The 458,362-nt window shown below is 70.9% G+C and carries 413 protein-coding genes, 3 tRNA genes, 1 pseudogene and 3 riboswitches (2 of these 420 running past the window's edge); of the genes and pseudogenes, 239 read left to right on the forward strand and 178 right to left on the reverse strand.

The window, feature by feature from the left end:
- Together dapE and OHU35_RS28140 are read left to right on the forward strand one after the other, a co-directional pair.
- Positions 1-749, forward strand: the 3' portion of a protein-coding gene (gene dapE, locus OHU35_RS28135) for a succinyl-diaminopimelate desuccinylase (RefSeq protein ID WP_189723061.1). It extends 331 nt beyond the left edge of the window; the window shows 749 of its 1,080 coding nt (coding positions 332-1,080); the start codon falls outside the window, past its left edge; its stop codon occupies positions 747-749.
- Positions 750-869: 120 nt separating this feature from the next.
- The gene (locus OHU35_RS28140; protein WP_189723062.1) at positions 870-1,628 is read left to right on the forward strand and encodes a TIGR00730 family Rossman fold protein; all 759 of its coding nucleotides are present in this window, start codon (positions 870-872) and stop codon (positions 1,626-1,628) included.
- 9 nt (positions 1,629-1,637) lie between these two features.
- On the opposite strand, the gene folP is transcribed toward OHU35_RS28140, so the two are convergent.
- A complete protein-coding gene (gene folP, locus OHU35_RS28145) occupies positions 1,638-2,498 on the reverse strand; it encodes a dihydropteroate synthase (protein ID WP_405507300.1) in 861 nt (286 codons plus the stop codon).
- 135 nt (positions 2,499-2,633) lie between these two features.
- Between folP and OHU35_RS28150 the strand changes: the two genes are divergently transcribed.
- Both OHU35_RS28150 and OHU35_RS28155 read left to right on the forward strand, forming a co-directional pair.
- Positions 2,634-3,035 (forward strand): DivIVA domain-containing protein, encoded by a 402-nt coding sequence (locus OHU35_RS28150; RefSeq protein ID WP_229872870.1) that lies wholly within the window; start codon positions 2,634-2,636, stop codon positions 3,033-3,035.
- A complete protein-coding gene (locus OHU35_RS28155) occupies positions 3,032-3,634 on the forward strand; it encodes a DNA-3-methyladenine glycosylase I (protein WP_189723064.1) in 603 nt (200 codons plus the stop codon). Before OHU35_RS28150 ends, OHU35_RS28155 begins: the two co-directional genes overlap by 4 nt.
- A 79-nt stretch (positions 3,635-3,713) precedes the next feature.
- Here the strand turns inward: OHU35_RS28155 and OHU35_RS28160 are convergent, their stop codons facing one another.
- Entirely contained in the window at positions 3,714-4,517 is an 804-nt protein-coding gene (locus OHU35_RS28160) for an enoyl-CoA hydratase/isomerase family protein (RefSeq protein ID WP_189723065.1), read from the reverse strand.
- A 382-nt stretch (positions 4,518-4,899) separates the two neighbouring features.
- On the opposite strand from OHU35_RS28160, the gene OHU35_RS28165 reads away from it, so the two are divergent.
- Positions 4,900-5,067: a DUF3117 domain-containing protein gene (locus tag OHU35_RS28165; protein ID WP_003966491.1), complete on the forward strand. Its 168-nt coding sequence runs from the start codon at positions 4,900-4,902 to the stop codon at positions 5,065-5,067.
- A 118-nt stretch (positions 5,068-5,185) separates the two neighbouring features.
- Here OHU35_RS28165 and OHU35_RS28170 read toward each other — a convergent pair whose 3' ends face one another.
- Positions 5,186-5,884 carry an O-methyltransferase gene (locus tag OHU35_RS28170; RefSeq protein ID WP_308400934.1) on the reverse strand — a complete coding sequence of 233 codons (699 nt, stop codon included), beginning with the start codon at positions 5,882-5,884 and terminating at the stop codon, positions 5,186-5,188.
- Between the two features lie 162 nt (positions 5,885-6,046).
- Here OHU35_RS28170 and sigE point away from each other — a divergent pair, with 162 nt between their 5' ends.
- From sigE to OHU35_RS28195, 5 genes are all read left to right on the forward strand, one after another.
- Positions 6,047-6,817 (forward strand): RNA polymerase sigma factor SigE, encoded by a 771-nt coding sequence (gene sigE, locus OHU35_RS28175; protein WP_229872871.1) that lies wholly within the window; start codon positions 6,047-6,049, stop codon positions 6,815-6,817.
- Between the two features lie 71 nt (positions 6,818-6,888).
- Positions 6,889-7,809 carry an anti-sigma factor family protein gene (locus OHU35_RS28180; protein WP_405509348.1) on the forward strand — a complete coding sequence of 307 codons (921 nt, stop codon included), beginning with the start codon at positions 6,889-6,891 and terminating at the stop codon, positions 7,807-7,809.
- Positions 7,810-7,940: 131 nt separating this feature from the next.
- A complete protein-coding gene (locus tag OHU35_RS28185) occupies positions 7,941-9,665 on the forward strand; it encodes a trypsin-like peptidase domain-containing protein (protein WP_405507303.1) in 1,725 nt (574 codons plus the stop codon).
- 208 nt (positions 9,666-9,873) lie between these two features.
- Positions 9,874-10,320 (forward strand): sec-independent translocase, encoded by a 447-nt coding sequence (locus OHU35_RS28190; RefSeq protein ID WP_184590769.1) that lies wholly within the window; start codon positions 9,874-9,876, stop codon positions 10,318-10,320.
- A 239-nt stretch (positions 10,321-10,559) separates the two neighbouring features.
- Complete coding sequence (locus tag OHU35_RS28195) at positions 10,560-11,231, forward strand: hypothetical protein (protein WP_189723069.1); 672 nt, start codon at positions 10,560-10,562, stop codon at positions 11,229-11,231.
- A gap of 136 nt (positions 11,232-11,367) precedes the next feature.
- Here the strand turns inward: OHU35_RS28195 and OHU35_RS28200 are convergent, their stop codons facing one another.
- Genes OHU35_RS28200 through OHU35_RS28210 form a run of 3 tightly spaced genes read right to left on the reverse strand, consistent with a single transcriptional unit; the run spans position 11,368 to position 14,416 of the window.
- Positions 11,368-12,501: an Mrp/NBP35 family ATP-binding protein gene (locus OHU35_RS28200; protein ID WP_184590765.1), complete on the reverse strand. Its 1,134-nt coding sequence runs from the start codon at positions 12,499-12,501 to the stop codon at positions 11,368-11,370.
- Positions 12,502-12,543: 42 nt separating this feature from the next.
- A complete protein-coding gene (locus OHU35_RS28205) occupies positions 12,544-13,143 on the reverse strand; it encodes a DUF1003 domain-containing protein (protein ID WP_189723071.1) in 600 nt (199 codons plus the stop codon).
- Positions 13,133-14,416: a magnesium transporter MgtE N-terminal domain-containing protein gene (locus tag OHU35_RS28210; RefSeq protein ID WP_189723072.1), complete on the reverse strand. Its 1,284-nt coding sequence runs from the start codon at positions 14,414-14,416 to the stop codon at positions 13,133-13,135. The genes OHU35_RS28205 and OHU35_RS28210 overlap by 11 nt, the downstream gene beginning before the upstream one ends.
- A 225-nt stretch (positions 14,417-14,641) precedes the next feature.
- Here OHU35_RS28210 and OHU35_RS28215 point away from each other — a divergent pair, with 225 nt between their 5' ends.
- Positions 14,642-15,397 carry a hypothetical protein gene (locus OHU35_RS28215; protein WP_189723073.1) on the forward strand — a complete coding sequence of 252 codons (756 nt, stop codon included), beginning with the start codon at positions 14,642-14,644 and terminating at the stop codon, positions 15,395-15,397.
- A 23-nt stretch (positions 15,398-15,420) separates the two neighbouring features.
- Here OHU35_RS28215 and OHU35_RS28220 read toward each other — a convergent pair whose 3' ends face one another.
- A complete protein-coding gene (locus tag OHU35_RS28220; protein WP_189723074.1) occupies positions 15,421-15,933 on the reverse strand; it encodes a hypothetical protein in 513 nt (170 codons plus the stop codon).
- Between the two features lie 23 nt (positions 15,934-15,956).
- Positions 15,957-17,072, reverse strand: coding sequence for a magnesium and cobalt transport protein CorA (locus tag OHU35_RS28225; RefSeq protein ID WP_189723075.1), 1,116 nt, complete (start codon positions 17,070-17,072; stop codon positions 15,957-15,959).
- Positions 17,073-17,534: 462 nt separating this feature from the next.
- Between OHU35_RS28225 and OHU35_RS28230 the strand changes: the two genes are divergently transcribed.
- Entirely contained in the window at positions 17,535-18,119 is a 585-nt protein-coding gene (locus tag OHU35_RS28230) for a suppressor of fused domain protein (protein ID WP_405507307.1), read from the forward strand.
- Between the two features lie 30 nt (positions 18,120-18,149).
- Here the strand turns inward: OHU35_RS28230 and OHU35_RS28235 are convergent, their stop codons facing one another.
- On the reverse strand, positions 18,150-19,373 hold the full coding sequence (locus OHU35_RS28235; RefSeq protein ID WP_189723077.1) for an MFS transporter: 1,224 nt from the start codon (positions 19,371-19,373) through the stop codon (positions 18,150-18,152).
- Between the two features lie 159 nt (positions 19,374-19,532).
- On the opposite strand from OHU35_RS28235, the gene OHU35_RS28240 reads away from it, so the two are divergent.
- From OHU35_RS28240 to OHU35_RS28250, 3 genes are all read left to right on the forward strand, one after another.
- Complete coding sequence (locus OHU35_RS28240) at positions 19,533-20,174, forward strand: DUF6758 family protein (RefSeq protein WP_189723078.1); 642 nt, start codon at positions 19,533-19,535, stop codon at positions 20,172-20,174.
- A gap of 193 nt (positions 20,175-20,367) precedes the next feature.
- Complete coding sequence (locus OHU35_RS28245) at positions 20,368-21,225, forward strand: PHP domain-containing protein (protein ID WP_405507310.1); 858 nt, start codon at positions 20,368-20,370, stop codon at positions 21,223-21,225.
- Positions 21,226-21,397: 172 nt separating this feature from the next.
- Positions 21,398-22,003, forward strand: coding sequence for a MarC family protein (locus OHU35_RS28250; protein ID WP_359886619.1), 606 nt, complete (start codon positions 21,398-21,400; stop codon positions 22,001-22,003).
- A 9-nt stretch (positions 22,004-22,012) separates the two neighbouring features.
- Here OHU35_RS28250 and OHU35_RS28255 read toward each other — a convergent pair whose 3' ends face one another.
- Entirely contained in the window at positions 22,013-24,082 is a 2,070-nt protein-coding gene (locus OHU35_RS28255; protein ID WP_405507312.1) for a trypsin-like serine peptidase, read from the reverse strand.
- A 133-nt stretch (positions 24,083-24,215) separates the two neighbouring features.
- On the reverse strand, positions 24,216-24,368 hold the full coding sequence (locus tag OHU35_RS28260) for a hypothetical protein (protein WP_010047718.1): 153 nt from the start codon (positions 24,366-24,368) through the stop codon (positions 24,216-24,218).
- Positions 24,369-24,597: 229 nt separating this feature from the next.
- Between OHU35_RS28260 and OHU35_RS28265 the strand changes: the two genes are divergently transcribed.
- On the forward strand, positions 24,598-25,491 hold the full coding sequence (locus OHU35_RS28265; RefSeq protein WP_189723082.1) for an NYN domain-containing protein: 894 nt from the start codon (positions 24,598-24,600) through the stop codon (positions 25,489-25,491).
- 19 nt (positions 25,492-25,510) lie between these two features.
- Here the strand turns inward: OHU35_RS28265 and OHU35_RS28270 are convergent, their stop codons facing one another.
- The gene (locus OHU35_RS28270; protein WP_189723083.1) at positions 25,511-26,383 is read right to left on the reverse strand and encodes an alpha/beta fold hydrolase; all 873 of its coding nucleotides are present in this window, start codon (positions 26,381-26,383) and stop codon (positions 25,511-25,513) included.
- 108 nt (positions 26,384-26,491) lie between these two features.
- Positions 26,492-29,248: a DEAD/DEAH box helicase gene (locus OHU35_RS28275; RefSeq protein ID WP_405507315.1), complete on the reverse strand. Its 2,757-nt coding sequence runs from the start codon at positions 29,246-29,248 to the stop codon at positions 26,492-26,494.
- A 481-nt stretch (positions 29,249-29,729) separates the two neighbouring features.
- Between OHU35_RS28275 and OHU35_RS28280 the strand changes: the two genes are divergently transcribed.
- Entirely contained in the window at positions 29,730-30,485 is a 756-nt protein-coding gene (locus OHU35_RS28280) for a ferritin-like fold-containing protein (protein WP_189723085.1), read from the forward strand.
- A 167-nt stretch (positions 30,486-30,652) separates the two neighbouring features.
- On the opposite strand, the gene OHU35_RS28285 is transcribed toward OHU35_RS28280, so the two are convergent.
- From OHU35_RS28285 to OHU35_RS28300, 4 genes are all read right to left on the reverse strand, one after another.
- Positions 30,653-30,925 carry a hypothetical protein gene (locus OHU35_RS28285; RefSeq protein WP_189723086.1) on the reverse strand — a complete coding sequence of 91 codons (273 nt, stop codon included), beginning with the start codon at positions 30,923-30,925 and terminating at the stop codon, positions 30,653-30,655.
- 237 nt (positions 30,926-31,162) lie between these two features.
- Positions 31,163-31,390: a DUF3107 domain-containing protein gene (locus tag OHU35_RS28290; protein ID WP_189723087.1), complete on the reverse strand. Its 228-nt coding sequence runs from the start codon at positions 31,388-31,390 to the stop codon at positions 31,163-31,165.
- Between the two features lie 135 nt (positions 31,391-31,525).
- Complete coding sequence (locus tag OHU35_RS28295) at positions 31,526-32,167, reverse strand: TetR/AcrR family transcriptional regulator (RefSeq protein WP_184590732.1); 642 nt, start codon at positions 32,165-32,167, stop codon at positions 31,526-31,528.
- A gap of 205 nt (positions 32,168-32,372) precedes the next feature.
- Positions 32,373-32,597, reverse strand: coding sequence for a hypothetical protein (locus tag OHU35_RS28300; protein WP_189723088.1), 225 nt, complete (start codon positions 32,595-32,597; stop codon positions 32,373-32,375).
- A 216-nt stretch (positions 32,598-32,813) separates the two neighbouring features.
- Here OHU35_RS28300 and OHU35_RS28305 point away from each other — a divergent pair, with 216 nt between their 5' ends.
- From OHU35_RS28305 to moeZ, 12 genes are all read left to right on the forward strand, one after another.
- Positions 32,814-33,911: an alpha/beta fold hydrolase gene (locus OHU35_RS28305; RefSeq protein ID WP_189723089.1), complete on the forward strand. Its 1,098-nt coding sequence runs from the start codon at positions 32,814-32,816 to the stop codon at positions 33,909-33,911.
- Positions 33,912-33,919: 8 nt separating this feature from the next.
- Positions 33,920-35,401 (forward strand): DUF3152 domain-containing protein, encoded by a 1,482-nt coding sequence (locus OHU35_RS28310; RefSeq protein ID WP_405507319.1) that lies wholly within the window; start codon positions 33,920-33,922, stop codon positions 35,399-35,401.
- Positions 35,402-35,469: 68 nt separating this feature from the next.
- Complete coding sequence (locus OHU35_RS28315; RefSeq protein WP_310851085.1) at positions 35,470-35,562, forward strand: Ms4533A family Cys-rich leader peptide; 93 nt, start codon at positions 35,470-35,472, stop codon at positions 35,560-35,562.
- A gap of 173 nt (positions 35,563-35,735) precedes the next feature.
- Positions 35,736-37,454, forward strand: coding sequence for an ABC transporter substrate-binding protein (locus OHU35_RS28320; RefSeq protein ID WP_359886599.1), 1,719 nt, complete (start codon positions 35,736-35,738; stop codon positions 37,452-37,454).
- Positions 37,455-37,458: 4 nt separating this feature from the next.
- Positions 37,459-38,493, forward strand: a complete 1,035-nt coding sequence (locus OHU35_RS28325; protein WP_405507322.1) for an ABC transporter permease — start codon at positions 37,459-37,461, stop codon at positions 38,491-38,493.
- Positions 38,490-39,488: an ABC transporter permease gene (locus OHU35_RS28330; RefSeq protein WP_405507323.1), complete on the forward strand. Its 999-nt coding sequence runs from the start codon at positions 38,490-38,492 to the stop codon at positions 39,486-39,488. The genes OHU35_RS28325 and OHU35_RS28330 overlap by 4 nt, the downstream gene beginning before the upstream one ends.
- On the forward strand, positions 39,485-41,077 hold the full coding sequence (locus OHU35_RS28335) for an ABC transporter ATP-binding protein (protein ID WP_359886590.1): 1,593 nt from the start codon (positions 39,485-39,487) through the stop codon (positions 41,075-41,077). The genes OHU35_RS28330 and OHU35_RS28335 overlap by 4 nt, the downstream gene beginning before the upstream one ends.
- Positions 41,078-41,266: 189 nt before the next feature.
- Positions 41,267-43,009: a DUF3492 domain-containing protein gene (locus OHU35_RS28340; RefSeq protein ID WP_405507325.1), complete on the forward strand. Its 1,743-nt coding sequence runs from the start codon at positions 41,267-41,269 to the stop codon at positions 43,007-43,009.
- Positions 43,006-44,280, forward strand: a complete 1,275-nt coding sequence (locus tag OHU35_RS28345; protein ID WP_405507327.1) for a hypothetical protein — start codon at positions 43,006-43,008, stop codon at positions 44,278-44,280. Before OHU35_RS28340 ends, OHU35_RS28345 begins: the two co-directional genes overlap by 4 nt.
- A gap of 248 nt (positions 44,281-44,528) precedes the next feature.
- The gene (locus OHU35_RS28350; protein WP_184590714.1) at positions 44,529-45,488 is read left to right on the forward strand and encodes an NAD(P)-dependent oxidoreductase; all 960 of its coding nucleotides are present in this window, start codon (positions 44,529-44,531) and stop codon (positions 45,486-45,488) included.
- A complete protein-coding gene (locus OHU35_RS28355) occupies positions 45,476-46,225 on the forward strand; it encodes a spherulation-specific family 4 protein (protein ID WP_359886581.1) in 750 nt (249 codons plus the stop codon). The genes OHU35_RS28350 and OHU35_RS28355 overlap by 13 nt, the downstream gene beginning before the upstream one ends.
- A 63-nt stretch (positions 46,226-46,288) precedes the next feature.
- Entirely contained in the window at positions 46,289-47,467 is a 1,179-nt protein-coding gene (gene moeZ / locus OHU35_RS28360) for an adenylyltransferase/sulfurtransferase MoeZ (protein ID WP_184590710.1), read from the forward strand.
- Positions 47,468-47,538: 71 nt separating this feature from the next.
- Here moeZ and OHU35_RS28365 read toward each other — a convergent pair whose 3' ends face one another.
- The 3 genes from OHU35_RS28365 to OHU35_RS28375 all read right to left on the reverse strand — a co-directional run bounded on the left by OHU35_RS28365 (position 47,539) and on the right by OHU35_RS28375 (position 53,631).
- The gene (locus tag OHU35_RS28365; RefSeq protein ID WP_405507330.1) at positions 47,539-49,011 is read right to left on the reverse strand and encodes an alpha/beta hydrolase; all 1,473 of its coding nucleotides are present in this window, start codon (positions 49,009-49,011) and stop codon (positions 47,539-47,541) included.
- A 137-nt stretch (positions 49,012-49,148) separates the two neighbouring features.
- Complete coding sequence (locus tag OHU35_RS28370; protein WP_405507332.1) at positions 49,149-50,696, reverse strand: alpha/beta hydrolase; 1,548 nt, start codon at positions 50,694-50,696, stop codon at positions 49,149-49,151.
- 226 nt (positions 50,697-50,922) lie between these two features.
- Complete coding sequence (locus OHU35_RS28375; RefSeq protein WP_189723100.1) at positions 50,923-53,631, reverse strand: lysylphosphatidylglycerol synthase domain-containing protein; 2,709 nt, start codon at positions 53,629-53,631, stop codon at positions 50,923-50,925.
- Positions 53,632-53,817: 186 nt separating this feature from the next.
- On the opposite strand from OHU35_RS28375, the gene OHU35_RS28380 reads away from it, so the two are divergent.
- The 5 genes from OHU35_RS28380 to nudC all read left to right on the forward strand — a co-directional run bounded on the left by OHU35_RS28380 (position 53,818) and on the right by nudC (position 64,028).
- Positions 53,818-54,240, forward strand: a complete 423-nt coding sequence (locus OHU35_RS28380; protein WP_189723101.1) for an MGMT family protein — start codon at positions 53,818-53,820, stop codon at positions 54,238-54,240.
- Between the two features lie 266 nt (positions 54,241-54,506).
- Positions 54,507-57,944, forward strand: coding sequence for an ATP-dependent helicase (locus tag OHU35_RS28385; protein ID WP_405507334.1), 3,438 nt, complete (start codon positions 54,507-54,509; stop codon positions 57,942-57,944).
- A 92-nt stretch (positions 57,945-58,036) separates the two neighbouring features.
- Positions 58,037-61,513: a UvrD-helicase domain-containing protein gene (locus OHU35_RS28390; protein ID WP_405507336.1), complete on the forward strand. Its 3,477-nt coding sequence runs from the start codon at positions 58,037-58,039 to the stop codon at positions 61,511-61,513.
- A gap of 10 nt (positions 61,514-61,523) precedes the next feature.
- Positions 61,524-62,927, forward strand: coding sequence for a dipeptidase (locus OHU35_RS28395; protein WP_405507337.1), 1,404 nt, complete (start codon positions 61,524-61,526; stop codon positions 62,925-62,927).
- Between the two features lie 156 nt (positions 62,928-63,083).
- A complete protein-coding gene (nudC, locus tag OHU35_RS28400; RefSeq protein WP_189723105.1) occupies positions 63,084-64,028 on the forward strand; it encodes an NAD(+) diphosphatase in 945 nt (314 codons plus the stop codon).
- Positions 64,029-64,126: 98 nt separating this feature from the next.
- Here the strand turns inward: nudC and OHU35_RS28405 are convergent, their stop codons facing one another.
- Entirely contained in the window at positions 64,127-64,369 is a 243-nt protein-coding gene (locus tag OHU35_RS28405) for a mycoredoxin (protein ID WP_031132359.1), read from the reverse strand.
- Between the two features lie 184 nt (positions 64,370-64,553).
- Here OHU35_RS28405 and OHU35_RS28410 point away from each other — a divergent pair, with 184 nt between their 5' ends.
- From OHU35_RS28410 to OHU35_RS28430, 5 genes are all read left to right on the forward strand, one after another.
- Positions 64,554-66,749 carry an ATP-dependent DNA helicase UvrD2 gene (locus OHU35_RS28410; protein ID WP_359886563.1) on the forward strand — a complete coding sequence of 732 codons (2,196 nt, stop codon included), beginning with the start codon at positions 64,554-64,556 and terminating at the stop codon, positions 66,747-66,749.
- Between the two features lie 164 nt (positions 66,750-66,913).
- Positions 66,914-67,240, forward strand: coding sequence for a hypothetical protein (locus tag OHU35_RS28415; RefSeq protein WP_189723107.1), 327 nt, complete (start codon positions 66,914-66,916; stop codon positions 67,238-67,240).
- 172 nt (positions 67,241-67,412) lie between these two features.
- A complete protein-coding gene (locus tag OHU35_RS28420) occupies positions 67,413-67,781 on the forward strand; it encodes a WhiB family transcriptional regulator (RefSeq protein ID WP_037766327.1) in 369 nt (122 codons plus the stop codon).
- Positions 67,778-68,101, forward strand: a complete 324-nt coding sequence (locus OHU35_RS28425) for a hypothetical protein (protein ID WP_189723108.1) — start codon at positions 67,778-67,780, stop codon at positions 68,099-68,101. Before OHU35_RS28420 ends, OHU35_RS28425 begins: the two co-directional genes overlap by 4 nt.
- A gap of 136 nt (positions 68,102-68,237) precedes the next feature.
- Positions 68,238-68,447, forward strand: coding sequence for a hypothetical protein (locus OHU35_RS28430; protein WP_189723109.1), 210 nt, complete (start codon positions 68,238-68,240; stop codon positions 68,445-68,447).
- A 49-nt stretch (positions 68,448-68,496) separates the two neighbouring features.
- On the opposite strand, the gene OHU35_RS28435 is transcribed toward OHU35_RS28430, so the two are convergent.
- Together OHU35_RS28435 and OHU35_RS28440 are read right to left on the reverse strand one after the other, a co-directional pair.
- Positions 68,497-69,867: an AarF/ABC1/UbiB kinase family protein gene (locus OHU35_RS28435; RefSeq protein WP_189723110.1), complete on the reverse strand. Its 1,371-nt coding sequence runs from the start codon at positions 69,865-69,867 to the stop codon at positions 68,497-68,499.
- The gene (locus OHU35_RS28440) at positions 69,860-71,074 is read right to left on the reverse strand and encodes a ThiF family adenylyltransferase (protein ID WP_405507339.1); all 1,215 of its coding nucleotides are present in this window, start codon (positions 71,072-71,074) and stop codon (positions 69,860-69,862) included. The genes OHU35_RS28435 and OHU35_RS28440 overlap by 8 nt, the downstream gene beginning before the upstream one ends.
- Positions 71,075-71,344: 270 nt before the next feature.
- On the opposite strand from OHU35_RS28440, the gene OHU35_RS28445 reads away from it, so the two are divergent.
- From OHU35_RS28445 to OHU35_RS28460, 4 genes are all read left to right on the forward strand, one after another.
- Complete coding sequence (locus tag OHU35_RS28445; RefSeq protein ID WP_189723112.1) at positions 71,345-71,956, forward strand: M48 family metallopeptidase; 612 nt, start codon at positions 71,345-71,347, stop codon at positions 71,954-71,956.
- A 138-nt stretch (positions 71,957-72,094) separates the two neighbouring features.
- Entirely contained in the window at positions 72,095-73,813 is a 1,719-nt protein-coding gene (locus OHU35_RS28450) for a TerD family protein (protein WP_405507341.1), read from the forward strand.
- An 11-nt stretch (positions 73,814-73,824) separates the two neighbouring features.
- On the forward strand, positions 73,825-74,505 hold the full coding sequence (locus OHU35_RS28455; RefSeq protein WP_189723114.1) for an AIM24 family protein: 681 nt from the start codon (positions 73,825-73,827) through the stop codon (positions 74,503-74,505).
- 16 nt (positions 74,506-74,521) lie between these two features.
- Positions 74,522-75,277 (forward strand): AIM24 family protein, encoded by a 756-nt coding sequence (locus OHU35_RS28460; RefSeq protein ID WP_189723115.1) that lies wholly within the window; start codon positions 74,522-74,524, stop codon positions 75,275-75,277.
- Positions 75,278-75,422: 145 nt separating this feature from the next.
- Here the strand turns inward: OHU35_RS28460 and OHU35_RS28465 are convergent, their stop codons facing one another.
- Together OHU35_RS28465 and OHU35_RS28470 are read right to left on the reverse strand one after the other, a co-directional pair.
- Complete coding sequence (locus OHU35_RS28465; protein ID WP_189723116.1) at positions 75,423-75,944, reverse strand: NUDIX hydrolase; 522 nt, start codon at positions 75,942-75,944, stop codon at positions 75,423-75,425.
- A complete protein-coding gene (locus OHU35_RS28470) occupies positions 75,941-77,416 on the reverse strand; it encodes a zinc-dependent metalloprotease (RefSeq protein ID WP_189723117.1) in 1,476 nt (491 codons plus the stop codon). Before OHU35_RS28470 ends, OHU35_RS28465 begins: the two co-directional genes overlap by 4 nt.
- A gap of 193 nt (positions 77,417-77,609) precedes the next feature.
- On the opposite strand from OHU35_RS28470, the gene OHU35_RS28475 reads away from it, so the two are divergent.
- The 4 genes from OHU35_RS28475 to OHU35_RS28490 all read left to right on the forward strand — a co-directional run bounded on the left by OHU35_RS28475 (position 77,610) and on the right by OHU35_RS28490 (position 80,827).
- Entirely contained in the window at positions 77,610-78,731 is a 1,122-nt protein-coding gene (locus OHU35_RS28475; protein ID WP_189723118.1) for an SDR family oxidoreductase, read from the forward strand.
- A gap of 108 nt (positions 78,732-78,839) precedes the next feature.
- Positions 78,840-79,298: a molybdenum cofactor biosynthesis protein MoaE gene (locus OHU35_RS28480; protein ID WP_189723119.1), complete on the forward strand. Its 459-nt coding sequence runs from the start codon at positions 78,840-78,842 to the stop codon at positions 79,296-79,298.
- Between the two features lie 170 nt (positions 79,299-79,468).
- Entirely contained in the window at positions 79,469-79,633 is a 165-nt protein-coding gene (locus OHU35_RS28485; protein ID WP_184590666.1) for a hypothetical protein, read from the forward strand.
- A 102-nt stretch (positions 79,634-79,735) separates the two neighbouring features.
- Entirely contained in the window at positions 79,736-80,827 is a 1,092-nt protein-coding gene (locus tag OHU35_RS28490; protein ID WP_189723120.1) for a PDZ domain-containing protein, read from the forward strand.
- 122 nt (positions 80,828-80,949) lie between these two features.
- Here OHU35_RS28490 and OHU35_RS28495 read toward each other — a convergent pair whose 3' ends face one another.
- Positions 80,950-81,492 (reverse strand): PPA1309 family protein, encoded by a 543-nt coding sequence (locus OHU35_RS28495; protein ID WP_189723121.1) that lies wholly within the window; start codon positions 81,490-81,492, stop codon positions 80,950-80,952.
- A gap of 164 nt (positions 81,493-81,656) precedes the next feature.
- Here OHU35_RS28495 and OHU35_RS28500 point away from each other — a divergent pair, with 164 nt between their 5' ends.
- The 4 genes from OHU35_RS28500 to OHU35_RS28515 all read left to right on the forward strand — a co-directional run bounded on the left by OHU35_RS28500 (position 81,657) and on the right by OHU35_RS28515 (position 86,959).
- Complete coding sequence (locus tag OHU35_RS28500) at positions 81,657-84,596, forward strand: UPF0182 family protein (RefSeq protein ID WP_359887745.1); 2,940 nt, start codon at positions 81,657-81,659, stop codon at positions 84,594-84,596.
- Positions 84,597-84,653: 57 nt separating this feature from the next.
- Positions 84,654-84,727, forward strand: a tRNA-Met gene (locus tag OHU35_RS28505).
- A gap of 234 nt (positions 84,728-84,961) precedes the next feature.
- The gene (locus tag OHU35_RS28510; protein WP_189723123.1) at positions 84,962-86,782 is read left to right on the forward strand and encodes a tetratricopeptide repeat protein; all 1,821 of its coding nucleotides are present in this window, start codon (positions 84,962-84,964) and stop codon (positions 86,780-86,782) included.
- 103 nt (positions 86,783-86,885) lie between these two features.
- Positions 86,886-86,959 (forward strand) — tRNA-Met (locus tag OHU35_RS28515).
- Between the two features lie 63 nt (positions 86,960-87,022).
- Here the strand turns inward: OHU35_RS28515 and OHU35_RS28520 are convergent.
- The 6 genes from OHU35_RS28520 to hisN all read right to left on the reverse strand — a co-directional run bounded on the left by OHU35_RS28520 (position 87,023) and on the right by hisN (position 91,760).
- Positions 87,023-88,162, reverse strand: a complete 1,140-nt coding sequence (locus tag OHU35_RS28520; RefSeq protein ID WP_405507345.1) for an ABC transporter substrate-binding protein — start codon at positions 88,160-88,162, stop codon at positions 87,023-87,025.
- Complete coding sequence (locus tag OHU35_RS28525; RefSeq protein WP_189723124.1) at positions 88,159-89,022, reverse strand: ABC transporter permease; 864 nt, start codon at positions 89,020-89,022, stop codon at positions 88,159-88,161. Before OHU35_RS28525 ends, OHU35_RS28520 begins: the two co-directional genes overlap by 4 nt.
- Positions 89,019-89,786 (reverse strand): ABC transporter ATP-binding protein, encoded by a 768-nt coding sequence (locus OHU35_RS28530; protein ID WP_189723125.1) that lies wholly within the window; start codon positions 89,784-89,786, stop codon positions 89,019-89,021. Before OHU35_RS28530 ends, OHU35_RS28525 begins: the two co-directional genes overlap by 4 nt.
- Before the next feature lie 135 nt (positions 89,787-89,921).
- Positions 89,922-90,338, reverse strand: a complete 417-nt coding sequence (locus OHU35_RS28535) for a Fur family transcriptional regulator (RefSeq protein ID WP_189723126.1) — start codon at positions 90,336-90,338, stop codon at positions 89,922-89,924.
- Positions 90,339-90,434: 96 nt separating this feature from the next.
- Positions 90,435-90,827 carry a cyclic nucleotide-binding/CBS domain-containing protein gene (locus tag OHU35_RS28540; RefSeq protein WP_189723127.1) on the reverse strand — a complete coding sequence of 131 codons (393 nt, stop codon included), beginning with the start codon at positions 90,825-90,827 and terminating at the stop codon, positions 90,435-90,437.
- Between the two features lie 132 nt (positions 90,828-90,959).
- Positions 90,960-91,760: a histidinol-phosphatase gene (hisN, locus tag OHU35_RS28545; protein ID WP_189723128.1), complete on the reverse strand. Its 801-nt coding sequence runs from the start codon at positions 91,758-91,760 to the stop codon at positions 90,960-90,962.
- Between the two features lie 275 nt (positions 91,761-92,035).
- On the opposite strand from hisN, the gene OHU35_RS28550 reads away from it, so the two are divergent.
- Complete coding sequence (locus tag OHU35_RS28550) at positions 92,036-92,644, forward strand: TetR/AcrR family transcriptional regulator (protein ID WP_189723129.1); 609 nt, start codon at positions 92,036-92,038, stop codon at positions 92,642-92,644.
- A 7-nt stretch (positions 92,645-92,651) separates the two neighbouring features.
- Here OHU35_RS28550 and OHU35_RS28555 read toward each other — a convergent pair whose 3' ends face one another.
- From OHU35_RS28555 to OHU35_RS28570, 4 genes are all read right to left on the reverse strand, one after another.
- Positions 92,652-92,975 (reverse strand): multidrug efflux SMR transporter, encoded by a 324-nt coding sequence (locus tag OHU35_RS28555; RefSeq protein WP_189723130.1) that lies wholly within the window; start codon positions 92,973-92,975, stop codon positions 92,652-92,654.
- Positions 92,976-93,129: 154 nt separating this feature from the next.
- Positions 93,130-94,140 carry a ribosome small subunit-dependent GTPase A gene (gene rsgA / locus OHU35_RS28560; RefSeq protein ID WP_189723131.1) on the reverse strand — a complete coding sequence of 337 codons (1,011 nt, stop codon included), beginning with the start codon at positions 94,138-94,140 and terminating at the stop codon, positions 93,130-93,132.
- A gap of 17 nt (positions 94,141-94,157) precedes the next feature.
- Positions 94,158-95,474: a 3-phosphoshikimate 1-carboxyvinyltransferase gene (gene aroA / locus OHU35_RS28565; protein ID WP_189723132.1), complete on the reverse strand. Its 1,317-nt coding sequence runs from the start codon at positions 95,472-95,474 to the stop codon at positions 94,158-94,160.
- 111 nt (positions 95,475-95,585) lie between these two features.
- Positions 95,586-96,308 carry a M50 family metallopeptidase gene (locus tag OHU35_RS28570; protein WP_189723133.1) on the reverse strand — a complete coding sequence of 241 codons (723 nt, stop codon included), beginning with the start codon at positions 96,306-96,308 and terminating at the stop codon, positions 95,586-95,588.
- A gap of 50 nt (positions 96,309-96,358) precedes the next feature.
- Between OHU35_RS28570 and OHU35_RS28575 the strand changes: the two genes are divergently transcribed.
- The 10 genes from OHU35_RS28575 (at position 96,359) to OHU35_RS28620 (ending at position 106,419) form a co-directional block, all read left to right on the forward strand.
- Positions 96,359-97,174 carry an SOS response-associated peptidase gene (locus OHU35_RS28575; protein WP_189723134.1) on the forward strand — a complete coding sequence of 272 codons (816 nt, stop codon included), beginning with the start codon at positions 96,359-96,361 and terminating at the stop codon, positions 97,172-97,174.
- Position 97,175: 1 nt separating this feature from the next.
- A complete protein-coding gene (locus OHU35_RS28580; protein ID WP_189723135.1) occupies positions 97,176-97,814 on the forward strand; it encodes an alpha/beta family hydrolase in 639 nt (212 codons plus the stop codon).
- Positions 97,815-98,070: 256 nt separating this feature from the next.
- Positions 98,071-98,757 (forward strand): RNA polymerase sigma factor SigR, encoded by a 687-nt coding sequence (gene sigR / locus OHU35_RS28585; protein WP_189723136.1) that lies wholly within the window; start codon positions 98,071-98,073, stop codon positions 98,755-98,757.
- A complete protein-coding gene (gene rsrA / locus OHU35_RS28590; RefSeq protein ID WP_031103063.1) occupies positions 98,754-99,065 on the forward strand; it encodes a mycothiol system anti-sigma-R factor in 312 nt (103 codons plus the stop codon). Before sigR ends, rsrA begins: the two co-directional genes overlap by 4 nt.
- Positions 99,066-99,217: 152 nt before the next feature.
- Positions 99,218-100,549, forward strand: a complete 1,332-nt coding sequence (locus OHU35_RS28595; RefSeq protein WP_405507348.1) for an HD-GYP domain-containing protein — start codon at positions 99,218-99,220, stop codon at positions 100,547-100,549.
- Positions 100,546-101,793, forward strand: a complete 1,248-nt coding sequence (locus OHU35_RS28600; RefSeq protein ID WP_189723138.1) for an HD domain-containing protein — start codon at positions 100,546-100,548, stop codon at positions 101,791-101,793. Before OHU35_RS28595 ends, OHU35_RS28600 begins: the two co-directional genes overlap by 4 nt.
- Before the next feature lie 117 nt (positions 101,794-101,910).
- Positions 101,911-102,891 carry a hypothetical protein gene (locus tag OHU35_RS28605; protein WP_189723303.1) on the forward strand — a complete coding sequence of 327 codons (981 nt, stop codon included), beginning with the start codon at positions 101,911-101,913 and terminating at the stop codon, positions 102,889-102,891.
- A gap of 132 nt (positions 102,892-103,023) precedes the next feature.
- Positions 103,024-103,674, forward strand: a complete 651-nt coding sequence (def, locus tag OHU35_RS28610; protein WP_189723139.1) for a peptide deformylase — start codon at positions 103,024-103,026, stop codon at positions 103,672-103,674.
- 295 nt (positions 103,675-103,969) lie between these two features.
- Entirely contained in the window at positions 103,970-105,052 is a 1,083-nt protein-coding gene (gene cyc1 / locus OHU35_RS28615) for an epi-isozizaene synthase (protein WP_189723140.1), read from the forward strand.
- Positions 105,052-106,419: a cytochrome P450 gene (locus OHU35_RS28620; RefSeq protein ID WP_405507351.1), complete on the forward strand. Its 1,368-nt coding sequence runs from the start codon at positions 105,052-105,054 to the stop codon at positions 106,417-106,419. The genes cyc1 and OHU35_RS28620 overlap by 1 nt, the downstream gene beginning before the upstream one ends.
- A gap of 13 nt (positions 106,420-106,432) precedes the next feature.
- On the opposite strand, the gene OHU35_RS28625 is transcribed toward OHU35_RS28620, so the two are convergent.
- The 6 genes from OHU35_RS28625 to OHU35_RS28650 all read right to left on the reverse strand — a co-directional run bounded on the left by OHU35_RS28625 (position 106,433) and on the right by OHU35_RS28650 (position 114,218).
- Positions 106,433-107,395 carry a GlxA family transcriptional regulator gene (locus tag OHU35_RS28625; protein WP_189723142.1) on the reverse strand — a complete coding sequence of 321 codons (963 nt, stop codon included), beginning with the start codon at positions 107,393-107,395 and terminating at the stop codon, positions 106,433-106,435.
- A 248-nt stretch (positions 107,396-107,643) separates the two neighbouring features.
- Positions 107,644-108,651 (reverse strand): ribonucleotide-diphosphate reductase subunit beta, encoded by a 1,008-nt coding sequence (locus OHU35_RS28630; RefSeq protein ID WP_189723143.1) that lies wholly within the window; start codon positions 108,649-108,651, stop codon positions 107,644-107,646.
- On the reverse strand, positions 108,651-111,026 hold the full coding sequence (locus OHU35_RS28635; RefSeq protein ID WP_405507353.1) for a ribonucleoside-diphosphate reductase subunit alpha: 2,376 nt from the start codon (positions 111,024-111,026) through the stop codon (positions 108,651-108,653). Before OHU35_RS28635 ends, OHU35_RS28630 begins: the two co-directional genes overlap by 1 nt.
- A gap of 122 nt (positions 111,027-111,148) precedes the next feature.
- A riboswitch (cobalamin riboswitch) is annotated at positions 111,149-111,291 on the reverse strand.
- Positions 111,292-111,436: 145 nt separating this feature from the next.
- Complete coding sequence (gene mctP / locus OHU35_RS28640) at positions 111,437-113,065, reverse strand: monocarboxylate uptake permease MctP (protein WP_189723145.1); 1,629 nt, start codon at positions 113,063-113,065, stop codon at positions 111,437-111,439.
- Positions 113,062-113,316 (reverse strand): DUF3311 domain-containing protein, encoded by a 255-nt coding sequence (locus tag OHU35_RS28645; protein WP_359886500.1) that lies wholly within the window; start codon positions 113,314-113,316, stop codon positions 113,062-113,064. The genes mctP and OHU35_RS28645 overlap by 4 nt, the downstream gene beginning before the upstream one ends.
- Before the next feature lie 137 nt (positions 113,317-113,453).
- Positions 113,454-114,218, reverse strand: coding sequence for a GntR family transcriptional regulator (locus tag OHU35_RS28650; RefSeq protein WP_189723147.1), 765 nt, complete (start codon positions 114,216-114,218; stop codon positions 113,454-113,456).
- 314 nt (positions 114,219-114,532) lie between these two features.
- Between OHU35_RS28650 and OHU35_RS28655 the strand changes: the two genes are divergently transcribed.
- From OHU35_RS28655 to OHU35_RS28680, 6 genes are all read left to right on the forward strand, one after another.
- Complete coding sequence (locus OHU35_RS28655; protein ID WP_189723148.1) at positions 114,533-115,813, forward strand: extracellular solute-binding protein; 1,281 nt, start codon at positions 114,533-114,535, stop codon at positions 115,811-115,813.
- 72 nt (positions 115,814-115,885) lie between these two features.
- Positions 115,886-116,872, forward strand: a complete 987-nt coding sequence (locus OHU35_RS28660) for a carbohydrate ABC transporter permease (protein ID WP_405507354.1) — start codon at positions 115,886-115,888, stop codon at positions 116,870-116,872.
- Positions 116,869-117,711 (forward strand): carbohydrate ABC transporter permease, encoded by an 843-nt coding sequence (locus tag OHU35_RS28665; RefSeq protein WP_189723150.1) that lies wholly within the window; start codon positions 116,869-116,871, stop codon positions 117,709-117,711. The genes OHU35_RS28660 and OHU35_RS28665 overlap by 4 nt, the downstream gene beginning before the upstream one ends.
- Positions 117,712-117,720: 9 nt before the next feature.
- Entirely contained in the window at positions 117,721-119,268 is a 1,548-nt protein-coding gene (locus tag OHU35_RS28670) for a glycoside hydrolase family 3 protein (RefSeq protein ID WP_405507356.1), read from the forward strand.
- A 30-nt stretch (positions 119,269-119,298) separates the two neighbouring features.
- Positions 119,299-119,547 carry a helix-turn-helix transcriptional regulator gene (locus OHU35_RS28675; protein ID WP_189723152.1) on the forward strand — a complete coding sequence of 83 codons (249 nt, stop codon included), beginning with the start codon at positions 119,299-119,301 and terminating at the stop codon, positions 119,545-119,547.
- Positions 119,544-120,095: a hypothetical protein gene (locus OHU35_RS28680; RefSeq protein WP_189723153.1), complete on the forward strand. Its 552-nt coding sequence runs from the start codon at positions 119,544-119,546 to the stop codon at positions 120,093-120,095. The genes OHU35_RS28675 and OHU35_RS28680 overlap by 4 nt, the downstream gene beginning before the upstream one ends.
- A gap of 58 nt (positions 120,096-120,153) precedes the next feature.
- Here OHU35_RS28680 and nagB read toward each other — a convergent pair whose 3' ends face one another.
- Entirely contained in the window at positions 120,154-120,939 is a 786-nt protein-coding gene (gene nagB, locus OHU35_RS28685; protein ID WP_189723154.1) for a glucosamine-6-phosphate deaminase, read from the reverse strand.
- Positions 120,940-121,190: 251 nt separating this feature from the next.
- Here nagB and OHU35_RS28690 point away from each other — a divergent pair, with 251 nt between their 5' ends.
- A complete protein-coding gene (locus OHU35_RS28690; RefSeq protein ID WP_405507358.1) occupies positions 121,191-122,261 on the forward strand; it encodes an SIS domain-containing protein in 1,071 nt (356 codons plus the stop codon).
- 71 nt (positions 122,262-122,332) lie between these two features.
- Here the strand turns inward: OHU35_RS28690 and OHU35_RS28695 are convergent, their stop codons facing one another.
- Entirely contained in the window at positions 122,333-123,085 is a 753-nt protein-coding gene (locus OHU35_RS28695; RefSeq protein WP_189723156.1) for an SDR family oxidoreductase, read from the reverse strand.
- A gap of 100 nt (positions 123,086-123,185) precedes the next feature.
- Between OHU35_RS28695 and OHU35_RS28700 the strand changes: the two genes are divergently transcribed.
- On the forward strand, positions 123,186-123,905 hold the full coding sequence (locus OHU35_RS28700; RefSeq protein ID WP_405509351.1) for a TetR/AcrR family transcriptional regulator: 720 nt from the start codon (positions 123,186-123,188) through the stop codon (positions 123,903-123,905).
- A gap of 376 nt (positions 123,906-124,281) precedes the next feature.
- On the forward strand, positions 124,282-125,748 hold the full coding sequence (locus OHU35_RS28705) for a sensor histidine kinase (RefSeq protein ID WP_189723306.1): 1,467 nt from the start codon (positions 124,282-124,284) through the stop codon (positions 125,746-125,748).
- Positions 125,749-125,941: 193 nt separating this feature from the next.
- Here the strand turns inward: OHU35_RS28705 and OHU35_RS28710 are convergent, their stop codons facing one another.
- Both OHU35_RS28710 and OHU35_RS28715 read right to left on the reverse strand, forming a co-directional pair.
- Positions 125,942-126,199, reverse strand: a complete 258-nt coding sequence (locus OHU35_RS28710; RefSeq protein ID WP_016639615.1) for a WhiB family transcriptional regulator — start codon at positions 126,197-126,199, stop codon at positions 125,942-125,944.
- A gap of 322 nt (positions 126,200-126,521) precedes the next feature.
- Complete coding sequence (locus tag OHU35_RS28715; RefSeq protein ID WP_189723157.1) at positions 126,522-127,490, reverse strand: diacylglycerol kinase family protein; 969 nt, start codon at positions 127,488-127,490, stop codon at positions 126,522-126,524.
- Between the two features lie 116 nt (positions 127,491-127,606).
- On the opposite strand from OHU35_RS28715, the gene OHU35_RS28720 reads away from it, so the two are divergent.
- Positions 127,607-128,044 (forward strand): hypothetical protein, encoded by a 438-nt coding sequence (locus OHU35_RS28720; RefSeq protein WP_189723158.1) that lies wholly within the window; start codon positions 127,607-127,609, stop codon positions 128,042-128,044.
- A 3-nt stretch (positions 128,045-128,047) separates the two neighbouring features.
- On the opposite strand, the gene OHU35_RS28725 is transcribed toward OHU35_RS28720, so the two are convergent.
- The 3 genes from OHU35_RS28725 to OHU35_RS28735 form a co-directional block, all read right to left on the reverse strand.
- Positions 128,048-129,166, reverse strand: a complete 1,119-nt coding sequence (locus OHU35_RS28725; protein ID WP_189723159.1) for an RNA polymerase sigma factor SigF — start codon at positions 129,164-129,166, stop codon at positions 128,048-128,050.
- A 17-nt stretch (positions 129,167-129,183) separates the two neighbouring features.
- Entirely contained in the window at positions 129,184-129,597 is a 414-nt protein-coding gene (locus OHU35_RS28730) for a hypothetical protein (protein ID WP_003992877.1), read from the reverse strand.
- 260 nt (positions 129,598-129,857) lie between these two features.
- Entirely contained in the window at positions 129,858-130,118 is a 261-nt protein-coding gene (locus OHU35_RS28735) for a UBP-type zinc finger domain-containing protein (RefSeq protein WP_107455506.1), read from the reverse strand.
- 62 nt (positions 130,119-130,180) lie between these two features.
- On the opposite strand from OHU35_RS28735, the gene OHU35_RS28740 reads away from it, so the two are divergent.
- On the forward strand, positions 130,181-131,779 hold the full coding sequence (locus OHU35_RS28740; protein ID WP_405507362.1) for a Na+/H+ antiporter: 1,599 nt from the start codon (positions 130,181-130,183) through the stop codon (positions 131,777-131,779).
- A 51-nt stretch (positions 131,780-131,830) separates the two neighbouring features.
- Here OHU35_RS28740 and OHU35_RS28745 read toward each other — a convergent pair whose 3' ends face one another.
- Positions 131,831-132,748 carry a 1-aminocyclopropane-1-carboxylate deaminase/D-cysteine desulfhydrase gene (locus OHU35_RS28745; protein WP_189723161.1) on the reverse strand — a complete coding sequence of 306 codons (918 nt, stop codon included), beginning with the start codon at positions 132,746-132,748 and terminating at the stop codon, positions 131,831-131,833.
- A 66-nt stretch (positions 132,749-132,814) separates the two neighbouring features.
- Positions 132,815-133,258 carry a DUF6010 family protein gene (locus tag OHU35_RS28750; RefSeq protein WP_189723162.1) on the reverse strand — a complete coding sequence of 148 codons (444 nt, stop codon included), beginning with the start codon at positions 133,256-133,258 and terminating at the stop codon, positions 132,815-132,817.
- A gap of 291 nt (positions 133,259-133,549) precedes the next feature.
- Here OHU35_RS28750 and OHU35_RS28755 point away from each other — a divergent pair, with 291 nt between their 5' ends.
- The 3 genes from OHU35_RS28755 to OHU35_RS28765 all read left to right on the forward strand — a co-directional run bounded on the left by OHU35_RS28755 (position 133,550) and on the right by OHU35_RS28765 (position 137,277).
- Positions 133,550-134,956 carry a family 2B encapsulin nanocompartment shell protein gene (locus OHU35_RS28755; protein WP_189723163.1) on the forward strand — a complete coding sequence of 469 codons (1,407 nt, stop codon included), beginning with the start codon at positions 133,550-133,552 and terminating at the stop codon, positions 134,954-134,956.
- Between the two features lie 111 nt (positions 134,957-135,067).
- Positions 135,068-136,258, forward strand: a complete 1,191-nt coding sequence (locus OHU35_RS28760) for a family 2 encapsulin nanocompartment cargo protein polyprenyl transferase (protein WP_359886473.1) — start codon at positions 135,068-135,070, stop codon at positions 136,256-136,258.
- Between the two features lie 404 nt (positions 136,259-136,662).
- Positions 136,663-137,277 (forward strand): GNAT family N-acetyltransferase, encoded by a 615-nt coding sequence (locus OHU35_RS28765; RefSeq protein WP_189723164.1) that lies wholly within the window; start codon positions 136,663-136,665, stop codon positions 137,275-137,277.
- Here OHU35_RS28765 and OHU35_RS28770 read toward each other — a convergent pair.
- Positions 137,274-137,930, reverse strand: a complete 657-nt coding sequence (locus OHU35_RS28770) for a TetR family transcriptional regulator (protein WP_359886470.1) — start codon at positions 137,928-137,930, stop codon at positions 137,274-137,276. The genes OHU35_RS28765 and OHU35_RS28770 overlap by 4 nt on opposite strands.
- Positions 137,931-138,041: 111 nt before the next feature.
- Between OHU35_RS28770 and OHU35_RS28775 the strand changes: the two genes are divergently transcribed.
- The 5 genes from OHU35_RS28775 (at position 138,042) to OHU35_RS28795 (ending at position 140,946) form a co-directional block, all read left to right on the forward strand.
- Positions 138,042-138,626, forward strand: coding sequence for a dihydrofolate reductase family protein (locus tag OHU35_RS28775; RefSeq protein ID WP_405507366.1), 585 nt, complete (start codon positions 138,042-138,044; stop codon positions 138,624-138,626).
- A 26-nt stretch (positions 138,627-138,652) separates the two neighbouring features.
- The gene (locus OHU35_RS28780) at positions 138,653-138,946 is read left to right on the forward strand and encodes an LITAF-like zinc ribbon domain-containing protein (RefSeq protein WP_229872875.1); all 294 of its coding nucleotides are present in this window, start codon (positions 138,653-138,655) and stop codon (positions 138,944-138,946) included.
- 84 nt (positions 138,947-139,030) lie between these two features.
- Positions 139,031-139,444 (forward strand): YciI family protein, encoded by a 414-nt coding sequence (locus OHU35_RS28785; RefSeq protein WP_189723166.1) that lies wholly within the window; start codon positions 139,031-139,033, stop codon positions 139,442-139,444.
- Positions 139,445-139,478: 34 nt separating this feature from the next.
- The gene (locus OHU35_RS28790; protein ID WP_189723167.1) at positions 139,479-140,699 is read left to right on the forward strand and encodes an RNA polymerase sigma factor; all 1,221 of its coding nucleotides are present in this window, start codon (positions 139,479-139,481) and stop codon (positions 140,697-140,699) included.
- A 10-nt stretch (positions 140,700-140,709) separates the two neighbouring features.
- Positions 140,710-140,946: a hypothetical protein gene (locus OHU35_RS28795; RefSeq protein WP_031104627.1), complete on the forward strand. Its 237-nt coding sequence runs from the start codon at positions 140,710-140,712 to the stop codon at positions 140,944-140,946.
- Here OHU35_RS28795 and OHU35_RS28800 read toward each other — a convergent pair.
- Positions 140,943-141,677 carry a VOC family protein gene (locus OHU35_RS28800; RefSeq protein ID WP_189723168.1) on the reverse strand — a complete coding sequence of 245 codons (735 nt, stop codon included), beginning with the start codon at positions 141,675-141,677 and terminating at the stop codon, positions 140,943-140,945. The genes OHU35_RS28795 and OHU35_RS28800 overlap by 4 nt on opposite strands.
- A 104-nt stretch (positions 141,678-141,781) precedes the next feature.
- On the opposite strand from OHU35_RS28800, the gene OHU35_RS28805 reads away from it, so the two are divergent.
- Positions 141,782-142,936 (forward strand): inorganic phosphate transporter, encoded by a 1,155-nt coding sequence (locus OHU35_RS28805; RefSeq protein ID WP_189723169.1) that lies wholly within the window; start codon positions 141,782-141,784, stop codon positions 142,934-142,936.
- 27 nt (positions 142,937-142,963) lie between these two features.
- Positions 142,964-143,206 (forward strand): hypothetical protein, encoded by a 243-nt coding sequence (locus OHU35_RS28810; protein WP_189723170.1) that lies wholly within the window; start codon positions 142,964-142,966, stop codon positions 143,204-143,206.
- A 31-nt stretch (positions 143,207-143,237) separates the two neighbouring features.
- On the opposite strand, the gene OHU35_RS28815 is transcribed toward OHU35_RS28810, so the two are convergent.
- Complete coding sequence (locus OHU35_RS28815) at positions 143,238-143,795, reverse strand: hypothetical protein (RefSeq protein WP_189723171.1); 558 nt, start codon at positions 143,793-143,795, stop codon at positions 143,238-143,240.
- 882 nt (positions 143,796-144,677) lie between these two features.
- Positions 144,678-145,073, reverse strand: coding sequence for a superoxide dismutase, Ni (gene sodN / locus OHU35_RS28820; RefSeq protein WP_030928916.1), 396 nt, complete (start codon positions 145,071-145,073; stop codon positions 144,678-144,680).
- Between the two features lie 145 nt (positions 145,074-145,218).
- On the opposite strand from sodN, the gene sodX reads away from it, so the two are divergent.
- Complete coding sequence (gene sodX / locus OHU35_RS28825) at positions 145,219-145,650, forward strand: nickel-type superoxide dismutase maturation protease (RefSeq protein WP_189723172.1); 432 nt, start codon at positions 145,219-145,221, stop codon at positions 145,648-145,650.
- On the opposite strand, the gene OHU35_RS28830 is transcribed toward sodX, so the two are convergent.
- Positions 145,536-146,183 (reverse strand): ABATE domain-containing protein, encoded by a 648-nt coding sequence (locus OHU35_RS28830; RefSeq protein ID WP_189723173.1) that lies wholly within the window; start codon positions 146,181-146,183, stop codon positions 145,536-145,538. The two genes, sodX and OHU35_RS28830, sit on opposite strands and share 115 nt — an antisense overlap.
- A gap of 89 nt (positions 146,184-146,272) precedes the next feature.
- Here OHU35_RS28830 and OHU35_RS28835 point away from each other — a divergent pair, with 89 nt between their 5' ends.
- A complete protein-coding gene (locus OHU35_RS28835) occupies positions 146,273-147,043 on the forward strand; it encodes a class I SAM-dependent methyltransferase (RefSeq protein ID WP_189723174.1) in 771 nt (256 codons plus the stop codon).
- Positions 147,044-147,107: 64 nt separating this feature from the next.
- On the opposite strand, the gene OHU35_RS28840 is transcribed toward OHU35_RS28835, so the two are convergent.
- From OHU35_RS28840 to OHU35_RS28850, 3 genes are read right to left on the reverse strand one after another with little or no spacing between them, the layout of a single operon-like run.
- Entirely contained in the window at positions 147,108-147,869 is a 762-nt protein-coding gene (locus OHU35_RS28840) for an amino acid ABC transporter ATP-binding protein (protein ID WP_308400979.1), read from the reverse strand.
- Positions 147,866-148,807: an amino acid ABC transporter permease gene (locus tag OHU35_RS28845; RefSeq protein ID WP_189723175.1), complete on the reverse strand. Its 942-nt coding sequence runs from the start codon at positions 148,805-148,807 to the stop codon at positions 147,866-147,868. The genes OHU35_RS28840 and OHU35_RS28845 overlap by 4 nt, the downstream gene beginning before the upstream one ends.
- Positions 148,808-148,839: 32 nt before the next feature.
- Entirely contained in the window at positions 148,840-149,790 is a 951-nt protein-coding gene (locus OHU35_RS28850) for an ABC transporter substrate-binding protein (protein ID WP_189723176.1), read from the reverse strand.
- 653 nt (positions 149,791-150,443) lie between these two features.
- On the opposite strand from OHU35_RS28850, the gene OHU35_RS28855 reads away from it, so the two are divergent.
- From OHU35_RS28855 to OHU35_RS28870, 4 genes are all read left to right on the forward strand, one after another.
- Positions 150,444-151,676, forward strand: coding sequence for an NADP-dependent malic enzyme (locus tag OHU35_RS28855; RefSeq protein ID WP_189723177.1), 1,233 nt, complete (start codon positions 150,444-150,446; stop codon positions 151,674-151,676).
- 394 nt (positions 151,677-152,070) lie between these two features.
- Positions 152,071-153,036: a zinc-binding dehydrogenase gene (locus OHU35_RS28860; RefSeq protein ID WP_189723178.1), complete on the forward strand. Its 966-nt coding sequence runs from the start codon at positions 152,071-152,073 to the stop codon at positions 153,034-153,036.
- Positions 153,037-153,160: 124 nt separating this feature from the next.
- Entirely contained in the window at positions 153,161-153,370 is a 210-nt protein-coding gene (locus OHU35_RS28865) for a helix-turn-helix domain-containing protein (RefSeq protein WP_127178005.1), read from the forward strand.
- Positions 153,370-153,933, forward strand: coding sequence for a Clp protease N-terminal domain-containing protein (locus OHU35_RS28870; RefSeq protein ID WP_189723179.1), 564 nt, complete (start codon positions 153,370-153,372; stop codon positions 153,931-153,933). Before OHU35_RS28865 ends, OHU35_RS28870 begins: the two co-directional genes overlap by 1 nt.
- A 21-nt stretch (positions 153,934-153,954) precedes the next feature.
- On the opposite strand, the gene OHU35_RS28875 is transcribed toward OHU35_RS28870, so the two are convergent.
- Complete coding sequence (locus OHU35_RS28875) at positions 153,955-155,058, reverse strand: PadR family transcriptional regulator (protein WP_189723180.1); 1,104 nt, start codon at positions 155,056-155,058, stop codon at positions 153,955-153,957.
- A 1-nt stretch (position 155,059) separates the two neighbouring features.
- The gene (locus OHU35_RS28880; protein WP_189723181.1) at positions 155,060-156,028 is read right to left on the reverse strand and encodes a DUF4097 family beta strand repeat-containing protein; all 969 of its coding nucleotides are present in this window, start codon (positions 156,026-156,028) and stop codon (positions 155,060-155,062) included.
- A 148-nt stretch (positions 156,029-156,176) separates the two neighbouring features.
- Here OHU35_RS28880 and OHU35_RS28885 point away from each other — a divergent pair, with 148 nt between their 5' ends.
- Complete coding sequence (locus tag OHU35_RS28885) at positions 156,177-157,016, forward strand: hypothetical protein (protein WP_189723182.1); 840 nt, start codon at positions 156,177-156,179, stop codon at positions 157,014-157,016.
- 50 nt (positions 157,017-157,066) lie between these two features.
- Here the strand turns inward: OHU35_RS28885 and OHU35_RS28890 are convergent, their stop codons facing one another.
- From OHU35_RS28890 to OHU35_RS28910, 5 genes are all read right to left on the reverse strand, one after another.
- Positions 157,067-157,246, reverse strand: a complete 180-nt coding sequence (locus OHU35_RS28890; protein ID WP_003992906.1) for a DUF6104 family protein — start codon at positions 157,244-157,246, stop codon at positions 157,067-157,069.
- An 86-nt stretch (positions 157,247-157,332) separates the two neighbouring features.
- Positions 157,333-161,148 (reverse strand): multifunctional oxoglutarate decarboxylase/oxoglutarate dehydrogenase thiamine pyrophosphate-binding subunit/dihydrolipoyllysine-residue succinyltransferase subunit, encoded by a 3,816-nt coding sequence (locus OHU35_RS28895; RefSeq protein WP_189723183.1) that lies wholly within the window; start codon positions 161,146-161,148, stop codon positions 157,333-157,335.
- A 281-nt stretch (positions 161,149-161,429) separates the two neighbouring features.
- Positions 161,430-162,542, reverse strand: coding sequence for a HAMP domain-containing sensor histidine kinase (locus OHU35_RS28900; protein WP_189723184.1), 1,113 nt, complete (start codon positions 162,540-162,542; stop codon positions 161,430-161,432).
- The gene (locus OHU35_RS28905) at positions 162,539-163,279 is read right to left on the reverse strand and encodes a response regulator transcription factor (protein ID WP_184590528.1); all 741 of its coding nucleotides are present in this window, start codon (positions 163,277-163,279) and stop codon (positions 162,539-162,541) included. The genes OHU35_RS28900 and OHU35_RS28905 overlap by 4 nt, the downstream gene beginning before the upstream one ends.
- A 135-nt stretch (positions 163,280-163,414) precedes the next feature.
- Positions 163,415-164,092 carry a spermidine synthase gene (locus OHU35_RS28910; protein WP_189723185.1) on the reverse strand — a complete coding sequence of 226 codons (678 nt, stop codon included), beginning with the start codon at positions 164,090-164,092 and terminating at the stop codon, positions 163,415-163,417.
- A 172-nt stretch (positions 164,093-164,264) separates the two neighbouring features.
- Between OHU35_RS28910 and OHU35_RS28915 the strand changes: the two genes are divergently transcribed.
- From OHU35_RS28915 to OHU35_RS28925, 3 genes are all read left to right on the forward strand, one after another.
- Positions 164,265-165,041, forward strand: coding sequence for a rhomboid-like protein (locus OHU35_RS28915; RefSeq protein ID WP_189723186.1), 777 nt, complete (start codon positions 164,265-164,267; stop codon positions 165,039-165,041).
- Positions 165,042-165,175: 134 nt separating this feature from the next.
- Positions 165,176-167,599 (forward strand): endopeptidase La, encoded by a 2,424-nt coding sequence (lon, locus tag OHU35_RS28920; RefSeq protein WP_189723187.1) that lies wholly within the window; start codon positions 165,176-165,178, stop codon positions 167,597-167,599.
- A 177-nt stretch (positions 167,600-167,776) separates the two neighbouring features.
- Positions 167,777-168,271 carry a MarR family winged helix-turn-helix transcriptional regulator gene (locus OHU35_RS28925; protein WP_189723188.1) on the forward strand — a complete coding sequence of 165 codons (495 nt, stop codon included), beginning with the start codon at positions 167,777-167,779 and terminating at the stop codon, positions 168,269-168,271.
- A 26-nt stretch (positions 168,272-168,297) separates the two neighbouring features.
- Here the strand turns inward: OHU35_RS28925 and OHU35_RS28930 are convergent, their stop codons facing one another.
- Positions 168,298-169,083: a protein phosphatase 2C domain-containing protein gene (locus OHU35_RS28930; RefSeq protein ID WP_189723189.1), complete on the reverse strand. Its 786-nt coding sequence runs from the start codon at positions 169,081-169,083 to the stop codon at positions 168,298-168,300.
- A gap of 356 nt (positions 169,084-169,439) precedes the next feature.
- Between OHU35_RS28930 and OHU35_RS28935 the strand changes: the two genes are divergently transcribed.
- Genes OHU35_RS28935 through OHU35_RS28955 form a run of 5 tightly spaced genes read left to right on the forward strand, consistent with a single transcriptional unit; the run spans position 169,440 to position 175,058 of the window.
- A complete protein-coding gene (locus OHU35_RS28935) occupies positions 169,440-172,217 on the forward strand; it encodes a nitrate- and nitrite sensing domain-containing protein (protein WP_405507373.1) in 2,778 nt (925 codons plus the stop codon).
- Positions 172,214-172,735, forward strand: a complete 522-nt coding sequence (locus OHU35_RS28940; RefSeq protein ID WP_189723191.1) for a roadblock/LC7 domain-containing protein — start codon at positions 172,214-172,216, stop codon at positions 172,733-172,735. The genes OHU35_RS28935 and OHU35_RS28940 overlap by 4 nt, the downstream gene beginning before the upstream one ends.
- Positions 172,732-173,154 carry a DUF742 domain-containing protein gene (locus tag OHU35_RS28945; protein ID WP_189723192.1) on the forward strand — a complete coding sequence of 141 codons (423 nt, stop codon included), beginning with the start codon at positions 172,732-172,734 and terminating at the stop codon, positions 173,152-173,154. Before OHU35_RS28940 ends, OHU35_RS28945 begins: the two co-directional genes overlap by 4 nt.
- Entirely contained in the window at positions 173,135-173,782 is a 648-nt protein-coding gene (locus OHU35_RS28950; RefSeq protein WP_189723193.1) for an ATP/GTP-binding protein, read from the forward strand. The genes OHU35_RS28945 and OHU35_RS28950 overlap by 20 nt, the downstream gene beginning before the upstream one ends.
- Positions 173,783-173,795: 13 nt before the next feature.
- Positions 173,796-175,058 (forward strand): styrene monooxygenase/indole monooxygenase family protein, encoded by a 1,263-nt coding sequence (locus OHU35_RS28955; protein WP_189723194.1) that lies wholly within the window; start codon positions 173,796-173,798, stop codon positions 175,056-175,058.
- On the opposite strand, the gene OHU35_RS28960 is transcribed toward OHU35_RS28955, so the two are convergent.
- The 5 genes from OHU35_RS28960 to OHU35_RS28980 form a co-directional block, all read right to left on the reverse strand.
- On the reverse strand, positions 175,022-176,179 hold the full coding sequence (locus OHU35_RS28960) for an NlpC/P60 family protein (RefSeq protein WP_405507375.1): 1,158 nt from the start codon (positions 176,177-176,179) through the stop codon (positions 175,022-175,024). The two genes, OHU35_RS28955 and OHU35_RS28960, sit on opposite strands and share 37 nt — an antisense overlap.
- A gap of 107 nt (positions 176,180-176,286) precedes the next feature.
- Positions 176,287-176,586 carry a hypothetical protein gene (locus tag OHU35_RS28965; protein WP_359886417.1) on the reverse strand — a complete coding sequence of 100 codons (300 nt, stop codon included), beginning with the start codon at positions 176,584-176,586 and terminating at the stop codon, positions 176,287-176,289.
- Between the two features lie 10 nt (positions 176,587-176,596).
- On the reverse strand, positions 176,597-177,250 hold the full coding sequence (locus OHU35_RS28970) for a TetR/AcrR family transcriptional regulator (protein WP_189723197.1): 654 nt from the start codon (positions 177,248-177,250) through the stop codon (positions 176,597-176,599).
- A 236-nt stretch (positions 177,251-177,486) separates the two neighbouring features.
- Positions 177,487-178,473 carry a hypothetical protein gene (locus OHU35_RS28975; RefSeq protein ID WP_405507376.1) on the reverse strand — a complete coding sequence of 329 codons (987 nt, stop codon included), beginning with the start codon at positions 178,471-178,473 and terminating at the stop codon, positions 177,487-177,489.
- A gap of 87 nt (positions 178,474-178,560) precedes the next feature.
- Complete coding sequence (locus OHU35_RS28980; protein ID WP_189723199.1) at positions 178,561-179,499, reverse strand: diiron oxygenase; 939 nt, start codon at positions 179,497-179,499, stop codon at positions 178,561-178,563.
- A 122-nt stretch (positions 179,500-179,621) separates the two neighbouring features.
- On the opposite strand from OHU35_RS28980, the gene OHU35_RS28985 reads away from it, so the two are divergent.
- Positions 179,622-180,734, forward strand: coding sequence for a ferritin-like domain-containing protein (locus OHU35_RS28985; RefSeq protein ID WP_405507378.1), 1,113 nt, complete (start codon positions 179,622-179,624; stop codon positions 180,732-180,734).
- Positions 180,735-180,744: 10 nt separating this feature from the next.
- On the opposite strand, the gene OHU35_RS28990 is transcribed toward OHU35_RS28985, so the two are convergent.
- From OHU35_RS28990 to OHU35_RS29020, 7 genes are all read right to left on the reverse strand, one after another.
- The gene (locus OHU35_RS28990) at positions 180,745-181,251 is read right to left on the reverse strand and encodes a DUF3291 domain-containing protein (RefSeq protein WP_359886408.1); all 507 of its coding nucleotides are present in this window, start codon (positions 181,249-181,251) and stop codon (positions 180,745-180,747) included.
- A gap of 44 nt (positions 181,252-181,295) precedes the next feature.
- Positions 181,296-182,774 carry a penicillin-binding transpeptidase domain-containing protein gene (locus OHU35_RS28995; protein WP_405507380.1) on the reverse strand — a complete coding sequence of 493 codons (1,479 nt, stop codon included), beginning with the start codon at positions 182,772-182,774 and terminating at the stop codon, positions 181,296-181,298.
- Positions 182,771-184,135: an FtsW/RodA/SpoVE family cell cycle protein gene (locus OHU35_RS29000; protein ID WP_189723203.1), complete on the reverse strand. Its 1,365-nt coding sequence runs from the start codon at positions 184,133-184,135 to the stop codon at positions 182,771-182,773. The genes OHU35_RS28995 and OHU35_RS29000 overlap by 4 nt, the downstream gene beginning before the upstream one ends.
- A 52-nt stretch (positions 184,136-184,187) precedes the next feature.
- Positions 184,188-184,589, reverse strand: a complete 402-nt coding sequence (locus tag OHU35_RS29005) for an SH3 domain-containing protein (protein ID WP_189723204.1) — start codon at positions 184,587-184,589, stop codon at positions 184,188-184,190.
- 108 nt (positions 184,590-184,697) lie between these two features.
- The gene (locus OHU35_RS29010) at positions 184,698-185,960 is read right to left on the reverse strand and encodes an ATP-binding protein (RefSeq protein ID WP_189723205.1); all 1,263 of its coding nucleotides are present in this window, start codon (positions 185,958-185,960) and stop codon (positions 184,698-184,700) included.
- Positions 185,957-186,709 carry a hypothetical protein gene (locus OHU35_RS29015; protein ID WP_189723206.1) on the reverse strand — a complete coding sequence of 251 codons (753 nt, stop codon included), beginning with the start codon at positions 186,707-186,709 and terminating at the stop codon, positions 185,957-185,959. The genes OHU35_RS29010 and OHU35_RS29015 overlap by 4 nt, the downstream gene beginning before the upstream one ends.
- A 162-nt stretch (positions 186,710-186,871) precedes the next feature.
- Positions 186,872-187,375 carry a dual specificity protein phosphatase family protein gene (locus OHU35_RS29020; protein WP_359886401.1) on the reverse strand — a complete coding sequence of 168 codons (504 nt, stop codon included), beginning with the start codon at positions 187,373-187,375 and terminating at the stop codon, positions 186,872-186,874.
- Between the two features lie 111 nt (positions 187,376-187,486).
- Between OHU35_RS29020 and OHU35_RS29025 the strand changes: the two genes are divergently transcribed.
- The gene (locus OHU35_RS29025) at positions 187,487-188,290 is read left to right on the forward strand and encodes a nuclease-related domain-containing protein (protein ID WP_405507384.1); all 804 of its coding nucleotides are present in this window, start codon (positions 187,487-187,489) and stop codon (positions 188,288-188,290) included.
- A 190-nt stretch (positions 188,291-188,480) separates the two neighbouring features.
- On the opposite strand, the gene ligD is transcribed toward OHU35_RS29025, so the two are convergent.
- A complete protein-coding gene (ligD, locus tag OHU35_RS29030) occupies positions 188,481-189,362 on the reverse strand; it encodes a non-homologous end-joining DNA ligase (protein ID WP_405507385.1) in 882 nt (293 codons plus the stop codon).
- 54 nt (positions 189,363-189,416) lie between these two features.
- Between ligD and OHU35_RS29035 the strand changes: the two genes are divergently transcribed.
- Positions 189,417-190,454, forward strand: coding sequence for a Ku protein (locus OHU35_RS29035; protein ID WP_405509353.1), 1,038 nt, complete (start codon positions 189,417-189,419; stop codon positions 190,452-190,454).
- 126 nt (positions 190,455-190,580) lie between these two features.
- Here the strand turns inward: OHU35_RS29035 and OHU35_RS29040 are convergent, their stop codons facing one another.
- The gene (locus OHU35_RS29040) at positions 190,581-191,078 is read right to left on the reverse strand and encodes an Asp23/Gls24 family envelope stress response protein (protein ID WP_189723209.1); all 498 of its coding nucleotides are present in this window, start codon (positions 191,076-191,078) and stop codon (positions 190,581-190,583) included.
- Between the two features lie 203 nt (positions 191,079-191,281).
- Here OHU35_RS29040 and OHU35_RS29045 point away from each other — a divergent pair.
- Positions 191,282-191,446, forward strand: a pseudogene (locus OHU35_RS29045) (IS5/IS1182 family transposase); the annotation flags it as partial.
- A 26-nt stretch (positions 191,447-191,472) separates the two neighbouring features.
- Here the strand turns inward: OHU35_RS29045 and OHU35_RS29050 are convergent.
- Entirely contained in the window at positions 191,473-192,276 is an 804-nt protein-coding gene (locus OHU35_RS29050; protein WP_405507387.1) for an NAD(P)H-binding protein, read from the reverse strand.
- Between the two features lie 63 nt (positions 192,277-192,339).
- Here OHU35_RS29050 and OHU35_RS29055 point away from each other — a divergent pair, with 63 nt between their 5' ends.
- Positions 192,340-193,026, forward strand: coding sequence for an AraC family transcriptional regulator (locus OHU35_RS29055; protein WP_229872878.1), 687 nt, complete (start codon positions 192,340-192,342; stop codon positions 193,024-193,026).
- A gap of 273 nt (positions 193,027-193,299) precedes the next feature.
- Here the strand turns inward: OHU35_RS29055 and OHU35_RS29060 are convergent, their stop codons facing one another.
- Complete coding sequence (locus OHU35_RS29060) at positions 193,300-193,857, reverse strand: DUF3291 domain-containing protein (protein ID WP_405507389.1); 558 nt, start codon at positions 193,855-193,857, stop codon at positions 193,300-193,302.
- A gap of 455 nt (positions 193,858-194,312) precedes the next feature.
- Between OHU35_RS29060 and OHU35_RS29065 the strand changes: the two genes are divergently transcribed.
- Together OHU35_RS29065 and OHU35_RS29070 are read left to right on the forward strand one after the other, a co-directional pair.
- Positions 194,313-194,729, forward strand: coding sequence for a helix-turn-helix domain-containing protein (locus OHU35_RS29065; RefSeq protein WP_405507391.1), 417 nt, complete (start codon positions 194,313-194,315; stop codon positions 194,727-194,729).
- Positions 194,726-194,992, forward strand: a complete 267-nt coding sequence (locus tag OHU35_RS29070) for a hypothetical protein (RefSeq protein WP_405507392.1) — start codon at positions 194,726-194,728, stop codon at positions 194,990-194,992. The genes OHU35_RS29065 and OHU35_RS29070 overlap by 4 nt, the downstream gene beginning before the upstream one ends.
- Before the next feature lie 127 nt (positions 194,993-195,119).
- On the opposite strand, the gene OHU35_RS29075 is transcribed toward OHU35_RS29070, so the two are convergent.
- Entirely contained in the window at positions 195,120-195,587 is a 468-nt protein-coding gene (locus OHU35_RS29075) for a hypothetical protein (protein ID WP_405507394.1), read from the reverse strand.
- A gap of 138 nt (positions 195,588-195,725) precedes the next feature.
- On the opposite strand from OHU35_RS29075, the gene OHU35_RS29080 reads away from it, so the two are divergent.
- The gene (locus OHU35_RS29080; protein ID WP_405507396.1) at positions 195,726-196,754 is read left to right on the forward strand and encodes a replication initiator; all 1,029 of its coding nucleotides are present in this window, start codon (positions 195,726-195,728) and stop codon (positions 196,752-196,754) included.
- 231 nt (positions 196,755-196,985) lie between these two features.
- Here the strand turns inward: OHU35_RS29080 and OHU35_RS29085 are convergent.
- Positions 196,986-197,057, reverse strand: a tRNA-Arg gene (locus OHU35_RS29085).
- A gap of 116 nt (positions 197,058-197,173) precedes the next feature.
- Between OHU35_RS29085 and OHU35_RS29090 the strand changes: the two genes are divergently transcribed.
- The 26 genes from OHU35_RS29090 to OHU35_RS29215 all read left to right on the forward strand — a co-directional run bounded on the left by OHU35_RS29090 (position 197,174) and on the right by OHU35_RS29215 (position 225,002).
- Positions 197,174-197,686, forward strand: a complete 513-nt coding sequence (locus OHU35_RS29090; protein ID WP_229872880.1) for a response regulator — start codon at positions 197,174-197,176, stop codon at positions 197,684-197,686.
- A gap of 105 nt (positions 197,687-197,791) precedes the next feature.
- Positions 197,792-198,868, forward strand: a complete 1,077-nt coding sequence (gene nrtL, locus OHU35_RS29095) for an ArgS-related anticodon-binding protein NrtL (RefSeq protein WP_405507397.1) — start codon at positions 197,792-197,794, stop codon at positions 198,866-198,868.
- An 11-nt stretch (positions 198,869-198,879) separates the two neighbouring features.
- On the forward strand, positions 198,880-200,271 hold the full coding sequence (lysA, locus tag OHU35_RS29100; RefSeq protein WP_405507398.1) for a diaminopimelate decarboxylase: 1,392 nt from the start codon (positions 198,880-198,882) through the stop codon (positions 200,269-200,271).
- Positions 200,272-200,429: 158 nt separating this feature from the next.
- A complete protein-coding gene (locus OHU35_RS29105; protein WP_405507400.1) occupies positions 200,430-201,722 on the forward strand; it encodes a homoserine dehydrogenase in 1,293 nt (430 codons plus the stop codon).
- A gap of 6 nt (positions 201,723-201,728) precedes the next feature.
- A complete protein-coding gene (gene thrC / locus OHU35_RS29110) occupies positions 201,729-202,787 on the forward strand; it encodes a threonine synthase (RefSeq protein WP_189723218.1) in 1,059 nt (352 codons plus the stop codon).
- Positions 202,788-203,127: 340 nt separating this feature from the next.
- Positions 203,128-204,057, forward strand: coding sequence for a homoserine kinase (gene thrB / locus OHU35_RS29115; RefSeq protein WP_189723219.1), 930 nt, complete (start codon positions 203,128-203,130; stop codon positions 204,055-204,057).
- Positions 204,058-204,459: 402 nt separating this feature from the next.
- The gene (gene rho, locus OHU35_RS29120) at positions 204,460-206,490 is read left to right on the forward strand and encodes a transcription termination factor Rho (RefSeq protein ID WP_405507403.1); all 2,031 of its coding nucleotides are present in this window, start codon (positions 204,460-204,462) and stop codon (positions 206,488-206,490) included.
- Between the two features lie 129 nt (positions 206,491-206,619).
- Positions 206,620-208,407, forward strand: coding sequence for a trypsin-like serine protease (locus tag OHU35_RS29125; protein ID WP_405509355.1), 1,788 nt, complete (start codon positions 206,620-206,622; stop codon positions 208,405-208,407).
- 210 nt (positions 208,408-208,617) lie between these two features.
- A complete protein-coding gene (locus OHU35_RS29130; protein ID WP_359886346.1) occupies positions 208,618-209,754 on the forward strand; it encodes an LCP family protein in 1,137 nt (378 codons plus the stop codon).
- Positions 209,755-209,924: 170 nt separating this feature from the next.
- Positions 209,925-210,146: a 50S ribosomal protein L31 gene (gene rpmE, locus OHU35_RS29135; RefSeq protein WP_003992975.1), complete on the forward strand. Its 222-nt coding sequence runs from the start codon at positions 209,925-209,927 to the stop codon at positions 210,144-210,146.
- Positions 210,147-210,254: 108 nt separating this feature from the next.
- On the forward strand, positions 210,255-211,331 hold the full coding sequence (gene prfA, locus OHU35_RS29140) for a peptide chain release factor 1 (RefSeq protein ID WP_359886345.1): 1,077 nt from the start codon (positions 210,255-210,257) through the stop codon (positions 211,329-211,331).
- 32 nt (positions 211,332-211,363) lie between these two features.
- Entirely contained in the window at positions 211,364-212,209 is an 846-nt protein-coding gene (prmC, locus tag OHU35_RS29145; protein ID WP_189723223.1) for a peptide chain release factor N(5)-glutamine methyltransferase, read from the forward strand.
- 70 nt (positions 212,210-212,279) lie between these two features.
- On the forward strand, positions 212,280-212,927 hold the full coding sequence (locus OHU35_RS29150) for an L-threonylcarbamoyladenylate synthase (protein ID WP_189723224.1): 648 nt from the start codon (positions 212,280-212,282) through the stop codon (positions 212,925-212,927).
- A complete protein-coding gene (locus OHU35_RS29155) occupies positions 212,924-213,604 on the forward strand; it encodes a protein-tyrosine-phosphatase (RefSeq protein WP_189723225.1) in 681 nt (226 codons plus the stop codon). Before OHU35_RS29150 ends, OHU35_RS29155 begins: the two co-directional genes overlap by 4 nt.
- 72 nt (positions 213,605-213,676) lie before the next feature.
- On the forward strand, positions 213,677-214,915 hold the full coding sequence (gene glyA, locus OHU35_RS29160) for a serine hydroxymethyltransferase (RefSeq protein ID WP_189723226.1): 1,239 nt from the start codon (positions 213,677-213,679) through the stop codon (positions 214,913-214,915).
- Positions 214,916-215,044: 129 nt separating this feature from the next.
- Entirely contained in the window at positions 215,045-216,361 is a 1,317-nt protein-coding gene (locus OHU35_RS29165) for an MraY family glycosyltransferase (protein ID WP_189723227.1), read from the forward strand.
- Positions 216,362-216,658: 297 nt separating this feature from the next.
- Positions 216,659-217,096, forward strand: a complete 438-nt coding sequence (locus tag OHU35_RS29170) for a hypothetical protein (RefSeq protein ID WP_189723228.1) — start codon at positions 216,659-216,661, stop codon at positions 217,094-217,096.
- 273 nt (positions 217,097-217,369) lie between these two features.
- Entirely contained in the window at positions 217,370-218,137 is a 768-nt protein-coding gene (atpB, locus tag OHU35_RS29175; RefSeq protein ID WP_405509357.1) for a F0F1 ATP synthase subunit A, read from the forward strand.
- Positions 218,138-218,205: 68 nt separating this feature from the next.
- On the forward strand, positions 218,206-218,445 hold the full coding sequence (locus OHU35_RS29180) for an ATP synthase subunit C (protein WP_003992984.1): 240 nt from the start codon (positions 218,206-218,208) through the stop codon (positions 218,443-218,445).
- Positions 218,446-218,483: 38 nt separating this feature from the next.
- Complete coding sequence (locus OHU35_RS29185; protein WP_189723229.1) at positions 218,484-219,032, forward strand: F0F1 ATP synthase subunit B; 549 nt, start codon at positions 218,484-218,486, stop codon at positions 219,030-219,032.
- Positions 219,029-219,844, forward strand: coding sequence for a F0F1 ATP synthase subunit delta (locus OHU35_RS29190; RefSeq protein ID WP_233878801.1), 816 nt, complete (start codon positions 219,029-219,031; stop codon positions 219,842-219,844). Before OHU35_RS29185 ends, OHU35_RS29190 begins: the two co-directional genes overlap by 4 nt.
- 123 nt (positions 219,845-219,967) lie before the next feature.
- Positions 219,968-221,557 (forward strand): F0F1 ATP synthase subunit alpha, encoded by a 1,590-nt coding sequence (gene atpA, locus OHU35_RS29195; protein ID WP_184590444.1) that lies wholly within the window; start codon positions 219,968-219,970, stop codon positions 221,555-221,557.
- Between the two features lie 20 nt (positions 221,558-221,577).
- On the forward strand, positions 221,578-222,492 hold the full coding sequence (locus tag OHU35_RS29200; protein WP_189723231.1) for a F0F1 ATP synthase subunit gamma: 915 nt from the start codon (positions 221,578-221,580) through the stop codon (positions 222,490-222,492).
- Between the two features lie 2 nt (positions 222,493-222,494).
- A complete protein-coding gene (atpD, locus tag OHU35_RS29205) occupies positions 222,495-223,931 on the forward strand; it encodes a F0F1 ATP synthase subunit beta (RefSeq protein ID WP_189723232.1) in 1,437 nt (478 codons plus the stop codon).
- A 116-nt stretch (positions 223,932-224,047) separates the two neighbouring features.
- The gene (locus OHU35_RS29210; protein ID WP_184590438.1) at positions 224,048-224,425 is read left to right on the forward strand and encodes a F0F1 ATP synthase subunit epsilon; all 378 of its coding nucleotides are present in this window, start codon (positions 224,048-224,050) and stop codon (positions 224,423-224,425) included.
- Between the two features lie 130 nt (positions 224,426-224,555).
- Positions 224,556-225,002, forward strand: coding sequence for a DUF2550 domain-containing protein (locus OHU35_RS29215; protein WP_189723233.1), 447 nt, complete (start codon positions 224,556-224,558; stop codon positions 225,000-225,002).
- Positions 225,003-225,016: 14 nt separating this feature from the next.
- On the opposite strand, the gene OHU35_RS29220 is transcribed toward OHU35_RS29215, so the two are convergent.
- The 3 genes from OHU35_RS29220 to OHU35_RS29230 form a co-directional block, all read right to left on the reverse strand.
- Positions 225,017-226,840, reverse strand: coding sequence for a glycoside hydrolase family 18 chitinase (locus tag OHU35_RS29220; RefSeq protein ID WP_189723234.1), 1,824 nt, complete (start codon positions 226,838-226,840; stop codon positions 225,017-225,019).
- A 123-nt stretch (positions 226,841-226,963) separates the two neighbouring features.
- Positions 226,964-227,614 (reverse strand): response regulator transcription factor, encoded by a 651-nt coding sequence (locus OHU35_RS29225; RefSeq protein WP_189723235.1) that lies wholly within the window; start codon positions 227,612-227,614, stop codon positions 226,964-226,966.
- The gene (locus OHU35_RS29230; RefSeq protein ID WP_405507407.1) at positions 227,611-228,804 is read right to left on the reverse strand and encodes a sensor histidine kinase; all 1,194 of its coding nucleotides are present in this window, start codon (positions 228,802-228,804) and stop codon (positions 227,611-227,613) included. The genes OHU35_RS29225 and OHU35_RS29230 overlap by 4 nt, the downstream gene beginning before the upstream one ends.
- Before the next feature lie 151 nt (positions 228,805-228,955).
- On the opposite strand from OHU35_RS29230, the gene OHU35_RS29235 reads away from it, so the two are divergent.
- Together OHU35_RS29235 and OHU35_RS29240 are read left to right on the forward strand one after the other, a co-directional pair.
- Positions 228,956-229,540: a hypothetical protein gene (locus OHU35_RS29235; RefSeq protein WP_189723237.1), complete on the forward strand. Its 585-nt coding sequence runs from the start codon at positions 228,956-228,958 to the stop codon at positions 229,538-229,540.
- Positions 229,537-229,725, forward strand: coding sequence for a DUF5708 family protein (locus OHU35_RS29240; RefSeq protein WP_189723238.1), 189 nt, complete (start codon positions 229,537-229,539; stop codon positions 229,723-229,725). The genes OHU35_RS29235 and OHU35_RS29240 overlap by 4 nt, the downstream gene beginning before the upstream one ends.
- On the opposite strand, the gene OHU35_RS29245 is transcribed toward OHU35_RS29240, so the two are convergent.
- Genes OHU35_RS29245 through OHU35_RS29255 form a run of 3 tightly spaced genes read right to left on the reverse strand, consistent with a single transcriptional unit; the run spans position 229,722 to position 231,868 of the window.
- Positions 229,722-230,294, reverse strand: a complete 573-nt coding sequence (locus tag OHU35_RS29245; protein WP_189723239.1) for a cob(I)yrinic acid a,c-diamide adenosyltransferase — start codon at positions 230,292-230,294, stop codon at positions 229,722-229,724. The two genes, OHU35_RS29240 and OHU35_RS29245, sit on opposite strands and share 4 nt — an antisense overlap.
- A 13-nt stretch (positions 230,295-230,307) precedes the next feature.
- Positions 230,308-231,057 carry an ABC transporter permease gene (locus OHU35_RS29250; protein WP_405507410.1) on the reverse strand — a complete coding sequence of 250 codons (750 nt, stop codon included), beginning with the start codon at positions 231,055-231,057 and terminating at the stop codon, positions 230,308-230,310.
- Positions 231,058-231,085: 28 nt separating this feature from the next.
- Positions 231,086-231,868: an ABC transporter ATP-binding protein gene (locus OHU35_RS29255; RefSeq protein WP_405507412.1), complete on the reverse strand. Its 783-nt coding sequence runs from the start codon at positions 231,866-231,868 to the stop codon at positions 231,086-231,088.
- Positions 231,869-231,962: 94 nt separating this feature from the next.
- On the opposite strand from OHU35_RS29255, the gene OHU35_RS29260 reads away from it, so the two are divergent.
- From OHU35_RS29260 to OHU35_RS29275, 4 genes are all read left to right on the forward strand, one after another.
- On the forward strand, positions 231,963-232,604 hold the full coding sequence (locus OHU35_RS29260; protein ID WP_405507413.1) for a TetR/AcrR family transcriptional regulator: 642 nt from the start codon (positions 231,963-231,965) through the stop codon (positions 232,602-232,604).
- A 128-nt stretch (positions 232,605-232,732) separates the two neighbouring features.
- Positions 232,733-233,581, forward strand: a complete 849-nt coding sequence (locus tag OHU35_RS29265) for a 3-hydroxyacyl-CoA dehydrogenase family protein (protein ID WP_189723243.1) — start codon at positions 232,733-232,735, stop codon at positions 233,579-233,581.
- Positions 233,582-233,731: 150 nt separating this feature from the next.
- Positions 233,732-234,055: an STAS domain-containing protein gene (locus OHU35_RS29270; protein ID WP_003993003.1), complete on the forward strand. Its 324-nt coding sequence runs from the start codon at positions 233,732-233,734 to the stop codon at positions 234,053-234,055.
- Between the two features lie 268 nt (positions 234,056-234,323).
- Positions 234,324-236,831, forward strand: a complete 2,508-nt coding sequence (locus OHU35_RS29275; RefSeq protein WP_359886328.1) for an ATP-binding protein — start codon at positions 234,324-234,326, stop codon at positions 236,829-236,831.
- A 95-nt stretch (positions 236,832-236,926) separates the two neighbouring features.
- Here OHU35_RS29275 and nucS read toward each other — a convergent pair whose 3' ends face one another.
- A complete protein-coding gene (gene nucS, locus OHU35_RS29280) occupies positions 236,927-237,598 on the reverse strand; it encodes an endonuclease NucS (protein WP_189723245.1) in 672 nt (223 codons plus the stop codon).
- Between the two features lie 252 nt (positions 237,599-237,850).
- Here nucS and OHU35_RS29285 point away from each other — a divergent pair, with 252 nt between their 5' ends.
- Positions 237,851-238,243 carry an SCO5389 family protein gene (locus OHU35_RS29285; protein WP_003993005.1) on the forward strand — a complete coding sequence of 131 codons (393 nt, stop codon included), beginning with the start codon at positions 237,851-237,853 and terminating at the stop codon, positions 238,241-238,243.
- Between the two features lie 84 nt (positions 238,244-238,327).
- Here OHU35_RS29285 and OHU35_RS29290 read toward each other — a convergent pair whose 3' ends face one another.
- Positions 238,328-239,356: an LLM class flavin-dependent oxidoreductase gene (locus tag OHU35_RS29290; RefSeq protein WP_189723246.1), complete on the reverse strand. Its 1,029-nt coding sequence runs from the start codon at positions 239,354-239,356 to the stop codon at positions 238,328-238,330.
- A gap of 251 nt (positions 239,357-239,607) precedes the next feature.
- Between OHU35_RS29290 and OHU35_RS29295 the strand changes: the two genes are divergently transcribed.
- Entirely contained in the window at positions 239,608-239,940 is a 333-nt protein-coding gene (locus OHU35_RS29295) for an ATP/GTP-binding protein (protein ID WP_189723247.1), read from the forward strand.
- 6 nt (positions 239,941-239,946) lie between these two features.
- On the opposite strand, the gene OHU35_RS29300 is transcribed toward OHU35_RS29295, so the two are convergent.
- The 7 genes from OHU35_RS29300 to mce all read right to left on the reverse strand — a co-directional run bounded on the left by OHU35_RS29300 (position 239,947) and on the right by mce (position 249,974).
- Positions 239,947-240,834, reverse strand: coding sequence for an ABC transporter permease subunit (locus OHU35_RS29300; RefSeq protein WP_189723248.1), 888 nt, complete (start codon positions 240,832-240,834; stop codon positions 239,947-239,949).
- Positions 240,831-242,171, reverse strand: a complete 1,341-nt coding sequence (locus tag OHU35_RS29305; protein WP_405507415.1) for an ATP-binding cassette domain-containing protein — start codon at positions 242,169-242,171, stop codon at positions 240,831-240,833. The genes OHU35_RS29300 and OHU35_RS29305 overlap by 4 nt, the downstream gene beginning before the upstream one ends.
- A gap of 149 nt (positions 242,172-242,320) precedes the next feature.
- Entirely contained in the window at positions 242,321-243,091 is a 771-nt protein-coding gene (locus tag OHU35_RS29310; RefSeq protein WP_405507417.1) for an ABC transporter permease, read from the reverse strand.
- 2 nt (positions 243,092-243,093) lie between these two features.
- Complete coding sequence (locus OHU35_RS29315) at positions 243,094-244,056, reverse strand: ABC transporter ATP-binding protein (RefSeq protein ID WP_189723251.1); 963 nt, start codon at positions 244,054-244,056, stop codon at positions 243,094-243,096.
- Between the two features lie 85 nt (positions 244,057-244,141).
- Complete coding sequence (locus OHU35_RS29320; RefSeq protein WP_189723252.1) at positions 244,142-245,077, reverse strand: cellulose-binding protein; 936 nt, start codon at positions 245,075-245,077, stop codon at positions 244,142-244,144.
- 275 nt (positions 245,078-245,352) lie between these two features.
- Positions 245,353-249,300, reverse strand: a complete 3,948-nt coding sequence (gene scy / locus OHU35_RS29325) for a polarized growth protein Scy (RefSeq protein WP_189723253.1) — start codon at positions 249,298-249,300, stop codon at positions 245,353-245,355.
- A gap of 233 nt (positions 249,301-249,533) precedes the next feature.
- Positions 249,534-249,974, reverse strand: a complete 441-nt coding sequence (gene mce / locus OHU35_RS29330) for a methylmalonyl-CoA epimerase (protein ID WP_189723254.1) — start codon at positions 249,972-249,974, stop codon at positions 249,534-249,536.
- Positions 249,975-250,122: 148 nt separating this feature from the next.
- On the opposite strand from mce, the gene OHU35_RS29335 reads away from it, so the two are divergent.
- Both OHU35_RS29335 and meaB read left to right on the forward strand, forming a co-directional pair.
- Positions 250,123-251,346 carry an acetyl-CoA C-acetyltransferase gene (locus OHU35_RS29335; protein WP_189723255.1) on the forward strand — a complete coding sequence of 408 codons (1,224 nt, stop codon included), beginning with the start codon at positions 250,123-250,125 and terminating at the stop codon, positions 251,344-251,346.
- Between the two features lie 47 nt (positions 251,347-251,393).
- Positions 251,394-252,350 (forward strand): methylmalonyl Co-A mutase-associated GTPase MeaB, encoded by a 957-nt coding sequence (gene meaB / locus OHU35_RS29340; RefSeq protein ID WP_405509358.1) that lies wholly within the window; start codon positions 251,394-251,396, stop codon positions 252,348-252,350.
- Between the two features lie 421 nt (positions 252,351-252,771).
- On the opposite strand, the gene OHU35_RS29345 is transcribed toward meaB, so the two are convergent.
- Positions 252,772-253,419: a PepSY domain-containing protein gene (locus tag OHU35_RS29345; RefSeq protein WP_359897368.1), complete on the reverse strand. Its 648-nt coding sequence runs from the start codon at positions 253,417-253,419 to the stop codon at positions 252,772-252,774.
- A gap of 116 nt (positions 253,420-253,535) precedes the next feature.
- Here OHU35_RS29345 and OHU35_RS29350 point away from each other — a divergent pair, with 116 nt between their 5' ends.
- Both OHU35_RS29350 and OHU35_RS29355 read left to right on the forward strand, forming a co-directional pair.
- Positions 253,536-254,204, forward strand: a complete 669-nt coding sequence (locus OHU35_RS29350; protein WP_189723257.1) for a response regulator transcription factor — start codon at positions 253,536-253,538, stop codon at positions 254,202-254,204.
- Entirely contained in the window at positions 254,201-255,610 is a 1,410-nt protein-coding gene (locus tag OHU35_RS29355) for a HAMP domain-containing sensor histidine kinase (RefSeq protein ID WP_189723258.1), read from the forward strand. Before OHU35_RS29350 ends, OHU35_RS29355 begins: the two co-directional genes overlap by 4 nt.
- A gap of 31 nt (positions 255,611-255,641) precedes the next feature.
- Here the strand turns inward: OHU35_RS29355 and OHU35_RS29360 are convergent, their stop codons facing one another.
- The 4 genes from OHU35_RS29360 to OHU35_RS29375 all read right to left on the reverse strand — a co-directional run bounded on the left by OHU35_RS29360 (position 255,642) and on the right by OHU35_RS29375 (position 258,316).
- Entirely contained in the window at positions 255,642-256,118 is a 477-nt protein-coding gene (locus OHU35_RS29360; RefSeq protein ID WP_189723259.1) for a MarR family winged helix-turn-helix transcriptional regulator, read from the reverse strand.
- A 116-nt stretch (positions 256,119-256,234) separates the two neighbouring features.
- Positions 256,235-257,035 carry an AIM24 family protein gene (locus tag OHU35_RS29365; protein WP_189723260.1) on the reverse strand — a complete coding sequence of 267 codons (801 nt, stop codon included), beginning with the start codon at positions 257,033-257,035 and terminating at the stop codon, positions 256,235-256,237.
- Complete coding sequence (locus OHU35_RS29370) at positions 257,032-257,682, reverse strand: AIM24 family protein (protein WP_189723261.1); 651 nt, start codon at positions 257,680-257,682, stop codon at positions 257,032-257,034. Before OHU35_RS29370 ends, OHU35_RS29365 begins: the two co-directional genes overlap by 4 nt.
- 1 nt (position 257,683) lies before the next feature.
- On the reverse strand, positions 257,684-258,316 hold the full coding sequence (locus OHU35_RS29375; RefSeq protein ID WP_405509360.1) for an AIM24 family protein: 633 nt from the start codon (positions 258,314-258,316) through the stop codon (positions 257,684-257,686).
- Between the two features lie 219 nt (positions 258,317-258,535).
- Between OHU35_RS29375 and OHU35_RS29380 the strand changes: the two genes are divergently transcribed.
- From OHU35_RS29380 to OHU35_RS29395, 4 genes are all read left to right on the forward strand, one after another.
- Positions 258,536-258,880 (forward strand): DUF3817 domain-containing protein, encoded by a 345-nt coding sequence (locus OHU35_RS29380; RefSeq protein ID WP_189723262.1) that lies wholly within the window; start codon positions 258,536-258,538, stop codon positions 258,878-258,880.
- Positions 258,877-259,170, forward strand: a complete 294-nt coding sequence (locus OHU35_RS29385) for an MTH1187 family thiamine-binding protein (protein WP_189723263.1) — start codon at positions 258,877-258,879, stop codon at positions 259,168-259,170. Before OHU35_RS29380 ends, OHU35_RS29385 begins: the two co-directional genes overlap by 4 nt.
- A gap of 237 nt (positions 259,171-259,407) precedes the next feature.
- On the forward strand, positions 259,408-261,246 hold the full coding sequence (locus OHU35_RS29390) for a glycosyltransferase family 2 protein (protein WP_405507423.1): 1,839 nt from the start codon (positions 259,408-259,410) through the stop codon (positions 261,244-261,246).
- Positions 261,247-261,249: 3 nt separating this feature from the next.
- Positions 261,250-263,205, forward strand: coding sequence for a galactose oxidase-like domain-containing protein (locus OHU35_RS29395; protein ID WP_405507424.1), 1,956 nt, complete (start codon positions 261,250-261,252; stop codon positions 263,203-263,205).
- A gap of 12 nt (positions 263,206-263,217) precedes the next feature.
- Here OHU35_RS29395 and OHU35_RS29400 read toward each other — a convergent pair whose 3' ends face one another.
- Entirely contained in the window at positions 263,218-264,219 is a 1,002-nt protein-coding gene (locus tag OHU35_RS29400; protein ID WP_189723266.1) for a glycoside hydrolase family 6 protein, read from the reverse strand.
- Between the two features lie 182 nt (positions 264,220-264,401).
- On the opposite strand from OHU35_RS29400, the gene OHU35_RS29405 reads away from it, so the two are divergent.
- The 3 genes from OHU35_RS29405 (at position 264,402) to OHU35_RS29415 (ending at position 267,069) form a co-directional block, all read left to right on the forward strand.
- The gene (locus OHU35_RS29405) at positions 264,402-264,911 is read left to right on the forward strand and encodes a MarR family winged helix-turn-helix transcriptional regulator (protein ID WP_189723267.1); all 510 of its coding nucleotides are present in this window, start codon (positions 264,402-264,404) and stop codon (positions 264,909-264,911) included.
- A 43-nt stretch (positions 264,912-264,954) separates the two neighbouring features.
- Entirely contained in the window at positions 264,955-265,293 is a 339-nt protein-coding gene (locus OHU35_RS29410; RefSeq protein WP_189723268.1) for a DUF3817 domain-containing protein, read from the forward strand.
- A 75-nt stretch (positions 265,294-265,368) separates the two neighbouring features.
- Positions 265,369-267,069 (forward strand): methylmalonyl-CoA mutase, encoded by a 1,701-nt coding sequence (locus OHU35_RS29415; RefSeq protein ID WP_189723269.1) that lies wholly within the window; start codon positions 265,369-265,371, stop codon positions 267,067-267,069.
- 8 nt (positions 267,070-267,077) lie between these two features.
- Here OHU35_RS29415 and OHU35_RS29420 read toward each other — a convergent pair whose 3' ends face one another.
- Positions 267,078-267,686 carry a TetR/AcrR family transcriptional regulator gene (locus OHU35_RS29420; protein ID WP_189723270.1) on the reverse strand — a complete coding sequence of 203 codons (609 nt, stop codon included), beginning with the start codon at positions 267,684-267,686 and terminating at the stop codon, positions 267,078-267,080.
- Between the two features lie 233 nt (positions 267,687-267,919).
- On the opposite strand from OHU35_RS29420, the gene OHU35_RS29425 reads away from it, so the two are divergent.
- The 4 genes from OHU35_RS29425 (at position 267,920) to OHU35_RS29440 (ending at position 272,266) form a co-directional block, all read left to right on the forward strand.
- On the forward strand, positions 267,920-268,894 hold the full coding sequence (locus OHU35_RS29425; RefSeq protein ID WP_189723271.1) for a tetratricopeptide repeat protein: 975 nt from the start codon (positions 267,920-267,922) through the stop codon (positions 268,892-268,894).
- A gap of 622 nt (positions 268,895-269,516) precedes the next feature.
- Positions 269,517-270,161: a DUF6230 family protein gene (locus OHU35_RS29430; protein ID WP_189723272.1), complete on the forward strand. Its 645-nt coding sequence runs from the start codon at positions 269,517-269,519 to the stop codon at positions 270,159-270,161.
- 190 nt (positions 270,162-270,351) lie between these two features.
- Positions 270,352-270,936, forward strand: coding sequence for a DUF6114 domain-containing protein (locus tag OHU35_RS29435; protein WP_189723273.1), 585 nt, complete (start codon positions 270,352-270,354; stop codon positions 270,934-270,936).
- Positions 270,926-272,266 (forward strand): hypothetical protein, encoded by a 1,341-nt coding sequence (locus tag OHU35_RS29440; protein ID WP_359897356.1) that lies wholly within the window; start codon positions 270,926-270,928, stop codon positions 272,264-272,266. Before OHU35_RS29435 ends, OHU35_RS29440 begins: the two co-directional genes overlap by 11 nt.
- Positions 272,267-272,452: 186 nt before the next feature.
- Here OHU35_RS29440 and pyk read toward each other — a convergent pair whose 3' ends face one another.
- The 3 genes from pyk to pta form a co-directional block, all read right to left on the reverse strand.
- On the reverse strand, positions 272,453-273,880 hold the full coding sequence (pyk, locus tag OHU35_RS29445; RefSeq protein WP_189731183.1) for a pyruvate kinase: 1,428 nt from the start codon (positions 273,878-273,880) through the stop codon (positions 272,453-272,455).
- A gap of 74 nt (positions 273,881-273,954) precedes the next feature.
- Positions 273,955-275,169 carry an acetate kinase gene (locus OHU35_RS29450; RefSeq protein WP_189731185.1) on the reverse strand — a complete coding sequence of 405 codons (1,215 nt, stop codon included), beginning with the start codon at positions 275,167-275,169 and terminating at the stop codon, positions 273,955-273,957.
- Positions 275,166-277,268, reverse strand: coding sequence for a phosphate acetyltransferase (pta, locus tag OHU35_RS29455; protein ID WP_189731187.1), 2,103 nt, complete (start codon positions 277,266-277,268; stop codon positions 275,166-275,168). The genes OHU35_RS29450 and pta overlap by 4 nt, the downstream gene beginning before the upstream one ends.
- A gap of 226 nt (positions 277,269-277,494) precedes the next feature.
- Between pta and OHU35_RS29460 the strand changes: the two genes are divergently transcribed.
- Positions 277,495-278,520, forward strand: a complete 1,026-nt coding sequence (locus tag OHU35_RS29460; protein WP_184590344.1) for an ATP-dependent 6-phosphofructokinase — start codon at positions 277,495-277,497, stop codon at positions 278,518-278,520.
- Here the strand turns inward: OHU35_RS29460 and OHU35_RS29465 are convergent.
- Positions 278,517-279,257, reverse strand: a complete 741-nt coding sequence (locus OHU35_RS29465) for a helix-turn-helix transcriptional regulator (RefSeq protein WP_189731189.1) — start codon at positions 279,255-279,257, stop codon at positions 278,517-278,519. The genes OHU35_RS29460 and OHU35_RS29465 overlap by 4 nt on opposite strands.
- A 178-nt stretch (positions 279,258-279,435) precedes the next feature.
- On the opposite strand from OHU35_RS29465, the gene OHU35_RS29470 reads away from it, so the two are divergent.
- A complete protein-coding gene (locus tag OHU35_RS29470; RefSeq protein ID WP_189731191.1) occupies positions 279,436-279,894 on the forward strand; it encodes a PPOX class F420-dependent oxidoreductase in 459 nt (152 codons plus the stop codon).
- 136 nt (positions 279,895-280,030) lie between these two features.
- Here the strand turns inward: OHU35_RS29470 and OHU35_RS29475 are convergent, their stop codons facing one another.
- Positions 280,031-280,819 carry an IclR family transcriptional regulator gene (locus OHU35_RS29475; RefSeq protein WP_189731193.1) on the reverse strand — a complete coding sequence of 263 codons (789 nt, stop codon included), beginning with the start codon at positions 280,817-280,819 and terminating at the stop codon, positions 280,031-280,033.
- A 153-nt stretch (positions 280,820-280,972) separates the two neighbouring features.
- On the opposite strand from OHU35_RS29475, the gene OHU35_RS29480 reads away from it, so the two are divergent.
- Both OHU35_RS29480 and OHU35_RS29485 read left to right on the forward strand, forming a co-directional pair.
- The gene (locus tag OHU35_RS29480; protein ID WP_189731195.1) at positions 280,973-282,310 is read left to right on the forward strand and encodes a gluconate:H+ symporter; all 1,338 of its coding nucleotides are present in this window, start codon (positions 280,973-280,975) and stop codon (positions 282,308-282,310) included.
- Between the two features lie 36 nt (positions 282,311-282,346).
- The gene (locus OHU35_RS29485; protein WP_189731197.1) at positions 282,347-283,678 is read left to right on the forward strand and encodes an enolase C-terminal domain-like protein; all 1,332 of its coding nucleotides are present in this window, start codon (positions 282,347-282,349) and stop codon (positions 283,676-283,678) included.
- Positions 283,679-283,988: 310 nt separating this feature from the next.
- Here the strand turns inward: OHU35_RS29485 and OHU35_RS29490 are convergent, their stop codons facing one another.
- The 5 genes from OHU35_RS29490 to OHU35_RS29510 all read right to left on the reverse strand — a co-directional run bounded on the left by OHU35_RS29490 (position 283,989) and on the right by OHU35_RS29510 (position 289,629).
- Complete coding sequence (locus tag OHU35_RS29490) at positions 283,989-284,828, reverse strand: carbohydrate ABC transporter permease (RefSeq protein WP_189731199.1); 840 nt, start codon at positions 284,826-284,828, stop codon at positions 283,989-283,991.
- 4 nt (positions 284,829-284,832) lie between these two features.
- Positions 284,833-285,753, reverse strand: coding sequence for a carbohydrate ABC transporter permease (locus OHU35_RS29495; protein ID WP_405507431.1), 921 nt, complete (start codon positions 285,751-285,753; stop codon positions 284,833-284,835).
- A gap of 16 nt (positions 285,754-285,769) precedes the next feature.
- Positions 285,770-287,143, reverse strand: coding sequence for an extracellular solute-binding protein (locus tag OHU35_RS29500; protein ID WP_405507433.1), 1,374 nt, complete (start codon positions 287,141-287,143; stop codon positions 285,770-285,772).
- Positions 287,144-287,266: 123 nt separating this feature from the next.
- The gene (locus tag OHU35_RS29505) at positions 287,267-287,962 is read right to left on the reverse strand and encodes a response regulator (protein WP_189731205.1); all 696 of its coding nucleotides are present in this window, start codon (positions 287,960-287,962) and stop codon (positions 287,267-287,269) included.
- Complete coding sequence (locus OHU35_RS29510) at positions 287,959-289,629, reverse strand: sensor histidine kinase (protein ID WP_189731207.1); 1,671 nt, start codon at positions 289,627-289,629, stop codon at positions 287,959-287,961. Before OHU35_RS29510 ends, OHU35_RS29505 begins: the two co-directional genes overlap by 4 nt.
- Before the next feature lie 177 nt (positions 289,630-289,806).
- Here OHU35_RS29510 and OHU35_RS29515 point away from each other — a divergent pair, with 177 nt between their 5' ends.
- Both OHU35_RS29515 and OHU35_RS29520 read left to right on the forward strand, forming a co-directional pair.
- Positions 289,807-291,198, forward strand: coding sequence for a cation:dicarboxylate symporter family transporter (locus tag OHU35_RS29515; RefSeq protein ID WP_405507435.1), 1,392 nt, complete (start codon positions 289,807-289,809; stop codon positions 291,196-291,198).
- 233 nt (positions 291,199-291,431) lie between these two features.
- The gene (locus OHU35_RS29520) at positions 291,432-292,943 is read left to right on the forward strand and encodes an AAA family ATPase (RefSeq protein WP_405507437.1); all 1,512 of its coding nucleotides are present in this window, start codon (positions 291,432-291,434) and stop codon (positions 292,941-292,943) included.
- Positions 292,944-292,952: 9 nt separating this feature from the next.
- On the opposite strand, the gene OHU35_RS29525 is transcribed toward OHU35_RS29520, so the two are convergent.
- The 4 genes from OHU35_RS29525 to OHU35_RS29540 all read right to left on the reverse strand — a co-directional run bounded on the left by OHU35_RS29525 (position 292,953) and on the right by OHU35_RS29540 (position 296,111).
- Complete coding sequence (locus tag OHU35_RS29525) at positions 292,953-293,174, reverse strand: ferredoxin (RefSeq protein ID WP_189731213.1); 222 nt, start codon at positions 293,172-293,174, stop codon at positions 292,953-292,955.
- Positions 293,175-293,178: 4 nt separating this feature from the next.
- The gene (locus OHU35_RS29530) at positions 293,179-294,450 is read right to left on the reverse strand and encodes a cytochrome P450 (RefSeq protein WP_405507439.1); all 1,272 of its coding nucleotides are present in this window, start codon (positions 294,448-294,450) and stop codon (positions 293,179-293,181) included.
- A 127-nt stretch (positions 294,451-294,577) separates the two neighbouring features.
- Positions 294,578-295,468 carry a DUF4097 family beta strand repeat-containing protein gene (locus OHU35_RS29535; protein ID WP_405507440.1) on the reverse strand — a complete coding sequence of 297 codons (891 nt, stop codon included), beginning with the start codon at positions 295,466-295,468 and terminating at the stop codon, positions 294,578-294,580.
- A 112-nt stretch (positions 295,469-295,580) separates the two neighbouring features.
- Positions 295,581-296,111: a hypothetical protein gene (locus OHU35_RS29540; RefSeq protein ID WP_405507441.1), complete on the reverse strand. Its 531-nt coding sequence runs from the start codon at positions 296,109-296,111 to the stop codon at positions 295,581-295,583.
- Positions 296,112-296,329: 218 nt separating this feature from the next.
- On the opposite strand from OHU35_RS29540, the gene OHU35_RS29545 reads away from it, so the two are divergent.
- A complete protein-coding gene (locus OHU35_RS29545; protein WP_405507443.1) occupies positions 296,330-298,579 on the forward strand; it encodes an MMPL family transporter in 2,250 nt (749 codons plus the stop codon).
- On the opposite strand, the gene OHU35_RS29550 is transcribed toward OHU35_RS29545, so the two are convergent.
- Positions 298,576-299,493 carry an aldo/keto reductase gene (locus OHU35_RS29550; RefSeq protein WP_189731222.1) on the reverse strand — a complete coding sequence of 306 codons (918 nt, stop codon included), beginning with the start codon at positions 299,491-299,493 and terminating at the stop codon, positions 298,576-298,578. The two genes, OHU35_RS29545 and OHU35_RS29550, sit on opposite strands and share 4 nt — an antisense overlap.
- A 1-nt stretch (position 299,494) precedes the next feature.
- Positions 299,495-300,409, reverse strand: coding sequence for an NAD-dependent epimerase/dehydratase family protein (locus OHU35_RS29555; RefSeq protein ID WP_189731224.1), 915 nt, complete (start codon positions 300,407-300,409; stop codon positions 299,495-299,497).
- A gap of 45 nt (positions 300,410-300,454) precedes the next feature.
- Between OHU35_RS29555 and OHU35_RS29560 the strand changes: the two genes are divergently transcribed.
- The 4 genes from OHU35_RS29560 to OHU35_RS29575 all read left to right on the forward strand — a co-directional run bounded on the left by OHU35_RS29560 (position 300,455) and on the right by OHU35_RS29575 (position 304,148).
- Positions 300,455-300,964 carry an Lrp/AsnC family transcriptional regulator gene (locus OHU35_RS29560; protein WP_359897406.1) on the forward strand — a complete coding sequence of 170 codons (510 nt, stop codon included), beginning with the start codon at positions 300,455-300,457 and terminating at the stop codon, positions 300,962-300,964.
- A gap of 29 nt (positions 300,965-300,993) precedes the next feature.
- Positions 300,994-301,407 (forward strand): MerR family transcriptional regulator, encoded by a 414-nt coding sequence (locus OHU35_RS29565; protein WP_189731226.1) that lies wholly within the window; start codon positions 300,994-300,996, stop codon positions 301,405-301,407.
- 23 nt (positions 301,408-301,430) lie between these two features.
- On the forward strand, positions 301,431-301,745 hold the full coding sequence (locus OHU35_RS29570) for a co-chaperone YbbN (protein WP_189731240.1): 315 nt from the start codon (positions 301,431-301,433) through the stop codon (positions 301,743-301,745).
- A 141-nt stretch (positions 301,746-301,886) separates the two neighbouring features.
- Positions 301,887-304,148, forward strand: coding sequence for a HelD family protein (locus OHU35_RS29575; protein WP_405507444.1), 2,262 nt, complete (start codon positions 301,887-301,889; stop codon positions 304,146-304,148).
- A 49-nt stretch (positions 304,149-304,197) separates the two neighbouring features.
- On the opposite strand, the gene OHU35_RS29580 is transcribed toward OHU35_RS29575, so the two are convergent.
- The 7 genes from OHU35_RS29580 to OHU35_RS29610 all read right to left on the reverse strand — a co-directional run bounded on the left by OHU35_RS29580 (position 304,198) and on the right by OHU35_RS29610 (position 314,905).
- Positions 304,198-304,605, reverse strand: coding sequence for a hypothetical protein (locus tag OHU35_RS29580; RefSeq protein WP_189731228.1), 408 nt, complete (start codon positions 304,603-304,605; stop codon positions 304,198-304,200).
- A complete protein-coding gene (locus OHU35_RS29585; protein ID WP_405507446.1) occupies positions 304,602-305,069 on the reverse strand; it encodes a hypothetical protein in 468 nt (155 codons plus the stop codon). The genes OHU35_RS29580 and OHU35_RS29585 overlap by 4 nt, the downstream gene beginning before the upstream one ends.
- A gap of 152 nt (positions 305,070-305,221) precedes the next feature.
- Positions 305,222-308,008 carry a 1,4-alpha-glucan branching enzyme gene (gene glgB, locus OHU35_RS29590; protein WP_405507448.1) on the reverse strand — a complete coding sequence of 929 codons (2,787 nt, stop codon included), beginning with the start codon at positions 308,006-308,008 and terminating at the stop codon, positions 305,222-305,224.
- 31 nt (positions 308,009-308,039) lie between these two features.
- On the reverse strand, positions 308,040-309,482 hold the full coding sequence (locus OHU35_RS29595) for a maltokinase N-terminal cap-like domain-containing protein (RefSeq protein WP_189731234.1): 1,443 nt from the start codon (positions 309,480-309,482) through the stop codon (positions 308,040-308,042).
- Positions 309,483-309,672: 190 nt separating this feature from the next.
- A complete protein-coding gene (gene treS, locus OHU35_RS29600; protein WP_189731236.1) occupies positions 309,673-311,373 on the reverse strand; it encodes a maltose alpha-D-glucosyltransferase in 1,701 nt (566 codons plus the stop codon).
- Positions 311,370-313,487 carry a maltotransferase domain-containing protein gene (locus OHU35_RS29605; RefSeq protein WP_405507450.1) on the reverse strand — a complete coding sequence of 706 codons (2,118 nt, stop codon included), beginning with the start codon at positions 313,485-313,487 and terminating at the stop codon, positions 311,370-311,372. The genes treS and OHU35_RS29605 overlap by 4 nt, the downstream gene beginning before the upstream one ends.
- A 215-nt stretch (positions 313,488-313,702) precedes the next feature.
- Entirely contained in the window at positions 313,703-314,905 is a 1,203-nt protein-coding gene (locus tag OHU35_RS29610) for a S8 family peptidase (RefSeq protein ID WP_405507452.1), read from the reverse strand.
- Positions 314,906-315,194: 289 nt separating this feature from the next.
- Between OHU35_RS29610 and OHU35_RS29615 the strand changes: the two genes are divergently transcribed.
- The gene (locus OHU35_RS29615; RefSeq protein WP_189727711.1) at positions 315,195-317,822 is read left to right on the forward strand and encodes a glycosyltransferase family 1 protein; all 2,628 of its coding nucleotides are present in this window, start codon (positions 315,195-315,197) and stop codon (positions 317,820-317,822) included.
- A gap of 48 nt (positions 317,823-317,870) precedes the next feature.
- Here the strand turns inward: OHU35_RS29615 and OHU35_RS29620 are convergent, their stop codons facing one another.
- From OHU35_RS29620 to OHU35_RS29650, 7 genes are all read right to left on the reverse strand, one after another.
- Complete coding sequence (locus OHU35_RS29620; RefSeq protein WP_189727713.1) at positions 317,871-318,392, reverse strand: DUF1990 domain-containing protein; 522 nt, start codon at positions 318,390-318,392, stop codon at positions 317,871-317,873.
- Between the two features lie 69 nt (positions 318,393-318,461).
- Entirely contained in the window at positions 318,462-320,105 is a 1,644-nt protein-coding gene (locus tag OHU35_RS29625; RefSeq protein WP_359896929.1) for a M4 family metallopeptidase, read from the reverse strand.
- A 229-nt stretch (positions 320,106-320,334) separates the two neighbouring features.
- Complete coding sequence (locus OHU35_RS29630; protein WP_189727717.1) at positions 320,335-322,416, reverse strand: M4 family metallopeptidase; 2,082 nt, start codon at positions 322,414-322,416, stop codon at positions 320,335-320,337.
- Positions 322,417-322,568: 152 nt separating this feature from the next.
- Positions 322,569-324,341 carry an ABC transporter ATP-binding protein gene (locus OHU35_RS29635; protein ID WP_189727718.1) on the reverse strand — a complete coding sequence of 591 codons (1,773 nt, stop codon included), beginning with the start codon at positions 324,339-324,341 and terminating at the stop codon, positions 322,569-322,571.
- Positions 324,338-326,092, reverse strand: a complete 1,755-nt coding sequence (locus tag OHU35_RS29640) for an ABC transporter ATP-binding protein (protein WP_405507455.1) — start codon at positions 326,090-326,092, stop codon at positions 324,338-324,340. The genes OHU35_RS29635 and OHU35_RS29640 overlap by 4 nt, the downstream gene beginning before the upstream one ends.
- 22 nt (positions 326,093-326,114) lie before the next feature.
- Positions 326,115-327,977, reverse strand: coding sequence for an ABC transporter ATP-binding protein (locus OHU35_RS29645; RefSeq protein ID WP_405507456.1), 1,863 nt, complete (start codon positions 327,975-327,977; stop codon positions 326,115-326,117).
- The gene (locus tag OHU35_RS29650) at positions 327,974-329,776 is read right to left on the reverse strand and encodes an ABC transporter ATP-binding protein (protein WP_405507457.1); all 1,803 of its coding nucleotides are present in this window, start codon (positions 329,774-329,776) and stop codon (positions 327,974-327,976) included. The genes OHU35_RS29645 and OHU35_RS29650 overlap by 4 nt, the downstream gene beginning before the upstream one ends.
- Positions 329,777-329,960: 184 nt before the next feature.
- Between OHU35_RS29650 and OHU35_RS29655 the strand changes: the two genes are divergently transcribed.
- Genes OHU35_RS29655 through OHU35_RS29670 form a run of 4 tightly spaced genes read left to right on the forward strand, consistent with a single transcriptional unit; the run spans position 329,961 to position 333,547 of the window.
- Positions 329,961-330,863 (forward strand): ABC transporter ATP-binding protein, encoded by a 903-nt coding sequence (locus OHU35_RS29655; protein ID WP_189727726.1) that lies wholly within the window; start codon positions 329,961-329,963, stop codon positions 330,861-330,863.
- Complete coding sequence (locus tag OHU35_RS29660) at positions 330,860-331,609, forward strand: ABC transporter permease (protein WP_189727728.1); 750 nt, start codon at positions 330,860-330,862, stop codon at positions 331,607-331,609. Before OHU35_RS29655 ends, OHU35_RS29660 begins: the two co-directional genes overlap by 4 nt.
- Before the next feature lie 44 nt (positions 331,610-331,653).
- The gene (locus tag OHU35_RS29665; protein ID WP_405507460.1) at positions 331,654-332,907 is read left to right on the forward strand and encodes a sensor histidine kinase; all 1,254 of its coding nucleotides are present in this window, start codon (positions 331,654-331,656) and stop codon (positions 332,905-332,907) included.
- Complete coding sequence (locus tag OHU35_RS29670) at positions 332,900-333,547, forward strand: response regulator (RefSeq protein WP_405507462.1); 648 nt, start codon at positions 332,900-332,902, stop codon at positions 333,545-333,547. The genes OHU35_RS29665 and OHU35_RS29670 overlap by 8 nt, the downstream gene beginning before the upstream one ends.
- Here the strand turns inward: OHU35_RS29670 and OHU35_RS29675 are convergent.
- Both OHU35_RS29675 and glgX read right to left on the reverse strand, forming a co-directional pair.
- Positions 333,544-334,950 carry a sulfatase gene (locus tag OHU35_RS29675; protein WP_189727734.1) on the reverse strand — a complete coding sequence of 469 codons (1,407 nt, stop codon included), beginning with the start codon at positions 334,948-334,950 and terminating at the stop codon, positions 333,544-333,546. The genes OHU35_RS29670 and OHU35_RS29675 overlap by 4 nt on opposite strands.
- Positions 334,951-335,109: 159 nt before the next feature.
- A complete protein-coding gene (gene glgX, locus OHU35_RS29680; RefSeq protein ID WP_189727736.1) occupies positions 335,110-337,362 on the reverse strand; it encodes a glycogen debranching protein GlgX in 2,253 nt (750 codons plus the stop codon).
- Between the two features lie 188 nt (positions 337,363-337,550).
- Here glgX and OHU35_RS29685 point away from each other — a divergent pair, with 188 nt between their 5' ends.
- From OHU35_RS29685 to OHU35_RS29710, 6 genes are all read left to right on the forward strand, one after another.
- Entirely contained in the window at positions 337,551-338,795 is a 1,245-nt protein-coding gene (locus OHU35_RS29685) for an Ig-like domain-containing protein (protein WP_189727738.1), read from the forward strand.
- Positions 338,796-338,950: 155 nt separating this feature from the next.
- Positions 338,951-340,183, forward strand: a complete 1,233-nt coding sequence (locus OHU35_RS29690) for an Ig-like domain-containing protein (RefSeq protein ID WP_189727740.1) — start codon at positions 338,951-338,953, stop codon at positions 340,181-340,183.
- A gap of 79 nt (positions 340,184-340,262) precedes the next feature.
- Positions 340,263-341,030: an enoyl-CoA hydratase/isomerase family protein gene (locus OHU35_RS29695; RefSeq protein ID WP_189727742.1), complete on the forward strand. Its 768-nt coding sequence runs from the start codon at positions 340,263-340,265 to the stop codon at positions 341,028-341,030.
- Positions 341,031-341,304: 274 nt separating this feature from the next.
- The gene (locus OHU35_RS29700) at positions 341,305-341,808 is read left to right on the forward strand and encodes an ATP-binding protein (protein WP_189727744.1); all 504 of its coding nucleotides are present in this window, start codon (positions 341,305-341,307) and stop codon (positions 341,806-341,808) included.
- A 122-nt stretch (positions 341,809-341,930) separates the two neighbouring features.
- Positions 341,931-343,109 carry a YncE family protein gene (locus OHU35_RS29705; RefSeq protein WP_359896950.1) on the forward strand — a complete coding sequence of 393 codons (1,179 nt, stop codon included), beginning with the start codon at positions 341,931-341,933 and terminating at the stop codon, positions 343,107-343,109.
- Positions 343,110-343,200: 91 nt separating this feature from the next.
- Positions 343,201-343,827: an ADP-ribosyltransferase gene (locus OHU35_RS29710; RefSeq protein ID WP_189727749.1), complete on the forward strand. Its 627-nt coding sequence runs from the start codon at positions 343,201-343,203 to the stop codon at positions 343,825-343,827.
- Here OHU35_RS29710 and OHU35_RS29715 read toward each other — a convergent pair.
- Complete coding sequence (locus tag OHU35_RS29715; RefSeq protein ID WP_359896952.1) at positions 343,781-344,452, reverse strand: GNAT family N-acetyltransferase; 672 nt, start codon at positions 344,450-344,452, stop codon at positions 343,781-343,783. The two genes, OHU35_RS29710 and OHU35_RS29715, sit on opposite strands and share 47 nt — an antisense overlap.
- A 49-nt stretch (positions 344,453-344,501) precedes the next feature.
- Here OHU35_RS29715 and OHU35_RS29720 point away from each other — a divergent pair, with 49 nt between their 5' ends.
- Together OHU35_RS29720 and OHU35_RS29725 are read left to right on the forward strand one after the other, a co-directional pair.
- Positions 344,502-345,416 (forward strand): MerR family transcriptional regulator, encoded by a 915-nt coding sequence (locus tag OHU35_RS29720; RefSeq protein ID WP_405507464.1) that lies wholly within the window; start codon positions 344,502-344,504, stop codon positions 345,414-345,416.
- A 56-nt stretch (positions 345,417-345,472) separates the two neighbouring features.
- Positions 345,473-345,685 (forward strand): EF-hand domain-containing protein, encoded by a 213-nt coding sequence (locus tag OHU35_RS29725; RefSeq protein ID WP_189727755.1) that lies wholly within the window; start codon positions 345,473-345,475, stop codon positions 345,683-345,685.
- Positions 345,686-345,759: 74 nt separating this feature from the next.
- On the opposite strand, the gene OHU35_RS29730 is transcribed toward OHU35_RS29725, so the two are convergent.
- A complete protein-coding gene (locus OHU35_RS29730) occupies positions 345,760-346,551 on the reverse strand; it encodes an ABC transporter ATP-binding protein (RefSeq protein WP_405507467.1) in 792 nt (263 codons plus the stop codon).
- A complete protein-coding gene (locus tag OHU35_RS29735) occupies positions 346,548-348,263 on the reverse strand; it encodes a 2-isopropylmalate synthase (RefSeq protein WP_359896957.1) in 1,716 nt (571 codons plus the stop codon). The genes OHU35_RS29730 and OHU35_RS29735 overlap by 4 nt, the downstream gene beginning before the upstream one ends.
- 208 nt (positions 348,264-348,471) lie before the next feature.
- Between OHU35_RS29735 and OHU35_RS29740 the strand changes: the two genes are divergently transcribed.
- Positions 348,472-349,164, forward strand: coding sequence for a FadR/GntR family transcriptional regulator (locus tag OHU35_RS29740; protein ID WP_405507469.1), 693 nt, complete (start codon positions 348,472-348,474; stop codon positions 349,162-349,164).
- Between the two features lie 87 nt (positions 349,165-349,251).
- Positions 349,252-349,914, forward strand: coding sequence for an NADPH-dependent F420 reductase (locus OHU35_RS29745; RefSeq protein WP_189727763.1), 663 nt, complete (start codon positions 349,252-349,254; stop codon positions 349,912-349,914).
- Between the two features lie 40 nt (positions 349,915-349,954).
- Here OHU35_RS29745 and OHU35_RS29750 read toward each other — a convergent pair whose 3' ends face one another.
- From OHU35_RS29750 to gcvT, 6 genes are all read right to left on the reverse strand, one after another.
- A complete protein-coding gene (locus tag OHU35_RS29750) occupies positions 349,955-350,512 on the reverse strand; it encodes a glycoside hydrolase family 25 protein (RefSeq protein ID WP_189727765.1) in 558 nt (185 codons plus the stop codon).
- Between the two features lie 130 nt (positions 350,513-350,642).
- Positions 350,643-352,055: an MFS transporter gene (locus tag OHU35_RS29755; protein WP_359896961.1), complete on the reverse strand. Its 1,413-nt coding sequence runs from the start codon at positions 352,053-352,055 to the stop codon at positions 350,643-350,645.
- A 102-nt stretch (positions 352,056-352,157) separates the two neighbouring features.
- The gene (locus tag OHU35_RS29760; RefSeq protein WP_189727768.1) at positions 352,158-353,525 is read right to left on the reverse strand and encodes an L-serine ammonia-lyase; all 1,368 of its coding nucleotides are present in this window, start codon (positions 353,523-353,525) and stop codon (positions 352,158-352,160) included.
- Positions 353,526-353,620: 95 nt separating this feature from the next.
- Positions 353,621-354,898: a serine hydroxymethyltransferase gene (gene glyA / locus OHU35_RS29765; RefSeq protein WP_189727770.1), complete on the reverse strand. Its 1,278-nt coding sequence runs from the start codon at positions 354,896-354,898 to the stop codon at positions 353,621-353,623.
- Between the two features lie 14 nt (positions 354,899-354,912).
- Complete coding sequence (gene gcvH / locus OHU35_RS29770; protein WP_189727772.1) at positions 354,913-355,290, reverse strand: glycine cleavage system protein GcvH; 378 nt, start codon at positions 355,288-355,290, stop codon at positions 354,913-354,915.
- Between the two features lie 100 nt (positions 355,291-355,390).
- The gene (gcvT, locus tag OHU35_RS29775; RefSeq protein ID WP_189727774.1) at positions 355,391-356,512 is read right to left on the reverse strand and encodes a glycine cleavage system aminomethyltransferase GcvT; all 1,122 of its coding nucleotides are present in this window, start codon (positions 356,510-356,512) and stop codon (positions 355,391-355,393) included.
- A 39-nt stretch (positions 356,513-356,551) separates the two neighbouring features.
- Positions 356,552-356,678, reverse strand: a riboswitch (glycine riboswitch).
- Position 356,679: 1 nt separating this feature from the next.
- Positions 356,680-356,780: riboswitch (glycine riboswitch) on the reverse strand.
- A gap of 182 nt (positions 356,781-356,962) precedes the next feature.
- On the opposite strand from gcvT, the gene OHU35_RS29780 reads away from it, so the two are divergent.
- The 9 genes from OHU35_RS29780 to OHU35_RS29820 all read left to right on the forward strand — a co-directional run bounded on the left by OHU35_RS29780 (position 356,963) and on the right by OHU35_RS29820 (position 367,061).
- Positions 356,963-357,631, forward strand: a complete 669-nt coding sequence (locus OHU35_RS29780; protein WP_359897047.1) for an AAA family ATPase — start codon at positions 356,963-356,965, stop codon at positions 357,629-357,631.
- Positions 357,632-358,124: 493 nt separating this feature from the next.
- Complete coding sequence (locus OHU35_RS29785) at positions 358,125-358,913, forward strand: enhanced serine sensitivity protein SseB (protein ID WP_359896966.1); 789 nt, start codon at positions 358,125-358,127, stop codon at positions 358,911-358,913.
- Positions 358,914-359,075: 162 nt separating this feature from the next.
- A complete protein-coding gene (locus OHU35_RS29790; protein ID WP_189727777.1) occupies positions 359,076-359,876 on the forward strand; it encodes an enhanced serine sensitivity protein SseB C-terminal domain-containing protein in 801 nt (266 codons plus the stop codon).
- Between the two features lie 341 nt (positions 359,877-360,217).
- The gene (locus OHU35_RS29795; RefSeq protein WP_189727779.1) at positions 360,218-361,216 is read left to right on the forward strand and encodes an ABC transporter permease; all 999 of its coding nucleotides are present in this window, start codon (positions 360,218-360,220) and stop codon (positions 361,214-361,216) included.
- A gap of 8 nt (positions 361,217-361,224) precedes the next feature.
- Positions 361,225-362,991: an ABC transporter substrate-binding protein gene (locus OHU35_RS29800; RefSeq protein WP_189727781.1), complete on the forward strand. Its 1,767-nt coding sequence runs from the start codon at positions 361,225-361,227 to the stop codon at positions 362,989-362,991.
- 91 nt (positions 362,992-363,082) lie between these two features.
- Positions 363,083-364,093 (forward strand): ABC transporter permease, encoded by a 1,011-nt coding sequence (locus tag OHU35_RS29805; RefSeq protein ID WP_189727783.1) that lies wholly within the window; start codon positions 363,083-363,085, stop codon positions 364,091-364,093.
- A complete protein-coding gene (locus tag OHU35_RS29810) occupies positions 364,090-365,172 on the forward strand; it encodes an ABC transporter ATP-binding protein (protein WP_189727784.1) in 1,083 nt (360 codons plus the stop codon). The genes OHU35_RS29805 and OHU35_RS29810 overlap by 4 nt, the downstream gene beginning before the upstream one ends.
- The gene (locus tag OHU35_RS29815; RefSeq protein WP_405507475.1) at positions 365,169-366,323 is read left to right on the forward strand and encodes an ABC transporter ATP-binding protein; all 1,155 of its coding nucleotides are present in this window, start codon (positions 365,169-365,171) and stop codon (positions 366,321-366,323) included. The genes OHU35_RS29810 and OHU35_RS29815 overlap by 4 nt, the downstream gene beginning before the upstream one ends.
- A gap of 63 nt (positions 366,324-366,386) precedes the next feature.
- The gene (locus OHU35_RS29820; protein ID WP_189727788.1) at positions 366,387-367,061 is read left to right on the forward strand and encodes a trimeric intracellular cation channel family protein; all 675 of its coding nucleotides are present in this window, start codon (positions 366,387-366,389) and stop codon (positions 367,059-367,061) included.
- Here OHU35_RS29820 and OHU35_RS29825 read toward each other — a convergent pair.
- Positions 366,952-368,187, reverse strand: coding sequence for an alpha/beta hydrolase (locus OHU35_RS29825; protein WP_405507477.1), 1,236 nt, complete (start codon positions 368,185-368,187; stop codon positions 366,952-366,954). The two genes, OHU35_RS29820 and OHU35_RS29825, sit on opposite strands and share 110 nt — an antisense overlap.
- A 144-nt stretch (positions 368,188-368,331) precedes the next feature.
- Between OHU35_RS29825 and OHU35_RS29830 the strand changes: the two genes are divergently transcribed.
- A complete protein-coding gene (locus OHU35_RS29830; RefSeq protein WP_405507478.1) occupies positions 368,332-369,189 on the forward strand; it encodes a thioesterase family protein in 858 nt (285 codons plus the stop codon).
- Positions 369,190-369,866: 677 nt separating this feature from the next.
- On the opposite strand, the gene OHU35_RS29835 is transcribed toward OHU35_RS29830, so the two are convergent.
- Entirely contained in the window at positions 369,867-370,505 is a 639-nt protein-coding gene (locus OHU35_RS29835) for a TetR family transcriptional regulator (protein ID WP_405507479.1), read from the reverse strand.
- Between the two features lie 115 nt (positions 370,506-370,620).
- Between OHU35_RS29835 and OHU35_RS29840 the strand changes: the two genes are divergently transcribed.
- From OHU35_RS29840 to OHU35_RS29850, 3 genes are all read left to right on the forward strand, one after another.
- Positions 370,621-370,788: a hypothetical protein gene (locus tag OHU35_RS29840; RefSeq protein WP_184598666.1), complete on the forward strand. Its 168-nt coding sequence runs from the start codon at positions 370,621-370,623 to the stop codon at positions 370,786-370,788.
- Positions 370,789-370,838: 50 nt separating this feature from the next.
- Positions 370,839-371,105 carry a DUF4190 domain-containing protein gene (locus OHU35_RS29845; protein ID WP_189727798.1) on the forward strand — a complete coding sequence of 89 codons (267 nt, stop codon included), beginning with the start codon at positions 370,839-370,841 and terminating at the stop codon, positions 371,103-371,105.
- A gap of 140 nt (positions 371,106-371,245) precedes the next feature.
- Complete coding sequence (locus tag OHU35_RS29850; protein WP_189727800.1) at positions 371,246-372,415, forward strand: cysteine desulfurase family protein; 1,170 nt, start codon at positions 371,246-371,248, stop codon at positions 372,413-372,415.
- Between the two features lie 18 nt (positions 372,416-372,433).
- On the opposite strand, the gene OHU35_RS29855 is transcribed toward OHU35_RS29850, so the two are convergent.
- A complete protein-coding gene (locus tag OHU35_RS29855) occupies positions 372,434-373,099 on the reverse strand; it encodes an N-acetylmuramoyl-L-alanine amidase (RefSeq protein ID WP_189727802.1) in 666 nt (221 codons plus the stop codon).
- A 60-nt stretch (positions 373,100-373,159) separates the two neighbouring features.
- Here OHU35_RS29855 and mnmA point away from each other — a divergent pair, with 60 nt between their 5' ends.
- The gene (gene mnmA / locus OHU35_RS29860) at positions 373,160-374,290 is read left to right on the forward strand and encodes a tRNA 2-thiouridine(34) synthase MnmA (RefSeq protein ID WP_189727805.1); all 1,131 of its coding nucleotides are present in this window, start codon (positions 373,160-373,162) and stop codon (positions 374,288-374,290) included.
- 168 nt (positions 374,291-374,458) lie between these two features.
- On the opposite strand, the gene OHU35_RS29865 is transcribed toward mnmA, so the two are convergent.
- Positions 374,459-375,241: an alpha/beta fold hydrolase gene (locus OHU35_RS29865; RefSeq protein ID WP_405507483.1), complete on the reverse strand. Its 783-nt coding sequence runs from the start codon at positions 375,239-375,241 to the stop codon at positions 374,459-374,461.
- Between the two features lie 61 nt (positions 375,242-375,302).
- The gene (locus tag OHU35_RS29870; protein WP_405507484.1) at positions 375,303-375,626 is read right to left on the reverse strand and encodes a DUF427 domain-containing protein; all 324 of its coding nucleotides are present in this window, start codon (positions 375,624-375,626) and stop codon (positions 375,303-375,305) included.
- 80 nt (positions 375,627-375,706) lie between these two features.
- Between OHU35_RS29870 and OHU35_RS29875 the strand changes: the two genes are divergently transcribed.
- From OHU35_RS29875 to gatB, 10 genes are all read left to right on the forward strand, one after another.
- A complete protein-coding gene (locus OHU35_RS29875; RefSeq protein WP_405507486.1) occupies positions 375,707-376,510 on the forward strand; it encodes a class I SAM-dependent methyltransferase in 804 nt (267 codons plus the stop codon).
- The gene (locus OHU35_RS29880) at positions 376,507-377,046 is read left to right on the forward strand and encodes a TIGR00730 family Rossman fold protein (protein ID WP_359896984.1); all 540 of its coding nucleotides are present in this window, start codon (positions 376,507-376,509) and stop codon (positions 377,044-377,046) included. Before OHU35_RS29875 ends, OHU35_RS29880 begins: the two co-directional genes overlap by 4 nt.
- Before the next feature lie 18 nt (positions 377,047-377,064).
- Positions 377,065-377,763, forward strand: coding sequence for an SDR family oxidoreductase (locus tag OHU35_RS29885; protein ID WP_359896986.1), 699 nt, complete (start codon positions 377,065-377,067; stop codon positions 377,761-377,763).
- Positions 377,764-377,971: 208 nt separating this feature from the next.
- Positions 377,972-378,973: a methionine synthase gene (locus OHU35_RS29890; RefSeq protein WP_405507489.1), complete on the forward strand. Its 1,002-nt coding sequence runs from the start codon at positions 377,972-377,974 to the stop codon at positions 378,971-378,973.
- Positions 378,974-378,988: 15 nt separating this feature from the next.
- Entirely contained in the window at positions 378,989-381,184 is a 2,196-nt protein-coding gene (gene ligA / locus OHU35_RS29895) for an NAD-dependent DNA ligase LigA (protein WP_189727819.1), read from the forward strand.
- Between the two features lie 257 nt (positions 381,185-381,441).
- Positions 381,442-383,739, forward strand: a complete 2,298-nt coding sequence (locus OHU35_RS29900) for a bifunctional diguanylate cyclase/phosphodiesterase (RefSeq protein WP_359896992.1) — start codon at positions 381,442-381,444, stop codon at positions 383,737-383,739.
- A 128-nt stretch (positions 383,740-383,867) separates the two neighbouring features.
- Positions 383,868-384,164 (forward strand): Asp-tRNA(Asn)/Glu-tRNA(Gln) amidotransferase subunit GatC, encoded by a 297-nt coding sequence (gene gatC, locus OHU35_RS29905; protein ID WP_095936815.1) that lies wholly within the window; start codon positions 383,868-383,870, stop codon positions 384,162-384,164.
- A 5-nt stretch (positions 384,165-384,169) separates the two neighbouring features.
- On the forward strand, positions 384,170-385,663 hold the full coding sequence (gatA, locus tag OHU35_RS29910) for an Asp-tRNA(Asn)/Glu-tRNA(Gln) amidotransferase subunit GatA (RefSeq protein ID WP_189727823.1): 1,494 nt from the start codon (positions 384,170-384,172) through the stop codon (positions 385,661-385,663).
- Complete coding sequence (locus OHU35_RS29915) at positions 385,660-385,899, forward strand: hypothetical protein (RefSeq protein WP_184598645.1); 240 nt, start codon at positions 385,660-385,662, stop codon at positions 385,897-385,899. Before gatA ends, OHU35_RS29915 begins: the two co-directional genes overlap by 4 nt.
- A 15-nt stretch (positions 385,900-385,914) precedes the next feature.
- Positions 385,915-387,429 carry an Asp-tRNA(Asn)/Glu-tRNA(Gln) amidotransferase subunit GatB gene (gatB, locus tag OHU35_RS29920; protein ID WP_189727825.1) on the forward strand — a complete coding sequence of 505 codons (1,515 nt, stop codon included), beginning with the start codon at positions 385,915-385,917 and terminating at the stop codon, positions 387,427-387,429.
- Between the two features lie 61 nt (positions 387,430-387,490).
- Here gatB and OHU35_RS29925 read toward each other — a convergent pair whose 3' ends face one another.
- The gene (locus tag OHU35_RS29925; protein ID WP_359896995.1) at positions 387,491-388,294 is read right to left on the reverse strand and encodes a methyltransferase domain-containing protein; all 804 of its coding nucleotides are present in this window, start codon (positions 388,292-388,294) and stop codon (positions 387,491-387,493) included.
- Between the two features lie 191 nt (positions 388,295-388,485).
- On the opposite strand from OHU35_RS29925, the gene OHU35_RS29930 reads away from it, so the two are divergent.
- From OHU35_RS29930 to OHU35_RS29960, 7 genes are all read left to right on the forward strand, one after another.
- Entirely contained in the window at positions 388,486-388,938 is a 453-nt protein-coding gene (locus OHU35_RS29930; RefSeq protein WP_405507491.1) for a hypothetical protein, read from the forward strand.
- 158 nt (positions 388,939-389,096) lie between these two features.
- Positions 389,097-391,343, forward strand: coding sequence for an MMPL family transporter (locus OHU35_RS29935; RefSeq protein WP_189727832.1), 2,247 nt, complete (start codon positions 389,097-389,099; stop codon positions 391,341-391,343).
- Complete coding sequence (locus tag OHU35_RS29940; RefSeq protein ID WP_189727834.1) at positions 391,321-391,893, forward strand: GNAT family N-acetyltransferase; 573 nt, start codon at positions 391,321-391,323, stop codon at positions 391,891-391,893. Before OHU35_RS29935 ends, OHU35_RS29940 begins: the two co-directional genes overlap by 23 nt.
- A 35-nt stretch (positions 391,894-391,928) precedes the next feature.
- Positions 391,929-392,492 carry a hypothetical protein gene (locus tag OHU35_RS29945; RefSeq protein WP_189727836.1) on the forward strand — a complete coding sequence of 188 codons (564 nt, stop codon included), beginning with the start codon at positions 391,929-391,931 and terminating at the stop codon, positions 392,490-392,492.
- A gap of 197 nt (positions 392,493-392,689) precedes the next feature.
- Positions 392,690-392,875, forward strand: a complete 186-nt coding sequence (locus OHU35_RS29950) for a hypothetical protein (RefSeq protein ID WP_189727838.1) — start codon at positions 392,690-392,692, stop codon at positions 392,873-392,875.
- Between the two features lie 116 nt (positions 392,876-392,991).
- Complete coding sequence (locus OHU35_RS29955) at positions 392,992-396,033, forward strand: AAA family ATPase (protein ID WP_405507494.1); 3,042 nt, start codon at positions 392,992-392,994, stop codon at positions 396,031-396,033.
- Between the two features lie 49 nt (positions 396,034-396,082).
- Positions 396,083-396,265: a DUF6191 domain-containing protein gene (locus OHU35_RS29960; RefSeq protein WP_189727842.1), complete on the forward strand. Its 183-nt coding sequence runs from the start codon at positions 396,083-396,085 to the stop codon at positions 396,263-396,265.
- 4 nt (positions 396,266-396,269) lie between these two features.
- Here the strand turns inward: OHU35_RS29960 and OHU35_RS29965 are convergent, their stop codons facing one another.
- Positions 396,270-397,475, reverse strand: a complete 1,206-nt coding sequence (locus OHU35_RS29965) for a PQQ-dependent sugar dehydrogenase (protein ID WP_405507496.1) — start codon at positions 397,473-397,475, stop codon at positions 396,270-396,272.
- A gap of 112 nt (positions 397,476-397,587) precedes the next feature.
- Positions 397,588-398,586 carry an aldo/keto reductase gene (locus OHU35_RS29970; protein WP_189727846.1) on the reverse strand — a complete coding sequence of 333 codons (999 nt, stop codon included), beginning with the start codon at positions 398,584-398,586 and terminating at the stop codon, positions 397,588-397,590.
- A 77-nt stretch (positions 398,587-398,663) separates the two neighbouring features.
- Here OHU35_RS29970 and OHU35_RS29975 point away from each other — a divergent pair, with 77 nt between their 5' ends.
- The 6 genes from OHU35_RS29975 to serA all read left to right on the forward strand — a co-directional run bounded on the left by OHU35_RS29975 (position 398,664) and on the right by serA (position 408,523).
- A complete protein-coding gene (locus tag OHU35_RS29975; RefSeq protein WP_359897002.1) occupies positions 398,664-399,614 on the forward strand; it encodes a 2-hydroxyacid dehydrogenase in 951 nt (316 codons plus the stop codon).
- 342 nt (positions 399,615-399,956) lie between these two features.
- The gene (locus OHU35_RS29980; protein WP_405507499.1) at positions 399,957-402,971 is read left to right on the forward strand and encodes a putative bifunctional diguanylate cyclase/phosphodiesterase; all 3,015 of its coding nucleotides are present in this window, start codon (positions 399,957-399,959) and stop codon (positions 402,969-402,971) included.
- 225 nt (positions 402,972-403,196) lie between these two features.
- Positions 403,197-405,047: an acetolactate synthase large subunit gene (locus tag OHU35_RS29985; protein ID WP_359897006.1), complete on the forward strand. Its 1,851-nt coding sequence runs from the start codon at positions 403,197-403,199 to the stop codon at positions 405,045-405,047.
- Between the two features lie 21 nt (positions 405,048-405,068).
- A complete protein-coding gene (gene ilvN, locus OHU35_RS29990; RefSeq protein ID WP_003993148.1) occupies positions 405,069-405,593 on the forward strand; it encodes an acetolactate synthase small subunit in 525 nt (174 codons plus the stop codon).
- Between the two features lie 121 nt (positions 405,594-405,714).
- The gene (gene ilvC / locus OHU35_RS29995) at positions 405,715-406,713 is read left to right on the forward strand and encodes a ketol-acid reductoisomerase (RefSeq protein ID WP_405507500.1); all 999 of its coding nucleotides are present in this window, start codon (positions 405,715-405,717) and stop codon (positions 406,711-406,713) included.
- A gap of 220 nt (positions 406,714-406,933) precedes the next feature.
- A complete protein-coding gene (gene serA, locus OHU35_RS30000) occupies positions 406,934-408,523 on the forward strand; it encodes a phosphoglycerate dehydrogenase (RefSeq protein WP_189727856.1) in 1,590 nt (529 codons plus the stop codon).
- Positions 408,524-408,530: 7 nt separating this feature from the next.
- Here the strand turns inward: serA and OHU35_RS30005 are convergent, their stop codons facing one another.
- The gene (locus OHU35_RS30005; protein WP_405507502.1) at positions 408,531-410,072 is read right to left on the reverse strand and encodes an MFS transporter; all 1,542 of its coding nucleotides are present in this window, start codon (positions 410,070-410,072) and stop codon (positions 408,531-408,533) included.
- An 86-nt stretch (positions 410,073-410,158) separates the two neighbouring features.
- On the opposite strand from OHU35_RS30005, the gene OHU35_RS30010 reads away from it, so the two are divergent.
- Positions 410,159-410,740 (forward strand): TetR/AcrR family transcriptional regulator, encoded by a 582-nt coding sequence (locus tag OHU35_RS30010; protein WP_189727860.1) that lies wholly within the window; start codon positions 410,159-410,161, stop codon positions 410,738-410,740.
- On the opposite strand, the gene OHU35_RS30015 is transcribed toward OHU35_RS30010, so the two are convergent.
- The 6 genes from OHU35_RS30015 to OHU35_RS30040 all read right to left on the reverse strand — a co-directional run bounded on the left by OHU35_RS30015 (position 410,721) and on the right by OHU35_RS30040 (position 418,468).
- A complete protein-coding gene (locus OHU35_RS30015; protein WP_405507503.1) occupies positions 410,721-411,407 on the reverse strand; it encodes an ATP-binding cassette domain-containing protein in 687 nt (228 codons plus the stop codon). The genes OHU35_RS30010 and OHU35_RS30015 overlap by 20 nt on opposite strands.
- A complete protein-coding gene (locus OHU35_RS30020; RefSeq protein ID WP_189727864.1) occupies positions 411,404-412,372 on the reverse strand; it encodes an ABC transporter ATP-binding protein in 969 nt (322 codons plus the stop codon). Before OHU35_RS30020 ends, OHU35_RS30015 begins: the two co-directional genes overlap by 4 nt.
- Positions 412,362-414,128, reverse strand: a complete 1,767-nt coding sequence (locus OHU35_RS30025; protein WP_405507506.1) for an ABC transporter permease subunit — start codon at positions 414,126-414,128, stop codon at positions 412,362-412,364. Before OHU35_RS30025 ends, OHU35_RS30020 begins: the two co-directional genes overlap by 11 nt.
- On the reverse strand, positions 414,125-415,618 hold the full coding sequence (locus OHU35_RS30030) for an ABC transporter substrate-binding protein (protein WP_405507508.1): 1,494 nt from the start codon (positions 415,616-415,618) through the stop codon (positions 414,125-414,127). Before OHU35_RS30030 ends, OHU35_RS30025 begins: the two co-directional genes overlap by 4 nt.
- Positions 415,619-415,747: 129 nt before the next feature.
- Positions 415,748-417,058, reverse strand: a complete 1,311-nt coding sequence (locus OHU35_RS30035) for a vanadium-dependent haloperoxidase (protein ID WP_229873246.1) — start codon at positions 417,056-417,058, stop codon at positions 415,748-415,750.
- Positions 417,059-417,160: 102 nt separating this feature from the next.
- Positions 417,161-418,468, reverse strand: a complete 1,308-nt coding sequence (locus OHU35_RS30040) for a PucR family transcriptional regulator (RefSeq protein ID WP_405507510.1) — start codon at positions 418,466-418,468, stop codon at positions 417,161-417,163.
- Between the two features lie 191 nt (positions 418,469-418,659).
- Between OHU35_RS30040 and OHU35_RS30045 the strand changes: the two genes are divergently transcribed.
- The 5 genes from OHU35_RS30045 to OHU35_RS30065 all read left to right on the forward strand — a co-directional run bounded on the left by OHU35_RS30045 (position 418,660) and on the right by OHU35_RS30065 (position 423,153).
- Positions 418,660-419,586: a proline dehydrogenase family protein gene (locus tag OHU35_RS30045; protein WP_405507512.1), complete on the forward strand. Its 927-nt coding sequence runs from the start codon at positions 418,660-418,662 to the stop codon at positions 419,584-419,586.
- A 34-nt stretch (positions 419,587-419,620) separates the two neighbouring features.
- A complete protein-coding gene (gene pruA, locus OHU35_RS30050) occupies positions 419,621-421,252 on the forward strand; it encodes an L-glutamate gamma-semialdehyde dehydrogenase (RefSeq protein WP_189727874.1) in 1,632 nt (543 codons plus the stop codon).
- A gap of 74 nt (positions 421,253-421,326) precedes the next feature.
- Positions 421,327-422,193 (forward strand): alpha/beta fold hydrolase, encoded by an 867-nt coding sequence (locus OHU35_RS30055; protein ID WP_405507514.1) that lies wholly within the window; start codon positions 421,327-421,329, stop codon positions 422,191-422,193.
- Between the two features lie 39 nt (positions 422,194-422,232).
- Positions 422,233-422,775 carry a GNAT family N-acetyltransferase gene (locus tag OHU35_RS30060; RefSeq protein ID WP_405507516.1) on the forward strand — a complete coding sequence of 181 codons (543 nt, stop codon included), beginning with the start codon at positions 422,233-422,235 and terminating at the stop codon, positions 422,773-422,775.
- Between the two features lie 246 nt (positions 422,776-423,021).
- Positions 423,022-423,153, forward strand: a complete 132-nt coding sequence (locus OHU35_RS30065) for a hypothetical protein (RefSeq protein WP_010048656.1) — start codon at positions 423,022-423,024, stop codon at positions 423,151-423,153.
- Between the two features lie 46 nt (positions 423,154-423,199).
- Here OHU35_RS30065 and OHU35_RS30070 read toward each other — a convergent pair whose 3' ends face one another.
- Positions 423,200-424,777 (reverse strand): purple acid phosphatase family protein, encoded by a 1,578-nt coding sequence (locus OHU35_RS30070; RefSeq protein WP_405507518.1) that lies wholly within the window; start codon positions 424,775-424,777, stop codon positions 423,200-423,202.
- A 153-nt stretch (positions 424,778-424,930) separates the two neighbouring features.
- Between OHU35_RS30070 and OHU35_RS30075 the strand changes: the two genes are divergently transcribed.
- Both OHU35_RS30075 and OHU35_RS30080 read left to right on the forward strand, forming a co-directional pair.
- Positions 424,931-425,974, forward strand: a complete 1,044-nt coding sequence (locus tag OHU35_RS30075; RefSeq protein ID WP_184598610.1) for a 3-isopropylmalate dehydrogenase — start codon at positions 424,931-424,933, stop codon at positions 425,972-425,974.
- Positions 425,975-426,217: 243 nt separating this feature from the next.
- A complete protein-coding gene (locus OHU35_RS30080) occupies positions 426,218-427,306 on the forward strand; it encodes a branched-chain amino acid aminotransferase (protein ID WP_189727882.1) in 1,089 nt (362 codons plus the stop codon).
- 40 nt (positions 427,307-427,346) lie between these two features.
- Here OHU35_RS30080 and OHU35_RS30085 read toward each other — a convergent pair whose 3' ends face one another.
- Positions 427,347-428,798: a cytosine permease gene (locus OHU35_RS30085; RefSeq protein WP_405507520.1), complete on the reverse strand. Its 1,452-nt coding sequence runs from the start codon at positions 428,796-428,798 to the stop codon at positions 427,347-427,349.
- Positions 428,799-428,944: 146 nt separating this feature from the next.
- Here OHU35_RS30085 and ureA point away from each other — a divergent pair, with 146 nt between their 5' ends.
- The 6 genes from ureA (at position 428,945) to cimA (ending at position 436,330) form a co-directional block, all read left to right on the forward strand.
- A complete protein-coding gene (gene ureA / locus OHU35_RS30090; RefSeq protein WP_189727886.1) occupies positions 428,945-429,649 on the forward strand; it encodes an urease subunit gamma in 705 nt (234 codons plus the stop codon).
- Positions 429,646-431,355 (forward strand): urease subunit alpha, encoded by a 1,710-nt coding sequence (locus OHU35_RS30095; protein ID WP_359897038.1) that lies wholly within the window; start codon positions 429,646-429,648, stop codon positions 431,353-431,355. Before ureA ends, OHU35_RS30095 begins: the two co-directional genes overlap by 4 nt.
- 24 nt (positions 431,356-431,379) lie before the next feature.
- A complete protein-coding gene (locus OHU35_RS30100) occupies positions 431,380-432,420 on the forward strand; it encodes an agmatine/peptidylarginine deiminase (protein ID WP_405507521.1) in 1,041 nt (346 codons plus the stop codon).
- A 16-nt stretch (positions 432,421-432,436) separates the two neighbouring features.
- Positions 432,437-433,042 carry a TetR/AcrR family transcriptional regulator gene (locus OHU35_RS30105; protein WP_189727892.1) on the forward strand — a complete coding sequence of 202 codons (606 nt, stop codon included), beginning with the start codon at positions 432,437-432,439 and terminating at the stop codon, positions 433,040-433,042.
- A gap of 134 nt (positions 433,043-433,176) precedes the next feature.
- Positions 433,177-434,424, forward strand: coding sequence for a TolB family protein (locus OHU35_RS30110; protein WP_405507522.1), 1,248 nt, complete (start codon positions 433,177-433,179; stop codon positions 434,422-434,424).
- 301 nt (positions 434,425-434,725) lie between these two features.
- Positions 434,726-436,330 (forward strand): citramalate synthase, encoded by a 1,605-nt coding sequence (cimA, locus tag OHU35_RS30115; RefSeq protein WP_189727896.1) that lies wholly within the window; start codon positions 434,726-434,728, stop codon positions 436,328-436,330.
- 314 nt (positions 436,331-436,644) lie between these two features.
- On the opposite strand, the gene OHU35_RS30120 is transcribed toward cimA, so the two are convergent.
- The gene (locus OHU35_RS30120) at positions 436,645-437,307 is read right to left on the reverse strand and encodes an SLATT domain-containing protein (protein WP_405507524.1); all 663 of its coding nucleotides are present in this window, start codon (positions 437,305-437,307) and stop codon (positions 436,645-436,647) included.
- Positions 437,308-437,478: 171 nt separating this feature from the next.
- Here OHU35_RS30120 and OHU35_RS30125 point away from each other — a divergent pair, with 171 nt between their 5' ends.
- The gene (locus OHU35_RS30125) at positions 437,479-438,840 is read left to right on the forward strand and encodes a hypothetical protein (protein WP_405507526.1); all 1,362 of its coding nucleotides are present in this window, start codon (positions 437,479-437,481) and stop codon (positions 438,838-438,840) included.
- 41 nt (positions 438,841-438,881) lie between these two features.
- On the opposite strand, the gene OHU35_RS30130 is transcribed toward OHU35_RS30125, so the two are convergent.
- Together OHU35_RS30130 and OHU35_RS30135 are read right to left on the reverse strand one after the other, a co-directional pair.
- Positions 438,882-440,054 carry a Cmx/CmrA family chloramphenicol efflux MFS transporter gene (locus tag OHU35_RS30130; protein WP_405507528.1) on the reverse strand — a complete coding sequence of 391 codons (1,173 nt, stop codon included), beginning with the start codon at positions 440,052-440,054 and terminating at the stop codon, positions 438,882-438,884.
- Positions 440,055-440,215: 161 nt separating this feature from the next.
- Entirely contained in the window at positions 440,216-441,154 is a 939-nt protein-coding gene (locus tag OHU35_RS30135) for a DMT family transporter (RefSeq protein ID WP_405507529.1), read from the reverse strand.
- Positions 441,155-441,226: 72 nt separating this feature from the next.
- Between OHU35_RS30135 and OHU35_RS30140 the strand changes: the two genes are divergently transcribed.
- Together OHU35_RS30140 and OHU35_RS30145 are read left to right on the forward strand one after the other, a co-directional pair.
- Positions 441,227-441,811, forward strand: a complete 585-nt coding sequence (locus OHU35_RS30140; protein ID WP_189727906.1) for a TetR/AcrR family transcriptional regulator — start codon at positions 441,227-441,229, stop codon at positions 441,809-441,811.
- Between the two features lie 39 nt (positions 441,812-441,850).
- Positions 441,851-442,429 carry a YdeI family protein gene (locus tag OHU35_RS30145; protein WP_405507531.1) on the forward strand — a complete coding sequence of 193 codons (579 nt, stop codon included), beginning with the start codon at positions 441,851-441,853 and terminating at the stop codon, positions 442,427-442,429.
- Between the two features lie 189 nt (positions 442,430-442,618).
- Here OHU35_RS30145 and OHU35_RS30150 read toward each other — a convergent pair whose 3' ends face one another.
- Both OHU35_RS30150 and OHU35_RS30155 read right to left on the reverse strand, forming a co-directional pair.
- Entirely contained in the window at positions 442,619-443,404 is a 786-nt protein-coding gene (locus OHU35_RS30150) for a serine protease (protein WP_359896467.1), read from the reverse strand.
- 217 nt (positions 443,405-443,621) lie between these two features.
- Positions 443,622-444,227 carry a YceI family protein gene (locus OHU35_RS30155; RefSeq protein ID WP_189727910.1) on the reverse strand — a complete coding sequence of 202 codons (606 nt, stop codon included), beginning with the start codon at positions 444,225-444,227 and terminating at the stop codon, positions 443,622-443,624.
- Between the two features lie 372 nt (positions 444,228-444,599).
- Here OHU35_RS30155 and OHU35_RS30160 point away from each other — a divergent pair, with 372 nt between their 5' ends.
- The 4 genes from OHU35_RS30160 to OHU35_RS30175 all read left to right on the forward strand — a co-directional run bounded on the left by OHU35_RS30160 (position 444,600) and on the right by OHU35_RS30175 (position 450,184).
- Positions 444,600-445,424 (forward strand): SDR family NAD(P)-dependent oxidoreductase, encoded by an 825-nt coding sequence (locus OHU35_RS30160; RefSeq protein ID WP_405507532.1) that lies wholly within the window; start codon positions 444,600-444,602, stop codon positions 445,422-445,424.
- Positions 445,425-445,840: 416 nt separating this feature from the next.
- Complete coding sequence (locus OHU35_RS30165) at positions 445,841-448,216, forward strand: polysaccharide lyase 8 family protein (protein ID WP_405507534.1); 2,376 nt, start codon at positions 445,841-445,843, stop codon at positions 448,214-448,216.
- Between the two features lie 154 nt (positions 448,217-448,370).
- Positions 448,371-449,954, forward strand: a complete 1,584-nt coding sequence (locus OHU35_RS30170; protein ID WP_184598588.1) for an acyl-CoA carboxylase subunit beta — start codon at positions 448,371-448,373, stop codon at positions 449,952-449,954.
- A gap of 35 nt (positions 449,955-449,989) precedes the next feature.
- The gene (locus OHU35_RS30175; RefSeq protein ID WP_189727916.1) at positions 449,990-450,184 is read left to right on the forward strand and encodes an acyl-CoA carboxylase subunit epsilon; all 195 of its coding nucleotides are present in this window, start codon (positions 449,990-449,992) and stop codon (positions 450,182-450,184) included.
- A 157-nt stretch (positions 450,185-450,341) separates the two neighbouring features.
- On the opposite strand, the gene OHU35_RS30180 is transcribed toward OHU35_RS30175, so the two are convergent.
- From OHU35_RS30180 to OHU35_RS30215, 8 genes are all read right to left on the reverse strand, one after another.
- Entirely contained in the window at positions 450,342-450,923 is a 582-nt protein-coding gene (locus tag OHU35_RS30180) for an ATP/GTP-binding protein (RefSeq protein ID WP_009314218.1), read from the reverse strand.
- Positions 450,904-451,482, reverse strand: coding sequence for a DUF742 domain-containing protein (locus OHU35_RS30185; RefSeq protein WP_184598587.1), 579 nt, complete (start codon positions 451,480-451,482; stop codon positions 450,904-450,906). Before OHU35_RS30185 ends, OHU35_RS30180 begins: the two co-directional genes overlap by 20 nt.
- Positions 451,483-451,576: 94 nt before the next feature.
- Entirely contained in the window at positions 451,577-451,990 is a 414-nt protein-coding gene (locus OHU35_RS30190; RefSeq protein ID WP_003993185.1) for a roadblock/LC7 domain-containing protein, read from the reverse strand.
- Between the two features lie 10 nt (positions 451,991-452,000).
- Positions 452,001-455,309 (reverse strand): nitrate- and nitrite sensing domain-containing protein, encoded by a 3,309-nt coding sequence (locus OHU35_RS30195; RefSeq protein ID WP_189727918.1) that lies wholly within the window; start codon positions 455,307-455,309, stop codon positions 452,001-452,003.
- A gap of 377 nt (positions 455,310-455,686) precedes the next feature.
- The gene (locus OHU35_RS30200) at positions 455,687-456,262 is read right to left on the reverse strand and encodes an ATP/GTP-binding protein (protein ID WP_104781463.1); all 576 of its coding nucleotides are present in this window, start codon (positions 456,260-456,262) and stop codon (positions 455,687-455,689) included.
- Complete coding sequence (locus tag OHU35_RS30205; RefSeq protein WP_053668780.1) at positions 456,243-456,638, reverse strand: DUF742 domain-containing protein; 396 nt, start codon at positions 456,636-456,638, stop codon at positions 456,243-456,245. The genes OHU35_RS30200 and OHU35_RS30205 overlap by 20 nt, the downstream gene beginning before the upstream one ends.
- Positions 456,639-456,749: 111 nt before the next feature.
- Entirely contained in the window at positions 456,750-457,163 is a 414-nt protein-coding gene (locus OHU35_RS30210) for a roadblock/LC7 domain-containing protein (protein WP_030667329.1), read from the reverse strand.
- 9 nt (positions 457,164-457,172) lie between these two features.
- A protein-coding gene (locus OHU35_RS30215) for a nitrate- and nitrite sensing domain-containing protein (RefSeq protein WP_405507538.1) crosses the window boundary here: on the reverse strand, positions 457,173-458,362 show its final stretch. 2,704 nt of this gene lie beyond the right edge of the window; only the last 1,190 of its 3,894 coding nucleotides appear in the window; the start codon falls outside the window, past its right edge — the gene reads right to left on this strand; it ends in the stop codon at positions 457,173-457,175.

The raw sequence follows: 458,362 nt of genomic DNA on the forward strand, positions 1-458,362 counted from the left end.
CGGCGACGGTCCCGGCCCCCAACCGCGACCTGACCTTCGTCTTCTACGACAACGAGGAGGTCGCCGCGGAGCTGAACGGCCTCAAGCACGTCTCCGAGGCGCACCCCGAGTGGCTGGAGGGCGACTTCGCGGTCCTCCTGGAGCCCTCGGACGGCCAGGTCGAGGGCGGCTGTCAGGGCACCCTGCGGGTGCTGCTGAAGACCACGGGCGAGCGGGCCCACTCGGCACGTGGCTGGATGGGCTCCAACGCGATCCACGCGGCCGCCCCGATCCTCGCCCGCCTGGCCTCCTACGAGCCTCGCCGGCCCGTCATCGACGGCTTGGAGTACCGCGAGGGCCTGAACGCGGTGGGCGTCGGCGGGGGAGTGGCCGGCAACGTGATCCCCGACGAGTGCGTCGTCACCGTCAATTTCCGGTACGCGCCCGACCGCACGCCCGAGGAGGCCGTCGCCCACGTCCGGGAGGTCTTCGCGGACTGCGGCGTGGCGGAGTTCGAGGTCGTCGACCACAGTGGCGCGGCGATGCCGGGCCTGTCCCACCCGGCGGCGAAGGCGTTCATCGAGGCGGTGGGCGGCACCCCGATGCCGAAGTACGGCTGGACGGACGTCTCCCGCTTCTCGGCGCTCGGCGTCCCGGCGGTCAACTACGGCCCGGGCAACCCCCACCTGGCCCACAAGCGGGACGAGCGCGTGGAGACCGCGAAGATCCTCGCGGGCGAGGAGCGCCTGAGGAGCTGGCTGACGGCCTGATCCCGTCCGGGGCGCCCTCGTGTTTACGGCGCTTCATCGCGGACATGCTCACGTCCCTCGTTCGTAACCCGCGTAGATCTACGCTGAGGTGGAACGACAGGCACGACGGAGGGAGCGCACATGGCGACCGGCAACCCCGAGGGGAAGAAGCAGCCGCCGGAGGAGAAGCGCCTGGGCCCGGTCCTCCAGCGGCGGGACCAGGTGCAGGCCAGCACCACCGACCAGCGGCTGCTGGACGAGCGGGCCCCCTCCGACTGGGTCCACACCGACCCCTGGCGTGTGCTGCGCATCCAGTCGGAGTTCATCGAGGGCTTCGGCACGCTCGCCGAACTCCCGCCCGCGATCAGCGTGTTCGGCTCGGCCCGGACCTCGGCGGAGTCACCCGAGTACGACGCGGGCGTCCGGCTGGGCCGGGGCCTGGTGGAGGCGGGCTTCGCGGTCATCACGGGCGGCGGCCCGGGCGCCATGGAGGCGGCCAACAAGGGCGCCCTGGAGGCCAAGGGCATCTCGGTCGGCCTGGGTATCGAACTGCCCTTCGAGCAGGGGCTGAACCCGTACGTCGACATCGGCCTCAACTTCCGCTACTTCTTCGTCCGGAAGATGATGTTCGTCAAGTACGCCCAGGGCTTCGTGGTCCTGCCCGGCGGCCTCGGCACCCTCGACGAACTCTTCGAGGCCCTCACCCTCGTCCAGACCCAGAAGGTCACCCGCTTCCCGATCGTCCTCTTCGGCAGCGAGTACTGGGGCGGCCTGGTCGACTGGCTCCGCAAGACGGTCATCGCCCAGGGCAAGGCCGCGGAGAAGGACCTCCTCCTGTTCCACGTCACGGACGACGTGGACGAGGCGGTGGCCCTGGTGTCGAAGGAAGCGGGCCGCTAGCCGGACGGCTCAGGCCAGCCCACGCCGGGCAACGGCAGGCTCCCGATGCCCGGCGATGGACGCCACCATGTCCAGCACCTGCCGCGTCTCGGCGACCTCGTGCACCCGGTACACCTGCGCCCCCAGCCACGCGGACACCGCCGTGGTCGCCAGCGTCCCCACGACCCGCTCCTTGACGGGCCGGTCCAGCGTCTCTCCCACGAAGTCCTTGTTGGACAGCGACACCAGCACCGGCCACCCCGTGGCGACCATCTCGCCCAGCCGCCGGGTCGCCTCCAGGCTGTGCCGCGTGTTCTTCCCGAAGTCGTGCCCGGGATCGATCAGCACCGACTCCCTCGGCACCCCCAGGGCCACCGCCCGCTCCGCCAGCCCGAGGGTCACGTCCAGGATGTCGGCCACGACGTCGTCGTACTCGATCCGGTGCGGTCGCGTCCGCGGCTCCGCACGGCCCGCGTGCGTGCACACCAGCCCCACCCCGTACCGGGCGGCGACCTCGGCGAGCCCCGGATCGACCCCACCCCACGCGTCGTTCAGCAGATCGGCCCCGGCCTCGCACACGGCCTGGCCGACCTCGGCCCGCCAGGTGTCCACGCTGATGATCACGTCCGGGAACCGCCGCCGCACCTCGGCCACGAACCCGACCGTCCGCCGGGCCTCCTCCTCGGCCGTGACCTCCTCGCCCGGCCCGGCCTTGACCCCGCCGATGTCGATGATCGCGGCTCCCTCGGCCACCGCCTGCTCCACGCGCGCGAGCGCCGGCTCGTCGCGGAAGGTCGAGCCCCGGTCGTAGAAGGAGTCCGGGGTCCGGTTCACGATCGCCATGATCACCGGCTCGCGCGGCTCGAATTCCCGCCTGCCCAGCCTGAGCATCCCCTGTGACCTTTCCTGGTACGTCCCCGTCTTCCGCCGCCTGCGACCCTAACTGTCAGACTCGCATGGCACGATCGGAGCCTGACAACATCCGTCTCCGAAGACTCCGAGACACCTGACCGTGGGGGCCCCGCGATGGTTATGTTCCTGTTCCTGGTCGTCGCGCTGGTCGTCGTGGTCGGCGCGGTGACCCTGGCCGTGGTGAGCGGCGGCGAGAACGGCCCGCTGCCCGAGGCCGCCCCCGAGCAGCTGCGGGACCCGCTGCCCCCGGACCGCCCGGTCGACCGCGCGGATGTGGAGGGCCTCCGCTTCCCGCTCGCCGTCCGCGGCTACCGCATGGGGGACGTGGACGACGCCCTCAGCCGCCTCGGCGCCGAGCTCGCCGAGCGTGACTCCCGCATCGCGGACCTGGAATCGGCCCTGGCAGGCGCCCGGGCGGCCGCCCCCCACGGTCCGGTGTCCCCGCAGCACCCCGCGTCCGCGGAGAACCACGTGTCCATGGACAAGCCCGGTCCGCGACAGGAGGACCGGCCGTGAGCGACGGCACCGCCCTCCCCGGCCCGGACGGCGCGCCGCGCTGCCCCTGGGCCCTGTCCGCCCCGGAGTACGTGACCTACCACGACGAGGAGTGGGGCCGCCCGGTCCACGGCGACGACGCCCTCTACGAACGTCTCAGCCTGGAGGCCTTCCAGTCCGGCCTGTCCTGGATCACGATCCTGCGCCGCCGCCCCGGCTTCCGTGCCGCCTTCGCCGATTTCAAGATCGCCTCGGTGGCCGCCTTCACCGACGAGGACCGCGAGCGCCTGCTGGCCGACGCCGGCATCATCCGCAACCGCGCCAAGATCGACGCGACGCTCGCCAACGCGCGCGTGCTGACCGAGTGGGCCCCGGGCGACCTGGACGAGCTGATCTGGTCCCACGCCCCCGAGCCGGGCACCCGCCCGGTCCCGAAGGCGCTCTCCGACGTCCCGGCGATCACACCCGAGTCGACGGCCCTGTCCAAGGCGCTGAAGAAGCGGGGTCTGCGGTTCGTCGGCCCGACGACGGCGTATGCGCTGATGCAGGCGTGCGGCCTGGTCGACGATCACCTGGAAGCATGCGTTGCCAGAGGCGCCCCGACAGGGGCGCGGGGCTGAGTCGATTTGCGGCTCCGCCGCGGGGGCGCGGTCAACCACATGACACCCGCAGCTCCCGACGGCGCGCTCGCTCCCTGAACTACCGGCCCAAATACTTCGGCTTCTCCTTGTTGACGAAGGCCTGCACCGCGATCGCGTGGTCCTCGGAGGACCCCGCCCGCGTCTGCAGCTCGTCCTCCTTGTCCAGGGTCTCCTCCAGGGAGTGCGTCAGCCCGTAGGCCACCGCCTCCTTGAGCGCCGCGTACGCCACCGTCGGACCCTCGGCCAGCGCCCGTGCCACCTTCTCGGCCTCCGCGCGCAGCTCGCCGGCGGGCACCAGGCGGTTGGCGATGCCGAGGTCGTACGCGTCCTGCGCGCTGATGCTCCTCGGGAAGAGCAGCAGGTCGGCGGCCCGGCCGGGGCCGATCACCCGCGGCAGCGTCCACGAGATCCCCGAGTCGGCGGTCAGCGCCACCCCGGCGAACGAGGTGTTGAACGAGGCCGTGTCCGCCACGATCCGGTAGTCCGCCGCCAGCGCGAAGCCGAAGCCCGCCCCGGCCGCCACCCCGTTCACGGCGGCGACGACCGGCTTCGCCGCCTCGGCCAGCGCCCGCACGATCGGGTTGTAGTGCTCCCGCACCGTGTTCATGGTCTGCCTCGAACCGGTCTCCCGGTCCTGGACCAGCAGCCCGATGTGCTCCTTGAGGTCCTGCCCCACGCAGAACGCCCGGTCACCGGCGGCGGTCAGCAGCACCGCCCGCACGGCGGCGTCGTCCGCCGCGGACCGGACCGCCTCCCGCAGGGCGACCTTGGCCTCCACGTTCAGCGCGTTCATCGCCTCGGGGCGGTTCAGCGTGATCGTCGCGAGCCCGTCGCTCACCTCGTAGAGCACGGTGTCGGCCATGGCGTATCCCCTCCGTGTCGCTGCTCGGGGACCTACCGGCCGGTAGGTCCCGGGTCTGCAGGACAGCATGACGGAGATCGCCGACCGGTGACCGCACCGGACGTGTGACCTGCGTCAAAGAATTCTCACCCGTTTTCGTTCGGCGGATGTGTGTGCGGTGGCGGAGTATCGCAGCCACATCGCCGAATTGAGTGGTTTTGCTCGCGTGCGTTGCCCAAGCGATGCCTACTGATGTTGGTCATCGGGTCCTGAGATGCGGGATAATGGCTTGGAAGCAATGTGTTCGATGCCGGTGTCGCGTGTCCTGTTCAGGGCCGCACGTGTGCCCTTCTCGGGGCCGACGGCTTTGACGATGAGCTGGGTTTCAGGAAGGGGAACGAGCATGGCGGCCATGAAGCCGCGGACGGGCGATGGCCCGCTCGAGGTGACCAAGGAGGGGCGGGGCATCGTCATGCGCGTTCCGCTCGAAGGCGGCGGTCGGCTCGTCGTCGAGCTGACCCCGGACGAGGCCGACGCGCTGGGCGATGCCCTCAAGAAGGTCGTCGGCTGAGGCGCAAGCGACCGTACCCTTTCAGCTGCCCCGGCATCATGTGTGGTGCCGGGGCGGTTGTTTTCTCATCAATGACTTTCGCCTGCCCCGGCTTCCGCTCCGCTAACGTGCGATCCGGCTAGCGTTTCACCGCGCACAGCAGTCCGTCGCCCACCGGCAGCAGTGACGGCACCAGCTCCTGGCTCTCGCGCACCGTGCGCAGCAGCTCCCGCAGGCGCAGCACCTCCGTGGGCTGCGGTCCGGAGTCCACCGTCCGGCCGTTCGCGAAGGCGCCCTCGAAGACGACGAGCCCACCGGGGCGCAGCAGCCGCAACGATTCAGCGAGGTAGTCCATCACCTCGAGGCGGTCGCCGTCACAGAAGACCAGGTCGTAGCCGGAGTCCGCGAGGCGGGGCAGCACGTCCAGGGCGCGGCCCGGGATGAAGCGGGCCCGGTTGCTGGCGAAGCCGGAAGCACGGAAGGCCTGGCGGGCGAACTGCTGGTGCTCCGGCTCGGGGTCCACGGTCGTGAGCACACCGTCGGGCCGCATACCGTGCAGGAGGTGGATCCCGGAGACACCGCAGCCGGTGCCGATCTCCGCGACGGCCTTCGCGTCGACGGAGGCGGCCAGCAACCCCAGCGCGGAGCCCGTGCCGGGCGTCACCGAGCGCAGCCCCGCGTCACGAGCCCGGTCACGGGCCCAGCGCAGCGCTTCGTCCTCGGCGACATAGGCGTCGGCGAACGCCCAGCTCGTCTGCCGGTTGCCGGTAATGACCCTCTCCTGTCCCCGTGAATGCCTGGGCGTGACTGTATCCGTTGGGTGCGGGAACCCGCAGATGGGACCGGTCGTTTAAAGGGATGAGTGAGCGGCACGGGCCGGGACGGGGGGCAGGCGATGGACGAGGACGCCGAGCAAGTGTCGTCGCAGCAGTACGAGGCGTATCAGCCCAGATCAAATTCTCGTAAAACCGCTTATCCGGTCCTAACGGGCGAGGTGGCTATGGTAGGGGCTCCACTGGACACCACCAGAGCTGACAGGGGAGGTGCGGCTGCGCCTGTAGATCGCGGAGGAGTGTTCCGGCGCTTCCTCGGATCGGCGGGCAGGCCGACATCCGTGAACGACACTGCTGACCACAGCCACGCCGCTGACTTCGCCCAGACCGCGACCTTCTCCACCGACGCGGACGGGCAGGCGTGGACTCCGCCCACCTGGGAGGAGATCGTCAGCACGCACAGCGGCCGGGTCTACCGGCTCGCCTACCGCCTCACAGGCAACCAGCACGACGCCGAGGACCTCACGCAGGAGGTCTTCGTCCGTGTCTTCCGCTCCCTGTCGACCTACACGCCGGGCACCTTCGAGGGCTGGCTGCACCGCATCACCACGAACCTGTTCCTGGACATGGTCCGCCGCAAGCAGCGCATCCGCTTCGACGCGCTCGGCGAGGACGCGGCCGAGCGGCTGCCCAGCAAGGAGCCCACGCCGCAGCAGGTCTTCAACGACGCGCACTTCGACGCGGACGTCCAGCAGGCCCTCGACACCCTGGCCCCCGAGTTCCGCGCCGCGGTCGTCCTGTGCGACATCGAGGGACTGTCGTACGAGGAGATCGCCGCGACCCTCGGCGTCAAGCTCGGCACGGTCCGCTCGCGGATCCACCGTGGTCGCTCCCAGCTGCGCAAGGCCCTCGCGCACCGCTCCCCGGAGGCGCGTGCCGAGCGGCGCTCCTTCGTGCCCCGTGTTCCCGCACTGGGAGGAGGGGGCGCGAGCGCGTGAGCGGATCACGTCCTGAGTCCTTCGAGGGACACCTCGCAGAGCAGCACCTGGGAGACCGACTCTCCGCCCTGGTGGACGGAGAGCTCGGTCATGACGCGCGTGAGCGCGTACTGGCGCATGTGGCCACCTGCCCGAAGTGCAAGGCGGAGGTGGACGCCCAGCGCCGGCTGAAGAACGTCTTCGCGGAGGCGGCCCCACCGCCTCCCTCGGAGAGTTTCCTGGCCCGCCTGCAGGGACTACCCGCGGGGGGCGACCCGGACGGTGACGGTATGCCCCCGGGTGGCGGAGGGCTGCCCGGCGGACTGTCCGGACGGTTCGGATCGTCCGGGGCCTTCGGTGCGAAGCGCGGCGAGCGGTTCGAGTTCGGGTACGCCCCGTCCCGGCCGCACCTCCCCGTGCTGCCTTCCGACAACCGAGGCCTTCCTCCGGGAAGCCGGGGATTCCGTATCCACGACGTCGGCCGGCACGAGACCGACAGGTCCTCCTCGCGGCTGCGGTTCGCGTTCGCGGCCGCCGGGGCCGTGTCCCTGGCGGCGATCGCCCTGGGCGGCGTCACCGCCGGCCCCCCTGGCGACACGGAAGCCCGCAGCGGCTCCGGCACGGGAAGCAACGTGACGCCGATGCGTACGCAGGGGTCGGGCGCGACGCCGCCGGAATCCCAGCGCCGCCGGGGTGCGGCGCCGCTGCTCGGACAGGTGCACGGCCAGAGCATGCTCGGCCAGACCCCGGCCGCCCCGACCGAGGTGTCCGCACCACTGCTGCCCGGATTGCCGCCTGCCGCACGGCACCACGCCGTGCACGCGCTGACCGCCCCGGTGGTGGCCGGTGCCGTGGCCATGTCCCCGTGGATACATCCGTTCGGAGCGGTCGCGCCGGCCGCCCTGACCTCGTGGTCCGCGATCCCCGAGAGCGCGGCGCCCCTGCTCGCCGTGCCCCTTCCGGACACGACCTCGTCCCCCTCTCCTCCCCCCTCCTCACGGACGGCCCGCTGACCGGCCTCTGCGCACCGGGCGGCGAACCTGATTGAATCCGGGGGTTGTCGCCCGCTGCCGAGCTGTGGCCGGGCGCCGATTCGACGAACCGCGGTCACCGCATCGAGCCGTGCCGCGGCTGTGGGGAGAGCATGAACGAGGGGAAGCCCACGAAGGCGAAGTGGTGGAGCCGTCCACGGCCGCAGGACGCTCCGGGGGAGCCGCAGGGGCAGGGGGCGGCCCCGGCGGATTCCGCCGGCACCGACGGTGACTTCGAGCTGGCGCGGCCCGCCCTGCGGCGGGACGATCCACCGGGGGACGCGGGTGACTACGAGTTGAGGCGCCCCGAGGAGCCCGCTGAGACCGTCGTGGAGCTCGCCGTGCCGGTCGGCGGTGCGCCCAAGCCGCTGCACGATCCCGACCCGTACAGCACCCCGCCCTACGGCGAACCGGGCCCCTGGGCGCCCGCGCCGCCCGTCCAGCATCCGGCGGCCACGCCGACGCACGGCACGGAGATACCGAGCCGGCCGTCCATACCGGGCGCACCCGTCCCGCCGGCGGCCGTCGCACCTGCGGCGTCGGCAACCACTCCCGGCATCCCGGCACAGTCACCGGCACCCGCGGCCCCCGCACCCGTGGCACCGGCACCTGCGGCCCCCGCACCCGCTCCCGACCCCTGGCAGCGTTACGACCCCTGGGCGGCTCCCGCGGCCCCCGGGCCTCTCCAGCAGAACGGGGCCGGTGTACCCGGTACGGAGCAGCGGCGCAAGCGGGGCAGGAAAGCGCTGGTGAGCGGTGCCGTGCTGCTGGCGCTCGTGTCCGGGGGGATCGGCGGCGTCGCAGGGACGTATCTGGAGCGGAACGGAGGCGTCGGGACCGTCGAGCTGCCTCAGGCCGGCAAGGAGTCCGCGGGACGGGACGCCGACAGTGTGGCCGGGATCGCCCAACGGGCTCTGCCCAGCGTGGTCACCCTGCATGTGAGCGGCGGCGGCGAACAGGGCACCGGCACCGGCTTCGTGCTCGACGACCGCGGTCACATCCTCACCAACAACCACGTCGTGCGGCCCGCCGGATCCGCCGGCGAGATCACCGTGACCTTCAACAGCGGGGAGACCGCCCAGGCCGAGCTGGTCGGCCGGGACAGCGGCTACGACCTCGCCGTCGTGAAGGTGAAGGGCGTACGCGGCCTCACCCCGCTGCCCCTCGGCAACTCGGACAACATGCAGGTCGGCGATCCGGTCGTGGCCATCGGCGCGCCCTTCGACCTGGCCGGCACCGTCACCTCCGGCATCATCAGCGCCAAGCAGCGGCCCATCACGGCGGGCGGCGAGAAGGGTGACGGCAGCGACGTGTCGTACGTCGACGCGCTCCAGACCGACGCGCCCATCAACCCCGGCAACTCCGGCGGGCCCCTGCTCGACTCCCGGGCCCGGGTCATCGGCATCAACTCGGCCATCCGCTCGGCGGGCAGCGGCTCCGAACCGGACAGCGGCCAGTCCGGCTCCATAGGCCTCGGCTTCGCCATACCCATCAACCAGGGCAAACGCGTGGCCGAGGAGCTGATCAACACCGGGAAGGCGACCCACCCGGTGATCGGCATCACCCTGGACATGGACTACACGGGCGACGGCGCCCGTGTCGCCGCCGAGGGCAGCGAGGGCGGACCGCCGGTCACCGTGGGCGGGCCTGGTGCCAAGGCCGGGATCAAGGCGGGCGACGTCATCACCACGGTCGACGGTCAGCGGGTCCACTCCGGCGAGGAACTGATCGTCAAGACCCGGGCCCACCGTCCGGGCGACCGGCTGGAGCTGACGCTGGAGCGCGGTGGCAAGGAACGGACGGTCGCACTCGTCCTCGGCTCCTCCGGCGGCAGCTGAGACGTGATGTCCGGGACGACCAGGGACCAACAAGGCAAACAATTCGGAAAGCGCTCCCACTCCCCGCACTCGGAGGTCTCGGGACAGTACCGGTCGGACAGGATCGCCGGGTACCGTGGATCCGGCCCGGACCACGGCAAGACCCGCACCGACCACCGAGGGCCGACCACCGAGGGCCGAGGACCGAGGACATCGCAAGGAGCTTCAGGTGTTCAATGACATAGGACCACTCGAGCTGGTGACGCTCATCGTCCTTGCCGTGCTCGTCTTCGGTCCGGACAAGCTCCCCAAGGTCATCCAGGACGTGACCCGCACGATCCGGAAGATCCGTGAGTTCTCGGAGAGCGCCAAGCACGACATCCGTGAGGAACTCGGCCCGGAGTTCAAGGACTTCGAGTTCGAGGACCTCAACCCCAAGGCGTTCATCCGCAAGCAGCTGGACAACGAGGACCTGGGGCTCAAGGAGATCCGCAACGGCTTCGACCTGAAGAAGGAGATGGCCGAGGTCACCGACGCCGTCCACAGCCGTGACTCCGACTCGTCCTCGTCGTCCTCCGGCGCCGCCGGTTCGTCCGGTGGCCGTATCGACATGACGAAGAAGCCCGAGACGCCCGACCGGGACGACCGTCCGCCCTTCGACGCGGACGCCACCTGAGCGGCACTGCCGAGCGACACACCGGGGGCGTACGCTCCCGGCTCGCGTGACGCGTTTCATACTCCGGTCGGGCTGTGTACGGCCTGAACCGGGCCCCCGTGCGGCCCACGCGCCGGGCGCTTTCCCTGCTGCTCGCAGCGGTGTGGCTATGCTGCCGAGTTGTTGTGCGGACCGGAAGAGTACGCCCGAAGGGGGGCGGGCCGTTCCGGTCCGACTAGAGCGAGGAGGCGTCCGGGCACATGGAGACGACGAGTCCAGGAGTCGCGCAGGCGCCGGCCGCGGAGGACGGACAACAGGTCCCCTCCGCCCGGCGTAACGTCGACGGCTACCTGCGCGCGCCCTTCCCGTGGTACGGCCTCGACGAGGCCTTCACGGGACCGCGCTGGCTGATGCAGGTCGGTACGACGGCCGACGGGGCCGTGGAGCACGGGTCGATCGGGCACGGAGACGAACCCAAGGTGCGCAACGAGTTCGTCGCCGGGGGTGATCAGGAGGCCAAGGAGAAGTTCGCGGTCGTGGTCACCGTCGCGGCGCATCCCTCACGGCGCAGTGCGGACGGCACGGGGCTGCTGGAGGCCACGTCGGTGTCCTCCGCGGCGTGGCTCGCGGGTGTGGGGCTTCTGTCCTCCACGTGGCCCGGGCAGATGGACCACTCGCTGCGGGACGACTGGCTGGAGCAGCAGACCGAGACGGCGTGGGTGCTGGCGGACGACCTCGACGGGGCCGACTGGTCGACGTTGTCGTTGCCGGTGGACGGTGTCCCGACGGCGTTCCACTACCGGGAGTCCGAGTTCGGGTGGGTGCTGGCCGGGTCCACGTCGGCCGGGGTTCATGTCGGGGCGTACGGCAGGGGCATGAGTGCGTATGGGCTCGGCTTCGCCGTGGTGAAGGACATCGCCGCCTACGCGTGAGGTGTGGGGCGCCGGGTTGGTTTCGGCGCCCCTTCGCCGTAGGGGTTTTATCGAGCGCGGGCGGCTGCGGGCCGTCGACAGTTGATCGCGCAGTTCCCCGCGCCCCTGAGGGGCGCTGCCCTCAGCGGAGTCGCAACTAGAACTTGTTCCTCGGAGTGATCCCCAGGGACAGGCCCGACAGGCCCCGCTGCCTGCCGCCCAGCTTTCCGGCGATGGCGCGCAGTGCCGAGCCCGCCGGGGAGTCCGGGTCCGTCAGGACGACCGGCCTGCCGTCGTCGCCGCCCTCGCGGAGGCGGACGTCGATGGGGATGTTGCCGAGGACCGGGACGTTGGCGCCGGTCGTGCGGGTCAGGCCGTCGGCCACCACCTGGCCGCCGCCCGTGCCGAAGACGTCGACCATCTCGTCGCAGTGCGGGCAGGGCAGGCCGGACATGTTCTCGACCACGCCGACGATCTTCTGGTGGGTCTGTACGGCGATGGAGCCCGCGCGCTCGGCGACCTCGGCCGCCGCCTGCTGCGGGGTCGTGACGACCAGGATCTCGGCGTTCGGGACCAGCTGGGCGACGGAGATGGCGATGTCGCCGGTGCCGGGCGGCAGGTCCAGGAGGAGGACGTCCAGGTCGCCCCAGTACACGTCCGCGAGGAACTGCTGCAGGGCGCGGTGGAGCATCGGGCCGCGCCAGACGACCGGGGCGTTGCCCGGGGTGAACATGCCGATGGAGATGACCTTCACGCCGTTCGCCGACGGCGGCATGATCATGTTCTCGACCTGGGTGGGACGGCCGTCGGCGCCGAGCATGCGCGGCACGGAGTGGCCGTAGATGTCGGCGTCCACGACACCGACCTTGAGGCCGTCGGCCGCCATGGCCGCCGCCAGGTTCACCGTCACCGAGGACTTGCCCACGCCGCCCTTGCCGGAGGCGACCGCGTAGACGCGGGTGAGGCTGCCGGGCTTGGCGAAGGGGACCTCGCGCTCGGTCTGGCCGCCGCGCAGGGCGTTCGCCAGTTCCTTGCGCTGCTCGTCGCTCATCACGTCGAGCGTGACGTCGACGCGGGTGACGCCCTCGACGCCGGAGACCGCATCGGTCACGCGCTGCGTGATCGTCTCCCGCATCGGGCAGCCCGAGACCGTGAGGTACACGGTGACCGCGACCGCCCCGTCCGCGCCGATCTCCACCGACTTGACCATCCCGAGTTCGGTGATGGGCTTGTGGATCTCGGGGTCGTTCACCGTCGCCAGTGCCTCGCGCACCGCGTCTTCCGTAGCCATAGGACGATGGTACGGCGCTGTACCGGTGCGTAGGAAAGCCTGTCAGCGGTCGTCTGCGTCACGTCCCCGTGGCCGTTCCGCCGGGAATACGACGGAGTCGTGACGGTGGCCGTTCTGCCGTTCCTCCATCTCCTTGACCATGTCCTGGAGCTCCGAGCGGATCCAGTCGCGGGTGGCGACCTCGCCCAGGCCGATCCGCAGGGCGGCGATCTCGCGCGTCAGGTACTCGGTGTCCGCGATCGACCGCTCGTTCTGCTTGCGGTCCTGCTCCAGGTTGACCCGGTCGCGGTCGTCCTGCCGGTTCTGCGCGAGCAGGATCAGCGGAGCGGCGTAGGAGGCCTGGAGCGACAGCATCAGGGTCAGGAAGATGAACGGGTACTCGTCGAAGCGCAGGTCGCGCGGGGCGAGGCTGTTCCAGGCCACCCACAGGACGATGGCGGCCGTCATCCAGACGAGGAACCGCCCCGTGCCGAGGAAGCGCGCGATGCGTTCCGACATCCGCCCGAAGGCCTCGGGGTCGTACTCGGGCAGGAACCGGTGCTTGGGCACACCGGGCTGGTCGAGCCGGGTCGCGCGCGGCCGGCTCGCGGCCGTGGCGCCGGCCGGCGTGCGCTCGCGCAGGGTCTCGCGCTCAGGAACCATCGGTCGGCACCTCCTCGTCCAGATGGAACTCCGTCTCCCGCCAGTCCTCGGGCAGCATGTGGTCGAGGACGTCGTCCACGGTCACCGCGCCCAGCAGCGCCCCCGCCTCGTCGACCACGGGCGCCGCGACCATGTCGTACGTGGCGAAGAACCCGGCGATGGCCGGCAGATCCGCCTCGGGGTCGAGCGGCTGCAGGTCGCTGTCCAGGATCGAGCTGACCAGGGAAGGCGGTGGCTCGCGTAGCAGGCGCTGGAAGTGGACCGTGCCCAGGTACTTGCCGGTCGGCGTCTCGTCCGGTGGCCGGCAGACATAGACCTGGGCGGCGAGGGCGGGGGAGAGGTCGGCGTTGCGGACACGGGCCAGGGCGTCGGCGACAGTGGCGTCCGGACGCAGCACGATCGGCTCGGTGGTCATCAGACCGCCCGCCGTGCGCTCCTCGTACGACATCAGGCGCCGCATGTCGGCCGCGTCGCCCGGCTGCATCAGGCGCAGCAGCCGCTCCTGATCGTCCGTCGGCAGCTCGCCCAGCAGGTCGGCCGCGTCGTCCGGGTCCATGGCCTCCAGGACGTCGGCCGCGCGCTCCTCCTTCAGCTTGCCGAGGATCTCGATCTGGTCGTCCTCCGGGAGCTCCTCCAGCACGTCGGCCAGCCGGTCGTCGTCGAGGGCGGCGGCGACCTCGGCACGGCGCTTGGAGGAGAGGTGGTGCAGGACGTTGGCCAGGTCGGCCGGGCGCAGCTGCTCGAACGTGGCGAGCAGGCTCTCCGCGCCCTGTGCCTGCTCCTCCAGGGAGAAACCGGTGACGGCGGTCCACTCGACGGTCAGCGCCTCGCCCTTGGCCCGCCGGAAGGCGCTTCCCTTCCGGCCCTTGCGGACGAAGACCCGGTCGATCTCCCACTCCCGGCGGGCCGGCAGCTGATGCACCGACAGGTCGAGCACGCTGACCTCCTCGCCGGTCTCGGTGAGTGTCACGCGCCGGTCCAGCAGCTCCCCGAAGACCAGCCGCTCGGTGGGCCGCTGCTCGAAGCGCCGGACGTTGAGCACGCCGGTGGTGATGATCTGGCCCGACTGGATGGCCGTGACCCGGGTCATGGGCAGGAAGATGCGGCGGCGGGTGGCGAGTTCGACGACGAGGCCGAGCAGCCTCGGCGGCCGCTGCCCCACCCGCAGCATGACGACCAGATCGCGCACCCGCCCCACCTGGTCACCTGCGGGGTCGAAGACGGCGACACCGGAGAGGTGCGATACGAAGATCCGGGGGGCGCCCGCTGCCATGGCCGCGGCTCCTTTTCGTGCGGGGTGTTTCCTGGTGCCTGTCTCTGTGCCTGCCTGTGTATCCGTCTGTTCCGAATTGCCCGCTCGGGTGGGCTTCAGGCTAGCCCGTCCCGATCGGCGGTGCGTCGGCGGGCGGTCCGGACGGACTGGCTCCGACCTGGCCGCACGTGCCCGGTACCCTGCGGTACGCCGTTCAGGTCTCCCCGCAGAGAGGCAGCTCCACCTGTGACTCCGATTCGCCACGGCCGAAGCCGTAGTGCCGTACTCGCGAGCGCGATGTGCGCACTGCTCGTGACGGGGACGGTGCTCACCGGCTGCGCGGAGGATCCGAACGAGGGCACCAACGGGGTCGGCAGGCTGCCCGCCGGGAAGATCCAGGGCAAGACCCGCACGGCCGCCGAGTCCGCCGGGGCGGTCCGGGTGCACGGCAGCGTCGTCAGCGGCGAGAAGACGTACGCGCTCGACATGCGGCTGAAGGACGACGGCGGCGAGGGATCGGTCACCACCGAGGGGACGACCTTCCAACTGCTGCGCATCGGCGAGCAGCTCTTCGTCAAGGCCGACGCCGGGTTCTGGAGTCACGGTGACGGCCAGGGCGGGAAGGGCGACGGGGACGCGGCCGCGGCGTCCAAGCTCGGCGGAAAGTTCGTGAAGGTGCCGCAGGGCGACCCCGCGTACAAGAAGTTCAGTGGTTTCACGGACAAGGGTGTCCTCCTCGACGGTCTGCTGACCCTGCACGGCACACTCGCGACGGACGGCCACGAGGAGCAGGCGGGCGTCCGCACCATCCGCATCACCGGCGACAAGGGCTCCGGCGGCGCCCTGGAGGTCTCCCTCGAGGGCAAGCCGTATCCGCTGCGCCTGGAGCGGGCCGGCGGCGCGGGCACCCTCACGTTCTCCGCCTGGGGAGAGGACTTCTCCCTCAGGGAGCCGGAGAGGAACGAGACGGTGGACTACGGCAGGCAGCTGCCGACGTCGTAGCGACCGCTCCGCGCGTCCGGCCGCTACCGGCGTTTGCGCTTCTTCAGCAGCAGGCGGGGCAGGCCCGCCGGAATCGCCCGGCGGGTGATCGCCGGGGACGGCAGGGGCGGCTCGGACAGGGAGTCCTCGGGCAGGGGCGCCGTCGCCCCGGTCGGCACCAGGCGCAGCACCCGGCACTCACGGGCCCAGCGGCCGGTCATGGCCTCGCCGTCGGGCGCGTTCAGCCGTTTGCCCTTGAGCTCGGCGACCGTCGCGTCCCACGCCTCGGAGCCCGGCGCGAGCTCGGTGACCCGCGCCGACCAGGAGACCAGCCGGCCTCCCTTGTCCTTGCTGCGGACCGTCACCCGGGCCTCGGCCCCGTCGGCGAGACCCGGCAGCGGCTGCTCGCCGGGCCCGTCGCCGATCAGGCACGCGGCACCCTCGTGCCACACGTGCCAGAGCGCACGCGCCGGGCCGTCGGGGCCCTGGACCCAGACGAGGCCGGACTTCTTCGTGGCCTCCTCGATGAGGGCCTGGCCGAGCAGCTCGCTTGTCATGGGCCCCAGCCTATCCAGGCTGCTCACAGCCACCCGTTCCGCTTCAGCGTGCGGTGGATGCCCAGGCAGATCACCACGGTGATGCCCATGATCACCGGGTAGCCGTACCGCCAGTGCAGCTCCGGCATGTGGTCGAAGTTCATGCCGTACACCCCGCACACCATCGTCGGTACGGCGATGATCGCGGCCCATGAGGTGATCTTCCGCATGTCCTCGTTCTGCGCCACGGACGCCTGCGCGAGGTTGGCCTGGAGGATGGAGTTGAGCAGCTCGTCGAAGCCGAGAACCTGCTCCTGGACCCGGGCCAGGTGGTCGGCGACGTCCCGGAAGTACTTCTGGATGTCCGGGTCGATCAGCCGCATCGGCCGCTCGCTCAGCAGCTGCATGGGCCGCAGCAGCGGCGACACGGCACGCTTGAACTCCAGTACCTCGCGCTTGAGTTGGTAGATCCGGCCGGCGTCCGAACCGCGCGGCGAGCCCTTGCGCCCCGGGGAGAACACCTCGGTCTCCACCTCGTCGATGTCGTCCTGCACCGCGTCGGCGACCGCGATGTAGCCGTCGACGACGTGGTCGGCGATGGCGTGCAGCACGGCCGAGGGGCCCTTGGCCAGCAGCTCGGGGTCGTCCTGGAGGCGGTGCCTCAGGGCCCGCAGGGAACCCTGGCCGCCGTGCCGGACGGTGATGAAGAAGTCCCGTCCGGTGAAGCACATGACCTCACCGGACTCGACGACCTCGCTGTTGGCGTCGAGCTGGTCGTGCTCGACGTAGTGGATGGTCTTGAAGACCGTGAAGAGCGAGTCGTCGTAGCGCTCCAGCTTGGGCCGCTGGTGGGCCTGGACGGCGTCCTCCACGGCCAGCGGGTGCAGCCCGAACTCACTGGCGATGCCGGAGAATTCGGCCTCGGTCGGCTCGTGCAGGCCGATCCACACGAAGCCCCCGTCGCGGCGCACCAGGCGCACCGCCTCGTGCGGGGTCAGCGGGGTCTCGGTCTCGACGCGGCGACCGTCCCGGTAGATGGCGCAGTCGACGACGGCGGTGGCCGTCGCCGGGCTGCGGGTGGCGTCGTACGTGCCACTGTCCTTGCGCAGCGAGACACGGGACGGACGGACCACGGCGCGCAGGTCGCGAATCATCGACATGGCGGGCTCCTTCGCGGGAGGGCAACGAAAGGCGCCGGCGGCGACGGGTGGAACTACCCGGAATGAGGACGTAGTGACTGCTGATGTTTGGCACGTCCACAAAGCGGGGAGCACCGCACCGTCGCGGTGGCGAGCTTCGTTACTGATTCAGCTACTGAGGCAGATCAGGAAAAACGAAACGAAGCGCTCTTCCGCGGTGAAGCGAGTGCGAGAGGTGGCGGCCGGCCAGAGAGACAGAGCAGCTACATCAGCGGCGGGAGAGCGTGGTGCTACTGCACGGTCGACTTCGGTCCATTGCAGCCCCACCTCCTCCGGCCGGTCCCTCGTAAGGGAGTTCCATCGGCGTCGGGGCTTGATCGCGACGCTTCTGCGTGCTGCCCCGAACCACCGGGCAAGAGTAGCAGCCGACAAAACTGTCAAGGTGCTCCTTTGCCCGCTACTGACGAGTTCTATGCTCACCGCATGGCTGATGTTCTTCCTCTGGTCGAGGCCCGGTTGCGTACGGCGCTGGGCGAACCGGACGCGCGCGCGGCAGTGACGTTCCTCGGTACGGACCGCATCGAGGTGCTGCGCTTCCAGGAGGGCGGCATCGCCCGCTACGCCACCCTCGGCATGTCCGCGCAGCCCATGACGGAGCCCACGGCGGCGGTCGCCGATCCGGTCAAGGGGCCGCGCGCGGAGCTGGTCCTGTCGGTCCGCGCGGGGCTCGCCGAGACGGACAAGGTGCTCCGCCCGCTCGCCGTTCTCGCCGCGTCTCCGCAGGTGGAGGGGCTGATCGTGGCCCCCGGTGCCTCCCTCGACGTCGGCGAACCGCTGTGGCCCGGCGCCCCCTTCACCTCGGTCCTGGTCGCCGAACCGGGCGGCCTGGTCGAGGATCTGGAGCTCGACGAACCCCTCGACCCCGTACGGTTCCTGCCGCTGCTGCCGATGACCCCGAACGAGGCCGCCTGGAAGCGGGTGCACGGCGCGCAGGCGCTCCAGGAGCGGTGGCTGAACCAGGGGACGGACCTCCGGGATCCGTCCCGGAAGTCCGTCCCGCTGGAGTGAGGAACCTCACCAACCCATGGCCGAAAAGCATCAGTTGGCGAACACGGTGACGCTGTCCTCGGTCGCGTGCCTCGGCTCCAGCTCCTCGGCCTCGTGGGTGAGCGCCTTGCGGCGTACGACCACGACCACGGCGCCCAGCACGGCCGTGACGGCCGCCACCACGAACGGGATGTGGAGGTCGGTCCACTCCTCGATCTTCGGTGCGAAGAACGGGGCGGCCGCCGCCGCGAACCAGCGCACGAAGTTGTAGCCCGCGCTCGCCACCGGCCGGGGCGCGTCCGAGACGCCGAGTGCCAGCTCGGTGTAGACGGTGTTGTTCACGCCGATGAAGGCACCGGACAGGATCGTGCAGACGACGGCCGTGGTGTGGTCGCCGTAGCCGAGCACCAGCACGTCGGCGGCGAGCAGCACCAGTGAACCGCCGAGCACCTTGAGCGAGCCGAACCGCTTCTGCAGGCGCGGCGCCACGATCACCGAGAACACGGCGAGCAGTACACCCCATGCGAAGAACACCGCACCCGACCGGTACGGGCTCATGTTCAGCACGAACGGGGTGAAGGCCAGCACGGTGAAGAACGTGTAGTTGTAGAAGAACGCCGAGATCGCCGCGGAGGCGAGGCCGCCGTGACCGAGGGCCTTGACCGGGTCCAGGAGCGAGGTCTTGCGGGCCGGCTTCGGCTGCTCCCTCAGGAACACCGCGATGCACAGGAAGCCGACGGCCATCAGGAAGGCCGTACCGAAGAACGGGTAGCGCCAGCTGGCGTCACCGAGCAGGGCGCCCAGCAGCGGACCGCAGGCCATGCCGAGGCCGAGGGCCGACTCGTACAGCAGGATCGCCGCCGCGCTGCCGCCCGCCGCCGCTCCGACGATGACCGCGAGGGCCGTCGAGACGAACAGTGCGTTGCCGAGCCCCCAGCCGGCCCGGAATCCGACCAGTTCGCCGACGGATCCGGAGGTGCCCGACAGTCCCGCGAAGACCACGACCAGGGCGAGGCCGAGCAGCAGGGTCTTCTTGCCGCCGATGCGGCTGGAGACGAAGCCGGTGACCAGCATCGCGATCGCGGTGATGAGGAAGTACGAGGTGAACAGCAGGGAGACCTGGCTTGCGGAGGCGTTCAGGCCCGAGGCGATGGACGGCAGGATCGGGTCGACGAGTCCGATGCCCATGAAAGCGACGACCGACGCTCCGGCGGTCGCCCACACGGACTTGGGCTGCTTGAGGAGGCCGCCCGCTCCGGCGTCGAAGGGGTCCATTGCTTGCTCCCTTTCCCGAGACGAGGTAGTTGGTATATACACATACTAAGTTAGCCACGCTAACTAATGCAAGCTGCATCTAATATGGGGGTGAAGGGTTCCGTCCGGTTGGGTGATCGTCCTTGACGCGGCGGGGCGGGGGTAGGACCGTGGGGCCCTATGAGGGGCGAACCCAGTTGCCCGAAGTGCGGTGGCCGGGTCAGGGCTCCCGGCCTCTTCTCCGACTCTTGGCAGTGCGATGTGCACGGCACCGTTCATCCGGTGCAGCCCGTGATACCGCCGAGCGTCGACGCCCTCAACGTCGTGGTGCACCGGACTCAGGTGCCGGTGTGGATGCCCTGGCCGCTGCCGGTCGGCTGGCTGTTCACGGGCGTGGCCTGCGCGGGGGACGACCGCACGGGTGGCCGTGCCACGGCCGTGGCCTGTACGGGGCCCGGGCCGCTCGGCGGGATGGGTGAGCTGATCCTGGTCGCCGAGGAGTTGGGCGTCGGCCTCGGCGCGCGGTACGCGGGCCTGGACGGTCCCGACCCGGGGCCGCACATGAACGTCGACAAGCCGGCCCAGGCGAAGGTGCTTGCCGCGGGGCGGCCGACACCGCTGTGGCATGTGACCGGTGCGCCGGACGATCGTGCGGTGTTCGCCGGCGAGGCGCTCGGGATGTGGCTGTGGGCGGTCGTGTGGCCGGAGCAGTCGGGGTTGTTGATGTACGACGAGCTGGTGCTGGCGGATGTGCGGGATGCGGGGGCGGAGGTGGAGTTGGTGCCGTGCGGGGCGTTGTCGCCGCGCTTGCTTGAGCCGTAGTTCCCAGGGCGGTGGGGGCTTGGTTCGCGCGCGGCTGCGGGTGGTTCGCGGCTGGTAGCGCAGTTCCCCGCGCCCCTTTGGGGGCGTTGGTGTGTAGGGGGCGACTTCTGGGTTCGGGTGTGACAGGGGTCGTTGAAAATCCGGTTATCCTTGAGCAGCCCTGTTCGTCCCGTCAGTGTCTGGAGTCCGTGTCGTGCGTATCGATCTGCACACCCACTCCACCGCTTCCGATGGCACGGACACCCCGGCTGAGCTGGTGCGGAAGGCTGGCGCGGCCGGGCTGGACGTCGTCGCGCTCACCGATCACGACACCACCCGCGGGCACGCCGAGGCGATCGCCGCGCTGCCCGAGGGGCTGACACTGGTCACCGGGGCCGAGCTCTCCTGCCGGCTCGACGGCATCAGCATGCACATGCTGGCCTACCTCTTCGACGCCGAGGAACCGGAGCTGCTCGCCGAGCGCGAGCTGGTCCGGGACGACCGGGTGCCCCGGGCGCAGGGCATGATCGCCAAGCTTCAGGGGCTGGGCGTGCCCGTGACCTGGGAGCAGGTCGCGCGGATCGCCGGAGACGGGTCCGTCGGGCGTCCGCACGTGGCGAGCGCGCTCGTCGAGCTGGGTGTGGTGCCGACCGTGAACGACGCCTTCAGCCAGGACTGGCTGGCCGACGGCGGCCGGGCCTACGTGGAGAAGCACGAGACCGACCCCTTCGAGGCGATCCGGCTGGTCAAGGGCGCGGGCGGGGTCGCGGTGTTCGCGCATCCCGGGGCGAGCAAGCGGGGGCGCACGGTGCCGGAGGCCGCGATCGCCGAGATGGCCGCGGCCGGGCTGGACGGCGTCGAGGTCGATCACATGGACCACGACGCGGATACGCGGGCGCGGCTGCGGGGGCTGGCGAAGGAACTGGGGCTCCTGGTGACCGGGTCCAGTGACTATCACGGCAGCCGGAAAACGTGCGTGCTCGGGGAGTACACGACGGATCCCGAGGTGTACGGGGAGATCACTCGGCGGGCCTTCGGGGCGTTTCCCGTGCCGGGGGCCGGCGGGGTCTGAGGTTTCTCTCCTGTAGGTCCGCTTTCAGGCACTCGGCGTTGTCCGCTGTGCCCACCCGTTCCTCCTCCAGTGCCTCAAGGGCCTGGGGGGACCCCCAACGGAACGTTTGCCCACAGCGGTTGTGGCCCGATGGTGCCCACCGCGCTCTCCTGTAACCCCGCAAGGCTCACCCATGTTCGATGTTGCCGTCTTCGGCTCCCTCTTCCTCACTCTCTTCGTCATCATGGATCCCCCCGGGATCACCCCGATCTTCCTCGCGCTCACCGCCGGCCGGCCCGGCAAGGTGCAGAAGCGGATGGCTTTCCAGGCCGTCTGTGTCGCCGGTGGTGTGATCACCGTGTTCGGGCTGCTCGGGCACCAGATCCTCAACTACCTGCATGTCTCCGTGCCCGCGTTGATGATCGCGGGTGGGCTGCTGCTTCTGCTGATCGCGCTCGATCTGCTCACCGGGAAGACCGACGAGCCGAAGCAGACCAAGGACGTCAACGTCGCCCTCGTGCCGCTGGGCATGCCGCTGCTGGCCGGGCCCGGGGCGATCGTGTCGGTCATCCTCGCCGTGCAGAAGGCGCACAGCGCCGCCGCGCAGGTTTCCGTGTGGGCGGCGATCCTCGCCATCCATGTCGTGCTGTGGCTGGTGATGCGCTACTCGCTGGTGATCATCCGGATCATCAAGGACGGCGGTGTGGTCCTGGTGACGCGGCTCGCGGGCATGATGCTCTCCGCGATCGCCGTGCAGCAGATCATCAACGGCGTCACGCAGGTGATCCAGGGGAGCTGACGGGGCGCGTCAGGTCCGGCCGAGCACCGAGCCGATCGCACCGGCCGCTCCCGCGTGGGCGAGGTACTCATCGATCTTGTGCGCACGGTCGCGGCCGTTGGAGACGGCCAGCTGGGTGAGCTTGCCCCAGCGCTCGTCCTCCAGGGGGCAGCCGATGGCCACCCCGTCGGTGGGGCACCAGACGTTGACCCAGTCACGCACCCGGGGCGGCCGGTGCGGGCCGTGGGCGAGGAGCCGTTCGTTGACGCCGTCCAGGCCGAGCGGGCTGCCCGCCGTGACGAGCAGGACCGGGTCGAGACCGTCCGGGAGCCGGGTCAGCAGGTCCAGGCCGACGACCGTGCCCAGGCTGTGCGTGACCAGCACCAGTTCGCCGGTGGTGGGCATGGTCTCCATGACGCTGTCCAGCACGGACTGCCGTACGGCGCTGTCGCCGAGGTACAGGTCGACGTCCCGCAGGAACGTGGCGATGGTCCACTCGTCCAGGTCGGACCGTGCGGCCAGCCAGCTGAGCGGCCGGTGCAGGGCCCCGACCAGTCCCGCCCCGAAGCCCTCCGTGGCCGCCGGCCCGTCCTGCGGCATGCCGGCCCGGGTGGCGGCCTCGTAGAGCAGTCGCTCGTAGGAACCCGTGGGCGACTCCGTCGCGAAGACCTCGGCGGCAGCGGCGGCGCTCACCTCGTCCAGGCTGATGGCCTCGGCCGTGCTCTCCCTGCCGGTCACGAGGTCGTGCAGTCTCGTGCCGTAGAACGGGAACCAGACGTCCTCCGGGTCGACCGGGGGCAGGGACGCGAGGGTGAGTCCGCGGTTCAGGCCGGATGCCCAGGTCCGGCGGAGCTCGTCCGGCTCCTTCTCGTGCTGGTCCCTGCCGTGCAGGAAGACCAGGTGCCGGCGGCCGCCGAAGGCGGTGCTCCGGGCCGGGCGTCCGGCCTTGGGCTTGCGGGCATCCGTCCCGCTCTCCGTGACCGGAGCGCCGGAGGTCGGCGTGGGCGTGACGCCGGGCACCGCCGGCGAGGCGAGCGCGGGTGCGGGTGCGGCGATCGTGCTCTGGTCCAGGCCCGAGTCCGGGCCCATCTCGGTCAGCAGGGCACGCCGCGCGGGGTCGAGGTCCAGCCCGGCCAGGTGCTTCAGGACCGAGCTGATGCGGACGCCCTCGTTGGCGACCCACTCGATCGCGTCGTCGCCGTCGCCCTGGCGCCAGGGCTGTCCGTCCTTGCGCAGGACGCGGCCCTGGTCGTCCTTCTTCGGCACACCGCTGTGGTGCAGGGCCACGACCTCCCACTGGTCGTTGAAGACGGGGGAGCCGGAGTTGCCGGGGCGGGTGTCGGTTCGGTAGTGGACGAAGTCGTCGAGCCGTACCAGCACCGCGTTGTCGCGCAGAACGATCTCCTTGAGGCGCCCGTCCGGGTGACCGATGATGTTCACCTTCTCGCCGAGCACCAGCTTGCCGAGCTGCACGCTGAGCCGGTTCCAGCCGAAGATCTCGCCCGGCGGGCGGCCGTCCGGGGCGGGCGTGACCGCGACCAGGGCGAAGTCCAGCCGTCTGTCCGCGGCGAAGAAGGCTCCCGGGTCGAGCTCCATGCGGACGGCGGTGTCGGGGATGTTGTCGACCGTGACCTGGGCGTTGAACTCGGCGAAGCACCGGCGGGCGAAGCCCTCGTCGGGCAGCACGTGGTGGTTGGTCATCATCAGCCGCGGCGACACCAGGAAGCCGGTGCCGTGCGGAAGCTCACGGCCGTCGCGGCGCAGGGTGATCCGGGCGACCGAGGTCCCGGCCCTGACCCCGCGCGGCAGGAAGCTCCAGGCCTGGAGCTCGTTGGACAGGTCGATGATGCGTTCGTTGGCGTCGGGCAGGTCCATGGCCTCGCCGTGGATGTCCGCCACGACCGCCGAGGGCGACAGACCGCCCCGCTCGAGGATCCGGTCGGCGCGGACGGCGAGCGCGTCCGGGGTGTCCGGGAACCGCACGCCGGCCGCCAGCCGGTCCTCGACCCGCTCCCGCTCCGTGGTGGAGTCCTCGTACCGTTGCGCGGCCTCGGCCGCCTGGTCGTGCAGCTCCTCGTTCGACCGGCCCGTCACGGACATGTGTCCCACCGTCCTGTTCTCTCTCGCTGGACCCCTCAGCCAGTACGCCCCCGGCCACAGCGGTCCGCAACAGCGGAGCCCCCGCTCGGCCGATGCCGGGCGGGGGCTCCGAAGTGTGGGAGAGCTGCGCGCGTTATGAGGCCGTGGTCCCGGCCGGGCGGATCCAGAGGCGCTGCCCGGTGGCGGCGGCCTGCTGAACGATCCGGTTGACGGAGGCGGCGTCCACGACGGTCGTGTCCACGGGCGTGCCGTCGACATCGTCGAGGTGCATGATTTCGAAGCGCAAGGGCTTCTCCCTTCGTCTGGTCATCCTCCTGAGGAGAACTACTTGGTGTGGCGGCCCACGAGGCTTCGGTGCCCGGTGTTCCGTATGGGTCAACAGGACTGCATGGTTCAAACATTCCCTACGCTAAGGAAATTTTTCGAACGGCTAATTACCGAGCCGTAAGAGTGTCGTTACGAGACCGACCGGGACCATTTGTGTTCGCAGCGTGACCGCCGGGACAATAGAGGTGATGAACGATGACCTCGCGGCCCTGAGCGCCCGCATCGACCGCACCAACGAGCTGCTCCAGCGCATGCTCGCCGAGGTGGCGAAGACACCCTCGACCCATGCGATCTTCGTCGATGCCGGGTACCTCTACGCGGCCGCGGGACGGCTCGTCGCCGGTACGGAGGACCGCCGGGCCTTCGACCTGGACGCCGAGGGCCTGATCGACGCGCTCATCGACAAGGCCCGCACGATCTTCGCGGACAGCAGGCTGCTGCGGGTCTACTGGTATGACGGCGCCCGCCGCCGCATCCACACGGCGGAGCAGCAGACCATCGCGGAACTGCCGGACGTGAAGGTGCGACTGGGCAACCTGAACGCCAACAACCAGCAGAAGGGCGTCGACTCGCTCATCCGCTCCGACCTGGAGTCACTCGCCCGGCACCGCGCCATCAGCGACGCGGCCCTGCTCGGCGGCGACGAGGACCTGGTGTCGGCGGTGGAGGCGGCACAGGGCTACGGCGCCCGGGTCCACCTGTGGGGCATCGAGGCGCCGGAGGGCCGCAACCAGGCGGAGCCCCTGCTGTGGGAGGTCGACAGCCAGCGCACGCTCGACCTCGACTTCTTCAAGCCGTACGTCTCCCGCCGCACGGCCGCCGCCTACGAGGCGACCACGGGCCGGCCGACCCGCGAGGACGTGCGGTTCGTGGGGGCCCAGATCGCGGCGAAGTGGCTGGCGGCACGCGGCCGGGACACGCTGGGGGAGCTGCTGCACGGCCATCCCTATCTGCCCGGTTCGGTCGACCAGGACCTGCTCGTGGAGGCGGAGGGACTGTTGCAGTACTCGCTGCGCGGGCAGGCCGACCTGCGGCGCGCCCTGCGGGACGGCTTCTGGGAGCATCTGAGGGCGCAGTACTAGACCGTCTGGACGTGCGGTACTAGACCGTCCCGACGCTGTCCCAGAAGTCGGCGAGGGCGGCGGCCATCGGCAAGGGCCGGTCGGCGTTGGGGGAGTGCTCGGCCCCCGTGATGACCGTGCGGTGCGCGTTCAGCCGCAGGGCCATGTCGTCGAGGATCGCCACCGGCCAGGTGTCGTCGTGCGCGCCCGACAGGACGTGGAACGGCAGCGGTACGGCGGCGAGTTCGGCGACGCGGTCCGGCTCGGTGCACAACTGGTGGCCGGTCGCGCGCAGTTGGGCGGGCTTGTTGCCCATCCAGCGCCGGCGCAACTGCTCCTGGTCGCCGATGCCGCGGGCGGGCCCGCCGACCTCCTCCGGCGGTCCCATGGCCTGGATCGCCCCCCACACCTCCTCCATCGCCATGACGGCGAGCGCGTCCCGCAGCAGTTTCACGCGCTGCTGCTGGGAGACGGAGATCTCCGCCGGGCCGGACGAGACCAGGGTGAGGGAGAGGAAGGGGGCGTGGTCGAGCAGCACGGCCGCACGCGCGATCTGCCCGCCGAGCGAGTGCCCGACGAGGTGCACGGGAACGCCGACCGCCTCGGCTTGCGCGAGCACGTCCCGGGCCAGTTCCCGCTGGGCGTAGGCCGATTCGTCGGCCACCGGCCCGTCCGACTCGTGCTGACCCCGTCCGTCCACGGCGACGAGCCGGTACCCGCGCTCTCCGAGCGGCTCGTGGAGCAGGCTGAAGTCCTCCTTGCTCCCGGTGAATCCGGGCAGCATCAGGACGACTCCCCTGACCTGCGCACCCGCCTTCGGTGACGAGTCGACGACGGCGAACTCACCGCGGGCCGTGCGCAGGGGGTATGCGCGGGCGCCGGGGGGCGGGGTGAAGGTGGCTTGCCTGCTCACGGGGTGAGGGTAGCGGGTGGGGTGCGCTCTCCGGTGGGTGGCTTTGCGCACACGTGAACGCCGACGGCCCGGCCCCACCTGGGTGGGACCGGGCCGTCGGGTGGAGTGTCAGCCCTCCGTGGGCTCCGCGGTGGCCGTGGCCTTGCGGGTGCGGCGGGCCTTGGGCTTCGCCTCGGCCGCGCCCTCGGCCGAGGCCGTGGCGGCAGCGGCCGTCTTCCGTGTGCGCCGCGGCTTGGCCTCGACGGGCTCGGGCTCCTGGGCCGTCTGGGCCGGGATCCCGGCGGCGACGGTCTCGACTGCCTCGGCGGCCTTGCGGGTGCGGCGGCGCGGCTTGGCCTCCGTGCCCTCGGCCGTGTCGACGGCTGCCTCGGCCGCCGCTGCGGTCTTCCGCGTCCGGCGCGGCTTGACCTCGGCGGCTTCGGCCTCCGGAGCCGCTGCGGCGGTCTTCCGCGTGCGGCGCGGCTTCGCCTCGGTCCCCTCGGCCGTGTCGACGCTCGCCTCGGCCTTGGGCGCCGCCTTGCGGGCACGGCGCGGCTTGGCCTCGACGGGCTCGGGCTCCTGAGCCGTCTGGGCCGGGATCCCGGCGGCGACGGTCTCGACTGCCTCGGCGGCCTTGCGGGTGCGGCGGCGCGGCTTGACCTCCGTGCCCTCGGCCGTGTCGACGGCTGCCTCGGCCGCTGCCGCGGTCTTGCGGGTGCGGCGGGGCTTGGTTTCCGTGGCCTCTGCCACATCGACGGCTTCCGCCGCTGCCGTCGCCTTGCGCGTACGCCTCGGCTTCGCCTCGGCGGCCTCGGCCGTGTCGACGGCTGCTTCGGCCGCTGCGGCGGTCTTGCGCGTGCGACGGGGCTTGGTCTCCGCGGTCTCGGCTGCGTCGACGGCGCCTTCCGCCGCTGCCGTCGCCTTGCGCGCACGCCTCGGCTTCGCCTCGGCGGCCTCGGCCGTGTCCACGGCTGCTTCGGCCGCGGCTGCGGCCTTGCGCGTGCGGCGCGGCTTGGGCTCCGTGGTCCCGGCCTGCTCGGCGGGGGCCTCGGCCTTCGCCGCGGTCTTACGGGTACGCCGCGGCTTCGTCTCCACCGGCTCCGCAACGGACTCGGTGGTCCCCTCGGCCGTGTCGACCGCCTGCTCGGCAGCGGACGCCGCCGTGCTCTTGCGGGTGCGGCGACGCGGCGTGGTGGCGGCGGCCTCGGGCTGTGCGGTCACCGGGGCATCGTCTGCGACGGCCGCGGACTCCGTGGCCGACGGCGTCACCGCGGCCTCGGTCTCCACCACCGGCGTCTCCGACCGGCGCGTACGGCGCCGGCGCGGCTTCGCGGCCTCGGGCGTCTCCGCGCTCGTGCCCTCCGCCGTCGCGACGGCGTTCGCCGCCTGCTCGGACGGTGCGGACTCGACGGCCGTCACCGGCGCCGACTCGGCCTGGGCACCACCGCGGGTGCGGCGGCGGCGACGCGGGGTGCGCGGAGTCGTGACGGCGTCCGCCTCGGCGGTGCCGCCGGCGGCCGTGGTGTCCGGTGCGCCGGTGCCGGCGGACTCCGGTGCCGAGCCCAGCGGCGCTCCGCCGCGGGTACGGCGGCGGCGTCGCGGCGTGCGCTCGGAGCGCTCGCGCTCGGCCGGCCGGGACTCTTCCCGGCCGCCGCGGCCACTGCGGGCCCCGCGCCCGCGCGGCGCCCGGCCGCCCGGCTCGCCCAGGTCCTCCAGCTCCTCCGCGTCCAGCCCGGCGCGCGTGCGCTCCGAGCGCGGCAGGACGCCCTTGGTGGCCTCGGGGATGCCGAGGTCGGAGAAGAGGTGCGGGGACGTGGAGTACGTCTCCGGCGGGTCGTTGAAGCCCAGCTCCAGCGCCTTGTTGATCAGCTGCCAGCGCGGGATGTCGTCCCAGTCGACGAGCGTGATCGCCGTACCCTTCGCGCCCGCGCGGCCCGTACGGCCGATGCGGTGCAGGTACGTCTTCTCCTCTTCCGGCGACTGGTAGTTGATGACGTGGGTCACGCCCTCGACGTCGATACCGCGGGCGGCGACGTCGGTGCAGACGAGCACGTCCACCTTGCCGTTGCGGAAGGCGCGCAGGGCCTGCTCGCGGGCGCCCTGGCCGAGGTCGCCGTGGACCGCGCCGGAGGCGAAGCCGCGCTGCTTCAGCTGGTCGGCGAGATCCGCCGCCGTCCGCTTCGTCCGGCAGAAGACCATCGCCAGCCCGCGGCCGTCGGCCTGCAGGATGCGCGAGACCATCTCGGGCTTGTCCATGTTGTGCGCGCGGTAGATGAACTGCGTGGTGTTCGCGACCGTCGCGCCCGCGTCGTCCGGCGCCGTGGCGCGGATGTGCGTGGGCTGCGACATGTAGCGGCGGGCCAGGCCGATGACCGCGCCCGGCATGGTCGCCGAGAACAGCATCGTCTGGCGCCGGACCGGAAGCATGTTGATGATCTTCTCGACGTCGGGCAGGAAGCCCAGATCGAGCATCTCGTCGGCCTCGTCGAGGACCAGGCACTTGACGTGCTTCAGGTTCAGCTTCTTCTGCCCGGCGAGGTCGAGCAGCCGGCCCGGGGTGCCGATGACGACATCGACGCCCTTCTTCAGGGCCTCGACCTGGGGCTCGTAGGCCCGGCCGCCGTAGATCGCCGTCACGCGGACGTTACGGGCCTTGCCTGCCGTCAGGAGGTCGTTGGTCACCTGCTGGCACAGCTCGCGCGTGGGGACGACGACGAGTGCCTGCGGGGTGTCGGTGAGGTCCTCGGGCTTGGCGCGTCCGGCCTCGACATCGGCGGGGACGGTGACGCGCTCGAGGAGCGGGAGGCCGAAGCCCAGCGTCTTGCCGGTGCCGGTCTTGGCCTGGCCGATGACGTCCGTGCCCGTGAGGGCCACGGGCAGCGTCATCTCCTGGATGGGGAAGGGGGTGGTGATGCCGACGGCCTCAAGGGCCTCGGCGGTCTCGGGGAGGATTCCGAGCTCTCGGAACGTCGTAGTCAGGGTGCTGCCTCTTCTGTGTGGGGCGGTGCGAGGCGAGCGCGCGGGTCGTGTACGGACCGTGCCGGGGACGTCGGCGGCCTTGCGGCGGTGCCGTTGGGCACGGGACCACTGTCGACGCTCTAGCGCTCGTACCGCTGAGGGTGTCCCTCCGGGCTCCGTACGCACAGTGCCATACGGACGCGGAGGTCTGTCGGGTCGGAGCCGATCGGGCCACCGACCGGGCATCCTCATACGTGCGGCCTGTCGAGGTACGTCGAAGTACCAGCAGGCGCATTACCACCATACCCCGGATTCCCGCACATGCGATGGCCGATTTGGTCACGTAGCCGTTGTCACAGTGACTGACCAGGGCCTTACGCCTTCCGGCGGGCGAGCTATTGTGCGCTTCATGACGAGCTCTGACAAGCCTGAGAACGCCTCGGACACCACCGCCACCCCGGCCGAACACACCGGAGTCGCCGCCCGGGACTGGGCGACGGCCTCCGCCGACCCGCAGTACCGCGCCGCTGTCGTGGACCTGCTCGGCGCGCTCGCATACGGGGAGCTGGCGGCGTTCGAGCGGCTCGCGGAGGACGCCAAGCTGGCGCCGACGCTGGCGGACAAGGCGGAGCTGGCGAAGATGGCGTCGGCCGAGTTCCACCACTTCGAGAGGCTGCGCGACCGGCTCGCCGAGATCGGGGAGGAGCCGACGCGGGCGATGGAGCCCTTCGTCGGCGCCTACGACGGATTCCACAAGCAGACGGCCCCCTCGGACTGGCTGGAGGGGCTCGTCAAGGCGTACGTCGGCGACTCCATCGCCAGCGACTTCTACCGGGAGGTCGCCGCCCGCCTGGACTCCGACTCCCGCGATCTGGTGCTGGCCGTGCTCGACGACACCGGCCACGGCGGCTTCGCCGTGGAGAAGGTGCGTGCCGCCATCGACGCCGACCCGCGGGTGGGCGGACGGCTCGCGCTGTGGGCGCGGCGGCTGATGGGCGAGGCCCTGTCGCAGTCGCAGCGGGTGGTCGCCGACCGGGACGCGCTGTCGACCATGCTGGTGGGCGGCGTCGCGGACGGCTTCGACCTGGCCGAGGTCGGCAAGATGTTCTCCCGGATCACCGAGGCCCACACCAAGCGGATGGCCGCGCTGGGGCTGGCCGCGTAGCGTTCCGCCAGGGGTGGTTTCGGCTGCATCGCGTGCATCGCGGCTGTCGGCATGAGCGCGGTGTGCGCTTCCGCGGGCTGTGGGGAGGCTGCGGGCCGCCGGTGGCTGGTCGCGCAGTTCCCCGCGCCCCTTTCAGGGGCGTTGTCCGCCGCCCCTGACGGCTGCGGCTACGCCGTGGCTGATCGTCGGCGCAGGTGGCGTCCCGCCGGGCGCAGCAGCAACGACAGCGAGGCCACCGAGACGATCACCGCGCCGAGCAGGACCAGCAGCAGATGCCCGGCCTCGAGCGCGCTGTGCATGACGAACGCCCCGAAGAGGGCTCCGGCGACACCGGTCGACAGGACCAGGGGGCGGGCCGGGAGCCGGTGCGACAGGCGTTGGGTGGCCGCCCAGGCCAGAGCCAGGCCGAGGATCGCGGAGCTCAGCGCTTCCAGGAGCATGTCGGGGTCCCTCCCACATGGCCGGCGTGCTCAAATCGGTCGTAGCCCGTCTTACCCCTGACCTGCGGAATCCAATCCCATTCTGTGGGCGCTCTGTGCTCCATCCGTGGAGGAAGCCAGGTGCCGCACGGGGACTGCTCGGGGACTGCTCCGGGACCACAGGGGGACCGCTCGGAGAGAGAACGCGAAGCGGGGCGGGACGGCCGATGGCCGTCCCGCCCCGCTCCACTCACGCGCCTACAGCGCGCCGAAGCCCACCTTGCGCGGGGCCGGCTCGCCGATCTCGACGTACGCGAGACGGTCGGCCGGGACCAGGATCTTGCGGCCGTGTTCGTCCACGAGGCTCAGCAGCTGCGACTTTCCGGCCAGTGCCTCGGCCACGACGCGCTCGACCTCCTCGGGGCTCTGACCGCTCTCCAGAACGATCTCGCGGGGCGCGTGCTGCACGCCGATCTTGACCTCCACGGCTATGTCCCTCCGACGGTCAGTGATGTGCGCGACCTTCCGCGCCGTACGCAGCACACATTAGCCCGGCGAGGGGACGTACAGTTCCCGCCCGAGAACGCCACGAGCGAACATCGGGCGGGAACAAAGCGCCCGTCAGTGGTGCTCGGTCCCGTGCAGCGGGAAGCCCGCGATGCCGCGCCATGCCAGCGAGGTCAGCAGCTGCACCGCCTGATCGCGGGGCACGCTGCGGTCGCTGTGCAGCCAGGACCGCGCGACGACCTGGGCGAGGCCGCCCAGGCCCGAGGCGAGCAGCATCGACTCCGCGCGCGACAGGCCGGTGTCCTCGGCGATGACGTCGCAGATCGCTTCCGCGCACTCGTTGGTGACCTTGTCGACGCGCTCGCGCACGGCGGGCTCGTTCGTCAGGTCCGACTCGAAGACCAGGCGGAAGGCACCGCCGTCGTCCTCGACGTACGCGAAATACGCGTCCATCGTCGCCCGCACACGCTGCTTGTTGTCCGTCGTCGAGGCGAGCGCGTGGCGCACGGCCTGGATGAGCGACTCGCAGTGCTGGTCGAGCAGTGCGAGATAGAGGTCGAGCTTGCCCGGGAAGTGCTGGTAGAGCACCGGCTTGCTGACGCCCGCGCGCTCGGCGATGTCGTCCATCGCCGCCGCGTGATAGCCCTGGGCCACGAAGACCTCCTGGGCGGCTCCCAGGAGCTGGTTGCGTCGGGCACGGCGTGGCAGGCGTGTGCCCCGCGGGCGAACCGCCTCTGTCTGCTCGATGGCTGTCACGCCGCCTCCCATAGTCGTCCACGTGCGGATCTGGCCGCGTCGCCATCGTACTTTTCGGTAACCGTGGTGTGCGCGGTGAGAGCGCAGAATTTCACGGACCGGACGGTTGCGAAAGCGGTTGCGAAGGTTTCAAACAGGGGCAGAGCGGGCAAAATGCAGCCTCATTCCTGTTACTGGCGCTGTTCGCCGCCCCCGGTGGGGGCTGTCACCGGTAGTCGTCCTCGTCGAGGGAGACGACCCGGGCCTGCTCCGCCAGGTCGGCCTCGTTGGCGCGGTCCGGGTCGACGCCGGTCAGCGGGTCGTCGCGGTCCGGTGCGAGGTCCGCGCGCTGCTCGGCCGCGTCGACCTCGGGGGCCTCGACGTCGTACTCCTGCGCCTCCGGCGCTTCCTCCGCCTCGAATGTCTCGGGGTCGGTGGGGTCTACGGCCATGCTGGGCTCCCTTCCTACGAACGTCCCTGAGAATGCAGGGGCCACACGCGGGTGCCCTCTGTACGAGCCTAGGAGACACCCGATCCGGACGCTATGCGATCCGCGTCCGGGGTGTGACGCAGTGCGCATCCCCTGAACTGCTCCTGTCCGATTCTTGTGACGGCGAACACAGGCGAACACATGAGCCACTGCGTGATCGTCTCGTAACATTGCCGCATGTCTTCGACCGAGCTGCCGTTCGTGCCGCCCGCCAATGTGCTGCCGAAGGTGGGGGGCGTCAGGGTCGCGGAGGGCGAGCGGCTGAGGTCGGTCGAGCTGCCCGGGGTCTCGCTGACGGTGCGCTCGCGACCACCCGCGCGCGAGGGGCTGCCTCCGGCCCTGTACGTGCACGGGCTCGGCGGTTCCTCGCAGAACTGGTCGGCGCTGATGCCGCTGCTGGAGGAGGTAGTCGACAGCGAGGCCGTCGACCTGCCGGGCTTCGGCGACTCCCCGCCGCCGGACGACGGTGACTACTCCGTCACGGGGCACGCGCGCGCGGTCATCCGCTACCTCGACGCCTCGGGGCGCGGTCCCGTGCACCTGTTCGGGAACTCGCTCGGTGGCGCCATCACCACCCGTGTCGCCGCGGTACGGCCCGATCTCGTCCGTACGCTCACGCTCGTGTCGCCTGCCCTGCCGGAAATCCGCGTGCAGCGCTCCGCCGTGCCCACGGGGCTGCTGGCGGTGCCCGGTGTCGCCCTGCTCTTCACCCGGCTCACCCGCGCCTGGACGGCGGAGCAGCGGGTCCGCGGCGTGATGGCGCTGTGTTACGGGGATCCGGGGCAGGTGACGCCGGAAGGTTTCCGCAACGCCGTGCAGGAGATGGAGCGGCGGCTGCGGCTGCCATACTTCTGGGACGCGATGGCGCGGTCCGCGCGCGGGATCGTCAACGCGTACACGCTGGGCGGCCAGCAGGGGCTGTGGCGCCAGGCCGAGCGCGTTCTCGCGCCGACCCTCCTCGTCTACGGTGGCCGTGACCAACTGGTCGGCTTCCGCATGGCCCAGAAGGCGGCCCGGGCCTTTCGCGACTCGAGGCTGGTGACGTTGCCGGACGCGGGGCACGTGGCCATGATGGAGTACCCGGAGACGGTGGCCCTGGCGTTTCGCGAACTCCTCGAGGATTCGGGAGAGTTGGGTACACGGCGTGCACGACGGGCACGAAGCGCGGCGAAGGGCGGGAGCGAGTCCGGCACGGACGGTCCGGGCACGGGCCGGGCGCACGCCGGGGGCGACGCCGTCGACAGGGAAAGCACCGACGAGAGCATGGGGGGCTGAGGCGCGACGTGGGACGCCACAGCCGCCGCGGGGCCGTCGCCAAGGGCGACACCGCGGACGCGACCGCAGTACGGGACGACCGGGCCGGATCGGCGCAGGGACAGAGACCAGAGCAGAGCCAGGCACCGGACCCGAGCCGGGGAGGCCGGCCGGCACCGCCCGGCGCCGGGCAGGGCGGCCGGCCGCCCCAGGGCGCGGGCCCTCGCCGCACACCGGGGCCGCGGCCCGCACCGGGTTCCGGGCCCACGCCGGGTTCCGGCACGCCGCCGTACGGGATGCCGCACCTGCCCGACGGATGGAATCCGGACGGCACCCCGGGGCGCGGCGTGCCGCGGCTGCCCGACGGCACCCCCGCGCACGGCTTCCTGCCTGCCCGTGGAGGCCACCCCGAGCAGCGGGAACCCGGCGGTGGCTGGGGTGAGTTGACGGAGAACGGCCGGGGCACCGCTCCCATACCGCGGCAGCGGCGGGCGTCCGTGCCCGGGCCGCGGCAGGAGTATCTCGAAGCCTTCGGTGAACGGGACGACGTCTTCGCTCCCCGTACGGCCGCCTCCGCGCACGCGGCGGACGCCTACGCCTCCGTCACGGACTGGAGCGCGGGCACCCCGGCCGACACCCCCTTCGACGACCACGACCACGACCACGACCACGCGGAGCCCACCGGCACGCCCGCGCCGGTCAAGGGCGGCAAGGGCCGCACCTTCACCGGCATCGCGGCCGCCGCCGTCACCACCGTGCTGGCCGTGGTCGTCGCCGGCCAGGTCGCCGACGACCAGGGCGGTGCCGGCGTGCAGTCGCAGTCCGCCACCGACCAGGCCCGCGACCTCCGGGGCTCCGCGCCCCACGGGGGCGGGCAGACTCCCGCCCCGGACTCCGACGCGAAGCCGCTCACGTACGACCAGAAGATGGCCAGGACGTACCCGCTCGGTGCCAAGCTCAAGGGCTCGGGGAAGTTCGACGCGGTCCCCGGAATCGCGAAGGCGCCCGGTACGGGGCAGAAGCACACCTACCGCGTGGACGTGGAGCAGGGGCTCGGGCTGGACGGCGAGCTTTTCGCCGAGGCCGTGCAGAAGACGCTCAACGACCAGCGCAGCTGGGCCCACAACGGCGCGCACACCTTCGAGCGCATCTACTCGGGCACGCCCGACTTCGTGATCACTCTCGCCAGCCCCGGCACGACCGCCGACTGGTGTGCCAAGTCCGGCCTGGACACCACCGTGGACAACGTCTCCTGCGACTCGGCCGCGACCGAGCGCGTGATGATCAACGCCTACCGGTGGGCGCAGGGCTCGCCGACGTACGGCGACAACAAGATCCACGCCTACCGGCAGATGCTGATCAACCACGAGGTCGGACACCGCCTGGGCTACAACCACGTGACCTGCGACAAGGACGGCGATCTCGCCCCGGTCATGCAGCAGCAGACCAAGTTCCTGAACCATGACGGCATTCGCTGCCGTGCCAACCCCTGGGCCTACCCCGGGAATTGACGGGCATCACAGGGACCGGCCCGCACCGCGCGTTGACATGCGCAGAAAAGTCGTACATATTTCTGCGCATGTCGCCCCGTCCCGCCTCCGTTCGCGCCGCCATCGAGCTGGCGCTCATCGGCGTGACCCCGCTCTGCGTGGCCGACATTCACTGTTGCTGACGCCCGCCCCAGGCGCGCGTCGCGAAAACCCATGCTCTCCGTGACCCGGTCACGGCTTCTTCGGCCACGGCTTCTTCGACGACCCGGCGCCGGGCAGACGTCTGATGTTCTTCGTCTCACCCTTCGTCATCTCGTCTCGCGATCCGAGACATCATCGAGAGGTCGTCATTCCGATGCGCCAACCGTCCGTCACAGCGCGCCGCGTGGCCGCGGCATCCGTCAGCCTGGTCCTGGCAGCGGGCGCCGCCGCCTGCGGGCCGAAGGACAACGATGCCAAGGGCGCCGGCGGCGACTCCACGCCCCACAAGGGCGGCACCCTCACGGTCCTGAACGCCAACCCCCAGCAGGACTTCGACCCGGCACGTCTGTATACCTCCGGCGGCGGAAACGTCCCGTCCCTGGTCTTCCGTACGCTCACCACCCGCAACCGCGAGGACGGCGCCGCCGGCACCGAGGTCGTCCCCGACCTCGCCACCGACACCGGGCGCCCCAGCAAGGACGCGACGGTGTGGACGTACACCCTGAAGAAGGGCCTCAAGTACGAGGACGGCACCCCGATCACCTCGGCCGACATCAAGTACGGCATCGAGCGCTCCTTCGCCCCCGAGCTGTCGGGCGGCGCCCCCTATCTGCGGGACTGGCTGGTCGGGGCCGCCGACTACCAGGGCCCGTACAAGGACAAGAAGGGCCTCGACGCGATCGAGACGCCGGACGAGCGGACCATCGTCTTCCATCTGAACAAGCCCGAGGGCGAGTTCCCCTACCTGGCCACGCAGACGCAGTTCACGCCCGTCCCGAAGAGCAAGGACACGGGCACGAAGTACGAGGAGCACCCGGTCTCGTCCGGGCCCTACAAGGTCGTGAGGAACGAGAACGACGGTGAGCGGCTGACCCTGGAGCGCAATACGCACTGGTCCGCCTCGACCGACGCCGAACGCAAGGCCTACCCGGACAAGATCGACGTACGGTCCGGGCTCGACTCGTCCGTGATCAACCAGCGGCTCTCCGCGTCCCAGGGAGCGGACGCCGCCGCGGTCACCACGGACACCAACCTCGGCCCGGCCGAGCTCGCCAAGGTGACCGGTGACAAGGAGCTGGCGGCTCGCGTCGGCACGGGGCACTTCGGCTACACCAACTACATCGCGTTCAACCCGACCATCAAGCCGTTCGACAACGCCAAGGTGCGGCAGGCGATCTCGTACGCCATCGACCGGTCGTCGGTGGTCAACGCCGCAGGCGGTTCTGCGCTCGCCGAGCCCGCGACCACCTTCCTGCCCGACCAGAAGTCCTTCGGGTACACGCCGTACGACCTGTTCCCGGCGGGCAAGGGCGGTGACGCGCAGAAGGCCAAGGAGCTGCTGAAGGAGGCCGGACATCCGAACGGTCTCACCATCACGCTGACGCACTCCAACGCCAAGGACTTCGAGACCAGCCCGGAGATCGCGACCGCGATCCAGGACGCGCTCAAGAAGGCCGGCATCACGGTCAAGCTGCAGGGCCTGGAGGACAACGACTACAAGGACAAGATCCACAGCGTGAAGACCGAGCCGGGCCTCTTCCTCGCCCACTGGGGTGCCGACTGGCCCTCCGGCGGTCCGTTCCTCGCCCCGATCTTCGACGGCCGGCAGATCGTCAAGGACGGTGCGAACTTCAACACCGGTCTGCTGAACGACAAGTCGGTCAATGCCGAGATTGACGCGATCAACAAGTTGACGGATCTTGACCAGGCCGCCAAGAGGTGGGGTGCACTGGACAAGAAGATCGGCGAGAAGGCCCTGACCGTCCCGCTGTTCCACCCCGTCTACAAGCGTCTGTACGGCGAGGACGTCAAGAACATCGTGATCAGTGACTGGACCGGTGTGCTGGACATCTCCCAGGTCGCGGTGAAGTAGCGCCGTGAGCGAGGCAGTTCTCGCCGTCGAGGCTCCCGGAGCGTCCGCTCCGGGGGCCTCGGGGGCCCGTCGGTTCTGGCGGCGGCTGCGCACGCAGCGCGCCGCCCTCGTCGCAGCGGTCGTCGTCGCGCTGCTCGTCCTGGTCGCGCTGGCCGCACCCCTGCTCACCGCGCTGGAGGGCCAGGACCCGACCACCTACCACCCCTCCCTGGTGGACTCCGCGCGCGGGGGCGTGCCCATCGGGCCGCTCGGCGGCATGAGCGCCGACCACTGGCTCGGCGTCGAACCGCAGACCGGACGCGACCTGTTCGCCCGGCTGACGTACGGTGCACGGGTTTCGCTGGGCGTGGCGCTGGCGGCGACCGTCGTGCAGGTCGCCATCGGGATCACCATGGGGGTCGCGGCCGCACTCGGGAAGCGATGGGTTGATCAACTGTTGAGCCGGTTCACGGACATCATCGTCGCGATGCCGCTCATGATCATGTCGTTGGCGCTGCTCGCGATCGTGCCGTCGAGCTTCCCACGGCCCGTGCTGGTCGCGCTCGTCATCGGCCTGATCGGCTGGGGCAACATCGCCCGGATCGTGCGCGCGCAGACGCTCACCCTCAAGGAACTCGACCACGTCTCCGCCGCCCGGCTCAGCGGCTGGGGCACCTGGAGCATCGCCCGCCGCGAGTTGCTGCCCGGGATCGCCGCGCCCGTCATCACGTACGCCGCGCTGCTCGTCCCGTCGAACATCACCGTCGAGGCCGCGCTGTCCTTCCTCGGCGTCGGCGTGAAGCCGCCGACGCCCTCCTGGGGACAGATGCTCACCGCCGCCGACGTCTGGTACCAGGCTGCCCCGCAGTACCTGCTGCTGCCGGCGGGCGCGCTGTTCGTGACGGTGCTGGCCCTGACCGTCCTCGGCGACGGCGTGCGCACCGCGCTCGACCCGCGCGCGGCCTCACGGCTGCGCATCGGGACGGGGCGGAAGCGGGAGTCGAGGGCGGCCGAGGAGCGCGGGCGTGACTCGAAGGCCGCCGGGGGAGGTGCGGCATGAACGGTCTCACCGGCTTCGTCCTGCGCCGGGCCGTCGGCGCCGCGGTCACCCTGCTCGCCATCTCGGTGATCGTCTACGTCGTCTTCTACGTCACTCCCGGCAACGTCGCCCAGATCACCTGCGGCCCGCGCTGCTCACCGGAACAGGTGGACCAGGTCGCCCGGCAGCTGAACCTGGACGACCCGTTGTTCGCCCGGTACTGGCACTTCCTGCAAGGGCTCGTCGCCGGCCAGGACTACTCGACGGGTACGTCCGTGCAGCACTGCTCCGCGCCCTGCCTCGGTCTGTCGTACCAGAGCGACCAGCAGGTCACGCAGCTGATCTGGGCAAAGCTCCCGGTCAGTCTGTCCCTGGTGTCCGGCGCGATGGTGCTCTGGCTGCTCCTCGGCGTCGGCACCGGCGTGCTCTCCGCCTGGCGGCGCGGCCGGTTCTCCGAGCGGGTGCTGACCGGCATCACCCTCGCCGGCACGGCCACCCCGGTCTTCGTCATCGGCCTGGTCCTGATGATCGTCGTCTGCGGGGAGCTGCAGTTGCTGAACTTCCCGCAGTACGTCGCCCTAGGCGACGACCCCGAACAGTGGGCGTGGAACCTGGTGCTCCCCTGGCTGTCACTGGCCCTCATCGAGGCCGCCGCGTTCGCCCGGCTGACCCGGGCGTCGATGCTGGAGACGCTGGCCGAGGACCACATCCGCACCTTCCGCGCGTACGGCGTCGGCGAACGGTCGATCGTCGGACGGCACGCGTTGCGCGGGGCGTTCGCGCCGGTCATCGCGCTGAACGCCAACAACGTCGGGTCGGCGATCGGCGGCGCGGTGCTCACCGAGACGCTCTTCGGCCTGCCCGGCATCGGACAGGAACTCGTCCATGCCGTCAAGGTCGTCGACCTGCCGGTCGTGGTCGGCATGGTCCTGGTCATCGGTTTCTTCGTGGTCCTCGCCAACGCCGTCGCCGACGTGCTGTACGCGGTGGCCGACCGACGGGTGGTGCTGACATGAGCCTGGTCGACGTGACCGAGCTGAGCGTGGACTTCGGCGAGCTGCGGGCCGTCGACGGACTCTCCTTCCGCCTGGAGCAGGGCGCCGCCCTGGCCCTGGTCGGCGAGTCCGGCTCCGGCAAGTCGACCGTGGCGTCCGCCCTGCTCGGCCTGCACCGCGGCACGGGAGCACGGGTCGGGGGCTCGGTCGAGGTGGCCGGCACCGACGTGCAGCGGGCCTCCGACGAGGAGCTGCGGCGGCTGCGTGGCGGCCAGGCCGCGATGGTGTTCCAGGATCCGCTGTCCTCCCTCGACCCGTACTACGCGATCGGTGACCAGATCGCCGAGGTGTACCGCGCCCACGCGCGGGTGTCCCGGCGGGCGGCACGCGCGCGTGCCGTCGAGGTCCTCGACCGGGTGGGTATCGCGGACGCGGCCCGGCGGTCCCGTTCCCGGCCGCACGAGTTCAGCGGCGGTATGCGCCAGCGCGCCCTGATCGCCATGGCGCTCGCGTGCGAGCCCCGCCTGCTGATCGCCGACGAGCCGACGACCGCGCTCGATGTCACCGTCCAGGCCCAGGTCCTCGACCTGCTGCACACGTTGCGCGAGGAGACCGGCATGGGCCTGCTGCTCGTCACCCACGACGTGGGCGTCGCCGCCGAGAGCGTCGACGAGGTGCTGGTGATGCGGCACGGGCGGGCGGTCGAGCACGGCCCGGTGTCGGGTGTGCTGGGCGCGCCGGCCCAGCCGTACACCCGGGAACTGCTGGCCGCGGTGCCACGGCTGGACGCGCCCCGGAAGGCTTCGTCGGAGCCCGAGGAGGTCGTGCTGGAGGCGAGGGGCCTGAGGCGCGTGTTCGGGCGCGGGAAGCGGGCGTTCACGGCCGTGGACGAGGTGTCGCTGACCCTGCGGCGCGGTGAGACGCTCGGCATCGTCGGCGAGAGCGGCAGCGGGAAGACGACCCTGGGGCGCATGCTCGTCGGGCTGCTGGAGCCGACGGCCGGATCGCTGAGGTTCGACGGCCGCGCGCACACCGGGGTGAACCCGGCCGTGCAGATGGTCTTCCAGGACCCCGTCTCCTCCCTCAACCCCCGTCGCACCGTGGGCGAGTCCATCGCCGATCCGCTCCGCGCGCGCGGCGAGTCCGAGGAGGGGCGCATCCGGGAGCGCGTGGCGGAACTGCTGGAGCGCGTGGGGCTCGAAGCGGCGCACCACGACCGCTACCCGCACGAGTTCAGCGGCGGCCAGCGCCAGCGCATCGGGATCGCGCGGGCGCTCGCGGCCGACCCGCGCGTCATCGTCTGCGACGAGCCGGTCTCGGCCCTCGACGTCACCACTCAGGCGCACGTGGTCGACCTGCTGGGGGAGCTGCAGCGCGAACTCGGGCTCGCGCTGGTCTTCGTCGCGCACGACCTGGCCGTCGTACGCCAGGTCAGCGACCGGGTCGCGGTGATGCGGAAGGGCGGAATCGTCGAGGAAGGGCCCGTCGCCGAGGTGTACGGATCGCCACAAGAGCCGTACACCAGGCAGTTGCTGGCCGCCGTGCCGGCGCTCGATCCGGAGGCCGCCGCGCGACGCCGGGCGGAGCGACGGGAGTTGGCCGCGGCATGACGATCCGTGTCCGCTTGATCTCCTAGCGCGACGGAACGCGACCCGCACGGGAAAGTTACGACCGTTCACCCCTTTTGGTGGTACGACGGACAACCGTCCGTCGTACCACCGCCTTGACCGCATACGTTCGTCCCGCTGCGAGCCGCCGGGCAACGGCGGCTCCCCATAAGGGAGATCGGGGGTGCACACGTGCGCATCGGACTGCTTACGGAGGGTGGCTATCCGTATGTGAGCGGTGACGCCAGGCTCTGGTGCGACCGGCTGGTGCGCGGGCTCGCACAGCACGAGTTCGACGTCTACGCGCTCAGTCGCAGTGAACACCAGGAGGACGAGGGCTGGACTCCGCTCTCGCCGAACGTCCGCAGGGTGCGCACCGCACCGCTGTGGATGACCGAGGACGACGGAATGATCCTGGGCCGCCGCGCACGCCGGCGATTCACCGAGCACTTCGCCGAACTGGCCGCCGTGCTGTGCGGGGCGTCCGGGGGTGTGTCTGCCACCGGGGGTGCGTCGACCTCTGGGGAGAGCTCGCGGGCCGGGGGTGCGCCGACCCCCGAGGCGGACCGTTTCGCCAACGCTCTGTACGGCCTCGCCGAACTCGCCCGCGAGGAGGGCGGCCTCGCCGGAGCGCTCCGCTCCGAGGCCGCCGTACGCGCGCTGGAACGCGCCTGTCGTGCGCCCGGCGCCCACCGTGCCGCGCGTGAGGCCCGGGTCCCGGATCTGCTCACCGTGGCCGCGTACCTCGAACGTGCGCTGCGCCCCCTCTCCCTCGACTGGTACGAGAACGACGGACTCGGCGCGGTCGACCTCTGCCACGCCGCGTCCGGCGGCCCGGCCGCCCTGCCGGGCCTGCTGGCCCGCCACTTCACCGGCGTCCCCCTGCTCGTGACCGAGTACGGCGTGCGCCTGCGGACGCACTACCTCACCGCCCCCGACGCCCCGCCCGCCGTGCGGTCCCTGCTGGCGGCCTTCCACGGCAGACTCGCCGCCGAGGCCTACGGACAGGCCGAGGTCGTCACCGCCGGCAACACGCACGCCCGCCGCTGGCAGGAGCGCTGCGGTGCCGACCGCGAGAAGCTCCGCACGGTCTACCCCGGCATGGACGCACGGCCCTTCGCGGAGGTGGGCGAGTCCGAGGAGTGCGCCGACCCGGACGCGCTCGTCTGGGTCGGCCGCGTCGAGCCCGCCAAGGACCTGGTCTCGCTGCTGCACGCCTTCGCCGAGATCCGCAAACAGGAGCCGAGGACGCGCCTGCGCATCGTCGGAGCCCCCGCCGGCACCGAGGGCGCGGCCTATCTCGCCCACTGCAGGGCGCTGGCCGCCCAGCTCTTCCCCGACGAGGCCGACGGCCCGCACGCGGCCGGCCACAACCCGGTGTCGTTCGAGGAGGTCGGCGGGCCGGACCTCCCGGCCGCCGCCGACGCCTATGCCTCGGGTGCCGTGACCGTCCTGTCCAGCGTCGTCGAGGGCTTCCCGGTCGGCCTTGTCGAGGCCATGCTCTGCGGGCGCGCGACGGTGTCGACGGACGTCGGCGCGGTCGTGGAGGTCATCGGCGGCACGGGACTGGTCGTACCGCCGCGCAATCCGCGAGCGCTCGCCGAGGCGTGCGTGGCGCTGCTGCGCGACCCGGAGCGCCGTGAGCGACTGGGCGCCGCCGCCCGGGCCCGTGCCCTCGAACTGTTCACGGTCGAGCAGAACATCGAGGCATTTCACAGCATTTACCTGGAGATCGTCTCGCGCGCTCCCGTCCGCCATGGCGTCCTCGACGCGGCGGGGGAGCCGCTGCCCTTCGCGGTGCCCGCCGAGGCCCGCGTCCCGGTCCGCTGGGCCGCCCCGACACCCGGCCTCGCCGCCCGCGGCGGCCCCGGCTGGGCCGGAGGCGGTCCCGTACGAGCCACCACTCCCGTCCCCGCCCCGGAGAGAGCGCGATGAACGACTTGGGCGAACTGGACCGTCCTGGAACACCGGCCGGCGCGGCAGCAGCGGATGCCCCCTCGCAGAAGGCACTCGGCTCCGCGACCCCGGCCTCCCCGGCCTCACCGGCCCCGGAACCGGCCGCCGACCGCGAGCCGTCCGTGACACAGGAGCCGGCCGCCGACCGCAAGCCGCCCTCCCCGCGCCGCGGTGCCGCCGACCCCGTGAAGGCGCTGATGCACCGTCACCGGGAGCTCTGCGAACGCGCGGTGGACCCCCTGGAGATCGCGGCGGGACTGGAAGCGCACGGCATCACCGAGCGGACCGCGGCCCGTTTCCGCCACCGGGACGTCTTCTCCCTCGCCGAGGAGATGTACGCACGAGTCACCCGCGACGGGGACGCCCCCGCGTCACCGGAGCCCGCGGCCCCGCGGGCGCGTGCGGACTGGGTCCTCCTGACACTCCTGCCGGGAGCGCTGTGCGCCGCCGCCGTGACCGTCGCGCACCTCACCCACGGCCGGTCGCGCCTGTTCGCCGTGGCAGCGGGCATCCTCGCCGTGGGCCTGGCCCTCCGCGCGGCCATCCGCCGAGGCCCCCTGAGCCGGACCGACCACACCGCCCCCGGCGGAGGCGCCCTCCGGATCTCCTGGCTCATCGCCTATTCCCTCCTGGGCAACGGCCTGCTCGACAGCGCCGTCACCGGCGGCCCCGACGGTCTGCCCACCGGCACGGCCGACGGCCCTTGGCCCCTCACCGTCGCCCCGGTCCTGGCCCTCGCCCTGGCCTGCGCGCCCGCGGCCTGGATCGCCCACCTCTTCACCGCGCGTGGCCGCCGCAGGCTCGCGGCGAGCCGCGGCCTGGAGGACTTCGCCGCCGCGGTACGACCGCTCCTGCTCGGCACCTTCGCCCTCTTCCTGGGCGCCCTGGCGGCCCTGCTCGCCCTCTGCGCGGCAGTCCTCGACGAACCCGCGGGCTACGCGGAGGCCCTCGCCCTGGGCGCCCTCCTCTTCGTCGCCCGTCTCCTCGCCACCCACGGGTTCGCCTACGCCCCGGCCGTGGTCCTCACCGCGACGGCCACGGTCCAGGCAGCCGCCCTCGCCACGGTCTTCATCGCCCGTCTCCCCGGTCTCGGCTTTCTGGGCACCCCCGTGGAGACCCTCGTCACCACCTGGGGCGCCGGGAGCGTCCCCACCCTCGCCTGCGGTGCGGCGGCCCTGGCCCTCCTCGTCCACGCCACGCGCAAGCTGACCAGGGCCTCGGCCCACGCACCGCCGACCCCTTCACGGTGACCGCCCCCGAAGCCAGGACCGTCCGGACCCGCCTCGAGCCACCGGCGATCCCGGCCCCCGAAGCCTTCGGCGAGTGACTCCCGCGAGAGCCGCCCCCCCCAAGTGAGTCACCCCGGAAGAGCCGTCACCCCGTAGCCACAGAAACCGGCCCACCGCCGGAGGCACCCGCCCCGTCCCCTTCACCCCGCACCAAGGAGAACCCCGATGACCACGCACCCAGGAGTCCCAGCCGTCCCGGGAGCCGCGCGATGAGAGTCCTGCTGATCGGAGCCAACGGCTACATCGGGCGCTTCGTCGCCGACCGCCTGCTCGCCGACCCGGCCGTGCAGCTCACCGCCCTCGGCCGCGGCGACGACGCCGACGTCCGCTTCGACCTCGCCTCCGGCAGCCCCGGCGCCCTCACCCGCTTCCTCGACGCGGTCCACCCGGGCGTCGTCGTCAACTGCGCCGGCGCCACCAGGGGCGGTGCCCGCGAACTCACCCGCCACAACACCGTCGCCGTGGCCACCGTCTGCGAGGCGCTGCGCCGCAGCGGCTGCGGCGCCCGTCTGGTGCAGATCGGCTGCAGCGCGGAGTACGGCCCCAGCCAGCCCGGCTCCTCCACGGCCGAGGACGCCGTCCCCCGGCCAGGCGGCCCGTACGGCGTCAGCAAACTCGCCGCCACCGAACTGGTCCTCGGCTCCGGCCTGGACGCCGTCGTCCTGCGCGTCTTCTCACCGGCCGGACCCGGCACCCCCGCCGGCTCCCCGCTCGGGCGCCTCGCCGAGGCCATGCGCCGCGCCATGCAGTCCGGCGACGGCGAGCTGAAACTCGGCGGCCTGGGCGCGCAGCGCGACTTCGTCGACGTCCGTGACGTCGCCCGCGCCGTCCACGCCGCCTCGCTCTCCGCCGCGCAGGGCGTCATCAACATCGGCTCCGGCCGCGCCGTGCGCCTGCGCGACGCCGCCGCCGTCCTCGCCCGCGTGGCCGGATACGGCGGCGCCCTCCACGAACTCGACGGCCCTCCCGGCGCCCTGCGCCCGGCCATCGGCCACCCCCGCCCGGAACCGGACCACGCGCCCCAGGTCGCGTACCCGTACCCGGACGGCTGCGGCAGCTGGCAGCAGGCCGACGTGCGCACCGCACGCGACCGGCTCGGCTGGCGCCCCCGGATCGGCCTCGAGGAGTCCCTCGCGGACATCTGGATGGAGGCGGCATGCCGCATCTGACCAGCACACGACCACGCACCTCCGGCACCGAGCTCCGCCCCGGTGTCGGCGTCCCCGGCTATGCCCACCCTCTCCTCGCCCCCACCGAGTGGGGCGAACTCACCCGCCCCGGCACCCCGCTGCACTGGGTCGTCCTCAACGTGGCCGACGGCCCCGGCGCCCGCCCCGATCCGCACTGCCTGGAGGCGGCCGGCCGCCTGCGCAACGCGGGCATCCGGGTCCTCGGCCACCTCGACACCCGGTACGGCACCCGGAACTTCGGAGAGCTGATCTCGGACGCCCACCGGTTCGTAGACTGGTACCAGGTCGACGGCTTCCTCCTGGAGCGCTGCCCGGCGGACCACGTCGGGCTGCCCGAGGTGCGCCGCACGGTCGCCACGCTCCGCGTGATCCGTGACGAGGCCCACATCGTCCTCGGCCACGGCATCCACCCGCACCCGGGGTACGTCGAACTCGCCGACCAGCTGGTCACCTTCTCCGGCCCGTGGAGCGACTACCGCTGGTCGCAGGTGGCCGAGTGGACCACCGACCACTCGCCCGAGCGCTTCTGCCACTTCGTCCACGGAGTGCCCCGCCCCAACCTGGGGGAGGCACTGCGCATCGCCCGCTGGCAGGGCGCCGCGACGATCTACTTCACCGACCGCACGGACTGCGGCGGCCGCACCGATCCCTGGGAGGCCATGCCCGGCTACTGGGACGAAATCGTCTCGCGTGTCGGAACAGGTGTCTCGGAATGAAAAAGCGCATGGCACTGTTACGGGGAGAACAACCGTAGTGATTGACCGACCAACGGAGTCCCCGTGTCGCTGCCACCCCTGGTCGAGCCGGCTTCCGAGCTCACCGTAGACGAGGTCCGCAGGTACTCCCGCCACCTGATCATCCCCGACGTCGGGATGGACGGGCAGAAGCGGCTGAAGAACGCCAAGGTGCTGTGTGTGGGCGCCGGCGGCCTGGGCTCGCCGGCGCTGATGTACCTGGCCGCCGCGGGCGTCGGCACCCTCGGCATCGTGGAGTTCGACGAGGTCGACGAGTCGAATCTGCAGCGCCAGATCATCCACAGCCAGGCCGACATCGGCCGCCCCAAGGCCGAGTCCGCCCGTGACTCCGTCCTCGGCATCAACCCGTACGTGAACGTGATCCTTCACGAGGAGCGGCTCGAGGCCGACAACGTGATGGACATCTTCAGCCAGTACGACCTGATCGTCGACGGCACGGACAACTTCGCGACCCGCTACCTGGTCAACGACGCCTGCGTGCTGCTGAACAAGCCGTACGTCTGGGGCTCGATCTACCGCTTCGACGGCCAGGCCTCCGTCTTCTGGTCCGAGCACGGCCCCTGCTACCGCTGCCTCTACCCGGAGCCCCCGCCCCCCGGCATGGTCCCCTCCTGCGCCGAGGGCGGCGTCCTTGGCGTGCTGTGCGCGTCCATCGGCTCCATCCAGGTCAACGAGGCCATCAAGCTGCTCGCCGGTATCGGCGACCCGCTGGTCGGCCGACTGATGATCTACGACGCCCTGGAGATGCAGTACCGCCAGGTCAAGGTCCGCAAGGACCCGGACTGCGCGGTCTGCGGCGAGAACCCGACCGTCACCGAGCTCATCGACTACGAGGCCTTCTGCGGCGTCGTCTCCGAAGAGGCCCAGGCGGCGGCCGCCGACTCCACGATCACTCCCAAGCAACTCAAGGAGTGGATCGACGACGGCGAGGGCATCGACATCATCGACGTCCGCGAGCCGAACGAGTACGAGATCGTCTCCATCCCGGGCGCCCGGCTGATCCCGAAGAACGAGTTCCTCATGGGCACCGCCCTGGAGAGCCTCCCGCAGGACAAGAAGATCGTCCTGCACTGCAAGACGGGTGTCCGCAGTGCGGAAGTCCTCGCGGTCCTGAAGTCCGCGGGCTTCTCGGACGCGGTCCACGTCGGCGGCGGCGTGATCGGCTGGGTCAACCAGATCGAGCCGGACAAGCCGGTGTACTGAGCCGTATCCGGCCTCCCTTCCCGAGCGGCGGGGGCTTCGGGCACCACGAGTGCGCGAAGCCCCCGCCGTCGTCATGAGCAGACCTTGCCGTCCTTCGGGACCGACCCGTCCAGCAGATACGCGTCCACCGTGGAGTCCACGCAGTCGCTCCCGCTGCCGTACGCGCCATGCCCCTCGCCCCGCCAGGTGAGCATCACTCCGACGCCCTTGCCCAGCTCGTCGGCCATCCTCCGGGCGCCCTCGTACGGGGTGGCCGGGTCGCCGGTGTTGCCGACCACCAGGACCGGCGCCGCGCCGGGGGCGCTCACCTCCGGGGTGTCGTGCTGTCCGGGCACCGGCCAGTCGTGGCACCAGCCGGCTGTGTCCCAGCCCAGGAAGGTGCCGAAGACCGGGGAGATCTTCTCGAACTCCGGCAGCAGCTCCTTCGTCCGGGTCGCGGTCGGCCGCTGCCTGTCGTCCAGGCACGATATGACCCGTTGCGAGTGGGTGATCGTGCCGTAGTGTCCCGACGGGGCGCGATCGTTGTAGCCGTCGGCGAGAGTCAGCAGCTCCGAGCCGTCACCCCGCTCGGCCGCGTCGAGGGCGCTGGTCAGCGTCGGCCAGCTCTCCTTGTTGTACAGCGGCAGGGTGAGGCCGGTGACCGCGAGCGTCTGCGTCAGCTTCCTGCCGGGCGTGGCCGTCGGCAGGGGCCGGGCGTCGATCCGTCGCAGCAGGTCCGCGATCTTCCGCGTGCCCTCCCGAGGGTCCTGGCCCGTGGACTCGAGATAGCCGTTCAGCGCGCGTTGGAAGCCCCTGGCCTGGTTCTGGGCGTGGCCCACGGTGTCGGCGCCGGGGTCGACGACCGCGTCCAGCGTCATCCGCCCCACCTTCTTCGGGAACAAGTGGGCATAGGTGCCGCCCAGTTCGGTGCCGTACGAGATGCCGAAGTAGTGCATCCTGTCGTCGCCGAGGGCTTCCCGGACGCGGTCCATGTCGCGGGCCGAGTCGGCGGTCGAGACATGCGCCATGAGCTTCCCGGCGTCCTTGTGGCAGCCCTTGCCGAAGTCGGCGGCGTCCTGGAAGTACGCCTTCTCCTCGGCCGGTGTGTCGGGGGTGACGTCCACCGACTCGGCGGCCTGGATCTCCTTGTCGCCGCGGCAGCGCACCCCCTCGCTGGCGCCCACCCCGCGCGGGTCCCAGCTCACCAGGTCGTACCGCTCACGGAGCCGGGAGACCGTCGGGGCGTACGACGGCATCATGGACAGGCCCGAGGCGCCGGGGCCGCCGAAGTTGAACAGGAGCGAGCCGACGCGGTCGTCGCCGCGGGCCTTGGCGCGGATCAGTGCCAGTCCGATCGTCTCGCCGTCCGGCTTCGACCAGTCCAGCGGCACCTTCAACGTCGCGCACTGCCAGTCGCTGCTCGGCGCGGGGGCGTCGGCGGTGGCCTTGCAGCGGCCCCAGGAGAGCCCGCCGCCCTTGCCGTCGTCGGACGAGCCGCCGCTGCAGCCCGCCGCCAGCAGTGCCGAGGCGACCGCCACAGCGGTCCACCGTACGAAGCGCGACATGCGCCCAGTCCCCCCTCGCAGGCCGTCCGCACCGTGCTGCGGATGGCGGTCAGGCCATGGTAGGCAGATCCCGCGCCGGCCGTGCCGACCTGTGGATAACGTCCTGACCTGCGACTTTACTGGGGTCGTGGCTGTTCTCAGGTGCAGACGGTCCCCGCCTGCGGCACCTTTCCGTCCAGCAGATAGCCGTTCACCGCGTCCTGCACACACTTATTCTTGCTGTTGTAGGCGCCGTGCCCCTGCCCCCGGTACGTCAGCTCGACGCCGACACCCTTGCCCAGCGCGTCCACCATCTTCCGGGCGCCCTCGTAGGGGGTGGCCGGGTCGCCGGTGTTGCCGACGACCAGGATCGGCGCCGAGCCGGGCGCGCTCACGTCAGGGTGGTCGGCGGCGCCCGCCACGGCCCAGTCGGTGCAGCCGATCATGCCCCACGCCAGGTAGTCGCCGAACAGGGCGGACGCGGCCCGGAACTCGGGCAGCTTCCGCTCCACTAAGGCGGTGTCGTAACGCGGCTTGGAGTCGGAGCAGCTGATGGCGGTGTGGGCGGCGGCCGAGTTGTCGTACTCGCCGTTCTCACTACGCCCGTTACTCGAGTCGGACAGCAGCATCAGGATGCTGCCGTCGCCGTCGTACGCCTGATCGAGGCCGTCCGTGAGGTACTCCCAGAAGTCCTGCGAGTACAGCGCCTGCACGATGCCGTTGGTCGCCGCGGTCTGGGTCAGCTCCCGGGGGAAGACACCAGGGATCGGCTTGCGGTCGAGGTCCTTCAGCAGTGTGGCGATACGGTCCTTCACATCCTGTGCGCTGTTGCCGATGGGGCATTCCTCGGCCTTCGACACGCAGTCCTCGGCGAAGTTGTCGAGCGCGAGCTGGAAGCCCTTGGCCTGCCCGAGCGAGCCTTGTTCGGGGTTCTGCGTGGGATCGACTACGGCGTCGAACACGGCACGACCGACGCGCTTGGGGAACAGGTGCGCGTAGACGCCGCCGAGTTCGGTGCCGTACGAGATGCCGAAGTAGTGCAGCTTGTCGTCGCCGAGGACCTGGCGCATCAGGTCGAGGTCGCGGGCCGCGTCGGTGGTGCGCACATGCGGCAGGACCTTCTCGGAGTTCTGCTCGCAGGCGTCGTTGAACTCCGTAGTGCTGTCCAGGAGCTCGGTGCGTTCGGCGCTGTCGTCGGGCGTGGCGTCCTGCTGGAAGTACGCGTCGAGCTGCTGGTCGTTCTCGCAGATCACGGGGTCGCTGCGGCCGACGCCGCGCGGGTCGAAGCTGACCAGGTCGTAGCGGGTGCGCAGGGTCTCGTAGTCCTCCGCGAAGCCGGGCAGCGCGGTGACGCCCGAGCCGCCGGGACCGCCGAAGTTGAAGATGAGCGAGCCGATGCGTTCGCTCGCGTCGCCGGTGGTCCTGACCCGGATCAGCTCGAGGCCGATCGTGTCGCCCTTGGGGTCGTCCCAGTCGAGAGGAGCCTTCATGGTGGCGCACTGCCACTCGCCGTCGTCCGGCAGGGGAGAGGGCGGGGTGCCTCCGCCCTGGGCCTCGTCCGGCGCCGGGCAGGCCTTCCAGCTCAGCTCCTGCCGCGTGAGGTCCTCGTCCTTGGCGTCGTCGTCACCGCAGCCCGCCAGCACGGTGGACAGCAGCACGGCGGTGGCGGTCAGGGCGGCGGCGCGCAGCCGGAGGAGGGTTGGCATGGTTCCATCCTGCGGCGGCCCGGGAGCGGACGCGCGGGACGCGTGTCGTACGAGGTAAGAGGGGCTGGTGTTGCCGAAATGCCTGTTCGCCGGGCCGGCTCTGCCAGGGCTGGCGGGCTGGCTTTGCCAGGGCGCCGGGCTGGTGTGCCCAAGGCTGCCGGGCTGGTTTTGGCTCAGGGCTGCCGGGTTCGTGTCGCCGAAGGGCCTGCCCTCCGGACCGCCGGCGTCAGAGGGCTTGCTTGCGGGTGAGGTGGTTGAAGGCCAGCCAGCCCGGCAGTACGGGCAGCCACAGCGTCAGCAGGCGGAACAGCAGGACGGCCGGTGCCGCGACCTCCTTGGGGAGGCCGACGGCGATCAGACCGACCGTCAGGGTCGCCTCGACCGCGCCCACACCGCCCGGTGTCGGAGCCGCGGACCCCAGGGCGTTGCCCGCGAGGAAGACGACGGCGACGCTGGCGAGGCTGATCGAGGTGGACTCGTCGCCGAACGCGCGGATCGACGCATCCAGGCACATCACGAAGCAGGCGGTCAGCAGCAGCATGCCGCCGATGCCGGTGACCAGCTTCTGCGGCCGCTGCAGCACGTCCAGCATGCGCGGCACGACACCCGCGAACAGCGAGCGCACGCGCGTGACGACGAATTTCCGCAGGAACGGCACCGAGGTCACCACGAGCACGAGCACCGCCACCGTCAGCAGACCGGCGATGACCGTCCGGGACGGCGACAGCGACGGCGTCTTCTCCGTCCCGGTCAGATAGCCGAAGGCCAGCAGCATCAGGATGTGGCAGCCGAGCCCGAACAACTGCGACGCGCCCACGCTCGCCACCGCGAGCCCCGGCCGCACTCCCGCGCGCTGCAGGAAGCGCGTGTTCAGGGCGACACCGCCCACCGCCGCCGGGGCGACGATCTTCACGAACGACCCGGCGACCTGTGCCGCCACGGTCCGCACGAACGGCACCCGCTCGGGCACGAACCCCAGCAGAGCCATCGCCGCCGCGAGGTAGCTGCACATCGAGAACAGCACGGCGGCGGCGACCCAGCCCCACTCGGCGTTCGCGATGAGCGGCCCGAACTCGATGTGCGTGAGCTGCGTCAGCAGGAAGTAGGCGCCGATCGCGCCGGCCATGAAACTGATCAGCGTGCGCGGCCGTACCCGCTCCAGCCGGGCCGGCTCGACCGGTGCCTGCGGCCTGATCAGCAGCACCTCGTGGCGGATCTGCGTGAGCAGGTCCTCCTCGCGCGCCTCCTCCACGGCCTCGTCGATGGCCCGCTTCTCGGCCCGCTGCTCCGCCCGTACGGTCTTCTTGTCCGTCTTCTCCGGGACCGGCACGGCCTCGTCCGAGGACTCCTCCAGGCGCGCCTGCTTGGCCAGCCGGGACGCCTCCAGAACCGCCTCGCGCTCGCGCTGTGCCCGCTCCCTGGCCAGTTTGCGCAGCGTCGCGCGCGTGGAGCGGCTGAGGGCGATGGGCTGGAGCATCGGCAGACAGTCCGCCACCGCGTCCGGGCCGAGCACGCCCACCGCCGAGGCCACCGCCCGCTCGGCGCCCACCCGGAGGCCGAGGGTCACCAGCAGCTGGGAGATGTCCATGCGCAGCAGCAGGTCGCCGGCCGCGATCTCGCCGACGCGCAGGTCGGTGAGGATCACCTTGCCGGAACGATCCACCAGGATCGCGTCGCCCACCAGCCTGCGGTGCGCGATACGCCGGGACTGCAGGGCCTTCACCTGGTGCCAGGTGTCGCGCAGCAGATTGTCGGTGATCTCCTCGTCCGGCAGTGAGTCGAGGGTCTGCGCGCCGCTGTGCTCGTAGACGAGCATGACCGCGTCGGGGCCGAGCTCGGAGGTGGCGATCAGCTTGGGCGCGTTGGCACCGGCCGCGATGGCCGCGTACGCCAGCAGCGCCTCCTGCTCCAGGGCCTGGCGCAGCGACTGGAGGCTGCTGCGGGTGGCGAAGCCGCGCAGGGTCAGATTGCGCCACGCACGGTAGAAGAAACCCTGTGCCTGCTGCTCCCGGTCGACCACCGTGACGTCCAGCGGCGGGCCGTCCTCGAGCGTGACGAAGTAGCGCCGGCCCCGGTCGCCGGTGTCCGGGTGGTCCGAGGTGTCCTCGCGTGACGCGCTGACCGGGCGGAAGCCGACGGTCCGCAGGCCGGCCATCAGGGTCTGCCCGGTGGGCCGGACATTGGGCGAGCCGACCGCGTACAGCGTGCCGTAGGCCACGGTCCAGCCGATCAGCACGGTCAGGATGATCGAGAACGGGGTCGTGTACCCGGTGACGAGCATCGAGAAGGCGTCGAGCAGCAGCACGACCCACAGCACCGTGCGCCACCTGGGTCTGCGCGACATTCCGACGGCTGTCATATAGGCGATGACCGGCGCCAGATAGCCGTGCACGGGATCGGTCAGCGCGTGGATGTCCCCGGGGGAGGGCTGGGTGAGCGCCTCCTGGATCGAGTCGGGGGCGGCCCGGGCGACCCACAGGTCGGTGGCGAGTGTCACACCGTGCGCGAGGACGGCCGCGAGCACGCCGTCGGCGATTCTGAGGCCGTCCCGTTTGATCAGCCGCTCGATCGCGAAGGCGACCGGCACCAGCAGGATCGCGATGCTGGAGGCCAGTCCCGCGATCTTGATGAGCAGGTCGGGTGCCTGCCCGGTGCCCTTGTTGATGTCCTGTTCGAGGCCCGAGGTGGTGCCGTGCGCGAACGCGGCGATCCCGATCAGCACCGCGATGGCGAGCACGCCCACCAGGAGCCGCATCAGATCGGACGGGCGATGCACGCGCGCGGGGAGCAGCGGTTCGTCGCCCTCCACCTCGTCGACGTGCGCGATGTCGGGCTCCTCGCCGGCCGTCTTCGGGCGGTCCTCCGGAGTGCCCGGGCGCGACGAAGCGTCAGAGGTGCCCCCCGTGTCCTCGGAATGCGCACCCTGCTGCTTCATCGTCTCTTCTTGGTCTCGTATCACCGGTCACCGCCCGCACGATGGTGGCATGCCGCACCGATACGCGGGGGCATCAGGGTGCACATGCGGGGGCGCACAGTCTGCCCGACGCGGTCCTGCCGGGCGAGGGAGACGCTCGCGGGCACGCCCGTCCCGTTGTCGGTGGGGTGGGGCAGGATGGGGCGGATGAGCGAGGAGAGCCTTCCGCAGGACGCCGGCGCGCAGGACACCCGCACGGGGTACGGCGGCGCCCGTGAGGAACCCGGGGAAGCCCTGCCCGCTTACGCCGAGCGGGTCCTCGACGTCGCCGAACTGATCCCGCCGGGCCGTGTCATGACATACGGGGACGTCGCCGAGTGGCTGGAGGAGGGCGGTCCGCGACAGGTCGGCCGTGTGATGGCTCTCTACGGGGGAGCCGTGCCCTGGTGGCGGGTCGTCCGCGCGGACGGCGTCCTGCTCCCGGGGCACCAGCAGCGGGCGCTCGGCCACTACCGCGCTGAGGGCACGCCCCTGAAGGAGGCGAGCCGGGCCGCCGAGGGCCACCTGCCGCGGATCGACATGCGACGGGCGCGGTGGGACGGCGGCGAACGCGCGGAGGGTCACACCTGACAGCTTCCGCCATCGGGCGGCCTCCCGTGTGGCCCGTGATCCGGACGAGGGAATCGGGGCACGTCGGTGCCATGACGTACGTTCGTGAGGCGAGGGGCATGAGTGGCACGAGTGCCGCGAGTGGCCGGCGGGAAGAAGGGGAAGCCCTGCTTCCGCCTCACCCGTCGGCGTAGCGTCGGCTGCGCGCGTCCCCGTCACCCCGCGGTCACCGCCCGCCACGCGCGGTGGCCCGCCCACCAGTACTTCCACCAGGACCGGCGAACCACGTGAGCTCCTCTTCCTCCACCAGCGGCCTGTCGCACCCCCGGGCGCGGCGGGGGAGCCGTGGCGCTTACCGACTGGTACGTACCCCTCCTGCCCGGGTGGACCCCCCTCATTTGGACGCCTCGCAGCGCTCCGTGGTTGACCACGCGGCCGGCCCGCTGCTCGTCCTCGCAGGTCCGGGCACCGGCAAGACCACCACGCTCGTCGAGTCCGTGGCCGAGCGCATCGCCCGGGGCGGGGACCCCGAGCGCGTCCTGGTCCTCACGTTCAGCCGCAGGGCGGCCGTCGAACTGCGCGACCGCATGGCCACCCGGGCCGGGGCGGCCCGCGCTCCCCGGGCGACCACCTTCCACTCGTTCTGCTACGCCCTGGTCCGCGCCCACCAGGAAAGTGACCTCTTCGTGGAGCCGATGCGGTTGCTGTCCGGCCCCGAGCAGGACGTCTCCGTACGGGAGCTGCTCGCGGGCCAGGTGGACCTGGAAAGGCTCGGCCTCGCGCACGTGCGCTGGCCGGACGAACTGCGCGCCTGCCTGACCACGCGCGGTTTCGCCGACGAGGTCCGCGCGGTCCTCGCCCGCAGCCGTGAACTGGGCCTCGGCCCCGACGCCCTGGACGCCTTCGCCCGCCGCACGGGACGCCCCGACTGGCGCGCGGCCGCCGCCTTCCTGGCCGAGTACCTCGACGTGCTCGACCTCCAGGGCGTGATCGACTACGCGGAGCTCGTCCACCGCGCGGTGCTCCTCGCCCGTCGGCCCGAGGTCGCCGCGTGGCTCGCCGCCCGGTACGACGCCGTCTACGTCGACGAGTACCAGGACACGGATCCCGCTCAGGTACGACTTCTGCACGCCCTGGCGGGCGGTGGCCGCACCCTCGTCGCCTTCGGTGACCCCGACCAGTCGATCTACACGTTCCGCGGGGCGGACGTGAACGGCATCCTCGACTTCCCGCACGCCTTCCCGCGCGCGGACGGCCGCCCGGCCCCCGTCGCGGTACTGCGCACGTCCCGCCGCTCCGGCGCCGGGCTGCTGGCAGCCACCCGGCTGCTGACCCAGCGCATGCCGCTGACCCGCCTGCCCGCCGAGAAGGTGCGTGCCCACCGCGACCTCGCGCCCGTGCGGGACGGCGGCCGGGTCGAGGCGTACACGTACCCGACGTCCGGGACGGAGCTGGACAACATCGCCGACATCCTCCGCAGGGCCCACCTGGAGGACGGCGTCCCGTGGAGCGAGATGGCCGTGCTGGTGCGCGCCGGCTCCCGCACCGTCCCCATGGTCCGCCGCGCCCTCACGGCGGCCGGCGTCCCGGTGGACGTCGACGGCGACGACGTCCCCCTGCGCCACGAACCGGCGGTGGCGCCGCTGCTGACGGCGCTTCGGGCGGTGGCCGCTGCGGAGGCGTCGGGGACCGACGGTGAGGCGGTGGCCGAGGCGGCCGACGGGACGGTGGCGGCCGAGGAGCCCGGGACGGTGGCTTCCGAGGAGCCCGAGGCGGCAGGCGGTGAGGCGGCTTCCAACAAGACCGAGGCGGCCGACCGGGAGGCGGCCTCCGGGCAGCCCGAGGCGATCTCCTGGCTCGGCACCGAGACCGCCCTCACCCTCCTCACCTCCCCGCTCGCGAGCATGGACGCCGCCGACCTGCGCCGCCTCGGCCGGGCCCTGCGGGATGAGGAGCGGGCCGCGGGCAACCCGCTGCCGCCGCCCTCCGACGTCCTTCTCGCACAGGCGCTCGCCGAGCCGGAGCGGCTGGCCGTGCACGACCCCGCGTACGCGCGCGGCGCCCAGCGCCTCGGTGCGCTGCTCCGCAAGGCCCGCGAGCGCCTTGCGGGCGGCGGTACGGCCGAGGAGGCGCTGTGGGACCTGTGGGACGGCACACCGTGGCCCGCGCGGCTGGAGCGGGCTGCCCGCCGGGGCGGCGCGGCCGGGCGCAACGCGGACCGCGACCTGGACGCGGTCTGCGCGCTGTTCGCGACGGCGGCCCGCGCGGAGGAGCGCACCGGAGGCCGGGGCACGCTGAACTTCCTGGAGGAGATCGAGGCCCAGGACATCGCCGCCGACACCCTCACACGGCGTGCCGTACGCCCCGACGCCGTCCGCCTGATGACCGCACACCGTTCCAAGGGCCTTCAGTGGCGCCTCGTGGTCGTCGCGGGCGTCCAGGAGGGGCTCTGGCCCGACCTGCGCCGCCGCGGCTCCCTCCTGGAGGCCGACCGCATCGGGCGCGACGGACTCGCCGAACCCCTCACCCCCGGCGCGCTGCTCGCCGAGGAACGCCGCCTGTTCTACGTGGCCGCCACCCGCGCGCGTGAACGCCTGGTCGTCACCGCGGTCAAGGCCCCGGCGGACGACGGCGACCAGCCCTCCCGCTTCCTGAGCGAACTCGGCGTCGAACCCAAGGACGTCACCGGACGCCCGCGCCGCCCGCTGTCCGTCGCGGCACTCGTCGCCGAACTGCGCGCCACCACGGTCGACCCGCGCGTCTCCGACACCCTCCGGGAAGCCGCCGCCCGCCGCCTGGCCCGGCTTGCCGCCCTCGCCGACGAGGACGGCCGCCCCCTGGTGCCGTCCGCACACCCCTACCGCTGGTGGGGCATGTTCGAGCCGACCCGGTCCAAGGTGCCGCTGCGCGACCGCGACCAGCCCGTCGTGCTCTCCGGCAGCGCCCTCGACCAGCTCGCCAACACCTGCGCCCTGCAGTGGTTCCTGGGCCGCGAGGTGAAGGCCGACGCGCCCGCGACCGCCGCGCAGGGCTTCGGCAACGTGGTGCACGTCCTCGCCGACGAGGTCGCCTCCGGGCACACCCCGGCCGACCTCTCCGTCCTCATGGAACGCCTCGACTCCGTGTGGAACGCCCTCGCCTTCGACGCGCCCTGGAAGTCGGACCAGGAGAAGGCCAACGCGCGCGTGGCGCTCGAACGGTTCCTCCAGTGGCACGTCATGGACCGCACCGGGCGTACCCCGGTCGCCAGCGAGCACGACTTCGACGTCACCCTCGAAGCGGGCGACTACCAGGTGCGCATCCGCGGCCAGATGGACCGCGTCGAGGCGGACGGCGACGGCCGCGCCTACGTGGTCGACTTCAAGACCGGCAAGCAGGCGCCCACCGGCAAGGAGGTGGAGCGCCACCCGCAGCTCGCCGTCTACCAGCTGGCCGTCGGCGAGGGTGCCGTCGACGACGTCTTCGACGGCGTGCGTCCCGAGCCGGGCGGTGCCGAACTCGTCCATCTCAGGCAGGGCGCCGCCCAGCGCGACGGCGGCGAGACCCTGCCCAAGGTGCAGGCCCAGGAGCCGCTGGAGGGGGAGTGGGTCGGCGATCTGCTGGCCACCGCCGCCGGGAAGGTCCTCGACGAACGGTTCACGCCGACCGCCGGGCAGCACTGCACGCACTGCGCGTTCCGGGCCTCGTGCAGCGCGCGGCAGGAGGGCCGCCATGTCGTCGAGTGATCTATCGCACCACATGTGCTGACCTGCGCATCTTCCTCCCCGGAGACCGATCCGGCCGCCACTGTCAGTGGCCGCCACTAGCCTCTGTCGATGTGCCCGCCCGTATCACCGATCCCGAACAGCTCAAGGAGCTCCTCGGCATCCCGTTCACCCCGGAGCAGACGGCGTGCATCACCGCGCCGCCCGCCCCGCAGGTGATCGTGGCCGGTGCCGGCTCGGGCAAGACGACGGTGATGGCGGCCCGCGTGGTGTGGCTGGTCGGCACCGGCCAGGTCGCGCCCGAGCAGGTGCTCGGCCTCACCTTCACCAACAAGGCCGCCGCCGAACTCGCCGAGCGCGTCCGCAAGGCGCTGGTCAAGGCCGGCGTCACCGACCCCGATGCCATCGACCCGGACAACCCGCCGGGCGAGCCGGTGATCTCCACGTACCACTCCTTCGCGGGTCGTCTGCTGACCGACCACGGACTGCGCCTCGGCCTTGAGCCCACGTCCCGGCTGCTCGCCGACGCGACCCGCTTCCAGCTCGCCGCGCGCGTCCTGCGTGAGGCCCCGGGGTCCTATCCGGCCCTGACCCGTTCCTTCCCGGACCTGGTCGGCGACCTCCTCGCCCTCGACGCCGAGCTCGCCGAGCACCTCGTACGGCCCGAGGCGCTGCGCGCGTACGACGCCGAACTGCTGCTGACCCTGCGCGGCGTCAAGCTCAGCAACGCCGATCTGCGCAAGGTTCCCGAGGCGGCTGCCGCCCGCCGGGAACTGGCCGAGCTGGTGACCCGCTACCGGGCCGCCAAGCGCGAGCGGGACCTGCTCGACTTCGGCGACCAGATCGCCCTGTCGGCCCGGCTCGCCGGGGTCCCCGAAGTGGGCCGCGTCCTGCGCGACGAGTTCCGGGTGGTCCTGCTCGACGAGTACCAGGACACCTCCGTCGCCCAACGCGTCCTCCTGGCGGGCCTGTTCGGCGAGGGCACCGGCCACCCGGTCACCGCGGTCGGCGACCCCTGCCAGGCGATCTACGGCTGGCGCGGCGCCTCCGTCGCCAACCTCGACGACTTCCCCGAGCACTTCGCCCGCGCCGACGGCCGCCCCGCGACCCGCCAGGCGCTCAGCGAGAACCGCCGCAGCGGCGGCCGCCTCCTCGACCTCGCCAACGGCCTCGCGGAGCCCCTGCGCGCCCTGCACGCGGGCGTGGAGGCACTTCGCCCCGCCCCCGGGGCCGAACGCGACGGCATCGTGCGCTGCGCCCTGCTGCGCACCCATGCCGAGGAGATCGACTGGGCCGCCGACTCCGTCGCCCACCTCGTGAGGACCGGGACGGCACCCGGCGAGATCGCGGTCCTGTGCCGCACGGCGACCGATTTCTCCGAGATCCAGGGCGCACTGGTGGCCCGGGACATCCCGGTCGAGGTCGTCGGCCTGTCCGGGCTGCTGCACCTGCCCGAGATCGCCGACCTCGTCGCCGTGTGCGAGGTCCTCCAGGACCCCGGTGCCAACGCCTCCCTGGTGCGCCTGCTGACCGGCCCGCGCTGGCGCATCGGCCCACGCGACCTCGCCCTGCTGGGGCGGCGCGCCCGGCTCCTCGTGACCCACGCGCGCGTGGAGGGCGACGACGACCCGGACCGCCGCCTCGCCGAGGCCGTCGAGGGGGTCGACCCAGCCGAGGTGATCTCCCTCGCGGACGCCCTCGACACCTTCCTGGAGACGCCGCTGGACGGCCACGGGGACGACGACGGGCTGCCCTTCTCGCCCGACGCGCGCGTGCGCTTCGCCCGTCTGGCCACCGAACTGCGCGACCTGCGCCGCTCCCTGTCCGACCCGCTGATGGACGTCCTGCACCGAGTCCTCGCCGTCACCGGCCTGGAGGTGGAGCTGTCGGCGTCCCCGCACGCCCTGGCAGCGCGCCGCCGCGAGACACTCTCCAACTTCCTGGACGTCGCCGCCTCCTTCGCCGCCGGTGACAACGAGGCCAGCCTGCTCGCCTTCCTCGGCTTCCTGCGCACCGCCGCCCAGTACGAGAAGGGCCTCGACAACGCCCTCCCCGGCGGCGAGAACACCGTCAAGGTGCTCACCGCCCACAAGTCCAAGGGTCTGGAATGGGACGTCGTGGTCGTCCCCGGCCTGGTCACCGGCACCTTCCCCAGCAGCCAGGGCCGCGAGAAGTGGACCTCCCAGGGCAAGGTCCTGCCGCACGAACTGCGCGGCGACGCCGACACCCTCCCCGGCATCACCTCCTGGGACGCCAAGGGCCTCAAGGCCTTCCACGAGGCCATGAAGGACCACCAGCACACCGAGGAACTCCGCCTCGGCTACGTCACCTTCACCCGCCCCCGCTCCCTGCTCCTGGGCTCCGGCCACTGGTGGGGACCCACCCAGAAGAAGCGCCGCGGACCCTCCGCGTTCCTCCAGGACCTCTACGAGCACTGCGCGGCCGGGTACGGCGAGATCGAGGCCTGGGCGGACGAACCCGCCGAGGACGAGGAGAACCCGGCCCTGCACCAGGCCACCGCCGACCAGGTGTGGCCCCTGCCCCTGGACGAGGCGGCCCTGGCCCGCCGCCGCGCCGCCGCCGAGACCGTCCTGGCCCACCTGGAGAACCTCGCGTCCCAGGGGGACGGGCACCCGGCGGCCGTGCACGACCCGGACGCGTTCGACGACCCGGAGTGGCCCCCGCCCCCCGAGGACGACGAGCCTCCGTATGACGAGCCGGACCCGTTCGACCTCGACGAAGCCCCCTTTCCAGGTGATGCGGCGGACGGGAACGCACGGCCGGCGGACCGCCCCACGGTCCCCCACCAGGCTGGGCCGCCGGAACCCCCGGACCCACACCGACACCGCAGGCCGCACCTCACCCCGGAGGAAGCCCGCACCATCGCCTCCTGGGACCGCGACCTCGACGCCCTCACCGGCGAGCTCCTGCGCGCCCGCGACAGCGTCACCGAGGTCCCCCTGCCCACCTCGCTCACGGCCTCCCAGCTGCTGCTCCTGGCCGCCGACCCGGACGGCCTCGCCCAGGAGCTGGCCCGCCCCCTGCCCCGCCCGCCCCAGCCCGCCGCCCGCCGCGGCACCCGCTTCCACGCCTGGGTCGAGGCCCGCTTCGAAGAGCTGACGCTGCCCCTGCTGGAACCGGAGGAGCTGCCCGGCAGCGAAGCGGAGATCGCCGACGAACGGGACCTGGAGGCCCTCAAGGACGCCTTCGAGCAGACCGAGTACGCGCACCGCACGCCCTACCGGGTGGAGGCCCCCTTCCAGCTCGCTCTCGCCGGCCGCGTCGTACGGGGCCGCATCGACGCCGTCTACAAGGAGGGCGACGGTGAGGGCACGACGTACGAGATCGTCGACTGGAAGACCAACCGCTCACGCACCGCGGACCCCCTCCAGCTCGCCGTCTACCGCCTGGCCTGGGCCGAGCAGCAGGGCGTACCCCCGGAGTCCGTCACGGCCGCGTTCCTGTACGTGCGCAGCGGCGAGGTCGTGCGCCCCGACAACCTGCCGGACCGCGCGGCGCTGGAGCGGCTGCTGAGCGAGGAGCCGCCCGGTGAGGAACCGCACTCCGAGGACGTCAGTGCGGGCCGATAGGCTCGTGACCATGAGCCAGACCCCGGACAGCGTCGTCCGTACGTACATCCAGCAGCACCGCGACGCCTTCCTCGACGACCTCGCCGAGTGGCTGCGCATCCCGTCGGTGTCCGCCCAGCCGGACCACGCGCCCGACGTACGACGCAGCGCCGACTGGCTCGCCGCCGAACTGAAGGAGACCGGGTTCCCTACGGCCGAGGTCTGGCAGACCCCCGGCGCACCCGCCGTCTTCGCCGAGTGGCCCTCCGACGACCCGCAGGCGCCCACGGTGCTGGTCTACGGTCACCACGACGTGCAGCCCGCCGCCCGGGAGGACGGCTGGGACAGCGACCCCTTCGAGCCCGTCGTCCGCGAGAACCGTCTCTACGCGCGCGGGGCGGCCGACGACAAGGGCCAGGTGTTCTTCCACACCCTCGGCGTCCGAGCCCACCTCGCCGCCACCGGCCGCACCACCCCGGCCGTGCATCTGAAGCTCCTGATCGAGGGCGAGGAGGAGTCCGGCTCGCCCCACTTCAGGGCCCTCGTCGAGCAGCACGCCGAGCGGCTCGCCGCCGACGCCGTGATCGTCTCCGACACCGGCATGTGGTCCGAGGACACCCCCACGGTGTGCACCGGCATGCGCGGCCTCGCCGAGTGCGAGATACGCCTGCACGGCCCCGACCAGGACATCCACTCCGGCTCCTTCGGCGGCGCGGTGCCCAACCCGGCGACGGCCGCCGCCCGCCTGGTCGCCGCCCTGCACGACGAGCACGCGCGCGTGGCGATCCCGGGCTTCTACGACGGCGTGGTCGAGCTCACCGACCGCGAGCGCGAACTCCTCGCCGAACTGCCCTTCGACGAGTCGCAGTGGCTGCGCGCGGCCAAGTCGTACGCCACCCAGGGGGAGGCCGGGTACACCACCCTGGAGCGCGTCTGGGCCCGCCCCACCGCGGAGGTCAACGGCATCGGCGGCGGCTACCAGGGCCCCGGCAGCAAGACGATCGTTCCGTCCTCCGCCCTGGTGAAGCTGTCCTTCCGGCTGGTGGCGGGCCAGGAGCCCGGCCATGTGGAGAAGGCCGTCCGCGCCTGGGCCGAGCAGCAGGTGCCCGCCGGGATCCGCTGCGAGATCACGTTCAGCGGGGCCACGCGCCCGTGCCTGACCCCGCTGGACCACCCGGCCCTCCAGTCGGTCGCCCGCGCGATGGGCCGGGCCTTCGAACAGCCCGTCCGCTTCACCCGCGAGGGCGGCTCCGGACCGGCGGCGGACCTCCAGGACGTCCTCGGTGCACCGGTGCTGTTCCTCGGCATCTCCGTCCCGTCCGACGGCTGGCACGCCCCGAACGAGAAAGTGGAGATCGACCTGCTCCTCAAGGGCGTCGAGACCACCGCGTACCTGTGGGGCGACCTCGCCGAGAGCCGGCGCCATGCGCCCTGAGCGCCCAGGGCCGCCCGGACCGGCCGCGCGCGAGGGGCACACTGGAAGAGCCGCCCCGCACCGCCCGAGCCCCGCCGGACCCGGTCGCCTCCCGCCGCACGTCCCGCTGATCAGCCCGCCGAACCCGACCGTTCCACCGGGGAGTTGGAAGCACCAGTGACCACCTGGACCGACCAGAACGCCGACCGACCCATCTCGCTCACCGCCCCGAACGGCATCGACAGGGGCGCGCACCACCGGCTCGACGAGGCCTGGCTCGCGGCGGCGTGGAGCCACCCCTCGACGCGCTGTTTCGTGGTCTCCGGCGGCCAGGTCCTCATCGACGAGACGGCGGACGGGCGCACCGAACTCGTCATGACCCCCTCCTTCGAGGCCCCCCTCACCGAGGCACACCGCTACTTCCTCGGCATCGACGAGGACGGCGTCAGCTACTTCGCCCTCCAGAAGGACTCCCTGCCCGGGCGTATGGACCAGTCCGCGCGTCCGGCGGGCCTGCGCGAGGCGGGCCTGCTCCTGTCGGCCCGTGACGTGGGCCTGATGGTGCACGCGGTGGGTCTGGAGAACTGGCAGCGCACGCATCGTTTCTGCTCGCGCTGCGGCGAGCGCACCGTCATCGCCGCGGCCGGCCACATCCGCCGCTGCCAGGCCTGCGGCGCCGAGCACTACCCGCGCACGGACCCCGCCGTGATCATGGCCGTGACCGACGAGGACGACCGCCTCCTGCTCGGCCGCCAGGTCCACTGGCCCGAGGGCCGCTTCTCGACGCTCGCCGGTTTCGTCGAGCCCGGCGAGTCCATCGAGCAGTCGGTGCGCCGCGAGGTCCACGAGGAGGTCGGCATCACCGTCGGCCCGGTCGAGTACGTCGCCAGCCAGCCCTGGCCCTTCCCGTCGAGCCTCATGCTGGGCTTCATGGCCCGCGCCACCTCGACCGAGATCGAGGTCGACGGCGACGAGATCCACGAGGCCCGCTGGTTCTCCCGCGAAGACCTGCGCGCCGCCTTCGAGTCCGGCGAGGTGCTCCCGCCGTACGGCATCTCGATCGCGGCCCGCCTGATCGAGCTCTGGTACGGCAAGCCGCTCCCGATGAGGAGCGTGGCCTGACCCCCGTGTGAGCCGTGTCCAGGCCCTGGCAGCGGAAACGGAGAAGGCGGTTCCTGAGCCGCCTCAGGAACCGCCTTCCCCGCACAACCGCGCTGCGCCTACGCGCCGACCTTCTGCTTCACCTGCGCCAGCGACGGGTTGGTGAGGGTGGAGCCGTCCGGGAACAGAACGGTGGGCACCGTCTGGTTTCCGCCATTCGCCTTCTCCACGAACGCGGCGGATTCCGGGTCCTGCTCGATGTTGATCTCGGTGTACGCGATGCCCTCGCGGTCCATCTGGCTCTTCAGCCGGCGGCAGTAGCCGCACCACGTGGTGCTGTACATCGTCACAGTGCCCAGCATGTCTCTCGTGCTCCTTCGGTGGCTCGGGGGCGGGTGGTCGCAGAGGTGGAACGTACGTGAAGGGGCCGCCATTCCCGGGGCCCGGGCCCTGCCGGACGTGACGCCTGCCGCATTAGTACGACTATCGGGGCCCGCCTGTGGACAACCGGCACGGCCGTCTCCCGCGACCTGGCAGCATGGCTGTGTGACAGCAGCAACGCACTCCACCCTGTTCCCGCAGGTACCGGACTCGGCCGACGCGGTGCTCGACGGGCTCGACCCCGAGCAGCGCGAGGTGGCCACCGCCCTGCATGGTCCGGTGTGCGTCCTGGCGGGCGCCGGCACGGGCAAGACCCGGGCGATCACCCACCGCATCGCCTACGGGGTGCGCGCAGGCGTCCTCCATCCCTCCAGCGTGCTCGCCGTCACCTTCACCAACCGCGCCGCCGGAGAGATGCGCGGCCGGTTGCGCCAGCTCGGCGCCGCAGGCGTCCAGGCGCGCACCTTCCACTCGGCGGCCCTGCGTCAGCTCCAGTACTTCTGGCCGAAAGCGATCGGCGGCTCCATGCCCCGGCTCGTCGACCGCAAGATCCAGCTCGTCGCCGACGCGGCCGCGGCCTGCCGCATCCGGCTCGACCGGGGCGAGCTGCGGGACGTCACCGCCGAGATCGAATGGTCCAAGGTCACCCAGACCGTCCCCGCGGACTACGCGCCCTCCGTCGCCAAGTCGGGCCGTGAGGCCCCTCGCGACCCCGCGGAGATCGCCCAGCTCTACGCCGCCTACGAGGACGTCAAGCGCGAGCGCTCGGTCATCGACTTCGAGGACGTGCTGCTGCTGACCGTGGCCGTCCTCCAGGACCGGCACGACATCGCCGAACAGGTCCGCTCCCAGTACCAGCACTTCGTGGTCGACGAGTACCAGGACGTCAGTCCCCTCCAGCAGCGCCTGCTGGAACTGTGGCTCGGCGAGCGGGACAGCCTGTGCGTGGTCGGAGACGCCAGCCAGACGATCTATTCGTTCACGGGAGCAACTCCGGACCATCTGCTCGATTTCCGCACCCGCCACCCCGGCGCCACCGTCGTCAAGCTGGTCCGCGACTACCGCTCCACGCCCCAGGTCGTCCACCTCGCCAACGGCCTGCTCGCCCAGGCCAGGGGCCGCGCGGCCGACCACCGCCTGGAGCTCGTCTCGCAACGTGCGCCGGGGCCCGAGCCGGCCTACACGGAGTACACCGACGAGCCCGCCGAGGCGGAGGGCGCGGCCCGCCGCATCCGTGAACTCGTCGACGCGGGGGTACCGGCCGCCGAGATCGCCATCCTGTTCCGGACGAACGCGCAGTCCGAGACCTACGAACAGGCCCTCGCCGACGCCGGGGTGCCCTACCAGCTGCGCGGCGCCGAGCGGTTCTTCGACCGTCCGGAGGTGCGCAAGGCGGGTGTCGCCCTGCGCGGCGCGGCCCGCTTCGGCGGCAACGACTCCCTCCTGGACGACGTCGTCGACCTGCCCTCGCAGGTGCGCGCCGTACTGTCGGGCGAGGGCTGGACACCGCAGCCACCGGCCGGCTCCGGCGCCGTCAGGGAGCGCTGGGAGTCCCTGGCCGCCCTGGTGAACCTCGCCCAGGACTTCGCCGCCGCCAAACCCGGCGCCACCCTGGCGGACCTCGTCGCCGAGCTCGACGAACGGGCGAACGCCCAGCACGCCCCGACCGTGCAGGGCGTCACCCTCGCCTCCCTGCACTCGGCCAAGGGCCTGGAGTGGGACGTCGTCTTCCTGGTCGGCGTGGCCGAGGGCATGATGCCGATCACCTACGCAAAGACCGACGAACAGATCGAGGAGGAGCGCCGCCTGCTGTACGTCGGCGTCACCCGCGCGCGGGAACACCTCCATGTCTCCTGGTCCCTCTCCCGCTCACCCGGCGGTCGCCCCAACCGCCGCCCCAGCCGTTTCCTCGACGGGCTGCGCCCCGGCTCGACGGCCACCAAGGGCCGTACAACCGGCGGTGCCGCGGGCGGCATCGAGCGCGGAATCCCCGGAACCAGGGGTTCCGCCCCGAGAAGAGCGCAGCGAACCCCCGCCCGCTGCCGCGTCTGCGGCCGCACGCTGACCGACGCGGGCGAGATGAAGCTGATGCGCTGCGACGGCTGCCCCTCCGACATGAACGAGGGCCTCTACGAGCGGCTCCGCGAATGGCGCGCCGACCAGGCACGGAGCAGCGGTCAGCCCGCCTTCTGCGTCTTCACCGACAGGACACTGGTGGCGATCGCCGAGACCGCGCCCGACGACGAGCACGAGCTGGCGCGCATCCCGGGCGTCGGTATGCGCAAGCTCACCCGCTACGGAGCCGATGTCCTGGCCATCTGCGCAGGCCAGTACACCGGAGGGGACACAGATCAGGACTGACACCAACTCGTCGAAAAAATAGTTTGCGCATGCCCCAGCAATCCCCATAGGTTCTTAGGCACGAGAGCAGCGGCCTTCTCGAAGGCCCTGATTCCGTGTTGTACTTGCATTTCCGTCGGACTGGTTCACCCAGTCCCCCGAGACGCCGAGAGGAGGCGAGTCCAGTGATCAGCATCAACAGCAGCTCCATCAGCACCGTGAAAATGACCGATCGCTCGGCCGTCTCCGCGTGCATGCTCGGCGTTTCGAACCTGGGCACCGGTCTGTCCGGCATTCGTGCCGTCCGTCCGGCGTCCTCCTCCGTTGCTCCCGCGGGCCTTCCCGTCCGTGAGCGCAATGAGCGACCGACCAAGGCACTGGAAGCAGCAGTAAAGGCGCAGGCGCGGGCCTATGCCTTTACGGCGACCGGTGCCGGATTCCGGAAGCAGACGACGCAGCACCACCAGATGTGGGCCTTCCGTGGGCCAGAACCCTGGAGTGATCCAGCCTGATCTGATCAGGCCGGCGCCTTCAGGGCCGCGGAACCCCATCCGGGATCCGCGGCCCTTCTGTTTGTCCCTGACCAGGGACGACGGACCGAAGGAGCCTCGGGACAAGAAAAGAACCGGGTACCAGCCGCCCCCCGGCCAACAGGCCGGAACGACCAGACGAGGAAGACGAACCGTGCAACTCGAAGCGCACGCCCCGTCCGTACCGCCTTCCGACACGATCCCCAAGCCCGGCTCCACGGAGGACTCCGCCTTGACCCCGCTCACCGCGCTCACCGCGCTCGACGACGCCATCGAGAACCTCGGCGTACCCGTCCCGTGCCGCTCCTACGACCCGGAGGTCTTCTTCGCCGAGTCGCCGGCGGACGTGGAGTACGCCAAGTCCCTCTGCCGCACCTGCCCGCTGGTCGAGGCCTGCCTCGCCGGCGCCAAGGAGCGGCGTGAGCCCTGGGGTGTCTGGGGTGGCGAGCTGTTCGTGCAGGGTGTCGTCGTCGCCCGGAAGCGGCCGCGTGGCCGCCCGCGCAAGAACCCGGTCACGGCATGAACACCGCAGGAACGATCGACCGTCCTTTCACGCACGACCCCCAGAAGCAGGCCCCGATGAAGCCGTCCACCCACGAGCCCGCAGGCTCCGCGACACAAGACCTCACCCCGCACGGCGCGAAGGACTCGCGCCAGAACAGGACCCGAGAGATGCAACTCATCCCAGAAGCCATGGCTCGTGCACATATGCACGAGCGACTGCAGGAGGCGGAGCGAGACCGCCGGGCCGCGCGCCTGGTGGCCGCCCGCCGGATGCAGCGCAAGGCGGAGCGCGCCTCACGGCGTGCCCGCCGGGCGCTCGCCATGGCGGTCATGCAGTAACCGAGCCCACCTGAAGCGGTGGCCTCCCGGCCCGGGAGGCCGAGCTCACCCCGCGGGGGCCGGTCCGTGCGAACGGACCGGCCCCCGCGGTGCGTTGTATCCGCGAAGCCGCCGGGCACGGCGATATCGTCGGCGCGTGACGAGTCCTCCCGGAGGAAACGACGACGGCGGCTCCGCCGCGGAGCCCGAACGCCTCGTGTGCGCACGCTGCGGCACCTCGGCCGAAGCCCCGCGGCTCACCTGGACCTGCTCCGTGGAGCACAGCGCTCGCCGGGACTTCTGCGAGACCTGCTCCCGGGAGAACCTCAGGTCGATCGAGGGGCGGCTGGACTCGGACTGGTGGTAGAGCGTGGGCAGCGGGCCACCTGCGGATCACCAGCGGGACCCGCCGGGGCTCACGCCTCCGCCGCCGACTCCTCGCCGTCCGCCGGGTCCTCCGGGACGAACCCCGGCAGCCACTCCTCCAACTCCTCGCGCAGACGCACCGCCGCCCCCAGCTGGCACAGCACCCCGATCGTGCTCAGGGTCACCCGGTGGATCAGCAGATACGCAGGGGGCAGGTTGAGCTGCTTGGCGAGCTGGTAGGCGGGGGAGCGGGGGTCGGCGACGCGGGCCGCCTGGCTGCGCATCCAGCCGCGGGTGAAGGTGAACTCCTCGACCTGGGCCGGCTCGATGATCGGCAGCAGGTAGTCCAGGACCGCGTCGGGATCGAGCTCTATGGTCTCCTTGACGAACCCCTCCGCGCACAGAAGCTCGTAGACCGCCTCGGCCTCCCCGTCGAGGGTCATCCGCAGGGACTCGCCGATGGTGGCCGGCAGACCACCCGGGAGACGGTCGACCGTGCCGAAGTCCAGGACACCCAGGCGCCAGTCGTCCTCGCCCTCCGGGCCGCCGGGAAGAAGCCGGAAGTTGCCCGGGTGCGGATCGGCGTGCAGCAGGCCGGTACGGGCGGGGCCGGAGAACAGGAAACGGGCCAGAAGCTGGCCGGCGCGGTCACGCTGCTCCTGGGTGCCGTCCGCGATGATCTCCGACATCGGGATGCCGTCGATCCACTCGGTGACCAGGACCTGGTCGGACTGGTGCACCACCTGCGGCACGACGACGTCCGGGTCGTCCGTGAACTCCTCCGCGTGGGCCTGCTGGGCCTGGGCCTCGAGGCCGTAGTCCAGCTCCTCCGAGACGCGGTCCTTCAGCTCGGCGATCAGCGGCTTGATGTCCATCCCGGGGATCAGCGGACCGAGTAGACGGGAGAAGCGGCTCAGCTGGTTCAGATCGGACAGCAGGGCCTCGCCGGCACCCGGGTACTGCACCTTGACCGCCACCTCACGGCCGTCGTGCCACACCCCTCGGTGCACCTGGCCGATCGAGGCCGCCGCGGCGGGCTTGTCCTCGAACTCCAGGAACAGCTCCTGCCAGCCCTCGCCGAGCCGCTCCTCGAGCACCGCGTGCACGGTGCGCGTCGGCATCGGGGGCGCCGCCTCCTGGAGCTTCGTCAGTGCCGCCCGGTACGGGCCGGCCACCTCCTCGGGCAGCGCCGACTCGAAGACGGACAGGGCCTGGCCGAACTTCATCGCGCCGCCCTTGAGCTCGCCGAGCACCTTGAAAAGCTGCTCCGCCGTGCGCTGTTGGAGCTCGCGGCCGACCAGCTCCGCGGACTCGCCGACGATCCGCTTGCCGAATCCCCAGGTCGCCCGCCCGGCGATGCCGAGCGGGAGCGCGGCGAGCTTGGCGGTCCGGGTGACCGCCTTCCGGGGAAGATCAGACATGCGCCCTCCAAGTCCCAGCCGGCCGCTCCGCCTCTGCCTCACGGCACTGCTCCGACGGCCGTTGCACCGCCATTGTCTCGTGTGACTCCCCTTCCTCCGAGAGGCGCTCCCCCTTTCCTCTCTCCGCCGCAGCGCACGGGCATGCCGGATGCGCCCAGATCGGCCGGGCATGCCAGTGGAGACCGGGGACGGACACCTCCCAGCGTGCCCCGGCGCTCGACGGAACCCGGCCGTCGAGGAAAGCGAGCGCGTGGGCGGCCGCCAGTCCGGCCACGGTCGTGGCGAGTGCCAGGTCACAGGGCCGCACCTGCCGCTGCCTGCCGGAGCGCCACTGGGCGACCAGACGCGGCCAGGTCGGATCCCGGTCGGTGCGGCTGTTGTGCAGACAACCCGCGCAGCCCGTCTCCCCGGGCAGGACGAGAGGGCCGACCATGCCGGTCCCCTCCACGACACCGGCGTACAGATGGGGTGTCCCGGCGGACATCAGCGACTCGGCGGCCGACGGGTCCGGCGCGTACACGGCCACATCGTCCCGCGGGGCGACGATCACCAGCGAGAACCCGGGGTCACCTTCCTCCGGGGGCGTCTGCGCTGTCGCCGGGCGCGGCGGCCGGTCCGGGGCCGCCCGGCGCGCGGCACGTCGGGCCGCCTCGTCGCGGCGGTCGCCGACGGCATCGGCGGGCAGTCCGCCCGGCGCGACGTCCCACGGTTCCACCCGTCCGAGGTCGCGCACATCGACCTCGCCGACGCCGGCCCCCGCCAGCAGCGAGGCCAGCACGGCGCCGACCCGGCCCGCACCCCGCACCTGAACGCGTTGCGCGCGCCGGGCGGCCAGCTGCCTGATCGCGTCGCCGGGAGCGGAGGTGGTCAAAGACAGGGAGGCCAGGTCGGGGCGCAGCCGGTCGAGGACCTCCTTCTTCCGGCGCAGGTCGTCGGTGGCCGGTCCGCCGCCCCGCGCGTCGTCCAGGAGACCGGCCCGCGCGAGCCGCCGCACCAGCCCGTCGACATGACCGTCGGGCAGATCCATACGGCGTCCCTCATCGCGCAGCAGCTCCAGCCCCCGCGTGCCGTTCAGCAGGTCGAGGAAACTGTCCGTCGCCAGGTCCATCGGGCCGAGCGTCATCGCATGCGCCGGTGTCATCCCGAACTGCACCGTATTGAGGTCGCGCCAGCCGCGCCTGAGCGCGGGTTTCACCATCGGATGCATGACAGGCCCCCGTATGTCATAGATCGTCCCCGTGCGCCGGTCGAGTGTGGGAGCAGCTTGAGACTGGCCCGCAGGCCCGGCCCTGGTCCTGGACCGAACCCGCCCATCGCTTCGCCGACAAGAGCCAGCATGCCCAAACCCGCCGTCGGCTGCCGAAAGTTGTCCACAGGCACGGGCATTCGTCGTACAAATCCGGCGGCCGGTGGGGGCATCGGCACCGAACCGTCCTGGAGCCGGGACTTCCCCGTGTGCAGCGGGTAACGTCGGGGCGTGCCCGCCGACCCACTGCACCGCGCCGGAAAGCCACAGCGCAGCACGACGAGCCAGCCGCCGAGCGGCTCGAGGGCGAGCGCGATTGAGGTCCGCAGAAGCACCCGCCGACGCCGAACGGTCTCCGCGTACCGCGAGGGCGATCGCACCGTTGTGCTCATCCCCGCCCGGATGTCCGAGGCGGAGGAGCAGCGCTGGGTGACCGTCATGCTCGACAAGCTGGCCGCCCAGGAGAGCAGGCGGACCCTCGGCGACACCGAGCTGGCCGAGCGGGCCCGGCGTCTTTCGGACCAGTACTTCGGCGGGCGGGCCCGCCCCGCTTCGGTGCGCTGGGTGACCAACCAGAACACGCGCTGGGGATCCTGCACCCCGTCCGAGGGCAGCATCCGCCTGTCGCACCGCCTGCAGGGCATGCCCGAGTACGTCATCGACTACGTCCTCCTCCACGAACTCGCCCATCTGCTCGTCCCCGGACACGGACCCCGCTTCTGGGAGCTGCTGGAGGCCTATCCGCGAACGGAGCGGGCCCGGGGTTACCTCGAAGGCGTGGTCGCCGCCGAGCGGTTGCCGCATGTGCCCGGTGCGCGGGGTGAACGCCCACGGGGTGAGTGACCGCTTTGCGCGAGCGAGCAGCCGATACGGCCGCGCGGGGGTTCTGTACCGGGTCTGTACCGACTTCGTCCGGTGTCCGAGTTTGCCGTTAGCCTGGCGCGACGCAATCACGTTCTGGATGGGGGACGGTCGTTACGCATGGCCAGGGAATTCCAACGCGGCCACAAGGCCAGGATCAGTGACCTCACCGCGGGCACGGATCTGTACGTAGGTGTGCAGATCTCCGGCCCCGGACTGAGCTTCGACATCAGCTGCTTCGGCCTCGACGCCGATGAACGGCTCTCGGACGACCGCTACTTCGTCTTCTTCAACCAGCCGAAGTCCCCCGAGGAGTCCCTTCAGCTCCTGGGCGCCCAGGCGGGCGACACGGAGTCCTTCCGGGTGACGCTCGACCGGATCCCGCCGCAGATCCAGAAGCTGTCCTTCACGGCGACGATCGACGGCGCCGGCCAGATGTCGCAGATCGCCCCCGGGTACATCCGCATCGTCGCGGGCGGCGAGGAGGTGGCCCGCTACTCCTTCGACGGCTCGGAGTTCTCCACCGAACGGGCCGTGATGCTGGGCGACTTCTACCTCAAGGACGTCTGGCGGTTCGCCGCCGTCGGGCAGGGCTTCGACGGCGGTCTCGACGCGCTGCTGAAGAACTTCGGCGGCGAGGTGGCCGAGGAGGAAGCGCCCGAGCCCGCACCGCAGCAGCCGCAGGCCGGCGCAGCCCCCGGCTTCGCCCCGCCCGCGTTCGGCGTCCCCGGCACTCCGGAACCGGCTCCGGCCCCTGCCCCCGCACCGGCAGCGCCTCCGGCACCCGCTCCCGCGCCGCCGCCCGCTCCTCAGCCCGCCGCGCAGGGCTTCGCGCCGCCTCCGGCACCGGCGCCCGGAGTGCATGGCGCCCCGACCATCGTCGCGCCCATGAACACCCCGCCCGGCGGCTCCCCGGTGCCGCCTCCGGCCCCGGCACCCGCGCCCTACGGCCAGCCGGGCCAGCAGCCGCAGTACGGCCAGGTCCCCGGCCAGACGGCTCCGCTGCCTCCCGGCTACGGCCAGCCCCAGGCACCCCAAGCACCCCAGGCCCCGGCCCCGCCCCCCGGTTACGGCCAGCCCACCCCGCCCCCGGGCTACGGCCAGCAGCCGCCGCTCGGGCAGGCCCCCTACGGTGCCCCGCAGCAGGGTGCCGCCCCGCAGGCCGCCGCTCCCCAGGGCGCCGGCGTGTCCGCCGCGCTCCAGCAGTTCAAGGAGACGCCCACAGGGCAGCGCTGGACGCAGCAGAACAAGAAGCTCGTCCGCGTCGACCTCGGCGTCGGCGGACAGCCCGTGCTGGCCCGGCAGGGCAGCATGGTGCTCTACCAGGGCAAGGTCGACTTCAGCTACAAGGGCGCCGGCTTCGCCGGCCGGATCGTGGGCAACGCGACCGGCCAGGAGATGCAGCTGATGCGCTGTACGGGCCAGGGGCAGGTGTTCCTCGCCGAGAACTCGACCATGCTGCACCCCATCGAGCTCCAGGGCGACGCCGTCTGCGTCTCCGCCGAGAACGTCCTCGCGTTCGACGAGAGCCTCACCTACGAGGTCCGCCGCATCGAGGGACACGGCATCCCCGGGGGCGCGCTGTTCACGATGCAGTTCCAGGGGAGCGGCACCATCGTCGTGAAGACGCACGGCACGCCCGTGGTGCTGCCCGTCACGCCCACCACGTTCGCCGACTGCAACGCCGTGGTCGCCTGGTCGGCCGCCGCCCAGGTCGTCGTCTCCAGCCAGGTGCGGATGCGCCGCAACGCCTACCCCGGTGACACCGGCGAGAGCGTGAACCTCCAGTTCCGGGGAGCGCCCGGCAACTTCATCGTCGTTCAGCCGTACGAGGTCTGAGGGAGCCCGTCATGACACAGCAGCTCGCGGGCCACGCCCCCGCACCCGTCACCGCCCGCATGGAGAACCACGGCAACCACATGCTGAAGGTCGCCATGCAGACCGGGAACGACCTCTTCGCGCGCGTGGGGTCGATGGTCGCCTACGAAGGGTTCGTCCAGTACGAGCCCAACCCGCCGGCCGTGCGCCAGATCGCCAAGGACTGGATGACCGGCGAGGGCGCTCCCCTGATGAAGTGCTCCGGCGACGGCCTGCTCTACCTCTCCGACTACGGAGCGAACGTCGTCGTCATCAACCTCAACGGCGACGGCATCTCCGTCAACGCCACCAACCTGCTCGCCTTCGACGCTCACCTCACGTGGGGCGTCGAGCGGGTGAAGGGCCTGGCGAAGTTCGCCGGGCAGGGCCTGTGGAACACCAAGATCTCCGGGCAGGGCTGGGTCGCGCTGACCTCCCGGGGCAAGCCGATCGTCGTCGACTGCGGAGGCGGCGAGGACGAGACGTACGTCGACCCCGACGCGCTCGTCGCCTGGTCCCCGAACCTCAAGGTCAAGGGCAAGCGCAGCTTCAGGGCACAGTCGCTGATCGGCCGCGGCAGCGGCGAGGCCTACCAGATGGCCTTCTCCGGTCAGGGCATCGTCGTCGTCCAGCCCAGTGAGGACAGCACCGACCGCCTCCGGGTCCGGGGCTGAGGGGGAGCAACACGCCATGCAGAGCCCGATTTTCGCCTACAACGATCAGCAGACCCAGGACCGCTGGAGCCTGCAGAACAAGCAGATGCTGCGCGTGACCCTGGAGGGCCACGACGACATCCTGGCCCGCAAGGGCACCATGGTCGCCTACCAGGGCCTCGTCGAGTTCGACGCCGAGTACCAGGGCAACGACCAGTCACGCGCGCGTGCGCACACCGGTGAGGGACTCGACCTGATGCGCTGCCACGGGCAGGGCACGGTCTACCTCGCCAACCTCAAGCAGCACGTCCACGTCATGGAGGTGGAGCAGGACGGCCTCACCGTCGACAGCAGCTACGTGCTGGCGATGGACTCCTCCCTGCACCACGAGGTCATCGCCGTCGACAGCCTGTACGGCATCTCCGGCTCCGGGAAGTACCAGCTCAACATCACCGGCCGGGGCAAGATCGCCCTGATGACCTCGGGCATGCCGCTGCTGATGCAGGTGACCCCCGACAAGTACGTCAACTGCGACGCCGACGCGATCGTCGCCTGGTCGACCAGCCTGCGTGTGCAGATGCAGGCCCAGACGCACTCCTCCGGGGTGTGGCGGCGCCGCGGCAACACGGGCGAGGGCTGGGAGCTCAGCTTCATGGGCACCGGTTACGCGCTCGTCCAGCCCAGCGAGCTGCTGCCGCCGCAGAACGCCCAGGTCGGCTCGGGCCTCTCCGCGCAGTACGGCATGGGCCAGCAGGGAGCACGCGGGCAGAACCAGGGCAACGTCTGGAGCTGAGCGCTCCGCGGGTTCGGCCGGCGGGCTCCAGGGGGCTACGAGCCGGTTGTCGGCTGCGGGCCGTGTGTGGCTGGTCGCGCAGTTCCCCGCGCCCCTGAGGGGGCGACCCCACCCATGGCGGTCGCCCCCTCAGTCGGCTGTGAGCTCACAGCCTCGCGCGGGTCGCCTCCAGCAGGCGTACGACCGACTCGTCGGCCACCTCCGCGACCTCGTCGTACCCGAACCAGCGCACGTCGAGCGACTCGTCGCTGACCGCGTGCGCGGCGCCCGGTGGTGCCACGACGGCGTACTGGACGTCGAAGTGGCAGTGGCACGGGGGCGGGATCGGGTGCCGGTCGAGGCGGACCGGGCCGCCCGGCAGCAGCGAGAGCCCCGAGACGCCGGACTCCTCCGTCGCCTCCCGCAGGGCCGCGGCGGCCAGGGAGGAGTCGCCCGGTTCGCAGTGGCCGCCCATCTGGAGCCACATCCGCAGCTTCCTGTGCAGGGTCAGCAGCACCCTGCCGCCCTCGGGGTCGATCACCAGGGCGCTCGCCGTGATGTGACCCGCCTGGCACGGCTTCCACAGGCCGTCCGGGTGCTCGGCCAGATGGTCCAGATAGGCCTGGCGCAGGTCCGTCTGGCCCTCGTACCCCTTCAGCACGAGGACCGCGTCGTCGTACAGGCTCACCCGGCGTCGTCGCCCTTGTTCTTGTCCTCGCCTTCGCCGTCGACCTCGCCCTCGGCCTCGTCCTTCTTCTTCAGATCGGGCTTTCCCGCCGCCTCGCCGAGCATCTTGTCCAGCTCGGAGAAGTCGATCTGCTCGCGGTGCACGAAGCCGTCCGGGTCGTCCAGGTCGGTCGCGGTCGGCAGCATGTCCGGGTGGGCCCACAGGGCGTCCCGGCCGTCGACACCGCGCGCGTCCGTGAGCGAGGCCCACAGGCGGGAGGCGTCGCGCAGGCGGCGCGGACGCAGTTCCAGACCGATCAGCGTGGCGAACGTCTGCTCGGCCGGGCCGCCCGAGGCGCGGCGGCGGCGCAGCGTCTCGCGCAGGGCGTCGGCGGACGACAGACGGGGCTTCGCGGCGGCGTGGACCACCGCGTCCACCCAGCCCTCCACGAGCGCCAGAGCCGTCTCCAGGCGCGCCAGGGCGGCCTTCTGCTCCGGCGTGTCCTCCGGCTGGAACATGCCCTGCTGGAGGGCCTCCTGCAGCTGCTCGGGGTTCTGCGGGTCGAACTGGCCGACCACGTCCTCCAGCTTGGCCGTGTCGACCTTGATCCCGCGGGCGTAGCCGTCGACCGCGCCGAACAGATGCGAGCGCAGCCACGGCACGTGTGCGAAGAGGCGCTGGTGGGCGGCCTCACGCAGGGCGAGATACAGCCGCACCTCCTCCTGCGGGACGCTCAGGTCCTTGCCGAACGTCTCGACGTTCACCGGCAGCAGCGCGGCCTTGCCGGCCGGGCCGAGCGGCAGGCCGATGTCGGACGAGCCGACGACCTCGCCCGCGAGCACGCCGACGGCCTGCCCGATCTGCGTGCCGAACATGGCGCCGCCCATCGAGCGCATCATGCCGATCAGCGGGCCGGCCATGGCCTGCATCTCCTCCGGCAGGACGTCGCCCATGGCGGTGCCCACGCGCTCGGCGACCGGGTCGACGAGCTCCTTCCAGGCGGGCAGGGTCGCCTCGACCCATTCCGCGCGGCTCCAGGCCACCGCGGAGGTGGCGCCGGACGGCAGGGACGTGGCGTCGTCGAGCCAGAGGTCGGCCAGGCGGACGGACTCCTCGACGGACTTGCGGTCGGCGGGGCCGACGCTCGTGTCCTTGGTGCCGTCAGGGCTGCCCTGGGAGACCGTCTGGCGGGCGATCTGCTTGGCCATGTCCCAGTTCACCGGGCCGCCCTCGTAGGAGAGCATCTGGCCCAGCTGCTGGAACGCGGCGCCCAGGTCGTTGGGGTTCAGGGAACCGAACATGGCAGCGAACGGATTGTCCGCACCGGGGCCACCAGGGCCGCCGCCAAAGCCTCCGGCTCCTGGCAGGCCGCCGAAACCGAACGGATTGGCCGGTCCCTGACCACCACCGCTCTCCTGGTCCTTCTTCTTGCCCTCGTCGCCGTCGTCCGGCTCCTCCGGCGGAAGGCCGAATCCGAATGGGGTGTCACTCACGGGATTCCTCGGCTTGTAGGGCCGCCGGTTCTTTCCGGCGGCACGGCTGCCCGACATCACCACCCAGCGTAGACACCTTGGGGCGGATCGGGCCTCGGTGCTTCGCCGACTGACGGCCTGCGGCAGGATGGATGCCACCTGGTACGCACGCTTCACTCGTGCTCGTACTGAAGACAACCGCTGGAGACGCCCGGTGAGTTCCCCAGATCCGCAGGTTCGCGCAGCGCGAAACCAGTCAACCAGTTCCGCGAGTCCCGCGGGGCGCGGGCCCGTCGTCGCGGTCACCGGCGCCGCGTACGGCATCGGAGCGCTGCTCACCGAGCAGCTCGCCGCGTCCGACGAGGTCAAGCAGGTCGTCGCCATCGACGAGCGGCGTGGCGAGTGCGCGGCGGCGCAGTGGCACATCCTGGACGTACGGGATCCGGCCATCGCGGACAAGCTGCGCGGCGCCGACGTCGTGGTGCACCTGGCGCTGGATCTCGATCTGGAGACCGACGCGGCCGCCCGGACGGCCTACAACGTACGGGGGACGCAGACCGTCCTGACGGCGGCCGCCGCGGCCGGAGTGCACCGGGTCGTGCTGTGCACCTCGGCGATGGTCTACGGGGCGCTGCCGGAGAACGAGCTGCCGTTGTCCGAGGACGCCGAGCTGCGGGCCACGGCGGAGGCGACGGGCGTCGGCGACCTGCTGGAGATCGAGCGGCTGGCGCGGCGGGCCCCGCGGGCGCACCCGGGGCTCAATGTCACCGTGGTCCGGCCCGCCGTCCTGGTGGGAGGCACGGACACCGCGCTGACCAGGTACTTCGAGTCTCCTCGACTGCTCGTCGTCGCCGGGTCGCGGCCCGCGTGGCAGTTCTGCCACGTCGAGGACCTGTGCAGCGCGCTCGAGTACGCCGTCCTGGAGAAGGTCGACGGGGAACTGGCCGTCGGCTGCGACGGGTGGCTGGAACAGGAGGAGGTCGAGGAGCTCAGCGGCATCCGGCGGATGGAGCTGCCGTCGGCGGTCGCGCTGGGCGCGGCGGCGCGACTGCACCGGATCGGGCTCACGCCGTCTCCCGCGGGGGATCTGGCGTACACGATGTACCCCTGGGTGGTGAGCGGGAGCCGGCTGCACGATTCCGGGTGGCGCCCGCAGTACACCAACGAGGAGGTGCTGGCGGAGCTCCTGGAGGAGGTCTCCGGCCGGCACACGGTGGCCGGGCGGCGACTGGGCCGCAAGGACGCGACGGCCGCGGGCGCCGCGGGCGCGACGGTGGCGCTGCTGGGTGCGGCCGCGGTGGTACGACGGGCACGCAAGGCCCGGCGGCGGATCTGAGAGCTACGCCTGCGGAGAGACCGTCTGTATGAGACTCCAACGCGTACGCGCGCGTGCCGGTCGATAGGTCTATTCCGCGTTGTCAGTCGCGTGCGGCACGATGGAGGCATGGCAACCACGAGCGATCACCCAGGTGAGCAGGGAGCACAGGATCCGATCAAGCTGATCGGGATCCGGGACACGGCCCTCTCCCTGGACGAGGTCTTCCGGGCCGTCGGGGACGACGCGGCCGGCGGCACCGCGCTCTTCGTCGGGACCGTCCGGAACCACGACGGGGGTGCCGATGTCGCGGAGCTCGGGTATTCCTGCCACCCGAGTGCCGAGGCCGAGATGCGGCGGATCGCCGAGAAGGTCGTCGCCGACTTCCCTGTGCGGGCGCTGGCGGCCGTGCACCGGGTGGGGGACCTCCGGGTCGGAGACCTCGCCGTGGTCGTAGCCGTCTCCTGTCCGCATCGGGGAGAGGCGTTCGAGGCCTGCCGGAAGCTGATCGACGACCTGAAGCACGAAGTGCCCATCTGGAAGCACCAGAGGTTCTCCGACGGCACGGATGAATGGGTCGGCGCGTAGCGCTGTCGTTCAGGGGTGGTGGTCGGGTGACGGGAGGGCGGGTCGGCGCCTGCTGATCCCGGAACCGCCCTCCGGTTGCGTAACCGCACCCCTGGCGTGAGCGTTGTCACTGCGGATGGTTAATCTGCTGATCAGTCAGTTGCGGACGCTCAATGGGGTTGGAGGTCGGCATGGCGGCTCTCGCCTGGTTGCTGATTCCGCTTGTGGCTGCCATCGGCGCGGGGCTCTGGGGCAGTTGGGCCAACCGGACCCGTAAGGCCCGCGGCGACGGCCCGGAACTCACCGGATACGCCCGCTTTCGCGAGGCCATGGAGAAGCCCGGGCCGGGTAGCTGAAGGCCAAGGAAACAGCAGGTCACAGACGGTATAGCCCCCAGGGCCGCCCCGGACGGGCGGCCCTGACGGTGCGCTGACAGGCCCGTCCCGTACTGTCGAGTCATGCCACGCCGCACCGCGACGATGCTCGCCTCCACCCTGATGCTGATCGCGCTCCTGTGCGCGGGAGTGTTCATCCCCGTGCCGTACGCGGAGATGTCCCCGGGGCCGACGGTGAACACGCTCGGCGATCATGACGGCGAGCCGGTGCTGCAGATCTCGGGGCGCAAGACGTATGCGGCCAGTGGCCACCTGAACATGACCACGGTCCGGGTCACGAGCGCCGATTACCGGATGAACCTGGTCGAAGCCGTCTACGGCTGGCTCGCGCACGACAACAAGGTCGTGCCGCGCGAGACGCTCTACCCGGACGGCAAGACCGAGGAGCAGTCGACCCAGGAGAACGCCGAGGAGTTCAGCCAGTCCCAGGAGAGCGCCAAGGTCGCCGCCCTGAAGGAACTCGACGTTCCGGTGAAGTCGTGGGTGATCGTCTCGACGGTCGTCAAGGGGTCCCCGGCCGAGGGCAAGCTGCACGCCGGGGATGTGATCAAGGCCGTCGACGGTACGACGGTCAAGGAGCCGGCCGACGTCGCGAAGCTCGTCACCCGGCACAAGCCGGGCCAGGACGTCCGCTTCACGATCGTGCCGGCCAAGGAGCAGGCGGCCGCGGAGAAGGAGAAGCGGACGCCGACGAAGACGCAGGACATCACCATCACCACGACGACCTCGGACGACAAGGGCGAGAAGCGCGCCATCGTGGGGATCTCCGCGGGGACCGACCACACGTTCCCGTTCACCGTCGACATCAAGCTGGCCGACGTCGGCGGGCCGAGCGCCGGGCTGATGTTCGCGCTCGGCATCTACGACAAGCTCACGCCGGGCAATCTGACCGGGGGCAAGTTCGTGGCCGGCACCGGCACGATCGACGACGCAGGCAAGGTCGGCCCGATCGGCGGCATCGAGATGAAGACCGTGGGTGCCCGGGCCAAGGGCGCGCAGTACTTCCTGACGCCCGCCGACAACTGCGCCGCCGCCGCCAAGGACACCCCCGAGGGACTCACCCTCATCAAGGTGGACACCATCCAGGACGCCCTCGGCGCCCTCAAGGACCTCCGCAGCGGCGACACCGCCGATCTGCCGAAGTGCGGCAAGTAGTCCGCGGGGCCGAGGACGGGCCGGGGAAAGGCGACCGGCGCGGCTGAGGGGACCTGCGGGGCCGGTGGGGCCCCGGAGCCCCAAGAGACCGGCAGGCCCCCTCACACCACGGTGCTGCCGCTCTACTCGGCGAACGTCGCCGCCAGCGCCTGCGCCAGGCCCGGGACCAGGTCGGAGCCGGTGAGGACCTCCGTGGCGGAGTCCTTCTCGCGCAGGCGCAGGGCCGACTCGCGGGCGCCGTCACGCAGGACCGCGACCGTCATCCGGACCTCCTGACGGTCCGGGTGGTCCGCCACCCACTTCGTCAGCGCGGCCTGGTCCAGGCCCTTCGGAACCTGGGCCTCCGCGGACGGCGGCAGCATCAGACGCTCCACGGCGAGGGCGCAGCCGACCACCGCGTCGGGCCAGGCGATGGTGGCGAGGAACTCGTCGAGCGGCTTGCCCGTTGGAACCTCGTCCTGCTCGATCGGGGTGAGGCCGGAGTTCTCCGACTCGTCCCCGAGACCGAGCCGGTCGGCGAGCGAGGGCTGTTCGGCCCGCAGCCGTGCGGTGTCGACGAGGGCGAAAAGGCGGGCGGGCTGGTCCCAGCCGAGGCCGGAGACGTACTCGTCGATCTCGAGAACGGCCCGGGTGAGCGGGTTCGCAGCCATGGGAGTGTTGGACATGGTCACAATCCTGCCTCGTTCCTGACCGGAATCGGGAACCGAGTAAACGGTGAGTAAGTTGCATAGGTGGGGGCCCACGATCACCGGGGGCCACGCACGGTCCGTGAAGACGCGGGCCTGACGGATCAACAGCGAACTTCGAGGTGCGCACCTTGGCTTTCCAGATGCCGGACCGCGGCGGAGGCCCGACAGGGCCGCGGATGAGAGTGGGCCGCCCGTCCCGGCGTGTCCGGACCCTGCTCATGACGCTGGGCGTCCTGGCCGTACTCGGCATGGCGTTCACCATGTTCGCGGGCTTTTGGACGGACTGGCTCTGGTACCGGTCGGTGAACTACTCGTCGGTCTTCACCACGACCCTGTGGACCAAGATCGGGCTCTTCTTCGTCTTCGGCCTGCTCATGGCCGCAGCCGTCGGCCTCAACATCTGGCTGGCACACCGGCTGCGGCCACCGCTGAGCGCCATGTCGATGGAGCAGCAGAACCTCGACCGCTACCGGATGGGCATCGCGCCCTACAAGAAGTGGCTGCTGTTCGGGATCACCGCCCTGGTGGGCCTGATCGCCGGCGCCTCCGCGTCCGGACAGTGGCGGACCTGGCTGATGTGGGTCAACGGCGTGCCGTTCGGCGAGAAGGACCCGCAGTTCAAGCTGGACGTCTCGTTCTACGCCTTCGACCTGCCCTGGTACCGGTTCCTGCTCGGCTTCGGCTTCGCCGCGGCGATCCTGTCCGTGATCGCCGCCGCACTCACGCACTACCTGTACGGCGGGCTGCGCGTCACCAGCCCCGGCGCCCGCGCCACGGCGGCGGCCACCGGGCACCTGTCGGTGCTCATCGGCGTCTTCGTGGCCCTGAAGGCGGTCGCGTACTGGCTGGACCGGTACGGACTCGCGGTCAAGTCCAGCGACTTCAGGGCGACCGACAACTGGACGGGCCTCAGGTACGTCGACGCCAACGCCTATCTGCCGGCCAAGACGATCCTGTTCTGCATCGCCGTCATCTGCGCGCTGCTGTTCTTCGCCACCCTGTGGCGGCGCACCTGGCAGCTGCCCGTGATCGGCTTCGGCCTGATGGTGCTCTCCGCGATCCTCATCGGCGGCCTGTACCCGGCGATCGTGCAGAAGTTCCAGGTTCAGCCGAACGAGCAGGCCAAGGAAGCGCCGTACGTCGAGAAGAACCTCGAGGCGACGCGCAAGGCCTACGGCATCGACGGCACCAAGGTCACCGACTACACGGGCACCAGCAAGACCGAGGACAAGACCAAGCTCCGCGATGACGTCGACTCCACGGCGAGCATCCGGATCATGGACCCGAACATCGTCTCGCCGACGTTCCAGCAGCTCCAGCAGATCAGGAACTACTACGCGTTCCCGAACAACCTGGACGTGGACCGTTACGCCAAGGACGGCAAGGACCAGGACACGGTCATCGGCCTGCGTGAGCTGAACCTCGCGGGCATCCCGAAGAAGAACTGGATCAACAACCACTTCCGCTACACCCACGGATACGGAGCGGTCGCGGCCGAGGGCACCAGCGCCGACGCCCAGGGCCGGCCGAACTTCACGGAGTCCGACCTGCCCTCCGAGGGCGACCTCGGCACGTACGAGCAGCGGGTCTACTACGGCGAGAAGACCACCACGTACTCGATCGTCGGCGGTCCCCAGAAGGAGATCGACTACTCCGACGACAACGGCGAGAAGACCACCAGCTACAAGGGCGACAGCGGGGTCAACCTCTCCAACCCGGTCAACCGGGCCGCGTACGCGGTGGCGTTCGGCGAACCGCAGATCCTCTACTCCGGCGCCATCGGCGAGGGTTCGCGCGTCCTGTACAACCGCACGCCCAAGGAGCGCGTCGAGGCGGTCGCCCCCTGGCTGACCATCGACGGCGACGCCTACCCGGCGGTCGTGGACGGCCGTATCCAGTGGATCGTCGACGCGTACACGACGACGAACGGATACCCGTACTCCTCGCGTACGACCCTCGGCGACACCACGGCCGACTCGCTGACCGCCACCAACGACAACCGCGCGGTGGTGGCCCAGCAGAACCAGGTCAACTACATCCGCAACTCGGTGAAGGCGACCGTCGACGCGTACACCGGCGAGGTCAAGCTCTTCCAGTGGGACACCAAGGACCCGGTCCTGAAGACCTGGATGAAGGCCTTCCCGGACACGGTGAAGCCCAAGAGCGAGATCTCCAAGCCGCTGATGGATCATCTGCGCTACCCCCAGGACCTGTTCAAGGTCCAGCGGGAGCTGCTCACGCGCTACCACGTGAAGGACGCGACGACGTTCCTCAGCGGCAGCGAGGTGTGGCAGGTGCCGGACGACCCGACGAACCGGTCGGGCAACGCGGTGCCGCCGTACTACCTGAGCATGAAGATGCCCGACCAGAAGGCACAGGCGTTCTCGCTGACGACGACCCTCACGCCCAACGGCCGGGACAATCTCAGCGCGTTCATGGCCGTCGACGCCGAAGCGGGCGCCAGTGACTACGGCAAGATCAGAATCCTGAAACTGCCGACCAACACCACGGTCAACGGACCCAAGCAGGTCCAGAGCCAGTTCAACTCCCAAGAGGACATCGCCGAGTCCATCAGGCTCCTGAGAGGCGGCGACTCCGAGGTCGAGTACGGCAACCTGCTGACGGTGCCCCTCGACGGAGGACTGCTGTACGTGGAGCCGGTCTACGTACGCGGTGGTGGACTGAAGTACCCGCTGCTGCGCAAGGTGCTGGTCACCTACGGAGGCCAGACGGCCTTCGAGAACACGCTCGACGAGGCCCTCAACAAGATCTTCGGGGCGGAGGGCGCCACGCCTGAGCCACCGGACGGCGGCGACACGACGCCACCACCACCGACGTCCGAGGACCCGACGGTCAAGCAGGCCCTGGAAGACGCCCAGAAGGCGTTCACCGAGGGCCAGGACGCCCTGAAGGAGAACGACTGGGAGGCGTACGGCCGGGCGCAGAAGGACCTGGAGGACGCCCTCCAGCGTGCCGAGGAGGCGCAGGCCGCGGCGGACCGGGCCGGCGGAGCCGGGGGCGGGGAGAGCAAGCCCAGCGCCAGTCCGAGCGGCAGCCCGAGCCCGAAGCCGAGCAGTTAGGGCTCCGGCCTGGTCAAATGCTCCACCCGCGCCGTGATATGGTTGTGAACACAACGGCGCGGGGTGGAGCAGCTCGGTAGCTCGCTGGGCTCATAACCCAGAGGTCGCAGGTTCAAATCCTGTCCCCGCTACTGAAATCGCGAAGTCCGAGTGACGGAGCGACATCGAAGGCCCGGATTCCACAAAGGAATCCGGGCCTTCGTGATGTGTGAACGCATGTGCTGGTGCGGGCTGCGGCCGTGCCACCGGGGGGAGTTGGGAAATCTGTGTTTGACTTGTCTCTCTGTGGGCATGTCGACAAAACGCTGTAGTGACCTCAATGGCTGCGGTATACCAGGTGTACCCAGGTTGCAGGTGGTGCGACGATGGACGTTATGGGGGACAAGGCAACTCTGTTCGAGACAGGGCGTTTTGTGCAGCCTTCCAGCCGGGAGGACACCGACACCCCGGACGAGACCGGGGAAATCGCCGATGAGGCAGCCGAGGAGCTGCGTCAGCGGCTCGCCGCGGAGGCCGGCGACGCCGAGGCGATGAGTGTTCTCGGGGCCATGCTGCTGCGCCGTGGTGATCTCGACGGTGCCGAACCCCATCTGCGTGCCGCCACCGCCGCGGGCGACCGGGCGGCCGCCAACAACCTGGGAGTCCTTCTCCACCAGCGGGGATACGCCGACGAGGCCGCCGGATGGTGGCGGATCGCCGCCGTCGCCGGATCCACGGCGGCCGCGCACGCCCTCGGCCGGCACCACCGCGAGCGCGGCGACGAACCCGCCGCCGAGTACTGGCTGCGCCAGTCCGCGGAACAGGGCCACACCCTGGGCGCGTACGCCCTCGCCGACCTGCTGGAGCACCGCGGCGACGCCGGGGCCGAGCACTGGATGCGGGCCGCGGCCGAGCGCGGGCACCGGGAGGCGGCGTACCGGCTGGCGCGGGCGCTGGACCGCAAGGCGGCGCGGGAGGCCGACGACGACGGCGCGCCCGTGCCGGACGAGGCCGAGCAGTGGTACCTGCAGGCCGCCGCGCGCGGTCACCGGCGGGCCGCGCTGCACCTCGGGACGATCCTGGAGAAGCGCGGCGAGCTCAAGGAGGCCGGGCGCTGGTACCTGACGTCCGCCAAGGACGGTGAGGCGCGGGCCGCCTGCGCGCTCGGATTCCTGCTGCGGGACGCCGGCGACACCGAGAACGCCGCCGTGTGGTGGCTGCGGGCCGCTCAGGACGGCGACGGCAACGCGGCGAACGCGCTGGGCGCGCTGCACGCCGAGCGGGGCGAGACCCAGACCGCCGAGCGGTGGTACCGGGCCGCGATGGACGCGGGCGACGTCAACGGCGCGTACAACCTCGGGCTGCTCTGCGCCGAGCAGGGGCGCACCCCGCACGCCGAGCAGTGGTACCGGCGCGCGGCCTACGCCGGGCACCAGGAGGCGGCGAACGCGCTGGCGATCCTGCTGCTGCGGGCCGGGGACGAGACGGGCGCGGAGCCGTGGTTCTCCAAGGCCGCGGAGGCCGGGAGCGTGGACGCCGCCTTCAACCTGGGCATCCTGCACGCCGGACGGGGCGAGGAGCAGGCCGCGCTGCGCTGGTACGAGCGGGCCGCCGCCGCCGGGCACACGGAGGCCGCCCTGCAGGTCGGCATGGCGCGGCTGCGGGACGGCGACGACCAGGAGGCCGAACGGCACCTGCGGTGTGCGGCCGGGGGCGGGAGCGCCGAGGCCGCGTACCGGCTGGCGACCGTGCTCGACGCGCGCCGGCCGCCGGAGCCGGCGCACGAGCTCGGGGAGCCGGTGCACCGGCGGAGCGAGTGCGAGGAGTGGTACGAGCGGGCGGCCTCGCAGGGGCACCGGCGGGCGCAGGTGCGGGTCGGCATGCACGCCGCGGCCCGGGGCGACGTCGTCGAGGCGGCTCGGTGGTACCGGGAGGCGGCCGAGGCCGGGTCCCGCAACGGCGCGTTCAATCTGGGGCTGCTGCTGGCCAGGGAGGGCAGCGACCCCGAGGCGGTGGTGTGGTGGACGCGGGCGGCCGATGCGGGGCATGGGCGGGCGGCGTTGCGGCTCGCCCTGGTCTACGCGCGTCGGGGCGAGCTGGCGGAGGGGCAGCGGTGGGCCGACCGTGCGGTGTCTCTCGGGCCCGCGTCCGTGGCGGAGCGGGCGGCTCGGTTGCGGGACGCGTTGCGGCAGGAGCTGTCGGCGTAATGCCCGGGTGAGCTGCAAGGTGCTCTGTGGTGCCCGCGGCCGGGGCTCGTCGGTAAGCGATTTGCATCCGGCCTCCGCGTTCACGTAACGTTGCATTCATCGCCGCGGGGTGGAGCAGCTCGGTAGCTCGCTGGGCTCATAACCCAGAGGTCGCAGGTTCAAATCCTGTCCCCGCTACTGAAGACCGAGGGCCGGAATCCGAAAGGGTTCCGGCCCTCGGTGCGTGTTCAGAGTGTGTGTTCAGGGGCGGTGGCCCACCGCCTCCTCGTAGAGGGAACGGTTCACGGTCCGGGACTCGGGGAGCGCGTCGTCTTTCGCCACGCCCTGTGCCCGGTAGGCCGCCTGGAGGCGGGCCGTCGTGCCGGTGCGGATCTCCCAGTCCATGCGCAGGGAAGGGGTGGAGCGGAGGATCGCCGCGTCCGTCTTCAGGAGATCCGCCAGGTACGTGACGTACCTCTCGTTCCTTTTGTAGTCGGCCGCGAAGTACGTGTTCACCGTGCGGATGTACGCCCGCAGCAGGGCCACCCCCGCGTCCACGTCGTCGTTCAGCAGGCTCGGGCCGTAGAGCATGCCGCCCAGGGGCTCGCCGGGTGGCTGGCCTCCCAGGAAGGCGTAGCCCGGCTCGCCGTCGACCCGGCGCCACACCGGGTCCAGCAGCCACGCGGAGTCGACGCCGCCGTTCCGCAGCGCCGTGAGGACGTCGGCCGAGCCCAGCTGCTGGTAGCGGATCCGGTCGAGGCCGCCGCCGTGCTGCTCCAGGGCCTGCTCCATGGGGTAGGCGATCACCGAGCCCTTGCCGATCATCGTGCCGAGTGTCCGGTCGGCCATCCGGACGGCGGCCGGTGTCTCGCCGTCCTTCAGCCGGACCCACAGGCCGCTCTTGGACTTCGGGCCGGGAGAGAAGTTCCCCGCGACCCAGCGGATGACGAAGCCGCCGCGGATGCCGTTCATGACAGCCGCCTCAGGGGCCGCCCAGAGCGCGTCCACCTCGCCCTTGGCCAGCAGCGGGAGGGCCTCGGGTGTCGGCAGCACCTTCAGCGTGACGTCCAGGCCCTCTTTCTCGAACTCGCCCTTGTCCAGGGCGACCCGCAGCGGTGCCACGTACTCCGCGCTCAGCGTGCCCGTCGCGATCGTCAGCTTCCGGGGCTCGGTGAGCCGTTGCGGGGCCGGGGAGCCCGGGCGGCAGCGGGCCGGGGCGCGGTCGGGGGCGCGGTCGGCGGGGTCCGTCCAGGACGCGGTGCCGCAGCCCTGGACCGGGCGGATCGTGCGCGTCGCCGTGTCGGCTCTCGGCTGCGACGGCCCGGAGGACGGCGACGAGCAGGCGGCCGAGGCCAGCAGCGCGCCCGCGAACAGGGCGAGGCCGTACGTACGTGCCCTCATGCCTGCCCCCGTCCCCGGTCGCGCGGTGCCCACGGGGTGAGCAACCGGCCGACGAACCGGACCAGTTCGGAGAAGAGCACGCCCAGGGCGGCGACGCAGACGATGCCGACGAACATCACGTCGTTCTGGAAGAGGGCACGGGAGTCGAAGATCAGATGGCCCAGGCCGTCGGTCGCGGCGATCTGCTCGGAGGCGACGATCACCAGGACCGCCACGCCCGCCGCGATCCGCGCGCCGACCAGGACGGCGGGCAAGGAGGCCGGGAGCAGGACGTGGCGGAACATCTGCCACGGGGAGGCCCCGAAGACCCGGCCGGCGTCGCGGTGGCCGTCGGGGACCGCCATGACCGCGGACATCGTGGAGATCCAGACGAAGAAGAAGACCGTGGCCGCCACCAGGGCCACCTGTGGGCCCTCGCCCAGGCCGAACATGTTCAGGAAGACGGGCAGCAGGGCCAGCTTCGGTACGACGTACAGGGCGTCAAGGAGCGGTTCCAGGGCGGCCCGTACCAGCGGCAGCGAACCCATCAGCAGGCCCAGCAGGTAGCCCGCCGCCGTGCCGACGGCGTAGCCGGCCAGGACGCGCTTGAGCGTCGCCCACACGTCCGGCCACAGGTCACCGGCAGCGGCCCGGTCCCAGCCGTCGGCGAGGATCGTGGACGGTGCCGGGTAGACGCGGTCGTCGATCCAGCCCCGGACGGCCGCCAGCTGCCAGAGCAGCACCAGGAGGAGGGGGACGGCAGCCGCGAGGGACAGTTCGAGGGCGCGGCGGCGGCGATGGGTCCGTACGGGGTGCGACTCGTGCGGGCCCGGGCGGCGGACCAGGGCCGGGCCTCGTGTCCCGGGGGCGATGGTGGTCATGCGGGCACCGCCTCCTTCCGCAGCAGGTCCCACAGCTCGCTCTTCAGCGCGGTGAACTCGGGGGTGGCGCGGACCTCGCCGGTGCGCGGGCGCGGGAAGGGCGGGCGGTGTTCGGCGATGATCCGGCCCGGGCGGGCGGACATCACGAACACGCGGTCGCCGAGGACGATCGCCTCCTCCAGGCTGTGGGTGATGAAGAGGGTCGTCGTGCGCAGCGCCTGGGTGATCTCCAGCAGTTCGTCCTGGAGGATCGTGCGGAGCTGGGCGTCCAGGGCAGCGAACGGCTCGTCCATCAGCAGCAGTTCGGGCTCGACGGCGAGCGCGCGGGCGATGGCGACCCGCTGGCGCATACCGCCCGAGAGGGCCGCCGGATAGGCGTGTGCGAAGTCGGCGAGGCCCAGGCGGGCCAGCCACTCGGCGGCGCGGGCGTTCGCCTCGCCGCGCGGAACGCGCTGCACGTCCAGGCCGAAGCGGACGTTGGCCTGGACGGTCTTCCAGTCGTAGATGCCGTAGTCCTGGAAGATCATGGCCGCCGGGCGTGCGCTGGAGGTGCGGATCTCCAGCGTGCCGGTGCTGGGCCGGAGCAGGCCGGCGGCGATGCGCAGCAAGGTGGACTTGCCGCAGCCCGAGGGGCCTACGAGGCAGACGAACTCGCCGGGCGCGACGGCCAGGTCGAGGGGGCCGAGGGCGTCGACCGCGCGGGGGCCCCGGCCGAAGGTGCGCGTCAGGTCATGGGCGGTGAGTTTTGGATACGGCTCTCCCACTTCGGTCTCCTCGCGGAGTGCGGAACGGACTGGTGGGTGCCGTTGACCATATGACGACCCGTCAGATACGGGAAGTGCGCAGACACGGACAAGCCCCGGCACCCATCGGTGCCGGGGCTGTCGGGAAGGAGAGGGCTAGGCCGCCGCGCAGTTCGGGCAGACGCCGCGGTACGTCACCTCGACGTCCGAAACCGAGAAGCCGAAGCGCTCCGAGTCGGGGAGGTCCGCCAGCGGGTTGCCGACCGGGTGGACGTCCCGGATCGCGCCACACTGGGCGCAGACCAGGTGGTGGTGCGGCTGGTGGGCGTTCGGGTCGTACCGCTTGGCGCGCTGGTCGGTGGAGACCTCGAGCACCTCGCCGAGGGACACGAGCTCGCCGAGCGTGTTGTAGACGGTCGCCCGGGAGATCTCGGGCAGCTTGGCGACGGCCCGGGAGTGGACCTCGTCGGCCGTCAGATGGACGTGTTCGCCGTCGAGGACCTCGGCCACGACACGCCGCTGCGCGGTCATCCGCCATCCGCGTCCGCGCAGCCGTTCCAGAAGGTCACTCATGGCCACCAGCCTAACAGCAAAGCGGACCAGGTCCCGAACAGGTGTGAGTTTAGAATCCACCTGGTGTTGGATTGTGTCTAACGTGCTCCCGTGCTGTCAGGCGGGCACCTGCTGGCGGGACGGTACCCAGCAGCGGATGATGTCGCGGACCGAGACGATGCCGGCGGGCTCGTCGTCGTCCAGCACGATGAGATGGCGGAAGCCGCCGTGCGTCATGGCCTGTGCCGCCTCCTCCAGGGTCCAGGCCGGAGCCGCGAACACGACGTCGGTGGTGGTGTGGGCGTGGGCGCGTTCCGTGTCCGGGTCCTGGCCCCGGCCCACGGAGTTGAGGATGTCGCGTTCGGTGAGGATGCCGATGCCGCCGGCGTCGGGGTCGTGGACCACGGCCGCCCCGACCCGGCGTGCGGACATCAGTGCGGCGGCCTGGCGAAGGGTGTGGGTCGGTCCGATGGTGAGGACGACGGTGCTCATGGCGTCACGGACGAACATGGATGGAGCCACCTCCTGTGAGTGTCCCCGCCGTTTGTTCAGCGTTTCACAAATTCACAAGTTGGGGGGACTCTCAGGGTGGCAGGTAAAGGGAGGGTCAACAAGGGGGCGCTCGGTAACAGCGGGGCGCGCTCAGTAGCGCTGGTTGAGATATCCGAGCAACTCGTCGTGCAGCAGACCGTTCGACGCGGCCGCGTCGCCGCTGTGCGGGCCCGGGCGGGCGTCGAGTCCGGTGAAGGTGCCGCCGGCCTCGGTGACGATGATCGCGGTGGCGGCCATGTCCCACAGCGACAGCTCCGGCTCGGCGCACATGTCGATGGAGCCTTCCGCGACCATCATGTACGGCCAGAAGTCGCCGTACGCGCGCGTGCGCCACACCTCTCGGGTGAGGTCCAGAAAGCCGTCCAGGCGGCCCTGTGCCTCCCAGCCGCTGAGTGACGAGTACGCGAAGGAGGCGTCGGCGAGCTTGTTGACGCGGGAGACGTTCAGGCGGGAGGCCTTGGTGAGGCTGCGGCCGGTGAAGGCGCCGTGGCCCTTCGCGGCCCACCAGCGGCGGTTGAGGGCAGGAGCGGAGACGACGCCGACGACGGGCTGGAAACCGCCCTCGCCGGCCTCCATCAGGGAGATGAGAGTGGCCCAGACGGGGACGCCGCGTACGTAGTTCTTGGTGCCGTCGATCGGGTCGATGACCCAGCGGCGGGGCCCGGTGCCCTCGACGCCGTACTCCTCGCCGAGGATCGCGTCCCTCGGGCGGGCGCGCTGGAGTTGGCCGCGGATGAGTTCCTCCGCGGCCTTGTCCGCTTCGCTCACCGGTGTCATGTCCGGTTTGGTCTCGACCTTGAGGTCGAGGGCCTTGAACCGGTCCGTCGTCGCGGCGTCGGCGGCGTCGGCGAGGACGTGGGCGAGGCGCAGATCGTCGAGGTAGTCGGGCATGTAACGAACCTATCTGCCGAGGTGGGGGTGGGGCTACAGGGGGTTTGTGGGCGGGTGTGGGGGCGTTGTGGCGGCTCGGCGCCCGCGAGGTGCTCGGCGTTGCCGCTGGGGGGCGGGTGGGTGTGCGACCCGGCGCGACGAGGTGCCGGCGAGCGGTGGGCGGACGCACCGCGCAGGTCGGCTCAAAGGCGCCCCCGCGTGCCCTCGCGAACCCTTGACAGTGGGTCCACGCGCGTCAAACCTGGGCGCAGAGCCGCTGGCCCCAAGGGGAGGCAATGATGCCTGCAGCGCGGGAATCTCTGTTGGACGCCGCCTATGCGGCGCTGGCGCGCCGGTCGTGGTCCGCCGTGCGGATGGTGGACGTGGCCCTGGCGGCCGGAGTGTCCCGGCAGACGCTCTACAACGAGTTCGGCAGCAAGGACGGCCTCGCCCGGGCGCTCGTGAGAAGAGAGGCCGACGGATACCTCGCCGGCGTGGACCGCGCGCTCGCCGGCCACCGCGACCTCCGTGACCGGCTCACCGCCACCGCCGAGTGGACCACGTCGGCGGCCCGCGAGAACGCCCTGGTCCGCGCCATGCTCACCGGCTGCTGGAGCGAACGGCTGCCCTCGCCGACCCTCTCGGCCGTGCCCTCCACCTCCGCCGTACCGGCCCAGCGCCGCGCCGACGGCCCGCTGCCCTCACCCGGCGACCTCGTCACCCTCATCCGCGACCGGGCCGTCACCGTCCTGTCCGGACCCGGCACACCCAAGTCCGACACCGCCGAGCTGTCCCGCTCCTGCGAACTCGCCGTCCGGCTCGCCCTGTCCTGCGTGGCCGCGCCACCCGGCGAGGGCGGCGTCACCGACCTGGTCCGCAGCGCCCTGCACCGGCAGTCCGGGTGACGGGGCGTCAGTGCGCCGAGCCCGACAACTGCAGCCCGATCACGCCGACGATGACGAAACTGATCGACACCAGCTTCAGCGTCGACACCAGGTCGCCCAGGAACACCATGCCGTAGATCGCCGTACCCGCCGCCCCGATGCCGGTCCACACCGCGTACGCGGGACCCACGTCGAGTCTTCTCAGCGCCAGGGTCAGCAGCCCGAAACTGCCGAGGGCGAAGACGCAGAACGCGACCGTCGGCCAGAGCCGTGTGAAGCCGTGCGACAGCTTGAGACACACGGCGAAGCCGGTCTCCAGCAACCCGGCCACGATGACCAGCAGCCACGCCATGAGCCGTTCCTCCCGTATCCCGTTCAGTGACCGCTTAGTCGGTTTGAGCAGATTCCTCGGATCCGTCAGCTCTGCTGGAGTTTGGTCAGGCTTGCCTCCGGCTTGGTGCGATTATGCACTTACCGTCCGCACGTCGTGACAAACAACGCTGAGGTCAGTCGCCTTCCTTCCGCTCCCGCGTGGCCAGCAGCCGCCGCAGCGAGTACAGCCGCGCCGGGTCCGCGTGCCCTTCGGCCACCCACGCGTCCAGTGCGCAGTCCGGCTCGTCGTGGCTGCACGCGCGCGGGCAGCCCTCGGTGCCCGGCTCCAGGTCGGGGAAGGCGTGGATGACCCGGGACGGGTCCACGTGGTGCAGGCCGAACGACCGCAGGCCCGGGGTGTCGATCACCCAGCCTTCGCTGTCCGACAGCGGCAGTGCCAGCGCCGAGGTGGTGGTGTGCCGGCCCCGGCCCGTCACCGCGTTCACATGCCCGGTCGTACGCCGCCGCTCCTCCGGCACCAGCGCGTTGACCAGGGTCGTCTTGCCGACTCCGGAGTGCCCGACGAACGCGGTGATCTTGCCGTCGAGCTGCTCGCGCACCCGGGCGATGGCGGTGCCGTTCTGCAGTTCCTCGCGGCTGGTCACGACGTAGGGGGTGTCGAGGTGGCCGTACAGCTCCAGCAGCTTGTCGGGCGGGGCGAGGTCCGACTTGGTCAGCACCAGCAGCGGATCCAGGCCCCCGGCATAGGCCGCGACCAGGCAGCGGTCGATCAGGCGGGGCCGGGGCTCCGGGTCGGCCAGGGCGGTGACGATGGCCAGCTGGTCGGCGTTGGCGACGATCACGCGCTCGAACGGATCGTCGTCGTCCGCCGTACGGCGCAGCACCGACGTGCGCTCCTCGATGCGGACGATCCGGGCGAGGGTGTCCTTCTTGCCGGACATGTCGCCCACGAGGGCCACGCGGTCGCCGACCACGGCCGCCTTGCGGCCCAGCTCGCGGGCCTTCATAGCCATCACCACCCGGTCCTCCACGAGGCAGGTGAGGCGTCCCCGGTCGACGGTGAGGACGAGGCCCTCGGCGGCGTCCTCGTGCTTGGGCCGGATGTTCGTCCGGGGCCGGGTGTTCCGGCGGCCGGGACGGGTGCGGATGTCGTCCTCGTCGGTGTGCTTGCCGTAGCGGCGCATGACGTGATCCCTGCGTCCTACGCCCCGAGCATCCCGGTCCACAGATCGGGGAAGTCGGGCAGGGTCTTGGCCGTCGTCGCCACGTTCTCGATCTGTACTCCCTCGACCGCGAGGCCGATGATCGCGCCGGCTGTGGCCATGCGGTGGTCGTCGTAGGTGTGGAAGATCCCGCCGTGCAGCCGGCGCGGGCGGATGTGCAGGCCGTCGGCGGTCTCCGTCACGTCGCCGCCGAGCTCGTTGATCTCCTTCGTCAGCGCGGCCAGCCGGTCCGTCTCGTGCAGCCGCAGATGGGCCACGCCGCGCAGGGTCGAGGGGGAGTCGGCGAGGGCCGCGACCGCCGCGATGCCCGGCGTCAGCTCGCCGACCTCGCTCAGGTCGACATCGATGCCGTGGACCGAGCCGGAGCCGGTGAACGCGAGGCCGTACTCGGTCAGTTCGCAGGAGCCGCCCATCTCGGTGAAGATCTCGCGCAGCCGGTCTCCGGGCTGGGTGGTGCGGTCCGGCCAGGCCGGGACGACGACCTTGCCGCCCGTCACCAGCGCGGCCGCAAGGAACGGCTGGGCGTTGGAGAGGTCCGGCTCGATGACCAGGTCCCGGCCGAGCAGGGCACCCGGCGTGACCCGCCAGACGTTCGGCTCGCCGCCCGACTCGGGCGTGTCCACCTGGGCGCCGACCGCGCGCAGCATGTCGACGGTCATGCGGATGTGCGGCATGGAGGGCAGCGTGGTGCCGGTGTGGCGGACCTCGACGCCCTGGTTGAAGCGCGGGCCGGACAGCAGCAGCGCGCTCACGAACTGCGACGAGGAGGACGCGTCGATCGCGACCTGGCCGCCCTCCAGGGCACCGCTGCCCTGCACGGTCATCGGCAGCGCGCCGCGGCCGTCGTCGTCGATCCGGGCGCCGAGCTGACGCAGCGCGTCGATGACTCCGTTCAGGGGACGCTCGTACGAGCGGGGGTCGCCGTCGAACCGGATGGGACCGTCGGCGAGCGTGGCGACCGGTGGCAGGAACCGCATCACCGTGCCGGCGTTGCCGACGTCGACCGTGGCCGGTCCGCGCAGGCCCGTGGGGAGCACACGCCAGGCCTCGCCGGTGCCGTCCGGGCCCACGCCCTCCTCGATCTCGATGCCCATCGCGCGCAGGGCACCGGCCATCAGCAGGGTGTCGCGGGAGCGCAGCGGACGGCGCAGCCAGCCGGGCTCGGAGGCGAGGGAGGCGAGGACGAGGGCGCGGTTGGTGACCGACTTGGACCCGGGCACGTGGACCGTCGCGTCGACGGCTCCGCTCGCGTGCGGGGCGGGCCAGAGGGCGGTTTCTGCGGTGTTCGGGGCCATGGCCCCCACTTTATAAGCAGGCAGTGGTTCGAGTGCGGCTGCGTCGTGGCTGGTAGCGCCCCGCGGCGGAGCCGCAGATCGGCACAGCCCCACGCCCCTGAGGTGGGCTGGTCACAGGCCCAGCAGCCAGCGCCCTCCCCCGATCAGCGAGCACAGCGACACCGCGTGGAACAGGAAGAACCACAACCCCGCCGGCACATGCGTCAGCCGTGACAACTGGTCCGCGTCCGAGTCGCCCGCCCCGCCCCGGGCCCGCTTCGCCTGAAGTTCGAACGCCGGGCGCACCCCGCCCAGCAACAGGAACCACACCACCACGTACGCGAACGCCGCCTGCACCTGAGGGCCGGCCAGCCAGGACACCAGGACGAACAGGCCGCCGGTGACGATCATGGTCAGGGCGCCGTACGCGTTGCGGATCATCACGAGCATGGCCAGGAGCAGGGCCGTGGCCAGCCACAGCAGGAGCGTGATGCGGCCGGCGCCCAGCAGGGCCGCGCCGCCCAGGCCCAGCAGAGGCGGGGCGGTGTAGCCGGCGGCGGCCGTGAGGATCATGCCGATGCCGTGCGGCTTGCCGCGGCTGACGGTCAGGCCGCTGGTGTCCGAGTGCAGCCGTATGCCGGTGAGGGTGCGGCCGGTGAGCAGGGCCACGAGCCCGTGGCCGCCCTCGTGGGCGATGGTGATGGCGTTGCGGGAGACGCGCCACAGGCCGTGCGGGATCACCACGGCGAGCGCGGCGGCCAGAGTCGCGATCACCACCCACAGGTCGGGGTCGGGCTGCGTGCCGGAGACCTCGTCCCAGAGGGAGGCGAGCGAGGCGGTAGCGGTGCTGTCCATGTAAGGCGTTGGCTCCCTGTGGTCGGATGGAATCTGGCAGTGTGGCACGTATGTGCGGACGGTATTCAGCGAGTCGCAGGCCAGAGGATCTCGCAGGAATCTTTGAGATCGAGAAGTGGGAGCCCGAGGAGACCCTCGAGCCGGATTACAACGTGGCGCCCACCAAAGAGGTCTACGCCGTCCTCGACCGCCCTCTGAAAGACGTGGACGACCCGCGGCCGGTTCGGCAGCTGCGCAAGCTGAAGTGGGGGCTCGTCCCGTCCTGGTCGAAGACGCCCGAGGGCGGCGCCCGGATGATCAACGCCCGCGCGGAGACCGTCCACGAGAAGCCGTCCTTCCGTCGCGCCTTCACCTCCCGGCGCTGCGTCCTGCCCGCCGACGGCTACTACGAGTGGGTCACCGGCACGCAGGAGCGCGAGCTGGAGGTCGAGGGGAAGAAGAAGCGGCCCCGCAAGCAGCCGTACTTCGTGACACCGGCGGACGGGTCGGTCTTCGCCATGGCCGGGCTGTACGAGTTCTGGCGGGACCGGACGCTGCCCGACGACCACCCCCAGTCCTGGTGGGTGACGTGCTCCGTCATCACCACCGAGGCCGAGACGAGCCCGCTGGCCGTGTCCCCGGCGGACGGTCCGCATGCCCTGGCCGAGATCCACCCCCGGATGCCGCTGATGCTGACGCCCGACCGCTGGGACGCGTGGCTCGACCCGTCCCGCACGGACGCCGACGACCTGCGCGAACTGCTCGCCCCGCCGCCCGCCGGGCTGATGCGCGCCTACGCCGTCACCACGGCCGTCAGCAACGTCCGCAACAACGGGCCGGAGCTGCTGAAGGAGCTGGAAGGGCCCGAAGAGGGCACACTCTTCTGACGTGAGTTCCGACACGACCGAGATCATCGAGACCGACGCGGGCCCCGCACGCATCACCTGGCACCAGGCGAAGAAGGCGCGGCTGGTGCTCGCCGTCAGCCACGGTGCCGGCGGCGGCATCGAGGCCCGCGACCTGAAGGCCCTGGCCGCCGCCCTCCCCGCCCACGGCGTGACCGTGGCCCGTGTGGAGCAGCCCTGGCGGGTGGCCGGGAAGAAGCTGGCCCCCGCGCCCAAGACGCTGGACGTCGGCTGGCGCGGCATCTGGCCCGCGCTGGCCGGGCCCGGACTGCCGGTCGTGTCCGGCGGCCGCAGCGCCGGAGCCCGGGTCGCCTGCCGTACCGCCACCGAACTGGGCGCCCACGCGGTACTCGCCCTCAGCTTCCCCCTCCACCCGCCCGGCAAGCCGGAGAAGTCCCGGGCCGACGAACTGCTCGGTTCCGGGGTGCCCGCCCTGGTCGTCCAGGGCGGGAACGACCCCTTCGGGAAGCCGGAGGAGTTCCCCGCGGGCTCGTACGAACTCGTCGAGGTGCCGTACGGCGATCACGGCTTCGCCGTCCCCAAGCGCGCGGAGATCTCGCAGGACGAGGCCGTGGCGCTCATCACGGACGCGGTCGTGGAGTGGACCGGGTCACTCGGGTAAAGCTCCGGGAATGCGGGGGCGGCGAGCACTGTTGTGCGGGACGTACGTGCTGGAGACCAGCACAGACGCCGTAGGAGAGGAAGTCCGCCGCATGGGTTCGACCATCTGCCCGAGCCGCAGCAGCCGCGCCGACCTGGAGTGGACGGTGCTGCACGCGGCCAGGACCGCCCCTGTTCGGGCGGCGGGCGGACCGGATCGTCGTCTATCCTCCGATTCGGGTGAGACCGGTCTCGGTCTCACGAGAACACTCGAGGAGGTGGGTCCGGTCACAGGGACCGACGCAGGGACCGAACACGGCCAGGCGGAGCAGCCCGAGGGCCAGGGCGGCACGGGCGCGGAGACGGCCGCGGAGCGCAGTGCGCGCTTCGAGCGGGACGCGCTCGAGTTCCTCGACCAGATGTACTCGGCCGCGCTGCGCATGACGCGCAACCCGGCCGACGCCGAGGACCTGGTGCAGGAGACGTACGCCAAGGCGTACGCGTCCTTCCACCAGTTCCGCGAGGGCACCAACCTCAAGGCGTGGCTGTACCGGATCCTCACCAACACCTTCATCAACTCGTACCGCAAGAAGCAGCGCGAACCTCAGCGCTCCGCGGCCGAGGAGATCGAGGACTGGCAGCTCGCCCGTGCCGAGTCGCACATGTCGACGGGCTTGCGCTCCGCGGAGTCGCAGGCACTCGACCACCTGCCCGACTCGGACGTGAAGGAAGCGCTCCAGGCGATCCCCGAGGAGTTCCGTATCGCCGTGTATCTCGCGGACGTCGAGGGGTTTGCCTACAAGGAGATCGCCGACATCATGGGGACACCCATCGGTACGGTGATGTCCCGGCTGCACCGGGGCCGCCGTCAGCTGCGCGGCATGCTGGAGGACTACGCCCGTGACCGCGGGATGGTCCCGGCCGGCGCCGGAGAGTCGAACGAAGCGAAAGGCTCGGGGTCATGAGCTGCGGAGAGCCGCACGAGACGGATTGCAGCGAAATCCTCGATCATCTCTACGAGTTCCTCGACCGTGAGATGCCGGACTCGGACTGCGTGAAGTTCGAGCACCACTTCGAGGAATGCTCGCCCTGCCTCGAGAAGTACGGGCTCGAGCAGGCCGTGAAGAAGCTGGTCAAGCGCTGCTGCGGGCATGACGACGTACCGGGCGACCTGCGGGCCAAGGTCATGGGGCGGATCGACCTGATCCGTTCCGGCCAGGCGGTCCCCGATCAGGACGTCACGGCCTCGCCTGCCACGCCGCAGGAATCCTGACACTCCTGCGTTTTTCAACTACCCCACCTCTCCAGGGGTAGTCATCCCCGAACGCGTCACTCGAACGTGCTAATCCGTGGGCTATCGGCCCATGGAGCCCCCCACCGCCGTCCTAGGCTCCGGGCCTGACGGACATGGCCGGGGAGGGGCTCATGGAAGCGGTATCGGCGCGGGTTCGTGTGTATGTCGCCTGTGTCGCCGTCGCCGCCCTGTGCTGTCTGCTCCCGTTGCCGGGCGTCCGTACGCCCTGGTGGGCGGTCGCGCTGCTCGCCGCGCTGTACGCCGGGTGCGAGCGCGTGGCACGGTCCCGGTTCGTCGGTATCTCGCACCCGGCCGGGACCTTCTACCCCGTGTTGCTCGCCGGCGCCTTTCTGCTGCCGGCGCCCGCCGCCGCCCTCGTGGCCGTGCCCGGTGCGCTGCTCTCGCCCGTCGGGCAGCGGCCCGTGGCGCTGCGGAGGATCTGGCGGGCCGCCCAGCTCGTCCTCGGTGTGTGGGCCGCGGCCCGGGTGCACTGGATGCTCGGCGGGAGGGACGCCGTCGTCGCGGGCGACGTCCCCTACGCGCTCGGGCCGGCCGGCGCCGCCGTGCTGGCGTTCTGCCTGGTGCTCGCGCTGCTGGACGGCGGGATCCTCGCCGCCGCCGAGCGCGTGCCTGTGCGGCGCGCCTGGCGGGGACTGGTGGCGCGTTCGCTCGCGCCGATCGCCGTGCACGGGCTCGCCGGGCTGATGATGGCCGTCCTGTGGCGCAGCCCCTACGGGCCCATGGCCGCGCTGCTCGTGCTGTTGCCGATGTGCGTCTCGTGGTGGGCGTTCGCGCAGTACCACCGGGAACGGGCTGCCCACCAGGCGACCATCCGGGCGCTGGTCCAGGCCGTCGACATCAAGGACGGGTACACGCGCGGGCACAGCGAGCGCGTCGGGCAGGCCTCCATGATGATCGCGCGCGAGCTGGACATGGACGACGAGCGCGTCGAGGTGCTCCGCTTCGCCGGGATCCTGCACGACGTCGGCAAGCTGGGCGTGCCCACCCGGCTGCTCAGGAAGAACGGGCCGCTGACCCCCGAGGAGCGGCGCGTGATCGAGCTGCACCCCGAGTACGGGCACGAGATGGTGCGCGGCATCGGCTTCCTCGGGGAGGCCCGGGCCGCCGTACTGCACCACCATGAGCGGCTGGACGGCAGCGGGTATCCGTACGGGCTGGTGGGCCGTCAGATCCCGGAGTCCGCACGGGTCGTGGCGGTCGCCGACGCCTTCGACGCCATGACCTCCACCCGGAGCTACAGCAGGGCCCGGCCCGTCGCGGTGGCCCTGGAGGAGCTGGAGCGGTGCGCGGGCAGCCACTTCGACCCCGTGATGGTCGCGGCCCTGGTGGAAGCCGTACGGCGGGCGGGCTGGCACCCCGCGGTGACCGCCGACGACGCCCACACGCCCCGGATCCCCCCGCCCGGCGCACCCGTCTCCAGCCGGCCGGGGGCACACCGATGAGCGCGTACCGGACACCGCCCCTGCGCACCCTGGTCCACACCTGCGCCGCCCTCCTCGCCACCGGCTCCCTCGCCGTCACCCTCTACAACGGACTCGAGGAACGCCGCGTCGCCCTCGCCTTCGGGGTCCTCGTCACCGTCGGCGAGCTCACCCGGCGCAACGGGGCGCGGGTCCGGGAACCGGCACCGCTCGGAGCCGCGGCGGCCCTGTCGTACGCGCTGCTCGGGGAGGCCGGCGGGCAGGCCACGCACCACGGCGTCGCCCAGGTCGTCGCCGTCGTACTGGCCGCCTCACTGCTCGGCAGCGTGCCGCACGTCGCGCGCGGACAGGGGCCCACGCTCGACCACCTGGCGCGCCGGATGCTCACCGTCGGATTCGTCGCCGTGTGCTTCCAGCCCCCGTACAACCGGGGGATGTTCGACGACTGCGGCGGACCCGCCTACGCGCTGCTGCTGCTCGCGCTGCTGTCCCTGACCGCGCTGTGTGACGCGGTGCTCGCCGCCGCCCTGGCCCACTCCCGCACCGGCTGGCCGTTCGGCCCGGTGCTGCGGGACGAGCTGCGGGCCGTGTGCGGCATCGGGTCCGCCGTCATCGCGACCGGGGCCGTGATGGCGCTCGCGGTCGCCGTCGTCGGGCTGTGGGCGCTGCCCGTCTTCTCCGTGCCGCTGCTGCTCGCCCAGATGTCGTTCCGGCGGTACGCCGCCGTCCGGGCCACCTACCGGCAGACCATCGCCTCCCTCGCGCGGGCCACCGAGGTCGCCGGCTACACCCCCTGCGGGCACGCCCGGCGCGTCGCCGCGCTCGGCCAGGCGGTGGGGCGGGACCTGGGCCTGACCGAGCCCGAACTGGCCGTGCTGGAGTACGCCGCGCTGATGCACGACATCGGCCAGCTGAGCCTCGTCGACCCGGTGCCGGCGGGCGCCACCGCCGACCTGCCCGCCGCGGAACAGCGGCGGATCGCGCTGCTCGGCGGGGCCGTCGTACGGCATACGGGGGTGGACGAGGCGGTCGCCGTGGTCGTGGAGCGGCAGGCCGACCCGTACGCCGAGCAGCCGCTCGCCGCGCGAATCGTCCGGGCCGTGAACGCGTACGAGGAGAAGTCCAGGGAAGGCGGGCCCGGCGGGCAGCTGACGGCGCTGGAGGAACTCCGGCTCGCCACCGCCGGGAAGTACGCGCCGGAGGTGGTGGAATCACTGGCCCGGGTACTGGCGAGGAGCAGTCTGACTCTGCCCGTGGCTGGGTAACCCATGGGTAATGAGCGCCTCGGAGGCCGTACGTGGTTGGATGCGAAGGAGAAGGTGTCCGGGGGCTCGAAACACAGCTACGGCCAGCCCACCGAACGGAACTGGCAGGCGGGAATCGTGAGGATCTTCGGCAAGGGACGGCACCGGCCCTCCGCCTCCTGGCGGCAGGCCACAGACCGGGCGTTCACACTGATCGGCGACGGCCGGTACGAGGACGCGGGCGCACTGTTGACACGTGCCGCCGACCTGGAGCCCTGGTTGTCCGAGTCGTGGTTCAACCTCGCCCTGCTGCACAAGTTCCGGCACGACTGGGAGCAGGCGCGGGCGGCGGGCCTCAGGGCCGTGGCCCTGCTCGACCGGGACACCGGTGCGCCCGACTGGTGGAACGTCGGCATCGCCGCGACCGCCCTCCAGGACTGGCCGCTGGCCCGGCGTGCCTGGCAGGCCTACGGGCTGCGGATGCCGGGTTCCGCCACCGCCGCGGGCGAGCCCGTCGGCATGGACCTCGGCAGCGCGGCCGTACGGCTGTCCCCCGAGGGGGAGGCCGAGGTCGTGTGGGGGCGGCGGCTGGATCCCGCGCGGATCGAGGTGCTGTCCATTCCGCTGCCGTCGTCGGGGCGGCGCTGGGGCGAGGTCGTGCTGCACGACGGGGTGCCGCACGGGGAGCGGACCACGGCCGCCGGGCACACGTACCCGGTGTTCGACGAGATCGAGCTGTGGGCGCCGTCGCCGGTGCCGACCTGGGTGGTGCTGCTGGAGGCGGCGACCGAGGCGGACCGGGATGCGCTGGAGCAGCTTGCGGGTGACGCCGGGTTCGCAGCGGAGGACTGGTCTTCCTCGGTGCGGTTGCTGTGCCGGATGTGTTCCGAGTCCCGGATGCCGTCGGATGAAGGTGACGGGGAACACCTCGATCCGCATGATCACAGTGAGCCGGGGCATCCCGGGCCGCTGGGGCATCGGACGGACGGGCAGTTGTGGGTGCCGGAGCGGGAGTGCGGGTTGGCCGCGCCGGCTTCGCTGGTGAGGGGGTTGCTGGACGGGTGGGTGGCCGACAGTCCTGATTCCCGTGGCTGGCGGGATCTGGAAGAGGTCTGTTAGGCCGTCGTGCGGGTGCGGGCTCGTCGTGGTGGTTCGCGCAGTTCCCCGCGCCCCCGGAAACCGCGTCCGGCACCCGCGTAACCTGTATCAGCATCTCAGCCCGGTTTGGTTCAGGAAGGCGTACGTAACGTCATGGCTCAGCAGGACACCGATCAGCAGCACGCGGGCGTGCTCCCCGTCGATGACGAGGGGTACGTGATCGACACGGAGGACTGCGAGGAGCGCGAGGCGGCCTGGCGGGAGCGGGGGACCTCGCGGCCGATCACGGTGGTCGGGAACCCGGTGCTGCACAAGGAGTGCAAGGACGTCACCGACTTCGGCGAGGAGTTCCAGCAGCTCGTCGCGGACATGTTCGCCAGCCAGCGCACCGCCGAGGGCGTGGGCCTGGCCGCCAACCAGATCGGTGTCGACCTGAAGGTCTTCATCTACGACTGCCCCGACGACGAGGGCGCCCGGCACACCGGCGTGGTCTGCAACCCCAGGCTCGTCGAACTGCCCGCGGAGAAGCGCCGGCTGGACGACAGCAACGAGGGCTGCCTGTCCGTGCCCACCGCGTACGCCCCGCTCGCCCGGCCCGACTACGCCGAGGTGACCGGGCAGGACGAGAAGGGCAACCCGATCAAGGTGCGCGGCACCGGATACTTCGCTCGGTGTTTGCAGCATGAGACCGACCACCTGTACGGCTACCTGTACATCGACCGGCTCTCCAAGCGCGAGCGCAAGGACGCGCTGCGGCAGATGGCCGAGAACGAGCCTCGCTACCCCGTGGTCGCGAACGACTGAGACCTCACGAGCACCAGGCGAACGGCGTCTGTTCGGGATTCCCGTCCTGAACAGGCGCCGTTCATCTGTGTCGTTCGCCTGTCCGTCGCACGTTCGATCGCTTCTGCTCTCCTGGCGATCCATCACCAGTCACACACCGGGAGGATCCCGGCACTGTGGGGGAGTGAATGAAGCAAATACGTTCCCAGAGCGGTCAGTTGTAGTGCTGAATGGGATGAGCGGGGTATGCAACGGCGCACGCCCGGCACGAAGGGAGGGGCGCCCGCGCCAACCGGCGGCTGAGAGGGGTTAGTTCGTGCATGCTTTGTCACACGGCACCACATCGACACCGACCACCATCGCAGTTCCACCGTCGCTCTCTCTCCCGGTGATCGAGGCGGCGTTTCCCCGGCAGCTCCACCCGTATTGGCCGAAGTGCCAGGAGAAGACCCGGGCCTGGCTGCTCGAAAAGCGGCTCATGCCCGCGGACAAGGTGGAGGAATATGCCGACGGCCTTTGCTACACCGACCTCATGGCCGGGTACTACATCGGCGCCTCCGACGAGGTCCTCCAGGCGATCGCGGACTACAGCGCCTGGTTCTTCGTCTGGGACGACCGGCACGACCGCGACATCGTGCACGGCCGTCCGGCCGCCTGGCGGCGGCTGCGGGACCGGCTGCACACGGCCCTCGACTTCCCCGGGGCGCACCTGCACCACGCGGACCCACTGGTCGCCGGGTTCGCGGACAGCGTGCTGCGGCTGTACGCGTTCCTGCCGAGGACGTGGAACCTCCGCTTCGCCCGGCACTTCCACGCGGTGGTCGACGCATACGACCGGGAGTTCCACAACCGCACCCACGGAATCGTGCCCACGGTCGACGAATATCTCCGGTTGCGCCGGCTCACCTTCGCTCACTGGATATGGACGGATCTACTGGAGCCGGCCGCGGGATGCGAAATACCCGACCCCGTCAGGAAACATCCGGCCTACCGGCGGGCGGCGCTGCTGAGTCAGGAATTCGCCGCCTGGTACAACGACCTTTGCTCCCTTCCCAAGGAAATAGCGGGCGACGAGGTGCACAATCTGGGAATCAGTCTCATCACCCATGAGGGGCTGACTCTGGAACAGGCGGTCGTTGACCTCAGGCGCCGTGTCGAGAATTGCATAACTGAATTCCTCGACGTCGAAGAGGAAGCACTGCGGTTCGCCGACGACCTCGCCGACGGCACCGTGCGGGGAAAGGAACTGAGCGCCGCCGTGCGGGCCTGTCTGAGCAATATGCGCAACTGGTTCAGTTCCGTCTACTGGTTCCACCACGAGTCCGGCCGGTACATGGTCGACAGCTGGGACGACCGGTCCACGCCCCCGTACGTCAACAACGAAGCGGCAGGTGAGTAATGACCGTCGAGTCTGTGCAGCCCGAAGCCCTGGCTCCGGATCTGCGTGAGCCGCCCCGGGCGGGCGGCGGTGTCCCCGGCCTCGGCCACGGCTGGAAGCTCGTGCGCGACCCGCTGGCGTTCATGTCCCGGCTGCGCGACCACGGCGACGTGGTCCGCCTGAAGCTCGGGCCGAAGACCGTGTACGCCGTCACCACCCCGGACCTCACCGGCGCGCTGGCGCTGAGCAACGACTTCATCATCGCCGGGCCGCTCTGGGAATCCCTGGAGGGTCTGCTCGGCAAGGAGGGAGTGGCCACGGCGAACGGGCCGCGGCACCGGCGCCAGCGGCGCACCATCCAGCCCGCCTTCCGGCTCGACGCGATCCCCGCCTACGGGCCGATCATGGAGGAGGAGGCGCACGCGCTGACCGAGCGCTGGAAGCCCGGCGAGACCGTCGACTGCACCTCCGAGTCCTTCCGGGTGGCCGTGCGCATCGCGGCCCGCTGTCTGCTGCGCGGCGATTACATGGACGAGAGGGCGGAGCGGCTGTGCGTCGCGCTCGCCACCGTCTTCCGCGGGATGTACCGGCGGATGGTGGTCCCGCTCGGGCCGCTCTACAAGCTGCCGCTCCCGGCCAACCGCGAATTCAACCGGGCATTGGCCGATTTGCATCTCCTGGTCGACGAGATCGTCGCCGAGCGCCGGGCATCCGGTCAAAAGCCGGACGATTTGCTGACGGCATTGCTGGAGGCGAAGGACGAGAATGGCGACCCCATCGGGGAACAGGAGATCCACGATCAGGTCGTCGCGATCCTCACCCCCGGCAGTGAAACCGTCGCCTCCACGATCATGTGGCTGTTGCATATGCTCGCGGAACACCCTGAACAGGCGGACCGGGTGCGTGACGAAGTAGAAGCCGTCACCGGTGGGAGGCCGGTGGCATTCGAGGACGTCCGGGGACTCGGGCACACCAACAATGTCGTCGTCGAGGCCCTGCGTTTGCGCCCAGCCGTCTGGATTCTGACGCGCCGGGCGGTGCGGGACACGGAACTCGGCGGATACCGGATTCCGGCCGGGGCGGACATCGTCTACAGCCCGTACGCGATCCAGCGCGACGCGAAGTCGTACGAGCGGAACCTGGAGTTCGACCCCGATCGCTGGCTGCCGGACCGGGTCAAGGACATCCCGAAGCACGCCATGAGCCCGTTCAGCGTGGGCAACCGCAAGTGCCCGAGCGACCACTTCTCGATGGCCCAGCTGACGCTGATCACGGCGGCGCTGGCCACCAGGTACCGCTTCGAGCAGGTGGCCGGTTCGAACGACGGCACGCGCGTCGGCATCACGCTCCGGCCGCACAACCTGCTGCTGCGGCCGGTGCGGAGGTGACGGACGGTGATCGTCAGGCCGCTTCGGGGCCCCTGAACGTGCGCCGGTAGGCGTTCGGTGTGGTGCCCACCGCCCGGACGAAGTGATGGCGCAGCGTGGCCGCGTTGCCGAACCCCGTTCGGCCGGCGATCGCGTCCATCGTCTCGTCCGTCGCCTCCAGCAACCGCTGGGCCTCCAGCAGCCGCTGGCGCAGGACCCAGCGGTAGGGAGTCGTCCCGGTCTCCTGCTGGAAGCGGCGGGCGAAAGTGCGCGGGGACATGTGGGCGTGGGCGGCCAGCTGCTCGACGGTGACCTCCTCGTCGAGGTGGCGTTCCATCCACGACAGCACGTCGCCGATCGTGTCCCCCTGGGTGTGCGGCAGCGGGCGCTCGATGTACTGGGCCTGGCCGCCGTCACGGTGCGGCGGCACCACCATCCGCCGGGCGATCTTGTTGGCGACCTCGGTGCCCTGCTCCTTGCGCACCAGGTGAAGGCAGGCGTCGATCCCGGCGGCCGTGCCGGCGGAGGTGATCACCGGGTCCTCGTCGACGTAGAGCACGTCCGGCTCCACGACCGCCCGGGGGTACTGCCGGGCGAGGTCCCGCGCGTGCTTCCAGTGCACGGCGCAGCGGCGGTCGTCCAGCAGTCCGGCCGCGGCCAGCACGAAGGCGCCGGAGCAGACGCTGAGCACCCGGGCGCCGCGGTCGACCCCGCGCCGCAGGGCGTCCAGCAGCTCCGGCGGGAACTCACGGGAGGCGTAGCTGTGCCCGGCCGGCACCGCGATCAGATCGGCCGTCTCCAGCCGCTCCAGGCCGTGCTCGACCTGTAGTGAGACGCCCGAGTTCATGCGCAGCGCCGGGCCCTCGGCCGAGGCGACCGCGAAATCGTAGACCGGCAGGCCGTCGTCGCTGCGGTCGGTGCCGAAGACCTCGCACACCACACCGAGTTCGAAAGGGTTCACGCCGTCGAGCAGGACGACGGCCACGTTCTGGAGCATGTCTCCAGTGTGCCTCGCCTGTGGCAGTAATTCGAGGGTCTACGGCAGTACTGCCACTGACGGTAAGGAGTCATCGGCGCGACAGTGGTGTCCATGGAAACGAACCAGGCACAGACCCTCATCGCAATGATCTTCGTACTCGGGACGCTGGTCCTCCTGGTCCTCCCGTCAGTGATCGGCATCGTGCGCGACAAGCGCGTCGACCGTCAGATCAGGGAGGCCCAGGAGGCCAGGGAGAGCGAGCGGGCTCAGAAGTCCTCGTCCAGGTCGACGGTGCCCTCCACCGCCACCTGGTACGCCGAGGGGCGCCGCTCGAAGAAGTTGGTCAGCTCCTGAACCCCCTGGAGCTCCATGAAGGAGAAGGGGTTCTCGGAGCCGTACACCGGAGCGAAGCCGAGCCGGGTGAGCCGCTGGTCGGCGACGCACTCCAGGTACTGCCGCATCGACTCGGTGTTCATGCCCGGGAGGCCGTCACCGCACAGGTCGCGCGCGAACTGCAGCTCGGCCTCGACGGCCTCCCGCAGCATGTCCGTGACCTGCTGCTCGAGCTGGTCGTCGAACAGCTCCGGCTCCTCCTTGCGGACGGTGTCGACCACCTCGAAGGCGAAGGACATGTGCATCGTCTCGTCGCGGAACACCCAGTTGGTGCCGGTGGCCAGGCCGTGCAGCAGGCCCCGGCTGCGGAACCAGTAGACGTAGGCGAAGGCGCCGTAGAAGAACAGGCCCTCGATGCACGCGGCGAAGCAGATCAGGTTCAGCAGGAAGCGGCGGCGGTCGGCCTGGGTCTCCAGCCGGTCCAGCTTCTCCACCGAGTCCATCCACTTGAAGCAGAACCCGGCCTTCTCGCGGATGGAGGGGATGTTCTCCACGGCGTCGAACGCGGCGGCTCGGTCCGCCGGGTCGGGGAGATAGGTGTCGAGCAGCGTCAGATAGAACTGGACGTGCACGGCCTCCTCGAACAGCTGGCGGGACAGGTACAGCCGCGCTTCGGGGGAGTTGATGTGCTTGTACAGCGTCAGCACCAGGTTGTTCGCGACGATCGAGTCGCCCGTCGCGAAGAAGGCGACCAGACGGCCGATCAGGTGCTGCTCCTCGGGGGACAGCTTGGCGAGGTCGGCGACGTCCGAGTGGAGGTCGACCTCCTCCACGGTCCAGGTGTTCTTGATGGCGTCCCGGTAGCGCTCGTAGAAGTCCGGGTAGCGCATGGGGCGCAGGGTGAGCTCGAAGCCGGGGTCGAGAAGGTTCTGGGTGGTCATTACTGGCAGGCCTCGCAGGACTCGGGGTTTTCCAGGGAGCAGGCGACCGCGTCGGGATCGGCCGTCTGCTGCACGGGGATGGTCTTCTCAGGCTGTGCCTGGGCCTGCGCGGCGCGGGCGATGCGGGTCGCCGGGCGCGAGCGCAGGTAGTACGTCGTCTTCAGCCCGGCCTTCCAGGCGTACGCGTACATCGAGGAGAGCTTGCCGATGGTCGGCGTCTCCATGAAGAGGTTCAGGGACTGGGACTGGTCCAGGAACGGGGTCCTGGCCGCCGCCATGTCGATCAGGCCGCGCTGCGGGACCTCCCACGCCGTGCGGTAGAGCGCCCGTACGTCCGCGGGGATCCAGGCGAACTCCTGCACCGAGCCGTTCGCCTCGCGCAGCGCCTCCCGGCTGCGGGCGTCCCACACACCGAGCCGCTTCAGCTCGTCCACTAGGTAGGAGTTGACCTGGAGGAACTCACCCGACAGCGTCTCGCGCTTGAACAGGTTGGACACCTGCGGCTCGATGCACTCGTACACGCCCGCGATGGAGGCGATGGTGGCCGTGGGCGCGATGGCGAGGAGCAGGGAGTTGCGCATGCCGGTCGCGGCGATGCGCTCGCGCAGGGCCGCCCAGCGCTCGGGCCAGGTCAGCTCCACGTCGTAGTGGTCGGGGTGCAGCACGCCCCTGGCCGTACGGGTCTTCTCCCAGGCCGGCAGCGGCCCGCTGCGCTCGGCCAGGTCGGCGGAGGCCTCGTACGCCGCGAGCATGACGCGCTCGGCGATGCGGGTGGAGAGCGCCTTGGCCTCGGGCGAGTCGAAGGGCAGGCGCAGCTGGAAGAAGACGTCCTGCAGGCCCATGGCCCCGAGACCGACCGGACGCCACCGGGCGTTGGAGCGGCCCGCCTGCTCGGTCGGGTAGAAGTTGATGTCCACGACACGGTCGAGGAAGGTCACAGCCGTACGGACGGTCTCGTCCAGCCGCTCCCAGTCGATGTCCCCGCGGGCCCGGTCGACGAAGGCGCCGAGGTTGACCGACCCCAGGTTGCAGACCGCCGTCTCCCCGTCGTCGGTGACCTCCAGGATCTCCGTGCAGAGGTTGGAGGAGTGGACGACGTGGCCCGGCTCGGCCGTCTGGTTGGCGGTGCGGTTGGCGGCGTCCTTGAAGGTCATCCAGCCGTTGCCGGTCTGCGCGAGGGCGCGCATCATGCGGCCGTACAGCTCACGGGCGGGCAGGGTCTTCCTCGCCAGGCCCTTCGCCTCGGCCGCCCGGTACGAGGCGTCGAACTCCTCGCCGTACAGGTCGACCAGCTCGGGCACGTCCGAGGGGGAGAACAGCGACCACTGCCCGTCGGCGTTCACCCGCCGCATGAACTCGTCCGGCACCCAGTGCGCCAGGTTCAGGTTGTGCGTACGGCGGGCGTCCTCGCCGGTGTTGTCGCGCAGCTCCAGGAACTCCTCGATGTCGGAGTGCCAGGTCTCCAGGTAGACCGCGGCCGCGCCCTTGCGGCGGCCGCCCTGGTTCACGGCGGCGACCGAGGCGTCGAGGGTCTTCAGGAACGGGACGATGCCGTTGGAGTGGCCGTTGGTGCCGCGGATCAGCGAACCGCGCGCACGGATACGGGAGTACGACAGCCCGATGCCGCCCGCGTGCTTCGAGAGCCGGGCCACCTGGTGGTACCGGTCGTAGATCGAGTCCAGCTCGTCCTTGGGGGAGTCGAGGAGGTAGCAGGACGACATCTGGGGGTGCCGCGTGCCGGAGTTGAAGAGGGTGGGGGAGGAGGGGAGGTAGTCGAGGCGGCTCATGAGCCCGTAGAGCGCGGCGACCTCGTCGACGGACTGTGCCGTGTCGTCCTCGGCGAGGCCGGCGGCGACGCGCAGCATGAAGTGCTGGGGCGTCTCGACGACCTTGCGGGTGATCGGGTGGCGGAGCAGGTAGCGGCTGTGCAGCGTCCGCAGGCCGAAGTAGCCGAAGCGGTCGTCGGCGGCCCGGTCGATCAGCGCGTCGAGCCGGGCGGCGTGCAGGCGCACGAACTCGGCGGTCCGGTCGGCGATCAGGCCCTCCCGGTGGCCGACCGCGACGGACTCGGTGAAGGACGTGACGCCCTGCGAGGCGGCCTCGGCGCGGATGCCGATCGTCAGCAGGCGCGCGGCCAGCCGGGAGTAGGCGGGGTCCTCGGAGATGAGGCCGGCGGCCGCCTCCGTCGCGAGCTCGCGCAGCTCCGTCTCGTCCGCCCGCGCGGACCGGCCGCGCAACGCGGCCGCGGCGACCCGGCCGGGGTCGGCGTCGGGGAGATCGGCGGTCAGCTCGGTCAGGGTCCGCAGCAGCGCGGCACCGGGACCGTCGTGCTCTTCTTCGGCAGCTGAGACCGGTTCGGCTGGCGCGATGGTCACGTGGGGCTCTCCCTCGCTCGGCAAGGGGCCTCGCACAGGGCAGGGGGCAGCACACGAGCGCACACGGCGTCGCGTCCACCGGCCCATTCCACGAGGCCCGGACGTCAGGGCATCCCGGCCGGACGGCCGGGTGCGCTGTCGGCAGGTCCTCGGACTGACTCCTGTGCACGAACATGCACAAGTACACCGTTGCGGGACAGTTCCGGATTCGCACCGGATTCCCCTGCGGCGACAGCGAGCACGAGCATACATCTTGTGCCGGGTTCCGGTGGCACCCCCAGATGTTGTGTCGTGCTGGTTTCAGAGCGTCAACTGGTAGGTGAGGAGCGTGACGTGAGTACGCACGGCAGCGGGCCGCCGTGATGCCTTGTCACGGCGGCCCGCTGGGTGTCCTTGCGGAGAGGTCGGAGCTAGTGGGCGGAGCCTGCCGTGGCGGGCGGAAGCTCCACCTGGACCCCTGGGTCGCCAGCGTCGGCCGTGTAGTCCTCCGGCTTGGTCTCGTCGATGCCGTCGGGGGCCTTGAGGGCCTTCAGGACGAAGGTGAGGACCACCGTCACCACCACGTTCAGGACGAACGCCGTGAGGCCGATGTAGCCGATCTCACCGATGCCGGGGATCTCCTTCGAGGAGCCGCCGAAGTGCTTCTGGGTCGGCGAGGCGACCCCGTACGCGGCGGCCGTGCCGTAGATCATGCCGACCGCCCAGCCCGCGAGCAGCGCCCAGCGGTGGAACCAGCGGGTGAACAGGCCGCCGACCAGGGCCGGGAAGGTCTGCAGGATCCAGATGCCGCCGAGCAGCTGGAAGTTGATGGCGACGGTCTTGTCCATGGTGAGGACGAAGGCCAGCGCGCCCACCTTCACCAGCAGGGAGACCAGCTTGGAGACCTTGGTCTCCTGCTCCGGCGTGGCGTCCGGCTTGAGGAAGTCCTTGTAGATGTTGCGGGTGAAGAGGTTCGCTGCCGCGATGGACATGATGGCCGCCGGCACGAGCGCTCCGATGCCGATCGCCGCGAAGGCCACGCCGGCGAACCAGTCCGGGAACATCGTCTCGAACAGCTGCGGGATCGCCAGCTGACCGTTCTGCACCTTGATCCCGGCCGCGATGGCCATGAAGCCGAGCAGCGCGAGCAGGCCCAGCATCAGCGAGTACAGCGGCAGGATCGTGGTGTTGCGGCGGATCACCTCACGGCTGCGCGAGGACAGCGTGGCCGTGATCGAGTGCGGGTACATGAAGAGCGCGAGCGCCGAGCCGAGCGCCAGCGTGGCGTACGTCCACTGCCCCGCCTCCGGCGGTACCAGCGCACCGCGCGGCGCGCCCGTCGCCGGGTTGGTCTGGCTGTACGCGTCGCCCGCCTTGGCGAAGATCTCGTCGAAGCCGCCCAGCTTGATCGGGATGTAGATGATCGCCACCGCGATGACGATGTAGATCAGGGTGTCCTTGACGAAGGCGATCAGCGCCGGGGCACGCAGGCCCGACGAGTACGTGTAGGCCGCCAGCACGCCGAACGCGATCAGCAGCGGCAGGTCCTTGATGAACCAGTTGGTGTCCTCGCCGCCGCCGACGCCCATCACGTCCAGCACGGCCTGGATGCCGACGAGCTGGAGCGCGATGTACGGCATCGTCGCGAGGATGCCGGTGACGGCCACGGCCAGCGACAGGCCCTTGGAGCCGAAGCGGCCGCGCACGAAGTCGGACGTCGTCACGTACCCGTGCTTGTGGGACACGGACCACAGGCGGGGGAGGAAGGTGAAGATCAGCGGGTAGACCAGGATCGTGTACGGCACGGCGAAGAAGCCGGCCGCGCCCGCCGCGTAGATCGCCGCCGGTACGGCCACGAAGGTGTACGCCGTGTACAGGTCACCGCCGAGCAGGAACCACGTGACCCAGGTGCCGAACGACCGGCCGCCCAGGCCCCACTCGTCGAGGCTGTTCTCGTTCTCGGCCCTGCGCCACCGCGAGGCCAGGAAGCCCATGACCGTGACGAGCAGGAAGAAGAAGATGAAGACGGCGAGTGCGACGCCGTTCACGCCGTCCTTCACCGCGTACCTCCCCGACGGGCGCGCTGGTCACGCTGCCACAGCTTGTAGGCGGTCATCGTCAGCGCGGTGGAGATGAGCACCCACGCCATCTGGTACCAGTAGAAGAACGGGATGCCGATGAAGGCCGGGTCGGTCTTGGCGTACGAGCCGACCCACAGCATGGCCACGAAGGGCGCTATCAGGCAGAGGGCGATGACGACGCGCATCGGCGTCACCACCGGCTCTCTACTGGCTTCTGGGGCTTGCGACATCAGGCGGCTCCGTCCCCTCAGTGATCACCTGTGTAATGCGCAGGCAATCTAGGTCAGGGTGCGGCGGGAGCGGAACCCCTCGTCCGCAATGCGGTACCCAATAGAAACCCGGGCTCACCAGCGGTCCGCGGCGTGCGCTACTCGAGAGGCCGCTTCAGTCGGGCCACGAACTTGTACCGGTCCCCCCGGTACACCGACCGCACCCACTCCACCGGCTGCCCGTCCCGGTCCAGCGAGTGCCGGGACAGCATCAGCATGGGCAGGCCGACGTCCGTGCCGAGCAGGCCGGCCTCGCGCGGGGTGGCCAGCGATGTCTCGATGGTCTCCTCGGCCTCCGCGAGGTGGACGTCGTAGACCTCGGCGAGCGCGGTGTACAGGGACGTGTACTTCACCAGCGACCGCCGCAGCGCCGGGAAGCGCTTGGCGGACAGATGGGTGGTCTCGATGGCCATCGGCTCGCCGTTGGCCATGCGCAGCCGCTCGATGCGCAGCACGCGTCCGCCCGGCGCGATGTCGAGCAGGCCGGCGAGACGGTCGTCGGCGGTGATGTAGCCGATGTCCAGCAGCTGCGAGGTGGGTTCGAGGCCCTGGGCGCGCATGTCCTCGGTGTAGGAGGTCAGTTGCAGCGCCTGGGAGACCTTCGGCTTGGCGACGAACGTGCCCTTGCCCTGGATGCGCTCCAGACGGCCCTCGACGACCAGCTCCTGCAGCGCCTGGCGCACGGTCGTGCGCGAGGTGTCGAACTCCGCGGCCAGCGTGCGCTCGGGCGGTACCGGAGTGCCGGGCGCCTGCGTGTCCGTCATGTCGAGCAGGTGCTTCTTCAGGCGGTAGTACTTGGGCACGCGTGCGGTACGGACGGGCGCCCCGTTCTCGTTCTCCGCACTGCTGACGTCGGTGCTCATGCTCCGCCTTCCCGGCTCGGTCCGCCGACACGATCCCACTTGTATACCGTCGGCGCCGCTTTTGGTCTAGTCCACCACGTCCAGTGGTCTACCCGAAGTATGGCGGGTGCAGTCGGCTTTTCGCTGGCTTATTACTTAAAGGTCCCTGCATATGTAGGTCGCATAACGGCTGGTCAGAGCCTTATCGGGACTCTTGACAGGTCTTCTGGTCCAAGCCAAGCTCCTCCCTACTGGTCTACACCAATGGTCCAGGCCCGGCCCCACGTTCACTGCGGGGAGCCAGGGGGGTTGTGGGCATCCCTGAGGAGGGTGGCGTGAAGCGCAAGCTGATATCCGCGATCGGTATCGCGGGCATGATGGTCTCCATCGCGGCGTGCGGGGGCGAGGGCGGTGGTTCGGACAAGGGCGGCGCGGACGCCAAGGAGCTGACCGTCTGGCTCACCGTCGACGCCCAGAACAACTGGCCGCAGCTGGTGAAGGCCGCCGACGCCGCGGTGCAGAAGAAGCACCCCGGGCTCAAGATCAACCACGAGTACTACGGCTGGCCCGACAAGAACGCCAAGCTCGACGCCGTCCTCGCCACCGACAAGGCCCCCGACGTGGTCGAGATGGGCAACACGGAGATGCTCGGCTACATGGTCAAGGGCGCCTTCGCTCCCCTGGACCCGGCGAAGTTCGACAACTCCGACGCCTGGCTGGACGGCCTCAAGGCCTCGGTCACCTACGAGGACAAGACCTATGGCGTCCCGTACTACGCCGGCGGCCGCGTCGCCAACTGGCGCAAGGACATCGCGGCTTCGGTCGGTGTGAAGACGCCCCCGAAGACGTACAAGGAGCTGACCGCCGCCCTGGACAAGATCCAGAAGAAGGAGGGCGGCAAGTACAACGCCTGGTACCAGCCGACCCGCGACTGGTACGCGGCCATGTCCTTCGTCTACGACGCCGGCGGCGCCATCGCCACCGAGTCGGGCGGCCAGTGGAAGGCCAGCCTCTCCTCGCCCGAGTCCCTCAAGGGCCTGACGGAGTTCAAGAACGTCGTCGACTCGTACATGCACGGCGACAAGACCAAGGACGAGTCCGACCGCTACATCGTCTACGGCCAGGGCAAGTCCGCCATGATCTTCGCCGCCGCCTGGGAGGGCGCGACCGCCGAGGACCCGAAGAACGACAAGACCGGCAAGCTCAAGGGCAACCTCGAGAACTTCGTGATGCCCGGCCCGTCCGGCAAGAACATGCCCGTCTTCCTGGGCGGCTCCGACCTCGCCGTGCCGGTGAAGTCCGACGCGCAGGACCTGGCCGCCGAGTGGATCAACGCGTACACCGGCTCCTCCGGGCAGAAGGGCCTGATGGCCAAGGGCAACCTGCCCAACAACAAGACCGACCTCGCGACGCTGAAGAACGACCCGGCGACGGCGGTCCCCGCCACCGCGGCCGAGTCCAACTGGTTCGTCCCGATGGCCCCCGGCTGGGGCCAGGTCGAGAAGGCGCAGATCCTGCAGACCATGCTGCAGAGCATCGGCACCGGCAAGAAGTCGGTCGAGGCCGCCGCCAAGGACGCGGACGCCGCGATCGACAAGGTCATCAACACCAAGTGACCTTCGGGCGGGGCTCCCTGTCGGCGGAGCCCCGCCGTCGTCAAGACCTGAGGGACCGCCGAGGAGCGCGCGATGAGTGCCGCAGACACCACCACCCCTGCCAAGGTGCCGCCACCGCGGCAGGCACCGCCAACCCCTGCCGACGATCCGCCACGGGTGAACCGGCCGTCGGGCGGGGCCACGGCCCCCTGGCTGCTGCTCGCGCCCTGCCTGCTGATCCTCGCCCTGGTCATGGGCTATCCGCTGGCCCGGCTGGTCACCCTGTCCTTCCAGAAGTTCGGGCAGTCCCAGCTGTGGGGCTTCCAGCCGGCCGAGTCGGTCGGGTTCGACAACTTCGCCAAAGTGCTGGGCGACGGCGAGTTCTGGGCCGTCGTCGTGCGCACCATCGTCTTCGCGGCCGGAGCCGTCGTCTTCACGATGGTGATCGGCATGGCGCTCGCCCTGCTGCTCCAGAGGGTCTCCGGCTGGCTGAAGGTGCTCATCAACATCGTGCTGGTGGCGAGCTGGGGCATGCCGGTGATCGTGGCGACCACGGTCTTCAAATGGCTCTTCGACTCGGACTACGGCGTCCTCAACGCGCTGCTCAGCAAGCTGCCCGGCGTGGAGATGATCGGCCACAACTGGTTCGCCAGCGGGCCCCAGGGCCTGGCCGTGATCATGCTGCTGGTGGTGTGGGGAGCGGTGCCGTTCGTGGTGATCACGCTCAGCGCCGGTCTCACCCAGGTCCCGAAGGAACTGGAGGAGGCGGCCCGCCTGGACGGCGCCGGCTCCTGGGGCGTCTTCCGCTACGTCACCCTGCCCGTCCTCAAGCCGATCATCGTGATGCTCACGACCCTGTCGGTCATCTGGGACATGGGCGTCTTCCCGCAGGTGTTCGTCATGCGCAACGGCCACCCCGAGCCGGAGTTCCAGGTCCTCAACACCTACTCCTACGACCGGGCGTTCGTGGTCAACGACTACGCGCAGGGCTCGGCCATCGCGCTGATCACCGTCCTGCTGCTGCTCGGCGTGGTCGCCGTCTACATGCGGCAGATGCTGAAGATCGGAGAGGTCGAATGAGCACGCTCGCCGGAGCCGGCCGCCGTAAGTCGCGGCTCGGCTGGAACCTCCTCGGCCTCCTGGTCTTCCTCGTCGCCGGCTTCCCGCTCTACTGGATGCTCAACACGGCGTTCAAACCCGCCAAGGACGCCATCGACCCGGACCCGAGCCTGCTGCCCACCGGCATCACCTTCGCCAACTTCGGCCGGGCGCTGGACATCGCCGACTTCTGGGGCCCGGTGGGCCGCAGCCTGGTGGTGTCGCTGGCGGTCGTCGTCATCGGCATGGTCGTCGGGCTGCTGGCCGCGCTCGCCATCTCCCGGTTCGCCTTCCGCGGCCGGAAGATCGTGATCGTGGGCATCCTGGCGGTCCAGATGGTCCCGCTGGTCGCCATGATCATCCCGGTGTTCCTGCTGCTCAACGACCTGGGCCAGTACGACCGGCTGACCGGCCTCATCATCACCTACCTGACCTTCATCCTCCCGTTCACGGTGTGGACGCTGCGCGGCTTCATCGTCAACATCCCGAAGGAACTGGAGGAGGCGGCCATGGTCGACGGCTGCTCCCGCACGGGCGCCTTCCTCCGGGTCGTCTTCCCGCTCCTGGCCCCCGGCATGGTCGCCACCTCGGTCTACGGCTTCATCCAGGCCTGGAACGAGTACCTCTACGCCCTGATGCTGCTCAGCCAGAAGAACCAGACCGCGACCGTCTGGCTCGGCAACTTCACCACCAAGCACGGCACCGAATACGCCCCGATGATGGCCGGCGCCACGATGATGGCCGTGCCCATCGTCGCCCTCTTCCTCCTCGTCCAGCGCAAGATGGCCGCGGGCCTGACCGCGGGCGCCGTGAAGGGATGACCCCACCCGATGACGACACTCGCCAGCGGTGCCGACACGCTCACGCGTGACGCCCTGACGGTTCTCCAGCCCGGCTTCACCGGCACCACCGCCCCCGACTGGCTGCTGCGCCGGCTCGGTGAGGGCCTCGCCTCCGTCGGCCTGTTCGGCCGCAACATCGCCTCGCCCGGCCAACTGGCCGCGCTCACCGCGCAACTGCGGGCCGAGCGCGACGACGTGCTGGTCGCGATCGACGAGGAAGGCGGTGACGTGACCCGCCTGGAGGTGCGGTCCGGCTCCTCCTTCCCGGGCAACCACGCGCTCGGCGCGGTCGACGACGTCGAGCTGACGCGAGCCGTCGCCCACGAACTGGGCCGCCGCCTCGCCTCCTGCGGCGTGAACCTCAACTGGGCACCCTCCGCCGATGTGAACTCCAACCCGTCCAACCCGGTGATCGGCGTCCGCTCCTTCGGCGCCGACACCGACCTGGCGGCCCGGCACACCGCGGCCTATGTGTCGGGTCTGCAGTCCGCCGGGGTCGCCGCCTGCACCAAGCACTTCCCCGGCCACGGCGACACGGCCGTCGACTCCCACCACTCCCTCCCGCGCATCGACGTCCCCGCGGACGTGCTCACCGACCGCGAACTGACCCCGTTCCGCGCCGCCATCGCCGCCGGCACCCGGGCCGTGATGAGCGCCCACATCCTGGTCCCCGCCCTGGACCCCGACCTCCCAGCCACGCTCTCCCGGCGCATCCTGACCGGCCTGCTGCGCGGCGAACTCGGCTACGACGGCCTCATCGTCACCGACGGCATGGAGATGCGGGCCATCGCCGGCACCTACGGCATCGAACGCGGCAGCGTCCTCGCCGTCGCCGCAGGTGCCGACGCGATCTGCGTGGGCGGCGGCCTGGCCGACGACGCGACCGTACTGCGCCTGCGCGACGCCCTGGTCGCGGCGGTACGCGCGGGCGAACTCCCGGAGGAACGCCTCGCCGACGCCGCGGACCGGGTACGGGCACTGGCCCGCTGGGCGGGCTCGGCAGCCCGCTCACCCGAGGACGCACACGGCGACCACATCGGCCTGCGGGCCGCCCGCCGCGCCCTCACGGTCACCGTCGCACCGGGCCTGGAGCGCCCGGAGAGCTTCAAGCCCCTCACCGAACCGCCCTACGTCGCCGCCCTCACTCCCGTCGCCAACATCGCGGTCGGCGACGAGACCCCGTGGGGCGTCGCCGCGGAACTCATCCACCTCCTGCCGGGCACCGTGACCGGCAGCTTCTCCGCCGACGCCGGCAAGGGCGGCGAGAGCGGGGAGAGTGCCGGACGGGCGGCTCTTCAGGCGGCCGGTCCGCGCCGCATCGTCGCCGTCGTCCGCGACGAACACCGCCACCCCTGGATGGCCTCGGCCCTCGACACCCTGCTGGCGGCCCGCCCCGACACCATCGTGGTCGAGATGGGCGTCCCCCAGGCCGCCCCGCGCGGCGCCCTGCACATCGCCACCCATGGCGCGGCCCGCGTCTGCGGCCGGGCGGCAGCCGAGGTGATCACCGGGCTCGCCGGGATCACGGGGTTGTAAGGCTGCATCCGAATGTAGTACTTCTTATACATGAGCGAGCAGGTGCACAACAGGTTGGCCATGGTGCGCGCCGAACGGAAGGTGTCGCGCCAGAGCCTGGCCGAGGCAGTGGGAGCCCACTACCAGACCATCGGCTACATCGAGCGAGGGCAGTACAACCCGAGCCTCGACCTGGCGCTGAAGATCTCGAAGTTCTTCAGCCTGCCGGTCGAGGCCGTGTTCTCCCTCGAACCGTTCCGCCCGCTCACGGACGAGGTCTACGGGAGGAACCAGCCATGACGACGACACGCCTGACCCGGTACGACCGGAGCATGCTGCGGCTGATGAACGACCGCCGGGGCCAGGCCTGGTACGCCACGGCGGCACGCCGGCGTCTGGCCGTCGCGGCGCACATCACCCTCACCGTGGCCATCGGCGGACTGATGACCCACTTCTTCCTCGCCGAGGGCGAGCCGCTGTGGCCCGTCGCCGTGATGGCCGTACTGCTGCTTCCCTGGATGGTCGCGACCGGCGTCATCAACGGCGCCACCAGGGGCCTGCTGGAACTGCGCGAACATGTCCTGGACGAGAGGCAGTCGGCGGAACGCACCCGGGTCCTGGCCCGCGCCCACCGCATGACGACCCTGCTCCTGGCAGCGGTGGCGGTTGCCTTGCTGATCACGGGCGGCGTCGCAGGCGACGCCCCGAAGGCCTTCGCTGCGCCCCTGCTCATCGCCGTCCTCGTCGTCCACTGGCTGATGCCGCTCTGGGTGGCCGGCCTGCGCGCCCAGGACGAGCCGGCCGAGGACGACGCACTGGAAGCCGAGGCCGCCGCGCCTGCGGCGTGACGGACGACAGGGACTCTGGCGACTGGGACTCTGACGACAGGAAGTCTGCGGACAGGCCCTAGATCCCCTGCCACTCCGGCTTGTTGACGTACGTGTGCCGGAAGTAGTCCGCGAGCTTCAGCTTCGACGCGGCGGCCTCGTCGACGACGACGGTCGCGTGCGGGTGGAGCTGGAGCGCGGACGCGGGGCACACCGCTGCGACCGGCCCTTCCACCGTCGCCGCGACCGCGTCCGCCTTGCCCTCGCCGGTGGCGAGCAGCACCAGGTGCCGGGCCTCCAGGATGGTGCCGATGCCCTGTGTGATCACGTGGTGCGGCACCTGGTCGATGTCGCCGTCGAAGAACCGCGCGTTGTCGATCCGGGTCTGCTGGGTCAGCGTCTTGATCCGGGTCCGCGACGCCAGCGACGAGCACGGCTCGTTGAACCCTATGTGCCCGTCGGTCCCGATCCCGAGCAATTGAAGGTCCACACCCCCGGCGTCCGACAGCACCTTGTCGTACGCCTCGCACGCGCCCTGCACATCCTCGGCGGTACCGTCCGGGCCCGTGAACTGGCCCATCCCGATCCCGAGTGGCTCCAGCACCTCACGCCGCAGCACCGAGCGGTACGACTCCGGATGGTCGGCGGGCAGCCCCACATACTCGTCGAGCTGCGCGATCCGCGCCCCCGCGACGTCCACGGCACCGGAGCGCGCCTTGGCCGCCAGCGCCTCGTACACGGGCAGCGGCGTCGAGCCCGTGGCCACGCCGAGCAGCGCCTCGGGCTTGCGCCGGAGCAGCTGGGCCATGGCCTCGGCGATGAGCTCGCCGCCCGCCTTGGCGTCCGGAACGATGACAACTTCCACGCTGGGCCTGCCGATCTGAAAGGAGTGCTTGCTCGACTGGGACTGGACCCCCGAGGGGCCATGTGGTTTAGACCAATCTAACAGAGCGGGGCCGCCGCTCCCAGGGTCTACGCCCTCGCTCCCGAGCGGGCGGCACGACTGTGCCGACCAGGCCTCCACCAGGTGAACAGTGCCGGTCCCGCGGGGGCGTTCTCCGGCCCGGGGGAGTGGAATGGGAGCTGCAGTCGCCCGCGCCACGGAAGGAACCCGCCATGACCGCCGCCCCACCGGACCCCCTCAGCGAACTCCCGGGCCGGACCATGGCCCGGGAGATGGCGGAGCAGCCCGCCGTCCTGCGCCGGATCCTGGCCGACGGCGCCCCCGCCGTCCGGGACGTGGCACGGCGGATCGCCGCCCGAGCACCCCGCTTCGTCCTGCTGACCGCCCGCGGCACGTCCGACAACGCCGCCCTCTACGCCAAGTACCTTCTGGAGATCCGCCTCGGCCTGCCCTGCGGACTCACCTCGATGTCCACCACCACGGCCTACGGCGCCCGGCCGGACCTCACGGACGTCCTCGTCGTCACCGTCAGCCAGTCCGGCGGCTCCCCGGACCTGGTCGCCTCGACCCGGGCCGCCCGCGAGGCCGGCGCGATCACCCTGGCCGTCACCAACAACCCCGACTCACCGCTCGCCGACGTCTCCGAGTACCACATCGACATCATGGCCGGACCGGAGAAGGCGCTCCCCGCGACCAAGACCTACACCGCCTCCCTCCTCGCGCTCTACCTGTTCGTCGAGGGCCTGCGCGGCGGCGACGGCGCGCCCGCGCAGGTCCTGCCGGACCTCGCCGAGCAACTGCTCGCCCGGCAGGACGAGGTGCGCACCCTCGCCGCCCGCTACCGCTTCGCCGAGCGCATGGTGATCACCTCACGCGGCTACGGCTACCCCACGGCCAAGGAGGCCGCCCTCAAGCTGATGGAGACCAGCTACATCCCCGCCCTCTCCTACTCCGGCGCCGATCTGCTGCACGGACCGCTCGCCATGGTCGACAACGTCTCCCCGGTCATCGCCGTCGTCACCGACGGCAGGGGCGGCGAAGCGCTCCAGCCCGTCCTCGACCGGCTGCGCGGCCGTGGCGCCGACCTGGTCGTCATCGGCCCCAGGCACCAGGTCGAACAGGCGACGGCCGGCTTCGTCCTGCCGACGGACGGTGTGGCCGAAGAGGTCCAGCCCGTCCTGGAGATCATCCCCCTCCAACTCCTCGCCTACGAGGTCACCATCGCCCGCGGCCAGGACCCGGACGCGCCTCGTGCCCTGGCGAAGGTGACGGAGACGCGATGAACCACGGGAGAGTCGGGGGCGCCTGGGGAGCGCCCTCAGGCCTGATCACCGTCGTGTGAGCCCGGCCTCGTCTACGTGAGCGAACCCCCCGTCACATCCACCCAGCTCCCCGTCACCCACCGGCCCTCGTCCGAGGCCAGGAACGCCACCACGTCCGCGACCTCGGCGGGCTCGCCCACTCCGCCCAGTGCCGACAGCGCCGCGGCCTTCGCCCAGCCGTCGGCACTTCCATGGAGCAGCTCGGCCGTGTTGTCCGTCTCGATGATCCCCGGCGCCACCGAGTTCACCGTGATGCCCCGAGGGCCCAGCACCTTGGACAGGTCCCGAGAGAGGACGTCCAGTGCGCCCTTCGTCATCGCGTACGCCATGTTGTCCGGCATCGCCGCCGTCCGGGCCAGGCCCGACGAGATGTTGACGACCCGGCCGCCGTCCCGCAGTCGTGTCATGCCGTGCTTGAGGATGAAGAACGGCGCCTTCACATTGACCGCGAAGACCTGGTCGTACTCCCGCTCGCCCAGTTCCCCGATCGGTCGCGTGTTCCCGATCCCCGCGTTGTTCACCAGGATGTCGAGCCCGTCCGCGTGCCGGTCGAACTCCTCCCACAGGGCCTCGGCGTCGCCCGGTACTCCGAGCTCCACGCCCACCGTGAACGCCGAGCCGCCGGCTGCCTCGATCGCCGCGGCCGTCTCCTTCGCCGCCGCCTCGCTCCTGCCGTAGTGCACCCCGACCCGCGCGCCGTCGCGCCCCAGCCGCTCGGCGATGCCTCGCCCGATGCCCCTGCTCGCCCCTGTGACGAGTGCCGTCCTGCCCGTGAGCACGCCCATGGCGACGCCCCCTTCGCATTTTCCTAGTGGTCGCTACAGAAATGACCGTACAGCAGCCCGGCGACATTTCTCTAGTGCCCGCTATAAAATGCACCCCATGGTGAGCGACGACGACGGGACCGCGAGGGCCGCGAGGCACGGAACCGCGGACGCCCCGAGGGTGGCGAGTGCCGGAGAGAGCAAGGCCAAGAACTCCGGAGAGAACAAGGCCAAGGGCAGACCTCGCGGCCGCCCCCGCTCCTTCGATCGCGAGACCGCGCTGGAGAAGGCCCTCCTGGCCTTCTGGGAGCACGGCTACGAGGCCACGTCCGTCTCCGATCTCACCCGCGTCATGGACATCGGCGCCCCCAGCCTCTACGCGGCCTTCGGTGACAAGCGCTCCCTCTTCGAGGAGGTCGTCCGCGTCTACGGCACGGGGCACGGCTCGTTCACCGACCGAGCCCTCGCCGAGGAACCCACCGCCCGGGCCGCCGTCGAGCGCACGCTGCGCGAGGCCGCCACCGCGTACACGGAACCCGGCCACCCGCACGGCTGCCTCGTCGTCCACGCCGCCACGAACTGCTCGGACGCCGAGGTCGAGCAGTCGCTGCGGGACCGCCGCAACGCCAACATCGCCGCGTTCGAGAGCCGCGTCAGGGCCGATGTCGCCGCCGGCGTGCTTCCCTCGGGCACCGACGCCGGCGCCCTGGCCCGTCACGTCGGAGCGATGATCCAGGGCATGTCACAACAGGCGCGGGACGGGGCGAGCCGGGAGGAACTGGAGGCGGTCGCGAAAATTGCCATGACCATCTGGCCCCGCACAGGAACCCACACGGGTTAGGCTGCGTGGTGGACGTCAGTACGTCCGATTCGCGGAAGACAGAACAACAACGAACAGCCTCCAACGCATGGACACCCCCTAGTGGTCTAGTCCACAATGCGTGAGGGCGCTCGCGAAGCGCGTACAAGCCTCCGTCTTCCCCGCACAGGAGGACGGACCGAGGAACCGAGGCTCTCTGCCCTGACTGCCCCGGGTCCTCATCCTTCGGCCGACCGGGACCGCACACCCCACGGCCGATGCTGCTCCGGGCTGCGGTGCCGGGAGGGTTGAGGGTCCCTCTCAGGCGCCGCGGCCCGCGGGTGTTTCCGGGCCCGTACGGGATCCGAACATTTCAGAGCCGTACAAACCCCCGGGTACGCTCGCACACGTGCCCTCCATGAACGAACTCGTACGCCAGCACACCGCCCTCGACGACACCGATCTCGAGTGGCTGCACCTGCTGGTCTCGGAGTGGCAGTTGCTCTCCGACCTCTCCTTCGCCGACCTGGTCCTGTGGGTCCCCACCAGCGACGGCACCCGGTACGTCTCGGTCGCCCAGATGCGTCCCAACACCGGCCCGACCTCGTACCAGGACGACATGGTGGGCCACCTCGTCCCGCGAGGCCGCCGCCCCATGCTGGACGCCGCCCTCGACGAGGGCCGGATCGTGCGCGAGGGTGACCCCGAGTGGCGCGAAGAGGTCCCCGTCCGGGTCGAGTCGATCCCCGTGCGGCGGGAGGGGCGCGTCCTCGGCGTCATCGCGCGCAACACCAACCTCCTCACTGTGCGTACCCCGAGCCGCCTGGAGCTCACCTATCTGCAGAGCGCCTCCGACCTCGCGCAGATGATCGCGGCCGGCTCCTTCCCGTTCGCGAACCAGCAGCTCGACATGGACGCCTTGCCCCGTGTGGGCGACGGCCTGATCCGGCTCGACGCCGACGCCATCGTCCAGTACGCCTCACCGAACGCCCTCTCCGCCTACCACCGTCTCGGCCTCGCCTCCGACCTCGTCGGCCAGCACCTGGGCAGGACCACCGCCGAACTCGCCCCGACCCGGGGCCCGGTGGACGAGGCGCTCGCCAAGGTCGCCAGCGGCTGGGCGCCGCGCGAGTTCGAGATCGAGGCCACCGACGGGGTCATCCAGTTCCGCGCGATCCCCCTCAGCCCCAAGGGCACCCGCATCGGATCGCTGGTCCTGCTCCGCGACGTCACCGAACTCCGTCGCCGTGAACGCGAGTTGATCACCAAGGACGCGACGATCCGGGAGATCCACCACCGGGTCAAGAACAACCTTCAGACGGTGGCGGCCCTGCTCCGTCTCCAGGCCCGGCGCATCGAGTCCGACCGCGGCCGCGAGGCCCTCGAAGAAGCGGTACGACGCGTCGGCTCGATTGCGATCGTGCACGAGACGCTCTCTCAGAATCTGGACGAGCGCGTCGAGTTCGACGACATCGCCGACCGTGTCCTGGCCATGGTCGCGGAAATCTCCCCGGGCAAGGTCACGGGCCGGCGCACCGGCCGCTTCGGCATCCTCGACGCCGAGGTCGCGACGCCGTTGTCGATGGTGCTGACCGAGGTTCTGCAGAACGCCCTGGAGCACGGCTTCCGCGAGGGCGAGACCGGCACGGTCGAGGTGTCGGCGATCCGCGGCGGCACGACCAAGGAGGCCCGGCTGCTGGTCACCGTCCAGGACGATGGCGTCGGCCTGCCGGAGGGCTTCGATCCGCACACCGCGGGCAACCTCGGCCTGCAGATCGTACGGACCTTGGTGGAGGGTGAGTTGGGCGGCACCTTCGACATGGTCCCGGCACCGGAGCGCGGCACCCGTGTGATCCTCGACATCCCCGTGCGGTCACAGAAGTAGGAATAGGCAGACGGCCCTCCGCCGAAGGCCCCCTGAACAGCATTGAGCCCCGGGCCACTAAGTGGCCCGGGGCTTAAAGCTCGTTGCTGCTTTGCTAAGCGCATCGGGGGAACTGCGCGCTGCGGCTCGGGGGCGGGAGATGCGTACTCGCTGTACGCGCCGCCAAGCTCAGGCTGTCAGCAGGGGTGGGTTGTCAGGCGGAGGCCTGACGGGCCCGGTTGCGGGCGGCGCGGCGCTTCATGGCACGGCGCTCGTCCTCGCTGAGACCACCCCAGACGCCGGAGTCCTGGCCGGACTCGAGCGCCCACTGCAGACACTGCTCCATTACCGGGCAGCGACGGCAGACGGCCTTGGCTTCCTCGATCTGCAGCAGCGCAGGACCGGTGTTGCCGATGGGGAAGAAGAGCTCGGGGTCTTCCTCGCGGCAAACGGCGTTGTGACGCCAGTCCATGGCTGCTACCTCTCCTTGGTATTACGTGCAGGGCTTGCTTGTGAATGTGAACGCTTTCACGAATCCCTCAACAAGTGAAGGGCCGACAGCCAGGTTCCCCGGCGTGGGTCCTGTGATTTGAAGAGGGATTCTGGTGATCAGTGGAGGCCGGTGTTGCGGGCCGTCTCGATCGCCACGTAGAGACTCGCAAACCTCAGCGGCGGATACAACCCCTTCTGGAAAGTTTTTTTTGATTCTTCGGTGTCGACTAGGTCACAGCCGTACTTCCATGGGGTGGATCCTGGCCTAAACGTTCGAGTGAAAGGACTTTAGCCAGTTCTGCTCACACAATCACACGCAGTGCACGGCGTACGCCTGTGAACGTCACGCTCGTTCGCAGACCCAGGTGGTCACCGTCCATCTGGAGGGGGAGCGGCACCTTGGAATGCAAGGTGAACTCGGTCAAGTCGTGCAGGGAAGTGGCGTGTTTGCCATGGGGTCCGCGCTCGGGGGACGAAGTGAGCAACTGGGTCCCATACCGGGCAACAGCCGCGGTGGACAGACGGCTGAGACCGAAGAGATCGAGGCCGGTATCGAACGAGGCCTTAGGCGCCGCGTAGATCGGGCGATTCCCCAGAAACGTCCACGGGGAGGTGTTCGAGACTATGGACAGCACCAGATCGGTGATCGGATCCTCGCCGTCCCGCTCCAGCGTGATCATGCCGTGCCGGCGGTTGGTCTCACCGAGGAGCTGGCGCACGACCTGGCGTACGTAGAGAGCGTGTGTGGATTTCCGGCCGCGCTCGCGGTGCTGTTCCACCCGGCCGACCACACCGGCGTCGAAGCCGAGCCCCGCGTTGAAGGTGAACCAGCGGGCCGGCACCGTCTCGTCCTCCGTGCCGGGCGTACCCGAGGCCAGGCCCAGGCCGACGGTGCGTTCGCTGCCGTCGCGCAGGGCGTCCAGCAGCGCGCCGGTGGCCTCCACGGCGTCATTGGGCAGGCCGAGGGCGCGGGCGAAGACATTGGTGGAGCCGCCCGGGACCACGGCGAGGCCGGGGAGGTGCCCCGGGGCGGGGCCGGCGTGCAGGAGGCCGTTGACCACTTCGTTGACCGTGCCGTCGCCGCCGAGGGCGACCACCAGGTCGATGTCCTCGCTGTCCGCCGCCTGCCGGCCCAGGTCGCGCGCGTGGCCGCGGTACTCGGTGGTGACCGCCTCCAGCTTCATCTCGCTGGCGAGCGCGTGGATCAGTACGTCGCGCGTGCGCGCACTGGTGGTGGTTGCCGCCGGATTGACCACGAGAAGTGCACGCATGACTGGCAGCGTACCTACTGGGGGGTACCGGGCCCAGACCGAGGTAGGGATCAGGTAAGAGACCAGGGGTGAACCTCGCCCCCTGGGGCGCGTACGACGAGGGCTACTCTTCAGGGGTGAGCAGTGAGCAGACCCCCACACCGGAAACCACCGGCCCCCGCCCGCGGCGTCTGACGTACGCCGCACTGCTGGCCGCACTGGAGGGGCTCGCGCTGGTCGTCGGCGGCGTCTGGATGCTGGTCCTCGGCCTCACGGGCGAGCCGGACGACCGGCAGCAGGCCGTGACCGGGGGTATCACGCTGGTCGTGCTCGCGCTGCTGCCGCTGCTCGCCGCGCGCGGGCTGCTCGGCCGTCGCAGCTGGAGCCGCGGCCCTGCCGTCATCACCCAGCTCATGGCCCTGCCGGTGGCCTACAACCTGTTGCAGGCCGACAGCATGGCCATTCCGGCCGGGATCGCCCTCGCGGTCGTGGCCGTCGCGGCACTCGTCCTGCTGGTGAACCCGGAGACGACCCGGGCCCTCGGGATCCGCGGGCCCGGCAACGTGGAGAAGTAGTCGTCACTCCTCGACGAGGAGCTTCTCCCGCAGCTGCGCGAGCGTGCGCGCCAGCAGCCGCGAGACGTGCATCTGTGAGATGCCGACCTCCTGCGCGATCTGCGACTGGGTCATGTTGCCGAAGAACCGCAGCAGCAGGATCCGCTTCTCCCGCGGCGGGAGATCCTCCAGCAGCGGCTTGAGGGACTCCCGGTACTCCACGCCCTCCAGCGCCTCGTCCTCCGCGCCGAGGGTGTCCGCGACCGCCGGGGACTCGTCGTCGGTGTCGGGGACGTCCAGGGACAGCGTGGAGTACGCGTTGGCGGACTCCAGGCCCTCCAGGACCTCCTCCTCCGAGATCGCCAGCTTCTCGGCGAGCTCGTGGACCGTGGGGGAGCGGCCGTGCAGCTGTGAGAGCTCGGCCGTGGCCGTGGTCAGCGCCAGGCGCAGCTCCTGCAGACGGCGAGGGACGCGCACCGCCCAGCCCTTGTCGCGGAAGTGCCGCTTGATCTCGCCGACGACCGTCGGGGTCGCGTACGTCGAGAACTCCACGCCGCGATCCGGGTCGAAGCGGTCGACCGACTTGATCAGTCCGATCGTGGCGACCTGGGTGAGGTCGTCCAGCGGCTCACCGCGGTTGCGGAAGCGGCGCGCGAGATGCTCGACGAGCGGCAGGTGCATGCGGACCAGCTGGTTGCGCAGTTCCGCGTACTCCGGACTGCCGTCCCCCAGGGTGCGCAGTTTGAGGAACATCTCGCGCGCCCCGCTGCGGTCCGGAGAGCCGTGATGCGCGCGCGGCGCCTGATGCTCGGAGTCTCGCTCGTGCTCGCTCATCGTCCCGCCCGTCGCCCTTCCCCGAGCCCTCGCCTCCTCCGCCACTCTCGGCTTCGCGTGAGTGGGAGGACCCCCTGGGACAGGGGATGCGGTGATTCCCCCGCCCGGAGGCGCGCTCCGCATGGCACCGCCTTGGTCCAGCCGCCCGCCGCCCGGAAGGACGGCCCCCGTGGAGTCGTCCTCCGGGTGCGGGCGGGCCTGCTCGGGGATGCCGTCGATGCCGTCCGCCATGCGCCGGGCCCCGCTCGGACCGCTCGTGCCCGTGCCCTCGGCCGGCAGCTCTCGTGTGCTGCGCTCTTCGTCCCGCACCGGCCCGTCCTCGCTCCTCACGCCGGCCCGGGTCCCGCGCCGCGCTGTTTGTAGAGGCTGATCGAAACGGTTTTGTCCTTGTCCACGGCAGAGGAGACCTTGCCCGCGAGGGCGGACAGGACCGTCCAGGCGAAGGTGTCCCGCGAGGGGGCATGGCCGTCCGTGGTCGGTGCCGAGACAGTGACCTCGAGTGAGTCGTCGACGAGGCGGAATACACAGCTGAGCACCGAGCCGGGCACGGCCTGCTGAAGCAGGATCGCGCAGGCCTCGTCCACCGCGATGCGCAGGTCCTCGATCTCGTCGAGGGTGAAGTCCAAACGGGCCGCGAGACCGGCCGTGGCCGTACGCAGCACCGACAGGTAGGCACCCGCGGCCGGCAGCCGGACTTCCACGAAGTCCTGGGTCGCGGGCTCGCCTGCGATCTGGGACACCCTCACCTCCATGGTGGTACAAGCGTTTCAGGGCCGAGGGTCGCCCCCCGGGGTAACGCGATACGTGGTTCAGCGGTGACGCTATCGCGCTCTCGACGGTCCTGTCCCCGGGACCCCAACCCCATGTCGTCACTCACAGTAAACCTGTGGATACGCTCCGTGTCTAGGGGTTGGGCGGGCCCAAATGGGAAGAGCGCGCGCCGGGTTGACGTACCCAGACGTCAGACGGTCGAACCGTCCGCCGCCGGGGTCTTGCGGAGTCACACCAGGACATGGTCGACGAAGCACCAGCGCCAGGTCTCTCCGGGCTCGTGCGTCCGCATCACGGGATGGCCGGACTCCTTGTGGTGCCCCGCCGCGTGCCGCCCCGGCGAGGAGTCGCAGCAGCCGACGTGACCGCAGCTGAGGCACAGCCGTAGTTGTACCGGATCCATGCCCTCCGCCAGGCACTCCGGACACGTCTCGCTGAGCGGGCCGGGTTCGGGGTGCGGCAGCGCGTCGGCGTGCGTGCACTGTTTCATGATTGCCAGGTTACGACGGTCGAGCGGAAGACCGCGCGGAAAAATGAGGGCGGGCGAGGACGATGGACGTGATGCCACTGCTGTTGCTGGTGGCGGGCAGTGCCACGATCGCCGCGGCCGCGCGGCGCACCCCGGTGCCGGCGCCGCTGCTGCTGGTGGCGATCGGGCTGGCGGTCAGCTACGTCCCCGGGGTGCCCGACTACACGCTCGACCCGCACATCGTCCTGCCGCTCATCCTGCCCCCGCTGCTGCACACGGCCGCCACCGACAGTTCCTACCTCGACCTGCGGGCCCAGCTCAGGCCGGTCGCGATGCTGTCCGTCGGGTACGTGCTGTTCGCGACCTTCGTCGTCGGCTGGGCCCTGTACCTGATCGTGCCCGACCTGCCGCTGACCGCGGCCCTGGTCTTCGGCGCGGTGGTGGCGCCCCCGGACGCCGTCGCGGCGACGGCGGTGGCACGCCGGGTCGGGCTGCCGTCCCGGATCACCACGATCCTCCAGGGCGAGTCCCTGCTGAACGACGCCACCGCGATCACCGCCTACCGGGTGGCCCTCGCGGCCGCTGTCGGCGAGGGCGCGACCTGGGCCGGGGGCATCGGCGAGTTCCTGCTCGCGGCGGTCGGCGGTGTCGTGGTCGGGCTGGTGCTGATGGCGCCGATCCACTGGCTGCGCACGCACGTGAAGGAGGCGCTGCTGCAGAACACGCTCTCCCTGCTGATCCCGTTCGTCGCCTACGCCGTCGCCGAGCAGGTGCACGCCTCCGGTGTCCTCGCGGTCGTGGTCGTCGCGCTCTACCTGGGACACCGCGCGTGGGAGGTCGACTTCGCCACGCGTCTCCAGGAGGAGGCGGTGTGGAAGATGGTGGCCTTCGTCCTGGAGTCGGCCGTGTTCGCGCTGATCGGGCTGCAGCTGCCGGTGGTCCTGAGGGGCCTCGGACAGTACGAGGGCGCCGACGCCGCCTGGTACGCGCTCGCCGTCTTCCTGGTGGTCGTCGCGGCCCGGTTCGTCTGGGTGTACCCGGCGGCATTCCTGCCCCGGCTGCTGTCGGCCCGGATCCGGGAGCGGGAACAGAGCCTGACCTGGAAGGGGCCGTTCATCATCGCCTGGGCCGGTATGCGGGGCGTGGTATCGCTGGCCATCGCCTTCTCGATCCCGTTGACCATGCACGACGGCGAGGAGCCCTTCCCGCACCGCAACCTGATCCTCTTCCTGACCTTCACGACGGTCATCGGCACCCTGGTCGTGCAGGGCCTGACCCTGCCCCCGCTGATCCGTCTGCTGAAGGTCCCCGGGCGGGACGCCCAGGCCGAGACGCTCGCGGAGGCGAACGCCCAGGCGCAGGCCTCCCGGGCCGCCGAGCGGCGCCTGGACGAACTGCTCGCCGATGAGCGCAACGCCCTGCCCGCCCCGCTCGCCGACCGGCTGCGCATCGTCCTGGAGCGCCGCCGCAACGCCGTCTGGGAGCGGCTCGGGCAGGCCAACCCGGTCACCGGGGAGTCCGTGGACGACACCTACCGGCGGCTGTCGCGGGAGATGATCAGCGCCGAGCGCGAGGTGTTCGTCAGGCTCCGGGACGCCCGGTACATCGACGACGAGATGCTGCGGACCCTGCTGCGCAGGCTGGACCTGGAGGAGGCGGCGGCCTTCCGGGAGGCGGCGTAGCGGCGAGACGGCGCGGAGGCGCTGCCGGGCGTCAGGAGGCGCTGCCGGGGGTCACGGGAAGGGGCGGCCGGTGATGACGGCCGCCACCGTCGTCCCGCGCGGGAAGGCGCCTTCGCCGGTCAGGGCGACGAGGCCGTACAGCAGCTTGGCCACATACAGACGTTCGACGGGCAGGCCGTGACGGCGTTCGAAGTCCGCGGCGAAGGCGTCGAGCTCGTCGGGCACGCGCGCGTAGCCGCCGAAGTGGAAGCGGTCGTCGAGGCTCCAGGTGCCGCGCGGGCCACCGAAGGCCTGCCGCTGCAAGGCCTCGGTCTCGGCGGTCAGGAAGCCGCCCTTGAGGACCGGCACACCCAGGGCGCGCTGCCCGGGAGCGAGCCCGGCGGCCAGTCCCGCGAGGGTCCCGCCGGTTCCGCAGGCCACGGCCACGACATCGGCCTGATCATGCAGCTCGGCGCCGAGTGCCCGGCAGCCGCGTACGGCCTCGGCGTTGCTGCCGCCCTCGGGGACGACGTACGCCTCCTCGGCGTCAGCAGCGCGCAGGATCCCGGCCAGGGCCCGCGGCTCCGACTTGCGGCGATAGGTCGCCCGGTCGGCGAAGTGCAGCCGCATGCCGTCCGCCGCACACCGCGCGAGGGAGGGGTTGAGGGGGCGGCCGGCCAGCTCGTCGCCGCGTACGACACCGACCGTGGGGATGCCGAGCAGTCGGCCGGCCGCGGCCGTGGCGCGCAGGTGGTTGGAGTAGGCGCCGCCGAAGGTGACGACGGTACGGCCGTCCGCCGCCGCGAGATTCGGCGCCAGCTTGCGCCACTTGTTGCCGATCAGCTCCGGGTGTATCAGGTCGTCCCGCTTCAGCAGCAACCGGACGCCCCGGCGCTCGAACCGGCCGTCGACGACTTCCCGCACCGGCGAGGGCAGCCGGGGGTGCAGGGCCGCGAGTCTGGGTCCGTCGGGGGCGTCGGGGCTGGTCACCTCGTCATTGTCGCCCGGGGTGCGGCCTGGCCTTCGGCCCGGTCCGGCTGCGGCTTCGGCTTCGGCTCAGTGCGGACCGCCTCTGGCTGGTCGCGCGGTTCCCGGTGCCCCGGATGGGGACCTCCGCCGGTTCCGCACGAACTCGATGAGTGACGGTCCGCCCCGCAGGCACCAGAGCGCGATCACCGGGTCGCAGATCGCGCAGCCCAGGGACGAGGTGTGGAGGAACGGGATGATCGGGTTGCCCTTGATGTGGTGGACGACGTCCCACGCCGTGTGCAGCAGCCAGCCGATGCCGATCCACGTCCACGACTCCAGACCGCGGAAGGCGACGTAGGTGACCAGCGCGGTGAAGGGGAACTCCCAGCCGCCCATGCCGCCGCCGCTGAGATACGCGGCACCGGCACCGGCGACCGTCACCGCGTTCAGGCGCCGCCGGTGTGGTTCGCGGACCAGGGACATCAACAGGGCGTAGAGGATGCCGATGCCGATCGGCGCGATGTACTGCATCGATGGGGCCGTTTCTGGAGCCGGGGAGGGAACGGCTCATCACGCTAGATCCGGCCCCGCCCGCTCCCCAGTGGCGTGAGCGACAGGTTTCCACGGATTGTCGCCACCCGGTCCGGGGCCGGCCGCGGTGACCTTCGGTCGCCGAAACGGACCTCCCCTGCCCAGTGATACGAAGATCCATTCCCGCTCTTTCGGGTAATAGCATCGCGACGTTGAGTGAGAAAGGCTTGCCCCTGGACATCGATGCCCGAGGCGTATGGGCGTTGGGCATAACCGGGAGGGCAGTTCTCTATGTCGGTAGGCGAAGAGGTCCGCACGGAGGAGACCAAGCCGCAGCAGAGTCTCGGCACGGCGGCCGCGCGGAACCTGGCCACCACGACCAAGTCCGTGCCGCAGATGCAGGAAATCAGCTCCCGCTGGCTGCTGCGGACGCTGCCCTGGGTGGACATCCAGGGTGGTACGTACCGGGTGAACCGGCGGCTGACCTTCGCCGTCGGCGACGGCCGGATGACGTTCGTGAAGACCGGCGACCGCGTCGAGATCATCCCCGCGGAGCTGGGCGAACTGCCGGCGCTGCGGTCGTACGAGGACGAGGAGGTGCTCTCCGAGATCGCCCGCCGCTGCGAGCAGCGGGAGATCCAGGCGGGCGAGGTGATCGCCTCGTTCGGCAGCCAGTCCGACGAGGTGTACCTGCTGGCACACGGCAGGGTGGAGAAGATCGGCACGGGCCCGTACGGGGACGACGAGTCCCTCGGAGTCCTCGCCGACGGTGCCTACTTCGGCGACGGGTCCCTGCTGGACGAGGACGCGATCTGGGAGTACACGGCCCGCGCGCTCACCGCGTGCACCGTGCTGGTGCTGCCCCGCCAGGAGTTCGAGCAGATCGCGGAGCGCTCGGACTCGCTGCGCGAACACCTGCAGCAGTGCCGCGCGATCCCCGAGCAGCGCTCCAACAAGTACGGCGAGAAGGAGATCGACCTCTCCTCCGGCCACTCCGGCGAGCCGGACATCCCGCACACCTTCGTCGACTACGAGGCCAGGCCCCGTGAGTACGAGCTGAGCGTCGCCCAGACCGTCCTGCGCATGCACACGCGCGTGGCCGACCTCTACAACCAGCCCATGAACCAGACCGAGCAGCAGATCCGGCTGACGGTCGAGGCGCTGAAGGAGCGCCAGGAGCACGAGCTCGTCAACAACCGGGACTTCGGGCTCCTGCACAACTGCGAGTACGAGCAGCGGATCCAGCCGCACGACGGTGTGCCCGGCCCGGACGACATGGACGAGCTGCTCAGCAGGCGCCGCGGCACCAAACTGCTCCTCGCCCACCCGCGTGCGATCGCCGCGTTCGGCCGTGAGCTCAACAAGCGCGGGCTGGTGCCCGAGACCATCGACGTCGGCGGCAACCGCATCCCCACCTGGCGCGGTGTGCCGATCTACCCGTGCAACAAGATCCCGGTGACCGAGGCCCGTACGACGTCGATCATCGCCATGCGTACAGGCGAGGCCGACCAGGGTGTCATCGGCCTGCGGGCCTCCGGCATCCCGGACGAGATCGAGCCGAGCCTGTCGGTGCGCTTCATGGGCATCAACGAACAGGCCATCATCAAGTACCTGGTCACGGCCTACTACTCGGCCGCGGTCCTGGTACCGGACGCGCTCGGAGTCCTCGAGAACGTCGAGATCGGCCGCTGGCGGTGACGCTCCCGGTACGTCGGCCGTGTCCCCGCCCACCCGGGCGGGTACACCCTCGGGGTACGCGCCCAGCGGCAGCGGAAGCGCCACCGTCCGCTCACACTCCGAGGCGGTCCCATGGGTGAGTCCCTTACGGAGTTCAGGACGGAGATGCCGCTGCCCGCCCCTGGTGAGCAGCGATCCGCCCTTGGCGAGCGGCGAGGTGCCGAGCCCCGGCGTGCGGCCGGGGTGCCGGAAAGGCGGGGGGCCATCGGGACGCAGCGGGACGGCCGGCCCGGACCGGCCGAGGGGCACGAGGCGGTCATGCTCCTGGACCGGGCCCGGGCGGAGGTCGACCCGGTGCTGCGGGCCGCGCTCGACTCGCTGCCCGGGCCGATGCGCCGGATCGCGCTCTACCACTTCGGCTGGGAGCAGGCGGACGGCACCCCGGCCGAGGGCGGCTCGGGCAAGGCGATCCGCCCCGCGCTCGTCCTCGCCGCGGCGGCCGCCCTCGGGGGGCCCGAGGCCCGGCTGGGTGCGGTCCGGGCGGCCGCGGCCGTGGAGCTGGTCCACAACTTCACCTTGCTGCACGACGACGTGATGGACCGGGACACCACCCGCAGGCACCGGCCCACCGCGTGGACGGTGTTCGGGGACGCCGACGCGATCCTCGGCGGGGACGCGCTGCAGGCGCTGGCCCTGCGACTGCTCGCGACGGATCCGCACCCGGCGGCCCGGGCCGCCGCGGCCCGGCTCGCGGACTGCGTGGTCGAACTGTGCACGGGCCAGCACGCGGACACGGCCCTGGAGCGGTGCGACCCCGGCGAGGTCACCCTCGAGGAGGTGCTCGCCATGGCGGAGGCCAAGACGGGCGCGCTGCTGGGGAGCGCCTGCGCGATCGGGGGCCTGTACGCGGGCGCCGGGGACGCGGACGTGGCGGCGCTGGACGCGTTCGGCCGGGAGGCCGGGCTCGCCTTCCAGCTCATCGACGACGTCATCGGCATATGGGGCGACCCGCATCGCACCGGCAAGCCCGTCGGCGCGGACCTGGCCGCCCGCAAGAAGTCCCTGCCGGTCGTCGCGGCCTTCACATCCGGCACGCCGGCGGCCGCCGAACTCGCCGAACTGTACGCACGACCTTGCGAGAAGGAGGACCTGGACCACATCGCCCTGACCGTGGAGCGCGCGGGCGGCCGTGACTGGGCGCAGGGCCAGGCGGCCGACCGGATGGCGCGGGCGATGCAGCAACTGGCGCGCGCGGTGCCGGATCCGGAGGCGGCGGGCGGTCTGCTGGCCCTCGCCGAATTCGTGACACGGCGCAGCAGTTGACGTTCGGCAGCTGGTTGACGGTCGGCAGCGATCGGCCATCGACAAGGCCCGGTAGCCCGGTAGCCCGGTAGCCCGGTAGCCCGGTAGCCCGGTAGCCCGGTAACCGGCGGCCGTCGGCCGAGGGTGACGGCCGCCGGCAGCACAGCATGATCCTTCGGGCGACCGAAGGCAGGGCCCCGGAGCGTCGGGGCCGTGCGGCTCCTGACCCCGCACGGCTTCCGGACTCCGGTCGGCGGGTCCCGCACTGCCCCACGGTGTGCGGGGCCCGCCCCTTTTCAGGCGCCGCGCGATGGAGTTTGGACAGACGTTCGATCGAATCTCGCCAAGGTCTCGCCCCACCTGCCCCGGACGATCCTCAACCCCCCTACGATCAACGCCCGTCGGGACGAGCGAAGGGGCGGGGCATGGGCGTGGCGATCCGTACGGCGGGCGAGGCGGACCGGGAGTCGGTCGTCCGGCTGCTGGACGAGGCGTTCCAGGACGACCCTGTGAGCGGCTGGGTCTTCCCCGGCGCGGAGGACCGCCGTGAACATCACCCCGGACTCATGGCCGCCTTCACCGACATCGTGCTCGCGGCCGGGCGCATCGACGTCACCGAGGACGGCTCGGCCTGTGCGCTGTGGCTGTCCATGCCCGCCGGCGACCATGACGCTGACCCCGAGGACGACGACGGTCCGGCCCAGGTGCGGGCGGCTGTCGACCCGGACAACGAGCGCATCGAGCTGATCGGCCGGTTGACGGCCGCCATCCACCCCTCGGGGCGGGCCCACGAGTACCTGTGGATGATCGGCGTCGCCCCCGGCCGCCAGGGCGAGGGACTCGGCACCGCGCTCATCGAGTCGGTCCTCGACCGCTGCGACCGCGAGGGACTGTCCGCCTATCTGGAGGCCAGCAACGCCCGCAGCCGCAAGCTGTACGAGCGCCTGGGCTTCGAGGTCGCCGGTCAGGTCCTCGACCTCCCGGACGGCCCAGCCATGTGGCCGATGTGGCGCGAGCCGCGCACGCGCACGGGCTCCTAGGTCCTGCCCTCCTGGCCCTGGCCCTGACCCTGACCCTGGCCTTGGTCCAGGCCCTGGGGCCGGTCCTCCTCTCGCAGCACCGTCGCCACGATCCGCTCCACCAGTCCGTCCGGCACGCCCACCCCGGGCAGTACGCCCTCCAGGACGCCCGGCAGGGTCAGATGCTCCAGGAGCAGCCCGAGCATGGCCAGGTACAGCACGGCGACGGACTCGTCGCCGCCCGGCAGCCCGGCCGTCCGGTGGAACTCCATCGCCTCCTCCAGGTCGCCGCGCACCGACTTGGTGTAGGAGGCAAGCAGTTCGGGGCGCCGGGTGGCCTCCAGCCGTAGCTCCATGAGGGCCAGATAGCCCGTGCGGTCGCGGGTCGCGCGGGTCATCAGGTCGTGCATGAAGGCCGTGACCAGTGAGCGGTCCTTCGGGCGGGTCATCAGCCCGGCGACCACCGCGGGATCCGGTGCGAGCCGTACGTGCAGCCGGGTGTCGATCTGGCGCAGCAGGTCGGCGCGTCCGGTGAAGTAGTTGGAGGCGGTACCCACGGGCACACCGGCCTCCGCGTCCACCGCGCGGAACGTCAGCCCGCGCGCTCCCTCCCGTGCGAGCACCTCGACACCGGCGTCGACGAGTGCGGCCCGGCGCTCGGGATTGCTGACCATGCGGAGTCCCTTCTCCCACTTTCGACGGTCCCCGTTTTTCCCTTGCAACCACTACGATAGAAGTACTACAACTGAAGTCGTTGCATCGACAGCCTACGGAAAGAGACCGGCTTGCGAAAGCTCACGTACTTCATCGCCTGCTCCGTCGACGGCTTCATCGGGGACCCGGGCGGCGACGCGTCGTCGATGTTCCCCTTCGTCGACGAGGAGTTCTTCGCCTTCCTGAAGACGGAGTATCCGGAGACCCTGCCGACCCTGGGCCGCCGGGCCCTCGGCCTCGACGAACTGCCGAACAAGCGGTTCGACACCGTCATCCAAGGCCGCGGCAGTTACGACGTAGCCCTGAAGGAGGGCAACACCAGTCCCTACGCCCACCTGCGCGAGTACGTCGCCTCCGGCACGCTGAAGGAGTCGCCCGACCCGAACGTCGAGATCATCGCGGACGACCTGGTCGGCAAGGTCCGCGAACTGAAGGCCGAGGACAGCGAGTTCGGCATCTACCTGTGCGGCGGCTCGAAGGTCGCGGGCGAACTGCTCGACGAGATCGACGAGCTCGTCATCAAGACCTATCCGCTGGTGTACGGCTCGGGGATGCCCATGTTCGGGGCCGGGTTCGCGATCTCGGAGTTCACCCTGGAGTCCGTGCGTACGTTCGGCAACGGCGTGCTGGTGCGCTCGTACAGCAGGAAGCGCTGAGCCCCCGACCGTCCTACTCTGAGGACATGGGCAGAGACGAACACGTCTGTCCGTCCTGCGGACAGCCAGTGGAAACAGTCGTCCGGCGCCACAAGACGCTGGGCACGTGGGTCCCCCTGTGGGTGGCGGGCCCCTGCCACAACCCCGAGTGCGGGGCCTACGACGCGGAAGGCGCTGACAGTGGCCCCGCCGGCGAGGACACGCGGCCTGCCGGGGAAACCCGGCCCGACGCGGACCCCCGGTCGGCCGATGACACCGCCCCACCCGCGACGACCCCCGCCGAAACGGCCCCCGGTGAAACCGTCCCGGAAAACTCCTGAGCTCGTGTCGAGAATCCCGGCCCGGCTCCGACGTCCCCTGTGAGAGCCGCCCGGCAGGGTGGTGAGAGCCGAAGGAGCGGACTGATGAAGTACCTGGTCATGGTGCAGGGCACACAGGCGGACTACGAGGCCATGCGCGGCAAGGCGTCAGCGGACTCGCCCGCCTGGAACGAGCGAGAGCTGCAGGCCATGTTCGCCTACATGGGAGCCATCAACGACGATCTCTCCGAGACCGGCGAGTTCGTCGACGGGCAGGGCCTGGCCGAGCCGGCGCAGACCCGGCATGTCACCCTCGGTGACGACGGCAAGGCCGTGATCACCGACGGCCCGTACAGCGAGACCAAGGAGCTGCTGGCCGGCTACTGGGTCCTGGAGTGCGAGAGCCTGGAGCGGGTCACGGAGATCGCCGACCGCATCTCCCGCTGCCCCCAGCCGGCCGGTGCACCCGACTACCCGGTCGTGATCCGCCCGATCATGGACGGCAGCGGGGACATCTGACGAGCCGGCCCGTGCGACGCCGACGGACCCGCCGGTGAGGAACACACCCGAGGTCGAGGACCTGCTGCGCCGGAACGCGCCGCAGGTCCTCGGCGCGCTGGTCAGACGGTACGGGCACTTCGACGCGGCCGAGGACGCCGTACAGGAGGCGCTGCTCGCGGCGGCCGGGCAGTGGCCCTCGGCGGGCCTGCCCGGCAATCCGCGCGGCTGGCTGATCAAGGTGGCCTCGCGGCGGCTGACCGATGCCCTGCGCAGCGAGGAGGCGCGGCGGCAGCGCGAGGAGCGGGCGGCGGCGCTCACGCCCCGCGACGCCTTCACCGCCCCGCCGCCGGGGGAGCGGGCTCCCCGCGAGGACGACACCCTCTCGCTGCTCTTCCTGTGCTGCCATCCGGACCTCACACCGCCCGCCCAGATCGCGCTCACGCTGCGTGCCGTCGGCGGCCTGACCACGGCGGAGATCGCCCGTGCGTATCTGGTCCCGGAGGCGACGATGGCGCAGCGCATCAGCCGGGCCAAGCAGAAGGTGCGGGGTGTGCGCTTCGGCCGCCCGGACAGCTGGGAGCAGCGGCTGCCGTCCGTTCTGCAGACCCTCTACCTGATCTTCAACGAGGGCTACACCGCCACCTCCGGCACCGCCCTCCAGCGCCCCGACCTGGCGGGCGAGGCCGTACGGCTGACCCGGACGGTCCACCGGCTGCTCCCCGACGGCTGCGAGGTGGCCGGGCTGCTCGCGCTGATGCTGCTCACCGACGCCCGCCGTGATGCGCGCAGCGGACCGGGCGGGGAGCTGATCCCCCTCGACGAGCAGGACCGCGACCGATGGGACAAGGCCGCCATCGAGGAGGGCGTCGCGCTGGTCACCCGGGCCCTGTCCCGGGGCGGGCCCGGGCCGTACCCCCTGCGGGCCGCGATCGCGGCCGTGCACGACGAGGCGCCTTCGCCCGAGGCGACGGACTGGGCCGAGATCCTGGGCCTGTACGACGTCCTCGTCGGCCTGGTCCCCGGCCCGGTCGAACGCCTCAACCGCGCGGTCGCCGTCGCCATGGTCCACGGCCCGCGTGCCGGTCTGACCGAACTGGACGCCTTGTCGGGCACGTTGAAAGGCCACCGCCTGGACGCCGTACGCGGTCATCTCCTCGAACGCGCGGGCGAGCCCGAAGCCGCCCGGGCCGCCTACGAGTCGGCGGCCGCCCAGACCCTCAGCCTGCCCGAGCAGCGCTACCTCCAGGCGCGGGCGGCGCGCTTGAGCAACTAGCGTGTGAGGCATGGGCATGACGGGGGAGGGGCGTCGCGGGGTGTGGCGCTGTGCGGTCATCGTGTGGGCGCTCGCCGTGGTCGTCGCGGGTGGGCTGACGTTGTGGATGCAGGACTCGACGGAGCCTCAGGGGCCGTACGTCTGGGAAGAGACGAAACCCGACGAGGTACCGAGTCTGCCGCCCTGTCCGACGCCCGAGGGCGTCGATGTGGCCCTGTGCGCGTACGCGTACACGGAGGCCGACTAGCGGCGCGGCCCGCCCGTCTCCGGATCCCGGGTCGTCAGGCAGTACGTGCCGCCCGCCGGGTCCCGCATCACCGTCCAGCCGGAGCGGTCGGCCACGCGTACGGCCCCGAGTCCCTCGTGCCACACCCGGGTCGCGGCGACGTCCGCGCAAGCGAGGTCGAAGTGGGCGGAGGCCGGGCGTTCCTCGCCGAGGCGTTGCAGAAGCAGCCGGACCGGCAGGCCGGGCGGCGGCTCGACCACATGGAACTCCGGGAGCGCGCCCGGACGCGAAACCCAGCCGTCCAGCAAGCCGCTCCAGAAGGCGACTTCGGCGTCGTACGACGACGGCGGGACGTCCAGGCACACCTGGTCGAACCGGCTGCCCCGCACCACACCCGGGCGCGACGACTGGCCGCGCCACGGATCCGTGCAGAACAACTGCCCGCCGGGCGACCGCAGCACGACGAGCGACCCGAGATCCGCCACCACGCTCGCCCCGAGCCGCACCGCCGAGTCCGCGAACTGCGCCACGTCGTCCACGCAGAAGTCGAGATGCGCCCCGCCTTCCCCCGACCGCACCGCCTGGGCTTTCAGGCATGCGTCGGCGCCGTCGGGGAGCAGGGTCACGAACTCGGAGCGCGGTCCGCGGAGTTCGGAAAGTCGCGTGTCCGTGACGGCCGTCCAGAAGTCACATACGGTACCGAAGGTCTCGCGCGGCCGGTCGGCGAAGGCGTATGTCCAGCGGATCCTCATGGGCGCGATCGTAGAGGGGCCCGTCACGGCCACCTGCGTGAACCTTGACCAGCCTTTGCCTCGCCGTTCCCCGCGTATTGGTCTGTGCTTGTTTGCATTCAGGAATGGACCACATCACGTTCCTCGTGGCGGTCGTCATCGTCACAGCGCTCGCCTTCGACTTCACCAACGGATTCCACGACACGGCGAACGCGATGGCCACGTCCATCGCCACCGGCGCGCTGGCTCCCCGTACGGCGGTCCTGATCAGCGGTGTCCTCAATGTCGTCGGTGCCTTTCTCTCCACCGAGGTGGCCAAGACCATCTCGGGCGGCATCGTGGACGACACCCTCGTCAGCCCGGGGATGATCTTCGCGGGGCTGGTCGGGGCGATCCTGTGGAACCTGCTGACCTGGCTCGTGGGGCTGCCCTCGAGCTCCTCGCACGCCCTGTTCGGCGGGCTGATCGGGGCCGTGTGGGTCGGGGCGGGCAGCCACGGCGTCAACTTCGACAAGGTCGTCGAGAAGGTGCTCGTGCCGGCGGTGGCCTCGCCGCTCGTGGCCGGTGTCGCCGCGCTGATCGCCACCTACCTCGCCTACCGGCTCACCGACCGCGCCCGCAAGGACTCCGTCACCAAGGGCTTCCGGATCGGCCAGATCGCCTCCGCCTCGCTGGTCTCCCTCGCACACGGCACGAACGACGCGCAGAAGACGATGGGCGTCATCACCCTCACCCTGATCTCGGCCGGCGCGCTCGGCCACGACGCCGGCCCGCCCCTGTGGGTCATCGCCTCCGCGGGCCTCGCCATCGGCCTCGGCACGTACCTCGGCGGCTGGCGGATCATCCGCACGATGGGCAAGGGCCTCACCGAGATCCAGTCGCCGCAGGGCTTCGCCGCCGAGACCGCCTCCACCACCGTCATCCTCACCTCCGCCCACCTCGGCTTCGCCCTGTCCACCACCCAGGTCGCCTCGGGCAGCATCCTCGGCGCGGGGCTCGGCCGCAGGCTCGCGGAGGTCCGCTGGGGCGTCGCGGGCCGGATGGCGATCGCCTGGATGGTCACCCTGCCCGCCGCAGCGCTGGTCGGCGGCCTGGCCGCGAGCGTCGTCCAGAACGGCGGTGACATCGGTACCGCGGTCGTCGCCGTGGTCGGCGCGGCCCTCGCCGCGGGCATCGTGCTCGTCTCGCGCCGCAACCCGGTGCACGCGAACAACGTCAACGACACGCACGAGGTCGGCATCCGCACCGAGCCGCCGGCCAAGGTCGGCGCGGCCGCCTGAGAACACCTGCAGAAAGGGGAGCCGGACATGCATCTGAACTGGACCGCACTCGGTGAGGTCACCGCGGTGAGCATCGGCGTCACCGTCGCCGTGGTCGTCGTCTTCGCCCTCGGCGTCCTCGGGCTCGCCCGGCTGGAGGCCGCCCGGGAACACCCGGGCGGCACCTCCGCCCCAGGCCTCGGCCAGGCCGCCCTCTGCTTCCTGGCCTGCGTGGCCGTGGTGGCGTACGGGATCTACCTGATCGTCCCTCAGCTCCACCCAGGTCGATGACCTGCGATGCGGGGATTGAGAGTTGGCATGATCAGTCGCAGGGCGCCACAGACTTGACCCGGTCGATGATCGGCACACCACTCGACCACATGATGGCCGTCACCTCGGCGCAGTCCACCGAGTCGCGGCCGGTGGTCTCGTACTTCACCGGCCCCGCGTACTGCGAGAAGGTGCCCTCATCCACCTTGCACGGCGCGTCGGTCAGGTTCGGGCACAGCTTGAGCTTCATCTTCTTCGCTGTGCCGAGGTTGTTGTCGAAGACCGCGCACGCCCCGTCCTTGGAGGTCGTGTGCTTGGTGTAGGTGAACAGAGTTCCGAAGCGCCGGGCGTCGGGAAGCCGCTCCGCGTTCTCCAGTTCGTAGCCGCTTCCGCACAGCGAGGCGGTGGCACGGACCGCTGCCGGATTCTCGGCTGCGACGGCACGGGTCTGCGCATCGCGTACGCCGGCTTCGGAGAGCTCGACGCTGGTCCCCGGGACGACCGTGCTGTGGCTCGTGGGAACGGGGCCTTCCGCCGAGGCCAGTGGAGCGGTTGCCAGGACGGCGACGAGAGCAGCGGCCGGGGCTATGGCGCGGGTGAGTGTGCGCATGGAAATCAGGTGTTCCCTTCGTCGAGGATTCACTGGCTTGAGAGGTAGGCCGCAGCCTTTCTGCGGCGCTGCGGGACGAACGGTGCCGGTGCGCCGGGAGGGCCCCTGCCGTGAGACCGGCGGCCAGGCCGGGAGTCTGACGGCGGGTGAGTAGGTGAGCGGTGTCGCTCAACGCGCGTGTCCCTTCCGGCAGCGGCGGTAGGCAAGGACCGCCGGCGTCACCAGGCAGCCGGTCGACACGGCCGTACAGGTGAAATGGGAGTGGAGTTACGCACGTCAACCCAGGCAGCCCAGCGCGTGCTGGGAGTCAGGGGAGCCGCATGAAGGCGGGCGGGCCGGCAAGGCCGAACAGGCGTGTGCTCACAGCCCGGCACCGAGGCATGACGATGTATTCCCCCATGTATCCCCCCATGGCGACGGCGTCCCCCAAGGCACTGGGTGACGCACTGTCCGGCAGCTTGGTCACGCTGCGTTCGCGGAGGTCACCATAGCCACAGGCCGAAGTGGAGGGTCAAGAGGGACAGATGGGGCGGAGGAAGGATGGCTTGAACGTGCCATGACAGTGGATGATGCCCGGAGACGGACGGGTCTGCCTGCTCATCTGCTGGTTCAGTATGTGACTGTTGTGAAAAGTGAGCGAGTTTCCGGTGTGCGCGTCGACCTCGGGTGGCTGATTTTCTCCCCCGGGCCGGCCCGGCCCGTTCAGGTGCGCGGACGCGGTCGGCATGGCGTAAGAGCTGCCAGGCGACGCCCACTTGTGGCCGTACAAGAAAGACCGCACCCGGACCGTCAGGGACGCCGTGCTCGGCGGCCCGCGGACCGGGTGCGGACAGGGTGACCAGGCGACCAAGGGAATCGCAGGTCAAACGGCATGATCGAAGATCAAGCCTTCTTGGTCTCCCAGAAGATCTTGTCGATCTGGGCGATGTAGTCCAGAGCCTTCTGGCCGGTCGCCGGGTCGGTCGAGCCCTTGGCGGCCGAGAGGGCCTTGAGGGCGTCGTTGACCAGCTGGTGCAGCTCCGGGTACTTCTCGAAGTGCGGCGGCTTGAAGTAGTCGCTCCAGAGCACGGACACGTGGTGCTTCGCGAGCTCCGCGCGCTGCTCCTTGATGACGGTGGCGCGCGCCTGGAAGTGCGGGTCGTCGTTACCGGCCATCTTCTCCTGGACAGCCTTGACCGACTCCGCCTCGATGCGGGCCTGGGCAGGGTCGTACACACCGCAGGGCAGGTCGCAGTGCGCACTGACCTTGACCTTGGGGGCAAACAGGCGGGAAAGCATGGAGCATTCCTTCCTCGTGATCGTCTTCTCACAGGGGACATTACTCCGTGGGGGACGGGTTTTCGCGGGTGCCCCCATGGGCTTAGGACAAAAGTCCGGGGTGAGACTGAGACTGGTGGAGGAAGAACCGGGGAGGTGCCGGGTGATGCCGGAGCTGTCGCAGGAGTCCGAGCGGGGGAGGTCGGCCGCGCTCTTCGGCGTCGCCGAGGTGACCGGGCCGTCCATGGTGCCCACGCTGTACCACGGGGACCGGCTCCTGGTGCACTACGGGGCCCGGGTCAAGCCCGGTGACGTCGTCGTACTGAGGCATCCCTTCCAGCAGGACCTGCTCGTCGTGAAGCGGGTCGCCCAGCGGCGCGAGGGCGGCTGGTGGGTGCTCGGGGACAACGCGTACGCCGGTGGTGACAGCACCGACTACGGCGTCGTGCCGGACGACCTGGTGCTGGGGCGGGTCCGGTTCCGCTACCGGCCGCGCGGCGCCGGGCGTTCGCCGTGGGCGCTGCTCGGCTGGGTGCTGTCGGCCGCCAGGCCCGTCTTCTCCGGCAGATCGGCTTCGCGGCGCTTGCGGGCGCGGTAGGCCGCCACGTTGGCGCGGGTCGCGCAGCGGTCGGAGCAGTAGCGCCGGGAGCGGTTCGTGGAGGTGTCCAGGTAGGCGTTGCGGCAGGGCGCGGCCTCGCACAGGCCGAGCCGGTCCACGCCGTACTCGGTCAGGTGGAACGCAAGGCCCATCGCCGCGATCGCCGCGTAGCCCGCGGTGGCGTTCGACGGGTGGTCCGCCAGGTGCATGTGCCACAGAGGCCGGCCGTCGTCGTCGCGGAAGTCGTGCCCGGAGATCTGCGGGCTCACGGGGAACTCCAGGAGGAGGGAGTTCAGCAGGTCGACGGCCAGGGTCTCGTCGCCCGTGTCGGCCGCCTCGAAGACCGCGCGCAGCCGGGCCCGGATCGAGCGGAAGCGCGTCACGTCCGAGTCGGTGGCGCGGCGGGCCGCCGACTGGCTCGCGCCGAACAGGTCGCGGACGGCCTCGACCGACGTCAGCGTGTCCTTGCCCCGGGCCGGTTCCTCGGTGTTGACGAGACGCACGGCATAGTCCGAGTAATAGGCCAGTTCCACTTGTAGTCCTTACGGAGGGGCTTTATTGTCGTGAGCGCGCACTGGTAACAGCTGATGGTGCTTCCAGGGTATTACGAGGGAGGGGCTCGATGACGGACTCCGACACCACTACGGCCACCACCGACTGGCGTGCCTGGCAGGAGAGCTGGGACCGGCAGCAGGAGTGGTACCTGCCCGACCGCGAACAGCGGTTCGGGATCATGCTCGACATGGTCGAGGCCCTGGTGGGCACCGCCCCGCGCGTGCTCGACCTCGCCTGCGGCACGGGCAGCATCACCGCCCGGCTGCTCGCCCGGTTCCCCGAGGCCACCAGCACCGGCGTCGACCTCGACCCGGCGCTCCTCGCCATCGCCGAGGGCACCTTCGCGGGCGACGACCGGGTCGGCCTCGTCACCGCCGACCTCAAGGACCCCGACTGGCCGGCGAAGCTGCCGTACGACTCGTACGACGCCGTCCTGACCGCGACGGCCCTGCACTGGCTGCACCGGGAACCCCTCGCGGACCTCTACGGCCAGGTCGCGGGACTCGTCCGCGACGGCGGTGTCTTCATGAACGCGGATCACATGATCGACGAGTCGACGCCCCGGATCAACGCCGCCGAGCGGGACCAGCGGCACGCCCGTATGGATCAGGCCAAGCGGGACGGCATCCTCGACTGGTCCGCATGGTGGCAGCTCGCCGCCGAGGACCCGGTCCTCGCGGGGCCCACGGCCCGGCGCTACGAGATCTACGGCGAACACGCCGACGGCGACATGCCCTCGGCGGCGTGGCACGCGCGTGTACTGCGCGAGAAGGGGTTCGGCGAGGCCAGGCCGGTGTGGTGCTCGCCCTCGGACACCCTGCTGCTCGCCCTGAGGTAACCGGGCGCGGAGCGCGCGAAGGGGGCGGTACGGAGTTCCGTACCGCCCCCTCGGTGTTCGTACCTCAGAGCACCTTGGACAGGAACGACTTCGTCCGCTCGTGCCGCGGGTTCGTCAGCACCTCGCGCGGGTGACCGGATTCGACCACCACACCGTCGTCCATGAAGACCAGGCTGTCGCCCACCTCGCGGGCGAAGCCCATCTCGTGGGTGACGACGATCATCGTCATACCCGACTCGGCGAGGTCGCGCATGACGTCCAGGACGTCACCGACCAGCTCCGGGTCGAGCGCCGAGGTCGGCTCGTCGAACAGCATCAGCTTCGGGTCCATGGCGAGGGCCCGGGCGATGGCGACGCGCTGCTGCTGGCCGCCGGAGAGCTGCGAGGGGTAGTTGCCCGCCTTGTCGGCCAGGCCCACCCGGTCCAGGAGCTCCTGGGCGCGCGTGCGGGCCTGGCTCCTGCTCACGCCCTTGACCTGGACGGGTGCCTCCATGACGTTCTCGACGGCCGTCATGTGCGGGAACAGGTTGAAGCGCTGGAAGACCATGCCGATGTCCCGGCGCTTGACCGCGACCTCGCTGTCCTTCAGCTCGTAGAGCTTGTCGCCCTTCTGGCGGTAGCCGACCAGGTCACCGTCCACGTACAGGCGGCCGGCGTTGATCTTCTCCAGGTGGTTGATGCACCTCAGGAAGGTCGACTTGCCGGAGCCGGAGGGGCCGATGAGGCAGAACACCTCGCCGGACTTCACCTCCAGGTCGATGCCCTTGAGAACCTCTACGGGGCCGAAGGACTTGTGGACGCCCTCGGCCTTGACCATGGCGGTCATGCGGTGCCTCCCGTCGGCTTGGAGCGGTTGGACAGGGACAGCACGTTCGCCTTGATCTTCTGGAACGGGGTGGCCGGGAGGGACCGGCTCGAACCACGCGCGTAGTACCGCTCCAGGTAGTACTGGCCGATGCTGAAGATGGAGGTCATCAGCAGGTACCAGGCCGCCGCCAGGAACAGCATCTCGGCGGGGGCGCCGGAGGTCTGGCCGATGTCCTGAGCCGCTCGGAGCAACTCGGGGTACTGGACGACCGAGACCAGCGAGGTCGTCTTCAGCATGTTGATGACCTCGTTGCCCGTCGGCGGCACGATCACGCGCATCGCCTGCGGGATGACGATCCGGCGCAGCGTCTTGGAGTGGCTCATGCCCAGCGCGTGCGACGCCTCGGTCTGGCCCTCGTCGACCGAGAGCAGACCGGCCCGGCAGATCTCCGCCATGTACGCGGCCTCGTTCAGGCCGAGGCCCAGCAGTGCCGTCAGGAACGGGGTCATGAAGTCCGACCACTCGTCCTTGTAGAACGGCCCGAGGTTGATGTACTCGAAGACCAGGCCCAGGTTGAACCAGACGATCAGCTGCACCAGGACCGGGGTGCCGCGGAAGAACCAGATGTAGAACCACGCGATCGACGAGGTCACCGGGTTCTTCGACAGGCGCATCACGGCGAGCAGGACGCCGCCGACGATGCCGATCACCATGGACAGGACGGTCAGCAGGAGCGTCTTGCCGACGCCGTCCAGGATGCGGTCGTCGAAGAAGTAGTCCGGGATCGCATCCCAGTTGATCTTGCCCTGGGAGAACGCGTAGACGACCCCGACCAGCAGGGCGATGGCGACGACGGCGGACACGTACCGCCCGTAGTGCCGGACCGGGATGGCCTTGATGGCCTCCGGTCCGGCCGGGGGCGTGTCGGCCGGCGTCTTGTCGATGTCAACAGTCACGGGTGTTGCCTTTCAGTGCCGCTGAGCTGCGGTCACTTGCCGCCGTTGATGGTGGCCGCGTCGATGGAGCCGTCTGTGACGCCCCACTTCTTCATGATCTTCTCGTACTCGCCGTTCTTGATGACGGCGTCGAGCGCGGCCTTGAGGGCGTCCCGCAGCTGCGTCTGGTTCTTGGCGACCGCGATGCCGTACGGAGCGGCCTCGACCTGCTCGCCGACCAGCTGGAAGTCCTTGCCGCCACCGGAGGTCTTCACCGCGTACGCGGCGACCGGGAAGTCGGACGAACCGGCGGCCGCGCCGCCCGCGCGCAGGCGGGTCTGGGCCTGCTGGTCGTTGTCGAAGGCCTCGATGGCGATCTTCTTGCCGGCCGGGCACTTCTTGGACTCGGCCTTGGCGAGGTCCTCGGAGACCGTGCCGCGCTGCAGCACGATCTTCTTGCCGCACAGGTCGGACCAGCTCTTGATGCCCTGGTCGTCGCCCTTCTTGGTGTAGATCGAGACACCGGCGGTGAAGTAGTCCACGAAGTCGACGCCCTCACCGACCTTCTTGCCGGTGTCGGAGTCGATGCCCTCCTGGCGGTCCTTGGTGTCGGTCATCGCGGACATGGCGATGTCGTACCGCTTGGAGCGCAGACCCGTGATCAGCGTGTCGAAGGTGCCGTTCTCGAACTGGAAGTCGACCCCGAGCTGCTTGCCCATGGCGGCGGCGAGGTCCGGGTCGATCCCGACCACCTTGCCGGAGTTGTCCTTGAACTCGACCGGGGCGTAGGCGATGTCGGAACCGACCTTGATGACGCCCTTGTCGCGGACGGACTTCGGCAGCTTGTCGGCGAGCGGGGCCGAGGCCGCCGTGTCGCTGGAGCCGTTGTCCTTGGTCTGGTCACCGCATCCGGTGAGCATCAGCGCGCCTGCGACCGCGATCGCACCGACCGCTGCTAGCCGGGAGTGCGCGGCGGTCGTACGACGGGTGGAGCTTGCGGTCATGGTGGGTTCCTCCGGCGGATGGGTGGAGTTGCCGATGGGGCGGGGGCGCCGCCGAGGGTTCGGCAGGCGGGGCGCCGCCGATGGATTCGGCGGAGCCGTGGACTGCCGACGGTGCCGGCAGATCCGTGGGTCGACGAGAGCACACGTCTTCGAGTGTCGCGACCTCGTGTGATTACGGCATCTTGCCATTCGGACTGCGGCATTCTGGGCGCCATCCATGTCAAAATCGGATAACGGGCGACCCCCGAACCGCACCACTCCGGTACATCACGGCCGGACCTTCTGTTGGAATCTTTCCTTCCGGCCGGAAGATCTTCGGCGAATCCCGGGATTTCGGTACGGGGGCCGTGGGCTTCGCCGACGCTTGAGCGGTTGCCGCTGGTTTGTCCAGGCCTTGTCCCGATTTTGGTCGAAGAGTCGGGGCGCGTGCATGTGACCTTCGCGTTATGGACTCGTCGTCGGCGCCGTCCGTCCGGTAAGAAGGGTCTTTACACCCCTCATCCGGGGCTCAGGGCGCGTGTGCGGCGCGCCCGTCGCGTATGTGCCCGTACGTAACTCGTACCCAGCACGACCATGGCCGTACGCGGTGCCCGCCCACGCCTCACCAGGAGTGGCCACCCTCAAACCAATGAAGATTTAAGGGGTAAAACGAAGTGGCAGCGGAGATCGTCAATCCTCGCAGCGAGAGCACGACGGACCATACGGGTCACGAGGGCGGTGCGGAGCCCCTCGACTCCTTCGACCCGGCGTTCGCGTTGCATCGCGGCGGCAAAATGGCCGTGCAGGCCACGGTGCCGGTCCGCGACAAGGACGACCTGTCCCTGGCGTACACGCCCGGCGTCGCGAAGGTGTGCAGCGCGATCGCGGAGCAGCCGGACCTCGTCCACGATTACACGTGGAAGTCGTCGGTCGTCGCCGTCGTGACGGACGGTACGGCCGTGCTGGGGCTCGGTGACATCGGGCCCGAGGCCTCCCTCCCGGTGATGGAGGGCAAGGCGATTCTGTTCAAGCAGTTCGGAGGCGTGGACGCGGTTCCGATCGCGCTGAACTGCACGGACGTCGACGAGATCGTCGAGACCGTGGTGCGGCTCGCGCCGTCGTTCGGCGGGGTCAATCTGGAGGACATCTCGGCGCCCCGGTGCTTCGAGATCGAGCGGAAGCTGCAGGAGCGGCTGGACATTCCGGTCTTCCATGACGACCAGCACGGTACGGCGGTGGTGACGCTGGCGGCCCTGCGGAACGCCGCGCGGCTGAGCCAGCGGTCGTTGGGGGAGCTGCGGGCCGTCATCTCCGGGGCGGGGGCGGCCGGTGTCGCCATCGCGCGGATGCTGGTCGAGGCCGGGATCGGGGATGTCGCGGTGGCCGACCGCAAGGGTGTCGTGTCGGCGGACCGGGACGACCTCACGGCGGTGAAGCAGGAGCTGGCCGGGTTCACGAACAAGGCGGGGATCAGCGGGTCGCTGGAGGCCGCGCTGGACGGGGCCGATGTGTTCATCGGGGTGTCCGGTGGGACGGTGCCGGAGGCTGCGGTTTCCTCTATGGCCGAGGGTGCGTTTGTGTTCGCCATGGCGAACCCGAATCCTGAGGTGCATCCGGACGTCGCGCACAAGTACGCGTCCGTGGTGGCTACCGGGCGGTCGGACTTCCCGAACCAGATCAACAACGTGCTGGCGTTCCCCGGGATCTTCGCGGGGGCGCTGCAGGTGCGGGCCTCCCGGATCACCGAGGGGATGAAGCTGGCGGCGGCCGAGGCGCTGGCGTCCGTGGTCGGGGACGATCTCGCGGCCGACTACGTCATCCCGTCGCCGTTCGACGAGCGGGTGGCTCCGGCGGTTACGGCGGCTGTGGCCGCGGCCGCGCGGGCTGAGGGTGTGGCTCGGCGGTGACGCTGCCGTGATGTGGCCCCGTCCGGGTGTGGACGGGGCCATTTCCTTTGCTGGGGGTGGGTGCGGCTGTTTGGGTGGTGGGGGTGCGCGTCTGCGCCCTTCGCCGGTGGTGGGTCGGGGCCGTGTCGGGGGGTGTCCGTCCTCGGAACGGCGCGATGGGGTTGAACGCCGACTCGCTGTTCGTTGACGCGCCAACCGCTGCGGGCGGACACCCCCCGACACGGCCCCTTCCGTGCGTGCGCGGGTGCGGGTGTGTCGTGGCGCACGCCGTCCGCCTCAGCTGCGGACCCACCGGGCACCGGCAGCGGCATCAACGTGGAGTGCCTGGCAAGAGGGTGTGTCTCACACGCGGTGGTGGTTCCAACGGTCGGTCGGGGAACCTATCGTCAAGGTCATGTTCGCTGTCTATGCCGCCCGAATCGACCGCGACCAGCCGCTGACCGGCCTGGAGTTGGGAGAGCGTCCGGCTCCCGAGGCCCGCCCCGGCTGGAGTACCGTCACGGTCAAGGCCGCCTCCCTCAACCACCACGACCTGTGGTCCCTGCGCGGCGTCGGCCTCGCAGAGGACAAGCTGCCGATGATCCTCGGCTGTGACGCCGCCGGTGTCGACGAGGACGGCAACGAGGTCGTCCTGCACTCCGTGATCGGGCAGACCGGGCATGGGGTGGGGCCCAAGGAGCCCCGTTCCATCCTCACCGAGCGGTATCAGGGCACGTTCGCGGAGCAGGTCGCCGTGCCGACCTGGAACATCCTGCCCAAGCCCAAGGAGCTCTCCTTCGAGGAGGCTGCTTGTCTGCCGACCGCGTGGCTGACCGCGTATCGGATGCTGTTCACCAACGCGGGTGTCCGGCCCGGCGACTCCGTGCTGGTGCAGGGGGCCGGCGGTGGTGTCGCCACGGCCGCCATCGTGCTGGGGAAGGCGGCCGGGCTGCGGGTCTTCGCGACCAGCCGGGACGAGGCCAAGCGGAAGCGGGCCGTGGAGCTGGGGGCCGTGGAGGCCGTGGAGTCCGGGGCGCGGCTGCCGCAGCGGGTCGACGCCGTGATCGAGACCGTCGGGGCCGCGACGTGGTCGCACTCCGTGAAGTCGCTGAAGCCCGGAGGCACGCTGGTGATTTCGGGTGCGACGAGTGGTGACCGGCCCTCGCACGCCGAACTGACCCGGATCTTCTTCCTCGAGCTCAAGGTCGTCGGTTCCACGATGGGGACCAAGGACGAGCTGGAGGATCTGCTCGCGTTCTGTGCCGCCACCGGTGTGCGGCCCGTGATCGACGAGGTGCTGCCCATGGACCGTGCGCGTGAGGGCTTCGAACGGCTGGCTTCGGGTGAGCAGTTCGGGAAGCTCGTGCTGACGAATTCCTGAGGTGTTCCGGGGTGTCCCTGAGGTGCCCCCCTGCGTGACGTCGGCGGTCGGTCCGGGATGGGCCGGCCGCTTTCGTGTGTCAACTAGGGTTGACGGTAGGTGGGTGTCAACGTAGGTTGACGGCATGACCGAAGCAACGGATCTGGCCGAGCGCGCGGGTGACCGTGATCCACGGGTCGGCCTGCGGGCCGTCGCCGCGCTGCGCAGGCTGCTGGAGCAGTTGGAAGCCGTACAGGTGCGCAATGCGCGCCATCAGGGCTGGTCGTGGCAGGAGATCGCCGCCGAACTCGGTGTGAGCAGGCAGGCCGTGCACAAGAAGTACGGGAGGCATTGATGTTCGAGCGGTTCACGAAAGACGCCCGGGGTGTGGTGAAGAGCGCGTTCGAGTACGTGGAGGGGGGTGATGGGCAGAGTGTGGAGCCGGAGCATCTGCTGCTGGCGCTGCTCGACCGTGAGGGCAGTCGTGGGTCGTTCGCGCTGACCGCTCTCGGGCTCGGGGAGCGGCGGGAGTCCGTGCGCCAGGCGGTGCGTGAGGCGCGGCGGCGGGCGGGGCTGTCACAGGCCGATGCCGATGCGCTCGCCGGGTTGGGGATCGACGTGGCGGAGATCGTCGCCAGGGTGGAGGAGGTGCACGGGGTCGGCGCCATGTCCGGCGACCGGAAGGACAAGGGGTGGTGGTCGGGGCGGCCCTCGTTCGGGCGGGGTGCCAAGGGGGTTCTGGAGCACTCCTTGCGCGTCGCTCTCGCCCAGCGGGACCGGCACATCGGTGATGAGCACATCCTGCTGGCCCTGACCATGCGCCCCGGCGTGCCGGCCGAGGTCCTCGCCGACCACGGGGTGACGTACGAGTCCCTGGTGCGGGTGCTGTACGGAGGTGGCGAGGCCAAGGCCGGGTGACGGGGCTTTCCCTCTGGCCGCCTACTTCTTCGGCGTGCGCAGCAGTGCTCCTATGTGGGCCGCCGCTGTCGACAGGTGACGGCGGGCGTCGCGCAGCTGGTCGGAGGTGACGCCGTGGTCGCGGGCCGCGTCGCGGATGTCGTCCCGGAAGCGGTCGAGCAGGCGGTCCAGGTCGCGGGCGGGGTCGCCGGTGGAGTCCGCGGTGTCCTCGTGGGCCCAGGCCGGTTCATAGGCGGCCGGGAAGTCCGCAGAGGGCCCTGAGGGGGGCGGCGGCTCGGGGGAGGTCGGCCCGTGGGTGTCGGATCCCGTGGCGGATTTCGTGTCGGATCCTGTGCCTGTGCCTGTCCAGTCGAAGCCGAAGTCCTTGCCGTAGCCCTTTCCGAACTCGCCCACCTCCTTGACCAGTTCGCTCAGGCCCTCGCGCAGGCCCGTCGGCCAGTCGCCACGGGTGAAGTGGTCCTGTACCTGCTCCTGGACCCGGCGGGCGATGTGCTGCACCTGCTCCTGGGCCTGGGCCCGGGCCTGCTCCTGGGCCTCCTTCGCCTGGCGGCGGGCGCGCTGGGCGTCCTCGCGGGCGCGGCGGCTCTCGTCCTTGGCGCGGCGGGCCTGTTCCTTCCACTCCTGCCTGGCGCGCCGCATCTCCTCCTTGGCGACGCGCCAGGCTTCCTTGTCGCCGTAGGCCGTGAAGTCCCCGAAGGGGGCGTCCTGTGCGCCGGGGGGCTTGCTGCCGTTGCCGCGGCGGGCCTCGGTCGCCGCCGCGCGCATCTCGCGGCGCAGGTCGCCCGCGGCTCCGCGCACATCGGCCTTGATCTCGGCGGCCAGTTCCGCGACCGACTCCCGGATCTCCAGTTCCAGATCGGCCAGCTCGCCGCTGCGGTCGGCCAGTTCGGCCCGGCCGGCGTCCGTGATCGAGTACACCTTGCGGCCGCCCTCGGTGGTGTGGGTGACCAGGCCCTCGGCCTCCAGCTTGGCCAGGCGCGGGTAGACCGTGCCCGCCGACGGTGCGTACAGCCCCTGGAAGCGCTCCTCGAGGAGGCGGATCACCTCGTAGCCGTGGCGGGGGGCCTCGTCCAGCAGCTTCAGCAGGTAGAGGCGGAGGCGGCCGTGGGCGAAGACGGGGGGCATGTCAGAGCACCTTCTTGTCGGTCGTGCCGTCGGCCGGGACGCTGGTGGGGCCCTCGCTCCGGCCGGAGACGGAATTGTCTCCCGAGTCGACCCGCGGGCCGACCGGCGGGTCCGTCGGCGAGTTGCCCGTGCCGGGCCGTGAGTCCCACGGCTCGTCCTCGTCCTCTCCGGCCGGTCGGCGCAGCAGGGCGATCGAGCCGGAGACGGTGGTGGCCCGCAGTGTGCCGTTGCCCGCGCCGAGACGGCCCGTGATCTTGTGGGCGCCCCACTGGCCGTGCACCCGCAGTCCGTCGAAGGCGTTGGAGATGGCGCCGCTCGCCGTGTTGGCCTCGACCTCCGCGTCCGCCGGGTAGGGCAGGCGGATCGCGATCTCGCCCGAGACGCTGGTCAGCCGCACGTCCGTGGGGCCGTCCGGGTCGAGGTCGATGATCATGGAGCCGCTGACCGATTCGGCCCGCACGGAGGGGCCGGAGCCGTCGACCACCGTGAGGTCGCCGGAGACGGAGTTGAACCGGAGGTCGCCGGTCACGTCCTGGGCCTCCAGATTGCCGGAGACCGTGTCGGCGCGGACCGGGCCGGAGAGTCCCACGAGGGTCGTGTCGCCCGTGACGCCCTTCACCACCGACGGTCCCTGGATCCCGGAGATCACGGCGGCCGCGCCGACCACCCCCACCTCCACCCGGGTGCCGGCCGGGACGGCCAGGGAGACCACCGCGCTGCGGCGCCAGCCCTTGCGGTCCAGCCACTTGAGGAAGCCCTTCCAGGGCAGGTCCTCGTAGGCCACCGTGAGCGTGCCGTCCTGCTGGGTCACCACCAGGGGTGGGCCCTCGATCTCGGAGATCTCCAGGCGGGCGGAACCTTCGTCCGTGCCCACCACGTTCACCGTTCCGTTGACGAGTCGCACATGCAGATCGCTCACGGGCTCGTCGAAGGCGAGCTTCTTCGGTTCCGCGACGGACCACTCGGACATGGTGCAGACCTCCCCGACTCAACGCGCCATATCGCGTCTTCTCGTATTCACGATATATCGTGGGGAGGGAAAGTCAAGACACTCGTTGTGGGGGTGGCGGAGTGGCTAAAAGTGTTCAAACGGGGGTGAGTCGCCCTAGCGTGTGACCATGCCGACGGAAGCTGGCCGCACCGGACCCGCAGGTCCCGCGCCTGGGGCGCTCCTGCTGTGCAGGGCGGTGCCCGGGGCCGTCGCCCCCGTCGCCCACCTGCTGCGCGAACCCATGCAGCTCGTTCGGGCGGGCGACGACTGGAGCGTGCTCGTCCCCGAGGGCGGGCCCTGGCGGGACGGCGGCGAGCCCGTCGACCGGGTGGTCACCGGCTGGGCCACGGCCCTCGCCGTCGGCACGCCCTGGCCCGTGCTCGCCCTGTGGTGGGACGCCGACCACGCGGGTTTCCTGCTCGCGTCCGGCTTCCGCCGCCCGGTCGGCTTCGACTGGCTCGGGAGCGGCGTCCCGGTGGGGGAGGACGAGGCGATGCGCACCTTCGCCGAGCGTGTGGGCCTCGACCCCGTCCTGGACGTGCAGGCCCTCGACGAGCTGGCGAAACCCGACTCCGCGGCCGATGCCCGCACCCGGCTGCGCGGTCTGCTGGCGGTCCTCGCGCGCGTGGGCGTCTCGCTGCCTCCCGAACTCGCCCCCGGCGAACCCGCCGACCGCCTCCGGAAGGCCGCCGCGCTCCGGCCGGACAGCCTCCCGGTCGCATGGCCGGGCGGGCGTGAGGCCGTCGGGGAACGCCACACCGTCGGTCACAGTCGCCTCGGCCCCTGGATGCCCTGGACCGGCGGCCCGAGGGCTCGGGCCTTGGCTCTCGCTCAGGTGGCGGCGGGCGTACCGCTCCTGGCCTGGGGGCTACGGCGGCGCAACGGGGGCTGGGTCGCGGCCGGAGGGCTGCTGCTGGCCAACGGCACGCTGGGCCTGGCGTACGGCCTCACGTATCCACGCGACTGACGCTCGGAAGGCCGCCCGAGGGCTGCTGGGTGCCGAGACCCGGCGGATTCCTACTCGTCGTCCTCGTCGTCCAGCCGTGCCAGCCACGTCGCCAGGCGCTCCACCGGCACCTCGAAATCGGGGTTGAGGTCGACGAACGTCCGCAGCTGCTCGGCGAGCCACTCGAAGGTGACCTCCTCCTCGCCGCGCCGCTTCTCCAGTTCCTCGATGCCACGGTCCGTGAAGTACATGCCGTCAAGGATATGTGCGCGCAAACGGCCGGGCCGCACCCCCGTAGCGGGGATGCGGCCCGGTCGGTTACGACGCGCGAGGGCGCTTACGCCTCGAACACCTCACGCACCAACTGCTCCTGCTCGGCCTGGTGCCGCTTCGCGGAACCGACCGCCGGGGACGAGCCGTGCGGGCGCGAGATGCGGCGCAGGCGCTCGCCGTGCGGGACGTCGGCGCCGACCGCCAGGTCCAGGTGGTCGATCAGGTTGAGCGCGATGAACGGCCAGGCACCCTGGTTCGCCGGCTCCTCCTGGGCCCACAAGTACTTCTCGGCGTTCGGGTACTTCTTGATCTCCGCCTGGAGCTCGGCACCCGGCAGCGGGTACAGGCGCTCGATGCGGATGATCGCCGTGTCCGTGACGCCGCGCTTCTGACGCTCGGCCTCCAGGTCGTAGTAGACCTTGCCGGCGCAGAAGACGACCTTCTTGACCGCGGCCGCGTCCACCGTCGTGTCGCCGATGACCGGCTGGAACTGGCCCGTCGTGAACTCCTCCGCCTTGGCCGCCGCCGCCTTCAGGCGCAGCATCGACTTCGGCGTGAAGACCACCAGCGGCTTGTGGTGCGGGTTGTGCACCTGCCACCGAAGGAGGTGGAAGTAGTTCGACGGCGACGTCGGCATGGCGACCGTCATGTTGTTCTGCGCGCACATCTGGAGGAACCGCTCCGGGCGGGCCGAGGAGTGGTCCGGGCCCTGGCCCTCGTAGCCGTGCGGCAGGAGCAGGACGACACCGGAGGTCTGCGCCCACTTCTGCTCGGCCGACGAGATGAACTCGTCCACGACCGTCTGCGCGCCGTTGACGAAGTCGCCGAACTGCGCCTCCCACATCACGAGCGCCTCGGGGCGGGCCAGCGAGTAGCCGTACTCGAAGCCCATCGCCGCGTACTCGGAGAGGAGGGAGTTGTAGACGTTGAGCCGCGCCTGGTCCTCGGAGAGGTACTGCAGCGGCGTGTACTCCTCGCCGGTGCTGCGGTCGATGATGACCGCGTGGCGCTGGCCGAACGTACCGCGCTGCGAGTCCTGGCCGGCCAGGCGGACCGGGACGCCCTCCAGCAGGAGGGAGCCGACCGCGAGGGTCTCGCCCATGCCCCAGTCGATCGTGCCGTCCTCGACCATCGCCGCCCGGCGCTGCAGCTGCGGCAGCAGACGCGGGTGGACGGTGATGTGGTCGGGGATGTTGACCTGGGACTCGGCGATCCGCTTGACGACCTCCGAGGTCACCGCGGTGTTCACGGCGACCGGGAACTCGGCCTGCGGGTCGGTGGGCTCCGCGGCGGCCGGCTGCGCTGTGGCCTCGCGGACCTCCGTGAAGACCTTCTCCAGCTGGCCCTGGTAGTCCTGCAGCGCCTGCTCGGCCTCTTCCAGGGTGATGTCGCCGCGACCGATGAGGGACTCGGTGTACAGCTTGCGCACCGAGCGCTTCTTGTCGATCAGGTCGTACATCAGCGGCTGGGTGAAGGCCGGGTTGTCCGACTCGTTGTGACCGCGGCGGCGGTAGCAGATGAGGTCGATCACCACGTCCTTGTTGAACGCCTGGCGGAACTCGAAGGCGAGCCGCGCGACGCGGACCACGGCCTCCGGGTCGTCGCCGTTCACGTGGAAGATCGGGGCCTCGATCATGCGGGCCACGTCCGTCGCGTACATCGACGAGCGCGAGGACTCCGGGGCGGCCGTGAAGCCGACCTGGTTGTTGATGACGATGTGGACCGTGCCGCCGGTGCGGTAGCCGCGCAGCTGCGACATGTTCAGGGTCTCGGCCACCACGCCCTGGCCCGCGAAGGCCGCGTCGCCGTGGATCGCCACCGGCAGGACCGTGAAGTCCGTGCCGCCCTTGTTGATGATGTCCTGCTTGGCGCGCGAGACGCCCTCCAGGACCGGGTCCACCGCCTCCAGGTGCGAGGGGTTGGCGGTGAGCGAGACCTTGATCTGCTCGCCGTCCAGGCCGGTGAAGGTGCCCTCCGCGCCCAGGTGGTACTTCACGTCGCCGGAGCCGTGCATCGACTTCGGGTCGAGGTTGCCCTCGAACTCGCGGAAGATCTGCGCGTACGACTTGCCGACGATGTTCGCCAGGACGTTCAGCCGGCCGCGGTGGGCCATGCCGACGACGACCTCGTCGAGACGGGACTCCGCCGCGCTGTCCAGGACCGCGTCCAGCAGCGGGATGACGGACTCGCCGCCCTCCAGGGAGAAGCGCTTCTGGCCGACGTACTTCGTCTGCAGGAAGGTCTCGAAGGCCTCCGCCGCGTTCAGCCGGCGCAGGATGCGCAGCTGCTCCTCGCGCTCCGGCTTGGTGTGCGGGCGCTCGATGCGGTCCTGGATCCACTTGCGCTGCTTGGGGTCCTGGATGTGCATGAACTCGACGCCGGTGGTGCGGCAGTACGAGTCGCGCAGCACGCCGAGGATGTCGCGCAGCTTCATCAGGGACTTGCCGGAGAAGCCGCCGACGGCGAACTCGCGCTCCAGGTCCCACAGGGTGAGCCCGTGCTCGGTGATGTCCAGGTCGGGGTGCTTGCGCTGCTGGTACTCCAGCGGGTCGGTGTCGGCCATGACGTGGCCGCGGACCCGGTAGGAGTGGATCAGCTCGAAGACGCGGGCGGCCTTCGTGACGTCGTCGTCGTGGGAGGCGTCGATGTCCTTGAGCCAGCGGACCGGCTCGTAGGGGATGCGCAGCGCCTCGAAGATCTCGTCGTAGAAGTTGTTCTCGCCGAGCAGGAGGTTCGCGACGATCCGCAGGAACTCGCCGGAGGCGGCGCCCTGGATCACCCGGTGGTCGTAGGTCGACGTGAGCGTCATGACCTTGGAGATGCCGAGCTTGTTCAGGGTGTCCTGGGAGGTGCCCTGGAACTCAGCCGGGTAGTCCATGGAGCCGACGCCCATGATCACGGACTGGCCGGGCATCAGACGCGGCACCGAGTGGACCGTGCCGAGACCGCCGGGGTTGGTCAGGGAGACCGTCACGCCGGTGAAGTCGTCCATGCCCAGCTTGCCGTCGCGCGCGCGGCGGACGATGTCCTCGTAGGCCTGCCAGAACTCGAAGAAGTTCAGCGTCTCGGCCTTCTTGATGCCCGCGACGACCAGCTGACGGTCGCCGTTGGGCTTGACCAGGTCGATGGCCAGGCCGAAGTTGACGTGGTCGGGCTTGACCAGGGTCGGCTTGCCGTCCTTCTCCGCGAAGGAGTAGTTCATAGACGGCATGGCCTTGATGGCCTGCACCATCGCGTAGCCGATCAGGTGCGTGAAGGAGATCTTCCCGCCCCGGGCGCGCTTCAGGTGGTTGTTGATGACGATGCGGTTGTCGAAGAGCAGCTTCACCGGGACCGCGCGCACGGACGTGGCCGTGGGCACCTCCAGCGAGGCGTTCATGTTCTTCGCGACCGCGGCGGCGGGGCCGCGCAGCACGACCTGCTCGGGGCCCGACGGGGCCTCGGCGGCGGGCTCGGCCTTCGGCTTCGCGGCGGCCGGCTTGGCGGCGGCCGGAGCGGCCTTCGCCGGAGCGGCGGCCTGGGCCGGGGCCTGCGCGGCGGGCTTCGCCTGGGCGGGAGCCGGCGCGGCGGCGGGCTTCTCGGCCGCCTGGGCGGGGGGCGCGGCCTGCGCGGGGGCGGCCTGGGCCGCCGGCTGAGCGGTGGTGGTCCCCGCGGCCCCCGCGGCCGCGGTACCCGCCGGAGCCGAGGCGGCGGCCGCCCCTGGCTTGTAGTCGGCGAAGAAGTCCCACCAGGCTCGGTCTACCGAGTTCGGGTCCTGGAGGTACTGCTGATAGATCTCGTCGACGAGCCACTCGTTGGCACCGAACGACGCGGCAGGGTTCTTCCCCGCTTGGTCGGTGTCGGTCGAGATGCTCGAGTTACTGGGGGACTGTGGCGACACGGCGGCAACCGCCCTCTTCCGCTTCACAAGATGATGGACAGCGGGAATCAAGGCTACGCCTCCCCGACCGCGAAGGTCAGGCCGGGCCCGTTCAACGTCACGCAAGTCACACTTCAGAGAGTGTTTCGGGGCTTGAAATGGCGGGAAACAAGCGTGGTTCCGCTTAAGGAGGGAAGGGCGGAGCGGCACCCGGGGCGCCGACGGCGCGGGTCTGTGCCTGATCACACGTGTCCGTCAGCGCGGACGCCCGTGGATCTTGAGGCTCCGCTTCGAACTTTACGTCAACTTGGCAGAGATGGAAGTCCCGGAAGAGTGACAAGAATCCGGCAACCTCGCTCGGATTCGGCCACTCCGATCCGACCGCCGTGCAGATCCACCGCCCAGCGGGCGATCGCCAGGCCGAGCCCCGTGCCGCCGTCGCTGCCCGGGCCCTGCGGCCGCTTGGCGCTGCCGCGGTTGAACCGCTCGAAGACGCGGTGCCACTCGGACTTCGGAATGCCGGGGCCCTCGTCCAGGACCTCCAGCTCCAGCGACTCCGGCAGCGTGCCGCGCCGCGCCTTGACCGTGACCCGGCCGTGCGGCGGGCTGTGCTTGACCGCGTTGTCGATGAGGTTGGCCACGACCTGGTGGATGCGCTCCGGGTCGGCGTGCGCCGTCAACTCCGGCGGGGAGACGTCGAGGTGCAGATGGACGTCCGTACGGGTGTGACTTCCCGAGCCGGTGGCGATGCCCGCGCGCACGGAGGCGACCATGTTGGCCTCCTTCAGCACGCCCGACAGATACGGCCACACCTCGAAGCGCCGCTGTTTCAGCGGTACGACGCCGTTGTCCAGGCGGGACAGGTCCAGCAGCGTCTCCACCAGCCGGCCGAGCCGCTCGGTCTGCTTCAGGGCCGTGCGCATCGTCTCCGGGTCGGCCTGGGTGACGCCGTCGACGATGTTCTCCAGCACCGCGCGCAGCCCCGCGATGGGCGTGCGCAGCTCGTGCGAGACGTTCGCCACCAGCTCCTTGCGCTGGCGGTCCTGGGCCTCCAGCTCGTCGGCCATGGCGTTGATCGTCACCGCCAGGTCGCCCAGCTCGTCACGGCGGTTGTCCCGCACCCGGCGGGTGTAGTCGCCCTGCGAGATGGAGCGGGCCACTGCCGTCATCTCGTCCAGCGGCGCGGTGAGCGAATGGGCCACGAACTGCGTGATGAGAAGTGTGGCGATCATCGAGAAGACCGTGATGAAGCGCAGCTCCGTCTTCGTGTGCACCGCGATCACCGACAGACCTGTGGTGATCAGCACCGAGATGACGACCAGCGCGCCCAGCTTGGTCTTGATCGAGAACGGGCTCACCCCGCCCCAGGGTTCCGGCTCCCCGGGGTTTCTCCGTGCGGCCGGCCCGCCGCTCATGGCGTCGGGGTCTCCAGCGCGTAGCCCACGCCGTGCACCGTACGGATCCGCTCGGCGCCGATCTTCCGGCGCAGCGCCTTGATGTGGCTGTCGACGGTCCGGGTGCCGGAGGCGTCCGCCCAGTCCCAGACCTCGGCGAGCAGCTGCTCGCGCGAGAGCACGGCGCGCGGGGTGTTCGCCAGGCAGACCAGCAGATCGAACTCGGTCGGAGTGAGGTGAACATCCTCACTCCGCACCCGCACGCGCCGCTGCGCGTGGTCGATCTCCAGCTCGCCGAGGCGCAGGATGCCGCTGCGCGGCGTCGCGGCGGCCAGCGCGGCCCGCTCCACACGGCGCAGCAGCACGTGCACACGCGCCGCCAGCTCCCGCATCGAGAACGGCTTCGTCATGTAGTCGTCGGCGCCGACGCCCAGCCCGACCAGCATGTCGGTCTCGTCGTCGCGCGCGGTGAGCATCATCACCGGCACCGGCCGGGCGGCCTGCACGCGCCGGCAGACCTCCAGACCGTCGAAGCCGGGCAGCATGATGTCGAGGATCAGCAGGTCGGGCTGCCAGGCCTCGGCCGTGTCGACCGCTGCCGGACCGTCGCCCGCCGTTTGCACGAGGAAGCCCTCGGCGCGCAGGCGGGTCGCGATGGCGTCCACGATCGTGGCGTCGTCCTCGACGACGAGAACCCGGCGCTGCGCGCCTGGGGTAGCCGTCGCCGAACCGTTGTGGGAGGTCTGTGTCTGCTCCATCGCCCGCCCCTGGGGTGTGCTTTCCGGAATCAGTGGGGTGATTCCTTCTGACTGGCTATGCCTGCGCATCGTTGCGATTGACGCTTGAATGATCGGCGTCAGGGGAGCAGCGTACGGGGAGTCAGCACACGTTTGCTATCCAGGGCGGATGCCGAGGTGTACGACGTCGGGAACGCCCCGGGCAACCGGGATCTCTTCGGTACGCACCCGCTGGAACCCGGCATTCCGCAAGGTTTCTTCGAATTCCGGCGAGGGCTGGGCGGACCAGACGGCGAGTACGCCACCGGGTCTCAACACCCGTGCGCAGCTTGCCAGTCCGGCGTCCGAGTAGAGATTTCCGTTGCCCTCCGTGACGGTCCAGCCGGGGCCGTTGTCGATGTCGAGACACAGGGCGTCGAACGTGTCGGATGTCTCATTGACGTATGTCACGAGATCGGCTTCGACGATTTTCGCGCGGGGGTCGGCAAGGGCCTCGGCGGAGAACACGGAGAGCGGGCCGTCGAGGTGCCATTCGACAATCGCGTGCTCGCGTTCCACGACCGCGATCCCTCCCCAGCGGGGGTCCGCCGCCGCGTGGGCGAGGGAGAAGCCGACGCCGAGTCCGCCGATCAGCACGTCCGGACGGGGCCGGCCGGCCAGGGCGTCCAGGGCCGCGTCGACCAGCCGACGCTCCGAGCGGCCGTCGGAGGTGTCCATCAGGAAGCAGCCGTTCGCGATGATCTCCAGGAGGTCACCGTGCCGCCGCAGCACGACCTCGCCGTGCGGGCCCTCGCGACGGTCCAGTACATCGGGTGGGTCGTTCGAGGTGGGCATCGGAACATCCTGGCAGGTGCGGGGTGTCCGGCGCCAAGAATTACGGAGCGGCCGGCGGGGGACGCGGTACGCGGCTTTCGGGTTGCTGTGAATCGGCTCTCGCGTGGCGCCGGTCACAGACAGGTGGGTAGGAACACGCGAAGGCTGGGACATGACGGAAGGAGCGCCCGTTTTGGAACGCACCGCGCCGCCCGACGAGACGGCCGCGACGGCGCCGGCGGGCGTGCCCGTTTCCGACGCGCCGGGGCTGCTGGACGGGGTTCCCAGGCAGCGGGGCCCGCGAGAGAGCGTGGCCGCGGGCGTACGGGAGTCCGTCCCGGTGGAGGAGCCCCGGCTCCGGGTGCCGCGGCCCTGGCGGCTGCTGCCCACGCCGACGGGTACGCCGTTCACGTTCGGGTACGCGGTCGTGCTCTGTGTCACCTCGCTGATCTCCGCGTACGCGGACCCCGCGCTGGTCCACGCCCTGCTCCAGGCCTCCAGTACCGATGTGGCGCACCTGGTGCGGACGCCGGGGCTGGTGCTGGTCGGCAGTGCGCTGTGGGTCGCCGGTGGGGTGGCCTCGCCGTTCACGATCGGGTTCGTGCTGGTGCTGACCGCGCTGGAGCGGCGGATCGGGGGCCTGCGCACGGCCGGTGTCTTCCTGCTCGGGCACGTCCTGGCCACCCTGGCGACCGAGGTCCCGGTGGGGCTCGCGGTGCTGGCCGGGCACCTCCCCGACAGTTCGCTGCACCGCCTCGACTACGGCGTCAGCTTCGGCGTCGCCGCCGGCACCGGCGCCCTGGCCGGCCTGCTGCCGCTCTGGCTGCGCGTGCCGCTGCTGGCCGTCTTCGGCGGGATGCTGCTCCAGGACCTCCTCGCCTTCACCGACCCGATGACGAACTGGGGGCACCTGATCGCCCTGGCCATCGGCATCGCGACCTGGCCGGTGCTGCGGCGGTGGCGCGCGTAGCGCGCTGCGACCTCCCCTCCCTTCGTATCCCCCTGTCACAGGTGATCGCTCACAGCGAACGGCGGTCGGGGAACATCCGGCAGCTCCCATGCATTGAGTCGGCATAGCTCAACTTGACTGCCGAAGGGGAGATCATGGCTGCTGAGTCCAAGGCGTTCACACCGCTCACCCTGCCCGTGCTGCCGCTCGACGGCGAGGTCGTGCTGCCCGGGATGGTGGTCCCGCTGGATCTGAGCGACTCCGAGGTCCGTGCCGCGGTGGAGGCCGCTCAGGCCGCTGCCAGGTCAACGCCCGGAAAGCCCCGGGTACTCCTGGTGCCACGGATCGACGGGACCTACGCGAACACCGGTGTCCTCGGCACCGTCGAGCAGGTCGGCCGGCTCGCCGACGGCGACCCGGGCGCGCTGATCCGAGGCCGGGGCCGGGTGCGCATCGGGGCGGGGACCACGGGTCCCGGCGCCGCCCTCTGGGTCGAGGGCACCCGTCTCGACGAGACCGTGCCGGAGCCTCTGCCCGGCCAGGTCACCGAACTGGTCAAGGAATACAAGGCCCTCGCCACCGCATGGCTGCGCAATCGCGGCGCGTGGCAGGTCGTCGACCGGGTCCAGGCCATCGACGACGTCTCGGCGCTCGCCGACAACTCCGGATACTCGCCGTTCCTGACCACCGACCAGAAGATCGAGCTGCTGGAGACCACCGACCCGGTGGCCCGTCTGAAGCTCGCCACCCAGCAGCTGCGCGACCACCTCGCCGAGCAGGACGTGGCCGAGTCCATCGCCAAGGACGTCCAGGAAGGCGTCGACAAGCAGCAGCGCGAGTTCCTGCTGCGGCGTCAGCTGGAAGCCGTCCGCAAGGAGCTGCGCGAGCTGAACGGCGAGCAGGACGGTGAGGAGTCCGACGACTACCGCACCCGCGTGGAGGCCGCCGACCTGCCGGAGAACGTCCGCGAGGCCGCGCTCAAGGAGGTCGACAAGCTGGAGCGGTCCTCCGACCAGTCGCCCGAGGGCTCGTGGATCCGCACCTGGCTCGACACGGTCCTGGAGATGCCGTGGAACGAGCGCACCGAGGACGCGTACGACATCCAGGGCGCCCAGGCCGTCCTCGACGCCGAGCACGCGGGTCTTCAGGACGTGAAGGAGCGGATCACCGAGTACCTCGCGGTGCGCAAGCGGCGTACCGACCGGGGTCTCGGCGTGGTCGGCGGGCGGCGCGGCGGTGCCGTGCTCGCGCTCGTGGGGCCGCCCGGCGTCGGCAAGACCAGCCTCGGCGAGTCCGTCGCCCACGCGATGGGCCGGAAGTTCGTGCGCGTCGCCCTCGGCGGTGTGCGCGACGAGGCCGAGATCCGTGGCCACCGGCGTACGTACGTCGGCGCGCTGCCCGGCCGTGTTGTCCGTGCCATCAAGGAGGCCGGGTCGATGAACCCGGTCGTGCTGCTCGACGAGATCGACAAGGTGGGCTCGGATTTCCGGGGCGACCCGGCCGCCGCCCTCCTCGAAGTCCTCGACCCGGCGCAGAACCACACCTTCCGGGACCACTACCTGGAGGTCGAGCTGGACCTTTCGGACGTGGTCTTCCTGGCCACGGCCAACGTCCTGGAGGCCATCCCGGAGGCGCTGGCCGACCGGATGGAGATCGTCCGCCTGGACGGCTACACCGAGGACGAGAAGGTCGTCATCGCCCGCGACCACCTGCTGCCGCGCCAGCTGGAGCGGGCCGGGCTCGCCGAGGGCGAGGTGACCGTCGACGAGGGCGCGCTGCGCAGGCTCGCCGGTGAGTACACGCGCGAGGCGGGCGTCCGCAATCTGGAGCGGTCCGTCGCGCGGCTGCTGCGCAAGGTCGCCGCCCAGCACGAACTGGGCGAGCGGAAGCTGCCGTACACCGTCACGGACGAGGATCTGCGCGGGCTGATCGGCCGGCCGCACCACGTGCCCGAGTCCGCGCAGGACCCGGCGGAGCGGCGGACCTCGGTGCCGGGCGTGGCGACCGGGCTCGCGGTGACGGGAGCGGGCGGTGACGTGCTGTTCGTGGAGGCGTCGCTCGCCGACCCGGAGACGGGCGCGGCCGGGCTGACCCTGACCGGCCAGCTGGGCGACGTGATGAAGGAGTCCGCGCAGATCGCGCTGAGCTTCCTGCGCTCCCGCGGTGCCGAGCTCGAGCTGCCGGTGGGTGATCTGAAGGACCGGGGCGTGCACATCCACTTCCCGGCGGGCGCGGTCCCCAAGGACGGCCCCAGCGCCGGCATCACGATGACCACGGCCCTCGCGTCCCTGCTGTCCGGCCGGCTGGTCCGCACGGACGTGGCGATGACCGGTGAGGTCTCGCTGACCGGGCGGGTCCTGCCGATCGGCGGCGTGAAGCAGAAGCTGCTGGCCGCGCACCGCGCCGGGGTCACCACCGTGATCATTCCCAAGCGCAACGAACCCGACCTGGACGACGTCCCGGCCGAGGTGCTGGACAGGCTCGACGTCCACGCCGTGACCGATGTCCGCCAGGTCCTGGAGCTGGCGCTCGCCCCCGCGACGAACGGGGCGGCGCCGGAGGTTCCGGTCGCGGCGTGACGGGGCGTGACCGGATAGGGGTAGGCCCGGGCTCTCGTGAGGGAGGCCCGGGCCTTCACCGTGTGGTGGCCCTGTGTACGGGCGAGCCGTGACCTGCGGAATACTTGCCGAACTGCGGCGATGACGGCAGGTGACGGAAAATCTCAGTACGGGGCGACAACCGAGGCAGGGGCTGACGTGCAGGACAACGGGAACGGCGACGGGCCGGGAGGCGAATCCGCCCTGGCCGCGAGCGGTGTGGATCAGCCCGCCTTCCTCGCGCTGGAGCGTGAGCTGACCGTGCTGCTGCGGCGTGCTCGGGCCAACCAGGGCGAGATGGCGCGCGAGGTCCACCCCGACCTGGAGTCGTCCGCGTACGGGCTCCTCGTCCGGCTCGACGAGTGCGGCAGCCAGCGGGCCACCGAGCTCGCCGCCTACATCGGCGTCGGCAAGGCCACGATGTCCCGCCAGCTGCGCGCCCTGGAGGAACTCGGACTGGTCGCGCGCGAACCCGACCCCGCCGACGGCCGCGCCTGGCTCGTCGCCCTCACCCGGGAGGGCCAGGACCGCGTCCGCCGGGTGCGGGAGGCCCGCCGCGCCCGCTACGCCGGCCGCCTGGCCGACTGGGACACCCACGAGGTCACGGAACTGGCCCGACTGCTGCACCAGCTCAACCGCGGCATGGAGAAGTAGCTCCCGGCGCCCAGGCCGGCCATGGCCTAAAACTCGACGAACACCACCGTCGCGTCGTCGTGCGTCTTGCTCCGGCCCAGGAACGTCCTGGCGGTGTCCCCCCGTTCCAGCGCCCGTACGCGATCCACCAGTGCCTGTGGTCCCTCCTTGCGTACGAGGTGGAAGCAGTCCGTCCAGTCGCCCTCCTCGAACCTCTCCACCCAGCGGGTGGCGCCGTCCGTCAGGGCGGTCAGGGCGCGTACCTCGTGGCGCGGCACCGTTCCGGTCACCGCCCGCCGGGCCACCGAGGGGTCGGCTGCCGCGGTGAAGAAGCCGCCCTCCTTGTTGCGGACCGTGGAGTCCACCAGCGCGTCCGTGGCCAGCGCCGAGCGGGGGAGGAGGGAGAGGCGGTCGTCGAGGACGGGCGTCACCACGCCGTCAGGGGACTCCAGGAGCAGGGCGGAGTCCGAGAGCACCAGGTACTCCACCGTGGCCGGGGTCCAGCGGGCCACGACCACCGTGGCCTGCGGTGTCCTGGGGTGAGAAAGGTCACAGGTTGCGGCGTGGGCCTCGGAGGTACGCGCGATGGCGAGGGACAGGGCGTCGACCAGAGGGGCATCCGGGAGTGAAACGGTCAGTTCGGTCAAAGCTCCGCCGAGGCGTGCGGTGAACCAGGGGACGGAATGCAGACAGCCCGTCCCGCCCTTCGGCGGGGTGACCCCGTCCAGGACGACGACCGAACCGCCCTGTCCGGAGGCCGGTAGTCCGACACTGGCGAAGTCCTCGTTGGGGCGGTCGGCGTCTCCCGGCTCCGAGGCGAGTTCAGTGCGCATCCAGCCAGTCTGCACGAGCCCTTCACAAGGGTCGCAAAAGGCTGGCAATGGTTGCGGGATCGGTGCGGCCGCGCAGGTCAGACGCCTGTTTTGGGATGGAATGCTTTGTTCCGGGAAGGCGTGGTGGCGAATATTGCCACCGCCCGCCGTCGGCGTCCAACCGGCGTGCCGCGCAAGGCTGCTGCAAGGGTCAGCGGAACTTGCCCCTCAACTCTCGTCCGGGGTTCACTCCTTCGGGTGGCGGGTCAGGTGATGCGCGTGCGCTGCCCACCGGCGCTGGGAGGGTCGGGAAGTGTACCGGGAGTGCGCGCCAGTTGACGGAACGTCACCCGGGCCCATGGGTTCACGAGTCAGGAATGCGAGCACCGGTGCAGAAGACGCGGCCTCGTCGTACAGGCAAGCAGACGGCCCCCGCTCAGGGCACTGAGCCGACGCCCCCCACCGGCAAGGGCCGTCCCACGCATGTACGCAACCGGCTCATCGTCGCCGTGGCCGTGGTCGCCGCGGCCATCGCCGGAGCCGGCACCCCGTCCGTCCTGGCCGCCTCCGGGCAACTCCACGACTCCCAGGAACTGGTGACGCTCGCGGAGCAGACGCAGGACGCCCTCGGGCTCGCGCACTCCCTCGCCGACGAGCGCGACGACGTCACCTCCTACATAGCGGCCGGCCGTCCCAAGGCCAAGGCGCCCTCCGAGCAGCGCAGCGCCCGCGTGGACCGGCAGGTCGAGGAGTTGCGGGCCGACACCGACACGCCCGCCTCGCTCCGCTCGGACCTCGACGACATCGCGGCCGTCCGCCGGGCGGCGCTCACCGGCAAGAGCAGCGCGCTCGAAGCGCACCAGGCGTACTCCACCTCCATCACCCAACTCCACCGGCTCGCCGAGCGGCTGGCGCAGCAGACGCCGCCCCGCGCGGGCTCCGGCGCCTACGCCCGGGCCGAGCTGGACTCCGCCGTCCAGCAGGCCGCCGCGGCCCGCGGGCTGCTGCTCGCCGCCCTCAGCGTGCCGCGCGGCGAGACGGTCACCGATCCCGTCACCGGTCTGCCGACCGAGACCTCCTCCGACGCCGACGCCCGGCAGCGCGACGCCCTGAGCGCCGCCGCCCAGCAGGCCCGGCTGCGCTCCGACGCGGCGCTGGCCGACTTCCGCGACACCGCCCCCAAGGCGGCCCGCACCTCGTTCGACTCCACGGTCACCGGCACCGAGGTCAACTCCGCCGAGAAGTACCTCGCCGCCCTCACCGACCAGCCGACGATGGCGGGCAGCGAGCTCTCCGTCGACACGAAGCGGCTGGACGCGGCCCTCTCGGCCCGGGTCGACCTGATGCGCGGCGTGGAGTCCGCCCTCTACGACCGGAGCACCAAGGACCTCGAGGCGCTGCGCGACGACGACGTCACCGCGCTGGAGATCCGCATCGCCGTCCTCGGCGCCCTCATGCTGCTCGCCGTCGGCGTCGCCACGGGCATGGCCCGCAGCCTCACCCGGCCCCTGGCGGTCCTGCGGCTGGGGTCGAAACGCCTCGCCGAAGCCGAGGACCCGGTGGCCGAGGAGCCGGTGAAGTTCACCGGCCGCAACGACGAGTTCGCCCAGGTCGTCCGCTCCGTCAACGCCCTGCACGGGCACGCGGCCGCCCTGACCGAGCGGATCGGCACGCTGGAGTCCGACCGCAAGCACCTCGTCGGCCAGCGCCAGAAGATGGCCGACGCACGCGAGGAACTGCGCGGCGAACTCGCCGAGTCCGTCGCCCAGCTGGAGCGGGTGCGCACGGCCATCGGCGGCACGTTCGTCAATCTCGCGCTGCGCACCCTCGGACTGGTCGAGCGGCAACTGGCCGTCATCGAGAACCTGGAGGAGCGCGAGCAGGACCCGGACCGGCTCGCGACCCTGTTCAAGCTCGACCACTTCGCGACGGTCATGCGCCGGCACAGCGAGAACCTCCTGGTCCTCGCCGGCACGGAGCACGTCCAGCACGCCGCCGGGCCCGTGCCGCTCGTGGACATCGTCCGTGCCGCGGTGAGCGAGATCGAGCGGTACGAGCGGGTCCGCATCGCCGCGCTGCCGCCGCATGCGCACATAGCCGGGTTCGCCGCGGACGACCTCTCCCACCTGCTGGCCGAACTCATGGAGAACGCCACGTCGTTCTCCCCGCCCGACCTGCCCGTCGAGGTCTCCGGCTGGCTGCTGGAGAACGGCGAGGTCATGCTCTCCGTCCAGGACGAGGGCATCGGCATGGCCGAGGACCGGCTGGAGCGCCTGAACTCCCGCCTCGCCGACTTCGACCCGGAGGCGCCCTACGACCAGGAGGGTGAGGACGGTCTCGGCCTCGGCCTGTACGTCGTGGCCCGCCTCGCCCACCGTCACGGGGTGCGCGTGCAGTTGCGCGAGCAGAAGCAGGGCGGTGTCGCGGCGGTCGTCGTCCTGCCCCGCACCCTCCTCGCGGCCGCCCCGCACACGGCCGTCCCGGCCTCCGGCCCGCTCTCCGGAACGACCCACACCGTCTCCTTCCCGGGCGCCGACGCCGAGGCCAACTCCAACGTCCTGCACGGCCGCGCGAACGGCGCGGACCCCCTGGTGACGCTGGCGGAGAAGGCCGTACGGCGGGAAGAGACCGCGGGGGTGGCGGAAGGCGCCGCAGAGCATCCGGAACCGGCTGAACCGGCGGCACCGCCGGAGACTCCCGCCGAGACCACGATGGTGCTGGCCCCGGTACCGCAGGCGGAACCGGAGCCGACGCAGCACGAATCCGCGGCCGCCGACGGCGAGTCCGCCCCGCAGGGGCCACCCGCCCACGACCACGAAACCCGCACGGGGGGCGCGGGTGGGAACGCATACGCCGAAGGCGAAGCCGAGGCTGACGTGGAACACGAACGCGTCACCGACAAGGGCCTCCCCAAGCGCACCCCGAAGATCACCGCTCCGGAGACCGCCCCACGCCAGCGCAGCGGCTCCGTGGACGCCGCGGCCCTCCGCCGCCGCCTCGGCGGCTTCCGCCAGGGCGCCCAGGCCGGCTACCGCGAGGTGGAGGCGGAGATCGCCGAGCAGACGGCCTCGCACAAGCGGCCGGTCACCGGCACATCAGGACCAGCTGAATCCGAAGAAGCCACGGGGGGCACAGCCGAGGAGGCAAGCAGTTGACCGCTCCCAGTACCTTCGGACTGATCGGGCTGAGCAGTGAGGCCCGCAACCTGCACTGGCTGCTGACCAACCTCGTCGAGGAGGTACCCGGCATCCTCTCGGTCGCGGTCGTCTCCTCCGACGGACTGCTCCTGCTCTCCTCCGACGACCACCGCAACAAGCAGGCCCGTGAGGCCCTGCAGGCGCGCGGAACCAAGCGGAGCCCGCGCGGCTCCGCCGCCGACCTGGCCACCATCGTCTCCGGCATCGGCAGCCTCACCGTCGGCGCCGCCAAGCTGATGGACTTCGGCGGGGTCAGGCACACGATGGTCGCGATGGACGAGGGCAGCCTGTTCGTGATGTCGATCAGCGACGGCTCGCTGCTCGGCGTCCACGGCTCCGCGGAGTGCGACATGAGCGTGGTGGCGTACCACATGGCCCTGTTCGTCGGCCGCGCCGGCCATGTCCTGACGCCCGAACTCCGCAGCGAGCTCCGTAGTTCCCTGGAGCGGTCCCAGACGACGGGGAGTGCCCGATGAGCAGTACACCGAAGCATCACCTCCCGGTCCGCGGCGGTGGCCGCAAACCCGCCCGGGTCCGCCCCTACTCGCTCACCGGCGGCCGCACCCGGTTCGGCCACGTCCTCCTGGTGGAGACGTTCGTGGCGAGCACGGCCGCGCTGGAGGCCCCGGAGGAGCGCCGGGAACTGACCAACGGCTCCCTCTCCACCCGCGTGATGCCGGAGCTCCAGGCCATCGTCGAACTGTGCCGCCGGATGCGTACGGTGGCCGAGATCGCCGCGCTGCTGAAGATGCCGCTCGGCGTGGTCCGCGTGCTCCTCAGCGACCTCGCGGACCAGGGAAAGATTCGTGTGTACGGAACGGGAACCGGCCACGGCACGGGCCGCCCGGACCGAGCTCTGCTGGAAAGGGTGCTGAGTGGACTCCGTCGTCTCTGACGCCGCTCACGGCGTCTCCGCAACATCCCCGTCCGTTCAGCCCGACGCGAGCATGCACGCCTGGGAGACGGACCGCACCCGCGCCCCCATAGCCACGAAGATCGTGGTGGCGGGTGGCTTCGGCGTGGGCAAGACCACCCTGGTCACCGCCGTCTCGGAGATCACGCCCCTGCAGACCGAGGCGCTGATGACCGAGGCGAGCGAGGCCACCGACGATCTCACCGCCACACCGGGCAAGACCACCACCACCGTGGCCATGGACTTCGGGCGCCTCACGCTCGACGACGACCTGGTGCTCTACCTGTTCGGCACGCCGGGCCAGCAGCGGTTCTGGTTCATGTGGGACGACATCGTGCGCGGCGCGATCGGCGCGGTCGTCATGGCCGACACACGCCGGTTGAAGGACTGCTTCCCGGTACTGGACTACTTCGAGAGCTCCGGGCTGCCGTACGTGGTCGCGGTGAACCACTTCGACGACAGTGAGCTGTTCGAGCCGGAGGATGTGCGGGAGGCCTTGACCATCCCGCGACACATACCTGTCATGATCATGGACGCGCGTCGCCGGATCTCCGTGATCGAGACCCTCCTGGCCCTGGTGGGCCACGCGCTCGACGAAACCCCCGAGTAGAGGACAGCCCCGCATGCGGAAGATACTCGTCGTCGGAGCCGGTCAGTCCGGGCTCCAGATCGCTCTCGGCCTCCAGTCGCAGGGGTACGAGGTCACCCTGATGTCCAACCGGACGGCGGACGAGATCCGCACCGGCCGAGTCATGTCGACGCAGTGCATGTTCCACACGGCACTGCAGCACGAGCGCGATCTCCAGCTGAACTTCTGGGAGTCCCAGGCCCCGAAGATCCAGGGACTCGGCGTCTCGGTCGCCGCCCCCGGCTCCTGGGCCGAGGGTCCCGCGGCGCGTGCGATCGACTGGCTGGGCAGGCTCGACGGGTACGCGCAGTCGATCGACCAGCGCGTGAAGATGGCCGGCTGGATGGAGACGTTCGCGCAGCGCGGCGGGCAACTCGTCATCCACGGCGCGGCCGTCGGCGACCTCGACTACTTCTCCCGCACGTACGACCTGGTGCTGGTCGCGGCCGGCAAGGGCGAGCTGGTGCAGATGTTCGGCCGGGACGCGGAGCGTTCCCCCTACAGCGAGCCGCAGCGCGCGCTGGCCGTGTCGTACGTCCACGGTCTGGGGCCGCGCCCCGAGCACCCGGACACCGAAGCGGTCCGCTGCAACCTCGTGCCGGGCGTCGGTGAACTGTTCGTCATGCCTACGCTGACCACCTCCGGCCGTGCCGACATCCTGTTCTGGGAGGGCATACCCGGCGGCCCGCTCGACGCCTTCAGCGGCGTCAAGGACCCGGCGGAGCACCTCTCCCTGACCCTGGAACTCATGGAGCGGTACGTCCCCTGGGAGTACGCGCGGGCCACCAAGGTCGAGCTGACCGACGCGGGCGGCACGCTGGCCGGCCGTTACGCCCCCACCGTCCGCAACCCCATCGGCCGCCTCCCCGGCGGAGGTCTCGTGCTGGGTGTGGCGGACGTCGTCGTCGCGAACGACCCGATCACCGGGCAGGGCTCCAACTCGGCGTCCAAGTGCGCCGCCGCGTACCTCTCCTCGATCGTCGAGCACGGCGACAAGCCGTTCGACGAGGAGTGGATGCGGTCCGCCTTCGACCGCTACTGGGACACCGCCCAGCACGTCACCAAGTGGACCAACGCGATGCTCGCGCCGCCGCCGGAGCACATCCTGAACCTGATCGGCGCCGCCGGCGAGCTCCAGCCGGCCGCCGACCGCTTCGCCAACGGCTTCAACGACCCGGCGGACTTCGAGAACTTCTTCTACGACCCGGAGAAGACGCAGGCCTACCTGGCCGAGCTGTCCGGGGCTGGCGCGGCGTAGCCGTTGTAGCCCTTGTCCGACCCGTCCGTAACGCCCCTGGGGAGCTTCGGCGGCGCGTACCGCCGCAGGGGCTTCCCGGCCGGGTCCGGGCGTACGGCCCCCAGGAGCGGGTTGGCCGCGATCGGTGACACCTTCACCTTCGCGCCCGGGCGGGGGGCCTGTACGACCATGCCGTCGCCGAGGTACAGCGCCACATGCGTGGCCTCTGGGAAGTACACGACCAGGTCCCCCGGGCGCAGCTCGGCGAGCGGGATCCGCTTCAGCCGCTTCCACTGCTCCTGGCTGGTCCGGGGGATGGGCGCCCCGGCCTCCGCCCAGGCCTGCGAGGTCAGGCCCGAGCAGTCGTAGGACTTCGGGCCCTCCGCACCCCACTCGTACGGCTTGCCGAGCTGCCGGACGACGTAGCGCAGGGCTCGGTCGCCCTCCGCTGATGGTCTGCGGACGCTGCTGAGTGCGCCGGACGCCATGAATGTCCTCTGGGCCTTCGTGATCCCGTTCTCCTCGAACTCGGAGAGGGCGGCGAGCTGGTCGCGGCTGAGGGTGGCGAGCAGGTCCTCGACGGCGTGCAGCCGTTTGACGACCTGGTCTCGTTCCTTCTTCCGCCGCTCGGTGAGGGCGAGCTGCGCGTCGAGCGCCTTGCGGGCCTTGCGGGCCAGCTCGTCGGCCTTCCGCTCGTCGCCGGTCAGCCGGTTGATGGTGTCGGCCCGCTCCCGTGCGATCCGGCCGATCACATGGCGCTGGTCGATCGCGTGCTGGGGATCGCGGGCCAGGAGCAGCCGTAGGTACGGAGAGAGGTCGGAGCTGCTCTGGTACTGCTGCCGGGCCAGACGGCCGACCGCGCTGCGGCTGTCGTGCAGGGAGAGCCGGGCGCGGGCGAGGGCGCGGTTCAGGCGGTCGGTCTCGGTGCGCTGCCTCTTCAGCTTCTCCTCGGTGGCGTTGTAGGCCTCGGTGGCCTGTTCGGCCTTGCGGTAGAGAGTCTGAAGGTCCGTCAGGAGGTAGGCGAGGGAGGCGGGGGGTGGTCCGGGGTCGGGTTCCGGGGCTGCGCTGGAAGGGGTGGGAGCGAGGACGGTCGTCGCTGCCAACGCCGCCGTACAGGCCAGACGCAGAAGGGTTCCTGACATGCCATCACCTCCGATGCGGGGGCGGCCCTTCGGCCACCGGACATCGTGAGGATGAGGGGTGCGGGGGTGGTGTGTGCGGTAAGCCTGCGCGGTTCGGCGCAACAGGGTCACCCGTCGGCGTCGTCCCGCTTGCCGGGCGGCGTGGCGTGTGGCTTCGACCAGGGCCATGTGAGTCGCCGGGGCGGAGCGCCCTCGGGGGCGTACTCGTACTTCCAGCGGTTGGTCAGGCCGACCCTGCCCTGTCCGCGGGGCACGCGGAGGTAGACGAGCACCGTGGGCGGGCCGCCGGCGGGGTCCGGGACGGGGATGCGGTACGTCTTGGGCGGGTGGCCGGTGATGCCGAGCAGGACGGGCAGGACCCTGCCGTCCATGGGGCCGCCCTCGAAGGGGGTGTCTTCGCTCTTCACGGGATCAGTGTCAGACATCCTCGGCGAGGGCCAGGACCAGGGCGTCGGTCTGCGGGTCACGGCGGGCCGTCACCGACAGCATGGCCACGAACTGCTCGACGAGCCAGTCGCGGAGGTCCTCGGCGGGGGGCTGCTTGTCCTCGTCGAGCCAGATGAGCGACGAGGCCTCCACGGCGGTGATCCACATGCGGATGGTCATGCGCAGGCGGGGGCCGGGGGTGGTGACCTCCAGGTGCCTGACGATGTGCTCGGCGGCGGCGCGGCGGACGCCGTCGACGATGGCGGTGGTCCGTGAGGTCTCCACGACGCTGCCACCCTGGAGGAGGGCGCTGAAGCCGGCGTCGTGCTGGTCGACGAAGGCGAGGTAGCGGTCCAGGGCGCGGGACAGGCGGGGGAGGAGGGGGCCCTCGCGGGGTTCGTCGAAGCAGTGCCGGAGCTCGTCGGCGGCGGAGCGGAGGGCGGCCTCGTAGAGCTGCTGCTTGCCGCCGGGGAAGTACCGGTAGACCAGGGGCCGCGACACCCCCGCCGCCTCCGCCACGTCGTCCAGGGAGACGTCCTCCGGGGCGCGGTGCGCGAAGAGCGACAGCGCGGAGGTGAGCAGCTGGCTGCGGCGTTCCTCGACGCTGAGTCGCCGGTAGGCGGGGGTGGGGGCGGATGGTGTCATGACTCGCAGCGTAGTCGGGGGGTCCGGGGGCCTGTGGCGGCCTGTGCGGTCTCGGTGGGGTGCGCGTTGCGCCTGCGCGGTGGTGGTGGGTCGGGGACGTGTCGGGGGGTGTCCGTCCTCGGAACGGCGCGATGGGGTTGCGTACCGACTAACCCTTCGTTGACGCGCCAACCGCTGCGGGCGGGCACCCCCCGACACGTCCCCTTGCGTGAGCCGGCGGGTGCGGGTGCGTCCCGCTAGCGCGCGTCCACGTGCTGGAAGTCGACGTTGGTGAGGCGGGCGGCCTTCGGGGTCAGTTCGGCCAGGCCCTGGCCCTCGAAGGTGTCGGTGATCAGGGCGCCCCTGGTGGCGCCCAGGGCGGACTGCTCGTCATTGGGGACGAGTGCCGCGTTGGAGCGGTAGGACTCCTTCAGCAGGGATTCCTGCTTGTGGGCGAGCGGGAGCAGGGCGACGACGCCGCCGTCGGCTGTCCGCAGGGCGTAGACGCTCGGGTCGGCGGGGGACTTGGCGAAGAACTTCTCGGTGGCCTTGCCCTCGGCCGCGCCCTCGGTGCTGCTTCGCTGATAGGTCTTCCTGGCGTTCTCGACCGGTGCGGTGGAGGTCAGGGCCTTGCCCTTCTTCTTGCCGCCGGTTTCGAGGAAGTCCGCGTAGGCGGCGCCTATGCCGGACGGGGCCAGCCCGCCGATCTTCGTGTCGGGGGCGACGGCCTCGGCGAGACCGTTCTTGTCGAGGGCCGGCTTGGGGATGTCTTCTGCGGCGGCCCACAGGGACAGCACCATCTTGTAGGTTCCGTCCACCTTGTCGAAGACCAGGAGCACTCTTTCGTCGGTGTTCGCGCTGGACTTGGCCTGGACGGCGAACCAGTCGCCCGTGCCCTTCTTCGGGATCACGTAGGTGCGGTCCGTGTAGGAGAAGGGCTTGGCGTAGTCCTTCTGATCCTTCTTCGGCCAGGTGTCGAAGAGGGTGTAGACGGCCTTGTCCATCGCGTAGACCTGGCCGGCCTCGACCGTCGCGAGGAGCCTTTCGTCCTGGGTGGCGTTGGCCTTGTTGTTGACCTTTTCGTAGCGGTCGGCGACCTTCTTGGCGGTCGCCTTGCTGACCACGCCCTGTGGGGCGGGCGCCTTGTCGGTGCCGGCGGACTCGCTGCCGCACGCGGTCAGGGCGAGGGTGGCGGTGGCGCCGACGGCGGCGGTCCGCAGGGCGTGGGGGATGTGGGGGGACATGCGGGAGTGATCTCCTTCGTGGCCACTGACAGTGACGGGGTCACAGAGGACAGTAGCCACCCTGCATGGACATGACCCGGGCGGGGTCTATGCCAGCAGACCGGAGGACTTCCACAGCCGGCGTCCCACTCCGCGCAGCACCCCGATGTCGTCGAGGAAGTCCGTCAGCCGCTTCGAGCCGTTCTGCATGACCTCCCGGCGGTGGCCGCTGGCCTTGACCTGGGCGAGGGCCTCGCGCTTGTCCAGGCCAACGTTCGTGTAGACGTCCGGGTTCACGAACGCCACCGAGAAGACCCGGGCGAACTCGCCGGAGGTGACCCGGGTGAACTCCTGCGACCACTTCGGGGCCGTCACCATCTGGCGGCGGAGTTCCTCGCGGGCGTAGCGCACGTGGCGGGCCTCCTCCACGACGTGGATGCGGGTGACGCCCCTGACCAGGGTCTGGACCCGCTCGTCGGGGAACGTGAGGCGCTGCATCCAGTCGAGGACCTCCTCGCCGAGGAGGGTGGCGGTGAAGGAGCCGGGCGTGGTGGAGATGGTCTTGAACAGGCGGCCCAGGTGCTGGTGCGCGCGGCTGACCGGGTACCAGGGCGTGTCGCCGTGGGAGATCAGGCGGGCGAACATCTTGGAGTGGCGGCACTCGTCCTCGATCTCCGTGAGGGCGTAGCGGACGTGTGCGCTGGTCGCGGCCTTGTCGTAGATGTGGCGGACGAGGAGCTGCATGAGGATGATCTCGAACCAGATGCCCAGGGAGGCGAGGGCCGCCGCCTCGTGCTGGGAGAGCAGGATCCGCTGTTCCTCGCCCATGCGCTTCCAGAGCGGGGTGTCGTAGAGCGAGACCAGCTCCGGGGGCCAGAACCACTTGCCCTCCTCGAAGGGCGCGTCCCAGTCCAGTTCCTTGTCCGGGTCGAAGGAGTGCTTGGCGGAGGAGTCGAGGAGCCGCTGGGCCACCTGCTCCCGGTCCTTGAGCAGGCCGAGGGCATCGCGCAGGCCGTCGAGCGCGTCGGCTTCCGTCAGGGTCGTCATGGCTGCCCACCTCGTTGTGCACACGTCACTGTTTCCCTTATGAGACTGCGTGTCAGCAAGCTCGTCAATCCCCTGTGCGTGATTTGTTGACGCGGCGTCTACCACGTAGGAGCCTGCGGGGCATGCCGACCTTCGACCTGTACGCCGAGGAACCGGAAGAGTCCGTGTGGCAGGTGCCGGCTAGCGGCGCGGCCCGTTTCAACTGGGAGTACGACGCTGGCCGTGACCGCCTTCTGGCCCTCTATCAGAAGGGCAAGGACAAGCAGTGGGACGGGCAGAGGCGGATCGACTGGGAGCTGGAGGTGGATCCGTACGATCCGCTCGGAACCCCGGACGAGGCGATGTCCCTCTACGGGACCAAGTACTGGGCGAAGCTGACGGAGAAGGACAAGGGCGAACTGCGCCTGCACTACGCCTCCTGGCAGTTCAGCCAGTTCCTGCACGGTGAGCAGGGCGCGATGATCTGCGCCGCGCGGATCGTCGAGTCCGTCCCTGATCTGGATGCGAAGTTCTACTCCGCGACCCAGACCATGGACGAGGCCCGGCACGCCGAGATCTACGGCCGGTTCCTGCACGAGAAGGTCGGGCTGCTGTACCCGATCAACGACAATCTCCAGTCCCTGCTGGGGGACACGCTGCGCGACTCGCGCTGGGACATGCCCTACCTGGGCATGCAGGTGCTGATCGAGGGCCTGGCGCTGGCCGCCTTCGGCATGATCAGGGACACGACGGACAAGCCCCTGCCGAAGCAGATCCTCGCGTACGTCATGCAGGACGAGGCCCGGCACGTGGCCTTCGGGCGGATGGCGCTCAGGGACTACTACAAGCAGCTCACCGACGCCGAGCTGAGGGAACGCGAGGAGTTCGTCATCGAGGGCTGCTACCTCATGCGCGACCGGCTGCGGGGCGTGGAGGTGCTGGAGAACTTCGGCATCCCGAAGGCCGAGGCCGAAGCCTGCAGTGAGCAGTCCGAGTTCCTCGCCCTGTTCCGCAAGCTCCTCTTCAGCCGCATCGTCCCCTGCGTCAAGGACATCGGCCTGTGGGGCAAACGCCTCCAGCAGGCCTACGTCGACATGGGCGTCCTGGAACTGGGCGACTCCAGCCTCGACCTGCTGATGGCCCAGGACGAGGAGATCGCCGAGAAGCTCGACGCGGAGCGCTTCGCGGCGGAGGAGCGGGAGCGCGTCGCGGAGGTGGAGGGGGCGATCGAGGCCGGCCGGCGACCCGACGGCTGATCGACCGCCGCTAGACCGAGCAGCCCAGCCCCTCCGGCACCTCGCCCAGCAGCGGTGTCGCCCCCTGGGGCGGGTACGACGTGCGCAGGGTGAAGGCGTACGGGGTCGGGCCGTGGGTGCGGAGGTGGAGCAGGCGGGACTCCGCCTCGGCCACGGTCGGGCGGTGGCCTGCCGGGACCCACCACATCGTCACCATCGCCTCCTGGACCCGCTCGAACCACTCGCGGCGGCGTGCGAGCATCTCCCGGTGCCTGCCCTGGTACATGTACGCCGTGAGCGCGTCCGTGTCCCGCCACACCGACATGTTGATGATCAGCCAGGAGTCACCGAAGACGGGCACGTTCGTCGCGTCGCCTGAGTCGTCCTGCAACCGCCACACGAAACCGTCGGCGCCGTCGGCGTCCGCGTTCACGGGGTCCAGGGCGTCGACGAAGTCCTTCAACTGCGGGGAGTCCAGCGGGGCCTTGAGGCGGGCGATGTTGACCTGGGCGAGTTCGAAGGCGGCGGCAGCAGTCATGACCGAACGGTAGGTCGGGACCCTGATCTCGCGGTAGAGCCGTCTCAGGAACCGGGCAGCCGGTCACGGGACTTCAGTGCGGCCTCCATGACCGCCCGCGCGATCGGCGCCGCGTCGCCGCCCCCGCTGATGTCCCCGCGGTTCGCGTCCGCGTCCTCCACGACGACCGCGACCGCCACCCGAGGCTGCAGATCGCGATCGCCCTGCGCCCAGGAGACGAACCAGGCGTACGGCGTCCCGGAGTTGCCGATGCCGTGCTGGGCGGTGCCGGTCTTGCCGCCGACCTTGGCACCGCGGATCGCGGCGTTGCGTCCGGTGCCGCTCTTGACCACGCCCCGCATCAGCCCGCGCAGCCGGGCGGCGGTCGCGGGGGACATCGCCTGGCGGATCGCGCGCGAGCCGGCGGTCGCGAGGGTGCTGCCGCCCGGCCGGGTCGTGCGCTCCACCAGGTAGGGCTCCCGCATCTGTCCGCCGTTCGCCACGGCCGCCGCCACCATCGCCATCTGCAGCGGGGTGGCGCGGGTGTTGTACTGGCCGATCGACGACAGCGCGAGCTGTGCCTGGTCGAGCGAGGTGTCGAAGGTGGACCGCGCCACCGCGAAGGGGATCCTGAGCGCTGTGTCGTTGAATCCGAAGGCCCGGGCCGCGGCCGTCATGCCCGGAACGCCCACCTCCACGCCGAGCTGGGCGAACACCGTGTTGCAGGAGAAGACGAACGCCTCGCGCACGGAGGCGTCCGCGCAGCCCTTCGAATCGTTCGACAGACGTGTCCTCGTACTGGGCAGCCGGTAGGGGTCGGGGGAGTCGGTCGGCTCGTCGAGGTCCGTGACCAGGCCGGCGTCCAGCGCGGCGGCCAAGGTGACGATCTTGAAGGTCGAACCCGGCGGATACGTCTGCCGTACCGCCCGGTTGAGCATCGGCCGGTCCCGGTCGGCGTTCAGCCGCTTCCAGGCCCGGGCCGCCGTCGCTCCGTTCCCGGACAGCGGCTGGGGGTCGTAGGACGGGGCGGACACCAGGGCCAGGATCCGGCCGGTCGACGGCTCCAGGGCCGCCACCGCGCCCTTGCGGCCGGCGAGTCCCCGGTACGCCGCCCGTTGCGCCGCCGGGGCGAGCGTGGTCACGACGTCCCCGCCGGCGTTGCGCGCACGCGTGAAGTCGTTCCACAGCGGGAACGGCGCGAGCATCGGGTGCGAGCCGGACAGGACGCCGTCCTCGGTGTGCTCCAGGAGCGTCGTCCCGTACAGCTGGGAGGCGAAGCCGGTGACCGGCGCGTACACCGGTCCGTCGGCGTAGGTCCGCTCGTAGCGCAGGTGCTCGCGGGTGTCCTGCGAGCCGGTGACGGGCCGGCCGCCGACCAGGATGTCCCCGCGCGGCCCCTCGTAACGGGCGATCTCCGGGCGGCGGTTGGCGGGGTGGCCGTCGTATGCCGGGGCCTGGACGACCTGGACGCGGGCGGCGTTCAGCAGCAGGGCCACCAGCAGCAGTGCGCAGAAGAGGCCGGCGTGCCGGATGTGCCGCGTCATGGGGTCTCCTGCCCGTCGTGCTGCCGCCGGGCCGAGTCGCTCACCCGGACCAGCAGCGCCACGATCGCCCAGTTGGTGACCACCGACGAGCCGCCCTGCGCCAGGAACGGCATCGCCATGCCGGTCAGCGGGATCAGGCCGGTCACCCCGCCCGCGATCACGAACACCTGGAGCGCCACCAGCGAGGCGAGGCCCACCGCGAGCAGCCGGCCGAAGGGCTCGCGCAGCGCGAGGCCCGCCCGGTAGCCGCGCTCCACCAGCAGGCCGTACAGGACGAAGATGGCCGACAGGCCCGCCAGGCCCAGTTCCTCGCCCGCCGTGGCCAGGATGAAGTCCGATTTCACGGCGAAGCCGATGAGGACCGAGTGGCCGAGACCGAGGCCCGTGCCGAGGAAGCCGCCCTCCGCGAAGGCGAACAGGGACTGGGCGAGCTGGTTCGGGCCCTCACCCGCGTCGACCGAGGCGAACGGGTGAAGCCACGTCTCGATCCTGCTGTGCACATGCGGCTCGAGGCGTCCGACGGCGACCGCGCCCAGCGCCGCCAGCAGCAGCCCCACGGCGATCCAGCCGGTGCGGCCCGTGGCGACGTAGAGGAGGACGACGAACAGGCCGAAGAAGAGCAGCGACGTACCGAGGTCCCGCTCCAGGATCAGCACGCCGACGCTCACCAGCCAGACGGCGACGATCGGGCCGAGCACCCGGCCGGTGGGGAACTGGAACTTCCAGATGCGGCGGCCGGTGTACGCGAGGGCGTTGCGGTTCGCGGCCAGGTACGCGGCGAAGAACACCGCCAGCAGCACCTTCGCGAACTCGCCCGGCTGGATCGAGAACCCGGCGACGCGGATCCAGATGCGGGCCCCGTTCACCGCCGGGAACAGGATCGGCAGGGTGAGCAGGACGAGCACGGCGACGACACAGACGTAGGTGTAGCGCTGGAGCACCCGGTGGTCGCGCAGGAGCAGGACGACCAGGATGAACAGCGTCACGCCCAGCGTCGACCACACCAGTTGGGCCGGTGCCGCCCGGTCGCCCGGGGTCTCCAGGTCGAGCCGGTAGATGAGCACCAGGCCGAGCCCGTTGAGCAGCACGCCGATGGGCAGCAGGAGGGGGTCGGCGTGGGGGGCCCGCAGCCGCACCGCCAAATGCGCCAGCAGCGCGAGCACGCCGAGCCCGGCGCCGTATCCGGCGGCACCGGGCGGGAGGGTGCCGTGCTGGGCGAGGCCCACGTCGCAGTAGCCGTACACGGACAGCAGTACGGCCAGGACGATGAGGGCGAGCTCGATGCCACGGCGGCGGGGGAGGGGGCGGACGGCGGGCGCGGGCGGGTCCGCCGTCGCCACGGTGATTCCGGCCTTGCTCATGTCCGGAACTTACCCAAACGGTGCGTCTTGTGTGTGTTTGGGTGACCGAGTGTCAGCACCAGCGTGGCGCGGGGCCGATGTTGTCGATGAAGCGCGCCGCGCCCCAGGCCCAGGTGCCGTCCGCGAGGAGGTACCAGAGCGGGTTGCCCTGCACGGTCTGGCCGGGGGCCTTGCAGAAGATCTTGACGATGTCGCCCCGGTGGGCGAACCGGATGATCCGCGAGCCGCGGTTCGGGGCGCTGCGCAGCGCCAGCGTGTTCGCCGTGACGATGCCCCGGGAGAAGCGCCGGTGGTCGTCGGGGCGGTGGTGTCCGTCGCCGCCCATCGTGCCGGCGCCCATCGTGGTGTCACCCGTCGTGTCCCACTCGTCGTCCGCGACGGCGGGCGTGACGGCGGCAGCGGCGGCGAGGAGTGCGGCGGCGGTGGCTATGGAGAGGCGGGAGCGCAGAGACATGGGGAGTACCTCCATGTGGGGGCGAGAAGACCGAAGCTGACTAATCGCCACATTAGGAGCGCCCTCCGGGCCCCGCCCGTCACAGTGGGCCATAGGAGGCCCGGGCGCTCACTCCACCGCCAGTACCAGGGTCGCCACCGCCCCGCCGTCCGGCGCGTTCGCGAACCCCAGCCGCGCACCCAGCACCTCGGCCTGCCCCAGCGCGATGGTCAGCCCCAGCCCGTGCCCCCTGGTCCCGCCCTCCGTACGGAACCGCTGCGGACCGTGCGCCACCAGGTACTCCGGAAAACCGTCCCCGTGATCGCGAACCGTCACCACCGGCCCGTCCACGGTCACCACCACCGGCCCCCGGCCGTGCTTGTGCGCGTTCGCCACGAGATTCCCGAGCACCCGCTCCAGCCGCCGCCGGTCCGTCTCCACGGACACATCCCGTACGACCCTGACCTCCGTGCCGCTGCCCGCTGCCCGCACCGCCCGCTCGGCCAACGGCCCCAGCCGCTCCGTGTCCAGCTCCAGCCGCTCCCGCCCGGTGTCCAGCCGGGAGATCTCCAGCAGGTCCTCGGTGAGGGTGCGCAGTGCCGCGACCCGGTCCCGCACCAGCTCCGTCGGGCGGCCCGGCGGCAGCAGTTCGGCCGCCGCGTGCAGCCCGGTCAGCGGCGTGCGCAGCTCATGGGCCACGTCCGCCGTGAACCGCTGCTCGGCCAGCAGCTTGCCCTGCAACGACGACGCCATGGAGTCCAGCGCGGCGGCGACCGCGGCCACCTCGTCCTGCGGGCGCGCCGCGACCTTGGCGGGCGGGTCCGTTCGCGGGGCCGTACGGGGGTCGTTCACGCGCGCGTCCAGGTCGCCCGCGCTGATCCGCCGGGCCACCCGCGCCGTGGTGTGCAGCCGCCGCGTCACCCGCGTCACCGCGAACGCGCCGACCAGCAGCGTCGCCCCGATCGCCAGGCCCGACGACCACAGGATCGCCCGGTCCAGGCCCGCGATGGTGCGCGCCTGCTGCGAGTAGTCGACCGCCACGGCCAGGGCCCCGCCGTCGGCCGGCCCCGCCGCCCACATCGTGGGGCGCCCCTCGCGGTCGGCCACCATCGTGCCCCGGTCGCCGGCCACCGCGAGGTCCCGCAGCTGCCGGGGCAGCTCCGGGGGATCCATCGCGGCGCCCCGCCGCAGGGGGTCCCCGGCCTCGTACCGCTCCGTCGCCTGCTCCAGTCGCTGCAACGCCTGGTCGCGGGCCTGGCCGACGGTCTGGTCGGTCACCTGCACATGCACCAGGACGCCGAGCAGCGCGGCGAGCGCGCAGCACATCACCGTGATGAAGGCGGCGGCCTTCACGGCGAGCGTCCCCGACCACTGGGGGAGCGTGGGTCTCATCCGGCGCTCGCCGAGGGGGACGCGGACGGGTGGCGGGAGTGCTTCCGCGGGCCGGTGCGCAGCATCTCGTCGTGGGTGAGGAGCATGGCCCGCTGGTCCCGGTCCCAGGTCCACTGGAGGCGGTACTCGTAGCCCGCCACCTCGGAAGGCGAGCGGATGACCAGGGAACGCCCGGCCAGTTCCACGCCGCTCAGCGCGTCCTCCCACGACATCACCTGCACGAGCCGGTGCTTCTCCACGGTGTAGACGCGCACCGCGGTCGTCTTGCCGGGCAGCAGCCGGAAGCCCAGCGTCAGATCGTCGCGCCCGTCGCCGGTCAGGTCCCGGTAGTACGGCTTGAGGACCGGGCATCTTCCGTGCCCGGGGCCCTTGCCGCAGCCGGTCATCCGGCCGGCCGTGTCGCGGTAGGGCGCCTTGCCGCCGTCGTAGTCGCCCGGGCTCGCGGCGATCTCGGCCCGGACGACCCCGACCGGGTCCACGCCGCGGATGTCGTCGCCGGCGGGGACCTTGACGCCCTTGACCACCTCGGTGTTCACCTCACCGATCTCGAAGGCCGGGCTGGACGCGGGTGTCTGCTCCGGCCAGAGCCGGGCCGGACCGACCGCCGTCGGCGTCGACCCGGCACCCTCGAGCCCTCCGGCGTCCCCGCAGCCCGCGGCGGCCGCCAGCAGGAGGGCGACGACGACGGCGCGGCGGGCGGCTTGACCGGGTCGGCTTCCGAGAAGGCCTCCGGGACGGCTGAGGGGCACTGCACTCCTGCGGTTCGAGGGTGATCACGCGGCTCGGGCACGACCCGTCGGCCCGGTACACCTTATTCGTGGGGAAGTCCCATTTGCGCGCGAGGGAGCCCGTTTGCCGCCGCACCGGCCGGGTGCTGTGCTGGTTCTGTGCCGTGCTGGTTCCGTGCAGTGCTACTCCGTGAGTTCCTCCAGCAGCCGGGCTGTGGTCAGCCCGGCCCGCAGGTACTCGACGAACAGCTCATTGTGCAGCGCCCAGGGCGAGCGGCGGTCCCGGATCAGCCGGATCGCCGTCTCGGCGGAGTGGCCCCGGCGCATCAACGCGTGCGCGACGACGAGGCCGGAGCGGTTGTACCCGTGGTAACAGCGAACGAGGATCCTGCGGCCCTCGTCCAGCGCCTCGCACGCCGCCTCCGCCAATCGGATCACCCCGGCGAGCTGCGTCCCGTCGAGCGGCCCGTCGGGAATGGGCCAGACGTGGTGCCGGACGCCCGGATCGGGGCCGTGTCCGGGCAGCCGCAGCAGCGTCTGCACGAGGTCGAACTCGTCCCGTACGACGGCGAACTCCGGATGGCCCAGGGTGCCCGTGAACTCGTGGCCGCCCATCCACAGTCCGGGGACCACCTCGCTCCACGGGCTCTCCGGAGCCGGCACATCGGGTTTCCTGCGGGTACGCAACAAAGCCTCCCCACCATCACCGCCCGGGGGCCTGCCCAACTCCTCTCAAAGGTAACCGGGTTCTTGCCCCCGCAGCACCCCGCCTGTTCCCATGGTCGGGGGTGATGGTGCATGGACGGACTGCGCGTCATACCGACCCGGCGACACGGCCAGGAACGGCTGTACGTCTGCCTCCCGGACGGCAGGAACATCGCCTGGTACGACCGTGAGGCAGCCCGGGTCAACCTGCTCGGCGCGGACCGCGAGGACGACGTGCTCCGGGCCCTCGGGCCCTTCATCACCGGCCCGGTGACGGTGGGGCCGCCCCCGGTGCCGACCCCCGCCGAACTCGCCCGTCTGGCGCTCCACCCCGACGACGACCTGGCCCCCAACCGCCCCGGCGAGGCCCTCGTCGTCGCCCTCGACCGCGACCCCGGCCCGGCCCACCGGCTCCGCCCCGACCCGCGCCGCCGGGCCCTGACGGCCGAGCAGACGGTCGGGGACGCCCTGGACGCCCTGGACGGCGCGGGCTGGCACGCCCTGCACTCCGTACCGCTCCCCGGCGGCAGCCGCATCCACCATCTGCTGATCGGCCCCGGCGGGCTGTACGCCGTGCACACCCTGTACGCGCGCAAGCACCGCGTGACGGTCTCCGACCCCATGGTCACCCTGGGCCGCCGCGACCCGTACCCCCTGCTCCGCCGCGTCCGCACCGACGCCGACCGCGCCTCCTACGCCCTGACGGCGGAGGTCCGCCCCGTACTCGCCCTGATGGGCCCCACGACGATTTCGGTCCCGGCCCCGCCCCGCGAGCTCCGGATCCTGACGGACACGGATGTCCAGAGCCTGGCGGGCCAGGGCGCCGTCCTGAAACCGGCGGACGTGGAGGCCCTGCACGCGATGGCCCGGGACCGGAACACCTGGGCGAGGGTGTGAGGGTGCCGCGGGCCGCGAGGTCGCGGGCGTCCTGACCCGGCGCGACCTCGCACGGAGACCGACACCGGCACGCGGCACGGGGCGCCACCGAACCGCCCGGGACATCCGTCCTGGCCACGCGCCCCGGCGCCCAGGGGGCTCGGGCTCCCGCACGCCCGGCACCGAGCGTCCTGGTCGGCCGACCGGACGCCTACGGCAGCGACCCGGCCCGCTCCGCATCCAGCAGCGGAGCCAGCAGATCGCCGTGGTCCCGCACCCGTGGTGCGAGGTCCCGCGCGTCGAAGTCCAGCCGGGCAGGCGCCTCGCACCGCTCGATCTCCTCCCAGGTCACCGGGGCCGAGACGGTCGGCTCGGGGCGGGCCCGGAGGGTGTAGGGGGTCGCCGTGGTCTTGCGCGCGGCGTTCTGGCTCCAGTCGACGAAGACCTTCCCGGGGCGCAGACTCCGGGTCATCCGGTGGAGGGCCAGACGGGGCATGGCCTTCTCCGCCTCGACCGCCAGCTCCTTGGCATACTCGGACACCTGTTCGGAGGAGGCCCCGCGCACCGCGGCGAGCAGATGCAGGCCCTTCGAGCCGGAGGTCTTGGCGTAGGCCTCGATGCCGTCGTCCGCGAGCCGTTCCCGCAGCCACAGCGCGACCTCGCAGCACTGCACGATGCTCGCGGGCGCCCCTGGATCGAGGTCGAAGACGATCCGGTCGGCCTCGTCCGGGGTGTCGACGAGCCACTGGTGGGTGTGGAACTCGGTCACGAGGTTGGCCGCCCACATCAGGCTCGGCAGGTCCTGCACCAGGACCATCCGCGAGGGCCCCTCGACCCGCGGCACCTCGGCGGTGGTGACCCACTCGGGCGTACCCGGCGGCACGTTCTTCGTGAAGAAGACCTGCCCGTCCGGCCCGTCCGGATACCGCAGGAAGGACACCGCGCGATCGCGCAGATGGGGCAGCAGGACCTCGGCGACGGTCGCGTAGTAGTGCAGCACCTCGCCCTTGGTGAAGCCGGTGGCGGGATACAGCACCTTCTCCAGATTGCTGAGCGCGAGCCGTCGCCCCTCCACCACTGTGATAGGCGCCATACGATAAGAATCCCACGCGAACCAGGACGAACACTCCTGAGAGTGACCGGAAGGGTGCTGCACGTGAGATCCATCTGGAACGGCGCCATCTCGTTCGGGCTCGTCAGCATCCCGATCAAGCTGGTGAACGCCACCGAGAGCCACTCGATCTCCTTCCGCCAGATCCACACCGAGGACGGCGGCCGCATCCGCTACCGCAAGTTCTGCGAACTTGAGGACCGCGAGGTCACCCAGGGGGAGATCGGCAAGGGCTACGAGGACGCGGACGGCACGATCATCCCGATCACCGAGGAGGACCTGTCCAGCCTGCCCCTCCCCACGGCCAAGACGATCGAGATCGTCGCCTTCGTCCCGGGCGACCGGATCGATCCCCTCCAGATGGACGCCGCGTACTACCTGCAGGCGAGCGGCGCCCCGGCGGCGAAGCCGTACACCCTGCTGCGGGAGGCGCTGAAGCGCAGCAACAAGGTGGCGATCGCGAAGTTCGCCCTGCGCGGCCGGGAACGCCTGGGCATGCTCCGGGTGGTCGGCGAGGCCATCGCGATGCACGGTCTGCTGTGGCCGGACGAGGTCCGCGCCCCCGAGGGCGTGGCCCCCGACACGAACGTCACCGTCCGCGACCAGGAACTGGACCTGGCGGACGCCCTGATGGACACCCTGGGCGAGGTCGACCTGGAGGATCTGCGCGATGAGTACCGCGAGGCGGTGGAGGAGGTCATCGCCGCGAAGGCCGCCGGCGAGACCCCGCGCCAGGCCCCGGAACCGGCGACGGGCGGCAAGGTCCTGGACCTGATGGCGGCCCTGGAGAACAGCGTCCGCGCGGCCCGCGAGTCCCGCGGCGAGGAGGCCGACGACCACGCCGAGGTCAAGCCGCTCCCGCCACGCAAAACGGCCCGCGCGGCCCCCAAGCAGACCGGCGGCAAGAAGTCGACGTCGACGGCGAAGAAGACGGCGGCCAAGAAGACGGCAGCGGCCAAGAAGTCCACGGCGAAGTCGGGACAGTCGGGCCAGGGCACGAAGAAGACCGCGGCGAAGAGCACCGCGAAGAAGACGACGGCGAAGAAGTCGACGTCACGCAAGCGCACGGCCTGACCCGCGCCGCTCCCGGCCGGGCGGGATCGCATGGCATGGCGAGCTTGCTGCAGCTTGCTGCAGTTCGCGGGGCACCACACTCGCGGCGCCCCGGAAAGGAACTGAACCAGGAGGAGCCGGGCTCTCTCAGGTCACGCGCCGCTGCTCCCCCTGCTCGGACTCGTCCTCCTCGTCCGGCAGATGTACGTCGTCGACGGCGATGTTGACCTCGACGACCTCCAGGCCGGTCATCCGCTCCACCGCGTTGACGACGTTGGTCCTGACATCCGACGCGGTGTCGGTGATGGCGGCGCCGTACTCGACGACGAGGTCGAGATCAACGGCGGCCTGGCGCTCGCCGACCTCCACCTTCACCCCCTGGGTGACCCCACCGCCTCCGCCCGGCACCCGCTGGCGCACGGCGCCGAAGGCCCTGGTCATCCCTCCACCGAGGTTGTGAACCTCCGGAATCTCCCGGGCGGCCATGCCCGCGATCTTCGCCACGACCGGGTCCGCGATCGCGGTGCTTCCACGGGTGTCAGAGGAAGTGCCGCTCCCTCTGCCGCCCTGCGGTGCGGTGGCCCCGTCCTGCTTTCCCGTCCTGGTGCCGGGAGCGGTGTTTCTGCGCTGTGTGGTCTCCGTCATGACCGTCACCTCGATGACTCGGTGCGGGGGTATGAGCAGCGTCGTTCCTCTCTACGGTAGAGCAATGGTGGGTATGGGGCGAAAGTGGCCCAAATATCCCGCGCGGCGACTATGGCACTGACCTGCGCATGAGCCGTTTGGGCCGCTGGATCCTGCCTGGCTCACACGCCCCTCACACGTAGGCAGGGAAGGGACGGCGGTCGCACGACTCGGGCAAGACCCGTATCACCCTCGGCGAACGCGGATGGCGCGGCCGGATCGCATAGAGGGACGAGGAGGATCCCGTCCAGGCCACCGGGCGCTGGCACCTGGAACGCACGCACGCCTGGCAGAACGCCTTCCAGCGACTCGCACGCTCTTGCCCGAGAGCCTGGTGGCCGTCGGCGGCGGTGGGTTACGGCACTGCCGCGAATGTCTCCCGGTGGTCGCGTGCCCACTGCTCGAACGTGCCCGCCGGCCGGCCGAGCGCCCGCGACACGTGGTCGGTGACGTAGGCCGCACAGCCGGCGCGCGCCCAGCCGATGCCGGTGACCATCCCCGCCGGCAACTGGTCGAGCGCATTCGTGTCGGCAATCTTGACCGGCCGTTCCAGCACGCGCTCCAGAATCGCCGCCTGGTCTGCGAACGTCAGCAGCTCCGGCCCGGTCAGGTCGTACCGCTGCCCGTCGTGCGCATCGCTGGTCATGGCGGCGACGGCGACCGCGGCCACGTCCCTCGGGTCGACGATGGCCTGCCGGGAGTCGCCGACCAGGTTCGGGATCGGCTCTCCCGCCTGGATCAGCGCTCGATACCACAAGAAGTTCGAGGCGAAGCTCGGCGGGCGGAGCATCGTCCACACGAGTCCGCTGGCCTCGATCGCCTCCTCCGCGGCGAGGTGCCACGCGCCAACGGTCGCCCCGTCGAACCGCTCGCCGCTGCCGATGGCGGACAGCTTGACGACCTTGCGGACGCCCGCCGCGCGCGCGGCCGTGACCAGGGCGATGTCGTGGTCCGCGGTCGGCACAGGGGGCACGGTGACGAGGAAGACCGTGTCGACGTCGGCCACCGCGCGCGCCAGCGAGGCCGGGTCGTCGAAGTCGGCCCGCACCCCTCCGGGCCGCTCGCGGCGGGACATCGCCCGAAACGGCACGCCCCGCTCAGTGAGCAGACGCACGACGTGACTACCGATGGTGCCGGTGGCACCGGTAACAAGGATCATGTCCCGACGATCGCATCGCTCTCACACCGCGTGATAGGAAGTTTCGGCACTATCGTGGGCCGCGTGAGCTCTCTCAACGTGCCGCCTGCCCTTCTGCGTTGGGTGGCCGGAATCGATGTCGCTACGGCATCTGGTTCGGCGGCGGTCGACGTGCCCGATCACGCCACCACACTCCTCCTGCGCAGCGACAAGCGTGAGCTGATCGTCCTGGGTCCCCGCACCCGGGCCGCCTATCACGTCGGCGCGCCCGGCCATGCGTGCGTGCGGGTTCGCATGCGGCCGGGTCGTGCCCAAGCCCTCCTCGGCCGTCCGCTGCGTGATATCGCCGACCGGGCTCTGCCGCTCCGCGCACTACCGGGCCTGGACATCGACCAGCTCGCCGCCGATCCGATCACCGCTCTCGAAGAAGCATTGGCCGATTGGCCGGAGCCGTCGGAGCGGCTCGAAGAGGCGGCTCACCTACTGGTCGGCGCCACTGTCGCCACGACCGCGGCCCGGTTGCACATCAGTGAGCGCCGCCTGCACACCTTGTTCACCGCCGGCACCGGCTTGTCCCCCAAGCACTTCGCACGCATCGACCGCGTTCGCACCGTGCTCGCGGCCGATGCCGGCGGGTGGTCGGACATCGCCACGACGGCGGGTTACTACGACCAGTCCCACATGACGGCAGAGTTCCGCCACTTCATGGGTGTCCCGCCCGCCGCGTTCACCGCAGGGCGGCGCCCGGCCGCGACTCCGTGCACTGCCTGAGTTCCAAGACCGACGCTGGAGCCTGTGTTGTGTGTGATGCGGGGTCAGATGCTGGGGTAGGTGAGGTAGAGGCCGCAGGCGCAGTCGAGGGCGTCTTCGGGGGTGCCGGCGAAGCCGCTGGTGGGCAGGATGGCGTCTTGGTACTCATCGATGCTCGCGAGATAGAGGGCTAAGCCCCAGGTACCGGCGGATCCGCCGATAGCGCAGAAGCATCTGCTTGCCGTCATTCCCTCGAGGCGTTTGACAGCGAACCCAGTCGTTCAGGCTTCCTTGTCAGCGAACCTGGTCGCTCTTCGGCCCGATGCCTTTGATCCTGGTCGGAGTTCCGTCCGGGGCGAATGAGTGCTGGAAGGTGAAGGCGTGCGGCGCGGAGCCGTGGTCGTGGAGGTGTTCCAGCCTGGAAACCCCGTCCTGCCAGGTGGGTATCACGCCGTCGGAGACCCACCAGCACACGTAATTCGGGTGTTCTGTCCTCTCGAACCAGTCGTAACGCCTGTTCAGCGCCTCACGGTGCAGACCGGTGTAGACGGCGTCGAAGGCGGGGCGCAGGTCGGTCCAGAGTGAGAGTGTCGCGGCCAGGGCGGTGGTTTCCACCGTATGGCCCTTGCCGTACCAGGTCGGTACGGCGAACTTTCCCCATACACCCCAGTCCGCCTCGAAAAGCATGCCCCGGTCACCGTCTGCCGCTTCAGCACGCGCGAGGTACCCGGGGTGCTGACTGATCTTCCGGTAGACGGCCTCACCACTGTCGTAGAACTCGCGCGTGAGAGGCGCGGGATCGGCGAGAGGTGACTTCAGGACGCCGAATGTGTACAGAGCAAGATGGGGCATGCGTCTCTCCCTGGTTGGGGCTGCCTGGCGTGGACCCGGTGCGGTGGCTCACACATGGGGGCGAGGGTTCGTGGGGCATGACCAACTCATCCCGTCGCGGGTGGCTCAGCCTGAAGGAACTCCTGCGCGACCGTGGGCGATCGCCGAAGACCAGGTGAAGGTAGCTGCCTCTGCGGGCCATGTCGAAGTTGCGTTTTCCCTGTCCAAGTGGCCTCTTGCACTGGTCATTGCGGGGGCTGGGGCGGTGACGAGGGGTGGGGCAGGCTGGCGGGGTACCAGTGATCCACTCGGCCGATCGGTTCGCCCGCCATGCCCGTCCGCACCCCCCGTCCGATAGCCCCGAGTTCCGCCGAACGCGTGCGGTTGAAGAAGATGGCCTACGGCCACAAGACCGAGCACCGGCTGCGGGTACGTGCACAGGTGGTGCCGCACGCCGCGCGTGGAAGCTCCAACGCATGCATCGCCCGGGAGACGGGCTGCATTTGGACACCGTGCGCCGCTGGCGTGGCGGGTTCGCCCAGGCTGGCCTGCCCGGGCTCAAAGACCGTCAACGCTGCGGCCGTCCCGCCTCGTTCACACCGCTGCAGGCCGCCGAGGTCAAGGCGCTGGCCTGCCGGCTGCCTGCCGAGAGTGAAGTACCGCTCTCACGCTGGTCGTGCCCGGAACTTGCCCGCGAGGCCGCCCGGCGGGGTATCGCCCGTTCATGTCGGCGTCGACCGTGCGTCGCTGGCTGGCCCGGGACGCTCAAGCCCTGGCAGCAGCGCTCCTGGATCCTCATCACCAGCCCCGGCTTCCGGCTGAAGGCCGCCTGGGTGCTGGACCTGTACGCCCGCACCCGGCAGGCAAAAAGCTCGGCGATGACGAGTACGTGACCAGCGCGGACGAGAAGACCTCCATCCAGGCCCGGTGCCGCTGCCACCCCACCCTCGCCCCCGGCAAGGCCAGGGCGATGCGCGTCAATCACACCTACGGACGCGGCGGTGCCCTGGCCTACCTCGCCGCCTACGACGTCCACGCCGCGAAGGTGTTCGGCCGCACCGATGAACGCACCGGCATCGTCCCGTTCATGAACCTGGCTACCCAGGTCATGAGCACCGCTACAACGCCACGGCACAGCCGTTCCAGTGGAGGTTGACCACCTCCGACCTGGACGATCTGCTGGGCAGGCTCGACCGGCACACCGCCGATCACCACGAAGAACCCTCTCTCGCACCGGCAGCGTGAACAACCCCCGAAGGATTTACGGCGCCGACCACTTAGGCTCAGACGTCGCAATAACGGGCAGGTTCAATTTTCACTTCTGGAGTGTAATTGGACCATGGGCCGACCGCGTCTGTATCAACTTTCCTTGATTCGAGTGTCTCTTCTCGAACCCAGTGCATTCCGTTTGAGTCATAGAATTGGATTCCCTTAGGCCTGGTTGCGCCGCTTAGGTTATATTCCATTTCTCGGATTAGATTTCCAAGTAGACGATCGGGGAATGTGATGCGCGTGCAGGGCGGTATCTCTTCAATGCCCAGCGCGGCGTAGCGTTTTTCATCTCCGTCGAACGGTGGTACGCGGAAGAGCATATCCACTTGAGTTATGACGTCAACGGATCGATTGGAAATAATTGTGACGTCTTCGGTGCCTGATTCTTCCCCTCGAAGTCCACCCGGCTGGCTCCAGAAGCTCACCTGGCTGGCTTGGGAGCGGCGTTCCTGCTCAATTTGTTGGCGTGTGGTGGTCACGCTAGACCAGGCAACAATTCCTGAGAACACCAGACCGAGAGCGGCAGCAAGGGCGGACAACATTGTTCCCCACGACGAAAGCCATGTAGCTCTCTGTGTAGCGCGTTCGGCCGAAGCTGCGGAAAGTCTTATCGACCTGTGAGTCAGCTGACGCGCTCGTTGACCCGGTCGAGCGCGCCTAGCTGCGGAAGATCTCACCCGGCTCGGATTCACATGCACATTACTTATCCTCACCGGCCGCCGCCCCTGCCGCATCCCCGCTCATGGAAGAGGGGCACCGTCGCCTGCACGGCGCCGCGCTGCGGCTTCTCCACGGGCGGCCGGGACTGCCGCTGCGGCGTTCGCCACGACGAGCAGGACCCCACGCTGGGTACGCCCCTCAACCCGGACACCTACGACTACGAAGCCCCGTTCTCTGGAACGCGCACGCCGGTGCCCTGTGGCGGCGCTGCTGCGATCTACCTCCGCCGGGAGGTCGCCAAGCGCGCCGGACTCACGCAGCGGGAATTCCGGCACCATGCCCGGGTCTCCTTCACGAAGGTGGCCGAGTACCAGAAGCGCGGTGCTGTCCACTTCCACGCCGTCATACGCCTCGATGGGCCAGAGGGAGGTGATACCTCACCTCCGGACTGGGCCACAGCCGAGCTGCTCACCGATGCCATCCGAGCTGCCGCCACCGCCGCGAGCATCGAGGGACTGGAGGTTGACGGCCGGAGTCCCAGCTTCGTCTTCGGCCGACAACTCGACGCCCGAACGATCCGCTCCGCCGACTTCGACGACGGCCAGGAGCTGATCGAGCGAGCCGTAGCGGCGTACACCTCCAAGTACGACGGGCGGCTGTTCGCTAACGAATGCGGGGGAGTGGTCGCCTCCACTACGTACTGGCGCGTGTGGGACGAGGCTCGGCACCTGGCGCTCACGCCGGAACAGGTGGCCTCACCGTTGGCCGCTCGGCCGTATGACCTGAGGCACGCTGCGCTCTCTTCCTGGCTTAATGCCGGCGTCGACCCCACCGAGGTCGCGGAGCGCGCGGGCAACAGCGTCGAAGTGCTGCTGAGCCGGTACGCGAAGTGCCTCGACGGCCGCCAGGACATCGCCATCCGTCGGATCGCCGAGCTCCTCGGTGAGGACGACGGCCGGGAGGACGAGCCCGGCGACGGGAGCTGATCCTCGACACACCTTCGACACGCGCACCTGCGGCATCATGGCCCCTGGACTAAGGTCCGGGCCTCGGCGTTTTCCGGGCCTGACCTGCGGATTCCTACCCTGTAGCCAGTCCACGGATAGTCCACGGCACCCGACATACAGCCGCTCCGACCGGCACACGCCTGCACATACGCGAAGACCCCGTCTCAGCGAAAGCGCTGATGGCGGGGTCTTTGGGCACCTTATGCGAAGTGCCCCCGGCAGGATTCGAACCTGCGCACACGGCTCCGGAGGCCGTTGCTCTATCCCCTGAGCTACGGGGGCGTATCGGTCGCGATTGCTCGCGGCGACGGGTAGAACACTACCAGCTCCCTCAGGGTGGTCATCAACGGGTTTCCGCTGTCGAGGGCGGGTGTGTGGGTCGCCCGTGCGGGGTGGAAGTGGGGAAAACCCGGACGCGGTGGCGGAGGCCGACCTACTCTCGAGTTGTGCCAGGCGCGTCGGGTCGGGTGCTTGTTGTGGACGACAACAAGGTCATCCGGCAGTTGATCAGGGTCAACCTCGAGCTGGAGGGGCTGGAGGTCGTGACCGCGGCCGATGGTGCCGAGTGTCTTGATGTCGTTCATCAAGTGCGGCCCGATGTCGTGACCCTCGACGTCGTCATGCCCCGGCTGGACGGGATCAGGACCGCCGCTCGGCTGCGGACCGATCCGCTGACCCGTGACCTGCCCCTCGCCATCATCAGTGCCTGCACCCAGCACGAGGTCGAGGCCGGGCTCGAGGTCGGCGTCGACGCCTTCCTCGCCAAACCCTTCGAGCCCGCCGAACTGGTCGGGATGGTGCGGCAGTTGATGGAGCGGGCGCGGCGTCGGGAAAGGCAGGGCGGTGGTGGTCCCGATGTCGGGGGCGATGCCGCCCAGGCGCAGACGGTCGATCAGCCGGCCGTACCGTAGGAGACGGGCAGCCGCTCGGCCTCCTGAGGGACGCCGCGTCCACATCCCGGACCCTCCCTAAACCGGCTCGCATACCCACCCCCCTCCTCCCATACGCTTGTGCCCGTGACCCCCGTCGAGCTCTCCCGCACCGTGCTGCACGCCGTGCGTCGCGCTGTCGACCAGGGTGAGCTCAGCGTGACCGTGCCGGAGCGCGCCGTGGTCACGCCGCCGGGACCGGGGGGGTGCGGTGACTACGCCACCAACATCGCCCTCCAGTTGGCCCGTGCGGCGGAGCAGCCGCCCCGGCGCGTGGCCGAGATCCTGCGGGTGCGGCTCCTCGACGACCGCCGCATCACCGACGTCGTCGTCACCGGGGCCGGGTTCCTCAACCTCAGCCTGGAAGGCGCCGCGTCCGCCGCGCTCGTCGAAGAGATCCTGCGGCGCGGTCGGCGGTACGGCCACGCCGCGGGGGCCGGCGGGAACCTCGTCCAGCTCCAGTGCCCGGCAGAGGTCCGTGCCGCCGTGGTCGCGGATGCCACGGCCCGACTGCTGCGCAGCCAGGGCGACTCCGTCCGCATCACGTACGACGGCCGGCCCGCGCCGGAGTGGGAATCCGTCCTGGGCGTGGACACCAAGGGCGTGGACACCAAGGGTGTGGACACCGAGGGCATGGGCCCCGATGGCGCGGACGTCACCATCCGTCCCATCCCCATCCCCGTCCCCACTCCCGCCGACCCCCTCCCTCTCGGCCGGGACGCCGCCCGCTGGGCCCTGCTGTACCCCGCCGCGCACGACCGGCCCAGGATCACCGGCGATCATCTGGTCCAGCGGGAGACCAACCCCCTCTTCCGCGTCCGGTACGCCCACGCCCGCACCCGGGCCCTGCTGCGCAACGCCGACGACCTCGGCTTCCGGCCCGAGCCCGGCCCCGTCAGCGGAGCGGAAGCGCTGGTCGCCGTACTCGGCGATCACCCCCGTATCCTCACGGCCGCCGCCACCGACCACACCCCCGACCGCCTGGCCCGGCACCTCGTCACCGTCGCCGACGCCACGCTGCCGCTGCTCCCCGCCGTGCTGCCCCTCGGCGGGGAGAAACCCTCGGCCGCCCACCGTGCCCGGCTCGCGCTCGCCGAAGCCGCCGGGACGGTGCTGGCCGGCGGCCTGTCCCTGCTCGGCATCGAAGCACCCGATCACCTCTGAAAGACACGAACATGAGCCGTTCCGCACACCCCGCCGGGCCCCGTCACGCCGATGTCTATCCCGAGGGCCACTACTCCGCCCCGCCCACCGACCTCAACGCCCTGGACCCCAAGGTGTGGGCCGAGACCGTCACGCGGGGCGAGGACGGTGTCGTCACCGTCGGCGGTATCGCCGTCACGGAGCTCGCCGAGGAGTTCGGCACCCCCGCCTACGTCCTCGACGAGGCCGACTTCCGGGCCCGCGCGCGTGCCTGGCGCACCGCCTTCGGGACCGACGCCGACGTCTTCTACGCGGGCAAGGCGTTTCTCTCCCGTACCGTCGTGCGCTGGCTGCACGAGGAAGGCCTGAACGTCGACGTCTGCTCCGGCGGCGAGCTGGCCACCGCCCTCTCCGCCGGCATGCCCGCCGACCGCATCGCCTTCCACGGCAACAACAAGTCCGTCGACGAGATCACCAGGGCCGTCGAGGCCGGCGTGGGCCACATCGTGCTCGACTCCTTCCAGGAGATCGCCCGAGTCGCCCACATCGCGCAGAGCCTCGGAAAGCGGCAGAAGGCCCTGATCCGCATCACCGTCGGCGTCGAGGCCCACACCCACGAGTTCATCGCCACGGCCCACGAGGACCAGAAGTTCGGCATCCCGCTGGCCGGCGGGCACGCCGCCGAGGCCGTACGCCGTGCCCTGCACCTCGACGGGCTCGAGCTCGTCGGCATCCACAGCCACATCGGCTCGCAGATCTTCGACATGTCAGGGTTCGAGGTCGCCGCCCACCGGGTCGTCTCGCTGCTCAAGGACGTCCGCGACGAGCACGGCGTCGAGCTGCCGGAGATCGACCTCGGCGGCGGGCTCGGTATCGCGTACACCAGCGACGACGATCCGCGCGAGCCGCACGAGATCGCCAAGGCGCTCACCGAGATCGTCACGAGGGAGTGCGAGGCCGCCAAGCTGCGCACGCCGCGCATCTCCGTCGAGCCGGGACGCGCCATCGTCGGCCCGACCGCCTTCACGCTCTACGAGGTCGGCACCATCAAGCCCCTGGACGGGCTGCGGACGTATGTCTCCGTCGACGGCGGCATGTCGGACAACATCCGCACCGCGCTGTACGACGCCGAGTACAGCGTCGCGCTCGTCTCCCGCACCTCCGACGCCGAGCCGATGCTCGCCCGCGTCGTCGGCAAGCACTGCGAGAGCGGGGACATCGTGGTCAAGGACGCGTTCCTGCCGGCCGACCTGGCACCGGGTGACCTCATCGCCGTACCGGCGACGGGCGCCTACTGCCGGTCCATGGCCAGCAACTACAACCACGTGCTGCGGCCGCCGGTCGTCACCGTGCACGACGGCGAGGCCCGGGTGATCGTCCGCCGGGAGACCGAGGAGGACCTGCTGCGTCTCGACGTCGGCTGAGACGGACCGACGCCGGACCGAGGGAGGGGTGGAAGATCTCCTGTCTTCCACCCCCGTACAAATGAAATAGATATCTCACGATCCGGACGAAGGGCAGAAAGTCCCGTCCGGTGAGTGAGACTGGTGAAACCGTAGACGGTATGAGGAAACGAGGTCGGATGATGCGTACGCGTCCGCTGAAGGTGGCGCTGCTGGGCTGTGGAGTGGTCGGCTCAGAGGTGGCGCGCATCATGACGACGCACGCCGACGACCTCACAGCCCGGATCGGTGCCCCCGTGGAGCTCGCGGGCGTGGCCGTGCGGCGGCCCGACCGGGTCAGGGAAGGCATCGACCAGAACCTCGTCACCACCGACGCCACCGCCCTCGTCAAGCGCGGCGACATTGATGTCGTGGTGGAGGTGATCGGCGGGATCGAGCCCGCCCGGACCCTCATCACCACCGCCTTCGAGCACGGCGCCTCCGTCGTCTCCGCCAACAAGGCGCTGCTCGCCCAGGACGGGGCCGCCCTGCACGCCGTCGCCGGGCAGCACGACAAGGACCTCTACTACGAGGCCGCCGTCGCCGGTGCCATCCCGCTGATCCGGCCGCTGCGCGAGTCCCTCGCCGGCGACAAGATCAACCGGGTGATGGGCATCGTCAACGGTACGACCAACTTCATCCTCGACAAGATGGACTCGACCGGGGCCGGCTACCAGGAGGCCCTCGACGAGGCCACCGCCCTGGGATACGCGGAGGCCGACCCGACCGCCGACGTCGAGGGCTTCGACGCCGCCGCCAAGGCCGCCATCCTCGCCGGTATCGCCTTCCACACGCGCGTGCGCCTCGACGACGTCTACCGCGAGGGCATGACCGAGGTCACCGCCGCCGACTTCGCCTCCGCCCGGGAGATGGGCTGCACCATCAAACTGCTCGCCATCTGCGAGCGGGCCGCGGACGGTGCGTCCGTCACCGCGCGCGTGCACCCCGCCATGATCCCGCTGAGTCACCCGCTGGCCTCCGTCCGCGGCGCCTACAACGCCGTGTTCGTCGAGTCCGATGCCGCCGGGCAGCTCATGTTCTACGGGCCCGGAGCGGGCGGTTCCCCGACCGCCTCCGCCGTGCTCGGCGATCTCGTCGCCGTCTGCCGCAACCGGCTGAACGGCGCGACCGGACCGGGCGAGTCCGCCTACGCCGCCCTGCCGGTGTCGCCGATGGGCGAGGTGGTCACGCGCTACCACATCAGCCTCGACGTGGCCGACAAACCGGGCGTTCTCGCCCAGGTCGCGACCGTGTTCGCCGAGCACGGAGTCTCGATCGATACGGTTCGCCAGTCGGGGAAGGACGGCGAGGCCTCCCTCGTCGTCGTCACGCACCGTGCGTCCGACGCCGCCCTCACCGGGACCGTCGAGGCGTTGCGCAAGCTCGACACCGTGCGTGGTGTCGCCAGCATCATGCGGGTTGAAGGAGAGTAACCAGCAATGACCCACCAGTGGCGCGGAATCATCGAGGAGTACCGGGACCGGCTGCCCGTCTCCGACAGCACGCCGGTCGTGACGCTCCGCGAGGGCGGTACGCCCCTCGTGCCCGCGCAGGTGCTCTCCGAGCGCACGGGCTGCGAGGTCCACCTGAAGGTGGAGGGCGCGAACCCCACCGGGTCCTTCAAGGACCGCGGCATGACCATGGCCATCACCCGGGCCAAGGAGGAGGGGGCCAAGGCCGTCATCTGCGCCTCCACCGGTAATACGTCGGCCTCCGCCGCCGCGTACGCCGTGCGGGCCGGGATGGTCTGCGCCGTGCTCGTGCCGCAGGGCAAGATCGCGCTCGGCAAGATGGGCCAGGCCCTCGTGCACGGCGCGAAGATCCTCCAGGTCGACGGCAACTTCGACGACTGCCTCACCCTCGCGCGCGCGCTGAGCGACAACTACCCCGTCGCGCTGGTCAATTCGGTCAACCCGGTACGTATCGAGGGTCAGAAGACCGCCGCCTTCGAGATCGTGGACATGCTCGGCGACGCGCCCGACATCCACGTCCTGCCGGTGGGCAACGCGGGCAACATCACGGCCTATTGGAAGGGCTACAAGGAGTACGCCGCCGACGGCGTCTCCGCCCGGACCCCCCGGATGTGGGGCTTCCAGGCCTCCGGCAGCGCCCCGATCGTGCGCGGCGAGATCGTCAAGGACCCCTCGACCGTCGCCACCGCCATCCGCATCGGCAACCCGGCGTCGTGGAACCACGCGATCGCCGCGCGGGACGAGTCCGGCGGCTTCATCGACGAGGTGACGGACCGTGAGATCCTGCGCGCCTACCGGCTGTTGGCCTCGCAGGAGGGCGTCTTCGTCGAGCCCGCGTCCGCCGCGTCCGTCGCCGGTCTGCTGAAGGCCGCCGAGCAGGGCAAGGTCGACCCGGGGCAGCGGATCGTGTGCACCGTCACCGGCAACGGGCTGAAGGACCCCGACTGGGCCGTCGCCGGCGCCCCGCAGCCGGTCACCGTCCCCGTCGACTCGGCGGCCGCGGCGGAGCGCCTCGGACTCGCCTGACGTGCGCTGACGTGCCGAGCGCCGGTGTAGCGCTCGGCACGGTCCGGCGTAAGACGGCGCCTGTCCGGGGAAGTTCCCCGCAGGGGGTGCACAGGGCTCATACGACACGCATCGTGCGCCTCCTGTGCGCCCTATGTCGCCACAGAACCTTCTTTCGATAGGCTGTACTGAACCCGCCCGCCGCATATGCCTCCGCATAGAGCACGGTGCCGCGCCGTCTCCGCGGCCGGGACAGCGGCCGGCCATCCCGGTCGGCAGCGGCCCCCAGGGTTCTCGTACGCATCGAATGTCCATCGAACGTCATTCGACAATCACGCAGCTCAAGGAGAGTCATCGAGCGATGGCCGGTCCAGCGTTCCGCGCCGCCGCCGTCCGGGTGCGCGTCCCCGCCACCAGCGCCAACCTCGGCCCGGGCTTCGACGCCCTCGGCCTCGCGCTGGGCTTGTACGACGATGTCGTCGTCCGGGTGGCCGACTCCGGGCTGCACATCGACATCGCGGGTGAGGGCAGCGAGACGCTCCCGCGCGACGAGAAGCACCTCCTCGTCCGTTCCCTGCGCACGGCCTTCGACCTGCTCGGCGGACAGCCGCGCGGTCTGGAGATCGTCTGCGCCAACCGCATTCCGCACGGCCGGGGCCTGGGCTCCTCCTCGGCCGCCATCTGCGCCGGGATCGTCGCCGCCCGCGCCGTGACCATAGGCGCCGACGCCAAGCTCGACGACACCGCGCTGCTCGAGCTCGCCACCGAGATCGAGGGCCACCCCGACAACGTCGCGGCGTGTCTGCTGGGCGGCTTCACCCTGTCCTGGATGGAGGGCGGCGCGGCCCGCGCGATCAGGATGGAGCCCGCCGATTCCATCGTTCCGGTGGTTTTCGTGCCCGGAAAGCCAGTTCTGACAGAGACGGCGCGCGGCCTGCTCCCGCGCTCCGTTCCGCACGTCGATGCCGCGGTCAACGCGGGCCGGGCCGCCCTGCTCGTCGAGGCCCTGACACGGCGCCCCGAGCTGTTGCTGCCCGCCACCGAGGACCGCCTGCACCAGGAGTACCGCGCCCCCGCCATGCCCGAGAGCGCGGCGCTGGTGGAGCGGCTGCGGGCCGAGGGCGTCCCCGCGGTCATCTCCGGCGCCGGACCGACGGTCATGGCGCTGACCGACGCGGGCACCGCCGACAAGGTCGAGGCGCTGGCGGGCGCGGACTGGGCCGCGAACCGGCTGAGTCTCGATCAGCAGGGCGCGAGTGTTCTTCCGCTCGCGGCCCCCGGTGACTTCTAAAAGCACACGGTTGCCGGATTTCGAGAGGGGGAATGTTTGTTGGATCCGGTAGTGTTAACCTCAAGTCTGCACCCGACCCCACCATGGCGAGGTGCCTCGTGTCCCCGTCCGGGACAGACATTCTTCCGGGAGCCCCCCAAGCCGCACTGTGTTTCGTACGTCGGACCGTACGCCGTACGCGGACACTGAGCGGGGCGCAGGGCACGCTCCGGAACCGGTGCGACCACGCCGCGTGACACTGACACTGGGTGCCACGGCTCAAGGAAGCGCCATCACCAGATTCCTCCGCCGCTTAGGCGGACCACCGCCCCGGCACGGTTCACACCACACGAACCGAAGTCGGACAGCACAACCGGTCGCCGAGCCAGACAGGCCGACGTCCGCTCCAGGGAAGGACCCTTCGTGAGCGACACCACCGATCTGATGGGCGCACGTGTCGAGGAGACCGCTGCCGCGCCCGCCACGGACGCCTCCGCGCCTGCCAGCGGTGCCGGCTCCCGGCGGCGCCGCGGTACCGGCCTCGACGGCATGGTGCTGGCCGAGCTGCAGCAGGTCGCATCAGGCCTCGGCATCAAGGGCACCGCGCGTATGCGTAAGAGCCAGCTGATCGAGGTCATCAAGGAGGCGCAGGCATCCGGCGGCGCCGCACCGGCCGCGAAGGCCGACGCCCCCGCCGAGACCAAGCCGAAGCGCCGCGCCACCTCCCGGACCCGTACGGGGGACAACGCCGAGAAGGCGGAGAAGAAGGCGGAAGCGAAGCAGGCCTCCGAGGCCCCCGCCGACAAGGCCGACAAGGCCGTGGCGCAGCAGCAGATCGAGATTCCCGGGCAGCCTGCCAGCGATGACGCGCCGTCCGAGCGCCGTCGTCGCCGGGCCACCGCCGACGCCGGATCCCCGGCGGCCTCCGCTCCCGAGACGGTCGCTGCCGAGGCGAAGAACGACGCCAAGGCCGAGGCCCCGGCGCAGCAGTCGCAGCAGCAGTCCCAGAACGACGCCAAGTCCGACGCCGGTGACGGCGGCGAGGGCCGCCGCCGCGACCGCCGTGACCGTGACCGCGGCCGGGACCGCGACCGTGACCGCGGCGGCCGGGGCAACAAGGGCGACGATCAGCAGGGCGGCCAGCGCGGCCAGCAGCAGGGCCAGCAGCAGGGCGGCGGCGGTCGTCAGGACCGTGGCCAGCAGCAGGACGACGATGACTTCGAGGGCGGCCGTCGTGGCCGTCGCGGGCGTTACCGCGACCGCCGTGGCCGTCGTGGCCGCGACGACGTGCAGGAGCCGCAGATCACCGAGGACGACGTCCTGATCCCCGTCGCGGGCATCCTGGACATCCTCGACAACTACGCCTTCATCCGCACGTCCGGCTACCTGCCCGGCCCGAACGACGTGTACGTCTCCCTCGCCCAGGTCCGCAAGAACGGCCTGCGCAAGGGTGACCACATCACCGGTGCCGTGCGTCAGCCGAAGGAAGGCGAGCGCCGCGAGAAGTTCAACGCGCTGGTCCGCCTCGACTCCGTCAACGGCATGGCGCCCGAATCCGGGCGCGGACGGCCGGAGTTCAACAAGCTGACGCCGCTGTACCCGCAGGACCGGCTCCGTCTGGAGACGGACCCGGGCGTGCTGACCACCCGCATCATCGACCTCGTGTCGCCGATCGGTAAGGGCCAGCGTGGTCTGATCGTGGCCCCGCCGAAGACCGGCAAGACCATGATCATGCAGGCGATCGCCAACGCGATCACGCACAACAACCCCGAGTGCCACCTGATGGTCGTCCTGGTCGACGAGCGTCCGGAAGAGGTCACCGACATGCAGCGGTCGGTCAAGGGCGAGGTCATCTCCTCGACCTTCGACCGCCCGGCCGAGGACCACACGACCGTCGCCGAGCTCGCCATCGAGCGCGCCAAGCGGCTGGTCGAGCTCGGGCACGACGTGGTCGTCCTGCTGGACTCCATCACGCGTCTGGGCCGTGCCTACAACCTCGCCGCCCCGGCCTCCGGCCGCATCCTGTCCGGTGGTGTCGACTCGACCGCGCTGTACCCGCCGAAGCGCTTCTTCGGTGCCGCGCGGAACATCGAGGACGGTGGCTCGCTGACCATCCTCGCCACCGCGCTGGTGGACACCGGGTCCCGCATGGACGAGGTGATCTTCGAGGAGTTCAAGGGCACCGGCAACGCCGAGCTCAAGCTCGACCGGAAGCTCGCCGACAAGCGCATCTTCCCGGCGGTGGACGTGGACGCGTCCGGTACCCGTAAGGAAGAGATCCTGCTCGGCAGCGACGAGCTCGCCATCACCTGGAAGCTGCGCCGTGTGCTGCACGCGCTCGACCAGCAGCAGGCGATCGAGCTGCTCCTGGACAAGATGAAGCAGACGAAGTCGAACGCCGAGTTCCTGATGCAGATCCAGAAGACGACGCCGATGCCGGGCAACGGCGACTGAGGCAAGGACTGCGCAAGGGCCGCCCCCGTCCGGAAACGGACGGGGGCGGCCCTTTGTGGTGTTCGTGTGCAGGTAGGATCACGCTCTTCGAACATGTGATCCCGAGGGGGGACATACGTGGGTACATCCATGCCTGGGGGCGGGCGGCACAGACGCCGGATACGCATCGCACTACCCGTCGCATCGGCCGGTATCGCCGCCGCCGTGGCAGCCGCGCTGCTGACGACATCCGCCGACGCGGCCACCCCGCTGCCGCAGCCGACGGTCAAGCCCGCCACCAGCTCGCCGTCGTCCGCCGAGCTGGAGAAGCGCGTCGCGGGCGCCCTGGCCGGCGACGACACCGCGGGCAGGACGAGCAAGGCGTCGCTGAGCGCGAGCACGAACGAGGGCCGCATCGACCCGAAGGTCATCGGCGGCAGCCAGACCACCATCACCTCGGCCCCGTGGATGGCGCAGCTCCACTACTACGACGACCGGGGCACCTCGAGCACGAGCGACGACATCGGCTTCTTCTGCGGTGGCGCCGTCGTCGCGCCGACGAAGATCCTCACCGCCGCGCACTGCGTCAAGGGCTACAACTGGAACGCCAACGGCGCCGTCGTCACCGGCACCTCCCAGCTGCCCTCGGCCGACGGCACCGACCTGCACGGCGGCACCGTCACGGGCGTCTGGCGGCAGTGGAACCACTCGTCGTACAACGCGACGACCATCGACAACGACATCGCGGTGCTCACCCTGCCGGTCCCGGTCAAGGCCAAGCCGATCCGCATGACGACATCCGGTGACACCACGTCGTACAAGGCCGGCACCAGCGCCAAGGTCTACGGCTGGGGCCGCACCAGCTCCACCAGCGACGCCATCTCCGAGACGCTGAAGACGGCCACGCTGCCCGTCCAGTCCGACACCACCTGCGCCGGCGCCTACGGCAGGGACTTCGTCAAGGGCCACATGGTCTGCGCGGGCAAGCCCGCCACCGGCAGCGACACCGGCACCACCTCCGCCTGCAACGGCGACTCCGGCGGCCCGCTGGTCGTCGACAACCGGATCGTCGGTGTCGTGTCCTGGGGCGTGACCGACTGCGTGGCGAAGGGCGCCTACAGCGTCTTCAGCAAGGTCAGCACGTACGTCGGCGCCGCCTATCCGCGCGTCGACGACACCAACATCAGCGGCGACCACAAGGCCGACCTGTGGGTGCGCAACGCCTCCACCAAGACCGGCTACTCCAAGGACTCCAAGGGCACGTCGTTCGCCGCCCGCGAGTCCTGGGGCAACTGGAACGGCTTCAACGTCGTCCTGCAGACCGACCTCGACCGCGACGGATACCAGGACCTGGTCTACCGGCGCAGCAGCGACGGCGACCTCTTCTGGACCCACTACGTGGTCTCCAGCGGCACCTGGTCCACCAAGCAGATCGCCGACAACTGGAAGACCCGCACCCGTGTCATCACGCCTGGTGACGTCACCGGCGACTACCTGCCCGACCTGCTCTCGGTCGACTCCGCGGGCGTCATGTGGATCTACCCGGGCAAGGGCAACGGCACCTTCGCCGCCCGCGTGAAGGTCGGCTCCGGCTGGAACCAGTACAACTCCGTGCGCGGCAAGGGCGACTTCACCGGCGACGGCAAGACGGACCTGATCGCCCGCAGCAAGTCGGGCAGCCACATCTACCTCTACAAGGGCACCGGCAAGTCCGGCTCCGGCGCCTTCTCGGCCCGGGTCAAGGTGCGCTCCTGGGGCGGCTACAACGCCTTCGACGCGACCGGCGACATCACCGGCGACGGCAAGGCCGACTTCCTGGCCCGCACCCCCGGCGGCACGCTCTACCTGTACCCGGGCACCGGCAAGGCGACCAGCGAGATCTTTGCCACAAGGAAGTCCGTAGGTACCGATTTCAAGCAGTACGACATCTTCGGCTGAAACCGCAGGTGAGCGGGATATACCCCGCTGTGACGAACACGCACTGTGCCCACCGCCGTACGCGGTGGGCACAGTCCGTTGTGCAACCCTTTCCCGAGTTTCCCCGTCTGACCAGGCGGAGCGACGATGGTGCCAGGGGGTAGTCCCCCGACCGAGCACGCCTGGCACCGACCGCAGGGGGTAAGCGACCGAAGACGAGCCGAGGAGCACATGTCTGCCGAGAGCACGCCGGGTCCGGGTATACCGGGCGAGACCGGCACCACCGGACAGCGCCACCGCGCCAAGGGCCGACGCCGCAAGCCCCGCAAGCGTCACAAGGGCATGATGATCATGGCTTGGACCGCGGCGGGCATCGTCGTCCTGGGCGGGACCGGGGCGGGGTACGTGTACTTCAAGCTCAACGGCAACCTCAAGAGCGTCGACATCGACCAGGCCCTCGGCACCGACCGGCCCAAGAAGGCCGACAACGGCTCCGAGAACATCCTCGTCCTCGGCTCCGACACCCGCGCCGGCGGCAACAAGAAGCTCGGCGGCGGCACCGACGACGGCAGCGCCCGCTCCGACACGGCGATGATCGTGCACGTCAACAAGGGCCACAAGAAGGCCAGCGTGGTCTCCATCCCGCGTGACACCCTCATCGACCGGCCCTCCTGCACGGACACCAAGGGCAAGCAGTACCCCGCCGCGAACGGCGTCATGTTCAACTCCGCGTACTCCACGGGCGGGGCCGCCTGCGCCGTGAAGACCGTCGAGTCGATCACCGACCTGCGCATGGACCACTACCTGGAGGTCGACTTCGCCGGCTTCCAGACGCTCATCGACGACCTCGGCGGCGTCGAGGTCACCACGAGCAAAGCCATCGACGACCCCGACAGCCACCTGAAGCTGAAGGCCGGCACCCACAGACTCGACGGTGAGCAGGCCCTCGGCCTGGTCCGCACCCGGCACGGCGTGGGCGACGGCTCCGACCTCGGCCGCATCCAGCTCCAGCAGGCCTTCATCAAGGCCCTGCTCAACCAGGTCAAGGACGTCGGCGTCTTCTCCAACCCGAAGAAGCTCTACGACCTCGCCGAGACCGCGACCAAGACGGTGACCGCCGACTCCGACCTCGGCTCGGTCAACAAGCTCGTCTCCTTCGCGAACGGCCTCAAGGGCATCACCCCCTCGAACATGAACATGGTCACGATGCCGGTCGCCTACGACCCCGCCGACCCCAACCGCGTCCTCCTCCAGGAGAAGAAGGCCGACCAGATCTGGAAGGCCCTGGAGCAAGACAAGCCGATCCCGAAGAGCGCGACGAAGGGCTCGGCAACCGGTGAAGCGAACGGCGTGGTGTCGTCCTCTTAGGGGCGCGGGGAACTGCGCGAACAACCCACGACGGCCCGCGGGGAACAAATAACAGCAACCCCCGGTTTTGGGGGATGGCCCCAGTCCTGGCAGACTGGTACGTCGGCTCCGGTTCACGCTCCGCATCCCGCGGCAGCGACCCGGCGCCCTCCCGAAACCTAGGAGACACCTTGAAGCGCGACATCCACCCCGAGTACGTCGAGACGCAGGTCAGCTGCACCTGCGGCGCGTCGTTCACCACTCGCAGCACCATCGAGTCCGGCACCATCCGTGCCGACGTCTGCTCCGAGTGCCACCCGTTCTACACGGGCAAGCAGAAGATCCTCGACACCGGTGGCCGTGTGGCCCGCTTCGAGGCCCGCTTCGGCAAGGCCGCCGGCTCCAAGAAGTAGCGAGCCTCAATTCGCCGGTCCACGGACGCGCCCCCTCACCGGGCGCTCCGGGACCGGCGTTTTTGGTCGCCCGCCCCTTCACCCCCCGTCCGTACACAGGAGCCCAAGATGTTCGAGGCCGTCGAGGAACTCGTCGCCGAGCACGCCGACCTGGAGAAGAAGCTCGCCGACCCGTCGGTGCACTCCGACCAGGCCAACGCGCGCAAGCTGAACAAGCGTTACGCCGAGCTCACCCCGATCATCGCCACGTACCGCTCCTGGACGCAGACGGGCGACGACGCCGAGACCGCGCGCGAACTGGCCGCCGACGACCCCGACTTCGCGGCCGAGGTCAAGGACCTGGAGCGGCGGCGCGAGGAGCTCACGGAGAAGCTGCGCCTTCTCCTCGTCCCGCGCGACCCCAGTGACGACAAGGACGTCATCCTCGAGATCAAGGCCGGCGCGGGCGGCGACGAGTCGGCGCTGTTCGCCGGCGACCTGCTGCGCATGTACCTGCGCTACGCCGAGCGGGTCGGCTGGAAGACCGAGATCATCGACGCCACCGAGTCCGAGCTGGGCGGCTACAAGGACGTCCAGGTCGCCGTGAAGACCAAGGGCGGCCAGGGCGCCACCGAGCCCGGGCAGGGCGTCTGGGCGCGGATGAAGTACGAGGGCGGCGTGCACCGCGTGCAGCGGGTGCCCGCGACGGAGTCCCAGGGCCGTATCCACACCTCCGCGGCCGGTGTGCTGGTCACCCCGGAGGCCGAGGAGGTCGACGTGGAGATCAACCCCAACGACCTCCGGATCGACGTCTACCGCTCCTCCGGGCCGGGCGGACAGTCCGTCAACACCACCGACTCCGCGGTGCGCATCACGCACATTCCCACCGGAGTCGTCGCCTCCTGCCAGAACGAGAAGAGCCAGCTGCAGAACAAGGAGCAGGCACTGCGTATCCTGCGCTCGAGGCTGCTTGCCGCGGCGCAGGAGGAGGCGGAGAGGGAGGCCGCCGACGCCCGCCGCAGCCAGGTCCGCACCGTCGACCGCTCCGAGAAGATCCGCACGTACAACTTCCCGGAGAACCGCATCTCGGACCACCGCGTCGGCTTCAAGGCGTACAACCTGGACCAGGTCCTGGACGGCGACCTCGCCGCGGTGATCCAGGCCTGTGTCGACGCGGACTCGGCGGCCAAGCTGGCGGCCGCGTAAGACACGTAGGAGACGAGTACCGGAGGACTTGAGTGAACCTGCTGCTCGCGGAGGTGGCCCAGGCCACCCAGCGGCTCGCCGACGCCGGCGTGCCCTCGCCGCGCACCGACGCGGAGGAACTCGCCGCGTTCGTGCACGGCGTCAAGCGCGGCGAGCTGCACTCCGTCAAGGACTCCGACTTCGACGCCCGTTACTGGGAGGTCATCGCCCGCCGCGAGGCCCGCGAGCCGCTCCAGCACATCACCGGGCGGGCCTACTTCCGGTACCTGGAACTCCAGGTCGGCCCCGGGGTGTTCGTGCCGCGCCCCGAGACCGAGTCCGTGGTCGGCTGGGCCATAGACGCCGTACGGGCCATGGACGTCGTCGAGCCGTGCATCGTCGACCTGTGCACCGGCTCGGGCGCCATCGCGCTCGCCCTCGCCCAGGAGGTGCCGCGCTCGCGCGTGTACGCCGTGGAGCTGTCCGAGGACGCCCTCAGGTGGACCCGCAAGAACGTGGAGGGGTCCAGGGTCGAGCTGCGCCAGGGAGACGCCCTGACGGCCTTCCCGGACCTGGACGGCCAGGTCGACCTGGTCATCACCAACCCGCCGTACATCCCGCTCACCGAGTGGGAGTACGTCGCCCCGGAGGCGCGGGACTACGACCCCGACCTGGCCCTCTTCTCCGGCGAGGACGGCCTCCACCTGATCCGTGGCCTGGAACGCACCGCGCACCGGCTGCTGCGCCCCGGCGGCGTCGTGGTCGTGGAGCACGCCGACACACAGGGCGGCCAGGTGCCGTGGATCTTCACCGAGGAGCGGGGCTGGGCCGACGCGGCCGACCATCCGGACCTCAACAAGCGCCCGCGTTTCGCCACGGCCCGCAAGGCGCTGCCGTGAGCACTCCGATCACCCCCCAGTCTTCGCAGTCTTCATCCCAGCAGCACGTGTACGAGGAGGCCAGCTAAAGATGGCACGGCGATACGACACCAACGACGCGACCGACCGCGTGACCGGTCTGCGTGAGGCAGCGTCCGCCGTCCGCCGTGGCGAGCTCGTGGTGCTGCCGACGGACACGGTGTACGGCATCGGCGCCGACGCGTTCTCCTCGGAGGCCGTCGCCGATCTGCTGGACGCGAAGGGCCGGGGCCGCAACATGCCCACCCCTGTCCTCATCGGCTCCCCGAACACCCTGCACGGGCTCGTCACGGACTTCTCAGAGCTGGCCTGGGAGCTGATCGACGCCTTCTGGCCGGGCGCGCTGACCGTTGTCGCCAAGCACCAGCCGTCTCTGCAGTGGGACCTCGGGGACACCCGTGGCACCGTCGCCGTGCGCATGCCGCTGCACCCGGTCGCCATCGAGCTGCTCACCGAGGTCGGCCCGATGGCCGTGTCGTCCGCCAACCTCACCGGCCACCCGGCGCCGGAGGACTGCGACGCCGCGCAGGAGATGCTCGGCGACTCCGTCTCCGTCTACCTCGACGGCGGCCCGACCCCCGGCAACGTGCCGTCGTCGATCGTCGACGTGACCCGTGAGGTGCCGCTGCTGCTGCGCGCGGGCGCGATCTCCGCGGACGAGCTGCGAAAGGTCGTACCCGACCTCGAGGTGGCGAATTGACGGCCCCTGGAGCGGGGCGTGGCATAGGCAACGGGGAAAGCGCGGCGGAGATCACGACGACGTTCGTGGGGCTTCCGCGTGACAGCTTCCGCATCCTCCACGTCAGTACCGGCAATGTGTGCCGCTCGCCCATCACCGAGCGGCTGACCCGCCATGCCGTGCGGGAGCGGCTCGGGATCCTGGGCGGCGGTCTGATCGTGGAGAGCGCGGGCACCTGGGGCCACGAGGGCGCGCCCATGGAGTCCCACGCGGAGACCGTCCTGGCCGACTTCGGCGCGGACGCCTCCGGCTTCACCGGGCGTGAACTCCTCGACGAGCACGTGATCCGCGCCGACCTGGTGCTGACCGCCACCCGGGACCACCGGGCCCAGGTCATCTCGATGGGGCACTCGGCCGGCCTGCGGACCTTCACGCTCAAGGAGTTCACCCGTCTGGTGAAGGCCATCGACCCGGCGACCCTGCCGCCCCTGGAGGAGGGCGTGGTCATCCGCGCGCGTGCGCTGGTGCGTGCCGCGGCGGCTCTACGCGGGTGGCTCCTGGCGCCGAACGCCGAGGCTGACGAGGTGTACGACCCGTACGGGGCGCCCCTGACGTTCTTCCGGTCCATCGGGGACGAGATACACCAGGCACTCGATCCGGTGGTCACCGCCCTCACGGGTGTCCCCGCGAAGACGTAACCGGCCGAGCGCCCCGGGGGCCCCGGGCCTACATTGGACGTACGTCACCGTCGACGCCGCCCGGAGCCCATCATGACGGTCACCCCTGCCATCGAGGCCGACGTCCTGCGCCACCAGGACCCCGAGCTCGCCGACATCCTGCTCGCGGAGCGGGAGCGGCAGTCGACGACGCTCCAGCTGATCGCCGCCGAGAACTTCACCTCGCCGGCCGTGCTGGCCGCCCTCGGCTCGCCGCTGGCCAACAAGTACGCCGAGGGCTACCCGGGGGCGCGGCACCACGGCGGCTGCGAGATCGTCGATGTCGCCGAGCGCCTCGCCGTGGACCGGGCCAGGGCCCTGTTCGGCGCCGACCACGCCAACGTCCAGGCGCACTCGGGCTCTTCGGCGGTGCTGGCCGCCTACGCCGCCCTGCTCCGCCCCGGCGACACCGTCCTCGCCCTCGGCCTGCCCTACGGCGGCCACCTCACCCACGGCTCGCCCGCCAACTTCTCCGGCCGCTGGTTCGACTTCGCCGGATACGGCGTGGAGGCCGAGTCCGGGTTCATCGACCACGAGCAGGTACGCACCCTGGCCCGCACGCGCCGGCCCAAGGCGATCGTGTGCGGTTCGATCGCCTACCCCCGGCACATCGACTACGCCTTCTTCCGCGAGGTCGCCGACGAGGTGGGCGCCTACCTGATCGCGGACGCCGCGCACCCCATCGGGCTGGTCGCGGGGAGGGCGGCGCCGAACCCGGTGCCGTACGCGGACATCGTCTGCGCGACCACCCACAAGGTGCTGCGCGGCCCGCGCGGCGGCATGATCCTGTGCCGCGCGGAGCTGGCCGAGCGGGTCGACCGGGCGGTGTTTCCTTTCACACAGGGCGGCGCGCAGATGCACACCATCGCCGCCAAGGCGGTCGCGTTCGGGGAGGCGGCAACACCGGCGTTCGTCGCGTACGCCCATCAGGTGGTCGCCAATGCGAGGGTTCTCGCGGCCCGGCTGGCCGCCGAGGGCCTGGTCGTCACCACCGGTGGCACCGACACCCACCTCATCACGGCGGACCCGGCACCCCTGGGCGTCGAGGGACGCGCCGCCCGGGGCCGTCTCGCCGCGGCCGGCCTGGTCCTGGACTGCTGTGCGCTTCCTCACGGCGACGCCCGGGGGATCAGGCTGGGCACGGCCGCGGTCACCACGCAGGGCATGGGAGAGGCCGAGATGGCGAGGATCGCCAAGCTGCTCGCGGGGGTGCTCAGGGGCGTGACCGAGACCGTGAGGGCCCGTGAAGAAGTGCGGGAGCTGGCCGGTGGATTTCCGCCGTATCCACGCTGAGTGGGGGTAGACGCACCAGGGTGCACAGCCACTCGTGCAACCATCGTCGCTACCCGGAAGTCCCCACCCATATGCGCGCATCGCTAGGGTGTGGGGCTGTGATGGCCAGCGAGACCTGTGGGGAAGCCCGTGCGTGAATACCTGCTGACGCTCTGCATCACGGCCGCGGTGACGTATCTGCTGACAGGGCCGGTACGGAAATTCGCGATCGTGGCCGGAGCGATGCCGGAGATCCGGGCACGTGACGTGCACCGGGAACCCACTCCGCGGCTCGGCGGGATCGCGATGTTCTTCGGCCTGTGCGCGGGTCTGCTGGTCGCCGACCACCTGACCAACCTCAGCCAGGTCTTCGAGACGTCGAACGAACCCCGGGCGCTGCTGTCAGGGGCGGCGCTGATCTGGCTGATCGGTGTGCTGGACGACAAGTTCGAGATCGACGCCCTGATCAAGCTGGGCGGCCAGATGATCGCCGCGGGCGTGATGGTCGTACAGGGTCTGACGATCCTGTGGCTGCCGATCCCGGGCGTCGGTTCGGTCGCGCTCTCCCAGGGGCAGGGCACGCTGCTGACGGTGGCGCTGGTCGTCATCACCATCAACGCGGTCAACTTCGTCGACGGCCTGGACGGTCTGGCGGCGGGCATGGTGTGCATCGCGGCCGCGGCGTTCTTCCTGTACGCCTACCGCATCTGGTACTCGTACGGAGTCGAGGCCGCCGCTCCCGCCACCCTCTTCTCGGCGATCCTGATGGGCATGTGCCTGGGCTTCCTGCCGCACAACATGCACCCGGCGCGGATCTTCATGGGCGACTCGGGCTCCATGCTCATCGGCCTGGTCCTGGCCGCCGGTGCGATCTCCGTCACCGGGCAGGTCGACCCGGACGCGCTCAACCTGTACGTCGGGTCCGAGAAGGAGGCCGTGCACCAGACGGTCCCCGTCTACATCCCGCTGCTGCTGCCGCTGACCATCATCGCGGTGCCGGCCGCCGACCTGATCCTGGCCATCGTGCGGCGCACCTGGCGGGGCCAGTCGCCGTTCGCCGCCGACCGCGGCCACCTGCACCACCGCCTCCTGGAGATCGGCCACTCGCACAGCCGCGCGGTGCTGATCATGTACTTCTGGTCGGCCCTGATCGCCTTCGGGGCGCTCGCCTACTCGGTCAACTCGGCGTCCATGTGGATCGTGCTCGGCGTCGTGTTCCTCAGCGCGATCGGTCTCCTGCTGCTTCTGCTGCCGCGCTTCACGCCGCGCGCCCCGCGCTGGATGGAGCGCTTCGTGCCGCCGCGCTACCGGCGCCGCGGCTCGGTCGCCGCCCTCGCACCCGAGGCCTCGACGCCGGCGTCAGCGGCGGCCGTGTCCGGGGTCTCCGGCGTCTCCGGTGTCAACGGGGCGACCGCCATCGGCCCCCGTTCGCGTCTGACGGACCGGCGCAAGGCCGGGACAAGGTAAGAATCTGACTAGAGCATTGCCAAGTCGTGGGGTTGCGATGGGGGAGCGAAGCACCCCAATACCAGACAAGTCGGCGCGGTTCTTGCGCAGACGCGCAGCTTCACTCTCATGTGTGACAGCTCGCACACCCCCAGGTAAAGACTGCATCAAATAGTTTGTGATACGGTTCACGAGAACCCCCGGATAGAGCCGAAGGACCGCAGTGCGACGGTCCCTTGGCGTGAGGACTCCACTCAGCCCGGGACTACGCTCGTCCATGACGACACCCCTGCCCCCTGCGAAAGCGGAGTTGCCGCCATGCCGTCCAATGACGCCCGGAACCTCTTGCAGTGCGCTGTGCCCACAGCGGCTGCCGGTGCGGTCGCGGTCGCCGTCAGCGGCGTAGTGGCCGGAGGCAAGGGGGCGATCGGAGCGGCTGTCGGCGTGGTGGTGGCCATCCTCTTCATGGGGATCGGTCTCTTCGTTCTCCAGTGGACGGCAAAAACGCTCCCGCAGTTGTTCCAGGCCATGGGGCTGATGCTTTATATGGCTCAGCTCCTGCTGCTCCTGATCTTCGCCGCCGTCTTCAAAGACACTTCTCTCTTCAACCCGAAGACGTTCGCCGTCGGTCTCGTCGTCGCGACCGTCGTGTGGATGGCCGCGCAGGCTCGTGCGCATATGAAGGCCAAGATTTTCTACATCGACCCGGACTCGGCGAAGGGTGAGAAGCCCGAGAAGACCGGGTCGTCGTCGTGACGAGTAGGGGCGCGATAAAGGGCAGTACGAACTCCTGCTATCGTCCGGTGCCAACTGCGGCATCGCGGGCGCGGGCATCTGAGCTGACGCCTGCTCGAACGCGAGGCTCGATGCCCCAAAGCCGCCCTCACATCCGTAACACCAGTCCAGTGCCGATCCGCGGCTGCGCGCCGCGCCGACACAACGAGGTTGCCGTACCCATGCGTCACGCCGAAGGAGCCCCCGGTGAGTGCTGACCAGACCCAGCTCGCCTTTGACTGGAGCTGTCGGATCATGTCCGACGGGTGTGGTTTTCCGGCACCGGGCCTGCACTCGTTCCTCTTCAAGCCGATCGCCACGGTCGGGGGGTTCGAGTTCAACAAGGTGATGCTGCTTGCCATCATCACCACCGTCCTCGTCATCGGCTTCTTCTATGCGGCCTTCGGCAAGGCCAAGGTGGTGCCGGGCAAGCTGCAGATGGTCGGTGAGGCCGGCTACGACTTCGTCCGCCGCGGCATCGTCTACGAGACGCTCGGCAAGAAGGAGGGCGAGAAGTACGTCCCCCTGATGGTCTCGCTGTTCTTCTTCATCTGGATCATGAACATCTGGTCCGTGATCCCGCTGGCGCAGTTCCCGGTGTCGTCGATCATCGCGTTCCCGGCGGTCCTGGCCGCGATCGTCTACGTGACCTGGGTCTCGCTGACCTTCAAGCGGCACGGCTTCGTCGGGTTCTTCAAGAACGTCACCGGCTACGACAAGTCGCTCGGCCCGGTGCTGCCGCTCGTGATGGTCATCGAGTTCTTCTCGAACCTGCTGGTCCGGCCGTTCACGCACGCGGTGCGACTCTTCGCCAACATGTTCGCCGGCCACCTGATGCTGGTCATGTTCACCGTCGCATCCTGGTACCTGCTGAACAGCTGGATGATCCCGGCGGCCGGTGTCTCGTTCGTGATGACCATCGCCATGATCGGCTTCGAGCTCTTCGTGCAGGCCGTCCAGGCGTACGTCTTCGTACTCCTCGCCTCCACGTACATCCAGGGCGCTCTCGCTGAGCATCACTGAGCCCCACCCCACCCCCTGTCGTCCGGTGGCCAACCCCCACCGGTCCGTTAAGAGAAGGAAGATTCAGCATGGCTGCCACTGAGACCCTTGCCGCTGTCTCCGGTTCCATCGGTTCCGTCGGTTACGGCCTCTCGGCTATCGGCCCCGGCATCGGCGTCGGCATCATCTTCGGTAACGGCACCCAGGCCCTCGCCCGCCAGCCCGAGGCCGCCGGCCTGATCCGTGCCAACCAGATCCTGGGCTTCGCGTTCTGTGAGGCGCTCGCCCTCATCGGCATCGTTATGCCGTTCGTGTTCGGTGTGAAGTAAGACTTCCCAACCGACACGTTTCGACGAAAGGCACTGATGTGATCGCCAACCTGGTGCAGCTGGCGGCCGAGGAAGAGCAGAACCCGCTCGTTCCTCCGGGCCCCGAGCTGCTCGTCGGCACCATCGCCTTCGCCATCGTGTTCTTCTTCTTCTGGAAGAAGCTGCTTCCGAACATCAACAAGGTTCTGGAGGAGCGCCGCGCGGCGATCGAAGGCGGTATCGAAGAGGCCGAGACCATGAAGGTCGAAGCCCAGAGCGTCCTTGAGCAGTACAAGGCACAGCTCGCCGAGGCCCGGCACGAGGCCGCGCGCCTGCGCCAGGAGGCGCAGGAGCAGGGCGCCACGCTCATCGCCGAGATGCGGGCCGAGGGCCAGCGTCAGCGCGAGGAGATCATCGCCGCCGGCCACTCCCAGATCGAGGCCGACCGCAAGGCCGCCGCGTCCGCGCTGCGTCAGGACGTCGGCAAGCTCGCCACCGACCTGGCCGGCAAGCTCGTCGGGGAGTCCCTCGAGGACCACGCCCGCCAGAGCCGCGTGATCGACCGGTTCCTCGACGACCTCGAGGAGAAGGCCGAGGCCGGGCGATGAACGGAGCGAGCCGCGAGGCCCTGGCAGCCGCACGAGAGCGTCTCGACGCGCTGACGGACTCCACGTCCGTCGACGCGGGCTCGCTCGCCGACGAGCTGGCCGCCGTCACCGCTCTGCTCCACCGCGAGGTTTCGCTGCGTCGGGTCCTCACCGACCCGGCGCAGGCCGGAGAGGCGAAGGCCGAGCTGGCTCAGCGTCTGCTCGGCACCCAGGTCAGCGGCCCGGCCGCCGACCTGGTCGCCGGCATGGTGCGCTCCCGCTGGTCGCGGTCGCGCGACCTGGTGGACGCGCTGGAGCAGCTGGCCGACACCGCCGACCTCACCGCCGCGCAGAAGGCCGGCAAGCTCGACGACGTCGAGGACGAGCTGTTCCGGTTCGGCCGGATCGTCTCCGGCAGCACCGGGCTGCGTGCCGCGCTGACCGACCGGAAGGCCACCACCTCGGCCAAGAGCGAGCTGCTGCGCAGCCTGCTCGGCGGCAGGGCGCAGTCGGCCACCGAGCGTCTGGTGACGCGCCTTGTGACCGCGCCGCGGGGACGTAGCCTGGAGTCGGGACTGGAGTCCCTGTCCAAGCTCGCCGCCGAGCGCCGGGAGCGCATGGTGGCCATCGTCACCTCGGCGGTGCCGCTGAGCGACCCGCAGAAGCGACGCCTGGGTGCCGCCCTCGCGAAGGTCTACGGCCGCCAGATGCACCTCAACCTGGACGTGGACCCCGAGGTCCTCGGCGGAATCCGGGTGCAGGTCGGCGACGAGGTCATCAACGGCTCCCTCGCGGACCGGCTGGAGGACGCGAGCCGCCGCCTGGCGAGCTGAGCAGCAACTCAATAGCACCACGTACTTACGACGGCCCTGGTTGGGCCGTGCAGAAGAATCCTGGGGGTCGCCCCCAGACCCCCAAAGAAACTTCGGGCCCAACAAGGAGAGCAGGGAACCCAGATGGCGGAGCTCACGATCCGGCCGGAGGAGATCCGGGACGCGCTGGAGAACTTCGTCCAGGCGTACAAGCCGGACGCGGCCTCGCGCGAGGAGGTCGGTACGGTCACCTTTGCCGGCGACGGCATCGCGAAGGTCGAGGGTCTGCCCTCGGCCATGGCCAACGAGCTGCTGAAGTTCGAGGACGGCACCCTCGGCCTCGCCCTCAACCTCGAGGAGCGCGAGATCGGTGCCATCGTCCTCGGCGAGTTCAGCGGCGTCGAGGAGGGGCAGCCGGTGCAGCGCACCGGTGAGGTTCTCTCCGTCGCGGTGGGCGAGGGCTACCTCGGCCGCGTGGTGGACCCCCTCGGCAACCCGATCGACGGCCTCGGCGAGATCGAGACGGACGGCCGTCGCGCCCTGGAGCTGCAGGCCCCGGGCGTCATGGTCCGTAAGTCGGTCCACCAGCCGATGGAGACCGGCTACAAGGCCGTCGACACCATGACCCCGATCGGCCGTGGCCAGCGTCAGCTGATCATCGGTGACCGTCAGACCGGCAAGACCGCCCTGGCCGTCGACACGATCATCAACCAGCGCGACAACTGGCGCTCGGGCGACCCGGACAAGCAGGTCCGCTGCATCTACGTCGCCATCGGCCAGAAGGGCTCCACCATCGCCGGCGTGCGCGGCGCTCTGGAGGAGGCCGGCGCGCTGGAGTACACGACCATCGTCGCCGCCCCGGCGTCCGACCCGGCCGGCTTCAAGTACCTGGCGCCGTACACCGGTTCGGCCATCGGTCAGCAGTGGATGTACGACGGCAAGCACGTCCTCATCATCTTCGACGACCTGTCGAAGCAGGCCGACGCCTACCGCGCCGTGTCGCTGCTGCTGCGCCGCCCGCCGGGCCGTGAGGCCTACCCGGGTGACGTCTTCTACCTGCACTCCCGCCTGCTGGAGCGCTGCGCCAAGCTCTCCGACGAGATGGGCGCCGGTTCGATGACCGGTCTGCCGATCGTCGAGACCAAGGCCAACGACGTCTCGGCGTTCATCCCGACCAACGTCATCTCCATCACCGACGGCCAGTGCTTCCTGGAGTCGGACCTGTTCAACGCCGGTCAGCGCCCCGCGCTGAACGTCGGTATCTCCGTCTCCCGAGTCGGCGGTTCCGCCCAGCACAAGGCGATCCGCCAGGTGTCCGGCCGCCTCCGCGTGGACCTCGCCCAGTTCCGTGAGCTGGAGGCGTTCGCCGCCTTCGGTTCCGACCTGGACGCCGCGTCCAAGGCGCAGCTCGAGCGTGGTCAGCGCATGGTCGAGCTGCTGAAGCAGCCGCAGTACCAGCCGATGGCCACCGAGGACCAGGTCGTCTCCATCTGGGCCGGCACCACCGGCAAGATGGACGAGGTCCCGGTCGTCGACATCCGCCGCTTCGAGAAGGAGCTGCTGGAGTACCTGCACCGCAAGGAGCAGGGCCTGCTGACCTCCATCCGCGAGGGCGGCAAGATGTCGGACGACACCCTCCAGGCCATGGCCGACGCCATCGCGGAGTTCAAGAAGCAGTTCGAGACCTCCGACGGCAAGCTGCTCGGCGAGGACACCCCGGCTGCCGGCAAGTGACGACGGAAGGGACCTGACTCATGGGAGCCCAGCTCCGGGTCTACAAGCGTCGCATCCGATCCGTCTCCGCGACCAAGAAGATCACGAAGGCGATGGAGATGATCGCCGCCTCGCGCGTCGTCAAGGCGCAGCGCAAGGTGGCGGCCTCCACCCCGTATGCGACCGAGCTCACCCGCGCGGTCACCGCGGTCGCCACCGGGTCGAACACCAAGCACCCGCTGACGACGGAGGCGGAGAACCCGACCCGCGCCGCGGTCCTGCTCCTCACGAGCGACCGCGGTCTGGCCGGCGCCTTCAACTCCAACGCCATCAAGGCCGCGGAGAGGCTCACCGCGCAGCTCGAGGGTGAGGGCAAGGAGGTCGTCAACTACATCGTCGGCCGCCGTGGTCTCGCCCACTACAACTTCCGCGAGCGCAAGGTCGCGGAGTCGTTCACGGGCTTCACCGACGACCCCTCGTACGCGGACGCCAAGAAGGTCGCGGCCCCGCTGATCGAGGCGATCGAGACGGAGACGGCCGAGGGCGGCGTGGACGAGCTCCACATCGTCTACACCGAGTTCGTGTCGATGATGACGCAGACGGCGGTCGAGGCGCGGCTGCTGCCGCTCAGCCTCGAAGAGGTCGTGGAAGAGGCCAAGCCCAAGGGCGAGATCCTTCCGCTGTTCGACTTCGAGCCCTCGGCGGAGGACGTCCTGGACGCCCTGCTGCCGCGCTACGTCGAGAGCCGCATCTACAACGCGCTGCTCCAGTCGGCCGCCTCGAAGCACGCCGCCACGCGGCGCGCGATGAAGTCGGCAACCGACAACGCCGGTGATCTCATCGAGAACCTCACCCGGCTTGCCAACCAGGCCCGCCAGGCCGAAATCACCCAGGAAATCAGCGAGATCGTCGGTGGTGCCAGTGCCCTGGCCGACGCGACCGCGGGGAGTGACTGAAAATGACCACCACTGTTGAGACGGCCACGGCGACGGGCCGCGTCGCGCGGGTCATCGGCCCGGTCGTCGACGTGGAGTTCCCCGTCGACGCGATGCCGGACATCTACAACGCCCTTCACGTCGAGGTCGCCGACCCGGCGCTGGCGGGCCAGAAGAAGACGCTGACCCTCGAGGTCGCCCAGCACCTGGGCGACGGCCTGGTCCGCGCGATCTCCATGCAGCCCACCGACGGTCTGGTCCGCCAGGCCACGGTGACCGACACGGGCTCGGGCATCTCCGTCCCCGTCGGCGACTTCACCAAGGGCAAGGTGTTCAACACCCTCGGTGAGGTGCTGAACAGCGACGAGGCCTACGAGGGCGAGCGCTGGTCCATCCACCGCAAGGCCCCCGCGTTCGACCAGCTCGAGTCGAAGACCGAGATGTTCGAGACGGGCCTGAAGGTCGTCGACCTGCTCACCCCGTACGTCAAGGGCGGCAAGATCGGTCTGTTCGGTGGTGCCGGTGTCGGCAAGACCGTGCTGATCCAGGAAATGATCATGCGTGTCGCCAACCTCCACGAGGGCGTCTCCGTCTTCGCGGGCGTCGGCGAGCGCACCCGTGAGGGCAACGACCTCATCGCGGAGATGGAAGAGTCCGGCGTTCTGGACAAGACCGCCCTGGTCTTCGGTCAGATGGACGAGCCCCCGGGCACCCGTCTGCGCGTGGCCCTGGCCGGCCTGACGATGGCGGAGTACTTCCGTGACGTCCAGAAGCAGGACGTGCTGTTCTTCATCGACAACATCTTCCGCTTCACCCAGGCCGGTTCCGAGGTGTCGACCCTGCTCGGCCGTATGCCCTCCGCGGTGGGCTACCAGCCGAACCTGGCCGACGAGATGGGCACGCTCCAGGAGCGCATCACCTCGACCCGTGGTCACTCGATCACCTCGATGCAGGCGATCTACGTCCCCGCGGACGACCTGACCGACCCGGCCCCGGCCACCACCTTCGCCCACCTCGACGCGACGACGGTTCTCTCCCGTCCGATCTCCGAGAAGGGCATCTACCCGGCCGTGGACCCGCTGGACTCGACGTCCCGCATCCTCGACCCGCGGTACATCGCGGCGGACCACTACAACGCCGCGATGCGCGTGAAGAGCATCCTGCAGAAGTACAAGGACCTGCAGGACATCATCGCGATCCTCGGTATCGACGAGCTCGGCGAGGAGGACAAGCTCGTCGTCCACCGTGCCCGTCGCGTGGAGCGCTTCCTGTCCCAGAACACCCACGCCGCCAAGCAGTTCACCGGCGTGGACGGTTCGGACGTGCCGCTGGACGAGTCGATCGCCGCGTTCAACGCGATCTGCGACGGCGAGTACGACCACTTCCCGGAGCAGGCGTTCTTCATGTGCGGTGGTCTCGAGGACCTGAAGAACAACGCCAAGGAGCTGGGCGTCTCCTGACCCGAGCCGCGCTCGAGTCATGAGGGGGCGGGGCTCGTCCCGCCCCCTCTGTCACGCCTACTAGACTTGTAACCAACACCCGGCACTACCGCCGGGTGGTGACCCGAGGAGCCACCTTGGCTGCTGAGCTGCACGTCGCGCTGGTCGCCGCCGACCGTGAGGTCTGGTCCGGCCAGGCCACCCTGGTCGTCGCGCGCACCACGTCCGGCGACATCGGCGTCATGCCCGGTCACCAGCCGCTGCTCGGTGTGCTGGAGTCGGGCCCGGTGACCATCCGCACGAGCGATGGCGGGACGGTCGTCGCCGCGGTCCACGGCGGTTTCATCTCGTTCGCGGACGACAAGCTCTCGCTTCTCGCCGAAGTCGCCGAGCTGTCGGACGAGATCGATGTCCAGCGCGCTGAGCAGGAGCTCGAGCGCGCGAAGGCGGAGGACGACGCGGACGCCCAGCGCCGCGCGGACGTCCGTCTGCGTGCGGCTACGGCGGCGCGCTGACCCTGTTCGCCGTGTGATGACGTCACTCAGCCGCGGCTGGGTACCGGAGAGATCCGGACCCAGTCGCGGCTGAGGCAGATGTGGGAGATTTTTCCGTTCCGTTACCTAGGAGACGAGGAGGTCGGTGTCGATGGTCCTCGCTCTGACTGTGTGCGGAATCGTGGTGGCGCTCGTGGTGGTGGGGCTGTTCGTCTTCGGTCTGCGCCGCCGGCTCATCCAGCGCTCGGGCGGAACCTTCGACGCCAGCCTGCGCTGGGACGCCCCCGAGCAGGGCGACACCAACGGCAAAGGGTGGGCGTACGGGGTGGCCCGGTACAACGGTGACCGTGTCGAGTGGTACCGCGTCTTCTCGTACTCGCCGCGCCCGCGCCGCACCCTGGAGCGCTCCGCGATCGAGGTGGCCGGCCGCCGCGTCCCGGAGGGCGAGGAGGAGCTGGCGCTGCTCTCCGACCATGTGATCCTGGCCTGTCTGCACCGGGGCTCGCGTCTCGAACTCGCGATGAGCGAAGACGCGCTGACCGGTTTCCTCGCGTGGCTCGAGGCGGCCCCGCCCGGTCAGCGTGTCAACGTGGCATAACTCGCCGAACTGTTCTACGACAGGCCGTTGTTGATCGCGGTCACCAGCTCGCCGTTCCCTGTGTCACCGCTGAACTCCCAGAAGAACGCGCCGCCGAGACCCTGGTTCTTGGCCCAGCTCATCTTTCCGGCGATGGTCGACGGGGTGTCGTACGACCACCAGTTGCTGCCGCAGTGCGCGTACGCCGTGCCCGCGATCGTGCCGGTGGCCGGGCAGGAGTTCTTCAGGACCTTGTAGTCCTCGATGCCCGCCTCGTACGTACCGGGAGCCGCGCCGGTCGCCGATCCGCCCGGTGCGGACTGGGTGACGCCGGTCCAGCCGCGGCCGTAGAAGCCGATGCCGAGGAGCAGCTTGGCGGACGGGACGCCCTTCGCCTTCAGCTTGGCGATGGCGTCGGCCGAGTTGAAGCCGGCCTGCGGGATCCCGGGGTACGAGGTGAGCGGGGAGTGCGGGGCGGTCGGGCCGTCCTTGTCGAAGGCGCCGAAGTAGTCGTACGTCATCACGTTGTACCAGTCGAGGTGCTGCGCGGCGCCGCCGTAGTCGGCCGCGTCGATCTTGCCGCCGGAGGAGCCGTCGGCGGTGATGGCCGCGGTGACCAGGTAGTTCGGGCCGAACTCCGTGCGCAGCGCGGACATCAGGTTCTTGAAGGCCGCCGGGCCGGATGTGTCGCAGGTCAGGCCGCAGGCGTTCGGGTACTCCCAGTCGATGTCGATGCCGTCGAAGACATCGGCCCAGCGCGGGTCCTCGACGACGGCCTTGCAGGACTTGGCGAACGCGGCCGCGTTGGCGGCGGCCTGGCCGAAGCCACCCGAGTAGGTCCAGCCGCCGAAGGAGTACAGCACCTTGATGTGCGGGTACTTGGCCTTCAGCTGGCGCAGCTGGTTGAAGTTGCCGCGCAGGGGCTGGTCCCAGGTGTCGGCGGTGCCGCTGACGGACTGGTCGGCGGTGTAGGCCTTGTCGTAGGCGGCGTAGGTGTCGTCGACGGTGCACTGACCGTTCTTGACGTTGCCGAACGCGTAGTTGATGTGGGTGATCTTCGAGGCGGAGCCCGAGGTCACCAGGTTCTTGACGTGGTAGTTGCGGCCGTAGACGCCCCACTCGGTGAAGTAGCCGAGCTTGACCTTGCCGCCCGTCGGCGGTTCGGTGCCGCCGCCGGTGGTGCGCACCGCGCGGGCGCCGCTGACCGGGCCGGTCTGGTCGGCGGTGTCGCGGGCCTGGACGGTGTAGGAGTAGTCGGTGCCCGCGGTCAGGCCGGTGTTCGTGTACGACGTGGTGGTCACGGTGGCGACCTTGGCACCGTCGCGCAGGACGTCGTAGTTCTTGATGCCCTTGTCGTCGGTGGCAGCGCTCCAGGACAGTTTCACCGAGGTGTCGGTGATGTCGGAGGCGGTGGGCGTGCCGGGGGCGCTGGGCGCGTTGTCGCCGGGTTCGGTGGTGCCGCCGTCGCAGCTGCCGCCGTTGAGCTTGCAGTTCGCGGGGGAGCCGGAGCCGGTGCCGTTGAAGCCGAAGGAGACGGAGGCGCCGGGGGCGAGGGTGCCGTTCCAGGACTTGTTCTTGGCGGTCCAGTGGGTGCCGGAGGAGGTGACGTCGGCGTCCCAGGCGGAGGTGACGGCCGTACCGGAGGGGAAGTCCCACTCGACGGTCCAGGAGCTGAGGGCGGTCGTGCCGGTGTTCTTCACCGTCCACTTGCCCTCGAAGCCGGAGCCCCAGTCCTGGGTCTTGGCGTAGGTGGCGGTGGCGGAGCCGGCCGCCTGGGCGGGGCTCGCGAGGCCGACGAGACCGGCCAGCGGGAGCAACAGGGTCGCGAACCCTGCCGCGGCTCTGTGTCTGAAGCGCATGCTGCGCCTCCCTTGTGGGGTGGTCGGGGCGTGACTGAGCCTCACGCCCCTCATGGTGCGGTGAGAATAGAAAGGTCTGGACCACCGGTCAATAGGTCTGGACCACCACACCCCCCGGCTGGGTCAGATACCCAACTCCTGTGCCAGGACGGCCGCTTGCACCCGGCTGCGCAGCTCCAGCTTCCCCAGCAGCCTGCTGACATGGGTCTTCACCGTCGCCTCGGCCATGTCGAGCCGGTCGGCGATGTCCGCGTTGGACAGGCCCTCGCCGAGGCAGGACAGCACCTCGCGCTCACGCCGGGTCAGCCGGTCCAGGACGGCAGGGTCGGCCGTGGGTTCCCGCGTCGGCTTCGCGGCGAACTCCGCGATCAGCCGCCGGGTGACCGCCGGGGAGATCAGTCCTTCCCCGCGCGCGACCGTCCGCACGGCCTCCAGCAGCTGCCTGGCCTCGGTGTTCTTCAGCAGAAAGCCGGACGCGCCCGCCCGCAGCGCCCCGAAGACGTACTCGTCGAGGTCGAAGGTGGTCAGCACCAGCACATCGGCGAGCCCTTCCGCGACGACCTGCCGGGTCGCCGACACCCCGTCCAGGCGCGGCATCTGAACGTCCATCAGCACCAGGTCCGGCCGCAGCTCGCGGGCCAGCGCCACCGCCTGCTCGCCGTCCGCCGCCTCGCCGGCCACCTCGATGTCGGGCGCGCTGCGCAGGATGAGGACCAGTCCGGCGCGGACGGCGGACTGGTCCTCGGCGACCAGGACCCGGATGGGCCGGCTCATGCGGTGTCTCCTTCGACGGTGTCGTTGACGGGGAGTGTGGCGCGTACGGCCCAGATCTTGCCGTCCGGTGAGTCTTCGGGGCCGGCCTCGAAGGTGCCGTCCAGCAGCTCCACCCGCTCGCGCATGCCGACCAGACCGGCGCCGGAGCCGGGCGCGCGGGGGGCGTCCCGGTCGCCGTACGGGCTGGTCACGGTGACGACGAGCGAGCCGTCCCGCTGGGCGAGGGACACGGTGACCCGGCCCGACGCCGCGTGCTTGAGGGCGTTGGTCAGCGACTCCTGCACGATGCGGTAGGCGGCGAGTTCGACGGGCGCCGGCACCTCGCCATGGCCGGTGTCCAGCGTGACGTCGAGGCCGTTGGCGCGGGCGCCCTCCACCAGCGAGCCGAGGCCGTCGAGCGTCGGGGCCGCGGCCGGTTCCAGGTCACCGCTGCTGTCGCGCAGGATGCCGATCAGCCGCCGCATCTCCGAGAGCCCCTCCACGCTGTTCTCGCGGATGACGACCAGGGCGTCCTGGGAGGTCTTCGGGTCGTCGAGGGAGAGGGCGGCCGTGGAGTGGATGGCGATCGCGGACAGGTGGTTGGCGACCATGTCGTGCAGTTCGCGGGCCATCCGGGCGCGCTCGGCGGTCACCGCCTGGGTGCGGTCCATCTCGGCGAGCAGCGTGGTCTGCTCGGCGCGCAGCCGGGCGGACTCGGCGGCGTCGCGGTGGTTGCGGACGATCAGGCCGGTGGCGGCGGGGCCGAAGGCCACGATGCCCGTGACCACACCGATCAGCAGCGCCTCGGGCTCGCGCCACAGGGCGAACGGCACCACGGCCCCGGCCACCGAGAGCAGCCCGGTGATGCGCGGAATGCGGCGGGCCGAGGAGGGCGTGCCGTACAGGACGGCCGCGTACATCAGGTCGGTGTACATCAGGATCGTGACCAGGTTGCCCTGGGTGAGGGTGTCCAGGACGATCGCGGCCGTGCCGGTCAGCAGGGCGGTGCGCGGGGCGGCCCGGCGCAGCAGCTCGCAGCCGGCCATGACGAAGAGCGGCAGCAGCAGCGGCCAGCGGCCCGGCAGGAGGACGTACGGCTCGGTGTGCGGACGGGTGGCCAGTCCGAGGCCCCACAGCAGCAGTCCGCCGAGCAGGCCGCCAGCCGCGATGTAGACGTCGAAGCGGTGTGGGCGGGGGAGTCGTACGGCCATGACTCCATCCAACACGGCCGTGGCGCCTCGTGCGTGATCCCCGCGTAGGGTCCCTGGCTGCATCTTTCGATGTACCGCGGGTTCGTCAGCAGCGACGACGATTCCGGCCGCCCCGACCGGGAGCCTTGAAGGTGACCGAGAGGAGCGAACCGTGATCGTCGCATTGATCGCCGCCTGCGAGATCGGCTTCTGGGTACTGCTGGCCGCCGGACTGGGCGCCCGCTACCTGCTGAAGATGCCGCGCACCGGCCTGGCGCTGCTGCTCTGCGAGCCGCTGCTGGAGGTCGTCCTGCTGGTCGCCACCGCACTGGACCTGAAGAACGGTGCCGACCCGAACTGGACGCACGGCCTGGCCGCGCTGTACATCGGCTACACCGTCGGGCACGGCCATCGCACCGTGAAGTGGCTCGACGGCCACGCGGCCCACCGGCTCGCCGGCGCCCCGCCTCCGCAGAGGCCCCCGCGCGACGGCATGGCCCGCGCGCGCCACGAGGCCAGGATCTGGCTGGGCACGCTGGTCGGCGCGGTCGTCGCGACCGTGCTGCTCCAGGGCGCCATCTGGTACGTGGACGACCCGAGCCGCGTCACCTCCCTGGAGAGCTGGCGCTATACGGCCTGGCGGGCCGCAGGCATCCACGGCCTGATCGCGCTCAGCTACTTCGTCTGGCCGCGCAAGCCCTCCGCCGGGGAGCAGGACACCACCGTCAGCACGTCGAAGGAAAGGATCCAGTCATGACCAAGGCAAAGCAGTATCTGACCGAAGGCGTCGTCACCTTCCTGATCGGCCTGCTGCTGTGGCGCTTCACCGGAGACGTGGACGTCCCCGTCGTCACTCTCACCAAGGTCGGCATCGTGATGATGATCGTCGGCGGGGTCCTGTCCGCCAACGGCCTCTGGCATGCCGCCCGGGGGAGAACCTAGCGCTCTCCGCCCGGCACCCACAACACGTCTCCGACCTGCTTGTTCGCCGTCCTCGCGAGGATGAACAGCAGGTCGGAGGCGCGGTTGAGGTAGGTCGCCGTCAGGGGGTTCATCGTCTCGGCGTGCACCTCCAGGGCGGCCCACGTCGAGCGCTCCGCCCGGCGTACGACCGTGCAGGCCTGGTGGAGCAGGGCCGCGCCCGGGGTGCCGCCCGGCAGGATGAAGGAGCGGAGCTTCTCCACCTGTTCGAGGAAGCGGTCGCAGTCCGCCTCCAGCTTGTCGATGTAGAACTGCTCGACCCGCAGCGGCGGGAACTCCGGGTTCTCCACCACCGGGGTCGACAGGTCCGCACCTACGTCGAACAGGTCGTTCTGCACACGGGTGAGGACCTTGACGACCTCCTCGTCCAGGCCGCCCAGGGCGATCGCCGTACCGATCGCCGCGTTCGCCTCGTTGGCGTCGGCGTACGCGGAGATCCGCAGGTCGGTCTTGGGGACCCGGCTCATGTCACCGAGGTTCGTGGTGCCCTGGTCGCCGGTCCTGGTGTAGATGCGCGTCAGATTGACCATGTGACCAGCGTAGTTACGCTCCGGCGGTTCGGAACACGCGTGTGCCCACTGTCACGGCCAGAGTCGTGAGGCCGACGGCCACCAGAACGCCGTACAGCATGGGCGCTGTCGCGTAGCTGCCGACGTAGGCGTCCCGCACCGCGTCCACCAGATAGCGGAACGGCATGAGGTGCGACAGGACGTCCAGCCAGGCCGGGCCCAGGGTCATCGGGAGCATCAGGCCGGACAGCAGCATGGACGGCATGGTCAGCGCGTTGATCGCCGGGCCGAAGCTCTGCGGGGTGTCCAGCTTCATGGCCAGCGCGTACGACAACGAGGCCAGCGAGAGCGAGAGCAGGGCGACGAACCCGAAGCCGATCAGAACACCGGCCAGCGGGGCCCGCAGCCCCATCGCCATCGCCGCCAGCACCAGCAGCACCGCCTGGAAGACGAACACCGTGGCGTCCCGCAGCACCCGGCCCAGCAGCAGGGCCAGTCGGCTGACCGGGGTGACGCGCATGCGTTCGACCACTCCCTGGCCCTTCTCGATGATGATCGAGAAGCCGGCGAACGACGCCCCGAACAGACCCAGTTGGAGCAGCAGCCCGGGAACGAGCACCTGCCAGGAGCTGCCCCGCTCGCCGAGCGGCAGGTCCGTGAGCAGGGGGCCGAAGAAGAGCAGGTACAGCAGCGGCATCAGGACGCCGAAGAGCAGCGCGAATCGGGAGCGCAGGGACTGGCGGAGATAGCGCCCGTAGACGAGCGCGGTGTCGTGCAACAGCATCGGGAGACCTCTGGGTCCTCTCTGGGGCCTATACGGCGACGGGGGTCTGGTCGGCCGGCGCGGCGCTGCGGCCGGTGATGGCGAGGAACGTGTCCTGGAGCGAGGCGTCGAGCGAGCCGCCGTAGCGGAGCTTCAGCGCGCTCGGGGTGCCCTCGGCGACCACCACGCCCTGGTCGACGACGACCAGCCGGTCGGAGAGGGCGTCGGCCTCGTCGAGGTAGTGGGTGGTCAGGAAGACGGTCGTGCCGTGCTCGTCGCGCAGCCGCCGCACCAGGTCCCACAGGTCGGCACGGCTGCCGGGGTCGAGACCGGTCGTCGGCTCGTCGAGGAACAGCACCTTCGGGCGGTGGGTGAGCGCCATCGCGATGTCCAGGCGCCGCCGCTGTCCGCCGGAGAGCGCGGCGCACTTGCGGTCGAGCAGTTCGGTGAGGCCCAGGTCGCGGGCCAGTTCCTCGGCGCGCTCGGCGGCTCGCGCCCTGGTCAGCCGGTACAGGCGCCCCTGGGTGACCAGTTCCTCCCGCACGGTGATCCCCGGGTCCACCCCGCCGGACTGCGCCACGTAGCCGCAGGCCCGCCGCACCCCGGCCGGGTCGGTCGCCAGGTCGTGGCCCGCGACGGTGGCGGCCCCGCCGGTCGGTTCCAGCAGGGTCGTCAGCATCCGCAGGGTCGTCGTCTTGCCGGCGCCGTTCGGGCCGAGGAAGCCGAGGATCTCGCCCTCGCGGACGGTCAGGTCGATGCCGCGCACGGCCTGGACCGGGCCGTGCTTGGTCCGGAAGGTACGGGCCAGACCGGCCGTACTGATGATTGCCATGCCCCTGGTTTCCATGCCCATAGAAAAACAGAGTCTCTTAAAGTTTGCAATGACCCCAAGTTTTGAGAACCCCCAGGGAAGCTAGGATTCGGACATGGCTGAGGGGCTCAGGGAGCGGAAGAAGCGCGAGACCAGGCAGCGCATCTCGGACATCGCCACCGGGCTGTTCCTGGAGCACGGGTTCGTGACGGTGACGATCGCGGACGTGGCGGAGGCGGCCGACGTCTCCGTGAACACCGTCTACAACTACTTCCCGGCCAAGGAGGACCTCTTCTTCGACCGCTCCCAGGGCGTCGTCGACCGCCTCTCCCGCTGGGTGCGCGGCCGGGACGCGGGGGAGTCGGCCGCCCGGGCGGTGCTGCGCGAGCTGCGCGCCGAGACCGAGGCCGTCTCCCCCCGGATGGGTCTCATCGAGGGCTACGACCGCTTCATGCGCTGCATCGAAGAGGCGCCGCCGCTGCGCTCCCGGCTGTGGGGCATCCAGCAGGAGCTCCAGGACAACCTGGAGGCGACCCTCCGCGAGGAGGCCGGCGCCGGTGACGGCGACCCGCTGCCGGGACTGATCGCCGGTCAGATCTGCTGGATCCACGGCACCGTCTTCGTCGCGATCGGCCGCGAGATGGTCAAGGGGCGCAACCCGGACGAAGTGTCACGAGAGATGCTCGTCCTCCTCGACGACATCGAGGAGCTGTTGAGCGAGAAGGTGCTCAACTACGCCGTACGAGACCCCGAATGACCCGGCCCGGTGTGATGTCCGTCATGTGAGACGTGACGCGCGTTACTTAGCGGTCACACAGCGCCTCACGAGCGCTAGTGTCCGCCCGAGAGGCATACATAAGAGCCGTGTCAGCAGGGAGTCGTAACGTGGCAGGGAAGCTCGCCGTCATCGGAGCCGGCCTCATGGGAGCCGGTATCGCTCAGGTCTCGGCGCAGGCGGGCTGGGACGTGGTCCTGCGCGACGTCACGGACGAGGCGCTGAAGCGGGGCACCGACGGCATCAAGGCCTCGTACGACAAGTTCGTCGCCAAGGGCAAGCTGGAGGCGCACGACGCAGACGCCGCCCTCGCCCGGATCACCGCCACCACCGACCTGGACGCCGTGGCCGACGCGGACGTCGTCGTGGAGGCCGTCTTCGAGAAGCTCGAGATCAAGCACGAGATCTTCCGCACGCTCGACAAGCTCGTGAAGGACGAGGCGATCCTCGCCTCCAACACCTCCGCCATCCCGATCACCAAGATCGCGGCCGCGACGGAGCGCCCCGAGCGGGTCGTCGGCGCGCACTTCTTCTCGCCGGTGCCGATGATGCAGTTGTGCGAACTGGTCCGCGGCTACAAGACCAGCGACGAAACCCTCGCCAAGGCCCGGGAGTTCGCCGAGTCGGTCGGCAAGACCTGCATCGTCGTCAACCGCGACGTCGCCGGCTTCGTGACGACCCGTCTCATCTGCGCCCTGGTCGTCGAGGCCGCGAAACTGCAGGAGTCGGGCGTGGCGACCGCCGAGGACATCGACCTCGCCTGCAAGCTGGGCTTCGGCCACGCCATGGGACCGCTGGCGACGGCGGACCTGACGGGCGTCGACATCCTGCTGCACGCCACGAACAACATCTACACCGAGTCCCAGGACGAGAAGTTCGCGGCTCCCGAGCTGATGCGCCGGATGGTTGACGCCGGTGACATCGGACGCAAGAGCGGGCAGGGCTTCTACAAGCACTGAAACCGCACATGCCCCGGGGGCATCACACCCCCGGGTGAATTCGGTATCGGTTCGCTTACAGGAAGCAACCTCTGCCGCCTCCACACAGTCAGAGGTTGCATCACCGGCATCAGAAACGCGGAGCACGAGACGCACGCACGGGGAGCGCATATGCACATCAGGGGCGACCACGCCGAGCTGGTCGTCGGGGGCCGCCTCGACGTCCGGAGCGCGGCGGACGCCCGTACGGTCCTGCACTCGGCCGTCGACGACGGAGTCGGCGACCTCGTGCTCGACCTGTCCGAACTGGACTCCTGGGACGCCACGGGACTGGGCGTGATCATGGGAGCCCACCGGCGGGCCGGCCGTTGCGGCCGGCGCCTGGTGCTGCGCGGTGTACCGCCGCAGATGCAGCGCCTGCTGGTGGCCACCCGTCTGCACCGGATCCTGGCGATCGAAGGGGGCATCGGGGTGGAGACACTGCCCCGCGTGTGACGCCGGCGTGCGGGTGTGAACCGGGAGACCGGGGAGGACCCGGACGGACGTTGTCGAATCGTGCGACGCGCACAATCCTCACGAGACCGTGACGTCTCGGACGCCGCGGTACCCCGGACTGTCGTAGATACTGTGCGAAGGTTTAGGGTTCGGCTGCCCGCTGCCTTGCCACCCTTCGAGCGGGCCCGGACCAGAAGCGACAGCGCGGTGTGCAGCAAGGCCGGGAAGGGCTTTCACAGCACACACCCGCTTTTGGGGGGCTTGTCTTATGGACCCGAACACCCGGGGACCCGAGGAGTACGGCCACGAAGGCGACGGCCAGGGGCCGCGCCAGCGGCCGCCCCGGGAATCCCTCGCACCCGACTTCGCGCAGCACGCGCCCGCGCTCGCCCGCACGGTGCAGCTCGTCGTCGGCGACTTCCTGCTGACGGTCAACCCCGTCGACGGCAGCGAGATAGAGGCCTGCCCGCCCGCCCAACGGCCCGCCCGGCCCGTGAAGCTCACCACGGCCGAACGCGCCGAGGCCGAGCGCGCGGCCCGGCCACCCGTCCCGCCCGGCCCCGCGCGTCCCGCCCTGCCGCTGCTGGCCCGCCAGGACGAACGCGAGCGACTGGTGCGCCTGCTCGCCCGCGGCCGCTCCGTCCGCCTCACCGGACCCGCCGGCTCGGGCCGCACCCGCCTGCTCGACCTCGTCGCCGAGGACTGCTCGGACCTCGCCCCCGACGGCGTCGTCCGCCTCAACGGCTTCGGCCGCACCTCCGGCGACCTGCAGTACGAGCTCTTCCGAGCCGTCTTCAGCGCCCCCCTGTACCGCCCGGACCGGGACGAACTGCTCACCCACCTCCGTGAGATCGGCGCGGTCGTCGTCCTCGACGACATCGAGTTCGGCGGCGCCGCGCTCGACGAGCTGCTGGAGGCGACCCCCGAGTGCGCCTTCCTGCTCGGCGCCACCCCGGACGTGCCCGCTCCCTCCGCCGCATCCGCCGTCGAGGAGGTCGTCCTCGGCGGCCTGGAACGCGCGGCCGGACTCGACCTGCTGGAGCACGCCGTCGGCCGGTCCCTCACCGAGGAGGAGTCCAACTGGGCGGGCGACCTCTGGTTCGAGTCCGAGGGCCTGCCGCTGCGCTTCGTCCAGGCCGGTGCCCTGCTGAGGCAGCGCGACCGGCTGCGGGCCGGGACGAGTGCCGTCGACGAGTTCGGCGTCTTCGAGGACGCGCCCCCGGCCGAGGCGTACGACGCCGCCGACGGCGACGACGTACCGCTGCCCGCGCTCGGTGAGGCCGCCGCCCCCGCCCCGCTGCTCGCCTCCCGGCTGAGCGCCTCCGCCCGCGCCACCCTGCGGTTCGCCGTCGCCCTCGGCGGCGAGGTCCCGCACCAGGCGCATCTGCCCGCCCTGGTCGGCGACACCCACGCGGACGCCGCCCTCGGCGAACTGGCCGTCTGCGGTCTGGTCTCCCCGGTCGGCTCCCGCTACCGGCTCGCCGCGGGCGTGCCGGCCCAGCTGGAGGCCGCCGGATACGCCGACGAGGCCGAGGCCGGGGCCCGCAGCGCCGCCCAGCACTACTCCTGGTGGGCCGGGCACCCCTCGGTCACCCCGGAGCGCGTGTGCGCCGAGTCCGACGCCGTCCTCGCCGCACTGGCCCTCCTCGGGCCGGCCACCCGGCCGCCCGCCGAGGACGAGGAGAGCGCGGCCGTCCACCTGGCCCGCACCGCCGCCCCCGCGTTCGCCGCCGGACTGCACTGGAGCGCCTGGGAACGGACGCTGCGGGCCGGCGCCGAGGCCGCCCGGCTCGCCGGGGACGTCGCCGAGCAGGCCTACTTCCATCACGAGCTCGGCATCCTCGCCCTGTGCCGGGAACAGTTCGACCGGGCGCGCGCCGAACTGGAGGCCTCCATCGGCCTGCGCGGCGCCCTGGCCGACAAGCGCGGCACCGTCGCCGGCCGTCGTGCCCTCGCCCTGGTCTCCGACCGCTCGGGCACCCCGCTCGGGCTCGGGCCGACCGCGGGGGAGGAGGTGCCCGACGCCCGGTACGAGGAGTCGGCGTCCCCGGCCGGCGGTGTCCCGGCGGCCTTCCCGACGCTCCAGCAGCCCTCCTCGCCGACCGTGGTCACCCACCACAGCTCGTCCGCGCCCTCGCGCAAGGCCCGGGGCGGTCTCAAGGGCCTGGCCCGGCGCAACCTCGTGGCCGCGGGCGCCGGTGCCCTGCTCGTCGCCGTGCTCGGCACGGTGGTGACCCTCGGCGCCACCTCCGACAAGGACCGGAACCCGCCGTCCGACCAGGTCGGCGTCAACCCCTCGGCCAGCCAGGGCCTGGGCGACGGCAGCCTGGGCGCCGACCCGGCGGCGAACGAGGGCGGCGACGACACCGGCGCGGCGACCAGCCGCCCGACCGACCCGGGGCCTGACGGCACGCTCGGCACGTCGGACGATCCGACGCCGACGGACGACCCGAGCGGTTCGCAGAACCCGAGCGACCCCGCGTCGACGTCCAAGCCGCCGACGACCTCGAAGCCGCCGGCGACGTCCAAGCCGCCGGCCAGCCCGACCAAGCCGCCGTCCTCACCGACCAAGCCGCCGTCGAGTCCGCCGCCGTCCTCGCCGTCGCCGACACCGACGGACACCGGCGAGCCCACGCCGACGACGACCCCGCCGACGACCAGCCCGTCCACCTCCGACTCGGCCAGCGGCCCGGCCCCGAGCGCGCCCACGAGCACCACCGCGAGCGCGCCGCAGAGCAGTGAAGGGACGCCGAGCGGTTCGCAGTCGGTGATCTGACACCCGTACACACAGCAGGGCCGGGTCCGCTTTCCGCGGACCCGGCCCTCTTCGTCAGGCGGGGTGGGTCAGAGACGGGGTGGGCCGGAGAAACGTCAGAACAGCCGCAGCTTGTCGTCCTCGATGCCGCGCATCGCGTCGTAGTCGAGGACCTGGCAGCCGATGCCCCGGTCCGTCGCGAGGACGCGGGCCTGGGGCTTGATCTCCTGGGCGGCGAAGACGCCGCGGACCGGCGCGAGATGGGGATCGCGGTTCAGCAGCTCCAGATAGCGCGTCAGCTGCTCCACGCCGTCGATCTCACCGCGCCGCTTGATCTCCACCGCGACGGTCTTGCCCTCGGCGTCCCGGCACAGGATGTCCACCGGCCCGATGGCCGTCGGGTACTCGCGGCGGATCAGGGTGTAGCCGTCTCCGAGTGTCTCGATGCGGTCGGCGAGCAGCTCCTGAAGGTGCGCTTCCACGCCGTCCTTGATCAGGCCGGGATCCACGCCCAGTTCGTGCGAGGAGTCGTGGAGAACCTCCTCCATCGTGATGATGAGCTTCTCGCCCGCCTTGTTGATGACGGTCCAGACGCCCTCTTCCTCGCCGGTGCCCTCCTTCAGCGTGCAGGGCGGCGACATCCAGTTCAGGGGCTTGTAGGCCCGGTCGTCGGCGTGGATCGAGACGCTGCCGTCCGCCTTCACCAGGATCAGGCGCGGGGCCGAGGGAAGGTGGGCGGTGAGCCGCCCGGCGTAGTCCACGGAACAGCGGGCAATGACGAGACGCATGGTCGGCAACGCTACTCGACGGGCGCCTGCCGACGCGATTCGCCCTGGAAAACACGTGTTCGGTAATGGCCGATTGTGTGCATGGTGTGCTCATTGAGAGTGTGCCATCTGCGCATTCTCCTGGTGCCGTCACCGCCGGTTGCTTACCGTATGAACGGGAGGTCGCGAGGTGTGTACGCAGCGTGTCCGGTATCGCGAACTCCCCCATCTGTCCGGCAACCCCCGCTCATCGGGGGTGCGAGAGGAGAACTCATGTCGCTCGACGTCTCACCGGCCCTACTCGAACAGGCCGAGCGAGGCGAGGTCGACGAAGCGGAATTCGTCGACTGCGTCCGGACCTCCCTGCCCTATGCGTGGGAGATGATCAGCTCCCTGGTGGCCCAGCTGAAGGTGGACGGCGGTGCGTTCGCCGACAACCAGACGCCTCCGCCGGACGAGCAGGCACGCGGGCAGTTGCTGCGTGCGCTTGCGAGTGACGCGATACGCGGCGCGCTGCAACGGCACTTCGGTGTGCGGCTGGCTTTCCAGAACTGCCACCGGGTGGCCGTGTTCCCGCTTGACTCCTCGGTCGACGAGAAGCTGGACCGCTTCACCTCGGTCCGTAGCCAGGTGCTGAACCAGTCACCCGAGTTCCGGGACTGCTGACGCGGCGCCGCTTGCTTGCCGCTCCGTACGCGGGAGGTGCGCTTTTGTACCGGAGCGGCAAGCCCCCAGGAATCCACCGCGTTCTCAGACGAGTTGGGGGAGCACCTCGGTCCCCAGCCGCCGTACGTTCTCCTCGGTCGCCGCCAGGTCACCGGAGCCCTCGACGAGCAGGGCGAAGCGGGAGATGCCGGTCCGCTCGCTGGTCGCCGCCAGCCGGTCGGCGCACAGCCGCGGCGTCCCCACCGGGTGCAGCCCGCAGAGCAGTTCGGTGTACGCCAGCGGGTCGCGCATCCGGCGTGTGCGCCCGTCGACCGTGACATGTGCCTCCAGGCCCTGCTTCAGCCAGCCCGGCATCGCCTTCATCAGCGTCTCCGCCGCGTCGACACGCCGGTCCGCGATCTGGCAGACGCCCGCCGACACATGGGATGCGCCGATGATCTCCTCGGCCGGCCGGCCGCACGCCCGCGCGTGCTGCCGCCACAGGGCGACCATCTCGGCCTTCTCCTCGTCCCCCACATGCATCCCGAGCAGCATCGAAAGACCGCGCTCGGCGGCCAGCCGCACGCTCGCCGGGGAGGTGCAGGCGACGACCAGCTCGGGCCCCTGGACGTCGGTCAGGGCCTCCGACGGCCGGGGGATCACCGGGACTTCACGGAAGCGGTAGCGCTCCCCGTCGGCCGCCACGGACGGTTCGCGCAGCCAGCGCCCCAGGAGGTCCAGGGCCTCCGGGAACCCCTCCTCGTACGCCTCAAGGCCCGCGCCGAACACCTCCAGGTCGACCCACGGACCGCCGCGCCCGACGCCCAGCGTGAAACGGCCGCCGCTCGTGTGGTGCAGCAGCGCGGCCTGTTCGCCGAGGGTCACGGGGTGGGCGGTGGGCAGGACGCTGACCGCCGTACCGACCCGGATGCGGCGGGTGCGGCCGAGCAGTAGGGCTGCCAGGGTGATGGCCGACGGGCATGTGCCGTACGGCACGAAGTGGTGCTCGGCCAGCCAGACCGCGTCGAGCCCCGACTCCTCGGCCACCTCGGCCGAGCGGACCGCGCGGTGCAGCGCCTCTCCCTCGCCCTGACCGGGGAACTGGGCCGCCAACACGAAACTTCCAACGTGCATTGCTTTCCTGCTTCCTTGGCTCCGACAGGGAGCTCCCCCACAGGGCATAACCGTCTGACACGTGCCGAGGACACGGCCGGGCGGAGTATTTTGCGGATTGTCTGCAGAATGGGGCGTTCCGCTGAGGGCCGGGGAGCACCCGCCTCGCCCGGAGAGGGACTTGTGGCGATTGGTGCCGTACGCGTACCCTCGTCCGCGCCGCGTAGGCTGGACACGGCTCGTGCTCCCTGTATATCCCCGAGAGGTGTCCCGTGTCCCCGCGTCGTAACCGACCCAAGGATGCCGGTTCGTCCGGCCGGAGCGCCGAGGACGACAGCCCCGGCCGCTACGGCGGCTGGCAGTCCTCGGAGAACTGGCAGGGTGAGAACTGGAGCGTGCGGCATGTGGCCGGCGCGAGCGCGCAGGGCAAGTCGTACCGCTGCCCCGGCTGCGACCAGATGATCCCCGACGGTGTGCCGCACGTGGTGGCCTGGTCCGAGCACGCGGGCGTCGACGACCGCCGGCACTGGCACAAGGCCTGCTGGAACGCGCGGGACCGCCGCACCCCGGGGGTGCAGCGGTCCCGTAACTCGCCCAGATTCTGAGGGAACTCAGACGTCCCGCTTCTCCAGCAGCGCGAAGGCGGCGGCGAACGCGACGGCCGTCGCGGCGAGGATGATCCACAGCGGGTCCCAGCCCGAGGGGCCGGACTCGCTGAGGGAGTTGGCGTAGAAGATGCTCAGCTGGTTCGGGATGGAGTACTCGAACAGTGCGTCGCGCACGGCCCGCAGCGACTCCGAGAACATGAACAGCGCGATCACCAGCGGGGCGAGCACGGCGCCGATCATGATGGTGATGGCGCCCGCCGAGTGCCGGATGATCGAGCCGACGGCGAGCGAGAGCAGGCCCAGCAGCGCGACGTAGGCCGACATGCCGACCGTGGCCTTCAGCCACTCCCCGCCGGTGGGGGACTTGGCGCCGTCGCCCTCCAGCATGGCGACGTGCAGGAAGGCGACGAGCGACGAGGAGATCAGCGTCACCACGAAGGCGACCAGGAAGAACACGATGGCCTTCGCCGCCAGCACCCGGCCGCGGCTCGGGCACGCGACCATCGTGGTGCGGACCATGCCGGTGCCGTACTCCGAGGCCGTGGTCAGCACGCCCAGCGTGATGAGGCACATGCTGCCCAGCAGCAGCCCGAAGAAGCCCAGGCCGAGCGGGCTCTCGCCGGACAGGGCCGGGTCGGAGTTGGCCACCACCACGCCGGTCAGCAGACCGATGCCGACGACGAGCAGGACGAACACGCCGAGCGTCCACATCGTGGAGCGCACCGACCTGATCTTCGTCCACTCGGAGGCGATGGCGTGCCCGAGGTGCGTGCGCACGACCGGGATCGGCGAGGTGTAGCCGGGGTACGGACCGGAGGCGGGAAGCGCGGCACCGGGCGTCGCCTGCCAGTTGGGCGCGGCCTGCGGCGTCTGGGACTGGGGGCTGCTCATCGGGCGTCCTCGGGCTTGGTCAGGTCGGAGGTCGGGGCGGGAGCCGGCGGGGCGGCGGGCGCCTGCGGGGGCACGGGCGGCTGGGCAGCCGCCTGCGGGGCCGGAGCGGCGGAGGGCTGCGCGGGCGCCTGCGGGGGAGCCTGAGGCGCCTGGGGAGCGGGCTGGGCGTACGGGTTGGGTGCTCCCGCGCCGGAGGCGTCAGGGGCGCTCGGAGCGGACCCGGGCGCGCCGGGTGTCCCGGGAGCCCCGTACGGGCCCGCCGGAGCCTGTCCCGGCGCGCCCTGCGGCGGCATCGGGAGCGGCTGCCCGCCCTGTTGGGGCGGCGGCGGGGCGTACCAGCCCGGCTGGTCCTGCCCCGGCGCCGGCATCGGCGGCTGCGCGCCGGGCGGCAGCGGCTGCTGCAGGCCTTCCTTCTGGTCGATGGTCGAGCGGTAGTCGACGGCGCCCTGCGTCATCCGCATGTACGCCTCCTCCAGCGAGGCCTGGTGCGGCGACAGCTCCCACAGCCGTACGTCGGCGGTGTGCGCGATGTCGCTGATGCGGGGGAGCGGCAGCCCGGTCACCCGCAGCGCGCCGTCCTGCTCGGGCAGCACGTGCCCGCCCGACTCGGTGAGCGCGGCCGACAGCTTCTCGCGCTGCTGCGGCTCGGTGTCGGGCGTGCGGACCCGCGCGAAGTCCGCGGAGTTCGCGGAGATGAAGTCCGTGACGCTCATGTCGGCGAGCAGCTGTCCGCGCCCGATGACGATGAGGTGGTCGGCGGTCAGCGCCATCTCGCTCATCAGATGGGAGGAGACGAAGACCGTACGGCCCTCCGCCGCCAGCGCCTTCATCAGGTTGCGCACCCAGAGGATGCCCTCGGGGTCGAGGCCGTTGACCGGCTCGTCGAACAGCAGCACCTGAGGGTCGCCGAGCAGCGCGGCGGCGATGCCGAGCCGCTGCCCCATGCCCAGGGAGAAGCCCTTGGACCGCTTCCTGGCCACGTCCTGCAGACCGACGACCCCGAGCACCTCGTCCACGCGCCTGGCCGGGATGCCGGACAGCTGGGCCAGGCACAGCAGGTGGTTGCGGGCGGCCCGGCCGCCGTGCACGGCCTTGGCGTCCAGCAGGGCGCCGACCTGGCGGGGGGCGTTGGGCAGCCTGCGATACGGATAGCCCCCGATCGTCACCTGCCCGGCCGTCGGGTTGTCCAGGCCGAGGATCATCCGCATCGTCGTCGACTTGCCCGAGCCGTTCGGCCCGAGGAAGCCGGTGACGGCTCCGGGCCGCACCTGGAAGGAAAGGTTGTACACAGCGGTCTTGTCGCCGTAGCGCTTCGTCAGGCCGACTGCTTCGATCATGCTCCGCACCCATCGCAAGGTTCAGGACAGCGGGGCACACGCCCCCCGTAAGGGTTAGGAGGATATCGAGGCGCTGACGGTTCCGCCCAAATCAAAGTAAAGGGTGGGGGCCCGACGCGCCCCGACGGCCTCCTTCAGACCCTGTCCGGTCAGGCGTCACGCTTCTTCAGCAGTACGTACCCGCCGATCAGGGCCGCGAGCACCCACAGCCCCATGATCCCGAGGCCGCCCCATGGCCCGTACGGGGTGTCGTCGTCGATCGGCGTGACCACCTGCATGATCTTGCTGCCGGCCTGGTCGGGCAGGAACCGGCCGACCTTCTTCGTCGCGTCGACATTGCCGAGGATGTTGGAGATCAGGAAGAAGAACGGCATCAGGATGCCCAGCGACAGCATCGGCGAGCGCAGCATCGCGGCGACGCCCATGGAGAACATCGCGATCAGGGCCATGTAGAGGCCCCCGCCGAACACGGCCCGCAGCACACCCGTGTCGCCGATCTCCGCCCGGTGCTCGCCGAGCATCGCCTGCCCCAGGAAGAACGCGGCGAAGCTGGTGACGAGCCCGACCAGCAGGGCGAGACCGGTGGCCACCGCGATCTTGCTGACCAGGAAGGAACCGCGCTGTGGCACGGCGGCCAGCGAGGTGCGGATCATGCCGGTGCTGTACTCGTTCGACACCACCAGTACGCCGAACACGATCATCGCCAGCTGGCCGAGGCTCATCCCCGCGAAACTGATGAACGTCGGATCGAACTCCGCCCGCGCCTGTGCGTTCATGCTGTCGAACTCGTTCTTCGACAGCGCCGAGATCAGCATGCCGAGGGCGACCGTCACGACCACCACCAGCGAGAGCGTCCACACCGTGGACGCCACCGACCGGATCTTGGTCCACTCCGACCGTACGACCTGGGTCGTCGCCATGCTCAGCCCCTCTTCCAGCCGTCGCCCCACTGCTGCTGCTGTGGCGGCTGCGGGCTCGTCTCGCTGTGTGCGTGGTACTCCACCGACTCCGCGGTCAGCCGCATGAACGCCTCCTCCAGCGAGGCCTGTTGCGGGCTCAGCTCGTGCAACGTGAGCCCGTGCTGCGCCGCCAGCTCGCCGACGTGCTCGGCCTTGCCGCCGTCCACCTCAAGCACCCCTTCGCCGCTCTCCACGGCCACGATCCCGGCCTGGTGCAGCACATCGAGCAGCCGCTCCCGCTGCGGGCTGCGGACCCGGACGTACGACCGTGAGTTGCGCGCGATGAAGTCGGCCATGGAGGTGTCCGCCAGCAGCCGTCCCTGCCCGATGACGACGAGGTGCTCGGCCGTCAGGGCCATCTCGCTCATCAGATGGGAGGAGACGAACACGGTCCGGCCCTGCGCCGCCAGCGACTTCATCAGGGTGCGGATCCAGTGGATGCCCTCGGGGTCGAGGCCGTTGACCGGCTCGTCGAACATCAGGATCCGCGGGTCGCCGAGCAGCGCGGCCGCGATACCGAGCCGCTGCCCCATGCCCATCGAGAAGCCCTTGGTCTTCTTCTTCGCGACCGCCGTCAGCCCGACCGTCTCCAGCACCTCCCGCACCCGGCCGCGCGGAATGCCGTTGCTCTGCGCGAGGCACAGCAGGTGGTTGTAGGCGGTGCGCCCGCCGTGCCAGGCCTTGGCCTCCAGCAGGGCGCCGATGTACGTCAGCGGGTCCTTGAGCTGCTGATAGTGCTTGCCGTCGATACGGACGTCGCCTGCGGTGGGGTGGTCAAGACCGAGGATCATCCGCATGGTCGTGGACTTCCCCGCGCCGTTGGGCCCGAGAAAGCCGGTGACGATGCCTGGTCTGACGGTGAAGGACAGGTTGTTGACCGCCACCTTCTCGCCGTAACGCTTGGTCAGCCCCGAGAGCTCAATCATGCCGCCACGCTAGAACGGGACAAAGCCCTCTGCCACCCGAGCGGCAGAGGGCTTTGCGGAGATTCAGACTCCGTATGCCCGCGTGTTACCGGGACTGCTGGGCCGGGACCCCACGGGAGATCGGCTCGTCCTCGGCCGGCGTACCGGCGGCGGCCACCGCGGCGCCCGTGAGCGTCGCGAGCATCTCGCGGACGTTCGTCAGCTGGGCGTTGATGCTGTCGCGGCGGTTGGTGAGGGCGGCCAGCTCGCGCTCGGATTCCGAACGGATGCGGTCGGCCTTGGCGTTGGCGTCGGCCACGATGTCCTCGGCCTGGCGCTGGGCCGTCTCCACCGTCTGGCGGGCGCGGCGCTCGGCGTCCGTGCGCAGCTTCTCCGCCTCCAGGCGCAGCTGCTCGGCGCGGTGCTCGATCTCGGCGAGGCGCTTCTCGGCCTTGGCCTGACGGGACGCCAGGTCGCGCTCGGACTGCTCGCGGCGCTTGGCGAGGTTCGTCTCGAAGTCCGCGGCGGCCTGTGCGGCCTTGGCGCGGGTCTCCTCGAAGAGGGCGTCCGCCTCCTCGCGCTTGGACTGCGCGTCCTTCTGCGCCTCGGAACGCAGCTGGGAGGCGTCGCTCTTGGCCTTCTCGACGATCCGCAGGCCCTCGTCCTCGGCCTTGGCCTTGCGCTCCGAGGAGTACGCCTCGGCGTCGTTGCGCACCTGCTGGGCCGCCGACTCGGCGAGCTCACGGTGCTGCTCGGCCGCGCGCCGGGCCTCCTCGCGCAGGTCCTTCGCCTCCTCCTCGGCGAGGCGGAGAATCTTCTCCACGCGCGCACCGAGACCCGCGTACGACGGCTCGGCGTCGGTGACCTGGGCCTGGGCGTTCTGCGTCTCGAGGTGGAGCTCTTCGATGCGCTTTTCCAGAGCGGTGATGCGGGCGAGAGCGCTGTCACGGTCGGAGACGAGCTTGGAGATACGTTCGTCCACCTGAGCGCGGTCGTATCCACGCCGCACAAGCTCGAAGCCGTAGGGGGAAGTGTCGCTCATGGGGTTCCTGTCGAATGAGACCGGTGAGGTGATAGGTGGAATCCTAGGGGCCGAAACGGTGTGTCATCGAGCGGATGCGCGTTTGATCTGGAAAATGAGACCCCTTTTGAGTGGCTAAGCGGCAGAGGGCTTGCCAAAACTTGGTCAAAGCCCCCGGATGGCCCCGGAATCGGCCTCCCGTCCAGGGTGCCTCTCGCTGCGGGGGCGCCCCAACGCCCCCGCGCAGCCATGGCCCGAAGCGTCCGTCCAAGTGTGGCACGGGCCGCCCGATGGCCCTAGCTCTCCGAGGACTTGCCACCCGAACGGGGTGCGCCGACTGTCGCGCCCGCCTTGACTCCGTTGTCCTTGCCCCCGGCCGGGGCCTCGAAGGACTCCAGTGCCTCCAGGACGTCCTGGACGCGGGAGATCTCGGCGTTGATGTCCTCGCGGCGGCGGACCAGGACCTCCAGCTCGCGCTTGCCCTCCTCGACCGTGCGCTTGGCCTCGCGGATCGCCTCGGCCTTGAGCTCCTCGGCCTCCCGGACCAGCGTGGACTTCTTCTGCTCGGCCTCCTTGAGCAGCCCCTCGGCCTTCTTCACCGCGGCGATACGGACCTTGCCCGCCTCGGAGTTGGCCTCCGAGACGATCTCCTTGGCCTTCGCCTGCGCCTTCGCGAGCTGCTCCTCGGCGGCCTTGACGAGCGCGTCGCAGCGGTCGCCCGCCGACTTCATCGTCTCGGCCGACTCCCGGCGGGCCCGCTCGTGCAGTTCCTCGATCTCACCCGTGATGCGGTCGCGCAGCTCCTCGGCGCGCTCCCTGATCTGCGTGGCGTCCCGACGCGCGCCGACCAGCAGCTCGTCCGCGTCCGTACGGGCCTTCTCCACCAGCGAGTTGCCCTCGACCGTCGCCTCGGACACCAGCCGGTCGGCCTCCGTGCGGGCCGCGCCCACCATCGTGTCGGCCTGCGACTCGGCCTCCGCCGTGGTCTTGTGCGCCTGCTGCTGCGCCTCGCTCAGCAGCTTGTCGGCCTCGGCCGTGGTCTCCGTGATGAGCTTGTCGACCTGCTCGGCCGCCTCGGAGCGCCGCTTGTTGGCGTCCTTGCGGGCCTCGTCCAGGGTGCGGTCGGCCTCCTCGCGCGCGGTGGCGACGAGCCGCTCCGCCTCCGCCTCCGCGTCGGCCTTGACGCGCCCGGCCTCGCTGCGGACCCGCTCTGCGTGCTGCTGCGCCGAGCCGACCGTCTCGGCGGCCTCGGCCCGCAGCCGCTCCGCCTCGCCGGTGGCCTCCCCGACCAGCTGGTCGGCCTTGGCGACGGACTCGGACCGCACCCGATCGGCCTCGCCGGCCGCTTCGGACCGGACCCGCTCGGCCTCGTTCAGGGATTCGGTGCGGACCCGCTCGGCCTCGGCGACCGTCTCCATCCGCAGCCGGTCCGTCTCCGTGACCGTCTCGGTCGTGAGCCGCTCCGCCTCGTTGCGCGCCTCGGTGATGAGGGTGTCCGCCTGCGTCGCCGCGTCCGACCGGATGCGGTTGGCGTCCTCACGGGCGTCCGCCCGGGTGCGCGAGGCGTTCTGCTCGGCCTCGGCGATGGCGTCCGACGCCTCCGTGCGCGCCCGCTGGGCATGCTCGGAGACCTCCGCACGGATGCGCTCCGCCTCCGTGATCGCCTCGGACATCGTGCGCTCGGCGAGCGCCTTGGCGGCCTCGGTCTCCTCGTGCGCCTCGCGCCGCAGTCGGCCGGCGTCCTCGCTCGCCCGCTCCCGCTCCGCGTAGGCGTCGGTGCGGACCCGGTCCGCCTCCTCCTGGGCCTCCCGCCGCGTCCGGTCCGCGACGTGCTCGGCGGCGCTGCGCAGCCCGGCGATCTCGTCCTGGGCCTGCTCGTGCAGTCCCGCGACGGAGTCCCGTACCTGCTGGGCGTGCTGCTCGGCGGCCGACACCATCTCCGTGGCCCGCCGGTCGGCTTCCTCGACCAGCCGCACGGCCTCGGCCTGCGCCTCCTCCACGCGCTTGCGCGCCGAGGCCAGCAGCTCCTCGCTCTGCTCGCGGGCCCGCTCGCGCTCCTGGTCGGCCTCCTGCCGGGCGCTGCCGAGGAGCTCCTCGGCCTCGCGGCGCCGGCGGTTGGCCTCCTCCTGGGCGGCGGCCAGCGTCTCGGACGCCTCCGTGCCGAGCCGCTCGGCGGCGGCCTGCGCCTCCGCGCGCATCCGGTCGGCGCTCTCCTGCGCCTCCGACTTCAGCCGCTCGGCCTCGTTCGAAGCCTCCGAGCGCAGGCGTACGGCGACGGCCTCGCCCTCGGCGCGCGAGGCGGACGCGTCGGAAGCGGCCTCGTCGCGCAGCCGCTCGGCCTCTGTCTCGGCCTGCTGCCGGAGCGTACGGATCCGCTCGGCGGCCTCCTCGCGCAGCCGCTCGTTCTCCTCGGCGGCCTCGCGGCGGATCCGCGCGGCCTCCTCACGGGCGTCCGACAGCGCCTGCTCGGCGGCCGTCAGCCGCTCCTCGGCCTCCGTCTGGAGCCGCGTCAGCCCCTCGGCGGCCTCCGCGCGGCGGGCCTCTATGGCGCGCTCGGTCTCCTCGTGCAGCTCCACCGCCGCGCGCTCGGCGTCCGCCTTGAGGGCCTCGGCCTGCTCGACGACCTCCTCGCGGTGCCGCTCGGCCTCCTGCCGGGTGCGCTGAAGGGTCTCCTCGGCCTGCCGGCGCAGGGTCGTCGCCCGCTCGATGGCCTCGGTGCGGACCTTCTCGCTGTCCCCCTGGGCGTTCGTGCGCAGCTCGTCCGCGTCCGCCTTGGCCTTGGCGAGCAGCTCCTCGGCGGACCTCGCCGCCTCCTCGATCTGCGCCACGGCCTCCTTGCGGGCCTCGGCGCGGATCTTCTCGCCCTCTTCGACGGCGTCCGCCCGCAGCTGCTCGGCGTCGCCGCGCAGCCGGCGGGCCTCCTCCTGCAGCTCGACCGTCTTGGCGCGGTACTCCTTGGTGTCGTCCTTCGCCGTGCCCTTGAGCTCCTCGGCGATGTCGTGCGCCTCGGCGCGCAGCCGGTCCGCCTCCGCCTCGGCCTCCGAGCGGATCCGCTCGGCCTCCTCGGCAGCGGCCTTGGTGGTCTTCTTGGCGTCCTCGGACGCCTTGTTGAGGACCTCCTCGGCGGTCCTGGCCGCCTTGGACAGCTGGGTCGCGGTCTCCTCGGCGGTGGACGTACGGGCCTTCTCGGAGGCCTCCGCGACGATCTTCTCGGCCTCGGCGCGGGCGTCGGCGACGAGCTGCTCGGCCTCGGACTTGGTGTTCTCGGCCTCCTTCGTGGCCTCCTCGACCAGCCGGGCGACCTGCTCCTTGGCGGTGCGCGTACGCGTCTCGTTCGCGGACTCGGCACTCGACAGGGCCTTGGCGGCGGCCTCCTTGGCCTCCGCGACCAGCTTCTCCGACTCGGCCTGCGCCGTGCGCAGCGCCTCCTCGGCCTCGGCCATCCGCTGCTCGGCGGCCTTGCTCAGCTCCGTGGCCTCGCGGCGCGCGGACTCCGACTCGCTGACCGTGGACGTCCGCAGTTGTTCGGCGTGGTCCGTGGCCTCCTGGGCCTGCGTGGAGGCGGCGTTCAGGAGGCGCTCCGCGTCCGTGCGGGCGCGGCGCAGGATCTGCTCGGCCTCGGCGCGGGCCTCCTCGGCCGAACTCGTCAGCCGCTGCCGGGCCTCGCCGGCCAGCCGCTCGGCCTCCGCGCGGGCCGTGGCCAAGGCCTGCTCGGCCTCGGCCCGTGACTCCTCCAGCAGGCGCCGGGCCTGCTGCTCGGTGCGGGCCCGCAGCTGCTCGGCCCAGGCCACGTTCTCGTTGACGTGCGACTCGACCGTCTGGCGGCGCTCGGCCAGCTCCTGGTCGAGCTGCTGGCGGCGGGTCACCGCCTCCTGGTGCAGCTCCGACTGGAGCCGGGCCGCCTGCTCGGCGTGCTCTTGGAGGATCCGCTGGGTCTGCGCCCGGGCCTCGCTCAGCTCGCGGTCGGCGTCCGTCCGGATCTGGTCGGCCTGCATCTGAGCGTTGCGCAGCAACTGCTCGGCCTGCCAGCCGATGTCGCCCCCCTCGAAGGAGGGCCGGGACATGATGGTGCGCCGCGCTTCGTGCAGCTTGGCACGCAGCACCTCGACCTGGTAGCCGAGGTCCTCGGCGTGCTGGATCGCCTTTTCCCGCTCGGTCTTCAGCCGCTTCATCTCGGCTTCGAACCGAGAGAGGTGGTCGACGTCAGCCGCCGGCTCTCGCTCCTGGCTCTCGTAGCCCCGCACTGCGCGGTCCCATCCGTCCCCTGGTCGCAACTCTCTCCAAACGAGCTCCGTCCATCCGCCGAACGGGGCCCCCGGGGAATGGTGTCAGATCATCGGCGGAGCAGAGGCTGCTGCCCCGACGCTCGTCCCCCGAAACCCGGACCCCGGTGGTCCTGCCGTCGCACGGCGGGACCGCGGTCACCCTGCACTGAGCGGCGACCGCACCCAACCCTACCGGCCCCTATGTACGAGGGTCAGTGCTCAGGTGACTCAACAGGCGCCGAAGTGACCAGTTCTGTCAGTACGCCATGACAGTCCTTGGGGTGCAGGAAGGTGATTCGTGACCCCATGGAACCGCGTCGCGGCTCTTCGTACAGCACGCGTACGCCCTTGTCGCGGATATCGGCTGCCTCGCCGTCCACATCCGCCGTACCGAAAGCGATGTGGTGAACGCCCTCGCCGTTCTTCGCGAGCCACTTCGCGACGGTGGAGTCCTCGCGGGTCGGCTCGAGAAGCTGCAGGTAGGAGGCGCCGCCGTCGGACGTATCGTTGATCTTGAGCATGGCCTCGCGCACGCCCTGCTCCTCGTTGACCTCGGAGTGGAACACCTCGAAGCCGTAGGTGGCACGGTAGAACTCGACGGTCTTGTCGAGGTCGAAACAGGCGATTCCGATGTGGTCGATTCGCGTCAGCATGGATTCAGTGCAGCGCTCCGGAGGTGGTTACGCAACGTGCGCGCGATCACACCGACGGCCCGATGACGCGGTGGAGTACTGGTCAGTACATTCGAAGTAAACCCTCGTTCACTCCTCGGCTGTGCAGCCGGTAAGGGGATCGCAGCTCATGTCTTCTGGAACTCCTGGAACCTCTGGGACCAACGGCTCGACGTCCGTGATCGTGGCGGGCGCCCGTACTCCGATGGGGCGGTTGCTCGGGTCGCTCAAGTCCTTCTCCGGAGCCGACCTCGGCGGCTTCGCGATCAAGGCCGCCCTCGACCGTGCGGGGATCGGCGGCGACCAGGTGCAGTACGTGATCATGGGGCAGGTGCTCCAGGCCGGGGCGGGGCAGATCCCGGCGCGCCAGGCCGCGGTCAAGGCCGGCATCCCGATGAACGTGCCCGCGCTGACGATCAACAAGGTGTGTCTGTCGGGCCTGGACGCGATCGCGCTGGCCGACCAGCTGATCCGCGCGGGTGAGTTCGACGTGGTCGTCGCCGGCGGTCAGGAGTCCATGACCAACGCCCCGCATCTGCTCCCCAAGTCCCGTGAGGGCTTCAAGTACGGCGCCGTCGAGATGATCGACGCCATGGCGTACGACGGGCTGACCGACTCCTTCGAGAACGTCGCCATGGGCGAGTCGACGGAGAAGCACAACACCCGGCTGGGCATCGGCCGGGCCGAGCAGGACGAGATCGCCGCGCTGTCGCACCAGCGGGCCGCCGCCGCGCAGAAGAACGGCCTGTTCGACGCCGAGATCACGCCCGTCGAGATCCCGCAGCGCAAGGGTGACCCGGTGCTGTTCAGCAAGGACGAGGGCATCCGGGGCGACACGACGGCCGAGTCGCTCGGGAAGCTCCGCCCGGCGTTCGCCAAGGACGGCACGATCACCGCCGGTTCCGCGTCGCAGATCTCCGACGGCGCGGCGGCCGTCGTGGTGATGAGCAAGGCCAAGGCCCAGGAGCTCGGCCTGGAGTGGATCGCCGAGATCGGGGCGCACGGGAACGTGGCCGGGCCGGACAATTCGCTGCAGTCCCAGCCGTCCAACGCGATCGCGCACGCGCTGAAGAAGGAGGGCCTGGAGGTCTCGGACCTCGATCTCGTCGAGATCAACGAGGCGTTCGCGGCCGTGGCCGTGCAGTCAATGAAGGACCTCGGGGTGTCCACGGAAAGGGTGAACGTCAACGGCGGTGCGATCGCCCTGGGTCACCCGATCGGGATGTCCGGCGCCCGTCTCGTGCTGCATCTCGCGCTGGAGCTGAAGCGGCGGGGCGGTGGCGTGGGTGCGGCGGCGCTGTGCGGTGGTGGTGGTCAGGGTGACGCGCTGATCGTGCGGGTGCCGAAGGGCTGAGCGGCGGGTCTTCGGCCCTTCGCCTTCATGACATGAACGGAGCTGTGATGCAGGACGTCTCCACGCTGGTCGCCCAGGCCAGGGAGGGCCGGCCGCGGGCCGTGGCCCGGTTGATCTCCCTGGTGGAGGGGGCGTCCCCGCAGCTGCGGGAGGTCATGGCGGCGCTGGCGCCGCTGACGGGTGGGGCGTACGTGGTGGGGCTGACCGGGTCGCCCGGGGTCGGCAAGTCCACGTCCACGTCGGCGCTGGTGACGGCGTATCGCAAGCAAGGGAAGCGGGTCGGCGTGCTCGCCGTCGACCCGTCGTCCCCGTTCTCGGGCGGGGCGCTGCTCGGGGACCGGGTGCGGATGTCGGAGCATGCGTCGGATCCCGGGGTGTACATCCGTTCGATGGCGACGCGGGGGTATCTGGGCGGGCTCGCGTGGGCCGCGCCCCAGGCGATCCGGGTGCTGGACGCTGCCGGCTGTGACGTGATCCTCGTCGAGACGGTGGGGGTCGGGCAGTCCGAGGTGGAGATCGCCTCGCAGGCGGACACGTCCGTGGTGCTGCTGGCCCCCGGGATGGGGGACGGGATCCAGGCGGCCAAGGCCGGGATCCTGGAGATCGGTGACGTGTACGTCGTGAACAAGGCCGACCGGGACGGGGCCGATGCGACGGCCCGCGAGCTGAACCACATGCTGGGGCTCGGGGAGTCCCGGGGGCCGGGGGACTGGCGTCCGCCGATCGTGAAGACGGTCGCCGCGCGGGGCGAGGGCATGGACGAGGTCGTCGAGGCTCTGGAGAAACACCGGGCCTGGATGGAGGAGCGGGGGGTTCTCGCGGAGCGGCGGGCGTCCCGGGCGGCGCGGGAGGTCGAGACGATCGCGGTGACGGCGCTGCGGGAGCGGATCGGGGATCTGCACGGCGACCGGCGGCTGGGGGCGTTGGCCGAGCGGATCGTGGCCGGGGAGCTGGATCCTTATCGGGCGGCTGATGAGCTGGTGGCGGGGTTGACGGAGGGCTGAGCGCCTGAGCGCCTGAGCGCCTGTGCGGTGGTGGTGGGTCGGGGCCGTGTCGGGGGGTGTCCGTCCTCGGAACGGCGCGATGGGGTCTCACGCCGACTGACTGTTCGTTGACGCGCCAACCAGCTGCGGGCGGACACCCCCCGACACGGCCCCTTCTCGCCGTACGCGGGTGCGGGTGCTCGTGGCTTGCGCATCCGCTCCGGTGCGTCGTGGCTTGCGCCATCCGCTCCAGCTGCGGGCTGTCGCGAGCCGCTCTGGCTGGCGCAGGCCGTCGCTGCGGGCGCCGTACCCGCCCTAGCTGCGGGCATGCGTGCCGCTGGGGGCGGCACGGGTGGGCGCAGCGGCACCCCGCTCCGCCGGGTTGCGCAACGCCCCGGCGTCAGCAGCGACGCCGGGGCGGTTGAAAACTGGCAGTGGCAGGTCAGTCCTGGTCGTCGACGTCGTCCGCGTCGTCGTCCTGGGCGTCCGAGTGGTCCGCCGTGACCTTGCCCGTGTTGAGGTCGATCTTCCAGTCCTGTTCGGCGCCGCCGGACTTGCGGGTCTCGGCCTCCCAGGACTTGTTCTTGCCGTCCTCGTCCAGGTCGACGGACGTCACCGTGCCCTTGCCTGCGGCAGCCTTCGCGGCCTCCTCGGCCGTCACGGAGGAGCCCTTCAGGGCCGCCCGCACCTGCGCCGTGTCGTCCTCGTCGTCGGTCTGCGCACCGAGGACCTTGCCGTTGGACGGGTCGACGCGGACGCTCTGCCAGGTGTTGTCACCGGACAAGACGTCGACCTTCCAGATCACCTTGTCGCTGTCGTCCTCGTCGTCCAGCTCGGCGGACACGACCGTGCCGGGCGTGTGCTTCAGCGCGGAGGCGATCGCCTCGGGCGCCGTCACGTCGCCGGAAGCCGCCTTCGTGTCGTCGTCGCGGTCGTCCTGGTCGTCACGGACGTCGTCGTCCGACACCCGCGTGTTCGCCGCCTGCCGCGCCGAGCCCCCGCCGTCTCCCGTGGTCGCGAGGGCCGTGGCCGTACCGCCTCCGATCAGAGCGGCAGCGGTCACAGCGGCGATCACGATGTTGCGCTTCATGGGGGTTCCTCCCGAGTCGGTTTGTTTTCGACGTGTTCCAAGGTGGCTGACCGAGGCTGAGAGGAACCTGAAGCCCCCTGAAGGGATCTTCAGCTTGGTTTTGCGACTCTTTACCCATGCGCCTGTTGATCGTGGAGGACGAGAAGCGGCTGGCCCTGTCGCTCGCCAGGGGTCTGACGGCCGAGGGGTACGCCGTGGACGTCGTCCACGACGGACGGGAGGGGCTGCACCAGGCCTCGGAGGGGACGTACGACCTGGTGATCCTCGACATCATGCTGCCCGGCCTCAACGGCTACCGGGTCTGCGCCGCCCTGCGCGCCGCCGGGCACGAGGTGCCGATCCTGATGCTGACCGCCAAGGACGGCGAGTACGACGAGGCGGAGGGGCTCGACACCGGTGCGGACGACTATCTGACCAAGCCCTTCTCGTACGTCGTGCTCGTCGCCCGGATCAAGGCGCTGCTGCGGCGGCGTGGCGTGGGTGCCGGGGCCTCGCCCGTGCATGTGCACGGTGAGCTGAAGGTGGATACGGCTGCTCGGCGGGTGTTCCTGGGGGAGGACGAAGTCTCCTTGACCACCAAGGAGTTCTCCGTGCTGGAGCATCTCGTGCTGCGGGCCGGGGAGGTCGTGTCCAAGTCCGAGATCCTCGAACATGTGTGGGACTTCGCGTACGAGGGTGACCCCAACATCGTCGAGGTGTACATCAGCACCCTGCGGCGGAAGCTGCGGCCCGGGCTGATCCGGACCGTGCGCGGGGCCGGGTACCGGCTGGAGACCTCGCCATGAGGCGGCTGTTCGGGTCCGTCCGGGCGCGGGCCACGCTGGGTGCCACGCTCGTGGTCGCGGTGGCGCTCGTCGCGGCCGGGGCCGCCGTGCTGCTGTCGCTGCGGTCCAATCTGATCGGCGAGGCCGGGACGCAGGCCGAGCAGTCCGCCCGGGCCGTCGCCTCCGAGCTCGCCGCCGGGACGCCGTACGACAAGCTGTCCGGGCTGGACGGTGACGACGGACCGGTGCAGGTCCTCGACGAGCACAAGCGGGTGGTCGCGGCCAGTGAGGATCTCCAGAAGATCAGCGGCACCGACTCCGAGCAGGTGAAGCCGCAGCCGCCCGCCGCGCCCCGCGGGGACGAGGACGACGACGCCGACGACCACGAAGAGGCCCTCGAGCCCGGGGAGATCGCCGGGGAGAGCGTCTTCAGCAACGGGTCCGCGACCATCGACGGTGAGGCGGAGGACTACCGGTTCGCCGCCGTGGAGGTGGAGACCCAGGACCGGGGGACCCTCAAGGTCTACGCCGGTTCGCCGCTGGCCGCCGAGCACGGGGCCGTGCGGACCGCGCTGACGGTGATGCTGATCGGGTTCCCGCTGCTGCTCGGCGTCGTCGGGGGAGTGACCTGGCTGGTCACCCGGCGGGCGCTGCGCCCCGTCGAGGGCATCCGGAGCGAGATGGCCGCGATCACCCAGTCCCAGGACCTCGCGCGGCGCGTCCCGGAGCCGGACACGCACGACGAGATCGCCCGGCTCGCCAGCACCACCAACGAGACGCTCGCGGCGCTGGAGACCTCCGTGGAGCGGCAGCGGCGCTTCGTCGCCGACGCGTCCCACGAGCTGCGCAGCCCGATCGCCTCACTGCGCACACAGCTGGAGGTGGCCGCCGCGCATCCCGAGCTGCTGGACCTCGACGGGGCCGTGGAGGACACCGTACGGCTCCAGCGGCTCGCCGCCGACCTGCTGCTGCTCGCCCGGCTGGACGCGGGGGAGCGGCCCAACGACGCGGGGGTCGACCTCGCCGGGCTGGCCCGGGAGGAGGCCGAGGGGCGGACGGGTGTGACGGTGGACGCGGAGCCGGTGGAAGTGGCCGGATCGCGGGGGCAGCTGGGGCGGGTGCTCGCCAATCTGCTCGACAACGCCCAGCGGCATGCCCGGTCGGCCGTCACCGTGAGCGTGCGGCGGGAGGGTGACCGGGCCGTGGTCGGCGTGGCGGACGACGGGGACGGGGTGCCCGAGGCCGACCGGGAGCGGATCTTCGAACGGTTCGTACGGCTGGACGCCGCCCGCAGCCGGGACGACGGCGGTGCCGGGCTGGGGCTCGCCATCGCCCGGGACGTCGCCGTACGGCACGGCGGCACGCTCACCGCCGGACAGGGGCCCGCAGGCGGAGCCCTGTTCGAACTCCGCCTGCCGCTCGCCTAGGCCCCCGGCCGGCCAGGGTGTGCTGTCAGGGTCAGGGGCGCCCGCGCTGGCCGCGCAGGTGCTCCGCGATGGGCTTGAGGGCCTTGTCGAGCTCCGTCAGGGCCTCGGGGGACAGCAGGTCGATGAAGTGCCTCCGCACGGACGCCACATGGTGGGGCGCGACCTTCTGCATCGTCGCCATGCCGTGGTCGGTGAGGACCGCGTAGAGCCCCCGGCGGTCGGATTCGCAGTTCTCCCGCCGGACCAGGCTCGCGTTCTCCATGCGCGTGATCTGGTGCGAGAGGCGGCTCTTGGACTGGAGGGTGGCGGAGGCGAGGTCACTCATCCGCATCCGCTGGTCCTCCGACTCGGAGAGATTCACCAGGATCTCGTAGTCGTTCATTGTCAGGCCGAACGGCTGCAGGTCCTTTTCGAGCTGGTACGTCAACAGCCTGTTGACCTCCAGGTGGGTGCGCCAAGCGCACTGCTCCGCATCGGTCAGCCAGCGCGTGGCCGTCTCGGTCTCCATGAATGAAGTCTACCTAAAATGTTGAAAGGCGAACTAGTGAGGGTTTTCGTGTGACGACGCACACCTGCCGAACATTGGTGCGCAGGCGTTCGATGTCACACTCCGCAGACTACCGCTCACAGCCCGAAGCGACGCTGGAGGTCCCCCAGCTGTCCGGGAAGACGCGGTGCGCCGGATTGACCTGGCGGGGGGCCGGATGCCCCGCCGCCGGGCACACCGGCCTGGTGCGGAACGGTCCCCGTGGCCTGCTCGGCCATCAGGGTCTCGGACGACTGGAGCAGCACCGTGCCGGCGCCGACGAACTCGAACTGGTGCTCCTCGCCGGAGACCCCTCCGAGGCCCGTCAGCGCACGTAGACCGCCCATGACGCCGGTCATGTACCCGTGGTCGTAGTGGTGGCAGGGCGAGGGGCAGTCGGCCCAGCCGACCAGGGCCTGGGGGTCGACCCGGATCGGGGGTTCCATGAACACCACCGGGCCGTTCGACGCGGCCACGAACTTTCCGGTTCCGATGAGGGTCAGAAAACCCGGCACGATTGATTGCTTCAGCGAGAGAGTTGGCTGAAAAGCGAGGAGGTTGCCCGAGCGAATGGTCAGATTGCCGTCCTCGAGGTCGAACGAGTTCACGTCGAAGGCCCGGTCGGCGAGGAGCATCTTGCCCGAGCCCTCGGCCACGACCCAGTCGCTCGCGTGCAGAGGCGAATGGAACGACGTGCGGACGAGACGGTCCAGCCGACCGTGTCCGACGCCGTTGAAGTCGATCGAGCCGTAGTAGGCGATCATCTTCCCCTTCTGCAGGAACCACTGGCTCCCCTTCAGTTCCACACAGAAGGTGTAGGGGTTGACGTTGTCGTCGGGCGGCAGCGACGCCGGGTCGAAGACCGCGGGGCCGGCGCCCGGAGTTCCGTACGTGCTCACAGCTTCTCCTCCGACGCCTGGACGTACACCGCACCGCTGCCGCTGAGCTCCAGCTGGAACGCCTCGCCCGAGCCGCGGCCCACCATGTCCCGCCAGCCCAGGGCGGTCGACAGCTTGTTGCGGACGTCGCCGTGGTGGGCGACGTAGGCCTGCGGGTCCACATGCACCGGCCGCTGGGGCGTGATCGGGATCTCGATCACCCCGCCGTGGGCCATGACCGCGACGGCGCCGTGCCCCTTCAGCGTGGTCGTGAACAGCCCCTGGCCGCTGACCTGGCCGCGGACCATGCCCATGACGCCGCCCTGCGAGCCGAGGAACATCGTGCCCTGCTGGAGCGAGCCCTCGAAGGCCAGCAGGCGGTCCGCCTCGACGTACAGCGTGTCGCCGGCGAGCCGGATCACCTGGATGTGGTGCCCGCCGTGCCCGAAGAGGACGGTGCCGCTGCCCTCGACGGTCATCAGGGGCGTGTCCTCGTCGGCGACCCGGCGGCCGATCATCGACATGATCCCGCCCTGGCCGCCCGCGGTGTTGGGCGTGAAGGACACCTCGCCCTGGTACGCGAGCATCGCGCCGCGCTGACTGAACAGCCGCTGACCGGGCGTCACCGTCGCCTCGACCATCTTCGCGTTGATCTCCCGGAAGGCCATGTCACACGTCTCCCGCGATCGTGTTCCGCTCGCTCGGCTGCACGTACACCAGCCCGTCCCCCTCGAACCGCATCTGGAAGGCCTCGCCGCCGCCCTCCCCGAGCAGCGTGCGGAACGTCACACCGGACTGGAAGGACTGCCGGATGTTGCCCTGGTGCGCCACATAGGCACCCGGGTCGACGGTCAGCGGATACTGCGAACTCACCCGCAGCACGACCGCCGGCCCGTCCGACATGATCGCCGCCTGGCCGTGGCCCTCGACGGACGTCGTGAACAGCCCGTTGCCCTGCGAGGCGCCGCGCAGGCCGGTGAACTCCGTCCCCGTGCGCAGCCCGCCGTCGGTCGCGAGCAGGTTGCTCGACTCGACGTAGAGCTTGTCGCCCTGGAGGCCGACCAGGTTGATCTCGGAGGCGCGGTCCGCGAACCAGCAGGTGCCGCGCCCCTTCACCTCCATCAACGTCATCTGCTCACCGGTCAGCCGCCGGGTCACCATGCCCCGGATGCCCTCGCCGCCGCCGCTGAGCTTCTTGAAGGCCATCTCGCCGTCGTACGCGACCATCGAGCCGTTCTTCGCCTTCACGGCATCTCCGGTCATGTCGACGGCGAGCACCTTGTTGCTCTGAAGTCGGAACATCGCCACGTACGGGAAGGTAGCCGCAGGCCGGGCCCTGTGGACAGGGTCCGTGGGTGGAGAACGTCCCTGATCGCACCCTTAGGGGCCGGGGAGCCGGACCCCGGGCCGAGGGCGCTCCGGCTGTTTGCCACAATGGGCGGGACGCTTGTGCGTGCGTTCACAAACCCTCAGACCGACAGCCCGTTCAGACCGCCGCGTCTCTCCCACCGAAGGTGACCCGTGGACCTCAAGACCGCCGCCGCCCTCCGCCGCCTCCGCCTGGTCTCGGCACCCGAGGCGATCTCCTTCCTTCTCCTGCTGGTCTGCTCGGTGCTGAAGCGGACCACGGAGTTCAATGCCGTGCCGGTGATGGGCATGGTGCACGGTGTTCTGTTCGTCCTCTACGTGATCTTCTGGGCCGACGCGTGGAACCGGACGAAGTGGTCGGTGAAGACCGCCGCGCTCTACTTCGTCCTCTCGGTGCTGCCCACCGGCGGCTTCTTCGCCGACCGCAAGCTGCGGCGTGAGGCCGAGGACGCGGTCATCGCGTCCCGGGCGCGCAGGGAAGGGGCTGTGAGCGCGTGATCGTCGCCTTTTCCGTGACGCCGCTGGGGGTCGGTGAGGACGTGGGGGAATACGTCGCCGACGCCGTGCGGGTGGTCCGTGAGTCGGGTTTGCCCCATCGGACCGATGCGATGTTCACGTCCGTCGAGGGGGAGTGGGACGAGGTCATGGACGTCGTCCGGCGTGCCGTGGCCGCGGTCGAGCGGCGGGCGCCCCGGGTGTCTCTCGTCCTCAAGGCGGACATCCGGCCCGGGGTGACGGACGGTCTGACCTCCAAGGTCGAGACGGTGGAGCGGCATCTCGCCGAGTAGGCGTACTCGAGAACAGAAGTGACGACGGGAACCCTGGTCCGATGCGGGCCGGGGTTCCCTCATGTTGAGGCCGGGGCGGTCCGCAGCCCGGCGCCACGGGGCGCCTGAGGCTGCCGGGGGCATATGCGTCACCCCACCCACCTGGACGCTCTCAGTTCGACAGCGCCCCAAAGGTCCACTTTTGTATGGGTATCGAGGTACCGCGCTTCGATCAGGCCTCAATTACTGGAGGGCGCTGTGCGGCCGGAGGGCTACGACTACGACTCCTACAGCCGACTCGCCGGACCGCTCACGGAGCCGTCCGGTGAGGAGTACCGGGTTCAGTACGTCTCGCTCCTCGCCCGCGAGCCCCGCCGAATACGAGCCGTCCTCCTGATGAGCCTCGCACCGCTGTTCACCGGCGCCCTGCTGGTCTACCTCGTCTGGCCCACCCACTGGGTGGAACGCGAGGGCGCCCAGCGCTGGCTCATCGGACTCGACGTCACCATGCTGATGGCGATCGGCCTCATCGAACTCTTCATGCTCGTCAACGTCGCCTCCGTCGCCCACGCCACGATGGTCGCCTGCGACCCCGTCCCCGTCGTCCCCGAACCGGGCACCCGCGTCGCCTTCCTCACCACGTACGTCCCCGGCAAGGAACCCCTCGCCATGGTCCGCGCGACCCTGGAAGGAGCCACCCGCATCCACCACACCGGCCCCCTCGACGTCTGGCTCCTCGACGAGGGCGACGACGCCGAGGTCAAGGCCATGTGCGCGGAACTGGGCGTACGCCACTTCACCCGCCGCGGCGTCCCCGAGTGGAACCGCGACACGGGCGTCCACAAGGCCCGCACCAAGCACGGCAACTACAACGCCTGGATCGCCATGCACGGCGACGCGTACGACTTCTTCGCGTCCGTCGACACCGACCACGTACCGATGCCCAACTACCTGGAACGGATGATGGGCTACTTCAGGGACCCCGACGTGGCCTTCGTCGTCGGCCCCCAGGTGTACGGCAACTACCACAACCCCGTCACCAAGGCCGCCGAGTCCCAGCAGTTCCTCTTCCACGCCCTCATCCAGCGCGCGGGCAACCACTATCGCGCCCCCATGTTCGTCGGCACGAACAACGTCGTACGGATCTCCGTCCTCAAGCAGATCGGCGGGCTGTACGACTCCATCACCGAGGACATGGCCACCGGCTTCGAGATCCACCAGCACCGCAACCCGGACACGAACCGCTTCTGGCAGTCCGTCTACACCCCGGACGTACTCGCCGTCGGCGAGGGCCCCGCCTCCTGGACCGACTTCTTCACCCAGCAGATGCGCTGGTCGCGCGGCACCTACGAGACGCTCATCACGCAGTACTGGAAGGCGCCCCTCAGCATGCCGCCGGGCCGCCTGCTGTCCTACACGCTCATGCTCGTGTACTACCCGATGACGGCCGTGAACTGGCTGCTCGGGATCTTCAGCTGCTTCCTCTTCCTCTGGTTCGGCGCCTCCGGCACCGAGGTCGCCGTGTCGGTCTGGATGATGCTCTACAGCGACGCCGCCGCCTGCCAGATCGGGCTGTACCTGTGGAACCGCCGGCACAACGTCTCACCGCACGAACCGGAGGGCTCGGGCGGTCTGGCCGGCATGGGGATGTCGGCCCTGTCCGCGCCGATCTACCTCAAGTCCCTCAGTGAGGCGGTCATGCGCCGCCCCAGCCGATTCGTCGTCACGCCCAAGGGCAACGACGCCTCCCCCGACCAGCCGGCCACCTTCCGTATCCACCTCTTCTGGGCGGCCCTGCTGGCCACGTCCCTGGCCGCCTCGGTGGCCCTGGACCACACGCATGCCGCGATGCGCACCTGGGCCGTGCTCGGCATGGCCATCTCCCTGACACCGGTCGCGGTGTGGGCCGCCACGGTCTGGAAGGACCACCGGGAGCGGCACCGGCAGCTCACCCACGCCGACGCGCAAGCACAGGAACAGGCACCCCCGCACCCGCACCCACGCGCGCCCGAAAGCAACGAGCCCGCCCCCGCCCCGGCCCTCGCCACCGCGTCCCCCGCGGCCCCGGTCTCCGGCACCACGACAGGAGGCAGCTAGGCCATGGCCTACCAGCTCTCGCAGAAGACCAAGAAAACCGTCCTGGGTATCGGCGGCATCGCGGTCCTGGCGGGCCTCAACGCCCCGGCCGCGCTGGACTTCGTCTCCACGCAGTACCACGAGTACAAGATCGCCCAGCCCGAGTACATGGCGAAGTACGGCTCCTGGACCCAGCTCGACATCCCGGAGGAGTACCGCACCAACGCCATCCACGCGGCCCTGCTGCACACGGGCAAGGTGCTGATCGTCGCCGGGTCGGGCAACGAGCAGCGCAAGTTCGACGAGGGCGAGTTCGACACCGTCCTGTGGGACCCGGAGAAGAACACCTTCAAGAAGATCCCCACCCCGGAGGACTTCTTCTGCGCCGGCCACGCCCAGCTCCCCGACGGCCGCCTGCTGGTGGCCGGCGGCACCGCCCGCTACGAACGCCTGGGCGCCGAGGTGACCCGGGCCGGCGGCGGCATGCGCGTGAAGAACGAGAGCCCCGACAAGGCGGTCTTCCTGAAGAAGGGCACCCGCTTCCGCTCACCGGCCGGCTTCGAGTACGTCACCAAGTTCGACGTCACCGTTCCGAAGGCCAAGCGCAGCCAGAAGATCACGTACAACAGCCGCGGTGTCATGAAGCCCTGGAAGACCAAGGTCACCGCCAGCGAGGCCCGCGTCTGGGTGGAGGCCGTGGACAAGGGTCCCCTGTCGGCCACCCGGAAGCAGGCGCAGTACGCCATCGTCGGCCTGACGGGCAAGGCCGGCGACAACGCGTACGGCCTGTCGGAGAAGATCACCCTCGACAAGCAGGACTTCCAGGGCATCCGCGGCGCCTACGAGTTCGACCCGAAGGCCGAGAAGTACATCCCCGTCGACCCGATGGACAAGGCCCGCTGGTACCCGACGCTCGTCGGCCTCGACGACGGCCGGGTCCTGGCGGTGTCCGGCCTGGACGACGTCGGCATGATCGACCCGGGCGACAACGAGATCTACGACCCGGAGACCAAGAAGTGGTCGCCGGGACCCAAGCGGTACTTCCCGACGTACCCCGCCCTGTTCCTCACCAAGGGCGGCAAGCTGTTCTACCCGGCCTCCAACGCCGGTTACGGGCCCGCCGACCGGGGCCGTGAGCCGGGCCTGTGGGACCTGGAGAAGAACACGTTCCGCAAGGTGCCGGGGCTGACGGACCTCGACCAGACCGAGACCTCGGCCTCCCTGCTACTGCCCCCGGCGCAGGACCAGAAGGTGATGATCCTGGGCGGAGGCGGCGTCGGCGAGTCGAGCAAGGCGACCCCGCGCACGGCCGTCGTGGACCTGAACAAGGACAACCCGGCGTTCCGGAACGGCCCCGACCTGCCCCAGGGCACGCGCTACCTGAACAGCGTGATCATGCCGGACGACACGGTGTTCACGTCCAACGGCTCCAGGGACTACCGCGGTCGCAGCGCCAGCAACATCCTCAGGGCGCAGTTCTACGACCCGAAGAGCAACGCCTTCCGGGAAGCCGCCGCACCGCGGGTGGGCCGCAACTACCACTCCGAGGCGCTGCTGCTGCCCGACGGCAGGATCGCCACCTTCGGCTCCGACCCGCTCTTCGACAACCAGCAGAACACCAAGCTGGGCCACTTCGAGCAGCGCATGGAGGTCTTCACCCCGCCCACGCTGCACAAGAACCCCCGGAACCGCCCCGTCCTGAAGGGTGGGCCCACGAGGCTGGACAAGGACCACAGCATCACGTTCCGTACGGACCACCCGGAACGTGTGGCCGCGGCGCGGCTGATGCGGCCCAGCGCGGTCACGCACACGACCGACGTCGAGCAGCGCTCCATCGAGCTGGACATCACCAGGAAGGGCGGCGCGGTGACGTTCGAGGTGCCCCGCGACCCGGCCCTGGTCCCGCCCGGCTGGTACATGCTGTTCGTGACGGACGGCGAGGGCACGCCCTCGCGGGCCAAGTGGATCCACGTGGAGTGAGCGGGGGCCGGATCAGTCCTCCGCGTTGCGCGCCAGCTCCAGGGCGTACTCCGGCCACCAGCGTCCGGCGTCCGGGCCGCCCTCGCAGTCTCCGTCCGACTCGCCGGGCCGCTTGATCCACAGGTAGGCGTCCAAGGCCCGTTCGCCGGTGTGGGTCGTGGGCGGGGTGCCGAGCGCCCGGCCCGGCGGGTTGCACCAGACGCCGGGCAGGGGGCCGTTGCCGTTGCGGCTGGTGTCGATGACGAAGTGCTTGCCGTCGAGGGCCTCGGCGAGCCGGATGCCGTACTCCGTGGTCTCGTCGTCGGTCTGGAAGTTGGAGACGTTGAGCGCGAAGCCGTCGGCCTGTTCGATCCCGGCCCGCTGCAGCGGCTCCACCAGCTTGTACGGCTCCCGGATCCAGTCCGCGTTGCCCGCGTCCAGGTACACCTTGGTGTTCGGCTGCTGTTTCAGCCGGGTGATCGCCTCGCTGAGCAGCTGTTCGCGCTCGGCGTGGTACTCGCCGGGCGTGCAGCCGTCCACGATGTGCGCGACCGCGTCGGGTTCCAGGACGACCAGGGCCTCTGCCTCGCCAAGGGCGTCGGCGAACTGCCCGATCCATTCCCGGTAGGTGTCCGCGTCCTCCGCCCCACCCGCCGAGTGCTGGCCGCAGTCCCGGTGCGGGATGTTGTACGCGACGAAGACCGCCGTCTTCCCCTCCTCGCTCGCGGCCGAGGCCGCCGCCCGCACCGTCGGTGCCGGATCGATCTGGCCGGGCGGCCACAGTGCGACCGGCCGGTCGGCGATCCGCCGGATCAGCTCGGCGTCGTCCTCCCGGTCCTGCTGCTGCCAGAGCCGCGCCTGCTGGGCCGCCGGGCTCTCGGGGTCGACCCAGAAGGGGGAGCCGGCCGTGTAGCCGGCCTTCGTGGTGTCGTCGCCGGTGTCGGACGCCGTTTCGGCGCGGCCGTGAGCGGACGAGCAGCCCGCAGCGAGACCGAGCACCGCGAGTACCGCGAGGGCGTGGATCAGCCGTCTCATGCCGCTCCCTGTGAGGAAGGTGACGTTCAGTGATGGAGCCGTTGTCAATAGTTACATACTCGTATGAATCGCCATGTAAAGGACATGGCCTCGCCCTGCCCCCGGATGGCGGAGCCGGAGGCGGCGGACCGAAGGGCGAGACGGGGCTGACCACCATGTGACCGGCCGGTAAGGTCGGGTTCGTGCCGAAGCCGCTCAGTCTCTCCTTCGATCCGATCGCGCGCGCCGACGAACGCTGGAAGCAGCGCTGGGGGAACGTGCCGTCCATGGGCGCGATCACCTCGATCATGCGCGCTCAGCAGATCCTCCTCGCCGAGGTCGACTCGGTGGTCAAGCCGTACGGGCTGACGTTCGCGCGCTACGAGGCGCTGGTGCTGCTCACCTTCTCCAAGTCCGGCGAGCTGCCGATGTCCAAGATCGGCGAGCGGCTCATGGTGCATCCCACGTCCGTGACGAACACCGTGGACCGGCTGGTGAAGTCGGGTCTCGTCGACAAGCGGCCCAACCCCAACGACGGGCGCGGCACCCTCGCCAGCATCACCGAGAAGGGCCGCGAGGTGGTCGAGGCGGCCACCCGTGACCTGATGGCGATGGACTTCGGGCTCGGGGCGTACGACGCCGAGGAGTGCGGGGAGATCTTCGCCATGCTGCGGCCGCTGCGGATCGCGGCGGGGGACTTCGAGGAGCAGTGACCCGGGGCAAGATCCCCCGGAACGGGTCGTTACGCTCGACGGCATGAAAAAGAGCGTGCTGACCCGCTACCGCGTGATGGCCTATGTCACCGGCGTGCTGCTGGTCCTGCTGACCCTGGGCATGATCGGCAAGTATGTGCTCGACCTGAACGGCGCGGCCGACTTCACGCGCGTCGTCAGCATCGCGCACGGCTGGCTGTACGTCCTGTACCTGGTCTTCGCCTTCGACCTGGGCTCCAAGGCGAAGTGGCCGGTCGGCAAGCAGGTGTGGGTGCTGCTCGCCGGGACCGTCCCGACGGCCGCGTTCTTCGTGGAGCGCAAGATCAGCCACGAGCTCGAGGCGCGGATCGCGGAGGACTCGCCGGCGCCGGTCAAGGCGTAACAACACCGCCGTACGGACGAACGTGCGGCGGTCTGCCATCGACATTTACTTGGACGTCCTAGTAAATTCGAGGGTATGGACGCTGACGCCATAGAGGAAGGCCGCCGTCGCTGGCAGGCCCGGTACGACGCCGCGCGCAAGCGCGAGGCCGACTTCACCACGCTCTCGGGCGACCCCGTGGAGCCGGTGTACGGGCCGCGGCCCGGTGACAGGTACGACGGGTTCGAGCGGATCGGCTGGCCCGGGGAGTACCCCTTCACGCGCGGTCTGTACGCGACCGGCTACCGAGGGCGTACGTGGACCATCCGGCAGTTCGCCGGGTTCGGCAACGCCGAGCAGACCAACGAGCGCTACAAGATGATCCTCGGCAACGGCGGAGGCGGGCTCTCGGTCGCCTTCGACATGCCGACGCTCATGGGCCGTGACTCCGACGACCCGCGCTCCCTGGGCGAGGTCGGGCACTGCGGTGTCGCCATCGACTCGGCCGCCGACATGGAGGTCCTGTTCAAGGACATCCCGCTGGGCGACGTGACGACGTCCATGACCATCAGCGGGCCGGCCGTGCCGGTCTTCTGCATGTACCTGGTGGCGGCGGAGCGCCAGGGCGTCGACCCGGCCGTCCTGAACGGCACGCTCCAGACCGACATCTTCAAGGAGTACATCGCCCAGAAGGAGTGGCTCTTCCAGCCCGAGCCGCACCTGCGGCTCATCGGCGACCTGATGGAGCACTGCGCGGCCGGCATCCCCGCGTACAAGCCGCTGTCCGTCTCCGGCTACCACATCCGCGAGGCCGGGGCGACGGCCGCGCAGGAGCTGGCGTACACGCTCGCGGACGGCTTCGGGTACGTGGAGCTGGGGCTCTCGCGCGGCCTGGACGTCGACGTCTTCGCCCCCGGGCTCTCCTTCTTCTTCGACGCGCACGTCGACTTCTTCGAGGAGATCGCCAAGTTCCGTGCGGCGCGCCGGATCTGGGCGCGGTGGATGCGGGACGTGTACGGGGCGAAGAGCGAGAAGGCGCAGTGGCTGCGCTTCCACACCCAGACGGCCGGGGTCTCGCTCACCGCGCAGCAGCCGTACAACAACGTCGTACGCACGGCCGTGGAGGCGCTGGCGGCCGTGCTCGGCGGGACGAACTCGCTGCACACCAACGCCCTCGACGAGACGCTCGCGCTGCCCAGCGAGCAGGCGGCGGAGATCGCGCTGCGGACGCAGCAGGTGCTGATGGAGGAGACCGGGGTCGCCAACGTGGCCGATCCGCTGGGCGGTTCCTGGTACGTCGAGCAGCTCACCGACCGGATCGAGGCCGACGCGGAGAAGATCTTCGAGCAGATAAGGGAGCGGGGGCTGCGGGCGCACCCCGACGGGCAGCACCCGATCGGGCCGATCACCTCCGGGATCCTGCGCGGGATCGAGGACGGGTGGTTCACCGGGGAGATCGCCGAGTCGGCGTTCCAGTACCAGCGGGCGCTGGAGAAGGGGGACAAGCGGGTCGTCGGGGTCAACGCCCACCACGGGTCCGTGACCGGGGATCTGGAGATCCTGCGGGTCAGCCACGAGGTGGAGCGGGAGCAGGTGCGGGTGCTCGGCGGGCGGAAGGCCGGGCGTGACGATGCCGCTGTGCGCAGCGCGCTGGACGGGATGCTGGCTGCTGCGCGGAGTGGCGCGAACATGATCGAGCCGATGCTGGAGGCGGTGCGGGCCGAGGCGACGCTGGGAGAGATCTGCGGGGTGCTGCGGGACGAGTGGGGGGTGTACACCGAACCTGCCGGGTTCTGAGGGGCCGGCTAGGCCAGGCCCTGCAGCAGTACCCGTGTGAAGCCGCGTACCCACTCCTCGTCCGCCGGTTCCGCGCTGACGAGGGTGCGGTGGACCACCGCTCCCGCGACCATGTCGAAGATCAGGTCTGCCGTGCGGGCCGCCGACTCCGGGTCCGGCTCGGGGGGCAGCTCGCCTCTCGCCTGGGCCCGGGAGCGGCCCTCCAGAACCAGGCGTTTCTGGCGCTCGACCACCGACGCGCGGATGCGTTCGCGCAGGGCGTCGTCGCGGGTGGCCTCCGAGACCACCGCCATCAGGCCGCTCTTCGCCTCCGGGCGGGCCAGGATCGTGGCGAACTGGAGGACGACGCCCTCGATGTCCGAGGCCAGCGAGCCGCTGTCCGGCAGCTCCAGCTCGTCGAAGAGCTCCGCCACCGCGTCGACGACCAGCTCGTTCTTGCCTGCCCAGCGACGATAGAGGGTTGTTTTTGCAACCCCGGCGCGGGTCGCGACGTCTCCCAGGGTGAGTTTGGACCAGCCCAGTTCCACCAGTGCCGCACGCGTGGCGGCCAGGATCGCGGCGTCCGCCGCGGCGCTGCGCGGGCGCCCCGTGCGGCTGGCTGGGCTGCGGCTCTGCATGCCATGACCATAACCGGCGGTTCCTGTGTGGCCGTGAGGGAGATCACCGGGGGGTGGTGGTCCGGCGGTCCGGCGTGGCATTACGCTACGTCTCGTAGCGAAAGCCCGTGAAGGACGTACGCGGGCTTCGGCGACTCGGCGTGGGGTGGGGACCCGGCGCCGAACGGGACCCGACCGGCCCGGCTTTCACACCGTTTTTCACACGCGCGCGCAGTACGGGGGAGGATAGACGCATGCAGCCACGGAACATGTCCATGAGCGGAGTCGTCGACCTCGCCGCGGTGAAGGCGGCCCAGGAGGCCAAGGCGAAGGCGGAGCAGGCACGTGCCCAAGCCGCCCGGGACGGCGGTGCGGGGGGGATCTCCCCGGCCGACCTCGTCATCGACGTCGATGAGGCGGGGTTCGAGAGCGACGTCCTGCAGCGGTCCGCCGAAGTGCCCGTCGTCATCGACTTCTGGGCCGAGTGGTGTCAGCCCTGCAAGCAGCTGAGCCCGGTCCTGGAGCGGCTGGCCGTCGAGTACAACGGCCGTTTCCTGCTCGCCAAGATCGACGTCGATGCCAACCAGATGCTGATGCAGCAGTTCGGCATCCAGGGGATCCCCGCGGTGTTCGCGGTCGTCGCGGGGCAGGCGCTGCCGCTCTTCCAGGGGGCAGCGGGCGAGGAGCAGATCAGGGGAACCCTGGACCAGCTGGTGCAGGTCGCGGAGCAGCGCTTCGGCCTGACCGGCCTCACCGTCGACCCCGACGCCGAGGCGGGCGGCGCCCCGGCGGCTCCCGAGCGTCCGGCCGGTCCGTACGACGCGCTCCTCGAGGCCGCCGTGCAGGCGCTGGACTCGGGTGATCTGAGCGGTGCCATCCAGGCGTACAAGAACGTACTGAACGAGGACCCGGGCAACGAGGAGGCCAAACTGGGTCTCGCCCAGGCCGAGTTGCTCCAGCGGGTGCAGGGCGTCGACCCGCAGCAGGTGCGCAAGGACGCGGCCGACAAGCCGGCCGATGTGCAGGCGCAGATCGCCGCCGCCGACCTGGATCTGGTGGGCGGTCATGTCGAGGACGCTTTCGGCCGTCTGATCGAGACCGTGGCGCGCACGGTGGGTGACGACCGGGACACCCTGCGGATGCGGCTGCTGGAGCTGTTCGAGGTGGTCGGACCCGAGGATCCGCGGGTGATCGCGGCACGCAGGGCCCTGGCACGCGCCCTGTTCTGACCAGTCGTTAAACACGCGGGCTTGTGGTGCCCACGTGAAAGATTTGCCCACGGAACGTCACTGCGGCCGCGCTTTACCAAAACTTGGTAATCGCGGCCGCTGTTACTGCGAGTAAGTCGCGGGCGTTGATCTGTCGGTTTCTGTCCATCGATCAACAGCTTTGTACCGCCGATGGGGACCACCCTGTGTCGTCGGCCGAGACCGATGGGTCGTTGTTCGGTTATACGGCCGTTACTAGCCAGTAACGAACCCCCTTGTGCGGGCGGCGAGAATGCACCACGATCGGCCACGCTCGGTCCATTCCCGTACCCCGGCAGCCGGTTGGGTCGCGGGACGTCCTGGGTCCCCACCGAGCAGAGCCGGCGGCAGTGGCGCCGGCTCTTGGACAGGGGGGTCTTCGCCCACTCGGCGAAGCCTGTCCAGCAAGGTTGTGCGTGATGCGTGTCAGGCGCGACCAGTGGTTGTCGCTCGGGGGTGATCGCCGGTGATTCGGGCGCGAGTTGCGCCGCCGAGTGCAGGCGCTCTCCTTCCCGAGGACGTAGCACTTCTCCCATCCCTGCCCGGCTGAGCCGCTACTCGGGGCGAGCCAGGACAGGAGATGTACGTCCGAGAAGGAGGAAATATGGAGTCCCAGGTGCGTGGCGGGACCAGATGGAAGCGGTTCGCTGTGGTGATGGTGCCCAGCGTCGCCGCTGCGGCATGTGTGGGTGTCGGTCTCGCGCAGGGTGCGCTGGCCGCGTCATTCAGCGTCTCCGGCCAGCAGTTCAAGGTGTCGGCCAGTCACCTGCACGGTGAGGGTTTCGCGCAGTACGGCGGAATCGACAGCGTCTACACCTCGACCGACGGTGAGAAGAAGACGCAGGTTCCCGTCGCGATCTCGTCGTTCGACGACGCGACGATCAGCAAGATGTGCCAGTCGGTCGCGACGCCGATCCCCCTCATAGGCAAGACGGTCTACCTCCGTCTTGAGGCGGGGAACGACGCCAAGAAGCCGGTCAAGGCGGAGAACCTCTACATCGACGTCGCCCAGCTCGACGCCGATGCGGAGTTCAAGGACATCGACATCGGTGTCGCGGTCAAGGACAAGACCCGTGGTCCTGCGGTCAAGGACACGAAGACCACGCTGCCGGGCGGCTTCGCCCAGCAGGCCAGGGAGGCCGACCTCTACGGCGTCAAGCAGACGGCGTGGGCGACGACGGCGGGCACGTTCAAGCTCAGCGGCCTGTCGATGAAGCTCGGCATGGACAAGGGCATGGAGTGCTACTGACAGCCTCCGTCCCACGGGTGTCCGGGGGCGGCTGACCCGTCCCCTTCGAGGGGCGGGGAGGCCGTCGCTTCCCCGCCCCTCGGGCCCGGCCCTGCGCCGGGCCACTACACAGACTTAGACTTTCCGGCTTCTCCACACGCCTACGGCCGAGCCGGTACGTACCTCCATCGGACCGAGGGAGCTGTTTTCCATGAGTGCCGAGACTCCGGTCCAGAGCGCCGGGACTTTCGCCCGGTTGCGTCTGCGATTCCGTGACTGGCGGGGCACCCGGCCGTTCTGGGCAGGCCTGTTCACCATCCTCGGCGGAGTGCCGATCGCCTACTTCCCCTACGCCACCCTCAAGTTGGGCACCATGTCGCTCACCATGGCGACCACCGCGGGTGCCGGCTCCCTCATCATCGGGGTCCTGCTGATCACACTGGGTCTGACCATGTGGTTCCAGCAGGCGACGCGTGTCTTCGCCGGTGTCGCGGCGATCATCCTGGCCCTGGTGTCGCTGGTGGTCTCCAACATCGGAGGCTTCCTCATCGGCTTCCTGCTGGCGATGCTCGGCGGCGCTCTCGCCGTCGCCTGGGTGCCGGGCAAGACGGAGGAGACGGGGAAGGGACCTCGGGCGGCCGGCCAGGGACCGACGGGAGAAGGAGCCGTGGAGCCCTCTCCCGAGAGCGCGACCGGTGAGACGGGCGGGACGCACCCTCAGTACGGGATCGGCGACGGCGGCCCGGCGGACGGCGTCAGGTCCGAGGCCCGCAACGGGGGGTATCGTGTCGGCTGACCACCGCGACGGTTCTCCCGCCGCCCAGGCGAAGGCGAGAACGGGGCCACGTCACGCGGCTCCCAAGAAGCCGCTCTTCACCCGGTTCCAGATGCCGGCCGGCAAGGCGATAGCCATGGCGGCGATGCCCACCGCGGTCCTCATGGGCATGGGATTCACCCCCACGCTCGCCCTCGCCGACGAGCAGCCGTCGACCTCCAACAGCCTGAAGGCCGACGAGTACAAGGACTGCCTCGCGGCGATGGAGGACGACAAGGACGGCGCCTCCCCGTCGCCCTCGGCGAGCGAGAGCGAGGCCGCGGGCGACGAGGACAAGGACGCGGCCGAGCCGACTCCCTCGGCGTCCGCCGGCTCGGACGCGGGTGCGGACAAGGGCGACTCGTCCTCTTCGTCGGATTCAGGTTCCGACGACAAGGGCGACAACACCGAGCCCACCCCGACCCCTTCGGCATCCGAGGGCACGTCGGGCGAGGACGACGAGGCGACGCCCAGCCCGTCGGCCTCCAAGAGCGGCGGCAACGTCCTCGAGGACATCGGCGACGCGATCGGCGGCATCTTCAACGGCGGCAAGTCCACCGAGAGCCCGAGCCCGACGCCCTCCGCGTCCGCCTCGCCGTCCGGGGACACGAGCAAGGCCGAGGACACCGAGACGTCCTCGGACACGAGCGAGGACGACGCGTCCGACGCCGTCAAGAAGACGACCGACACGGTCGAGGACACCGTCAAGGACACGACGGACGCGGCGTCGAAGGCGGCCGGGGACACGAGCAAGGCCGTCGAGAAGGCGGCCGAGGACGCGGCAGAGAAGGCCACCGCCTCGCCCAGCCCGTCCGCGAGCCCCTCCGTGGACCCCGAGGACTGCCCGGCCGCCACGGACGCCGAGGGCGGGGTGGACAACGAGCTCCTCGTGCCGGACGAGCCCTGGCGCCTGGAGGCCAGCTCGCTGACGCTGAAGGGTGCCGACTACCAGGGCATCGTCGAGGTGAAGACCGCGAGCGGCGCCACCAAGAAGGTCCTGAAGTACGTCATCAACGACGGGACCGACATCGGGGACCTGCACCAGCTCGTCACGGACAAGGCGTCCGGCAAGACCCACCACGTCCAGGCGGCGAAGGGGTCGACGTCCACGATCACCGACGGCAAGACGGTGATGTACACGGAGAGCATCTCCGGAAACCTGCTCGGCCTGATCCCGGTCACGTTCGACCCGGAGCACCCGCCGCCCCTGAACATCCCGCGGATCTACTTCACCAACGTGAAGGTCGTCCAGGCCGGCCAGTTCGGCGGCACGCTGACCGTGCCGGGGCTGCACCAGTACGTGACCGACTGATCCGGACTTCTCCGGGAGCCGCGAAAGGACTGTGCCCCGCCGGGCCTCGACCCGGCGGGGCACAGTGCTGTGCGGGCTGCTTCGATGGCCCTGGGGGCCTCCACGGCCGCTGACAAGACGAGGGTGCCCCCTGGTTCCAGGGGGCACCCTCGGTGCCGTTCAGGGGCCTTCAAGGCCCTTTCCGGGTCAGGACTTGGCTTCGCCCAGGTGGTGGACGCGGACCATGTTGGTGGTGCCGGGGACGCCGGGGGGCGAGCCGGCGGTGATGACCACGATGTCGCCGTCGTTGAAGCGGTTCAGCTTGACCAGCTCCTGCTCCACCAGGTCGACCATCTCGTCGGTGCTGTTCACGAACGGCACCACGTACGGCTCCACGCCCCAGCTCAGCGCCATCTGGTTGCGGGTGCCCTCGTCGGTGGTGAAGGCGATGATCGGCTGCTGGGCGCGGTAGCGCGACAGGCGGCGGGCGGTGTCGCCGGACTGGGTGAAGGCCACCAGGCCCCGGCCGCCGAGGAAGTCGGCGATCTCGCACGCGGCGCGGGCCACCGAACCGCCCTGCGTCCGCGGCTTCTTGCCCGGGACGAGCGGCTGCAGGCCCTTGGACATCAGCTCCTGCTCGGCCGCGGCGACGATCTTCGACATCGTCTTGACCGTCTCGATCGGGTACGCGCCCACGCTCGACTCGGCGGACAGCATGACCGCGTCGGCGCCGTCCAGGATCGCGTTGGCCACGTCGGAGGCCTCGGCGCGGGTCGGACGGGAGTTGGTGATCATCGACTCCATCATCTGGGTCGCCACGATCACCGGCTTGGCGTTGCGCCGGCACAGCTCGATCAGGCGCTTCTGCACCATGGGGACCTTCTCGAGCGGGTACTCGACGGCCAGGTCACCGCGGGCGACCATCACGCCGTCGAACGCCATCACGACGTCCTCCATGTTCTGCACCGCCTGCGGCTTCTCCACCTTGGCGATGACCGGGACGCGGCGGCCCTCCTCGTCCATGATGCGGTGCACGTCCTGGACGTCCTTGGCGTCCCGGACGAAGGACAGCGCGACCAGGTCGCAGCCCATGCGCAGCGCGAAGCGGAGGTCCTCGATGTCCTTCTCGCTCAGCGCGGGCACGTTGACGGCCGCGCCGGGCAGGTTGATGCCCTTGTGGTCGGAGATGACGCCGCCCTCGATGACGATCGTCTTCACCCGGGGGCCCTCGACCTCGGTGACCTTCAGTTCGACGTTGCCGTCGTTGATCAGGACCTGGTCGCCCTTGGTCACGTCGCCGGGCAGGCCCTTGTAGGTCGTCCCGCAGATCGTCTTGTCGCCCGGGACGTCCTCGGTGGTGATGGTGAACTCGTCACCGCGCACCAGCTCCACGGGACCTTCGGCGAAGGTCTCCAGGCGGATCTTCGGGCCCTGGAGGTCGGCGAGGACACCGATGGCCCGGCCGGTCTCCTTGGCGGCGGCACGGACCCGGTCGTACCGGCCCTGGTGCTCGGCGTGCGAGCCGTGGCTGAAGTTGAAGCGGGCCACGTTCATGCCGGCTTCGATCAGGGAGACAAGCTGCTCGTGGGAGTCGACCGCGGGGCCGAGAGTACAGACGATTTTCGAACGGCGCATGGGGGCGATCCTATCGGTTTGTTTCGCAACGGAATATTCCGTCTAGCGGAAAATACAAAAGGGCGGGATGCCGCTCAGGTGTGATTCCCTGAATCAATTACCAGCGCGTAGGTCTGCGTCGCGATCTCCAATTCCTCGTCAGTGGGCACCACCGCCACCGCCACCCGGGCACCGTCGGGCGAGACCAGCCGCGCCTCGTCGCCGCGTACGGCGTTGCGCTCGCCGTCCACCACCAGGCCCAGCTCCTCCAGGCCCGCCAGGGCGGCCTCCCGCACGGGGGCCGCGTTCTCGCCGACACCGGCGGTGAAGGCGACCGCGTCCACGCGTCCGAGTACGGCGTAATAGGCGCCGATGTACTTCTTCAGGCGGTGAATGTAGATGTCGAACGCCAGCTCCGCCTGCTCGTCGCCCTCGTCGACGCGACGGCGGATCTCCCGCATGTCGTTGTCGCCGCAGAGACCGATCAGACCGCTCTTCTTGTTGAGAAGAGTGTCGATCTCGTCGGCGGACATTCCACCAACACGCATCAAATGGAAGATGACGGCCGGGTCCATGTCTCCCGAGCGCGTACCCATCACGAGCCCCTCCAAAGGCGTCAGCCCCATGGAGGTGTCCACGCAGCGACCGCCCCGTACGGCCGAGGCGGACGCCCCGTTGCCCAGGTGCAGCACGATGACGTTCGTCTCGGCGGGGTCCTTGCCCAGCAGCTCGGCGGTGGCCCGGGAGACGTAGGCGTGCGAGGTGCCGTGGAAGCCGTAGCGCCGGACGCGGTGCTCGTCGGCCGTCTTCACGTCGATCGCGTAGCGGGCGGCCGACTCCGGCATGGTCGTGTGGAACGCGGTGTCGAACACGGCGACCTGCGGCAGGTCGGGCCGCAGCGCCCGCGCCGTGCGGATCCCGGTGAGGTTGGCCGGGTTGTGCAGCGGGGCCACCGGGATGAGCCGCTCGATCTCGGCGAGCACGGCGTCGTCGACGACGGTCGGCTCGGTGAAGGACTTCCCGCCGTGCACCACCCGGTGCCCGATCGCGGCCAGTTCGGGCGAGTCCAGGCCGAGGCCGTCCTTGGCGAGCTCCTCGGCCACGGCCTTCAGCGCGGCGTCGTGGTCGGCGATCGCGCCGCCGCGCTCGCGGCTCTCGCCGCCGCCCGGGGTGTGCTTGAGCCGGGAGGTCTGCTCACCGATGCGTTCGACCAGGCCCACCGCCAGCCGGCTGCTGTCGCCCATGTCGAGCAGCTGGTACTTCAGCGACGAGGAGCCGGAGTTGAGGACGAGGACACGGGACGGGCTCACTGGGCGGTTGCCTTCTCACTCGGGGACGGGGCCGGGGACTGGGCCTGGATCGCCGTGATGGCGACGGTGTTGACGATGTCCTGGACGAGGGCGCCCCGGGACAGGTCGTTGACCGGCTTGCGCAGACCCTGGAGCACCGGGCCGACGGCGATCGCGCCGGCCGAGCGCTGCACGGCCTTGTAGGTGTTGTTGCCGGTGTTCAGGTCGGGGAAGATCAGCACGCTCGCCTGCCCGGCGACCTCGGACCCGGGCAGCTTGGTCGCCGCGACCGACGGCTCCACGGCGGCGTCGTACTGGATCGGGCCCTCGATCTTCAGGTCGGGCCGGCGCGTGCGCACGATCTCGGTCGCCTCGCGCACCTTGTCGACGTCGGCGCCGGAGCCGGAGGTGCCGGTGGAGTACGACAGCATCGCGATGCGCGGCTCCACACCGAACTGCTCCGCCGTGGTCGCCGACTGCATGGCGATGTCCGCGAGCTGCTCGGCGTTCGGGTCGGGGTTGACCGCGCAGTCGCCGTAGACGAGGACCTTGTCGGCCAGGCACATGAAGAACACCGACGAGACGATGTCGGCGTCCGGCCTGGTCTTGATGATCTCGAAGGCCGGGCGGATGGTCGCGGCCGTGGAGTGCACGGAGCCCGAGACCATGCCGTCGGCGAGACCTTCCTGGACCATCAGCGTGCCGAAGTAGTTCACGTCGGAGACCACGTCGTACGCCAGCTCCACGGTGACGCCCCGGTGGGCGCGCAGGGCCGCGTACTGCTCGGCGAAGGAGTCGCGCAGGTCGGAGGTGGCCGGGTCGATCAGCTGGGACTCGCCGAGGTCGATGCCCAGGTCGGCGGCCTTCTTGCGGATCCGGTCGACCGGGCCGAGCAGGGTCAGCTCGCACACGCCCCGGCGCAGCAGCACCTCGGCGGCGTGCAGCACGCGCTCCTCGGTGCCCTCGGGCAGCACCACGCGGCGCAGGTCGGAGCGGGCCTGCTCCAGCAGCTTGTGCTCGAACATCATCGGCGTGACGCGGTCGCTGCTGGGCGCGGAGACCCGGCGCGTGAGCTCACCGGTGTCGGTGAACCGCTCGAACAGGCCGAGGGCCCGCTCCGCCTTGCGCGGGGTGGCCGCGTTCAGCTTCCCCTCCAGGGAGAAGAGCTGCTCGGCGGTGGGGAAGCTGGTGCCGGTCACCGACAGCACCGGGGTGCCCGGCGCGAGGCGGTCGGCGAGGGTGAGGATGTCGGCGCCGGGCACCTCGTCCAGGGTGAGCAGCAGGCCGGCTATCGGCGGGGTGCCGGCGCTGTGGGCGGCGAGCGCGCCGACGACCAGGTCGGCCCGGTCGCCCGGGGTGACGACGAGGCAGCCCGGGGTGAGGGCGCCCAGGAAGTTCGGCAGCATCGCACCGCCGAAGACGAAGCCGAGCACGTCCCGGGCGAGCCCCGAGTCGTCGCCGAGCACCACCCTGCCGCCGAGCGCGTGGCTGATCTGCGAGACGGTGGGGGCGGACAGCGCGGGCTCGTCGGGCAGGACGTAACAGGGCGCGGGGAGCCGGGAGTCGAGCCTGCGGGCGATCTCGTCGCGGTCCTCGCGGGCGACCCGGTTGGTGACCATGGCCAGGACGTCGCAGCCCAGCGTGTCGTAGGCCCGGTAGGCGTTGCGCGTCTCGGCGAGCACCGACTCGACGGTCTGCTTGCGGCCGCCCACGACCGGGATCACGGACGCGCCGAACTCGTTCGCCAGCCGGGCGTTGAGCGACAGCTCGTCCGGGAGCTGGGTGTCGGCGAAGTCGGTGCCGAGGACCAGGACCACGTCGTACTCGCGGGCCACCCGGTGGAACCGTTCGACGAGCGTGGACACCAGCTCGTCCGTGCCGGCCTCGGCCTGGAGGGCGGACGCCTCCTGGTAGTCCATGCCGTAGACGGTCGACGCGTCCTGGGCGAGCCGGTAGCGGGCGCGCAGCAGCTCGAAGAGGCGGTCGGGCCCGTCGTGGACGAGGGGCCGGAAGACGCCGACCCGGTCGACCTGCCGGGTGAGGAGCTCCATGACCCCCAGTTCGACGACCTGGCGGCCGTCGCCTCGGTCGATGCCGGTCACGTACACGCTGCGGGTCACGCGCGCTCTCCGTTTCGTCTCGGTGGCATGTCTCTGTCGGATGTCTCTGCGGGATGTCTCTGCGGGACGTCGAAAAATCGCCCATCGAGGTGAGCGGAACCGCCTTGACAATACCTCCGCCGATGGATAAGGCGCCCGTCAGAGTCGGGTACCCCGCCGGGTCGGCGAGCGTGAAACAATCGGCAGAAGCTCACCGGTGTCAACAGCGAGCAGGAGACACAGCACGATGCGTATCGGAGTTCTCACCGCAGGCGGCGACTGCCCCGGCCTGAACGCCGTGATCCGGTCGGTCGTGCACCGGGCGGTCGACAACTACGGCGACGAGGTCATCGGCTTCGAGGACGGTTACTCGGGCCTGCTGGACGGCCGCTACCGCGCCCTCGACCTGAACGCGGTCAGCGGCATCCTGGCCCGCGGCGGCACGATCCTGGGATCGTCCAGGCTGGAGCGCGACCGGCTCCGGGAGGCGTGCGAGAACGCCTCCGACATGATCCACGAGTTCGGCATCGACGCGCTGATCCCGATCGGCGGCGAGGGCACGCTGACGGCCGCCCGCATGCTGAGCGACGCGGGCCTGCCCGTCGTGGGCGTCCCGAAGACGATCGACAACGACATCTCCTCCACGGACCGCACCTTCGGCTTCGACACGGCGGTGGGGGTCGCCACCGAGGCGATGGACCGTCTGAAGACGACCGCCGAGTCCCACCAGCGCGTGATGGTGGTGGAGGTCATGGGCCGGCACGCCGGGTGGATCGCGCTGGAGTCCGGCATGGCGGCGGGTGCCCACGGCATCTGTCTGCCGGAGCGTCCGTTCGATCCGGCTGATCTCGTCAAGATGGTCGAGGAGCGCTTCGCCCGCGGCAAGAAGTTCGCGGTCGTCTGCGTCGCCGAGGGCGCCCACCCCGCCGACGGCACCATGGACTACGGCAAGGGCGCGATCGACAAGTTCGGCCACGAGCGCTTCCAGGGCATCGGCGCGGCACTCGCCCATGAGCTGGAGAGGCGGCTCGGCAAGGAGGCCAAGCCGGTCATTCTCGGCCACGTCCAGCGCGGCGGCTCACCGACCGCGTACGACCGGGTGCTCGCCACGCGGTTCGGCTGGCACGCGGTGGAGGCGGCGCACCAGGGCCGCTTCGGCCGGATGACCGCGCTGCGCGGGACGGACATCGTGATGGTGCCGCTCGCGGAGGCCGTGACCGAGCTGAAGACGGTCCCGAAGGACCGGATGGACGAGGCCGAGTCGGTGTTCTAGACCGGGCTTTCCTGGATTCTCGTCCAGAAGTGCTCGACGATCCGGTCGAGGAATTCCCGGGCGGTGCCGCCCGCGTCGCCGGCGCCGCCGCCCCAGCTCAGGGTGGCGGCCATATGGCCCTGGTAGTCCTCGTGCAGCGCCCGCAGGGCACCCTCCAGGAACGGCCGGTCCAGGGGTACGAGTTTGGCCACCGGGCGTACGTAGGCCTGCCAGCGGGTGCTGACCGCGCTGCGCAGCAGTTCGCCGAGCTTGGCGTTGCGGCCCGTGACGGTGACGAAGTCGGCGAGGCCCAGGCCGAGTACGTCGGCGAGGGCGCCGGACTGGCGGTCCGTGCCGCGCCAGGTGTCGGTCTCCTCCATGCGCAGATACGCGTGGACCTCGTGTCCCACCGCCCGGGCCACGTCCTCGGGGGCGAGGCAGCGGGCGATGCGGTGCTCGCGCAGGGTGCGGGGTCTGCCGATGAGCTCGGCGGGTGAGCACCACAACACGCCTGCGAGAGCCGTGAGTTCGGAGTTCGACGGGGCCGAGGCCCCGCGCTCCCAGTCGATGACGTGGTCCGGGGTGATGCGGGGGTGTCCGTACGAGACACGCATGCCGTGGGCCACGTGCTCGGGCGTCATACCGAGGGCCGCGCGCAGGCGGCGGGCGGCCGGGGCGTTGAAGGGCGGGGTCGTGGGGGCGGTCTGCGGAGGGGGAGTGGGAGTGGACTGGCTCGGGCGGGCTGAAGGTCGGCGCACGCGCCACAAGCTAGGGGGACGGGGATCCGCTGACTACGGTCTGTTCGGCCAGGATCACGGATTGTAGGAAGCTACGGCTACCGGTGGGTTCGGCCCAGGCTGAGGATCGGCTTGTCGGTCGGGGCGGGTTGGGGGTAAGGATGGCCCCGGGCCCGATGATCTTGGGTCCGGAAAGGCAGTGACTTACGTGAACGGCAAGCTCAACGGGCATATTCGCGAGCGACTTCTCGCGCCGAACTTCTGGCATCTCGCGACAGTGGGGGCCGACGGGGCGCCTCAGGTGTCGCCCATGTGGGCGGACATCGAAGACGGGTACGTCATGGTCAACACCTCGATCGGGCGGGTGAAGGAGGAGAATCTGCGGCGCAATCCGTACGTTTCGCTGTCCCACCACGACCCGGAGAACCCGTACGACCGGGCCGAGATCCGGGGGAAGGTCGTCCGGTTCGTGGAGGGCGAGGAGGCGGAGCGGGGCATGGACCGGCTGACGCGCAAGTACCTCGGGCAGGACCGGTATCCGTGGATGCTGCCCGGCGAGCGCCGGGTGATGCTGCTGATCGAGCCGACGCGGGTGCGGACGCTCGAAGGGGTGGAGCCGTTCCGGGCGGGGGTCCTGCCGGACGGGGCCACCGGCTGAGCGGAGTGTGCGCCTGAGTCTGGGGCCGAGTCTGGGCTCTGTGGAGAAAGTGCTGGTCGCGATCGTGTGGCCGGCACTTCTTTGTGTGTTGTGTGGTGTGTGGCGGGGGTGGGCGGTGGCGGTGGGCTCGGCGGTCCTAGCGCCAGTCCGGTACGCCCGAGGCCGGTGGTAGCCGGGACTCGATCCTCGCTCGGATGTCGCTCATCACGGAGACGATGCGGGTCTCGTGTTCCGGGGTCAGCCGGGCCACCGGGACCGAGCAGCTGATGGCGTCGACGGCCGGTGTTCCGTAGCGCAGGGCGAAGCCGAAGCCGGCGATGCCCGGCACCGTCTCCTCGCGGTCGATGGAGTAGCCGCGCTCGCGCACCCGGGCCAGATCGGCGAGCAGGGCGGCCCGGTCGGTGTGCGTGTTCTCCGTGAGGCCGGTCAACGGCCCGTCATCCAGGGGTAGTTCGTCGTCGGAGCGCTCGGCGAGCAGCGCCTTGCCCAGTGCGCCGGCGTGGGCCGGGACGCGGCGGCCGACCCGGCTGATGGTGCGCAGGTACTCGTGGGACTCGCGGGTGGCGAGGTAGACGACGTCCCGGCCGTCGAGCCGTGCCAGGTGGATCGTCTCGCCGAGCGCGTCCGACGCCTCGTCCAGGTACGGCCGGACCAGCCGGATGCGGCGGTCCCCGTCGAGATAGCCGGTGCCGGTGAGCAGCGCGCGGATCCCGATGCCGTAGAGGGAGCCGGTGGCGTCGGTGCGGACCCAGCCGGAGTCGACGAGTGTCTGGAGCAGCTGGTACATGCTGCTGCGCGGCACGCCCAGGTCCTCCGCGAGCTGGTCGAGGCGGGAGGGCTGTTCGCCCCGCTCGGCGAGCAGTTCCAGCAGTGCGACCGTCCGGGACGCCGACTTCACACCGCGGACCCCTCTCCTCTCCTGCATGGGCTCCATCGTAGGTCCGCGTCGATCGTGCACATCAATCTGTGATCGCCCGGGCCATTGACCCACTCCGTTCACGCACTTAGCCTCCATCTGCATACGTAGACGCCATCTGCATACAGGGATGAGACCTCACCAGTTCAAAGGGGAACTGCCTTGCCTCTGCTCGTAGTCGGGATCAGCGTTCTGGTCCTGCTCCTCCTCATGACCCGGCTGAGAATGAACGGCTTCGCGGCCCTGCTGCTCGTCGCGGTGGGGGTCGCACTGGTCCGCGGCATTCCGGTGGCGACCATCCCCGACGTCCTCTCCGAGGGCATCGGGGACCAGATCGGCGACACCATGCTGACCATCGGGCTCGGTGCCATGGTCGGCCGGGTGATGGGGGACTCCGGCGCCGCACAGCGCATAGCCGGCAAGCTCCTCGACGCCTTCGGCCCGCGGTGGGTCCAGGTGGCCATGGTGGTCACGTCCATGCTCATCGGCGTGACGATGTTCTACGAGGTCGCGTTCGTCATCATCGTGCCCATCGCGTTCACGCTGGTCAGGGTCACCGGAGCGAAGCTGCTGTGGGTCGGGCTGCCGATGTCCATCGCCCTGTCCACCATGCACAGCTTCCTGCCGCCGCACCCCGGCCCCACCGCCGTCGCCGCGACCTTCCACGCCTCCGTCGGACTGACGCTGTTCTACGGCCTGTTCATCGCCGTACCCGCCGGGGCGCTCATCGCCCTGGCCTGGCCCCGTCTTCCGTTCGTCGCGAGGATGACGCCGTCCATCCCCAAGGGGCTGGTCAGTGAGCGCGAGTTCACCGAGGAGGAGATGCCGGGGCTCGGCTGGTCGCTCTTCGTGGCGCTGTTCCCCGTGGTGCTGATCGTGGCCGCGGCCGTGACCGACATGGCAGCGTCGGGAGACAGCCCGTTGCTGCACGTCGTCGCCTTCGTCGGCTCGGCGCCGATCGCCCTGCTGCTGACCCTGTGCCTGGCGATCTGGGTGTTCGGGCCGAGGATCGGGCGGAGCCTGAGTGATGTCGGGGCATCCTGTGCGTCTGCGGCCCAGGCGATGGCGATGATCCTGCTGGTGATCGGCGCGGGCGGGGCGTTCAAGAACGTCCTGGTGGAAGGTGGTATCTCCGACTACATCAAGGACGTCACCGACGGCTGGTCCATCTCGCCGATCGTCCTCGCCTGGCTCGTCGCCGTCATCCTGCGTATCGCGCTCGGCTCGGCCACGGTCGCCGTCGTCACGGCCTCCGGTGTCGCGCTGCCGCTGCTGGCGGGGAGTGGGGTGCACCCGGAGGTGATGGTGCTCGCCGTGGCGTGTGGCTCCATCGCGTTCTCGCACGTGAACGACCCCGGGTTCTGGTTGTTCAAGGAGTACTTCAACCTGTCCGTCCTCGAGGCGATCAAGGTGCGTACGTCCTATACGACGGTGCTTGCCGTGCTCGGGCTGGGGGGCGTGCTCGCGGTCGAGTGGGCGCTGGACGTTTTTGGGTTGTAGACCGATTCATCCACTAGTCAAGGGACTTGGACCAGCATGAGCAGTCAGCCGACCGTCACCGCGTTCGCCGTCTACCCCGTCGCCGGGCGGGACAGCATGGAGCTGAACCTCTCCGGCGCGCACGGGCCGTACTTCACCCGCAACGTCGTCGTTCTCACCGACTCCGAGGGGCGTACCGGGCTGGGGGAGGTGCCCGGCGGGGAGAAGATCACGCAGACGCTGCGGGATGCCGAGTCGCTCGTCGTCGGGGCGAAGGTGGGGGACTACCAGCGGGTGCTGCGGGAGATCGGTGAACGGTTCGCCGACCGTGATGCCGGTGGGCGGGGTGCCCAGACGTTCGATCTGCGGACCACGGTTCATACGGTGACCGCGGTGGAGTCGGCGCTGCTCGACCTTCTCGGGCAGCACCTCGATGTGCCGGTCGCCGCGCTGCTGGGGGACGGGCAGCAGCGGGAGTCCGTGCGGGTGCTGGGTTATCTCTTCTACGTGGGTGATCCGGACCGGACCGACCTGGAGTATGTCCGGGAGCCGGACTCGGACGTGGAGTGGTACCGGGTGCGGCACGAGGAGGCGTTGTCTCCGGAGGCGATCGTGCGGCAGGCGGAGGCGGCGTACGACCTGTATGGGTTCCGGGACTTCAAGCTCAAGGGGGGTGTGCTGGAGGGGGCCGAGGAGGTCGCGGCGGTGCGGGCGCTGAAGGCGCGGTTTCCCGAGGCGCGGATCACGCTCGACCCGAACGGGGCGTGGTCGCTGCGGGAGGCGGTTGAGCTGTGCCGGCCGCTGGTGGGGACGCTGGCGTACGCCGAGGATCCCTGTGGGGCGGAGGGGGGTTACTCGGGGCGGGAGGTTCTCGCGGAGTTCCGGCGTGCGACCGGGTTGCCGACCGCGACGAACATGATCGCTACGGACTGGCGTCAGATGGCGCATGCGCTGGCTCTGCAGTCGGTGTCCATTCCGCTGGCCGATCCGCACTTCTGGACGATGCGGGGGTCGGTGCGGGTGGCGCAGTTGTGCAACGCGATGGGGTTGACGTGGGGGTGCCACTCGAACAACCACTTCGACATCTCGCTGGCGATGGTGACGCATTGCGGGGCCGCGGCTCCGGGGGAGTACAACGCGCTGGACACGCACTGGATCTGGCAGGAGGGGCTGGAGCGGCTCACCGTTTCCCCGCCCCGCATCGTCGACGGCGAGGTCGCGGTTCCGGATGCTCCGGGGCTGGGTGTGCGGCTCGACATGGATCGGCTTCTCGCGGCGCACGCGCTGTACCGGGAGAAGGGGCTGGGGGCGCGGGACGATGCGGTGGGGATGAGGTACCTGGTTCCGGGGTGGGAGTTCGATGGGAAGCGGCCGTGTCTGGTGCGGTAGGTGCGTCGCGCCTTTCGCCGGGTGGTGGGTCGGGGACGTGTCGGGGGGTGTCCGTCCTCGGAACGGCGCGATGGGGTCTCACGCCGACTGACTGGCGTTGACGCGCCAACCAGCTGCGGGCGGACACCCCCCGACACGTCCCCTTGCGTAGTCCCCCCCCCCGCTGCGGGCATGCGTGCCGCTGGGGGCGGCACGGGTGGGCGCAGCGGCACCCCGCTACGCCGGGCTGCGCACCCACCCGGCCTCCGCGCCGACGCCGAGCACCTCGTCGCGCCGAGTTGTGCGTCCACCCGGCCCAGCCACAACGCGTTCAGCCCTTGACCGCCCCGCCCAGTGCGAAGCCCCCTCCCAGGCGCCGTGAGATCAGTACGTACAGCAGGATCACCGGCGTCGAGTAGATGATCGAGAACGCGGCCAGCTGTCCGTACGCCACCATGCCCCGGTTGCCGAAGAAGTCGTTGATGCTGACGGACGCCGGCATCTGGTCGGGGGTGAGCAGGAGCATGAAGGGGACGAAGAAGTTGCCCCACATCATGACGAAGGAGAAGACCGTCACGACGGCCACGCCGGGGCCCATGAGGGGCAGGACGATGCGGAGCAGGGACTGGAGGGGGCTCGCTCCGTCGGTCCAGGCGGCCTCTTCGAGTTCCTTGGGGACGCCGTCCATGAAGTTCTTCATCAGCCAGATGGCGAAGGGGAGTTGGGACGCGGCGAAGAAGAAGATCGTGCCCTGCATGGTGTCGATCAGGTCCACTTGGACGAAGAGCGCATAGACCGGAACCATGATCGCCGTGATGGGCAGGCTGGTGGCGAAGAGGATCGTCAGCAGGAACGGGCGGTTGAAGCGGGAGCGGAAGCGGGAGAGCGGGTAGGCCGCCAGGGCCGCGCAGACCACTGTCAGCAGGGTCGCGCCGCCGCACAGGATCAGGCTGTTGAGGAGGGGGGTGAAGGTGATCTCGGAGGTCAGGATCGCGTCGAAGTTGTCCAGGGTGAGGCCGTCGGGGGCCTTCACCCGGAGGCCCGCGTGGGGGTCGAGGGAGGACAGGACCACCCAGGCCAGGGGGAGCACGAAGGCCGCGGCGACCACCAGGAGTCCGGCGTCGGCCGCCAGACGGCGGGTCGTGCGGCGGGAGGAGAGGGTGTGGGCCATGCGGTCAGACCTCCGTGCGGAGCAGGCGCAGGTAGACCAGGGAGAACAGGGAGCCGACCAGCAGGAGCAGTAGCGCGACCGCCGTGCCGTAGCCGATCAGGCTGTTCTGGAAGGCCTGTTCGTACATGAACAGGGGGAGCGTCTGGCTTCGGCCGCCGGGGCCGCCCCTGGTCATGACCCAGATCAGACCGAAGACCGAGAGGGTCTGGAGGGTGTTGAGCATCAGGTTGGTGCCGATGGAGCGGCGGATCATCGGGAGGGTGATGTGCCAGAGGCGGCGCCAGCCGCCCGCGCCGTCGACCTCGGCCGCCTCGGTGATCTCCTGGGGGATCTCGTTCAGGGCCGCCGAGTAGACCAGCATGGAGAACGCCGTACCCCGCCAGACGTTCGCGAACGACACCGCCAGGATCGGGAGCGTGAACAGCCAGTTCTGGGAGGGCAGGTGCAGCCAGTCCAGGATGGCGTTCAGGGTGCCTTCGCGGCGGAAGAAGGCGTAGAGGAGGAAGCCCGCGACGACCTCCGGCAGGACCCATGCCGTGACGACGATGCCGCCGGTGAGCGTGCGGACCGGTTTCGACGCGCGCCGCATCAGTGCCGCCAGGGCCAGACCGAGCGTGTTCTGTCCGATGAGGGAGGAGAGGACGGTGAACACCAGCGTCAGCCATACGGCGTTCAGGAACGCCTCGTCCCCGAAGGCCCGGGTGAAGTTGTCGAAGCCGACGAACGACTCCTGGGCCTGGCCGGTGAGCTGGAGGTCGGTGAAGGCGATGTAGACGCAGTAGGCGATCGGGCCGGCCAGGAAGAGGAGCAGCAGGACGACCGCGGGGGTCAGGGGCAGGACCCGCACCGGCAGGCGGGGGCCGCGTGCCGGGCGCGTGTCCTCGGGAGCCTTCGTGAGCCGCGGGTGTGGTGCTGTGGCGGTCATACCTGAAGGCCCTCGCTCATCGCTCGGCCACCTGGTTGTCCGTCGCGTCCTTGAGCGCGTCCGTGTAGGCGCTCGTCGCCTCGTCCACCGACGTGTCGCCCGTCGTCACGCCCTCCATCGCCTCCTGGATGGCCACGGAGACCTTGGGGTAGGCCGGGTAGGCGGGGCGGTAGTGGGTGCTCTGCACCAGGTCGGTGAAGAACTCGGTGCCGGGCTGGGCCGTGGCGTACGCCGGGTCCTTCGCCACGTCCTCGCGGACCGCGATGCCGGAGTTGGCGACGTACCACTTCTGCGCGTTGGCCTTGGTCTGCATCGTCTTGATGAACTCGAACGCCAGGTCCGGGTTGCCCGCCTTGGCCGGGATCGACCAGGTCCAGCCGCCGGACATGCTCACCTTGCCGGGGGCCTGGCCGTTCTGGGTCGGCATGGCGGCCAGGCCCAGTTTCTCGGACCACTCGGGCCACTCGTGGCCGCTGCCGGACAGCCAGTCCTGCGGCAGCCAGGAACCGTCGAGGGCGATGCCGAGCTTGCCCTGCGGGAGCCACTCGCCGCGGACCCGGGTCATGACGTTCGGGTCGAGCGCGTCGGAGACGTCCGGGCCGAGCTTCTCCTTGTAGACCGTCTCGACGAAGGAGAGGGCGTCCTTGAAGCCCTGGCCGCCGGCGAGCCACTTCTTGCTCGACTTGTCGTAGAGGGGGTCCGCGGTGCCGTCGTTCGTGCCGTAGAGCAGCATCTCGAAGGTCTGCATGGTGGCGGCCTCGCCGACCGGCTTGCCCGTGTAGATGTTGAGGGGGATGGTGCCGGGGGCTTTTCGCTTGATGGCGCGGGCGGCGGTGAGGACGTCGTTCCAGGTCTTCGGCTGCCAGTCGGCGGGGAGGCCCGCCTTCTTGAAGATGTCCTTGTCGAACCAGAGGCCGCGGGTGTCGGTGCCGTCGGGGACGCCGTAGGTCTTGCCGTCCTCGCCCTTGGCCGCCGCCTTCGCCGTGTCGATGAACTTGTCCCAGTCCGGCCACTTGGCGAGGTAGGGGTCGAGGGGCTTGAGATAGCCGCTGGTGATGTCCGAGTTGATGAGGAACGTGTCCTCGTAGACCAGGTCGGGGGCGGTCTTGGGGGAGCGGAGCATCTGCTGGAGCTTGGTGTAGTACTCCGAGTCCGGGGCCTTGATCGGGACGAGCTCGACCTTCTTGCCCGGGTGGGCCTTCTCGAACTGCTCCTTGATGTCCGCGAGATACGTGTCCATCACCTTGATGGAGTTGTCCGTGGACTGTTTGAAGGAGATCTTCACGGTGTCCGGGTCGCTGCCGGAGCCCCCGCCGCAGGCGGTGAGGGTGGACGCGGCTAGGGCCAGGGCGACGAGGGGGGTGAGAGCGGCGGTGGGGCGCACGGGCACGACCTCCTACGGGCGCACTTCTTTGTGGCCGGGACGGCTGCGTCGTGAACCTAAGTTGAGTGGTCTAGTCAGGTCAATGCGTGTGCGGGGGTTTGATCCCGGCAGGCGAGAGCTGATGGGTCGTCATTGGCTGACCCAGCGGTACTGCAACTCCGGGCGTCCCACCGTGCCGTACTGCGGGCGGCGGGCCGCTCGGCCCGCGTCCACCAGATGCTCCAGATAACGGCGGGCCGTGATGCGGGAGATGCCCACGGTCTCCGCCACACCGGCGGCCGTGAGGCCCTCCGCGCTGTCCCGCAGCGTCACCGTCACCCGCTCCAGCGTCGGCGCGCTCAGGCCCTTGGGCAGCGCGGCCGGGCCGGGGGCGCGCAGGGCCGCCAGGGCCCGGTCCACCTCGTCCTGGCCGCTCGCCTCGCCGACCGACGCGTGGAACTCGGCGTACCGCACGAGGCGGTCCCGCAGGGTCGCGAAGGTGAACGGCTTCAGGACGTACTGCACGACTCCGAGCGAGACGCCCTCGCGTACGACGGCCAGATCGCGCGCCGACGTCACCGCGATCACGTCCGCGTGGTGCCCGGCCGCCCGCAGCGACCGCGCGAGATGCAGCCCGTGCACGTCCGGCAGGTGCAGGTCGAGCAGGAGGAGGTCCACCGGGGTGCGCTCCAGGGCCCGGCGGGCCTCCGCGCCCGTGTGCGCCTTGCCCACGGCCACGAACCCGGGGACCCGCCCGACGTACATGACATGGGCGTCGGCGGCCACCGGGTCGTCCTCCACCACCAGGACCCGGATGGCTTTCGCGTGTGTCGTGTCGCTCGTCATGCGGGGCCTCCAGAGCCCTCGGACACCGGGCCTCCGGATGTCACGCCTGCGGCGACCGCGCCGGACTCGCGCAGCGGCAGCCGTACCTCGAACTGAGCCCCGCCGCCGTCGGCCTCCGTCACCGACAGCCTCCCCTCGTGCCGCTGCGCCGCCTGCCGTGCCAGGGCCAGTCCGAGACCTCGTCCGCCCGGGCCCGCCGGTTTCGTCGAGAAGCCCCGCTGGAAGACCGCCTCGGCGTGCTCGGGGTCGACGCCCGGGCCCGTGTCGGAGACCCGCAGCACCAGCTCGGGGCAGTCCTCGGTGCCCTGGGTGTACGCCGCCACCGTCACCCGCGCCCGCACACTGCCCTGCGCCGCGTCCACGGCGTTGTCGATCAGGTTGCCGAGGATGGTCACCAGGTCCCGCGCCGGGAGGGTCTCGGGCAGCAGGCCGTCGTCCAGGCTGCTGTCCTCCGACACCATCAGCTCCACGCCCCGCTCGTTCGCCTGGGCCGTCTTGCCCAGCAGCAGTGCCGCCAGCACCGGCTCGCTCACCGCCGCCACGACCTGGTCGGTCAGTGCCTGCGCCAGCTCCAGCTCGGCCGTCGCGAACTCCACCGCCTCCTCCGCCCGGCCCAGCTCGATCAGCGAGACGACCGTGTGCAGCCGGTTCGCCGCCTCGTGCGCCTGCGAGCGCAGCGCCTGGGTGAAGCCCCGCTCGGAGTCCAACTCGCCCATCAGCGACTGGAGTTCGGTGACATCGCGCAGGGTGACGACCGTACCGCGCCGCTCGCCGCCCGAGACCGGGGAGGTGTTGATGACCAGGACCCGCGACGCCGTCAGATGCACCTCGTCCACCCGCGGCTCCGACGCCAGCAGCGCGCCCGTCAGCGGGGCGGGGAGCCCGAGCTCGGCCACCGACCTGCCCACCACGTCCCCCTCCACGGCGAGCAGCTCCCGCCCCCCGTCGTTGATCAACGCCACACGGTACTGCCCGTCCAGCATCAGCAGCCCCTCGCGTACCGCATGCAGGGCGGCCTGGTGGTAGTCATGCATCCGGCTGAGCTCGGTCGCGTTCATGCCGTGGGTGTGGCGGCGCAACCGGGCGTTGACGACGTAGGTGCCGACGGCGCCCAGGGCCAGGGCGCCGAGCGCGACGCCGAGCAGGGCCGTCAGCTGGCCCTGCACGCGCTGGGTGATCTCCTCGACCCGGATGCCCGCGCTGACCAGGCCGACGATCTCCTTGCCGTCCTGGATCGGGGTGACCGCGCGGACCGACGGGCCGAGCGTGCCGGTGTAGGTCTCGGTGAAGGTCTGGCCCCTCAGGGCCCTCTCGGTGTGGCCCTGGAAGGTCTGGCCGATCTGGTTTGGGTCGGGGTGCGTCCAGCGGATGCCCTGCGGGTTCATGATCGTGATGAAGTCGACCTCGGTGTCCCGCATGACCTTCAGCGCGTACGGCTGGAGCTCGCCTGTCGGGTCGGGGGCGCGGGCCGCCGCCAGCACGGACGGGGAGTCGGCGACGGAGCGCGCCACCGCCCTGGCCTGGCGCCTTGCGGCCTCCTCGGCCTGGCTGCGGTCGCTCACGTAGGTGAACAGTGCACATCCGGCCACGACGACCGCTATCAGTACGGCCTGCATGGCGAAGAGCTGGGCCGCCAGGCTGCGGGGTCGGGGGACGGAGATGCGCATGTCGTCAGTCTGCCCCTTGGCTGATTGTGAACTAAATGAACGGAAGGGTGACCGCGCTCACAGAGCAGGACATAGTCACGGCATTCCCTATAACGCATCTTCGGGAGCCCCGCTCCCAGTTTTCCGGACGTGAGCCGCACGCCGGTGATGCCGACGACGTCGTCAAGGAGGGCCGCCGTGACCAGCGCAGCCGATACGGCACCTGCCGCACGCAAACCCAAGCGAGACCGCACGCACTACCTCTACATCGCGGTGATCATCGCGGTCGCTGCCGGTATCGCGGTGGGTCTGGCCGCACCCGACTTCGCTGTCGAGCTGAAGCCCATCGGCACCGGGTTCGTGAACCTGATCAAGATGATGATCTCGCCGATCATCTTCTGCACGATCGTGCTGGGCATCGGCTCGGTACGGAAGGCCGCCAAGGTCGGTGCCGTCGGCGGTATCGCCCTGGTCTACTTCACGATCATGTCGCTCGTCGCGCTGGGCATCGGCCTGGTCGTCGGCAACATCCTGGAGCCGGGCACCGGCCTGGCGGTGACCGACGCGATCAAGGACGCCGGTCATGCGCAGATCGACTCCGAGGCCAAGGGCACGTCGGAGTTCCTGCTCGGCATCATCCCGACCACGATCGTCTCCGCCTTCACCAACGAGTCGGTCCTGCAGACCCTGCTGATCGCCCTGCTCGCCGGCTTCGCCCTGCAGGGCATGGGCTCGGCCGGCCAGCCGATCCTGCGGGGTATCGAGCACATCCAGCGGCTCGTCTTCCGCATCCTCGCCATGGTCATGTGGGCCGCCCCGATCGGTGCCTTCGGTGCCATCGCCGCCGTCACCGGTTCCGCCGGCGTGGACGCGCTCAAGAGCCTCGCCGTGCTGATGCTCGGCTTCTACGCCACCTGTTTCCTGTTCGTCTTCATCGTGCTCGGCATCCTGCTGCGCGTCGTCTCCGGCCTGAACATCCTCACGCTGTTCAAGTACCTGGGCCGTGAGTTCCTGCTGATCCTGTCCACCTCCTCCTCCGAGTCCGCGCTGCCGCGGCTCATCGCGAAGATGGAGCACCTGGGCGTCAGCAAGCCGGTGGTCGGCATCACCGTCCCGACCGGCTACTCCTTCAACCTCGACGGCACCATGATCTACATGACCATGGCCTCGCTGTTCATCTCCGACGCCATGGGCACGCCGATGTCCATCGGCGAGCAGATCCCGCTGCTGCTCTTCCTGCTGGTCGCCTCCAAGGGCGCCGCCGGTGTCACCGGCGCGGGCCTCGCGACCCTGGCCGGTGGTCTGCAGTCGCACAAGCCGGCCCTGGTGGACGGCATCGGCCTGATCGTCGGTATCGACCGCTTCATGAGCGAGGCCCGCGCCCTGACCAACTTCGCCGGCAACGCCGTGGCCACCGTGCTGATCGGTACCTGGACGAAGGAGATCGACAAGGAGCGGGTGGGCGAGGTCCTCGCCGGCCAGCTGCCCTTCGACGAGAAGACACTGCTGGACGACGGCCACGGCGGCTCGTCCGACGAGCACGTCGAGCTGCCCGAGCAGGGCGGCGAGAAGGAGCTTGCGAAGACCTGACGGTCGCGTCGCGCTCCGCGAGACTCCGGGCGGCTGGGTGTCCCCCCGTCGCTCAGCCGCCCGGTCTGTGAAACGCCGAGCGGACAGGTCCTCCTCCCCTAGGGACCTGTCCGCTCGGCGTCGCCGTTTCCGCCCGCGCTCGTCACCCGCGCGCCCAAATGCTTTGACCCGTCCGGACGCCGGGGCACAGGCTGGGAAACCTTGGCCGCAGCGCGCACGCACGGAGGCGGGGCATGGGGGATTCACAGCACGTCGAGATCATGAGCTCGGACGAACACCGGGCGCGGTACGGGGCCGGACGGGAGCCGTCCGCGCTGTCCATGGAGCAGATCGGTGAGCTGTTCCAGGAGTTCCTGATGGCGGTGGCCCGGCCGAAGCGGCGGGACGGTGACGGCAGCCGCGACCTCTCCGAGCGGCTCCGGGAGCATCTGGGCTCCACCCCGGGCGACCGGCCCGTGGTCAAGGCCGCCTATCCGCCGTACGACCTGCCCAACGTGCATCTCGCCCTGGAGCGCTGGTTCGAGGGGGCCGGACGGTCGTACGAGCTCGTCGGTATGCGGGGTGCCCAGCATCACGGTGAGCTGACCCTCGGCGACATCCTCGAAGCGGCCGACCGGTACGACCGGTTCACCGTCGGCGCCGTCGACTACGCCCAGCTGCCCGTCTCGCCCGACGCGGAACTCGCCTGCGTCTCCTGCGGGTTCTACCTCGGGGCGGAGGGCGACGAGCGGTTCGCCGTCCTGCTGCGCGGCCCGCAGGACGAGTACGGGCGCGACAAGGTGGAGATCGAGGTGCTGGCCGGGGAGAAGGAGTTCGCCGACCGGCTGCTCGCCGAGATCGACATCCTCGTGCGCGAACTCAACATCTTCCGGGGCCAGGTCCTCTCCTTCGAGGGCTCGGAGTTCGGCCACGGCCTCGGCCCGTTCCGCTTCCACCGCAGGCCCGGACTGACCCGGGACGACATCGTGCTCCCCGACGGGCTGCTCGAGCGCGTGGAACGGCAGGTCGTGGGCGTGGCCCGGCGCCGTGCGCGACTGCTGGCGGCCGGCCAGCACCTGCGGCGCGGACTGCTGCTGTACGGCCCGCCCGGCACCGGCAAGACCCACACCCTCCGGTATCTCCTCTCCCACCTCCCCGAGTTCACGGTCGTCGTCCTGTCCGGGACGAGCATCGACGCCATCGGGCCGGCCTGCGCCCTGGCCCGGATGCTCCAGCCGGCGCTGGTCGTCCTGGAGGACTGCGACCTCATCGCCGAGGCCCGCGACCACGGCGGTGGCGAGCAGCCGCTGCTCTTCCAGATCCTGAACGAGATGGACGGCCTCGGCGACGACGCCGATGTCGCCTTCCTGCTCACCACCAACCGCGCCGACCTGCTGGAACCGGCCCTGGCCCAGCGCCCGGGGCGGGTCGACCTCGCCGTGGAGATCCCCCTGCCGGACGCCGACGGACGCGCCCGGCTGCTCGATCTGTACGGCTCCGGCCTCGGCCTGGGCAAGGAGATCACCGACGAGGTGGTGGCCCGCACAGAGGGCACGACGGCGTCCTTCACCAGGGAGCTGGTCCGCAGGTCCGTACTGATCGCCGCCGAGCGCGAGGCGCCCCGCACGGAGGCGGAGGACGTCCGCGCCGCCCTCGACGAACTGCTCTCCGACCACGACCGGCTGACCCGGCGCCTGCTCGGGGTGCCGGGTGCCGAGGACGTCGAGGACGTCGAGGACTGTCAGGGGGACGACGACTTCGAGTGACCGGGCCCGTCAGTCCGGAGTATCGAGGGCGATGGCTCCGGCGGGGCATAAGCCGGCGGCCATCCGGGCGGCGGCCCGGTGCTCGGGGGCCGGGTCGGGGCGCAGGAGCACCACCAGGCCTTCCTCGTCGTCCTGGTCGAAGACCTGGGGGGCCGTCAGGGCGCACATGCCGGCGCCGGCACAGCGCTCACGGTCGACTCCGATCCGCAGCGGCTCGCGTGGGTCGCTCATCGGGCTACTCCTCGTCCCAGGTGACGGGCAGGCTGATCACGCCGTAGATGTTGGAGCGTTCGCGCAGCGGCACCTCCTGGGGCGGCACCGCGAGGCGCAGGGTGGGGAAGCGGGCGAAGAGCGCGGGGAACGCGACGGCCATCTCGACGCGGGCGAGCTGCTGGCCCAGGCACTGGTGGGCGCCGTGCCCGAAGGAGAGGTGTCCGGTGGCCTTGCGGTGGATGTCGAGCCGGTCGGGGTCGGGGAACCGGTGCGGGTCGCGGTTGGCTGCCTGCACGGAGACGGTCACCGTCTCGCCCGCCTTGACGATCCGCCCCTCCACCTCGACGTCCTCGAGCGCCGTCCGCAGGATCGGGTCGGCCACGCTGAGGTAGCGCAGCAGTTCCTCCACGGTCTGCCCGGCGAGGCCGGGGTCGGCGCGCAGGGCGTCGAGCTGGTCGGGGTTGCTCAGCAGGGCGAAGGTGCCGAGGGCGAGCATGTTCGCGGTGGTGTCGAGCCCGGCGGCGAGCAGCAGTCCGCCGATTCCGGCCAGCTCCTCGTCGGTGAGGTCGGAGGTGGTCAGATCGCTGAGCAGGTCGTCGGTGGGCTCGGCGCGCTTGGCGAGGACCAGTTCGTTCAGGTACTGGAGCAGCGCCGCGTAGGCACCGCCTCGCGCCTCCGCGTCCGCCGCCTGGTCGAAGATGACCGCCACCTGGCTCTGGAACCGCTCGCGGTCGGCGTACGGCACGCCGAGCAGCTCGCAGATCATGAGCGCGGGCACGGGCTGCGCGAACGCCTCCACCAGGTCGGCCGTGGGCCCGGCCTGCTCCATGGCGTCCAGGCACTCGGTGGTGAACTGCTCGACGCGCTCGCTGAGTTGACGCATGCGCCGGACCGTGAACCTGCCGGTGAGCAGGCGCCGGTAGCGGGTGTGCTCGGGGGCGTCGAGGCCGGTGATGTCGCCGACCGGGGCAGGCGGCAGCTCCGCGGGCATCCCGGGGACCGGTACCGGCATGTGCAGCAGTTCGTAGCGTGAGCTGAAGCGCGGGTCGGCGAGGATCGCGCGGGCCGCGGCGTGGCCGGTGGCGAGTCGGCCGATGTGTCCGTCGGCGTAGCGCAGGCGGCGCAGCGGCTGGTCGCTCAGCGCGGTGAGTTCGGCGGGCGGGTCGAAGGGACAGCCGGTGTGCCGGTCGGTGGGCAGGGTGGGCGGCTCCTCGGCGGTGGTGCCGGCCGTGGTGGTGCCGGCCGTCGTGGTGCCGGCCGTGGTGGTGTCGGCGGCCGTCGGGTCGTGCGGCATGGATCCTCCTGCGATCGTCGGGCGGGATGTGCGTCGTGCGTATCGCGAAGTGGCTTGAGAGGAGGGGGGTACGGCGCCGGCGCGGTCGCGGCGGCGCCCGGGGGTGGGCCGTCGGGGGTACGCGAGGTCAGGCGCGGCGGATGATGATGTCGCCGGCCGCGGTCCGGGCGTGCACCTCGACGGTCTCGTCGGAGTCCGCGGGGCCGGCCGAGGATCCGAGCGAGTTGCGCACCGTGCCGTACTTGGCGTTCAGGTCGAGCCAGGCGGCGGTGCCCTCGTGGATGCCCACTTCGAGGTCGCCGACGGAGGTACGCAGTTCGATCCGGCCGCGGGTGGCGTCGCCGACGCGGATGCGGCCGTTGGAGGCCATCGCGTCGACCCCGGCGTGGGCGACGCCGATCTCGATCCGGCCGTTGGCGCACTTGGCGCCGACGTCGCCGTGCGCGATGCCGACGGAGATGTCGCCGTTGGCCGCGTTGGTCTTCAGACCGCCGGTGACCTCGCCGACCTCGGTGGCGCCGTTGCTGTTCTTGACGGTGGCCGTGCCGGTGACCGTGCCGACCTCGACCCGCCCGGCGCCGATGATCTCGACGTCTCCGGTCGAGCGGGCCAGGCGGATGTCGCCGTGGTCGGTCTTGAGGACGGCACCGGCCGCCTCGTCGACCTGGACGTCGCCGAGCGAGGTCTTGAGCGTGACGTCCCCGAAGCGGCCTTCGCAGAAGAAGCCGCCCATGGCCGAGGTGCCCCGGACATCCGATCCCGCGGGCAGTTCGACGCTCACCTCGATGGCGCCCGGCTTGCCGAACAGGGACCGCTTCCTGGGCGTCCTGATCGTGAGGCGGCCGCCCGAGCAGGTGACCTGGGTCTGCTGCACGGCGCGTACGTCGTTGTCGTCCGAGCCGTCGCGCGGCAGCACTTCCACGACCGTGTCGGTGCGCTTGCCCGCGGTGATGCGGGCGGTCCCGGCCTCCAACTCGAGGGTGACGGAGATCGGTTCGGGGGTGTCGAAAGCAGGCATGGCTGTCCCGTCCTCTTTGGCTTGGGTAGGTGGTCCCGCCGGTGAGGCGGGTGATGGTGACGTCGGCGATCGGTGATCCGCCGGTGAGTGGGGGGTGGGCCCGGCCGGGCGCCTAGTGGACCCAGCCGGTGAGGCTCCGGCTGTCCGGGTCCTTGCCGCGGCCCGGCGGGCTCGCGCGCTCCCCGCCCTCGAGGGCGAGGGACACGGCCCGCACCAGCCACGCGTTGACCGACAGGCCCTCGGTCGCCGCGGCTTCCTCGGTGCGGGTCTTGAGCTGGGTGGGGAGGCGGAGGTTGATCCGGGCCACGGCGCCGGCGTCGGCTTCCGCCGGGAGCGGTGGCGGCGGGGGCGCGGCGGGGGCCGTGACCGGCTGCCGTGCCTCCCGGAACGGCTCGGGGGCGTGCGGCGCCGTCACCACGAACTCCGGGTCGGATCCGCGCAGCCGTACGTCGACCGAGCCCGGCGCCAGCTCCCGCGTGACCTCGCCCATGGCGGCGGACAGCGCGTCGAGGAGGGTCAGGCGGGCGGCGGACTCCAGAGGGGCGGTGAGCCGCTCGGCCAGGGCGCGGGCGTCGTCGCCGCCGGCCACCGCGGCGACGGCCAGCTCGTGCCGGAGGGTGTCGACGTAGGGCGTGAGGTCCATGACGTCATGATGGCACATGGGTGGCGCCATGGCGAGCCATCTTGGCTCCTTCTCGTAAAAGTGGGCTCTGAGCTGCTCTTTCTCTCCCTGATCGAGTCTCCATCGTGCCGCGATGGGCATGGAGTGGCTTGCATGAGAGCCAGAGTGATGCCATGGTGGCGTCACTTCAGCGCCAGAGTCTGGCGCCATCCCTCGCCCACCGACAGGAGTTCCCCGCCGTGGCTACCTTCCTTTACAAACTGGGCCGTCTCGCCTTCCGGCGCCGATGGCTGATGGTGTTGCTGTGGGTGGTGGTCCTCTGCGGTGCGGGCTTCGCCGCTTCCGCCGCCCCGGCGCCGCCCGCGGACACCTTCTCGATGCCCGGCACGGAGTCGCAGAAGGCCTTCGACCTGCTGGAGAAGAAGTTCCCCGACGCGAGTGCCGACGGCGCGAGCGCCCGGGTCGTGGTCCGTGCGCCCGAGGGCGGGAAGGTCTCCGACCCCGCGCGGAAGGCCCACGTCGCCGCGCTGGTCGCGGAGTTGAGGAAGTCCCCGCAGGTGGCCTCGGTGAGTGACCCCTTCGCGACGAAGGCGGTCAGCGAGGACGGCTCCACCGCCTACGCCATCGCCACCTACAAGGTCCCCGCCGCCGAGGTCGGCGACAAGGCGCACGACGCCCTCGACGACGCACTGGCCCGGGCCCGCGACGCCGGCCTGACCGCGGAGGCCGGCGGCGACGCCGTGAAGATCGACGCCGCCATGGGCGGCACCGGCGAGAAGATCGGCATCCTGGTCTCCGCCCTGGTCCTGCTCCTCACCTTCGGCTCGGTGATCGCCGCCGGAATGCCCCTGCTCACGGCCCTCATCGGCGTCGGCATCGGCATTTCCGCGATCACGGCCCTCGGCGCCGCCCTCGGCCTGTCCGGCACCACCTCGACCCTGGCGATGATGCTGGGCCTCGCCGTCGGCATCGACTACGCCCTGTTCATCGTCTCCCGCTACCGCGCCGAACTCACCGAGGGCCGCGACCGCGCCGACGCCGCGGGGCGGGCGGTCGGCACCGCGGGCTCCGCGGTCGTCTTCGCCGGGCTCACCGTCATCGTGGCCCTCGCGGGCCTGGCCGTGGTGAACATCCCGATGCTCACCAAGATGGGCCTGGCCGCCGCCGGCACCGTCGCCATCGCCGTCCTGGTCGCCCTCACCTTCGTGCCGGCGCTGCTCGGCTTCGCGCCGGTCAAGGTCCTGCGCCGCCGGGACCGCCACCGGTTCTCCGGCAAGCCCCTCAGCGCCCGCCGGCAGCGCAAGGCCGACCGGCATGCCGCGAAGGACGCCCGTCGCAAGCCCAACCTCGGCTCGCGCTGGGCCGGTTACGTCCTGCGCCACCCCGTCGCCGTCCTGGTCCTGGCCGTCCTCGGCCTCGGTGCGGTCGCCGTGCCCGCCGCCAGTCTGGAGCTCGGACTGCCCGGCGAGGGCACCATGGCCCCCGACACCACCCAGCGCAAGGCCTACGACCTGCTCTCGGACTCCTTCGGCCCCGGGTTCAACGGACCGCTGACGATCACCGTGGAGGGCCCGGACGCCAAGGCCGCGGCCGACACCGTCGGCAAGCGCCTCGCCGGGCAGGACGGCGTCGCCACCGTCACCCCGGTCACGCCCAACGAGGCCGGCGACACCGCGATCCTGAGCGTCGTCCCGGCCACCGGCCCCACCGACGCCGCGACCGAGGACCTGGTGCGTCGTCTTCGCTCCCTCGCCGACGGCTTCCGGGCCGACACCGGCGCCGAGGTCCTGGTCACGGGCCAGACCGCGATGTTCATCGACTTCTCCGAGACCCTCGACGACGCGCTGCTTCCCTATCTCGCCCTGGTCGTGGGCCTGGCGTTCTTGCTCCTGATGGTGGTCTTCCGCTCGATCCTCGTGCCGCTCAAGGCCGCGCTCGGCTTCCTGCTCTCGGTGACCGCCGCGCTCGGCGCCGTCGTCGCGGTCTTCCAGTGGGGCTGGCTCGCCGATGTCTTCGGCGTCGACCAGCCGAGCCCGATCATGAGCACGATGCCGATCTTCATGATCGGTGTGGTCTTCGGACTCGCCATGGACTACGAGGTGTTCCTGGTGACCCGGATGCGGGAGGCGTACGTCCACGGGGCGCGGCCCGCCGAGGCCGTCGTCACCGGGTTCCGCTACGGCGGCCGGGTGGTCGCCGCGGCCGCCGCCATCATGATCAGCGTGTTCTCCGGCTTCATCGTGGAGGACAACGACTTCGTCAAGATGATCGGCTTCGGCCTCGCGGCCGCGGTGCTCTTCGACGCCTTCCTCGTCCGGATGACGATCGTCCCCGCCCTGTTCGCCCTGCTCGGCACGTCGGCCTGGTGGCTGCCGCGGTGGCTCGACCGACTGCTTCCGAACCTCGACGTCGAGGGCGCGAAGCTCGCCGGCACGGCCCCGGCCGGGCCGCTGGCGCCGCCGCGCCGCGCACACGAACTGGTCGACTAGCGACCCGGGTCGAGGGTGATCGGGTCCGGCTCGGCGGCCTCGTCCAGGCGGGCCTGCTCCTCTTCGCCGAGGAGCAGGTCCGCCGCGGCCGCCGAGTCCCTGGCCGTCTCCGGCCGGCTCGCCCCCGGAATCGGGACGACGGCCGGGGAGCGTGCCAGCAGCCAGGCCAGGCCGACCCGCTGGGGACTGACACCGCGCTCCGCCGCGACGGCGTGGAAGGCGGCGAAGCGGTCCGCTCCCTCCGTCCGCGACGGCCCGTCCAGGGAGCTGCGGGCCAGCCCGCCCAGCGGACTCCACGGCAGGAACGCCAGCCCCAGTTCCGCGCACAGCCGCAGCTCCGGCTCGCTGCTCCGGACGGCGGGGGAGTACCGGTTCTGCACCGACACCAGCCGGTCGCCGAGGATCTCGCGCGCCCGGCGGATCCGGTCCGCGTCCGCGTTGGACACCCCGGCCAGCCGGATCGTGCCCGCGTCGAGCAACTCCCGCAGGGCACCGACCGACTCCTCGAACGGCACCGCGGGGTCGGGCTTGTGGAGTTGGTAGAGGCCGATCGCCTCCACACCGAGGCGCTTGCGGGAGGCCTCGGCGGCGGCCTTGAGGTGGCGCGGGGAGCCGTTCACCGTCCAGTCGCCGCCGGCCGGGCGGCCGCGCCCGCCCTTCGTCGCCACCAGCACGCCGGAGGTGTCACCGCCGTACGTGGCCAGCGCCCGGGCCAGCAGACGTTCGTTGTGGCCGGGCTCGGCACCCGGCAGATGGTAGGAGTCGGCCGTGTCCAGGAGGGTCACGCCCGCGTCGAGCGCGGCGTGCACGGTGGCCAGGGCGCGCTTCTCGTCCGGCCGGCCCTCGAGGGACAGCGGCATCGCGCCGAGCCCGATCGCGCTCACCGGCAGCCCGCCCAGTGTCCTGTACCGCATGTCAGCCGGCCTTTCCGAGCGTCTCGGCGACGGCGCGCGGCAACCACTGCCGGGCGTCGCCGAAGGTGTGGCCGAGCCGGGTGGCACGGGTGTTGTCCATGCCGTAGGAGCGGCGGAAGGAGAACGGCGAGACCTCGCCGACCTCGACGGGCCGGAACACGGCCCGGCCGTCCGTTACGTGCGCGGCCACCGCCGCGCACAACTCCTCGGTGCTCAGCGTCCCGTGCGAGGCGGCGTTCACCGGCCCGGTGAACTCCTCGCCCGCCGCCCAGGCCAGGAAGCCCGCGATCTCCTCGACGTGGATGTACGTGGCGGGCCGGTTCACCACCGGCACGGCGATCGGCTCGCCGGTGCGGATCCGCTCCGCGTAGTGGGCCAGCCGGCCGGTGAAGTCGTCGTCCCCGCCCAGCACATGGGCCACCCGCACCGCCGTGTACGGGAACGCCGGCCCGTCGGCCGCGAGGACCGCCTCCGCCTGCCGCTTGCCCTCCCCGTAGTGCGCCTCCCGGAACGCCGGGTCGTCCCAGGGCAGTTCGAGGTCCACGGACACCGTGGACGGGACGACGGCCTCCTCGCGCACGAGGGCGGGGGAGTCCTCGTACTCGTACACCTCGACCGTCGAGGTCATCACATAGCGGCCGGTACGGCCGGTGAGGACACGGCGGGCGAGCGCCGCCTGGCGCGGGGTGTAGCAGACCTGGTCGACGACGGCATCGAAGACGCGCGAGCCGAGCGCCTCGGTCAGTGACCGCTCGTTGTCCCGGTCGGCGACCAGATGCTCCACGCCGGCCGGCGGCGGGGCGGACCCCCGGTTCAGCACGGTGACACGGTGCCCCGCGTCCCGCAGTTGTGCGATCAGGCGCTTGCCGACGTAGCGGTTTCCACCGATGACCAGTACGTTCCGGACCTTTTCCATGGCCATAATTCTCCTGGCGTACATCCACGTACTGAAGGGGGAACCATGGGAGTTCAGGCCGCCACGCCGAAAGAACCACGGCATCTGCGCGCCACCGCCGACGAAACCTCGGTGGTCTTCGACGCGCTGGACCGGCAGATCCTCCAGCTGCTCCAGACCGACGGCCGGATCAAGCTCAGCGAGCTGGGCCGCCGGGTCCGGCTCAGCCCGGCGGCGGTCACCGAGCGGGTGCGGCGACTGGAGGCAGCGGGCGTGATCAGCGGCTACGGCGCCCAGGTCGTCCCGGCCCGCCTCGGCTACGGCATCCAGGCGTTCATCCGGGTCAACCCGCACGGCGGCTACAACCTGAAGCACCCGAGGACCCTGGAGCTGATCGAGCGGCCCGAGATCACCGAGGTGCACCACGTGGTCGGCGAGGACTGCTGGATCCTCAAGGTCGCCGTCCGGGACACCGTCCATCTGGAGGAGGTCCTGGAGGGCGTCTCCGCGCTGGGGCGCACGACGACGTCGATCGTGCTGACCTCCCCGGTGGAGCGGAAACCGCTGTTGCCCTGACGCGGGCGTCAAGGATTACGTTCGTACGCATGCGAATCGGCGAGCTGGCCGCACGGGCCGGGACCACGACGCGGACGCTGCGGTACTACGAATCGCGGGGGCTGCTGCCCGCGCGGCGCACGGGCAACGGATACCGGAGCTACGACGAGAGCGATCTGCGGCTGCTCCGGCAGATCCGGACACTGCAGGACTTCGGGTTCGACCTGGAGGAGACGCGGCCCTTCGTGGAGTGTCTGCGGGCCGGGCACCCCGAGGGCGACTCGTGCCCGGCGTCGCTCGCGGTCTACCGGCGCAAGCTGGGCGAGCTGGACTCCCTGATCGGTGAGCTGACCACCGTCCGGGAGACGGTCGCTCGGCAACTGGCGCGGGCCGAGCTGGCCGCCGAGGCGGAGGCTCCGGGCGGTCCGGAGCCGCAGTGCGAGCTGGGAGGGGACACATGGTGACCGATGTGACCGGCGTGACCGGCGTGACAGACGTGACGGACGCGGACTTCGCGGCGGAGGTGATCGGCGCGGAGCTGCCGGTGCTGGTGGAGTTCACCGCCGACTGGTGTCCGCCGTGCCGGCAGATGGCCCCGGTGCTGAAGGCCCTCGCTTTCGAGGAGGGCGACCGGCTGAAGGTGGTGCAGCTGGACGTGGACTCCAATCCGGAGACGACCAACGCCTACAAGGTGCTGTCGATGCCGACCTTCATGGTGTTCCGCGGCGGTGAGCCCGTGAAGTCGATGGTGGGTGCCCGGGCCAAGCGGCGGCTGCTGGAGGAGCTGGCCGACGTGCTCTAGGCGACCCGCCCGGACAACAGGAAATCCCCCGAGCAATTGCGCTCGGGGGATTTCCTTGCGTATATTTGTTTGTTCGTGACTTCAACTCGAAAGAAGTCACGTGAAGTTCAGTGAGCACAGTATATCCGGGCGGGAGTGGAATTGTCAAACACCGAATTTCCGGACGATGAATTGCGGCATGAGCAGGAATTCATCGACGGGTTGTACGCGCGCGTGGACGCCCTGCGCGGCGACACCGAGTCCTCCGTCACGGACGCGCTCGCCCAGGGCAACACGCCCATGCAGGCCAGACTCGAGCGGGACATCCTCGTCGCCGAGCGCTCCGGGCTGCTCGCCGCGCTGAACGCGGTGGACGGCTCCCTGTGCTTCGGCCGGATCGACCTCACCTCGGGCGTCACCCACCACATCGGCCGGATCGGGCTGCGCACCGAGGACGCCGAGCGCACCCCCGTCCTGATCGACTGGCGCGCCGACGTCGCCCGCCCCTTCTACCTGGCCACCGGTCACACCCCGATGGGCCTGCGGCGCCGGCGGCACATCGCCACCGACGGCCGGCGGGTCACCCATCTGCACGACGAGATCCTCGACCTCGGCGACCGGACCCGCACCGGCCACGAGGACCCGACGGGCGACGCCGTGCTGCTCGCCGCGCTCGACTCGGCCCGCACCGGCCGGATGAGCGACATCGTGCAGACCATCCAGGCCGACCAGGACCGCATCATCCGCGCCCCGCACCGCGGCGTCATGGTGGTGGAGGGCGGTCCGGGCACCGGCAAGACGGCCGTCGCCCTGCACCGCGCCGCCTATCTGCTGTACGAGCACCGCGAGCTGCTCGCCAAGCGGGCGGTACTGATCGTCGGACCCAACCCGGCGTTCCTCGGCTACATCGGCGAGGTGCTGCCCTCCCTCGGTGAGACGGGCGTCCTCCTCGCGACCGTCGGCGAGCTGTTCCCCGGCGTGAAGGCGACCGCGACCGACACACCCGAGGCCACCGCCGTGAAGGGCCGGGCCGGCATGGCCGACATCCTCGCCGAGGTCGTCCGGGGCCGGCAGGCGCTGCCCGACCCGGTGATCGCCATCGAGCACGACCGCGAGGTCCTCATGCTCGACGACGGTCTGGTGAACGTCGCCCGCGAGCGCACCCGCGCCGCCAAACTGCCGCACAACGCGGCCCGCGAGCACTTCGAGGGCCACATCCTCAACGCGCTCACCGACCTGTACGCCGAGCGGATCGGCACCGACCCCTTCGACGGGTCCAGCCTGCTCGACCCCAGCGACATCACCCAGATCCGCGACGACATCGCCGACAACCCCGACGTCTGGTCCGCCATCGACCAGCTCTGGCCGGTGCTCACCCCGCAGCGGCTCGTCGCCGACTTCCTCGCCGCGCCCGAGGAGTTCCTGCCCGCCGAGGACGCCGAGGCCGTACGCCGCCCGGTGACCCGGCGCTGGACGGTCGCGGACGTGCCGCTGCTCGACGAGGCCGCCGAACTCCTCGGCGACGACGACCGGCTGGCCCGGGAGCGCGCCGCGCGCGAGCGGGAGGAGCAGATCGCCTACGCGCAGGGCGTGCTGGAGGTGTCGTACGCCTCCCGGACCTACGAGTTCGAGGACAAGGAGGACAGCGACCCCGACGGCAGCGAGGTGCTGTCCGCGCACGACGTCATCGACGCCGAGCGGTTCGCCGAGCGGCACGAGGAGGACGACCACCGCAGCGCCGCCGAGCGCGCGGCGGCCGACCGCACCTGGGCGTTCGGGCACATCATCGTCGACGAGGCGCAGGAACTGTCGCCGATGGCCTGGCGGCTGCTGATGCGGCGCAGCCCGACCCGCTCGATGACCCTGGTCGGCGACCCCGCGCAGACGGCGGAGGCGGCCGGTGTCGGCTCCTGGGCGGGCATCCTCGACCCGTACGTCCAGGACCGCTGGGAGCACACCCGTCTGGGCGTCAACTACCGCACCCCGGCCGAGATCATGGACGCCGCTGCGGCCGTGGTGCGCGCCGAGCACCCGGAGTTCGAGCCGCCGAGCTCGGTCCGTTCCACGGGTGTACGGCCGTGGGCACGGGCCACCGACGACCTCCCGGGCGCGGTCGCCAAGGCGGTCGAGGAGCTCACCCCGGCCGAGGGGCGGCTCGCGGTGATCGCGCCGCGCGACCTCCACCGCGGCCTCGCGGCCCGGCTGGACGGCGTGACGGCGGGCGCCGAACCCGACCTCACCCGGACGGTCGTCCTCCTCGACCCGCGCCAGGCCAAGGGCCTGGAGTTCGACTCCGTCCTCGTGGTCGAGCCCGGCCGGTACGGCACCAGCGACCTGTACGTGGCCCTGACCCGGGCCACCCAGCGGCTCGGCGTGCTGCACACCGGGGAGCTGCCGAAGGCCCTGGCCGAACACTTCGGGTAGCTCCACCGGCACGGGCTCTCCGACGCCCTGCGGGACCTGAGGCCGCCTGTCACAGCAGCGACCTCGGATCCCGCAGGGCGTGCCACAGCCCGGCCGCGAGCGGGACGACGGTCAGGGCGAAGAAGACCCAGAACACGAACTCGGCGCCGGGGGCGAGTTCGTAGGTGGTGCCGTCCTCCCACTCGCAGTAGGCCCGGGGCGGAAACGGCGTGGAGACTCCCCAGGCCTTCCCGTCCCCGAGGAAGCCCTCCCGCATCGGCTCTGCGGGGCAGGGGGCCGTATCCGGGAACAGGAAGGGGTCGTCCGCCGTCATGATCACGACCCAGGTGACGGCACCGCACGGCACCGCCCAGAACACCGCGGTCCGCACCCACAGCGGCAGCAGCGGATGGGCCAGCAGCCCGCGCAGCGCTACCAGGACCACCACGAGCCCGACGAAGACGGGAAGCAGCGTCATGAGCCGGCCGCGGTCTTCCGGGCACGGAACTCGGTCGCGTAGCCCGCGCCGATGGCGAGCCCGGCGGCGGACAGGGCGAAGGACACGCTCGCCCAGTTCATCCACACGTAGGAGGAGTCGGCGGTGTAGACGGTGCCGTCCCCGCGGACGCAGTCGAAGCGCAGGGGCAGGTGCGAGGCCCGGTGGTGGGAGAGGCCTTCGATCGTGTCCGGGTCGAAGCCGTCGAGGCAGGCCCGGGCCGGGACCGAGGACGCGCCTTCGCCGAACTCCCACTCCGATTCCAGCACGGCGAAGAGCCCCAGGGAGTAGACGGACACGGCCGCCCAGGCGAACATCGTCGCCGCTCGGCGCAGCAGCAGTGGCAGCCAGGGCTCGGGGCGGCCGGGAAACGCCATGGCCACGACTCCCGCGGCCGCGACCAGCGCGCCGAGGGCGCAGACGACGGAGATGCCCAGACCGAGCACGCCGTGACCCCCTCCCGCGCTGGCGGACCCCCACGGCCCGGTGGGGTGGCACGGCGCATGCCGCCACCCCACCAGGGTCCGACCGGACGGGCTGTGGCGGAAGCCACTCCTCCCGTCACAGAGGTGTCACAGGTCGCTGTAGGCCTGTTGCCTCACGCCGGGCGCAGCCACACCGTCGACAGCGGCGGCAGGGTCAGGCGGATGCTCGCCGGGCGGCCGTGCCAGGGCTGGGCCTCGGGCTTGACCGGGTCCGGGTTGGTGATGTCGCTGCCGCCGTAGCGGGCGGCGTCGGTGTTCACGGCCTCGTGCCAGGCGGGGACGTCCTCGGGCACGCCCAGGCGGTAGTCCTGGCGGGCGACCGGCGCGAAGTTCGACACCGCCAGGATCGGGGTGCCCTCGGGGTCCAGCCGCAGGAACGCGAGGACGTTGTCGTCGGCGGCGTCCCCGACGACCCACTCGAAACCGGCCGGGTCGGTGTCGAGGCGCCACAGCGCCGGGGTGGCCCGGTAGACGGTGTTGAGATCGCGGACCAGGTCACGCACGCCCCGGTGGTCGGGCTCGGCCCCGTAGCCCGGGTCCAGCAGCCACCAGTCCGGGCCGTGCGCCTCCGACCACTCGGCGCCCTGCGCGAACTCCTGCCCCATGAACAGCAGTTGCTTGCCCGGGTGGGCCCACATGAAGCCGAGGTAGGCCCGGTGCCCGGCCCGCTGCTGCCACCAGTCGCCGGGCATCTTCGACACCAGGGAGCGCTTGCCGTGCACCACCTCGTCGTGCGAGATGGGCAGGACGTAGTTCTCGCTGTACGCGTACACCATCGAGAACGTCATCTCGTGGTGGTGGTACTTGCGGTGCACCGGCTCGTGGCTCATGTACTGGAGCGAGTCGTGCATCCAGCCCATGTTCCACTTCAGCCCGAACCCGAGCCCGCCGAAGCCGCTCGGGCCCTCGTGGTGGGTGGCCCGGGTGACCCCGTCCCAGGCGGTCGACTCCTCGGCGATCGTGACCACGCCGGGCACCCTGCGGTACACCGTCGCGTTCATCTCCTGGAGGAACGCCACCGCGTCCAGGTTCTCCCGGCCGCCGTGCTCGTTGGGCGTCCACTGCCCCGCCTCGCGCGAGTAGTCGAGGTAGAGCATGGACGCCACCGCGTCCACCCGCAGCCCGTCGATATGGAACTCCTCGCACCAGTACAGGGCGTTCGAGACGAGGAAGTTGCGCACCTCCCGCCGCCCGAAGTCGAACTCGAGCGTGCCCCAGTCGGGATGCGCGGCCCGCAGCGGATCCGCGTGCTCGTACAGGGGCCGCCCGTCGAACTCGGCCAGTGCCCAGTCGTCGCGCGGGAAGTGCGCCGGCACCCAGTCCATGAGGACACCGATCCCGGCCCGGTGCAACGAGTCGACCAGGTGCCGGAAGTCGTCCGGCGTGCCGAGGCGGGCCGTCGGCGCGTAGAAGCCGGTGACCTGGTAGCCCCAGGAGCCGCCGAACGGATGCTCCGCGACCGGCATCAGCTCGACGTGCGTGAAGCCCAGGTTCTTCACGTACCCCGGGAGCTGATCGGCCAGCTGCCGGTACGTCAGCCCCGGGCGCCAGGAGGCCAGATGCACCTCGTACACCGAGAACGGCGCCTCGTGCGCCGGGGTCTGGGCACGCCGGTCCAGCCACTCGGCGTCGCCCCACTCGTACCGCGAGGACGTGATGACCGACGAGGTCGCGGGCGGCACCTCCGTGCGGCGGGCCAGCGGGTCGGCGCGCAGGGTCTTCGAGCCGTCGGGACGGGTGATCTCGAACTTGTACAGCTCGCCCTCGCCGATGTCCGGCAGGAACAGCTCCCACACGCCCGACGAGCCCAGCGACCGCATGACGTGGCCGGTGCCGTCCCAGAAGTTGAAGGTGCCGGCCACGCGCACGCCCTGCGCGTTCGGCGCCCACACCGAGAAACGGGTGCCGGTCACGCCCTCGTGGGTCATCGGGTGCGCGCCCAGCGCCGTCCACAGCTCCTCGTGCCGGCCCTCGCCGATCAGATGCAGGTCGAGGTCGCCCAGCGTGGGCAGGAAGCGGTAGGCGTCCTCGGTGTCCAGGAGCGTGCCCTCGTACTCGACGAGCAGCCGGTACGCCGGCACCTCCCGCAGCGGCAGCAGCCCGGAGAAGAACCCCTGCCCGTCGTCGTGCAGCTCCGCCCGGAGTTCCCCGGCGACGACGGTCACCGACAGGGCGTACGGCCGGAACGCTCGGAAGGCGACCCCGCCCGGGACGGGGTGCGCGCCGAGCACGGAGTGCGGGTCGTGGTGCGTCCCGCCGAGCAGCCGCTCCCGGTCCACCGCGTCGACGGCGGGCGAGACGGCGACCTCCATCTCCGGCGGGACGATCTGGGCGGGGGCGGTCTTCTTGGCAGCGGCTTTCCTGGCGCCTGCTGTCTTGGCGCCCGCTGCCTTGGCGGGGGCCTTCTTGGCGGTGGCTGTCTTGGCAGGGGCTTTCTTCGCCGCGGCCTTCTTGGCAGGGGTGCCGGCGGCCGTGGTCCTGGCGGCCGCGGCCTTCGTGGCCGTGGTCCTGGCGGCCGCGGCCTTCGCGGTCGTGGTCTTCTTGGCGGCGGCCTTCGTGGCCGTGGTCTTCTTCGCGGTCGCCTTCTTCGCCGCGGTCTTCTTGGCGGCTGTCTGCTTCGCGGTCACCTTCTTGGCGGTGGCCTTCGCCGCGGTCGCCTTCGCGGGATCCGCCTTCTTCGCGACGGCCTTCTTCGCCGCAGTCGTCTTCGCGGCAGTCGTCTTCTTCGCCGGTGACTGCGCCGAGGCCGCCTTCTTGGCGGCGGCCTTCTTCGCCGCCTGTTTGGGTACCGCCGTCTTCTTCGCGGCGCTCTTCTGCTGGGCGGCCGTCGGCTGCTCGGGGATCTTCTCCCCGGCCGTCTTCTTCGGGTGCGAACCGCTGGACTCGGAGCGGGGGGTCACGGGCGCAGCCTCCTGGGCGCAGGTGGGTCAGTCAGGTCAGGTGGCCGGACGAGGAGAGCCGGCTTATGGCGGCCAGGGGCACCGGCAGCCAGTCGGGGCGGTGCCGGGCCTCGTACACCACCTCGTAGATCGCCTTGTCCGTCTCGTAGGCGCGCAGCAGCACCGGGTCGGTGCGCGGATCGCGGCCGGAGGCCTCCGCGTAGCCGGAGCAGTACGCGGACCGGCAGGTCTCGGCCCAGTCCGGCTGGGGCGGATCGGCCGAGCGGGCCGCGTAGTCGAAGGACCGCAGCATGCCGGCGACATCCCGCACCGCCGGCTGCGGCATCCGCCGCTCGGGCAGCGGCCGGGCCGGCTCGCCCTCGAAGTCGATCAGCCACCACTCGCCGGCCGGTGAGCGCAGGCACTGCCCCAGATGCAGATCGCCGTGCACGCGCTGCGCGGTCCAGGTGCGGCCCTCGGCGGCCAGATCGCCCAGCGCCGTGAACGCCGACCGCAGCCCGTCGGCGTAGGGCCGCAGCGCGGACACCGCCTGGACGGCCGCCTCCAGCCGCTCTCGCATGCCGTCCACCATGAGCCGCAGCTGCATGTGACCGAGCGTGACCGTCGGCAGCGAGCGGGCCAGCGCGGTGTGCACCTCGGCGGTGGCCCGCCCCAGCGCCCGTGCCTCGGCGCCGAAGTCCTCGCCCTTGGCCAGCTCGCGCAGCGCCAGCTCCCAGCCGTCGGAGGCGCCCTGCACGAACGGCTGGAGCACTCCCAGGACGTACGGCTGGCCGGCGAGGTCCGCCCGGCCCGCCGAGATCACCGGGTCCGCCGTGGGGTCGATGTCCGCGACCATCCAGGCCGTCGGCGCGGGCACCCGGGTGCAGTCCTCGCGGGCCAGCGCCAGCGGCAGCTCCAGATCGGGGTTGACCCCGGGCACGATCCGGCGCAACAGCTTCAGGATGAACGTATCTCCGTAGACGACCGACGAGTTGGACTGCTCCGCGGTCACCACGCGCGGCACCAGCCCGGACCGGATGTCCTGGCCGGGGTCCCGCTCGAAGCGGAGCCTGCCGATCCGGGCCTGGGTGCGCAGCGCCTCCAGGAGCAGCTCGGCGGGCCTCGGGTCGTGCAGGGCGTCGTAGACCGTGCGGCCGGCCAGCGGCCCCGTCGGCACATGTCCGATCAGCGCGGGCACCAGCCGAGGCGGCAGCGCCTCGCGCGCGCCTATCAGGAGCTGGTAGCAGTCGCCGGGATGGCCGGGCGCGCCGTGGGACGGCACGGGCGGCTGATGGGCGCGGACGAGCAGGTGGTACAGGCCCAGCTTGGCACTGGCCGGGAGCAGCTCGGTGGCCTCGACCAGCGTGAACCCGGTGACCGGACGTCCCTTGCCCGCGAACCAGCGCTGCCGCGGCAGCCATTCCCGCAGCAGTGGATCGAGGGAGGCGAGAAGGCCGGGCGGGGTGGTGACGGTGCGTGTGACGGCTTCCGACATGGCGTCGCGTCCTTTCACCCATTCTCGGTGCGCCTCCGTCGCCTTCGGCCGGCTCCGGCGGCGCCCCTCCGGCTCACGCGGGCGGGTGGGGTGTTCTTCATGCGTGCCCCGGGCGGGGCGGGAGAAACGCCCCGCCACGGGGGTTTGCGGCCTGCCCCGCGGATCAGGCCTCAGCGGCCCGTTTCAGGCCTTACACTGCGTCCCCGCGGAGCCGGAACCAGTAGAAACCGTGGCCCCCCAGCGTCAGCAGATACGGCAGCTCGCCGATGGCCGGGAAACGAACCCCGCCGAACAGCTCCACCGGGTGCCGGCCCTCGAAGGCGCTCAGATCCAGCTCCGTGGGCTGGGCGAACCGGGAGAAGTTGTTCACGCACAGCACCAGGTCGTCCTCGTACTCCCTGAGGAACGCCAGCACCGCCGGGTTCGTCGACGGCAGCTCGGTGTACGTGCCGAGCCCGAAGGCGGGATTCTGCTTGCGGATCTCGATCATGCGACGGGTCCAGTGCAGGAGCGACGACGGCGAGGACATCGACGCCTCGACGTTCGTGACCTGGTAGCCGTAGACCGGGTCCATGATCGTCGGCAGGAACAGCCGCCCCGGGTCGCAGGACGAGAAGCCCGCGTTGCGGTCGGGCGTCCACTGCATCGGCGTGCGCACCGCGTCCCGGTCGCCGAGCCAGATGTTGTCGCCCATGCCGATCTCGTCGCCGTAGTAGAGGATCGGCGAGCCCGGCAGGGCCAGCAGCAGGGCCGTGAACAGCTCGATCTGGTTGCGGTCGTTGTCGAGGAGCGGGGCGAGACGGCGCCGGATGCCGATGTTGGCGCGCATCCGTGGGTCCTTGGCGTACTCGGCCCACATGTAGTCGCGCTCTTCGTCGGTGACCATCTCGAGCGTCAGCTCGTCGTGGTTGCGCAGGAAGATGCCCCACTGGCAGTTCGAGGGGATGGCCGGGGTCTTGGCCAGGATCTCGGAGACCGGGTAGCGGGACTCGCGGCGTACGGCCATGAAGATGCGTGGCATGACCGGGAAGTGGAAGGCCATGTGGCACTCGTCGCCGCCGCTGGGGTAGTCGCCGAAGTAGTCGACGACGTCCTCGGGCCACTGGTTGGCCTCGGCGAGCAGCACGGTGTCCGGGTACTGCGCGTCGATCTCCTTGCGCACCCGCTTCAGGAAGTCGTGCGTCTCCGGGAGGTTCTCGCAGTTCGTGCTCTCCTGCTGGTACAGGTACGGCACCGCGTCCAGCCGGAAACCGTCGATGCCCAGGTCCAGCCAGAACTTCAGCGCGGAGATCATCTCCTCCTGCACGGCCGGGTTCTCGTAGTTGAGGTCCGGCTGGTGGGAGAAGAAACGATGCCAGTAGTACTGCTTGCGGACCGGGTCGAAGGTCCAGTTGGAGGCCTCGGTGTCGACGAAGATGATCCGCGCGTCCGGGAACTGCTTGTCGTCGTCGGCCCACACGTAGTAGTCGCCGTAGGGCCCGTCGGGGTCCTTCCGCGACTCCTGGAACCAGGGGTGCTGGTCGCTGGTGTGGTTCATGACGAAGTCGATGATCACGCGCATGCCGCGCTGGTGGGCGGCGTCGACGAACTCCACGAAGTCGGCGAGGTCGCCGAACTCCGGGAGCACGGCCGTGTAGTCGGAGACGTCGTAGCCGCCGTCCCGGAGCGGGGACTTGAAGAAGGGTGGCAGCCACAGGCAGTCGACGCCGAGCCACTGGAGGTAGTCGAGCTTGGCGGTGATGCCCTTCAGGTCACCGACGCCGTCGCCGTTGCTGTCCTGGAACGAGCGGACGAGCACCTCGTAGAAGACGGCGCGCTTGAACCACTCCGGGTCGCGGTCCCTGGCAGGAGTGTCCTCGAAGGTGTCCGGAACGGGTTCGTTGACAATCATGTTGTGGGTGACCCTCCGATCTGCGGGGTGGACGGTCGCAGCACCGTGAAGACGTGCGCGGGGCTCCGGCCCGGTTCGAGACGCACGTAGTTGGCCCTGCCCCAGTGATAGGTCTCGCCGGTGAGCTCGTCCCGCACCGGCACCGACTCGTGCCAGTCCAGGCCGAGTTGCGGCATGTCCAACGAGACCGTCGCCTCCTGGGTGTGGTGGGGGTCGAGGTTGGCGACCACCAGAACCGTGTTCGAACCCTTCCGCTTCGAGTAGGCGATCACCGCTTCCTGGTCCGCGTCGTGGAAGTGGAGATCGCGCAGCTGCTGGAGGGCCGGATTTTCCCGCCGGATGGTGTTGAGCCTGGTCAGCAGCGGGGTGATGGTGCGTCCCTCGCGTTCGGCGGTGTCCCAGTCACGGTGTGTGAGCTGGTACTTCTCCGAGTGGAGGTACTCCTCGCTGCCTTCCCTGAGCGGGGTGTTCTCGCACAGTTCGTAGCCGGAGTAGATGCCCCAGGTCGGGGAGAGGGTCGCGGCGAGGACGGCCCTGACCTCGAAGGCGGGGCGGCCGCCCTGCTGGAGGTAGGCGTGCAGGATGTCGGGGGTGTTGGCGAAGAAGTTCGGGCGCATGTAGCTGGCCGCCTCGCCGGAGAGTTCCGTGAGGTAGTCGGTCAGTTCCTGCTTGGTGTTGCGCCAGGTGAAGTACGTGTAGGACTGCTGGAAGCCGATCTGGGCCAGGGTCGCCATCATGGCAGGGCGGGTGAACGCCTCGGCCAGGAAGATCACGTCCGGGTCGGTGCGGTTGATGTCCGCGATGACCCGTTCCCAGAAGAGCACGGGCTTGGTGTGCGGGTTGTCCACGCGGAAGATCCGCACGCCGCTGTCCATCCAGTGCCGCAGTACGCGCACGGTTTCGGCGATGAGGCCGTCCATGTCGGCGTCGAAGGCGATGGGGTAGATGTCCTGGTACTTCTTCGGCGGGTTCTCGGCGTAGGCGATGGTGCCGTCGGGGCGGTGGTGGAACCACTCGGGGTGTTTCTGCACCCAGGGGTGGTCCGGGGAGCACTGCAGCGCGAAGTCCAGCGCCACCTCGAGCCCCAGCTCGCGGGCCTGGTCGACGAACCAGGTGAAGTCCTCCAGGGTGCCCAGGGCGGGGTGGACGGCGTCGTGGCCGCCCTCGGGGGAGCCGATGGCCCAGGGCACGCCGACGTCGTCGGGGCCGGGGGAGAGGGTGTTGTTCTTCCCCTTGCGGAAGGTCGTGCCGATCGGGTGGATCGGGGGCAGGTAGACGACGTCGAAGCCCATCGCGGCGATGGCCGGCAGGCGGCGCGCGGCGGTGCGGAAGGTGCCGTGCGGCTGCTCGGAGGTGCCCTCGGAGCGCGGGAAGAACTCGTACCAGGAGCCGTACAGGGCCCGTTCCCGCTCCACCAGCAGGGGCAAGGGCTCGGAGGTGGTGACCAGGTCCCGCAGCGGATGCCGGGCCAGCACGTCGTCCACCTCCGGCGTCAACGCCCCCGCGAGCCGCGCGGCCGCCGGGCGGCTCTCGTCCCGCAGGGCGTCGACGGCCTCCAGCACCACGTCCCGCAGGCCCTCCTCGGGTACGCCCTCGGCGGCCCGCTCGTACAGGCGCGCGCCCTCCTCCAGGACGACGTCCGTGTCCATGCCGGCCGGGATCTTGATCTGCGCGTGGTGGCGCCAGGTGGCGACCGGGTCGCCCCACGCCTCCACGGTGAACGTCCACAGGCCGGGCTCCCCGGCGGTGACCGTGGCGCCCCACCGGTCCGTGCCGGGGGCCAGCTCCCGCAGAGGGGTCCACGGCCCGGGGCGGCCCTCGGGGTCCTTCAGGACGGCATTGGCGGCGACCGCGTCGTGCCCCTCCCGGAACACGGTCGCCGAGATGTCGAAGGTCTCGCCGGTCACCGCCTTGGCCGGCCGGCGTCCGTGCTGGACGACCGGGCGGACATCGAGCACGGGTATGCGCCCGACGGCGGTGGCCTCGCCCACGGGGGGTGGTTGCGGGACCGGTGGACCGGCGTCGGCCGGGCGCACGGGACGTGCCTCGCCGCCGGGCGCGCGCGCCCCGGTGCGGCGGGTCTGGGGTGGTGACGAAGGGTGCTTGGCGGGCATGACCGCTCCTGTCCGCGTCAACGTGGGTGGGCGGAGGTCTATGGGGAGGTGGGTCCTGCGTGGTGCTCCTGAGAGGGGTACCCGCAGGAGCCTTCCCACCCTATTCGGGTGGGCAATCCGGCACTTTGTTAACTACTCACGCGTATGTCGACACACAAGACCGGCCTCGTCCGCGAGGGGCGAGGCCGGCCCTTGTATGTGGCTGCTCCTTCGCCCTACGGGTGCGGCACCCGCAGTAACTTGTCCGGCGAACCGGCACCCCGGCCGGAGATCTTCCCGGTCGCCGCTCCCGTGGTCAGAGCCCTCCCGACCTGGGACGGAGCCGCTTTCGGATGGTCGGCCAGATACAGCGCGGCCGCGCCCGCCGCGTGCGGAGACGCCATCGAGGTACCCGAGAACGTTGCCCGCGCGGAGTCGCTCGCGGCGGCCGCGGAGGTGATGTCGACGCCCGGGGCGAAGAGATCGAGGGCCGGACCGTGGTTGGAGAAGGCCGGTTTTGTATCCCTCCGGTCGGTCGCGCCGACCGTGATCGCCTGCTGGACGCTCCCCGGGGAGTACAGCCCGGCAGGCCTGCCGTCGTTGCCCGCGGCGACCGTGTAGGTGACGCCGGAGGCGATGGAGGCGCGGACGGCGGCGTCCAGCCGGTCGTTGCGCGGGCCGCCCAGACTGAGGTTGGCGACCGCGGGCTTCCTCGCGTGCCGGGTCACCCAGTCGATCCCGGCGATCACCCGGGCCGTGGTGCCGGCGCCCGCGGCGTCGAGGACACGGACGGAGACGATCCGGGCCTTCTTGGCGACGCCGTGGGTCGTCCCGGCGACCGTGCCGGCGACGTGCGTGCCGTGGCCGTTTGCGTCCGCCGCGACCTTGTCGTTCCCGACGAAGTCCCAGCCGTGGCTCGCCCGGCCCCCGAAGTCCCGGTGGGTGGTCCGGACGCCGGTGTCGATCACGTACACCGTCACCCCGGCACCCGCCGGCTCGGGCCAGGCGTAGCTCCGGTCCAGGGGCAGACTCGGCTGGTCGACGCGGTCCAGCCCCCAGGACGCCGGGCTCGGCTGTGCGCGGTCCAGGCGCACGCGGGTGTCCTGGACGACCGAGGCGACCCGCGGATCGGCGGCGAGCCGCGCTGCCTGTCTCGCGTTCGCCCTGATCGCGTAGCCGTTCAGGACCGTGCCGTAGGTGTGGCTGATGTCCACCCCGTACGTCTCGGCGAGGCCCCTTCCGGCCCCCGACGGCGCCCGCGTGCCCTCCTTCAGTGTCACCAGATAACTTCCGTGCACGGAGCCGGGTCCTCCGGCGCCGAGTATCCGCCCCTCCGGTACGGCGTGCGCGGGCAGGGTGATGGCCGAAAACGCCGCGGCGCAGACCGCCGCGGCCAGGCCCCCCGTCCAGCGCGGGCGCCGTGTGCGCGTCCGTGCCATGGTCCGAGTTCCCCTCCTCGACTCGGCGTACGGCTGCCGCGCGGCGCCGCGAGCGGCAGGCGCGGGCCGGTACGCCAGGGGCAGCCTCTCGTGGCACGTGAAACACCACAAGGACGCCTATGGGGGTGGAATCGGCCATATCCGTGAATGGTGCTGTTCAGGCCGATCGGGGGTCCGACGGCGGAGCCTCAGCGGCGGCGGCACCTCCGCCGGTACTGTCGTAGGAGACGTTGATGAAGCCCTGTGTCAAAGCCCTGCGTCAACCAGCGAACGCGCCGAGGTGGAACCCGTGAAGGCGATCCGTCGATTCACCGTCCGACCCGTTCTCCCCGACCCCCTCCGGCCGCTCAGCGATCTGGCCCGCAATCTGCGGTGGTCGTGGCATGCGGAGACCCGTGACCTGTTCCAGTCCGTCGACCCCGAGCGCTGGGCCGCCTCCGGGCGCGACCCGGTCCGGCTGCTGGGCAGCGTGCCGCCCGCGCGGCTCGCGGGCCTGGCCGAGGACCGCCGGTTCCTGCGCCGCCTCGCCTCGGTCGCGGGCGACCTGCACGACTACATGACCGGCGACCGCTGGTACCAGGCCCAGCCCGAGGAACTTCCCGCCGCGGTCGCCTACTTCTCACCCGAATTCGGCATCACGGCCGCCCTGCCGCAGTACTCCGGCGGCCTCGGCATCCTGGCCGGCGACCATCTGAAGGCGGCCAGCGACCTGGGCGTCCCGCTGATCGGCGTCGGGCTGCTCTACCGGCACGGCTACTTCCGCCAGACCCTCTCCCGGGACGGCTGGCAGCAGGAGCACTACCCCGTCCTCGACCCGAACGAGCTGCCCCTGGTCCTCCTGGAGGAGCCGGACGGCACCCCCGCCCAGGTCGCCCTCGCCCTGCCCGGCGGCAAGCAGCTGCGCGCCCGGATCTGGCTGGCGCAGGTCGGCCGCGTCCCGCTGCTGATGCTCGACTCGGACGTCGAGGAGAACGACCTCGGCGAGCGCGGCGTGACCGACCGGCTCTACGGCGGCGGCAGCGAGCACCGGCTGTTGCAGGAGATGCTGCTGGGGATAGGAGGTGTGCGGGCGGTCCGGACGTACTGCCGGCTGACCGGACACCCCGCGCCGGAGGTGTTCCACACCAACGAGGGGCACGCCGGGTTCCTCGGCCTGGAGCGGATCGCCGAACTCTGCGCGGCGGGCTCGGACTTCGACGCGGCGCTGGAGGCGGTCCGCTCCGGGACCGTCTTCACCACCCACACCCCCGTCCCGGCCGGTATCGACCGCTTCGACCGCGAGCTGGTCGCCCGCCACTTCGGCCCCGACGCGGAGCTGCCCCGCATCGACGTCGGGCGCGTACTCAAACTCGGCATGGAGACCTACCCCGGCGGGGAGCCCAACCTGTTCAACATGGCCGTGATGGGCCTGCGCCTGGCCCAGCGCGCCAACGGGGTGTCCCTGCTGCACGGCAACGTCAGCCGTGAGATGTTCTCCGGCCTGTGGCCCGGCTTCGACGCCGACGAGGTGCCGATCACGTCCGTGACCAACGGGGTGCACGCGCCCACCTGGGTCGCCCCGGAGGTGTTCCGGCTCGGCGCCCGGCAGATCGGTGTCCAGCGCGCCGAGGACGCGCTGACCGTCGGCGGCTCGGACCGCTGGGACGCGGTGGCGGACATCCCCGACCAGGAGATCTGGGAGCTGCGCCGGGGCCTGCGCGAGCAGCTCGTGACCGAGGTGCGGGAGCGGCTGCGGGCCTCCTGGCGGCAGCGCGGTGCCGGTACGGCCGAGCTGGGCTGGATCGACGGCGTGCTCGACCCGGACGTCCTCACCATCGGCTTCGCCCGCCGCGTCCCGTCGTACAAGCGTCTGACGCTGATGCTGCGCGACCGCGACCGGCTGATGGACCTGCTGCTGCACTCCGAGCGGCCGGTCCAGATCGTCGTGGCGGGCAAGGCGCACCCGGCGGACGACGGCGGGAAGCGGCTGGTGCAGGAGCTGGTGCGGTTCGCGGACGATCCACGGGTACGGCACCGGCTCGTGTTCCTGCCCGACTACGGCATGGCCATGGCGCAGAAGCTGTACCCGGGCTGCGACATCTGGCTGAACAACCCGCTCCGGCCGCTGGAGGCCTGCGGCACGTCCGGCATGAAGGCCGCGCTCAACGGTTGTCTCAATCTGTCCGTCCTCGACGGGTGGTGGGACGAGTGGTTCCAGCCGGACTTCGGCTGGGCCATCCCCACGGCCGACGGTGTCGGGACCGATCCGGACCGCCGCGACGACATAGAGGCCGCGGCGCTGTACGACCTGCTGGAGCAGCGGGTGACGCCCCGCTTCTACGAGCGCGGCCGCAGCGGGCTGCCCGACCGCTGGATCGAGATGGTCCGCCAGACCCTGAGCCTGCTCGGGCCGAAGGTGCTGGCCGGGCGCATGGTCCGCGAGTACGTCGAGCGTCTCTACACGCCCGCGGCCCTGGCCCACCGCTCGATGGGGCCGGACGCGGCGCGGGAGCTCGCCGAGTGGAAGGCGCGGGTGCGGGCGGCGTGGCCGGGCGTCACCGTCGACCATGTGGAGACGTCGGTGTCGGCGGTGTCCGCGGCGCTGGCGGAACTGGGGACGACGCTGGGGTTGCGGGTGCGGGTCGGTCTCGGGGATCTCGGGCCCGATGATGTCGAGGTTCAGGTGGTGTCGGGGCGGGTGGACGAGGAGGACCGGATCGGTGACGCGACGGTTGTTCCGTTGAAGCCGGTCGGGTCCCCCGGGGAGGACGGCAGGTGGGTGTACGAAGGGGCCTTGTCCCTGGATCGCACCGGGCCTTTCGGGTACACGGTGCGGATCCTTCCCGCGCATCGGCTGCTGGCCTCCAGCGCGGAGTTGGGGCTGGTGGCCGGGCCTTCCGAGGAGCTTGTGGAGGCTGCGGGGCTGTTGATGCGTTGAGTGCCGGCTGCGGGTGCGTGGGGGCTGGTCGCGCAGTTCCCCGCGCCCCTAGGTGTCTTCACCACCCTCCGTTGCCAGGTTCCGCAGGACATTGCCGCAGCGGCGGGCATAGGCGTGCTGGAGACCTCTGGTCGCCAGGCCGCCCGCCCTCGCGTACCACTTGGCCGGCCTGCTGAACGCGTTCACCGTCAGCCAGACCGTGCCGTCTCCTGTGCGGTCGACGACGAAGGACTCCTCGCCGCATTCCGGGTGGCCGGTCAGGGTGCCGTAGGCCCAGCCGGTGCGGCGGGGTTCCTCCAGGGTCCACACGACTCGGCAGGGGGCTTTGATCATGCCGGCGAGGGTGACGGTGACGTCGACGCCGGGGGCGGCTCGTTCCGCGCTCGCGTCGACGCCGACGCCCATGGCCCGGTGCATCTCCCAGGTGAGCACCGCCTCCGAGGCCCGTTGGAAGACCTCCTCGCCCTCCCCGAGGCGGGTGCGCACGTTCATGGGGTGGAAGCCCGGCGGGCAGAAGTGCTCCTCGCGGGTGGCGCCGACATCGGCGTAGGTGAAGTCCTCCGAAGACATGGTCCCCAAGAGTAGGGCGGTACCCGGAGCCGCCGTGGCTCCGGGTACCGCCCGTGGGTCGTGCTTCGGTCAGCCGACGTTGACCGCGGACCAGGCGGCGGCGACCGCCTTGTACTCGGTGCTGCTCGCGCCGTAGAGCGCCGAGGCCGCGTTCAGGGTCGCCGTGCGGGCCTGCGCGTACTTGGTCGTCGACGTCATGTACGTCGTCAGCGCCTTGTACCAGATCTGCAGCGCCTTGGTGCGGCCGATGCCGGTGACCGTGGAGCCGTTGGAGGTGGGCGAGTTGTAGGTCACGCCGTTGATGGTCTTCGAGCCGCTGCCCTCGGACAGCAGGTAGAAGAAGTGGTTGGCGGGACCGGAGGAGTAGTGGACGTCCACGCCGCCGAGGCTGGAGGACCAGGCGTCCTTGGACGAGCCGTCCTTGCTGGGCTTGTCCATGTAGCGCAGCGGGCTGCCGTCGCCGTTGATGTCGATCTCCTCGCCGATGAGGTAGTCACCGACGTCGGAGGAGTTGCCGGCGAAGAACTCGGCGCCCGCGCCGAAGATGTCGCTGGTGGCCTCGTTCAGACCGCCGGACTCGCCGCTGTAGTTGAGGCCGGCCGTGGCCGACGTCAGGCCGTGGCTCATCTCGTGGGCGGCCACGTCGAGCGAGGTCAGCGGGTTGGTGTTGCCCTCGCCGTCGCCGTAGGTCATGCAGAAGCAGCTGTCCGACCAGAAGGCGTTGACATAGGCGTTGCCGTAGTGGACGCGCGAGTAGGCCGCCTTGCCGTCGTTGCGGATGCCACTGCGGCCGAAGGTGCTCTTGTAGAAGTCCCAGGTCACCTGGGCGCCGTAGTGCGCGTCGGCGCCGGCGGTCTCCAGGTCGGACGGGTTGCCGGTGCCCCAGACGTCGTCCGAGCCGGAGAACAGGGTGCCGGTGCCGGAGGTGCCGCGGTTGAGGTTGTACGTCTTGTGGCCGCCGCGCGTGCCGTCGGTGAGGTTGTACGACGACCCGGACTTGGTGGTGCTCAGGTCGACCTTGCCGCTGTACGTGGTGGTGCCGGTGCCGGTCTCGATGGCCTGGTGCTCGTAGAGCTTCTTGCCGGTGGCGGCGTCGGTGACGACGTGCAGCTCGTTCGGCGTGCCGTCCTCCTGGAGGCCGCCGACGACGGTCTCGTAGGCGAGCGTGGGCTTGCCGTCGGCCGCCCAGATCACCTTGCGGGGAGCGGAGTTCGCCTCGGTCTTCTCCGAGCCGGCCGCCTTGGCGAGCGTCACGGCCTGCTTCTCGGCCTTGGCGGCGGCGACCGCCGGCTTGAGGGAGGCGACCTTGAGAGCGGCCTTCGTCGCTCTGGTCACGCCCTTGGTCGCGCCGGACTTCGACTCGTGCACGACGAGGTCGCCGCCGAGGACCGGCAGGCCCGCGTAGGTGCGCTCGTAGCGCGTGTGGACCGTGCCGTCGGCGTCCTTCACGACGTCCTTGACGACCAGCTTCTCCTGGTCGCCGAGGCCTATCTCGTCGGCGGTCTTCGGGGCGTCCGCCTGCTGCTCCTTGACGAGAGCGGTGCGGGCGGGCGCGGAGAGCAGGACGGGGGCGGCGGCGAGGACCGGCTTGGAGGAGGAGTCGGCGGCGACGCTGCTGCCGGAGGTCAGACCGGTGGTGAGCAGGGCGCCGGCGGCGACGGCGGTGGCGATGGCCAGCGTGGTGCGCTTGTGACGCGCGTAGAGGGGGGTCACACGAGCTCCTTGATGTGGGGGAACTGCTGGGGTGCTGTGCGGCGGGTGGGGGAAGAGTGGCACCAAGGGCGCGTACATGTCAGGAGTAACGCGTGATGTTGGCCGGAAATCGACGACAGGCTGACGGTTCCGGGCATGTGAAGCGGGCGCCGTCCCGGGGGAGTCGAACCCACCGGGGCGGCGCCCTGACTTGGGAACCCGTCGCGGCCTACGGCCTACGGCCTACGGTCTACGGGAAGGTGAGCTTCCAGCTGTTGATGTAGCCGGTGTCGATGGCCGCGTTGTCCTGGACCCGCAGCTGCCAGGTGCCGTTGGCGACCTCGGAGGAGGCGTTCACCGTGTAGGTCTCGTTGATGTTGTCCGCGCTGCCGCCGGTGCCGTAGCCCTTCAGCGTGTACGCCGTTCCGTCGGGGGCGACCAGGTCCACCTTGAGGTCACCGATGTAGGTGTGGACGATGTCCACGGCGACCTGGAGGTTGGAGGGCGCGTTGCCCGTCCGGCCGGTGACGGTGACCGGCGAGGTGACCGCCGCGCCCCGGTCCGGGATCGCCACGTCGGCGGCGTTCTCGAAGGACGTGCCGCCGCCGCCCCCGTCGCCGGGTCGGGTGCCGACGTTGATGCCCGCCCACGCGTGCTGGACCGCCTTGTACTCGGCGCTGTCGGTGCCGTAGAGCTCACCGGTCGCGGCGAGGGTGCCGGTGCGGGCGCCCGCGTAGTTGGTGGTCGAGGTGAACTTCGTGGTCAGCGCGCGGAACCAGATCTTCTCCGCCTTGTCCCGGCCGATGCCGGTGACCGGAAGCCCGTCCGAGGTGGCCGAGTTGTAGGTGACACCGTTGATGGTCTTGGTGCCGCTGCCCTCCGACAGGAGGTAGAAGAAGTGGTTCGCGGGGCCCGACGAGTAGTGCACGTCGATCGAGCCGATGCCTGAGTACCAGCTGTCCTTGGACGCGCCGTCCTTGCTCGGCTTGTCCATGTAGCGCAGCGGGGTCCCGTCGCCGTTGATGTCGATCTCCTCGCCGATGAGGTAGTCACCGACGTCGGAGGAGTTGTTGGCGTAGAACTCGACGGTCGAGCCGAAGATGTCGCTCGTCGCCTCGTTCAGACCGCCGGACTCGCCGCTGTAGTTGAGGCCCGCGGTGTTCGACGTCAGGCCGTGGGTCATCTCGTGGGCGGCCACGTCGATGGACGTCAGCGGGTTCGCGTTGCCCGAGCCGTCGCCGTAGGTCATGCAGAAGCAGCTGTCCGACCAGAAGGCGTTGACGTAGTTGTTGCCGTAGTGGACCCGGGAGTACGCGCCCACGCCGTCGCCGCGGATGCCGCTGCGGCCGTGCACGTTCTTGTAGTAGTCCCAGGTCAGCGCGGCCCCGTAGTGGGCGTCGGCGCCGGCCGACTCCAGGTTGGAGGGCGTGCCGTTGCCCCACACGTCGTCGGGGCCGGAGAAGAGGGTGCCGGTGCCGGAGGTGCCGCGGTTGAGGTTGTACGTCTTGTGGCCGCCGCGGGCGCCGTCGGTGAGGTTGTACGTCGACCCGGACTGGGTCGTGGTGAGGTCGACCGTGCCGCTGTAGACCGTGTTGCCGGTCCCGGTCTCGATGGCCTCCCACTCGTACAGCTTCGCGCCGGTGGTGGCGTCGGTGACCACGTGCAGTTCCTGCGGGGTGCCGTCGTGCTGGAAGCCGCCGACGACCGTCTCGTACGCCACGACCGGCTTGCCGCTCGCGGCCCAGATCACCTTGCGGGGCTCGCGGTTGATGCCGGGGCTCTTGGCCTTGTCGGCCTTCCCCGCGGTCAGGGCCTGCTGCCGGGCCTTCGCGGCGGACACCGCCGCCTTCGTCGTGGCCGGCGCGATCGCGGCGCGGGTGGCCTTCGTGACGGACGCGGTGGCGTCCGCCTTCGTGCTCTCGACGACCAGGTCGCCGCCGAGGACGGGCAGGCCCGCGTAGGTGCGCTCGTAGCGTGTGTGCACGGTGCCGTCGCGGTCCTTCAGGACGTCGCGGACGACCAGCTTCTCCTGGGCGCCGAGGCCCAGGTCCTTCGCGGTCTCGGCCTTGCCGGCGTTCGCCTCCCGGATCAGCGCGGCGCGCTGGGCGGGGGTGAGCCGGACCGATTCCGAGCCCGGCTTCGCCTTGCTCGCGGCCGCCGGTGCCCTGTTCTCCGGGGCCGCGGTGGCGGTGCCGGCCTGGACGGCGGTGGCGATCAGCGCGGCGACGCCGGCGAGGGCCACGGCCGCGGTACGGCGAGGGGTGTGGGGAGTGCGTCTGTGGGAGGTGCCTCTGCGCGAGGAACTGCTTCTCAACACGGACTCCTTCTGCATGGCCGGGGGTCGCCCGGCCTGGGGAGGTGGAGGTGTTGCAGTGGGGTTTCTGTGGAGCAGTCGTGGGAAGCGTGGCAGGGGAGTGCGCTTTCTGTCAGGACCGCGTCAACAGTATGGCCGGAAACGGTTCGTTGACCGGAAGTTCATGTTCGTTATACGGACCCTTGACGGCCCTCGGGCAGGTCCCCGTGCCAGGAGTGCCACAGGGCCGCGTACGCCCCGCCGGCCGCCACCAGCTCCTCGTGCGTGCCGAGTTCGGTCAGCCGGCCGTCCTCCATCACCGCGACCCGGTCGGCGTCGTGCGCGGTGTGCAGCCGGTGGGCGACGGCGATGACGGTCCGCCCCTCGAGGACGGCGGCCAGGGCACGCTCGGTGTGCCGGGCGGTCGTCGGGTCGAGCAAGGCGGTCGCCTCGTCCAGGATCAGCGTGTGCGGATCCGCCAGCACCACCCGGGCGAGGGCGAGTTGCTGGGCCTGCGAACCGTCCGTACGCCAACCGCCCTGGCCCAGCCGGGTGTCCAGGCCCTCCGGCAGCTCCCGCACCCAGGTGTCGGCGCCGACCACGGCCAGCGCTTTCCACACCTCGGCGTCACCGGCGGACGGCTCGGCGATCCGCAGGTTGTCACGGACCGAGCCCAGGAACACATGGTGCTCCTGGGTGACCAGGACGACCTGGCGGCGCAGCCGCTCCGGTCCCAGCCCGACCACGGGCACGCCGCCGACCGTCACCGAGCCGGCGGTCGGCGCGTCGATGCCCGCCATCAGCCGGCTCAGCGTGGTCTTGCCGGCCCCGGAGGGCCCGACCATGGCCAGTCGCTCCCCGGGAGTCACCGTCAGATCGACGCCGCGCAGCACCTCGACGCCCCCGTCGTAGGCGTAGCGCGCGCCGGTGACGTCGATGCGGTCCCCGGCCGGATCCGGACACTCCCCCTCGCCGGCGGCGCGCGGGGCCCGGGCCAGCCCCTCCACCCGGGCGAACGAGGCTCCGCTGCTCTGCAGTTGCTCGACCCGGATCAGGATCTCGTCCAGCGGCCCGCTCAGCTGGTGCAGATACAGGGCCGCCGCCACGACCGCCCCGAGACTCATCGAGCCCGACGCGTGCAGCGCCCCGCCGATCACCAGCACCCCGGCCACGGGCAGGACGTACGAGACCTCCACCGCCGGGAAGAACACGCTGCGGAGGTAGAGGGTGTGGAAGCGCGTACGGCGGGACGTCTCCAGGGCGTCCCGGCTCGCGGCCGTGCGCGGCTCCTGGAGCCGGAAGGCCTCCACGGTGCGTGCCCCGGACGCGGTCGCCGCGAGGATCTCCGCCACCTCCGAGGTCGCAGCGCCCTCGGCCAGATACCCGTCCCGGGCCCGGCGCAGATACCAGCGCAACGCCAGCCAGATGGGCGTCAGGCCGAGCACGCCGAGGGCGCCGAGCAGGGGGTCGAGGAAGAACACCGCGCCGACCAGGAACAGGGTCTGCACGAGGTTGATGAGCAGGATCGGGCCTGCGTCGCGCAGGGTGTTGCCGACGGTCGTGACGTCCGAGGTGCCACGGGCCGTCAGGTCGCCGGTGCCGGCGCGCTCCACCACCGAGGCGGGCAGGGTGAGTGCGCGGTCCACGAACCGCTCCCGTACCCGGGCGAGGGTGCGTTCGCCGAAGCGGTGGCCCACGAAGCGGGCCCAGCGGGCGAGGAGCAGTTGGGCGAGGGCGCACAGGAGGAGGACCAGGGCGAGGCGGTCCACCGCTGTGACGCCGTGACCCGCCCGGACGTCGTCGATCATCCGGCCCAGCAGCCAGGGGCCTGCCAGACCGGCCACGGCGGCGAGGGCGTTCAGGGCCAGGACGGTGATGAAGGCCTGTTTGTCGGCCCGGATGAGAGCGAGCAGGGCGCGTCGGACGTCGGTCCGTTCGGCGATGGGGAGGTGGCCGCGGGTCATCCCAGGACCTCCTCGGTGTCCCTCGCCACGAGGGCTCGGTAGCCGGGGGTGGTCTTGAGGAGTTCGTGGTGGGTGCCGGAGGCTGCGACCTTGCCGTCCTTCAGGTAGAGGACGGTGTCCGTGTGGTCCAGGACCAGGGGGGAGGTGGTGGTGACGACCGTGGTGCGGCCCTGGCGGGCTTCTCTGAGCCGGGCGGCGACTTTGGCTTCCGTGTGGGCGTCCAGGGCTGAGGTGGGTTCGACGGTGAGGAGGATGTCGGGGTTGGCCAGGAGGGCTCTCGCCAGGCGGACGCGTTGGCGTTGGCCGCCGGAGAGGTTGCGGGCCTGGGCGGTCATCGGGGTGTTCAGGCCGTGGGGGAGGGCTTGGACGATGTCTTCTGCCGCGGCTGTGTGGAGCGCCTTCTGGGGTGCCGCGTGGTGTGGAGTGGCGTCTGCGGGTGCGTTGGGGTTGTTCGCGCAGTTCCCCGCGCCCCTGAAAGACGGGGCGATCATCTCCTGGAGGTTTCCTGCGAAGAGGTCGGCCTCGTGGTCGGCCACCACAATGCGTGCTCGGGTCTGGCTCAGGGCGATTTCGTCCAGGCGGGTTGCGCCCCACGTCGCGTTCGACGGGGCGTAGCGGCCCAGGCGGTCCACCACCGTCGTCGCGTCCGCCGGGTGTTCCGCCACCAGCGCCGTCAGGCGGCCCGGCAGGACGCGGACCCCGGACTCCGGGTCGTACAGAGTGGACGGTTCCGACGGGGCGTCCAGGGTGCCGGTGTCGGGCATCGGTTCCAGGCGCAGGAAACCCACGACCCGCCGCGCGCACACCACGCCGCGGCTGATCTGGTAGCCGCATTCGACCCAGAAGGACACCGGGCCCACCAGGACCGCCACATAGCCGTACACCGACACCAGCTGGCCCACGGTGATGTCCCCCTGGGCGGCCAGGCGGGCCGCCAGCCAGGTCACCACGGCCAGGAAGAGGGTCGGCAGGCCGATGCCCAGGGCCTGGACCCAGCTGGTCACCGCGCCGACCCGGTAGCCCTGTTCGCGCAGCCGCAGCGAGTCGCGGCGGAAGGCGTCCGCGACCAGTGTCTTGCCGCCGAGCCCGGCGAGCACCCGCAGTCCGCCCGCCAGGTCGCCGATCCGTGCGGTCAGGACGCCCTGCCGCTCGCGGTACTCCGTCTCGGAGCCCTGCAACCGGCCGAGCAGCGGCCCGACGAGCAGGACGATCACCGGGATGCCGAGCAGGACGACCGCGGCGATGAGCGGAGAGACCGACACCAGCAGGACGGCGATGACGAGGTACGCCACGACCGCGCCGACGCCGGGGCCGACGACCGTCAGGGCCTGGCTGACCGTCTGCACGTCGCCCACGCCGATCGTGACGACCTCCCCGGCGCCCATCTGCCGCGACAGGGAGGCCCCGAGCCGTACCGCCTGACCGACGACGACCTTCACCGTGCGGAAGTTGGCGTCCATCCGCACCCGGGTCATCGTGCGGTGCCGCATGATGCTCAGCCAGGAGTTGAACGCGCCCACCGCGAACAGCGCCCCGCTCCACAGCGCCAGCGCGCCCATGTCGCCGGGCTCGAGACCGTCGTCGATCGCCCGGGACATCAGATACGGCGTGGCCGCCAGCAGCACCATCCACACACTGCCGAACATGGCCCCGGCCGCGCACCGCCAGGGCTGCCGGGTGACCAGCCACCACAGGTAGCGGGCACCGCCACGGCGGTCGGGTGTGCCGGGGTCCTCGTACGCGTCGATCATCCGCCCGCCCTCCGCCGCCGCACTACGCCAGACTGTCCCGCCAGGCCCGGTGCAGATCGGCGAACCTGCCCGTGCCCGCGACGAGTTCGGCCGGTCCGCCGTCCTCGACGATCTTCCCCTGTTCCATCACCAGGACACGGTCCGCGATCTCGACGGTCGACAGCCGGTGCGCGATGACCACCGCCGTACGCCCCTTCAGCACCGTCGCCATCGCCCGCTGCACCGCGCGCTCGCCCGGGATGTCCAGCGAGCTGGTCGCCTCGTCGAGGATCAGCACCGCCGGGTCGGCCAGCAACGCCCGGGCGAAGGCCACCAGTTGCCGCTGCCCGGCCGAGATGCGGCCGCCCCGCTTGCGTACGTCGGTGTCGTAGCCGTCGGGCAGGGCGCTGATGAAGTCGTGCGCGCCGATCTCCTTCGCCGCCTGCTCCATCTCCGCACGGGTCGCGTCCGGGCGGCCGATCGCGATGTTCTCGGCGACCGTGCCGGAGAACAGGAACGACTCCTGCGTCACCATGACCACCCCGCGCCGCAGGTCGGGCACGGTGAGGTCGCGCAGGTCGACGCCGTCCAGCAGCACCCGGCCCTCGGAGGGGTCGTAGAACCGGGCCAGCAGCTTGGCCAGCGTCGACTTTCCGGCGCCCGTGGAGCCGACGACCGCGACCGTCTGCCCGGCCGGGATCGTGAGGCCGAAGCGGGGCAGCACCTCGCCGCCGGTGCGGTAGCCGAAGCTGACGCCGTCGAAGACGACCTCACGGCCCGGGTGCTCGCTCGCCAGGGGCGGGAGCGGCCGGGGGTCCGCCGGCTCGGGGACGGACGGCGTCTGGGCGAGCAGTCCGGCGATCTTCTCCAGCGAGGCCGCCGCCGACTGGTACGAGTTGAGGAACATCCCGAGCCGGTCGATCGGGTCGTACAGCCGCCGCAGGTACAGCACGGCCGCCGCCAGCACACCGAGGGCCAGCGTGCCGCCCGCTACCCGGTAGGCGCCCCACAGCACGATCGCCGCGACCGCCGTGTTGGCGACCAGCCGCGAGCCGGTGACGTAGCGGGCCATCTCCAGCAGCGCGTTGCCGTTGGTCCGCTCGTGCCGCTGGTTGAGCGCGCCGAAGTCCGCGTCGTTGACGGCCTCGCGGCGGAAGGCGCGCACCGGCCGGATGCCGTTCATCGTCTCGACGAACTTCACGATGACGGCCGCGATGGCGGTGGACCGCGCCCGGTACACCCGCCCGGCCCGCCGCTGGTACAGCCGCACGAGGGCGTAGAGCGGCACCAGGGACGCCACCGCCACGCTGCCGAGGCCCAGGTCGAGCCAGAGCAGCATCGCCGAGATGTAGACGAAGGACAGGATGACCGTCACGAGCTCCTGCAGGCCCTCGTCCAGCAGTTCGCGCAGCGACTCGACGTCCGCCGTGGAGCGGGAGATGAGCCGGCCCGAGGTGTAGCGCTCGTGGAAGTCGACGCTCAGCGCCTGCGCGTGGCGGAAGATCCGGCCGCGCAGGTCGAGCAGCACGTCCTGGCTGACCCGGGCAGCGGCGGCGACGAACGCGTACTGCAGCCCGCCCGCGGCCAGCGCGCACACCAGATAGCCGGCGCCCACCGCGATCAGCGGCCCGTGGTCCTCGGCCCGGAACGCCGGTACGGCACGGTCGATGGCGTACGCCACGAGCAGCGGGCCCGCCTGCACGACCGCCTGCTGGAGCAGCAGCAGAACCGTCGTGACCGTGACCCGGGCCTTCAGAGGCGCGAGCAGGGAGCGCAGCAGGGCGGCGGTGGCGCCCGGGGGAGTGGGCAGGACGTCCTGGTCGAAGGGGTCGCCGGTGGCGGCGGGTCGGTCGTCGGGTCCGTCGTCGGGTTTCCTGTCGGCCGGTGTGCTGGTGGCCGCCGTCATCGTGCGCCCTCCTCTTCCCCTGACATCAGGTGCGCGTACTCGGCGTTCGTCCGCAGCAGTTCGTGGTGGGTGCCGACCGCGGCGATCCGGCCGCCGGACAGCAGCGCGACCCGGTCGGCGAGCAGCACGGTGGACGGGCGGTGCGCCACGATCAGGGCGGTCGTGTCCGCGAGGACGTCCCGCAGGGCGGCCTCCACGGCGGCCTCGGTGTGCACGTCCAGGGCCGACAGCGGGTCGTCCAGGACGAGGAACTCCGGCTGTCCGACGACAGCCCTGGCGAGCGCGAGGCGCTGCCGCTGCCCGCCGGAGAGACTGAGGCCCTGCTCGCCGACCTGGGTAGCGGTCCCCTGCGGCAGGGCGTGCACGAAGTCGGCCTGGGCGACGGCGAGGGCCCGCTCCAGCTCCGCCGTGCCGGCCGTGCCGTCGGCCCCCATGAGAACGTTGTCGCCGACCGCGGCCGAGAAGAGCGTGGGCTCCTCGAAGGCGACGGCGACCTTGGCACGCAGCGCCTGTCTCGACAGGCCGGTGATGTCGACGCCGTCGAGGGTGATGCGGCCCGAGGTCACGTCGTAGAGACGGGGGACGAGCGCGGTGAGGGTGGTCTTGCCGCTGCCGGTGGAGCCGACCAGGGCCATGGACTCGCCGGGGCGGATGTGGAGGCCGATGTGCTGGAGGACGGGCGGGGAGCCGGGCGGGGCGTCGGGGTAGCGGAACTGGACGTCGTGAAAGCGAAGTCCCTTGTCCTCAAGAGCTGTTGACCGGCTGCTTGCGGTGGCAGGCCGGCGCTCCTCGACCTCCGCGCCTTCCTCGATGTCCTCGTCCATCACCTCGAAGTACCGCTCGGTCGCCGTCGCCGCCTCCTGGCTCATGGCCAGCAGGAACCCGATCGACTCCACCGGCCACCGCAGGGCCAGCGCCGTCGACAGGAACGCCACCAGCGTCCCCGCCGACAACCCCCCGTCGGCCACCTGCACGACCCCCACGACCAGTGCCGCGCCGATCGCCATCTCGGGCAGCGTCACGATGACGCCCCAGATCGTCGCCAGCAGCCGCGCCTTGCGCAGCTCCGTGCCGCGCAGCTTTCCCGACAGGTCGCGGAACGCCCGCGCCTGGCTCCGGTGACGTCCGAACCCCTTGATGATGCGGATGCCGAGCACGCTCTCCTCGACGACCGTCGTCAGGTCGCCGACCTGGTCCTGCGCGCGCCGCGCCACCTCGGCGTACCGCTTCTCGAAGACCACGCAGGTCACCATCACGGGCACGGCGGGCCCGAGGATCACCAGCCCCAGCGTCCAGTCCTGGAGCAGCATGATGATCACGCCGATCACTATCGTCACCCCGTTGACCAGCAGGAACGTCAACGGGAAGGCGAGGAACATACGGAGCAGCATCAGGTCCGTCATCCCCCGGGACAGCAACTGCCCGGAGGCCCACCGGTCGTGGAAGGACACGGGCAGCCGCTGCAGGTGCCGGTACAGATCCGCCCGCATCGACGCCTCGACGTGCGCCAGCGGCCGCGCCACCAGCCAGCGCCGCAGCCCGAACAGCAGGGCCTCCGCGAAGCCGAGCAGCAGCAGGAACAGCGCCCCGAGCCACACCCCGGCCGGGTCCCGGTCGGCGACCGGCCCGTCCACCATCCACTTCAGGACGAGCGGGATCACCAGGCCCGTGCTGGAGGCGAGTATCGCCACGAACGCGGCGCTGAACAGCCGTGCCCGCGCGGGCCGCACGTACGGCCACAGGCGCAGCAGCGTGCGCACGGCAGAACGGTTTCGGGTGGGGGCAGATGTGGTGGCCATCAGCAGCGAGCCTACGGATCGCCACTGACACTGCCCACCGAGTTTCCTCCGAGCCGGGGTCCGTCCTTGGTCCTACGACCTGCGTGTTCGGGGGGTCGTACGGCGGGCATCAGCCGATCGGCTGATGCCCGTTCGAGCGCGACGGGCGATGTGCGCGGACCCGCCGCACCGGGACCCTCGGTCCATGTCCGTCATCGAAGTCACCGACCTGCGCAAGGCCTATGCCGGCCGCCCGGCCGTGGACGGCGTCTCCTTCGCCGTCGAGGAGGGCGAGATCTTCGGCGTCCTCGGCCCGAACGGCGCGGGCAAGACCACCACCGTCGAGTGTGTCGAGGGGCTGCGCGTCCCCGACTCCGGCCGCGTCCGCGTCACGGGCCTCGACCCGGTCGCCGACCACGAGCGGGTCGCCCAGGTCCTGGGCGCCCAGCTCCAGGAGAGCCGGCTCCAGCCCAAACTCACCGTCCGTGAGGCGCTGGAGCTGTACGCCGCGTTCTATCCACGCCCCGTCGACTGGCGCCCGCTGGCCGAACGCCTCGGCCTTCAGGAGAAGCTGACCACCCGGTTCGCCAAGCTGTCCGGTGGTCAGAAGCAGCGCCTGTTCATCGCGCTCGCCCTGATCGGCGACCCCCGGGTCGTCGTCCTGGACGAGCTCACCACCGGCCTCGACCCGCGTGCCCGCCGCGACACCTGGGAGCTGATCGAGGACATCCGCGCGAACGGCGTCACGGTCCTGCTCGTCACGCACTTCATGGAGGAGGCGCAGCGGCTCTGCGACCGGATCGCGGTGATCGACAAGGGCCGGGTGGCCGCCCTGGACACCCCGGCCGGGCTGATCCGCCGCTCGGCGGGCGCCACCGTCATCAGCTTCACCCCGTCCACGCCCCTGGAGGACCGTGAGCTGAACACGCTCCCCGCCCTGGTCGCCGTCGAGAACAAGGACGGCCGGATCACGCTGTCCGGCACGGACGACACGGTCAACGCCGTGCTCTCCCTGCTCGCCCGGCATCACATCACCGCCCATCAACTCCGCGTCACCGACGCCACGCTGGACGACGCGTTCCTGGACCTCACGGAGGCCTCGGCATGAGCACGGCACTGATCAACCCCGCGGTTCTGCGGAGCGAGTTCCGGCTCTTCCGGCGCGAGCCGGGCAGTCTCTTCTGGGTCCTGCTGTTCCCGGCCCTGCTGCTGGGCATCCTCGGTTCCGTGCCGTCCTTCCGCGAGGCGCAGGACGGACTCGGCGGGCTGCGGATCGTCGACGTCTACGTGCCCGTCTGCGTGCTGGTGGCCCTCATCATGGCCGGGGTGCAGGCGATGCCGCCGACCCTCACCGGCTACCGCGAGAACGGCATCCTGCGCCGGCTGTCCACCACTCCCGTCCGGCCCTCGGCCCTGCTGGCCGCCCAGATGCTGGTGAACGGCGTGGCGGCCCTGGCCTCCGCGCTGCTCACGCTCGTCGTCGGACGGCTCGCCTACGACGTGCGGCTGCCCGAACAGCCCGTCGGGTATCTGCTCGCGCTGCTCCTCGCCGTGCTCGCCGCCATCTCGCTGGGCGCGGTGATCTCGGCACGGGCCCGCACGACGAGGATCGCGACCGCGATCGGGACCGCCGTGTTCTTCCCGATGATGTTCTGCGCCGGGGTGTGGGTGCCCGTGCAGGCCATGCCGGACCTGCTGGGCCGCATCGTCCAGTGCACCCCGTTCGGCGCCGCCGCACGGGCCCTGGACCAGGCCGCCGCCGGCGACTGGCCGAGTGCGGGCCACCTGGCCGTCCTCGCCGTGTGGACCGCCGTGCTCTCGGCGTCGGCCGCGCGCTGGTTCCGCTGGGAATGACCGGCGCCCGGGGAGGGGACGGGGCCGTGGCCGACACTATGGGCATGACGGACGTGGCGGGGGTGGAGCAGCGGTGGGCGGCGTACTTCCGCTGGGGGCCGTACGGGATGCTCGCGGCGGGCACCGTGCTCTCCGCGGCCACGGTCGACGAAGTCGGCATGAGCACGGCGGAGCGGTACACCACGGTCGCCCTGGTCGGCGCCGCGGTGGTGCTGCAGCTGTGGTGGGGGCGCTGGTCCCGCGGACGGCCTCTGGCCCCGTCGGTACCGGGCGCCTGCTACTACTTCCTGCGCTGGGCGCTGGCCTTCGCCCTCAGCTGGTGCAACCCGTTCTTCGCGTTCTACGGCTCCGCCGGGTTCGTCGGCCCCGAGCGGCTGCTGCGGGGCCGCCCGCTCATGGCCGGGCTGGTGGCCACCGCGGTGATCCTCGCGAGTTCCCAGGCCGGTGGCCTGCCCCTGCACGGGCCGCTGGACTGGGCGTTGTTCGGTGGGCTGATGTGCTTCTACATCGTGCTGCTGATCGTCTTCGGCCAGCTCGCCGGTCGGGAGGAGGAACGCACCCGGATCCAGACCGCGACCATCACCGAACTGGAGCGCACCAACGCGGCTCTGCAGCAGGCCCTCGACGAGAACGCCGCCCTGCACGCCCAGCTCCTGGTCCAGGCCCGGGAGGCCGGAGTCGCCGACGAGCGCCGGCGGCTGGCCGCCGAGATCCACGACACCATCGCCCAGGGACTGACCGGCATCATCGCCCAGCTCCAGGTCGTGGTGAACACCCCGGACGCGGACCTGGCCCGTGCCCACCTGGCCCGGGCGACCGACCTGGCCCGGCACAGCCTCGGCGAGGCCCGCCGCTCCGTGCACAACCTCGCCCCCGTGGCGCTGGCCGACGCCGGACTCCCGGAGGCCCTGAAGAAGACGGTCGCCGAATGGGGCGAACGGACGGGGGTGCGCTCCGAGTTCACGGTCACCGGCACCGACGAGCAACTGCACGAGGAGATCGCGGCCACGCTCCTGCGGATCGTCCAGGAGGCCCTCTCCAACACCGCCCGGCACGCCGCCGCCGACCGGGTCGGTGTCACCCTGTCCTTCCTCGGCGACGAGGTCATCCTCGACATCCGCGACGACGGCCGGGGCTTCGACCCGCTCGCCGTCCCCGAACGCACGGGCTCCGGCGGCTTCGGCCTCGACGGCATGCGCGCCCGCGCCGAACGCGTCGCCGGGTCCCTCACCGTCGAGTCCGAGCCGGGCCACGGTACGGCGGTCTCCGCTCGCGTACCGTTGGTCCGCCATGACTGACGACGCCGCCGCGATCACCCTGCTCATCGTCGACGACCACCCCGTCGTACGGGACGGCCTGCGCGGCATGTTCGAGTCCGCGCCGGGCTTCCGCGTCCTGGGGGAGGCGTCGAACGGCGTCGAGGCGGTCGCGCTCGCCGCCGCCCTGGACCCGGACGTGATCCTGATGGACCTGCGCATGCCGGGCGGCGGGGGCGTGGACGCCATCCGCGAGCTGACCCGCACCGGCGCCCGCGCCAAGGTCCTCGTCCTGACCACCTACGACACCGACTCCGACACCCTCCCCGCGATCGAGGCGGGCGCGACGGGCTACCTCCTGAAGGACGCCCCGAGGGACGAACTGTTCGCTGCGGTCCGCGCGGCGGCGGAAGGCCGGACCGTCCTCTCCCCGGCCGTGGCCTCCCGCCTGGTCTCGGCGGTCCGCACTCCCCGGGCCCCCGCCAACGACCCCCTGTCCGCCCGCGAACGTGAGGTCCTGGCCCTGGTCGCCAAGGGCACCTCCAACCGCGAGATAGCCCGTGAACTCTTCATCAGCGAGGCCACGGTCAAGACGCACCTCACGCACCTCTACGCGAAACTGGGCGTGAAGGACCGGGCGGCGGCGGTGGCCACGGCGTACGAGCGCAAAATCCTGGGCTAGCCCGGGTACGGCAGCAGACCTGCCGCGGTCTTCTCCCAGGATGTCCTCAGCCCGTTGAGCAACTCCGGCTCGTCGGGGGCCAGGTCGGCCTGTTCCCGGGAGTCGGCGGCCAGGTTGTAGAGGTGGTCGGTGCCCTTGTCGTCCCGGTAGTACTTCCAGTCGCCGCGCCTCAGGGCCCGGTTGCCGCGCACCCGCCAGAACAGGTCCCGCTCGGGCAGCCGTTCGCCCCGCAACAGGTAGCCGGCGAGGCTCGTGCCGTCCAGCGGATACGCCGGGTCGGGCCGGGCACCGGCCAGCTCCAGGAGGGTCGCGGTCCAGTCGGGGGAGAAGTTCGGCTCGTGGCTGACCTGATGGCCGTCGATCCGGGCGGGCCAGCGCAGGATCGCGGGCACCCGGATGCCGCCCTCCTGGAGCGAGAACTTCTGGCCGCTGAGGGGCCACAGGTACGACCAGCGCTCGCCGCCGTTGTCGCTGGCGAACAGCACGACGGTGTTCTCCTCCTGCCCGGAGCGGCGCAGGGCGGCGAGCACCTCGCCGACGGCCGCGTCCAGGCTCTCCACCATCTGCGTGTACTTCGCGACCGAGCCGCCGTCGTAGTGGTTCAGGGCCTTGCTGACCTCGGCCTGTGACGTCGCCGCCCTGATCTTCGCCGCGATCTCGGCCCCGGTCTCCTCGTCACCCTCGGCCAGCCAGGGCCAGTGCGGGGTGGTGAAGTTGAGGTTCAGCAGCCAGGGCCGGTCATGGTCCCGGCCGACGTACTCGACGGCCCGCTCGGTGAGCACGGTCGTGTAGTACCGCAGGTCCTTGTACTCGGCGTCCCCCTCGTAGAGGTCGTGGTCGCCGAGCTGGCCGAGCTTGGAGAAGTACTCCAGCACGCCCCCGTGATTGCCGAAGAACTCGTCCCAGCCGGACTTGGTGGGGCTGTAGTCGGGCAGCCAGCCGCAGTGCCACTTGCCGATCAGCGCGGTGGCGTAGCCCGCCTTCTTCAGCAGGGAGGCCAGCGTGGGGTGGTGGGGGTCCAGGCCCTGCGACCGGTCGGCGATCGGCTCGGCGAGTCCGCCCTTGGTGCGGCCGGGATAGCGCCCGGTGTAGAGGCTGAACCGGGTCGGGGAGCAGGTCGAGGAGCCGGAGTAGGCGTCGGTGAACCGCACGCCCTGGCGGGCCAGCCGGTCCAGGTGCGGCGTCCTGATGTGCGGGGCGCCGTAGGAGGACAGGTCGGCCCAGCCGAGGTCGTCGCCCAGGATGACGAGGACGTTGGGGCGGCCGCCGGATCCGGCACCAGGGCGGGCCCTGAACGGACGCTCGGCGGGGACGGCTTCGGCACCGGTGGCCGTACCGGCGACGGCGCCCACGGCACCACCGCCGACGAGGGCACCGAGGGCACGACGGGATATTTCGGGCATGCGGAGGTCCTGGAGACTCGGAGAGGAGGAGGGGAGTGGCCACGGCTCGGCATGGACGCTGCCAGCGGTCCGAGGGCGGGGTCAAGAAGATCCCCACCGCGTTCACGGACCCGCAACGCGCCGCAACAATGTGGCAGCCCCGGCCGGAGAAACGATGCCTCAGCCCGCCACCCGCAGCAGCAACACCGCCCGCGCCGGCATCGTGATCTCCGTCCCCGCCCGGTGCTCCACGCCCGGTGCCTCCCCCTGCTCCTCCAGGCTCGTGTCGACGACGACCTCGTACCGCTCCGCCCAGGGCGGCCCCGGAAGTTCGAAACGCACCGGCCCCTCGCCCGCGTGCAGCACGGCGAGGAAGCTGTCGTCGAGGATCTGCGCCCCGCGCTCGTCCCGGCCCGGGATGTCCCGGCCGGACAGATACATCCCCAGCGTGGCGGCGGGCGCGTACCAGTCCTGCTCCGTCATCTCGGTGCCCCGGGACGTGAACCAGGCCAGGTCGCGCAGGCCGTCCGCGGTCTGGGCCCGGCCCGAGAAGAACGCCCGGCGCCGGAGCACCGGGTGCCGGTGGCGCAGTTCGATCAGCCGGGAGGTCAGCTCGAACAGGGCGTGCCACCCGGGGTCCTCCAGCAGCCCCCAGTCCACCCAGCTGATCTCGTTGTCCTGGCAGTACGCGTTGTTGTTGCCGCGCTGGGTGCGGCCCAGTTCGTCGCCCGCGACCAGCATCGGCACACCGGTGGACAGCAGCAGCGTGGTCAGCAGGTTCCGCAGCTGCCGGCGCCGCAGGGCCCTGATCCCCTCGTCGTCCGTCTCGCCCTCGGCCCCGCAGTTCCAGGCCCGGTTGTCGTTCGTGCCGTCGCGATTGCCCTCGCCGTTGGCCTCGTTGTGCTTGCGCTCGTACGACACCAGGTCGCGCAGGGTGAAGCCGTCGTGCGCGGTGATGAAGTTGACGGACGCGTACGGCCTGCGCCCGCCCCAGGCGTACAGATCGCTGGAGCCCGACAGGCGGTAGCCCATCTCCCGTACGTCCGGCAGCGCGTGCCGCCAGAAGTCCCGTACGGCGTTGCGGTACCGGTCGTTCCACTCCGTCCACAGCGGCGGGAACGCCCCCACCTGGTAGCCGCCCGACCCCACGTCCCACGGCTCGGCGATCAGCTTCACCCGGCGCAGCACCGGGTCCTGGGCGATGACCGCCAGGAACGGGGAGAGCATGTCGACGTCGTGCATCGAGCGGGCCAGCGCCGCCGCCAGGTCGAAGCGGAAGCCGTCCACGCCCATCTCCGTCACCCAGTACCGCAGCGAGTCCGTGATCAGGCGCAGCACATGCGGCTGGACCACGTGCAGGGTGTTGCCGCAGCCGGTGTAGTCGGCGTAGCGGCGGGGGTCGTCCTGGAGCCGGTAGTAGCCGCGGTTGTCGATGCCCTTCAGGGACAGCGTCGGGCCGAGTTCGCCGGCCTCCGCCGTGTGGTTGTAGACCACGTCGAGGATGACCTCGATCCCGGCCGCGTGCAGGGCGCGCACCATGCGCTTGAACTCGCCGACCTGCTGGCCTCTCGTCCCGGAGGCCGCGTAGGCCGCGTGCGGGGCGAAGTAGCCGATGGAGTTGTAGCCCCAGTAGTTCCCGAGGCCTCGGCGCAGCAGATGGTCCTCGTGCGCGAACTGGTGCACCGGCAGCAGCTCCACCGCCGTCACGCCCAGTTTCACCAGGTGCTCGATCGCGGCCGGGTGCGCGAGCCCGGCGTAGGTGCCGCGCAGTTCCTCGGGGATGCCCGGGTGCAGCTGGGTGAAGCCCTTGACGTGCACCTCGTAGATCACCGAGTCCGCCCACGGGGTCTTCGGGCGGCGGTCGTCGGCCCAGTCGTCGTCATCGTGGACGACGACGCCCTTGGGGACGTACGGCGCCGAGTCCCGGTCGTCGCGCACGGTGTCGGCGACGTGCTGCTGCGGCCAGTCGCGCACGTGCCCGTACACCTCCGGCGGCAGGCCGAAGTCTCCGTCCACCGCGCGCGCGTAGGGGTCGAGAAGCAGCTTCGCCGGGTTCCAGCGGGCGCCGGTCCACGGGTCCCAGCGGCCGTGCACCCGGTAGCCGTAGCGCTGTCCGGGCAGCACGCCCGGGGCGAAGCCGTGCCAGATCTCGTGGGTCAGCTCGCTGAGCCGGACCCGCGACTCCTTGCCCGCCTCGTCGAAGAGGCACAGCTCGACCCCCTCCGCCCCGCCCGCCCACAACGCGAAGTTGGTCCCCGCCACCCCGTCCGGGCCGACCCGGAACCGGGCGCCCAGCGGCGTCGCCGCGCCCGGCCAGGCGGGCACCACGGGCGGCGGCGCGGGCCGCCGTACGCCGTTCGCGGCGGCGGCCTGGCGCCCGTTCCCGGTGGCCTGATGGCCGGCCACCGCCTCCTGCTCGGCTGCGCTGGACACCTGTCAGCCTCCCGCGGCTCGTGGAACGACGGGTGACAGAGGGGTGCGGTCCTGTACTGCGGCCCGGGCCGCGGCTCCCCTGCGCGTCGTCCTCCCCACTGTTCTGCCCAGAGCGTGGGTCGCACTCACGTTTCCCCGGGGGCGGGCATGGTCGTTTCCCGGGGACGCGGCCGGTCGTTGGGTACCCCGTGAGGCACGTACAAGGGCGCGCGCGGCGCGCGAGGGCCGCGCTGGCCGCCGTAGTGACATGGGCAGGGCTGCTGGCCGGGGCCACGGGCTGTACCTCGGACGACGCGGGCGGGATCGCCGGGGCGTTCGGCGCGCCCCCGGCGCCCGAGGACGTCATCAAGGTCGCGCCCGACGACGGCAGCAGGGGCGTGCGCCCCGGAAGAACGCTGCGGGTGCGCGTGCCCGACGGCAGGCTGGAGTCGGTGAAGGTCACCAAGTCCCAGGACGCGCAGGAGTCCCCGGTGCCCGGGCGGGTCTCGGCCGACGGCCTGACCTGGGAGCCCGCCGAAGAGCGGCTGGCGCTCGCCGCCAAGTACACGGTCGACGCGGTGGCCGTGGACGGCGACGGCCACCGCTCGGCCCGGCACACCACCTTCACGACGTACGTCCCCGAGGAACGCTTCATCGGCTACGTCGCCCCGGAGAACCGCGCCACGGTCGGCACCGGCATGATCGTCTCCCTGGAGTTCAACCGGGAGATCGCCGACCGCGCCGTCGTCGAACGCGCGGTGCGGGTCACCTCCCGCCCCGCCGTCGAGATCCGCCCGCACTGGTTCGGCCGGACCCGCCTCGACTTCCGCCCCGAGGACTACTGGAAACCCGGCACCCAGGTCACCGTCGACCTGCGCCTGCGCGACGTCGAGGGCGCGCCCGGGGTCTACGGCCTGCAGCACAAGACGTTCTCCTTCACCGTCGGCCGCGGCCAGGTCTCCGTGGTCGACGCCGCCCGGCACACCATGGACGTCCGGCGCGACGGCGAGACCCTCGCCACCGTGCCGGTCACGGCCGGCGCCCCCGAGACGACCACGTACAACGGGAAGATGGTGGTGACCGAGATGCTCGACGTCACCCGGATGAACGGCGCCACGGTCGGCTTCAAGAAGCGCGACGGCAAAGGCGAGTACGACATCCCGGACGTCCCGCACGCCATGCGCCTGACCGACTCCGGCACCTTCCTGCACGGCAACTACTGGGCGGACCCCACCGTCTTCGGACGGAGCAACGTCAGCCACGGCTGCATCGGACTGCGCGATGTGAAGGGCGGCGGCTCGGACACCCCGGCCGGCTGGTTCTTCGACCGCAGCCTGATCGGGGACGTCGTCGAGGTCGTCAACAGCAAGGACAAAGAGGTCGCTCCCGACAATGGCCTCGGAGGCTGGAACATGGGCTGGAACGCATGGAAAGCGGGCAGTGCGGTGAAGTAGTCGGACAGGGGGCGGATCGACCCGGCGTTCCGTTGGGACGGAACAGTGACAATCGCGGGCCGCCGGTGCCCGGCGCGTTGTGGTTACTATGCGCCGGGGCGCGGGGGACGCGCAGGGGTTGTGGGCCTGACCAGGCCCGGGGAGGGGAGAACGACTTGAACGGGCGACCGATATCGGGGGCGTCGGTTGGGGGCAGGCACGGGCTGCTCGCGCTGATACTCGGCGTGCTGCTCCTCGCCGTCACGGCGTGTGGCGGCGGGGAGAGCGGAGCCGGTGCCGGCGGGGGCGACGGCAGCGGCGAGGGCGCGGACACCGCGCAGAGCAAGCAGTCCGAGGCCGTCGTGAGCATCACCCCCAAGGACGGCGCCAAGTCCGTCGACACCAGCGGAAAACTGAAGGTCACCGCCGCCAAGGGCAAGCTGACCGAGGTCGAGGTCAAGGACGCCAAGGGCAAGAAGGTCGACGGCGGGATATCCGGCGACGGCGCCACCTGGACGCCGTCCGGCCATCTGGCCGCCGCCACCAAGTACACGGTCCACGCGGTCGCGAAGGACTCCGAGGGCCGCACCGCCGCCGAGGACGCCGGCTTCACCACGCTGACGCCGGAGAACACCTTCACCGGCACCTTCACTCCCGAGGACGGCTCGAAGGTCGGCGTCGGGATGCCGTTCTCCATCCGCTTCGACCGGGGCATCACCAACCCGGACGACGTCGAGAAGGCCATCCGCGTCAAGACGGAACCGGCCGTGGACGTCCAGGGCCACTGGTTCGGCAACGACCGTCTCGACTTCCGCCCCGAGAAGTACTGGAAGCCGGGCACCAAGGTGACCGTGGACCTGAACCTCGACGGCGTCGAGGGGCGCTCCGGCGTCTACGGCGAGCAGGACAAGACGGTCGACTTCACCATCGGCCGCAACCAGGTCTCCGTCGTGGACGCCAAGAAGCTCACGATGAAGGTCATGCGCGACGGCAAGCTGTTCAAGACCATCCCGGTCACCACCGGCAAGCCCGGCATGGAGACTTGGAACGGCCAGATGGTCGTCAGCGAGATGCTCCCGGTGACGAGGATGAACGGCGAGACCGTCGGCTACGGCGGCGAGTACGACATCAAGGACGTCCCGCACGCCATCCGCCTCACCACCTCCGGCACGTTCCTGCACGGCAACTACTGGGCGGGTGGCGCCTTCGGCGAGTACAACGCCAGCCACGGCTGCATCGGCCTGCGCGACGTGCGCGGCGGCTGGGACAAGAAGGTGCCGGCGGCCTGGTTCTTCAACCACTCGATGGTCGGTGACGTGGTGGTCGTCAAGAACTCCGAGGACCGCGTCGTCGACCCGGACAACGGGCTCAACGGCTGGAACATGTCGTGGGAGAAGTGGAAGAAGTAGCTCCGACCTGACGACGAGGGCCCCGGTGTGACGGACAGCACCGGGGCCCTTGCCGTTAGCCCCCGTTAACCTGCTCCCTATGACCGTCTCTCTCGAAGTCGCCGAAGGCGTCGGCACGCTGCGTCTCGACCGCCCGCCCATGAACGCGCTGGACATCGCCACGCAGGACCGGCTGAAGGAACTCGCCGAGGAGGCCACGCGCCGCGACGACGTGCGGGCCGTGGTGGTCTACGGCGGCGAGAAGGTGTTCGCGGCCGGCGCGGACATCAAGGAGATGCAGGCGATGGACCACGCCGCGATGGTCCTGCGCGCCCGCGCCCTGCAGGACTCGTTCACGGCGGTGGCCCGGATCCCCAAGCCGGTCGTCGCGGCCGTCACGGGCTACGCGCTCGGCGGCGGCTGCGAACTCGCGCTGTGCGCGGACTACCGCATCGCCGGCGAGAACGCCAAGCTCGGCCAGCCGGAGATCCTGCTCGGCCTGATCCCCGGCGCGGGCGGCACCCAGCGCCTGGCCCGTCTGGTCGGCCCCTCCAAGGCCAAGGACCTGATCTTCACCGGCCGGATGGTGAAGGCCGACGAGGCGCGGGAGATCGGCCTCGTGGACCGGGTCGTGCCCGCCGACGAGGTGTACGCGCAGGCACACGCCTGGGCCGCCAAGCTGGCGCAGGGCCCGGCGCTCGCGCTGCGCGCCGCGAAGGAGGCGATCGACGCCGGCCTGGAGACGGACATCGAGACGGGCCTGACCATCGAACGCAACTGGTTCGCGGGCCTGTTCGCCACGGAGGACCGTGAGCGCGGCATGCGCAGCTTCGTGGAGGAGGGCCCGGGCAAGGCGAAGTTCCTCTGAACATCCCTCCAGGGGCTTGCAATTGACACGGCGTCTGATCCGGGTCCCTCGATGGGGCGGTTTATGGCAGCCTTAAGGGAGCCTTAAGCGCGTCCGGTCGGGGAACGTCGTCGCTTGCCCCAAAACGGGTCGTATTCGCAGGTCATAGGGGCTGCAGAAGGCTCCGAAGTGCCCATGGCACATGCCGTCCGACTGCCGTCTTGGAGCCCGTTCCGGGGGGTCTATTCCCCGGGAACGGCCCCGTCGGGCGCCCCGGACGGCCATGATGGGGGGCATGGCGGGGCTGGAGGGTATGGAACAGCCGCGGGGACACGCGCATGCGGCCGCGGCGCGTTGGTCGCCGACCGTCGAGGACGAACGCGCGCTCAAGGCGCTGGAGTTGTACGGCAACCCGACGGAGGCAGAGGTTCCACTGCCGTCCCGCCCCGAGTCCGCCGCCACCGCCAGACGGCTCACCCAGGTCGTGGTCCTGCGCCAGTGGGGACTCGGCCCCAAGACCACCGAGGAAGCGGTCCTGCTCGTCTCCGAACTGGTCGGCAACGCCGTACGCCACACCGGTGCCCGCGTCTTCGGGCTGCGTCTGCACCGGCGCCGCGGCTGGATCCGCGTCGAGGTCCGCGACCCCTCCCGGGGACTGCCCTGTCTGATGCCGGTCCAGGAGATGGACGTCAGCGGCCGGGGCCTCTTCCTCGTCGACAAGCTGGCCGACCGCTGGGGGGTCGATCTGCTGCCCCGGGGGAAGACGACGTGGTTCGAGATGCGGGTCGTCGACCGCTGAACGCCGCTGACGGCCGCCGGCGCCGGCCGGGGCTCGACCGGGGGTGTGACCTGCGACGACTCACCTGGACGCCGATCGGGCGAATCACCGATTTCCCCGCGAAGCGCACCTTAAATGGTCCAATGCACCGCCACTTCCTCAAGAGCACCCTCGTCGCGGGCGCCGCTCTCGCCGTCCTCGCCGCCTGCGGCACCCAGGGCGAGGAGCGGACCTCCGAGACACGCCCCACCAAGGCCGCCGTGCCGGCCCCGCCCGAGAAGAAGACCGTCCAGGGCCTGCCGGGCATGCCGCCCGTCCTCGACCCGAAGGACGTCTACGCGGCCGACCGCCCGAACAAGCTGTCGCCCGTGGTCAAGGGCTTCCCGTCCCGGGTCTACGTCCCCAACACCGAGTCCGACACCGTCTCCGTCATCGACCCCAAGACGTACGAGATCATCGAGACGATCCCCGTGGGCCGGCAACCCCAGCACGTCGTGCCCTCCTGGGACCTGAAGACGCTCTGGGTCAACAACAACCGCGGCCACACCCTCACCCCGATCGACCCGAAGACCGGCAAGGCGGGCAAGGAGGTAAAGGTCCACGACCCGTACAACCTCTACTTCACGCCCAACGGCAAGTACGCCGTCGTGATGGCCTCCCTCGACCGCGAGCTGGTCTTCCGCGACCCGCACACCATGGACCGGAAGAAGACGGTCCCGGTCTCCTGCTACGGCGTCAACCACGCCGACTTCTCCCTCGACGGCCGCTACTTCATCGTCTCCTGCGAGTTCAGCGGCGAACTGCTCAAGGTCGACACCGAGAAGATGAAGGTCGTCGGGCAGCAGAGACTGCCGTTCGAGGGCGCCATGCCCCAGGACGTGAAGGTCTCGCCGGACGGCAAGAGGTTCTACATCGCCGACATGATGGCCCACGGGATGTGGGTCCTGGACGGCGACAAGTTCACCCAGCCCACCCTGCTGCCCACCGGCAAGGGCTGCCACGGCCTCTACGTCGGCCGCGACTCCCGCGAGATGTACGTCTCCAACCGCGGCGAAGGCACCGTCTCCGTCTTCGACTTCACCCGGAACAAGCTCACCAAGAAGTGGGACCTGCCCGACGGCGGCAGCCCCGACATGGGCGGCGTCTCCGCCGACGGCAAGGTCCTGTGGCTCTCCGGCCGCTACGACGCCGAGGTCTACGCCATCGACACCCGCACCGGCGCCCAGCTCGCCCGCATCCCCGTCGGCAGCGGCCCGCACGGCCTCGCGGTCTACCCACAGCCCGGCCGCTACTCCCTCGGCCACACGGGCATCTTCCGGTGAGCGTCATCTGCCGTCCACCGAAGGGCAGTTGACACGCCCTGATCGAGTGAGGGTCCAACGCCCGGCGCCGCGGACCCGCCATCGTGCCCTCGTGATCACCATGACCCTGCGGCGGCGGATCGCTGCCGCCGCCTTCGCCCTCGCGGCCGTTCTCACGACCACGGCGGCCACGCCCGTCCAGGCGCCCGCCCCGACGGCCGCGACGGCTGCCGCCACGGCCGCCGCCGCGCCGGCCGCCTGTCCCGTCCGGTTCACCGACAAGATCAAGGCCGCCGCCGACCGCCGTGCCGACGTCGACCGCATCACCCCCGAACCGTCCTGGCGCACCAGCTGCGGCACCCTCTACCGCGCCGACGGCCGCGGCCCGTCCGTCATCTTCGAGGAGGGCTTCCACCCCAAGGACGTCCTCGCCGGCCAGTACGACCTGGAGAAGTACGTCCTGGTCAACCAGCCGTCCCCGTATGTGTCGACGTCGTACGACCACGACCTCTACAAGCAGTGGCGGCCCGGCTTCAACTACTACGTCGACGCCCCCGGCGGCATCGACGTCAACAAGACCATCGGCGACACCCACAAGTGGGCCGACCAGCAGGAGGTCGCCTTCCCCGGCGGCGTCGCCCGGCAGTACATCATCGGCGTCTGCCCGGTCGACAAGCAGACCAAGACCGAGATCATGAGCAAGTGCGAGAGCAATCCGCACTACGAGCCCTGGCACTGAGCAGCGCCTCCGAGCCCACGGGCCGGTAGCCGGCCGCCTGGAACGCCCGCAGACTACGGGCGTTCCCCGCCGACACCTGGGCCCACACCGGCGCGTCCCCGACCAGGTGCCGCGCCGCCTCCACCAGCCGCCGCCCCAGCCCCCGCCGGCGCGCCTCCTCCGCCACCTCGACCGCGACCTCCCACCGCCCGGCCACCCCACGGCCGAGGACGAGGACCCCGCCGTCCGCCGCCCACACCCGCACGTCGTCACGCCGGCGGCGTGCGGAGACCACCCGTGGATGGCCGGGATCGTCGATCTCCGTCAAAGCGAGCGGAGGCTCCCCGGGCAGCGCGGCGCCGGTCAGCAGCACGTCGATCGTGTCGGACGTACGCCCGGTCCGGTCCATGAGGGCCGCCAGGAAACGGGCGTTCATCGTGGCCGCGAGGCTGTCGCAGTCGGTTCCGGCCAGCGTCCGGCGTATCCACCCGGGATCCTCGTCGGCGAAGACGACCGAGTGGGCCGTGAAGGCGAGGACCCCCGCGTCCCGGGGCGAGGGCTGGTTCACGATCGTCGTCCCGCCGTCCGCCGGCGGGAAGACGCCTCGGGCCGCCGCGTCCAGAATGTCCCGCAGAGTGTTTGCCACCGACGCGCTCCTTGAGTCTCCACCTACTGGAGGGCCCAGACTCGCAGACATGACCGACGACGGCACCGGACTGCTCACCATCGGGGAACTGGCCCGGGTCACCGGGCTGACCGTGCGCACCATCCGCTACTGGTCCGACGAGGGCGCCCTGCCCCCGGTGGCCCGGTCCGCGGGCGGATACCGGCTGTACGACGCCGCGTCCGTGGCCTGTCTGGAGCTGATCCGCACCCTGCGCGAACTCGGCCTCGGCCTGGCGGACGTCCGCCGGGTCCTGGCCGGCGAGACGACGGTCGCGCAGGTCGCCGCCGCGCACGTGGTCGCGCTGGACGCGCAGATCCGCTCCCTCAAGGTGACCCGCGCGGTGCTGTCGACGGTGGCGAAGCGGGGTTCCAGCGCGGAGGAGATGACACTCATGAACAGACTGGCACGGCTCTCGGCGACCGAACGGCGGCAGATCGTGGAGGACTTCATGGCCGAGGTCTTCCAGGGGATCGACACGGCCGACCCGGACATCCGCCGCAGGCTGCGCTTCACGGCCGCCGAGCTGCCCGACGACCCCACACCCGAGCAGGTCGACGCCTGGGTGGAGCTCGCCGAGCTGATCCAGGATCCCGGCTTCCGCGCGCAGATGCGGCAGATGATCGAGTTCAACGCGGCGGACCGGGGGCCGGACGTCCCCGCCGGTTCGTCCCTGTGGTTCATGAGCCGGCTCGTACAGCTCGCGGCCGAGGCACGGCAGCGCGGCATCGCCCCCGGGGCACCGGAGGCCGACGATGTCCTGAAGGGCCTGCTCGGCGACACCGACCGGGCCGCCGTGCTCGAACGCCTCACGGCCGCCTCCAACGTACGGGTCGCCCGCTACCGCGAACTCCAGGCCGTCGTCAACGGCCTCGGCCCCCAGCCGACCTATGACGAGGAGTTCGCCTGGGTGGTCGCCGCGCTGGAGGCGCGCACGGCCGGTTAATCTGACCTGCGTCAGTACGACGCAGAACACGACAGCACGAGAGTAGGGGCGGATCGGTGGCGGACATCGAGGAAGCACGCAAGCAGTTCGAGCGGATCGATACGGACGGCGACGGATTCATCACCGCTGCCGAGTTCAAGACCGCCCTGGCCCGGTCGGGTGACTGGAACGTCACCGAGTCGGTCGCCGAGGTCGTCATCAAGACCCGCGACCTCGACGGCGACAAGCAGCTGAGCTTCGACGAGTTCTGGGCCTACCTGAACAAGTAGTCGCCGGTTGCCGGAGGCGCTCCGCTTCCTGAACGAAGGGGCCCGGTCCGACCTCGGTCGGACCGGGCCCCTCGTCATGCCCCGCGAGCCGTGCGCACGCTCCAGCGGCCGTCCCGCCGTTCCAGGGCCAGCGGCAGGTCGAAGCACTTGCCGAGCCGGTCGGCGGTCAGCACCTCGGCCACCGGGCCGCCGGCGAGCGGACGGCCCTCGCGCAGCAGCAGGGCGTGCGTGGTGTGGGACGGAAGCTCCTCCAAGTGGTGAGTGACCAGGACCGTCGCCAGGCGTGGATGGTCCCGGCGCAGCTCCTCCAGCGCCCCGATCAGCTGCTCCCGGCCGGGCAGGTCCAGGCCGGTGGCCGGTTCGTCCAGGAGCAGCAGCCGGGGCTCGGGCATGAGGGCCCGGGCGATCAGCGTCCGGCCGCGCTGGCCCTGGGAGAGGGTGGGCCAGCGCGCCTCACGGTGCTCCGCCAGCCCCAGCGTCCGGATCAGCCGCTCCGCCCGTTCCTCCTGCTCCGGTGTCGGACGCCACCGGGGCAGCGGCTTCACGGAGTTGGTCAGGCCGGTCAGGACGACGTCCCGTACCCGCAGCGGCGAGCCGAGCGGATGCCGCGGATCGACATGCCCGACGTGCGCGCGCAGCTCCCGCAGATCGACCCGGCCCAGCCGGTGGCCCAGCACCTCCACGAGGCCCCGGGTGGGGTGGACGAGCGCGCCGAGCAGGCCGAGCAGGGTGGACTTGCCCGCGCCGTTGGCCCCGAGCAGCGCCCAGTGCTCACCGGCCCGGACCGTGAGGGACACCTCCTGAAGGATCGGCCGGCCGTCGCGTACGACGTGGGCGTCCTCGGCGCGCAGGACGACCGCCGTCACCGCAGCGCCCGGTTCACCGCGGACAGCACCGCCCGGACGGACGCGGCCAGGGCAGAGGAGTCCTGGCCCGCGCCCCAGCACGTCGTACCGCGGACACGGCACTCGGCGAAGGCGTGCGCACCGTCGTCACCGGCCTGCTCGCGGAAGTCGAGCACCTCCACGTCTACTCCCGCCCCGGCCAGCGCGTCGACGAACGCGGAGACCGGGCCGCTGCCCGCGCCCTCGTAGTCGCCGGCGCGCTCCCCGGTGCGCAGCGTGCACACGAAGCGGGTGCCGGCGCCGTCCCCGTCCGGGTGGACGGACCAGGCGTCCAGCGCCATCTCCCCGTCCTCCACGACGTACGTCGACCGGAACAGCTCGTACAGCTCCTTCGCCGCCATCTCCCGGCCGCTGTCGTCCGTCGCCTCCTGCACCGTCCGGGAGAAGTCCGGCCGCATGCGCGCGGGGAGGTCGACGCCGTGGTGGGCGCGCAGCAGATAGGCCATGCCGCCCTTGCCCGACTGCGAGTTCACGCGGATCACCGCCTCGTAGGAGCGGCCCACGTCGGCCGGGTCGATCGGCAGGTACGGCACCGACCAGGGCGCCTGCGACTCCGGCACGCCCAGCTCCCGGGCCCGCTCGGCGTGCCGGGCCAGGCCCTTGCTGATCGCGTCCTGGTGGGTGCCCGAGAAGGCGGTGTGGACGAGGTCCCCGGCGTACGGGTGGCGGGGGTGCACGGGCAGCCGGTTGCAGTGCTCGACCGTCTCCCTGACCGTGTCGACGTCCCGGAAGTCGATCATCGGGTCGACCCCCTGGGCGTACAGGTTCAGTGCCAGGGTCACCAGGTCGACGTTGCCGGTGCGCTCCCCGTTGCCGAACAGGCAGCCCTCGACGCGCTGGGCACCGGCCAGGACGGCCAGTTCGGCGCAGGCGACGCCGGTGCCGCGGTCGTTGTGCGGGTGCACGGAGAGGATCACGCTGTCGCGCCGGGCCAGCTGGCGGTGCGCGTACTCGATCTGGTCGGCGTAGACGTTCGGCGTCGCGATCTCCACGGTCGCCGGGAGGTTGTGGGTCACCGGCCGGTCCGGGCTCGCGTCCCACAGCTCGGTCAGCCCGTCGCACAGTTCCAGGACGAAGTCGGGCTCGGTCAGGTTGAAGGTCTCCGGGGAGAACTGGAAGCGGACGTACGAGGCCTTGTCCGCCCGGCGGGCCATGTGCTCGGCGGCCTCCCGCACGGTCCGCCACACCTCCGCCCGGTCCCGCCCCAGGACGACGTCCCGCCACACCGGCGAGGTCGCGATGTACAGGTGCACGACGGCCCTCGGCATCCCCTCGATCGCCTCGAAGGTGCGGTCGATCAGGTCCCGGCGGGCCGGGGTGAAGACGACGGGCGTGACGTCGTCCGGTACGGCGTCGCCGGTCGCCAGATGCCGTACGAAGTCGAAGTCGGCGCGGCTCGCGGACGGGTAGCCGACCTCGATCTCCTTGAAGCCCATGCCGGTCAGCAGATCGAAGAAGCGGCGCTTGCGGGGCGTGTCCATCGGCTCGGCGAGGGCCTGGTTGCCGTCGCGCAGGTCGACGGGGACCCAGAGGGGAGCGCGCTCGACACGGGCGGCGGGCCAGTCGCGGCCGGCGGCGGGGACGTGCACGCGGTCCTGGAAGGGGCGGTAGCGGTGGAAGGGCATGGGGCCCGGGCGCTGGGGGTTCCAGGCCGGGGCAGGGGTGGTGGTCATCGTCGGCTGTGGCCTTCGGCTCGGTCGGACGGTGACCGGCGGCACGGCGCCCCGCGGCGGGGTGCCGGTCGCGTCAGGCCCCGCCGCGGCAGCCGAGAAGAAGGAGACCGCGGAACGTCATGCGCCGTACGCTAGCCACTCCTCAGCTCCTCAGACAAGTGAAACCTCGATAGAATCCTTCCACTCCTCAGACAAGTTGGTGAAGCACATGCCGCTCGGCGCCGTCCGCCCCAGCCCCCTGGTCGAGCAGGCCGCCGCCCGGCTGCGCGAGCAGATCACCGGCGGCCACTGGCCGGTCGGCACCAAGCTGCCCGGCGAGACGACCCTGGCGAGGGAACTGGGCGTGGGCCGCTCGACCGTCCGCGAGGCGCTGCGCGCCCTGGCGGGTGCCGGGCTGGTGCAGCCCCGCCAGGGCGCCGGCGTCTTCGTCCTCGCGGCCGAGCCGGCCGAGGACTGGCCCACGCGGCTGCGCCGGGCCGCCGTGACCGACGTCTACGAGGTCCGTATGGCGGTGGAGGTCCAGGCGGCCCGGCTCGCCGCGCGCCGCCGCACACCGGAGGACGTCACGGCGCTGTGGGCCGCGCTGGAGGGCCGCCGCACCGCCTCCGCCGCCGACGACGCCGCCTTCGTCGACGCGGACATCGCCTTCCACGCCGCCGTGATCGCCGCCGCCCACAACCCGGTGCTCGCCGACCTGTTCGCCGAGTTCACCCCGGTCCTGCGCGAAGGCCTGATCGAACTCCTGACCCTGACCGGCCTGCGCACCCACGACCCGAACACCAGCGACGACGCCCACGAGGCGCTCGTCCGGGCGGTGGCGGACGGGGACGCGGAGGGGGCGGCCGAGGTGGTGCGCGGGGAACTGGAGGACCCGTTCGCACCTACCGGAAAGCCGGAATAGCCCCTCCGCCCCGGAGGTTGACCCTGGTCACGAAGGCTCCGCGAGGAGGCCGGGCGGTACCGATCCCCGGAAGGGCGAGGCGACGACATGAAGATCGGCATCATCGGAGCGGGCAACATCGGAGGCAATCTGACCCGGCGGCTCACTGCCCTCGGCCATGACGTGTCCGTCGCCAACTCCCGGGGCCCGCACACCCTCACGGCCCTCGTGGAGGAGACCGGCGCGACGCCCGTGACGGTCGCGGAGGCGCCGCGGGGCGCCGAGATCGTCGTGATCACGATTCCGCTGAAGGCGGTCCCGGACCTGCCGTCCGGTCTTCTCGACGAGGCGGCGGACGGCGTCGCGGTCATCGACACCGGCAACTACTACCCCCGGGAGCGGGACGGCAGGATCGCCGCCATCGAGGACGACGGCCTCACCGAGAGCCGCTGGACGGAACGCCAGATCGGCCACCCGGTCGTCAAGGCCTTCAACGGCACCTACGCCCAGGACATCCTGGATCGCCCGCTCCCGGCCGGCGACCCGGACCGCATGGCCCTCCCGGTGGCCGGCGACGACGAGCCGGCCAAGCGCAAGGTACGGGACCTCATCGACGCCCTCGGCTTCGACACGGTGGACGCGGGCGGCATCGACGACTCCTGGCGCCAGCAGCCCGACACCCCGGTCTACGGCCTGCGCGACGGCGCGGCCGCGGTGACCAAGGCCCTGTCGGAGGCCTCCCCGGAACGCACACCGGGGTTCAGCGGCTAGGCCGTGTCCGAGCCGTGTCCGACCTGGGCCACCCGGCCGGTCAGGCGTCCTCGGCCCATCTGCGCAGCGCGGCCTTGCTCTCGAAGTCGGCCACGTTCTTGTCCAGCGGGTCGTCGGTGTACTGGTGGAAGCGCCACTTCGCCTTGATGCGGGGCTTGCCCGCGGAGACGTAGTCGGCGATCCACAGGGCGTCGCCCGAGTAGGACGTCGTATCGATGTTCAGCCAGAAGTGCCGGTTGCAGTAGAGCACCACCTGGTTGTTCGGCCGAAGGTCCTTCAGCTTGCGGATGAACAGGTCCTTCTCCGCGTTGCTCGCGTGCGTTCCGTTGCTGGTCGTCTCCCAGTCGACGGCGAGGATGTCGCCCGCCCGGTCCGGGGCCCTGCCGACGAAGTACTCGGCCTGGGCGGTGAGGTTGCCGGGCCACAGGAAGTGGTAGAAGCCGACGACCAGTCCGGCGTCACGCGCCCGCTTCGTCTGGGCGGCGAGCTTGGGGTTGACGTAGGAACGCCCCTCGGTCGCCTTGACGAAGACGAAGGAGAGGCCGTCGGTGCCGTAGGAGGAGGACTGGTAGGCGCTCACGTCGATGCCGCGCAGCATGGGGGCTCCCTCTGGTGCGGGTGGGGCGGAAGTTCCCTTGGTTCGGGGGTTGTTGTTATGCCCCGCGACGGCGGCCGTACGCCGGGCGCGAGGAGGCTCGCGGCCCGGCGGTGGTGAACGCCGGTCGGTTTCAGGAGGTGGGGGAGGCGGCCGGGGCGTGGGTCGCGTCGTCGGCGGAGGCGGCCTCGCGGTCGTCCAGGGAGACGTGCTTGGTCTCCTTGCCGAGCAGGAGCGCGATCAGCGTCAGCACCGCCATCGCCGAGAGGTAGACGCCGACCAGCCACGGCGAGCCGTCCCCGGCCTCCCACAGCGCCACGGCGATGAACGGGGCGACCGCCGCCCCGAGGATCGAGCTGACGTTGTACGAGATGCCGGAGCCGGTGTAGCGGACGCTGGTCGGGAAGAGCTCGGGCAGGAGCGCGCCCATCGGGCCGAACGTCATGCCCATCAGGGTGAAGCCGAGGACGAGCCACAGCACCACGCCGAGGGTGCCCAGATCGATCAGCGGCACCCAGACCAGTCCGAAGACGATGATCGCGGCGGTGATCCAGATCAGGGTGGCGCGCCGCCCGTACCGGTCCGCGAGCGGACCGGAGATCAGGGTGAACGCGGCGAAGAACAGCACACCGAAGATCATCATGAGCACGAACGTGGTGTAGTCGTACCCCAGTCCGGGCACGGCGGCATTCTTCGCCGCGCGTCCGTAGCTGAGCGAGAAGGTGGTCATCAGGTAGAAGAGCACGTAGGTCGCCAGCATGATGAAGGTGCCCAGGACCAACTGCTTCCCGTGGCTGCGCACCACGGTGACGAGCGGCAGCCGCCGCACCTCGCCGGACTCCCGGGTCCTGGCGAAGACCGCCGACTCGACGAGCCGGGAGCGCACCCACAGGCCGATCGCGACCATTACGGCGGAGAACAGGAACGGGATGCGCCAGCCCCAGCTGACGAAGGCGTCCGAGGGCTGCGAGGGGTCGGCGCCGGCCGCGGACGGCAGCAGCGCGCCGATGACCAGGAACAGGCCGTTGCCGATGATGAAGCCGAGCGGGGCGCCCAGTTGCGGGAAGGTGCCGTACAGGGCGCGCTTGCCGCTGGGGGCGTTCTCGGTCGCGACCAGGGCGGCGCCGCTCCACTCGCCGCCGAGCGCGAAGCCCTGCGCGAGCCGCATCAGCACGAGCAGCGCGGTGGCCACCCAGCCGGCCTGGGCGTAGGTGGGCAGAACGCCGATGAGGAACGTGGCGATGCCCATGGTCAGGAGCGAGACGACGAGTGTCCTCTTGCGGCCGAGCCGGTCACCGAGGTGCCCGAAGACGACGGCGCCGATCGGACGGGCGACCATCGCGGCGCCGAAGACCGCGAAGGACGACAGCAGCGCGGTGGTCGGGTCGCTGCTCGGGAAGAAGAGCTGGGGGAAGACGAGCACCGCGGCGGTCGCGTAGATGTAGAAGTCATAGAACTCGATCGTCGTGCCCATGAGGCTGGCGACGAGGACGCGGGACCGCGGGTTGACGGGCGGAGGGGCTGAACCGGTTGCTGGTGCGGACATCGCTCGGTCTTTCACGCTGAAACATGGGTACTGCAACGATGTCAGCCATCTTGTTTTTCGGTATCAACTTCTCGCATCGTGAGACAGTCCACCGGGCGCGACCTAGCACTCGATGATGTTCACCGCCAGCCCGCCCCGGGCCGTCTCCTTGTACTTCACCGACATGTCCGCACCGGTGTCCTTCATCGTCTTGATGACCTTGTCGAGGGACACCTTGTGGGAGCCGTCGCCGCGCATGGCCATGCGGGCGGCGGTGACGGCCTTGACCGCGGCCATGCCGTTGCGTTCGATGCACGGGATCTGGACCAGCCCGCCGACCGGGTCGCAGGTGAGGCCGAGGTTGTGTTCCATGCCGATCTCGGCGGCGTTCTCGACCTGCTCAGGGGAGCCGCCGAGGACCTCGGCCAGGGCGCCCGCGGCCATCGAGCAGGCGGAGCCGACCTCGCCCTGGCAGCCGACCTCGGCGCCGGAGATGGAGGCGTTCTCCTTGAACAGCATGCCGATCGCGCCCGCGGCGAGCAGGAAGCGGACCACGCCCTCCTCGTCGGCGCCGGGCACGAAGTTGACGTAGTAGTGCAGGACCGCGGGGATGATGCCGGCCGCGCCGTTGGTGGGGGCGGTGACGACCCGGCCGCCTGCCGCGTTCTCCTCGTTGACCGCCATCGCGTAGAGGGTGATCCACTCCATGGCGAGGGCCTTCGGGTCGCCCTCCGAGCGCAGCTTGCGCGCGGTGTTCGCGGCGCGCCGGCGGACCTTGAGGCCGCCGGGCAGGATGCCCTCCTGGGACAGGCCGCGTGCCACGCAGTCCCGCATCACCTGCCAGATCTCCAGCAGGCCCTCGCGGATCTCCTCCTCGGTGCGCCAGGCGCGCTCGTTCTCCAGCATCAGCGCCGAGATGGACAGGCCCGTCTCCTCGGCCATGCGCAGCAGCTCGTCGCCCGTGCGGAAGGGGTACTTCAGCGCGGTGTCGTCGAGTTTGATGCGGTCCGCGCCGACCGCGTCCTCGTCGACGACGAACCCGCCGCCGACCGAGTAGTACGTCTTCGTCAGCAGCTCCGCGCCCGAGGCGTCGTACGCCCACAGGGTCATGCCGTTCGCGTGGTACGGCAGGGCCTTGCGGCGGTGCAGGACCATGTCGTCGTCGAAGGAGAACGCGATCTCGTGCTCGCCCAGCAGATTCAGCCGGCCGTCGGTCTTGATCGCGTCCACCCGGTCGTCGGCCTTCTCCACGTCGACCGTGCGCGGCGACTCGCCCTCCAGTCCGAGCAGGACCGCCTTGGGCGTGCCGTGGCCGTGGCCGGTGGCGCCGAGCGAGCCGTACAGCTCGGCACGGACCGATCCGACCGACTCCAGCAGCTCCTCGTTGCGCAGCCGCCGGGCGAACAGGCCGGCCGCGCGCATCGGGCCGACCGTGTGGGAGCTGGACGGGCCGATGCCGATCGAAAACAGGTCGAAGACCGAGATGGCCACGGGAACTCCTGACTACGGGGTGGTGCGTAAGCGGGCGGGCGCCGTGCTCGCTGGTGCCGTCACCGGCGGGCACGGCGCCCTGAAAGGTTTCTTCGTTACTTGTTCAGGCCCGCGTACAGCGGGTGCCTGTCGGCCAGGGCCTTCACCCGGGCCTTGAGCGCGTCCGCGTCGGCGGCCCCGAAGGGAGAGGGCGCCTTCAGCGTCTCGGCGATGACGTCCGCGACCTCCGCGAAGTCCTCGGCCTCGAAGCCCCGGGTCGCCAGGGCCGGCGTGCCGATCCGCAGACCGGACGTCACCATCGGCGGGCGCGGGTCGTTCGGGATGGCGTTGCGGTTGACCGTGATGCCCACCTCGTGGAGGCGGTCCTCGGCCTGCTGTCCGTCCAGCTCCGAGTGGCGCAGGTCGACCAGGACCAGATGCACGTCCGTGCCGCCGGACAGGACGTCCACGCCCACGGCCCGGACGTCGTCCTTCACCAGACGCTCGGCCAGGATGCGGGCACCCTCCAGCGTACGGCGCTGGCGCTCCTTGAAGTCCTCGGAGGCCGCGACCTTGAACGAGACCGCCTTGGCCGCGATCACATGCTCCAGCGGGCCGCCCTGCTGACCGGGGAAGACAGCGGAGTTGATCTTCTTGGCGAGCTCGGCCGTGGAGAGGATCACACCGCCGCGCGGGCCGCCCAGCGTCTTGTGGGTGGTCGTGGTCACCACGTGCGCGTGCGGAACGGGGTTCGGGTGCAGCCCCGCCGCCACCAGCCCCGCGAAGTGCGCCATGTCGACCATCAGGTACGCGCCGACCTCGTCCGCGATCCGGCGGAACTCGGCGAAGTCCAGCTGCCTCGGGTAGGCCGACCAGCCCGCGACGATCAGCTTCGGCCGGGACTCCTTCGCCAGCCGCTCCACCTCGGCCATGTCGACCCGGCCGTCGTCGCCGACGTGGTACGCGACGACGTCGTAGAGCTTGCCGGAGAAGTTGATCTTCATGCCGTGGGTCAGGTGCCCGCCGTGCGCGAGGTTCAGACCCATGATGGTGTCGCCCGGCTTGAGCAGCGCGAACATCGCGGCGGCGTTGGCCTGGGCGCCCGAGTGCGGCTGGACGTTGGCGTGCTCGGCGCCGAACAGCTCCTTGACGCGGTCGATCGCGATCTGCTCGACCACGTCGACGTGCTCGCAGCCGCCGTAGTAGCGGCGGCCCGGGTAGCCCTCGGCGTACTTGTTGGTGAGGACCGAGCCCTGCGCCTCCATGACCGCGACCGGGGCGAAGTTCTCCGAGGCGATCATCTCGAGGGTGGACTGCTGCCGGTGCAGCTCGGCGTCGACCGCGGCGGCGACGGCCGGGTCGAACTCGTGCAGGGATGTGTTCAGGACGGACATACGGCTATGACTCCTCAGCCGGCGGAGAACGCGGTGTACTCGTCGGCGGAGAGCAGGTCGCCCGGCTCGTCCGTGACGCGCACCTTGAACAGCCAGCCGCCCTCGAAGGGGGCCGAGTTCACCAGGGACGGGTCGTTCACGACGTCCTCGTTGACCTCGGTGACCTCACCGGAGACCGGGGAGTAGAGGTCGGACACGGACTTGGTCGACTCCAGCTCGCCGCAGGTCTCGCCCGCGGACACGGCGTCACCGACCGCCGGGAGCTGGACGAAGACGACGTCGCCGAGCGCGTTCGCCGCGTGCTCCGTGATGCCGATCGTCGAGACGCCGTCCTCGGCGCCCGACAGCCACTCGTGCTCCTTGCTGTACCGCAGCTCTTTGGGGTTGCTCATGGCCTGGATTCTCCTGTACGCGCGGGAGTGCTGATGAAGGGGACCGCTGGTGAGCGGGGGTGAGATGCCCGGGACCGCTGTGGCGGCCCGTGGCCAGTGTCTACTTCTGGCGCTTGTAGAACGGCAGCGCCACGACCTCGTACGGCTCGTGACTGCCCCGGATGTCCACGGCCACACCGGGTGTGCCGGGAGCCGCGTGCGCGGGGTCGACGTACGCCATCGCGATCGGCTTGCCGAGCGTGGGGGAGGGGGCGCCGGAGGTGACCTCGCCGATCACCTCGCCGCCGGTGACGACCGGGTACCCGGCGCGCGGGACCCTACGGCCCTCGGCGACGAGGCCGACCAGGACGCGGGGCGGGTTCTGCTCGGCGCGCGCGGCGGCCTCCGCCAGGGCCTCGCGGCCCACGAAGTCGCCCTCCTTCTCGAACTTCACCACCCGGCCGAGCCCGGCGTCGAAGGGCGTCAGGGAGGTGCTCAGCTCGTGCCCGTACAGCGGCATGCCCGCCTCCAGGCGCAGCGTGTCGCGGCAGGACAGCCCGCACGGGACCAGGCCGGCGCCCTCGCCCGCCTTGGTCAGGGCCTGCCACAGCTCGACGGCGTGCTCCGGCTTCACGAACAGCTCGAAGCCGTCCTCGCCGGTGTACCCGGTGCGGGCGATGAGGGCCGGGACACCCGCGACCGTGCCGGGCAGACCGGCGTAGTACTTCAGGCCGTCGAGGTCGGCGTCGGTGAGGGACTTCAGGATCCCCGGGGACTCCGGGCCCTGTACGGCGAGCAGCGCGTAGGCGTCCCGGTCGTCGCGCACCTCGGCGTCGAAGCCGGCGGAACGTTCCACCAGCGCGTCCAGGACCACCTGGGCGTTGGAGGCGTTGGCGACGACCATGTACTCCTGCTCGGCCAGCCGGTAGACGATCAGGTCGTCGAGGATGCCGCCGTCGGCCTGGCAGATCATGGTGTAGCGGGCGCGGCCGGGCTTGACCCCGCCGATGTTGCCGACCAGCGCGTGGTCGAGGAGGGCGGCGGCCCCCGGCCCCGTGACGGTGATCTCCCCCATGTGGGAGAGGTCGAACAGCCCGGCCTTCGTGCGCACCGCGTTGTGCTCGTCGCGCTCGGAGCCGTAGCGCAGGGGCATGTCCCAGCCGGCGAAGTCGGTCATCGTCGCGCCGAGCGAACGATGCAGGGCATCGAGCGCGGTGTGGCGGAGTTCTCCTGTACTGCTCATCGGTCGGTCGTCTCCCAGGGGCATGACGGGCGAGGTCGTTCCTCCCCATCTGTCATCGGAACCTGAGAGGTTCGCCATGACCACACGGGACACGGCTTGCACCTTGGGTGGGGCCACGCCGCCTCCCCGGACTCCGGAGAAGGGTGCGGCCCGCTTTTCAGATGTGCCTCGCCCGCGCGGTAACGGGGCCTGAGAGATTCAAGGGAGGGACTTGCTCCTTCGGCGCCCCAGCGTCGGACGGTGCTGGGGACTCTCCCGCGCGGATTCAAACGGCCGGTATGCAGTTGGCGGGCACATCATTGCACGCATTGTCGCGGGGTGGCAGGGGGACCACCCTGTAGCAGGCCTGTTGCAGGAAGAGGACTAAAACCAGAGACATCGGGCATTACCTTCTCTTTACACTCGGCGGGCATGGGACTCCGTACCTGGCCCCAGGGGAGGACGATCACGGTGAACAGGACCACCGCGTACGCCACGACGTCGGGCATCGCGCTGCCCGAGCAGTCGACCGCTCCGGCGCATGCGGCCTGCGGCCCGCAGCCGGTGCCGGTCGTCCGCGATCTGCGCGAGCGCGCCGGCCGCGGCCCGCACGCGCTGCTGTTCGGCCCCCGCGACATCGTCGTGGTCACGGGACTGCCCGGCAGCGGCAAGTCCACGTTGATGCGGCGCACCGTGCCGGGCCGGCGCATCGACTCCCAGGACACCCGCGACCACTGGGACCGCCGCATGCCGCGCGCCCTGCCGTACGGGGTCTACCGCCCGCTCGTCCGCCTCGCCCACTACACCGGGCTGCGCCGCGCCCTGCGCGGCGGCGAGGCCGTCGTCGTGCACGACTGCGGCACCCAGGCCTGGGTCCGCCGCTGGCTGGCCCGCGAGGCCCGCCGCCGGGGCGGCACGCTCCACCTGCTCATGCTCGACGTCACCCCCGAGCAGGCCCTGGCCGGCCAGCGCGACCGCGGCCGCGGCGTCTCGCGGTACGCGTTCCTGCGCCACCGCGCGGCCACCACCCGACTGCTGCGCGAGGTGGAACGGGGCGAACTGCCGACCGGCTGCGGCTCGGCGATCCTCGCCGACCGCGACGCGGCGAACGCCCTGCACCGCATCGGCTTCGCGGGCTGACTGCCCCGGCCCGTGAGCCGGTGTTCGCGGGCCCGCGGCGTGTCCGCGGCTGGTGAGCCTGTGTTCGTGGGTCTGGCTGTCCGTGGCTGGTGAGTCGGTGTTCGTGGGCCCGGCCTGTCCGTGTTCGGTGAGTCGGTGTTCGCGGGCCCGTGGCCTGTCTGCGGCCGGTGAGCCTGTGTTCGTGGGCCTGCCCTGTCCGTGTTCGGTGAGTCGGTGTTCGCGGGCCCGTGGCCTGTCCGTGGCTGGTGAGCCGGTGTTCGTGGGCCTGCCCTGTCCGCGGCCGGTGAGCCGGTGTTCACAGGCCCGGCTGTCCGTGGCCGGTCAGCCGGTGTTCACAGGGTCGGCCGGCCACGGCCCGTGAGCCGTGTTCGTGGGGCCGGGGCCCCCGGCCCGGGTGGCTGTCCGCGGCCCGTGGTTCACGGGGTGGCCGTCCGTCGTTCCCGAGCCGCTAGCCTTTGAGCCACAGCAGTGGTTTCAGGCAGGCGGTAGGCAGATGGACTTCCCGGCGGACTTCTCCGCGGACTTCCCGGCGCAGACGCAGACCCACCCGCACGGCGGATGGCCCGGCAACGAGCTGGAGGAGGTGCTCTCGGCCTCCCTCGGCGCGGGTCCCTCGGCCGGCGGGCGGATCGTCGAGGTGCTCGGCCGGAGCTTCGTGTGGATCCCGTTGCCCAGCGGCGGCGGCCCGCAGAGCGGCCCCCTCGACCTCCCCGGCATCGAGATCGAGGGCCAGGCGTACGTGCCGGTGTTCAGCTCCGAGGAGCAGTTCCGCCAGGTCGTCGGCTCGCACATGTCGTACACCATCGCGCCGGCCGTGGAGTTCGCCCGCGGTCTGCCCCCGCACGCGGGGATGGCCATCAACCCGGGCGGCGTCGTCGGCATCCCGCTCCCGCCGCCGGCCGTGGCCGAGCTGTGCCGGGCCGGCCGGACCCCGCTGGACGGCCCCGCGAGCGGCGGCCGGGTCCGCCTCTTCGAGCCCGACTGGCAGGACGACCCGGTGGACTTCCTCGCCGCCGCCTCCGCCGAGTTCGAGGCGACCGGCGTCGTCGTCACCGCCCGCCGCTGCCTCGCCGTGATCGAGACCGCCGACCCGGTGATGTTCGTCGGCGTCGAACTCTCCCAGTGGGAAGGCGACCTGCGCGCCCTCCCCCTGGACGCCCTCACCCGCGCCGTCACCGACGCCCCGGCCCCCTGGCCGGTCAACCTGGTGCTCCTGGACGTGGCGGAGGATCCGGTCGGCAACTGGATGCGCGACAGGGTCCGGCCCTTCTTCCAGCGGTAGGTCAGGTACCCCAGGGGCGCGGGGCCGTGACACCATGCGGCTCCGCCGCGTGAGCGCGAGAACCACATACGGCCCGCACCCGCAGGGCGGCACCAAGCCCCGGGCACCTGCGCGGGCTTAAGCTAGGTCACGGTCGAGGCGTTGTACGAAGGGGCGGTAAAGGTGAGCGCGAGCGGCACGGCCGCGGCCGGACAGGTCGAGCACATGCTGCGCCAGGTCACGCCCGGGCGTTATGACGCCTACGAGGCCCTCCTGCGCGCGCTCGCGACCCCGCACAGCGGCCAGATCTGGATGCTGCTGTGGCACGGCCAGGCCGGATCCCCCGACGCCCAGTACGGAAACATGGAGGTCGAGGGCTGCGGCTACGCCCCCTGTGTGACCTCCGCGCAGGAGCTCTCGGCCAGCGGCTGGAACCGCAGTTACGAGGTCGTCGACGGCATCGACGTGGCCCGTGCCCTCTACCCCGACCACTACGGCCTCTGGCTCAACCCGCACGCCCCCGGCGGCGGCGTCGGCATCCCCTGGCTCGACCTGCGCCGGATCGCCACGGGCCTGGACCGCCAGCCCGCCGGGCCCCTGCGGCTGTCCGAACCGGCCATCGAGATCCCGCAGTTCTACGCCCTGCTCGCGCAGAACGCCCACCGCACCCCGGCCGTCCGCTCGCTGCGCCGCGCCTGGGTGCAACCTGCGCTCGGGGCGCCGTATCTCGCCATCGGACTCGACGTCTACGACACCTCGCCGCCGGCCGTGGACGCGGTACGCGCGATGATGCAGCAGTCCCTCGGCGCCGTACCGGACGGGCTCCCCGTGTCGACCGTCGCGATGTCCGACGAGCACGACCCGGTCGCCATGTGGCTGCGCTCCGGCGCACGCCCCTTCTACGACCGCGAGGCGCACGCCACCGCCCCCGTCCAGGCCCCGGCCTCGGGCTACGGATACCCGCCCGCCCAGGGCAGGTACTGACCCCTCCACAGGTCACTCCGAGGCCCTTCCCGCACCATCCCCGAACGCGACAACCGCTCAACTCTCCGCGCGTAGATAAGGGCGAAAAGCGCAGAGCTGTCCTAAAATGCCCCTGTCGCAGCGCGTCCGACCCCTGTTACCCGTCGTCCGGATAACGGAACCCCGCAGACAGCATCACGTTTACGCATCCTTTCACCGCCAAGTCTGGCAACAGATCGCCAAAGCGTTGAAGACTCCCCGCAAGACACGGGCCGGGTCGGTCTCGTGTACGAGACAAACAAACCGCTACAGCGGCAGCCAGGGGCTCGGCGATCGCCGGGTCGAGAGGGGTCAATCGCACCGTGACCGCACCGATCGAGACCACCGGGGCGGAAGCCGGAGCACAGCCCGAGGCCGTGCTCGCCGGGGTCAAGAAGAGCCAGATCGAGGGGCGCTCGCTCACCCAGATCGCCTGGATGCGTTTCAAGCGGGACAAGGTGGCGATGGCGGGAGGCGTCGTCGTCATCCTGCTCGTGCTGATGGCGGTGTTCTCCAAGCCGATCCAGTGGATCTTCAACCTCGATCCCAACAAGTTCAACCAGGACCTCATCGACCCCGCGCTGCTCGCACCCAAGGGCGGCTGGGGAGGCATGAGTTGGGACCACCCGCTCGGCGTGGACCCCCAGTACGGCCGGGACATGCTCGCCCGCATCATCGACGGCTCCTGGGTCTCCCTGCTGGTCGCGGGCGGCGCCACGCTGCTGTCCGTGTGCATCGGCACCGTGCTCGGCATCGTCGCCGGGTACTACGGCGGCTGGATCGACGGCGTCATCAGCAGGCTGATGGACACCTTCCTCGCGTTCCCGCTGCTGCTGTTCGCCATCTCGATCTCGGCCTCCGTGCAGGACGGCTTCTTCGGTCTCGACGGCCTGCCCCTGCGCATCTGCGTGCTGATCTTCGTGATCGGCTTCTTCAGCTGGCCGTACATCGGCCGCATCGTGCGCGCGCAGACCATGACCCTGCGCAAGCGGGAGTTCATCGAGGCCGCCACGAGCCTCGGAGCACGCGGCCCGTACGTCCTGTTCCGGGAACTGCTCCCCAACCTCGTCGCGCCGATCCTCGTCTACTCGACGCTGATCATCCCGACGAACATCCTCTTCGAGGCCGCGCTGAGCTTCCTCGGTGTCGGTATCGCTCCGCCGCAGGCTTCCTGGGGCGGCATGCTCAGCAACGCTGTGGATCTCTACACGGCTGATCCGCAGTACATGTTCGTGCCCGGACTGGCGATCTTCATCACCGTCCTGGCCTTCAACCTGCTGGGTGACGGGCTGCGTGACGCCCTCGACCCTCGCAGCAAGTGATCCATCGAATGAGGGGGCTTCCTCAGGTGAAGACGAGAAGGGTGACCGCCGGCGTTGCGTCGGTCCTGGCACTGTCGCTGGGTGCTGCCGCGTGCGGCGGCGGAGGTGACGACAACGACGGGGGAGGCAACGGCAAGAAGGACGCCGCGCTGAACTCGATCGTCAACGCGTCGAGCAAGAAGGGCGGGACGGTCTCGTACGAGCACTCGGACGTGCCGGACTCCCTCGACCCGGGCAACACGTACTACGGCTGGGTGCAGAACTTCTCCCGCCTCTACGGCAGAACGCTCACCACGTTCAAACCGGCGGCGGGCAAGGATGGCCTGGAGGTCGTGCCGGACCTCGCCGAGGGCCTCGGCAAGTCCAGCCCGGACGCCAAGACCTGGACGTACAAGCTGCGTACGGGTGTGAAGTTCCAGGACGGCACCCCGGTGACGTCCAAGGACGTGAAGTACGCCATCGAGCGCTCCAACTTCGCGCCTGAGGCGCTGTCCAACGGCCCGACGTACTTCAAGGCGTACCTGGACGGCGGCGACAAGTACAAGGGCCCGTACAAGGACAAGTCCGCCGATGGCCTCAAGTCCATCGAGACGCCGGACGACCGGACGATCGTCTTCAAGCTGAAGCAGCCGTTCGCCGACTTCGACTACCTGGCGACGTTCTCGCAGACGGCCCCGGTGCCGCAGTCGAAGGACACCGGTGCGAAGTACGTGCAGGCCATCCAGTCCACGGGCCCGTACCAGTTCCAGTCCTACGAGGAGGGCCGCGGCGCCACCCTCGTGCGCAACCCGCAGTGGGACGCGAAGACGGACCCGATCCGCAAGGCTCTCCCGGACAAGGTCACGATCAAGTTCAAGGTCAACCCGGTCACGGTCGACAACGACCTGCTCTCCGACAAGATCACGGCTGACGCGGCCGGCACGGGTGTGCAGCCGCAGACCCAGCCGAAGGTGCTGCGCGGCAAGTACGCCAACCAGACGGACAGCTCGTACGCCGGTGCGACGCAGTACATCGCGCTGAACGTGAACGTGAAGCCGTTCGACAACGCCGACTGCCGCAAGGCCGTGCAGTGGGGCCTCGACAAGCAGTCGGTGCTCGACGCCATGGGCGGTTCGCCGAAGGGCGACGTGGCGACCACGCTGCTGCCGCCGTCGGTCAACGGCTACACCAAGTTCGACACCTACGCGACCGAGGGTCACAAGGGTGACGTGGCCAAGGCCAAGGCAGCGCTGAAGGCGTGCGGCAAGCCGAACGGCTTCAACACGATCCTGACGGCCCGTTCCGACCGGCCCGCCGAGGTCGCGCAGGCCACGGCCGTCCAGGCGTCGCTGAAGAAGATCGGCATCAACGTCGAGATCAAGCAGTTCCCCTCCGGCAAGTACTTCTCCAACTTCGCCGGTGTCCCGAGCTACGTCCACGACAACAAGCTCGGCATGCTCTCGATGGCGTGGGGCGCCGACTGGCCGACCGGCTACGGCTTCCTCGACCAGATCATCAACGGTGCGGCCATCAAGCCCTCGGGCGGCAACAACCTGATGGAGCTGGACGACCCGAAGATCAACAAGGCCCTGACGGACGCGATCGCCAACACCGACGACGCGGCCCGCACCAAGGCCTGGGGCGACATCGACAAGATGGTGCTCGACAACGCCTCGGTCGTTCCTGTCATCTACCGCAAGAACCTGCTGCTCAGGCCGACGTCCGCGGCCAACGTCACGGTGACGCAGGCCTACCTCGGCATGTACGACTACCTGCTGATGAGCTCCTCGAAGTAAGCCAGCAGGCCGGATCCTTTCGAAAGGCAGGTGAAGGCACCGAGTGGCCGCGGCGGACGATCCCGCCGCGGCCACCCGGGGCCGTACAGCTGTGGCTGCGTACATCCTCCGACGCGTCATGGGCGCGGTGCTGTTGCTGCTGGTGGTCAGCGCAGTCACTTTCGCCATCTTCTTCCTGGTTCCCCGCATCGGGGGCCAGACGGCCGACCAGTTGGCCACCCAGTACGTCGGCAAGGACGCGAACCCCGAGTCCGTCGCCGCGATCAAGCAGAACCTCGGGCTGGACCAGCCGGTCTACGTCCAGTACTGGGAGTTCATCAAGGGCCTCGTGGTGGGCGCCGACTACAAGTTCGGTCCCGACGCGACGCACTGCGGCGCACCCTGCTTCGGGTACTCCTTCAAGAGCCACATCGAGGTGTGGCCCCAGTTGGAGCAGCGGATCCCGGTCTCCTTCTCGCTGGCCGTCGGTGCGGCGGTGATCTGGCTGATCTCCGGTGTGACCACCGGCGTGATCTCGGCCCTGCGCAAGGGCAAGCCGATCGACCGCATCTCGATGTTCATCGCGCTCGCCGGCGTCTCGCTCCCGATCTTCTTCACCGGCCAGATCCTGCTCGCGCTCTTCGTCTACGAGATCCCCGTCTGGGAGAGCATCGACTACGTCCCGTTCACCGAGAACCCGGCCGAATGGGCATGGCACATGGTGCTTCCCTGGGTCAGCCTCGCCTTCCTCTTCTCCGCGCTCTACGCCAGGCTCACCCGGGCGGGCATGCTGGAGACGATGAGCGAGGACTACATCAGAACGGCCAGGGCCAAGGGTCTGAAGGAGAGCACGGTGGTGGCCAAGCACGGCCTGCGCTCCGCGCTCACCCCGATCGTCACCATCTTCGGCATGGACTTCGGCACCCTCGTCGGCACCGCGGTGCTCACCGAGACCGTGTTCTCCCTGCAGGGCATCGGTGCCTACTCGGTCCAGGCCATCAAGGACAACGACCTGCCCATCGTGATGGGCGTGACCCTGGTCGCCGCGTTCTTCATCGTCTTCTGCAATCTGATCGTCGACCTGGTGTACGCCGCCATCGACCCCCGGGTGAGGTACTCGTGAGCAAGCTCGACAAAGCCGCGCTCGGCGAACCGGACTCCGTCGCCCCGTCCACCGCGGACGACGTGTTCCTGTCCGTACGGGATCTGCGCATCCACTTCGACACGGACGACGGTCTGGTCAGGTCGGTGGACGGCGTCAGCTTCGATGTGCGCAAGGGCAAGACCCTGGGCATCGTGGGCGAGTCCGGCTCCGGCAAGTCCGTCACCTCTCTCGGTGTGATGGGCCTGCACCGCTCGGCGCGCGCCAAGGTCTCCGGCGAGGTGTGGCTGGACGGCCAGGAGCTGATCGCGGCCGACCCCGACGAGGTACGGCGGCTGCGCGGCCGGAAGATGGCCATGATCTTCCAGGACCCGCTGTCGGCGATGCACCCCTACTACACGGTGGGGCAGCAGATCGTCGAGGCGTACCGGGTCCACCACGACGTCAGCAAGAAGGTCGCCAAGCAGCGGGCGGTCGAGATGCTCGACCGGGTCGGCATCCCCGAGCCCGCCAAGCGCGTGGACGGCTACCCGCACGAGTTCTCCGGCGGTATGCGCCAGCGCGCGATGATCGCCATGGCGCTGGTGAACAACCCCGAGCTGCTCATCGCCGACGAGCCGACCACCGCCCTGGACGTCACCGTGCAGGCGCAGATCCTCGACCTGATCCATGATCTGCAGAAGGAGTTCGGCTCCGCGGTCATCATGATCACCCACGACCTGGGCGTGGTCGCCGAGATGGCCGACGACCTGCTGGTCATGTACGGCGGCCGGTGCGTGGAGCGCGGTCCCGCCGAGGACGTGTTCTCCGAGCCCCGGCACCCCTACACCTGGGGTCTGCTCGGCTCGATGCCGCGTATGGACCGGGAGGAGACGGACCGGCTCATCCCGATCAAGGGCGCGCCGCCCTCCCTCATCAACCTCCCGTCCGGCTGCGCCTTCAACCCGCGCTGCCCGTACGCGGACATCCCGAAGGACAACGTCACCCGCACGGTCCGCCCCGAGCTGACCGAGGTCGGCGGCGGTCACTGGGCCGCCTGCCACATGACCCAGGAGCAGCGGGAGCGTATCTGGACCGAAGAGATTGCGCCGAAGCTGTGAGCGACGAGAAACCGGTCAGCGAACCGGACACCAGCGGGGCCACCCTCACCAAGGACTCCGCCGCCGACGGCGAGATCCTGCTGAAGGTGACCGGCCTGCAGAAGCACTTCCCGATCCGCAAGGGTCTGCTCCAGCGGCAGACCGGCGCGGTGCGCGCCGTCGACGGCATCGACTTCGAGGTCCGCAGGGGCGAGACGCTCGGTGTCGTGGGCGAGTCGGGCTGCGGCAAGTCCACCATGGGCCGGCTGATCACCCGGCTGCTCGAACCGACCGGCGGCACGGTCGAGTTCGAGGGCAAGGACATCACGCACCTCGGCACGAGCGATCTGCGCCCGATGCGCCGTGACGTGCAGATGATCTTCCAGGACCCGTACTCCTCGCTGAACCCCCGGCACACGATCGGCACGATCGTCGGCGCCCCCTTCAGGCTGCAGGGCGTCGAGCCCGAGGGCGGCGTGAAGAAGGAGGTCCAGCGGCTGCTGTCGGTGGTCGGTCTCAACCCCGAGCACTACAACCGCTATCCGCACGAGTTCTCCGGCGGCCAGCGCCAGCGCATCGGCATCGCCCGCGCGCTCGCGCTCAACCCCAAGCTGGTCGTGGCGGACGAGCCGGTCTCGGCGCTGGACGTGTCGATCCAGGCGCAGGTGGTGAACCTGCTGGACGACCTCCAGGAGGAACTGGGCCTGACGTACGTGATCATCGCGCACGACCTGTCGGTCGTCCGGCACGTCTCGGACCGGATCGCGGTGATGTACCTCGGCAAGATCGTCGAGCTGGCCGAACGCGACCAGCTGTACAAGTCGCCGATGCACCCGTACTCCAAGGCCCTGCTGTCGGCCGTGCCGATACCGGATCCGAAGCGCCGGGGCGTCAAGAGCGAGCGCATCCTGCTGAAGGGTGACGTGCCCTCGCCGATCTCCCCGCCGAGCGGCTGCCGCTTCCACACCCGGTGCTGGAAGGCGACTCAGATGTGCAAGACGACCGAGCCGCCGCTGGTGGAGCTGCGGGCCGGGCAGCGCGTCGCCTGCCACCACCCGGAGAACTTCGAGGACCAGCAGCCGCAGGACACCCAGCTGCTGTCCTCGGCGAAGGAGGTGGCCAACGGTTCGTCCGTGGAGAAGGCCGCCTCCGGGGAGTCCGTGGAGAAGTAGCCCACCGGAGCCCCCGCCCCGCAGTCGGGGGGCGGGGGCTCGGCCATGGGTAAAAATGTTCGGGTGCTCCAGCAACTCTTCACCCCGTCCGTCCAGCACTCGCTCGAGCTGATCGGCATCTTCGTCTTCGCGATCTCCGGCGCCCTGCTGGCCGTCCGGAAGAACTTCGACGTGTTCGGCATCGCCGTCCTCGCCGAGGTCACCGCGCTGGGCGGCGGTCTCTTCCGTGACCTGGTCATCGGGGCCGTGCCGCCCGCCGCCTTCACGGACCTCGGGTACTTCCTCACCCCGCTGCTCGCCACCCTCCTGGTCTTCTTCCTGCACCCCCATGTGGAACGCATCCAGGTCGCCGTGAACGTCTTCGACGCGGCCGGCCTCGGCCTGTTCTGCGTCGCGGGGACGACGAAGGCGTACGAGTACGGGCTCGGCCTGACCGCCTCCGCCTGTCTGGGCCTGGCCACCGCGGTGGGCGGGGGCGTGCTGCGGGACGTGCTCGCCAACGAGGTGCCCTCGCTGCTGCGCTGGGACCGCGACCTGTACGCGGTCCCGGCGATCGTCGGCGCCACGATGGTCGTGCTGTTCATCCGCTACGACGTCCTGTCGCCGCTGACCAGCGCGCTCGCGGTGATCACCGGCTTCGTGCTGCGCCTGCTCGCGATGCGATACCACTGGCGAGCTCCGCGGGCGTGGCACCGGCGGTCGACGGTGAGCGAGGAGGAGCAGCCCCTCCTGCCGTGACGGGGTGGCGGCCCGTCATCTCCGTCAGCCAGCGGAACGCCGGGACGACCTGCGGCCGCCACAGCGCCATGGTGTGACCGCCCGCGCTGCTCGGCACGAACACCACGTGCACGGTCGTCGGGGCCTTCGCGGCCTGTTCCAGCGCCATGGCGTCCTCGTAGCCGTCGTGCGGCTGGCCGGAGAGGTAGAGCGCGATCCGCGGCGGGGCGGGCGCCTCGCGCAGCAGCACACAGGGGTTGTTCCCGGCGCGCAGGGCGGGGCTCTGCGCGGCGAGCGAGTCGCGTTCGCCGATCGGGTCGTTGTAGCCGGACAGGCTGACGGCGGCCCGGTAGCGGTCGGGGTGGGCGACGGCGAGCTTGGCCGCGCAGTGCGCCCCGGCCGAGTAGCCGGCGACGGCCCAGCCCCGCGGGGCGGACTCGGCGCGGAAGTTGTCCATGACCATCCTCGGCACGTCGACGCTCAGCCATGTGTCGGCATTGACCGTGCCCGGGATGTTGGCGCACCCGGTGTCCACCCCGGGCAGCAGGCTGGTGCGCGGCGCGACCAGGATGAACGGGGCGACCTGCCCGTCGCGCATCAGCGGCAGCAGCTGCTCGTGCGCGTACAGCGAGCCGAACCAGGCCTTCGCCGAGCCGGGGTAGCCGGGCAGCAGCTCGACGACCGGGAACCGGTGATGCCGGTAGGCCGGTTCGTCGTACTGCGGCGGCAGCCAGACGTAGACCTCGGCGTTCACCCCCGACACTCGGCCCTTGAGCTGGGTGACCCGTACCCCGCCGGCCGCGCGCATCCCGGGCCCGGTGGCCGGCTGGAAGGTCTGGCGCACCTCGGGCAGCCGCTCCAGGGCGAGGCCCCCGGTGCCGTCGGCGCCCAGATCGGCCGCCTGCTGCACATGGTCGCCGGTGCCGAGCAGGTCGCCCCAGGTGTCGTACAGGTTGTTGGCGTTGTTGACCAGGGTGAAGACCAGGGCCACCGCCGTCCCTTGGGCGAACAGCAGCATCAGTGTCCGGGCCGCGGCGCGCAGGGCCCGGGGCCCGCGGAGGCGCGACCAGAGGAGCAGCGGCAGCGCGAGGGCGACGACGGACAGCACGACCAGCGTGCAGAGGAACGAGGTCCCGGTGAGGCTCATGCCCTGACAGAGGGCGAGGACGGCCTGCGGGTGTCCGCATGAGTCGGACACTTACCGAGAAATTGCCCGTGTCTCACCAAGGCGGGAGCGCTGGGCGAGCGGGAAAAGCTACCGCTTAGTAGTTAGTTCTTGTACTGTTCAGCCATGCCAGAAGCAGCCACCGCCCCGGCCGCCCGGGCCACGATCGGCGACAGCGAGTTCGACCGCGACACAGCGCTCACCCCCCGCGCGCCCGGCGTCTACGACATCGACCTCTCCGCCGGCTGGACGATCATCAGTGCCGTCAACGGCGGCTACCTGCTGGCCGTCCTGGGCCGCGCGCTCGCGGACGCCCTGCCGCATGCCGACCCGTTCACCGTCTCGGCGCACTACCTGACCGCGTCCCAGCCCGGCCCGGCGGTCGTCCGCACGGACGTCGTCCGCACCGGCCGCACCCTGTCGACCGGCCAGGCCTCCCTCTTCCAGTACGACGACGAGGGCCGCGAGGTCGAACGCATCCGCGTCCTGGCCTCCTACGGCGACCTGGACGCCCTGCCCGACGACGTCCGTACGACGGCCGAGCCGCCCGCGATCCCGCCGATGGGGCACTGCTTCGGCCCCGAGGACGGGCCGGCCCCCGCCTCCGGCAGCTCGGCCATCGCCGACCGCCTGATGCTCAAGCTGGACCCGTCGACGCTGGGCTGGGCCCTCGGGCAGCCGTCCGGCAAGGGCGAGATGCGCGCCTGGTTCGGGCTCGCGGACGGCCGTGACCACGACCCGCTCTCCCTGCTGCTCGCGGTGGACGCCCTGCCGCCCACCGCCTTCGAGCTCGGGCTGAAGGGCTGGGTCCCCACCGTCGAGCTGACCGTGCATGTCCGCTGCCGCCCGGCACCGGGCCCCCTGCGCGTCTCGATCGCCACGCGCAACCTCGCCGGCGGCTTCCTGGAGGAGGACGCCGAGGTCTGGGACAGCGCCGACCGCCTGGTCGCCCAGTCCCGGCAGCTCGCCCGGGTCAGGCTCTAACGTGTCTTGAGCCGCGCTGTCGTCTTGAGCCGTGCTTTGCCCCGCTCACAGGCAGGTCACAGGGCGGCCTCAACGCAGCCCTAAGCGGCGTTGGTTGAGTACCCGCCTCAGGACTTCCTCGTCTTCCCTGGAGTGGTTGCTCATGAAGCGCGCGCGTCTCCTTCCCGCCGTGGCCCTGCTGGCCCTGTCGCCCCTGGCTCTGGTGGCCTGCGGCTCGAGTGACTCCTCGTCGTCCTCGAACAGTGGCGGCGGCTCCGGGCAGCAGCAGGCCTGCCAGGCGCCTTCGGGGGCTCCTTCCGGGGCTCCGTCGGGGGCTCCCTCCGGTGCGCCCTCGGGGGCTCCCTCCGGTGCGCCGTCGGGTGCTGCTTCCGGGAGTGCTTCCGGGGGCGCCAAGCCGTCGGGTGCGCCGTCCGCGGCGCCTTCGGGCGCGCCCAGTGGAGCGCCGGGCGGGGCTCAGGGCGGCGGGCAGGGCGGTCCCGGCGGTGGCCAGGGCGGCGGCTGCGGTGCTCCGGGCGGCGGCGGCCAGGCCTCGGGCGGACAGGGGTAGCAGACCCCGCAGGCGCAGAAGGAGCAGTAGGCGGAGAGGCGGCGGAGGGCCGACGGGGCCCTCCGGAATGCGACAGGGGCGGCGTGCTCGGCGAACGGGCGTGCCGCCCCGGCGCGTTGTGCGCTGGGTGTCAGTCCAGCCAGTGGTGGCGGCCGAGGCCGATCAGCCGCATCTGGCGCGTCGCCACCTGCGTGACGTGCCGAGTCCGCTGCGCACGCTCCTTCTCCGGTCCCTCCAGCGCCTCCAGGAAGAGCGACGCCGTGATCAGCATCTGGTCGACGTAGAGGTGCGCGAGCATCAGCAGGTCGTCCTCGCTCCAGCCCTCGGACACCGGGTCCTTGGCCAGCTCGTCCTTGACCTCCTGGGCGAAACGGGCCAGTTGCTCCCGTATCGCCTCCCGTACCGGCTGCACTCCGCCGTGCCGTTCACGGGCGATGAACCGGACATGCGCGGGGCACCCGTCGACGTGACGGGCGATCAGCTCGATGGCGCGCGTGATGCGCTCCTCGTGGTCGCCGGTCGCGGACACCGTCGTCCGGATCATCGGGTGCAGGCTCCCCAGTGCCTCCTCGACCAGGGCCACACCCAGATCCGCCGTGGAGCGGAAGTGCCGGTAGAAGGCCGTCGGGGCGACACCGACGGCGCGGGTGACCTCGCGCAGCCCCAGGCTGCTCAGGCTCTGCTCCTCCAGCAGTCCCAGGGCCGCGTCCAGGAGTGCCTGCCGGGTCTTCTGTTTCTGGGCCTGCCGGATGCCGAGAGTGTGACTCATACCATGCAGTTAACAACTGTTCTCTGGAATTGGAAAGTCATGGGAGACGCTAGACTGGGAAGTCAGTGAACAACTGTAACCACAACCGTTCACCGAAACCCTGGGGGCTTTTCCCATGCTGTTCATCGTCGCCGCACTCCTGCTGCTGGGGGTCGTGCTGGGCACCGTGGCCCACGCGCCGCTCACCTTCTCCGTCGCCGCCGGCGTGGTCATCGCCGCCTGGCTCGGCATCTTCGCGATCCGCGAGCGCCACAGCCGCCGGCGCCACACGCAGGCCCACTGACCGCCGGCCCTCGACCACCGTCCCGCCGACCCGACAGGGAGTCGATCATCATGCAGCTCACCGCTCCGGCCACGCGCCGCACCGGTATCCGCGACACCGACGGCATGGCCGTCGCGTCCTTCATCCTCGGCCTGCTCGGCCTGCTCGTCCTCAATCTCTTCCTCGGCCCGATCGCCATCGTGCTGGCGAGCGTCGCCCTGTGGCGCGGCACCGAGCGCCCCGGCCGCGCCTACCTGGGTCTGGGCCTGGGCATCGCCGACCTGCTGGTCCTGGCGGCGTTCATGGAGTTCGACAGCACGATCTCCTGGAGCTTCTGAGCCGCCGTCGGACGACCGTGCGCCGGCATGGCGCGGCCGGGCCCGTGGACGACGGGCGGCAGCCGCGCGGGAAAGCGGTTCACGTTCGGCCAACCTTGCTCTGAGGCCCGTGGAGGCAGAGCCGTAGAATCGGGCTCACCATGGCTTACCTCGACCACGCCGCGACCACCCCGATGCTTCCGGAGGCGGCAGAGGCGCTCACCGCGCACCTGGGTGCCACCGGCAACGCCTCATCCCTCCACGCATCCGGCAGGCAGGCCCGCCGTACCGTCGAGGAGGCTCGCGAGACCCTCGCCGAAGCCCTCGGCGCCCGCCCCAGCGAGGTCGTCTTCACCTCGGGCGGCACGGAGGCCGACAACCTCGCCGTCAAGGGCCTGTACTGGTCACGCCGCGACGCCGACCCGGCCCGCACCCGTGTCCTCGCCAGCCCCGTCGAGCACCATGCCGTCCTCGACGCCGTCCACTGGCTCGGCGAACACGAGGGCGCCACCATCGAGTACCTGCCGGTCGACGCCCACGGCCGCGTCCACCCGGACGCCCTGCGCGAGGCGATCGCCCGCGACCCCGACGACGTGGCCCTCGCCACCGTCATGTGGGCGAACAACGAGATCGGGACGATTCTGCCGATCCGTGAACTCGCCGACGTGGCCGCCGAGTTCGGTGTCCCCCTGCACTCGGACGCCGTCCAGGCCTTCGGGCAGATCCCCGTGGACTTCGCCTCCTCCGGCCTCGCCGCGATGACGGTGTCCGGCCACAAGATCGGCGGCCCCTACGGCATCGGCGCGCTGATCCTCGGCCGCGAGCACGCTCCCGTACCGGTTCTGCACGGCGGCGGCCAGGAACGCCATGTGCGCTCCGGCACCCTCGACGTGCCCGCCATCGCCTCCTTCGCGGTCGCCGGCCGGCTGGCCGCCGAGCAGCGCGAGTGGTTCGCCCGCGAGGTCGGCGCCCTGCGCGACGCCCTGGTCACCGCGGTCCGCTCGGCCGTGCCGGACGCCATCCTCGGCGGCGACCCCGCACCGGAGGGCCGCCTCCCCGCCAACGCGCACTTCACCTTCCCCGGCTGCGAGGGCGACTCCCTGCTGCTCCTGCTCGACGCCCAGGGCATCGAATGCTCCACGGGCTCCGCCTGCACCGCCGGCGTCGCCCAGCCCAGCCACGTCCTCCTCGCCACCGGCACCGACCCCGACCTGGCCCGCGGCACGCTCCGCTTCTCCCTCGGCCACACCTCCACCGAGTCCGACATCAAGGCCCTGGCGAAGGCCATCGGCCCGGCGGTGGAACGGGCGCGGGCGGCGGGGCTGACGTAGCGCGCCGGGGCCGGCCGGTCAGGCCGGAGCCGTACGTGCCTGCTTCACCAGGCGCATGTACCTGTCCCAGTCCCAGTGCGGCCCCGGATCCGTGTGGTCCGTGCCCGGGACCTCCACGTGGCCGATGATGTGCTCGCGGTCGACGGGTATGTCGTAGCGCGCGCAGATGCGGGCCGTGAGGCGGGCCGAGGCTTCGTACATCTCGTCCGTGAGGTCCTGCGGGCGGTCCACGAAGCCCTCGTGCTCGATGCCGACACTGCGTTCGTTGTAGTCGCGGTTGCCCGCGTGGTACGCCACGTCCAGCTCGCGGATCATCTGCGTGACGTGCCCGTCCTGGCGGACGATGTAGTGCGCGGCCGCCTTGTGCCCCGGGTCCTGGAAGGCCTTCACCGCGCTGTCGAAGCTGCCCTGCGTGACATGGACGATCACCATGTCTATACCGAAGTCGTCGGGGCGGTCCGCCCGGCGCCAGTTCGCCTCCGACGCCGCCACCCAACGCGCACCCGCGTAGTCGACCTCGCCCGCCTTGCGCGGCTTCTCGACGCCGGGAGTCCGCCACCACAGGCGCGCGAGTTCGTCCCGGGCCAGCACGGCCGTGCCCGCCGCTGCCGCCGCCCCGCCGATCAGCAGCGCGCGACGCCCGACCTTCCGGTCGCCGTCCTTCGAAGCCTTCCGCTGTCCCATGTGATCGTCAACGGATACTCGTGAGCCCTGGTTCCCGCGCCCCCGTACCCTGGAAGGGCTATGACTGAAACCCCGCAGCGCTCCCGTCCCCTCCGCGTCCTGGCCGCCATGTCCGGCGGAGTCGACTCCGCCGTCGCCGCCGCCCGCGCGGCCGAGGCGGGCCACGATGTGACCGGTGTCCACCTCGCGCTCTCCGCCAACCCCCAATCCTTCCGGACGGGCGCGCGCGGCTGCTGCACCATCGAGGACTCGCGCGACGCCCGCCGCGCCGCTGACGTCATCGGGATCCCCTTCTACGTGTGGGACCTCGCCGACCGCTTCCGCGAGGACGTGGTCGAGGACTTCGTCGCCGAGTACGAGGCCGGCCGCACCCCCAACCCCTGCCTGCGCTGCAACGAGAAGATCAAGTTCGCGGCCCTCCTCGACAAGGCGCTCGCGCTGGGCTTCGACGCGGTGTGCACCGGCCACTACGCCAAGGTCGTCACGCTCGCCGACGGCACCCGTGAGCTGCACCGCGCCTCCGACATGGCCAAGGACCAGTCGTACGTCCTGGGCGTGCTGGACGACCGGCAGCTCGCCCACGCCCTCTTCCCCCTCGGCGACACGGTCACCACGAAGGACGAGATCCGCGCGGAGGCCGAGCGCCGGGACCTGGCGGTGGCCAAGAAGCCCGACTCGCACGACATCTGCTTCATCGCCGACGGCGACACCCAGGGCTTCCTGGCGGAGCGGCTCGGCAGGTCCGAGGGCGACATCGTCGACGAGTCCGGCCACCGCATCGGCACGCACGAGGGCGCGTACGGCTTCACCATCGGCCAGCGCAAGGGCCTGCGCATCGGCACCCCGGCCCCCGACGGCAAGCCCCGCTACGTCCTCGACATCTCCCCGGTGGACAACACGGTCACGGTCGGCCCGGCCGCCGCGCTGGACGTCAGCGCCCTGACCGCGATCAAGCCGCGCTGGTGCGGTGCCGCCCCCGCGGGCCCGGGCACCTACACGGCCCAGCTCCGCGCCCACGGCGGCGAGACCGAGGTGACCGCCGAACTCGTCGACGGCTCCCTGGAGGTCACCTTCACCGAGCCGGTCCGCGGCGTCGCCCCCGGCCAGGCGATCGTGCTGTACGACGGCACGCGCGTGGTGGGCTCGGCGACGATCGCCTCGACGACCCGGGCGACGGCGGGCGTGGCCTGAGGCCGGGCCATCATCCTGTAGGAAGAAGTTCCGTCAGCACAGGCGCCAGCACGTTCGACCCGGCGACCCGGCGACCCGGCGACGGCGGGCGTGGCCCTGACGCCGCAGACGGGCCAGGTCCGGTGCGCTGCTGGAGTCGCCGGCTGCGGTCGAGGCAGCCAGGGTCCGTCAGCCCCGCCCGAAGAACTCCGTCAGCACCGGCGCCAGCACATTCGGCTCGACCATGTGCGTCTGGCCCTGGAGCGTGCGGTACACGCCCGTGGGGACCGAGTCCGCGATCGCCCGGGCCGCCTCACGCAGCCAGGCGGGGCTCGCGTCGCCCGCGACCGCCAGGACCGGGACGCCGACCGCGGCCAGCCGGTCGCGGGGGACCCGGCCGTCGCGCATGACGGCGTCGTCGTAGGCGAGGCTCGCGGCGATCGCCTCCATGCCGGCCCACATGGGGGACTGGCGGGCGCCCTGGATCATCCCCTCGGCCAGGCCGGCCAGCCGCAGGAACAGCTCGACCGCGTCCCCGCGCCGTCCCTCGGCGAGCGCCTCCGTCAGCCGCCCGGTGTACTCCGCGCGCTCCTTGGCGCCCTCCTCGGACATCGCGAACGGCGTCTCGTACACCGCGACGCGCCGCACCGGCAGTCCGCTCGCCGCCGCCTCCAGGGCCAGCGCCCCGCCCGACGAGATGCCGTACAGGAACGCCTCGCCGCCCACCGCCTCGATCACCGCCGCCAGGTCCTCGAGCTCCCGCTCCACGGCGTACGGCGCGGTGTCCCCGCTGGCACCGCGGCCCCGGCGGTCGTACACGACGGCCTGGAAACGCTCCGAGAGCGACACGGCCAGCGGCGCCAGGGTGCCGCCCGTCGACATCGCGCCGCTCACCAGAACGACCGCGGGGCCCTGTCCGGTGCTCTCGTAGGCGATGCGGGTGCCGTCGCGCGAAAGGATCTTCTTGTCCATGCTCATGCAGACTGCCGCACGGCAGGGTGTTCATCGGTGAGGCGGGCCGTGCGTCAGCCGATCACATCACTTCCACCTCGTAGAAGCACAGGTGGTCCTTGATCTCCGCGACGTCCGGCTTGGGATCCGGATACGCCCACACGAGGTCCGCCGCGTCCGGCAGCGACCAGTAGGAAGCGGTGCCCTTGAACGGGCAGTACGTCTGGGAGCCGGACGGTGTCAGCAGGTCCAGGCGTACGTCCTCGGCCGGGATGTAGAACCGCTCGGGACAGCCCGTCTCCCGCAGGACCAGCGCCCGGTCGCTCTCCGCCAGGACCTGTTCGCCGCGCACCACGCGCACGTGCCGCCCGCTCCGCTCGATGGTGATGCGATGCCCTGTGGTCACGATCGCCCTCCTTGGGTAGCCGAGTCCTTCGCTACAGCGCACGCTGTAGCGGAGTTCTTCCCTCGCCGCAGGAGGCCCCCATGCGAGCAGCAGAACCGGCCGGAAACCGCAGCACCCTGGCCCACCAGGTCAGGTACGCCCTGCGCCACCCGGGGCGCGTGCCCGCGCACGCCCGGCGCACGGTGCGGGACGCCTGGCTACGGCTGCGCTATCGCGACCACATCTCCTACTACCGCGCCGTCATGGCCTCCGACGCGGCGCGCAGCGCGGAGGCGGCGGTGGGGCACAACCCCTCGCGCGAGGCGTGGACGCGGATCGGGCGCATGCAGTTCGACTACCTGGTGGGGCACGGCCTCAAGCCGCAGCACCGGATGCTGGAGATCGGCTGCGGCAATCTGCGCGCCGGACGCCTGTTCATCGACCACCTTGACGCCGGCCACTACTACGGCATCGACATCTCGCCGCACATCCTGCTCGCCGCCCAGGACACCCTCGTGTCCGAGGGCCTCCAGCCCAAACTGCCCTACCTGGCGCTCGCCGACGACCTCACCTTCGCCTTCCTGCCCGACGCGCACTTCGACGTCGTGCACGCGCACAGCGTCTTCTCGCACTCGCCGCTGCACGTCATAGAGGAGTGCTTCGCCCACGTCGGCCGGATCCTCGCACCCGGCGGCTTCTTCGACTTCACGTTCGACCGCACCGAGGGCGAGGAGCACCAGGTACTGCACGAGGATTTCTACTACCGGACCCGGACGCTGACCGAACTCGCCGCGCAGCACGGCCTGGAGGCCCGGTTCATGGACGACTGGGAGGAACTCCCGCATCGGCAGTCCAAAATGCGGGTCACCACGGCCCCCGACCGTGCCCGTACGGTGGGCTCATGAACATCTGTGTCTTCCTCTCCGCCGCCGACCTCGACGAGCGCTACACCCGCCCCGCGCGCGAATTCGCGACCCTGCTGGGCAAGGGCGGTCACACCCTGGTGTGGGGCGGCTCGGACGTCGGCCTCATGAAGGTGGTCGCCGACGGGGTGCAGGAGGCGGGCGGCCGGCTCACCGGCGTCTCCGTGCAGTTCCTCTCGGCGAAGGCCCGCCCGGGCGTCGACGAGATGGTCGTCGCCAAGGACCTCGCCGAGCGCAAGAGGCTCCTCCTGGAGAAGGCCGACGCCGTGGTCGTCATGGTCGGCGGCACCGGCACGCTCGACGAGGCGACCGAGATCCTGGAACTGAAGAAGCACGGCCACACGGACAAGCCGGTCGTCCTGCTCAACACCGCGGGCTTCTACGACGGTCTGAAGGAGCAGTTCCGCCGCATGGAGGCCGAGGGCTTCCTGCCCCGCCCGCTCACCGACCTGGTCTTCTTCGCGGAGGAGCCGGTGGGGGCCCTGGCGTACCTGGAGGAGAGCCGCGGCATCGAGTGACCTCGCGCTGATGCGAGCATGGCGGGCATGGCTACTCATGTGATCACCGGAGCGGGCTCCGGCATCGGCGCGGCCGTGGCCCGCCGTCTGCACGCGCGTGGGGACGAGCTCGTGCTGCACGCGCGCGACGCGGGCCGGGCGAAGGAGCTGGCGGCCGAGTTCCCGGGGGCGAAGACCCTCGTCGGCGACCTGGCCGACCCCGACAAGCTCTCCTGGGCCTTCTCCCACCAGTCGCTGCCCGACCGCGTGGACTCGCTGCTGCACATCGCCGGGGTCGTCGACCTCGGCCCGGTCGGCGACCTCACCCCGAAGACCTGGCGCCACCAGCTCAACGTCAACCTCGTCGCCCCCGCCGAGCTGACCCGCCACTTCCTGCCTCAGCTGCGCGCCGCCCGGGGCCACGTGGTCTTCGTCAACTCCGGCGCCGGCCTCAACGCCCACGCCGGCTGGTCCGCGTACGCCGCCTCCAAGCACGGCCTGAAGGCCCTCGCCGACTCCCTGCGCCACGAGGAGCACGCGGGCGGCGTCCGCGTCACCTCGGTCTACCCCGGCCGCACGGCCGGCCCCATGCAGGCCAAGGTCCACCAGCAGGAGGGCAAGGAGTACGACGCCTCCAAGTGGATCGACCCCGAGTCGGTGGCGACCACGCTGGTGATGGCGCTGGATCTGCCCAGGGACGCGGAGGTGAACGACCTGACGGTGCGGCCGGGTCGCTGACTCTCTCGCCCCCGCCGCCCCTACCCGTCCCGTCCCCGGGGGCTGCCGCCCCCGGACCCCCGCTTCGGCCTGAACGGCCTCGTCCTCAAACGCCGGACGGGCTGTAAAACTCAGCCCCTCCGGCGTTTGAGGAGCGGGGTCTGGGGCGGAGCCCCAGAAGGACGGGACGGGTAGGGGCGGCGGGGGCGGAAAACATAGGCTTCTGGGCGTGAACGCAAATCCCACCTTCGCCCCCGCCACCGGCGTGGGGTCCATGCCGGGCGGCGACGCCCGAGAAGCCGCCAAGACCGCCACCGGAACCTTCGAGGACTTTCCCTTCCTGCCCGAACTGCCCGCCCGGGGACCGGGAGCGGACATGATCGGGCGAACCGCCGGACTGCTCGTCGAGCTGTACGCGCGCGTGGAGCCCAGCGGCTGGCGCCTAGGGGACCGGCCCGGGCGGGACACCAAACGGGCCCGCTCCTGGCTCGGCGAGGACCTCGACGCGCTGGAGGAGTTCACACAGGAGTACGCGGGGCCGCTGAAGGTCCAGGCCGTCGGGCCCTGGACCCTCGCCGCCAACCTGGAGCTGCGCAACGGCGAGGCCGTCCTCTCCGACCCCGGAGCCTGCCGCGACCTCGCCGCCTCCCTCGCCGAGGGACTCCGGCTGCACCTGGCCGAGGTCCGGCGGCGCATCCCCGGGGCGCAGCTCGTCCTCCAGTTTGACGAGCCGTCCCTCACCGCCGTCCTGCGCGGCCAGGTGAAGTCCGCCAGCGGCTACCGCACCCACCGGGCCGTCGACCGGCAGATCGTCGAGGCCACGCTCCGCGACGCCATGGGGGTGCACGCCGACGGCCCGGTCGTCGTCCACTCCTGCGCACCGGACGTCCCGTTCGCCCTGCTCCGCCGGGCAGGCGCGGCGGCCGTCTCCTTCGATTTCTCCCTGCTCACCGAGCGTGACGACGACACGATCGGCGAGGCGGTGGAGGCCGGCACCCGGCTCTTCACCGGTGTCGTCCCGGCCACGGAGGGCCCATTGTCAGACCCTGCCGGTAGCGTCATGGGTGTCAGGACGCTGTGGCGCAGGCTGGGGCTGTCACCGGGGCTTCTCGCGGAGGCGGTCACCGTCACCCCGGCGTGCGGACTCGCGGGGGCCTCCCCGGGGTACGCGCGCGCGGCTCTCGCCCACTGCGTCCGGGCGGCGAGATCTCTCGCGGACAACCCAGAGTAACGGGAGGACGACACGGTGGCCGGGGACAAGCAAGCGGAGACGACGACGGTGCCCGCCGAGGCACGGGAGAAGCACGCGCGCCTCGCTGAGCAGATCGAGGAGCACCGCTTCCGGTACTACGTGAAGGACGCTCCCGTCGTCAGCGACGCGGAGTTCGACCAACTGCTGCGTTCCCTGGAGGCGCTGGAGGAGGAGCATCCCGAACTGCGCACGCCGGACTCGCCGACCCAGAAGGTCTCCGGGTCGTACGAGACGGAGTTCACGGCGGTCGAGCACCGCCAGCGCATGCTCTCCCTCGACAACACGTTCAACGACGAGGAGATGGCCGCCTGGACGGAGCGCATCGCCAGGGAACTGGGCGAGCAGGACTACCACTTCCTGTGCGAGCTGAAGGTCGACGGCCTCGCCGTGAACCTCACCTACGAGCACGGCCGTCTCACCCGCGCGGCGACCCGCGGAGACGGCCGCACCGGCGAGGACATCACGCCGAACGTCCGGACGATCGCCGAGATCCCGGAGCGTCTCAAGGGCGACTCCGTTCCCGACCTCGTGGAGATCCGCGGCGAGGTCTACTTCCCGATGGAGAAGTTCCAGGAGCTCAACGCCCGTCTGGTCGAGGCCGGCGACAAGCCCTTCGCCAACCCGCGCAACGCGGCGGCCGGTTCACTGCGCCAGAAGGACCCGCGCGTCACCGCCACCCGCCCCCTGCACATGGTGGTCCACGGCATCGGCGCCCTGGAGGGCTTCACCGGCCTGACCCGCCTCTCCCAGGCGTACGACCTGCTGAAGACCTGGGGCCTGCCGGTTTCCGGCCACAATCGGGTGGTCGACGGCCTCGACGGCATCCGGGAGTTCATCGCGTACTTCGGCGAGAACCGCCACTCCGTGGAGTGGGAGATCGACGGCGTCGTCGTCAAGCTCGACCAGATCCCGCTCCAGGGCCGCCTCGGCTCCACCTCGCGCGCGCCGCGCTGGGCCATCGCGTACAAGTACGCGCCGGAGGAGGTCAACACCAAGCTCGTCAACATCCGTGTGGGCGTGGGCCGCACGGGCCGGGTCACGCCGTACGCCCAGGTCGAGCCGGTCACGGTCGCGGGCTCCGAGGTCGAGTTCGCCACGCTGCACAACCAGGACGTGGTCAAGGCCAAGGGCGTCCTCATCGGCGACACCGTGGTGCTGCGCAAGGCCGGTGACGTCATCCCCGAGATCCTCGGGCCGGTCGCCGACCTGCGCGACGGCAGCGAGCGCGAGTTCGTGATGCCGAGCGAGTGCCCCGAGTGCGGTACGGCGTTGCGGCCGATGAAGGAGGGCGACGTCGACCTGCGCTGCCCGAACGCCCGCACCTGCCCGGCCCAGTTGCGCGAGCGCCTGTTCTACCTCGCGGGCCGCAAGGCCCTGGACATCGAGCACTTCGGCTATGTGGCGGCGGCGGCCCTCACCGCGCCGCTGGAGCCGAAGGACCCGCCGCTGGTCGACGAGGGCGACCTGTTCGACCTCACCATCGACCAGCTGCTGCCCATCAAGGCGTACGTCCTCGACTCGGACAGCGGCCTGCCCAAGCGGGACCCGAAGACCGGCGAGGAGAAGGTCGCCACGATCTTCGCGAACCAGGAGGGCAACCCCCGGAAGAACGCGCTCGCCATGCTGGAGAACATCGCGGCGGCCAAGCAGCGCCCGCTCGCCCGCATCCTGACCAGCCTGTCGATCCGTCACGTCGGACCCGTCGCGGCCGAGGCGCTGGCCCGTGAGTTCCGCTCGATCGAGCGCATCGACCAGGCCACGGAGGAGGAGCTGGCGGTCACCGAGGGCGTCGGTTCGACCATCGCCGCCTCCCTCAAGCAGTGGTTCGCCGAGGACTGGCACCGCGAAATCATCCGTAAGTGGAAGGCCGCCGGCGTCCGCATGGAGGAGGAGAGCACCGGCGAGGACGAGGGGCCGCGCCCGCTCGAAGGGCTCACCGTCGTCGTCACCGGCACCCTCGAACACTTCACGCGGGACGGCGCCAAGGAGGCGCTGCAGAGCCGCGGAGCGAAGGTGACCGGATCGGTTTCGAAGAAGACGTCATTCGTCGTTGTGGGTGACAGCCCAGGATCGAAATATGACAAGGCGATGCAGCTGAAGGTGCCGGTCCTGAACGAGGAGGGTTTCGGCGTCCTGCTGGAGCAGGGGCCGGACGCGGCGGCCGAAGTCGCGCTTTCGGCCGAGGAGTAGCGGTTGAAGGCCACCCGTTCGGCGCATACCAGATGCATACGGGTGGCCGGGGCGCATTCGGGCAACCGTCCGCGACCGCTGCCCGTGGAAGCCTTCTGCGGCCTACTGTTGAGATGTGCGCCTGCCGTGCCCAGCTGCGGTCGGGGCATCTTCGTGCTCGCACAGAGCGCGGGGAAGGGTTTCCAACGCGGGCCGTCGAGGGTTGTCGGGCACCGGGCCGCGGGGCGTGGGCACCGCCGGCTGTGAGAGGGACGGGAATGGAACCGACCGAGAGCGCCGTGCCGGGCTCACGGCTGCGCCTGCGCCGCATGGCGGTCGCATGGCGTGCAGTCCGTGGGGTCGGACGGCCGGCGGGGCGTCCGGGTGTGGAAGTGCGCGCCGTCGGACAGTACACCGCGGACGGGCGTGCCGTCGGTGGGCGCGCCGCAGCGGACGGCCGCGGCGCCGCACCGCCGGTCACCGAGCACACCCCCGGACTGACCGGCGAGGACGCGGACGGCGAACGGCACCAGTCCTGGCCCGCGCTGCCCGCCGCGGTCGTCGCGGCGGCCGGGTTCGTCCTGGGCGCCGGCTTCTACCGCGCCTTCACCGGCGGCCACGCGCTGTTCCCGTCCGGCACGGCCGGCTGGGCGCTGGCCGTGCTCACCGGCATCATCGTCGGCCACCTCGTGATGCTCGGCCGCTCCCGCTGGTGGGGCGGCACCGGCTCGGGCGCCGCCCTCACCCTCGCCGTGCTGCTGCTCTACGGCTGGGTACCGGCCGGCATGGTCAGCCTCACGGTCGTCGTGCTGGTCGGCGTGGCCCGCCGCAACCGCTGGCGCCAGGGCGTGCTGCACGGGGCGGTCGACCTCCTCGGCATCGGCGCCGGCGCCCTGGTGCTCGCCGCCTTCGGAACCGTGCCGTCCGTCGAGTCGCCCGCGCGGCCCGACGCCTGGACGCTCGCCACCGCACCCCAGGTGGCCCTGGTCGCCGCCGCCTACCTGATGGTCTCCCGCGTCCTGCTCTGGTATCTGCACGCCCCGCGCCCCGGACTGCCCACGGTCGCCCGCACCGCCCTGGTCAGACAAGGCCTGGTCGCGGTCGCGCTGCTGGGGATCGCGCCGCTGGTCTGCGTGGTGGCGGTGGCCAAGCCGATCCTGCTGCCCCTGTTCTCCATCCCCCTCATCGCCCTGGACTCCACCCTGTGGATAGCCCGGGCCCGAGCGGAGGAGCAGCTGCGCGACCCGCTGACCGGGCTGCCCAACCGCCAGTGGCTGCTGGAGCGCATCTGGACCGCGCTGGACGACGCCGAGCGGATCGACGCCCGCGCCGCCCTGATGCTGATCGACCTCGACCGGTTCCGGTCGGTCAACGACACGCTGGGTCACCTCGCCGGTGACCGGCTGCTGCTGCAGATCGCCGACCGGCTGCGGGTGGCGCTGCCGCGCGGGGCCGAGGCCGCCCGGCTCGGCGGGGACGAATTCGCCGTCTTACTGCCCGTCGCCGACTCCACGACGTCCGCGACCCGGGTCGCCCGCGGCCTGGTCGCCGCGCTCAGCTCCCCCCTCGACCTCGACGGCCTCACCCTCGTCCTGGAGGCCAGCGCCGGAGTCGCCGTCTTCCCCGACCACGCCTTGGACGCCGAAGGGCTGCTGCGGCGGGCTGACGTGGCGATGTACCAGGCGAAGCGGGACCGTACGGGCGTGGAGGTCTACGAGTCCAAGCGCGACTCGAACACCCCCGACCGGCTCGGTCTGCTGGGCGATCTGCGCCGCGCCCTCGAAGCCAATGAAGTGCATCTGCACTACCAGCCGAAGGTCCGCTTCGACGGACAGGTCGTGGGCCTGGAGGCCCTGGTCCGCTGGGTGCACCCCGAGCGGGGCAAGGTGCCGCCGGACGAGTTCATAGCGATCGCCGAGTCCTCGGGCCTGATGCCCCACCTCACCGAGTACGTCCTGGAGGCCGCGCTCGGCCAGGTCGCGCGCTGGCGCGCCCAGGGCCTGTTCGTCCCGGTCGCCGTGAACGTCTCCCCGCGTGACGTGCACAGCGCCGGCTTCGCGGGCTCCGTCGCCGCCCGGCTCGCCCGGCACGGCGTCCCCGCGGGAGCGCTCCAACTGGAGATAACGGAGCACGTCCTCCTGGAGGACCCGCAGCGCGCCGCCGACACCCTCAACGCTCTGACCGGGCACGGCGTGAAGATGTCCCTGGACGACTTCGGCACCGGGTACTCCTCGCTCGTGCACCTGCGCCGGCTCCCGGTCAGCGAACTGAAGATCGACCGCTCGTTCGTGGCGCGGCTCGCGGTCGACACCGAGGACGCGGAGATCGTGCGCTGCACCGTCGACCTCGCGCACTCCCTCGGCCTGCTCGTCGTCGCCGAGGGCGTCGAGGACGACGAGACCTGGGAGCGCCTGCGCGACCTCGGCTGCGACGCCGTCCAGGGCTGGCTGGTCGCCGCCGCGATGCCCCCCGACGAGACCACGGCCTGGCTCCGCGCCCGGGGCTCCCGCGGCTGGCAGCGGCCCCGCGCCGCCCTGCCGGCGGCGACGGCGGACGACTCGGGCCGGGTCGGCTAGGTTCCGTACCTGAAGCGCCCCGGCGGGGCCGGGGCGCGACTGCACGGGAAACCGTTTCACGGGCATCGCCCCTCGCCCCATAGGATTGGGCCAAACCACACTCACTCACCACCCCAGAGGATCGCTGCATGCCTGGCATCACGCGCGAGGAGGTCGCCCACCTCGCCCGGCTGGCGCGTCTGGAGCTGAAGCCCGAAGAGCTCGACCACTTCGCGGGACAGCTGGACGACATCATCGGCGCGGTCGCCCGCGTCAGCGAGGTCGCCGACCAAGACGTACCGCCGACCTCGCACCCGCTCCCGCTGACGAACGTCATGCGCGTGGACGAGGTCCGTCCGTCGCTCACCCCCGAGCAGGCGCTCTCCGGCGCCCCGGCCCAGGAGCAGCAGCGTTTCAAGGTGCCGCAGATCCTGGGGGAGGACTAGAAGTCATGACGGACATCATCAAGCTCACGGCCGCCGAGACCGCCGCGAAGATCGCCTCCGGCGAGCTCACGGCCGTCCAGGTCACCGAGGCCCACCTCGCCCGGATCGAGGCCGTCGACGAGAAGGTGCACGCCTTCCTGCACGTCGACCGCGAGGGTGCCCTCGCGCAGGCCCGCGCCGTCGACGAGAAGCGCGCCAAGGGCGAGAAGCTCGGCCCGCTGGCCGGCGTCCCGCTCGCGCTGAAGGACATCTTCACCACCGAGGGCGTGCCGACCACGGTCGGCTCGAAGATCCTCGAGGGCTGGATCCCGCCGTACGACGCGACCGTCACCCAGCGCCTGAAGGCCGCCGACGTCGTCATCCTCGGCAAGACCAACATGGACGAGTTCGCCATGGGGTCCTCCACCGAGAACAGCGCCTACGGCCCGACCGGCAACCCCTGGGACCTCACCAAGATCCCCGGCGGCTCCGGTGGCGGCTCGTCCGCCGCGCTCGCCTCCTTCCAGGCCCCCCTCGCCATCGGCACCGACACCGGCGGCTCCATCCGCCAGCCCGCCGCCGTCACCGGCACGGTCGGTGTGAAGCCGACGTACGGCGGGGTGTCCCGGTACGGCATGGTCGCCTTCTCCTCCTCCCTCGACCAGGGCGGGCCCTGCGCCCGCACGGTCCTGGACGCGGCCCTGCTGCACGAGGTCATCGCCGGGCACGACCCGCTCGACTCGACCTCCATCGACGAGCCCGTCCCGGCGGTCGTCGAGGCCGCCCGCAACGGCAGCGTCGAGGGCATGCGCGTCGGCGTCGTCAAGCAGTTCCGCGGCGAGGGCTACCAGGCCGGCGTCATCCAGCGGTTCGACGAGTCCGTCGCGCTGCTGAAGGAGCTGGGCGCCGAGATCGTCGAGCTGGACTGCCCGTCCTTCGACCTGGCGCTGTCGGCGTACTACCTGATCGCGCCGTCCGAGTGCTCCTCCAACCTCGCCCGCTTCGACGGCCTGCGCTACGGCCGGCGGACCGGCGACGACGGCACGCACTCCGCCGAGGAGGTCACCTCCCTCACCCGCGAGGCCGGCTTCGGCCCCGAGGTCAAGCGCCGCATCATGCTCGGCACGTACGCCCTGTCGAGCGGCTACTACGACGCGTACTACGGCAGCGCCCAGAAGGTCCGCACGCTCATCAAGCAGGACTTCGACAAGGCGTTCGAGCAGGTCGACGTCATCGTCTCGCCGACGACCCCGACCACCGCCTTCGCGATCGGCGAGCGCGCCGACGACCCGATGGCGATGTATCTCGCCGACCTGTGCACCATCCCGACCAACCTGGCGGGCAACGCGGCCATGTCGCTGCCGTGCGGTCTCGCCCCGGAGGACAACCTCCCGGTCGGCCTGCAGATCATCGCCCCGGTCATGAAGGACGACCGCCTTTACAAGGTGGGAGCCGCCGTCGAGGCCGCCTTCGTGGAAAAGTGGGGCCATCCGCTGATCGAGGAGGCTCCGTCGCTGTGAGTGCACTGACCAAGGCCAAGGGCTTCAAGAAGTCCAAGTCCGGCACGTACCTGTCCATCGCCGGGACCGCGTTCGGCGCGATCGGCGTCGCCAAGCGGCTGAAGAAGGCCCGCGCCGAGCAGGACACGCTGGTCCTGATCGACGCCACCGTGTCCGCCGTCGCCATCGTCACCGGCCTCGCCATCCTCTACCGCGAGCTGAAGCGGCTGGGCGACGACGACGTCCTGCTGGGCTGAGAGGGAAGTTTCACCGTGACCACCACGACCGACCTGGCGTCGTACGAGGAAGCACTCGCGTCGTACGACCCCGTCATGGGCCTCGAGGTCCATGTCGAACTCGGCACCAAGACCAAGATGTTCTGCGGCTGTTCGACCGAACTCGGCCAGGACGCCAACGCGCAGACCTGCCCCGTCTGTCTCGGCCTGCCCGGCGCGCTCCCGGTCGTCAACGCGACCGGCGTCGAGTCCGCGATCAAGATCGGCCTCGCGCTGAACTGCGAGATCGCCGAGTGGTGCCGCTTCGCCCGGAAGAACTACTTCTATCCGGACATGCCGAAGAACTTCCAGACCTCCCAGTACGACGAGCCGATCGCCTTCAACGGCTACCTCGACGTGCAGCTGGAGGACGGCGAGACCTTCCGCGTGGACATCGAGCGTGCCCACATGGAGGAGGACACCGGCAAGTCGACGCACGTCGGCGGCGCCACCGGCCGTATCCACGGTGCGTCCCACTCCCTGCTGGACTACAACCGCGCCGGCATCCCGCTCATCGAGATCGTCACCAAGCCGATCGAGGGCGCGGGCGAGCGTGCCCCCGAGGTCGCGCGGGCCTACGTCCGTGAGCTGCGCGAGCTCATCAAGGCGCTCGGCGTCTCCGAGGCCCGGATGGAAATGGGCCAGATGCGCTGCGACGTGAACCTGTCGCTGCGCCCGAACGGCACCGAGAAGTTCGGCACGCGCTCGGAGACGAAGAACGTCAACTCGCTGCGGTCCGTGGAGCGCGCGGCCCGCTTCGAGATCCAGCGGCACGCGGCTGTGCTCAGCAGCGGCGGCACGATCATCCAGGAGACCCGGCACTTCCACGAGGACACGGGGTCGACGACCTCGGGCCGCGTGAAGGAGGAGGCCGAGGACTACCGGTACTTCCCGGAGCCCGACCTGGTGCCGGTGGCCCCCTCGCGCGAGTGGGTCGAGGAGCTGCGGGCCACGCTGCCCGAGCTGCCGCTGGTCCGCCGCAGCCGGCTCCGTGAGGAGTGGGGCGTCTCGGCCGTCGACATGCAGGCGATCCTCAACGCCGGTGCGCTGGAGCCCATCGTCGCCACCATCGAGGCCGGGGCCGACTCCGCCTCCGCCCGCAAGTGGTGGATGGGCGAGCTGGCCCGCAGTGCCAACGAGTCGGGCAAGGCGCTCGACGAGCTGGCGATCACGCCGCAGCAGGTCGCCCGGGTCGCCGAGCTGGTCGCGAAGGGCGACCTGAACGACAAGCTGGCCCGGCAGGTCATCGAGGGCGTCCTCGCGGGCGAAGGCACCCCGGACGAGGTCGTCGACAAGCGCGGTCTGAAGGTCGTCTCCGACGAGGGCGCGCTGGGCACGGCCGTCGACGAGGCCATCGCAGGCAACCCGGGCGTCGCGGACAAGATCCGCGGCGGCAAGGTGGCCGCGGCCGGCGCCCTGGTCGGCGCGGTCATGAAGGCGACCCGGGGTCAGGCCGACGCGGCGCGCGTCAAGGAGCTGATCCTGGAGAAGCTGGGCGTCAGCGAGGGCTGACCTCCGCGGACCCGACAGGGGGGATGCACCGGACCCGGTGCATCCCCCCTGCGCGTGTGCTCTACAACCTGCGCCCCACGACCCGGACGAAGCCCAGGGTGCCGCCCTGGTCGAGCCGCAGCATCTCGGCGCACTGACCGGCCATCCGGATGTGCCACTCGTCCGTGTGCTCGTCGGCGACGACCTCGCACCAGCGCAGCCAGTCGCGCCAGCCGTCGTCCAGCCAGTCGGCCGTCTCGACCTCCACGGCCCCGCTGCGGGTCCAGTGGCGCCGCCACCACGCGGCGGTGTGGAAGCACCAGAATCCGGGCTCCCAGAACGGCTTGAGGTGCTCCGGCGGCTCGACGCCGTCGATCTCCTCGCGCAGTGCCGGTACGACGACACCGATCCGCCCGCCGGGCTTCAGCAGCCGCGTCAGCTCGGGCAGGTACAGATCGTTCGTGCCGAAGTACTGGTAGGCGTCGACGGAGACGATCGCGTCGAAGCTGCCCTCGCCGAACGGCAGGTCGTGCGCCTCTGCATGCACGGGCAGCACACGGTCGGCCACACCCGCCTCGGCGATGCGCGGGGCGTTCTCGCCCGGCTTGACCCACAGATCGGCGGCGGTGACCTGAACGTCGTACTCCTTGGCGAGGAAGATCGACGTCATGGCGCGTCCGCAGCCCAGGTCGAGCACGCGGGAGCCGGGGCTCAGGGTGTCGAGCCCCAGGGCCGGGGCCAGCCACTCCAGCAGCCAGAGCGCGTGCGGGCCCATCTGGTTGTCGATCGTCCAGCGGGCGTCGTAGCGGTTGCTGCGCGGGTAGCGGGGGTGGTCGGTGCGGTCAGAGAGGGGGTCGTTCGGGGTCCGGGAAGTGATGTCCGACATCGGTGAACGGGCTCCTTGAGTCCTTGAGGAGGAAAGGGGATGCGTAGGAGCTCGGTCGGACCGTCAAACAATGCACCTGCTTCGGCCGGGCGGCGGGCTGCCGCGGGCGTTTCCTCGGACCGGCGGACGCTAACAGGCGGGCTTTCGGCCCCGCACCTGGTTTTCCTTCACGACGCGCTACCGTCTCGACCATGAGTGGACGTGCTGATTCCGACACCGACGCAGAGATAGCGGACTCGGAGGCGGCCGCCGTTCAGGAAGCCGACCAGGACGAGGAGCCGGACGACGCGCCGGACGAGGAGCCGGGCGACGACGCGGACGATCCGGACGACGATGACGACGACGATCCGGACGACGACGAGCCGGACGAGGACGAGCCGGACGAGGACGAGCCGGACGAGGACGCGCGGCGGGCCCGGTGGACCGCGGCCGGGACCGGGGCCCTGCTGACCCTCGCGGGCCTGGCCGCGGCGCTGCTCCGCCTCACCCGCCCCGCCCCGGCGCTCGTTCCGGCGGCGTACGCCTGCGGGGCGGTCGTGTGCGCCGGCGCCGCCGTGCTGGGCTCCCGGGGACGCACCCGGCGGGCCCTGTGGCTGCTGATCGCGGGGACGATGGTGATGGCGCTGGGGGACCAGTTCGACTGATCACGGCCGTTGTGAATAAGCCCACGAAAGCGACAAACGATCTCGTGCTCCTGTAAGAGTGGCTTCGCATTGCTCATGCGTTCTTTGCGGGCTGTTCAGGTCATGGACGACTACTCCCGGTCAAAGATCCACAAAAAGTCACCCTGGGAGCACGTTTCGTGGCAGCCCTAGCACGCTGGTGTGTCCAACGCCGTCTGGTCACCGTTCTGCTGTGGCTCCTCGCCTGCGCGGGGGTGGCCGCGGGCGCCGCCGTCGCCGGCTCCGCGTACTCGAACGACTACCAGGTCCCCGGCACCGAGTCGGGCCGCGCCACCGAGCTGCTGCACGAGGGCTTCCCACAGCTCGGCGGCGACAGCGACACCGTCGTCTGGCACACCACGTCCGGCACCGTCCGCGCCGCCGACGTCGAGCAGACGATGACCCGCACCCTGGACCGGATCGAGAACCTGCCCGGCGTGGCCTCCGTGACCAGCCCCTACGACGGTCCTGGCACGGGCCGCGTCAGCGAGGACGCCCGTACGGCGTACGCCACGGTCACCTTCGACGACCGGGCCGAGGACATCGACCAGGGCGAGGCCAGGGCCGTCGTCGACACCGCGAAGAGCGCGGAGACCGACGGGCTCCAGGTGGAGCTGGGCGGCAGTGCCGTCGCGCTCACCCAGTCCTCCGGCGGGCACGTCGCCGAGATCGTCGGCGTGGTCGTCGCCGCGGTCGTGCTGTTCCTCGCCTTCGGCTCGCTCGCCGCCTCCCTGCTGCCCATCGCCACCGCACTGGTCGGCGTCGGCACGGCCTACGCCGGGATCGTGCTGCTCGGGCACGCCATGACCGTCGCCGACTTCGCGCCCATGCTCGGCATGCTGATCGGGCTCGGCGTCGGGATCGACTACGCACTGTTCATCGTGACGCGGCACCGGCGCGGGCTGAAACGCGGTCTTTCGGTCACCGAGGCGGCCACGAACGCCGTCGCCACCACGGGACGGGCGGTCGTCTTCGCGGGTGCCACCGTTTGCATCGCCCTGCTCGGCATGCTGATCCTGCGGCTGAGCTTCCTCAACGGCGTCGCCATCGCGGCCAGCCTGACCGTGGTCCTCACGGTCGCGGCTTCCGTGACGCTGCTGCCCGCCCTGCTGTCCTTCATCGGTACGCGCGCGCTCAGCCGCCGCGAACGCCGCCGCCTGGCGGAGCACGGGCCCGAACCGGAACTGCCCACCGGCTTCGCCGCCCGCTGGTCGGCGTTCGTGGAGCGCCACCCCAAGGTGCTCGGCGGGGTCGCCCTCGTCGTCATGGCCGTCCTCGCGCTGCCCACGTTCTCCCTGCACCTGGGCACCTCTGACCAGGGCAACGACCCCAAGGCGGCCACCACCCGCCAGGCCTACGACCTGCTCGCCGACGGGTTCGGACCAGGCGTGAACGGCCCGCTCACCCTCGTCACGAAGGTCGACGGAGCCGCCGACAAGCTCGCCCTGGACAACCTCGACGGCACACTCCGCGCCACCGACGGAGTCGCCTCGGCCACCCCGGTGACCTTCGACTCCGGCGGTCACACCGCGTACCTGACCGTCGTACCGGAATCCTCGCCGCAGTCGAAGCAGACCAGCGACCTCGTCGACCGGCTGCGCGGCGAGGTGCTGCCGCGCGCCGAGGCGGGCACCTCGCTCGACGTGCACGTCGGCGGCATGACGGCCGGCTACGACGACTTCGCCGACGTCATCGTCTCCAAGCTGCCCGTCTTCGTCGGGGTCGTGATCGGCCTGGGCTGTCTGCTGCTCCTGCTGGCCTTCCGGTCGATCGGCATCCCGCTGAAGGCCGCCGCGATGAACGTCGCCGCCGTGGCCTCCGCCTTCGGGGTGGTCGTCGCGATGTTCCAGTGGGGCTGGGGCAGCGAACTGCTCGGCCTCGGCAGCGCGGGCCCCATCGAGCCCTTCCTGCCCGTGATCATGGTCTCGGTGCTCTTCGGTCTCTCCATGGACTACCAGGTGTTCCTGGTCAGCCGGATGTACGAGGAGTGGCTGGAGACCGGCGACAACCGGCGAGCCGTGCGCGTCGGCCTCGCCGAGACCAGCCGGGTGATCAACTCGGCGGCGGTCATCATGATCTCGGTCTTCCTGGCCTTCGTCCTCAGCGGTGACCGTGTGATCGCCATGTTCGGCATCGCCCTGGCCGCCGCCGTCGCCCTGGACGCCTTCGTCCTGCGGACGCTCCTCGTCCCCGCCCTCATGCACATGCTCGGCGGCGCCAACTGGTGGCTGCCCCGCTGGCTCGACAAGCGCCTGCCGCGGATCAGCATCGAACCGCCCGAGGCCCGGGCCGCCCATGAGAGGCTGGCCGCCGCGACGGACGCCGAGGTGGCGGACGTCCTGGCGGAGGAGGAGCGGCAGCGGGATGTACGCGATATCCCTGGGTGACGACGCCGAGCTGAGGCCCCTCGAGCCCTGGCATGCCGAAGAGTTCTTCGCGCATCTGGAGCGGGGCAGGGACTTCATCGGGCAGTTCATCAACTTCGGGTCGCAGGAGACGGACGTGGAGTCCGCGCGGGCCATGCTCCAGCGGTACGCCGACATGCGCGCGGCCGACACGCGCTCGCTGCACGGCCTGTGGCTGAACGGCAAGCTCGTGGGCGGCGTGCTGTTCCTGAACTTCGACGCGGCGAGCGGCAACTGCGAGGTGGGCTGCTGGCTGGAGCCCGCCGGGACGGGGCGCGGCCTGGTCACCCGGGCGATGCGCGTCCTCATCGACTGGGCGGTCGAAGAGCGCGGCATTCACCGGATCGAGTGGGTCGCCGCCTCGGGAAACCGGCCGAGCCTGAACGTCGCCCAGCGCCTCGGCATGACCCGCGACGGTGTGCGACGCGAGGCGCACCCCTATCGTGGCGTACGGCACGATCTCGAAGTCTGGTCGGTGCTGGCGCCCGAGTGGCGCGCCGCACGCGCGCGTGCCGCTCACAAGGATCATTAAGAGACTTCTCAGACAGCGACTTTACGGTGCGAGACATGGCAACGAACGCAGTGGACGAGACCAAGGCCACCGAGGCCACGACCGAGAAGGCGGTGGACACCACCGAGTCCGACGAGGCGACCCGCACCGAGGCTCCGGCCGAGGCCGAGGTCGTCGAGACAGAGGTCGCCGAGACAGAGGTCGCGGAGACCAAGGAGGAGGCCCCCACCGGCGTCGGCCAGGGTGCCGCCGCCGTGGTCTCCGCCGCGCTGGGCGTCGTCTCGCTCACCGGCAGCTGGGTCGGCACGATCGCCGCGGCGCGCCAGAACCTGGTCGGTCAGCTGGAGACCGCGCAGAACGCGGGCGTGGCCCAGCAGATCCAGGCGGTCTACGGCGACGCCTGGCAGGCCACCGCCCTGTGGGGCGGACTGTTCGCGGTGGTGGCGCTGGTCGTCGGCGTCGTGACGCTGGCCCGGCCCGCGTTCGGCACGCCCGGCAGGATCCAGGCCCCCTGGATCAAGGCCGTCGCCTGGGCGGGCGTCTCGCTCGGTGTCATCGGCCTGTTCCTGGCCGTCCTCAAGTACACCGGCATCCTGCTCGGACTGCCGTCCGCGAGCTGAGTCACCGCAGGTCCTGAGGGGTCTTAGGAGTTCCGTAAGCACCTTACGGAGCCCCTGGGGCCCCTCAGCCGTGTCCTAAGGCCCCGGCCGCCGCCGAAGATGCGGAACTCTCCCGATGTGGCCGGCCCGCCTGGGAGACGAGAGTGAAGTCAGCACGGAGAAACCCTCCGTGACCGGCCTCTCACCAAGGACACGCCATGTACGAGTACGAGCTCCAGCAGCTGCGCACCGCCGACCTCATCCGACGGGCCGACCACGAGCGCCTGGTCCGCGAGGCCGCCCGGGCCCGCCGTGCCGCCCGCGGCGAAGCGGCCCAGAACTCCGCCGAGCACGAAAGCCATAGTCGCGGCTTCCGCCGAACCCGGTCCGCCCGGGCCGCGTGAACGGCGGGGCGGCACCGGCCGCCGCGGCCGGAATTCCGGCCGTTCGTAAGGGAACGCCGACTGGTGATCTGGCTCTCCGCGGGAAAAGCGGTGCCGCGCTGTCCGACGCGCATGCGATGCTCGGGGCCGTGGAGACCAGGTCCGTCAGCCCCGTGTTCGTCGGCCGTGCCGAGGAGTTGGGCACGCTGCACGACGCCCTCGCCCGCTCCCGCGAGGGCGAGCCGCAGGCCCTGCTCATCGCCGGGGAGGCCGGAGTCGGCAAGACCCGCCTGGTCGAGGAGTTCGCCGCCGCCGCCCGCCGCCGGGGGGCGGTGGTCGCACTCGGCGGCTGTGTGGAGATCGGCGCCGACGGACTGCCCTTCGCGCCGTTCTCCACCGCGCTGCGCGCCCTGCGCCGCGAACTCCCCGGCGAGCTGGCCGCCGCGGCCGCCGGACAGGAGGAGGAGCTGGCCCGGCTGCTGCCCGAGCTGGGCGAGTCGGGCACCGGGCGGCACGACGAGGACGGCATGGCCCGCCTCTTCGAACTCACCGCACGCCTGCTGGAGCGCATCGCCGCCGGCCACACCGTCGTCGTCGCCCTGGAGGACCTGCACTGGGCCGACGCCTCCACCCGCCACCTGCTCGCCTACCTCTTCCGCACCCTGCGCACCGGCCGCCTCGTCGTCCTCGCCACCTACCGCTCCGACGACATCCACCGCCGCCACCCGCTCAGGCCCCTGCTCGCCGAACTCGACCGGCTCCGCACCGTCCGCCGTCTCGAACTCGCCCGCTTCAGCCGCGAGGAGGTGTGCCGCCAGGTCGCCGGCATCCTCGCCCACGAACCCGCCCCGGACCAGATCGACGCGATCTTCGAACGCTCCGACGGCAACGCCTTCTTCGTCGAGGAACTCGCCGTCGCCGGCCACGAGGGCTGCCGCACGGGCCTGACCGACTCCCTGCGCGACCTGCTGCTCGTCCGCGTGGAAGGGATGCCGGAGCCCGCCCAGCAGGTCGCCCGGATCGTCGCCGAGGGCGGCTCCACCGTCGAGTACCGGCTGCTGGCCGCCGTCGCCCGGCTCGCCGAGGACGACCTCATCGAGGCGCTGCGGGCCGCCGTGAACGCCAGCATCCTCGCCCCCGCACCCGGCGGCGACGGCTACCGCTTCCGCCACTCCCTGGTCCGCGAGGCCGTCAGCGACGACCTGCTCCCCGGCGAACGCTCCCGCCTCAACCGCCGCTACGCCGAAGCCCTGGAGTCCGACCCGACCCTCGTCCCCGCCGACCAGCGCGCGGCCCGCCTGGCCAGCTACTGGTACCACGCCCACGACCCCGCCAAGGCCCTGCCGGCCGTCCTCGACGCCTCCGTCGAGGCCCGCCACCGCCACGCCTACGCCGAGCAACTGCGGCTGCTGGAACGGGCCATGGAACTGTGGGACACCGCCCCCGACGCCGTACGCCGCACCCTGCGCCCCGTCGACTACGCCGAGGTCTATCCTCCCTGCGGCTGCGACCCGGCCACCCCGCTGCGCCACCTCGACCTGCTGGCCGAGGCGGCCGTGGCCGGACGGCTCTGCGGGGAGCGCGAACGCGCCCTCAAGATCACCAAGCGGGCGCTGCGCCTGCTGGACGACGAGGACGACCCCCTGCGCTCCGCCTGGTTCTGGATCCAGCGCTCCCGGCTGGTGCAGGGCCTCGCCCGCGGCGACGGCTGGAAGGAGATCGCCACCGCGCAGGAGCTGGTCCGGGGCCTGCCGCCGTCCGAGGTGCACGCCGAGGTGCTCGCCACGGCCGCCCACTGGTCGATGCTGCACGAGCCCGGCCCGGAGGCCCTGACGGCCGCCGAGCGGGCCGTCGAGTACGCGCGCATGGTGGGCGCCGACGACATCGAGTCCAACGCCCGGCTCACCCTCGGCGGTCTCATGGTCGACGCCGGACAGATCGAGGCCGGGCTCACGCACATGTACGAGGTCAGGGACGAGGTGGTCGCCCGGAGCCTCGCGTCGATCGTGGGCCGCAGCCATGTGAACCTGCCCTCCGTCCTGGAAGGCGTCGGCCGCTCCGAGGAGTCCGTCGGCATCCTGCGCGAGGGCCTGCGGCTCACCGGGGCGATGGGCCTGCGGGACGCCGAGGCCTGGATCTGGAGCAACCTCGCGGAGTCGCTCATCTCACTGGGCCGCTGGGACGAGGCCGTCGAGGCCGCCGGAAACGCCCAGCGGCGCGGGCAGACGGCCGGGCCGCACGGCTCCGGCGCCAACAGCCTGGCGTTCCTCGCGCTCGCCCGCGGCCATGTCCCCGAGGCCGCCCGCCACCTCGCCGAGGGCCGTGCCGCCTACGGCCCGCACGACCCGATGCCGCAACACGACCTCCCGGTCTCCTGCCTCACCATCGGCGTCGCCGTCGCCGAGGGCCGCCTCCCCGACGCCCGCGCAGAACTGGCCCGCACCCTGGAGTCAGGCTTCCCGCCCGGCACCCAGCGCTACGCCTGGCCGCTGCTGCTCGAAGCGGCCACCGCGGAGGCCGACGCCCGCGCCCTGCCCGCCGCGCGGGACGGCCGCGCGGAGGCCCTGGACGGCATCTTCAGGACCGTCAAGCGTCTCACCACCAACGCCCCCGTCTGGCTCGCCCACGAGCGGTGGGTCCGCGCCGAACTCCAGCGCGCCGAGGGCCGGAGCACCCCAGACACCTGGTCGGAGGTGGTCACCGCCTTCGAACCCCTGGAGCGGCCCTACGACCTCGCCCGCGTCCGGTACCGCCTGGCCGAGTCCCTGCTGACGGGCGGCGGCGAGGACGAGCGCGACCGCGCCACGGAGCTGCTGCGCCTCGCCCACGCCGTCGCCCGCCACCTCGCCGCCCGGCCCCTGGCCGACTCCGTCACCGCGCTCGCCCAGCGTGCCCGCCTCCCGCTCGCGCCCGTCTCGGAACCGGCCCTCGCCCCCGCCGACCCCGCCGAGGCCCTCGGTCTCACCAGCCGGGAACGGGACGTGCTGCGCCTGGTCGCCGTCGGCCACACCAACCGCCGGATCGCCGAGGAACTGTTCATCTCCCCGAAGACCGCGAGCGTCCACGTCTCCAACATCCTGGCGAAGCTCGGCGTCTCCGGGCGCGGCGAGGCGGCGGCGGTGGCGCACCGGCTGGGGCTGTTTCCGGCCGAATCGCTCATACCCCGCCCGGCGGGCTGAGGCATACGCTGTAAGGGAGGCCGCTGTCGCCGCGGCCGAGGGAGGCACCGTGTTCAACATGTTCGAGGAGCTGTTCTCGCCCGGCCGCAAGCACACCCGCGACGAGCAGAACCGCCTGGAACTGACCAGGGAGGACACCGGTGACGGTGATCCCGGACGCGGGCCGATAGACCTGGCGTCCGGGAAGGTCGTCGTACGTCCGCAGCGGGAGCAGGAGGACCGCGAAGGCTAGCGGGCTACGACACCCGCACCTCGAGGATCCGGTCGTCCCCGTCCTTCGGGCTGCCCCGGCCGTCCGTGTTGCTGGTCACGAGCCACAAGCGGTCGCCGCCCGCCGGGACCACCGTGCGCAGCCGGCCGTACTCGCCGTCCAGGAAGGCCTGAGGGTCGGCCGAGGCCTCCGTGCCGTTCAGCGGGACGCGCCACAGCCGCTTGCCGCGCAGGCCCGCCATCCAGATCGAACCCTCGGCGTAGGCGATGCCGCTGGGGGACGCCTCGGCCGTGGTCCACTGGTCGATCGGGTTGTGGAAGTCCCCGTCGCCCGACTTGCCCTCGGCCTCCGGCCAGCCGTAGTTGTCGCCCGGCTTGATCGCGTTGAGCTCGTCCCAGGTGTCCTGGCCGAACTCCGAGGCGAAGAGCCGCTGCTTGGTGTCCCAGGCGAGGCCCTGCACATTGCGGTGGCCGTACGAGTACACCGGCGAGCCGGGGAACGGGTTGCCCGGCGCGGGCTCGCCCTCCGGGGTCAGGCGCAGGATCTTGCCGCCCACGGAGTCCTTGTCCTGGGACAGGCCGGTGTCGCCGCTCTCGCCGGTGCCGGCGTAGAGCATCTTGTCCGGGCCGAACTCGATCCGGCCGCCGTTGTGGATGAAGCCCTTGGGGATGCCCCTGAAGACCGTGTCGGGAGCGCCGAGCTGTTCACCGGCGGGCTTCTTCTCGTCGTAGAGCATGCGGACGATGCGGTTGTCGCCGGCGGAGGTGAAGTACGCGTAGACCATGCGGTCCGAGGCGTAGTCGGGTGACAGGGCGATGCCCAGCAGGCCGCCCTCGCCGGCGGCCGAGACGCCCGGCACCTCGCCCAGCTCGGTCTTCTTCCCGGTCTTCTCGTCGACCCGGACGATCGTTCCGTCGTCCCGGGAGGAGACGAGCAGGCCGCCGCCCGGCAGGGGAGCGAGGCCCCAGGGGGAGTCCAGGCCCTCGGCGACGGTGCGCACCACCGTCACCGAGCCCTTGGCGGGAGGTGTCTCCTCGGCGGCCTGCCGCGGCGGCGCGGAGGACTCCGGGGCCGTACGGCCGGGAGAGGCGCCCTCGTCCGAGCCGGACGATCCTCCGCCGTCGGAGGAGCAGCCGGCCGTCAGCAGGAGCGCGGCGGCGGCCAACACGGCCGGCACGGCTCGACGTTGCACGATCATGGTCCCTTCGACGCGGCGGGTTCTCCTTGTCATACACCGCTCGCGGCTCACAAGTTCCCGATCGCCCAACCCCGAACCGAGAACAGGGGGCCCTGGGCGGGTTTGTGCCGAACGCTCCGAACGCCGCGGAGCCCGGCCCCGCCGCTCAGTCCCACGACCCCTGGGCCCGGGGCAGCACCGCCACTTCCCGCAGATTGTCCGGCGTCAGGCGCAGGGTCGCCGCGGCCGCGTTCTCGGTGACCCAGCGCTCCTGCTTCGTGCCCGGGACCGGGACCACGTGCGGGCCCTGGGCGAGGACCCAGGCGAGGGCGACCTGGGCGGGCGTGACGTGCTCGCCGTGGCGGCGGGCCACGCGGCGCAGGCCCGCGACGATCGGCTGGTTCGCGGCCATCATCTCGCCCGTGAAGCGCGGGTGCCGGGCGCGCAGGTCGTCCGCCTCGAAGCCCGCGCCGGTCCGCAGCCTGCCGGTCAGATAGCCGTTGCCGAGCGGCATCGCGGCGAGGAAGCCGACGCCCCGCGTCTCGCACCACGGCAGCAGCGTCTCCAGCGCCTCGGGCGACCACACCGACAGCTCCGCCTCCACCGCGCTCACCGGGAAGATCTGCTGCACCCGCTCCAGCTGCCGTATCGTCGCGTCGTGCAGCCGGGCCCCGCCGCGGCGGCCGGCCCGCGCGCCGACCGCGCACAGGCCCAACGCCCGCACCTTCCCGGCTTGGACGAGCTCCGCCATCGCGCCCCACGTCTCCTCGACGGGCACCTCCGGGTCGGCCCGGTGCAGCTGGTAGAGGTCTATGACGTCCGTCTGGAGGCGCCGCAGCGAGGCGTCGCAGGCACGTTTCACATACCCCGGGCGGCCGTTGGCGACGATGTGCTGGTCGCCCACGAGCAGACCGACCTTGGTCGACACGAAGGCGTCGGACCGGCGCTCCTTCAACGCCCGCCCCACCAGCAGTTCGTTGGTGAAGGGGCCGTACATGTCGGCCGTGTCCAGCAGGGAAGCGCCGAGGTCGAGCGCCCGGTGCACCGCCCTGAGCGACTCGTCGCCACGCTGTCGAGAGGTGCTGTAGGCCCAGCTCATCGGCATGCACCCGAGTCCGACGGCCCCCACCGCGAGCGCCGCCGCGCCGATCGTCCTGCGCTCCACCTGGTCGTGACCCTCCCTGTTCCGGCCACCCCAACCTAACCTCTGCCGTCGCACGCTCCTGACATAGCCTCCAGAGCATGACTGCTGACGTGTGGCTGCCCATCCCGCCGGAAGAGATCGAGGGACTCCCCGAGGGTCCCGGCTACCGCTACTGGAACGGCGGGGAGGACTTCCCCGCGGACCCGGCGGACTGCGCCTTCTACGTCGTCCCCTACATGAAGCCCAGCCCGCTGTGCGTGCGTCCGATGCCGGAAATGAGCCACCTACAGGTCGTGCAGACCCTCTCGGCCGGGATCGATCACGTGCAGCCGGGGCTGCGGCACCTGCGTCCGGGCGTGCGGCTGTGCAACGCGCGCGGGGTGCACGAGGCCAGCACCGGAGAGCTCACCCTCGCGCTGATCCTGGCCTCGCTGCGCGGGATCCCCGACTTCGTCCGCGCGCAGGACCGGGGTGAGTGGCTCGCCGGGTTCCGGCCCGCGCTCGCCGACAAGAACGTCCTCATCGTGGGATACGGATCGATCGGTGCGGCCATCGAGGACCGGCTTGTGCCGTTCGAGGTGGCGCGGGTGGCGCGCGTCGCGCGCTCCGAGCGCACCACGGCGCGCGGTCCGGTGCATCCGCTCACCGAACTCGCCTCCCTGCTCCCGGAAGCGGACATCGTCATCCTGTCCACGCCGCTCACCGAGACCACCCGTGGCCTGGCCGGGGCCGACTTCCTGTCCCGGATGAAGGACGGCGCGCTCCTGGTCAACGTGGCCCGCGGCCCCGTCGTCGACACCAAGGCCCTGCTCGCCGAGGTGGAGACCGGCCGCATCACCGCCGCCCTCGACGTCACCGACCCCGAGCCCCTGCCCCGCGAACACCGGTTGTGGCGTGCGCCGGGGGTACTCATCAGCCCTCACGTCGGCGGACCCACCTCCGCGTTCCTTCCGCGCGCCAAGCGGCTCCTGGTGGACCAGTTGAACCGTTATGTGAACCGGGAGCCGCTCCGCAACGTGATCCTTACGACGGGTGCATCAACAGGCTGAACCGACCTCGGGTACGGTCCGCAATCCTTCGGGTGCGGTGGGTACTCATATATCTGTTGATCGTCACGCAGAGTAGAGAACCTATGTCCCTGAGTGACGAGACTGGTGTATCGTCCCGACAGGGGCAGCGCCGGGGGTATTCGGCGCCGGGGACGGACACTTCGGACTGTGAGGGGGGCGACAGGCGATGCACGGCCTATGGACGAGCGATCCGACGGGGCGAGGCGGCCGGCGGCGACCCTGGCGGACGGCCGCGTTCAGACGCGGTCACCACGCCGATCACGGCGGCCACCACACCCACCACAGTGATCACCATCAAGGGGTACGGACCGGGAGGGTCCGGTGAGTGCGCCGCCGACCCCCATGCTGGACGGAGCGCTGCGGGCACAGCCTTCGTCGCCAAGGGCGCTGCTGCCCCGCACGCCGGCTCGCGGCCATCGGCCGGGCCTGGCCCTCCAACTCGTCCTCGCCGTGGTCTGCGCGGGATACGCCGTCGGTTCCGCGCTCGGCTGGGGCTCGGACGAAGTGGCCCTCGTCATGGGCGACTTCGGGCTGAGCGCGGCGGCGGCCACCGCCTCCGTCTCGTGCTTCCTCTACGCCCGCAACCGCCGGACCCGCTTTCGACCCGCCTGGCTGCTGTTCGGCCTCTCCTCGGCCATGGCGTCCCTCGGCAACCTGGTCTGGGGGTGGTACGAGGTGGTCCTCGGGCTGCCCGTGCCCAGTCCCAGCTACGCCGACCTGTTCTTCCTGTGCTTCGCGCCGCCCGCGATCGTCGGGCTGCTCGTGCTCGCCAAGCGGCCGGTGAGCAAGGCCGGCTGGGTCTGTCTCGGGCTGGACGCCTGGCTGATCGGCGGCTCGCTGCTCACCCTGGCCTGGAGCCTCGCCCTCGCCCAGGCCGCGAAGTCGGAGGGGCCCGGCGTGGCGCACACCGCGCTGTCGCTTGCCTACCCGCTGCTCGACATCGCACTGGTCAGCATGGTGCTCGCGCTGCACTTCAGGCGGTCCGCGGTGAACCGCTCCGCGGTCAACACCGCCATCGGCGCGCTCGCGCTGACCGTGATGTGCGACGCCCTGTTCACCTCGCCGCTGATGCACCACCACTACCGCTCCGGCCAGCTGCTCGACGCGGGCTGGTTCGCCGGCTCGCTGCTCCTGGCGTACGCCCCGTGGGCCGCGCCCCGCACGCCGGACACCGACCGGCACGGCCTCGACCGGCAGAGCACGGCCGGGCACACGCGCGTGGTGCACGAGCACGTGCCCGGGCAGCGCAGCGGCCCGCACCACCAGCCGCCCACACCCGGAGGCGAGCTCGGCCGGTATCCGGCCGCCCGGCCCATCTCCGGCTCCCTCGCCGCCCTCACGCCGTATCTCGCGGCAGCCGTGTGCACGCTGGGGATTCTGTACAACGTCCTCAACGGCCGCAGCGTCGACCGTGTGGTCCTGCTGACCGGTGGCACGGTCGTGCTCGCGCTCGTCGTGCGCCAGGGCATCATGCTGCTCGACAACATCACCCTCACCCAGGAACTGGCGCAGAAGGAGAACCACTTCCGCTCCCTGGTGCAGGGCTCCAGCGACGTGATCATGATCGCCGCGCCCAGCGGTGTCCTCCGGTACGTCTCCCCGGCCGCCGCCGGTGTGTACGGCCGCTCGGCGGAGGATCTGGTGGGTACGGAACTGGCCAATCTCATCCACCCGGAGGACCTGGGCTGCGTCGTGCACGAGGCGCGGAGATTCCTCGCCGCCAACCCGGTCGAGGAACCCACTACGCGCATCGAGTGCCGTTTCCGGTCCGGTGACGAAGGCTGGCTGAACGTCGAGTCGACCGTCAACCGCCATCACGGCGGCCTGATCTTCAACAGCAGGGACGTGACCGAAAGGGTCCGGCTCCAGGCCCAGTTGCAGCACAACGCCGAGCACGACCCGCTCACGGACCTGCCCAACCGCGCCCTGTTCACCAAGCGCGTCCAGCACGCGCTCTCGGGCCGCCGGGCCTCCGACCGGGGCGTGGCCCTGCGGAACACGGCCGTGCTGTTCATCGATCTCGACGGCTTCAAGGCCGTCAACGACACGATCGGGCACCAGGCGGGGGACGAGCTGCTCGTCCAGGCCGCCCGCAGACTCCAGGACTCGGTCCGGCAGGGCGACACCGCCTCCCGGCTGGGCGGTGACGAGTTCGCGGCCCTGATCGTCGGCGACAACACCCGCGACCGGGCCGCCCGGGAACGGCACATAGTGGAACTCGCCGACCGCCTCAGGACGACGCTGTCCCAGCCGTACCTCATCGACGGCAACGATGTCCGTGTCAACGCCTCCATCGGCGTGGCCTTCGCGGAAGCGGGCCTCGGCGCGGGCGAGCTGCTGCGCAACGCCGACCTGGCCATGTACCGCGCCAAGGCCGGCGGCAAGGGCCGCGTCGAGCTGTACAAGCCGCAGATGCAGCAGGACGTCGTACGCAAGGCGGAGCTGGCCACGCGCCTGCGGGCCGCGCTGCACGACGGCGAGTTCGCCCTGCTGCACCAGCCGGTGGTCTGCCTGGAGGACGGCCGGATCGCGTCGGTGTCCGCGCAGGCGCGCTGGCGCTCCTCGCAGGGGGTGCTCTTCACCCCGGCGGAGTTCCTGCGCGTGGCCGAGGACAGCGACAAGACCGCCGAACTGGGCCGGTGGATGATCGAGGAGGCCGTCGAGCAGGCCGCCGAGCGGCAGGCGACCGGTCTTTCCGTGCCGGTCGTCGTCCGGATGAGCGCCCGCAGGCTGCTGGACCGGTCGATGCCGCTCGGCTCGATCGAGGCACTGCTCACGCGGCACGGGCTGCCGTCCGGGTCGCTGATCATCGAGCTGTCCGACACCGACCCGAGGGTCTCGCAGGACGAGCTGGAGCGGCGTCTGGGCGCCCTGCGGCGGGTCGGCGTCCGGATCGCGCTCGACGGGTTCGGCAGCGACTGCGCGGCGATCACGGCCCTCAGGCGGCTCCCTGTCGACATCCTGAAACTCGACCGCGGTCTGGTCGAGGGCATCGTCGAGTCCGCCCGGCTGTACAAGATCACCAGTGGGCTGCTGCGCATCGCCACCGATCTCGGGCTGAAGTCCGTGGCCGAGGGGGTGGACCTGCCCGAGCAGGTCGTCGCCCTGCGCGCGATGGGCTGCACGCACGGGCAGGGCATGGCGTTCTCCGGACCGCTCGACGAGTACCGGCTGCGCCGGGCGCTGGCCGGCGGTCACTATCCGGTGCCGAACGGACCGGTCGAGCCGGCGTTCGCGGGCGGTGCCCCGCGGGTGTACAGCTCGGGAGTGTCCGCCGTCATCGGAGGCGGTACGGCCCTACGCTCACATAATGAGACTCCCGTCCCACCCACTTGACAGTGAGTGTGTGCCGGGGGGAGGGTCTGTGCCATGCGCACCCGAATTCTCGTACTTGGAAAGCGCGTCGGCTGACGCTGAGCCTCGACCGCTCAGCGATCCCACCCGGCGCGCTCCCCTCGCTTGCCTTATGGCACGAGGGGTTTTTTGTTGCACAGGCGCCTTACGTGCAGCAGCAGGAAACCGCACAAATCTCGCAAAAAACCCTCAGCATCTGAGAAGAGAATGCCGATGACCGAGCAGGCCACCGGGGCCCATCACCCGCAGCCCCGGCCCCGATCCGGAGGACACTCCGCCCCCGAGCAGGTGACGGGCGCGCAGTCCCTCATCCGCTCTCTCGAGGAGGTCGGCGCCGACACGGTATTCGGCATTCCCGGCGGTGCGATCCTCCCGGCCTACGACCCGCTGATGGACTCCACCAGGGTGCGCCACGTCCTGGTCCGGCACGAGCAGGGCGCCGGTCACGCCGCCACCGGCTACGCGCAGGCCACCGGCAAGGTCGGTGTCTGCATGGCCACCTCAGGCCCCGGCGCGACCAACCTGGTCACCCCGATCGCCGACGCGCACATGGACTCCGTGCCGCTGGTCGCGATCACCGGCCAGGTGGCGTCCAAGGCGATCGGCACGGACGCCTTCCAGGAGGCGGACATCGTCGGCATCACCATGCCGATCACCAAGCACAACTTCCTCGTCACCAAGGCCGAGGACATCCCGCAGATCATCGCGCAGGCCTTCCACATCGCGTCCACCGGCCGCCCGGGCCCGGTCCTGGTCGACATCGCCAAGGACGCCCTCCAGGCGAAGACCACCTTCTCCTGGCCGCCCGCCATGGACCTGCCCGGCTACCGCCCGGTGACCAAGCCGCACGCCAAGCAGATCCGCGAGGCCGCCAAGCTGATCACCCAGGCCAGGCGGCCCGTGCTGTACGTCGGCGGCGGGGTGCTCAAGGCCAAGGCCACCGCCGAGCTGAAGGTCCTCGCCGAGCTCACCGGCGCGCCCGTCACCACCACCCTGATGGCGCTCGGCGCGTTCCCCGACGACCACCCGCAGCACCTGGGCATGCCCGGCATGCACGGCTCCGTGGCCGCCGTCACCGGTCTGCAGAAGGCCGACCTGATCGTCGCCCTCGGCGCCCGCTTCGACGACCGCGTCACCGGCAAGCTGGACAGCTTCGCGCCCTTCGCCAAGATCGTCCACGCGGACATCGACCCGGCCGAGATCGGCAAGAACCGCGACGCCGACGTGCCGATCGTCGGAGACGCCCGCGAGGTCATCGCCGATCTGATCCAGGCCGTCCAGAAGGAGCACAGCGAGGGCCACCAGGGCGATTACAGCGCCTGGTGGAAGGACCTGAGCCGCTGGCGCGACACCTACCCGCTCGGCTACGACCAGCCCGACGACGGCTCGCTCTCCCCGCAGCAGGTCATCCAGCGCATCGGACAGCTCGCGCCCGAGGGCACGATCTTCGCGGCGGGCGTCGGCCAGCACCAGATGTGGGCCGCCCACTTCATCGAGTACGACAAGCCGGGCACCTGGCTGAACTCCGGCGGCGCCGGAACCATGGGCTACGCCGTCCCGGCCGCCATGGGCGCCAAGGCCGGCGCACCCGAGCGGGCCGTCTGGGCCATCGACGGCGACGGCTGCTTCCAGATGACCAACCAGGAGCTCACCACCTGCGCCCTGAACAACATCCCGATCAAGGTCGCCGTCATCAACAACGGGGCCCTCGGGATGGTCCGCCAGTGGCAGACCCTCTTCTACAACCAGCGGTACTCCAACACCGTCCTGCACTCCGGCCCGGACGACGTCAACCCGCAGGCCCGGGGCACCCGCGTCCCCGACTTCGTGAAGCTGTCGGAGGCCATGGGCTGCTACGCCATCCGCTGCGAGTCCCCGGACGACCTCGACAAGGTCATCGAGGAGGCGAACTCGATCAACGACCGCCCGGTCGTCGTCGACTTCATCGTCCACGAGGACGCGATGGTGTGGCCGATGGTCGCCGCCGGCACCTCCAACGACGAGATCATGGCCGCCCGGGACGTCCGCCCCGACTTCGGCGACAACGAAGACGACTGAGCGAGAGAGACGTAAAAGATCATGTCCAAGCACACGCTCTCCGTCCTGGTGGAGAACACGCCCGGCATCCTCGCCCGGATCGCCGCCCTGTTCTCCCGCCGCGGCTTCAACATCGACTCGCTCGCCGTCGGTGTCACCGAGCACCCCGACATCTCCCGCATCACCATCGTCGTGGGGGTGGAGGACCTGCCGCTCGAGCAGGTGACCAAGCAGCTCAACAAGCTCGTCAACGTGCTCAAGATCGTCGAGCTGGAGCCGTCGCAGGCGGTGCAGCGCGAACTCGTTCTGGTGAAGGTGCGCGCCGACAACGAGACGCGCTCGCAGATCGTCGAGATCGTCCAGCTGTTCCGCGCCAAGACCGTCGACGTCTCCCCGGAGGCCGTCACCATCGAGGCCACCGGATCCGGCGAGAAGCTGACCGCCATGCTCAAGATGCTGGAGCCGTACGGCATCAAGGAGCTGGTCCAGTCCGGCACGATCGCGATCGGCCGCGGTGCCCGGTCCATCACGGACCGGTCGCTGCGCGCCCTGGACCGGTCGGCGTAAGACCTGAACCGGGCGGTCGGCGCGCCGTCGGCCGCCCGTATTCCGAGACCCTCAGACTTCCCTTCCGCCCTCCGTCATACGGTGGGACGCAACACCTGCACTCCCGAGGAGAGAACCCAAAGTGGCCGAGCTGTTCTACGACGCCGACGCCGACCTGTCCATCATCCAGGGCCGCAAGGTCGCGGTCATCGGGTACGGCAGCCAGGGCCACGCCCACGCGCTGTCGCTCCGTGACTCGGGTGTCGACGTGCGCGTCGGTCTGCACGAGGGCTCCAAGTCCAAGGCCAAGGCCGAGGAGCAGGGCCTGCGCGTGGTGAGCCCGTCCGAGGCCGCCGCCGAGGCCGACGTCATCATGATCCTCGTCCCGGACCCGATCCAGGCCCAGGTCTACGAGGAGCACATCAAGGACAACCTGAAGGACGGCGACGCGCTGTTCTTCGGTCATGGCCTGAACATCCGCTTCGACTTCATCAAGCCCCCGGCCGGCGTGGACGTCTGCATGGTCGCCCCGAAGGGCCCGGGTCACCTGGTCCGCCGCCAGTACGAGGAGGGCCGCGGCGTTCCGTGCATCGCCGCCGTCGAGCAGGACGCCACGGGCAACGGCTTCGCGCTGGCCCTGTCGTACGCCAAGGGCATCGGCGGCACCCGTGCCGGCGTCATCAAGACGACCTTCACCGAGGAGACCGAGACCGACCTCTTCGGTGAGCAGGCCGTTCTCTGCGGTGGTACGGCCGCGCTGGTCAAGGCGGGCTTCGAGACCCTGACCGAGGCCGGCTACCAGCCGGAGATCGCCTACTTCGAGTGCCTGCACGAGCTGAAGCTGATCGTCGACCTCATGTACGAGGGCGGCCTGGAGAAGATGCGCTGGTCGATCTCCGAGACCGCCGAGTGGGGCGACTACATCACCGGCCCGCGCATCATCACGGACGCCACCAAGGCCGAGATGAAGAAGGTCCTCGCCGAGATCCAGGACGGCACCTTCGCCCAGCAGTGGATGGACGAGTACCACGGCGGTCTGAAGAAGTACAACGAGTACAAGACCCAGGACTCCGAGCACCTGCTGGAGACCACCGGCAAGGAGCTGCGCAAGCTCATGAGCTGGGTCGACGAGGAGGCGTGAGCCCCCGGGGCCGGTTGCGGCACCCCTGCCGCAGCCGGCCCCTTTCTCGTCCGGGTGATCCTTCCGCACAGGCGTGAGGCGCCCTCCGCACCACCACTACACTGCTGCATATATACGCGTCAGGCCCACAGCGTCGTGCGTCTTCCACGCGGCAAGCACCCCTCCACCGCCTGCGGCCGTCGGGACGGCCGTCCGCAGCATTGGACTTGTGAGGACTCACGTGAGCTCGAAACCCGTCGTACTCATCGCTGAAGAGCTGTCGCCCGCCACCGTCGACGCGCTTGGCCCGGACTTCGAGATCCGGCATTGCAACGGCGGGGACCGGGCCGAGCTGCTCCCGGCCATCGCCGATGTCGACGCGATCCTGATCCGCTCGGCCACCAAGGTCGACGCCGAGGCGATCGCAGCCGCGAACAAGCTCAAGGTCGTCGCACGAGCCGGCGTCGGCCTGGACAACGTGGACGTCGCCGCCGCCACCAAGGCCGGTGTGATGGTCGTCAACGCCCCCACCTCGAACATCGTGACCGCTGCCGAGCTGGCCTGCGGTCTGCTGCTCGCCACCGCCCGCAACATCCCGCAGGCCAACGCCGCGCTGAAGAACAGCGAGTGGAAGCGCAGCAAGTACACGGGCGTCGAGCTGGCCGAGAAGACCCTCGGTGTCGTCGGCCTCGGCCGCATCGGTGCCCTCGTCGCCCAGCGCATGTCCGCCTTCGGCATGAAGGTCGTCGCCTACGACCCCTATGTGCAGCCGGCCCGCGCCGCGCAGATGGGCGTCAAGGTGCTGTCGCTGGACGAGCTGCTCGAGGTCTCCGACTTCATCACCGTCCACCTCCCCAAGACGCCCGAGACCCTCGGTCTGATCGGCGACGAGGCGCTGCGCAAGGTCAAGCCGAGCGTGCGCATCGTCAACGCCGCGCGCGGCGGGATCGTCGACGAGGAGGCGCTGTACTCCGCCCTCAAGGAGGGCCGGGTCGCCGGTGCCGGTCTCGACGTGTACGCCAAGGAGCCCTGCACCGACTCGCCGCTCTTCGAGTTCGACCAGGTCGTCGCCACCCCGCACCTCGGTGCCTCCACCGACGAGGCGCAGGAGAAGGCCGGTATCGCCGTCGCCCGCTCGGTGCGGCTCGCCCTCGCCGGTGAGCTCGTGCCGGACGCGGTGAACGTGCAGGGCGGTGTCATCGCCGAGGACGTCAAGCCGGGTCTGCCGCTCGCCGAGCGTCTCGGCCGGATCTTCACCGCGCTCGCCGGTGAGGTCGCGGTCCGCCTCGACGTCGAGGTCTACGGCGAGATCACCCAGCACGATGTGAAGGTGCTGGAGCTGTCCGCCCTCAAGGGTGTCTTCGAGGACGTCGTCGACGAGACGGTGTCCTATGTGAACGCCCCGCTGTTCGCCCAGGAGCGCGGTGTCGAGGTACGCCTGACGACCAGCTCCGAGGCGTCCGAGCACCGCAATGTCGTCACCGTGCGCGGCACCCTCGCCGACGGCGAGGAGGTGTCGGTCTCCGGCACGCTGGCCGGCCCGAAGCACCTCCAGAAGATCGTCGCGGTCGGGGAGTACGACGTCGACCTCGCGCTCGCCGAGCACATGGTCGTGCTGCGGTACGAGGACCGGCCGGGTGTCGTCGGCACCGTGGGCCGCATCCTCGGCGAGGCGGGCATCAACATCGCCGGCATGCAGGTGTCGCGGGCCGTCGCCGGCGGCGAGGCGCTGGCGGTGCTGACCGTCGACGACACGGTGACCGCCGGGGTGCTGGCCGAGGTGGCGGCGGAGATCGGTACGACCTCCGCTCGTTCCGTGAACCTCGTCTGACCTTCCCTCAAACGCCGGACGGGCTGAGTTGATCAGCCCGTCCGGCGTTGTGCTGTACGGGGATCCGCCGCAGGGTCACCGTGGCGGCCACCGCCGCTCCGACCAGCAGCACCGCGCTCGTGATCGCCGCCGCGTGCATACCGCTGGTGAAGGCCTCGCGTGCCGCCGTCGCCAGGGCGTCTCCCGCGCGCCCCGGCAGCCGGTCGGCGACGGCCAGGGCGCCGCCCAGGGTCTCGTGGGCCGGGGCGGGGGCCGAGGCCGGGATCTCGTGGCGGTAGACGGCCGTACCGATGGAGCCCAGGAACGCCATGCTCAGCGCGCCGCCGAACTCCGTGCCCGTCTCCAGCAGGGACGAGGCCGTACCCGCCTTCTCCACCGGGGCCGCGCTCAGGGCCAGGTCGGCCACCTGGGACATGACGGCGACGACGCCGCAGGCCAGGACGGCACACGCGGCCAGCAGCAGCCAGAGCGAGTCCGTGCCGGCCAGGGCCAGCAGCACATAGCCGCACGCGGTGACCGCGAAGCCTCCGCCGACGACGTACGCGCGGGGAACGCCCCGCTGCACCAGCTGTGCGCCGGCCACGGCCGCCAGCCCGATCGGCACCGACGGCAGCAGGCTCCACAGCGCCGCCTCCAGGGGGCCCATGTCCAGGACCGACTGGATGTACTGGGTCGTGAAGTACGCCGAGCCCATCATGCCGAAGGCGGCGACGAGGTTGAGGACGACGGCCGGGGTGAAGCCGCGGGCCCGGAACAGTTCCGGTGAGATCAGCGGGGACACCGCCGTGCGCTGGCGGTGGACGAAGAGCGCGGCGAAGAGCAGGCCGGCGGTCACCGACATCGCGTACCGCACGTCCCAGCCCTGCGACGCGAGCTCCTTCAGGCCGTAGATCACGGGGAGCACCGCCGCCATCGACAGGGGAACGCTCAGCAGGTCGAAGCGGCCGGGGCGCGGGTTCCTCGACTCGGGCAGCAGGAAGGGTCCCAGGATCAGGAGCAGCGCCATCGCGGGCAGATTGACCAGGAAGACCGAGCCCCACCAGAAGTGCTCGACGAGCACGCCGCTCATCACCGAGCCGAGCGCGATGCCGGCCGTCATCACGCCCGACCACACGCCGATCGCCTTGGTGCGCTGCGCGGGGTCGGTGAACATCGTGCGCACCAGCGCCATCGTCGACGGCATCAGTGTCGCGCCGCCGATGCCGAGGACCGCGCGGGCGGCGATCAGGGTCTCGGCGCTGTTCGCGTAGGCCGCCACCAGGGAGGCCGTACCGAAGGCGGCGGCGCCGAACAGCAGGAGCCTGCGGCGGCCGATGCGGTCGCCCAGCGAGCCCATGGTCATCAGCAGGCCGGCCAGGACGAAGCCGTAGATGTCGAAGATCCACAGCTGTTGGGTGGCGCTCGGCTCCAGGTCGGCGCTGATCGCGGGGATCGCGAAGTAGAGGACGGAGACGTCCATGGAGACCAGCAGCAACGGCAGCATCAGCACGCCGAGCGCCGTCCATTCGCGGCGGCCGGCGCGGGCCGGAGGAGTGGGGTTCGTTGTCATGGGCTGGACTGTACGGTCGTCTTAAACGCTTGTCTAGTACGCTTGTTTAAGACGCTCGTCTGGACACCGGGATAAGGTGGGCTGCCATGGGACACCGTGAGGATCTGCTCGAAGGCGCCCAGCGCTGCCTGCTGGCCAAGGGCTTCCTGCGCACGACCGCGCGCGACATCGTCAAGGAGTCGGGGACGAACCTGGCCTCGATCGGCTACCACTACGGCTCGAAGGACGCGCTGGTGGCGCAGGCGTACATCGGGATGGTGGAGGGGATGTCCGACGCCTTCGAGGGGGGTGAGCTGCAAGAGGAGCCGGGGTCGCTGGAGCGGTTCACCGAGGTGTGGGCGAACATCATCGGCACCATGCGGGACCCTGGGTCGATGTGGCGGCTCAGCATGGAGATCGTGGCCATGGGGGACCAGTTGCCGGAGGTGCGTGAGCATCTCGCGCGGGCTCAGCGGGAGGGCGCGCGCGGCATCGTCACGCTCTTCCACGGCGGCCGCGAGGAGGACATCCCGGAGGAGCGGGTGGACACCCTCGGCTACTTCTACCTGACCCTGATGATGGGCCTCATGGCGCAGTGGACCTTCGATCCGAAGAGCGCGCCCGAGGCCGGGCAGCTCGCCGAGGGGCTCCGCCAGGTGATCGAGGGCGTTACCCCGAAGCGACCTTGAGGCGTCCCTCGCGCATCTCGATCACCCGGTCCGCGAAGTGCCGTACGACCGCCCGGTCGTGGCAGATGAACAGGTAGCCGAGGCCCAGGTCGTCCTGGAGGCCGGCGAGCAGGTTCAGCACGCCCGCCCGCACCGACGGGTCGAGCGACGACACCGGCTCGTCCAGGACCAGCAGGCGTGGGTCGCAGGCCAGAGCGCGGGCGATGCCGGCACGCTGGCACTGGCCGCCGGAGAGTTCCTGCGGCCGGCGGTCGCCGTACGCGGGGTCGAGACCGACCCGGTCGAGGAGTTCGGCGACCCGGGCGGGCCCGTCGGCGGGATGCCAGCGGCCCTGGACCTTCAGCGGTTCGGCGATGGCGTCCCGGATGCGATGGCGGGGGCTCAGCGAGCCGTACGGGTCCTGGAAGACGGGCTGCATGCGGGGGCGCAGCGGACGCAGTTCGCGTTCCGGGAGGGACGTCAACTCCCGTCCCTCGAAACGGACTTCACCGCCGGCCGGGCGGCGCAGCTGGAGCACCGCCAGGGCCGTGGAGGACTTGCCGCAGCCGGACGGACCGTTCAGGGCGAGCGTCTCGCCGGCGGCCAGGGAGAAGGAGACGCCGTCCACGGCGGTGACCGGGCCGTAGCGGACGACCAGGTCGCGGACGTCGAGCAGGGGAGCGGTCATGCCGACTGTCCCTCCTTCAGGAACAACTCGGTCGCGGGGTGGGGGAGTTCCTCCCAGCGGTGGCAGGCGACCAGGCGTCCGGCCGCCTGCCGGGGCTCCGGTTCCGTAGTGCGGCAGGGGTCCGTCGCGAGCGGGCAGCGCGGGGCGAACGCGCAGCCCGGGGGGAGCGTGCCCGGGGCGGGCGGGGTGCCGGGCAGGGCGGGGAGCCGGCGGCCCGGGGGAGCGTGCTGCGGGAGGGACGCCAGCAGGCCCGCCGTATAGGGGGCGCGGGGGCGGGCCAGCACCTCGTCGGCGGGGCCGAGCTCGGTGAGACGTCCGGCGTACATGACCAGCATCCGGTCCGCGTGGCCCGCTACGGCGTCCATGTCGTGGGTGACCAGGACCAGGGCGGCGCCGACCGCCTCCCGCTGTTCGGCGAGCAGCCGCAGCACCTGGTCGCGGCGCTCCTCGTCGAGGGCGGTGGTGGGCTCGTCGGCGACCACGAGATCGGGCTCGTTGATCGTGGCCATGGCGATCACGGCGCGCTGCCGCATGCCGCCGGAGTACTCGTGCGGATACGCCCGCGCCTTGCGCGCCGCGTCCGGGATGCCGACGCGGTCCAGGGCCGCGACCGCCCGGGCCCGGGCCTCCTTGCGGGAGACCCCGGCCACCGACCGTACGGCGGCGGCGAGTTGGTCGCCGACCGGGTGCACGGGGGAGAGGGCGGACAGGGCGTCCTGCGGGACGAGGGAGATACGGCGGCCGCGGTGGGCCGAGAGGTCCGGGGCGATCGTCCCGCTGGTGGTCGCGCCGCGCGGCGGCATGCCGAGGAGCGCGCGGGCCGTGAGGGACTTGCCCGCCCCCGACTCGCCGACGATCGCCAGCACTTCACGCGGCAGCACGTCGAAGGACAGGCCGCGCACGGCCTCGACCCCGTCGAAGGCGATCCGCAGCTCGCGCACCGACAGCAGTGGCTCAGACTCCAACGGGGGCCTCCTTCTCCACCTTGGTTCCGACGGGCGCCGGGGTGGTTCGCCGTACCCTCCGGCCCTGGGTGAGCGCCGCGCCCGACACGGCCAGACCCGCCAGCAGGGCCAGGGCCACCGCCGGGGCGAGGGCCGCCCACGGGGCGCGTTCCACATAGGCCCGGGACTCCTCCAGCAGCAGGCCCCACTCGGGGGCGGGCGGCTGGGCGCCCAGGCCCAGGAAGCCCAGGGAGGCCAGGGCGAGGGCGATGCCCGGCAGCCGCAGCAGGGCGTGGCGGGCGACCGGGCCGGCCACGGACGGCAGGACATGCCGGGTGAGGATCCAGAACGGGCTCGCCCCGATGGCCCGTTGGGCGGTGAGGAACGCCGACGCCCGCACCTCCTGCACGAGGGCCGCCGCGTGCGCGGACAGGGCCGGCCAGGAGATCAGCGCGACCGCCAGGGCCGCCCCGCCGGTGCCCGGCCCGACGGCCGCCGCGACCAGGATGCCGACGATCACCGGGGGCAGGGCGTTGGCGATGTCCGACGCGCCCGCCGCGATCCCCGGCGCGAAGCCCAGCACGAGCGCGATCAGCAGGCCCAGCAGACACACCGCCGCCGCGGTGCCGACCGTCGAGGCGGCACCGTGACCGAGCCGGGCGAGCACATCGCGGCCGAGACCGTCGGTGCCGAGCGGATGCGCCCAGGAGGGCGCGGCGAGACGGACGGTCGTGTCCACGGTGTACGGGTCGCGCAGCAGGCCCCAGCCGATGGTGAGCAGCAGGACGGCGGCCAGCACCACCGGGACCGCCGGGTGCGCGCGGACCGGTCGGGCCGGCGGCAGCGTCAGCCCGGCGTCCCGCAGCGCGGGCCCCAGCAGCCGGCGCCGTACGCCCGCCGCCACCGCGCCCGCGACCAGCCCGAGCAGCAGCAGCGCGAGGACCGCGCCCTGCAGCAGCGGAAGGTCCTGCGACCGGGCCGCGCCGAGGGCCGTACGGCCGATGCCCGGCACCGCGAACACCGTCTCCACGGCCACCGCGCCGCCCGTCAGACCGACGGCGACCATCCCGAACTGCGGGACCAGCGGCGGCAGAACGCGCCGCAGCGCAGCCCCCGCGATCCGCGCCCGGCTCACCCCGGCGCCCCGCCACAGCTCCGCCCACCGTTCGTCGAGCACGGCGGGCAGCGCGTCCGCCACCAGCCGCCCGAGCAGCCCGCCCGCCGGGACGCCGAGGGCGAGCGCGGGCAGCACCAGGTACTGGGCGCTCTGCCAGCCGGACGTCGGCAGCCATCCGAGCCACACCCCGAACACCAGCAGCACCACGGTGGCCAGCAGAAACTCGGGTACGGCGGCCAGCATCGCGGCGCACGCCCCGGCCGAGCCGCGCCCGCGCACCAGCACCGGCGTCACCAGCGCGGCGGCCAGCAGCACCGCCACGCCGAGCGCCGCGCCCATCAGTCCCAGCGAGACCTGGAGTCCGGCGACCACGGAGGGCAGGACGTCGTGGCCCGACACCCAGGAGGTGCCGAAGTCACCGTGGAGCAGGTCGGCGGCCCACCTCCCCAGCAGGGGCAGCGGACCGGCGTCCAGGCCGAGGTCCTGGCGGATCGCGGCCAGGGCCTCCTCGGTCGCCTCCTGCTCGGCCGACCGGGCGCGCAGCACGGTGAGCGCCGGGTCGCGGCGGGAGAGCCAGGGCAGCAGGCCGACGACGGCCAGGACCGCGAGGAGACCGAGGCAGCGGGTCAGCCCGGCCGCGTTCTTCGCGACGGACCTCACTTGACGTAGGTGTCCGCGGTCACGAGTTCCCGCTCACGCGGGTCGTGCGCGGCGTTCACGACCCCGGCGGCATCGCCCTGGATCACGCGCTCGTGGAGCATCGGAACGGCCGCGTCCGCGGCCAGGACGGCGGCCTCGGCCTCGACGACCGCCTTGCGGCGGGCGTCGCCGACCCGGGTGTCGGTGGCCTTCTTCAGTGCCTTGTCGACCCCGGGGTCCGCGAAGCGCGAGAGGTTGAAGGTGCCCTTGGAGGCGAAGTCGCTGTAGAGATACGCGGCCGGGTCGCCGGAGTCGAGGACGGTGGCGCGGGAGAGGACGAACGCGTCGAAGCGGCCCGCGAGCGCGTCGGACTCGATGTTCGCGTACTCGCGCACGTCCAGCTTCACCTTGAACCCCGCCCTCTGGAGCTGCTGTTGCAGCGCGGCGGCGACCTCGGGCATCTCGGAGCGGTCGGTGTACGTGCCGATGGTGACGGTCTTGCCGGCCGGGTCGCCGGGCTCGGCGCGCTTGACGGGGGCGCGCAGGTCGGCGGCCCAGGGCAGGGCGGGCCCGAGCAGGCCCTCGGCGACATCGGCGCGGCCCTCGTACACGCCCTTCACGATCGACTCGGCGTCGATCGCCGCACGGGCCGCCGCCCGGATCGCGGGATCCTCGAAGGCGCCCTTCTGCGTGTTGAGGTAGAGGGTGTTGGTGCGCGGCATCGGGACCTCGGTGACCAGGTCCTGGTCGAGGACGGCGGCCTGCGAGACGGGGATCGCCTCGACGATGTCGGCCTCGCCGCTGCGCAGTGCCGCCGCGCGGGCGGTGCCGTCCGGGACGAACTTCACGTCGATGCCGGGGGATTCGGCCCTCTGGCCCCAGTAGCCGTCGTAACGGTCGAGGGTGGCGGAGGAGGTGCCGTCGACCTTCGTCAGCTCGAAGGGACCGGTGCCGGCGCCGACGGGGTCGACCGTCTTCCCCTGGTAGGCCTTCGCCGCCAGGATCGCCAGCTGCGGGGAGCTGAGGCGCTGCGGGACCAGGGGGTCCTCGGTGGCGGTGGTGACGGTGACCTGGCCGCCGTCCGCCTTGGCCGACAGCTCCACGCCGTCGAGGATGCGGGGCTTGGGGGAGGCGGTGGCGGCCTTGGTGAGGGCGCGGACGACGGCCTCGGGGGTGAGCTTCGTGCCGTCGTGGAAGGTGACGCCCTCGCGGAGGGTGAAGGTCCAGCTCTTCCCGGACTGCTTCCACCCGGTGGCGAGCGCGGGCCGGGCGTCGCCCTCCGCGTCCAGCCTCACGAGCGTCTCGGCGGTCGACCAGCGCGACAGCTTGAACGCGTCGTCGGAGAACGGGGAGAGGCCGGAGCGGGGCGGCTGGAGCATGGCGACGCGTATGCGTTTGCCTCCGGGCCCGGAGTCGTCCGTGGCCTGCTGGGTGCCGGTGAAGCAGCCGGTGAGCAGGGAGGAAGCGGCGGTCACGGCGGCGAGGGGGATGAGACGAGCGGGGACGCGCACAGGACACCTCAGTCAAGGCCTGGTAAATGGTTGAACGCGCCACGACCGTAGCATGATGACAATCATTTTCAGAAGTATGGGCGTCGAACGCGCCACCCCCGGCACCGGCGCACCGGGTGGCGGTGTCGGTCAGGGGGCAGGGCGGAAATACTTCCGCAGTGCCCAGGCGGCGAGTCGGCGACCGGTGGCGTTGCCCACTTCGTCCGCCGTCCGAGTGTGGATACCGCCCCAGACCCGGGCGTCGACGACGTCCCGCTCGTACTCGTGGGCGTAGCGGTAGTGACGGGACGTACCGGTGGTGGTCGACCGGATGTGCAGGTCGACGCGGGAGGTGCCGAGGACGCCGGTCAGCGCGCGCATCAGCGCACCGCCCATGGTGGCGTGGCCGCTGAGGTAGTCGGGATGCGCGGGGGTGACGAGCAGCGGCTCCCAGTGCCGGTCCGGCCGGGTCGCCGGGTTGCCGTCGGTGTCCGCCTCGCGGATGGCGGTGACGGGGCGCCAGGTGCCGTAGTGGAGTTTGGCGTCCCAGGCGGTGATGACGGCGTCCACCTGGGCCGTGTTGGCCGCCGCGTACAGACGTGCCGTCTCGGCAATGCCGAAACCGTGCCGGGTGGCGTGGTCACCCAGAGCCCCTAGCAGGTCCAGGTTGGTGAAGTACCGCGCGGTATCCGTCTGTTCGGGGGTCCGCTGCGAGCCGGTCCGGCCTCCGTAGGCCGCCACTTCGTTCAGGTCCTTCGCGTACCGGGCAGAGCTGAGCGCCGGCGGCGGGCCGGGGCGGAACTGGTGCGGGGAGTCCAGCAGCAGCGGCCGGAGCCTGCCGATCCAGGCATTGGCGAAGGGCTCGTGACCGGGCGGGGTGGGACGCCAGACACCGGGGCGCGGACGCGCGGGAAACGGCACGGACGCGCCGCGGCCGTCATCGCGGCGGAGCTCGATGATGTGGTCGGCGGCGAGCTTCCCGAACGCGACGCCCTGATCCTCGGCCTCGCCGTCGGGGATCTTCGCGAGGGTGCCGGTCAGGGCGGCGTCCAGCCGGGGCGCGGCCCCGGGGAAGGAGTGGCGCAGTACCTGGTGTGCCGCCGAGGCGGCAGCCGCCGCGGACGAGGCTGTACGGGGCGCCCGTCCGTCCCACTTGTACGGGGTGAAGCGCCCCTCGATACCGACGACGGCGTTGTAGACGGCGGTGGAGACGTACGCCTCCCAGACGAACGACTCGGGCGGCACCGGGCGGGCCTCGGCCTCGATGGTGGCGTCGGCCGTGCGCATCCACTCGATGACCGTCGATGCGCTCCGTTCGCCCTGCTCGGCCCCGTACGCTGTTCCCGCGCCGCGGCCGGAACCGGCACTCGCGTGGGCGCCCGGCAGCGCGAGCGCGAGCACCCCGCAAGCCAGCCCCGCGACCGCCGTTCGCTTCGCAGACCAGGCGCGTCGGTTCCGCACGTGAACTCCTCCCAGCCGATGGCACACCGGGAGATCCGTGACCGCGCGCGGCGCCCGACGGCACGGCGCCGTCCTGAAGATCGCCCGTTCGGGCGATGGGTCTCACCCGGAAGGCCCGATGGCCCGACCGTGCGCGAGCCGGGCCCCCTTCAACGCCATGTGCAGCAGCAGACGGTCCTCGCCGTCGTCCAGGTCCAGGCCGGTCAGCTTCTCGATCCGGGACAGGCGGTAGTACAGGGTCTGGCGGTGGATGCCCAGCTCGGCGGCGGCCCGGGCGGCCTGGCCGGCGCAGTCGAGGTAGATCTCGGCGGTACGGGCGAGTTCCCGGTGCACCGGGGAGAGCAGGGCGTGGACGGCGGGGTCGCGGGCCACGTCCGGCGGCAGCGCGGTGAGCATCCGGAACGGCCCGATCGCCGCCCACTGCGCGACCGGCCCCAGCCGGGCCTCGGCCAGCGCCGCCCGGGCTGCGGCGGACGCTTCCCACCAGGCAGTGCCGAGCTCTGCGAGGCCGGAGCGGGGGGTGGCGAGGCCGGCGGCGGTGCCGGCGGGCCCGTGGGCGGAGGGGCCCGCTTGACCGGACCCGGACCCGGACCCGGACCTGGACGCGGACCCGGACCTGGACGCGGACCCGGACCCGGTGGAGGAAGCGCTGCCGCCCGCCCGCTCCAGCAGCCGCGTCGCCGCCGTGGTCGCCGGAGTCAGTACGTCCGTCGAGCGCAGGCGGATCAGCAGGGCCACGCACTGGGCCGACGCCCCCCACGGCAGCGTGCACAGGGCCGTCGCGCCCGGCATCGTGCGGACCGAGGGGGCGTCGTCGGGGTCGGCCGAGGGCCAGGGGGCCACGCAGATCACCGTGTGCAGACCGTCGGCTCGAGGGCCCAGGGCGGTGCGGAGTTCCGCGATGGCCATGTCGCGCTGCCAGTCGCGTTCCGCCGTGAGGACGGCTCGCAGTTCACGGCTGAGGTCGGCACCGTGCTGGGCCTCGTCCGCGAGCAGCGCCCCGATCCGGGTCGTGACCCGCATGGCGGCGGAGAGCTGGCGTTCGCTCGGGCCGGGATCGTCGTCCAGGAGCCAGACATAGCCGTGGACCACGCCCCGGTGGCGGACGGGGAGGCAGATCCGCCCCCGGTTCACCCCCGCCTCCGGCGTCGGCGGGATGCGCACCGGGCCGGTCGCACGCGTGATGCCGAAGCCCTCGAACCACGCCCGGACGGCCGCGGTCGAACGGCGGGTGAGGATCGAACGGGTGCGCACCGGATCCAGGGCCGACGGATCGAGGTCGCCCTCACTGTCGTACGCCCCGAAGGTGATCAGCTCGAAGTCGCGGTTCTCCAGCGTCGCGGGCGCGCCGAGCAGCTCCGAGATCTCGTCGACCAGCTCCTCGTAGTCGCCCCGGTGTTCCGACGTCATGCGGGCATTGTCCCCCACCGGCCACCACCCTTCATACATCTGTCTGAGATCTGCGGCACGGATGCGTGACAGCTGTCGATGGCCGACGATCGAAGGGATCCCTAGGTTTCACGGTGGTTCTCCGCGCCGTACCCGAAGCGTCATCCGCACGAGGTCCGGCCATCCGTTTGGTTGTGCTCTGGAGGTGCCCCGTGCTGGGTCCCGTGATTCTCGCCGCGTCTCGCAGCGACCGGATGCGACGCCTGATCTCGGCGGCCCCGGTGACCAAGCAGGTCGTCGACCGCTTCATCCCGGGCGAAGGCGTCGACGACATCGTCCCGGTGGTCCGGGACCTCGCCGACCGGGGTCTGGAGCTGACGATGGACGTCGTCGGCGAGGACATCACCAACCCCGCGCAGGCCGCCGCCGCCCGGGACGCCTACCTGGAGCTGATCGACCGGCTGAAACCGCTGGAACTCGGCACCCGCGCCGAGATGTCGGTGAAGCTGTCGATGTTCGGGCAGGCGCTTGAAGACGGCCACGAGCTGGCCCTGAAGAACGTGCGCCCGGTCGTCGAGGCCGCCGCCGAGATCGGCACCACGGTCACCCTCGACGCCGAGGACCACACCACCCTGGACTCGATGTTCGCCATCCACGAGGAGCTGCGGAAGGACTTCCCGGGGACCGGCTGCGTCATCCAGGCCTACCTCTTCCGCACCGAGGCCGACGCCCGCCGCCTCGCCGCGAACGGCAGCCGGGTGCGCCTGGTCAAGGGCGCGTACAAGGAGCCCGCCTCGGTCGCGTACCAGGACAAACACGAGATCGATCGGGCGTACGTACGGATTCTCGGTACGTTGATGGAGGGGACGGGGTACCCGATGATCGGGTCCCACGACCCGCGCCTGATCGCGATCGGCCAGGAGCTCGCCCACCGCGCCGGGCGCAAACTGGACGAGTACGAGTTCCAGATGCTCTACGGCATCCGCGGCGACGAGCAGACCCGCCTCGCCGCCGAGGGCCACCGCATGCGCGTGTACACCGCCTACGGCACCGACTGGTACGGCTACTTCATGCGCCGGCTCGCCGAGAAACCGGCCAACCTGCGGTTCTTCGCACGATCGATGCTCACCAAGGGCTGACCGACACACCGCTCAGTAAGGAGTTTGGGAAAACATGGACGCTGTGACCCAGGTCCCCACCCCCGTCAACGAGCCGGTGCACGGCTACGCCCCCGGCTCGCCCGAGCGTGCCCGGCTGGAGGCCAGGCTGAAGGAGCTGGCCGACAACCCCGTCGACCTGCCCTGCACCATCGGCGGCGAGAAGCGGATGGGCGGCGGCGAGGCCTTCCAGGTCGTGCAGCCGCACAACCACCAGGCCGTGCTGGGCACGTACCGCAACGCCACGCAGCAGGACGCCCAGGACGCCATCGATGCGGCCCTGGCCGCCGCGCCCGCCTGGCGTGCCCTGTCCTTCGACGACCGCGCGGCGATCATCCTGCGCGCCGCCGAGCTGCTGTCCGGCCCCTGGCGCGAGACGCTCGCCGCCTCCACCATGCTCGGCCAGTCCAAGACCGCCCAGCAGGCCGAGATCGACACGCCCTGTGAGCTGATCGACTTCTGGCGCTTCAACGTCGCCTACGCCCGCGACCTGCTGGCCGAGCAGCCCCCGGCGAACTCCCCGGGCGTGTGGAACCGTCTGGACCACCGCCCGCTGGAGGGCTTCGTCTACGCGGTCACGCCCTTCAACTTCACCGCCATCGCGGGCAACCTCCCGACGGCCCCCGCCCTGATGGGCAACGTCGTCGTCTGGAAGCCGTCCCCGACGCAGACCCACGCCGCCGTGCTGCTCATGCAGCTGCTGGAGGAGGCCGGTCTGCCCAAGGGCGTCATCAACCTCGTCACCGGTGACGGCATCGAGGTCTCGAAGGTCGCCCTGGAGCACCGCGACCTCGCGGGCATCCACTTCACCGGCTCGACCCCCACCTTCCAGTACCTGTGGAAGACGGTCGGCAACAACATCGAGAAGTACCGCACCTACCCGCGGCTGGTCGGCGAGACCGGTGGCAAGGACTTCCTCGTCGCCCACCCGTCGGCCGACCCGGCGATCCTGAAGACGGCCTTCACCCGGGGTGCCTTCGAGTTCCAGGGCCAGAAGTGCAGCGCCACCTCCCGCGCGTACATCCCCGCCTCGATCTGGAACTCCGGCTTCAAGGAGGAGCTGGCCGCCGAGGTCGACGGCATCAAGATGGGCGATGTCACCGACCTGTCGAACTTCATCGGCGCCGTCATCGACGAGCGTGCCTTCGCCAAGAACAAGGCCGCCATCGACCGCGCCAAGGAGGACGCCTCCTGCACGATCGTCGCGGGCGGCACCTACGACGACTCCGAGGGCTACTTCGTCCGCCCGACCGTCATCGAGTGCAGCGACCCGGAGAACGAGGTCTTCCGCACCGAGTACTTCGGCCCGATCATCGCCGTGCACGTCTACGAGGACGACCGCTACGACGAGATGCTGACCCAGATGGAGTCCGTCTCCGACTACGCCCTGACCGGCTCGGTCATCGCGAACGACCGCGCGGCGGCGGCCTACACGGCGGACAAGCTCCGCTACGCGGCCGGCAACTTCTACATCAACGACAAGTCGACCGGTGCCGTGGTCGGCCAGCAGCCCTTCGGCGGCGGCCGCGCCTCCGGCACCAACGACAAGGCCGGCGCCCCGCAGAACCTGATGCGCTGGACCCTGACCCGCGCCATCAAGGAGACGCTGGTCCCGCCGACCGACTACACGTACCCGCACATGGGCTGAGACCCCGCGGTGCACCGACGGGCCAGGTCGTGAAGACCTGGCCCGTCGGCATGTCCGGCGGAAACACTGGCGCCATGACGAAGACCGAGACCGTGACCACCGAGGACGGCGTACGGCTGTGGGCCCAGCGCTCGGGCCGGGGCACCACGCCCCTGGTGCTGTGCCACGGCGGGCCCGGACTGTGGGACATGTTCGACGACGTCGCCGCACTGCTCGGCGACCTGGCCACGGTGATCCGCTGGGACCAGCGCGGCTGCGGGCGCTCACAGCCCTGCGACGGGCCGTGGACGGTCGAGCGCTTCGTGGCCGATCTCGACGCCGTACGACGGCACTTCGGGCTGGACCGGACGGCGCTGCTCGGCCACTCCTGGGGCGCGCAACTGGCGCTGCACCACGCCCTGGCGCACCCGGACAGGGTCGGCACGCTGATCTACGTCAGCGGTACGGGCATCGGTCCGGACACCGACTGGCACGGCGCGTACAAGGAGAACCAGTCGGCCCGGCTCGGGGAGCGGCCCGAACGTCTGGCCCGCTGGCGGGAGCTGACCGAGACGCCGGGGCGTGACCAGGCCCAGGAGCGGGAATGGGCGGTCCTCCACTGGTCGGCCGAGTTCCCGGACGCCGACCGGTCGACGGAGCACGCCGAACGGATGGCCGACCCCTGGTTCGGCATCAACGCCGCGTGCAACAAGCAGCTGAACGCCGAGGCGAGGAAGGTCTGCGGCACCCCGGGCCTCTACGCCGCCTGCGAGGCCCTCGACGTGCCCGCGCTCATCGTCGACGGCGCACGGGACATCCGCCCGCGCTCGGCGGTGGACTCGCTGGAGCGGGCCTTGCCGCGCGTGACACGCGTGGTGCTGCCGGAAGCCGGTCACCTGCCGTGGGTGGAGGACCCCCGCGGCTTCCGGGAGGCCGTGGCGGCGGGCCTCGGGCTCGGCTAACCGGTCGAGAGCCACCCGGCCCGTTCGCATACTGGGCCGATGACCCTCCGCGTGCGCACCGCCCACACCGCCGACCTCGCCCCCGCCGACCTCGACGCCGTACGGGCCCTCCTGGACGCCGCTTTCGACGGCGACTTCGGCGACGAGGACTGGGACCACGGCCTCGGCGGCATGCACGCCCTCGTGCACGACGACTCCGGCCTCGCCGGGCACGGGGCGGTCGTGATGCGCCGGGTGCGGTACCGCGGGCGGTGGCTGCGCGCCGGGTACGTCGAGAACGTCGCCGTCCGCGCCGACGCCCGCCGCGGCGGCCTCGGCGGGCGGGTCATGGGCGAGCTGGAACGCGTCGTCGAGCGCGCCTACGACCTTGGCGCCCTCTCCGCCAGTGCGGACGGCGCCCGGCTCTACACCTCCCGCGGCTGGCGGCTGTGGAGCGGTGAGGTGCACGCCCTCAGCCCGCAGGAGGGCGACATCCGCCTGCCGGACGAAGAGGACAGCACCTATGTCCGGCCGGCCCTCGCCGGTGCGCTCGACCCCGCGCACGCACTGCTCTTCGACTGGCGCGACGGCGACGTGCTCTAGGAATCACCGCAGCTCAGCGCGGTGTGACGTAGTCCACCGTCTCAGATAGTAGGAAGTCCGAGTAATTGTGGAGACAGACGCTCCGGCCTCCCTTAGTTTTGTAGGAGCCGAACGTCTCGCTCGACCAAGCGAATGGCGGTCGTGAGCCGGGCCCCGTGCAGGCAATCCCTGCGGCACCGCTCCCCGCCCCATCCGGCGTCTCGTATCCCTCTCCGCGCTCCATGCTGTCGAAGGAGTCGATTTCCCATGGCCGAGACGACCGTCCGCCGCCGAGTCCGTCACGTCTCCCGTACGAGCGAGTCCGACCGCAAGAACGCCGCCGCCGCGCTCCAGCGCGCCCTCGACCGCAGGGACAACGGCGGATCCACCGGCCACTGAGCCGCCCCTGGACCGGGAGCCGCCCGACGAGGCGCGGTGCGGGGCCTCACGCCCCGCGCCGCACCTCGAAATGGTCGATCCGCTCACCGCTCGATGCCAGCGCCGACACCTTCAACCTCGGTGCGGCGCCGCTCTCCGCCTCCACGGAGAGGAACGAGAACCCGCGGTAGCGCACCCGCGACCACTGCACCGACTCCGCCTTCGTGTCCTGGGACTTGGTCCACCGGAACGTGGCGACCGACTCGCGGTCGGCGGTGTTCCCCTCGTAGCTCTCCTTCACGCCGTCCGGGAAGCCGTACAGCTCCTTGCCGCCGCCGCCCGCGGTGACGTACACGATCCCGTCCCGCCTGGGGTCCGTCGTCCCGCCGACCGGTACGGGCCTGCCCACCTCGCCGTTCTTGACGGCGTCGGTCCGCTCGTACACATGGTTGTGCCCGTTGATCACCAGGTCCACCTCGTGTTTCGCGAACAGCGGCAGCCACTCGGCGCGCACCCCGCCGTCGGAGGCGTGCGTGGACGTCGAGTACGCGCAGTGGTGGAAGTAGACGACGATGAAGTCCACGTCCTTCGCGGCCCTCAGTTCGCCGAGCTTCCTCTCCAGCCACTTCGTCTGCCTCCCCTCCGTGTAGCCGTAGTTGGCGGGGATCTCGTACGACACGTCGTTCGCGTCCAGCGCGACCACGCCGACGTTGCCGTACGTGAAGGCGTACACGCCCGGTGCCGTGCGTGCGTCGAAGCCGCTGTCCGGCAGGGAGAAGCGGGCGAGCTGGCCGCCGTAGCCGTCCGGCGAGTACCAGGCCTCCATGTCGTGGTTGCCGGTCGTCACCATCCACGGCACCGACCTGGCGACCGGCTCGGTCTGCTTGAGGAACCGGTCCCACTGCCCGGCGTCGAAGACGTCCGACTCCTTGCCCTTGCCGGTCGGGTCGGCGTAGCAGATATCGCCGGCGTGCAGATGGAAGGCGGGGTCCTGGCGCAGCAGCAGACGGTCGTTGAGGGCCGCCTCCTCGCCGACGCCCTGGTCGCCGAACGCGGTGAACACGAACCGCTTCGGCGGACTCGCCGGTGCCGTGCGGAAGGACGCGATGGTCGACCGGTGCCCGGGGGACGCGGGGTCGAAGCCCTCGTGGCCGACGCCGTAGTAGTACGTCGTGTCCGGGCGCAGGCCGTCCAGCGCCGCGTGCAGGTAGTACTGGTCGACCGCCGCCCGCACGCCCTTCAGCTCCGGGGTGTGCAGATCCCGCAGCTCCGCCTCCACCTTGCGGCCGAGGTCGTCGGGGCGCGGGCCGACCCGGACGTACGGCTTCTTCACCGCGAGCGGCACCTGCCAGGAGATCCGCATCTGCGTCTTCGGGTCGGAGCCGAAGGCGAGATGGCGGCCGAAGGGGGTGATGAAGGAGCCGGGCGCCTTCGACGTGCTCGGCGACGGGCTCCCGGTCGCCGTGGCGCCGCTCTGACCGGAGCGGGAACCGGAGCCGCAGCCGGTCAGCAGCCCGCTCGCCACCGCGCCCGCCGTCACCAGCGTGCGCCGCCGCGACAGTCGCGTCCGCAGGTACTCGTGCTGTTCCGCCATGCTCATCCGGCGCGCGAGCTCGGGCGGGATGCCGAAGTGGGGGATCTCCATATCGAGTGAACTTCCCAGCGGAGGCCAACAACCGCACCACATACGGGTGAACTCGGGCCGACGGACGCGTGCCGTCACCCGGGCGGGTGTCAGGCCCTGTCCGCATCACGGACACCCCGTGTCATCCCATGGGACGAGGAGTAGGGTGCCCGCATGTCTCGCAGCATCAATCTCGCAGTGATCCCCGGTGACGGAATCGGCCAGGAGGTCGTGACCGAAGGGCTGAAGGTCCTCTCCGCCGTCCTTCCGCAGGATGTGAAGCTGGAGACCAAGGAGTACGACTTCGGCGCCCGGCGCTACCACGCCACCGGTGAGACCCTCACCGACGCCGACCTCGACGCCCTGAAGAAGCACGATGCCATCCTGCTCGGCGCGATCGGCGACCCGAGCGTGCCGTCCGGCGTCCTGGAGCGCGGCTTCCTGCTCAAGCTCCGCTTCGCCTTCGACCACCACGTCAACCTGCGCCCGTCGAAGCTGCTCCCGGGTGTCGCCACCCCGCTGGCCGGCGAGCCGGAGATCGACTTCGTCGTGGTCCGCGAGGGCACCGAGGGCCCGTACACCGGCAACGGCGGCACGATCCGCAAGGGCACCGAGCACGAGGTCGCCACCGAGGTCTCCGTGAACACGGCCTTCGGTGTCGAGCGCGTGGTCCGGGACGCCTTCGCCCGTGCCCAGGCCCGGCCGCGCAAGAAGCTGGCGCTGATCCACAAGAACAACGTGCTGACCTTCGCGGGTCACCTGTGGACCAACATCTTCAACAAGGTGGCCGAGGAGTTCCCCGAGGTCACCACCGAGTACATGCACGTGGACGCGGCGACGATCTACCTCGTCACGCAGCCCGAGCGCTTCGACGTGATCGTCACGGACAACCTCTTCGGCGACATCGTCACCGACCTCGCCGCGGCCGTCTCCGGCGGCATCGGCGTGGCGGCCTCCGGCAACATCAACCCGTCCGGAGACTTCCCGTCCATGTTCGAGCCCGTGCACGGCTCGGCCCCGGACATCGCCGGCCAGGGCAAGGCCGACCCGACCGCCACGGTGCTGTCCGTCGCCCTGCTCCTGCGCCACCTCGGCCACGAGGCCGAGGCCGACCGTATCGACGAGGCGGTCGCCGCCGACCTGTCGGAGCGCACGGGCAAGCCCGCCCGCTCCACCACGGAGATCGGCGACGCGCTCGCCGTACGAGTAGCCGGCTGACCCGCCGCTGCTTCCAGTAGAGCCGCCGGGTCGCATCCGCACCCGGCGGCTTTCGCATGTTCCCGCCGGGTGCCACCATCGACCACCGGGTCGCATTCACCCCGTTCCTTCCGCCGCCGCCCCCGGGCGATAATCGAACGCGAGGCCGCGGAATGAGGGAATGCTCGGACGTCCTAGCACTGGTCATCATCAGAGCAGTACCGAGCGCGGCCCGTCACTACAACCGGTGAAGGACATCAACCCATGACGACGCCCACGATCGAGCTCAAGCCCTCCGCCAATCCGCTCTCCGCCGCAGAACGCGAGGCGATCCTGGCCAACCCCGGGTTCGGCCGCCACTTCACCGACCACATGGTGACGATCAAGTGGACGGAAGGCCGCGGCTGGCACGACGGACAGCTCGTGCCGTACGCGCCGATCTCCCTCGACCCCGCCACCACGGTCCTGCACTACGCGCAGGAGATCTTCGAGGGGCTGAAGGCCTACCGCCGCCCCGACGGGTCGGTCGCCACGTTCCGCCCGGAGAAGAACGCCGAGCGCTTCCAGCGTTCCGCGCGCCGGCTCGCGATGCCCGAGCTGCCGGTCGAGACGTTCATCGAGGCGTGCGACGCGCTGGTGAGGCAGGACAAGGGGTGGGTCCCGGCGCACGGCGGTGAGGAGTCCCTCTACCTGCGTCCGTTCATGATCGCGACCGAGGTCGGCCTGGGCGTGAAGCCGGCCAACGAGTACCTGTTCCTGGTCATCGCCTCCCCGGCCGGCGCCTACTTCCCTGGCGGCGTCAAGCCGGTCTCCATCTGGGTCTCCGAGGACCGCGTCCGCGCCGTCCCCGGCGGCATGGGCGACGCCAAGACGGGCGGCAACTACGCGGCGTCCCTGCTCGCGCAGGCCGAGGCCGCGACCAAGGGCTGCGACCAGGTCTGCTACCTCGACGCCGTCGAGCACACCTGGGTCGAGGAGCTGGGCGGCATGAACCTGTACTTCGTGTACGGGGACAAGATCGTCACGCCGTCCCTCACCGGGTCCATCCTGGAGGGCGTCACCCGTGACTCCCTGCTCGCCGTCGCCCGTGACCTCGGGTACGAGGCCGAGGAAGGCCGGGTCTCGGTCGACCAGTGGCAGCGGGACTCGGAGAACGGATCGCTGACCGAGGTGTTCGCCTGCGGTACGGCTGCGGTGATCACGCCGGTCGGTACGGTGAAGCGGGCCGGGGTGGAGTGGAAGCAGAGCGGGGGCGAGCCGGGGGAGGTCACCCTGAAGCTCCGCCAGGCTCTGCTCGACATCCAGCGCGGTACGGCGGAGGACAAGCACGGCTGGATGCACCAGCTGGGCTGAGTGTCCCTGCCCTCCGGGGGCTCGGCCCCCGGGCCCCGGCCTATGCCCACCCGCCACCCGAAGCGATTGGGCTGGAAGCCCGACCTGCCTCATCGGCCCCGCGCTCCACTGAAACCGAGCCCGGGGCCGAGAGCACATAAGCCACCCCGCCCACCAGCCCCGACAGCAGGAAACTGCAGTCCACCCCGCCGGTCAGTGACAGCAGCGGTCCCTCGTACGACGGCAGGGACACCGCCAGGACGCCGACGGCCGCTCCGGCGGCCCAGGAGAGTGTCGCCGGGACGTTCCAGCCGGCGCGGTACCAGTAGACGCCGCCCCGTGCGCGGCGGTTGAACACCTGAAGGGCGTCCGGGTCGTACACCCCGCGGCAGCGGGCGAAGCCGATGAGGGTGATGACCGCCCAGGGCGTGCCGATCGCCGTCAGCAGCAGCACGAAGGACGTCATCGCGTGCTGCGCGGTCGAGTAGTAGTGCCCGGCGAAGACGCAGGCGGTGGCCACACCGGCGACCGTGTACGTGGCCGTGGCGCGGGAGGCGCGCGGCAGGATCGCGTCCAGGTCGAGGCCCATCGAGTACAGCATCAGACCCGCGTTGCCGACCGAGCCGGCGGAGGCCGCGAGGAGGAGCGGGACGAGGTACCAGGCCGGGGCCGCGGAGACCAGCGGACCCGCGTAGTCGAGGGCCGCTCCGGCCGCGTACGCCGTGAAGGTGCCGAACAGCTGCGGCACCAGCAGCCCCAGCATCAGCCCCAGCCAGGTCGCGTGCAGCACCCGGCGCGAGGAGTGACGGGCCGGGGAGATGTAGCGGGTGTAGTCGCCGAGCAGCGTGATGAACGCGATCGGCCCGGACAGCCCGGCCGCCACGGCCGCGAGCAGCCAGGTCGGCCAGAACCCGCCCAGCAGATAGCCGCCGGCCTCCGGCAGCGCGGCGGTGGTGAAGCCGGGGGCGTAGGCGGCCACGCCGAGGGCGAGCAGGGCGGTCATGCCGAACGCCAGCACCCGGGACATCGCGAGCAGCACCCGGTAGCCGTACACCGCGCCCGCGACGGTGGCCGCGGCGAGCAGCCCGTAGACGACTCCGTACGACATCCCGCCCTGCGGCAGTCCGGCCAGCCGGCCCAGCACACCGACCATCACGTCCCCGCCGATCCACACGGTCAGCGCGGTGTAGCCGAGGGCCAGCAGCAGCCCGACCACCGAGCCGACCAGTCGGCCCCGCACCCCGAAGTGGGCGCCGGAGGAGGTCGACAGGTTGGTGCCCGTGCGCAGCGAGACCAGCGCCAGCGGAGCGGTGAACACCACGCCCGCCACCGTGCCCGCGAGCACCGCGCTGACCGACCCCCACCAGTCCAGGCCGAAGGACGGCGGCAGCCAGCCGAAGACGATCACCCCCAGGCAGAGGTTGGAGCCGAGCAGGATCGAGACGAGGTCGCGCGGCCCGCTGGTGCGCTCCTCCTCGGGGATGGTGTCGACTCCGCGCTGTTCGATCGGCATGGGCTGGTCTCCTTCGACGCCGCCATCACTTTTAGAACGACGCTCAATGTGACGTGATCAGCCATCTTCCGTCAACGGGTGGGTTGCAGAAATCCTGTGTTTAGAGTGATGCTCTAAACCGTCGGATGGCAAGGAGGTGCCGAGGCGTGAGACTGACTCCCACGGAACGCGACCGGCTGCTGCTCTTCTCGGCCGCGGAGCTGGCGCGGGCCCGCAAGGCGCGCGGCCTGCGGCTGAATGTGCCGGAGGCCACCGCGCTGGTCGCGGACACCGTGTGCGAGGCCGCCCGGGACGGTGCCAGGCTCGCCGAGGCGATCGAGCGTGCGCGAGCGGTGCTCGGGCCCGACGACGTGCTGGCCGGTGTCGCCGACGTCGTCACCGAGGTGCACGTCGAGGCGGTCTTCGACGACGGTTCGCGGCTCGCGGTCGTCTCCGACCCCATCGGCGGCGGATCGGGGCCGGCCGCACCGGGCGCGCTGCTGCCCGGACCCGAGCACGCCGAGCCCGAACCGGCCGAGCGGCTGACGGTCACCAACACCGCGACCGTGCCCGTCTCCGTCACCTCCCACTTCCACTTCTTCGAGGCGAACCCGCGGCTCGACTTCGCACGGGAGCGGGCCTACGGGATGCGGCTCGCCGTGCCCGCCGGGTCGACCGTGCGGTTCGGGCCGCGGGAGAGCGTCGAGGTCGGGCTGGTGCCCATGGGCGGCGACCGGATCGCGATCGGGTTCGCCGGTCTGGTCGACGGGGCGCTGGACGCGCCCGGCGCCCGCGAGGAGGCACTGCGCCGCGCCGCCGCCTGCGGCTACCTCGGCGTACCGGACACAGCTGATCAGGAGGCCGGGCGATGAGCCGCCCAGGAGGACACCCCGCCGAGGCCCGCCGCCTCACCCCGCACGAGTACGCCGCCGCTCACGGCCCCCGCGCCGGCGACCGTATCCGGCTGGGCGACTCCGGTCTCACCATCGAGGTCGAGTCCGACTCCCAGCGCTACGGCGACGAATTCCTCGCCGGGTTCGGCAAGACCGCCCGCGACGGGCTGCATCTCAAGGCCGCCGCGGTCCGGGAGACCTGTGACGTCGTGATCAGCAACGTCGTCGTGATCGACGCCGTCCAGGGCATCCGGAAGGTCTCCATCGGCATCCGCGAGGGCCGGATCCGCTCGATCGGGCGGGCCGGGAACCCCGACACCCTCGACGGAGTCGACGTCGTCGTCGGCACCGGCACGTCGATCGTCTCCGGCGAGGGCCTCATCGCCACGGCCGGATCCGTCGACACGCACGTCCACCTGCTGTCGCCGCGCGTCATGGAGGCCTCGCTCGCCTCCGGCGTGACCACGATCATCGGGCAGGAGTTCGGGCCCGTGTGGGGCGTCGGCGTCAACTCGCCCTGGGCGCTGCGGCACGCGTTCAACGCGTTCGACGCCTGGCCGGTCAACATCGGCTTCCTGGGCCGGGGTTCGTCGTCGCACGCGGCCCCGCTGGTCGAGGCCCTCGCCGAGGGCGGCGCCTCCGGCTTCAAGGTGCACGAGGACATGGGCGCCCACACCCGCGCCCTGGACACCGCCCTGCGCGTCGCCGAGGAGCATGACGTCCAAGTCGCCCTGCACAGCGACGGATTGAACGAATGCCTGTCCGTCGAGGACACCCTCAAGGCGCTGGAGGGCCGGACCATCCACGCCTTCCACATCGAGGGCTGCGGCGGCGGGCACGTCCCCAACGTCCTGAAGATGGCGGGCGTACCGAACGTCATCGGCTCCTCCACCAACCCGACCCTGCCCTTCGGCCGGGACGCCGTCGCCGAGCACTACGGGATGATCGTCTCCGTCCACGACCTCAAGACCGACCTGCCCGGCGACGCCGCCATGGCCCGCGACCGCATCCGCGCCGGCACCATGGGCGCCGAGGACGTCCTGCACGACCTGGGCGCGATCGGCATCACCTCGTCGGACGCGCAGGGCATGGGACGCGCGGGCGAGACGGTCCGCCGCACCTTCGCCATGGCCGGGAAGATGAAGTCGGAGTTCGGCGCACCGGACGACCACGACAACGAACGCGTCCTGCGCTACATGGCCAAGCTCACCATCAACCCGGCCCTCGCGCACGGGCTCGCGCACGAGGTGGGGTCGCTGGAGGCCGGCAAGCTCGCCGACATCGTGCTGTGGCGCCCGGAGTACTTCGGTGCCAAGCCGCAGCTGGTACTGAAGTCCGGCTTCCCGGCGTACGGCGTGACCGGCGACCCGAACGCGGCGACCGACACCTGCGAACCCCTGGTGCTGGGGCCGCAGTTCGGCGCGCACGGGGCGACACCGGCCGACATCTCGGTGGCGTTCGTCGCGCAGGCCGCCCTGGACCAGGGGCGCGACGCGATGCCGACCCGCCGCCGCAGGGTCGCCGTGCGCGGCACCCGCGGGATCGGCCCGGCCGACCTGCGGCGCAACTCCCGTACCGGAGCGGTCGACGTCGACCAGCGCACCGGTCTGGTCACCCTCGACGGCGAGCCCCTGCGTTCGGATCCCGCCGACTCGGTCTCCCTCAACCGCCTGTACTTCCTCTAAGGACCCCCAGACAAGGACCCCCAGATGAACAAGGCTGCCGCCGACGGCTTCCGCATGCCCGCCGAGTGGGCCCCGCACGAGCGCACCTGGATGGCCTGGCCGGGCGAGAACGCGACCTTCGACGATCCGGGGGAGCTGGCCGCCGCCCGGGTCGCCTGGGCCGCGGTCGCCCGGGCCGTCCGCCGCTTCGAACCGGTGACGGTGGTGTGCGGGCCGGGCCGGTCGGACCAGGCGCGCGCACTGCTGGGCGAGGGGATCGACACGGTCGAGCGGGACCTCGACGACGCCTGGATGCGCGACATCGGCCCGACCTTCCTGACCGGCAAGCACGGCGAACTGGCCGCCGTCGACTGGACGTTCAACGGCTGGGGCGCCCAGGAGTGGGCCCGCTGGGAGCACGACGCGAAGGTCGCCGGGCACGTCGCGGACCTCGCCGGGGCACGGACGTACGCCTCGCGGCTCGTCAACGAGGGCGGGGCGATCCATGTGGACGGCGAGGGCACCGTCCTGCTGACGGAGACGGTCCAGCTCGGGCCGGAGCGCAACCCGCACTGGACGCGGGAGCAGGTCGAGGAGGAGATCCACGCCCAGCTCGGCACCCGTAAGGCGATCTGGCTGCCGCGCGGCCTGACCGGCGACTACCCTCCCCACGGCTTCGGCACCCTCGGCCACGTCGACATCGTCGCGGCCTTCGCCCGACCCGGAGTCGTCGTGGCGCACTCCCAGCCCGACCCGGCGCACCCCGACCACGAGGTGACCAAGGAGGTCATCGGGCTGCTGAGGTCCCGGACGGACGCACGCGGCCGCCGCCTGGAGGTGGTGGAGGTTCCGGCGCCGACCGTCCTGGAGGCCGACGGCCACTGGGCCGACTACTCCTACATCAACCACTACCTCTGCAACGGCGGCGTGGTCCTGTGCGGCTTCGACGACCCCCGCGACGAGATCGCGGCCGGCATCTTCCGCCGGCTCTTCCCCGAGCGGACCGTGACACTGGTCGACGCCCGTACGATCTTCGCTGGTGGTGGAGGCATCCACTGCATCACGCAGCAACAGCCGAAGGTCTAGAACCCGGGAGCCGCAGATGGCCGGTGGGCGCAGGCAGGCGCCGCCCCGCGAGGACGTGCTCGCCGCCGCCATGGAGATGATCGCCGAGCGCGGTCTGGAGAAGCTCACCATGGCGGCGCTCGGCCGCGAGGTCGGGATGAGCAGCGGGCACCTGCTCTACTACTTCGGCTCCAAGGACGAACTGCTGCTGCGCACCCTGGAGTGGAGCGAGGGCCGGCTGGGCGCCGAGCGCGGCCGGCTGCTGACGCGTTCCGCCACCGCCCGCGAACGCCTCGACGCCTACGTCGACCTCTACGTCCCCGACGGCCATCGCGACCCGCACTGGACGCTGTGGCTGGAGGTCTGGAACCGCTCGCAGACCGCTGCCGTCGACGCGGTCGCCCGCGACCGGCAGGCCGCCATCGAGGGCGTCTGGCACCGCGACCTGGTCGCCCTGCTCGCCGAGGGCATCTCACGAGGCGAGTTCCGCCCGGTCGACCCCGACCGCTTCGCCACCCGCCTGCGCTCGCTGCTGGACGGCTTCGCCATCCACGTGGCGATCGGCCTGCGCGGCACCGACCGGGCCCAAGTCCTCCAGCACGTGCGGGAGTTCCTCGAGGACAGCCTCCTCGCGGACACGTGAACGCCCGCCCGCGTTGTACTCAATTCGGCGGATTGACCCTCTGCCTCGTGATGATGTTGGCTCGGGGGAAGCCCTCGGCGCGGGGCCGGGGGAGAAGCGTCCACGGGGATGCGGGGACACAGGGGGAACAGCACATGACCAGCATCAGGAGGGCCACGTCCGTCGCGCTCGGATTGGCCCTGGCCGTCACGCTCGGCACCGCCGCAGCGCTGCCCGCGACCGCCGCGCCGGCGCTGGTGCCGCGGACCGAGAAGGCGAGCGTCGCACCGGACGGCACCGACGGCGACGCCCCCTCGGGCGGGCCGAGCCTCAGCGCCGACGGCCGCCATCTGGCCTTCGTCTCCCGAGCCGACAACCTCGTCGCCGGTGACACCGACGGCCTGGCCGACGCCTTCGTACGCGACCTCGACACCGGCACGACCCGGCTGGCGAGCGGTGGCGTGGACGGCTCCGTCGACGACGTCGCCCTCAGCGGCAACGGCCGCTACCTGGCCTTCGCCGCCACCGCCGCGAGCGACGGCCGCAGCCACATTTGGGTCGAGGACCTGAAGAACGGCACCCTCCAGCGCATCGCGGACACCGTCGCCACGGGCTACGACACCGGCAGGCAGCCGGCCATCAGCGCCGACGGCCGCTACGTCGCCTTCGTCGCCCAGCGCTCCGAGTTCGCCCAGGGCGAGGACGTCTGGGGACGCGTCTACCGCGTCGACCGCACCGGCGGCGAGGCCGTCCGCATCAGCCAGGTGCCCGCCGCGACCGACCGGAAGACCGCCGCCACCAACCCGTCCATCAGCGCCGACGGCAGCCGCGTCGGCTACCAGTTCTTCGTCCCGCACCCCTCCTCTGGCGACTGGAGCGACGCCTGGGTCCGTGACGTGCCGAGCGGGAAGCTGTTCCACGCCGACCTGGCCCCGGACGGCCTGACGTCCGACGGACAGACCGAGTTCCCGCAGATCAGCGCCGACGGCCGGTACGCGGTCTTCAACTCGCTCGACTCGCGGCTGACCCCGGGCGACACCAACCAGGGCCACAACGTCTTCGTCCGTGACCTCAAGACGGGGGATCTGCGCCGGATCGACGCCGCGGACCCGGCCGCCTTCACCGCGTTTCCGCGGCTCAGCGCCGACAGCCGGTACCTCGCCTTCGTCTCGGCCGACCCGGGCGACCCGGACCGTACGACGCGCGCGTACTTCCGCGACCTGCGCACCGGGCGCACGGTCCTGGCCAGCCCGGACGCCGAGGGCGGACCGAACGACCAGAGCGTGTCCGCCCCGGTGATCGACCGGCACGGCCGCGAGGTCGCCTTCAGCAGCTCCTCACCCGACCTCGTGCCCGGCGACACGTACGACACGTCCCACGTCTACGTGCGTCACCTCCGGTGACCGACCGCATCCTGAGACAACCGTGAGCGAGGCGCGGGGGCTGTGCCAGACTGCCCCCGTGCTCTCGTTCGCCATGATTATTGGCAGCAGGCGCGCCGGTCCGCAGTGACCGCCACGTACGACCAGGTACGGGCGGACACCGTCGTCCTCGACCCGCGCGCAGACCTCTCGCACCCGCGAGAGGTTTTTCGCTTTTCTGGCCCACCCGCAGCCAGGAGCGAGAGCGCGAGGGAGTATGTGGGGGCGGTGGAGCCGGTCATTCCGGTACGACCGAGATCCAATCCTCAGGAGCCTTGAGACCATGACCGCAACCAGCGAACTCGACGATTCGTTCCACGTCTTCGACACCACCCTGCGCGACGGCGCCCAGCGTGAGGGCATCAACCTCACCGTCGCCGACAAGCTGGCCATCGCACGGCACCTGGACGACTTCGGCGTGGGCTTCATCGAGGGCGGCTGGCCGGGCGCGAACCCGCGGGACACCGAGTTCTTCGCCCGCGCCCGGCAGGAGATCGACTTCCGGCACGCCCAGCTGGTCGCGTTCGGCGCGACCCGTCGCGCGGGAGCGAAGGCGTCGGAGGATCCGCAGGTCAAGGCGCTGCTGGAATCGGGCGCCGAGGTGATCACGCTGGTCGCGAAGTCCCACGACCGCCATGTCGAGCTCGCCCTGCGCACCACCCTGGACGAGAACCTGGAGATGATCCGCGACACGGTGTCGTTCCTGAAGGAGCAGGGTCGCCGGGTCTTCGTCGACTGTGAGCACTTCTTCGACGGCTACCGGGCGAACCCGGAATACGCGAAGGCGGTGGTCCGTACGGCGTCGGAGGCCGGCGCGGACGTGGTGATCCTCTGCGACACCAACGGCGGCATGCTCCCGGCGCAGATCCAGGCGGTCGTCTCCACGGTCCTGGCCGACACGGGCGCCCGGCTCGGCATCCACGCCCAGGACGACACGGGCTGCGCGGTGGCGAACACGCTGGCCGCCGTCGACGCGGGTGCGACGCATGTGCAGTGCACGGCCAACGGCTACGGCGAGCGGGTGGGCAACGCGAACCTCTTCCCGGTCGTGGCGGCGCTGGAACTGAAGTACGGCAAGAAGGTCCTGCCCGACGGCCACCTGCGCGAGATGACCCGTATCTCGCACGCGATCGCCGAGGTCGTCAACCTCACCCCCTCCACGCACCAGCCCTACGTCGGTCTCTCCGCCTTCGCCCACAAGGCCGGTCTGCACGCCTCGGCCATCAAGGTCGACCCGGACCTGTACCAGCACATCGACCCCGAGCTGGTCGGCAACACCATGCGGATGCTGGTCTCCGACATGGCGGGCCGCGCGTCCATCGAGCTCAAGGGCAAGGAGCTCGGCATCGACCTCGGCGGCGACCGGGAGCTGGTCGGCCGGGTCGTGGAGCGGGTGAAGGAACGCGAACTCCAGGGCTACACCTACGAGGCGGCCGACGCGAGCTTCGAACTCCTCCTGCGCACCGAGGTCCAGGGCAAGCCGCTGCGCTACTTCGAGGTCGAGTCCTGGCGGGCCATCGTCGAGGACCGGCCCGACGGATCCCACGCCAACGAGGCCACGGTCAAGCTGTGGGCCAAGGGTGAGCGCATCGTCGCCACGGCCGAGGGCAACGGTCCGGTCAACGCACTCGACCGCGCCCTGCGCGTCGGCCTGGAGAAGATCTACCCCCAGCTCGCCAAGCTCGAGCTCGTCGACTACAAGGTCCGCATCCTCGAAGGCAAGCACGGCACCAACTCCACGACCCGCGTCCTGATCTCCACGTCCGACGGCACGGGCGAGTGGTCCACGGTGGGCGTCGCCGAGAACGTCATCGCGGCGAGCTGGCAGTCCCTGGAGGACGCGTACACGTACGGTTTGCTGCGGGCGGGGGTGACTCCGGCGGAGTAGCGGGCTGCGTCTGCGTCTGCGCGGTGGTGGTGGGTCGGGGACGTGTCGGGGGGTGTCCGTCCTCGGAACGGCGCGATGGGGTTGGACGCCGACTGACTGTTCGTTGACGCGCCAACCAGCTGCGGGCGGACACCCGACACGTCCCCTTCCGTGCGTACCCAGCTGCGGGCATGCGTGCCTCCCCCAGTGCCTTAAGGGCCTGGGAGGTGCCCCCAGGGCGGCACGGGTGGGCGCGGCGGCACCCCGCTACGCCGGGCTGCGCACCCACCCGGCCCCAGCACCGACGCCGAGCAACCGAAGATCGCCCCCGTGGGTTACATCGCCGTGTCCCGGGGGCGCGGCACCGAGTGGGTGTCCCCGCCCCGGTCGCGCCCCGGCCCGCGGTCCAGCCGGAAGAGCCCCGCCCCGTTCGGCCGCTGGCCGGGGGAGTGGGCGGTGGCGCGGGTCAGTTCCTCGACGCCGTCGGCCAGGTAGCCGACCCAGGCCGAGCCCTCGTCCTCGACGATCCGCTGCGTGTCCGTCCGCAGCCGCTCGATCACCCCGAGCAGCGCCGCCTGCTCCTTGTCGCTGGGGGAGTCGGTGGTCCGCAGGTACGCCTGCGCCCACTCGGACTGCGCCCTCTTGAGGATCTGCTGCAGGGCCTGCTGCGTACGGATGTAGCGCGTCCAGGACGCCGAGAAGCCGAAGATCCGGTCGAACAGGACACAGCCCGCCCCGCCGGCCAGGAACACGAAGCCCCACTCGGGCTGCACGGTCGTCGGCGCGGCCGCGTGCACCAGCGGAGTGAGCGTGCCGACGATGCCCAGCAGCGCGGCGAGCGCCCGCAGCGAGCGCGACCACAGCGACGGCCCCCGGCGCCGCGCCAGGTACCAGCCGATCGCCGTCGTCACCTCCGCCTCGGCATGCCGGAACAGCTCCCACAACAGGTCCGCCCGCGAACGCGAACGGTCCAGCTCGGTGAGTGCGGACACCGTCATGTCCGCGGCCCTGCGTCTTCCGAACATGCCCCTGATCCGCCCTTCTGCTGTGACCGGTGGACCGGCCCGGCCCACGGCAGTAAGCCAGAAGGCATCGTAGGCGCAGCGGCGCCCCGAAATCCCCGCCCTTATCGATATCCCTTCTGTACTGATTCAGGTAGCTTCGAACATATGAAGGCCGCACTGGTGCGTACCGTCGTACGTCTGCTGATCGCGCCGGTCGCCGCCCTGGTGGCGGTGCTGGTGGTGATGACGGCCGGTGCGCCGGGTGCGCACGCGGCCACCGACCTCTCGAAAGTCGCCGAGGAACTGCGCGAGAACCCCGTCTACGTCGATCCGGCCGCCTCCGACCAGCTGGCCGCCTCGGACGCCGAGGCGCTCTCCGACAAGATCAAGGACGCGGACAAGCCCGTCTTCGTGGCGGTCCTCCCGGCCGACACCCCCACGCAGGACCTCTTCCGGAACCTCCGCACCGAGACCGGCGTCACCGGCCTGTACGGCGTCCGCGTCGGCGAGAAGTTCGACGCCCGTGCCGACAGCTCGGTGATGAGCCGCCAGGCGGTGTCCAACCTGGTCACGGCCGTGCAGGACGCGGGCGACACCAAGGCCCAGCTGAACGACTTCGTCGACGACGCCCTGCGCGGCGTGGGCGGTTCGGCGCCGAGCAGCTGGAGCGACGGCTCGAGCACCGACGTTCCGGTCGGCGGTCTGATCACGTTCGGCGTCCTGGTCGCGGCCGGCGGCGCGGGCACCTACGCCGTGGTCCGGCGCAACCGGCGCCGCCACGAGGAGGAGCAGCGGGCCGCGCTGGAGAAGCTGCGGGTGGTGGTCGACGAGGACATCACCGCCTTCGGCGAGGAACTCGACCGCCTCGACTTCCACCCCGGGGAACCCGGCGCGGACGACGCGATGCGTGCCGACTACGAGCGTGCGCTGGACGCCTACGAGCAGGCGAAGTCCCTGATGGCCGCCGCGACGAAACCGGAGGATGTCCGGCCCGTCACCCAGACCGTGGAGGACGGCCGGTTCTCCCTGGCGCGACTCGCGGCCCGGCGCGAGGGCGGCCGGCTGCCGGAGCGCCGCCCGCCCTGCTTCTTCGACCCGCGCCACGGCCCCTCGGTCGCCGACGCCGGCTGGACGCCCTCGGGCGGCACCACGCGCGACGTCCCCGTCTGCGCGGCCGACCAGACCCGGCTCGCCGAGGGCCGCGACCCGGTGATCCGCGAGGTCGACACCGACTACGGCCGCCGCCCGTACTGGGAGGCCGGCCCGGCGTACGGCCCCTGGGCCGGCGGCTACTTCGCGGGCGGCCTCCTGCCCGGCCTCCTCGTCGGCACCATGCTCGGCAGCATGATGGCCGCCCCCGCCTACGCCGCCGACTACGGCTCCGGCTACGGCGACTTCGGCGGGTACGAGGGCGGTGACGTCTCCGGCGCCAACTTCGACAGTGGCGACTTCGGCGGCGGCTTCGGCGGAGGGGACTTCGGTGGTGGAGGCTTCGGCGGGGGAGGGGACTTCGGGGGCGGGTTCTGATCCCGGCGGGTTCCGGCCCGCCCCGTGTGCCCGCCTGGAGCTCAGCGGCGTAGCGCCTCTCGGCCCGCGAGTTGCCCGCGCTGCCGCCACACCGTTCCGGCCACGACGCGCGCGAGCGCGACCAGCCCCGCGCTCACCCATACCGGCGACCGGTACCCGAACCCGGCGCCGATCGCCGCGCCACCGGCCCAAGGGCCCAGCGCCGCGCCCACGTTGAACGCGGCCGTGGCGAAACCCCCGGCCAGCGTGGGCGCGCCCGGGGCCGCGTACAGCACCTGGGCGATCAGCGTGGAGCCGACGCCGAAGGACAGCGCCCCCTGGGCGAAGACGAGCCCGAGGGCCAGGACCGGGTGCCCGGCCCCGAGGGCCAGCAGGCACCAGCCCACGCAGGCCGCGGCGCCCCCGCCGGCGAGGACCGGCACGGGACTCCGGTCGGCGAACCGACCCGCGGCGGTCACTCCCACGAACGACCCGGCCCCGAACAGCGCGAGCACCCCGGGCACCCACGCGCTGCCCAGCCCCGTCACCTCGGTGACCAGCGGCGCGAGATAGGTGAAGGTGCAGAACGTCGCGCCGTTCACGAGGGCACCGAGCAGCAGGGTGACGACCAGCCGAGGGCTGCGCAGCGACCGCAGCTCACCGCGCAGCGCGGGCGGTGCGCCCTCGGCCGCACCGCCCGGCACGGACCACGCCACCGCCACCAGGGCCGGCAGCGACACCAGCGCCACGGCCCAGAACGCCGTACGCCAGCCCCACAGCCCGCCCAGCACGGCCCCGGCGGGCACCCCGGCCACGCACGCCAGCGTCACCCCGCCCAGCAGCGTGGACGTCGCCCGGCCCTTCGCATCCGCCGGGACCATGTCCACGGCGGCCACGAGGGCGACGGCGAGGAACCCGGCGTTGGCGAGCGCCCCCACGACCCGCGTGGCGAGCAGCACCTCGAAGCTGCCGGTGAGAGCACCGACGACATGGACGGCGAGAAAGACGACGAGGAACGCCAGCAGCGCGCCCCGCCGCGACCAGCGCCGCGCGAGACCCGCCACGAGCGGCGCCCCTACGACCATCCCCGCCGCGAAGGCGGAGGTCAGCGCGCCCGCCGCGGGGACGGACACCCCCAGATCCCGCGCGATGTCCGGCACCAGCCCGGACAGCATGAACTCGGATGTCCCTTGCGCGAACACGGCAAGGCCCAGCAGAAGAAGAGCGAACGGCATGAGAAAACTCCGCACCCGGAAGTCGACGACGAACACGACACGTCGGTCGGCGATCCGGTGGCGGAGCGAGGAAAGGGCCTCAGCGGCCCGGCATCACAAGCAGCCACCGGAGAGCCGGTGGCCGCACTCTGGACGCCTCGGGGCTGGACACGACAGGCACGTTAGGCGGCTTCGGAGGACCGGGTCCACCGGTTTTCCTTCCGCTCTCCCCGGGCGGCGGTCGAGGACCCGTTCCTCCGGCCCCCTCCGCGGTGGACGATCACGACGGCCGTGAGGCAGACGGCCAGCCCGAGGGCGGTCTGGACGCCGAACGGCTCACCGAACATGAGCGCGCCCCAGACCGCCGTGACCGGGGCCATGAGGAACATCAGGGTGTTGACCTCGGTGACGCCGGAGCGCTTCAGGATGAGCCAGTACAGCCCGTACCCGCCGAACGTGGACAGGCCCACGAGCCAGGCGACCGCCAACCAGAACGCGCCCTCGGCCGGCGGCGCGGCGGCTCCTGCGCCCAGGGCTAGGAGGGTGAAGAGGACGGCACTGGTGGCGCAGTGGACGGTCAGCGACACCGAGGGAGCGACCCGCGAGCGGGACCGGCCCTCCAGGAACGTCGCCGCGACCAGGGACAGCATGCCGAGCAGCGGGATGGCGTACGCCCACCAGGCCACGTCGGTCCCGGCCGCGGCGTCGGCCAGGGTGACCACGGCGACGCCGCTCAGCCCCAGGCCCAGACCGATCCACTGCCGGCCCGAGACGTGACTCCCGAGCAGCGGTCCCGCGAGGGCTCCGGCGACGAGGGGCTGGACGCCGTCGATCAGGGCCGTCGTGCCGCTGGAGACGCCGAGCTGGATGGCGTAGTAGACGCTCAGCAGATAGCCGCTCTGCGACAGCACCCCGATCACGGCCTGCCGGGTCACGTCCCGGGCGGTGAGTCCCCGCCACGCCGACCGCGTGAGGACGGCGACGGCGACGAGGACGACGGCCAGCGGCAGGAACCGCCACATCAGGACCGTGAGCGCGGACGCGCTGCCCGCACCGAGCTTGGCTCCGATGAACCCGGAGCTCCAGCACACGACGAAGGCGAGGGAGAGCAGGATGTTCACGACATCACAACCACTAGACAGATCGGTTTACTCGTTCCCGCTCGACTATACAGAACGGTATACTCGGATGCCATGGGTACCACCGCCGAGAGCCCCCGCCGCATCACGATGACGCCGGCCGCCCGCCGCGCCCTGGAGGCCGCCGCGCGGCTGTTCTACGAGCGCGGCATCCACGCCGTCGGGGTCGACCTCATCGCCGCGGAGGCGGGGGTCACGAAGAAGACCCTCTACGACCGCTTCGGCTCCAAGGAGCAGATCGTCGTGGAGTACCTGGCCGACCGCGACGAGCGCTGGCGGGCCTTCCTCGACGAGCGCCTCGACGCGGCCGGACCGGACCCGAGGGAGCGCGTCCTGGTGGTCTTCGACGCCTCACGCGCATGGGCGCGGGACAGCAGCCCCAAGGGGTGCAGCATGGTCAACGCCCACGCGGAGATCAGCGACCCCGCCCACCCGGCCCACCCGATCATCATCGGCCAGAAGCAGTGGATGCTCGCCCTGTTCACCGGCCTCGCCGCGGACATCGCCCCGGACGAACCGGCCGGTCTGGCCCGGGCGTTGATGCTGCTGCACGAGGGCGCGCTCGTCGCCCACGGCCTCGGCATCTTCCCGGACGCCATCGAGCACGCCCGCGAACAGGCGCGCGCGCTGCTCGCGTAGCGGACGGAATCTGTCCTACTCGGTCCCTACGGTGGTGCCATGACCACCTCCGACGGCACGGCCCCGCTCGCCTTCGCCACCGTGGCCGACCTGGACGCCTGGCTGACCGCCCACCCCGTCCCGCATCCCGGCCTCTGGGTCAAGGTCGCCAAGAAGGGGTCGGGCATCCCCTCCGTCAGCGCCGCCGACGTCAACGACGTGGCGCTCTGCCACGGGTGGATCACCGGGCAGCGCAAGGCCCTCGACGGGTCGTACTACCTCCAGCGGATCACCCCCCGGCGCCCCGGCAGCCTCTGGTCCATGGTCAACGTCCGGCGGGTGGAGGAACTGACCGCCGCCGGCCGGATGCGCCCCGGCGGGCGCGACGAGGTGGCGTCAGCGCAGAAGGACGGACGCTGGGACGCGGCCTACGCGTCCCAACAGGAGGCCGAGGTCCCGGAGGACCTCACGGCGGCCCTGGAACGCAGCCCACGGGCCGCGGCGGCCTTCGCGAAACTCGGCCGGACGGACCGCTACCTCACCATGCTCGCCGTCCTCCGCGCCCGGACACCGCGGAGCCGGGCAGCACAGGTGGCGGCGGCGGTCGCGAAACTGGAGGCCGGCGGGCGGGACCGATGAGCCCGACGGGGGGCGGGCCGACGGGAGTTGCTCCGTCGCTCGGGCGGGGGCTCGGCGTTGGACGGGCCGGGTACCTCACCAGCCGGACGGGGCGACTCGAGGGAAGGTCACCCCATCGCACGACCACGACCACGGGCCCGGTGCCCAACCGCACCGGACCCGTGAGCTGTTCTGCTGCCGAGGGGCGGGTCAGAGTGTGGACGCCGCCGAGGCTATGGCGGAGGCGAACGTGGAGACCTCCGTGTAGACGCCGGGGGCCTCGGGCCGGGCGCAGCCCTCGCCCCAGCTGACGATGCCGACCTGGATCCAGGCGCCGGCGCTGTCCTTGCGGAACATGGGGCCGCCGGAGTCGCCCTGGCAGGTGTCGACGCCGCCCGCGTCGAAGCCGGCGCAGATCTCCTCGTTCGCGACGAGGCCGCTGTACAGACCGCCGTAGGCCTTGCACGCGGCGTCGCTGACGAACGGCACGGTCGCCTTCAGGAGGTAGCGCTGCTGGGAGCCGCCCTCACGGTTCGCGCCCCAGCCGGCGACCGTGAAGTCGCCGGTGTTGTACTGCGCGGTCGTGGCGATCTTCAGGGTCGGCAGATTGATCGGCTGGGCGAGCTTGATGAGCGCCCAGTCCTTGCCGGTGCCGTTGTAGCCGGGCGCGCGGAGCACCTTGGTGGAGCGGACCTGGACCCGGCCGCTCGTGGACTGGAGGTCGACGACCCCCGCGGTGGCGGTGATGCTGGTGTTGTTGCCCGAACTGCCCACGCAGTGCGCGGCCGTGAGCACGATCTGCTGGGTGTAGAGCGCGCCGCCGCAGCCCATGGACAACCTGACCATGAACGGGAACTCGCCCTGCGCGGCCCGCGTCCCGCCGACGACGGGCGACGGCGCGGCCTGCGCGGCGGTGACGGGCTGAAGGCTGGCGATCGCGAGCGCGGCGGCGCCGACGACCGCGCATCTCTTGAGGGCCGTGAGAAGTCTCTTCAACGTGATGCCTTCCGTGGGGGGTTGACCTGGGGAGATGTGCAACCGAAGCATCCGTTTGACGAGCACATGTCAGCAGCAGGGCCAAAAAAACGTCCATGTGCTGGCATGGACCGGTCAAAATTCTGCTGCTGGATTATGAGAACGCCGAGAGTCCTCGCACAAGAGGCCCGATTCGGCCACGCCGCACGGGGTCGCCCCGTACGGCGTGGCCGGAGGGTCAGGCGTTCCTGATCGCCGAGATGTCGAAGTTGAGCTTGATCTTGTCGGAGACGAGGACACCGCCGGTCTCCAGCGCGGCGTTCCAGGTCAGGCCCCACTCGGAGCGCAGGATCTCCGCCTTGCCCTCGAAGCCGACGCGCTCGTTGCCGAAGGGGTCCTTCGCGGCGCCGTTGAACTCCAGGTCGATGGCGAGGGGGCGGGTCGTGCCGAGGATCGTCAGGTCGCCGGTGATGCGGTAGTCGTCGCCGCCGAGGGACTCCGCCTTGGTGGAGCGGAACGTCATGGTCGGGAACTCGTCCGCCTTGAAGAAGTCCGCGCTCTTGAGGTGGCCGTCCCGGTCGGCGTTGCCCGTGTCGATGCTGTCCATCACGACGTCGAGGGAGGCCGAGGACCGCGAGGGGTCGGCGCCGTCGAGGCGGAGCGTGCCGGTGAAGTCCTGGAAGCCGCCCTTGACGTTGGTGACCATGGCGTGGCGGGCGACGAAGCCGATCGTCGAGTGCGCGGGGTCGATCGTGTAGTCGCCGGTCAGGGCCGCCAGCTCCGGCCGCACGGCGCCGGATGTGGCGGTGGCTGCCTCGGTGTCCTTGCTGCTGAAGATGCTCATGGGTGCGCCTCCTACGGGTGATGTGATGCCGACTCTTGATGTTGAATCTTGAACTACATCAACGCGCACCACCGTAGACCTATTCCGGTTCAATGTTCAACATCATCGGGTGTGGTGTCGCGATACCGCCGCCTGGCGGCATCGCGCGGCCCGCAGGGGTGGTCCTGCCGCAGCCGCCGCGGAAGGGCCCGTCCCGTGGACCGCCAACGGAAACGGGCACGTCGGACCGGGTGCGCCGGGCCCGTGAGAGGGCTCCAGCACTGGCGCGGTGCACCGAAAGGGCGGTGTCCTGGAAGACGAGGTTCCGTGTGGAGGGACCCGCAGGGAGACAGCCGAGACCACGGCGGACGTACAGCGCAGGGAGACCGACCGATGACATTCACCGGATCCGGCTCGGCCTACGACCCACCGGACCCCGCGGCCCCTTCCAAGGTGCGCGCGCACGGGCCGGCGCGGCGTCTGGACCGGCGCGTGGCCCTCGTCACCGGGGCCTCCTCGGGCATCGGGGCGGCGACGGCACGGCGATTCGCCATGGACGGCTGGCAACTGCTCCTCAACGGACGCGACCGGCGCTGCCTGGAGCGGACGGCGTCCGGCACCTCGGCCCTCGTACTGCCGGCCGACCTCGCCGCCCCGGGCGGTCCGCGCCTGCTGGCCCAGTCCGCGCTGCACGCGACCGGCCGGATCGACGTCCTGTTCGCCGGGGCGGGCATCGGCTGGACGGGCCCGTTCGCCGCCATGCCGCACACCGACATCGACCGGGTCCTGGCCCTGGACCTCAACGCCACGCTCCACCTCGTGCGCGAAGTGCTGCCGTCCATGATCGCGGCCGGCCGGGGGCGGGTGGTGCTGCTGGGCTCGGTGGCGGGCTGCGTGGGCGCACGGGAGGAAGCGGTGCACTCCGCCGCCAAGGCGGGCCTCGCCGCCTTCGCCGACGCACTGCGCCAGGAACTGCGCGGCACGGGCGTGGGCGTGACCTTCGTCGTGCCCGGCCGCATCGGCTCCACCCGCCGGGGCAGCCTCTACGACCGCACCACCCCCCGGCCCGTCTCGCCCGGCTGCGTCGCCCGCGAGGTCTGGGAGGCCGTACGCCAGGACCGCGACGAGGCATACACCCCCACCTGGCGAACCCTCCCGGCCCGCATCCGGACCCTGGCCCCAGGGCTGTACCGCCGCCTGCTGCACCCCTTCGGCTGACTGGCTCTGGCACCGGTACGCCATCCACTCCCCGCCCGACACGAGGCGCCCGCGCCGGGAGGCGGGCCTCGGCTTGCGTCCTGTTCCTCGCCCGGTGCGTGGCGTTCCGCCCGTGCCCGGTCTCCCGCCCGAGATGCCGCCGGCGCCTGGTTCTCGGCGCCTTCTTGGCCTGGGCCATGCCGTTCTCCCGGCCCGTGCCCGGCCCCTGACCCCGTCGTACCCCCTCCCCACCGCCCTCCTCCCCGCCTCGCACCACTCGCCCGGCTCGTCGTCCGGCAGCCCCGGCGGCTAGCCGTCCCGCAGAGCGGCCCCACCGAGGGACCGCTCGCCTCTCCGCATCCCCTCGTTCCCCCATCCCGGTCACTCCGGCCGGATCCTCCGTTCAGGTGACCGTCTCGCCGTGGTAGGGCATGGGCATGACTCCCCAGCGTCGTGGATTCCCCCGCCGTACGGCCAGGGCCGCCGCCACCCTGTTCCGTCCCAGCCGCCGGGCCCTGCTGCTCGCCGCCGCGGCGCTGGCGGCGACCGGGGGCGCGACGCCCGCGCCCCGCGGCACGGACGCTCCCGGCGCCGATCCGTACGACACCCTCCGCCGGCGCTGGCTCGGCATCGCCCTCGGTGACGGCTACGACCCGGCCGCGGAGCCGTACGCCTCCCGGCTCGCCGAGACCGGTGAACTCGCCCGCGGCCTGCGCGCCTCCATGGCCCCGGCGGCGAACTCCCTCTGGCCCGGGCACCCCTTCGACCCGCCGGCCGGCATCACCCTCAGCTACGGCCGCCTGTGGACCATGACCCAGGCCTACGTCCAGCCGGGCACCGGCTCGACCGCCGACCCGGACCTCCTCGCCGATGTCCTGCGCGGCCTCGACCACCTCTCCGCGACCGTCTACAACCCCTCCACCACCCGCTACGGCAACTGGTGGGAATGGCAGATCGGCAGCCCGCGCCTGCTCACCGACATCTCAGCGGCCCTGTACGACGAGCTGGGCGACCCCCGCGTGCAGGCCGCCTGCGCCGCAGTCGACCACTTCGTCCCCGACTCGGCCCTCGGCGACTACACCGGCACCTCCACCGGCGCCAACCGCGTCGACCTGTGCCGTTCCGTCGCCCTGCGCGGCATCCTCGGCCGCGACCCGGCCAAGATCACCCTCGCCCGTGACGCGCTCTCCCCGGTCTTCCCGTACGTCACCCGGGGCGACGGCCTCTACGCCGACGGCTCCTTCGTCCAGCACACCTGGGTCGCCTACTCGGGCACCTACGGACAGGTCATGCTCGACGGCCTCGGCCGGCTCTTCGCCCTGCTCGCCGGATCCGACTGGGCGGTCACCGACCCGAACCGGCAGATCATCCTCGACAGCGTCGAGCAGGCCTACGCACCGCTCGTCCACGACGGACTGGTCATGGACAGCGTCAACGGCCGGGCCATCAGCCGCGGTTACCTCACCACCGACGACCGCAAGGTCATGCGCGGCGACCACTTCCACGGCCAGCAGCTCATCGCGGCCATCGCACTCCTCGCGGCCGCCGCGAGCCCCGCGGAACGCGACCGCTGGCACGCCCGCGTCAAGGGCTGGATCGAACGGGACACGGTCACCCCGATCCTGACGGCACCCCAGTTCGGCGTCGCCGACCTGGCCCGGCTGCACGCCATCGAGGCCTCGCCCGCCCCGGCCGCACCCGAACCCACCGGACACCACCTCTTCGCCGCCATGGACCGTGCCGTCCACCGCCGCCCCGGCTTCACCGTGAACATCGCCATGGCCAGCGACCGCATCGCCCACTACGAGTGCGGCAACGGCGAGAACCCGCGCGGCTGGCACACCGGCGCGGGGATGGTCAGCTGGTGGTCCGGCGCGAGCGACCAGTACACGGACTGGTTCTGGCCGACGGTGGACTGGTACCGCCTGCCCGGCACCACCGTCTCCACCAAACGCCTCGCCGACCGGGAAGGCGGCGAGTGGGGCACCGCCCGCCCCGACGCGCGCTGGGTCGGCGGCACCACCGACGGCGAGTACGCCGCGCTCGGCCAGCACCTCAAGGGCCTCGGCTCCACCCTCCAGGCCCGCAAGTCCTGGTTCTGCGTCGCGGACGCGGTGATCTGCCTCGGAGCCGGGATCAGCTGCGCCGACGGCGTCCCGGTGGAGACGATCGTCGACAACCGCAACCTCGGCGAGTCCGGTGCCCAACGCTTCGTCAAGGGCCCGAACTGGGCCCACCTGGAGGACCACGGCGGTTGGGTCCTGCTCGGCCGTGAGCCGAAGGCGCTGCGCGAGGACCGCACCGGCTCCTGGGCCGACATCAACACCGGCAGCACCCCGGAGCGCCGCACCCGCCGCTGGCAGACCCTCTGGCTCGACCACGGAACCGACCCCGAGGACGCCACGTACACCTACGTCCTGATGCCCGGGGCGTCCCGCCACGCGGTCGCCGGCCGTGCCGTCGACCGCCACTGGGTGTCGATCCTCGCCAACGACGCGGACCGCCAGGCCGTCACCGTGCCCTCACTCGGCATCACGGCCGCGAACTTCTGGCAGGCCGGCACCGCGGGCCCGCTCACCGCTACCGCCGGGGCGAGCGTGCTGACCGTCCGCCGGGGCCGTACCGCTACCCTCTGTGCGAGCGAGCCGCCCCGCTCGGGCCGGCCGCTGGAGATCACCTGGGACCGCCCGGTCCGCCGGGTCGTCCGCGCGGACGAGACCGTCGAGGTGCTCTCGACCGGCCCTCGACTGAGGCTGCGCGTCACCCCGGGGGAGGTATGCGCGACGCACCGATGTGAGGTGACTCTCGGTTGAGGTCTTTGTGTGACCCCTACAAGCCGCACACCCTCTGAGCAGTCGGATTGGCTGCACTCCACCATGGTTCTGTTCAGGGGTACCAGGAAAACACGCCGGAGACTGTGAGGAGTCGACGGCCCGCTTTCCGGGGTTCGCTTCGTAAGGTCGCTACATGACCGTTTTGGATGAGGCGCCGGGTGAGCCGACCGACGCGCGCGGACGCGTGGCCGAACTGCACGAGATCCGTGCGCAGGCGGTGGCCGGACCGAGCGAGAAGGCGACCAAGGCGCAGCACGCCAAGGGCAAGCTGACCGCGCGGGAGCGCATCGAGCTGCTCCTCGACCCGGATTCCTTCCGCGAGGTCGAGCAGCTCCGCCGGCACCGGGCCACGGGCTTCGGCCTGGAGGCCAAGAAGCCGTACACCGACGGTGTGATCACCGGCTGGGGGACGGTGGAGGGCCGGACGGTCTTCGTCTACGCCCATGACTTCCGGGTCTTCGGCGGCGCGCTGGGCGAGGCCCACGCCACGAAGATCCACAAGATCATGGACATGGCCATCGCGGCCGGGGCTCCTCTGGTCTCCCTGAACGACGGCGCCGGCGCCCGTATCCAGGAGGGCGTCTCCGCCCTCGCCGGCTACGGCGGCATCTTCCAGCGCAACACCAAGGCCTCGGGCGTGATCCCGCAGATCTCGGTGATGCTCGGCCCCTGCGCGGGCGGCGCGGCGTACAGCCCCGCCCTGACGGACTTCGTGTTCATGGTCCGCGAGACCTCGCAGATGTTCATCACCGGCCCGGACGTCGTCAAGGCGGTCACCGGCGAGGAGATCACCCAGAACGGCCTCGGCGGCGCCGACGTGCACGCGGAGACCAGCGGTGTCTGCCACTTCGCGTACGACGACGAGGAGACCTGCATCGCGGAGGTGCGCTACCTCCTGTCGATGCTCCCGCAGAACAACCGCGAGAACCCGCCCCGCGCGGAGGCCACGGACGCGGTGGACCGCCGCTCGGACGTCCTGCTGGACCTGGTCCCGGCGGACGGCAACCGGCCGTACGACATGGCCAAGGTCATCGAGGAGATCGTCGACGACGGCGACTACCTGGAGGTCCACGAGCGCTGGGCGCGGAACATCATCTGCGCGCTGGGCCGGATGGACGGCCAGGTCGTCGGCATCGTCGCCAACCAGCCGCAGGCGCTCGCCGGTGTCCTGGACATCGAGGCATCCGAGAAGGCGGCCCGCTTCGTCCAGATGTGCGACGCCTTCAACATCCCGATCGTCACTCTTCTGGACGTACCCGGGTTCCTGCCCGGCGTCGACCAGGAGCACGGTGGGATCATCCGCCACGGCGCGAAGCTGCTCTACGCCTACTGCAACGCGACCGTGCCGAGGATCTCGCTGATCCTGCGCAAGGCCTACGGAGGTGCGTACATCGTCATGGACAGCCAGTCCATCGGTGCGGACCTCACCTACGCCTGGCCGACGAACGAGATCGCCGTCATGGGCGCGGAGGGCGCGGCCAACGTCATCTTCCGCCGCCAGATCGCCGAGGCCGAGGACCCCGAGGCCATGCGAGCCCGCATGGTCAAGGAGTACAAGTCCGAGCTGATGCATCCGTACTACGCGGCGGAGCGCGGCCTGGTCGACGACGTCATCGACCCCGCCGAGACCCGCGAGGTCCTGATCAAGTCCCTCGCGATGCTCCAGACCAAGCACGCCGACCTGCCTTCCCGCAAGCACGGCAACCCTCCGCAGTAACCCCGCGGACATCTCTCTCACGGAGACTGACACCCATGGACACCCCTGACATCCGCGTCGAGAAGGGCCACGCCGAGCCCGAGGAAGTCGCCGCCATCACGGCGATCCTCCTGGCCCGCGCCGCCGCCCGCCCCGCCGACCCCACCCCGACGCACCGCGGCCGCATCAAGGCCGGCTGGCGCCGCCTGGAGCGCGAGCCGGGCTTCCGAGCCCCGCACAGCTGGCGCTGACTGAGACAAGCACAAAGAGGCCCCTCCGAAATCGGAGGGGCCTCTTTGTGCTCGGGGGCGCGGGGAACTGCGCGACAAGCCCCCCACAACCCGCACCCGGCAACGCAACAGCCCCCGGCAGCCCATTGGCCGCCGGGGGCTGTCCTACAGCAAGAAGTTAACGCAGCCGTGCCATCAACGCGTGCTCGACCAGCGTGATCAACGCCGACTTCGCATCCGCCCGATGCCGCGCGTCCGTCGTGATGATCGGCGTGTCAGGCCCGATCTGCAGAGCCTCACGCACCTCGTCCGGGTTGTACGGCTGCTGCCCGTCGAAGCCGTTGAGGGCGATGACGAAGGGAAGACCCGAGTTCTCGAAGTAGTCGACGGCCGGGAAGCAGTCGGCCAGACGCCGCGTGTCCACCAGGACGATCGCGCCGATGGCGCCGCGGACCAGGTCGTCCCACATGAACCAGAAGCGGTCCTGGCCGGGCGTACCGAAGAGGTACAGGATCAGGTCCTGGTCCAGGGTGATACGGCCGAAGTCCATGGCGACCGTGGTGGTCGTCTTGTCCCCGGTGTGGGTGAGATCGTCGATGCCCGCCGAAGCGGACGTCATGACGGCCTCGGTACGCAGCGGGTTGATCTCCGAGACGGCCCCGACGAACGTGGTCTTGCCCACGCCGAAGCCACCCGCCACCACGATCTTCGCTGAGGTGGTGGAGCGGGAAGGACCGCCGCTAGAGCTTGCGAAGTCCACTGAGCACCCTTTCGAGCAGTGTCACGTCTGGCTGGCCGCCGGCGTTCTCGTCGCCGCCGGGCTGATGGATGGCGACCAGTCCCGCCTCCGCCAAGTCGGCGACGAGGATCCTGGCCACGCCGAGAGGGATCGTGAGGAGCGCCGAGATCTCGGCGACCGACTTGATTTCCCGGCAGAGGTTGCAGATCCGCTGATGCTCGGGCAGCTGGCCCTGCATCTGGTGCGGCTGCGCAGTGGTGTGCACCAGCGCCTCGATGGCGAGCTGGTAGCGCGGGCGGGTCCGGCCACCGGTCATGGCGTACGGACGCACCAGCGGGTTGTTCGACGCCCCGGCGGGCGCCGGCTCGGGGGTGCGGCGCTGCGGCTGCACGGGCTGGATACGCGGGGCCGGTGGCTGGTCGTACGGCGACGGGCCGGGGCCCTGCGGCGCGTACGGCTGCCGGTGGCTCGGTGTGGAGGGGAAGTTGTAACGGTTCGGGTTCTGGGCACCGTCGTTCTGGCCCTGTGCAGGGCCGTACGACCAGTTGCCCGAAGACGAACCGCCTGGGGGTGTTGCCACTTTCTCCTCCTCCGACTGTGCCTGGCACCCATCGCTGTGGAGCCGCGTCCCGAAACTTTACGGCCACGGGACGCCAAAACGCACCGTCCGTCTGTTAGTTGAGCAGGCTCCCCTGGAGCTCCGCACGAAGGTCCGGTGTCAGGACCGTACCGGCTCGGTCGACCAGCAGTGCCATCTCGTACCCGATGAGACCGATGTCCGCCTCGGGATGTGCGAGAACCGCGAGCGACGAGCCGTCGGATACGGACATGATGAAGAGGAATCCCCGCTCCATCTCCACAACCGTCTGGTTCACAGCGCCTCCCTCGAAGATCCGGGAGGCGCCTGCCGTCAGGGACGTCAGACCGGAAGCGACGGCCGCGAGCTGGTCGGCGCGGTCGCGGGGGAAGCCTTCGGACATAGCCAGAAGGAGTCCGTCGGCGGAGACCACCACCGTGTGGGACACCCCCGGGGTGTTGTCCACGAAGTTGGTGATCAACCAGTTCAGGTTCTGTGCCGCCTGGCTCATCGGGCTCACACTAACGCTCCTGGTTGTAGGTGCTGTCAGGACCGAAGCCCTGGCCGTTCGTTTCACTGCCTGCGTTGCGTCCGCGTTCCACGCCGCGACGCAGGTTGCTCAGCCTGCCCCGGACGTCCTCCGGGGCGCGGGAGACCTGGGGGCCTCCCTGGTGGGTGCTCTCGGCGGCACCCTCGATCAGGTTGGCCTTGGGTACCCGCCTCGGCAGGCCGGAGGAGGTGACCCCGCCCGCCCTGGGCTTCCGGAGCTGCGAAGCCTGCTGCCACCGCTCGTCGTTCGCCGAGCGCCAGTCGCTGTCGCCATTGCTCTCCGGGGCGGAGGCCGGAGGCTCCTGGCCCACGTGCCGCGCGCCGCCCGTGCCGTTCGCACCGCTCGCAGTGGATCCGCGGCGGGGAAGCCCCGCGTCGGTCATCGAGGGGGCGGCGGAGTGGGCCGGTCCCGGACGGTCGAAGCCTACGCGGTCCTGCTCACTTGCGTCAGCGGCCTGCGCAGATTCCGTTTCCTGGGCCTGAGAAGGGTACTGGCTCGGGTAGCCGTTCTGGTAACCGTCCTGCTGCGGCCAGTCGTCCTGGTGACGCCGTTGCTCGAACGCGGCGAAACCGCCCTGCCCGCCCGCACCCTGCGCCGGGGGCTCCTCCCGAGCCGGCTCCGCATAGGAGGGCTCCGGGTAGCCGCCGTTCGGCGAGAAGGTGTCGTTCTGCGGCAGGCCGCCGTTGGGCGCGTAGTACTGCTCGTCGTACGCAGGGCGCTGCGGCTCCTCGTACGCCGTGTGCCGCTGCTCCTCGTACTGCGCCTGCTGGTCCTCGTACGTCGCCTGACGGTCGTACGCGGAGGGCTGCTGCTGGGGGTAGCCGGTCCGGCCCGTGTCGTAGGCCTGGCCGGTGTCGTAGCCCTGCTGCCCGTTGAACTCCTCGGGGTACCCGTGCCCCTCGTCGGGGTCCTGCGGGTTCCGCCCGGGCAGGGCGGGCTGCTCGTGGGACTGGGCCTCCAGGGCCGCCCTGCGCTCCTCGCGCATCAGGGAGCGGCCGACGGGGTCCAGCTCACGTATGTCGTCGGGGACCTCGGAGTAACGGCTGTCGTCGAAGCCGAGCTCCGCTGCCGTGCGCATGGGCTGGCTGAAGTTCTCGCCCGGGTAGTTCTGCTCCGGGATGATCTGCGAGACGGTGAACTCGTCGCGGTCCACGTGCTGCTCGCCGCCACCACCGTGGGTGATCGCGTCGGGCAGCATGACCAGCGAGGTTGTACCGGCCTGCTCGCCCGAGGGGCGCAGCTGGACGCGGATGCCGTGCCGGTCGGACAGCCGGCCGACCACGAAGAGGCCCATGCGCTGCGAGATCGCGGCGTCCACGGTCGGCGGGTTGGCCAGCTTGTGGTTGATGTCCGCGAAGTCCTCGGCGGTGAGGCCGATGCCCTTGTCGTGGATCTCGATCATGACCCGACCGTCGGGGAGACGGGTTGCGGTCACGCGAACCTTGGTCTGCGGGGAGGAGAACGTCGTGGCGTTCTCCAGCAGCTCGGCGAGCAGGTGCACGAGGTCGGTCACGGCCCGGCCGTGGATCTCGGCCTCCGGGACACCGGACAGCTCGATGCGCTCGTACTGCTCCACCTCGGAGGAGGCGGCGCGCAGCACGTCGACCAGCGGCACCGGCTGGTCCCAGCGGCGGCCGGGCTCCTCGCCGGCGAGGACCAGGAGGTTCTCGCCGTTGCGGCGCATACGGGTCGCGAGGTGGTCCAGGCGGAAGAGGTTCTCCAGCTGGTCCGGGTCGGCCTCGTTGTTCTCCAGGTCGGTGATCAGGGTCAGCTGGCCCTCGATCAGCGACTGGTTGCGGCGCGACAGGTTGGTGAAGATCGCGTTGATGTTGCCCCGCAGCAGGGCCTGCTCGGCGGCGAGCCGGACGGCCTCGCGGTGGACCTGGTCGAAGGCGCGGGCGACTTCGCCGATCTCGTCGGTGGTGGTGATCGGGATGGCCTGGACACGGGTGTCGACGCGGCCCGGGTCGGTGCGCGAGAGCTGGTCGACCAGCATCGGCAGACGCTGCTCGGCGATGCCGAAGGCGGCGTTGCGCAGCTGGCGCATCGAGCGGCTCATCTGGCGGGCCACCGCGCCGGCCAGGATGAAGGCGAGGAGCAGGGCGACCACGACGGCGGCACCGGTGATGTAGGCGTCACGCTGGGCGTCGTCGGCGATGTCGGAGGCTTCGCTCACGGCCTTGTCGGCCATGTCCGCCTCGATCTTCTCGTACGCGTTGAACTTGAGCGTGTTGACCGCCCACCAGTTCTCGGCGGTGACGCCCTTCTCGCCGAGTGCGGCGCGGGCGCTCGGGTCGGTGCTCGGGAGCGTCGCGACGGCCGAGACCATCGTCGTCGGGTTGGCCGGCGGCGGGACGTAGTCCGGGTTCTTGGCCTTGGCCTCCCGGGCCATCGCGGCGCCGTCCGTCTTCATCTTGGCCTCGGCGGCCTCGAGCTTGGCAGCGTCCTGCTCGGTACCGCCGCCGATGTACTCCTCGACGGCGATGCGCTCGAGGTAGGCGTACGAGGACAGGGCGATGCGCTGGCTGGCCAGGTTGCCGTCGTCCGGGCCCGGCTTGATCAGGATGTGCATGCCGATCGAGCGCTGCAGCGACAGGGCCGCCTTGGTGAGCTCGATGGCGTACACGGTCCGGCCGTAGCTGGTGATGTTTCCGGTGCCCAGGCCCAGCTCGTTGGCGAACTCCGTCAGCGGGTGGGCGACCTCGACGTAGCCCTCCTCGGTCTGCACACCCTTGAGCTTGGAGGTGTACGCGACCTGGCGCAGCGTTTGCAGCTTCGGCTCCGCCTGGCGGAACAGCTTCAGACGGCGCTCGAGGCCGGGCTTGGCCGGCATGTTCTGGGCTGCGGCGTCGAAGGCGTCGGCGGCCTCGTCGGTGTCCTTGCGGACCTGGGTGACGGTCGCCTTGTCCTGGGCCGTCTGGGCGCTGCCCTTCAGCAGGGGCGCCGCCGAGGTGTCGCGCTCGTTGTAGAGGGCGTTGGCGTACAGCAGGGAGGCCCGCACCAGACGCGCGGTGTTCTGCGCGTCCTCGGCCTCCTGCCAGGTGTCGATCGAGCTCTTCACCTGGAAGCCGCCCATGACGAGGCCGACCAGCACGGGTATGAGCAGGATCGCGTTGAGCCTGGTCGCCACGCGCCAGTTGCGCGGGGAGAGACGGCCGCTGCTCTCGGCAGGCGCGGCCGTCGGCTCCGAACCGGGCACGGGGGCGGGCGCCGCTGTGCGCGGCGGCGGGGTGAAGTTGCCCCGGGCCGACGGCTCGGGACTGTTCTTGCTTCGCCTCACTCGACCAACAACCTCTCGGCGGTCGGCACCAACGTTGTGCCGCAGTGTCTCAGCGCCCAGCACGCCATCGACGGACGAGTACGTCGTTGACTATTGGGCAGTTCAGGCATTCCAGCACGACGACCTGCGCTCTTCCAAACAGTCCGGGGCGCTGATTCGGAGTGATGTAAGCCCCAGATAAAACGGTCATAAAGAGCGAGCCCCGCCAAAAGGCGGGGCGATTGTGCGCGCAGCGAGACCGGATGTGCGCGACGCGTGGCCGTACCACCCGATTCCTCTGCCGAAACGTTATGAACACCTTGGCCGACCGTGTCAAAGGACACAGTCGGCTCCGGTGCATCTACGACAACTGCCGTATGGCGTTCTCGAATTGGGTGCTACCTCAGCCGTGCCATCAAAGCGTGCTCGACCAGCGTGATCAGGGCACTCTTCGCATCGGCCCGGTGGCGGGCGTCCGTCGTGATGATCGGGGTGTCCGGCCCGATCTGCAACGCCTCGCGCACCTCCTCGGGCTGGTAGGGCTGCTGGCCGTCGAAGCCGTTCAGCGCGACGACGAAGGGCAGGCCGCTGTTCTCGAAGTAGTCGACGGCCGGGAAGCAGTCGGCCAGCCGGCGGGTGTCCACCAGGACCACCGCGCCGATAGCGCCGCGCACCAGGTCGTCCCACATGAACCAGAAGCGGTCCTGGCCGGGCGTACCGAACAGGTACAGGATCAGGTCCTGGTCCAGGGTGATACGGCCGAAGTCCATGGCCACCGTGGTGGTGGTCTTGTCCCCGGTGTGGGTCAGGTCGTCGATCCCCGCGCTGGCGGAGGTCATCACGGCCTCCGTGCGCAGCGGGTTGATCTCCGAGACGGCACCGACGAACGTGGTCTTGCCCACGCCGAAGCCGCCCGCCACCACGATCTTCGCGGACGTGGTGGAACGACCCGCGTCAGAGCTTGCGAAGTCCACTGAGCACCCTTTCGAGCAGTGTCACGTCCGGTGCACCGGTGGCGTCGTCGCCGCCCGGCTGGTGGATCGCGACGAGACCGGCCTCCGCGAGGTCCGCGACGAGGATCCTGGCCACACCCAGCGGCATGTTGAGCAGCGCCGAGACCTCGGCCACCGACTTCACCTCACGGCACAGGTGGCAGATGCGCTGGTGCTCCGGCAGCAGCCCCATGAGTGCCGCGGGGTCCGCGGTCGTGCTGATCAGAGCCTCGATGGCCAGCTGGTAGCGCGGCCGCGTCCGGCCGCCGGTCATGGCGTAAGGCCGTACCAGCGGCTGGTCGCCCTCATCCTCGTACGGCTCCGCGTACGGATCATGAGAGGCGGGGGGCGGGGTCATGGGTCCTCCGGGCGGGACAGCAAGTCGGTCAGTCGAGCCGTCTGACGGGGCCTGTGTGGGGTGTGTGGCAGCCGGACGGTGATGTGGTGAGACGGGTGGTGCCGGGGCCGTTCAGTGGAGCAGACTGCCTTGGAGCTCAGCTCGCAGGTCGGGGGTGAGGACCGCGCCCGCGCGGTCGACCAGGAGCGCCATCTCGTAGCCGACGAGGCCGATGTCGCAATCGGGGTGTGCCAGCACGGCCAGCGACGAGCCGTCCGAGACGGACATCAGGAAAAGGAACCCCCGCTCCATCTCCACGACCGTCTGCGCGACGTCGCCTCCCTCGAAGATCCGGGAGGCGCCTGCCGTCAGGGACGTCAGGCCCGAGGCGACGGCCGCGAGCTGGTCCGCGCGGTCACGCGGGAAGCCCTCCGACATCGCCAGGAGGAGACCGTCGGCGGACACGACGACGGTGTGGGACACCCCGGGGGTGTTGTCCACGAAGTTGGTGATCAACCAGTTGAGGTTCTGTGCCGCCTGGCTCATCGGACTCAACTAACGCTCCTGCTGGTGAGAGGGTCGAGGGAAGCTGCCGGTCTGGGTGGACCCGGCCTGACGACCCTGTGCGATACCGCGACGGAGATTGGTCAGCCGGCCCCGTACATCATCGGGAGCCCGTGAGATCTGCGGACCACTCTGCTGCTGCGGTTGTTGCTGCGCCGTGCCCGCGACGAGGTTCGCGCGGGGTACCCGGCGAGGCAGGCCGGAGGTGGTGACACCGCCGGCGGCGGGCTGGCGGACGCGCTCGGCCTGGCGGCCGAGATCGTCGTTCGGCGAACTGCGCCAGCCGGCGGGTGCGGACGACCGCTGCGGACCGGTGGGTCCCTGCGGCTGCTGCGGGGCCGGAGCCGAGCCGTTGTTCTGCGGCTGCTGCTCCTGCTGTTCCTGTTGGCCGTGCTGGCCGTGGAACCAGTTGGTCTCCAGTGTGTCGTACAGCGGCGTACGCCCGTCGCCCGGACCGGACGCCGGCGGCAGGGCCTCGGGCTCCTGCCGGGCGGGCCGGGCCTGCGGGGCAGGGGGCCGCGGTGCGCCGAAGTCGGACCCGCCCCGGCCGCCGTTGACCTGCGGCCGCTCGAACTGGCCCGTGCCACCGGGGTCGGCCGGGGTGGCCGGACCCGGAAGGGTGGGCCGGCCGGAGCCGTTGTCCTGGCGGGGTGCCGGGTACTGGCCGGTGCTGCCGTTGTCCTGGTGCTGCGCCGGGTACTGGCCGGTCGACCCGTTGTCCTGGCGCGGCGCGGGGTACTGGCTGCCGCCGTTGTCCTGGCGCTGTGCCGGGTACTGGCCCGTGGAGCCGTTGTCGTAGGACTGCGGGGCCTGCGGGGCCGGGTACTGGCCCGTCGTGGAGGACGGGTCGCGGCGGCCGGCCGGGGAGCCGAAGACGTCCGGGCGGACGAACTGACCCGGGTCCTGCGATCCGTTCGTGCCGGAGGCGAACTGGTCCGAGTGCTGGGGGCCGCCCATGCCGAAGTCGGCCGGCGAGCCGGGGCCCTGCCGGTCGTCGTCACGCGGCACGGCCGGGAGTTCCGCCGTCGCGCCCGGGCCCTGGCGGTCGTCGATCCGCGGCATCTGGGACGTACGGGAGACGTCCGGCTCCTCGTGACCACGCGGGGTGTCCAGCGCGGCACGGGGCACCGGCGGCTGGGCGTTCTCGTCGCTCCAGCTCGGCACACGCGGCTGCGGGTCGC

This window comes from Streptomyces purpurascens, from assembly GCF_045040895.1.
GTDB lineage: Bacteria > Actinomycetota > Actinomycetes > Streptomycetales > Streptomycetaceae > Streptomyces > Streptomyces purpurascens.

Bases quoted from the DNA above. Each gene is read 5' to 3' on its own strand.
- OHU35_RS29495 (WP_405507431.1), bottom strand. From the start codon at position 285,753: ATGACCGCCACAGCACCACACCCGCGGCTCACGAAGGCTCCCGAGGAC.
- mce (WP_189723254.1), bottom strand. From the start codon at position 249,974: ATGCTGACGCGAATCGACCACATCGGAATCGCCTGTTTCGACCTCGAC.
- OHU35_RS28680 (WP_189723153.1), top strand. From the start codon at position 119,544: ATGACGACGACACGCCTGACCCGGTACGACCGGAGCATGCTGCGGCTG.
- OHU35_RS30155 (WP_189727910.1), bottom strand. From the start codon at position 444,227: ATGAGCATCTTCAGCAGCAAGGACACCGAGGCAGCCACCGCCACATCC.
- OHU35_RS29190 (WP_233878801.1), top strand. From the start codon at position 219,029: ATGAACGGAGCGAGCCGCGAGGCCCTGGCAGCCGCACGAGAGCGTCTC.
- ligD (WP_405507385.1), bottom strand. From the start codon at position 189,362: ATGGCGCCTATCACAGTGGTGGAGGGGCGACGGCTCGCGCTCAGCAAT.
- OHU35_RS30190 (WP_003993185.1), bottom strand. From the start codon at position 451,990: ATGAGCCAGGCGGCACAGAACCTGAACTGGTTGATCACCAACTTCGTG.
- OHU35_RS28535 (WP_189723126.1), bottom strand. From the start codon at position 90,338: ATGAGTGACCTTCTGGAACGGCTGCGCGGACGCGGATGGCGGATGACC.
- OHU35_RS28150 (WP_229872870.1), top strand. From the start codon at position 2,634: ATGGTTATGTTCCTGTTCCTGGTCGTCGCGCTGGTCGTCGTGGTCGGC.
- OHU35_RS28220 (WP_189723074.1), bottom strand. From the start codon at position 15,933: ATGACAAGCGAGCTGCTCGGCCAGGCCCTCATCGAGGAGGCCACGAAG.
- OHU35_RS29845 (WP_189727798.1), top strand. From the start codon at position 370,839: ATGCAGCTCACCGCTCCGGCCACGCGCCGCACCGGTATCCGCGACACC.
- OHU35_RS28235 (WP_189723077.1), bottom strand. From the start codon at position 19,373: ATGGACCCCTTCGACGCCGGAGCGGGCGGCCTCCTCAAGCAGCCCAAG.
- atpA (WP_184590444.1), top strand. From the start codon at position 219,968: ATGGCGGAGCTCACGATCCGGCCGGAGGAGATCCGGGACGCGCTGGAG.
- OHU35_RS28695 (WP_189723156.1), bottom strand. From the start codon at position 123,085: ATGGGCGTGCTCACGGGCAGGACGGCACTCGTCACAGGGGCGAGCAGG.
- OHU35_RS28835 (WP_189723174.1), top strand. From the start codon at position 146,273: ATGACGGACTCCGACACCACTACGGCCACCACCGACTGGCGTGCCTGG.
- OHU35_RS29965 (WP_405507496.1), bottom strand. From the start codon at position 397,475: ATGACAAGGAGAACCCGCCGCGTCGAAGGGACCATGATCGTGCAACGT.
- OHU35_RS29885 (WP_359896986.1), top strand. From the start codon at position 377,065: ATGGCGGGCATGGCTACTCATGTGATCACCGGAGCGGGCTCCGGCATC.
- OHU35_RS28850 (WP_189723176.1), bottom strand. From the start codon at position 149,790: ATGACCGCAAGCTCCACCCGTCGTACGACCGCCGCGCACTCCCGGCTA.
- OHU35_RS28985 (WP_405507378.1), top strand. From the start codon at position 179,622: ATGCCGACCTTCGACCTGTACGCCGAGGAACCGGAAGAGTCCGTGTGG.
- OHU35_RS29605 (WP_405507450.1), bottom strand. From the start codon at position 313,487: ATGCCCGCCAAGCACCCTTCGTCACCACCCCAGACCCGCCGCACCGGG.
- OHU35_RS28255 (WP_405507312.1), bottom strand. From the start codon at position 24,082: ATGTCCGTGACGGGCCGGTCGAACGAGGAGCTGCACGACCAGGCGGCC.
- OHU35_RS28990 (WP_359886408.1), bottom strand. From the start codon at position 181,251: ATGACTGCTGCCGCCGCCTTCGAACTCGCCCAGGTCAACATCGCCCGC.
- OHU35_RS29800 (WP_189727781.1), top strand. From the start codon at position 361,225: ATGAGGGGGCTTCCTCAGGTGAAGACGAGAAGGGTGACCGCCGGCGTT.
- OHU35_RS29105 (WP_405507400.1), top strand. From the start codon at position 200,430: ATGATGCGTACGCGTCCGCTGAAGGTGGCGCTGCTGGGCTGTGGAGTG.
- OHU35_RS28305 (WP_189723089.1), top strand. From the start codon at position 32,814: ATGTCTTCGACCGAGCTGCCGTTCGTGCCGCCCGCCAATGTGCTGCCG.
- OHU35_RS30080 (WP_189727882.1), top strand. From the start codon at position 426,218: ATGACGACGCCCACGATCGAGCTCAAGCCCTCCGCCAATCCGCTCTCC.
- mnmA (WP_189727805.1), top strand. From the start codon at position 373,160: ATGACTGAAACCCCGCAGCGCTCCCGTCCCCTCCGCGTCCTGGCCGCC.
- OHU35_RS29540 (WP_405507441.1), bottom strand. From the start codon at position 296,111: ATGGACCTCACGCCCTACGTCGACACCCTCCGGCACGAGCTGGCCGTC.
- OHU35_RS28195 (WP_189723069.1), top strand. From the start codon at position 10,560: ATGGAGACGACGAGTCCAGGAGTCGCGCAGGCGCCGGCCGCGGAGGAC.
- OHU35_RS29835 (WP_405507479.1), bottom strand. From the start codon at position 370,505: ATGAGTCACACTCTCGGCATCCGGCAGGCCCAGAAACAGAAGACCCGG.
- OHU35_RS28345 (WP_405507327.1), top strand. From the start codon at position 43,006: ATGAACGACTTGGGCGAACTGGACCGTCCTGGAACACCGGCCGGCGCG.
- OHU35_RS29255 (WP_405507412.1), bottom strand. From the start codon at position 231,868: ATGGCAATCATCAGTACGGCCGGTCTGGCCCGTACCTTCCGGACCAAG.
- OHU35_RS28600 (WP_189723138.1), top strand. From the start codon at position 100,546: ATGAGCGCGTACCGGACACCGCCCCTGCGCACCCTGGTCCACACCTGC.
- OHU35_RS28285 (WP_189723086.1), bottom strand. From the start codon at position 30,925: ATGCTCCTGGAAGCGCTGAGCTCCGCGATCCTCGGCCTGGCTCTGGCC.
- OHU35_RS28510 (WP_189723123.1), top strand. From the start codon at position 84,962: ATGGACGTTATGGGGGACAAGGCAACTCTGTTCGAGACAGGGCGTTTT.
- OHU35_RS28800 (WP_189723168.1), bottom strand. From the start codon at position 141,677: ATGAGGATCCGCTGGACATACGCCTTCGCCGACCGGCCGCGCGAGACC.
- OHU35_RS28550 (WP_189723129.1), top strand. From the start codon at position 92,036: ATGATGCCTGCAGCGCGGGAATCTCTGTTGGACGCCGCCTATGCGGCG.
- OHU35_RS30175 (WP_189727916.1), top strand. From the start codon at position 449,990: ATGGACACCCCTGACATCCGCGTCGAGAAGGGCCACGCCGAGCCCGAG.
- OHU35_RS30100 (WP_405507521.1), top strand. From the start codon at position 431,380: ATGAACAAGGCTGCCGCCGACGGCTTCCGCATGCCCGCCGAGTGGGCC.
- OHU35_RS30085 (WP_405507520.1), bottom strand. From the start codon at position 428,798: ATGCCGATCGAACAGCGCGGAGTCGACACCATCCCCGAGGAGGAGCGC.
- OHU35_RS28815 (WP_189723171.1), bottom strand. From the start codon at position 143,795: ATGCGCACACTCACCCGCGCCATAGCCCCGGCCGCTGCTCTCGTCGCC.
- OHU35_RS28625 (WP_189723142.1), bottom strand. From the start codon at position 107,395: ATGCTCCAGAACGTGGCCGTCGTCCTGCTCGACGGCGTGAACCCTTTC.
- OHU35_RS28810 (WP_189723170.1), top strand. From the start codon at position 142,964: ATGCATCTGAACTGGACCGCACTCGGTGAGGTCACCGCGGTGAGCATC.
- sodN (WP_030928916.1), bottom strand. From the start codon at position 145,073: ATGCTTTCCCGCCTGTTTGCCCCCAAGGTCAAGGTCAGTGCGCACTGC.
- OHU35_RS30065 (WP_010048656.1), top strand. From the start codon at position 423,022: ATGGCCGAGACGACCGTCCGCCGCCGAGTCCGTCACGTCTCCCGTACG.
- OHU35_RS29705 (WP_359896950.1), top strand. From the start codon at position 341,931: ATGCACCGCCACTTCCTCAAGAGCACCCTCGTCGCGGGCGCCGCTCTC.
- OHU35_RS28485 (WP_184590666.1), top strand. From the start codon at position 79,469: ATGGCGGCTCTCGCCTGGTTGCTGATTCCGCTTGTGGCTGCCATCGGC.
- OHU35_RS28945 (WP_189723192.1), top strand. From the start codon at position 172,732: ATGAGCAGTACACCGAAGCATCACCTCCCGGTCCGCGGCGGTGGCCGC.
- OHU35_RS29745 (WP_189727763.1), top strand. From the start codon at position 349,252: ATGAAGATCGGCATCATCGGAGCGGGCAACATCGGAGGCAATCTGACC.
- OHU35_RS29865 (WP_405507483.1), bottom strand. From the start codon at position 375,241: ATGGACAAGAAGATCCTTTCGCGCGACGGCACCCGCATCGCCTACGAG.
- OHU35_RS28275 (WP_405507315.1), bottom strand. From the start codon at position 29,248: ATGACGCTGCCCGTGGCCCTCACGGGCACGGACGTCATCGGCCAGGCC.
- def (WP_189723139.1), top strand. From the start codon at position 103,024: ATGGCTCAGCAGGACACCGATCAGCAGCACGCGGGCGTGCTCCCCGTC.
- OHU35_RS29875 (WP_405507486.1), top strand. From the start codon at position 375,707: ATGCGAGCAGCAGAACCGGCCGGAAACCGCAGCACCCTGGCCCACCAG.
- OHU35_RS29610 (WP_405507452.1), bottom strand. From the start codon at position 314,905: ATGGCACGGACGCGCACACGGCGCCCGCGCTGGACGGGGGGCCTGGCC.
- OHU35_RS29700 (WP_189727744.1), top strand. From the start codon at position 341,305: ATGGCGGGGCTGGAGGGTATGGAACAGCCGCGGGGACACGCGCATGCG.
- OHU35_RS29825 (WP_405507477.1), bottom strand. From the start codon at position 368,187: ATGAGCCTCACCGGGACCTCGTTCCTCTGCACGCTGGTCGTGCTGTCC.
- OHU35_RS28805 (WP_189723169.1), top strand. From the start codon at position 141,782: ATGGACCACATCACGTTCCTCGTGGCGGTCGTCATCGTCACAGCGCTC.
- OHU35_RS29170 (WP_189723228.1), top strand. From the start codon at position 216,659: ATGCCGTCCAATGACGCCCGGAACCTCTTGCAGTGCGCTGTGCCCACA.
- OHU35_RS30140 (WP_189727906.1), top strand. From the start codon at position 441,227: ATGGGTACCACCGCCGAGAGCCCCCGCCGCATCACGATGACGCCGGCC.
- OHU35_RS29530 (WP_405507439.1), bottom strand. From the start codon at position 294,450: ATGCCGCACGACCCGACGGCCGCCGACACCACCACGGCCGGCACCACG.
- gatA (WP_189727823.1), top strand. From the start codon at position 384,170: ATGACGGACATCATCAAGCTCACGGCCGCCGAGACCGCCGCGAAGATC.
- OHU35_RS28455 (WP_189723114.1), top strand. From the start codon at position 73,825: ATGACACAGCAGCTCGCGGGCCACGCCCCCGCACCCGTCACCGCCCGC.
- OHU35_RS30055 (WP_405507514.1), top strand. From the start codon at position 421,327: ATGACGAAGACCGAGACCGTGACCACCGAGGACGGCGTACGGCTGTGG.
- OHU35_RS28395 (WP_405507337.1), top strand. From the start codon at position 61,524: ATGAGCCAGACCCCGGACAGCGTCGTCCGTACGTACATCCAGCAGCAC.
- OHU35_RS29275 (WP_359886328.1), top strand. From the start codon at position 234,324: ATGGACCCGAACACCCGGGGACCCGAGGAGTACGGCCACGAAGGCGAC.
- OHU35_RS28300 (WP_189723088.1), bottom strand. From the start codon at position 32,597: ATGGCCGTAGACCCCACCGACCCCGAGACATTCGAGGCGGAGGAAGCG.
- OHU35_RS28860 (WP_189723178.1), top strand. From the start codon at position 152,071: ATGTTCGCTGTCTATGCCGCCCGAATCGACCGCGACCAGCCGCTGACC.
- treS (WP_189731236.1), bottom strand. From the start codon at position 311,373: ATGATTGTCAACGAACCCGTTCCGGACACCTTCGAGGACACTCCTGCC.
- OHU35_RS28330 (WP_405507323.1), top strand. From the start codon at position 38,490: ATGAACGGTCTCACCGGCTTCGTCCTGCGCCGGGCCGTCGGCGCCGCG.
- OHU35_RS28670 (WP_405507356.1), top strand. From the start codon at position 117,721: ATGACGACACTCGCCAGCGGTGCCGACACGCTCACGCGTGACGCCCTG.
- OHU35_RS29230 (WP_405507407.1), bottom strand. From the start codon at position 228,804: ATGGCCGTACGACTCCCCCGCCCACACCGCTTCGACGTCTACATCGCG.
- glyA (WP_189727770.1), bottom strand. From the start codon at position 354,898: ATGTCCGTCCTGAACACATCCCTGCACGAGTTCGACCCGGCCGTCGCC.
- OHU35_RS28520 (WP_405507345.1), bottom strand. From the start codon at position 88,162: ATGAGGGCACGTACGTACGGCCTCGCCCTGTTCGCGGGCGCGCTGCTG.
- OHU35_RS28335 (WP_359886590.1), top strand. From the start codon at position 39,485: ATGAGCCTGGTCGACGTGACCGAGCTGAGCGTGGACTTCGGCGAGCTG.
- OHU35_RS29290 (WP_189723246.1), bottom strand. From the start codon at position 239,356: ATGCACGTTGGAAGTTTCGTGTTGGCGGCCCAGTTCCCCGGTCAGGGC.
- OHU35_RS28435 (WP_189723110.1), bottom strand. From the start codon at position 69,867: ATGTCTGATCTTCCCCGGAAGGCGGTCACCCGGACCGCCAAGCTCGCC.
- OHU35_RS29525 (WP_189731213.1), bottom strand. From the start codon at position 293,174: ATGAGCGACCCACGCGAGCCGCTGCGGATCGGAGTCGACCGTGAGCGC.
- OHU35_RS29060 (WP_405507389.1), bottom strand. From the start codon at position 193,857: ATGCCCCATCTTGCTCTGTACACATTCGGCGTCCTGAAGTCACCTCTC.
- OHU35_RS28970 (WP_189723197.1), bottom strand. From the start codon at position 177,250: ATGACACCATCCGCCCCCACCCCCGCCTACCGGCGACTCAGCGTCGAG.
- OHU35_RS29260 (WP_405507413.1), top strand. From the start codon at position 231,963: ATGGCTGAGGGGCTCAGGGAGCGGAAGAAGCGCGAGACCAGGCAGCGC.
- OHU35_RS28870 (WP_189723179.1), top strand. From the start codon at position 153,370: ATGTTCGAGCGGTTCACGAAAGACGCCCGGGGTGTGGTGAAGAGCGCG.
- OHU35_RS28705 (WP_189723306.1), top strand. From the start codon at position 124,282: ATGAACGAACTCGTACGCCAGCACACCGCCCTCGACGACACCGATCTC.
- OHU35_RS28495 (WP_189723121.1), bottom strand. From the start codon at position 81,492: ATGTCCAACACTCCCATGGCTGCGAACCCGCTCACCCGGGCCGTTCTC.
- gatC (WP_095936815.1), top strand. From the start codon at position 383,868: ATGCCTGGCATCACGCGCGAGGAGGTCGCCCACCTCGCCCGGCTGGCG.
- OHU35_RS29400 (WP_189723266.1), bottom strand. From the start codon at position 264,219: ATGAGACGGCTGATCCACGCCCTCGCGGTACTCGCGGTGCTCGGTCTC.
- OHU35_RS28630 (WP_189723143.1), bottom strand. From the start codon at position 108,651: ATGACCACCCAGAACCTTCTCGACCCCGGCTTCGAGCTCACCCTGCGC.
- OHU35_RS29630 (WP_189727717.1), bottom strand. From the start codon at position 322,416: ATGCAGAAGGAGTCCGTGTTGAGAAGCAGTTCCTCGCGCAGAGGCACC.
- OHU35_RS28910 (WP_189723185.1), bottom strand. From the start codon at position 164,092: ATGCCCACCTCGAACGACCCACCCGATGTACTGGACCGTCGCGAGGGC.
- OHU35_RS29485 (WP_189731197.1), top strand. From the start codon at position 282,347: ATGAGCAGTCAGCCGACCGTCACCGCGTTCGCCGTCTACCCCGTCGCC.
- OHU35_RS29750 (WP_189727765.1), bottom strand. From the start codon at position 350,512: ATGCTGCGCGGCATCGACGTGAGCGCCTACCAGTCCTCCTCCTACGGC.
- rsrA (WP_031103063.1), top strand. From the start codon at position 98,754: ATGAGCTGCGGAGAGCCGCACGAGACGGATTGCAGCGAAATCCTCGAT.
- OHU35_RS28930 (WP_189723189.1), bottom strand. From the start codon at position 169,083: ATGCGCACTGAACTCGCCTCGGAGCCGGGAGACGCCGACCGCCCCAAC.
- OHU35_RS28425 (WP_189723108.1), top strand. From the start codon at position 67,778: ATGAACACCGCAGGAACGATCGACCGTCCTTTCACGCACGACCCCCAG.
- OHU35_RS28210 (WP_189723072.1), bottom strand. From the start codon at position 14,416: ATGGCAGCGGGCGCCCCCCGGATCTTCGTATCGCACCTCTCCGGTGTC.
- OHU35_RS29830 (WP_405507478.1), top strand. From the start codon at position 368,332: ATGCCAGAAGCAGCCACCGCCCCGGCCGCCCGGGCCACGATCGGCGAC.
- OHU35_RS28365 (WP_405507330.1), bottom strand. From the start codon at position 49,011: ATGTCGCGCTTCGTACGGTGGACCGCTGTGGCGGTCGCCTCGGCACTG.
- gcvH (WP_189727772.1), bottom strand. From the start codon at position 355,290: ATGAGCAACCCCAAAGAGCTGCGGTACAGCAAGGAGCACGAGTGGCTG.
- meaB (WP_405509358.1), top strand. From the start codon at position 251,394: ATGCAGGACGTCTCCACGCTGGTCGCCCAGGCCAGGGAGGGCCGGCCG.
- OHU35_RS28710 (WP_016639615.1), bottom strand. From the start codon at position 126,199: ATGGACTGGCGTCACAACGCCGTTTGCCGCGAGGAAGACCCCGAGCTC.
- OHU35_RS29225 (WP_189723235.1), bottom strand. From the start codon at position 227,614: ATGAGCCGGCCCATCCGGGTCCTGGTCGCCGAGGACCAGTCCGCCGTC.
- OHU35_RS28355 (WP_359886581.1), top strand. From the start codon at position 45,476: ATGCCGCATCTGACCAGCACACGACCACGCACCTCCGGCACCGAGCTC.
- OHU35_RS28840 (WP_308400979.1), bottom strand. From the start codon at position 147,869: ATGACCGCCATGGTCAAGGCCGAGGGCGTCCACAAGTCCTTCGGCCCC.
- OHU35_RS30165 (WP_405507534.1), top strand. From the start codon at position 445,841: ATGACTCCCCAGCGTCGTGGATTCCCCCGCCGTACGGCCAGGGCCGCC.
- OHU35_RS29335 (WP_189723255.1), top strand. From the start codon at position 250,123: ATGTCTTCTGGAACTCCTGGAACCTCTGGGACCAACGGCTCGACGTCC.
- OHU35_RS29425 (WP_189723271.1), top strand. From the start codon at position 267,920: ATGCAGCCACGGAACATGTCCATGAGCGGAGTCGTCGACCTCGCCGCG.
- OHU35_RS29650 (WP_405507457.1), bottom strand. From the start codon at position 329,776: ATGGCCACCACATCTGCCCCCACCCGAAACCGTTCTGCCGTGCGCACG.
- OHU35_RS29285 (WP_003993005.1), top strand. From the start codon at position 237,851: ATGTCGCTCGACGTCTCACCGGCCCTACTCGAACAGGCCGAGCGAGGC.
- OHU35_RS28575 (WP_189723134.1), top strand. From the start codon at position 96,359: ATGTGCGGACGGTATTCAGCGAGTCGCAGGCCAGAGGATCTCGCAGGA.
- cimA (WP_189727896.1), top strand. From the start codon at position 434,726: ATGACCGCAACCAGCGAACTCGACGATTCGTTCCACGTCTTCGACACC.
- OHU35_RS28735 (WP_107455506.1), bottom strand. From the start codon at position 130,118: ATGAAACAGTGCACGCACGCCGACGCGCTGCCGCACCCCGAACCCGGC.
- OHU35_RS29550 (WP_189731222.1), bottom strand. From the start codon at position 299,493: ATGCGGTACAGGACACTGGGCGGGCTGCCGGTGAGCGCGATCGGGCTC.
- thrB (WP_189723219.1), top strand. From the start codon at position 203,128: ATGGCCGGTCCAGCGTTCCGCGCCGCCGCCGTCCGGGTGCGCGTCCCC.
- OHU35_RS28645 (WP_359886500.1), bottom strand. From the start codon at position 113,316: ATGTCGCAAGCCCCAGAAGCCAGTAGAGAGCCGGTGGTGACGCCGATG.
- pruA (WP_189727874.1), top strand. From the start codon at position 419,621: ATGGACGCTGTGACCCAGGTCCCCACCCCCGTCAACGAGCCGGTGCAC.
- OHU35_RS28265 (WP_189723082.1), top strand. From the start codon at position 24,598: ATGAACGATGACCTCGCGGCCCTGAGCGCCCGCATCGACCGCACCAAC.
- OHU35_RS29925 (WP_359896995.1), bottom strand. From the start codon at position 388,294: ATGTCGGACATCACTTCCCGGACCCCGAACGACCCCCTCTCTGACCGC.
- OHU35_RS28240 (WP_189723078.1), top strand. From the start codon at position 19,533: ATGAGGGGCGAACCCAGTTGCCCGAAGTGCGGTGGCCGGGTCAGGGCT.
- thrC (WP_189723218.1), top strand. From the start codon at position 201,729: ATGACCCACCAGTGGCGCGGAATCATCGAGGAGTACCGGGACCGGCTG.
- OHU35_RS29310 (WP_405507417.1), bottom strand. From the start codon at position 243,091: ATGGCGACGACCCAGGTCGTACGGTCGGAGTGGACCAAGATCCGGTCG.
- OHU35_RS29565 (WP_189731226.1), top strand. From the start codon at position 300,994: ATGCGAATCGGCGAGCTGGCCGCACGGGCCGGGACCACGACGCGGACG.
- glyA (WP_189723226.1), top strand. From the start codon at position 213,677: ATGACGGTCACCCCTGCCATCGAGGCCGACGTCCTGCGCCACCAGGAC.
- OHU35_RS30210 (WP_030667329.1), bottom strand. From the start codon at position 457,163: ATGAGCCAGGCGGCACAGAACCTCAACTGGTTGATCACCAACTTCGTG.
- OHU35_RS28160 (WP_189723065.1), bottom strand. From the start codon at position 4,517: ATGGCCGACACCGTGCTCTACGAGGTGAGCGACGGGCTCGCGACGATC.
- OHU35_RS28570 (WP_189723133.1), bottom strand. From the start codon at position 96,308: ATGGACAGCACCGCTACCGCCTCGCTCGCCTCCCTCTGGGACGAGGTC.
- OHU35_RS28770 (WP_359886470.1), bottom strand. From the start codon at position 137,930: ATGGTCAGCAATCCCGAGCGCCGGGCCGCACTCGTCGACGCCGGTGTC.
- OHU35_RS28405 (WP_031132359.1), bottom strand. From the start codon at position 64,369: ATGCTGGGCACTGTGACGATGTACAGCACCACGTGGTGCGGCTACTGC.
- OHU35_RS29785 (WP_359896966.1), top strand. From the start codon at position 358,125: ATGGACTTCCCGGCGGACTTCTCCGCGGACTTCCCGGCGCAGACGCAG.
- pyk (WP_189731183.1), bottom strand. From the start codon at position 273,880: ATGCGCCGTTCGAAAATCGTCTGTACTCTCGGCCCCGCGGTCGACTCC.
- aroA (WP_189723132.1), bottom strand. From the start codon at position 95,474: ATGGCCCCGAACACCGCAGAAACCGCCCTCTGGCCCGCCCCGCACGCG.
- OHU35_RS29840 (WP_184598666.1), top strand. From the start codon at position 370,621: ATGCTGTTCATCGTCGCCGCACTCCTGCTGCTGGGGGTCGTGCTGGGC.
- OHU35_RS30105 (WP_189727892.1), top strand. From the start codon at position 432,437: ATGGCCGGTGGGCGCAGGCAGGCGCCGCCCCGCGAGGACGTGCTCGCC.
- OHU35_RS29350 (WP_189723257.1), top strand. From the start codon at position 253,536: ATGCGCCTGTTGATCGTGGAGGACGAGAAGCGGCTGGCCCTGTCGCTC.
- OHU35_RS29220 (WP_189723234.1), bottom strand. From the start codon at position 226,840: ATGCGCTTCAGACACAGAGCCGCGGCAGGGTTCGCGACCCTGTTGCTC.
- OHU35_RS29475 (WP_189731193.1), bottom strand. From the start codon at position 280,819: ATGCAGGAGAGGAGAGGGGTCCGCGGTGTGAAGTCGGCGTCCCGGACG.
- OHU35_RS28250 (WP_359886619.1), top strand. From the start codon at position 21,398: ATGTTCGATGTTGCCGTCTTCGGCTCCCTCTTCCTCACTCTCTTCGTC.
- OHU35_RS29125 (WP_405509355.1), top strand. From the start codon at position 206,620: ATGCCTGGGGGCGGGCGGCACAGACGCCGGATACGCATCGCACTACCC.
- OHU35_RS29755 (WP_359896961.1), bottom strand. From the start codon at position 352,055: ATGTCCGCACCAGCAACCGGTTCAGCCCCTCCGCCCGTCAACCCGCGG.
- OHU35_RS29305 (WP_405507415.1), bottom strand. From the start codon at position 242,171: ATGATCGAAGCAGTCGGCCTGACGAAGCGCTACGGCGACAAGACCGCT.
- OHU35_RS29520 (WP_405507437.1), top strand. From the start codon at position 291,432: ATGGGGGATTCACAGCACGTCGAGATCATGAGCTCGGACGAACACCGG.
- OHU35_RS28905 (WP_184590528.1), bottom strand. From the start codon at position 163,279: ATGGAGCAGACACAGACCTCCCACAACGGTTCGGCGACGGCTACCCCA.
- OHU35_RS28955 (WP_189723194.1), top strand. From the start codon at position 173,796: ATGCGGAAGATACTCGTCGTCGGAGCCGGTCAGTCCGGGCTCCAGATC.
- OHU35_RS29370 (WP_189723261.1), bottom strand. From the start codon at position 257,682: ATGGCCTTCCGGGAGATCAACGCGAAGATGGTCGAGGCGACGGTGACG.
- OHU35_RS29595 (WP_189731234.1), bottom strand. From the start codon at position 309,482: ATGTCGGAAGCCGTCACACGCACCGTCACCACCCCGCCCGGCCTTCTC.
- hisN (WP_189723128.1), bottom strand. From the start codon at position 91,760: ATGCCCGACTACCTCGACGATCTGCGCCTCGCCCACGTCCTCGCCGAC.
- OHU35_RS29675 (WP_189727734.1), bottom strand. From the start codon at position 334,950: ATGCCCGAAATATCCCGTCGTGCCCTCGGTGCCCTCGTCGGCGGTGGT.
- OHU35_RS28690 (WP_405507358.1), top strand. From the start codon at position 121,191: ATGACCGCCGCCCCACCGGACCCCCTCAGCGAACTCCCGGGCCGGACC.
- OHU35_RS30120 (WP_405507524.1), bottom strand. From the start codon at position 437,307: ATGACGGTGTCCGCACTCACCGAGCTGGACCGTTCGCGTTCGCGGGCG.
- OHU35_RS28320 (WP_359886599.1), top strand. From the start codon at position 35,736: ATGCGCCAACCGTCCGTCACAGCGCGCCGCGTGGCCGCGGCATCCGTC.
- OHU35_RS29645 (WP_405507456.1), bottom strand. From the start codon at position 327,977: ATGACGGCGGCCACCAGCACACCGGCCGACAGGAAACCCGACGACGGA.
- atpD (WP_189723232.1), top strand. From the start codon at position 222,495: ATGACCACCACTGTTGAGACGGCCACGGCGACGGGCCGCGTCGCGCGG.
- OHU35_RS29855 (WP_189727802.1), bottom strand. From the start codon at position 373,099: ATGGGACAGCGGAAGGCTTCGAAGGACGGCGACCGGAAGGTCGGGCGT.
- OHU35_RS30170 (WP_184598588.1), top strand. From the start codon at position 448,371: ATGACCGTTTTGGATGAGGCGCCGGGTGAGCCGACCGACGCGCGCGGA.
- OHU35_RS29975 (WP_359897002.1), top strand. From the start codon at position 398,664: ATGACTGCTGACGTGTGGCTGCCCATCCCGCCGGAAGAGATCGAGGGA.
- OHU35_RS28350 (WP_184590714.1), top strand. From the start codon at position 44,529: ATGAGAGTCCTGCTGATCGGAGCCAACGGCTACATCGGGCGCTTCGTC.
- OHU35_RS28900 (WP_189723184.1), bottom strand. From the start codon at position 162,542: ATGAGCGGCGGGCCGGCCGCACGGAGAAACCCCGGGGAGCCGGAACCC.
- OHU35_RS29300 (WP_189723248.1), bottom strand. From the start codon at position 240,834: ATGAGCAGCCCCCAGTCCCAGACGCCGCAGGCCGCGCCCAACTGGCAG.
- OHU35_RS28375 (WP_189723100.1), bottom strand. From the start codon at position 53,631: ATGAAGCAGCAGGGTGCGCATTCCGAGGACACGGGGGGCACCTCTGAC.
- OHU35_RS28675 (WP_189723152.1), top strand. From the start codon at position 119,299: ATGAGCGAGCAGGTGCACAACAGGTTGGCCATGGTGCGCGCCGAACGG.
- sigE (WP_229872871.1), top strand. From the start codon at position 6,047: ATGGTAGGGGCTCCACTGGACACCACCAGAGCTGACAGGGGAGGTGCG.
- OHU35_RS28480 (WP_189723119.1), top strand. From the start codon at position 78,840: ATGGCAACCACGAGCGATCACCCAGGTGAGCAGGGAGCACAGGATCCG.
- OHU35_RS30010 (WP_189727860.1), top strand. From the start codon at position 410,159: ATGGGACACCGTGAGGATCTGCTCGAAGGCGCCCAGCGCTGCCTGCTG.
- OHU35_RS28975 (WP_405507376.1), bottom strand. From the start codon at position 178,473: ATGTCCCCCCACATCCCCCACGCCCTGCGGACCGCCGCCGTCGGCGCC.
- OHU35_RS29050 (WP_405507387.1), bottom strand. From the start codon at position 192,276: ATGATCCTTGTTACCGGTGCCACCGGCACCATCGGTAGTCACGTCGTG.
- OHU35_RS29150 (WP_189723224.1), top strand. From the start codon at position 212,280: ATGGCACGGCGATACGACACCAACGACGCGACCGACCGCGTGACCGGT.
- OHU35_RS28765 (WP_189723164.1), top strand. From the start codon at position 136,663: ATGGGCGTGGCGATCCGTACGGCGGGCGAGGCGGACCGGGAGTCGGTC.
- OHU35_RS29720 (WP_405507464.1), top strand. From the start codon at position 344,502: ATGACCGACGACGGCACCGGACTGCTCACCATCGGGGAACTGGCCCGG.
- OHU35_RS29415 (WP_189723269.1), top strand. From the start codon at position 265,369: ATGGACGCTGACGCCATAGAGGAAGGCCGCCGTCGCTGGCAGGCCCGG.
- OHU35_RS29490 (WP_189731199.1), bottom strand. From the start codon at position 284,828: ATGGCCCACACCCTCTCCTCCCGCCGCACGACCCGCCGTCTGGCGGCC.
- OHU35_RS29420 (WP_189723270.1), bottom strand. From the start codon at position 267,686: ATGCAGAGCCGCAGCCCAGCCAGCCGCACGGGGCGCCCGCGCAGCGCC.
- OHU35_RS29025 (WP_405507384.1), top strand. From the start codon at position 187,487: ATGGACGGACTGCGCGTCATACCGACCCGGCGACACGGCCAGGAACGG.
- OHU35_RS28315 (WP_310851085.1), top strand. From the start codon at position 35,470: ATGTCGCCCCGTCCCGCCTCCGTTCGCGCCGCCATCGAGCTGGCGCTC.
- OHU35_RS28995 (WP_405507380.1), bottom strand. From the start codon at position 182,774: ATGACGCGGCACATCCGGCACGCCGGCCTCTTCTGCGCACTGCTGCTG.
- OHU35_RS29580 (WP_189731228.1), bottom strand. From the start codon at position 304,605: ATGACGCTGCTTCCCGTCTTCGTCGGGCTCGTGGTGGTCCTGGTAGCG.
- OHU35_RS28555 (WP_189723130.1), bottom strand. From the start codon at position 92,975: ATGGCGTGGCTGCTGGTCATCGTGGCCGGGTTGCTGGAGACCGGCTTC.
- OHU35_RS29315 (WP_189723251.1), bottom strand. From the start codon at position 244,056: ATGATTGAGCTCTCGGGGCTGACCAAGCGTTACGGCGAGAAGGTGGCG.
- OHU35_RS28795 (WP_031104627.1), top strand. From the start codon at position 140,710: ATGGGCATGACGGGGGAGGGGCGTCGCGGGGTGTGGCGCTGTGCGGTC.
- OHU35_RS29505 (WP_189731205.1), bottom strand. From the start codon at position 287,962: ATGACGAGCGACACGACACACGCGAAAGCCATCCGGGTCCTGGTGGTG.
- OHU35_RS30125 (WP_405507526.1), top strand. From the start codon at position 437,479: ATGAAGGCCGCACTGGTGCGTACCGTCGTACGTCTGCTGATCGCGCCG.
- OHU35_RS28165 (WP_003966491.1), top strand. From the start codon at position 4,900: ATGGCGGCCATGAAGCCGCGGACGGGCGATGGCCCGCTCGAGGTGACC.
- nucS (WP_189723245.1), bottom strand. From the start codon at position 237,598: ATGCGTCTCGTCATTGCCCGCTGTTCCGTGGACTACGCCGGGCGGCTC.
- OHU35_RS29320 (WP_189723252.1), bottom strand. From the start codon at position 245,077: ATGAGCGACACTTCCCCCTACGGCTTCGAGCTTGTGCGGCGTGGATAC.
- OHU35_RS28880 (WP_189723181.1), bottom strand. From the start codon at position 156,028: ATGTCCGAGTGGTCCGTCGCGGAACCGAAGAAGCTCGCCTTCGACGAG.
- OHU35_RS29000 (WP_189723203.1), bottom strand. From the start codon at position 184,135: ATGAGCAAGGCCGGAATCACCGTGGCGACGGCGGACCCGCCCGCGCCC.
- OHU35_RS29005 (WP_189723204.1), bottom strand. From the start codon at position 184,589: ATGTCTCTGCGCTCCCGCCTCTCCATAGCCACCGCCGCCGCACTCCTC.
- OHU35_RS28935 (WP_405507373.1), top strand. From the start codon at position 169,440: ATGCGAGCACCGGTGCAGAAGACGCGGCCTCGTCGTACAGGCAAGCAG.
- OHU35_RS29985 (WP_359897006.1), top strand. From the start codon at position 403,197: ATGCCGATGACCGAGCAGGCCACCGGGGCCCATCACCCGCAGCCCCGG.
- OHU35_RS30145 (WP_405507531.1), top strand. From the start codon at position 441,851: ATGACCACCTCCGACGGCACGGCCCCGCTCGCCTTCGCCACCGTGGCC.
- OHU35_RS28440 (WP_405507339.1), bottom strand. From the start codon at position 71,074: ATGCATCCGATGGTGAAACCCGCGCTCAGGCGCGGCTGGCGCGACCTC.
- OHU35_RS30060 (WP_405507516.1), top strand. From the start codon at position 422,233: ATGACCCTCCGCGTGCGCACCGCCCACACCGCCGACCTCGCCCCCGCC.
- OHU35_RS28650 (WP_189723147.1), bottom strand. From the start codon at position 114,218: ATGAGCACCGACGTCAGCAGTGCGGAGAACGAGAACGGGGCGCCCGTC.
- OHU35_RS28750 (WP_189723162.1), bottom strand. From the start codon at position 133,258: ATGCAGTACATCGCGCCGATCGGCATCGGCATCCTCTACGCCCTGTTG.
- OHU35_RS29240 (WP_189723238.1), top strand. From the start codon at position 229,537: ATGACCAAGGCAAAGCAGTATCTGACCGAAGGCGTCGTCACCTTCCTG.
- OHU35_RS29040 (WP_189723209.1), bottom strand. From the start codon at position 191,078: ATGACGGAGACCACACAGCGCAGAAACACCGCTCCCGGCACCAGGACG.
- OHU35_RS30095 (WP_359897038.1), top strand. From the start codon at position 429,646: ATGAGCCGCCCAGGAGGACACCCCGCCGAGGCCCGCCGCCTCACCCCG.
- gcvT (WP_189727774.1), bottom strand. From the start codon at position 356,512: ATGAGCAGTACAGGAGAACTCCGCCACACCGCGCTCGATGCCCTGCAT.
- rsgA (WP_189723131.1), bottom strand. From the start codon at position 94,140: ATGCGCCGCTACGGCAAGCACACCGACGAGGACGACATCCGCACCCGT.
- OHU35_RS28450 (WP_405507341.1), top strand. From the start codon at position 72,095: ATGGCCAGGGAATTCCAACGCGGCCACAAGGCCAGGATCAGTGACCTC.
- OHU35_RS29560 (WP_359897406.1), top strand. From the start codon at position 300,455: ATGGGAGTTCAGGCCGCCACGCCGAAAGAACCACGGCATCTGCGCGCC.
- OHU35_RS29640 (WP_405507455.1), bottom strand. From the start codon at position 326,092: ATGATCGACGCGTACGAGGACCCCGGCACACCCGACCGCCGTGGCGGT.
- OHU35_RS29375 (WP_405509360.1), bottom strand. From the start codon at position 258,316: ATGTTCCGACTTCAGAGCAACAAGGTGCTCGCCGTCGACATGACCGGA.
- OHU35_RS28280 (WP_189723085.1), top strand. From the start codon at position 29,730: ATGACGAGCTCTGACAAGCCTGAGAACGCCTCGGACACCACCGCCACC.
- OHU35_RS30075 (WP_184598610.1), top strand. From the start codon at position 424,931: ATGTCTCGCAGCATCAATCTCGCAGTGATCCCCGGTGACGGAATCGGC.
- OHU35_RS28755 (WP_189723163.1), top strand. From the start codon at position 133,550: ATGTCGGTAGGCGAAGAGGTCCGCACGGAGGAGACCAAGCCGCAGCAG.
- OHU35_RS28500 (WP_359887745.1), top strand. From the start codon at position 81,657: ATGCCGGACCGCGGCGGAGGCCCGACAGGGCCGCGGATGAGAGTGGGC.
- OHU35_RS28865 (WP_127178005.1), top strand. From the start codon at position 153,161: ATGACCGAAGCAACGGATCTGGCCGAGCGCGCGGGTGACCGTGATCCA.
- OHU35_RS28780 (WP_229872875.1), top strand. From the start codon at position 138,653: ATGGGCAGAGACGAACACGTCTGTCCGTCCTGCGGACAGCCAGTGGAA.
- OHU35_RS28370 (WP_405507332.1), bottom strand. From the start codon at position 50,696: ATGCCAACCCTCCTCCGGCTGCGCGCCGCCGCCCTGACCGCCACCGCC.
- OHU35_RS29695 (WP_189727742.1), top strand. From the start codon at position 340,263: ATGACCGTCTCTCTCGAAGTCGCCGAAGGCGTCGGCACGCTGCGTCTC.
- folP (WP_405507300.1), bottom strand. From the start codon at position 2,498: ATGCTCAGGCTGGGCAGGCGGGAATTCGAGCCGCGCGAGCCGGTGATC.
- OHU35_RS30015 (WP_405507503.1), bottom strand. From the start codon at position 411,407: ATGACCGCTCCCCTGCTCGACGTCCGCGACCTGGTCGTCCGCTACGGC.
- OHU35_RS30130 (WP_405507528.1), bottom strand. From the start codon at position 440,054: ATGCCGTTCGCTCTTCTTCTGCTGGGCCTTGCCGTGTTCGCGCAAGGG.
- OHU35_RS29555 (WP_189731224.1), bottom strand. From the start codon at position 300,409: ATGGAAAAGGTCCGGAACGTACTGGTCATCGGTGGAAACCGCTACGTC.
- OHU35_RS29435 (WP_189723273.1), top strand. From the start codon at position 270,352: ATGAGTGCCGAGACTCCGGTCCAGAGCGCCGGGACTTTCGCCCGGTTG.
- OHU35_RS29900 (WP_359896992.1), top strand. From the start codon at position 381,442: ATGGAACCGACCGAGAGCGCCGTGCCGGGCTCACGGCTGCGCCTGCGC.
- lon (WP_189723187.1), top strand. From the start codon at position 165,176: ATGGCTGCTGAGTCCAAGGCGTTCACACCGCTCACCCTGCCCGTGCTG.
- OHU35_RS28200 (WP_184590765.1), bottom strand. From the start codon at position 12,501: ATGGCTACGGAAGACGCGGTGCGCGAGGCACTGGCGACGGTGAACGAC.
- OHU35_RS28595 (WP_405507348.1), top strand. From the start codon at position 99,218: ATGGAAGCGGTATCGGCGCGGGTTCGTGTGTATGTCGCCTGTGTCGCC.
- sodX (WP_189723172.1), top strand. From the start codon at position 145,219: ATGCCGGAGCTGTCGCAGGAGTCCGAGCGGGGGAGGTCGGCCGCGCTC.
- OHU35_RS30070 (WP_405507518.1), bottom strand. From the start codon at position 424,777: ATGGAGATCCCCCACTTCGGCATCCCGCCCGAGCTCGCGCGCCGGATG.
- OHU35_RS29430 (WP_189723272.1), top strand. From the start codon at position 269,517: ATGGAGTCCCAGGTGCGTGGCGGGACCAGATGGAAGCGGTTCGCTGTG.
- OHU35_RS28140 (WP_189723062.1), top strand. From the start codon at position 870: ATGGCGACCGGCAACCCCGAGGGGAAGAAGCAGCCGCCGGAGGAGAAG.
- OHU35_RS29930 (WP_405507491.1), top strand. From the start codon at position 388,486: ATGAGTGGACGTGCTGATTCCGACACCGACGCAGAGATAGCGGACTCG.
- OHU35_RS29945 (WP_189727836.1), top strand. From the start codon at position 391,929: ATGGCAACGAACGCAGTGGACGAGACCAAGGCCACCGAGGCCACGACC.
- OHU35_RS28760 (WP_359886473.1), top strand. From the start codon at position 135,068: ATGGGTGAGTCCCTTACGGAGTTCAGGACGGAGATGCCGCTGCCCGCC.
- OHU35_RS29535 (WP_405507440.1), bottom strand. From the start codon at position 295,468: ATGCCTGCTTTCGACACCCCCGAACCGATCTCCGTCACCCTCGAGTTG.
- OHU35_RS29245 (WP_189723239.1), bottom strand. From the start codon at position 230,294: ATGGTCAATCTGACGCGCATCTACACCAGGACCGGCGACCAGGGCACC.
- OHU35_RS28525 (WP_189723124.1), bottom strand. From the start codon at position 89,022: ATGACCACCATCGCCCCCGGGACACGAGGCCCGGCCCTGGTCCGCCGC.
- OHU35_RS29410 (WP_189723268.1), top strand. From the start codon at position 264,955: ATGAAAAAGAGCGTGCTGACCCGCTACCGCGTGATGGCCTATGTCACC.
- OHU35_RS28185 (WP_405507303.1), top strand. From the start codon at position 7,941: ATGAACGAGGGGAAGCCCACGAAGGCGAAGTGGTGGAGCCGTCCACGG.
- OHU35_RS28875 (WP_189723180.1), bottom strand. From the start codon at position 155,058: ATGCCCCCCGTCTTCGCCCACGGCCGCCTCCGCCTCTACCTGCTGAAG.
- atpB (WP_405509357.1), top strand. From the start codon at position 217,370: ATGTCCGACGGGTGTGGTTTTCCGGCACCGGGCCTGCACTCGTTCCTC.
- OHU35_RS29345 (WP_359897368.1), bottom strand. From the start codon at position 253,419: ATGAAGCGCAACATCGTGATCGCCGCTGTGACCGCTGCCGCTCTGATC.
- OHU35_RS29395 (WP_405507424.1), top strand. From the start codon at position 261,250: ATGGCCTACCAGCTCTCGCAGAAGACCAAGAAAACCGTCCTGGGTATC.
- OHU35_RS30040 (WP_405507510.1), bottom strand. From the start codon at position 418,468: ATGACGTCGGAACACCGGGGCGACTACGAGGAGCTGGTCGACGAGATC.
- OHU35_RS29940 (WP_189727834.1), top strand. From the start codon at position 391,321: ATGTACGCGATATCCCTGGGTGACGACGCCGAGCTGAGGCCCCTCGAG.
- OHU35_RS28460 (WP_189723115.1), top strand. From the start codon at position 74,522: ATGCAGAGCCCGATTTTCGCCTACAACGATCAGCAGACCCAGGACCGC.
- OHU35_RS29635 (WP_189727718.1), bottom strand. From the start codon at position 324,341: ATGACCCGCGGCCACCTCCCCATCGCCGAACGGACCGACGTCCGACGC.
- OHU35_RS29360 (WP_189723259.1), bottom strand. From the start codon at position 256,118: ATGGAGACCGAGACGGCCACGCGCTGGCTGACCGATGCGGAGCAGTGC.
- OHU35_RS29950 (WP_189727838.1), top strand. From the start codon at position 392,690: ATGTACGAGTACGAGCTCCAGCAGCTGCGCACCGCCGACCTCATCCGA.
- OHU35_RS28205 (WP_189723071.1), bottom strand. From the start codon at position 13,143: ATGGTTCCTGAGCGCGAGACCCTGCGCGAGCGCACGCCGGCCGGCGCC.
- OHU35_RS29665 (WP_405507460.1), top strand. From the start codon at position 331,654: ATGACGGACGTGGCGGGGGTGGAGCAGCGGTGGGCGGCGTACTTCCGC.
- OHU35_RS28620 (WP_405507351.1), top strand. From the start codon at position 105,052: ATGACCGTCGAGTCTGTGCAGCCCGAAGCCCTGGCTCCGGATCTGCGT.
- OHU35_RS29660 (WP_189727728.1), top strand. From the start codon at position 330,860: ATGAGCACGGCACTGATCAACCCCGCGGTTCTGCGGAGCGAGTTCCGG.
- OHU35_RS29215 (WP_189723233.1), top strand. From the start codon at position 224,556: ATGGTCCTCGCTCTGACTGTGTGCGGAATCGTGGTGGCGCTCGTGGTG.
- OHU35_RS29010 (WP_189723205.1), bottom strand. From the start codon at position 185,960: ATGAGACCCACGCTCCCCCAGTGGTCGGGGACGCTCGCCGTGAAGGCC.
- OHU35_RS28490 (WP_189723120.1), top strand. From the start codon at position 79,736: ATGCCACGCCGCACCGCGACGATGCTCGCCTCCACCCTGATGCTGATC.
- prfA (WP_359886345.1), top strand. From the start codon at position 210,255: ATGTTCGAGGCCGTCGAGGAACTCGTCGCCGAGCACGCCGACCTGGAG.
- ilvN (WP_003993148.1), top strand. From the start codon at position 405,069: ATGTCCAAGCACACGCTCTCCGTCCTGGTGGAGAACACGCCCGGCATC.
- lysA (WP_405507398.1), top strand. From the start codon at position 198,880: ATGAGCCGTTCCGCACACCCCGCCGGGCCCCGTCACGCCGATGTCTAT.
- OHU35_RS28885 (WP_189723182.1), top strand. From the start codon at position 156,177: ATGCCGACGGAAGCTGGCCGCACCGGACCCGCAGGTCCCGCGCCTGGG.
- OHU35_RS28960 (WP_405507375.1), bottom strand. From the start codon at position 176,179: ATGTCAGGAACCCTTCTGCGTCTGGCCTGTACGGCGGCGTTGGCAGCG.
- OHU35_RS28380 (WP_189723101.1), top strand. From the start codon at position 53,818: ATGAGCGAGGAGAGCCTTCCGCAGGACGCCGGCGCGCAGGACACCCGC.
- OHU35_RS28715 (WP_189723157.1), bottom strand. From the start codon at position 127,490: ATGCGTGCACTTCTCGTGGTCAATCCGGCGGCAACCACCACCAGTGCG.
- OHU35_RS29065 (WP_405507391.1), top strand. From the start codon at position 194,313: ATGCATCGCCCGGGAGACGGGCTGCATTTGGACACCGTGCGCCGCTGG.
- OHU35_RS29850 (WP_189727800.1), top strand. From the start codon at position 371,246: ATGGCTTACCTCGACCACGCCGCGACCACCCCGATGCTTCCGGAGGCG.
- OHU35_RS29250 (WP_405507410.1), bottom strand. From the start codon at position 231,057: ATGCTGTTGCACGACACCGCGCTCGTCTACGGGCGCTATCTCCGCCAG.
- OHU35_RS28660 (WP_405507354.1), top strand. From the start codon at position 115,886: ATGAGTGCCGCAGACACCACCACCCCTGCCAAGGTGCCGCCACCGCGG.
- OHU35_RS28980 (WP_189723199.1), bottom strand. From the start codon at position 179,499: ATGACGACCCTGACGGAAGCCGACGCGCTCGACGGCCTGCGCGATGCC.
- OHU35_RS29355 (WP_189723258.1), top strand. From the start codon at position 254,201: ATGAGGCGGCTGTTCGGGTCCGTCCGGGCGCGGGCCACGCTGGGTGCC.
- OHU35_RS28740 (WP_405507362.1), top strand. From the start codon at position 130,181: ATGGACGTGATGCCACTGCTGTTGCTGGTGGCGGGCAGTGCCACGATC.
- OHU35_RS30110 (WP_405507522.1), top strand. From the start codon at position 433,177: ATGACCAGCATCAGGAGGGCCACGTCCGTCGCGCTCGGATTGGCCCTG.
- OHU35_RS28785 (WP_189723166.1), top strand. From the start codon at position 139,031: ATGAAGTACCTGGTCATGGTGCAGGGCACACAGGCGGACTACGAGGCC.
- OHU35_RS29510 (WP_189731207.1), bottom strand. From the start codon at position 289,629: ATGCGCATCTCCGTCCCCCGACCCCGCAGCCTGGCGGCCCAGCTCTTC.
- OHU35_RS29655 (WP_189727726.1), top strand. From the start codon at position 329,961: ATGTCCGTCATCGAAGTCACCGACCTGCGCAAGGCCTATGCCGGCCGC.
- OHU35_RS29200 (WP_189723231.1), top strand. From the start codon at position 221,578: ATGGGAGCCCAGCTCCGGGTCTACAAGCGTCGCATCCGATCCGTCTCC.
- OHU35_RS28225 (WP_189723075.1), bottom strand. From the start codon at position 17,072: ATGTCGATGATTCGCGACCTGCGCGCCGTGGTCCGTCCGTCCCGTGTC.
- OHU35_RS28890 (WP_003992906.1), bottom strand. From the start codon at position 157,246: ATGTACTTCACGGACCGTGGCATCGAGGAACTGGAGAAGCGGCGCGGC.
- OHU35_RS29670 (WP_405507462.1), top strand. From the start codon at position 332,900: ATGACTGACGACGCCGCCGCGATCACCCTGCTCATCGTCGACGACCAC.
- OHU35_RS28230 (WP_405507307.1), top strand. From the start codon at position 17,535: ATGGCTGATGTTCTTCCTCTGGTCGAGGCCCGGTTGCGTACGGCGCTG.
- OHU35_RS29880 (WP_359896984.1), top strand. From the start codon at position 376,507: ATGAACATCTGTGTCTTCCTCTCCGCCGCCGACCTCGACGAGCGCTAC.
- OHU35_RS29740 (WP_405507469.1), top strand. From the start codon at position 348,472: ATGCCGCTCGGCGCCGTCCGCCCCAGCCCCCTGGTCGAGCAGGCCGCC.
- OHU35_RS29735 (WP_359896957.1), bottom strand. From the start codon at position 348,263: ATGACCACCACCCCTGCCCCGGCCTGGAACCCCCAGCGCCCGGGCCCC.
- OHU35_RS28540 (WP_189723127.1), bottom strand. From the start codon at position 90,827: ATGTTCGTCCGTGACGCCATGAGCACCGTCGTCCTCACCATCGGACCG.
- OHU35_RS29180 (WP_003992984.1), top strand. From the start codon at position 218,206: ATGGCTGCCACTGAGACCCTTGCCGCTGTCTCCGGTTCCATCGGTTCC.
- OHU35_RS29130 (WP_359886346.1), top strand. From the start codon at position 208,618: ATGTCTGCCGAGAGCACGCCGGGTCCGGGTATACCGGGCGAGACCGGC.
- OHU35_RS28665 (WP_189723150.1), top strand. From the start codon at position 116,869: ATGAGCACGCTCGCCGGAGCCGGCCGCCGTAAGTCGCGGCTCGGCTGG.
- OHU35_RS29460 (WP_184590344.1), top strand. From the start codon at position 277,495: ATGCGTATCGGAGTTCTCACCGCAGGCGGCGACTGCCCCGGCCTGAAC.
- OHU35_RS29620 (WP_189727713.1), bottom strand. From the start codon at position 318,392: ATGTCTTCGGAGGACTTCACCTACGCCGATGTCGGCGCCACCCGCGAG.
- OHU35_RS29955 (WP_405507494.1), top strand. From the start codon at position 392,992: ATGCTCGGGGCCGTGGAGACCAGGTCCGTCAGCCCCGTGTTCGTCGGC.
- OHU35_RS30005 (WP_405507502.1), bottom strand. From the start codon at position 410,072: ATGACAACGAACCCCACTCCTCCGGCCCGCGCCGGCCGCCGCGAATGG.
- OHU35_RS30205 (WP_053668780.1), bottom strand. From the start codon at position 456,638: ATGACCCCGCCCCCCGCCTCTCATGATCCGTACGCGGAGCCGTACGAG.
- OHU35_RS29270 (WP_003993003.1), top strand. From the start codon at position 233,732: ATGCACATCAGGGGCGACCACGCCGAGCTGGTCGTCGGGGGCCGCCTC.
- OHU35_RS30160 (WP_405507532.1), top strand. From the start codon at position 444,600: ATGACATTCACCGGATCCGGCTCGGCCTACGACCCACCGGACCCCGCG.